At 33.0% G+C, this 461,373-nt stretch carries 403 protein-coding genes, 2 tRNA genes, 4 pseudogenes, 4 riboswitches and 2 other annotated features (2 of these 415 cut by a window edge); of the genes and pseudogenes, 215 read left to right on the forward strand and 194 right to left on the reverse strand.

The features are described from left to right. A pseudogene (locus BK821_RS02680) lies at positions 1-943 on the reverse strand (ABC transporter permease); its annotated part reaches 53 nt to the left of the window's first position; the annotation flags it as partial. Positions 944-1,376: 433 nt separating this feature from the next. Here BK821_RS02680 and BK821_RS02685 point away from each other — a divergent pair. Both BK821_RS02685 and BK821_RS13310 read left to right on the forward strand, forming a co-directional pair. Then, on the forward strand, positions 1,377-2,972 hold the full coding sequence (locus tag BK821_RS02685; protein WP_071331126.1) for an ABC transporter ATP-binding protein: 1,596 nt from the start codon (positions 1,377-1,379) through the stop codon (positions 2,970-2,972). Between the two features lie 245 nt (positions 2,973-3,217). After that, positions 3,218-3,400, forward strand: coding sequence for a hypothetical protein (locus BK821_RS13310; RefSeq protein ID WP_141768354.1), 183 nt, complete (start codon positions 3,218-3,220; stop codon positions 3,398-3,400). Positions 3,401-3,853: 453 nt separating this feature from the next. Here the strand turns inward: BK821_RS13310 and BK821_RS02690 are convergent, their stop codons facing one another. The 6 genes from BK821_RS02690 to BK821_RS02715 all read right to left on the reverse strand — a co-directional run bounded on the left by BK821_RS02690 (position 3,854) and on the right by BK821_RS02715 (position 8,214). Continuing rightward, the gene (locus tag BK821_RS02690; RefSeq protein ID WP_071331127.1) at positions 3,854-4,147 is read right to left on the reverse strand and encodes an antibiotic biosynthesis monooxygenase family protein; all 294 of its coding nucleotides are present in this window, start codon (positions 4,145-4,147) and stop codon (positions 3,854-3,856) included. 267 nt (positions 4,148-4,414) lie between these two features. Then, positions 4,415-5,260 (reverse strand): dipeptide ABC transporter glycylmethionine-binding lipoprotein, encoded by an 846-nt coding sequence (gene gmpC / locus BK821_RS02695; RefSeq protein WP_071331128.1) that lies wholly within the window; start codon positions 5,258-5,260, stop codon positions 4,415-4,417. 17 nt (positions 5,261-5,277) lie between these two features. After that, positions 5,278-5,937, reverse strand: a complete 660-nt coding sequence (locus BK821_RS02700) for a methionine ABC transporter permease (RefSeq protein WP_046838072.1) — start codon at positions 5,935-5,937, stop codon at positions 5,278-5,280. 4 nt (positions 5,938-5,941) lie between these two features. Beyond that, complete coding sequence (locus BK821_RS02705; RefSeq protein ID WP_046838071.1) at positions 5,942-6,964, reverse strand: methionine ABC transporter ATP-binding protein; 1,023 nt, start codon at positions 6,962-6,964, stop codon at positions 5,942-5,944. A gap of 277 nt (positions 6,965-7,241) precedes the next feature. Next, on the reverse strand, positions 7,242-7,688 hold the full coding sequence (locus BK821_RS02710) for a DUF3237 domain-containing protein (protein WP_046838070.1): 447 nt from the start codon (positions 7,686-7,688) through the stop codon (positions 7,242-7,244). A 25-nt stretch (positions 7,689-7,713) separates the two neighbouring features. After that, positions 7,714-8,214, reverse strand: coding sequence for a phenolic acid decarboxylase (locus tag BK821_RS02715; protein ID WP_046838069.1), 501 nt, complete (start codon positions 8,212-8,214; stop codon positions 7,714-7,716). Between the two features lie 92 nt (positions 8,215-8,306). On the opposite strand from BK821_RS02715, the gene BK821_RS02720 reads away from it, so the two are divergent. Continuing rightward, complete coding sequence (locus tag BK821_RS02720; protein ID WP_046838068.1) at positions 8,307-8,822, forward strand: PadR family transcriptional regulator; 516 nt, start codon at positions 8,307-8,309, stop codon at positions 8,820-8,822. A gap of 57 nt (positions 8,823-8,879) precedes the next feature. On the opposite strand, the gene BK821_RS02725 is transcribed toward BK821_RS02720, so the two are convergent. From BK821_RS02725 to BK821_RS02735, 3 genes are all read right to left on the reverse strand, one after another. Continuing rightward, positions 8,880-9,398 (reverse strand): NADPH-dependent FMN reductase, encoded by a 519-nt coding sequence (locus tag BK821_RS02725; protein WP_053042493.1) that lies wholly within the window; start codon positions 9,396-9,398, stop codon positions 8,880-8,882. A gap of 211 nt (positions 9,399-9,609) precedes the next feature. After that, a complete protein-coding gene (locus tag BK821_RS02730; protein ID WP_071331129.1) occupies positions 9,610-10,527 on the reverse strand; it encodes a ribokinase in 918 nt (305 codons plus the stop codon). Between the two features lie 20 nt (positions 10,528-10,547). Then, positions 10,548-11,432, reverse strand: a complete 885-nt coding sequence (locus BK821_RS02735; protein ID WP_071331130.1) for an SIS domain-containing protein — start codon at positions 11,430-11,432, stop codon at positions 10,548-10,550. Between the two features lie 242 nt (positions 11,433-11,674). Here BK821_RS02735 and BK821_RS02740 point away from each other — a divergent pair, with 242 nt between their 5' ends. Beyond that, positions 11,675-12,628: a sugar phosphate isomerase/epimerase family protein gene (locus tag BK821_RS02740; RefSeq protein ID WP_046838065.1), complete on the forward strand. Its 954-nt coding sequence runs from the start codon at positions 11,675-11,677 to the stop codon at positions 12,626-12,628. A gap of 9 nt (positions 12,629-12,637) precedes the next feature. Further along, positions 12,638-13,879: an MFS transporter gene (locus BK821_RS02745; RefSeq protein WP_071331131.1), complete on the forward strand. Its 1,242-nt coding sequence runs from the start codon at positions 12,638-12,640 to the stop codon at positions 13,877-13,879. Between the two features lie 78 nt (positions 13,880-13,957). Here the strand turns inward: BK821_RS02745 and BK821_RS02750 are convergent, their stop codons facing one another. The 4 genes from BK821_RS02750 to BK821_RS02765 all read right to left on the reverse strand — a co-directional run bounded on the left by BK821_RS02750 (position 13,958) and on the right by BK821_RS02765 (position 19,111). Continuing rightward, on the reverse strand, positions 13,958-15,253 hold the full coding sequence (locus BK821_RS02750) for an LLM class flavin-dependent oxidoreductase (protein WP_046838064.1): 1,296 nt from the start codon (positions 15,251-15,253) through the stop codon (positions 13,958-13,960). A gap of 210 nt (positions 15,254-15,463) precedes the next feature. Then, positions 15,464-16,825: a gluconate:H+ symporter gene (locus tag BK821_RS02755; protein ID WP_046838063.1), complete on the reverse strand. Its 1,362-nt coding sequence runs from the start codon at positions 16,823-16,825 to the stop codon at positions 15,464-15,466. A gap of 19 nt (positions 16,826-16,844) precedes the next feature. Further along, positions 16,845-18,224, reverse strand: coding sequence for a four-carbon acid sugar kinase family protein (locus tag BK821_RS02760; protein ID WP_071331132.1), 1,380 nt, complete (start codon positions 18,222-18,224; stop codon positions 16,845-16,847). An 8-nt stretch (positions 18,225-18,232) separates the two neighbouring features. Then, positions 18,233-19,111 (reverse strand): NAD(P)-binding domain-containing protein, encoded by an 879-nt coding sequence (locus BK821_RS02765; protein ID WP_235602260.1) that lies wholly within the window; start codon positions 19,109-19,111, stop codon positions 18,233-18,235. Positions 19,112-19,218: 107 nt separating this feature from the next. On the opposite strand from BK821_RS02765, the gene BK821_RS02770 reads away from it, so the two are divergent. The 3 genes from BK821_RS02770 to BK821_RS02780 all read left to right on the forward strand — a co-directional run bounded on the left by BK821_RS02770 (position 19,219) and on the right by BK821_RS02780 (position 22,120). Further along, positions 19,219-19,845 carry a GntR family transcriptional regulator gene (locus tag BK821_RS02770; RefSeq protein ID WP_256201611.1) on the forward strand — a complete coding sequence of 209 codons (627 nt, stop codon included), beginning with the start codon at positions 19,219-19,221 and terminating at the stop codon, positions 19,843-19,845. Positions 19,846-20,116: 271 nt separating this feature from the next. Next, on the forward strand, positions 20,117-21,043 hold the full coding sequence (locus BK821_RS02775) for a VOC family protein (RefSeq protein WP_071331134.1): 927 nt from the start codon (positions 20,117-20,119) through the stop codon (positions 21,041-21,043). A gap of 15 nt (positions 21,044-21,058) precedes the next feature. Continuing rightward, the gene (locus BK821_RS02780; RefSeq protein WP_046838059.1) at positions 21,059-22,120 is read left to right on the forward strand and encodes an LLM class flavin-dependent oxidoreductase; all 1,062 of its coding nucleotides are present in this window, start codon (positions 21,059-21,061) and stop codon (positions 22,118-22,120) included. A 445-nt stretch (positions 22,121-22,565) separates the two neighbouring features. Here the strand turns inward: BK821_RS02780 and BK821_RS02785 are convergent, their stop codons facing one another. The 6 genes from BK821_RS02785 to xylB all read right to left on the reverse strand — a co-directional run bounded on the left by BK821_RS02785 (position 22,566) and on the right by xylB (position 28,075). Continuing rightward, positions 22,566-23,567, reverse strand: coding sequence for a ThiF family adenylyltransferase (locus tag BK821_RS02785; protein WP_046838058.1), 1,002 nt, complete (start codon positions 23,565-23,567; stop codon positions 22,566-22,568). Further along, positions 23,564-24,331 carry a thiazole synthase gene (locus BK821_RS02790; RefSeq protein ID WP_046838057.1) on the reverse strand — a complete coding sequence of 256 codons (768 nt, stop codon included), beginning with the start codon at positions 24,329-24,331 and terminating at the stop codon, positions 23,564-23,566. The genes BK821_RS02785 and BK821_RS02790 overlap by 4 nt, the downstream gene beginning before the upstream one ends. Before the next feature lies 1 nt (position 24,332). Beyond that, entirely contained in the window at positions 24,333-24,533 is a 201-nt protein-coding gene (gene thiS / locus BK821_RS02795; protein ID WP_046838056.1) for a sulfur carrier protein ThiS, read from the reverse strand. Further along, positions 24,511-25,638, reverse strand: coding sequence for an NAD(P)/FAD-dependent oxidoreductase (locus BK821_RS02800; protein WP_063410228.1), 1,128 nt, complete (start codon positions 25,636-25,638; stop codon positions 24,511-24,513). The genes thiS and BK821_RS02800 overlap by 23 nt, the downstream gene beginning before the upstream one ends. Further along, the gene (locus BK821_RS02805; RefSeq protein WP_241961674.1) at positions 25,631-26,224 is read right to left on the reverse strand and encodes a thiamine phosphate synthase; all 594 of its coding nucleotides are present in this window, start codon (positions 26,222-26,224) and stop codon (positions 25,631-25,633) included. The genes BK821_RS02800 and BK821_RS02805 overlap by 8 nt, the downstream gene beginning before the upstream one ends. Positions 26,225-26,289: 65 nt before the next feature. Then, a riboswitch (TPP riboswitch) is annotated at positions 26,290-26,400 on the reverse strand. 178 nt (positions 26,401-26,578) lie between these two features. Beyond that, positions 26,579-28,075, reverse strand: a complete 1,497-nt coding sequence (gene xylB / locus BK821_RS02810) for a xylulokinase (RefSeq protein WP_046838031.1) — start codon at positions 28,073-28,075, stop codon at positions 26,579-26,581. 181 nt (positions 28,076-28,256) lie between these two features. On the opposite strand from xylB, the gene BK821_RS02815 reads away from it, so the two are divergent. Further along, complete coding sequence (locus BK821_RS02815; protein WP_046838030.1) at positions 28,257-28,574, forward strand: antibiotic biosynthesis monooxygenase family protein; 318 nt, start codon at positions 28,257-28,259, stop codon at positions 28,572-28,574. A 97-nt stretch (positions 28,575-28,671) separates the two neighbouring features. Here BK821_RS02815 and BK821_RS02820 read toward each other — a convergent pair whose 3' ends face one another. From BK821_RS02820 to BK821_RS02845, 6 genes are all read right to left on the reverse strand, one after another. Further along, positions 28,672-29,595: an AEC family transporter gene (locus BK821_RS02820; RefSeq protein WP_071331135.1), complete on the reverse strand. Its 924-nt coding sequence runs from the start codon at positions 29,593-29,595 to the stop codon at positions 28,672-28,674. Positions 29,596-30,239: 644 nt separating this feature from the next. Next, on the reverse strand, positions 30,240-30,749 hold the full coding sequence (locus tag BK821_RS02825) for a DUF4064 domain-containing protein (RefSeq protein ID WP_083390150.1): 510 nt from the start codon (positions 30,747-30,749) through the stop codon (positions 30,240-30,242). A gap of 258 nt (positions 30,750-31,007) precedes the next feature. Then, positions 31,008-31,463, reverse strand: a complete 456-nt coding sequence (locus tag BK821_RS02830) for a MarR family winged helix-turn-helix transcriptional regulator (RefSeq protein WP_046838027.1) — start codon at positions 31,461-31,463, stop codon at positions 31,008-31,010. Between the two features lie 25 nt (positions 31,464-31,488). After that, on the reverse strand, positions 31,489-32,922 hold the full coding sequence (locus tag BK821_RS02835; protein ID WP_046838026.1) for a YhgE/Pip family protein: 1,434 nt from the start codon (positions 32,920-32,922) through the stop codon (positions 31,489-31,491). A gap of 221 nt (positions 32,923-33,143) precedes the next feature. Then, the gene (locus BK821_RS02840; RefSeq protein ID WP_046838025.1) at positions 33,144-33,632 is read right to left on the reverse strand and encodes a peptide-methionine (S)-S-oxide reductase; all 489 of its coding nucleotides are present in this window, start codon (positions 33,630-33,632) and stop codon (positions 33,144-33,146) included. Between the two features lie 149 nt (positions 33,633-33,781). Next, complete coding sequence (locus BK821_RS02845; protein WP_046838024.1) at positions 33,782-34,855, reverse strand: M20 family metallopeptidase; 1,074 nt, start codon at positions 34,853-34,855, stop codon at positions 33,782-33,784. A gap of 222 nt (positions 34,856-35,077) precedes the next feature. Here BK821_RS02845 and BK821_RS02850 point away from each other — a divergent pair, with 222 nt between their 5' ends. From BK821_RS02850 to BK821_RS02860, 3 genes are read left to right on the forward strand one after another with little or no spacing between them, the layout of a single operon-like run. Continuing rightward, a complete protein-coding gene (locus BK821_RS02850; protein ID WP_071331136.1) occupies positions 35,078-36,517 on the forward strand; it encodes an NAD-dependent succinate-semialdehyde dehydrogenase in 1,440 nt (479 codons plus the stop codon). Positions 36,518-36,539: 22 nt separating this feature from the next. After that, positions 36,540-37,928, forward strand: a complete 1,389-nt coding sequence (locus BK821_RS02855) for a glutamine synthetase family protein (RefSeq protein ID WP_046838022.1) — start codon at positions 36,540-36,542, stop codon at positions 37,926-37,928. A 24-nt stretch (positions 37,929-37,952) separates the two neighbouring features. Next, on the forward strand, positions 37,953-38,720 hold the full coding sequence (locus BK821_RS02860; RefSeq protein ID WP_071331137.1) for an SDR family NAD(P)-dependent oxidoreductase: 768 nt from the start codon (positions 37,953-37,955) through the stop codon (positions 38,718-38,720). Positions 38,721-38,869: 149 nt separating this feature from the next. Here BK821_RS02860 and eutH read toward each other — a convergent pair whose 3' ends face one another. From eutH to BK821_RS02905, 9 genes are all read right to left on the reverse strand, one after another. Further along, positions 38,870-40,105, reverse strand: coding sequence for an ethanolamine utilization protein EutH (gene eutH / locus BK821_RS02865; protein WP_046838020.1), 1,236 nt, complete (start codon positions 40,103-40,105; stop codon positions 38,870-38,872). Between the two features lie 116 nt (positions 40,106-40,221). Beyond that, the gene (locus BK821_RS02870; RefSeq protein WP_046838019.1) at positions 40,222-40,785 is read right to left on the reverse strand and encodes an ANTAR domain-containing response regulator; all 564 of its coding nucleotides are present in this window, start codon (positions 40,783-40,785) and stop codon (positions 40,222-40,224) included. A 1-nt stretch (position 40,786) separates the two neighbouring features. Then, on the reverse strand, positions 40,787-42,208 hold the full coding sequence (locus BK821_RS02875; RefSeq protein ID WP_071331138.1) for a sensor histidine kinase: 1,422 nt from the start codon (positions 42,206-42,208) through the stop codon (positions 40,787-40,789). 170 nt (positions 42,209-42,378) lie between these two features. Continuing rightward, positions 42,379-43,713 (reverse strand): GntT/GntP/DsdX family permease, encoded by a 1,335-nt coding sequence (locus BK821_RS02880; protein WP_046838017.1) that lies wholly within the window; start codon positions 43,711-43,713, stop codon positions 42,379-42,381. 52 nt (positions 43,714-43,765) lie between these two features. Next, on the reverse strand, positions 43,766-44,491 hold the full coding sequence (locus BK821_RS02885) for a GntR family transcriptional regulator (RefSeq protein WP_046838016.1): 726 nt from the start codon (positions 44,489-44,491) through the stop codon (positions 43,766-43,768). 7 nt (positions 44,492-44,498) lie between these two features. Next, positions 44,499-45,518 (reverse strand): sugar kinase, encoded by a 1,020-nt coding sequence (locus tag BK821_RS02890; RefSeq protein WP_071331139.1) that lies wholly within the window; start codon positions 45,516-45,518, stop codon positions 44,499-44,501. Continuing rightward, positions 45,511-46,260, reverse strand: a complete 750-nt coding sequence (dagF, locus tag BK821_RS02895; protein WP_046838014.1) for a 2-dehydro-3-deoxy-phosphogluconate aldolase — start codon at positions 46,258-46,260, stop codon at positions 45,511-45,513. The genes BK821_RS02890 and dagF overlap by 8 nt, the downstream gene beginning before the upstream one ends. Continuing rightward, positions 46,261-47,367 (reverse strand): DgaE family pyridoxal phosphate-dependent ammonia lyase, encoded by a 1,107-nt coding sequence (locus BK821_RS02900; protein ID WP_046838013.1) that lies wholly within the window; start codon positions 47,365-47,367, stop codon positions 46,261-46,263. Then, positions 47,345-48,445: an amidohydrolase/deacetylase family metallohydrolase gene (locus BK821_RS02905; RefSeq protein WP_071331140.1), complete on the reverse strand. Its 1,101-nt coding sequence runs from the start codon at positions 48,443-48,445 to the stop codon at positions 47,345-47,347. Before BK821_RS02905 ends, BK821_RS02900 begins: the two co-directional genes overlap by 23 nt. Positions 48,446-48,857: 412 nt before the next feature. Here BK821_RS02905 and trhO point away from each other — a divergent pair, with 412 nt between their 5' ends. Beyond that, positions 48,858-49,811 (forward strand): oxygen-dependent tRNA uridine(34) hydroxylase TrhO, encoded by a 954-nt coding sequence (gene trhO / locus BK821_RS02910; protein ID WP_071331141.1) that lies wholly within the window; start codon positions 48,858-48,860, stop codon positions 49,809-49,811. 53 nt (positions 49,812-49,864) lie between these two features. Here the strand turns inward: trhO and BK821_RS02915 are convergent, their stop codons facing one another. Then, positions 49,865-50,704, reverse strand: coding sequence for a YitT family protein (locus tag BK821_RS02915; RefSeq protein WP_069823683.1), 840 nt, complete (start codon positions 50,702-50,704; stop codon positions 49,865-49,867). Between the two features lie 360 nt (positions 50,705-51,064). Between BK821_RS02915 and BK821_RS02920 the strand changes: the two genes are divergently transcribed. Together BK821_RS02920 and BK821_RS02925 are read left to right on the forward strand one after the other, a co-directional pair. Continuing rightward, a complete protein-coding gene (locus BK821_RS02920) occupies positions 51,065-52,039 on the forward strand; it encodes a quercetin 2,3-dioxygenase (protein WP_256201612.1) in 975 nt (324 codons plus the stop codon). A gap of 187 nt (positions 52,040-52,226) precedes the next feature. Further along, positions 52,227-52,652: a MaoC family dehydratase gene (locus BK821_RS02925; RefSeq protein ID WP_046838008.1), complete on the forward strand. Its 426-nt coding sequence runs from the start codon at positions 52,227-52,229 to the stop codon at positions 52,650-52,652. Between the two features lie 175 nt (positions 52,653-52,827). Here BK821_RS02925 and BK821_RS02930 read toward each other — a convergent pair whose 3' ends face one another. Beyond that, positions 52,828-53,235, reverse strand: a complete 408-nt coding sequence (locus BK821_RS02930) for a MerR family transcriptional regulator (protein ID WP_232772333.1) — start codon at positions 53,233-53,235, stop codon at positions 52,828-52,830. Between the two features lie 168 nt (positions 53,236-53,403). After that, positions 53,404-54,231 (reverse strand): LysR family transcriptional regulator, encoded by an 828-nt coding sequence (locus BK821_RS02935; protein WP_071331143.1) that lies wholly within the window; start codon positions 54,229-54,231, stop codon positions 53,404-53,406. 123 nt (positions 54,232-54,354) lie between these two features. Between BK821_RS02935 and BK821_RS02940 the strand changes: the two genes are divergently transcribed. Continuing rightward, complete coding sequence (locus BK821_RS02940; RefSeq protein ID WP_046838005.1) at positions 54,355-55,350, forward strand: YeiH family protein; 996 nt, start codon at positions 54,355-54,357, stop codon at positions 55,348-55,350. 132 nt (positions 55,351-55,482) lie between these two features. On the opposite strand, the gene BK821_RS02945 is transcribed toward BK821_RS02940, so the two are convergent. The 4 genes from BK821_RS02945 to fadH all read right to left on the reverse strand — a co-directional run bounded on the left by BK821_RS02945 (position 55,483) and on the right by fadH (position 59,139). After that, positions 55,483-56,169 carry a transglycosylase family protein gene (locus tag BK821_RS02945; RefSeq protein ID WP_071331144.1) on the reverse strand — a complete coding sequence of 229 codons (687 nt, stop codon included), beginning with the start codon at positions 56,167-56,169 and terminating at the stop codon, positions 55,483-55,485. Between the two features lie 391 nt (positions 56,170-56,560). After that, positions 56,561-57,070 (reverse strand): YfiT family bacillithiol transferase, encoded by a 510-nt coding sequence (locus BK821_RS02950; RefSeq protein WP_046838003.1) that lies wholly within the window; start codon positions 57,068-57,070, stop codon positions 56,561-56,563. A gap of 253 nt (positions 57,071-57,323) precedes the next feature. Further along, complete coding sequence (locus tag BK821_RS02955) at positions 57,324-58,031, reverse strand: transglycosylase family protein (RefSeq protein WP_071331145.1); 708 nt, start codon at positions 58,029-58,031, stop codon at positions 57,324-57,326. A 343-nt stretch (positions 58,032-58,374) separates the two neighbouring features. Further along, positions 58,375-59,139: a 2,4-dienoyl-CoA reductase gene (gene fadH / locus BK821_RS02960; protein ID WP_046837590.1), complete on the reverse strand. Its 765-nt coding sequence runs from the start codon at positions 59,137-59,139 to the stop codon at positions 58,375-58,377. A 392-nt stretch (positions 59,140-59,531) separates the two neighbouring features. On the opposite strand from fadH, the gene BK821_RS02965 reads away from it, so the two are divergent. Next, a complete protein-coding gene (locus tag BK821_RS02965) occupies positions 59,532-60,821 on the forward strand; it encodes a condensation domain-containing protein (RefSeq protein WP_071331146.1) in 1,290 nt (429 codons plus the stop codon). 82 nt (positions 60,822-60,903) lie between these two features. On the opposite strand, the gene nadA is transcribed toward BK821_RS02965, so the two are convergent. Genes nadA through BK821_RS02980 form a run of 3 tightly spaced genes read right to left on the reverse strand, consistent with a single transcriptional unit; the run spans position 60,904 to position 64,362 of the window. Next, complete coding sequence (gene nadA, locus BK821_RS02970; protein ID WP_071331147.1) at positions 60,904-62,004, reverse strand: quinolinate synthase NadA; 1,101 nt, start codon at positions 62,002-62,004, stop codon at positions 60,904-60,906. After that, positions 62,004-62,837, reverse strand: a complete 834-nt coding sequence (gene nadC / locus BK821_RS02975) for a carboxylating nicotinate-nucleotide diphosphorylase (RefSeq protein ID WP_046837593.1) — start codon at positions 62,835-62,837, stop codon at positions 62,004-62,006. Before nadC ends, nadA begins: the two co-directional genes overlap by 1 nt. Further along, positions 62,782-64,362, reverse strand: a complete 1,581-nt coding sequence (locus BK821_RS02980) for an L-aspartate oxidase (protein WP_071331148.1) — start codon at positions 64,360-64,362, stop codon at positions 62,782-62,784. The genes nadC and BK821_RS02980 overlap by 56 nt, the downstream gene beginning before the upstream one ends. A gap of 90 nt (positions 64,363-64,452) precedes the next feature. Here BK821_RS02980 and BK821_RS02985 point away from each other — a divergent pair, with 90 nt between their 5' ends. Further along, entirely contained in the window at positions 64,453-65,532 is a 1,080-nt protein-coding gene (locus BK821_RS02985; protein ID WP_046837595.1) for a cysteine desulfurase family protein, read from the forward strand. Positions 65,533-65,544: 12 nt separating this feature from the next. Then, a complete protein-coding gene (locus BK821_RS02990; RefSeq protein ID WP_071331149.1) occupies positions 65,545-66,066 on the forward strand; it encodes a transcription repressor NadR in 522 nt (173 codons plus the stop codon). Positions 66,067-66,169: 103 nt separating this feature from the next. On the opposite strand, the gene BK821_RS02995 is transcribed toward BK821_RS02990, so the two are convergent. The 7 genes from BK821_RS02995 to BK821_RS03025 all read right to left on the reverse strand — a co-directional run bounded on the left by BK821_RS02995 (position 66,170) and on the right by BK821_RS03025 (position 73,084). After that, positions 66,170-66,625 carry a DUF3021 domain-containing protein gene (locus tag BK821_RS02995; RefSeq protein ID WP_071331150.1) on the reverse strand — a complete coding sequence of 152 codons (456 nt, stop codon included), beginning with the start codon at positions 66,623-66,625 and terminating at the stop codon, positions 66,170-66,172. After that, the gene (locus BK821_RS03000; protein WP_046837598.1) at positions 66,622-67,062 is read right to left on the reverse strand and encodes a LytTR family DNA-binding domain-containing protein; all 441 of its coding nucleotides are present in this window, start codon (positions 67,060-67,062) and stop codon (positions 66,622-66,624) included. The genes BK821_RS02995 and BK821_RS03000 overlap by 4 nt, the downstream gene beginning before the upstream one ends. A 172-nt stretch (positions 67,063-67,234) precedes the next feature. Beyond that, positions 67,235-67,894, reverse strand: coding sequence for a hypothetical protein (locus tag BK821_RS03005; RefSeq protein ID WP_071331151.1), 660 nt, complete (start codon positions 67,892-67,894; stop codon positions 67,235-67,237). A 96-nt stretch (positions 67,895-67,990) separates the two neighbouring features. Then, a complete protein-coding gene (locus BK821_RS03010) occupies positions 67,991-69,751 on the reverse strand; it encodes a purple acid phosphatase family protein (protein ID WP_071331350.1) in 1,761 nt (586 codons plus the stop codon). A gap of 246 nt (positions 69,752-69,997) precedes the next feature. Next, positions 69,998-71,056 (reverse strand): NAD(P)-dependent alcohol dehydrogenase, encoded by a 1,059-nt coding sequence (locus BK821_RS03015; protein WP_071331152.1) that lies wholly within the window; start codon positions 71,054-71,056, stop codon positions 69,998-70,000. Positions 71,057-71,346: 290 nt separating this feature from the next. After that, positions 71,347-72,021 carry an ABC transporter ATP-binding protein gene (locus BK821_RS03020; protein WP_046837601.1) on the reverse strand — a complete coding sequence of 225 codons (675 nt, stop codon included), beginning with the start codon at positions 72,019-72,021 and terminating at the stop codon, positions 71,347-71,349. Positions 72,022-72,034: 13 nt separating this feature from the next. Continuing rightward, entirely contained in the window at positions 72,035-73,084 is a 1,050-nt protein-coding gene (locus BK821_RS03025; RefSeq protein WP_071331153.1) for an ABC transporter permease, read from the reverse strand. A gap of 226 nt (positions 73,085-73,310) precedes the next feature. Here BK821_RS03025 and BK821_RS03030 point away from each other — a divergent pair, with 226 nt between their 5' ends. From BK821_RS03030 to BK821_RS03050, 5 genes are all read left to right on the forward strand, one after another. Next, complete coding sequence (locus BK821_RS03030) at positions 73,311-74,360, forward strand: efflux RND transporter periplasmic adaptor subunit (RefSeq protein WP_071331154.1); 1,050 nt, start codon at positions 73,311-73,313, stop codon at positions 74,358-74,360. A gap of 488 nt (positions 74,361-74,848) precedes the next feature. After that, a complete protein-coding gene (locus BK821_RS03035; protein WP_256201620.1) occupies positions 74,849-76,276 on the forward strand; it encodes a sugar porter family MFS transporter in 1,428 nt (475 codons plus the stop codon). An 18-nt stretch (positions 76,277-76,294) separates the two neighbouring features. Then, positions 76,295-77,233: a sugar phosphate isomerase/epimerase family protein gene (locus BK821_RS03040; protein ID WP_071331156.1), complete on the forward strand. Its 939-nt coding sequence runs from the start codon at positions 76,295-76,297 to the stop codon at positions 77,231-77,233. Positions 77,234-77,268: 35 nt separating this feature from the next. Beyond that, on the forward strand, positions 77,269-78,444 hold the full coding sequence (locus BK821_RS03045) for a Gfo/Idh/MocA family protein (protein ID WP_071331157.1): 1,176 nt from the start codon (positions 77,269-77,271) through the stop codon (positions 78,442-78,444). Between the two features lie 538 nt (positions 78,445-78,982). Then, positions 78,983-80,809, forward strand: coding sequence for an endonuclease/exonuclease/phosphatase family protein (locus BK821_RS03050; RefSeq protein WP_371261087.1), 1,827 nt, complete (start codon positions 78,983-78,985; stop codon positions 80,807-80,809). A 66-nt stretch (positions 80,810-80,875) separates the two neighbouring features. On the opposite strand, the gene BK821_RS03055 is transcribed toward BK821_RS03050, so the two are convergent. Further along, positions 80,876-81,691, reverse strand: a complete 816-nt coding sequence (locus tag BK821_RS03055; RefSeq protein ID WP_046837607.1) for a CPBP family intramembrane glutamic endopeptidase — start codon at positions 81,689-81,691, stop codon at positions 80,876-80,878. Between the two features lie 77 nt (positions 81,692-81,768). Beyond that, positions 81,769-82,656 carry a LysR family transcriptional regulator gene (locus tag BK821_RS03060; protein ID WP_046837608.1) on the reverse strand — a complete coding sequence of 296 codons (888 nt, stop codon included), beginning with the start codon at positions 82,654-82,656 and terminating at the stop codon, positions 81,769-81,771. Between the two features lie 104 nt (positions 82,657-82,760). On the opposite strand from BK821_RS03060, the gene BK821_RS03065 reads away from it, so the two are divergent. Together BK821_RS03065 and BK821_RS03070 are read left to right on the forward strand one after the other, a co-directional pair. Then, positions 82,761-83,765 (forward strand): ketopantoate reductase family protein, encoded by a 1,005-nt coding sequence (locus BK821_RS03065; RefSeq protein WP_046837609.1) that lies wholly within the window; start codon positions 82,761-82,763, stop codon positions 83,763-83,765. A 6-nt stretch (positions 83,766-83,771) separates the two neighbouring features. After that, the gene (locus BK821_RS03070) at positions 83,772-84,515 is read left to right on the forward strand and encodes an acetoacetate decarboxylase (protein WP_177165121.1); all 744 of its coding nucleotides are present in this window, start codon (positions 83,772-83,774) and stop codon (positions 84,513-84,515) included. Between the two features lie 317 nt (positions 84,516-84,832). Here the strand turns inward: BK821_RS03070 and BK821_RS03075 are convergent, their stop codons facing one another. The 3 genes from BK821_RS03075 to BK821_RS03085 form a co-directional block, all read right to left on the reverse strand. Then, complete coding sequence (locus BK821_RS03075; RefSeq protein ID WP_046837675.1) at positions 84,833-85,387, reverse strand: TetR/AcrR family transcriptional regulator; 555 nt, start codon at positions 85,385-85,387, stop codon at positions 84,833-84,835. 160 nt (positions 85,388-85,547) lie between these two features. Beyond that, a complete protein-coding gene (locus tag BK821_RS03080) occupies positions 85,548-87,305 on the reverse strand; it encodes a solute:sodium symporter family transporter (RefSeq protein ID WP_371261079.1) in 1,758 nt (585 codons plus the stop codon). Positions 87,306-87,504: 199 nt separating this feature from the next. Continuing rightward, positions 87,505-88,773: an LLM class flavin-dependent oxidoreductase gene (locus BK821_RS03085; RefSeq protein ID WP_046837676.1), complete on the reverse strand. Its 1,269-nt coding sequence runs from the start codon at positions 88,771-88,773 to the stop codon at positions 87,505-87,507. A 319-nt stretch (positions 88,774-89,092) separates the two neighbouring features. On the opposite strand from BK821_RS03085, the gene BK821_RS13585 reads away from it, so the two are divergent. From BK821_RS13585 to BK821_RS03130, 11 genes are all read left to right on the forward strand, one after another. After that, entirely contained in the window at positions 89,093-89,224 is a 132-nt protein-coding gene (locus tag BK821_RS13585) for a hypothetical protein (RefSeq protein ID WP_256121772.1), read from the forward strand. 311 nt (positions 89,225-89,535) lie between these two features. Further along, positions 89,536-90,849, forward strand: coding sequence for a YjiH family protein (locus tag BK821_RS03090; RefSeq protein ID WP_046837612.1), 1,314 nt, complete (start codon positions 89,536-89,538; stop codon positions 90,847-90,849). Positions 90,850-91,206: 357 nt separating this feature from the next. After that, entirely contained in the window at positions 91,207-93,312 is a 2,106-nt protein-coding gene (locus BK821_RS03095) for a BglG family transcription antiterminator (RefSeq protein ID WP_046837613.1), read from the forward strand. 19 nt (positions 93,313-93,331) lie between these two features. Continuing rightward, complete coding sequence (locus BK821_RS03100; protein ID WP_071331159.1) at positions 93,332-93,799, forward strand: PTS sugar transporter subunit IIA; 468 nt, start codon at positions 93,332-93,334, stop codon at positions 93,797-93,799. Between the two features lie 73 nt (positions 93,800-93,872). Continuing rightward, positions 93,873-94,151 (forward strand): PTS sugar transporter subunit IIB, encoded by a 279-nt coding sequence (locus tag BK821_RS03105; protein WP_046837615.1) that lies wholly within the window; start codon positions 93,873-93,875, stop codon positions 94,149-94,151. 112 nt (positions 94,152-94,263) lie between these two features. After that, positions 94,264-95,523: a PTS galactitol transporter subunit IIC gene (locus BK821_RS03110; protein ID WP_069824428.1), complete on the forward strand. Its 1,260-nt coding sequence runs from the start codon at positions 94,264-94,266 to the stop codon at positions 95,521-95,523. Positions 95,524-95,543: 20 nt separating this feature from the next. Further along, positions 95,544-96,575: a zinc-binding dehydrogenase gene (locus tag BK821_RS03115; RefSeq protein WP_071331160.1), complete on the forward strand. Its 1,032-nt coding sequence runs from the start codon at positions 95,544-95,546 to the stop codon at positions 96,573-96,575. Positions 96,576-96,627: 52 nt separating this feature from the next. Further along, positions 96,628-96,777: a hypothetical protein gene (locus tag BK821_RS13430; protein ID WP_169746242.1), complete on the forward strand. Its 150-nt coding sequence runs from the start codon at positions 96,628-96,630 to the stop codon at positions 96,775-96,777. A 42-nt stretch (positions 96,778-96,819) separates the two neighbouring features. After that, positions 96,820-97,863 carry a galactitol-1-phosphate 5-dehydrogenase gene (locus BK821_RS03120; RefSeq protein WP_071331161.1) on the forward strand — a complete coding sequence of 348 codons (1,044 nt, stop codon included), beginning with the start codon at positions 96,820-96,822 and terminating at the stop codon, positions 97,861-97,863. 522 nt (positions 97,864-98,385) lie between these two features. Further along, positions 98,386-102,771 carry a non-ribosomal peptide synthetase gene (locus tag BK821_RS03125; protein WP_071331162.1) on the forward strand — a complete coding sequence of 1,462 codons (4,386 nt, stop codon included), beginning with the start codon at positions 98,386-98,388 and terminating at the stop codon, positions 102,769-102,771. A 244-nt stretch (positions 102,772-103,015) separates the two neighbouring features. Continuing rightward, positions 103,016-103,750 carry an NAD-dependent protein deacylase gene (locus BK821_RS03130; RefSeq protein WP_046837620.1) on the forward strand — a complete coding sequence of 245 codons (735 nt, stop codon included), beginning with the start codon at positions 103,016-103,018 and terminating at the stop codon, positions 103,748-103,750. 102 nt (positions 103,751-103,852) lie between these two features. On the opposite strand, the gene ascB is transcribed toward BK821_RS03130, so the two are convergent. The 3 genes from ascB to licT form a co-directional block, all read right to left on the reverse strand. Next, a complete protein-coding gene (gene ascB / locus BK821_RS03135; protein WP_071331163.1) occupies positions 103,853-105,277 on the reverse strand; it encodes a 6-phospho-beta-glucosidase in 1,425 nt (474 codons plus the stop codon). Continuing rightward, the gene (gene ascF, locus BK821_RS03140) at positions 105,274-107,148 is read right to left on the reverse strand and encodes a PTS cellobiose/arbutin/salicin transporter subunit IIBC (protein ID WP_046837622.1); all 1,875 of its coding nucleotides are present in this window, start codon (positions 107,146-107,148) and stop codon (positions 105,274-105,276) included. Before ascF ends, ascB begins: the two co-directional genes overlap by 4 nt. Before the next feature lie 173 nt (positions 107,149-107,321). Next, on the reverse strand, positions 107,322-108,167 hold the full coding sequence (gene licT / locus BK821_RS03145) for a BglG family transcription antiterminator LicT (protein WP_071331164.1): 846 nt from the start codon (positions 108,165-108,167) through the stop codon (positions 107,322-107,324). 248 nt (positions 108,168-108,415) lie between these two features. Between licT and BK821_RS03150 the strand changes: the two genes are divergently transcribed. Continuing rightward, positions 108,416-109,456, forward strand: coding sequence for an NAD(P)-dependent alcohol dehydrogenase (locus tag BK821_RS03150; RefSeq protein WP_046837624.1), 1,041 nt, complete (start codon positions 108,416-108,418; stop codon positions 109,454-109,456). Between the two features lie 212 nt (positions 109,457-109,668). On the opposite strand, the gene aldA is transcribed toward BK821_RS03150, so the two are convergent. Beyond that, positions 109,669-111,096, reverse strand: a complete 1,428-nt coding sequence (gene aldA / locus BK821_RS03155; RefSeq protein WP_046837625.1) for an aldehyde dehydrogenase — start codon at positions 111,094-111,096, stop codon at positions 109,669-109,671. A 112-nt stretch (positions 111,097-111,208) separates the two neighbouring features. Between aldA and BK821_RS03160 the strand changes: the two genes are divergently transcribed. The 3 genes from BK821_RS03160 to BK821_RS03170 all read left to right on the forward strand — a co-directional run bounded on the left by BK821_RS03160 (position 111,209) and on the right by BK821_RS03170 (position 112,546). Next, complete coding sequence (locus tag BK821_RS03160) at positions 111,209-111,550, forward strand: winged helix-turn-helix transcriptional regulator (protein ID WP_107600799.1); 342 nt, start codon at positions 111,209-111,211, stop codon at positions 111,548-111,550. A 1-nt stretch (position 111,551) separates the two neighbouring features. Next, positions 111,552-111,947 (forward strand): winged helix-turn-helix transcriptional regulator, encoded by a 396-nt coding sequence (locus BK821_RS03165; RefSeq protein WP_046837627.1) that lies wholly within the window; start codon positions 111,552-111,554, stop codon positions 111,945-111,947. Positions 111,948-112,030: 83 nt separating this feature from the next. Then, on the forward strand, positions 112,031-112,546 hold the full coding sequence (locus BK821_RS03170; RefSeq protein ID WP_101117829.1) for a type 1 glutamine amidotransferase domain-containing protein: 516 nt from the start codon (positions 112,031-112,033) through the stop codon (positions 112,544-112,546). A gap of 207 nt (positions 112,547-112,753) precedes the next feature. Here the strand turns inward: BK821_RS03170 and BK821_RS13315 are convergent, their stop codons facing one another. From BK821_RS13315 to BK821_RS03205, 8 genes are all read right to left on the reverse strand, one after another. Beyond that, positions 112,754-112,930, reverse strand: a complete 177-nt coding sequence (locus BK821_RS13315) for a VraH family peptide resistance protein (protein ID WP_141768356.1) — start codon at positions 112,928-112,930, stop codon at positions 112,754-112,756. Positions 112,931-112,943: 13 nt separating this feature from the next. Beyond that, positions 112,944-113,699: a hypothetical protein gene (locus BK821_RS03175; protein WP_071331165.1), complete on the reverse strand. Its 756-nt coding sequence runs from the start codon at positions 113,697-113,699 to the stop codon at positions 112,944-112,946. 1 nt (position 113,700) lies between these two features. Next, the gene (locus BK821_RS03180) at positions 113,701-114,582 is read right to left on the reverse strand and encodes an ABC transporter ATP-binding protein (RefSeq protein ID WP_071331166.1); all 882 of its coding nucleotides are present in this window, start codon (positions 114,580-114,582) and stop codon (positions 113,701-113,703) included. Beyond that, positions 114,557-114,943 carry an Msa family membrane protein gene (locus BK821_RS03185; RefSeq protein ID WP_071331167.1) on the reverse strand — a complete coding sequence of 129 codons (387 nt, stop codon included), beginning with the start codon at positions 114,941-114,943 and terminating at the stop codon, positions 114,557-114,559. The genes BK821_RS03180 and BK821_RS03185 overlap by 26 nt, the downstream gene beginning before the upstream one ends. A gap of 44 nt (positions 114,944-114,987) precedes the next feature. Next, the gene (locus BK821_RS03190; RefSeq protein WP_071331168.1) at positions 114,988-115,587 is read right to left on the reverse strand and encodes a type II CAAX endopeptidase family protein; all 600 of its coding nucleotides are present in this window, start codon (positions 115,585-115,587) and stop codon (positions 114,988-114,990) included. Positions 115,588-116,197: 610 nt separating this feature from the next. Then, complete coding sequence (locus BK821_RS03195) at positions 116,198-117,682, reverse strand: flotillin family protein (RefSeq protein WP_046837633.1); 1,485 nt, start codon at positions 117,680-117,682, stop codon at positions 116,198-116,200. A 489-nt stretch (positions 117,683-118,171) separates the two neighbouring features. Continuing rightward, complete coding sequence (locus BK821_RS03200) at positions 118,172-119,302, reverse strand: FAD-dependent oxidoreductase (RefSeq protein ID WP_071331169.1); 1,131 nt, start codon at positions 119,300-119,302, stop codon at positions 118,172-118,174. 22 nt (positions 119,303-119,324) lie between these two features. Beyond that, positions 119,325-119,897 (reverse strand): PadR family transcriptional regulator, encoded by a 573-nt coding sequence (locus tag BK821_RS03205; protein ID WP_046837635.1) that lies wholly within the window; start codon positions 119,895-119,897, stop codon positions 119,325-119,327. Between the two features lie 574 nt (positions 119,898-120,471). Here BK821_RS03205 and BK821_RS03210 point away from each other — a divergent pair. The 3 genes from BK821_RS03210 to BK821_RS03220 all read left to right on the forward strand — a co-directional run bounded on the left by BK821_RS03210 (position 120,472) and on the right by BK821_RS03220 (position 124,454). Then, on the forward strand, positions 120,472-121,665 hold the full coding sequence (locus BK821_RS03210) for an MFS transporter (protein ID WP_071331170.1): 1,194 nt from the start codon (positions 120,472-120,474) through the stop codon (positions 121,663-121,665). Between the two features lie 656 nt (positions 121,666-122,321). Continuing rightward, a complete protein-coding gene (locus BK821_RS03215; RefSeq protein WP_071331171.1) occupies positions 122,322-122,681 on the forward strand; it encodes a hypothetical protein in 360 nt (119 codons plus the stop codon). Positions 122,682-123,476: 795 nt separating this feature from the next. After that, positions 123,477-124,454 (forward strand): tRNA dihydrouridine synthase, encoded by a 978-nt coding sequence (locus BK821_RS03220; RefSeq protein ID WP_071331172.1) that lies wholly within the window; start codon positions 123,477-123,479, stop codon positions 124,452-124,454. A gap of 444 nt (positions 124,455-124,898) precedes the next feature. Here the strand turns inward: BK821_RS03220 and BK821_RS13165 are convergent, their stop codons facing one another. After that, complete coding sequence (locus BK821_RS13165) at positions 124,899-125,891, reverse strand: HNH endonuclease (RefSeq protein WP_083390151.1); 993 nt, start codon at positions 125,889-125,891, stop codon at positions 124,899-124,901. A gap of 354 nt (positions 125,892-126,245) precedes the next feature. On the opposite strand from BK821_RS13165, the gene BK821_RS03230 reads away from it, so the two are divergent. From BK821_RS03230 to BK821_RS03240, 3 genes are read left to right on the forward strand one after another with little or no spacing between them, the layout of a single operon-like run. Then, positions 126,246-127,499 (forward strand): ATP-grasp domain-containing protein, encoded by a 1,254-nt coding sequence (locus tag BK821_RS03230; protein ID WP_071331173.1) that lies wholly within the window; start codon positions 126,246-126,248, stop codon positions 127,497-127,499. Further along, a complete protein-coding gene (locus BK821_RS03235) occupies positions 127,492-128,613 on the forward strand; it encodes an MFS transporter (RefSeq protein ID WP_071331174.1) in 1,122 nt (373 codons plus the stop codon). The genes BK821_RS03230 and BK821_RS03235 overlap by 8 nt, the downstream gene beginning before the upstream one ends. Beyond that, on the forward strand, positions 128,610-128,888 hold the full coding sequence (locus tag BK821_RS03240) for a class I SAM-dependent methyltransferase (RefSeq protein ID WP_141768357.1): 279 nt from the start codon (positions 128,610-128,612) through the stop codon (positions 128,886-128,888). The genes BK821_RS03235 and BK821_RS03240 overlap by 4 nt, the downstream gene beginning before the upstream one ends. A 521-nt stretch (positions 128,889-129,409) precedes the next feature. On the opposite strand, the gene BK821_RS03245 is transcribed toward BK821_RS03240, so the two are convergent. The 6 genes from BK821_RS03245 to BK821_RS03270 all read right to left on the reverse strand — a co-directional run bounded on the left by BK821_RS03245 (position 129,410) and on the right by BK821_RS03270 (position 137,829). Continuing rightward, complete coding sequence (locus BK821_RS03245) at positions 129,410-130,732, reverse strand: 5-methylcytosine restriction system specificity protein McrC (protein ID WP_071331176.1); 1,323 nt, start codon at positions 130,730-130,732, stop codon at positions 129,410-129,412. After that, positions 130,719-132,752 carry an MrcB family domain-containing protein gene (locus BK821_RS03250; RefSeq protein ID WP_071331177.1) on the reverse strand — a complete coding sequence of 678 codons (2,034 nt, stop codon included), beginning with the start codon at positions 132,750-132,752 and terminating at the stop codon, positions 130,719-130,721. The genes BK821_RS03245 and BK821_RS03250 overlap by 14 nt, the downstream gene beginning before the upstream one ends. A gap of 265 nt (positions 132,753-133,017) precedes the next feature. Then, entirely contained in the window at positions 133,018-133,422 is a 405-nt protein-coding gene (locus BK821_RS03255; RefSeq protein WP_071331178.1) for a hypothetical protein, read from the reverse strand. Positions 133,423-134,127: 705 nt separating this feature from the next. Continuing rightward, positions 134,128-134,952 carry a DUF4238 domain-containing protein gene (locus BK821_RS03260; protein WP_071331179.1) on the reverse strand — a complete coding sequence of 275 codons (825 nt, stop codon included), beginning with the start codon at positions 134,950-134,952 and terminating at the stop codon, positions 134,128-134,130. A gap of 274 nt (positions 134,953-135,226) precedes the next feature. Beyond that, positions 135,227-135,772, reverse strand: a complete 546-nt coding sequence (locus BK821_RS03265) for a YdhK family protein (RefSeq protein ID WP_037537668.1) — start codon at positions 135,770-135,772, stop codon at positions 135,227-135,229. A gap of 17 nt (positions 135,773-135,789) precedes the next feature. Then, positions 135,790-137,829: a heavy metal translocating P-type ATPase gene (locus tag BK821_RS03270; RefSeq protein WP_071331180.1), complete on the reverse strand. Its 2,040-nt coding sequence runs from the start codon at positions 137,827-137,829 to the stop codon at positions 135,790-135,792. 268 nt (positions 137,830-138,097) lie between these two features. Between BK821_RS03270 and BK821_RS03275 the strand changes: the two genes are divergently transcribed. Genes BK821_RS03275 through arsC form a run of 3 tightly spaced genes read left to right on the forward strand, consistent with a single transcriptional unit; the run spans position 138,098 to position 140,123 of the window. Continuing rightward, positions 138,098-138,415 carry an ArsR/SmtB family transcription factor gene (locus tag BK821_RS03275; protein ID WP_011274435.1) on the forward strand — a complete coding sequence of 106 codons (318 nt, stop codon included), beginning with the start codon at positions 138,098-138,100 and terminating at the stop codon, positions 138,413-138,415. Further along, on the forward strand, positions 138,412-139,704 hold the full coding sequence (arsB, locus tag BK821_RS03280; RefSeq protein WP_177165122.1) for an arsenite efflux transporter membrane subunit ArsB: 1,293 nt from the start codon (positions 138,412-138,414) through the stop codon (positions 139,702-139,704). Before BK821_RS03275 ends, arsB begins: the two co-directional genes overlap by 4 nt. Before the next feature lie 17 nt (positions 139,705-139,721). Then, positions 139,722-140,123: an arsenate reductase (thioredoxin) gene (arsC, locus tag BK821_RS03285; RefSeq protein WP_002434455.1), complete on the forward strand. Its 402-nt coding sequence runs from the start codon at positions 139,722-139,724 to the stop codon at positions 140,121-140,123. 19 nt (positions 140,124-140,142) lie between these two features. On the opposite strand, the gene BK821_RS03290 is transcribed toward arsC, so the two are convergent. The 5 genes and pseudogenes from BK821_RS03290 to BK821_RS03305 all read right to left on the reverse strand — a co-directional run bounded on the left by BK821_RS03290 (position 140,143) and on the right by BK821_RS03305 (position 143,927). After that, a complete protein-coding gene (locus BK821_RS03290) occupies positions 140,143-140,484 on the reverse strand; it encodes an ArsR/SmtB family transcription factor (protein WP_071331182.1) in 342 nt (113 codons plus the stop codon). Positions 140,485-140,502: 18 nt separating this feature from the next. Then, entirely contained in the window at positions 140,503-141,120 is a 618-nt protein-coding gene (locus tag BK821_RS03295; RefSeq protein WP_071331183.1) for a CadD family cadmium resistance transporter, read from the reverse strand. A 280-nt stretch (positions 141,121-141,400) separates the two neighbouring features. Further along, positions 141,401-142,312, reverse strand: a complete 912-nt coding sequence (locus tag BK821_RS03300; RefSeq protein ID WP_371261088.1) for an ATP-binding protein — start codon at positions 142,310-142,312, stop codon at positions 141,401-141,403. A 135-nt stretch (positions 142,313-142,447) separates the two neighbouring features. Beyond that, positions 142,448-142,813, reverse strand: a pseudogene (locus BK821_RS13690) (AlbA family DNA-binding domain-containing protein); the annotation flags it as partial. A 70-nt stretch (positions 142,814-142,883) separates the two neighbouring features. After that, positions 142,884-143,927, reverse strand: a complete 1,044-nt coding sequence (locus BK821_RS03305) for an ACP synthase (protein WP_071331184.1) — start codon at positions 143,925-143,927, stop codon at positions 142,884-142,886. A 137-nt stretch (positions 143,928-144,064) separates the two neighbouring features. On the opposite strand from BK821_RS03305, the gene ssb (BK821_RS03310) reads away from it, so the two are divergent. The 9 genes from ssb (BK821_RS03310) to BK821_RS13590 all read left to right on the forward strand — a co-directional run bounded on the left by ssb (BK821_RS03310) (position 144,065) and on the right by BK821_RS13590 (position 152,606). Beyond that, entirely contained in the window at positions 144,065-144,310 is a 246-nt protein-coding gene (gene ssb / locus BK821_RS03310; RefSeq protein ID WP_071331185.1) for a cassette chromosome ssDNA-binding protein, read from the forward strand. Further along, entirely contained in the window at positions 144,310-146,097 is a 1,788-nt protein-coding gene (gene cch1, locus BK821_RS03315) for a cassette chromosome replicative helicase (protein WP_071331186.1), read from the forward strand. The genes ssb (BK821_RS03310) and cch1 overlap by 1 nt, the downstream gene beginning before the upstream one ends. Positions 146,098-146,632: 535 nt before the next feature. Next, the gene (gene ccrA, locus BK821_RS03320; protein WP_071331187.1) at positions 146,633-147,982 is read left to right on the forward strand and encodes a cassette chromosome recombinase CcrA; all 1,350 of its coding nucleotides are present in this window, start codon (positions 146,633-146,635) and stop codon (positions 147,980-147,982) included. 21 nt (positions 147,983-148,003) lie between these two features. Continuing rightward, positions 148,004-149,632, forward strand: coding sequence for a cassette chromosome recombinase CcrB (ccrB, locus tag BK821_RS03325; RefSeq protein ID WP_071331188.1), 1,629 nt, complete (start codon positions 148,004-148,006; stop codon positions 149,630-149,632). A gap of 473 nt (positions 149,633-150,105) precedes the next feature. After that, entirely contained in the window at positions 150,106-150,444 is a 339-nt protein-coding gene (locus BK821_RS03330) for an SAUGI family uracil-DNA glycosylase inhibitor (RefSeq protein ID WP_011302037.1), read from the forward strand. Positions 150,445-150,539: 95 nt separating this feature from the next. Then, positions 150,540-150,851: a DUF960 family protein gene (locus tag BK821_RS03335; RefSeq protein WP_011302036.1), complete on the forward strand. Its 312-nt coding sequence runs from the start codon at positions 150,540-150,542 to the stop codon at positions 150,849-150,851. 13 nt (positions 150,852-150,864) lie between these two features. Continuing rightward, positions 150,865-151,371 (forward strand): DUF1643 domain-containing protein, encoded by a 507-nt coding sequence (locus BK821_RS03340; RefSeq protein WP_071331189.1) that lies wholly within the window; start codon positions 150,865-150,867, stop codon positions 151,369-151,371. 94 nt (positions 151,372-151,465) lie between these two features. Beyond that, positions 151,466-152,119: a hypothetical protein gene (locus tag BK821_RS03345; protein ID WP_071331190.1), complete on the forward strand. Its 654-nt coding sequence runs from the start codon at positions 151,466-151,468 to the stop codon at positions 152,117-152,119. Between the two features lie 19 nt (positions 152,120-152,138). Next, the gene (locus BK821_RS13590) at positions 152,139-152,606 is read left to right on the forward strand and encodes a hypothetical protein (protein WP_232136788.1); all 468 of its coding nucleotides are present in this window, start codon (positions 152,139-152,141) and stop codon (positions 152,604-152,606) included. 619 nt (positions 152,607-153,225) lie between these two features. Here BK821_RS13590 and BK821_RS03360 read toward each other — a convergent pair. Next, on the reverse strand, positions 153,226-154,434 hold the full coding sequence (locus tag BK821_RS03360) for an FAD-dependent oxidoreductase (RefSeq protein WP_071331191.1): 1,209 nt from the start codon (positions 154,432-154,434) through the stop codon (positions 153,226-153,228). Positions 154,435-154,598: 164 nt separating this feature from the next. On the opposite strand from BK821_RS03360, the gene BK821_RS03365 reads away from it, so the two are divergent. After that, positions 154,599-155,216: a TetR/AcrR family transcriptional regulator gene (locus tag BK821_RS03365; RefSeq protein ID WP_071331192.1), complete on the forward strand. Its 618-nt coding sequence runs from the start codon at positions 154,599-154,601 to the stop codon at positions 155,214-155,216. Between the two features lie 103 nt (positions 155,217-155,319). On the opposite strand, the gene rlmH is transcribed toward BK821_RS03365, so the two are convergent. The 12 genes from rlmH to BK821_RS03425 all read right to left on the reverse strand — a co-directional run bounded on the left by rlmH (position 155,320) and on the right by BK821_RS03425 (position 168,947). Then, complete coding sequence (gene rlmH / locus BK821_RS03370) at positions 155,320-155,799, reverse strand: 23S rRNA (pseudouridine(1915)-N(3))-methyltransferase RlmH (protein ID WP_071331193.1); 480 nt, start codon at positions 155,797-155,799, stop codon at positions 155,320-155,322. Positions 155,800-156,536: 737 nt separating this feature from the next. Continuing rightward, complete coding sequence (locus tag BK821_RS03375; RefSeq protein ID WP_101117797.1) at positions 156,537-157,337, reverse strand: MBL fold metallo-hydrolase; 801 nt, start codon at positions 157,335-157,337, stop codon at positions 156,537-156,539. 411 nt (positions 157,338-157,748) lie between these two features. Further along, the gene (locus BK821_RS03380; protein ID WP_071331194.1) at positions 157,749-159,677 is read right to left on the reverse strand and encodes a right-handed parallel beta-helix repeat-containing protein; all 1,929 of its coding nucleotides are present in this window, start codon (positions 159,675-159,677) and stop codon (positions 157,749-157,751) included. Between the two features lie 15 nt (positions 159,678-159,692). Next, on the reverse strand, positions 159,693-161,132 hold the full coding sequence (locus BK821_RS03385; protein ID WP_256201613.1) for an MFS transporter: 1,440 nt from the start codon (positions 161,130-161,132) through the stop codon (positions 159,693-159,695). Positions 161,133-161,335: 203 nt separating this feature from the next. Next, on the reverse strand, positions 161,336-162,118 hold the full coding sequence (locus BK821_RS03390) for a two-component system regulatory protein YycI (protein ID WP_071331195.1): 783 nt from the start codon (positions 162,116-162,118) through the stop codon (positions 161,336-161,338). Further along, the gene (locus tag BK821_RS03395) at positions 162,119-163,456 is read right to left on the reverse strand and encodes a YycH family regulatory protein (RefSeq protein ID WP_071331196.1); all 1,338 of its coding nucleotides are present in this window, start codon (positions 163,454-163,456) and stop codon (positions 162,119-162,121) included. Continuing rightward, positions 163,446-165,278 carry a cell wall metabolism sensor histidine kinase WalK gene (walK, locus tag BK821_RS03400; RefSeq protein WP_046837656.1) on the reverse strand — a complete coding sequence of 611 codons (1,833 nt, stop codon included), beginning with the start codon at positions 165,276-165,278 and terminating at the stop codon, positions 163,446-163,448. The genes BK821_RS03395 and walK overlap by 11 nt, the downstream gene beginning before the upstream one ends. Positions 165,279-165,291: 13 nt before the next feature. After that, positions 165,292-165,993 carry a response regulator YycF gene (gene yycF / locus BK821_RS03405; RefSeq protein WP_046837657.1) on the reverse strand — a complete coding sequence of 234 codons (702 nt, stop codon included), beginning with the start codon at positions 165,991-165,993 and terminating at the stop codon, positions 165,292-165,294. Between the two features lie 336 nt (positions 165,994-166,329). Continuing rightward, positions 166,330-167,736 carry a DHA2 family efflux MFS transporter permease subunit gene (locus tag BK821_RS03410; protein WP_046837658.1) on the reverse strand — a complete coding sequence of 469 codons (1,407 nt, stop codon included), beginning with the start codon at positions 167,734-167,736 and terminating at the stop codon, positions 166,330-166,332. A gap of 440 nt (positions 167,737-168,176) precedes the next feature. Further along, positions 168,177-168,638 (reverse strand): MarR family winged helix-turn-helix transcriptional regulator, encoded by a 462-nt coding sequence (locus tag BK821_RS03415; protein ID WP_071331197.1) that lies wholly within the window; start codon positions 168,636-168,638, stop codon positions 168,177-168,179. A 153-nt stretch (positions 168,639-168,791) separates the two neighbouring features. Continuing rightward, positions 168,792-168,864 (reverse strand) — tRNA-Asp (locus BK821_RS03420). Between the two features lie 8 nt (positions 168,865-168,872). After that, a tRNA-Glu gene (locus tag BK821_RS03425) sits at positions 168,873-168,947 on the reverse strand. Between the two features lie 330 nt (positions 168,948-169,277). Between BK821_RS03425 and BK821_RS03430 the strand changes: the two genes are divergently transcribed. After that, positions 169,278-170,486, forward strand: a complete 1,209-nt coding sequence (locus BK821_RS03430) for a macrolide family glycosyltransferase (RefSeq protein WP_071331198.1) — start codon at positions 169,278-169,280, stop codon at positions 170,484-170,486. Between the two features lie 104 nt (positions 170,487-170,590). Here BK821_RS03430 and BK821_RS03435 read toward each other — a convergent pair whose 3' ends face one another. The 10 genes from BK821_RS03435 to hutH form a co-directional block, all read right to left on the reverse strand. Beyond that, complete coding sequence (locus BK821_RS03435; protein ID WP_046837661.1) at positions 170,591-171,880, reverse strand: adenylosuccinate synthase; 1,290 nt, start codon at positions 171,878-171,880, stop codon at positions 170,591-170,593. A gap of 289 nt (positions 171,881-172,169) precedes the next feature. After that, complete coding sequence (dnaB, locus tag BK821_RS03440; RefSeq protein WP_046837662.1) at positions 172,170-173,567, reverse strand: replicative DNA helicase; 1,398 nt, start codon at positions 173,565-173,567, stop codon at positions 172,170-172,172. Positions 173,568-173,598: 31 nt separating this feature from the next. Then, entirely contained in the window at positions 173,599-174,045 is a 447-nt protein-coding gene (gene rplI, locus BK821_RS03445; protein WP_046837663.1) for a 50S ribosomal protein L9, read from the reverse strand. Continuing rightward, on the reverse strand, positions 174,042-176,009 hold the full coding sequence (locus tag BK821_RS03450; RefSeq protein ID WP_071331199.1) for a DHH family phosphoesterase: 1,968 nt from the start codon (positions 176,007-176,009) through the stop codon (positions 174,042-174,044). The genes rplI and BK821_RS03450 overlap by 4 nt, the downstream gene beginning before the upstream one ends. A 14-nt stretch (positions 176,010-176,023) precedes the next feature. After that, positions 176,024-176,935 (reverse strand): DUF2232 domain-containing protein, encoded by a 912-nt coding sequence (locus BK821_RS03455; protein WP_071331200.1) that lies wholly within the window; start codon positions 176,933-176,935, stop codon positions 176,024-176,026. A 237-nt stretch (positions 176,936-177,172) separates the two neighbouring features. Further along, complete coding sequence (metX, locus tag BK821_RS03460) at positions 177,173-178,141, reverse strand: homoserine O-acetyltransferase MetX (protein ID WP_046837666.1); 969 nt, start codon at positions 178,139-178,141, stop codon at positions 177,173-177,175. A 57-nt stretch (positions 178,142-178,198) separates the two neighbouring features. Beyond that, a riboswitch (SAM riboswitch) is annotated at positions 178,199-178,299 on the reverse strand. 127 nt (positions 178,300-178,426) lie between these two features. Next, positions 178,427-178,756, reverse strand: coding sequence for an AzlD domain-containing protein (locus tag BK821_RS03465; protein WP_046837667.1), 330 nt, complete (start codon positions 178,754-178,756; stop codon positions 178,427-178,429). Beyond that, positions 178,753-179,448 carry an AzlC family ABC transporter permease gene (locus tag BK821_RS03470; RefSeq protein ID WP_046837668.1) on the reverse strand — a complete coding sequence of 232 codons (696 nt, stop codon included), beginning with the start codon at positions 179,446-179,448 and terminating at the stop codon, positions 178,753-178,755. The genes BK821_RS03465 and BK821_RS03470 overlap by 4 nt, the downstream gene beginning before the upstream one ends. A 342-nt stretch (positions 179,449-179,790) precedes the next feature. Continuing rightward, a complete protein-coding gene (gene serS / locus BK821_RS03475) occupies positions 179,791-181,074 on the reverse strand; it encodes a serine--tRNA ligase (protein WP_071331201.1) in 1,284 nt (427 codons plus the stop codon). A 68-nt stretch (positions 181,075-181,142) separates the two neighbouring features. Beyond that, positions 181,143-181,332: a binding site (T-box leader), on the reverse strand. Positions 181,333-181,400: 68 nt separating this feature from the next. Continuing rightward, positions 181,401-182,909, reverse strand: coding sequence for a histidine ammonia-lyase (hutH, locus tag BK821_RS03480; RefSeq protein ID WP_071331202.1), 1,509 nt, complete (start codon positions 182,907-182,909; stop codon positions 181,401-181,403). A 534-nt stretch (positions 182,910-183,443) separates the two neighbouring features. Between hutH and BK821_RS03485 the strand changes: the two genes are divergently transcribed. Further along, positions 183,444-184,256 carry an NAD(P)H-hydrate dehydratase gene (locus tag BK821_RS03485; RefSeq protein ID WP_046837671.1) on the forward strand — a complete coding sequence of 271 codons (813 nt, stop codon included), beginning with the start codon at positions 183,444-183,446 and terminating at the stop codon, positions 184,254-184,256. A gap of 71 nt (positions 184,257-184,327) precedes the next feature. Here BK821_RS03485 and gyrA read toward each other — a convergent pair whose 3' ends face one another. The 6 genes from gyrA to dnaA all read right to left on the reverse strand — a co-directional run bounded on the left by gyrA (position 184,328) and on the right by dnaA (position 193,568). Next, positions 184,328-187,006 (reverse strand): DNA gyrase subunit A, encoded by a 2,679-nt coding sequence (gene gyrA, locus BK821_RS03490; RefSeq protein WP_071331203.1) that lies wholly within the window; start codon positions 187,004-187,006, stop codon positions 184,328-184,330. A 35-nt stretch (positions 187,007-187,041) separates the two neighbouring features. After that, entirely contained in the window at positions 187,042-188,973 is a 1,932-nt protein-coding gene (gene gyrB, locus BK821_RS03495) for a DNA topoisomerase (ATP-hydrolyzing) subunit B (RefSeq protein ID WP_177165123.1), read from the reverse strand. A 12-nt stretch (positions 188,974-188,985) separates the two neighbouring features. Then, complete coding sequence (gene recF / locus BK821_RS03500; RefSeq protein WP_046837922.1) at positions 188,986-190,101, reverse strand: DNA replication/repair protein RecF; 1,116 nt, start codon at positions 190,099-190,101, stop codon at positions 188,986-188,988. Further along, complete coding sequence (yaaA, locus tag BK821_RS03505; protein WP_176721603.1) at positions 190,098-190,331, reverse strand: S4 domain-containing protein YaaA; 234 nt, start codon at positions 190,329-190,331, stop codon at positions 190,098-190,100. Before yaaA ends, recF begins: the two co-directional genes overlap by 4 nt. Before the next feature lie 503 nt (positions 190,332-190,834). Then, positions 190,835-191,968 (reverse strand): DNA polymerase III subunit beta, encoded by a 1,134-nt coding sequence (dnaN, locus tag BK821_RS03510; RefSeq protein ID WP_082104729.1) that lies wholly within the window; start codon positions 191,966-191,968, stop codon positions 190,835-190,837. 241 nt (positions 191,969-192,209) lie between these two features. Continuing rightward, positions 192,210-193,568, reverse strand: coding sequence for a chromosomal replication initiator protein DnaA (gene dnaA, locus BK821_RS03515; protein WP_071331204.1), 1,359 nt, complete (start codon positions 193,566-193,568; stop codon positions 192,210-192,212). Positions 193,569-194,298: 730 nt separating this feature from the next. On the opposite strand from dnaA, the gene rpmH reads away from it, so the two are divergent. The 7 genes from rpmH (at position 194,299) to BK821_RS03550 (ending at position 202,569) form a co-directional block, all read left to right on the forward strand. After that, positions 194,299-194,436, forward strand: a complete 138-nt coding sequence (gene rpmH / locus BK821_RS03520; protein WP_000240855.1) for a 50S ribosomal protein L34 — start codon at positions 194,299-194,301, stop codon at positions 194,434-194,436. A gap of 158 nt (positions 194,437-194,594) precedes the next feature. Continuing rightward, the gene (rnpA, locus tag BK821_RS03525; protein WP_046837918.1) at positions 194,595-194,939 is read left to right on the forward strand and encodes a ribonuclease P protein component; all 345 of its coding nucleotides are present in this window, start codon (positions 194,595-194,597) and stop codon (positions 194,937-194,939) included. A gap of 163 nt (positions 194,940-195,102) precedes the next feature. Then, positions 195,103-196,482 (forward strand): tRNA uridine-5-carboxymethylaminomethyl(34) synthesis GTPase MnmE, encoded by a 1,380-nt coding sequence (gene mnmE / locus BK821_RS03530; protein WP_103356892.1) that lies wholly within the window; start codon positions 195,103-195,105, stop codon positions 196,480-196,482. Between the two features lie 15 nt (positions 196,483-196,497). Then, positions 196,498-198,375 (forward strand): tRNA uridine-5-carboxymethylaminomethyl(34) synthesis enzyme MnmG, encoded by a 1,878-nt coding sequence (mnmG, locus tag BK821_RS03535; protein ID WP_046837916.1) that lies wholly within the window; start codon positions 196,498-196,500, stop codon positions 198,373-198,375. Between the two features lies 1 nt (position 198,376). Continuing rightward, positions 198,377-199,096, forward strand: coding sequence for a 16S rRNA (guanine(527)-N(7))-methyltransferase RsmG (rsmG, locus tag BK821_RS03540; protein ID WP_071331205.1), 720 nt, complete (start codon positions 198,377-198,379; stop codon positions 199,094-199,096). A gap of 43 nt (positions 199,097-199,139) precedes the next feature. After that, a complete protein-coding gene (noc, locus tag BK821_RS03545; RefSeq protein ID WP_046837914.1) occupies positions 199,140-199,979 on the forward strand; it encodes a nucleoid occlusion protein in 840 nt (279 codons plus the stop codon). Between the two features lie 1,135 nt (positions 199,980-201,114). Next, positions 201,115-202,569, forward strand: a complete 1,455-nt coding sequence (locus tag BK821_RS03550; RefSeq protein WP_071331206.1) for a carbon starvation CstA family protein — start codon at positions 201,115-201,117, stop codon at positions 202,567-202,569. A 437-nt stretch (positions 202,570-203,006) separates the two neighbouring features. On the opposite strand, the gene BK821_RS03555 is transcribed toward BK821_RS03550, so the two are convergent. After that, complete coding sequence (locus tag BK821_RS03555; protein WP_071331207.1) at positions 203,007-204,020, reverse strand: aldo/keto reductase; 1,014 nt, start codon at positions 204,018-204,020, stop codon at positions 203,007-203,009. Positions 204,021-204,727: 707 nt separating this feature from the next. Here BK821_RS03555 and BK821_RS03560 point away from each other — a divergent pair. Together BK821_RS03560 and BK821_RS03565 are read left to right on the forward strand one after the other, a co-directional pair. Beyond that, a complete protein-coding gene (locus BK821_RS03560; protein ID WP_046836050.1) occupies positions 204,728-205,081 on the forward strand; it encodes a hypothetical protein in 354 nt (117 codons plus the stop codon). 139 nt (positions 205,082-205,220) lie between these two features. Further along, positions 205,221-205,412, forward strand: coding sequence for a hypothetical protein (locus tag BK821_RS03565; RefSeq protein WP_046836049.1), 192 nt, complete (start codon positions 205,221-205,223; stop codon positions 205,410-205,412). Positions 205,413-205,578: 166 nt separating this feature from the next. Here BK821_RS03565 and BK821_RS03570 read toward each other — a convergent pair whose 3' ends face one another. Then, the gene (locus BK821_RS03570; protein WP_046836048.1) at positions 205,579-206,340 is read right to left on the reverse strand and encodes an SDR family oxidoreductase; all 762 of its coding nucleotides are present in this window, start codon (positions 206,338-206,340) and stop codon (positions 205,579-205,581) included. Between the two features lie 375 nt (positions 206,341-206,715). Here BK821_RS03570 and BK821_RS03575 point away from each other — a divergent pair, with 375 nt between their 5' ends. Next, positions 206,716-207,546: an oxidoreductase gene (locus tag BK821_RS03575; RefSeq protein ID WP_071331208.1), complete on the forward strand. Its 831-nt coding sequence runs from the start codon at positions 206,716-206,718 to the stop codon at positions 207,544-207,546. Between the two features lie 693 nt (positions 207,547-208,239). Further along, the gene (locus BK821_RS03580; RefSeq protein ID WP_046836046.1) at positions 208,240-209,451 is read left to right on the forward strand and encodes a CynX/NimT family MFS transporter; all 1,212 of its coding nucleotides are present in this window, start codon (positions 208,240-208,242) and stop codon (positions 209,449-209,451) included. Positions 209,452-209,562: 111 nt separating this feature from the next. On the opposite strand, the gene BK821_RS03585 is transcribed toward BK821_RS03580, so the two are convergent. After that, the gene (locus BK821_RS03585) at positions 209,563-209,901 is read right to left on the reverse strand and encodes a winged helix-turn-helix transcriptional regulator (protein ID WP_046836045.1); all 339 of its coding nucleotides are present in this window, start codon (positions 209,899-209,901) and stop codon (positions 209,563-209,565) included. A 102-nt stretch (positions 209,902-210,003) separates the two neighbouring features. Between BK821_RS03585 and hxlA the strand changes: the two genes are divergently transcribed. Both hxlA and hxlB (BK821_RS03595) read left to right on the forward strand, forming a co-directional pair. Then, positions 210,004-210,639, forward strand: a complete 636-nt coding sequence (gene hxlA / locus BK821_RS03590) for a 3-hexulose-6-phosphate synthase (RefSeq protein WP_071331209.1) — start codon at positions 210,004-210,006, stop codon at positions 210,637-210,639. Then, entirely contained in the window at positions 210,626-211,174 is a 549-nt protein-coding gene (gene hxlB, locus BK821_RS03595) for a 6-phospho-3-hexuloisomerase (protein ID WP_071331210.1), read from the forward strand. Before hxlA ends, hxlB (BK821_RS03595) begins: the two co-directional genes overlap by 14 nt. 77 nt (positions 211,175-211,251) lie before the next feature. Here the strand turns inward: hxlB (BK821_RS03595) and chrA are convergent, their stop codons facing one another. Together chrA and BK821_RS03605 are read right to left on the reverse strand one after the other, a co-directional pair. Continuing rightward, complete coding sequence (gene chrA / locus BK821_RS03600) at positions 211,252-212,415, reverse strand: chromate efflux transporter (RefSeq protein WP_071331211.1); 1,164 nt, start codon at positions 212,413-212,415, stop codon at positions 211,252-211,254. A gap of 146 nt (positions 212,416-212,561) precedes the next feature. Continuing rightward, complete coding sequence (locus BK821_RS03605; RefSeq protein ID WP_071331212.1) at positions 212,562-213,065, reverse strand: GNAT family N-acetyltransferase; 504 nt, start codon at positions 213,063-213,065, stop codon at positions 212,562-212,564. Between the two features lie 411 nt (positions 213,066-213,476). On the opposite strand from BK821_RS03605, the gene BK821_RS03610 reads away from it, so the two are divergent. After that, on the forward strand, positions 213,477-214,334 hold the full coding sequence (locus BK821_RS03610; protein WP_256201614.1) for a PhzF family phenazine biosynthesis protein: 858 nt from the start codon (positions 213,477-213,479) through the stop codon (positions 214,332-214,334). 73 nt (positions 214,335-214,407) lie between these two features. Here the strand turns inward: BK821_RS03610 and BK821_RS03615 are convergent, their stop codons facing one another. Beyond that, a complete protein-coding gene (locus BK821_RS03615) occupies positions 214,408-214,953 on the reverse strand; it encodes a cysteine hydrolase family protein (RefSeq protein WP_071331213.1) in 546 nt (181 codons plus the stop codon). 121 nt (positions 214,954-215,074) lie between these two features. Between BK821_RS03615 and BK821_RS03620 the strand changes: the two genes are divergently transcribed. The 6 genes from BK821_RS03620 (at position 215,075) to BK821_RS03645 (ending at position 220,475) form a co-directional block, all read left to right on the forward strand. Then, a complete protein-coding gene (locus BK821_RS03620; protein ID WP_071331214.1) occupies positions 215,075-215,536 on the forward strand; it encodes an Lrp/AsnC family transcriptional regulator in 462 nt (153 codons plus the stop codon). A 224-nt stretch (positions 215,537-215,760) separates the two neighbouring features. Further along, positions 215,761-216,600 carry an alpha/beta fold hydrolase gene (locus tag BK821_RS03625; protein WP_071331215.1) on the forward strand — a complete coding sequence of 280 codons (840 nt, stop codon included), beginning with the start codon at positions 215,761-215,763 and terminating at the stop codon, positions 216,598-216,600. A gap of 419 nt (positions 216,601-217,019) precedes the next feature. After that, the gene (locus BK821_RS03630) at positions 217,020-218,042 is read left to right on the forward strand and encodes an NADP-dependent oxidoreductase (protein ID WP_071331216.1); all 1,023 of its coding nucleotides are present in this window, start codon (positions 217,020-217,022) and stop codon (positions 218,040-218,042) included. After that, the gene (locus BK821_RS03635) at positions 218,042-218,887 is read left to right on the forward strand and encodes an alpha/beta fold hydrolase (RefSeq protein ID WP_218138658.1); all 846 of its coding nucleotides are present in this window, start codon (positions 218,042-218,044) and stop codon (positions 218,885-218,887) included. Before BK821_RS03630 ends, BK821_RS03635 begins: the two co-directional genes overlap by 1 nt. 205 nt (positions 218,888-219,092) lie before the next feature. Beyond that, complete coding sequence (locus BK821_RS03640; RefSeq protein ID WP_071331217.1) at positions 219,093-220,073, forward strand: ketoacyl-ACP synthase III; 981 nt, start codon at positions 219,093-219,095, stop codon at positions 220,071-220,073. 204 nt (positions 220,074-220,277) lie between these two features. Continuing rightward, positions 220,278-220,475: a helix-turn-helix transcriptional regulator gene (locus BK821_RS03645; RefSeq protein WP_071331218.1), complete on the forward strand. Its 198-nt coding sequence runs from the start codon at positions 220,278-220,280 to the stop codon at positions 220,473-220,475. A gap of 240 nt (positions 220,476-220,715) precedes the next feature. On the opposite strand, the gene BK821_RS03650 is transcribed toward BK821_RS03645, so the two are convergent. The 3 genes from BK821_RS03650 to isaB (BK821_RS03660) all read right to left on the reverse strand — a co-directional run bounded on the left by BK821_RS03650 (position 220,716) and on the right by isaB (BK821_RS03660) (position 222,940). Next, the gene (locus BK821_RS03650; protein ID WP_071331219.1) at positions 220,716-221,174 is read right to left on the reverse strand and encodes an ASCH domain-containing protein; all 459 of its coding nucleotides are present in this window, start codon (positions 221,172-221,174) and stop codon (positions 220,716-220,718) included. 182 nt (positions 221,175-221,356) lie between these two features. Then, positions 221,357-221,848, reverse strand: coding sequence for a DUF805 domain-containing protein (locus tag BK821_RS03655; protein WP_071331220.1), 492 nt, complete (start codon positions 221,846-221,848; stop codon positions 221,357-221,359). A gap of 501 nt (positions 221,849-222,349) precedes the next feature. Beyond that, on the reverse strand, positions 222,350-222,940 hold the full coding sequence (isaB, locus tag BK821_RS03660) for an immunodominant staphylococcal antigen IsaB family protein (protein ID WP_071331221.1): 591 nt from the start codon (positions 222,938-222,940) through the stop codon (positions 222,350-222,352). 486 nt (positions 222,941-223,426) lie between these two features. On the opposite strand from isaB (BK821_RS03660), the gene BK821_RS03665 reads away from it, so the two are divergent. Then, positions 223,427-224,410 carry an aldo/keto reductase gene (locus BK821_RS03665; RefSeq protein WP_071331222.1) on the forward strand — a complete coding sequence of 328 codons (984 nt, stop codon included), beginning with the start codon at positions 223,427-223,429 and terminating at the stop codon, positions 224,408-224,410. A 108-nt stretch (positions 224,411-224,518) separates the two neighbouring features. Here BK821_RS03665 and BK821_RS03670 read toward each other — a convergent pair whose 3' ends face one another. Together BK821_RS03670 and BK821_RS03675 are read right to left on the reverse strand one after the other, a co-directional pair. After that, positions 224,519-224,719: a cold-shock protein gene (locus BK821_RS03670; RefSeq protein ID WP_046836023.1), complete on the reverse strand. Its 201-nt coding sequence runs from the start codon at positions 224,717-224,719 to the stop codon at positions 224,519-224,521. Between the two features lie 412 nt (positions 224,720-225,131). Further along, positions 225,132-226,127 (reverse strand): LacI family DNA-binding transcriptional regulator, encoded by a 996-nt coding sequence (locus tag BK821_RS03675; protein ID WP_046836022.1) that lies wholly within the window; start codon positions 226,125-226,127, stop codon positions 225,132-225,134. 166 nt (positions 226,128-226,293) lie between these two features. Between BK821_RS03675 and BK821_RS03680 the strand changes: the two genes are divergently transcribed. The 10 genes from BK821_RS03680 (at position 226,294) to BK821_RS03720 (ending at position 233,703) form a co-directional block, all read left to right on the forward strand. Further along, positions 226,294-227,043: a sugar phosphate isomerase/epimerase family protein gene (locus BK821_RS03680; RefSeq protein WP_071331223.1), complete on the forward strand. Its 750-nt coding sequence runs from the start codon at positions 226,294-226,296 to the stop codon at positions 227,041-227,043. After that, positions 227,033-227,281, forward strand: coding sequence for a hypothetical protein (locus BK821_RS03685; protein WP_071331224.1), 249 nt, complete (start codon positions 227,033-227,035; stop codon positions 227,279-227,281). The genes BK821_RS03680 and BK821_RS03685 overlap by 11 nt, the downstream gene beginning before the upstream one ends. An 11-nt stretch (positions 227,282-227,292) precedes the next feature. After that, a complete protein-coding gene (locus BK821_RS03690; protein WP_071331225.1) occupies positions 227,293-228,567 on the forward strand; it encodes a gluconate:proton symporter in 1,275 nt (424 codons plus the stop codon). A 13-nt stretch (positions 228,568-228,580) separates the two neighbouring features. After that, positions 228,581-229,534 carry a sugar kinase gene (locus tag BK821_RS03695; RefSeq protein WP_046836018.1) on the forward strand — a complete coding sequence of 318 codons (954 nt, stop codon included), beginning with the start codon at positions 228,581-228,583 and terminating at the stop codon, positions 229,532-229,534. 1 nt (position 229,535) lies between these two features. Next, positions 229,536-230,162, forward strand: a complete 627-nt coding sequence (locus BK821_RS03700) for an orotidine 5'-phosphate decarboxylase / HUMPS family protein (protein WP_046836017.1) — start codon at positions 229,536-229,538, stop codon at positions 230,160-230,162. Then, a complete protein-coding gene (gene hxlB, locus BK821_RS03705; RefSeq protein ID WP_046836016.1) occupies positions 230,159-230,701 on the forward strand; it encodes a 6-phospho-3-hexuloisomerase in 543 nt (180 codons plus the stop codon). The genes BK821_RS03700 and hxlB (BK821_RS03705) overlap by 4 nt, the downstream gene beginning before the upstream one ends. Positions 230,702-230,745: 44 nt before the next feature. Then, a complete protein-coding gene (eda, locus tag BK821_RS03710; RefSeq protein WP_046836015.1) occupies positions 230,746-231,372 on the forward strand; it encodes a bifunctional 4-hydroxy-2-oxoglutarate aldolase/2-dehydro-3-deoxy-phosphogluconate aldolase in 627 nt (208 codons plus the stop codon). Between the two features lie 452 nt (positions 231,373-231,824). Then, the gene (locus BK821_RS03715; RefSeq protein WP_071331226.1) at positions 231,825-232,598 is read left to right on the forward strand and encodes a PhzF family phenazine biosynthesis protein; all 774 of its coding nucleotides are present in this window, start codon (positions 231,825-231,827) and stop codon (positions 232,596-232,598) included. Positions 232,599-232,658: 60 nt separating this feature from the next. Next, positions 232,659-232,805, forward strand: a complete 147-nt coding sequence (locus tag BK821_RS13185; protein ID WP_082104697.1) for a winged helix-turn-helix transcriptional regulator — start codon at positions 232,659-232,661, stop codon at positions 232,803-232,805. Between the two features lie 172 nt (positions 232,806-232,977). Further along, positions 232,978-233,703 (forward strand): NADPH-dependent F420 reductase, encoded by a 726-nt coding sequence (locus tag BK821_RS03720; protein WP_071331227.1) that lies wholly within the window; start codon positions 232,978-232,980, stop codon positions 233,701-233,703. Positions 233,704-233,781: 78 nt separating this feature from the next. Here the strand turns inward: BK821_RS03720 and BK821_RS03725 are convergent, their stop codons facing one another. Further along, positions 233,782-234,378 (reverse strand): NDxxF motif lipoprotein, encoded by a 597-nt coding sequence (locus BK821_RS03725; protein ID WP_071331228.1) that lies wholly within the window; start codon positions 234,376-234,378, stop codon positions 233,782-233,784. 184 nt (positions 234,379-234,562) lie between these two features. On the opposite strand from BK821_RS03725, the gene BK821_RS03730 reads away from it, so the two are divergent. The 11 genes from BK821_RS03730 to BK821_RS03780 all read left to right on the forward strand — a co-directional run bounded on the left by BK821_RS03730 (position 234,563) and on the right by BK821_RS03780 (position 244,420). Then, positions 234,563-235,255, forward strand: a complete 693-nt coding sequence (locus BK821_RS03730; RefSeq protein ID WP_046836011.1) for an ABC transporter ATP-binding protein — start codon at positions 234,563-234,565, stop codon at positions 235,253-235,255. Positions 235,256-235,257: 2 nt separating this feature from the next. Beyond that, positions 235,258-236,031, forward strand: a complete 774-nt coding sequence (locus tag BK821_RS03735) for an ABC transporter permease (protein WP_071331229.1) — start codon at positions 235,258-235,260, stop codon at positions 236,029-236,031. 78 nt (positions 236,032-236,109) lie between these two features. Further along, positions 236,110-236,301: a hypothetical protein gene (locus BK821_RS03740; protein WP_046836009.1), complete on the forward strand. Its 192-nt coding sequence runs from the start codon at positions 236,110-236,112 to the stop codon at positions 236,299-236,301. Positions 236,302-236,595: 294 nt separating this feature from the next. Next, positions 236,596-236,841 carry a hypothetical protein gene (locus tag BK821_RS03745; RefSeq protein ID WP_046836008.1) on the forward strand — a complete coding sequence of 82 codons (246 nt, stop codon included), beginning with the start codon at positions 236,596-236,598 and terminating at the stop codon, positions 236,839-236,841. Positions 236,842-237,192: 351 nt separating this feature from the next. Beyond that, complete coding sequence (locus BK821_RS03750) at positions 237,193-238,173, forward strand: tripartite tricarboxylate transporter substrate binding protein (protein WP_046836007.1); 981 nt, start codon at positions 237,193-237,195, stop codon at positions 238,171-238,173. Positions 238,174-238,185: 12 nt separating this feature from the next. Then, positions 238,186-238,629, forward strand: a complete 444-nt coding sequence (locus BK821_RS03755; RefSeq protein WP_046836006.1) for a tripartite tricarboxylate transporter TctB family protein — start codon at positions 238,186-238,188, stop codon at positions 238,627-238,629. Positions 238,630-238,643: 14 nt separating this feature from the next. Continuing rightward, positions 238,644-240,143, forward strand: coding sequence for a tripartite tricarboxylate transporter permease (locus BK821_RS03760; RefSeq protein ID WP_046836005.1), 1,500 nt, complete (start codon positions 238,644-238,646; stop codon positions 240,141-240,143). Positions 240,144-240,562: 419 nt separating this feature from the next. Continuing rightward, positions 240,563-240,979 (forward strand): universal stress protein, encoded by a 417-nt coding sequence (locus tag BK821_RS03765; RefSeq protein ID WP_071331230.1) that lies wholly within the window; start codon positions 240,563-240,565, stop codon positions 240,977-240,979. Between the two features lie 93 nt (positions 240,980-241,072). Beyond that, on the forward strand, positions 241,073-242,320 hold the full coding sequence (fabF, locus tag BK821_RS03770; protein WP_071331231.1) for a beta-ketoacyl-ACP synthase II: 1,248 nt from the start codon (positions 241,073-241,075) through the stop codon (positions 242,318-242,320). A 532-nt stretch (positions 242,321-242,852) separates the two neighbouring features. Beyond that, the gene (locus BK821_RS03775; protein WP_071331232.1) at positions 242,853-243,542 is read left to right on the forward strand and encodes a hypothetical protein; all 690 of its coding nucleotides are present in this window, start codon (positions 242,853-242,855) and stop codon (positions 243,540-243,542) included. After that, positions 243,539-244,420 carry an SIR2 family NAD-dependent protein deacylase gene (locus BK821_RS03780; RefSeq protein WP_071331233.1) on the forward strand — a complete coding sequence of 294 codons (882 nt, stop codon included), beginning with the start codon at positions 243,539-243,541 and terminating at the stop codon, positions 244,418-244,420. Before BK821_RS03775 ends, BK821_RS03780 begins: the two co-directional genes overlap by 4 nt. 321 nt (positions 244,421-244,741) lie before the next feature. On the opposite strand, the gene ldmS (BK821_RS03785) is transcribed toward BK821_RS03780, so the two are convergent. Continuing rightward, positions 244,742-245,938 carry an L-aspartate--L-methionine ligase LdmS gene (gene ldmS / locus BK821_RS03785; protein WP_071331234.1) on the reverse strand — a complete coding sequence of 399 codons (1,197 nt, stop codon included), beginning with the start codon at positions 245,936-245,938 and terminating at the stop codon, positions 244,742-244,744. Positions 245,939-246,882: 944 nt separating this feature from the next. Then, complete coding sequence (locus BK821_RS03790; RefSeq protein WP_046835999.1) at positions 246,883-247,215, reverse strand: YflT domain-containing protein; 333 nt, start codon at positions 247,213-247,215, stop codon at positions 246,883-246,885. A gap of 233 nt (positions 247,216-247,448) precedes the next feature. Here BK821_RS03790 and BK821_RS03795 point away from each other — a divergent pair, with 233 nt between their 5' ends. From BK821_RS03795 to BK821_RS03800, 3 genes are all read left to right on the forward strand, one after another. Continuing rightward, positions 247,449-247,847 (forward strand): hypothetical protein, encoded by a 399-nt coding sequence (locus BK821_RS03795; RefSeq protein WP_071331235.1) that lies wholly within the window; start codon positions 247,449-247,451, stop codon positions 247,845-247,847. A gap of 53 nt (positions 247,848-247,900) precedes the next feature. After that, positions 247,901-248,062, forward strand: coding sequence for a hypothetical protein (locus BK821_RS13435; RefSeq protein WP_156168122.1), 162 nt, complete (start codon positions 247,901-247,903; stop codon positions 248,060-248,062). Between the two features lie 645 nt (positions 248,063-248,707). Continuing rightward, positions 248,708-250,312 (forward strand): amidohydrolase, encoded by a 1,605-nt coding sequence (locus tag BK821_RS03800; protein ID WP_071331236.1) that lies wholly within the window; start codon positions 248,708-248,710, stop codon positions 250,310-250,312. 349 nt (positions 250,313-250,661) lie between these two features. Here BK821_RS03800 and BK821_RS03805 read toward each other — a convergent pair whose 3' ends face one another. Next, the gene (locus tag BK821_RS03805; RefSeq protein ID WP_071331237.1) at positions 250,662-250,964 is read right to left on the reverse strand and encodes a type 1 glutamine amidotransferase family protein; all 303 of its coding nucleotides are present in this window, start codon (positions 250,962-250,964) and stop codon (positions 250,662-250,664) included. Positions 250,965-251,114: 150 nt separating this feature from the next. On the opposite strand from BK821_RS03805, the gene isaB (BK821_RS03810) reads away from it, so the two are divergent. Next, entirely contained in the window at positions 251,115-251,696 is a 582-nt protein-coding gene (isaB, locus tag BK821_RS03810) for an immunodominant staphylococcal antigen IsaB family protein (protein ID WP_071331238.1), read from the forward strand. A gap of 599 nt (positions 251,697-252,295) precedes the next feature. After that, complete coding sequence (locus tag BK821_RS03815; RefSeq protein WP_071331239.1) at positions 252,296-253,561, forward strand: condensation domain-containing protein; 1,266 nt, start codon at positions 252,296-252,298, stop codon at positions 253,559-253,561. 214 nt (positions 253,562-253,775) lie between these two features. Here BK821_RS03815 and BK821_RS03820 read toward each other — a convergent pair whose 3' ends face one another. After that, entirely contained in the window at positions 253,776-254,636 is an 861-nt protein-coding gene (locus BK821_RS03820; RefSeq protein WP_053042463.1) for an ABC transporter substrate-binding protein, read from the reverse strand. A 292-nt stretch (positions 254,637-254,928) separates the two neighbouring features. Between BK821_RS03820 and BK821_RS03825 the strand changes: the two genes are divergently transcribed. Beyond that, the gene (locus tag BK821_RS03825) at positions 254,929-256,029 is read left to right on the forward strand and encodes a glycerol dehydrogenase (RefSeq protein ID WP_071331240.1); all 1,101 of its coding nucleotides are present in this window, start codon (positions 254,929-254,931) and stop codon (positions 256,027-256,029) included. Positions 256,030-256,207: 178 nt separating this feature from the next. Here BK821_RS03825 and BK821_RS13325 read toward each other — a convergent pair whose 3' ends face one another. After that, a complete protein-coding gene (locus tag BK821_RS13325; protein ID WP_119597294.1) occupies positions 256,208-256,279 on the reverse strand; it encodes a type I toxin-antitoxin system Fst family toxin in 72 nt (23 codons plus the stop codon). Between the two features lie 296 nt (positions 256,280-256,575). Beyond that, entirely contained in the window at positions 256,576-257,439 is an 864-nt protein-coding gene (locus BK821_RS03830; protein WP_071331241.1) for a LysR family transcriptional regulator, read from the reverse strand. 135 nt (positions 257,440-257,574) lie between these two features. Between BK821_RS03830 and BK821_RS03835 the strand changes: the two genes are divergently transcribed. Genes BK821_RS03835 through BK821_RS03850 form a run of 4 tightly spaced genes read left to right on the forward strand, consistent with a single transcriptional unit; the run spans position 257,575 to position 261,728 of the window. Continuing rightward, on the forward strand, positions 257,575-258,729 hold the full coding sequence (locus BK821_RS03835; protein ID WP_071331242.1) for a PrpF domain-containing protein: 1,155 nt from the start codon (positions 257,575-257,577) through the stop codon (positions 258,727-258,729). Next, the gene (locus BK821_RS03840; protein ID WP_071331243.1) at positions 258,726-259,718 is read left to right on the forward strand and encodes a Bug family tripartite tricarboxylate transporter substrate binding protein; all 993 of its coding nucleotides are present in this window, start codon (positions 258,726-258,728) and stop codon (positions 259,716-259,718) included. Before BK821_RS03835 ends, BK821_RS03840 begins: the two co-directional genes overlap by 4 nt. An 11-nt stretch (positions 259,719-259,729) precedes the next feature. Further along, the gene (locus BK821_RS03845) at positions 259,730-260,215 is read left to right on the forward strand and encodes a tripartite tricarboxylate transporter TctB family protein (RefSeq protein WP_071331244.1); all 486 of its coding nucleotides are present in this window, start codon (positions 259,730-259,732) and stop codon (positions 260,213-260,215) included. Positions 260,216-260,231: 16 nt separating this feature from the next. Further along, entirely contained in the window at positions 260,232-261,728 is a 1,497-nt protein-coding gene (locus BK821_RS03850) for a tripartite tricarboxylate transporter permease (RefSeq protein ID WP_071331245.1), read from the forward strand. 851 nt (positions 261,729-262,579) lie between these two features. On the opposite strand, the gene BK821_RS03860 is transcribed toward BK821_RS03850, so the two are convergent. Then, positions 262,580-262,921, reverse strand: a complete 342-nt coding sequence (locus BK821_RS03860; RefSeq protein ID WP_071331247.1) for a winged helix-turn-helix transcriptional regulator — start codon at positions 262,919-262,921, stop codon at positions 262,580-262,582. Between the two features lie 182 nt (positions 262,922-263,103). Between BK821_RS03860 and BK821_RS03865 the strand changes: the two genes are divergently transcribed. After that, entirely contained in the window at positions 263,104-263,676 is a 573-nt protein-coding gene (locus tag BK821_RS03865; protein WP_071331248.1) for a flavin reductase family protein, read from the forward strand. Between the two features lie 140 nt (positions 263,677-263,816). Here BK821_RS03865 and BK821_RS03870 read toward each other — a convergent pair whose 3' ends face one another. Further along, positions 263,817-264,695, reverse strand: coding sequence for a LysR family transcriptional regulator (locus BK821_RS03870; RefSeq protein WP_158256683.1), 879 nt, complete (start codon positions 264,693-264,695; stop codon positions 263,817-263,819). Positions 264,696-264,837: 142 nt separating this feature from the next. Between BK821_RS03870 and BK821_RS03875 the strand changes: the two genes are divergently transcribed. From BK821_RS03875 to bcaP, 7 genes and pseudogenes are all read left to right on the forward strand, one after another. Further along, entirely contained in the window at positions 264,838-265,983 is a 1,146-nt protein-coding gene (locus BK821_RS03875; RefSeq protein ID WP_256201621.1) for an MFS transporter, read from the forward strand. 108 nt (positions 265,984-266,091) lie between these two features. Beyond that, positions 266,092-266,550: a MarR family winged helix-turn-helix transcriptional regulator gene (locus BK821_RS03880; protein WP_071331251.1), complete on the forward strand. Its 459-nt coding sequence runs from the start codon at positions 266,092-266,094 to the stop codon at positions 266,548-266,550. Between the two features lie 252 nt (positions 266,551-266,802). Then, positions 266,803-267,087, forward strand: a pseudogene (locus BK821_RS13595) (hypothetical protein). Between the two features lie 4 nt (positions 267,088-267,091). Beyond that, positions 267,092-267,277, forward strand: a complete 186-nt coding sequence (locus BK821_RS03885; protein ID WP_071331252.1) for a helix-turn-helix transcriptional regulator — start codon at positions 267,092-267,094, stop codon at positions 267,275-267,277. A gap of 518 nt (positions 267,278-267,795) precedes the next feature. Further along, positions 267,796-268,662, forward strand: coding sequence for a LysR family transcriptional regulator (locus tag BK821_RS03890; RefSeq protein ID WP_071331253.1), 867 nt, complete (start codon positions 267,796-267,798; stop codon positions 268,660-268,662). Positions 268,663-268,786: 124 nt separating this feature from the next. Then, positions 268,787-270,280, forward strand: a complete 1,494-nt coding sequence (gene tcuA, locus BK821_RS03895) for an FAD-dependent tricarballylate dehydrogenase TcuA (protein WP_071331254.1) — start codon at positions 268,787-268,789, stop codon at positions 270,278-270,280. 1,034 nt (positions 270,281-271,314) lie between these two features. Then, entirely contained in the window at positions 271,315-272,718 is a 1,404-nt protein-coding gene (gene bcaP, locus BK821_RS03900) for a branched-chain amino acid transporter BcaP (RefSeq protein WP_071331255.1), read from the forward strand. A 335-nt stretch (positions 272,719-273,053) separates the two neighbouring features. Here the strand turns inward: bcaP and BK821_RS03905 are convergent, their stop codons facing one another. Both BK821_RS03905 and BK821_RS03910 read right to left on the reverse strand, forming a co-directional pair. After that, positions 273,054-273,290 carry a hypothetical protein gene (locus BK821_RS03905; RefSeq protein WP_071331256.1) on the reverse strand — a complete coding sequence of 79 codons (237 nt, stop codon included), beginning with the start codon at positions 273,288-273,290 and terminating at the stop codon, positions 273,054-273,056. A 17-nt stretch (positions 273,291-273,307) separates the two neighbouring features. Beyond that, positions 273,308-274,048 carry an SDR family oxidoreductase gene (locus tag BK821_RS03910; protein WP_046837587.1) on the reverse strand — a complete coding sequence of 247 codons (741 nt, stop codon included), beginning with the start codon at positions 274,046-274,048 and terminating at the stop codon, positions 273,308-273,310. A gap of 410 nt (positions 274,049-274,458) precedes the next feature. Between BK821_RS03910 and BK821_RS03915 the strand changes: the two genes are divergently transcribed. From BK821_RS03915 to BK821_RS03925, 3 genes are all read left to right on the forward strand, one after another. Next, a complete protein-coding gene (locus tag BK821_RS03915) occupies positions 274,459-275,028 on the forward strand; it encodes an RNA polymerase sigma factor (RefSeq protein WP_046837586.1) in 570 nt (189 codons plus the stop codon). After that, complete coding sequence (locus BK821_RS03920) at positions 275,018-275,836, forward strand: anti-sigma factor (protein WP_071331257.1); 819 nt, start codon at positions 275,018-275,020, stop codon at positions 275,834-275,836. The genes BK821_RS03915 and BK821_RS03920 overlap by 11 nt, the downstream gene beginning before the upstream one ends. A gap of 157 nt (positions 275,837-275,993) precedes the next feature. Continuing rightward, positions 275,994-277,469, forward strand: a complete 1,476-nt coding sequence (locus tag BK821_RS03925) for a Mur ligase family protein (protein WP_071331258.1) — start codon at positions 275,994-275,996, stop codon at positions 277,467-277,469. A 139-nt stretch (positions 277,470-277,608) separates the two neighbouring features. Here BK821_RS03925 and isaB (BK821_RS13600) read toward each other — a convergent pair whose 3' ends face one another. The 3 genes from isaB (BK821_RS13600) to BK821_RS13695 all read right to left on the reverse strand — a co-directional run bounded on the left by isaB (BK821_RS13600) (position 277,609) and on the right by BK821_RS13695 (position 280,113). After that, the gene (gene isaB, locus BK821_RS13600) at positions 277,609-278,823 is read right to left on the reverse strand and encodes an immunodominant staphylococcal antigen IsaB family protein (protein WP_071331259.1); all 1,215 of its coding nucleotides are present in this window, start codon (positions 278,821-278,823) and stop codon (positions 277,609-277,611) included. A 158-nt stretch (positions 278,824-278,981) separates the two neighbouring features. Continuing rightward, a complete protein-coding gene (locus BK821_RS03935; protein WP_046837582.1) occupies positions 278,982-279,596 on the reverse strand; it encodes a M15 family metallopeptidase in 615 nt (204 codons plus the stop codon). A 4-nt stretch (positions 279,597-279,600) separates the two neighbouring features. Beyond that, positions 279,601-280,113: a tryptophan-rich sensory protein gene (locus BK821_RS13695; protein WP_119604601.1), complete on the reverse strand. Its 513-nt coding sequence runs from the start codon at positions 280,111-280,113 to the stop codon at positions 279,601-279,603. A 196-nt stretch (positions 280,114-280,309) separates the two neighbouring features. Here BK821_RS13695 and BK821_RS13605 point away from each other — a divergent pair. Continuing rightward, positions 280,310-280,426 (forward strand): annotated as a pseudogene (locus BK821_RS13605) (recombinase family protein); the annotation flags it as partial. Positions 280,427-280,948: 522 nt separating this feature from the next. On the opposite strand, the gene BK821_RS13335 reads toward BK821_RS13605, so the two are convergent. From BK821_RS13335 to speB, 4 genes are all read right to left on the reverse strand, one after another. Then, complete coding sequence (locus BK821_RS13335; protein WP_107606910.1) at positions 280,949-281,050, reverse strand: type I toxin-antitoxin system Fst family toxin; 102 nt, start codon at positions 281,048-281,050, stop codon at positions 280,949-280,951. 122 nt (positions 281,051-281,172) lie between these two features. Then, a complete protein-coding gene (locus BK821_RS03940; RefSeq protein WP_071331260.1) occupies positions 281,173-282,348 on the reverse strand; it encodes an aminotransferase class I/II-fold pyridoxal phosphate-dependent enzyme in 1,176 nt (391 codons plus the stop codon). Positions 282,349-282,388: 40 nt separating this feature from the next. Next, positions 282,389-283,780, reverse strand: coding sequence for a sodium:solute symporter family protein (locus tag BK821_RS03945; protein ID WP_071331261.1), 1,392 nt, complete (start codon positions 283,778-283,780; stop codon positions 282,389-282,391). 34 nt (positions 283,781-283,814) lie between these two features. Continuing rightward, positions 283,815-284,765, reverse strand: coding sequence for an agmatinase (gene speB, locus BK821_RS03950; protein ID WP_071331262.1), 951 nt, complete (start codon positions 284,763-284,765; stop codon positions 283,815-283,817). A gap of 264 nt (positions 284,766-285,029) precedes the next feature. On the opposite strand from speB, the gene BK821_RS03955 reads away from it, so the two are divergent. Next, positions 285,030-285,311 (forward strand): hypothetical protein, encoded by a 282-nt coding sequence (locus BK821_RS03955; RefSeq protein WP_141768359.1) that lies wholly within the window; start codon positions 285,030-285,032, stop codon positions 285,309-285,311. Positions 285,312-285,508: 197 nt separating this feature from the next. On the opposite strand, the gene glpT is transcribed toward BK821_RS03955, so the two are convergent. The 5 genes from glpT to BK821_RS03980 form a co-directional block, all read right to left on the reverse strand. Continuing rightward, positions 285,509-286,864 carry a glycerol-3-phosphate transporter gene (gene glpT, locus BK821_RS03960; protein WP_071331264.1) on the reverse strand — a complete coding sequence of 452 codons (1,356 nt, stop codon included), beginning with the start codon at positions 286,862-286,864 and terminating at the stop codon, positions 285,509-285,511. Between the two features lie 278 nt (positions 286,865-287,142). After that, entirely contained in the window at positions 287,143-288,528 is a 1,386-nt protein-coding gene (locus tag BK821_RS03965; RefSeq protein WP_046837019.1) for an MFS transporter, read from the reverse strand. 383 nt (positions 288,529-288,911) lie between these two features. Further along, positions 288,912-289,889 carry a LacI family DNA-binding transcriptional regulator gene (locus BK821_RS03970; protein ID WP_071331265.1) on the reverse strand — a complete coding sequence of 326 codons (978 nt, stop codon included), beginning with the start codon at positions 289,887-289,889 and terminating at the stop codon, positions 288,912-288,914. Positions 289,890-289,992: 103 nt separating this feature from the next. Next, entirely contained in the window at positions 289,993-291,423 is a 1,431-nt protein-coding gene (locus tag BK821_RS03975) for a glycoside hydrolase family 32 protein (protein ID WP_071331266.1), read from the reverse strand. A 30-nt stretch (positions 291,424-291,453) separates the two neighbouring features. Further along, positions 291,454-292,749, reverse strand: a complete 1,296-nt coding sequence (locus tag BK821_RS03980) for an oligosaccharide MFS transporter (protein WP_346172385.1) — start codon at positions 292,747-292,749, stop codon at positions 291,454-291,456. Positions 292,750-293,054: 305 nt separating this feature from the next. On the opposite strand from BK821_RS03980, the gene BK821_RS03985 reads away from it, so the two are divergent. Both BK821_RS03985 and BK821_RS03990 read left to right on the forward strand, forming a co-directional pair. After that, positions 293,055-293,408 carry a zinc ribbon domain-containing protein YjdM gene (locus BK821_RS03985; protein ID WP_046837016.1) on the forward strand — a complete coding sequence of 118 codons (354 nt, stop codon included), beginning with the start codon at positions 293,055-293,057 and terminating at the stop codon, positions 293,406-293,408. Between the two features lie 188 nt (positions 293,409-293,596). Next, complete coding sequence (locus BK821_RS03990) at positions 293,597-294,142, forward strand: YdhK family protein (RefSeq protein WP_046837015.1); 546 nt, start codon at positions 293,597-293,599, stop codon at positions 294,140-294,142. A gap of 95 nt (positions 294,143-294,237) precedes the next feature. Here the strand turns inward: BK821_RS03990 and BK821_RS03995 are convergent, their stop codons facing one another. The 4 genes from BK821_RS03995 to dcuS form a co-directional block, all read right to left on the reverse strand. After that, entirely contained in the window at positions 294,238-295,422 is a 1,185-nt protein-coding gene (locus BK821_RS03995; protein ID WP_071331267.1) for an NAD(P)-dependent malic enzyme, read from the reverse strand. Positions 295,423-295,461: 39 nt separating this feature from the next. Then, complete coding sequence (locus BK821_RS04000; RefSeq protein ID WP_046837013.1) at positions 295,462-296,829, reverse strand: 2-hydroxycarboxylate transporter family protein; 1,368 nt, start codon at positions 296,827-296,829, stop codon at positions 295,462-295,464. A gap of 140 nt (positions 296,830-296,969) precedes the next feature. Continuing rightward, the gene (locus BK821_RS04005) at positions 296,970-297,683 is read right to left on the reverse strand and encodes a response regulator (protein WP_046837012.1); all 714 of its coding nucleotides are present in this window, start codon (positions 297,681-297,683) and stop codon (positions 296,970-296,972) included. Further along, positions 297,680-299,287, reverse strand: a complete 1,608-nt coding sequence (dcuS, locus tag BK821_RS04010) for a DcuS/MalK family sensor histidine kinase (protein WP_071331268.1) — start codon at positions 299,285-299,287, stop codon at positions 297,680-297,682. The genes BK821_RS04005 and dcuS overlap by 4 nt, the downstream gene beginning before the upstream one ends. A gap of 271 nt (positions 299,288-299,558) precedes the next feature. Here dcuS and BK821_RS04015 point away from each other — a divergent pair, with 271 nt between their 5' ends. Then, complete coding sequence (locus BK821_RS04015) at positions 299,559-299,933, forward strand: MerR family transcriptional regulator (RefSeq protein ID WP_082104716.1); 375 nt, start codon at positions 299,559-299,561, stop codon at positions 299,931-299,933. Positions 299,934-299,975: 42 nt separating this feature from the next. Here the strand turns inward: BK821_RS04015 and BK821_RS04020 are convergent, their stop codons facing one another. Next, the gene (locus BK821_RS04020; RefSeq protein WP_046837010.1) at positions 299,976-300,737 is read right to left on the reverse strand and encodes an SDR family oxidoreductase; all 762 of its coding nucleotides are present in this window, start codon (positions 300,735-300,737) and stop codon (positions 299,976-299,978) included. A 206-nt stretch (positions 300,738-300,943) separates the two neighbouring features. Between BK821_RS04020 and BK821_RS04025 the strand changes: the two genes are divergently transcribed. Together BK821_RS04025 and BK821_RS04030 are read left to right on the forward strand one after the other, a co-directional pair. After that, positions 300,944-301,756: a MerR family transcriptional regulator gene (locus tag BK821_RS04025; protein ID WP_046837009.1), complete on the forward strand. Its 813-nt coding sequence runs from the start codon at positions 300,944-300,946 to the stop codon at positions 301,754-301,756. 73 nt (positions 301,757-301,829) lie between these two features. Further along, positions 301,830-303,347 (forward strand): MFS transporter, encoded by a 1,518-nt coding sequence (locus tag BK821_RS04030; RefSeq protein ID WP_071331269.1) that lies wholly within the window; start codon positions 301,830-301,832, stop codon positions 303,345-303,347. 93 nt (positions 303,348-303,440) lie between these two features. On the opposite strand, the gene lepB is transcribed toward BK821_RS04030, so the two are convergent. Beyond that, positions 303,441-304,025 carry a signal peptidase I gene (gene lepB / locus BK821_RS04035; protein ID WP_046837007.1) on the reverse strand — a complete coding sequence of 195 codons (585 nt, stop codon included), beginning with the start codon at positions 304,023-304,025 and terminating at the stop codon, positions 303,441-303,443. A gap of 684 nt (positions 304,026-304,709) precedes the next feature. Between lepB and BK821_RS04040 the strand changes: the two genes are divergently transcribed. Together BK821_RS04040 and BK821_RS04045 are read left to right on the forward strand one after the other, a co-directional pair. Beyond that, positions 304,710-306,017 carry an NtaA/DmoA family FMN-dependent monooxygenase gene (locus BK821_RS04040; RefSeq protein WP_071331270.1) on the forward strand — a complete coding sequence of 436 codons (1,308 nt, stop codon included), beginning with the start codon at positions 304,710-304,712 and terminating at the stop codon, positions 306,015-306,017. A gap of 1 nt (position 306,018) precedes the next feature. Beyond that, a complete protein-coding gene (locus BK821_RS04045) occupies positions 306,019-307,572 on the forward strand; it encodes a BCCT family transporter (RefSeq protein ID WP_071331271.1) in 1,554 nt (517 codons plus the stop codon). Between the two features lie 132 nt (positions 307,573-307,704). Here BK821_RS04045 and ldmS (BK821_RS04050) read toward each other — a convergent pair whose 3' ends face one another. After that, positions 307,705-308,913 carry an L-aspartate--L-methionine ligase LdmS gene (gene ldmS / locus BK821_RS04050; RefSeq protein ID WP_071331272.1) on the reverse strand — a complete coding sequence of 403 codons (1,209 nt, stop codon included), beginning with the start codon at positions 308,911-308,913 and terminating at the stop codon, positions 307,705-307,707. 899 nt (positions 308,914-309,812) lie between these two features. Here ldmS (BK821_RS04050) and BK821_RS04055 point away from each other — a divergent pair. From BK821_RS04055 to BK821_RS04080, 6 genes are read left to right on the forward strand one after another with little or no spacing between them, the layout of a single operon-like run. Then, positions 309,813-310,607, forward strand: a complete 795-nt coding sequence (locus BK821_RS04055) for an SDR family oxidoreductase (RefSeq protein ID WP_071331273.1) — start codon at positions 309,813-309,815, stop codon at positions 310,605-310,607. Between the two features lie 23 nt (positions 310,608-310,630). After that, the gene (locus BK821_RS04060) at positions 310,631-312,514 is read left to right on the forward strand and encodes a BglG family transcription antiterminator (protein WP_071331274.1); all 1,884 of its coding nucleotides are present in this window, start codon (positions 310,631-310,633) and stop codon (positions 312,512-312,514) included. 3 nt (positions 312,515-312,517) lie between these two features. Further along, positions 312,518-312,991 (forward strand): transcriptional regulator GutM, encoded by a 474-nt coding sequence (locus BK821_RS04065; RefSeq protein WP_046837001.1) that lies wholly within the window; start codon positions 312,518-312,520, stop codon positions 312,989-312,991. Further along, a complete protein-coding gene (gene srlA / locus BK821_RS04070) occupies positions 312,975-313,526 on the forward strand; it encodes a PTS glucitol/sorbitol transporter subunit IIC (protein WP_071331275.1) in 552 nt (183 codons plus the stop codon). Before BK821_RS04065 ends, srlA begins: the two co-directional genes overlap by 17 nt. 10 nt (positions 313,527-313,536) lie before the next feature. Next, positions 313,537-314,547: a PTS glucitol/sorbitol transporter subunit IIB gene (srlE, locus tag BK821_RS04075; RefSeq protein ID WP_046836999.1), complete on the forward strand. Its 1,011-nt coding sequence runs from the start codon at positions 313,537-313,539 to the stop codon at positions 314,545-314,547. 12 nt (positions 314,548-314,559) lie between these two features. Next, positions 314,560-314,910 carry a PTS glucitol/sorbitol transporter subunit IIA gene (locus tag BK821_RS04080; protein WP_071331276.1) on the forward strand — a complete coding sequence of 117 codons (351 nt, stop codon included), beginning with the start codon at positions 314,560-314,562 and terminating at the stop codon, positions 314,908-314,910. 75 nt (positions 314,911-314,985) lie between these two features. Here the strand turns inward: BK821_RS04080 and BK821_RS04085 are convergent, their stop codons facing one another. Then, the gene (locus BK821_RS04085) at positions 314,986-315,579 is read right to left on the reverse strand and encodes a TetR/AcrR family transcriptional regulator (RefSeq protein WP_071331277.1); all 594 of its coding nucleotides are present in this window, start codon (positions 315,577-315,579) and stop codon (positions 314,986-314,988) included. 241 nt (positions 315,580-315,820) lie between these two features. On the opposite strand from BK821_RS04085, the gene BK821_RS04090 reads away from it, so the two are divergent. The 5 genes from BK821_RS04090 to BK821_RS04110 all read left to right on the forward strand — a co-directional run bounded on the left by BK821_RS04090 (position 315,821) and on the right by BK821_RS04110 (position 322,727). Then, positions 315,821-317,278, forward strand: a complete 1,458-nt coding sequence (locus BK821_RS04090; protein ID WP_256201615.1) for a CoA transferase — start codon at positions 315,821-315,823, stop codon at positions 317,276-317,278. Between the two features lie 258 nt (positions 317,279-317,536). Continuing rightward, positions 317,537-318,964, forward strand: a complete 1,428-nt coding sequence (locus tag BK821_RS04095) for a sugar porter family MFS transporter (protein WP_063410210.1) — start codon at positions 317,537-317,539, stop codon at positions 318,962-318,964. A 108-nt stretch (positions 318,965-319,072) separates the two neighbouring features. Continuing rightward, on the forward strand, positions 319,073-320,986 hold the full coding sequence (iolD, locus tag BK821_RS04100; protein ID WP_046836995.1) for a 3D-(3,5/4)-trihydroxycyclohexane-1,2-dione acylhydrolase (decyclizing): 1,914 nt from the start codon (positions 319,073-319,075) through the stop codon (positions 320,984-320,986). A gap of 20 nt (positions 320,987-321,006) precedes the next feature. Next, positions 321,007-321,864: a sugar phosphate isomerase/epimerase family protein gene (locus BK821_RS04105; protein ID WP_046836994.1), complete on the forward strand. Its 858-nt coding sequence runs from the start codon at positions 321,007-321,009 to the stop codon at positions 321,862-321,864. A 26-nt stretch (positions 321,865-321,890) separates the two neighbouring features. Next, the gene (locus BK821_RS04110) at positions 321,891-322,727 is read left to right on the forward strand and encodes a sugar phosphate isomerase/epimerase family protein (protein WP_071331279.1); all 837 of its coding nucleotides are present in this window, start codon (positions 321,891-321,893) and stop codon (positions 322,725-322,727) included. Positions 322,728-322,760: 33 nt separating this feature from the next. On the opposite strand, the gene BK821_RS04115 is transcribed toward BK821_RS04110, so the two are convergent. After that, positions 322,761-323,519: a DeoR/GlpR family DNA-binding transcription regulator gene (locus tag BK821_RS04115; RefSeq protein ID WP_046836992.1), complete on the reverse strand. Its 759-nt coding sequence runs from the start codon at positions 323,517-323,519 to the stop codon at positions 322,761-322,763. Between the two features lie 177 nt (positions 323,520-323,696). Between BK821_RS04115 and BK821_RS04120 the strand changes: the two genes are divergently transcribed. Genes BK821_RS04120 through BK821_RS04150 form a run of 7 tightly spaced genes read left to right on the forward strand, consistent with a single transcriptional unit; the run spans position 323,697 to position 330,771 of the window. Further along, complete coding sequence (locus BK821_RS04120) at positions 323,697-325,151, forward strand: CoA-acylating methylmalonate-semialdehyde dehydrogenase (RefSeq protein WP_046836991.1); 1,455 nt, start codon at positions 323,697-323,699, stop codon at positions 325,149-325,151. 15 nt (positions 325,152-325,166) lie between these two features. Then, entirely contained in the window at positions 325,167-325,985 is an 819-nt protein-coding gene (gene iolB, locus BK821_RS04125; protein WP_046836990.1) for a 5-deoxy-glucuronate isomerase, read from the forward strand. Positions 325,986-325,993: 8 nt separating this feature from the next. After that, positions 325,994-326,956 (forward strand): 5-dehydro-2-deoxygluconokinase, encoded by a 963-nt coding sequence (gene iolC, locus BK821_RS04130; protein WP_071331280.1) that lies wholly within the window; start codon positions 325,994-325,996, stop codon positions 326,954-326,956. Positions 326,957-327,002: 46 nt separating this feature from the next. After that, positions 327,003-327,914, forward strand: coding sequence for a myo-inosose-2 dehydratase (gene iolE / locus BK821_RS04135; RefSeq protein ID WP_046836988.1), 912 nt, complete (start codon positions 327,003-327,005; stop codon positions 327,912-327,914). A 13-nt stretch (positions 327,915-327,927) separates the two neighbouring features. Further along, positions 327,928-328,788 carry a ketose-bisphosphate aldolase gene (locus tag BK821_RS04140; protein WP_256201616.1) on the forward strand — a complete coding sequence of 287 codons (861 nt, stop codon included), beginning with the start codon at positions 327,928-327,930 and terminating at the stop codon, positions 328,786-328,788. Between the two features lie 21 nt (positions 328,789-328,809). Then, the gene (locus BK821_RS04145; protein WP_071331281.1) at positions 328,810-329,817 is read left to right on the forward strand and encodes a Gfo/Idh/MocA family protein; all 1,008 of its coding nucleotides are present in this window, start codon (positions 328,810-328,812) and stop codon (positions 329,815-329,817) included. 15 nt (positions 329,818-329,832) lie between these two features. After that, on the forward strand, positions 329,833-330,771 hold the full coding sequence (locus tag BK821_RS04150) for a sugar phosphate isomerase/epimerase family protein (protein WP_071331282.1): 939 nt from the start codon (positions 329,833-329,835) through the stop codon (positions 330,769-330,771). A gap of 83 nt (positions 330,772-330,854) precedes the next feature. On the opposite strand, the gene BK821_RS04155 is transcribed toward BK821_RS04150, so the two are convergent. Both BK821_RS04155 and BK821_RS04160 read right to left on the reverse strand, forming a co-directional pair. Next, positions 330,855-331,376, reverse strand: coding sequence for a hypothetical protein (locus BK821_RS04155; protein WP_046836985.1), 522 nt, complete (start codon positions 331,374-331,376; stop codon positions 330,855-330,857). Between the two features lie 101 nt (positions 331,377-331,477). After that, positions 331,478-333,403 carry a hypothetical protein gene (locus tag BK821_RS04160; protein ID WP_046836984.1) on the reverse strand — a complete coding sequence of 642 codons (1,926 nt, stop codon included), beginning with the start codon at positions 333,401-333,403 and terminating at the stop codon, positions 331,478-331,480. A 682-nt stretch (positions 333,404-334,085) separates the two neighbouring features. Between BK821_RS04160 and BK821_RS04165 the strand changes: the two genes are divergently transcribed. After that, positions 334,086-334,385 (forward strand): hypothetical protein, encoded by a 300-nt coding sequence (locus BK821_RS04165; protein ID WP_046836983.1) that lies wholly within the window; start codon positions 334,086-334,088, stop codon positions 334,383-334,385. Between the two features lie 293 nt (positions 334,386-334,678). Continuing rightward, positions 334,679-335,578, forward strand: coding sequence for an ABC transporter substrate-binding protein (locus BK821_RS04170; RefSeq protein ID WP_046836982.1), 900 nt, complete (start codon positions 334,679-334,681; stop codon positions 335,576-335,578). A 66-nt stretch (positions 335,579-335,644) separates the two neighbouring features. Here the strand turns inward: BK821_RS04170 and BK821_RS04175 are convergent, their stop codons facing one another. Continuing rightward, positions 335,645-336,478 (reverse strand): aldo/keto reductase, encoded by an 834-nt coding sequence (locus BK821_RS04175; protein ID WP_046836981.1) that lies wholly within the window; start codon positions 336,476-336,478, stop codon positions 335,645-335,647. A gap of 330 nt (positions 336,479-336,808) precedes the next feature. Between BK821_RS04175 and BK821_RS04180 the strand changes: the two genes are divergently transcribed. The 13 genes from BK821_RS04180 (at position 336,809) to BK821_RS04240 (ending at position 351,429) form a co-directional block, all read left to right on the forward strand. Next, a complete protein-coding gene (locus BK821_RS04180) occupies positions 336,809-338,230 on the forward strand; it encodes an APC family permease (RefSeq protein WP_046836980.1) in 1,422 nt (473 codons plus the stop codon). Between the two features lie 122 nt (positions 338,231-338,352). Further along, positions 338,353-338,805 carry a MarR family winged helix-turn-helix transcriptional regulator gene (locus BK821_RS04185; RefSeq protein WP_046836979.1) on the forward strand — a complete coding sequence of 151 codons (453 nt, stop codon included), beginning with the start codon at positions 338,353-338,355 and terminating at the stop codon, positions 338,803-338,805. Positions 338,806-338,846: 41 nt separating this feature from the next. Continuing rightward, the gene (locus BK821_RS04190; RefSeq protein WP_071331283.1) at positions 338,847-339,461 is read left to right on the forward strand and encodes an FMN-binding negative transcriptional regulator; all 615 of its coding nucleotides are present in this window, start codon (positions 338,847-338,849) and stop codon (positions 339,459-339,461) included. A 121-nt stretch (positions 339,462-339,582) separates the two neighbouring features. Continuing rightward, positions 339,583-339,942, forward strand: a complete 360-nt coding sequence (locus BK821_RS04195) for a DUF1304 domain-containing protein (protein WP_046836977.1) — start codon at positions 339,583-339,585, stop codon at positions 339,940-339,942. Positions 339,943-340,014: 72 nt separating this feature from the next. After that, complete coding sequence (locus tag BK821_RS04200) at positions 340,015-340,389, forward strand: nuclear transport factor 2 family protein (RefSeq protein WP_046836976.1); 375 nt, start codon at positions 340,015-340,017, stop codon at positions 340,387-340,389. A 317-nt stretch (positions 340,390-340,706) separates the two neighbouring features. After that, complete coding sequence (locus BK821_RS04205; RefSeq protein WP_071331284.1) at positions 340,707-342,080, forward strand: MFS transporter; 1,374 nt, start codon at positions 340,707-340,709, stop codon at positions 342,078-342,080. A gap of 226 nt (positions 342,081-342,306) precedes the next feature. Next, positions 342,307-342,690: a hypothetical protein gene (locus BK821_RS04210; RefSeq protein ID WP_046836974.1), complete on the forward strand. Its 384-nt coding sequence runs from the start codon at positions 342,307-342,309 to the stop codon at positions 342,688-342,690. A 34-nt stretch (positions 342,691-342,724) separates the two neighbouring features. Beyond that, entirely contained in the window at positions 342,725-343,243 is a 519-nt protein-coding gene (locus BK821_RS04215) for a hypothetical protein (RefSeq protein WP_141768360.1), read from the forward strand. A gap of 242 nt (positions 343,244-343,485) precedes the next feature. Beyond that, on the forward strand, positions 343,486-345,060 hold the full coding sequence (fadX, locus tag BK821_RS04220; protein ID WP_071331286.1) for a fatty acid degradation protein FadX: 1,575 nt from the start codon (positions 343,486-343,488) through the stop codon (positions 345,058-345,060). A 17-nt stretch (positions 345,061-345,077) separates the two neighbouring features. Then, a complete protein-coding gene (gene fadD / locus BK821_RS04225) occupies positions 345,078-346,604 on the forward strand; it encodes a long-chain-fatty-acid--CoA ligase FadD (protein ID WP_046836971.1) in 1,527 nt (508 codons plus the stop codon). An 80-nt stretch (positions 346,605-346,684) separates the two neighbouring features. Further along, positions 346,685-347,893: an acyl-CoA dehydrogenase FadE gene (gene fadE, locus BK821_RS04230; protein WP_046836970.1), complete on the forward strand. Its 1,209-nt coding sequence runs from the start codon at positions 346,685-346,687 to the stop codon at positions 347,891-347,893. 52 nt (positions 347,894-347,945) lie between these two features. Next, on the forward strand, positions 347,946-350,204 hold the full coding sequence (gene fadB / locus BK821_RS04235; protein WP_071331287.1) for a 3-hydroxyacyl-CoA dehydrogenase/crotonase FadB: 2,259 nt from the start codon (positions 347,946-347,948) through the stop codon (positions 350,202-350,204). A gap of 34 nt (positions 350,205-350,238) precedes the next feature. After that, complete coding sequence (locus BK821_RS04240; protein ID WP_046836968.1) at positions 350,239-351,429, forward strand: thiolase family protein; 1,191 nt, start codon at positions 350,239-350,241, stop codon at positions 351,427-351,429. Positions 351,430-351,585: 156 nt separating this feature from the next. Here the strand turns inward: BK821_RS04240 and BK821_RS04245 are convergent, their stop codons facing one another. The 6 genes from BK821_RS04245 to BK821_RS04270 form a co-directional block, all read right to left on the reverse strand. Continuing rightward, positions 351,586-353,430, reverse strand: a complete 1,845-nt coding sequence (locus BK821_RS04245) for an assimilatory sulfite reductase (NADPH) flavoprotein subunit (RefSeq protein ID WP_071331288.1) — start codon at positions 353,428-353,430, stop codon at positions 351,586-351,588. A gap of 331 nt (positions 353,431-353,761) precedes the next feature. Beyond that, positions 353,762-354,502 carry a cyclase family protein gene (locus BK821_RS04250; protein ID WP_046836966.1) on the reverse strand — a complete coding sequence of 247 codons (741 nt, stop codon included), beginning with the start codon at positions 354,500-354,502 and terminating at the stop codon, positions 353,762-353,764. A 22-nt stretch (positions 354,503-354,524) separates the two neighbouring features. Next, positions 354,525-356,774: a 5-methyltetrahydropteroyltriglutamate--homocysteine S-methyltransferase gene (gene metE / locus BK821_RS04255; RefSeq protein WP_119596686.1), complete on the reverse strand. Its 2,250-nt coding sequence runs from the start codon at positions 356,772-356,774 to the stop codon at positions 354,525-354,527. Then, positions 356,768-358,609, reverse strand: coding sequence for a bifunctional homocysteine S-methyltransferase/methylenetetrahydrofolate reductase (locus BK821_RS04260; protein ID WP_071331290.1), 1,842 nt, complete (start codon positions 358,607-358,609; stop codon positions 356,768-356,770). The genes metE and BK821_RS04260 overlap by 7 nt, the downstream gene beginning before the upstream one ends. Then, positions 358,563-359,738, reverse strand: a complete 1,176-nt coding sequence (gene metC, locus BK821_RS04265) for a cystathionine beta-lyase MetC (protein WP_071331291.1) — start codon at positions 359,736-359,738, stop codon at positions 358,563-358,565. The genes BK821_RS04260 and metC overlap by 47 nt, the downstream gene beginning before the upstream one ends. Then, positions 359,735-360,838 carry a PLP-dependent transferase gene (locus BK821_RS04270; RefSeq protein ID WP_071331292.1) on the reverse strand — a complete coding sequence of 368 codons (1,104 nt, stop codon included), beginning with the start codon at positions 360,836-360,838 and terminating at the stop codon, positions 359,735-359,737. Before BK821_RS04270 ends, metC begins: the two co-directional genes overlap by 4 nt. Before the next feature lie 63 nt (positions 360,839-360,901). After that, positions 360,902-361,278 (reverse strand) — a binding site (T-box leader). A 190-nt stretch (positions 361,279-361,468) separates the two neighbouring features. On the opposite strand from BK821_RS04270, the gene BK821_RS04275 reads away from it, so the two are divergent. From BK821_RS04275 to add, 13 genes are all read left to right on the forward strand, one after another. Further along, positions 361,469-362,305, forward strand: a complete 837-nt coding sequence (locus tag BK821_RS04275) for a ParB/RepB/Spo0J family partition protein (RefSeq protein WP_071331357.1) — start codon at positions 361,469-361,471, stop codon at positions 362,303-362,305. Between the two features lie 272 nt (positions 362,306-362,577). Then, on the forward strand, positions 362,578-363,723 hold the full coding sequence (locus BK821_RS04280) for a globin domain-containing protein (RefSeq protein ID WP_071331293.1): 1,146 nt from the start codon (positions 362,578-362,580) through the stop codon (positions 363,721-363,723). A gap of 417 nt (positions 363,724-364,140) precedes the next feature. Beyond that, positions 364,141-364,866, forward strand: a complete 726-nt coding sequence (locus BK821_RS04285; protein WP_046836960.1) for a phosphoadenylyl-sulfate reductase — start codon at positions 364,141-364,143, stop codon at positions 364,864-364,866. A 192-nt stretch (positions 364,867-365,058) separates the two neighbouring features. Next, positions 365,059-366,882: an assimilatory sulfite reductase (NADPH) flavoprotein subunit gene (locus BK821_RS04290; protein WP_071331294.1), complete on the forward strand. Its 1,824-nt coding sequence runs from the start codon at positions 365,059-365,061 to the stop codon at positions 366,880-366,882. Between the two features lie 17 nt (positions 366,883-366,899). Then, complete coding sequence (locus tag BK821_RS04295; protein WP_071331295.1) at positions 366,900-368,606, forward strand: NADPH-dependent assimilatory sulfite reductase hemoprotein subunit; 1,707 nt, start codon at positions 366,900-366,902, stop codon at positions 368,604-368,606. A gap of 22 nt (positions 368,607-368,628) precedes the next feature. Next, entirely contained in the window at positions 368,629-369,402 is a 774-nt protein-coding gene (gene cobA / locus BK821_RS04300) for a uroporphyrinogen-III C-methyltransferase (RefSeq protein WP_046836957.1), read from the forward strand. Positions 369,403-369,416: 14 nt separating this feature from the next. Next, a complete protein-coding gene (locus BK821_RS04305) occupies positions 369,417-370,154 on the forward strand; it encodes a sirohydrochlorin chelatase (protein ID WP_071331296.1) in 738 nt (245 codons plus the stop codon). Positions 370,155-370,190: 36 nt separating this feature from the next. Beyond that, on the forward strand, positions 370,191-370,802 hold the full coding sequence (locus tag BK821_RS04310) for an NAD(P)-binding protein (protein ID WP_046836955.1): 612 nt from the start codon (positions 370,191-370,193) through the stop codon (positions 370,800-370,802). 23 nt (positions 370,803-370,825) lie between these two features. Then, a complete protein-coding gene (locus BK821_RS04315) occupies positions 370,826-371,737 on the forward strand; it encodes a sulfite exporter TauE/SafE family protein (protein ID WP_046836954.1) in 912 nt (303 codons plus the stop codon). A 23-nt stretch (positions 371,738-371,760) separates the two neighbouring features. Beyond that, positions 371,761-372,939, forward strand: coding sequence for a sulfate adenylyltransferase (sat, locus tag BK821_RS04320; protein WP_046836953.1), 1,179 nt, complete (start codon positions 371,761-371,763; stop codon positions 372,937-372,939). Between the two features lie 18 nt (positions 372,940-372,957). Next, on the forward strand, positions 372,958-373,566 hold the full coding sequence (gene cysC / locus BK821_RS04325) for an adenylyl-sulfate kinase (protein ID WP_046836952.1): 609 nt from the start codon (positions 372,958-372,960) through the stop codon (positions 373,564-373,566). A 108-nt stretch (positions 373,567-373,674) separates the two neighbouring features. After that, entirely contained in the window at positions 373,675-373,869 is a 195-nt protein-coding gene (locus BK821_RS04330; RefSeq protein WP_046836951.1) for a hypothetical protein, read from the forward strand. Positions 373,870-374,016: 147 nt separating this feature from the next. Then, positions 374,017-374,994, forward strand: a complete 978-nt coding sequence (gene add, locus BK821_RS04335) for an adenosine deaminase (RefSeq protein WP_046836950.1) — start codon at positions 374,017-374,019, stop codon at positions 374,992-374,994. Between the two features lie 132 nt (positions 374,995-375,126). Here the strand turns inward: add and BK821_RS04340 are convergent, their stop codons facing one another. Continuing rightward, positions 375,127-375,747: a class I SAM-dependent methyltransferase gene (locus BK821_RS04340; RefSeq protein ID WP_071331297.1), complete on the reverse strand. Its 621-nt coding sequence runs from the start codon at positions 375,745-375,747 to the stop codon at positions 375,127-375,129. A 492-nt stretch (positions 375,748-376,239) separates the two neighbouring features. On the opposite strand from BK821_RS04340, the gene BK821_RS04345 reads away from it, so the two are divergent. Beyond that, positions 376,240-376,776, forward strand: coding sequence for a phosphatase PAP2 family protein (locus tag BK821_RS04345; protein ID WP_240621333.1), 537 nt, complete (start codon positions 376,240-376,242; stop codon positions 376,774-376,776). 161 nt (positions 376,777-376,937) lie between these two features. Then, complete coding sequence (gene glcP / locus BK821_RS04350; protein WP_046836948.1) at positions 376,938-378,290, forward strand: glucose transporter GlcP; 1,353 nt, start codon at positions 376,938-376,940, stop codon at positions 378,288-378,290. A gap of 91 nt (positions 378,291-378,381) precedes the next feature. Here glcP and BK821_RS04355 read toward each other — a convergent pair whose 3' ends face one another. The 5 genes from BK821_RS04355 to BK821_RS04375 form a co-directional block, all read right to left on the reverse strand. Further along, entirely contained in the window at positions 378,382-378,852 is a 471-nt protein-coding gene (locus tag BK821_RS04355; RefSeq protein ID WP_046836947.1) for a DMT family transporter, read from the reverse strand. Between the two features lie 11 nt (positions 378,853-378,863). Then, complete coding sequence (locus tag BK821_RS04360) at positions 378,864-379,295, reverse strand: DMT family transporter (protein ID WP_046836946.1); 432 nt, start codon at positions 379,293-379,295, stop codon at positions 378,864-378,866. Between the two features lie 68 nt (positions 379,296-379,363). Beyond that, a complete protein-coding gene (locus tag BK821_RS04365) occupies positions 379,364-379,681 on the reverse strand; it encodes an ArsR/SmtB family transcription factor (protein ID WP_046836945.1) in 318 nt (105 codons plus the stop codon). Positions 379,682-379,768: 87 nt separating this feature from the next. Then, positions 379,769-380,125: an MmcQ/YjbR family DNA-binding protein gene (locus tag BK821_RS04370; RefSeq protein WP_071331298.1), complete on the reverse strand. Its 357-nt coding sequence runs from the start codon at positions 380,123-380,125 to the stop codon at positions 379,769-379,771. Between the two features lie 228 nt (positions 380,126-380,353). Then, positions 380,354-381,763 (reverse strand): amino acid permease, encoded by a 1,410-nt coding sequence (locus tag BK821_RS04375; protein WP_046836943.1) that lies wholly within the window; start codon positions 381,761-381,763, stop codon positions 380,354-380,356. 371 nt (positions 381,764-382,134) lie between these two features. On the opposite strand from BK821_RS04375, the gene BK821_RS04380 reads away from it, so the two are divergent. Beyond that, positions 382,135-383,670 carry a BCCT family transporter gene (locus BK821_RS04380; RefSeq protein ID WP_119596687.1) on the forward strand — a complete coding sequence of 512 codons (1,536 nt, stop codon included), beginning with the start codon at positions 382,135-382,137 and terminating at the stop codon, positions 383,668-383,670. A gap of 161 nt (positions 383,671-383,831) precedes the next feature. Continuing rightward, complete coding sequence (locus BK821_RS04385; RefSeq protein WP_046836942.1) at positions 383,832-385,211, forward strand: LLM class flavin-dependent oxidoreductase; 1,380 nt, start codon at positions 383,832-383,834, stop codon at positions 385,209-385,211. 163 nt (positions 385,212-385,374) lie between these two features. On the opposite strand, the gene BK821_RS13440 is transcribed toward BK821_RS04385, so the two are convergent. Genes BK821_RS13440 through bioD form a run of 4 tightly spaced genes read right to left on the reverse strand, consistent with a single transcriptional unit; the run spans position 385,375 to position 389,227 of the window. Next, a complete protein-coding gene (locus BK821_RS13440) occupies positions 385,375-386,055 on the reverse strand; it encodes a 6-carboxyhexanoate--CoA ligase (protein WP_071331299.1) in 681 nt (226 codons plus the stop codon). Then, positions 386,056-387,180: an aminotransferase class I/II-fold pyridoxal phosphate-dependent enzyme gene (locus BK821_RS13445; protein WP_071331300.1), complete on the reverse strand. Its 1,125-nt coding sequence runs from the start codon at positions 387,178-387,180 to the stop codon at positions 386,056-386,058. It lies immediately after the preceding gene. Positions 387,181-387,192: 12 nt separating this feature from the next. Continuing rightward, positions 387,193-388,560 carry an adenosylmethionine--8-amino-7-oxononanoate transaminase gene (gene bioA, locus BK821_RS04400; protein ID WP_046836939.1) on the reverse strand — a complete coding sequence of 456 codons (1,368 nt, stop codon included), beginning with the start codon at positions 388,558-388,560 and terminating at the stop codon, positions 387,193-387,195. Next, positions 388,553-389,227, reverse strand: coding sequence for a dethiobiotin synthase (gene bioD / locus BK821_RS04405; protein ID WP_046836938.1), 675 nt, complete (start codon positions 389,225-389,227; stop codon positions 388,553-388,555). Before bioD ends, bioA begins: the two co-directional genes overlap by 8 nt. Positions 389,228-389,458: 231 nt before the next feature. Between bioD and BK821_RS04410 the strand changes: the two genes are divergently transcribed. After that, a complete protein-coding gene (locus BK821_RS04410; protein WP_046836937.1) occupies positions 389,459-389,806 on the forward strand; it encodes a VOC family protein in 348 nt (115 codons plus the stop codon). A 262-nt stretch (positions 389,807-390,068) separates the two neighbouring features. On the opposite strand, the gene BK821_RS04415 is transcribed toward BK821_RS04410, so the two are convergent. After that, the gene (locus BK821_RS04415) at positions 390,069-390,893 is read right to left on the reverse strand and encodes an acyl-CoA thioesterase (RefSeq protein WP_046836936.1); all 825 of its coding nucleotides are present in this window, start codon (positions 390,891-390,893) and stop codon (positions 390,069-390,071) included. Between the two features lie 231 nt (positions 390,894-391,124). Further along, the gene (locus tag BK821_RS04420; protein WP_046836935.1) at positions 391,125-392,033 is read right to left on the reverse strand and encodes a LysR family transcriptional regulator; all 909 of its coding nucleotides are present in this window, start codon (positions 392,031-392,033) and stop codon (positions 391,125-391,127) included. Between the two features lie 168 nt (positions 392,034-392,201). On the opposite strand from BK821_RS04420, the gene BK821_RS04425 reads away from it, so the two are divergent. After that, positions 392,202-393,395, forward strand: coding sequence for an MFS transporter (locus BK821_RS04425; protein ID WP_071331301.1), 1,194 nt, complete (start codon positions 392,202-392,204; stop codon positions 393,393-393,395). A gap of 197 nt (positions 393,396-393,592) precedes the next feature. Here BK821_RS04425 and BK821_RS04430 read toward each other — a convergent pair whose 3' ends face one another. Beyond that, complete coding sequence (locus tag BK821_RS04430) at positions 393,593-393,967, reverse strand: winged helix-turn-helix transcriptional regulator (protein ID WP_046836934.1); 375 nt, start codon at positions 393,965-393,967, stop codon at positions 393,593-393,595. Positions 393,968-394,086: 119 nt separating this feature from the next. On the opposite strand from BK821_RS04430, the gene BK821_RS04435 reads away from it, so the two are divergent. Next, complete coding sequence (locus tag BK821_RS04435) at positions 394,087-395,274, forward strand: MFS transporter (protein ID WP_046836933.1); 1,188 nt, start codon at positions 394,087-394,089, stop codon at positions 395,272-395,274. Between the two features lie 176 nt (positions 395,275-395,450). Beyond that, positions 395,451-396,647: an amidohydrolase gene (locus BK821_RS04440; RefSeq protein ID WP_046837030.1), complete on the forward strand. Its 1,197-nt coding sequence runs from the start codon at positions 395,451-395,453 to the stop codon at positions 396,645-396,647. A gap of 132 nt (positions 396,648-396,779) precedes the next feature. On the opposite strand, the gene BK821_RS04445 is transcribed toward BK821_RS04440, so the two are convergent. Further along, positions 396,780-398,201 carry an MDR family MFS transporter gene (locus BK821_RS04445; protein ID WP_235602247.1) on the reverse strand — a complete coding sequence of 474 codons (1,422 nt, stop codon included), beginning with the start codon at positions 398,199-398,201 and terminating at the stop codon, positions 396,780-396,782. A 489-nt stretch (positions 398,202-398,690) separates the two neighbouring features. On the opposite strand from BK821_RS04445, the gene mbcS reads away from it, so the two are divergent. From mbcS to BK821_RS04460, 3 genes are all read left to right on the forward strand, one after another. Further along, complete coding sequence (gene mbcS, locus BK821_RS04450) at positions 398,691-400,271, forward strand: acyl-CoA synthetase MbcS (protein ID WP_071331302.1); 1,581 nt, start codon at positions 398,691-398,693, stop codon at positions 400,269-400,271. Positions 400,272-400,573: 302 nt separating this feature from the next. Further along, positions 400,574-401,755, forward strand: a complete 1,182-nt coding sequence (locus BK821_RS04455; RefSeq protein WP_071331303.1) for an FtsW/RodA/SpoVE family cell cycle protein — start codon at positions 400,574-400,576, stop codon at positions 401,753-401,755. Between the two features lie 54 nt (positions 401,756-401,809). Continuing rightward, positions 401,810-402,724 (forward strand): LCP family protein, encoded by a 915-nt coding sequence (locus BK821_RS04460; RefSeq protein ID WP_071331304.1) that lies wholly within the window; start codon positions 401,810-401,812, stop codon positions 402,722-402,724. A gap of 81 nt (positions 402,725-402,805) precedes the next feature. On the opposite strand, the gene melB is transcribed toward BK821_RS04460, so the two are convergent. From melB to BK821_RS04475, 3 genes are all read right to left on the reverse strand, one after another. Next, on the reverse strand, positions 402,806-404,176 hold the full coding sequence (gene melB / locus BK821_RS04465; RefSeq protein WP_071331305.1) for a melibiose:sodium transporter MelB: 1,371 nt from the start codon (positions 404,174-404,176) through the stop codon (positions 402,806-402,808). Between the two features lie 235 nt (positions 404,177-404,411). Beyond that, positions 404,412-405,710, reverse strand: a complete 1,299-nt coding sequence (gene melA, locus BK821_RS04470; protein ID WP_071331306.1) for an alpha-glucosidase/alpha-galactosidase — start codon at positions 405,708-405,710, stop codon at positions 404,412-404,414. 179 nt (positions 405,711-405,889) lie between these two features. Beyond that, a complete protein-coding gene (locus tag BK821_RS04475) occupies positions 405,890-406,774 on the reverse strand; it encodes a helix-turn-helix domain-containing protein (RefSeq protein ID WP_046836927.1) in 885 nt (294 codons plus the stop codon). A 223-nt stretch (positions 406,775-406,997) separates the two neighbouring features. On the opposite strand from BK821_RS04475, the gene BK821_RS04480 reads away from it, so the two are divergent. The 8 genes from BK821_RS04480 to ychF all read left to right on the forward strand — a co-directional run bounded on the left by BK821_RS04480 (position 406,998) and on the right by ychF (position 417,757). Further along, a complete protein-coding gene (locus BK821_RS04480) occupies positions 406,998-407,981 on the forward strand; it encodes a choloylglycine hydrolase family protein (protein WP_046836926.1) in 984 nt (327 codons plus the stop codon). Between the two features lie 130 nt (positions 407,982-408,111). Then, positions 408,112-409,209 carry a low temperature requirement protein A gene (locus tag BK821_RS04485; protein WP_071331307.1) on the forward strand — a complete coding sequence of 366 codons (1,098 nt, stop codon included), beginning with the start codon at positions 408,112-408,114 and terminating at the stop codon, positions 409,207-409,209. A 467-nt stretch (positions 409,210-409,676) separates the two neighbouring features. Beyond that, positions 409,677-411,206: an NADH dehydrogenase subunit 5 gene (locus BK821_RS04490; RefSeq protein WP_071331308.1), complete on the forward strand. Its 1,530-nt coding sequence runs from the start codon at positions 409,677-409,679 to the stop codon at positions 411,204-411,206. Between the two features lies 1 nt (position 411,207). Then, positions 411,208-413,814, forward strand: a complete 2,607-nt coding sequence (locus BK821_RS04495) for a DUF2309 domain-containing protein (RefSeq protein ID WP_071331309.1) — start codon at positions 411,208-411,210, stop codon at positions 413,812-413,814. A 185-nt stretch (positions 413,815-413,999) separates the two neighbouring features. Then, positions 414,000-414,383 (forward strand): Na-translocating system protein MpsC family protein, encoded by a 384-nt coding sequence (locus tag BK821_RS04500; RefSeq protein ID WP_046836922.1) that lies wholly within the window; start codon positions 414,000-414,002, stop codon positions 414,381-414,383. A gap of 1,155 nt (positions 414,384-415,538) precedes the next feature. Then, positions 415,539-416,423 carry a mechanosensitive ion channel family protein gene (locus BK821_RS04505; RefSeq protein ID WP_046836921.1) on the forward strand — a complete coding sequence of 295 codons (885 nt, stop codon included), beginning with the start codon at positions 415,539-415,541 and terminating at the stop codon, positions 416,421-416,423. A gap of 20 nt (positions 416,424-416,443) precedes the next feature. Then, entirely contained in the window at positions 416,444-416,659 is a 216-nt protein-coding gene (locus tag BK821_RS04510; RefSeq protein WP_046836920.1) for a DUF951 domain-containing protein, read from the forward strand. Beyond that, positions 416,660-417,757: a redox-regulated ATPase YchF gene (gene ychF, locus BK821_RS04515; protein ID WP_046836919.1), complete on the forward strand. Its 1,098-nt coding sequence runs from the start codon at positions 416,660-416,662 to the stop codon at positions 417,755-417,757. It begins immediately after the preceding gene. A gap of 130 nt (positions 417,758-417,887) precedes the next feature. On the opposite strand, the gene BK821_RS04520 is transcribed toward ychF, so the two are convergent. Continuing rightward, complete coding sequence (locus BK821_RS04520) at positions 417,888-418,694, reverse strand: GH25 family lysozyme (protein WP_046836918.1); 807 nt, start codon at positions 418,692-418,694, stop codon at positions 417,888-417,890. 432 nt (positions 418,695-419,126) lie between these two features. Between BK821_RS04520 and rpsF the strand changes: the two genes are divergently transcribed. The 6 genes from rpsF (at position 419,127) to rpsR (ending at position 439,183) form a co-directional block, all read left to right on the forward strand. Continuing rightward, a complete protein-coding gene (gene rpsF, locus BK821_RS04525; RefSeq protein WP_046836917.1) occupies positions 419,127-419,432 on the forward strand; it encodes a 30S ribosomal protein S6 in 306 nt (101 codons plus the stop codon). Positions 419,433-419,450: 18 nt separating this feature from the next. Further along, positions 419,451-419,972, forward strand: coding sequence for a single-stranded DNA-binding protein (gene ssb, locus BK821_RS04530; RefSeq protein WP_046836916.1), 522 nt, complete (start codon positions 419,451-419,453; stop codon positions 419,970-419,972). Positions 419,973-420,463: 491 nt separating this feature from the next. Beyond that, positions 420,464-437,260 carry a non-ribosomal peptide synthetase gene (locus tag BK821_RS04535; protein WP_071331310.1) on the forward strand — a complete coding sequence of 5,599 codons (16,797 nt, stop codon included), beginning with the start codon at positions 420,464-420,466 and terminating at the stop codon, positions 437,258-437,260. A 75-nt stretch (positions 437,261-437,335) separates the two neighbouring features. After that, positions 437,336-437,971 (forward strand): 4'-phosphopantetheinyl transferase family protein, encoded by a 636-nt coding sequence (locus BK821_RS04540; protein WP_071331311.1) that lies wholly within the window; start codon positions 437,336-437,338, stop codon positions 437,969-437,971. Positions 437,972-437,982: 11 nt separating this feature from the next. After that, positions 437,983-438,702 carry a thioesterase II family protein gene (locus BK821_RS04545; protein ID WP_046836915.1) on the forward strand — a complete coding sequence of 240 codons (720 nt, stop codon included), beginning with the start codon at positions 437,983-437,985 and terminating at the stop codon, positions 438,700-438,702. 238 nt (positions 438,703-438,940) lie between these two features. Beyond that, on the forward strand, positions 438,941-439,183 hold the full coding sequence (gene rpsR, locus BK821_RS04550; RefSeq protein ID WP_002484306.1) for a 30S ribosomal protein S18: 243 nt from the start codon (positions 438,941-438,943) through the stop codon (positions 439,181-439,183). Positions 439,184-439,329: 146 nt separating this feature from the next. Here the strand turns inward: rpsR and BK821_RS04555 are convergent, their stop codons facing one another. Next, positions 439,330-440,076, reverse strand: coding sequence for a poly-gamma-glutamate hydrolase family protein (locus tag BK821_RS04555; RefSeq protein ID WP_046836914.1), 747 nt, complete (start codon positions 440,074-440,076; stop codon positions 439,330-439,332). Positions 440,077-440,504: 428 nt separating this feature from the next. On the opposite strand from BK821_RS04555, the gene BK821_RS04560 reads away from it, so the two are divergent. Both BK821_RS04560 and merA read left to right on the forward strand, forming a co-directional pair. After that, complete coding sequence (locus BK821_RS04560) at positions 440,505-440,909, forward strand: SRPBCC domain-containing protein (protein WP_046836913.1); 405 nt, start codon at positions 440,505-440,507, stop codon at positions 440,907-440,909. A 206-nt stretch (positions 440,910-441,115) separates the two neighbouring features. Beyond that, on the forward strand, positions 441,116-442,438 hold the full coding sequence (gene merA / locus BK821_RS04565) for a hypothiocyanous acid reductase MerA (protein WP_046836912.1): 1,323 nt from the start codon (positions 441,116-441,118) through the stop codon (positions 442,436-442,438). A gap of 100 nt (positions 442,439-442,538) precedes the next feature. Here merA and BK821_RS13450 read toward each other — a convergent pair whose 3' ends face one another. Continuing rightward, positions 442,539-442,715, reverse strand: a complete 177-nt coding sequence (locus tag BK821_RS13450) for a hypothetical protein (protein ID WP_169746239.1) — start codon at positions 442,713-442,715, stop codon at positions 442,539-442,541. A gap of 290 nt (positions 442,716-443,005) precedes the next feature. Between BK821_RS13450 and BK821_RS04570 the strand changes: the two genes are divergently transcribed. Beyond that, a complete protein-coding gene (locus BK821_RS04570; RefSeq protein ID WP_046836911.1) occupies positions 443,006-443,425 on the forward strand; it encodes a GNAT family N-acetyltransferase in 420 nt (139 codons plus the stop codon). Positions 443,426-443,460: 35 nt separating this feature from the next. Here BK821_RS04570 and BK821_RS04575 read toward each other — a convergent pair whose 3' ends face one another. Continuing rightward, entirely contained in the window at positions 443,461-443,691 is a 231-nt protein-coding gene (locus BK821_RS04575; RefSeq protein WP_046836910.1) for a hypothetical protein, read from the reverse strand. A gap of 268 nt (positions 443,692-443,959) precedes the next feature. Further along, positions 443,960-444,057: riboswitch (guanidine-I (ykkC/yxkD leader) on the forward strand. Positions 444,058-444,107: 50 nt separating this feature from the next. Between BK821_RS04575 and BK821_RS04580 the strand changes: the two genes are divergently transcribed. The 4 genes from BK821_RS04580 to BK821_RS04595 all read left to right on the forward strand — a co-directional run bounded on the left by BK821_RS04580 (position 444,108) and on the right by BK821_RS04595 (position 447,198). Continuing rightward, positions 444,108-444,434, forward strand: coding sequence for a DMT family transporter (locus tag BK821_RS04580; RefSeq protein WP_046836909.1), 327 nt, complete (start codon positions 444,108-444,110; stop codon positions 444,432-444,434). Next, the gene (locus tag BK821_RS04585) at positions 444,434-444,748 is read left to right on the forward strand and encodes a DMT family transporter (protein WP_046836908.1); all 315 of its coding nucleotides are present in this window, start codon (positions 444,434-444,436) and stop codon (positions 444,746-444,748) included. The genes BK821_RS04580 and BK821_RS04585 overlap by 1 nt, the downstream gene beginning before the upstream one ends. A 246-nt stretch (positions 444,749-444,994) precedes the next feature. Beyond that, the gene (locus tag BK821_RS04590) at positions 444,995-445,621 is read left to right on the forward strand and encodes a LysE family translocator (RefSeq protein ID WP_071331312.1); all 627 of its coding nucleotides are present in this window, start codon (positions 444,995-444,997) and stop codon (positions 445,619-445,621) included. 242 nt (positions 445,622-445,863) lie between these two features. Next, the gene (locus BK821_RS04595) at positions 445,864-447,198 is read left to right on the forward strand and encodes a PepSY-associated TM helix domain-containing protein (RefSeq protein ID WP_071331313.1); all 1,335 of its coding nucleotides are present in this window, start codon (positions 445,864-445,866) and stop codon (positions 447,196-447,198) included. A 117-nt stretch (positions 447,199-447,315) separates the two neighbouring features. On the opposite strand, the gene BK821_RS04600 is transcribed toward BK821_RS04595, so the two are convergent. After that, complete coding sequence (locus BK821_RS04600) at positions 447,316-447,645, reverse strand: DUF4889 domain-containing protein (RefSeq protein ID WP_046836905.1); 330 nt, start codon at positions 447,643-447,645, stop codon at positions 447,316-447,318. Positions 447,646-447,816: 171 nt separating this feature from the next. Further along, the gene (locus BK821_RS04605) at positions 447,817-448,182 is read right to left on the reverse strand and encodes a magnetosome magnetite crystal formation protein family (RefSeq protein ID WP_046836904.1); all 366 of its coding nucleotides are present in this window, start codon (positions 448,180-448,182) and stop codon (positions 447,817-447,819) included. A 156-nt stretch (positions 448,183-448,338) separates the two neighbouring features. On the opposite strand from BK821_RS04605, the gene BK821_RS04610 reads away from it, so the two are divergent. Next, positions 448,339-448,917 (forward strand): histidine phosphatase family protein, encoded by a 579-nt coding sequence (locus BK821_RS04610; protein WP_046836903.1) that lies wholly within the window; start codon positions 448,339-448,341, stop codon positions 448,915-448,917. Positions 448,918-448,981: 64 nt separating this feature from the next. On the opposite strand, the gene BK821_RS04615 is transcribed toward BK821_RS04610, so the two are convergent. The 5 genes from BK821_RS04615 to BK821_RS04635 form a co-directional block, all read right to left on the reverse strand. Further along, positions 448,982-449,197, reverse strand: coding sequence for a hypothetical protein (locus BK821_RS04615; protein WP_046836902.1), 216 nt, complete (start codon positions 449,195-449,197; stop codon positions 448,982-448,984). 274 nt (positions 449,198-449,471) lie between these two features. After that, entirely contained in the window at positions 449,472-450,095 is a 624-nt protein-coding gene (locus BK821_RS04620; protein ID WP_046836901.1) for an NDxxF motif lipoprotein, read from the reverse strand. Between the two features lie 328 nt (positions 450,096-450,423). Continuing rightward, positions 450,424-451,947: an alkyl hydroperoxide reductase subunit F gene (ahpF, locus tag BK821_RS04625; protein ID WP_046836900.1), complete on the reverse strand. Its 1,524-nt coding sequence runs from the start codon at positions 451,945-451,947 to the stop codon at positions 450,424-450,426. 16 nt (positions 451,948-451,963) lie between these two features. Further along, the gene (ahpC, locus tag BK821_RS04630; protein ID WP_046836899.1) at positions 451,964-452,533 is read right to left on the reverse strand and encodes an alkyl hydroperoxide reductase subunit C; all 570 of its coding nucleotides are present in this window, start codon (positions 452,531-452,533) and stop codon (positions 451,964-451,966) included. A 415-nt stretch (positions 452,534-452,948) separates the two neighbouring features. Continuing rightward, positions 452,949-454,946 carry a catalase gene (locus BK821_RS04635; protein WP_046836898.1) on the reverse strand — a complete coding sequence of 666 codons (1,998 nt, stop codon included), beginning with the start codon at positions 454,944-454,946 and terminating at the stop codon, positions 452,949-452,951. A gap of 346 nt (positions 454,947-455,292) precedes the next feature. Here BK821_RS04635 and nfsA point away from each other — a divergent pair, with 346 nt between their 5' ends. Further along, positions 455,293-456,048, forward strand: coding sequence for an oxygen-insensitive NADPH nitroreductase (nfsA, locus tag BK821_RS04640; protein WP_046836897.1), 756 nt, complete (start codon positions 455,293-455,295; stop codon positions 456,046-456,048). A 90-nt stretch (positions 456,049-456,138) separates the two neighbouring features. Then, complete coding sequence (locus BK821_RS04645) at positions 456,139-456,711, forward strand: hypothetical protein (protein WP_071331359.1); 573 nt, start codon at positions 456,139-456,141, stop codon at positions 456,709-456,711. Between the two features lie 346 nt (positions 456,712-457,057). Here BK821_RS04645 and BK821_RS04650 read toward each other — a convergent pair whose 3' ends face one another. The 4 genes from BK821_RS04650 to BK821_RS04665 form a co-directional block, all read right to left on the reverse strand. Then, entirely contained in the window at positions 457,058-458,443 is a 1,386-nt protein-coding gene (locus tag BK821_RS04650) for an L-cystine transporter (RefSeq protein ID WP_071331314.1), read from the reverse strand. A gap of 274 nt (positions 458,444-458,717) precedes the next feature. After that, on the reverse strand, positions 458,718-459,731 hold the full coding sequence (locus tag BK821_RS04655) for a hypothetical protein (protein WP_071331315.1): 1,014 nt from the start codon (positions 459,729-459,731) through the stop codon (positions 458,718-458,720). A 117-nt stretch (positions 459,732-459,848) separates the two neighbouring features. Further along, complete coding sequence (locus BK821_RS04660; RefSeq protein WP_046836894.1) at positions 459,849-460,517, reverse strand: hypothetical protein; 669 nt, start codon at positions 460,515-460,517, stop codon at positions 459,849-459,851. 143 nt (positions 460,518-460,660) lie between these two features. Next, positions 460,661-461,074, reverse strand: a complete 414-nt coding sequence (locus BK821_RS04665; RefSeq protein WP_071331316.1) for a general stress protein — start codon at positions 461,072-461,074, stop codon at positions 460,661-460,663. 225 nt (positions 461,075-461,299) lie between these two features. Next, positions 461,300-461,373, forward strand: a riboswitch (purine riboswitch); it runs 29 nt beyond the window's last position.

Here is a 461,373-nt window from a genome sequence, read left to right on the forward strand (position 1 = left end):
AAATATCAATCGCTAAATTGACCAGCGATATGACAATTGAAATATAAACTACACCGCCCATAACTGCAGGTATGTCAGGGACAAGTTGTTTCTGAACGATATAGCGGCCAATACCATTAATGTTAAAGACTTGCTCTGTTACAGCCGACCCACCAAGTAATTCTGCAACAAGTAAACCGATTAGTGTAATGATTGGAATAATTGCATTTTTCAATATATGTCTAGTGACGACTTGTGTTGTTGACAAGCCTTTAGCATATGCTGTCATCACGTAATCATTTCTCATGACTTCTAATACAGAAGATCTTGTCATGCGTGTGATAGAGGCAGCAATCGCTGTCCCAATCACCAACACTGGTAAAATTAATGATAAAGGATTATCTGGCATATAAGATGGTGGCAGGACGTCTAATTTCAGTGAAAAAGCTAATATAAATAACAAACCTTGCCAAAAATTAGGAATCGATAAACCAATGAGCGCTAGTGTCATAAGTATGACATCTAACCAACTGTTACGTTTTAGAGCGCTCACAACACCAATAGGGATGGCAATTACAACCGCAATAATTAACGCAATCACAGTAAGTAATAATGTAATAGGTATTCTTGAAGCCACAGCATGTGTTACGACTTCATTCCCTTTATACGTCGTACCTAAATCGAATGTAAATACACCTTTAATTGCATCCCATAACTGCACAAGATAAGGACTATTTAAATGGTGCGCTTCATTAAATTGATAGATTTGCGCCTTCGTTGCATCTGGTCCTAATATACTGTATGCAGCATCTAATGGAGACAGATAAAGAATAGTAAATACAACAACTATCACTCCAATAATAACGACAACCGCCATTACTATACGTTCAAATATGTATCGGATCATTGGATTTAAATAAAAACTCAGTACAATAAACAAAGGAATAGCAAATATTATTTTTAATGCAATTAAGTTTTTAAATAAAATACCTTGATAAAATGAAGTAAAATCATTTGTAGTTTTTGTATCGTTATTACGGTAGCGCCGACGATATATTTGATGTGCTTCCTTTTGCAGTTGCATATCAGATCGAAGTTGTTCTAAAAATATATACTTTTGCTTTAATGCAGCAACGATTTCTTCAATTTCAGAAGTTTGTGCTGGCTCAGTTATTTTATCCGCTATGATTAAATACTTACAAATTGCATATATAAAAAGCGGTAAACTTAATAGAGAAAAAAGAATGCGATAAAACGTTTTGTTATATAATCGTTTGAAAGCCTGTTGATAATGGTTAATAAAATATCACTCCTTGTAACTTATACTCGAGTAGATTAGTATGATATATAAAGTATAGATTAAAAGTAACTATTTGTGAATAGGGAGGAATTACCTCATGCCAACTTTATTAGAGGTCAAAAATCTAGGCGTGACTTTCAATTATGAAGAAACATCAATTCAAGCTGTTAAAGACATTAGTTTCAAACTAGATAAAAAGAAAATTTTAGGAATTGTTGGGGAGTCTGGTTCTGGAAAAAGTATTACTGCAAAATCAATTATGGGTTTGTTACCTGATTATCCTGACCATACTTTATCGGGTGAGATCATATTTAACGATGCCCATTTAAATAACTTTTCGAATCAATCCTTTCAGAAAATTCGTGGCAAAGATATTGCGATGATTTTTCAAGATCCTATTTCATCATTGAATCCACGTATTACAATAGGTAAACAAATTACTGAAGTTATATTGCAACATAAGAAAATTGATAAAAAACAAGCAAAAGCGATGACAATTGATATCTTAGAAAAAGTAGGCATTCAAAACATAGAACGTAATTTTAATGCTTATCCCTATGAATTTTCCGGTGGCATGCGTCAACGTGTCATGATTGCAATGGCACTCGTATTAGAACCACAAGTATTAATCGCAGATGAACCGACTACCGCACTCGATGTAAGTACACAAAATCAATTACTCGAACTGATGAAAAGCTTATATGAATACATTGATACATCTATTTTATTTATCACACACGATTTAGGTATCGTTTACCAATTTTGTGATGAACTTATAGTCATGAAACAAGGCGAAGTTGTAGAAAGCGGTAGTGTCGAAACCATATTTCAAAACCCACAATCTGCATATACGCGCCACTTAATTGACTCTATTCCAGATTTATACGCGCCCAAAACGCCGCGTCAAATAAATAGCGATACACTTTTGAAGTTTGAAGATGTGAGTGTCGATTACCCTATAGGCAATGGCGCACAGTTTAGAGCGGTAAAACATGTCAATTTAAACATTAAAAGTGGAGAATCTTTAGGTATTGTTGGCGAATCCGGTTCCGGAAAATCATCTCTAGCTAAGACGGTCGTCGGTCTAAATGAAATCTCAGAAGGCTATATTTGGTATAAAAATCTTCCTTTAAATCTATTTAGCGCTAAAGAAATGAAAAGTTTAAGAAAGGATATCCAAATGATTTTCCAAGATCCTTATGCTTCCATTAATCCAAGGTTTAAAGTGATTGATATTATTGGCCGACCTTTGAAAATTCACAATATGATAAATGATGAAAATGCATTAGAAACAGCAGTCATTGCATTGTTACATCGCGTGGGGCTTGATGAAAGTTTCCTTTATCGTTTTCCTCATGAATTATCAGGTGGCCAACGCCAAAGAATCAGTATCGCACGTGCGATTTCTATGAATCCAAAAGTTATCGTCTGTGATGAAGCAGTCTCTGCACTAGATGTCTCTATCCAAAAAGAAATTATCCAGTTATTGAAGCAATTACAAGAAGATATGGGTATTACATACATCTTTATAACGCATGACATGGGTGTTATCAATGAAATGTGTGACCGAATCGCTGTAATGCAAAATGGCAAAATTATTGAACTCAATGATACTGAACGTCTTATCACAAATCCACAAGCACCTTACACGCAAAAACTTATATCGGAAGTCCCAACAGTTCCCAAATATTAGGCTATTCATCTGTATTACCGATGACATCCTACAAAAATGACACCAATAGTATTTAACTATTGGTGTCATTTTTTCTTTAACTTCACAGAGATACCTTGTATATTATTTAACTAAAGACATAATGGTATGCACTTCTCTCTTTGCTTAGTATCATTTAAATGGTAGTCCAAAACAAAAATATTTTATGTTATTATAAATAAGGTGTTTTTTTAAATACCATAATATTTTAAAGGGACAGATATCATGTGAATAAGAACTTAGCTTTTATAATACAAGCCTTAACCTTTTTGATTGCTATTGTTTATGCGCTATGGAATTTCTACACGTCATCTTATGTAACTGCTACAGTATTCCTAATTTGGGGAATAGTTATTATCAGTTCTATGATTGTTAAATTTAAAAATAGACATAACGTTGAAGATAAATAAAATTTTGAGTTTAGAAAGAGGATTGTAATTCTAGTCGTAATTGTATGAGTGATTGCTTTTTTCATCAATTTGATAGAAGCACTATATCTCGTATGGAAAACTTATCAATTAAAGTAAACTCATGCTTTAAGAGAATACATACTTGTCATGTTAAATCCAAAAATTAAAGCGATTTATCACATCATTCGCTGACATTTTAGGATAATCGCTTTGATTGGTGCAATCATCATTGTAAACCTAAATTTTCATATAAAATCAGTTACTTCTAGTCTTGTTAACATCGTTTTTTCAAGATAATGGCACTAGCGCTATTACCTTATTTTTTTACACACCACTATGACTAATGCTGTTTTGTTATCACAATATAAAAAAGTGAATGTTGCCATTCACTTTTTCACTAAATTATAATTGTTAGATTATGGTCATGTTATTAATTTTTGAGTATTAATGCTGTTATAATTCTATTTTCTGAAAATGTTCAACAATTGGAAATGGTTCATAATAATGGTGTAACATCGTTTTCCATTTTTCATATTTCTCAGATTGGCGAAAACCTATAGTATGGTCTTCTAATCGCTCCCATTTTACTAATAATAAATATTTACCCTCAACTTCAAAACACCTATGTATTGAGTGTTCAATATATCCCTCCATCGAAGCAATAATCTTCGATGCTTCTTGAAATGTTAATTCAAAATCATGCTCCATACCCTCTTTGACTTGTAACATTGCGCCTTCCAGAATCATTCAAAATCCCTCCACTATATATAATTTCATTACATAATTATTCATTTACTATCCCTTTTTCTACTGTCAAAATGGCCTACTAAAAAATCAAAAGTGCTAGTTGTTAAGTTAATATCAGAACTTAGACGAGTTGCAACTTTTTAAGATTCATCTATAAACGACTTGCCTAAATTATGAAGCAGTACTCAGGGAAATATACATAAAAAACTGCCACAAAGTTGGAAACTTTGCTGACAGTCTAAGACTAGTATTTGAACGAACGTTTAATTATTTTTTGTTTTTTAAGTTACTTTCGATTTTTTCAATTTCTTTTTTGGATAAGTCTATAGGGTACTCTCCATCTTTTGTATCTTTTTTAAGTGCTTGTTGCGGTTCTTTTGAATGATATAGCTTTATGATTTTTTTATATGTTTGATTATTTTTTTCACTGTCTTTTGTCGCTACAACATTAATGTATGGTTTTACTGCATCATTTTTAGCATTTTCAGTATAAATTGGATCTTTCCTAGGATCTAATCCTGCTTTTGAAGCTACCCCATTATTAATTACTGATAAATCAACATCCGATAACGCTCGCGCAGTTTGTTGTGCATCTACAGCTTTAAATTTTAACTTTTTAGGATTTTCTTTAATGTCTTTAATCGAGCCACTTAAATCAAAATCTTTATCTAGCTTAATAAGCCCTGCTGCTTCTAATAATTTTAATGAACGCGCTTGGTTTGAAACATCATTTGGCACAATGACTTTCGCACCATTTCTTACCTTTTTAATATTTTTAATATCATCTGAATAAATGCCCAATGGAGCTAGAACAGTAGTGCTTAAGGATGAAATATCTGCATCTTTATGCGCTTTTTTATATTCATTTAAAAATGCAAAGTGCTGGAATGCATTCATATCGATATCACCATCACTCAAAGCTTTGTTAGGTACATTATAATCAGAGAATTGTTTAATCTCTAACTCAATATCTTCTTCTTTAGCTAAATCTTTAACCTTCTCCCAAGCTTTAGTATCATTTGAAGCAACACCAATAGTCACTTTCTCTTTACTTCCTGAACATGCTGCTAACACAAATAAAGCAGAAAGCACTAAAATTAATAATCTTTTCATATTAAAACTCCCTTATGTTAATTTCTTCTAATTGTTTTAGATAAATAATTGCCTAGTGATTGGATGATTTGTACAATAATTACCAATACTACAACAGTAATTATGATGACCAATGTATCAAAACGTTGATAACCATATACAAGCGCTAAATCACCAATTCCTCCACCACCAACGGCACCTGCCATAGCTGTAGCTCCTACGAGTCCTATGATCGCAGTCGTAATCGCTAATACGAGTGAACCTAGTGCTTCTGGCAATAAGAAGTGCCAGATAATTTGTACTGGGGACGCCCCCATAGCTTTAGCTGCTTCCACAATCCCCTCGTCTACTTCTAATAGTGAGTTCTCTACAAGTCGTGCAATATAAGGAGCTACATACACTGTTAATGGTACAATTGCTGCTGTTGTGCCAATAGATGTACCAACTAATAATTTAGTGAACGGTACAATTGAAATCAATAAAATAATAAACGGAATAGATCTTAATATATTAATCACTGGATTCAATATTTGGTGAACAATCGTATTCGGCCATATCCCCTTTTTTCTGGTAGCAACCAGTAGTACACCGAGTGGTATACCTATTATTGCTCCAATAATCAATGAAACTGTAACCATATATAATGTTTGATATAAAGACTCAAACAACTGTGCGCTATCAATACTTGAACCAAGCATATGACTAAACCTCCTCAAACGTAATAACTTTATTTTGGAAATATTGTTCTACTATATCTTTATTAAAGTGTTGGTCTTTTTCAAATCTCAGCCAAAGGTAACACACCGTTTCCTCTTGAATCGTTGACATAGAGGAAAATAGTACATTGACGTTCAATTGATATTTTTGCGTTAATTCATTTAAAATAGGTTGTTCAATTTGCTCCGTTTCTAAAAATAATTTATAGTCTATGTAATTTTGATCTGGTCGATGGTTAAATACTGCTTTCAGTGACTTGGATGGTTCTGTATTGATAACAGTAGATACAAAGTTTTTAGCCGTGCTTGTTTGAGGATGACTAAATACATTCTTAACATTTCCAATTTCTACAACTTCCCCTTGTTCCATTACAGCGACCCTATTACAAATTTTTTGAATAACACCCATTTCATGTGTAATGATTAAAATTGTAATGCCAAATGTTTGGTTTACACGTTTTAACAAATCTAAAATCGAACTCGTTGTCGCAGGGTCTAAAGCACTTGTAGCTTCATCGCACAGTAAAATTTTAGGATTCGTTACTAAAGCACGCGCAATCGCTACACGCTGCTTTTGTCCTCCAGAAAGTTCATCTGGGTACTGATGTATTTTATCCGACAAATTAACAAATGCTAACATTTCTTCTACTTTTTTCTTAATATCATTCTTATTTTCCCCACTCAAAATAAGCGGCATTGCAACGTTTTTATATACCGTACTTGAATTTAACAGGTTGAAGTGTTGGAAAATCATTCCAATCTCTTTTTTTACAGCTCTCAATTCTTTTTCTTTATATGTATCTAGTGCATGGCCATCGACGACCACTTTACCTTCACTCACACGTTCTAATTGATTTACTAACCGAACTAGTGTGCTTTTTCCAGCGCCACTATAACCAATAACTCCAAATATGTCATGCTTATTCACGGTAAATGATACATTTTTCAAAGCATGAATACGTTCTTTTTTCTTGTGAAATACTTTATTTACATGTTCAAATTCAATCAACGCGTAGCCCCCTCCATTAATCCTTACTAATCTAATAAGAATAATGAAATTATAGGCTATTATCTTTTAAGCGTCAATATAAATTCAGAATTCATTGAATTTTTAAAAAATAATGCGAAAGTTATTTTACATATGCTGTTATAAAAAATATTTCGCTATCATAATCGGAACGTTGTTAATGATATTCTAATAACTTTTCGCCTGTGATTTCATTAAAAAAGACTGCAATTTTTAATAAATTACAGTCTTAGTCGCTTATAAAGTGTTTCTTATTTTATCAAACCATATAAATCGTTAATAGAACTTCATCCGTCGTTCTTGAGGCATAACCAACAAATATTTTTTCCATTAACCATTTATATGGAGTATCATAAGTCTCAAATATCGGTACAGTACGAAAGTAATATAACTCAGAATCAATAAATTCTCCTTTAGTTACTGCCTTTTTATAACTTTCTGGCACTGTGCGTATGCCATTATTCTCTATATAAATCGTTGCGCCGTCAGTTAATTTTATGGCATATCTCGCAGACAATGTGCACTTTCCATCTGAATCAATCAGTTGGCTATCAACTCCTCCAGGCAATACATGCCCAGAAACATGGTTTCCAGATACCGTACCAGATTCAATAGGTATTAACTGTCGTCTCCCCACGATATCATCTTGACCAACTACTATTGGTTTTCCTACTTTCATTCTAATTTCAAATATTTTTTCATTCATTGATAATCATCTCATAACTTTGTGTTTAAAATACTAGTTTGCCATCTCTAATATCTTGAGTCATGCCTTCATATGGCGCTAATGCAACAACTTGTTCATTATCTATGCCGGGCTGTCCTACATATGTTATTGTCGCAAACTCAGGAACAACATATTTAGGATAAGTTTCGTATTTTTCTCTAGATGCTTCCATTAAATCTATATAATCATTTTGGTAACAAACTGTAATATCTGGACGTTCGTGAACCCATTTAGGGAAGAAAATCACGCCATGCATAATATTTTTGTCTGGTACAAAATTCAATGAAACGTCTGTCCCTGTTGGTTCTGTCCAAGAAATTTTATATACGCCTTCAACAATTTGTACAATATCTGCACGTTGTTCTTTTACCCATCTACCTGCAACCATTCCTGAGTGGATACGATAGTCAATGGTATTTTCATTTTTTACGTACATTTCATATTCCCATCCATTATCATAAGTATAAATCATATGTGTGCCTATAAAATCATTTAAAGTTTCCATAATTACCTCCTATATATGTAATTAATTACATGTTTACTTTTACATGATAATCCTTTAAACTAAATCTGTCAAAACATTCAGGAGTGAAAGATATGAAAAATGTTCTACAATACACAATTTTAGGGTTACTAAACAATAAAGCATTAACTGGTTACGAAATTTACAAATCTTTTAGTGAGGTTATTGGTGAGATTTGGACAGCTAAACATAGTCAAATCTATAACGAACTCAAAAAGTTATTACAAAGTGAGCATATCTATATTTCAAACATAGATGAATCTAGCAAAGTTACTAAAAAAGTATATAGTATTACATCACTTGGTAAAGAAGCACTGTATCATTGGATTGAAACGGCAGAAGAGGAAGAAAATAACAAAGATCCTTTTGCTATTAAAATATATTTCTTTGAGCACTTAGACCATGAAGACAAACAAAAATTATTATCCCAAAAGAAAAATGCTAAAACCGAAAAGTTAACTTACTTAAACTCTATATATAATCAACTCGACCCTCAGAATGATTTACAACACATTTTAATATTGAAAAAAGCTATATTACGTGAGCAAGCTTATATTGAATGGTTGGACTTCTGCGCTTCAGAGTTATAGTTAAAAGAGCCTAGGATATCATCCCAGGCTCTTCTATAAATCCAGCTATAATTACAATTAATTTTTTTCTAAAAATGTTAAAAATTCAGCTACTTCTTTTTGAGTTTTTAAAGAACAAAACGTTCCATCCTCATTTCTCAGTCGATCTTTTCCTGATATTAATAGCATACCTTCCTCTTGCATTTGTGGATTTAAAATTTTCAAATGTTTGAGTAATGATTGATAACATGACTCTCCATGTGGGCTATTTACTATAAAAGAAACAGGTTTATCATAAAGTACAGCTGAAGCTACTAACCATTCTAATGCGTTTTTCAAAGCTGCAGGTACACCTTTTATATACTCCGGAGTGGCGATTACAATATGATCACTTTGCTCTATATCATTCATAAAATTTTTAATAATGGTTGGATAATCTTCGTATTCAATATTAGAATGAAATATCGGAAAATCATAAATTTTATTATAAATTTGAAATGTATGATTTGTAGAAAGGCTTTGCTTTAAATCAAGTAATAATTTTTGATTCTGAGAATTACGATGATTACTTCCACATAATGCCATGAATTTTTTCAACTTACTCCAAATCTCCTTTTCATCCTATTTTTTGTACACCTTTGAAATCTATTCGAAATCATGATTATGTTATTATATTACATTGCGCAATAGCTGATTTGAATTATACCTCTTATGCTATTAATAAGCGTTATTGTACAAGAAAATATCTGTATCATAAAGAAATTAGAATTCAGAAGTAAACATGCCCATTATGAAAGTATCTAAGTCACTATATTTTGTTCGAATCCGCTGCTACACAATCTTTTAACACAGGAAAGGATTCACTTCCTCCGTTATTTTTAACGGTTAGTGCACTGACATGATTGGCAAATTGTACTGCCTCTTTTAAATGATATCCTTGAGTTAAACTATAAACAAAAGCGCCTATAAAAGAATCTCCAGCTCCAGTAGTATCTATAGCTTTGACTTCTTCTGCAGGCACATGAAAAATTTGTTTCCCATCATTTAAGACAACACCTGATTTACCTATCGTTAAAACAATCGTTGTTTCTATTTTTGAATACAATTCTTGAGCTGCTTCAAACGCTTGCTTGACGTTTGATACGACTTTACCCACCATAAATTCAGCCTCTGTTTCATTAACGACCAAATAGTCTAGCTTTTTCAATATATTTTTTTCTATGTTTCGGGCAGGTGCATTATTCAAAATAATCGTTGTATTATCGTTGTATTTTTTTATCACATAATCATTAACATGAGCTGGAATCTCCTGTTGCAATATAATATAGTCTGCGGATTTAAACAATGCGTCCTCTTTTTCAACATCTTCTATATCAAGTAAATAATTCGCTCCTTTTAAAATAGTACTATGATAGTCTCCATCATATAATACATTGACTAATCCTAAACCACTCTGCCCTTTTTGTTTTATTTTCTCAGTATGAATACCTGCTGAACGCATAGAGCCAATCAGTGCTTCACCAAATCGATCTTCTCCAACTTTTCCAATGAGTGTTGTATTTAATCCTAACTTCGCACATTGTACAGCTTGGTTTGCCCCTTTTCCACCTGGTCCTTGCAGTAAACTATCTGCATAAAACGTTTCACCTTTATGTGGTAAACGTTCCTGCGTTAATATTAAATCGTAATTCAAACTACCTAACACAACAACATTTTTATTTTCCATTTGAATATAAACCCCTTTATTCAATAACGGTAGTCTTTAACAACATCACTTGTTTTTATTAAACTTTCAGAGTATTCTTCAGACCCTTTAATAGCTAAATTTGTATAAAGCGCATCTAATATCGTTAACTGTACAATACGTGCAGCTGCATTTTCTCCTGTAATAGGTGTGTTTTGTGCTGTTGAAACAAGATTGACCTCTGCCACTTTTGTAATTTCACTATTCATATAGTTTGTCACACTAATAGTGTGTGCGCCTCTATCTTTTGCTGCTTTGATTACGTTCACAATATGTTGTGTAGTACCAGAATGCGAAACGCCTAACACAATATCCCCTTCATCAATCAATGAAGTGAACATGAGCTGCATATGTGAATCTTTATATACATGTGATACAATTCCTATTTTTAATAATTTATGTTGAAAATCTTCACATATAACCGAAGAACCACCGCTACCGACTAATATAATTTTATTATTTCTATTCTTGTTATTGAAAATTTCACACGCTTTATTGAACGCATCATAATTAAAAATATCTAATGTTTCTTGAAGTGCTAACATCGCATTTATTAAAACTTTTTCTGCAATAAGCGTATTAGAATCTTCTTTCCTGAAATCAGAATATTCTTCATAAGACTCTGATTTGTGCGTGTTTTCAATATATGCTTTTATCGATTTCTTCAATTGTAAATAACCGCTGCATTGCAACTTCTTACAAACTTTTGTAATTGTCGCTTCACTTATTTTTAAATGTTTTGCTACATCGCTAATTGTACTTTCTGCTAGAACTTCATAATTATTTGCAATAAATTGAGCAACTCGACGTTCTTTATTTGCTAGAGAAGGCGAAATGCTTCTTGCATATAAAACAATTTCTTTACCAGTGAATGTTTTACTTTCCATAAGATAGAAAATCCTTTCATTTGGATACGTTTCAATTATGTTATCACAATACCTCAATTTATATCTACATTTTTTATTTTCGATTTTACAAAAGTAAAATATTAACAATTATTAAGCTTACAATAAAATATTTTCGGTAAAATAATTTGTTTTTATTTACTTTATTGTGAAATATTATTAACATTTTCAATAATCAGTGAACAACGTTTGGATACGTAAACACTTTGAAAGGATGACTAATTATGAACTTTTCAGCAAGATTAAATTCATTTAAAACTAAACCCGAACTCTTTTTTAATGAGGAGGACAATATCAATACCGTCTCATTAATTAAACGCATGGCCACAGTGGAGGGGCTGACTCAAATTGAACTCAATTACCCAGAACATTTCAAAAAAAATACCCTTACCGAAATCAATGAAGCATTAGAAAATTCTCATTTAACAGTAAGTGGTATAGCTTTGCGATTTAGTGAAATATATGATGATGGTGAATTTATTAATCCTGATGACAGTATAAGAAATAAAGCCATTAAAACAACTAAAGAGGCTATAGAGACCTGTAAAAAATTAGGGGGAAATACAACTACTATTTGGTTGGCAAATGATGGATTTGATTATCCATTCCAAATAGATTATGAAAAATCTTGGGATAAAACTGTTGCAGCTTTAAGGGATATAGGAGAACAATATCCCGAAATGAATATTAGTTTTGAATATAAACCTTATCAACCAAGGTCTTTTGCTCTCGTTGGTGATATTGGGTTAACACTTTTATTATTAGATGATGTCAATTTACCTAATTTTGGAGTAACTTTAGATTTTTGTCATATGCTAATGAAAAAAGAAAATCCTGCATACGCTTTAGCACTTGCAGCAAGAAAAAACCGTTTGATGGGCTTTCATTTAAATGATGGTTATAAAGATAATGATGATGGATTAATGTTGGGTAGTGTCCACCTTTTACAAACTATAGAGTTTATATACTATGCCATAAAATATAACTATGAAGGTTTAATTTATTTTGATACTTTCCCTATTCGCGAAGATCCGGTTAAAGAATGTGAAATGAATATAGCTATGTATAAAAAACTTGAACAAACTATCTATGAGTATGGAGTAGAAAATATCGAGTATTTAATAAATACGAAAGACTCTACAGAAATACAAAAATTCTCTTATTCGCTCTTAAAGTAATAAGAAAATATGAATCATAGTTATTCAAAGGGGATGTTTTACATGCTTAGAAAAATAGGTTTACCTAGTAACTTAATTTGGGGATATATCGGATTAGTATTATTTATGATTGGTGATGGCATCGAACAAGCTTGGCTCGTACCATATTTAGTCGATCAGAATATGTCTGCCTCCGCAGCGTCATTTCTAATTACAATTTATGGTGTTACTGTTACTATTTCCGCATGGCTATCAGGCGTGTTTGTTCAAACTTTAGGGCCTAGAAAGGCTATGATATTAGGTACAATTGCTTTTTTAATAGGTAGCATAGGATTTATTGGTTTAGGGATGTATAGTTTGAATTATTATATCATGGCACCCTTTTATGCCATACGTGGTTTTGGTTATCCTATGTTTGCTTATTCATTTTTAGTGTGGATAAATTATAGTACACCACTAGAAAGAAGAAGTACTGCTGCGGGTTGGTTTTGGTTTATGTTTTCTTTAGGATTGAGCGTATTTGGACCTTTATATGCTTCTTTTATCATACCGATTGTCGGACATATCATTGCTATGTGGACAGGTATCATTTTCACGTTAATAGGGGCTTTTTTAGCTATTATTATTAACAAAGATCATGTACCTCAATCAGAAATCACAGATTTCAAAGTTTCAGAATTAATTAAAGCTGTGACCATTATCAAACGTCCCGTGATAGCAATAGGACTCATCGTTAAAAGTATTAATGGCTTTGCTCAATATGGCTTGTTGTTATTTTTACCTTTATACTTAAGGAAATTTGGTTATACAGACACAGAATGGTTAAGAATGTGGTCAACTATATTCACCGTAGCAATTTTTGCTAATCTATTCTTCGGATATATTGGCGATAAGTGGGGCTGGCGAAAAACCGTGCAATGGGTTGGCGGTGTATTTTATGCTTTAGTCATGCTGCTCATATACTTTGCACCTATGACGATTGGCCACAATTATTGGCTAATGACGATAATTTTATGTCTGTGTGGAATCGGTATGGCTGGTTATGTACCTTTATCAGCACTGTTCCCAATGCTTGCTCCAGATAATAAAGGAGCTGCTATGTCTGTGTTAAATTTAGGAGCTGGCCTGAGTACTTTTATCGCTCCAGCAATTGTAACTTTATTTTTCGAACCGTTTGGCGCTGGTGTTGTATTATTCATTTATTCAGGATTCTATATTATAAGTGCGATTCTTACGCCTTTCTTAAAAACACCTGAAGAGTTAAATGCTTAAATTATAAAAAGCCACTCACTAGTACTAGTGAGTGGCTTTGATATATTTATAGATATGTGCGGTGCATTAGCTTTAAAATTATAAATTTGGTAAATCGAATTTTTCACGTAACGTACCTGCTTTGTATTCTGTTTGTGTTAATCCACGTGATTGTAAAATCGGAACAACTTTATCAACAAAAAGCTGTAATTGTGTCGGAAAAAGTGGTGGCATAATATTAAAACCATCAGCCGCACCGATTTCATACCAATATTGCATCGTATCAGCAATTTTCTCTGGTGTACCAACAACAATATAATGGCCTCGAGCACCGGCTATTTTTTTCATAACATCTTCTAACGTTAAATTTTGCTCAATGGCTTCTTTTTTAATTAATTCATATCTACTTTTAATACCATTACCTTCAGAAGCATCTATATCAGCAAAGGGTGTCTTAATATCATATTGCATCAAATCAACATCCCCAACATAAGGTGACAATAGTTTTAATCCTATTTCTGGTAAAATCAAATCTTGCAATTCATTATAATTAGCCTGTGCCTCTGCTTCAGTATCACCAATTACTGGAAAAAGACCTGGCATGATAGTGAGGTCTGATTCTGATCTTCCTTGTTTCACCAATTTTGAACGTAATCTATCATTAAATACTTTCGCTTCTTCTGCATTTGTTTGTGCTGTAAAAACAACATCAGCAACACGAGCTGCTAAATCTGTACCGGTCGGCGAAGACCCTGCTTGAATCAATAATGGCTGCCCTTGTGGTGAATGTTCCAAATTAAGTGGGCCTTTAACCTTGTAATACTTACCATCATGGTTTACCTCATGTAATTTTGTTTCATCTACAAACACGCCTTCTACTTTATCCTTTTTAAAGGCATCTGGTTCCCATGACTTCCATAATTTATTGGCTACGTCTACAAATTCTTCTGCTTGCTCGTATCTTAAATCATGATCAACGTTCACATTGCCATTAAAATTTTGTGCAGTATTATTCACTGCAGAAGTTACAATATTCCATGCTGCGCGTCCACCACTAATGTGATCTAGTGAACTGAACGATCTAGCTAGATGGAATGGCTGAGAATACGTTGTCGATACTGTGGCCGCTAAACCAATATCCGACGTCTCTCTCGCTATGATGGACATTAAAGTGAATGGGTCTAAACGACTCATCAGATCTGGGTGTGCTGTGTCATCGATATATAAAGCATCTGATAAAAATACTAAATCAAATTTACCTTGTTCAGCTAACTGACTTATATTGACTAAGTGATCGATATCTATTGGTCCTTTTTCAATCGATTTTGGATGCCTCCAACTTGCAAGATGATGACCATAACCCGCTAAAAAAAGACCTAATTTCATTTCCCCCATTACGCCACTCCTTTTTTCTTATCAATCCGATTACTTTAGTATGTTTTAAAATAACACTTAACGCTTATAGAGTCAAACTATATCAATAACAAAATATAAATATCACTTTTATGAATATACTTATATGTACATAAGATCATTTCAATAGATTCAAAAAAGCTTTTGTAATACGTCCATCAACGTATTACAAAAGCTTCAACTTATAATTATTTATACCATTAAGTTCACGATTAAAATAAGACCTAATCCTACGACTGATAAGATTGATTCGAGTAGTGTCCATGTTAAAAAGGTTTCTTTCATCGTTAAACCAAAATATTCTTTAAACATCCAGAAACCGGCATCATTCACGTGTGAACAGAAGATGCTCCCTGCACCAATTGCTAATACAACCAATGACGTATTAACGTCTGTCGTCTGCAACAATGGTAACACAATACCAACTGAAGATATTGCAGCAACTGTCGTTGAACCCAGTGCAGTACGTAATAAGGCTGCCGCTAACCACGCAAGAATAAGTGGTGACATTTCAGTACCTTTAAATATTTCTGAAATTGTATCTCCTACGCCACCGTCAATTAATACTTGTTTAAATGTGCCACCGCCACCAATAATTAGAATTAACATTGCTATAGGTGTGATTGCATTCGTCACTGTGTCCATAATTTCTTTCATACTTTGTTTGCGTCGCACACCCATGGTATAAATAGCAAATAAAACTGCAATTAACATCGCTGTGACTGATGTACCAATAAAGTAAATGAATCCTTCAAATCCTTTAGCATGACCTGCTTCATTACCCGTAACAAGTTGTACTATTGTCGCTAATAACATTAAAATGACTGGTGCAAGTGCTGTTAATAAGCTTAAACCAAAACTAGGTAACTGTGCTTGTTCTATATGCTTCATCTCACCTACTGCTGCCGTGTTACCTTCCCTCTTAAAAGCATTTGGCGATAACTTAAGTGCTAACTTAGGAAAAGTACCACCTACAATGATAGCTAACGGAACACCTACAATGATTCCATACATAAGCACATGACCAATGTTCGCATTCACTGCTTCAGAAATAGCCACTGGACCTGGATGCGGTGGTAAAAAGCCATGTGTCACCGCAATAGATGTAGCCATTGGTAAACCAACTTTAAGATTAGAAATTTCCATTCTTCTTGCTAACGTAAATACTAGTGGTACTAGCAATACAAAAGCAACTTCTAAAAATAATGAAATACCAATAATAAATGAAGCAATAATCATGGCCCATGTGACATATTTTTTTCCAAATATGCGAATTAATGTATCTGCGATACTGGTTGCACCGCCACCATCTGATAATAATTTACCTAAAATCGAACCTAATCCAAAAATAATAGCGATATGACCTAATGTGTCACCCATACCTTTTTCAATTGTTGTCACAATTGTATCTAATGGCATACCTAGTAATATTCCAGTTACCATCGATGTAATAATTAATGCTATAAATGTATTTAACTTGAATGCCATAATTAACATTAATAATATTAATACCCCAATTACCACTGCAATTAATGGCCAAATTTCTCCCAACATACTATATCCCTACTTCCTATTACTCTTGAACGCGTTTATTCATTTTATAAACTTCTGTTAACGTATCTACATCCCCGATATTTCCCGGGAAAATAACGTATGGCATATGGCTATATTTCGCTTCATCACCTGTTAACCAAACAGGTACCCCTTGTGTTATTTGACCAATAACCTGTGCTTTTTTGATATTTAATCCCTTTGTTGCAACATCGCTAGAAGTGATTCCACCCTTGGCAATAATAAATCTTGGCTTTATTGTTAGACCTTTAACAATTTCAACTAAAGCATTAGAAATATTCGTAGAAATACTTAAGTTATTTGTTAAATCTTCTGTTTTTATCACATCTCGTGATGTATAGACCACTACATCTTTTCCATTTGCAATCAATGACTCAACTTTATGAATTTGTTGTTTAATATAAGATGATAATTTATCTTTAGTTACTTCCTTAACATCAAATTCAATCGATGAAATCGCCACATGCTTTAATAAATGCTGCAATTGTGATGAGGTCTTCTTAACGTGGGAGCCCACTATAATAATGCCTCCATGATTGTTATCACTGAATTGGTTAAGATTAATAATCTCACCAGGTGTCGGGCACAGCGCTTTTACAAATGAAGCAGCCGTTCTAAATATAAACTTTTTCTTATTATGTGCTAAGAAATGGGTTAAACAAGCAACAAAATAATCCATATCTTCATCATTTAATGCATCCACGATGACAGCGTCAAAATTTGAAACATCATTGAATACTTGCATGATTGCTTTTTCATTACGCTCACGTATTTGCATTAATGTAATATGACGTACATTTTCTGCTTTAATTTGTCCATCACTTTTCTCTTCTATAAAATCAGCCATATTTTTAGATTTAAAACCAAATGTTGTATCTTTAGCAAATTCACTATCAGCAACTGGTATATATTGGTCATTTTCTTTAAGATAATGTACACCGTTATACGTATAGCGATTGCCTTCAAAAAATTCTGGAAGGTAGAATACACCATCAAATGCGCTATCTGACGCATCGCTTAATACCTTAGGTTCTATGTAAAAGTGTCCCCGTAACGTGGAATCACCTCTACTGATAATGATATAAGGATGATTTAATCGTTGTGATACGCGTTCAATATTATGACTAATTTCTTGATGTAATCGCATCGTTTCTTGCTCATTTAATGCTCTTGAATTGGTTAATATGTAGAACATGTGATTTTGTTGATTAAATCCATCCTCTATCAACGTTTCTGACCATTCTGTATATACCGGTAAATCTTTAACAGTTTGTGTACCTGTTGGATCATCATCTAAGACAATCACTTTATATTTAAAATCCTTTAATTGTTTGTCGATAGCATCATTTTTATATTGGTTAATTAGCTTATCTGTTAACATTGCCTCACCTACATCTTATTTATTTTTTCAAAGTATTTAATAATCCCTGAATGGTCATTCATCCCATTACCATGTGCTACTTCTGATTTATATATTTCTTTAACTTGGTTGGACAAAGGTAAAGTTAAGCCTACTGTATCAGCCGTAGAACTCACATTTTTCATATCCTTTAAATTAATATTTAATGTGCCCCCAGGTCGATAATCCTCTTGTATCATCTTAGGGAATTTCGCATCCATAACGCTTGATCCCGCAAGGCCACCTTTGATGGCTTCATACATACTTTCCAGCTCTATATCAAATTTTTTGGCTAAAACCACAGCCTCGGACAATGCTGCTATATTGGTATTTACGATAATTTGATTTGCCAATTTAACAACACTGCCTGCGCCGACATCACCAACTCTAATCACCGATGATGATATCGGCGCTAACACGTCTTGTATCGTAGCTAAATCACTTTCATCACAACCAATCATCACCGATAACTCGCCTGTGATTGCTAAAGGCTCTCCACCACTTACTGGTGCATCAATATATTTCACAGCTTTCTTTTCTAAAACTTTACTTATCTCTAAAGATTCATTTGGTGTTAGCGAGCTTGTATCAATCACAGATTGTACTTTAATTTCTGATTGCTTTAAAATCGCATCTTCTCCACTATATAAAACAGCTTTAACAATGGCACCATTCGGTAATGAAGTAATAATATGATCTACTTCTTGTGCCATTTGTTCAATTGACACTGATTGTGCACCGTCAGAAACTACTTCTTGCTCAGCTTCTTTGTTTAAATCATTCACATATACATCTATATTTGCTTTCAATAAATTTTTAACCATGGGTTTTCCCATAATACCTAATCCTATAAATCCTACCTTCATCATAAATACTCCTCCTATTGAAAACGTTTACAGTGAATAGTGTATACTAAAATTAATAAAATGTATACATTTTAAAGAGAAATTTTTTATAGTACACTTAAGATGATGAGGTGAATAAATTGAATACAAACGAATTAACGATATATCAAAAGATAAGAAATGATATTATTTCAGGTGCATTGAAGAAGGATGAAAAAATTACTGAAGCAAAACTTGCCAAAAAATACGAAGTCAGCCGAACACCTATACGTGAAGCACTCAAACAATTAGAACTGGAATATTTTATAAAGAACTCTTATATTTTTATTCCTACAACTGAAGAATATAGACAGATTTTTGAGATGCGTATTCTATTAGAAACGCATGCCTTAAAAAAAGCAGCGATTGTTTATACAGATGCTGATTTAGAAGAGTTAAAAAGCTATACAGAAATCGATATGCATCAAGAACATAAAGATAAAATTATCGCAACTAATGATAAATTCCATCAAAAAATTATCGCAGCTACAAGAAATCAATTTATACTCGACACATATCAAAAATATAAAAGTTTCATTTACTTATTTAGCCAAACTGTCATCTACCAACGTCGTCCCGGTCTTATTGAAGAGCACAGAGAAATCGTAGATGCACTTTTCGACAGAAACATTGATTTAGCAGTATCATTGTTAGAAACTCATTTAAAAAATGATCTTGAATTTAGCCTTTATTATTTAGATTTCAAAAAAAGTGAATAGTGTGATTCAGCAGGAAAATTCTAAAATTTTCCTGCTTTTTGTATTAACTATAGCAACAACCAAATAATAGCTGATGCTAATTAACATTAAATATTTATTTTAAATCACAGCACTTGCAATTATCTCGAATTCGAGATATATTATAAACAAGAAGTATATTTTTTATACTCCAACTGTTTTAAATGCCACCAAAACGGATATGGTTATTCTAAATATCTCTAGTACCTTATTTTACTTTTGAAATGAACTCATTTATAGGGAGGTTCACATTATGAACATTATTGGTCATCATCACATTTCAATGTATACAAAAAATGCTCAGCAGAACAAAGCATTTTATACGCAAATATTAGGATTACGTTTAGTTGAAAAATCTGTAAATCAGGATAATCCATCTATGTATCATTTGTTTTTTGGAGATGAGATTGGTTCAGAAGGCACACTATTAAGCTTCTTTGAAATCCCTAACTTAGGTAAACCCAGACGCGGAACAGATTCGATATACCGTCTTTCTTTACTCATCCCTGACAATGCATCATTGGAATATTTCAAACAGCGCTTGAATAAATATAAAGTGGCATGGGAAGGTCTCACATATTTAAACCAATCAGCACTATCATTTAAAGATATGGATAGTCTTGAAGTGTTGTTAATTGTGAATGATACGTACCAAACGCCTCAAGCATGGCGCAAAAACCCTTATAGCGATATACCACAACAGTATCAAATACTCGGCATGGGACCTGTAGAGTTAAGAGTGCGCGAAGCCAAACCAACGATAGAATTCTTGACAAATACACTTCAATATCAAATACGTCCTAATACCGATGAAACAACGTTGACGCTCGATAGTAATGGGTTGTATAGCGATTTTGTCATTGTTGAACAACAAGGTGAACGTGCGAGACCCGGTCAAGGTTATATTCACCATATCGCCGTCAATACACCAACTCGTGCTGATTTGGATGCCGTTTATCATAAAATAGAGCAACTACCTAAAAGTAACTCAGGTATTATAGATCGCTATTTTTTCAAATCTTTATATTATCGTCAAAATAAAATTTTGTATGAGTTTGCCACAGCAGATCCCGGTTTTACCATTGATACACGCATAGAAGATTTAGGACAATCACTTAATTTACCTGATTTTTTAGAGAATCAAAGGAAAGAAATCGAAAGTAACTTACACGATTTATAAAAGGAGGCACATATCGTGGCACAATTAAATATTAATAAAAATAAAGCACTAGAATTTGGTATCTATTCACTTGGAGACCATCTGCTTAATCCAACAAATGGGCAAAAGATTAGTTACGAGCAACGTATTCAAGAACTCATAGAAGCTAGCCAGTTAGCTGAACAAGCAGGCATGGATGTCTTCGCTGTTGGTGAAAGTCATCAAGAACATTTTACGACACAAGCACACACTGTTGTGCTTGGCGCTATTGCACAAGCCACAAATAGCATTAAAGTGTCTAGCTCTTCATCAATTATCAGTGCAGCAGATCCAGTTAGAGTCTTCGAAGATTTTGCCACACTTGATTTGATTTCACATGGTCGCGCAGAAATTGTAGCTGGCAGAGCATCACGAACTGGTCTGTTCGATCTATTTGGCTTAGACATCAACGATTATGAAGAATTATATGAAGAAAAGCTTAATTTATTATTAGAGCTTAATCAAAACGATAAAATAACATGGTCTGGCAAATTTAGACCAGATTTAAATAATATGAAAATATTTCCTAGACCTATTGATGATGTACTTCCTATATGGCGTGCTGTTGGCGGTGGGCCTGATAGTGCAATCAAAGCTGGACGTCAAGGTATACCGATGATGATTACCACATTGGGTGGGCCTGCTCAAACATTTAAAAACTCAATAGATGTTTATCGTTCAACTGCTAAAGAACATGGTTTTGATACTTCTCCGGAAGTCTTACCTGTTTCAACTGCCAGCCTATTTTATACTGCGAAAACAACTCAGGACGCTTTAAAAGAATTTTACCCGCACCTTAACGTAGGGACATCATTTATTAGAGGCAACGGTTACCCAAAACAACAATTTGATAATGCGCCAGATTATAGAGATGCCTTAATGGTGGGCAGTCCACAACAAATTATAGAAAAAATACTCTACCAACATGAGTTGTATCATCATCAACGATTCATGGGACAAATTGATTTTGGTGGCGTTCCATTTAATCAAATCATGAAAAATATTGAACTTATTGGTAACGAAATTATTCCTGCTGTTCAAAAACATTTAAAAAATTAACTCATTTATCATTAGCAAACGCCTATTGAATTTCAATATAAAAAAAGAGAGTAGTAGTTATGATTATTCATAACTGCTGCTCTTTTAATAAATAATAGCTGTTTTTAACTTTTGATATATTCATATACTCTACGAGAATCAATATTGGGATTTTCATTCACTACCGTTGGAGCTTTATTAACCAAGTTTTTTAAATCTATTTCTAAGTGATTCATATTATCCCAGTTCATTCTCTATATTATGTCTAAAAAATATAGAGCACTATATATAGTTTCAATTCGAAGGTAGGTTGTTAACAAATTTGCAATAACTTTTAGAAATTTTCATGAACTTTAGTTTCTTTCTCAAAAAAGTACAGTCTTATAAATTTTAAGATTATAAGACTGTACCGCTTATATATTCAATATTACGTTGACTTCAACAAGACGATTAACAACTCATCCTATCATTTCAAACATTTAATAAACTTTTCATATAACGATCTCGCTTGTTGCTCATTTTCAATGCCATACACATTCATTCGACCATCTTTAAAAACAGTCATATGACAGTCTTTATAGCGCATTACTTTTGCAAATGGGTTATACCTAACAATTTTAACAGGCAAATAATCCACATGATCAAATATTTTTTGATTAAATCTTAGCAAAAATGCATCTCCACATTGTTTTTCTATTTTACTTTGGCTGGGATGATTCAGTAACTTATATTCACTTAGTTCACAAACATGGCAATCCTCGTTTTTCAACTTATTAATATTCAATGCTTTAAAGTTCATCTTAAAACAATCCATAGTTAAAAGTTTGTGGGAAAAACCATATCCAGATACCCATCTAATTAATTCCGATACTTCTGCGCTGGCAACTTGATAAATCACTGGTGGTAAGACCCCATTAATAGCACAGCTTTCTCCAGTTGAAGGTATAGTTTCTAGTAAACATTTCAAACAAGGGCCTTCATAATCGATACCATAAACAGTACCTTTACTACCTACTGCTGCACCATAAATCCACGGGAGACGATATTTGTGACAAATTTCATTGATTAAATATCTAATCTCAAAATGATCCATGCCATCCATAATGATATGTGGTTGATAATCATTGATTATTGCTTCTATATTAGTATTTGTCAGCTCTCGATAAACTGCTGTAATATCTACTTCACTATTGATACATTCAAGTTTCGCTTTTAGCGCTACAACTTTGGGAAGCATTTGTGCTGCATCTTTTTCATCATATAATGCTTGTCTATGTAGATTAGATTCCTCTACAATATCCATGTCTATAATTGTCAGTTTTCCCACGCCCATACGGGTTAATAATTCTGCGCAATGGCTCCCAAGTGCGCCTGCTCCCATAATCATAACGTGCGTATGTTGCAATTGATGTTGACCGCTCTCACCAAAAGCGTCATATCGAATTTGACGGTTATAGCGTTGTATCATAAGAATCCTATACCTTCAGTTGGACTACTTGCTTGCGCTGTATATTTCACTGGTATTCTTCCTGCTTCATAGCTCATTCGACCTGCATGAATACCTAATTTCATTGCTTCAGCCATTTTCACTGGATCTTGTGCACTTGAAATCGCTGTGTTCAATAAGATACCGTCTGCACCTAACTCCATGGCATGACAAGCATCTTTAGGTGAGCCAATACCTGCGTCTACAATAACTGGTACATTTGCACGCTCAATAATATAACGTAAATTCAAAGGATTATTAATACCTCTCCCCGTACCTATAGGCGATGCCAGTGGCATGACTGCATGGACACCTAATGTTTCTAAACGTTTAGCCAATACAACATCGTTCGAAATATAAGGACATACTATATAACCTTTTTCTAATAATATTTTGCATGCCTCATACGTTTCTATTGGATCTGGTAATAACGTTTCGTCATCACCGATAACCTCTACTTTAATCATGTCACATACGCCGGCATGGTTTGCAATTTCAGCAATACGCACCGCTTCTTTTGCTGATTTAGCACCTGCAGTATTTGGAAAGGTAGTAAATTTCGTTAAATCTACTTTAGCTAAAGGATTCGGTAAGTTTTTGTCATACAAGTTCATTCTACGTACAGCAAATGTTAATACTTCCGTCTCTGAAGCATTAATCGCTTTTGTTTGCGTGACCTCATCTTCAAATTTTCCAGTACCTAATAATAATCTTGAATTTAATGTAAATGGTCCTATATTGAACATCCTATCCGCCTCCTACAAATTCTAGTAATTCTAAACAATCTTTGTCGTTAACTATTTGTGTTGGAAATTGTTTTTGACTGATGAGTTCTTCATTATGTTCTACTATGACGCGTTGCTCATCTAAACCAATCTCATGTATTAATTCTTGAATATTTAATGATCTCTCAAATGTAAAATGATCACCGTTTATGATACATCTCATTTTTTTGGCTCCCTTCAAATTGAAAATCTTCGAGTTGAGTAGGTCTATGACCACTTTGAATCCATCTACCCATCAATGATCCTATGTATGGTGAAAGTAAAATACCATTACGATAATGACCAGTAATCACAAATAAACCTTTATCTACTTCATCCATAATGGGTTGTTCATTTGTACAATACGGTCTGATTCCCGACCATTGTTTTATTAACTGACTCTCTTTTAGCTTAGGCATATATTGTATTGCATGCGTTAACAACCATTGCTTTCCACTTTCTGACACACCAACTGAAAAATCATCCATATAACTAGTAGCTCCAATTAAATAACGATGGTTCATTTTAGGTATAATATAACAACCATTTGTCATAAAGAGCGTGGTTTTTAAATCTAACTTAGTATGTTCAACGAGTAACGCCTCACCTTTGATACCACTGACTTTATTTCGTGGCATATAGTTATTCAATAATTTACCGCTCCAGGCGCCTCCTGCCACTATTACCTTTTCTGATAATAGCACTTCATCTTTTGTCACAACGCGATAACCACCAAGGTGATGGCACTCAATGTTATGAACTTCCGTATTATAAATACGATGAATATGACGATGACTTAATGATTTTAAAAGTGCTTTAGTATATTGATTCGCATTAATTTGATGATCATTAGGAATATGGATTGCTGATAAACCATCTGATATAATACCGCCATTAGAAAGTTGCGACACACCTTCTGAAGATAGCATCTTCACTGAATCGTCGTGCTGGTGTAAAAATTGATATTGTTGTATGACACTGGCATTATCTTCAAGATTTGCAGCCATTTTAATTAAGCCACTACTTAAATATTCAATATCTACACCTACTTCGTCTAACAAATTGTTACGCAAATCTTCGAACATACTTCGAGAAGTTTGAGCTATATGAAAAAGACTACTTTCTTCCGTAAATTCATTCTGTGCGCCAAGCATGCCTCCTGCTTTGTATGAAGCATGCATACCTGGGACATCACGATCTACAACAGCAATATGCATTCCCAATTCACTCATTGTTCTTGCCACTGACATTCCTATAACCCCTGAACCAACAATGATGGCATCATACATATTCAGTCCAAACCTCCTTTAGACGACCTATATTTGTGTCACTTTTCCTCTGAAAAATAGAAATACCTGCTATACCATTGAATCCTTTAGGTAATTGCTTTAAGGTTTGTTGATTAATCCCTCCCAACGCAATAATAGGAATGTTGCTATTAACCGCTTCGATTATTTCAGCCGTTGTTCTTGGCATTTTTCCAACTTTTGAATTGGTTTCGAACACATGACCAAACAATACGAAGTCTAGATTTAATTGCTCAGCATACCTAATAGCCGTCTGACTATGTGTTGACATACTCACTTGAATTTCCGGTTGATTATATTTAAAACGTTTCACGCGTGCATCACATTCTCTAAAATGGATTGCCTTTAAATTACAGCGCCTTAAGACACATACATTGTCGTGGATAATAATTTTGTCTTTAGGAAAACCATATTGTACGAGGTCCGTTATCCATGACACTAACATGGCTGTGGGCATCGGCGTTCTGACAATCAAGTAATCAATATATTGTTCAATGTGTTGATAATGTTTGGCGTCTTGTTTCGACAAATAATCATACTGTGTAATTGCAACAAACAATTTTCTCACCTCAAATAATAAAAAAAACGTTATTTCTCCGGCTGGAAAAATAACGTTGAATTAACGAATATACATTGTCTATAACGCCACTTTCCTACGCCAGTATAAGCTGGATCAGGTTCAAGGAATCCCTCAGTTGCTACTTCGGTCTCAGCCTTTATTAAAAGGCACTTCCAGTGGTCAAGCATCTATTAAATTTTGAATTACATAAATTACACTTGCTTTTAGTGCAAGAATTATTACATTCAATCTAACGCATTATCTTTATTTTTTCAAGTTTCTTTGATAAAAAAGACAAATGATACGTCAAAATATAAGATTAACTTTATCATATATCTAACAACACAAAATTCCAAATTATAATCATTTTGATCCTTCAGATAACTTTAATAAGCGTTGTGTTAGGGGTTGTGTTTGACGATATACCCCTTCGTACACTTCAAAGTATTTCATGTACAATTGATGATACTGTTGATGTGGTACAAAAGATTTTTCATAACATATGAATTTCTGAATAATTTTTTCGAAATTATTATACCACCCCAATCCATATACTGCTAAGATTGCCGCACCCATGCACGGACCTTCTTCATACTTAAGTCGACTAATCTTTGCATCAAATGTATCCGCTTGCAATTGTAACCAAAAATCACTTTTAGCACCTCCACCAATTGATACAATATGTCGTATATCCTTACCACTTTCACGTAAGTATTTGATGGATTCATAGAGAGAAAATGTAATACCTTCAATCACTGATCTTGCTATATCACTGTTATTATGCAACATACTAAGACCTATAAAGCTCCCTCTAATACTGGCATCTCCATGAGGAGTGCGCTCTCCAGATAAATATGGCGTAAACAGTAATCCTCGACTTCCTAATGGCGATTGACTTGCTAAATCTATAATTTGTTCAAAGCTCAGGTCTGACAATACTTTATTACGTAACCAGTGCAGACTATCACCAGCTGCCAATGTAACCCCCATAACATAAGACATTTGGTCCATAGCATGATTAAAGTAATGTATATTTTGTTTATATACTGCATCTTGTGAATTTTCACATGCCAAGATAACACCTGAGGTCCCTATACTGCACAATGTTTCATCAACCTGAGTAATACCAGCTCCCAATGCACCACAAGCATTATCGCCCCCACCTGCGAATACCGCTACATCGTTATTAAACCCTAAATCATTAGCAATAGAAGTATCGACATAGCCCACGAAATCATGCGATGCGACAAGATCTGGGTATATATCACGAAGACCAAACCGTCCTCCTATTTCTTTAGACCATGCTTTTTCCTTAGGATTTAACAGTAACGTACTAGATGCATCAGAGTATTCCATATTTATTTTTCCAGTTAATTTGAAACGCACATAATCTTTAGGGAGTAAAAAGACCTCTATCTTCTCCCAATTATGTGGTTCATTATCTTTAATCCATAATAATTTGGTTAAAGTAAACCCCTCTAACACAGGGTTTGATAATACATATTCTCCTAATTCCTTTTTAATTTGTTCGCACTGTATAGTTGACCTAGTGTCATTCCATAAAATGGCATCACGTATCGGTTGATGTGCATGGTCTAATATAACTAAACTATGCATTTGACCCGATAGCGATAACCCCTTAACATCAATATGACGCATTTCATGTGTTTTTAATAATTGCTTAATACAACTTTGAGTAGTTTCAAACCAATCGTTTGGACATTGTTCATTAAACCCAGATTGATGTTGAATTATTTTTAAGGGTTCACTTACCGTTTGTATTACTTCACCATTTCTATTTACTGCGATTACTTTTACAGAGCTCGTGCCTACATCAATACCTAATACAGCTTCAGTCAATTTAATCGTCCTTTTTAAGTAGATTTTTAAAAATAATATATAGTCATACAGTTTTGGTTTTTACAAGAACTAGTTATAACACGTTAAAAATAAAAATCAAATGCTTTAAAAATTCCGCTAGAGAAAAAATTTTAAAAGTGATAGCATAAATACCATATTTAATTTTTTAAGGAGGTCCATCATGTTTATTACTGAAGTAGCATTTTCAACAACTAAAGAAAATGAACAAAAATTGTATGATAAAGTCGAAAAAAACGCCAATGAATTAGTGGATGTTGACGGCTTAATCGATGCAGAGGTATGGACAAAATCTAAAGGTGATGAAGTCGAGTACGTTATTGTCAGTAAGTGGCAAGAAAAGCAACACTTCCAAGCTTGGGTTTCCAGACCATCTCATGTGGCTGAACATAAAGAAATGAACAAAAAAGCTAAAGAAGGGGACAAGCCTCAAAGCCCGTTCAAAAAAGTTTTGAAACAATATACAGTTGTAGAATTTTAAGTTAAATATGCCTCATGAACTTCTACAAATAAAAAGGATAACACCATCTTATCAGATGAGTGTTATCCTTTTTGAGTTTGCTTAATATACAAATTCATTAAAATAATATCTTAGAGAGATATATAACTACAACAACCGTAATCGCACTAAATAAAGTGGATAAAAACACCAATTCTGCTGCAAGTTCAGGATTATTATCATATTCTTGCGCAATGACCGAACTATTTACTGATGTTGGCATGGCTGAGGCAATAAACAAGGTCTGGGCAATAATGCCTTCTATCCCCATAAACTTAATAATTACAAGCCCAATTAACGGACCAATGACCAGTCTAATTAATATATATATGTATGAGGCCGACAATTTCAAACTAAATTTAATGTTCGCAATTTGGGCTCCAAGTAATAATAAGGCAATCGCAATCATAGCGTCAGCGACATAGTTTGCTGGCGTCCAAATAAATTTGGGAATGGGTACATGATTATAATTCAATATAATTGCTAGTAACAAAGCATATAATACAGGCATTTTAAAATATCCAACCAAAGCTTTTAATTTACCGATTTGTACAGATTGAATAGCGAAAATACCGTATGAAAATGTAAATATATTTTGCAACGAAAGCACAATTACTTGCACTGACATTGCTAATGGGTCTCCCTTAAACACTAAGTCATTTACAGGAACTCCATAATTTCCAGAATTAAAAAATAAAATACTATTGGTCAGCGTCGTGGCTTCCCCTTTGTCGCCTTTCCTCAACTTCGTTATTACACGCCCTAAAATATACAATACCAGCATGTAAATTATAAAAAATACAACAATATAAAATAATAAACTTAGTTCAAATTTTGTTTTGTAAAATTTAACAAAGATAAACCCTGGCACAAAAACATATATGTTTAGTTTCGCTAGTGTATTTAAGTCTAATGTAAATTTCTTGTGTAAAACAAAACCTAAAATGATCATGATAAAAATGGGCAATAGTACAGTCTGCAAGATGTACAACATTTCACTCATAGCATAACCCCCCTTAATCGAAATTATACATGAGAATATACTGTTTGTGACTAAAACACTCATTTTACAACATAGTAATTTTAAGTATTCTAGTAGTCATTCAAAAATGTTTCACGTCAAACACTCCCATTTGACTTACAACTTCGTATATCTATTTTTCAAAAATTTATAATCTATCAAGAAATCACATTAATCAAGACTACCGTAAGTCTTCGGGAAGACAAGTGTTAGTCTAACTTGGTGTGTATAGCTTTACTTTTCCATAATAATTAGACTTGCATCTCCCCTCCCCTATCTAGTGAGCTGTTTTGTTCCTAACATTTATTTTTTTCTTTTCTTTTCTTCCATAATAGCCATTATGATAAAACCAACTATCAATAATGGAGATAACATCACTAATATCATCATTTGACTCACCTCATTTATATAAATAATTATTTAAATTTTAACTAAGTACAATGCTTAAAAATATCATAGCGTATTTTTCTATCTTAAGTCATCTGCTATGACAATAATGTCACTAAAGATACATTAATTCTGTTATTTTAATAATGTATTTATCTATCAAAATCTCTAATTAAAAAGCCTAGAATGCTCCAATTGGCATTCTAGACTTTCTTAAATTAATTATATTTAAATTCTAATTAATACTTATAATTATTATCTCGATCATTTTGGTGTTGAGATGCTGATTGTTCCTCTTTATCCAAATATTCTAAATCATCATCTTGTGTATGAACTTTATTATCATCATTGTCGTTTTTAGGTTTTCTAACTAGTAGCATGATACCAGCTACAATCCATAAAATTGCATTAATCCAGTTTCCTAATATAGAAACAACACCCACAATAATTAACAAAACTCCAGCCAATTTTGCTTTCTTACCAATAAGTGTAGCAGCAATAATTGCTATGATAAGTACAATAATAGAGAATACCAATCCAAATGTAATTAGACTACTCAATATATCCAATATCTCTGTACTGTCTTGTTTGGTGAAACTACTATCTTGTTCTTGCATACTTTGAACTACTGTATCTTTAAAGTCACTATTCCCCATTAAAGGTAAGAAAAGTGCCATAGCAACGACTCCGATTAGCTGCAAAACAATACCAATCCATGAAAGTACACGCTCTATTGTTCTTTTTATCATAATAAAGTCTCCTTCAAATCATTTTTAGGTAATAAAATTAAGACATTTAACCTCACACTCTATGCTTAATTTCAGTATACATTGAATAACTAACATTATATATGTAAAATGTTATAAATCTAAATATTTTACTAGCAAATAGCAAAAGTATGCACCCAAATACTACAAAAAAACTGACAGAAGTTCAAGCCATTTCAGACTAGGACTCCTATCAGTTTTAGATTCAAATAATATTCCCACTTTTACTATTTGTTAGTATTAACTTTTGCTTTCTCGAAAAACTTCATCAATATGCGTCAACTGATCTACAAACTGTTCTATCTCATCCGTTGTAAATTTATTCCCTAAACGTGCTTTCACAGCTTTTGTTATCACAGTAGTTGCTTCTTTTAAAAATGCTTCACCTTCCGAGCTTAACATTATCAACTTTATACGTTTATTGTCCGAATGCGCTCTTTGAACATATCCCATATCTTCTAATTTAGCCACACGTTTAGAAGCTGCTGTCTTAAATATATTTTGCAATGTTGCTAATTCATTGATGGTTACTTTACCTTCGGTCTGTATAATTCGCATTGCTTCAATTTGTTCTCTAGAAAGTAAATTTGCTAATCCAGTTTCTTTAACGATTTCGACTATTTCTTTATTCAAACGCAACATGACTACTTGAAATTTATTAATCGCTACTTCAATCGTTTGATCAACATTTTCCATATGTTACTCCCCTTATTTCTGAACTTTACTTAAATTGCATTGAAAACGGCACTCTATCTCTCTTATTAAACCATAACAATACCAAGTATTGTAATAACATCATACCTACAATAATACTTGTCAATACAACTATGATAAAGGCAAAGCTAAAGTGTCCAGCATTCGTAAAGATTGCTTCTCTATAACCTTGAATTGCATATGACATTGGTGAAAATGGGTGGATCCATCTAAAGAACTGTGCTGATTGTTCAATCGGGAACATACCTTCACTAGAACTTAATTGTAATATCAATAACAACATAGATAAGAATAAGCCAATTCTATCTAAAAATAAACCTAAGAATGTCGTAATTGTAATTGAAGCAATTGCCCAAAGCAATCCGACCAATATAAATTTACCTACATTGTCGATAGACATGTTGAATACAAAGATAACCCAACTACTCATAAGTAATGCCGTTAACGAACCTTGGATGATATACAATAACAATTTACCTAAGGCTTGTTTCAATGAAGATACCCCTTTATCAACTGTTTTTCTCAATGGATATATCGCACTGAATGAAACTGCTGATACAAATATACTTACACTAGCCATATAAGGAACGATTGTCTCACCATATTTATCTGCATGTGTAGGGTTGTTTTCATTCACTTTTGTCACATTATTTAAAGCCTTCTCATTTTTACTTTCAAAAGCTACATTTTTTTGCTGTGTAACTGAACTATCGATTTTCTCTTTTAATTTATCATTATTAGCTTGTAACTGATTTAGACCATCTGTCACTTGCTGATTACCAGAAATTAATTGTTGTGCTGGTTGACCAACTGAAGGTGCCAATTGTTTAAGACCATCTGTCACTTGTTGATTGCCATCAATCAATTGTGACTCTGAGTCCGACATTTTACCTAGAGCATTTGATGTATCTTCATAACCAGATTTTGATTTCTTAGCACTGGCAAATAATTCATCTAAGTAATTTGAACGAATATTATCTTTAATCGTATCAGTTACTGTATTAATCGCTTTTTGTGCTGACTGACTACCTGTATAACTAGATCCAGGGTTAACTTGTGTTTCTAAATTTATCTTTTTAGGATGTTTATCTAATAATGTTGTCGCATTATGAGAAGCATCTTTAGGGACGATAATCGTACCTACACTATTCCCTTTTTTCAATTGTTTTGAAGCTTCTTTTTCAGAAACCTCTTGGAATTTAAATTTATCATTATCTTTTAACTTATCAACTAAATCATCACCAATCGATACCTTTTTACCATTCAATTTTGCAGATTCATCATGGTTAACGACTGAAATTTTTAATTGATCTGTTTTGTCGTATGGATCCCAAATTGAACCAACAAACAGTGCAACGTAAAGCATAGACACTATAGCAACTGAAAAAAGTGCCACAACTAACATTTTATTTCTGAATATAAACTTGAACTCATTAAACATATTTTGACTACCTTTCCTTTCTATTGTACACCCCGTGTACCATTAAAATAAAATTATACCCACAGCATCAAAGTTCCTTTGCAATGGGTTTTAAAGATATAATACTACACCTTTTCTACGTCGTGTGCACTATTCACCATACATGGTACACCCCTTGTACATTCACAAATAATACGCCCTTTAAAATCATTTGTCAAGCATATAAAAGCAATATTTTCAGGCTACGATTTACCGTTTCTTTTGTATTTTTTCATTAATTCTATTGGGATGTGACAATAATCTTTAGGAAACTTATCTAATCTATCTTGATGTACTTCTGAGCTTTTCACATAGTTTGTTAATGGTAATACCTCAACAGCAATACGTTTACAATCAGCTCTTTTTGCAATAAAATTTTGAGCTTCATTCAAATGCTGTGATTGCTCACTGTAAACACCAGTACGATATTTTAAACCTACATCTTCACCTTGTTTATTCAAACTATAAGGATCAATAATTTCAAACAGATGTCCCATTAATACTTTAACTGTCACCACTTCAGTATTAAATGTAATTTTCACACATTCTGTATAACCATCGTAAACACCATCGATCGTTTGAGATTTTCCATTTGCTCTCCCTGCTTCTGTGTCAATTACGCCAGGAATTAACTTAAAAAATGCCTGGACACCCCAAAGGCATCCTCCTGCTAAATATATTGTTTCTTTCATTGTGAATCTCCTTCCTTCGCATTTAGTGACGTTATGACAAGCGATGAGCATACTGCAATATGACTATGCGCTATACGTAAGTCTTTATATTCATATCCAATAAAAATAAGGAGCCATGTTTATATACCTCCTCATTTATTATCTATCTTTTAGTCATTAAATCTTTTCGCAAATGAAACTAAGGTGTCTTTAAAAGCCTCTATAGATTCTATATCTGCATATTCACCATCTCCATGCCAGGCGCCACCACTAGGTCCAAATTCAATAGCAGGTACATGATACCTTGAAAAATACCTTGTATCTGCATAGCCATGTTGCCCAAAAATATCCACAGAACTTTCACCAGTCATTTGCTTTATATGTTTTATTAATTTTTGAATATACACGTCATCTACATCATTTTGGACAGCTGCACCTTCTAAGTGAATATCAATATGACCATCCATAATACTTTCAATTTCTTTTATAATTTGTTCTTTATTTTGTGTTGGTAAGTAGCGGATATCAAATGATATATGGCATATATCTGGCACCTTATTATATACATCTCCAGCATTAATTTTAGCTAAATTTATAGAAGGTTGGTCGTAAACCTCTGTAGATTCCTTAGCAAATGGTAAGCTAATAAGCTGTTGATATAATTCAAAAGCTTTTACGACTGCATTTTCTCCTTCCCACGGCCTACTACTATGTGCTGAAGCACCTCTTAATTCAATATCTATTTGTAAGATCCCTTTCGCTTGAAAACCAATACCAAGTTGAGTTGGTTCTGCACAAATAACAAAATCACCTAAATAACCTTGCTCTGTTAAATAAGCGGCACAATTATAACCACCGATTTCTTCATCAGACATCAGCTGTAATTGTACTGTAGTCTCATTCAAATCGCTTTCTTGAAGCTCAGTTAAAGCAACCATCATTGCACTTACGCCAGCCTTCATGTCAGCTGTTCCCCTGCCATATACTTTACCATCTTTAATTTCAGGGCTAAATTGGCTTGCCTTACCACTGACGACATCGACATGTCCATTTAAAATAAGCTTCTTGTCACCTTTACCTACATTACAAACTAACATTTGATATCCATTATTCGATAATATCTCAGGATGAAGTGATGCTTCTTTTAACCAATCATAACAATATTGTATGGTGTCATTGGCTCTTTCTTTAGTAGAGCTATCAAATGCTATGAGATCCAATAATAAATTAAGTGTTTTCGTCATAATATACATTTCCTCCTTCGATAGTAAATTCTTTCAAAGTATAATTTAATGATTGAAAATTGACAAGGTTTTGAAAATTTAGTAAACTTCAACTAAATTAAATGCATGCGTTTTCAGTCGATGCATTATTTTAAAAGTGAATACTTATTGAGCAATGAGGCTTATATAACACATCTATAGGATGGTTATGTAGGTCTTTTTTTATATTAAGGGGGATATTAAATGGTCGAAAAATTTAATTACAATTGGATTAACGGTGAAAAAGTTCATACAGATCAAACGACAGAAGTGATTAATCCAGCGAATGGAAATGTCATCGGTCAAGTACCAAGCATTGATGAAAATAAGGTAAAGCAATCCATAGAATCAGCCCATCAAGCATTTAAAAAATGGTCAAAATACACTGCAGAGCAACGTGGAGATATTTTAAATCAATGGGCTACCAATTTGTTGAACAAGCAAGATGAACTTGCACACATCATGAGTGAAGAACAAGGTAAACCGTTTGCTGAAGCATATGGCGAAATAGGTGTATGTGCAAAATTCATAAAATGGAATGCAGAAGAAGGAAAAAGAATTTACGGAGAAATTATTCCTCCGTCTTCACCTCAACAGCGCATCTCTGTTATCAAACAGCCCGTTGGAGTCTGCGGTCTCATCACCCCATGGAACTTTCCAGGAGCAATGATTGCCCGTAAAGTAGCGCCAGCATTAGCTGCAGGTTGCACAGTAATTGTAAAACCTTCAAGCGAAACACCAAGAATTGCTATTGCAATATTTGATGAATTAATGGCCACAAATATCGATAAGGGCGTGGCTAATATCATAACCGGTCGCTCATCAATGATTTCTAATACATTATTTAGTGATCAAAGAGTACGTAAAATTTCATTTACTGGATCAACTGCTATTGGTAAAACGTTAATGAAACAAGCAGCAGATCAAGTGAAACGAATTTCATTAGAACTTGGCGGCAATGCCCCTACAATTGTTTTACCAGATGCAGACTTAGATAATGCTGCTGATGCAATCGTAGAAAATAAATTCGAAAATACAGGACAAATGTGTAACGGAATTAATACAATTCTCGTGCATAAAGATATTAAATCAGCAATGACTGAAAAAATCGTTGCACGTGTTCAACAGTTGAAAGTTGGTCCTGCAACTGAAGATGGTGTTCAAGTTGGCCCACTAATTAACGCTGCTGCAATTGAAAAAGTAGAAAAATTAGTCGCAGATGCACAAGATAATGGTGCTCAAATTGTAACGGGTGGTCAAAAATCAGCTATCTCAGACTTTGGATTGTTTTATGAACCTACCGTTATTACCGACGTAAAACATACGATGGCAATTGCACAAGAAGAAATATTTGGTCCTGTAGCTCCAATCGTTCAATTCGATACTATAGATGAAGCAATCGAAATTGCCAATGCGTCCCAATTTGGCCTTGCAGCTTATTTCTTCACTAATAATGTTAATACTATTTACAACATGAGTGAAAATCTTGAATTTGGCATGATTGGTGTCAATGGCACGCAACTTAGCGTACCTCAAGCGCCTTTTGGTGGCATTAAAGAAAGCGGCATGGGACGCGAAGGTGGACATCATGGCTTAGATGGGTTCCTAGAATTAAAATATATTTCATTATCGTTGCAAGACTAATTACTCAAAGGAGTTAGATATTATGACTGAATCAAACATAACTGGAAGCATTACTAAAGATAAGTTACTCGAATTAATAAAAGAAGAAAAGATTGATACTGTCGTACTTGGATTTTGCGATATGCAGGGACGTCTTATGGGAAAACGTATCACAGGTGATTTTATTTTAGAAAATGATATCTCAGAAGGTACACACTTTTGTAACTATTTACTAGGTACTAATTTTGAAATGGATACAAATGATGGATACGAATATATGAATTGGGACAAAGGCTATGGAGATTATTTAGCTAAACCTGATTTGGACACTTTGAAAGTAGTACCTTGGCTGGAAAGAACAGCTTTAGTATTTTGTGATGTTTACACCGTGGATGGCGAAGAAAAAATTGAAATTGCCCCACGAAATATACTCAAAAAACAAATTGAAAAAGCTGAAGCTCATGGTTTATCTCCACATATGGCAAGTGAGCTTGAATTTTATTTATTTAATGATTCTTTCTCAAATATTAATAAAAAAGGATACAGCCAATTAGAACCAGCTGGCCATCTAAATGAAGATTATAACTTATTGCAAGGATCTAAAAACGAGCCAATTTATCAAGAAATTAGACATCAAATGCATCTTATGGGCATTGTCATTGAATCATCTAAAGGCGAAGCTTACAAAGGACAACATGAAATTAACTTAAAATACTCAAATGCATTAAAAGCTGCCGATCAGCATTTAATGTTTAAACATGGCATGAAAGAAATTTGTATTCAAAATGATAAATCCGTTACTTTTATGGCTAAACCATACGAAGCGTGGACAGGTTCTAGTGGTCATATCCATCTTAGTATGATGGAAAAAGGTACACACAATAATGCATTTTACAATGGTGAAGACGCTGAAAATCCAATGTCCGAAACTATGCGTCACTTTTTAGCAGGCATCATCAAATACACAAGAGATTTTGCATTAATGTTTGCACCATATGTGAACTCCTATAAGCGTTTTGCACCTAACTCATGGGCACCAGTCAGTATTGCGTGGAGTAAAGATAACCGTTCTGCTGGATATCGAATGGTAGGTTGTGGTAATGCATTAAGATTTGAATCTCGCATTGCAGGCGCAGACATGAATCCCTACTTGGCATACTCTGCATTAATCGGTGCTGGTTTATATGGTATAGAACATAAAATACCACTTTCCGAAGAATTAAAAGGTAACGCATATAACCAAGATGACGTTGAACGTATACCTTCATCTTTACATGAAGCTATACTCACTTGGAAAAACAGTGATGTAGTTAAATCAGTGCTTGGCGAAGATGTCGCACAACATTATTTACACGCCGCTCAAACAGAACAAAATGATTTTGATTCATATGTAACGACATGGGAGCGTTCAAGGTACTTTGAACAAAGCTAATTGATAATAAGGAGGAATAATCATATGAGATTACAAGATAAAGTATGTATTATCACAGGTGCTGGCGGAGGTATGGGCCGAGTTGCCGCACAAATGTTTGCGAATGAAGGTGCCAAAATTGCCGTTTTTGAAAGAGATGCACAAGCTGGCCAAACAACTGTAGATGAAATTACCAAAAATGGTGGCCAAGCTCAATTCTTTAAAGTAGATATTGCCAATGAAGATAATGTTAAAAATGCTGTAGAAGCAACAGTACAAACATTTGGAAAGATTAATGTATTATACAATAATGCTGGCGTCATGCCAGAAGCTGATAATTCAGTTGTAAATACAAGTGAAGACGTTTGGGATTTAGTCATGAACATCAATGTTAAAGGGATTTTCTTAATGACCAAATATGTGATTCCCGAAATGGAAAAAAATCAATCAGGCTCTATTATTAATATCGCTTCATTTGTTGCCCAAATGGGTTGCTCAGTCCCTCAAGATGCTTACACTGCTTCAAAAGGCGCAGTTGTATCACTTACGAAATCATTGGCTATCCAATTTAGACCTAAAGGGATTCGCACAAATGCTATCAGTCCAGGACCTATAGAAACACCATTACTTATGGAATGGCTCGTTTCTGACGAAGACGCTAAAAATGTACGCTTAAATAGACAACCCGCAGGTCGTTTCGGTAAACCTGAAGATATCGTAAACTGCGCTTTATACTTAGCTTCTGATGAGTCTGATTGGACAAACGGCGCTAATATTAACGTTGACGGTGGTATTACCGCTAACTATTTCTAAAACAAAAAATATTTCAACAACATAAAACAGCTTATAAACTACCATTCAGGTAATCTATAAGCTGTTTCAATTTGTCTAACAGTAACTGCGACTACCAAACACACAGCTATAACCGATTTTCACAAAATACTTTATACCATGATTAAATGTTATTTTTTAATATATTCATCTGGGCCGATAATCCCTGACTGTCTATCAATAGCTTCAAGCTTCCTTGCTTTTGGTAGACAAAGTAAGTAGGCAAAGATAATTGCTAGCACCCCTGCACTCAACTTTCCTACTAATACTGCTGGAATTAATGTCGGTTGGAAGTTGGCAGTATAAGATAAATGATCTCCTAATAAGAAAGCCGCACATACACCGAACGCAATGTTAATCACTTTATCCTTAGGTGGCATATCTTTAACCAATTTAAACATCGCTAAAATATTAGCTATTGTTGCTATAATGCCAGCACTTCCTACTTCACTTAAACCAACTTTTTTACCTGCCTTAGTTAAGATGCCAGAAAAATATTTCCTTATCAAGTACACCATTGGGAATGCACCTGATAACATAATAGCAATATTACCTGCATTTTCTAAGGCTCTAAAATTATCTTCTTTATCAGCCATAATGGGATCAAATCCCCATACGCCAAATACGTGTGTGAAAAACCCTGTGAAAATTTCTACTACTGAAAAAACAAATACCAGTTTAATTACAGTATCAAGTATTTTACCAAAAATGATAAATAATTTAATCATCATATCAGAGAAGAAATATAAACCTAGCGCCGTTACAACTACAAAAATAATCAATGGTAATAAATTCAAAAATATCGACGTAAAACTTATTGAAAATATATGGGATGCTGCTCCAGCCGTCTCAATGGCCGTACGCACCTTCATATGACTGAGCAACATAATAGTCGTTGAAATAAATACACCAAATGGAATTGCTAGTAATCCAGACATAATACCTAAAGCCATGTATTTATGGTCCCTTTTATCTAACATCGGTAAGCCTAACGGAATAGTAAAGACAATAGTAGCACCCGCCATAAATCCAACAACCATCGCCATAATCCAACCTTCATAACTTTGCTTTAAGACTTCCGCCAGCTGATACCCTCCCATGTCGGTAGCTAGAATAGATGTCGCTGCAATCGCAGGATCCGCACCTATTTTATCAAACATAGGTCCGAATACATTTTCAATAAATTTGGAAATAAACGGAATAGAAGCCATAATCCCAGCAGAATTCGCAAATATCGGCCCTATCGTATATATACCTTCCATAAATTCTTTACCTATACCCTTTTGTGCATTTCTAATTGCGCCAAAAGCCCCCATCACCGCACATGCCATAATAATATAAATAATTATCGTTCCAATATGTTCCATAACTCATCCACCCCATAATTTACAATTTCATATAGAAAACAAAAAGATGCCTATCGGTTGTACCAAATAAGCATCTTTGCTTTAATATATTCACTTTTAAAATTTACTTTTCAATTTTATTGACTAATAACTTTTCGCGCTACGATATCAATACCCACTTGATTATCCATGCTCAGTTTCCTAAGCTTTTGATAGGCCTCATTTTCACTGATTTTAAGCTGTGTCATCAGATGTCCTTTGGCTTTTTCAATGATTTTTCGATTTTCAATCTCAATATAAGATTGTTCGATTTCATTTTTTAATGTTTTCATTTTATCAGACTGTGCTAATGCAATTTCGACTGCTGGTAATAATTGTGATTCTGAAATAGGTTTGACGATATATCCTACAATGTTAGGTTGCTTTGCTTCTTCTACAAATTCACTTTGACTATATGCAGTAAGTATCAGGATAGGTATGTCTTCGTATTTCTTTCCAATAATCTTACTTGCTTTTAGCCCATTTAACTTCGGCATTTTAATATCCATGATAATTAAATCTGGCTTAACCTTTTCAGTTGCTTCAATTGCTTTTTCACCATTGCTAACTGCAGAGGCAATGTCATATCTTGCTGCTTTTAACATTTCCACAATATCTAAACGAACAATTGATTCGTCTTCAACGACCATAATTTTCTTCATATCAGATACGCTCCTTATAATGAAATGTAATTTGTCCTAAAGTACCTATTGAATTCCTCACGATATCAAAAGATCCATCTAAATCATTTTCTGTAATTGTATTAACAATATTCAAACCAAATGATTCTTGAAATTTCGACTCTGCTTCTCCATCGTCTTGAATTGATAAATTTAGCGTCTTTGAATTACTTTCATAAGTTAAAGCTACACATATTCTCCCCACGCTCTGCTGGTTAAATGCGTGTTTCACGCAATTAGTAATCAATTCATTTGCGATTAGAGCTAACGACACTGCCACATTAGAAGGTAAAAATATGGAATCACTCAAGTTGTAAGTCATATGTATCGTTGTATCAGTAGTTGATTCATTATAAACGAGCATGTTCCCTATTTTCTTTATTAATTTTCCTATATTAACTCTATCTGTATAAGATTCGTCTAGTATCACTTCATATACAGAAGCAATACTTAATGTACGATTCAGACTTTCTTGAAAATATGGTTTACTATCGTCTGGTAAGCCTCGTCGCATTTGTAATCTTAATAAACTCGCTACAGTTTGTAAGTTATTTTTAACACGATGATGTACTTCTCTAATGGCTACAGATTTGGAAATCAATTCTTTTTCTTTTTCTTTTAAATCTGTAATATCTTTTAACATAATAAGATGACCTGTCACACAGTTATGTTCAAAAAGCCTAATACATTTAACTTGGAAGTAGTATTGTTCCATTTCGCGTTCTTCTATAGTAATAATTTGGCCGTCCGTTAACATATCTTCAATGCTTGGAAATAAGTCTATAAACGACTTTCCAGTTTCACAAGTCACATTTAACAAATCTTGTACAAGCTCTTCAGCGGTCAGATTAAAATATCTTATATTCAAATCCCGATCAATGTTGAACAAACTCTCTTCTATCATGTCTGGAAAAAATATTTGGCTTTCATTGGATTGGGAAACAATACGACTTAATGTGTCAGTAGCATGCGTGAGTGCCTTCATCTTATCTTCTTCCAAAACTTTATTACTCACATCTTTTTCCATAATTAATGCACCAATAGTGTGATTGTTTAAGGTCACAGGCGTTACATTTTGTTCTACGACTTTCCCTTCTTGGGATACTGCTCTGTGCTGGTGTTCTGATTGACCTGTCTTTAATGTTCGAAAGACAGCTGGTTCAAATTTTTCATAGACATTTTGTTCTAAGACAGAATTTTGATACAGTGTTTTCACGTGCTTAGGTGCCGCTTCTGCTACAACGATAATTTGATTAAATCCAACTGTAGGACAATCTATAAATACATCAGCATTATTCAAATCTGCAATTTCTTGTAAATGATTCGCAAGTTGCTCTATTTTTAAAATTTCTAATTCCGTTAAACTTGTATGCTTCTTACATATTTTTCTCGTCTTATTAATCATGCATCATTCCAAACAATATAATGTTGTGAATTTTTAGAAAATTTTATTCTTAACCTATTATGAAATTTTGCTTAAAAAAAGTCAACGAGAAACCAAATAAAAGGAGATATGCCGATACATATCTCCTAAGTGAAACTTTTATATTTTTTTAATATTTTATATATGCTGCACTACACCAAGGCATCAATAATAAATGCAAAAGTAAATGCGATTACAGCTAATAATGTTTCCATTACCGTCCATGTTTTAAAGGTTTCTATGACATTTAACCCTAAGTATTCTTTGACCATCCAAAATCCAGCATCATTTACATGTGATAACATCAGCGAACCTGCACCAGTAGCAATAACGAGTAATTCTAAATTTACGCCAGACATATGTTGAATAATTGGCGATACAATACCCGCTGCTGTTGTTAATGCTACAGTAGCAGAACCTGTAGCCACACGTATTAATCCAGCTACTAAAAAAGCTAATAATAAGGGTGAAAGCGAAAGATGTTCTGTCATTTGTGCAATCGTGTTACCTACGCCAGTTTCAATTAAAATTTGTTTAAAACCGCCACCAGCACCTATAATTAATATAATAGAGCCCACTGGTATAATACATTCCTCAACTAAATCTTTAATTACATTTTTAGTCATCCCTTGCTTGAATCCTAATAAATAAAAAGCAACAAAACATGAAATTAATAAAGCTATGACTGGACTACCTATAAATAATAACGCATTTTTTAGTATGGTTGGTATCTCACCTAAGTAGGGTGTAACGATAGATAACAACATCAATAATACAGGTAGTACAATAACTAGAAATGATACTGGTACGCTTGGAAATCCATTGGTTTTATTACTAACTTTAATAATATTTGGCGGATTTTCTGGAATGAGTCGTTTACTTATAAACTTCCCAAAGACTGGACCAGCTAATATGGCAGTCGGTAAGGCTATGATTAATGAGTATAATAATACTTTTCCTAAATTAGCATCATAAATACCAATAGCTGTCATCGCGCCAGGATGTGGTGGCACAATACCATGTACAATAGATAATCCAGCTAATAAGGGAATCGCTATAAGTAATATATTTGTTTTCGTCGTTTTATGAATAGAAATTACAAGTGGTAATAAAATAACGATACCAACTTCGAAAAATACAGGAATACCAATTATAAAACCTGATAACATCATCGCCCAAGGTAATTTTTTATAACCTAAAGACTTAATAAGATAATCAGATATTTGCATGCCTGCCCCTGAATCAGACATTAATTTTCCTAGTATCGTTCCTAAAGCTAAAATGCCAACTAAATGACCTAATACATCGCCGACACCTGTCTCGTATGCAGTCACTATCTTTTCTGGTGATAAACCAGCCATAATTGCTAAAAATAATCCAGCAACAGTTAAACTAATAAATGCATGCCATTTCCACCATGCAACTCCTAATATGACAATAACAATTGAAAGTAGCGTAATAATTAATAAATAAATATTAGTATCCATCCCTTTTCCCCCAATAATGCTAGCGCTACCAACAAGTTACAAAAGTTTTACATTAGTCTTTTAAACTAATACTATATTTTTTAAATTTACTATTATAATAACCGATACTATATTCAACAATATCACCTTGCGTTGAATAAGATTCTCTTTCTCTAATTAATACTGGTTCTGATGAGTCAAGATTTAATTCTGTTGTCGCTTGCTCATCAAACCCTACAGAGAAATGATCTTCTATTGCTTCAATTTCTATCCCATCTTCTTCTAGAATTTTATACACAGATAAATCATTATTTTGTTTGAGCTCCGCAGACTCATTTAAACGATTGATCGAATACGGTAAATAATGATTAAATAGAATATAGGGCGTATCATTTAATAGATAGACTCTTGTAATCTTATAGGATTTCACACCAAACATTTGAAATAGTTTACTTTCTTTTTCGTGTGTAACTACCGTAATATCTTTAATAATCTTCTGAATTTTATTCCCTTGCTCTACGAGTTTTTCTGTAAAGTTTTTATTGTGTGTAACACTATTTTGTACTTTGTGATTGATAACCGTCGTTCCTTTGCCGCTTTTTTTCTCTAAATAACCTAAAGCTACTAACTCTTTGATGGCGGCTCTCACTGTTACTTTACTTACATTGAATTCTTTTTCAAATTCAATTTCAGTAGGGATAAGATTACCTACAGTATATATACCGTGAATAATTCTATCTTCAATAATTTGCTTTATTTGTAAATATAACGGGCCTTTATCTGATGATAATTTAGTCATAAATCAATTACCTCTCTATATCATTTTTTTCCTCATTTATGATTTTAATTATATCATCAGTATCAAACAATGGTGTATCTCCCGAAATAGTATGTGCAAGAATACATGATGCAGCTGAAAAGTTAACTGTATCTTGGTGATTCATGTTGGAAAGTGTGCCATGAATGACGCCACAAGTGTATGCATCGCCTGTACCAATTCTATCTAAAATGTCTACATTAAATGATTTCGAATAGTACATCTCATTCCCACTATATAAGTAACCTTTAATGACATTATGATTGCTACCACGAATCGTACGTATTGTTCCAGCAATTGTATTAATATTATATTTATCAGCCACTACAGGTAACAATGACTCTAGTTGTCCCTCTCGAGTTAGTTCAGTTGTTTGTAAACCCAGCGTGAGCATAGCGTCTTTTTCACTCATGATAACTATATCCGCTTCTGCTAAAATCTTTTCATAGAATGGTTTAGCATTGATATTTCCATTATCCCCCCATAATGAGGGTCTAAAATTACAATCAAACACAATTTTTATTCCTTGTGTTTTCGCTAATTTCACTAAACTTAATACGTTTTCTCTGGTAAGTGAATTCATCGCTAAAGTAATACCACAAATATGTAGTACATCGACATTTTCGAGCTTCTGTAAAAGATTGTATTGCGAAATATCAGTCGTGTTAAAACTACTCTGTTGTCTATTGGCATAAGTTACTATACTAGCCCTAGGACCAAATCCTTTTTCTAAAAAATACATTCCTAAATTATCATTATTTTTAATAATAAATTCACTACGAATACCTAGCTTGCGTATCGCACCAATAGCTGCCATCCCAATAGAATTATTCGGTACAGCACTAATCAAACTTGAATCATATCCAAATTGTGCGAGTAAGCCTGTTACATTAACACCTGTGCCAGTAAACGAAAAATTCAAATTCTCAGATTGTCTTAGTAGTAAATGGTTTGGTGCTTCTAAGCGCATCATTATTTCTCCGTATGCTGCAACATGTTTTTTATTCATAATGATCAACTAAGCTTTTTATTTTATGCGTAAGCCATGCCACATCATCGATATTCGTTAATCCAGTATCTTTATCAATAATCGAAGAATAAACATGAGGAATAATTTTAGGCACATTAGATTCTAATGCAATTTGTAAAATTTCTTCAAAATTCTCCTTGGTAATGCCCCCGGTTGGTTCTAATCCAAAACCTGCAGCACCACATGCTTGTGCGACATATTTATACTCTTCAATTGTTTCTAAACCGTTCATTGGGAAAAATTTAATTGAAGCTCCACCCATATCTTTAATTAATTGAATTGCAGCTTCAACAGGTATAATCGCTTTTTCAGAACATGCACTACTAAAAGGCCCAGTTGAAATATTGACATATCCAGTCTTGCCAGAAGGAGATACTAATGCATTCACCCAGGTATCTTCTCCACTATTGGCTGCCGTTTGACCGACACTCGTGAATACTTGGTTAATATGAGATCCTTGGTATGAGCGTGCAATATCTGATACAACTTTCGCTTGTCTATTATCTCCAGCACCTAGTCCTATTGAAATTGCATCATCTACATGCACACCATACGCACGCATCCCGTCCACAGCTTCAGCTACACTTTCATAATCCTTCGATAAAACCCCTATCACTACATTTTTTTCTGCTGCTTGATAAATATCTATAATGTTTTTCTCACCTTTTGCCAATACATTAAGCGAGACTCTATCTTTATAAAATCTGTTTGAAATTTTCATTTATATTTCCCCCTCTATAATTTGAGTCATCGTTTTAAAAATCACTTCAATTTCACCTTGCTTTAATGGTCTAGGGTCAATATCAAAATACCCTTGTTTCACGCCATAATCACGCGTATAGATTGCAATTTCAGCTTGCTTTAATTTTTCTGTAAATACTTCTGCAGTTAGATTCAATATTTTAGGGGCTACATGCACACGTGTTCTATAAATTGCTCTTCCGGCTTCATCTTGTATCATCTCTAAATTCACACCGTCATAATCATTTAGTGGCTCTAGTTTTTTTAACTCATTTCTTTCATATTGTGAGTTATCCTTTTTCTCAAAATATTCGTCTAAAGCTTGCAGCAGACCAAAGGTTGACTCCTTGCCTACTTTCATACTTCTTCCAATAAAGTTTAATTGTACTTTTACTGATTCAATGAGTAATCTTTTTCCAGCTACAATACCAGTCGTAGGACCTTGAATTGCTTTTGATCCACTGTATATCGCTAAATCTGAATATTTTACATATTTTTCCAAGTCTTCTTCCGCAGCTGCATCTACAATTAATGGGATATGATATTCTTGCGCTATTGCATAAATGTCTTCTACAGATGCCATATTTTTTTGAACTGCGTGGTGTGATTTGACATATAAAATGGCAGCAGTATTATTATTAATAGCCTCTTGTACGTGAGTGGCATTCCCTTCATTGGCATAACCAACTTCAACTACTGAGCCTCCACCTAAATAAATCATAGTCTCTATCGGGGCACCATATTGTACATTGTGTCCCTTAAATATAATTATTTCTTTTTTATCTATGTGGTCATTGTGCAAGCGCTGACTCATACGTTTATTTCCGCCTGTAATTACTCCAGCAACTGATAACGCGATACCACTAGAGGCTGAGTTCACAACTACTGCATCTTCAGCATTTATTTTTTCTGCAATATAGCGCCCTGATTTATTAACTAAGTCTGAAATTTCAACATAATTTTGACCGCCAAATTTCATTGCATTCATTACAGTATCAGTTGGTGATGAAACGCCGAGGATACTCATTCTGCCGCTCGCATTAATTACTTGTTTTAACCCATATTTAGAGTTTAATGAATCTACCATTTGAAACCACGCCTCTTTCTTTAATTATTTTAGAACTATTCATGATTTGATTATCTGAATCTATCAGTTTTTGGTTGTTGTCCGACACATCAAATATCGTTAAATTAGCTTTAATACCTTCTTTCAATTCTGCTAGTTCAGGTCTATCGATTATTTTTGCTGGCATAGTAGTTACTGCACTAATAATATCTTCTAACGTATAACCCAAACATAAAAACTTAGTTAATACGTTAGCTAAACTAAACACTGGCCCTTCGACCCTATTTTTTTTATAAATATCAGTACTAATCGTATTGAATTTTACATGCGCCTTTCGAGCTTGTTGAGCCACTTTAAATGAAAAACTCGCATTACCATGCCCGACGTCTAAATAAACACCTCTATCAACTGCGTCTTTCAATACAGTCAACGGTTCGCCGTTTTCATCAAACAAATTATTCTCCTTACCATTTAAATAATGTGTAATGATATCCCCTTTTCTAAGCAATGGAATAACATCTTCAATTTTTGGCGGCGCCGAGCCAATATGTGTCATGATAGGCAAGCTTATTTCATTACTAATCTCTATCGCTTTTTCTAATGGGATAACGCCATTCCCTTTAACAACACTGCTACTGATACGTGTTTTTAATCCAATAATCATATCCTCGTATAACTTACAAGCTGCTATGCATTGATGTTGATTAATCCAATCTAAGTTGGATAGTTCATCAATTCTTTCAAGGCCAATATTAGATATATTTATAAATGCTAAAACATTCGTTTGACTCTGTTGCGCTCTTTGATATAACTCATTTATTCTATTTGCTCCACAGCTACCAGCATCCACTATTGTGGTCACACCTTGTTTTACTCCTATAGCGTCTATTTCATCACCATATGGGCTAAAATCAGAGAACGCATGAACGTGCATATCAATCCACCCAGTTGACACAAACGAATCAGAGCCATCAAATAAAATGTTCCCTTCTAATGTATCGCCCTCGCTTATTTTCTTGATGATACCCTTTTCAAGTAAAATATCTATCCGTTTTCCTTCTATAGTTGCAATATTTTTGATAAGTCCTGTACTTTCCACAATGTCTCACCTCTCGAAAAAGATTATAACATTATAATGTTTGTAAACGCAATCATTATAATGTTTATTCTTATATCATGAAAGGTTAAACCAATATGCCTTTGATATCTTACTTAATGTATCATTAACAATTAAAATTCATATATTTTTGTTGGTTATCTTTGCCGTTATTTGCTATTTTCATTCAATTCAAAAATTACTTCTTTTATCGGAATTTTTGAATTGAATAATATACCTTTTTTGTTACAATATAGTGAGGAGAATTTTGTTCTTTTATTCAAAGTGACTTAATCGGTGTGATTAAAACTTTTAAAGTTGAAGATAACAGCTATAGATTATATATAACAACCGTTCAAACTTAAATTTTATATAAACAAATAATGAAAAGACTATACTAGAGGAGAATTGAATTATGGATTATAGAGTATTATTGTATTATAAATATACATCACTTGATGAGCCCGAAACATTTGCTACTGAGCACTTAGATTTTTGTAAATCATTAGATCTTAAAGGTCGTATTTTAGTATCAATAGAAGGAATTAATGGTACTGTATCTGGTACTGTTGAAGCAACTGACCAATATATGGAAGCATTACAATCAGACGAAAGATTTAAAGGAATTACTTTTAAAATTGATGAATCTGAAGGTCATGCATTCAAGAAGATGCACGTGCGTGCGCGTGAGGAAATTGTTGCTTTAGACTTAGAAGATGACGTTAATCCTAGAGAATTAACAGGAGCATACTTATCTCCAAAAGAATTTAAAGAAGCATTACAATCAGATGATACTGTAGTCATCGATGCGCGTAATGACTATGAATATGACTTAGGTCATTTCCGTGGTGCTGTTCGTCCAAATATTACTAGATTTAGAGACTTACCTGACTGGATTAAAGAAAACAAAGAACAATTTATGGACAAGAAAATTGTCACTTATTGTACTGGCGGTATTCGTTGTGAAAAATTCTCTGGCTTCTTATTAAAAGAAGGCTTTGAAGATGTTAGCCAACTTGAAGGTGGTATCGCTACTTATGGTAAAGACCCTGAAACTCAAGGCGAATTATGGGACGGTAAAATGTACGTCTTCGATGAACGTATTAGTGTAGAAATCAACCAAGTAGATAAAAATGTTGTAGGCAAAGAATGGTTCGATGGTACACCTTGCGAGCGTTATATCAACTGTAGTAACCCTGAATGTAATCGTCAAATTCTAGTTTCAGAAGAAAACGAAGCACGTTATTTAGGTGCTTGCTCACATGATTGTGCTGCACAAGAAAGCAATCGTTATGTAAAAACGCATAACATCAGTGATGAAGAAAAAACACAACGCTTAGAAAACTTTAAAGACCTTGTACATCAATAGTATTAAAAATCCTGCCATGCTTTAGCCATGGCAGGATTTTTAATACTATTTAATTATTGTAGATTCATAAAGCCATTACCCAACACATCTCTCACATCATGAATAACAAGAAATGCATGTTCATCGTGTGAATTTACGATTTTCTTTATATGCGAAAGTTGGTTTTGAGGCACGACCACATACAGTACTTGTCTCTCTTTTTGCCCAAAACCGCCTACGCCATTTAATAATGTTGATCCACGACCCGTCTCCCGATTAATTTGATTACTAATCTTCGTATTAGCTTCAGAAATAATGGTAATTGCCTTTTTAGGGTTAAACCCTTCGATGACAAATGACATACTTTTTTCCACAATGAATAACATTACGATGGTATACAACACTTTTTCTATAGGTAAGACAATTAAGAATGATAATACAATCAATGAGTCCAAGACAAACAACGCTTGGGAAGTCTTAATTTCAGAATACTTATTGATAATCTTCGCAATAACAGATGTTCCCCCAAGTGTACTGCGTGCTGCGATAACTAGTCCTGAACCTATCCCTATTAATACACCAGAAAAGACAGTATTTATAAAATCAGATTCTATGTGTAAATTAAATGGTTCTGTGATACCAATAAAAAAAGAACTTGAAATAACTGTAATTAAAGTATAAATCGCTGTCGTTTTACTTAAATATTTCCAACCGACAACAATCAGAATCAAATTTATAATCAGTGAAGTGAGTGCTGGTGATAACCCAAGTGTATATTTTAAGTTTAATGAAACACCGACAGTACCGCCCTCACCTAAATTAGAAGCAATGATAAATGCATTGATTCCAATAGCAATGATAAAAGTCCCTAAAATACAATAGCATATATTTTTAAAATGAATTCTATATAACATATTGCTCCCTCTCTTTCTCAGGCTATTTTTTAAATCAAAACCCGTTTTCCAATCATTTAACAACGTATCTATAAACATAAAAAAGAAACTCTCTAGTTCGCTACTAAAAAGTTTTAAACATATTTTTATGACATTCGTTATAATCACACAAGCTACTATACTAGTACATAATCCCCTTCATTTCAAATAGATAAACTAAACAAATTTGAGAAATAATGTAAACTTTCAACTAGCAGCGTTTATATTGTTCTTAAAATTGTCACTTATGAAAGAGTTATAATTTATATAAAATAAAAGGATGGTGTTAATTTATATACGTTCACTTTACTTATAATATAGAAGAAAATGAGGAGATTCAATTTGGATATATTAAGAAATGAGTTACCTACTACAAAGATACCTTATATTATCGAAAATGGTTCTGGCGAACATTTTATATGGAATAGACAAGTATTCACCTTTTTATCAACAAACAAAAGTACAGGAAATATGTTTGAAGTTGTCACTATTACAGGTGAAAAAAATGAATGTTTTCCTGCGCATCTACATGAAAAAATGTATGAGTCCATATTAGTAACGGAAGGTGTACTTGATATTCATTTAGAAAACAAAACATTAACATTAAACAGAGGTGATTATGTACTTATCCCACCTGGTTTAAGTCATGGCTATAGTATGCAAGCCCACCGTACAAAAATACTAACTTATACGATTGACGGCAACATAACGGAGATGTATCAATTTATAGGTCAACAGTATAGTCATTCCAAACACCCTGCTTATATTAGTCGGGCTGAAACTTTAGCGAAATTAGACTTAGAAACTCAATTTGATATAAAATTTACTGATAAAAATTCCACTGATTCTAAAATTTTATATTGGCCTTCAGGCGAGGGAGACAATGTCTTAACAGGTGATCAGTTACATTCATTAATAACAACTCAAAAAGACACAGAAGACAACTATATTGTCGTGTCTACAGAAGGACCAATTGGAGATGCGATTGTATCTCATTATCATGAAAAACATACAGAAACGTTTTACTGCTTTGATGGCAAAGTCACAATGTGGGTAGGAGAACAAAGTCAGGAAATTGTTTTATATCCTGGTGATTTTTTACATGCACCAGCAGGGACAATACACTCTTATCGTTTCGATGCACACTATAGTAAAATGATTGGTTTATTAGTACCTGGATTATTTGAACCTTTCTTCCGAACATTAGGTGAACCCTATGATTTCACGACGTTCCCTAATGAACCCCAACCTTTAAACTTTGAAAAGGTCATCGCAAATATTGATACATTAGACCTTAAATTTGTATCACACGACTAACATTTTCCAATGTCATATTATTTATTGAGAATCTTGCGTAAAGCCTAGCAGTTTAATGGATAGCTTTTATTATAAATGATATGATTATTAGTGCTATAAAGCTTGTTCTCTTTCCTATCTACTTCTTATGTAGTGCGAAAATATTTATAGTATAATTTTTTAAATATTAACAAGTGAGGTACTTATTATGAAATTTGATGAATTCTCAATTGGAGATACATTTACAACCAACGATTATAAAGTGACAGATAAAGATATTCATGAATTTGCCAGCGAATTTGATCCACAATATATACATATAGATAAAGAAAAAGCTGAGCAAGGTCGCTTTAAAGGGATTATTGCTTCTGGTATACATACCCTTTCACTTTCTTTTAAATTATGGGTTGAAACCAAAAAATATGGTGAAGACATCATTGCTGGAACACAAATGAATAATATTAAATTTATTAAACCCGTCTTTCCCAATGATTCTTTACATGTTGTTATTAAAGTCATAGATAAACATTCTATCAAACCAGACAGTGGTCTATTAACTGTGCGTTTATCGACATTTAATCAAGACGATGATATTGTCTTTAAAGGTGAATTAACCGCGCTTATAGCTAAATAAAACCAACATAATAATATGTTGGTTTAGCACACAGACAAGTCAAATGCTAAAATGCATTTGGCTTTTTTTAATATTAATTTGTTATCTAATATAATTTTACTACCTAGATTTCAGGTGATTTCTATTTAAAATATTCTTGTATCTATTTTAAATACTATGATACGCGATGTATCAATCATTGTCTAAGCGCTTCTTCCCTTGGCTTTAAAACTGTTTCATAATTATCTATCTTTTTATTGAGAAGCTCTAAAGTATCATTCATTTGTTGTATTGTATTTAATACCGTTTCTCTTTGCTCTGATAATATGGCCAGTCGCTCCGCTTGAGTATCTTCACCTTGCTGAAAGAGCTCTAAGTAATGTGCCAATGCCTCGATTGAAAGTCCAGACTGTCTCATACATTTCGCTAAATTAATCCAATTCAAATCATCTTCAGTATAATTTCTGACACCACCATTTGTTCTAGAAATTTGTGGAATGATGCCAATTTTTTCATAATAACGAAGTGTATCTATACTTATTTCCATTTTTTTACTTACTTCTGATATAAGCAAATTCTCACTTCCTTTATCTCGTTTTATCATACACCCTCGAGTTCAGACCGAGTCAACAGTAATGCATTTTAATTTTATTTGCCCTATATTGATTCCCTATATTTAAAATTCCAAATCCGTTTTCTTTGTATAGCTGATTTATAGTTCTTATCAATTTATAGTAATAACTAGCAATCTCTCCTATCGTTGACTCTAGAGTTAATAATCCTTCTTCAAATTTTCAATTAAAATTTTTAAATTTGTATCTATATATTTATTTTTATGTGTCAGTAAATAAAAATAACGTTCTATGTTTAATGGTTGAACATCTAACTTTTCAAAATCGTATGGTGTAAGCGTTGTTTTTGAAACAATAGCGAACCCATTCCCTGAATGAACCATATGCTTAATTAAACTCGTATTATTAATTTCTACTAAGTTCGGATGTAATTGTAACTGTGATAAGCCAATTTCTTGATAGACACGCGTACCGGAACCTCTTTCACGAATAAAACACGTATCTGTAAGCACTGATTTTGTTTTTTTATGAATTAACACCATTTCATCTTTCGCAATACGTGTACTGTGTATCATATGATCATGAATTTCTTTTTCAATAATCCCTAAATCAATAATGTTGTTTTTAATATTTTGTATCATTGATTCTGAATTATCTAAGTGTACATGGATGTATAGTTCGGGATATCTCTCTGCTAAATCTGTAAGGTGTTGAGATAATCGATATTCTCCATAGGTGAAACTACTTCCTATTGTAATCTCGCCTGAAATTGTATTTGGCTTCATTTTTAAATCATGCCATAGTGCTTCTTCTAAATGTGCACGTTGCAATGCATATTGAAATAACTTTTTACCATCATTTGTTAATGTTAATTGTGCATGTTTAAACTCGAATATTTTTACATCATATTGTGTTTCAAGTCGTTTAATATCTCGACTGATAGATGGTTGAGATGTGTATAAATTCTCAGCAGCTTTAGTGAAACTTTGCGCCTTTACTACTTCAGTTAACACTTTAAATGGATCCACAAGTCATACCTCCTCATTATTATCTCTCATATTATAACAATTTTGTTATGGGTTACATACCAAATATTTATTTCTCGTTATAGAAATATGGTGCTAGACTTTCAATATAAGGAGGAGATAACCGTGATAACTTTTAAAAATAAATCATTCGTCATTGGCCTATTATTTACATTTATGATTGCGATCATTAGTTTATTAGTTACAAAGTTACCAATATTAGATAAAGTTGGCGCCTTATCTATAGCAATATTAATTGCGATTATATATAGACATTTTAAAGGTTATCCAGAAAAGTACCGTCAGGGTATTACTTTCTCTTCTAAACGATTATTGAAATTCGCTATTATTTTATACGGTCTAAAATTAAATATTTATGATGTTATTGGCCAAGGTAGCGGCTTACTATTTATAGATATTGGCGTCATCATTTTGACCATTGCATTTATATTTGTAATTAACATATTTTTAAAAGGTGACAAACACTTAGTGTTACTTTTAGGTATAGGTACTGCTGTGTGCGGTGCTGCTGCCGTTGCAGCTGTTTCGCCTATCTTGAAATCTCGTGAAAAAGATTCCGCAATAAGTATTGGTATTATTGCTCTAATTGGCACTGTATTTTCACTGGCTTATACACTGATATATTCTATTTTTACAATTTCCCCACAAGTTTACGGTATATGGTCAGGTATTAGCTTACATGAAATAGCCCACGTTATTCTTGCCGCAGACTACTCAGGTCAAACAGCATTAGAGCTCGGTTTATTAGGCAAACTTGGTCGTGTGTTCTTATTAATACCATTAAGTATTATTTTGATTATTGTAATGAATTTAAAATCAAAAACGTCTACAAGACCACAACGAATTGATATCCCCTATTTCTTAATAGGATTTGTGGTAATGGCTTTTATTCATACTTATGTTGATATACCCGCAGTATTGATGCAAGTAATCAATATCATCACTACGCTGAGCTTACTTATGGCTATGGTAGCTTTAGGCTTAAATGTATCATTTAAAGATTTAAAAAATCGTGCGTTCAAACCATTAGTCGCTGTCATTATTACATCTATATGCTTATCAATAGCAACATTTTTATTTATCAATGTTATTTATGGGTAGTAAAAAATTGAGTAAACGAATCCAAAGTGATATATATTTATTTAACTAAGTTAACACAAAAAACCCCCTATCTCTAAAATAGAAATAGGGGTATCTTATGTCTTTTATATTAAGTAAATACTGCTTTTTAAATTATGCAGTAACCCATTGTGATGCACCAGCTGAGTTGTATAAATCTACTGCTGCTTGGTCTTGTACTGATTCTGGTGCTTCAGTTGGTGATACACCTTTATATTCTGCAGGTGCTACTGAATCCCATGTACTTTGTAAGAATTGGTATTTACCTGCTGCACCTGATGAAGGGTTTACAGCTTTAAGATCGCCACCTGATTCACGTTGAGCGATTTGTTGTAAATGAGCGTTAACATTTACTGATGAACCTTCTGAAGCTTGACTTGATTGAGTTGTAGTCGCTTCTTGTTGTGGTTGTTGTGTTTCTGCTGTTTGTGGTGCCGCTTCTTGTTGTGGTGCCGCTTCTTGTTGTGGTGCCGCTTCTTGTTGTGGTTGTTCTGTTTGTTGAGCTTGTTCACTGTTATCTGTAGATTGTTCTACTGAACCATTAGCATCTCCACCAAAGCCCCAGCTAAAGTTTTGACCGTCTGATTCAAAGTGATAATTAACACCATCTACATTAAAGTTATAGTTATATGCACCTTCTTGAATAGGTGATGCATTTAATTGGCTTGAATTTGTTTGTGCTTGTTGCGCTAATTGTGCCTCATTAATCCCTGTTTCTGAAGCATCCGCTGAATTTCCTGCTGCTCCTGCTGTTACCCCAAGTCCTACTGCTAACGTTGATACGATTACTGCTTTTTTCATTATTAAAAAGTCCTCCCAAATAAGATAATTAGTCGTTCGATTAATTTGCTAGATTTACTATAACACCTAAAAATGAGTTGTAGGTTACAGGCAGGTGAAAAAAACAAGTCTTTCTTTACATCCTAATGACAAGAAAAATAATGCTTTTCTTGGCAAAAAGCGATTCAAATACTTTCATGTAAGCTTTAATTACATAAATTACGTTGTATTCCACTGTAACACAAGTGTAACAAGTTACGAAAAATCCGTATTTATACTTTTTTAAATAGATATTTCATTTTTTAAAAACATTTGATGCAAACTATTTTTTGAATATGTATTTTACAAGTAATTATTATTGTTTTACAACAAAGTAAGCCGCCTAAAACGCTTTATCTTAGGCAGCTTACTTTTATTTTGATAATGCTATTTTAATATGTGCTAGATGGTGTGCTTCATGCCAAGCTAATTTGGCTATTTTTTTAGCAACTGAAATTTCACCACTACCCTCAAGCGTAAATATTCGATGTAAATCTGATTCATTCAAACTATTTCCTAACGCTACAATTCGATTATTTAAACCTTCTAACAATTTAATCGAACTTTCTACAGGCAAGGCAGTGTCAGGTTGAATTGCCCACTTTTCTTGATCAAACGTAGTTATTGTCGGATTATTCTCCGTTAAAGCTAGCTTTAAACGCTGATACATATTTAATTGCGAATCTGCAATATGGTGTACAAGTTGACGAACTGTCCAGCTACCTTCACGATATGTTTTAGTCAAGTCTACATCATTCAAGGTATCTACTGTCTCTCTTAATTGGTCAGTATATGTATTTATTTCTCCTAACCAATATTGAACATTGTCTAAAGTTACTACCTCTGGAACTTCTAAAGGTCCAATAGGGAATTTCACATCCATTTCAATCACCTTTTCTCTATAATTAAATATTTAAAAACATATCTATCCTCATTTAATATTCACTTTTTTAGATTTAAATAAACGCTTAACTCTTAATACGTTTATTTATGATAGATTATAGCTACAACATTTAATGCTACTTTATTTCCTCGGAAATCTATACCATAACTTATTTTTTATACGCTATAAAAAACCCGCCTCTATATCGAGGCGGGGATGAAACACTTTATTTTATAATAATTCATTTTTTAGATTATGCAGTAACCCATTGCGATGCACCTGCTGAGTTATATAAATCTACTGCTGCTTGGTCTTGTACTGATTCTGGTGCTTCAGTTGGTGATTGACCTTTATATTCGTCAGGTGCTACTGAATCCCAAGTGCTTTGTAAGAATTGGTATTTACCTGCTGCACCTGATGATGGATTAACTGCTTTAAGATCGCCACCAGATTCACGTTCTGCAATTTGTTTTAAATGAGAGTTAACATTTACTGATGAACCTTCCGAAGCTTCACTTGATTCATTTGATGACTGTGTTGAAGTTGATGCTTGTTGTGGCTGTTCAGTTTGTTCTGTTTGTGGTGCCGCTTCTTGTTGTGGTTGTTGTGCTTGTTCTGTTTGTTGTGGAGCTGATTGTTGTGCTTGTTCCCCTGAAGCTTGTTGTGAACTATTATCTGTAGATTGGTTAGATGAAGTATTTGAACCTTCACCGTAACTCCAGCTAAAGTTTTCACCATCTGATTTGAAGTTATAGTTTACACCATCTTGACTAAAATTATAGTTATATGAACCATCTTGGATAGCTGATTCATTTAATTGGCTTGAATTTGATTGTGCTTGTTGTGCTAATTGTGCTTTATCTACACCTTGTTCTGAAGCGTCTGCTGTATTTCCTGCTGATGCTGCTCCTGTTACTCCTAGACCTACTGCTAACGTTGACGCGATTACTGTTTTTTTCATTATTAAAAAATCCTCCTATAAGGTAATTAGTTTTATGATTAATTTGCTAGATTCACTATAACACCTATAAAACCCTAGCAGGTTACAGTGAGGTGAAAATAACAGCCACTTCATTACACTCAAATGACATGTTATAACTTAATAGCTCAGTCTGTAATAATCAAAAAAACTGCTATGGAGGTCTATAATTCGGTAAACGCACAAAATTATATGTAATTCTTTGTAATAAAGGCACGACAAATCGCACCTTTGTAATATATTAATAGTACCAAAGATGCTTTTTTATAATTAACTTTGCCTATTGCAACTTCTCTTATAGGAAGTAAAGGAAATATCTTTTTATTTAAAATGCATTCTGGTTTAGCCACTGTCCGCCATCCATCGTAATACATTCACCATTAATAAAGTCTGCATCATCAGAAAATAGAAACCGTGCTAGACCTGCTATTTCTTCAGTTCGTCCCATTCTTCCTATTGGTATACTTTCAAGTGTTTGTTGACGGGCTGTTTCTGATAACGTTAGTTTCTGGGCGCCACCAGTGTTTTCAATCGGACCTGGTGCAATAGCATTCACACAAATACCATATTTTGATCCCCATTCCACAGCAAGTGTTCTTGTCATAGCTAATACACCTGCTTTGGCACTCGCTGAATGAACAACACCAGGACCAGCTCTCCACGCATATGTTGCTACCATATTGAGGATACGCCCTTTTTGACCATTTTTAATCCATAGCTTACCCACTGCTTGTGTACAATTCCAAGTGCCATTCAATACAATATCAATTACAGAATTCCATCCATTAATAGATAAATCCTCTGCAGGACAAATAAAATTACCAGCCGCGTTATTAACTAAACCATCAATCTTGCCAAATTTTTTAATCGTTTCTTCTATAGTATACTGCACTCTTTCAGAATCGCGTACGTCCATATCAATGCATAGTACTTGTCCCTCATACTGTTCAATCTCTTTTTTTGTCATCTCTAACCGTTCTAAAGTACGTCCCGTTATTACTACCTTGGCACCTTCTTTCGCAAATCGTTGAGCCATTGCTTTCCCCATACCACTACTACCGCCTGTTACCAAAATCACTTTATCCTTCATTAAGCATTCTCCTTTGAAGCTATATTTAAAAGACGCCACCACAGTAAGCGCTTACAATTAATATTTCTAGTTGTTTACCCTCTTTTCTATAGTCAAATCTAATAATTATAACAACTATGTACGATTTACTTCTTGTCTAAAATGTATAGTTTAAACCTATCCCCTTTAAAATCGCTCTAAATAAATGACGCAACGTGCCACCCACCACCATTCGAACGTAACTACACAAAAAATTAAAATTCTTAATAAAACATTCAATAAACTTTAATAAAATTATTATTTTCTTGTTTTACTCTTTTTATAAAAGGGTATTATAAAAGTGTGTTTATTTTTTTAAGAAAATATAATATACTAAGTAGATTCTTTTAAATGATTTTTACAGGAGGGCTTAAATGTCTTTAGAAGGACTTACTTATGCACAAGAAGAGAACATTATCATGGATTTATTGGTTCCAAACACTAACATCAATAATATTTTAACTTTACTTCACATTGATGGCGACTATACGTACAATGCTATTAATGAAAGTTTAAATCAACTTATTGAAAATTATGACGCTTATAGATTACGTATTGATAATTCTCATCAAATCACAAAACAGTATATAACAGCATTTCAATTTCAAGAATTTCCATTAATTGAATTTAGTGATTATACACACTATGAAAACTATTTAAACGAACAAAGACACAGATGTGTGTTTGATTATAATCAACCACTTTATGACTTTAAAATTATTAAAAACGCAAACAATCAATTTACTATAATGCTACTTCACCATCATTTAATTTCAGATGGTTGGAGCATGGCTATTACAAATCATTTTATAATGAAACAGCTTACCGGCTATGAAACACAAATCAATTATCACAGTTACCTTGAAACAGTAAAAATAGATGAACAATATCAATTGTCACCACGCTTTGAACGTGACCGTGCCTATTGGTTAAATAAATTATCAAACTATGAACAAAGTGCCTTTCCGATTCCGACAGCTGAGACGCCCATCACAGCATCTCGCTCATCACATCAATTAAATAAAGATAGAGCAAGCATGCTTTATAAAATTTGTGATGATTTTTCTATCGGTGTGAGTACATTATTCTCATCTTTACTACATTTATATATGGGATATACGACGAATACAAACAATAATGCTATCAGTTTGTTATTTCATAATAGAAATACTTATCAAGAAAAATCAATTTGTGGTCAATTTGCCAGATTGTTGCCTTTCGTCATAGATATAGACTACAACGCGTCAGTGGGCATATACCTCGAAATGATTCGTCAGGAAAATTTCAGGTTAATGAAACATAAAAGATACCCATTCCTTAAAATTCTTGCTGACAATAAACATGCCAAAGGGTTAAGTTCCTGTTTCGTTTCATATCAAAACCAACAACGTGATAAATCACTAGATAATAAAGGATTCAGTCATGAATGGTTATCCAACAACGCAATGGGTAACACTTTAAAAGTACACCTTCATAACAGAATCAATTCAGATGTATTAGACGTTGATTATGACTTTAAAACAGCTTTTCTCAATGAAACACAAATTGAACGCATGCATGAGAGTTTAATGCATATTTTGGAACAATTTTACGCTAGTTATAACACGCCATTAACAGATTTAGAAATTACACAACCTGACAAAACTACATCTTATTCATATTAAAAGTGTTGCAAAATAAATAAAGCCCTTAAACAAGTTTGAATGTTGTTTAAGGGTCTTTATTCTATCTTTATATATTCATTACTTATGTTATAGCTAACATGCGCTCTAAAGATTGTTTAGCATAATATGTTGTAGCTGCATCTACTTTAATAATATTATCGTGATTACCCTGTTGTATTTTATCTAGACACCACGCAAGGTGGGGTAAGTCTATCCGATTCATAGTCAAACATGAACACATCAACGGATTCAATGACTGGATCTCAATGTCTGTATAGGTTTGCTTCAATCGATGAACCAAGTTCATCTCTGTACCAATCACCCATTTACTTCCTTTGGGAGCATGCTTAATGGTATCAATAATATATTTTGTTGACCCTGCATAATCGGCTTTTTCAACAACCTCAAAGGTGCATTCTGGATGAACGATAACATTTACTTCTGGATCACGCTCTCGGGCATGATCAATATGCGCAGGATAAAATTTTTCATGTACAGAGCAGTGCCCTTTCCATAAGATAATACTAATGTTCTCTTCATCGCCGTCATGTTCTAGTTCTTTAGTAATAGGGTTCCAAACAGCCATTGCATCTAAATCGATCCCCAATTTATAAGCGGTATTTCTACCTAAATGTTGATCAGGTAAAAATAAAATTTTGGATCCTTGATCAAGTGCCCACTGAATCACACTATCAGCATTACCACTAGTAACACATGACCCCCCATTTTCACCAACAAACTTTTTAATAGCAGCTGTAGAGTTGACGTATGTTAATGGTAATATATCATCACCTAATCGCTCGGTAAGGACTTTGTACCCGTATAAAGCTTGTTCAATATTTGCCATATCTGCCATGGAACAACCCGCAGATAAATCAGGTAAATAAATATGTTGATTGTCATTGGTTAATATATCTGCAGTTTCGGCCATAAAATGCACACCATTAAATATGAAATACTCCGCTTCAGTGTTTTCCTTACATATTCTAGCCAATTCCAATGAGTCGCCCATTACGTCTGCAAATTGTGCAACTTCATCCTTTTGATAATGATGCGTTGGCATAAACAACCTAGACCCTAACGTTTCTTTAATCGCCTTTATTTTGTCGATTAATTCAGTTTCTGACATATTAACATATTTTTCTGGTAAAGCTTGAGCATCTTCTAATATAGGATTAAACATTACATGACCACCTTTGCTGATATATCTAATGCACGTTGTGTATAAAAAATGGCACCAATCGAAATATAATTGACACCTGTATTTGCATAATCTATGACATTATTAATATTAATATTGCCAGAAGCTTCTGTCTTAATATTAGAAGGCACGCGGGTGATGTATTGCTGAATCCAAGAAGGAGATCTATTATCAAACATGATGATATCTACTCCTACTTGAATCGCTTCATCCAGTGCTTCAAGCGTCTCAATTTCTACTTCTATCTTATCCATAGGCCCCATCATTGTCTTTGCTTTAAGCACCGCTTGTGATAATGATTCACTATAGGCAATATGGTTATCTTTCAACATAATGCCGTCATTTAATGTACGTCGATGATTATACCCACCACCAACTTGTACAGCATACTTTTCAAACATGCCTAACCCTGGTGTAGTCTTTCTAGTATCTACAATTTGGACGCCCGTGTGTCTAACCTTGCTGACAATTTCATTTGTCATCGTAGCAATACCAGACATACGTTGAATTAAATTTAAAGTGATACGTTCCATTGTAAGTAACGTTTGTACATGCCCTTGTACTATCGCTAGCGTTTGACCTTGCTGAATTGTATCACCATCTTCCACTAATAGATCAATATGAATACTAGGTTCAATTAATTTAAAACTTTCATTAATAATGATAGTTCCACAAAATATACCTTCTGCTTTAGATACAATCGTTAACGTTCCACATTGCTGTACATCAAAAATACTTGTAGCGAGATCTCCATAATGATTATCCTCTATGTAAAATTGCTTGAGTTTCTCTTGAACGTTTAATTTGTTTAACACGTAATGCTGCCCCCATTTCTATTTCAATATCAATATTTTGAAAATTTTTATTGCGCTTTGGATAATCTATACGATAATGTGCTCCTCTTGATTCTGTTCTATTTACAGCTGACATACATACAATTTCCAAAGTTTTTAGTCTGGCATATTTTTGCCAATCCTCTCGTGTGAAGTCTTCTACTATTGGATGTTCTATTAGGCATTGCTGAAGCTCTTTCAAATAACGCTTCATAGATTGCCCATCTCTTTCTATACCTAATTTGTCAAAGCTCTGTGAGATTAATTGTTCATACTGTCTTTGCTCAATTTTTGGAATTCGAAGTTGAGACGGCTGACATCTTGATTTTTGACGTATCGGCAAGTTATTTACGATGGCCGCACACCGTTGTCCCATCACTAGACCTTCCAATAATGAGTTACTTGCTAAACGATTCGCACCATGAAAATTTGTATTACTGACTTCACCAATGGCATATACATGAGGCAGTGACGTTGTACCATCAATATTCGCCTTAATTCCTCCCATCGTATAATGCGCTCCGCACGAAACAGGAATTCGTTGCGATTTATATTCATCCGGAAAGTATGTTATAACATTGCGGTATATCCCGGGAAATTTTTCTGGGAAGTCTTCAATAGGTTTAATATCAATCATACATGTATGACCCAAACGTTGTTGGTGAAATATGATTCTACTGGTAATATCTCTTGGCGCTAGACTCGCCAATGGATGTACTTCATCCATAAATTGCTTTCCATATTCATTAACTAACTTACCTCCATCACCCCGTACTGCTTCAGATACTAAACCAAATGTTTGCGTGGATGTACCTAATAAGGTTGGATGAAATTGAATCATTTCCATATGTCTTAGTGGGATACCGTGATGTAGCGCTATTAAATGCCCTGTACTTAAAGTGTTTGAAGCACTCGAATGTGTTTGGAATAAATTACTATAACCTCCTGATGCTAAAACAATTTCATCACCTTGAACTACTATTTGATGATTATTTTTATCAATGGCTAACACACCTGCAACTTCACCATCATCATCTCGTAATAAATCCACAACTTCAGTTTCTTCATAAAATGTGACAGCCTTATCTTTAACTGCTTGTATTAAATGTTTCATGATATATTGCCCTGTTTGATCTCCACCAGCATGTACAATACGCGGCTTTGAATGTGCCCCTTCCATTGCTAATGCCAAGGTTTCTCCATCATTCCGTTTATCAAAATTCATACCTTCATCTATTAGTTGTTGGATACACGCATGACTATGCCGTATCATTTCTTGAATAATATACTCATCACCTAATTTGTGACCAGACATAAATGTATCTTCGACATGTAATCTAGCTAAATCCTTTTCTTGATTGGAAAAACAAACGCCCCCTTGTGCCAAATGACTATTATTTTGTTTCAAATTGTCTTTTGTGATACATATAATTTGAATGTCTTTATGAAGTGCATTTACAAATGACAATGCGGCAATACCTGAACCAATTACAATAATTTTCTTCAAATTTACACCTAACTTTACATATATGTTAACATTTAGTTTACAACTATATTTACACAAATTACTGTATATTACAAGTGGGGGTAAAAAACATTGATTTATTTAGACAATGCAGCGACAACTCAACCTGATAAGGTAGTACTCGATATCTATCAGCAAACACAGCACAATGCATTTTATAATAGTGAAAGCTTACATACTGGGGGAAATCATGTAGATTATCTCTTGAGAGATTGTAGAAACTATTTAAAATCTTATTTCAATACTGAAAAAGAAGTCATTTTTACACGTAGTGGTTCCCATGGTAATGAAATTGCCATACATAGCTATTTAACTTATAGCACAAGATCCAAAATATTAGTGTCACCATTTGAACATCCTTCTATTTTCTCAGCACTAGAGTCTTTTAAAGATCAATTTACCATCATATTTACTCCACTTAATGACGAGGGAGAAATTGATATTAATCAAACACAAGCTTTATTGAACGGTGACATTGCTTTGATTATTATGCAGCATGTTAATTCCGAAACCGGATATATTTTACCAGTAGATACTATTGCTAAATACGCGCAACAATATTGTATACCTATTCATGTTGACGGTGTCCAAGCTGTAAACAAGTTACCTGACATAGATATATCTATGTTTACCTCTTATGCATTTTCAAGTCATAAATTTCATGGTACGAAAGGCGTGGGGACTTTATTAATTAGCCATGAATATGTAAAACCATTAAATAGTCATTATTTTCATGAACAGTTCACACAAAATGGCACACTAGATACTCCAAGTATTGTGGCAATGACTAAAGCTTTATCTATGACAACTGACTTGAAACATATGGTTCAATTAAAGACGCATGCACTTAAACGCGCACAAGCTTTGAATTTTTCTCCTATTCGATTCAATAAGGAATCCTCTCATATACTGGCATTATTATCTCCTAAATTTGAGGCGCAATATATCATGCAGTCACTTTCGAGTAAAAATATTTGTATCTCTACAGGAACTGCTTGTGGGCATGGTATGTTGTTAAGTGAGGGTTTACAGGTTAAAATAAATACAATAGCTCATGATGCGTTAGACCAATATATGCGTCTGTCATTTTCTAAAAACAATACGATTGCAGACATTGATAGTTGCTTTAACCATTTAGCAATGATTATTTAAGGAGAGATTGTTATGGAAACACCTGATCAACGTAGAAGCCAAATCGTACAATTACTTACCGCTTCACAACAACCTATTAGCGGTAAACAATTAAGTGAACAATTTGATGTTTCTCGTCAAATTATCGTTAAAGATATTTCAATACTGAAGTCGCATCACTATAATATCAATGCTACGAGCAAGGGTTATCATATCGATATAGCACCCCAAGGTAAAGGCTACAAACGCATCATCGTTTGCCAACATGCTCAAGAATCTATGGCTGAAGAACTGCAAATCATACTCGATAATGGGGCAATGATTGATGATGTATCCATTGAACATCCCGTATATGGCACATTAAAAGCCGACTTAATGATAGAAACGCATAAAGATTTACAACAATTTTTAGAACGTATGGACAAATATAAAGGTAAAATGATCGCAAACTTAACTGATGGTATGCACTTACATACGATCTCTGCCCATACTGAAAAAATATTAGACAACGCAGTCCGTGATTTATCAGAACATCAATTTATTGTGGAAGAATAATTTTACTGAGTTTATATTAAGCGCTTATTGTCGTTTCGTTGAATAATTGGATAAAAAAAAGACATGGACGTACAATTAGTTTTCATTGTACATGCATGTCCTTTTATTTAAGATTATGCAATTTATTATTAATATTATCGATAGTTTTTTGATTTTTTGATCGAGCAATAAACCATATAATAAAATAAAGAGTGAGAAATATAATTACAAAACTAAGAAGACTATATATTTTCAAAGGAAACCAGCCTGCCAGTATAGCCATTGGAAAAAATAAAAATAAAATCACTAAAAAATGCGTTATTGTTGCCTGAGTAATATTCATGTCAGTGTGAGAAAAAATCATGCTAGCAAAAGCAAATATAATTCCTATTGCTGCCCATATTAACAACGCAATAACAAAAACTTGTAGAGCATTTAAATGCTTTTCATAAATTTCACCCATGTATGAAGAACTGCTAACTGGATGATAACATCCATCTTTCGCCAAGAACGAAAAGAAAATAGAAATCACTATACCTATAAACCACCCTACTGAAACACCCTTAAAAATTCTTATCATAATTCCAACCTCTCTTTTATAGATTTTAGGTAACGTCTAGATGAATAAGTGACAATATCATTTTTGAAAAAAATTTTAATTTGACCTGTGGTAGTCATTGAAAGGTGATCAAGATAGTGTATATTAATAATTTCTGATTTAGATATCTTTATGAAATGATGATTGATGATTGCTTCAATTTCATAAAGTCTTTTATTAAGCACAAATTTTTTTGTCTCTGTCTCCATTTTTACAACTTTGTTTTCAGTAAAAAACCTATAAACTTCAGATAAATTCACGCGATAAATATGGTCGCCTAATTTACCAATTAATACCTTTGTAGCATCAATTGATTGAACATACTGTATTAAACAATTAATATCACTAGACATCTCAATGGCATCAATGTAGACAGCATTTTCTGTTAAATTGGAATCGATGTTTACTTTCAATTTCATCAAGTTACCCTCCCTAACTAATATTAAATCAAATGCGATGCTTTTTTTAAATATAGCATAGATTAACGGTAAGAATTTTAATACAAGTGGTGATATATTTTGCTATGAACGACAAAAAAACTCATCAAACGTAACGTTTTGATGAGCACTTCATTGTTTTAGACTGGTCTTATCAATCTTTAGATTTCTCCAATATTTTTTTCCATTCTTTCTTCAACGTTTTATTTTTCGTTTCTTTGAAAATGACATTCGGCTTTAAGTTTGGATCTTTGTCATTATAGTCTTTATATGAAAAACCACTAGATAGCGTCACAGATTCGTCCGATTGAAAAGCATAATAATATACTTTACCGTTGTCTGCGAACAAATACTTTTTAATGGGTTGTTCCATGTTTGCAACAGATTGGTATCCCTCAATATTTGAGAGCTGCTTTGCCGCTTCATCATATCCTTTAGTTTTATTATTTGATGTGTACATTGAAACTCCCACTAGGTTATGTATTTTAAAATGCTTGGCACCGGGTTTTTTATTATCAATGACTTGAATTTCTCCGTCATTCGTTAAACCGTAAAAATCACTATTAGTATAACTTCCGTTGCTTAAATAACGATTCGACACAGCTAAACCTTGCTTTTTAGCTACTTGATCAGATATATTTAATACGTCTTTTTTAAGCTGCTGTCTTTGTTCCTTTGTGAATGATTTAGTTTCTTTTTTCTGATGTGCTGCTTGTGTATCTTTTTCTGATTTTTCATGATGTTGTTGACTCTGACAACCCGTAGCAGAAAGTATGATACCCAATGATAGCAAACTATAAATTACGCTTTTCATGTCAAAACTCCTTATAATATTATAATATATGAATATACGAGATTAGCATGGTAATGTCATACCAAACCAATCTCGTATATGATTTAACACATATGACTATTTTTGAGGTGCTTTATCTTTTAAAATTCCGAATTCGTCTACTAATTTAACTTCGCGTTGTTCACCTTTACTGATATCTCCATATAGCTGATAAATTTTAACTTTAAGTTTATCGCCTTCTACTTCATATACAGAGAAGTTTTGCTCTGAAGCATCACGGTTATTTTCATGACTGTCTTTAAATGCTTTAGATTTATGTGGTTGATTACCTAATGCAAACAAACTGTTATAGTGATCCAGTTGTTTTTGCGTTAAATTACTCAACTCTGGACGTACTTTTTTAATATGTTCTAAGGATCTGTCATATAAATTATCATAAGCTTTTGTGCCACCTGTATTAGGTAATACATAAACTGAACCTTTAGGATTATCATAGTATTCTACATTATCTTTACCTAGAACTTGAGACGCATCTTCTCGTTTCGCATTAACAAAACTATTCTTAGTAGATGTGTGTTCTAAAGGATGTGTACGAGATAACACATGGTCATGACCTTGTAGTACTAAATCTACATCTAATTCATCAATTTGTTTCGTTAATTCTTTTCTTATCTTACGGACATCTTCATCTGATAGTGCATGATAAGATTTAGAATACATTGGTTTGTGAAGATTCAAGACAACCCAGTTCGCTCCATTTGCTTTAGCCTTCTTGATATCTTCTTTAATCCATTTCATTTGTTCTTTACCAATTGCTTTTTCATCTGGATTATCTTTTGATTTTTTATTATCATTCGTATTCGCTACAACCATATGTGCACCATTGTAATCAAATGAATAATACGATCCTCCATTTACAGCGTTATTTTCTTTTGGTACATTGACATGGTTATTATATGCATTTAATAATTTATCATCTTCTTCATTTAATGCGTATTCATCATGGTTACCTGCTGCAGTAGCTATAGGTAAAGACATAAATGATGGTCTTGATTGTTCATATAAATCTAACCATTCATCTTCGACTTGCGCTGTTTCTACATAATCTCCTGTATGTAAAGCAAAATTAGGATTTCCTGCAGTGTTGATGGCTTGGTTCAAAGTATCTGCACCAAACTGCGCTTCATTTCTTACATGTTCGTTCCAATAGGCATTTTGAGTATCTGTGTATTGGACAAACTTAAATGGATCGCCTTTATCTCCAGATGTTTGAAATTGGCCTACTTCACTTTGAGGACCATTTTCACTACCGACTTTATAGTAATACTTGGTGTTCGGTTTCAAATTTTTAGCTTTAGCTTTATAATTATACTCTTCAACATTTGTCATTTCTGATTTACCTTGCATGTCACCACGTGTCCATTCAGGGCCACTAGCGTTTTTATCAGTATAATAGCCGTTCACTTTTTCTTTCCCATTTTCATCTTTAATTGCCTTACCTTCATCATCTTTTTCTATGTCAGCAAATATAAAGTTCCCATTCTTATCTCTTTCTATGTACTTCGACTTTACTTTCTTAGCTTTTGCATCAAATGATTTTGCGTCACTAAAATCACCCGTTTCCGAGACCCATACTTTTGCATCTTTAAATTTATCCGTAGTATACCAATTGAATCCCATCTTATTCTTAGTGTCACCATTAAAATTAGTAATAATTCGATTAGGGTTGTTCTTTTCAGGTACTGGTGCTACCTCTGGTTTATTTTTTAAAATTTTGATTCCCTTATTTTCTTGCTGTGTACTTTCAGTTTGTGTATTTGGCTCGCCAGCTGGTGCACTCGCTTCTACACTATTTGTTGGCATTCCGAATGATAACATGAGCAATAAACTCGCTGCCCCTGTTGTTAAAAATTTCAATTTACTTTTCTTCACATTAGCCCCTCCTTTACCTTCTTATATTTTATTATATAAATAAAATGTTAATAATTAGTTAATATAATAAGTCGTTTTATTAATATTATGTAAATTTTCTATTCGAAATTTTATAATATATATTTCAGTTGTTTTTTAATATAAAAAACACCCACTTCTATCATTAGAAGTAGGCGCTTTTATCTTATATTTTTATAATGTTTCCATATCTATAACAAAACGATATCTTACATCACTTGCTAATATACGGTTATATGCCTCTTGAACTGCTTTAGGATTGGCTTGAATTGTTTCTATCATCGGTAGAACTTGATTATCGGCTGCAAATTGTATCATTTCTTCAGTAATCGCTATACCACCTACATTTGACGCTGTTAATATAGCTTGTTTTCCAAATAAACTGCCTACATGGAATGTTTGCGGTTCGCCAGCGAGTCCAACATAAACCATCGCACCATTTACTTTTAATAAACTAACATAGGCATCAACATCTAAACTCACCGCTACTGTATTTAATATAAAATCAAATTTACCTTTTAATTTATTAAAAGTTTCAACTTCAGTTGTTAATTCATAGGCATCCGCACCAAATCTTTTGGCTTCTTCATTCTTACCTTTAGAATGACCCAGTACTGTTACTTCGGCTCCCATTTTATGTGCAAATTGGACTGCTAAATGACCAAGTCCACCCATTCCAATAATGCCAACTTTCTTTCCAGGACCTACATTCCATTTTTTCATAGGATTATAAGTAGTCACGCCCGCACATAGAAGTGGACTAGCCACATCCAAGTCCAATGTATCTGGAATACCAATTACAAAATGATCTTTAACAACAATATCATTAGCGTAACCACCATAAGTAAGTTCGCCATCGTAACCTTTACCGTTAAAGACGACAACTACACCTTCTATACAGAATTGTTCATCACCATTTTGGCAATGTTCACACACCCCACATGAATCGACAAAACAACCTACGCCAACACGATCTCCAACTTTAAATTTGGTTACATCACTACCTACTGCTGACACAACACCAGTAATTTCATGTCCTGGTACTATCGGGAAATTTGCACTACCAAAATCATTATCTACCACGTGAATATCTGAATGACAAATCCCACAATATTTAATATCAATTGCTATATCGTCTTCTCTTAATTCTCTTCTTGTAATTATATTTGTTTCAAATGATTCATAATCTGAAGTTACGGCTTGTATCACACGTGTTTGGCATTTTTCACACATATCAGCATTCCACCTTTATATTTTATATGAAGATCAAAAATGTTAACTATATGTCATTTAACTCTAGTTAATATTACCCGATGCAAAAAAGTGTACACTCTAGAGTTAACACTAGGTTAATATTAGAAAACTATTTGAATTAATTATCATTATACAGATACTATTATTTATCTATTAACACTCCCGGCACAGTGACCTATATCGGTTTATTCACTTCTGTTTATTAGAACCTCATACAAAATAAAACCACCTCACTAACTTATAAATCGTTAATAAGGTGATTTTGTGGATTATCTTTCAACAGTTTCTAAACTCAGTTTGCCATCTTCCATAGTATAAACTTTATCGCAATAACTTTTTAATCTTTCATCATGTGTCACAACGAGACACACTTTATTTAAATCTTTTGTTTGTTGTTTTAAGATATTCATTACTTCTAAAGCATTATCAGTATCCAAAGAAGCCGTGGGTTCGTCTGCTAGGATGATACTTGGATTTGTATAAAGCGCTTTGACAATCGCTACACGTTGCTTTTGTCCCCCAGAAATTTCATTGGGTAATTTATTTTTGATAGTTGATAAGCCAAGCTTGTCCATGAGTTCACGTAATGTATTATCTTTTAATACTTGGTTGCTATGTTTTTTTAATAATACAAATTGTTGTTTTACCGTTAAAAATGGTACTAAATTGGTTGCTTGTAAAATGAAACCAATTTCCGCCATTCTCGATTGAGACAATTGTTTTTGATTCATTTCAGTAATATCTTTGCTATTTATAATGATTCTACCGGAAGTCGGTGTCTGTAAAGCGCCTGCCATAGTAAGGAAAGTACTCTTCCCTGAACCAGAAGGGCCAACAATACCTACCACTTCCCCTTTATGAAAAGTTAAATCTGTAGATTTTACAGCTTCAATGGTCCTATCACCGTCTTTAAAAGATTTTGTAACCTTTTTAAACTCTAACATTTTAATCACTCCTTTAGCCTATAGCTTTCAATGGATCTACTTTTCGAACTGTCAATATTGAAAATAAACTGCCAACAATAGATACTAAAATCAATCCTATTCCAAAAAGAATCAATGTTAGTGCATTAAACGCGACAGGAACAGCTGCTGGTATAAAAGCACCTGTAATTAATGTAAGTACTAAACCTATAACAGTGCCTATAAGGGCGATAATAAACGTTTGTGCTAAAACGACTCTAGCTAAATAGCCATTAGTAAAACCTTGTGCCTTAAGTACACCAAATAAACTCGTTTTTTGTAGCGTAATTACATACAAGAAAATACCTATTACAGCTGCAGAAATAATAAACAAGAAGACAATCATAAAATTCAACGTCGTATTCTGTGCTTGGTACCCTGGTAATGATTCCACAAAATCTGAAATGGCAACTGCTTCTAAATTATTACTTAAATCTTGCTCTTTCCAATTTTCATCTTTAATTACTACTGCATTTGTCTTATCCTCATTAAACATAGGATTTATCTTCTCCATTGTTTGAGCATTAGAAAACAGCACCGGAGAAGCATTATACTTAGCACTTTCACTAAAGCCAACGATGGTCAAGGATTCATCTGACTGAGACAACGTTAACTTATCACCTAATTTGAATCCTTTTTCCTTTAAAGTTTTGTCTGCAACGACTTCATTATTTTCCTTAAAAGCATGACCAGAAATTAATTTAGGCATTAAAAAGGATTTAGATGCAACGCCAAACAACAGTGCATTTTCTTTTTCCTTACCATTGGAAACAATAACTCCTGTTTGTGTTAAATATGCTTCTTTTTTAAAATTTCCATCTACTTCTTTTTTATCAATCACTGACTGTGCTACTGTCTTATTGGCATCTTTATTTAAAATAATGGCATCTGCATGCCACTTATCTATACCTTCTCGGTTCATATTAATTAACCCGTTCGCCAACCCGGATAAAAAGAATAAAAGGTAACTAACCATAACTAAAATCCCAATAATTAATCCGAATTTCAGCTTATTTCTACGTATTTCATTCCATGCTAAGTACATACACTCACCCCTATTAATAAACATCTATGTTTAATATATTAACTCTAATTATATATGTAGGACAATTGATTTCAAAGTTTTAAAAATTTATTTTGTTAAAAAGTATTATGTACAAATAAAATGCCCTTAAAGTTTTCCCACTCAGTTCAACGACCTTCAATACAGTTGTGAACAACGTTTCAACTTTTTTTCTATGGGTACTTATCAAGTTGGCAGGTGATATATAATGAAAAATAAAAAATTATGGATATTTATTATCATGCTTATTGTATTAATTATTGTAGTGTCCTATTTTGTATTAAAACAAACGCATGTAATAGATCAAAAACAACATAGTTCTTACCAAACTTATACGGTAAAAAAATCAAATGCTTTAAAATTAAAAGGCAAGTCCTCTCCACAAACAATTAAAACTTACCAAGAAAATCGAGAAATTGGAGAATACATACGTCCACAAATTCAAAATAACCAAACAGTACGCAAAGGAACACCGCTTGTGTATTACGATACTAATCATAGTATTCGACCGAAGTTAGTTGAAGATGTTAAAAAAATGCAAAACTATATTGAGAGAGATTATGATTTAATTAATAAACATCCTAATAATCAAACGTATCAACAACGATTGAGTAAAGATCAGGATAAATTAAGTCAAGCTCAACAAAACTTAACGTTACATGACAACAAATCAAGTAAAGATATCTACGCCACATTTGATGGCAAAGTAAATTATATTAATAAAGATATTGATAAAAATGGAAATATTCTCCAACTTATCTCTAATCAACCTCAAATTAAAACGACTATTTCAGAATATGATATAGATAAAGTAAAAGAAGGCGATAAAGTAGATATTTCGGTCAATAAAGGTGATAAAAAACTACAAGGTAAAGTGATACAAATTGCAGATTTGTCGACAGAATCACAAAAAAGTGTCGATCATGCTTCTAAAGATAAATCAACACCCATTCAAGATGTAAGTAAGCCTTCTAAATATGCGGTAACAGTTGGCAACTTAAATACTCCTATTAAAGATGGCTTTACTGTAGACATGAATATTCGTGTAAATACAATTCAATTGCCAACAACTGTCCTAACCAAAGATAACAACGTATTTGTAGTCGACAAGCACAACAGAGTTCACAAACGTGCTATCATAACTGGTCATACAGATGATAAAGTTATCGTTAAACAAGGCTTGAAATTTGGAGAAAAACTAATTAAGCATCCTAAATCCAATCTTCAAGAAGGTCAAAAAATAAAGCCTTCTGAATAAAAAGTATATTTATCAAAATTAGTTTATAACGAACACGCATTTTTGATTTAGTGCCCCGTGTTATATCGACATCACACGAGACCTATTTACATTATTGCGTGTTTTTTATTTTACTAATGCATTTCTTAAATTTTCTACACTTTATGTTATAACAAGCAACCTATCCCCTCTTACACATTCAAATAATTAAACTTCTTTGATTAAAAATTGTTTTTCGTGAAACATTTTATATAACTATATTTTTGTACATTTTTTCGAATTATCTCGCAACTCAAACTTGTAATATTACTTTTTAAATAAAATTTTATTAATCCTCTCAATCCCACTATTTACGAACGCTCTAGCATTTTCACTAAATATTAAAACCTTTATAAGCAAAAAAATATTTGACTAGGAAAGCGTTTACAATTATAGTATTTTTAATAACAACTGTTGATTATATTTTAGTAATTTATTGGTTTTTCTTATAAAGAACGGAGGTTTTAATCATAAAACACTCATCAAATGATATAAAAAACAGAAAGATGCTCAAAATTACAATTATTTCTACATTAGGTGGTTTACTTTTTGGTTTTGATACAGGGGTTATTAATGGTGCACTACCGTATATGTCACTTTCAAGTCAACTGGATTTAACACCAGCCACAGAAGGCTTAGTATCGAGTTCGCTCATTTTCGGTGCAGCTTTTGGTGCAATATCAGGAGGTACACTTTCAGATACATTTGGCAGAAAGAAAATGATTATGTGTCTAGCTATCATTTTCTTCTTCGCAACAATTGGCTGTGGATTATCACCTAACGTCTTTTCGATGGTCTTATTTCGAATCATTTTAGGGTTAGCTGTTGGTGGTGCTTCAGTAATCGTCCCTACATTCTTATCTGAAATGGCTTCTAAAGAACAGCGTGGTCGAATGGTTACACAAAATGAACTCATGATTGTTACTGGTCAGCTCACCGCTTATATAGTTAATGCTGTTTTAGGTAATGTCGTCGATAATGAAGGTATTTGGCGTGTTATGCTATTAGTCGCAACTGTGCCTGCAATCTTCCTATGGTTTGGCATGCTCACTGTGCCAGAAAGTCCTAGGTGGTATGCAAGTAAACATAAATACTGGCCAGCTTACAACATTTTACGATCATTAAGAGATGAAAAAACCGCGGAAACTGAAGTCCGTGAAATTAAGACACATATTGATAATGAACAACGTTTAAAATTAGAATCTAGAATCTCATTTAAACAACCATGGGTTCGACGTATCCTTTATATTGGTATCGGAATTGGCGTCGTTCAACAAGTTACTGGTGTTAATTCAATTATGTATTATGGGACGGAGATATTAAGAGATGCAGGGCTTGCTACCAAAGCAGCACTCATTGGTAACATAGCTAACGGTATTGTGTCAGTATTAGCTGTATTTGTGGGCATTTGGTTATTAGGCAAAGTTGGACGGAAACCTATGTTAATGGTTGGTCAATTAGGGGTTATTTCTACACTCACTTTGCTAGGTATTTTCCCAATTATATTAGGGGATAGCCCCATATTTCCATATATTGTACTTGCTTTAACGGTGACCTTTTTAGGGTTTATGCAAGGCGCTATCGCTCCAGTAACGTGGTTGATGCTCTCTGAAATATTCCCGTTAAAGGTTAGAGGTTTTGGCATGGGGGCTAGTGTATTTTTCTTATGGATTGCTAATTTTTTAGTTAGCTTAATATTCCCTATCCTTCTAGGCAATATCGGTTTATCTAACACGTTCATCATATTTGCAGTGCTTAATGTCATTTCAATTATTTTCGTTAAAAAGTTCTTACCTGAAACAAAAGGCAAATCACTTGAAGATATTGAAGATTATTTCAAATCACAAATGAAAACTAAAAAACAAAATGCGCAAAGCATCGTTAAACAATATAAATGATAAGCGGAGGTATGAATAATGAAACTTGCATATTACACAGATAGTCTTCCTCATATGTCACTTGAAACAGTATTAAAAAAGATTACGCAACAAGGTGTCTATCATATAGAACTCGCGACAGGAGGTTGGTCCCCTGCGCCTCACTTAAATCTTAACGAACTTCTATCCAATGATACAGCACGCGCTGACTTACAATCACTACTCGCTAAGTATGCTGTGAAAATCGTTGCTTTAAACTGCTCAGGCAACCCTTTGGATCCAAGAGAAACTGGTAAGCAACATCGCGAAGTTACACTAAACACATTTAAATTAGCCAAACTTCTCGACGTAAAGACGATTGTTATGATGAGTGGATTACCTCCCGCTTCACCAAACGATGAAACGCCGAATTGGATTACAACAACTGTGAGTTGGCCACCAGAGTTAAAGGTAGCACTGGATTACCAATGGTATGAAGTTGCTATACCCTATTGGAAACAACTTGTTCCTATTGCCAAGCAATATGGCATTGAAAAAATAGCTTTAGAAAACCACGGAACACAGCTCGTCTATAATCCAGAAACTTTATTTAAATTAAGACAGGCTGTTGATCCTATGATTGGCATGAACCTAGATCCGAGCCATTTATTTTGGATGGGTGGTGACCCCATTCAATGTGCGCGAAAGCTTGAAGGCGCCATACACCACATGCATGGTAAAGACTTAAGAATTGAATCTGGACCCGTTGGTTTAAATACTGTGCTAGAAACAAAAGATATCAAGGATACTAAAAATAGAGCGTGGAATTATGTCGCTGTAGGCCATGGACATGATCTACAGTGGTGGAAGACTTTCTTCTCTGTTGTTAGGATAGTCGGCTACGATGGTTATGTATCTCTAGAAATGGAAGACTTTACAATGTCTGCTGAAGACGGTGTTGACGTGTCTATAGAAGCTTTGCAACAAGTCATTGTGTAATAAAATTATGCTATTAAATGAAGGGAGTTTTTTATATGAATAACGGTGAAAAGAAAATGGAAAGATCTTTGCGTTGGGGTATGATTGGTGGCGGTAGAACTAGTCAAGTAGGATATAAACACCGCAGTGGCGCTTTACGTGATAGAACTTATGAATTAGTTGCTGGTGCATTCGATATTGATAGTGAACGTGGCAAGTCCTTCGGTGTTAATTTGGGTGTAGATAAAAATCGCTGTTATGATGATTATCAAACGCTAATTGAAGAAGAAGCTAAACGCACGGACGGTGTAGAAGTTGTATCTATTGCCACACCAAATGGCACTCATTATGAAATTACGATGGCAGCACTAGAAGCTGGTCTACATGTAATTTGTGAAAAGCCTTTAGTTTTCACAACTAAAGAAGCTGAAGAGATAAAAGCATTTGCTGAACAACAAGGCCTTATTGTAGGTGTCACTTACGGTTATTCCGGAAATTCAATCATTTTACAAATGAGATCTATGATTGAACAAAATAAAATCGGCGACATCCATTTAGTTGAAATGCAATATACGCATGGATACGCAGGTAATTCACAAGGAGATAAAGACAACGCTGCACAAAAATGGCGTGTCGACCCTAAAATAGCTGGTCCTACATTCGTCATTGGTGACTTATCTATTCATACGTATTATATTTCTAAACTTGTACTCCCTCATTTATCAATCAAGAAATTATTGTGTGATAGACAAAGTTTTGTGGGTTCACGTTACCCACTTGAAGACAACGCATATGTATTGATGCATTATGATAATGGCGCAGTTGGACGCATGTGGACATCAGCTGTAGATTCAGGCCAAATGGATGGCCAACGCATCCGTATTGTAGGCTCAACTGGCAGTTTAGAATGGTGGGATAGCGCACCGAATGAACTCCTTTACCAACCGCAAGGTGCGCCGAATCAAACTTTATATAGAGGAGCAGAATATTTAGATGACTTAGCTAAACAAAATGAACGTCTCGGCATCCTCCATCAAGAAGGATTAACAGAAGCGTGGGGCAATATTTACTTAAATATAGCATTAGCAATTGATGCTAAAAACCGCGGTGATGAAGAAACACTGTCTCAACTCATCTATCCTGATATTAATTCGGGTATTGAAGGCGTACGTTGGATTGAAAATTGCGTGGCCTCAGCAGATCAAGGTTCCCAATGGGTAGAATATCAATAAGTAAAAACTAAAAACACCTTCCTTTTTGAATATTTTCCATCTTATATCCCACTGATTTCGTGGCTCACTTGGAAACATGTATTCAACGAGGAGGTGTTTTTTCTTTTTATAATAAAAGACTAGATGTTTTATTTATAATTCATAAAAGTGCACCTTCATATTGTGCTTAATTCAGCCTATGCATTGATTAAAACATCGTTTAATATTTCCGAGGAAATATTATGATATACTAAAGAATCACCTCCATCAGTAGACCCTGAAAGGAAGTATTTTTTCATCTTAATAACTTATTCTAATTATATATCTATCAACCATAAAATTTAATTATAATAAACTAAAGACCATAATAACCTTTATTTTCTATTATCGTCATAACATTGTTTTAAATTTCATATAAATTTACCTTATCTTAATATTCCCATCTAATTACCTTTGGTACAATATATTAAAGTTTAAATTTTAAGGGGGAGTTATTTTGAAAAAACTTACATGCTCGATTATTGCATCTATAGCTTTGATGTTATTGGTACCGAATACAATGCACGCAAAAGCTAATCATAGTTCGACTACGACAAAGGAAGCCGGAATGAAAAATGTATCTATTCATGATATTCAAGGAGAAGGATATCAATCACCTTACGACAATAAGAAGGTCAATAATATAGAGGGAATAGTGACTTATAAATATAAATTAAATGGAGCTAATTATTTACATATCCAAACACCTGATAGTAAAAAGGATGATAATCTGAATACCTCAGAAGGGCTAATTGTCTATATGGGGAACCAAGACTATAATGCTAAAGTTGGTGATGCTATAAAAGTTACTGGCACCGTAGATGAATATCATATCGATGGTTATAGCGACAAAAGTAAGACTGACTTACCTGTAACTCAAATCAACGCACGCGATGATAAAGGCGGTAATATTTCAATTGAATCCCACAACCAAAAGCTGCCAAAACCTTATGTCATTGATAAAGTACCAAATAAAATTTCAGCAAATGATCAATTCCAAACATTTGACCGTAATCACTACGCCATTGACTTTTGGGAATCTTTAGAAGGTATGCGTGTCCAAATTGGTGATGTCAGAAGTGTTGCACCTCAGGAACACGGGGAAGTCTTTACTGTGAGCGATGACCAACCGCATGAAACAAATAATGGCGGTATCCGATTAAAAGAGAACAATCAACATGGCGAACGTATCCCACTCAAAATATATGACAATAAAGCAGCACGTGATTTTGATGTAGCTACTGGTGATAAATTTAAAGGCCCAATCATTGGTTATGTAAATTATGGATATCAAAACTATAAATTGAATGTGGATTTTGATGCAATAAAGAAAGCTCATATTAAAGGTGATACTAAACCAAAAGCAACTTCTCTAGAGCCAAGCCAACAAAAACTCAATGTCGCTTCATATAATCTAGAAAATTTCTCAAATAATGCTACTTCTACCACAGACGATAAAGCACAAAAAATAGCAAAAGGTATTACAGAAAATATGAAGAATCCTGATATTATTGGCGTTACAGAAGTACAAGATAACGACGGCCCTAAAGAAGGTGGCCCTAAAGCGAATGAATCTTATGAACGTTTAATTCATAAAATTGAAGAATCTGGTGGTCCAAAGTATAAATACGCCAATATCGACCCTGACATGAATGAAGATGGTGGGCAGCCCAACGCAAATATTCGTGTTGGTTATCTATACAATCCGAAGCGAGTCCAATTTGATAAATCTATTAAATCTGGAGATGCCGATACTGCTGTATCTTATGAAGATGGCAACTTGACATTAAATCCTGGACGTATCGATCCGAACAACCCTGCTTTTGATGATTCTAGAAAACCTTTAGCAGCTCAATTTAAATTTCATGGAGAACAAGTTATTATGTTAGCTAATCATTGGAATTCTAAAAATGGCGATACGCCGATGTTCGGTAGTCAACAACCACCAGTGTTAAAAAGTGAGAACCAACGTGTTGAAATTGCTAAAGCAGTGGGCCATTTCATCGAGCAAGTTCATAAAGACAACCCTGATGCGAATATCATATCTGTAGGTGACTATAACGATTTCCCTTGGTCAAAACCACTGAAAACATTAGAAAGTTATAATATGACAAATATGATTAACAGTGTGCCCCTAAAATCGCGTTATTCATACAACTATCAAGGTAATGCTCAAACACTAGATCATGTACTCGTATCAAATAATCTAGCTGAATTTACAAAATTAGACGCCGTGCATGTAAACAGTGATTTTACTGATATGTCCGGTCGTGCAAGTGACCATGATCCTTTAGTTGCAACAATAGATTTGAAACAAGCCAATCAAAATGCTAAGAACAAAAAATAATAATAAATAAAAAGTGAAGTGGCTATAAAGTTGCTTCACTTTTTATTATTTTAGAATTTTGATTTATTAAATAGCTTTTCTTCTATGTATAATCAGTAATATTAAAATAACCATACTGTATCCAACGGTTGATATAATAGAAGACTCTATGCCAAATTCTCCACCTGTTAATAGGATACTTTGATTATGTAAAATATACTGGAAGGGTTGGTCGTTACTTGCCTTCCCACTAATGAATAGAAGCTGACTTATGTTCCACAGGAAATGCAAAGTAATACTCGCCCAAATAGTGTTAAATATATATGTCGCCATGCCAAACATTAGACCTACTAACGTACCACTTATCAATAGCATACAAAAACTAATTGTATTTAATCCACCATTAAGTAGATGAATAAGAGCAAAAAATAGTGCAGAAGAAACCACAGCTATGTATATGTTAGTTTTCTTTTCAACATATCCCATAAGTAACCCCCTACACACCATTTCCTCAACGATTGCTGCCGCAAAACCGTTCACAAATATAGCCCAAAAGATATTCCTTAAATAATCCTGTGAAAACTCCAATCTTTGTATTAAAAATTCTCCTGGTACAAAAATGACATAAGTACTATAGACCACAATTGGTAACATGAATCCTAATATCACATATATTTTATTAAAACGAGGTAAAGTAATACGATATGATTCTAACACACCGCTTAATACTCTAGTTACAACAAACTTCACTGCAACGTATGCGAAGATAACGTACATAAAGGCAAAAAAGATAGTACCTCTCAAAAAAGGAATTAGACTATCAAATAGCTGAGCTATGCCCTGCGCAATTCCCATAATCACTAAAGATAGCATAAACATTCCAATTATTTTTAAATATTTCATAAAATTCACCTTGTTCTTATATATTATATAAAAATTAAAATACAATTACATACCTAAAATTATGTATACTCAATCCATCAATCAGCAAGATAAAATGCTTGGTTTTGTTTAAAATAAGTTTCAATAAATTGATACATATCAAAATTTGCCTTACCTAACTCTACGTTTTTTATCGAAGATAAGTAGATTGAAGTCTGGATAATTAATTCATCATCATTAATATATGGTAAGTTAAGTTTTTTACACATACTAACTGGCATAAATGCAAAGTATTGTCTTTGTTTTGCTATAGAAGTGATAAATGCATCATCTATATAATTGACATTATTAATTGTAAGATTCATTTCCAGAACCTTATTTTTCGCTAAATTATTATAATCCTCATTATGAGAAGGAAAGACAAATGTTTTATATACATTATCATTATATAAAAAATCAATTGTTTGTTCACTATCAAACTGCTTAGGATAAGTAATGACAATATCTTCATCGATAATAGCTCTACATTCAATATCTGGATGTTGGATTCGCATCATACTCAGTGCAAATTGAATATTATAGTTTAGTAACTTTTCAATTATTTGTCCCATCGTTTCAATTCCACAATTAAACATATATTGTGGATTACGGACTATATAATCATCAAATATATAAGAAATCAATCTACTATGCGAAGATGCAAAATTTATCGTATTCTGTTTACTGTGCTCATTTTTATAAATTAAATCCCCTGCTTTGCTTAATTCATACATAATATTATCTACTGATTTTAATAAAATGTATCCATTGTCAGTTAAAAATATATTTCTTCCTTTTTTATAGAATAATTTAGTATTCAATTCTTGCTCTAATTTTTTTATCATCATACTCAATGCAGGCTGACTAATATTAAGTTCGTGGGCAGCTTTAGTATAATTCAAATGTTCCGCTACATATTTAAAGTACTTTAAATGCAATAATTCCAAAAAATCCCCTACCTTTATATAAGTTTCTATTTATATAACTATCAATAATATGTATTAGTATATATGTATCGTTGATTATATAGTAGTCATCGAGGTGATATTTAATGAATATAGCAGTTTATGGATGTGGTTCATTAGGCACAATAATAGGTGCTTATTTATCAACAACGGAACATAGCGTAGATCTTATTGATACATATGATGCACATATCGACACACTAAATAAAGAAGGTGCAACTGTAGAAGGCACAACAGATTTCCACATAAACGTTCACGCGTTAAAACCAGAAGAAATTACGAAGACCTATGATTTAATTCTTTTATTAACAAAACAAACTTATAATTCAACTGTATTACCAATGATAAAAAATATATTAAAAACAGACGGTGTCCTATTATCGTTACAAAATGGTGTACCTGAAGAATTGATTCAGCAGCATATACCTAAAAAAAATATCATTGCAGGAGCAGTTGAATTTGGCGCCACTTTCAAAAGTCCTGGTGTGTCAGCGTTAACAACTGACTTCACAGCCTTTAAAAATTACGCCCTACAAATTGGTGAGTTGAATGGTGAAATAACGCTTAGGCTAAAAACAATAAAAACTATATTAGATAGTATCGGAAACACACATTTATCCGACAATTTACTGGGAACGAAATGGTCTAAATTATTGATAAATAGTGCTTTCAGCGGTCTCTCCGCTGCTTTAAATTGCACATATGGAGATGTATTAAAACACCCTTTAGCATTTAAAATTGCAATGATTATTCTAGATGAGGGCATTAAAGTAGGACATGCCAATCATATAAAATTTGCACATATGGCTAACCATCCCATAGATAATTTCGAAAATCATAATGCCCCTGAAAAGCTAAATTCCTTCATGCAACCTAGTAAAAATTTAGAAGCAAGTATGTTACAAGATTTAAGAAAACAGCGACAGACTGAAATTAATAATATCAATGGATTAATTGTAGAAATTGGGGAAAAAGTAAAAATACCTACACCTTTTAATCAGAAAATCGTTGATATTGTAACCACAGCATCTCAAACCAATCAACTTCCCGAATTTGAAAAATCTTTAAAGAGTTTATTACAAAATGTATAGAGGTGAATCACTTTGAGAAAAGAAGATGTAAATAATATCATTACTACACCAATAAATGCACCAGCATTTCCACCAATCAATCCTTTTTTTAAAAACAGAGAATTTGTACAAGTGTTATATGAAACTGACATAGATGCTTTAAAGGCAGTTGTTCCTGAACCGTTAAAAGTAATAAGTAATTTAATTAAATTTGAAGTAATTAATATGCCTGATAGCACAGGACTAGGGGCTTATCTTGAGGCAGGTCAAGTCATCCCAGTTGAATATAATGGTGAAGAGGGAGAATTCTATTTAAGTATGTACGTCAATAACCAAGCAGCCATTACTTCAGGTCGTGAAATTGCTGCCTATCCTAAAAAAGCCGGTCAACCTAACCTATACACCGATAACGATGTCGTTGTTGGTACTCTAGATTATGGATCATTACGTGTGGCTCAGATGACCATGGGTTATAAATACTTCCCCATAGACAAACAAGAGGCTCAACATATTATATCTAAACCTCAATTTATGTTAAAACAAGTACGCGATTATGATGGAAATCTCGAAAAAAGTGAACTAACACGTAGTCAAATCACAAATCTAGAAATCAAAGAAGCCTACCGTTCACCCGCAAGACTCCAATTATTTGAACACGTTATGGCACCATTAGCAGACTTTCCCGTTCATAAAATCGTAGATGGACAACACATCATTACCGATTTATACTTAGATCGACCAAAACCTATATTCAACTATTTAAGTAACTAGCTCTCAAAAATAGAGTTATTTGAATTTATGTTAAAACGTCATAGTTAATATCATTCAAAAATGAAAAACGTTTTGGGCTGTAATTCCTACTCGTTATTAGACTACGCGAACAATAACGTCAGACAACCCGAAGGCTGACTTTGTATCAAATCAGTATTTTCGCCTTTATTATCCTTTCAAGTTAAAAGCCAAGCTAACGGGATTCAAACCTTTAGCTTGGCTATATTGATACCTACGCTTCTCGTAATTCATCATTACATGGTGTTAAAATTGTAAACATTACAATAAAAATAAGCGATGATAAATCATCGCTTATGCTATACATTGAATTTGATTAAATCCCAAGTCATCTCAAATCTCAAGTCATAGTCTGGCTGGTTCCAAGTGTCTTTAAACATAGGCAGAGTAAATGTCGAAAAGGCCGAAAGAATCACTTCTGGTTTATATAAATTACTGTCATCATAACCCATTTTTTGTTGTATACGTATAAAACACGGTTTTAAAATTTCTTGTAATATAAAAGGATCTTTTTCAACATACCGAGTGTTTAAATCAAACATTAAACGATTTGTTTGATATGCCGCCTTTTTAGCATTAACGAATGCCCAAAGATAATCATGTAACCATTGCTGTTTATCTTCATAATCATCATCATTGATATCAATATGATTAATAATATATGTTTCAAACCAGTCCGCACAAACAGCAATCCATAAGTCCTTTTTATTTTCAAAATGTTTATATATTGCTGCGTGTGTAATATGCAATGATGTAGCAATTTTTGAGAGAGAAATTTCGGATTTTTGCGTTTCCTGAATCAATGTATGTGCTGTATCAATAATTAAACGTCGAGTTATTTTCTTTTTTTCCATAATAATCATATTATCATATATTACTAAAATATAAAGCGGTGTTACTTTATGAAATCTATCCAACTTAATAACTATAATAAACATTTAGATATTCATTTGTAATATCATAAAAAATCCACTCACTTATTATTGTAGGAAGTGAGTAGATTATCAAAAATATTTAAACAAGCTGTTTTTCTATCTTTTCATTAGTATATATTTCTTCATTAATACTTCTTTTATACTGCTGTTTTATAAGTAAATTATATTTTTCACTCCAATGTTTTAAAGCAAAATAATAACAGATTGTGACTATCACAATTAACAAGAAAGTTACTGGCCAGAACCAGAAAGATACAATATTATGTTGTGAAGCTAGGCCAATTGGAGAAAATAAAATGTATGTGAATACTATTGTGCCGAGTAAAATCACTGTGACAGGCAGAGTATATTTCCAAGGCGTCATATCGACTTTAGGATTGGATTTAAAAGTAAATGGACTCTTTAATGGATTTATCCATCCAATTATCAGCATCACTAAAATTTCTACTACAAACATTAATCCTTGAATGTAAATAAAATTTATAGAAAATTCAATATGAAACAACATCGGCAATCCCCAAATCATTAAATAATACACAACTACATGTGAAATAATGATGATTTTGGGAGCTATTGCAGGAACTTTTTTTGAAAAAATACCAATTAATACAATTGCTATAATAGGTATATTAAAAAATCCCGTAAATTCACGGATAATAGTCCATAAACCTTTAGGTGCATTGATTAACATTGGTGAAATAAAAAATGTCACTAAAGCTAAAATAACTCCAAACCATTGGCTTACATGTATCATTTGTCTATCGCTTGCATTTTTATTTATCATAACTTTATAAATATCATATACAAACAACGTTGAAGCACTATTTAACAATGCATTAAAACTAGAAAACACTGCTCCTAATAATACTGCAAGAAAAAAACCGTTTAAGAATGTAGGGAAAATATCTTTGATTAATGTAGGATAGGCTAAATCCATATTTTTCAACCCTGCGCCATATAAATGAAATGCAATGACGCCAGGAATCATCATTAAAAACGGTACGAGTACTTTAAGAAAACCTGTAAATAACGCTCCTTTTTGACCTTCAGCCAAACTTTTAGCACCTAACGTTCTTTGTATAACATATTGATTTGTTCCCCAATAAAACAAATTTGCAAATATAATACCAGTAAAAATTGTTCCAAATGGCACATCATCTTTACTAGAACCGATGGCATTCAGTTTTTCTGGGTGTACTGTCGCAATTGTCTTCATACCTTCAAGCAAACTCCCATGACCAAGCGTAATAAATCCAAGTATGGGTACTAAAATACCAACTATTAGTAAACCAATACCATTTAAAGTGTCTGATATTGCTATAGCTTTCAAACCACCTAAAATTGCATACAAAGTTCCAACTATTCCAATAACCCAAACGATAATCCATATAGATTGTTCAAACGTTATTCCAAACATTTTAGGTATATCAAATATTTGTAACACAGCTATAGAGCCTGAATAGAGTACAGAAGGTATCGTTATTAGTCCATAACCTACCATGAATAATAAAACGACTAAAAATCGTGTCTGCTGATCAAAACGATGATTAATAAATTCTGGAAGTGTTGTAAACGCACCGCCCAAATATTTAGGAAGTAAAATAGTTGCTAGAATAATAATAGAAATACCAGCAGTTACTTCCCACCCCATACTCGATAGATTATTCTTATAACCTTGACCATTTAAACCAATTAATTGTTCAGCAGATAAATTAGTTAAAATTAGAGCTCCCGCAATAAAACTACCGTTTAACCCTCTTCCTCCTAAAAAAAATCCACCTGAACTACTTATTGTATTTTTAGTTTTATAATAAGAATACCAAGCTACTAAACCCATAAAAAATGCACATGATATTAACGTGAACGCTATATACATTATAATTTCCAACCCCTTTTGAAATTATTAAGATGATATTGCTATATTTAATTAAATCTATCGCTCGAAAAAATGAAAGAAAATTCTGACAAATTATTATATGAAATCCCCTTATGCAAATGAACTATAAATAATGAACATTGATTTATCGCGCTATGCGCTATATTAAGCCTAATTTTTCACGTAATGTTCCATTGTTATATTTGTTTTGAACCAATCCTTTATCCTGCAAAATCGGAATGACTTCTTTAACAAACAATTCGAATTGCGTTGGGTTTAACGGTGGCATAATATTAAATCCATCTGCAGCACCTTTTATAAACCATTCCTCCATTCTATCTGCTACATCTTGAGCTGTTCCAATGACTATATGGTGCCCTCTTCCACCAGCAACATATTTCATTACATCTTCTAAAGTTAAGTGATGCTTTTGTGCTGTTTCTTTAATAAGATCTACTCGGCTTTGTATACTATTACTGCCTTCGAGCACTATATTGTCAAAGGGTGTAGTTAAATCATAGTGACTCAAATCAATATCCCCTAAATAGTGAGATAATAATTCTAACCCTATTTCTGGTACTATCAAATCTTGTAATTCTTGATAATTAGCATTTGCCTTTGCTCGAGTTTCCCCAATCACTGGAAAAATACCTGGCATGATTAAAACGTCTTGTTGCGAAGCTCTTTTTTGTTTCACTTGTTTTTTTAAATCTTTTGCAAATGTAACTGCATCATCAATATCGTTTTGAGCAGTAAAAACAACTTCTGCATGTTTTGAAGCAAATTCGATTCCTTTTTTAGAAGAACCCGCTTGAACAAGTAACGGTCGTATTTGTGGTGATTGCTCTATATTTAGAGGTCCTTTAACACTATAAAATTGGCCTACATAGTTAATTGGTTCAGGCCTTTGAGTGTTAATGAATTCTGCGTTTGATTGGCTTATATTTTTCCAAGAATCCCACAATTTCACTGTTACATCTAGAAATTCATCTGCTTGATGATACCTTAAATCATGTTCCATAGTAGTTGTTTTGCTAAAGTTTTTAGCAGCATCACTAACACCAGATGTAACAATATTCCATCCTGCCCTTCCATTACTCAAATGATCTAATGAGGACAAACTTCTAGCTAGATGAAACGGTTCTGAAAAGGAAGTAGATGCTGTAACCACCAATCCTAAATGTTGTGTTTCCATAGCAATAATTGGCATTAAAGTAAACGGTTCAAAACGTGTTACTGCATCTGGATGTGTTTTTTTATCAAGATACAAATTATCTGAAATAAATAAAAAATCAAATTTAGCTTTTTCCGCAATTTTTGCTTGTTCGATAATTTCTTTGAAATTCATTCCTCCATTTTTTTGTGTATTTGGATGTCTATAACTTGCTATATGATGCCCATAACCAGTTAAAAAATAGCCTAATGTCATTCGCTTCAACCTAATCCCTCCAACATCAATTTATTCCGATTGTTTTAGTAAGGATTATGTTATCACTGTGTTAAAATTTAGTCAATTTATTATATAAATTAAAAATAAAACTAATTTTTGAATTTTTGAAACAAAGTGCGAACACACCCAAATGTAAAATTCATTACATATCATTAATATTTAGAGACAAAAATAAAAGAAAAACATATGGAAATTGAATTCGTTACTCTCCTTTAATATTACTCAGTAAATAAAATATGTTTAACTTTTGCTATCAGTGGAATGACATTAATATAACTTTTAAAAGGAGGCATTTATTATGAGTAAATTTGATGAATTCAAAGATCAAGCAGAAGATAAAGCCAACGAAATTAAAAATGACGATGAAAAAAAAGATGAGCTAAAAGATCAAGCGCAAGATAAAGCGAAAGATTTAAAAGATAAATTTTAAGATATAAAATCAACAAACCCAACGGTGAACATATTCACCGTTGGGTTTTTATTTACATATGATCACTAATTTAGCTAAAAATAAATGGACATCCCATAAAAATTTTCACCCTTATAGTTTAAAACTATAAATAATTAACTTTTTTATATTGGTTGTTTACATTTTACCCCTATACAATAAATAATAATAAGTTATCTGAAAAATTCATTTATGAAGGCAAAGTCTTACATGTTTTTGTATAAGGGATGATACAAACATGCTTTGAAGACGCTAAAATAAGATTTCTTAATTCAAAAATTTAGGGTGATATTATGAATAAGGGGTATGTTCAATCACAACATCGCAATATTAAATGGAGATTTTTTGTTTTTAGTTTTATCGGTATTTTATGCTTTTTCGTACCAATTCAAATTAATGGCACAAGTTCTATTATAGTAGATCACGTTCACCTAGCCATTCGCGCTCTATTCGGTGGATTCATGCAATATATCGCGCTAGCTATGATTTTAGCAGGTGCTATTTTACCTTTGATAAGACAAAGTTATAAAAAGTCAATTGCTGATTTTGTCATCATTGTATTTAAAGTACTTGGTGCAGTGATTGGTATCATGTATGTCTTTAAAATAGGTCCTACACTGTTATTTAAAAAGGACTACGGTCCGTTTCTATTTGATCAATTAATGTTGCCATTAAGTGTACTTATTCCTGTTGGTGCCATAGCACTATCTTTACTTATTAGCTATGGTCTACTTGAATTTGTCGGTGTATTCATGGAACCAGTAATGCGTCCCATATTTAAGACACCAGGAAAATCTGCGGTAGATGCCGTCGCCTCATTTGTGGGTAGTTATTCTTTGGGGCTATTAATTACAAATAGAGTATATAAAGAAGGTCTTTATAACAAAAGAGAGGCTACTATCATTGCCACTGGTTTCTCTACGGTTTCAGCCACATTTATGATTATCGTTGCAAATACACTTGGCTTAATGCCACATTGGAATTTATATTTCTGGGGTACGTTAGTGATTACATTTGTCGTAACTGCTATTACAGCATGGTTGCCGCCCATTGTAAATGAGTCAACAGACTATTATAATAATCAAAAAGGTGAAGCCGATGTAGAAATTGTGGGTAGCCGATTAAAAACAGCATATGCCGAAGCTTTAAAAAAGAATGCCACTACACCTTCTTTAGCTAAAAATGTGTGGGGAAATTTAAAAGATGGCTTAGAAATGACTATCGCAATCTTACCTTCTATTCTATCTATTGGTTTCTTGGGGTTACTATTAGCAAACTTTACACCCATAATAGACTGGATGAGCTATATATTCTATCCATTTATTTATATATTCCCAACACCAGACCAAGCATTACTTGCCAAGGCATCCGCAATATCAATTATCGAAATGTTCTTACCATCATTACTCGTTGCAAAAGCAGCGCTAAGTACAAAATTCATCGTTGGCGTTGTCAGCGTCTCTGCCATCATTTTCTTTTCAGCATTAGTCCCGTGTATCTTAGCTACAGAAATCAAGATACCAGTTTGGAAGCTAATCGTAATTTGGTTCTTAAGAGTAGTGCTCACATTATTAATTACCATACCATTGAGTCTTTTGATTTTTTAAATAAACTTAAGAAATTCTATGACTTTTTATCAAGATTATGTATCATATTTATGAATATAAATAAACACTTGAATGTTGCATCTTAAAATCAAGATATCTAATACACACACGCATATTCTGAGGTTCCCCCAAATTTGGACTTAACAATCTAACTTTTGGGGATATTTTTATGTCTAAATACTATCAACTTGAATTTAAAAATAATTATAGTCAATCATATATCACTAGAATGCTTAAATAAAAAGTCATTGTACAAGTATTAGCCTAAATGCGTAGGTTAGCGTTTCTTTCATCATCATCACAGCGTTGTACATTATATACAAAAACATTTGTGTCTAACAGTTGTACAACTCTTTGATGACCTGTGCTAAATTAGATTCAACAACAAAGGAGGGAGTTAATATACAAACAGAAAACTTTAATATCATTACTGAAATGATTAAAAACCCCAATGTTAAAGGGAAAGACTTAGAAACGATGTTCAAGATTTCGCGAAGACAGCTTGGCTATCGTATCCAAAAAATTAATGATTGGTTAGTAGAACAAAATTGCCCGCCAATCGAACGTACGAGTCAAGGTTTCTTCATAGTTGATGATATGATTAAAAATTTTCTTAATGTATCCACAACATCTCTCCAACAGGAAAATGAGCAGGTATATACTGCTTACCAACGCGCGCACCTCATTTTGCTGATGTTGTTAAGGGAAGATGAAATGTTATCATTAAATCATTTTGCAATAGATTTAAAAGTGAGTAAGAATACCATATTAAATGATTTGAAAAAACTAAAATCATTACTGACACCTTATGAAATTAGCCTGAAATATTCACGACAGGAGGGATATTATCTCAAGGGTAATGAATTTGAAATCAGAAAACTTTTAACCAATTTAATTGATAGAATCTTTACTTTAAATATCACTCAAGATGATATTTTGCGAAATTTAAAATTAAAAGAAAAAAAACTTCATATCATTGATGATCAAATTAACAAAATTGAACAATATTTAGAGAATAAGTTTATTGATCAAAGTACAGAAACATTGCGCTATAAACTGTATTTCATTATAAGAAGAATTCAACATGGCAAAATCATTTCACCTTTTTCAATTGGTTACGATGATCTATCTGACACTGAGGAATATCAAGCGACTGAAATTTTAACATCAAACTATCCTGATATACCTCGACAAGAGAAATTATTTATTACCTTGCAACTTTTATCTACAAGTGTGCAATGGTCAGAATTAAATGATGCTAAGTATTTACCATCATTACAATTAGCGTTGGAAGCTATGATTAATCAATTCGAGAAACTCACTTTTATTACATTTGAAGACCGGCACACTTTAATCAATCAACTAATGTTTCATATGAAGCCAGCTTTTTACAGGATCAAATATGACTTATCTGATATCGAAAGTTTACAGAATACTCTGAAAGATGATTACAAAGAACTATTTCATTTAGTTAAATTATCTTCTAAACCTATGGAACAGTTCTTTCAACGTCCTTTACCCGATAATGAAATTGCTTATTTAACAATACTTATCGGTGGCACTTTAAGAAGACAAAACGAAGATATCGATAAAAAAGTAAAAGCAGTAGTCGTATGCACACAAGGAACCTCCATTTCTCAATTAATGTTACAAGAACTACGAAATGTGTTTCCAGAATTTATATTTTTAGATGCACTTTCACTACGTGAGTTTAATCACTATACACTAGATTTTGATGTTGTGTTCTCGCCCATGCAAGTCATGACACATAAAAGGCTGTATATTACTAAAGCAATATTAACCGCACAAGAAAAACAAGATCTCCGACAACACGTGTTGGGTCAACTCAATCATACTTTCGAAACAGACATATACGCTGAAAAAATGCTAGCTATCATACGTGAGCATGCTCACATTCATAACGAACAAGTATTGTTACGAGAAATTAAAAATCAATTTGATGATATTCATGCATATGCTTCAATAACATCATCATCTATTTCGTTAAATGGTAATTTGAATTTACAAGATTTATTGCCAATACACCATATCCAGTTTGCGCAGTGCATTTCAGATATGGAAGTAGCAATACGTTTAGCAGCCGAACCACTTTTGACACAACAATATATAGATGCTAACTACATTGATTCAATGATTAAATCCTTTGACGAAACTTATATGGTTATTCACCAAAATATTGCTATACCTCATGCTGAGAATGAACAAAATGTAAATAGAACAGCTATGAGTATGTTGGTATTAGAAGAACCCTTAACACTCAGTACTGGGTTTGACGTTCATATCTTTGTAGTTATCGCAGCAACAGATAAATTCAAACATTTAAGACCCCTATTACAATTACGAGATTTAGCACAAGACCATAAAAGCATTCAAAGTATCATACAATCTGAATCGAAATCACAAATTTTTGAGACGATTAAGACGTTCTCAAATATAGATTAAAGCAAAGGGGTTATGTCATATGCAAGGTTTAAAGATAGATGCCTCAAATATCATTCTTAATTTAGAGGCTAGAACAAGCGATGCAGCATTGAGTGAATTAGCTGAATTAATGTATAGCAATGGCTATGTAAAGGCATCTTATAAAGATGCAGTTATCGCAAGAGAAAAGTCATTTGCTACTGGGTTACCCACTGTGTATTGTTCTGTGGCTATTCCACACACAGATATTGAGCATGTAGAAGCTAAATCCATAGGTGTCGCCGTACTTAAAGATACTGTCCCATTCGTCATTATGGGAGAAGTTAAAGAGACAACTGACGTCAAATTGATATTTATGCTTGCGATGGATAAAGAAGATGCGCAATTATCATTATTACAAAAATTAATGGGCATTTTTCAAAACGATCAATTACTCAAAACAATCGTAAATGCCAAAACACGCAATGAAATCGCACAAGTTATAGAACAAGAGTTAGCTGAAACGTAAATATTTATTCACTAAACATTTAACAGGATGAGCAATTCAAAGATGGAATGCTCAAAATTAGGAGGAATTTATTATGAAACAAGTATTAGTCGCATGTGGTGCAGGTATTGCAACGTCAACGGTAGTTAATAGCGCAATCGAAGAAATGGCAAAAGAACATAATATTAAAGTAGATTTAAAGCAAATCAAAATATCGGAAGTCAGTGCTTACGTAGATACTGCAGATTTATTAGTCACAACAGCTATGACACAAAAAGAATATGATTTCCCTGTCATTAACGCTCGTAATTTCTTAACAGGCATCGGCGTTGAAGATACTAAAAAAGAAATTCTAGATGTATTAAAAAGCTAATTTAAATGAAATCAACAGTTGGGATAAATATCATAAAAGAAGTTCATTCATTAGAAAATGGCATCTTTATTTATTCCAACATCACTTTATATTAAAGAGGATGGTGTAAGGGATGGGTAGATTTGTAGATTTTATACAAGCATTTCTAGATTTAGGGGCAACCGTTATTCTTCCAATCGTCATATTTATACTTGGATTATTTTTCAGACAAAAAATAGGTTCTGCCTTTAGATCTGGTTTGACGATTGGTGTCGCATTTGTAGGTATTTTCTTAGTTATTGATTTATTAGTAAATAATTTAGGTCCCGCTGCACAAGCCATGGTTAAAAACTTAGGGGTAAGTCTAAATGTGATTGATGTCGGTTGGCCAGCAACTTCTTCTATTGCATGGGCTTCAGTCATTGCAGCCTTTATTATCCCCTTAGGTATCATTATTAATATTGCTATGCTATTAACGAAGACGACCCGCACGATGAACGTAGATATATGGAACTTTTGGCATTATACGTTTTGTGGTGCGATGGTCTACGCTGTATCTGGCAGCCTGTGGCAATCTTTAGTTGCTGCAGTTATATTCCAAATCGTCTGTTTAAAAGTAGCAGATTGGACTGCACCAATGATGAGCAAATTCTATGATTTGCCAGGTGTTTCTATTGCTACTGGTAGTACAATTTCTTATGTCCCTGGTATCTTTCTAGTTCAGGGATTACAAAAAATTCCTGGTATCAATAAATTGAATGCAGATCCAGAAACAATTCAAAAACGTTTTGGTGCATTTGGAGAGTCTATCTTTGTTGGCTTAGTACTTGGTTTAGCAATTGGTATATTAGCAGGCTATAACGTAGGAGACGTTATTAATCTGGGTATGTCGATGGCTGCAGTAATGGTATTAATGCCTCGTATGGTTAAGATTCTTATGGAAGGACTTATGCCTGTCTCAGAATCTGCCCGTACATGGTTAAACAAACGCTTTGGAGATCGTGAGATTTATATTGGTCTAGATGCTGCAGTAGCATTAGGACATCCTGCAGTAATCGCTACTGCACTAATTTTAGTACCTATTACTGTATTATTAGCAGTGATTTTACCTGGTAACCAAGTATTACCGTTTGGTGATTTAGCCACGATTCCATTTATTATAGCGTTCATCGTTGGTGCTGCGCGTGGTAATATCATACACTCTGTTATTGTCGGTACCATCATGATTGCGATTTCCTTATATATTGCAACAGATGTAGCACCAATTTTCACAAGTATGGCAGATGGTACGAAAGTCAAAATGCCTTCTGGAGCCGCTCAAATTTCAAGTCTTGACCAAGGTGGTAACATCTTGAATTATATTATTTTCAAATTCTTTAGTTTATTTAATTAATATATAGGAGCTGACTTTACATGAAAGCACTTGTAAAAACTGAATTAGGATTCGGAAACTTAGCATTATTAGATAGAGAAATCCCCTCTCCTACTGCAGATGAAGTCAAAATCAAAGTTCATTATGCCGGTATTTGTGGTACTGATATTCATACTTACGAAGGACATTATAAAGTAAATGTTCCTGTTACACTGGGCCATGAATTTTCAGGAGAAGTTGTAGACATAGGGGCAAATGTCACAAACTTCAAAATTGGTGATCGCGTTACATCTGAAACGACATATTATATATGTGGTGAATGCCAGTACTGTCAAAGTGGAGATTATAATTTATGTAACTATCGAAAAGGCTTAGGCACTCAGCAAAATGGTGGATTTACGCAATACTTAGTAGCACGTGCAGCGAGTGTTCACCATCTACCCGATAACGTTTCTTATAAGGCAGCAGCAATGACAGAACCTTTAGCATGTGCGCATCACGCTGTCTCTAAAATAGAAATAAAACCCGATGATGTCGCTGTAATTATGGGTCCTGGGCCTATCGGATTACTTGTAGCTCAAGTCGTTAAAAGTAAAGGGGCTAAAGTAATTATCACAGGATTAGATGCTGATAAAGCAAGATTAGATAAAGCTACTGAGCTTAATTTAGACCATGTTGTAAACATTCAAAAAACAGATTTAAAAGCGTATGTAAATGAGCTTACTGATGGCAACGGTGCCGATATTGTCTTAGAATGTTCTGGCGCTGTACCTGCAGCCAAACAAGGGCTTGATATCTTACGTAAAAAAGGGTTATATGTGCAAGTTGGCATTTTTAAAGAACCTGAAATTCCTTTCAGTTTAGAAAAAATCGTGCAAAAAGAAATACGTGTAGTAGGAAGTAGAAGCCAAAAGCCCGCTGATTGGGAACCATCACTTCAGTTATTAAGTAATGGAGATGTTGACGCTGAAGCACTGATCACCAATGAACTTGATATTTCACAATGGGATGAAGGTTACAAGCATATTAAGGATGGTGCAGGCATTAAAGTACTACTCCGCCCCGTTAATTAATCTGGTTCATTACATTTCATTTTAAAATTCAAATGATAAGGAGATAGTCATTATGGTAGAAATGATGTTAGATTTTATGCTTGGGCCAATGAGAGGAATTACTGACTTTTATATGGATCATTTGCTTTATTGTAATGCAGTTGTATTTTTAGGCTATTTTGGCGCTAAATTATTTAAAAAAAGAAAAGTTGTTTCCGAATAAAACTAGAACTTTAAATTATAGAAAATAAAGAGGTGAATCTCTTTGAAAGCTTTAAACCTTTATCATACTGAAGATTTGAGATATGAAGACACTTCCTCGCCCCAAATTATGGCAGCAGACGATGTGATTATCAAAGTCGTAGCCACAGGTATATGTGGGTCAGATATCTCTCGTTATAAAAAATTAGGCCCTTATCAAACAGGCATGACATTTGGACATGAATTTTCAGGTATTGTCGAAAGTATCGGGAGTCAAGTTACACATGTCCAAATTGGCGATGCAGTCACTGGATGTCCAGCTATTGTTTGTCATGCTTGTGAGCAATGCGAAAAAGGAAATTATTCAAGATGTGCACAGCTATTTGTCATAGGTTCCTATCAACCGGGCTGTTTTGCAGAATACGTTAAACTCTCTGCTTCTAACGTTTTAAAATTACCAGAAAATGTAGACTTTGATACAGCTGCTATGGTGGAACCTTCTGCAGTTGTCGCACATGGTTTCTATAGAACAAGTATGAAACCGGGTGCGACAGTAGCTATCATGGGTTGTGGTAGTATTGGATTGTTAGCCATCCAGTGGTCTAAAATATTTGGTGCTGCGAATATCATTGCTATTGATATTGACTCCCATAAATTAGAGATTGCCCAAACCTTTGGCGCTGATTATGTCATCAACTCTAAAAATGAAAATTTAGATGCAGCTATAGCTCGCATCCCTTTTAATATAGATGTGGCGGTGGAGTCTGCAGGTTCACCATTTACGATTGGCCAAGTCCTAACACTGCCAACCAAAGGTGGAGAAGTATTACTACTCGGTATTCCCTACTCCGATATCGAAATGGAACGCATACACTTCGAAAAAATATTACGAAACGAGCTTAATGTGATTGGATCTTGGAATGGTCTGTCTGCGCCTTTCCCTGGAGAAGAATGGTCTGCAACACTCCATTACATGTCTACAGGTGACATCAAAGTCGCCCCTATGATTTCAGACCGATTAGAATTAAAAAAAGGGCCTGAAACTTTTGATGCAATTGTTCATAAAAAGAAACACTTCGATAAAGTGATGTTCTACCCGGAACTATAACACCCTGACTCTAGCGTTATAAAAAGCCTATTACCAAATTACGGTATTTGACTTTTAATATTAAATTGATGTCCCAATCGTTTATATGTTAATTAACATTGATACCTATGGTCAAAAAGCATATCTATTTTATTTTGAGTATTGCCTTTAGACAAGTAGTGTTTTAACGAAGCTAAGCAAGTATTTGCTTAGCTTCTTCTTAATTTATTTGCTTCACAGACATCTAATCATTTTTACCACTAATAAAATGCACCTAATACTATCCATGTATTTTACGAGATTTTAATTGTAATACTTACTTTGTTAACTCACAATTATAGTCACTTCCAAAGGTGTCATTTTATTTTTATAGTAACTTAAGTAAATAAAAAAACAGACAAATAGGTGCCTATCTCTGCTAATTATGTTATAACATCATAGTGTAGTGACATGTAACCACAAGTCACTATTCAAAACACTTCGAACATATATAATTTATATAATTAAATATTATATAAATTGAAAACATGGAGGATAAATTCAATGAAAGACTATATATTATCTGAAGCACAACGTGAAATTATTCAGTTAGAGGAATATTATGAAAATACAAGTATTAATAATATTGCAGCGCTTGTGACTATCAAAGATAAAGTTAAAACATCAGATATTGAGAAATCTCTAAATCATTTAATACAAATACATGATAGTTATAGAATTAAAATCAAAAAAGTGAACACCGAGTATAAGCAATATATTGATGCATTTCAAAGTAAAACGTTTGATTATATCGATTTTAATGCCAATCAAAAAGGCTTTGATCAATGGATTCATACACAGGTAAAATCAAATATATTCAATTTGAATAGTGACTTATTTAAATTTGTGATTTTAACACTTCCCCAAGGAGATACCGGTATATTATTACTGCAGCATCATATTATTTCAGATGGATGGAGTATGACCATAGCTGGAAACACCTTATGTGAATCTTTAATTTACGGGAACAAAAATGAGAATTTTGAGTATACGTATTTAAATTGTATTGAAGATGAAATAAATTATAAAAATTCTGGAAGGTTCGTAAAAGATAAACAATTTTGGCTCAAAAAAACAGAAAATTTAGAAGATAATGAGTTATTCGAGAATAACTGGATGCATAGCGCTCAAGAAGATAGACTAAATTATCAATTATCAGACGACTTCACACAAAAAATTATAAATTTTTGTGAAAGAAACACATTAAGTATTAGTAATTTATTTTCTGCAGTTATGCAGATTTTAAAACATAAAAAAACTTCATCAAACAAAAACTCGATTGGATTAGTATTACACAATAGGAATACGCAATTTGAAAAGAAAGTAACGGGCGTTTATTCAAGAGTGTTACCTATCATCGTTGAAATTGATAAACACTCATCTATCGATACTTTTTTACGAACAATAAAAAAGGAAACTTTCAACGTATTAAAACACCGAAAGTATGCAAATAGTTATATATTAGAAGATAGTGGCAATGCTAAAGGCTTACTAGATTTCGTCCTTTCATTCCAAAATACACAACATAATGCTGACTTTATAAAAAGAGGATATTCAGAGGAGTGGTTAGACTCCGGAACTACTAATGTCCCATTAAATCTTAATATAAGTAATAGGCATGGCGAAGATAATTTAGATATAGATTATGATTACCAAATAGATATTGTTATTAAAAAAGAAGTTATGCGCTTACACACTAATATTATAGAAATTTTAAATGCAATATTAGAAAACCCAATGCAAAAAATCAGTGAAATTGAGATTATTGCAAAAGAAGAAAGGTCACTCGTTTTAAATGATTTTAACGATACACAACTATCACTTAATAATTCAGCGACATTTATAGAACGTTTTGAAAATCAAGTAGCTAAAACACCAGAGAAAACAGCAATCACATATGAAGGTGAAAGTCTAAGCTATCAAGCATTAAATGCTCGTGCGAATCAATTAGCGCATCAGTTACGTAATAATGGCGTTAAACCTAATCGTCTTGTAGGCATAATGACACACCGTCATTTAGAAATGGTTATTGGTATTTATGCCATTCTAAAAGCTGGCGCCGCATACGTTCCAATTGATCCAAATTATCCCAATGACCGTATCGACTATATCCTAGAAGATAGTCGAGCGACAGTATTACTAACCGATTGCGCTATAGACAATGCTATTGAATTTAATCAAACAATTATAGATTTGAAGGACCATGCTAACGCATCAACAGAACCTGTAGAAAACTTGCCGCATGTCACAGATGTAACTCATTTAATGTGTGTTATTTATACTTCTGGAACAACTGGAAAGCCTAAAGGTGTCATGATGTCTTACAGAAGCGTGATGAATAATCTTAATAGAAGAATTCATCGATTTAATATCAGTAGTGATGACAACATTCTGTTTAAAATGCCTTTTACCTTTGATCCGTCTATATGGGAATTATTTGGATGGGCAATGGTGGGTGCACAGGCAACAATATTACCTTCAGGTGAAGAAGGTAACCCAGAACGCATTACTTCATTAATTCAAAATTCTAAAGTAACACTAGCTGTCTTTGTGCCTTCTATGTTTAATCCGTTTATCACTTACATTAAGTCGACAAAACAAGCACACTTACTTTCTAGTTTAAACTATGTCTTAGTTGGCGGTGAGGCAGTGACAGCAGAATTAGTGAATGAATTTAACAAATGGATTGGCCAAACAAACAATACACAATTAATTAATGTGTATGGGCCCACTGAAACTACGATTGATGTTACCAATTTTGATTGTGAAAGCCATGTTACCTATGAGGCTATACCCATTGGTCAGCCTATTGCCAATACGCAAGCGTATATTATGAACGAAGACAATAATCTTATGGGCATTAATATGCCTGGAGAACTTTGTATTGGTGGTGTAGGCGTAACTGATGGTTACTTAAATCGTCCAGAATTAACTCAAGAAAAATTCATCGACAATCCATTCGGTGAAGGTAAATTATATCGTACGGGTGATTTAGCAAAGTGGCAAGATGATGGAAATATTGCATATTTAGGACGTATCGACGATCAAGTAAAAATACGTGGCTATCGCATTGAACTTGGTGAAATTGAAAGTATCTTGCGTCAAATTGAAGATATTATAGATGTTGCAGTCATTGCCAAAGCAATGGCAGATGAAGAATTAGCAATATGCGCTTACTTAGTATCAGATAAAGTAATTGCGTTTGATGCTATTAAAACAGAATTAAGCAAACAATTACCAAATTATATGGTTCCAACATATATAGAACAAATTGAACAAATACCAGTCACAGCTAACGGTAAGTTAGATAAACAACAATTACCTGATATTAAAATTGAAAGTAAAAGTTATGTCGCGCCCACAAATAATACAGAAATCATGCTGACTCAAGTATTTGAAAACATCTTGAATATTGAACGTGTAGGTATAGAGGATAATTTCTTTGATATTGGGGGCCATTCGCTTAAAGCATTAGGTATCATAAACGAAATCGAAAATGAGACCGGTATACGTATACCGGTAAAAATTATTTTTGAAAGACCAACGATTGAACAATTGGCTAAATTTATAAAAAATAGCAGCGACATGAAACATATTCAAGATATTCCAAAAGCTACAGATAAGCCATATTATACTATTTCTCCAATACAACAGCATATTTATATATTGAACGAAATAGCAGGTAAACAAACGACAGCCTATAATATGCCGGGCATATTTAATATTACAGGTAACGTAGATATTGAACGCGTACAATACGCTTTTCAATCTTTAATTCATCGACATGAAGCATTAAGAACACGCTTTGAAACAATTGATGGATCTCTTGTACAAGTCATCGAACCACATACACAGATTAAGATAGACTATGAAGAAGAACCAAACGCTGATATTGACGAACTTTTAGAAGATTTTGTAAAACCATTTAACTTACAAATAGCGCCTTTATTCAAAGTTAAGATAGTGAAACGTGATGATCAACGTTATATTTTACTATTTGATATCCATCACATTATTTCAGATGGTGCATCCATCTACAATGTCATTAGAGAATTTTCACAATTGTATCAAGGGCACAAGTTAGGAGAAGTCAAATTACAGTATAAAGATTACAGTGAATGGATTAATAATACTGATTTTAGTAAACAACGCACATTCTGGTTATCACAATTTGAAGATACATTACCTATTTTAGACTTACCTTTAGACCGTCCGAGACCTAAGCAACAGACTTTTGAAGGTAAAACCGTTACTGTAAATATGCCGAGTGCACTGAAAGATGCAATGCAAAGTTTAGCGCAAACAACTGGTAGCACCGACTACACGATTTTATTAACTTCATTATTTATTTTATTACGTAAATATACACATCAAGAAGATATTGTCATTGGTAGTCCTGTTTCCGGACGTACCCACAAAAACACTGAAAAAGTCATAGGCGCCTTTTTTAACAGGATTGCTATGCGTGGATACCCAGAAAGTCATAAATCATTCAATCAATTACTATCAGAAATTACAGACTTATCATTAAAAGCTTTAGACAATCAAGATTATCCTATTGAAAAATTGAAAGATGAAGTAACCGAAAAACATGGTTTAAAACGCTCTACATTGCATGATGTAACATTCGCATTTCAAAATATCAATAATACAATATTGGAAATAGACGATTGGGAAATTGAAGAAAAAGAAGTTTCCGGCACCAATGTTAAATTTGATTTACACATGATGATCGAAGGTCATGAGGATTATCAATTATCATTAAAATATGCCAGTGAATTGTTTGATGCAACAACAATCGAACAAATGCTAAATACATTTATTGATATACTGGATAGCGTTACAAAAGATCCCGAACTAAAAATAAAAGAAATTGAAGAACAAACATAAATATAAGAAGTTTAAGGGAGCATTTTAAATAAAATGCTCCCTTTTTTTTAATTTATAATAATATACCCTACTTGTTAGCTGTATGACTAAATACGTATCTAGCATCTTATTACTTTGTTCATCGCATTTCTTTATTTTTCTATATTTGCTAAAATAAGTTTTGAAATTGAAAATTATTTTAATTGTATGAGATATATTGAGATAATTTCATATGAATTTTAATCTTTAAGTGGAGTTGTTTGCTATGAATCGTAATATTGAACTGTTCAAAGACATTATTGATACTTCCGATAAAATTACATTTTTTACAGGTGCAGGGATTTCTGTGGCAAGTGGCATTCCTGATTTTCGTTCTATAGGTGGTTTATATGACAAAGTTTCGAAAGATGGCTACTTACCGGAATACTTATTAAGTGCAGATTATTTACAAAGTGACCCAACAGGATTTATTAATTTTTGTCATAAATACTTACTTTTTGCTAATAAACAGCCTAATATTGTTCATCAATGGATAGCACAACTTGAAAAAAACCATCAATCCTTAGGTGTGATTACCCAAAATATTGACGGTCTACATACAGATGCAGGCAGTGTGAACGTAGACGAATTACATGGTACCTTAAATCACTTTTATTGTGTGCAGTGCCATAATCATTATTCGAAATGTGATGTCATTGACAATGATTTACGTACTTGTGAGTCATGTGGCAACGCGATCAGACCCGACATTGTGCTGTATGGAGAAATATTAAATCAAAGCACTATATTTAATGCCTTACATAAAATTAAAGAAGCAGATACATTAGTCGTCCTAGGGTCATCGCTCGTAGTTCAACCAGCAGCAGGGCTTATTTCAAATTTCAAAGGTCAAAATCTTATTATTATCAATAGAGATGCTACACCTTATGACAGTCGTGCCAGCTTAGTGCTTCATGAAGATATGGTATCAGTAATTAATGAACTCAATCCTCTAAAGTGATGTCTCTAGTGAAGTTACAGAATTACTAGGCAAAAGTTCAAACCCAATAAGGCTTCATAAATAGAGAGAGCATCAAGTGTAAACACTTGATGCTCTCTCTATTTATATTTCTACTCCATTTTGTTGTATGACTTGTTTATACCAATCAAAGGATTTTTTCTTTTTACGCGCTAAAGTTCCGTCACCAGCATCGTCTTTATCTACAAAAATCATTCCGTAGCGTTTACTCATTTCTCCTGTTGATGCGGATACTAAATCAATAACGCCCCAACTAATATAGCCTAATAGTGGCACGCCATCTTGGATGCCATCATACATTGCTTGAAAATGTTGGTTCATGTAATCAATACGATAATCATCTTGAATGGTTCCATCTGCTTCTATGATATCTTTTGCACCTAAACCATTTTCTACGACAAAAAGTGGTTTCTCAAATCTTTCATATATTTGGTTCATCGTAATTCTTAAACCAAGTGGATCAATGACCCATCCCCAGTCACTCATTTTCAAGTAAGGGTTCTTGGCAGATACAATAATATTTCCTTCATTCTTTTCCACTCTTGAAATATCAGCAATGGAAGTTCTAGATGCATAATAACTGAAGGCTACAAAGTCTACAGTTTGTTTCAATATGTCTTTATCATTTTCACTGATATCAACATGAATACCTTTAGATTTAAAGAATGCATCCATATAATAAGGGTATTTCCCTTTCGCTTGGACATCTACAAAGAATGTATTTGTTCTCTCATCGTTCATAGACTGCCAAACATCTTCCGGATTACAGCTATAAGGATAGAAACTGCCACCAGCGATCATACACCCAATTTTAGCTTTTGGTGTAATACGATGACAACTTTCAACAGCGCTTGCACTTGCGACTAACATATAATGCGCTGCTTGATATAACATCTCTTCTCTATTCTCAGTATCATCAAAGTATAATCCACCGCCTGAAAATGGACTATGTAACACTACGTTAATTTCATTAAATGGAATCCAGTAATTAACATAATCCCCAAAACATTCAAAACACGTTTCTGCAAACTTAACATATAAATCGATGGTTGCTCGGTGCTTCCAACCATTATATTGCTCTACAATACCCATTGGAATATCAAAGTGCGCAAGTGTCACGAGTAACTCCATATTATGGGCTTTACATGTTTTAAATAAATCAGTGTAATAATCGATACCTGCTTGGTTTGGTGTAGCTTCATCGCCATTTGGATAAATTCTACTCCAAGAAATAGAGGTTCTAAACACTTTCAATCCCATTTCAGCAAGTAAAGCAATATCTTCTTTATAACGATGATAAAAATCTATTCCTGTGTGACTCGGATAATATTCGTTATCACTCATCTTAGCTTTTTTATATCCTAATTTAATGGATTGACGGTCAGGGCCATGAGGGATTAAGTCTATATTACTTAATCCTCTACCATCTATGTCCCACGCACCTTCAGTCTGATTTGCTGCAATAGCGCCACCCCAAAGAAAATTTTCTGGGAAATAATTTATAGTCATTTTTTAACCACTCCTAATATTGATGTATGCGCCTCAACATCAGTGCTGTCGAATGCTGTAATAGCGTCATAATCATCTGTATTTGTAATTACTACGATTGTTGTAGGGTCATAACCCGCTTCAATAATTTGGGATAAATCAAAAGTACCAATGACGTCACCACTTTTTACGTGATCACCTTGTGCAATTGCAGAAGTGAATGGCGCTCCACCTAACTTCACTGTATCGATACCTACGTGAATTAACACTTCAACACCATCGTCACTTGTAATACCAACTGCATGTTTTGTTGGGAAGACGGAAGTCACTGTACCTGTGACAGGCGCATAAATGTTATGACCGATGGGTTCAATCGCAACACTCTTTCCAATCACCTCTCTACTGAATACATCATCTTCAACACTTTCAATTGGTTTCACTTTACCTTTAACTGGAGATTCAACAATCATATTTCCTCTCGTCCCTATATCTAATGCATCATCTTCTGATTCAGGAATATCTTCAAAGCCAAGCACTAACGTTAAAATAAACGACAGCACAATGGATAAGACCATAACGACTATAATCCATATGATACTCATGGGATTATCTTGATCTATAAATTGCACACTCGTAAACAATCCAGGGGCTGCCATAGATCGACTTGCAAGCCCTGCAAGCCCCGCAACCGCTCCCGCAACAAATCCCGTAATCATTGCTGCAATCATTGGACGCTTTAATCGGATTGCTACGCCATATAGTGCGGGTTCAGTAATACCGGCAATAATGGCTGATGATGCTGCTGCCAATGCGGTTTGACGTAATTCTCTATTTTTAGTTTTCAATGCTACTGCCAGCGAAACACCGCCAAGAGATAAATTTGCACCAATCTCTGATGGCATCACCATGCCTTCTTTTCCTGTTTCTGCAATAGTTTGCACAATCGTTGGTGTAAACACACGGTGCATGCCTGTCATAACTAATAATGGCCATAACGCACCAACAATTGCTACTGCTAGAAATCCTAATTGACCATGTACAAAAAATACAATTTGAGATAATCCTGTACCAATTAAAATACCAGTCGGTCCTACAATAACAATCGCAATGGGCGCTGCGATTAATAAGATTAACATCGGTTTCAAAAAGTTTTTCATAACAATTGGCGTAATATAATCTACTAAATCTTCAATGTATTTTAGTAACCAAGTCATGACAATTGCAGGTATAATTGTATACGTGTACTTCACAGACATAACTGGAATATATGCAAATGTTGCTGCTTGACCTTCAGATGCCTTTTCCATAATTTCCATAAATACTGGATGAACCATGACTCCTGCGACTGCTAGAGCTAGGAACACATTGCTGTTAAATTTCTTAGCTGCCGATACTGCGACAAGCATCGGTAAGAAGAAGAACGGCGCATCTCCTATGGTATTTAATATATTATATGTGGAACTTTCTTCCGATAATACCCCCGTCATATTCAAAATCATTACCAATAATTTAATCATTGATCCACCGATAATGGCTGGAATTAACGGTGACATCGTACCAATGATGGCATCCAAAATGTTAATACCAATTTGTTTGAGTGTTAATTTTTTCTTTTTAACTGGTTCATTACTTTTAGCACCACCGCTCACACCTAATTTCATTAATTCAGCATACGTCTTCGAAACGTTATTACCGACAATAACTTGGTATTGTCCCCCTTGTTTACGTAAACCCATTACTCCATCTATATCTTTTATGTTCTCATCATTTGCTTTACTGTCATCTTTTAATACAAATCTTAAACGTGTCATACAATGTGTTAAATTTTTTACATTATCAATACCCCCGATATTTTTTAAAATTTCATCAGCCATTCTTTGATCATTTCCCATTTTTCTCACTCCCATGTGATTTAGAACAATAAAAAGAGACCTAAACCATAAATAGACACACTTATCCTAAGATAAAATCATCTATTAATGGTCTAGGTCTCGCCTGCCGAACAGTTACAATCCTAAACGATTAATTGTTTATTTTGTTTTCTTAACATAAATCTACCACATAATCACAAATTGTCAACGCTTTCATTTCTAGAAATTAATCTTTGCACATGAATAGTTAAATATAACGCTTCGTCATGTGTCATTTCATAATGATATTTTTTCTGTAAAAAAGTTTCAATCTTCTTCACACACTTAAATGCACCTTGATACTTCTCTTTCACAATATCATAAAGTTCCATTTCACTTGTATTGAGTGGCTGCTTAGCATAAATACGTTGCGCAAGAAACTTTAAGTGTGTCACAAACCTGAAATAAGTTAGGCTTTCTTCATCAAACTCTAACCTAAAATGATATTTTACTAAACTTAAAATATTCTGTACCATTTCAGTCACCTGATTGTAATCTGCTAAGTTATTATGCTCTGCATTTAACAAATGAATCGCGATAAATGCCGCTTCATCAACAGGTAATTTAATCCCAACACTTTCTTCAATCCATCCTAAAGCACGTATCCCAATCTCATACTCAGTCGGATAGAATTTTTTAATTTCCCATAACAAGCCATTTTTTATTGCCATACCTGTTTGTTGACGCTCAATTGCAAAGTTAATATGATCCGTAAGTGCAACATAAATCGTATCACTTAACTCTTTATGATATTCCTTCTTGGTAACCTCAATAATTTTCTCAACTGCTTGAACTACCTCAATAGGAACTTCAATTAATAACGTTTTGAAGCGTTCTGATATTTCTTGGTTACTTAAATCAAAAATCTTATCAATCTTTGATTCTTCTACTATGTCACCTTCTTGCTTTTGAAACCCAATCCCTTTACCCATCACGACACGTTCTTGGTCATTTTGATTGACACTAATCACGTTGTTATTTATGATTTTATTTATTTTCATATAACACCCCTTATGGTAATACATACATTTTGCCATATCGATAGAATGAATATCAATATAATCATCGTCTAAATAAACAGTATTGTTTTATAATGCTCGCACTTTTAATTATTTGTTATCTAAGTGCATACATTAAATTAATACGAAAAGTCATTTCTATTGACCTAGAGTCCACTCCAGGGTCTATGATAAGCAATGAAGAATATTAATGAAAATATTCTATTGTAAAATAATGGAGGAATTAATTTATGATAAATGCCAAAGCTAGAGCTGTAAATAGTCCAGATTCTGATTTTTACGCTACAGAAATTAAAAGACGTGACCTTGATACACACGATATTTTGATAGAAATTAAATACGCAGGAATCTGCCATTCTGATATTCACACTGCACATGGAGAATGGGGACCTGTTCATTATCCATTAGTCCCAGGTCATGAAATCGCTGGTATTGTTAAAGAAGTCGGTTCTGAAGTAAGTAAATATCAAATAGATGACCGTGTCGGTGTTGGTTGCATGGTAGATTCTTGTGGAGAATGTGAACATTGCCAAAACGGTGAAGAACAATACTGTTTAAAAGGAAATGTCGGTACATATGCAGGTACAGATAGATATGGTGAACCAACGCAAGGTGGATACTCAACTCATATCGTCGTACATGAAGACTTTGTACTACGTATTCCTGACAATATTGGTTTAGATGCTGCTGCACCTTTACTCTGTGCTGGTATTACGACTTATTCGCCTTTAAATCATTGGAAAGCATATGAAGGTAAAAAGGTAGCGGTAATAGGTATGGGTGGACTTGGACACATGGCTGTTCAAATTGCACATGCTATGGGTGCTGATGTAACGGTATTATCAAGAACATTAAATAAAAAAGAAGACGGTTTGAAATTAGGCGCATCACATTATTATGCAACAAGTGATGAAGCAACGTTCGAACAACTTGCAAGCTCATTTGACTTAATTATTAATACAGTAAGTGCTAACCTAAAATTAGATGATTATCTTAAATTATTAGCGTTAGATGGCACAATTGTTAATGTTGGAGCGCCAGCAGAACCTATATCATTACGTGTTGCCAATTTAATTGGTCATCGTAGATCATTTGCTGGTTCAGCTATTGGTGGTATTAGAGAGACTCAGGAAATGCTAGACTTTTGTTCAAAACACAATATTGAACCTCAAATTGAAGTCATTTCAGCTGATCAAATTGATGAAGCATATGAGAGAGTCTTATCTTCAGATGTTAAATATCGTTTTGTAATTGATATAAGTACAATGTAATATTATAGAAAATGATGCCCATATCATATGGGCATCATTTTTTATTTATCTTTAACTACATTGTCAAACTGTGTTTTTGCTAGTCTGCATACTTTTTATAGTTCTATATACTTATGCTTTATACTTAACACCAACGAGATCAGCTAATCAATTTAACAAACGTCTTGTATATTTTATTTTAGATAAGGTATGTGCATAACTTTAATATTGATTTACTCATATCGAATATAAGTTACAGTTGTATTTAAATATTCGTCAAAACCATTTACACCATCTGCACCACCAAGACCTGATTGACGCCATCCCGCATGATAGCCAACAATAGCTTCTTCAGCTTCACAGTTAACATAAACTTCACCGAATTTTAGTCTTTCACTAGCTACCATAGCTTCTTTTAGGTTTTCTGTAAAAACATAAGAAGAAAGGCCATAATCAGAATTATTTGCTTCATCTAATACTTCTTCAAAGTTTTCAAAACTTACAATCGGAAGTACAGGTCCAAAAATTTCTTCTTTCATAACTATAGAATCTTTGGAAAGGTTGGTTAAAATTGTTGGTGCGTAGAAGAAACCTTTCCTATCTATGATATGACCGCCTAATTCTATCGTGGCACCTTCAGCTACTGCAGTTTGTACTTTTTCGTTTATAGCGTCTAATTGTTTGTGATTAATAATAGGACCCATTGTCGTATCCTTATCATAGGGATCTCCAGGACGAACTTTATTCATTTTGTCTTTAACGAGTGTTATAAATTCAGCAAATATATCTTTGGCTACATAGATACGTTCAGGACATGTACATACCTGACCGCTGTTATTAATTCTTGCCTGTACAATATAACTAGCTGCTTTTTCAATATCGGCATTCTTCGTAACAATTGCAGGGGCTTTACCGCCTAGTTCCAAGTTCACGCCTTTCACATTATTTGCTGCGCTTGCCATAACTGATTTACCGGCACCAGTACTACCTGTAATTGAAATCAAGTCAATGTCTTCGCTTTGTGATAATAAGTTACCAACTTCTGAACCTGTCCCTGTTATAATTTGGACTAAGCCATTTGGAATGTCAGTCTTTTGAATATATTCAGCAATTTTAAACGCGCCAAAGGGTGTCTCTTCGCTTGGTTTTATAACAATAGAACAACCAGTAACTAAAGCAGGAATAAGTTTCCGTATTAAAACAAAGATAGGCGCATTCCAAGGAATGATACCAGCAGTATTACCTACAGGCTTTTTAGTTAATATAATTGTCTCGTTTTCAACTTCACTTTGTAAAACTTCACCATTATTTTTTCTAGCTAAACTACACATGTAATTAATATACTCAATAGATTTCTCTATTTCACCTATTGCTGCATATAGTGGTTTACCTTGTTCTTCAACATAAATTTCAGCCAATTCATGTTTATATTTTTCCAATTCCTCAGCTAAATCTTGAACAATTTTAGCTCTTTTAACAATATTAACTTTTTCCCATTTCAATTGTGCCTCTTTGGCGCCATTGATTGCTTTTTTCGTATCTTTTTCATTAGCTAAAGTGACTGTATCAATAATTTCTTCTGTAACAGGATTAATAACTGATAATTGATTCGTAGAATCACTTTCTACAAATTGCCCGTTAATAAATAATTTATTCATAATAACGACCTCCTTTTTGTTATAATATAATGCCTATGTACTATATAGTAAATACAGTGTAAAAATAGATATACTGATTATTTTAACAGTATAGATTATGAAAGGATTGAACAAATTGATAGAGTTTAAAAATCAAAGCTTTAATTGCGAAAAAGAGCTTGCACTAAGTATCATTGGCGGAAAATGGAAACTTATGATTGTATGGGAGTTATTACGTGGCGCACCATTACGTTTAAATCAAATTGAAAAAGCTATTCCTAACGCACATCAACGTGTATTAATTAATCAATTAAAAGAATTAGAAAAAGATGCGCTTGTCACACGTACGATTTATCCGGTCATGCCTCCTAAAGTTGAATATACATTAACCGAACTAGGAGAATCTTTAAAACCTTTAGCTGAAGAGTTATATAAATGGGGCATTCATGTATATAATTATAAAAAAATAGGAGATTAAAATGGAAAAACTAAATATTAGAGAAGATGTTAAAAAAAGATTACTAAATGGAGATTATAGTTGTTCTAAAGAGTATACACTTTCAATTATTAGTGGAAAATGGAAGATTGTTATTTTATACCATTTAGGCCATGAAGGTGCTTATCACTTTAATGAGTTAATGCGTTTATTGCCTAAGATTACACATCGTATCTTAACTAAACAGTTAAGAGAATTAGAAGAAGATGGAGTGATTTATAGATATAATGAAACAATCAATCATCGTAAATATACATTTTATGTTTTGACATCAATTGGAGAGAGTTTAATACCTATTATTGATGCCATGTATGACTGGGGAGAGCAAAGAATTGACGCGTTAAAGTTAACTCCTAAATATAATATTTCTGATGATTGAAGATAACGCACAAAATTGTGCGTTATTTTTTTTATGTCTTATTTCTTGTAGAGTAATATATATAAGCAAAATAAAGGAGAGATATTATGGCAAATATAGCTGTATTAGTTACCGATCAATTCGAGGATATTGAATTAACTAGTCCTGAAGAATCTTTAAAAAATGAAGGACATACTTTAACAATTATTAGTGAAGACAATAAGCAAGTTGTAATAGGCAAGCATGGTACAGAATACAAAGTTGATCAAGGTATTGAGGATGCAATTCCATCAAACTTTGATGGCTTACTTTTACCTGGTGGATTTTCTCCAGATTTGCTACGTGGTGATGAAAAAGGAAGATTTGGTTTATTTACTAAACACTTTTTAGAAGAAGATAAACCTTCTTTTGCTATCTGTCACGGACCTCAGTTATTAATAGATACGGACCTTATTCAAGGCAAACAACTTACAAGTTTCATTTCTGTTAGAAAAGATTTGAAAAATGCTGGTGCACAAATATTAGAACAACCTGTTGTTATTGATGGCAACATAATAACTAGTAGAACACCAGATGACCTTAATGCGTTTAACGAAGCAATTATAAATTCACTTAAATAATAATTTAATAACGCTTTTAAGTAGTACGCTAAAAATGTCATTTTAGCGTACTACTTTTATATAAAACAAAATATTTTAATCTTATTTAATTATATTAGCTACGCTTCTTTTATTGTTGTCTATATTCAACATAAAAAACTGATTGATGCATTTATTTCACAATATCAATCAGTTTTTTATTATAGAAGTATTGTTATAAATAAGTTATCAATGTTTTGAGTATGAATATGAGCCAATAATGAATCCTGCTGGCACACCGATAAACGGTGTGAAAACAATACTTAAAATAATTATAGAAACTATCATTATAACAAAGCTCTTAGACTTAACTTCCATGTTCAGTACATTTTCTTTTACTTGTGAAATATAATCTCTAATTTTCATAAGTAACCTCTCCTTAAAATTCAAGTTTTTTATATTTGTATACACTAATCGCATAAAATATTAAAGTGTATGCCAAAAATATACCTATAATTAAAATAAATACACTGCCAAAATTAGAGTTTGTATACTGTTCTTGATACCCATTTGGAAATATGAATTTTAATGATTTTAAAAATGGAGCAATAGAACTTATGATAAAGAAAGCTAAGACCCCTAATATCGTGTAACCATTAGGTAAATTAATAGAAAGTAAGACTGCTAACATAATACATAATATTTGTATACAAAACGTACCTAAAAACTCTATGATAACGTACTGTAAATCACTCATATTAGATGGAAAGACTCTATGTGCAGATAATTCCATGTTATTGATGTGGAAATAGTATAGTATTAAAGAACTAATCAAAAGTATTAATATAAAAATTAAGTATAAATATATTAGAGAAAGTAATTTACTATTAAATAATTTTGCTCTATGAAGATCTTTGTAGAAATACAGTTGTCCTTTAATCTTTTCAGAGTAAAAATTAAGTCCAATAATATAAGTTAATATAACTAAAGGAATAACAGCATTGTTTTGTATCACAAATACAGATGAAAAGAACTCTAAGAAACTTAAAGAATGCTTCTCTCCACTTAACTGCATAAAATTAGTATTAAAGAAAGCTACGATAAAAAGTATTAATGGAAACATACCGAACGCTAGATAAAGCCATGAAGCCTTCATTTTAAGTAAATTTAAAAAAATAGGTTTAAATTTTACCATACTATCTATTTTCTCCTTTGAATTTTTGATGTATGTAGTCTTTTTTATCTTTTATGCTTAATATTTTATATTCTTGTATTAAATCTGAAAGTAACTCATTTAAAATATCTCTTTTAGTCGTTACTTCAATAACATTATTTGTAGAAGTTATCGCGATGTAATCTTTATATTTCTCTTTAAAAACAGAAGTTAGAACAAAATCTTTGTTCAATTCTATTATGGTTCCGTCATTTTTTTCGGAATTAAAATCTTCTTTTAGCTCTCCGTTATCTATAAATAAATAACGATTGCAAATTGCTTCTAATTCACTTAGTTGATGACTAGAAATAATTATAGCTGTATCTTGCTTTTGCACCCATTGTTGTAATGTAGAAATTAATTTTTCTACACCATTAGGGTCTAAACCTACAAATGGTTCATCTAATATGAGTATCTTGGGTTCTGTTACTAAACAAACTGCTAATGAAAGCCTTTGTTTCATACCAAATGAAAAATTGTTAGGATTTACTTTTCGTTTCTCCCACAAATCAACAAGTTTTAATACTTCTTCAATGTTTTGATAATGTGTTTCTTTTCCATTTAAACTAATGAAATATTTTAAATGATCTAGCGCATTCAGATGATTAAATAATGCACTCTCAATCATAAACCCAAAGTCCTTAAGTCCATTTGACGTAGTTAATATACTCTTTTCGTTAATTAGTACATCCCCGCTAGTTGGTTTGATTGCTTTAGCTATAAGTTTCATTAGTGTGGTTTTACCAGCACCATTTTTTCCTATTAATCCAACTATTTCTCCTTGTTCCACTTTGAAGCTTACATCTTTAAGTGAATACCTGTCGCTTTTTTTAAATTTTTTACTTAAATTTTTTATTTCTAACATTTAAATCCTTCTTTCTAATAAATAGGCTTATTAAAAATAAAGCTATAAAATTTAATAAAAATACAAAGATTAATTGTTCTATATTTGCCAAACCTGTATTAATCTCTATAGAAACATTTCCTGTGTCTATTTGATTTTCAGAAATAAAATAATCGAAACCAGGACGTGAAATGAAATAAATACTGAAAATAAAATAGCAAAATGTAGTGATTCCAGAAGTTATTACATAAATTTTTACATTACGTGTACTTTCTATAGAAAGATTAATAATATTATTGAGAATTATAGGCAATAAATATGCTATTAAAATAAATGCTAACAACGACATACGTGTATTCCATAATATTCCAATAGAAAATATTACTAAGTGCTATCAAAAAATATTTTAAGAACATGTTTTGCCTCCTAATATAATAATTTTGTTATGAACAAATTGTATAGCCAATGCGTTATGATAGCTTCTGGTAATCCAAATTTATCTCTTACTAAATATAGAATTATGCTTGAAGGAAACTTAGTTAGAAAATTACCTACGAAATTTCCATTCAAGTGTAGTAGTAAAGAAAAAATCAATGATCCAATAACTATAGATTTGAATTTAGTAAATTTATTTAACAACAAGCTAAACATTAGCCCTCTAAAAAGAAATTCTTCACAAGTAGCCACAATGAAAGGATGGATTATTTCTTCTATGTTTATAGAACACAATGATAATACTATGAAAATAATGATTGTATATATTAAAAATCTCTTTAAATTAAAAATATTTAAAATACTGTAATTAAAACCTATCAAAGATTTTAAAACTAATATTGGAATTAATATAAATCCCAATATCATACTTACACCCGCCCCAATGAGTTGAAGCTTATTACCATTAGCAATTGGAAGTAAAATCATAAACAAGCTTCCTACATTCAGAATAAATACCGCAAGTATTGTAAGTGCTAAACAAAGAAAAATACTTTCTATTTTAAAGTAAATATTCATCTTTAAAATATTCATGTATATGTGCTTCCTCACTTTATAAGAGTGAAGACTGACTCTTGGAGCCAGCCTTCACCTTATTACCAACGGTGCTTTTTGCCTTTGTATTTGTATTTCACAATACCTAAATTCACTTCATTAAGCCCGAATAATTTCAATATAAGGTCCATTATTTTCACCCCTCACATTATGTATTACACAACTTATTATATCACTCCGAAAATTAATTTCAACACAACCTTATATTTTAATTAAACAAAAATTAATTTATATATAACCTACAATTTGTATATGAATAAGGTAATATAAAGACAGTAATGTGTAGAGTATCTTCGACACTAAATCATGTTATTTTATCTGAATTAAGGAAATAATAAATGTTCCTCGTTGATTGGGATGTCTTCTAAGTTACATCATTGATGGATATTAGACACATAGACATATTAAAAGAGACGCCTTATTAATAAGGCGTCTCTTAATTATTTTAAACTCAAAATGTTCTACAATATCTTCTCTTTTAGTGTGAGCTACTATTTCATTTTCACTTTTCAACTATTGCTACCAATAACACATTTAATAGCTCATTATTTTACTTTTGAGATTACAATGTAATATTTATACGATTAAATTATTTCTCGTCTTCACTTATATCTTCATCATGAGGCGCATCATTTTCAATTGGAACTTCTACTTCCTCATCAGATGATGCATTTTGTTCAAAGGCATACGTTTTCTTTTGATTTGAGACGTTTTCAAGCATCTGAGTTAGATTAAAGCCCGTCATTTGGTTTAAACCTTCTTCAGCATTAGCCATTTGAGATATAATGCCATTTGATAAACTGTTTATACCTTCGCCATTCCCACCATCAAGAATACGGATATTCTCAACATTAGATAATGGTTCGGCAATTGCTTTAGCGAATTCAGGTAATGTTTTAATCATCAATTCAGCTAACATAACGTCTTTATTTTCAGCAAGCGCATTAGCTCTTTCTCTTAAGCCATCAGCTTTTGCCTTTTCTTGTTCTCTAATAACTTCAGCTTCAGCCTTACCTTCTTTGATACGTGCTTCATATGATGCTTCAGCTTGTTTAATCTTGATTGCTGCATCTGTTTCTGATTGTTGACGACGCACATCATCTTTTTGACGTTGGATACGTACATCATTCTCACGTTCCATCTGGATTAAATGCAACTCATTTTCTTTCTCAGTACGTTCAACATTCAATTGTTTTTCTTTAATTTCTAAAGCTCTAGACTCTTTCTCTAATTGACCAGAAGCTTCGGCCTGAGCTTGTGCTTTATTTGTTTCACTCAATATGGATTGTTCTTTTAGGTCTTTCTCTCTACGAGAATCGGCTACATTCATTTGACGAGAAATCTTTTCTTTCTCAGTTAATTCAGTGTTTTCTGCTACTTTCATTTCAGTTTCTCGTAAAGCATCACTTTCAGCAATATCAGCTTTTTTCTTAATTTTAGCAATCTCTGGCTTACCTAGATTTTCTAAATAGCCTTCGTTATCGCTAATGTCAGATAAACCTAATGAAGTGATGCTAAAGCCCATATTATTCAGTTGTTCTTGCGCAACCTCAGTTACTTTATTGTTAAATGCTTCTCTATCTGAGTTGATTTCCTCAACTGTCATCTTAGATAGAATAGCTCGTAAGTTTGTATTTAAGACTTGGGATATCTCATCTGATACTTCGTCTTTTGACTTACCTAAGAATTGTTCAGCATATTTAACGATACCTTGTAATTGATCCGCAACCTTAACCGTAGCGACTGCCTCAGCTTCAATGCCAACGCCAGCTTTCGTCCAAACCACAGGTGTTTTGATTTCTAATTGAAATGATTTTAATGAAACCCGTGTTGAAGATTGGAACATTTTCATTCTATAACCGCCGCCACGTACTACTCTCATATGACGACCTTCATCGTCTTGATAAACATTCGACTCAGTTTTTGGATCACCAATATTTGGGCCTGTAATAATTAAAGCTTCATTTGATGGAACCGTCTTAAATCTGGCTTTCATGTAAAGATACCAAACTATAGCGGCAAGTAGCAAAATCCCGACTATAGCAGCAATGCCAATTAATATTAATAAATTCATGTTACTAGTCTCCTAATCATATATGTCATTTAATAATTGTTCACTTTAATTATTTTATTATAAATGTAGTTTTAAGTATATAGGAGACGATATTTATTTTTAGGTAGTTTTCTATTTTTTAAAATTATCATTATTTTTAACTATTATTTTTAATTCTATAAATAGCTTTTCTTATGATTTTTACTTTTTAGCTATTTTACTATTTCATATCCTTTTCTAATTGTTCCACAATCTGCCAGTCACACTAAACGGTTTTGAGGATTTTTTACATTTAGTGAATAGGAGATACAACAATTCCATCTTTGCTGTATCTCCTACATTCGATAACCCCTGCACTTATCATCATTCGCGCTCACCTTTCTTGTTTTGAAATCATTACTAAAGTTTAAATAATTAGGTTTCACTTTAATAACAAAGCTTTTAGAAAGTATTACAACAAATAATATAACCACCCATAGATCATTCATATTTTTATTTTCTTAGTAGCACTTATTCCATACCCGTAAAGAATTCCGTCATGGTTTCTGCACCATTTTCTGAGAAGAATATTTCTAAATTATCTTGCGATTCTTTCGCGTGAACTTCTGTAATTTCAAACATTTGTTGCTCATAAGCTTTCAATATTTCAGACAGATTATCGTAAGTTTTGAATGACTCTGCTAAAAGGTATGCATCATATAAAGCCATATTTACTCCTTCACCTGCAAATGGACTCATAAGATGAGCAGCATCTCCAATAATTGTAATATTGGGTTGTGTTTTCCACGTTAATCCTATAGGGAGTTTGTAAATACGGCGAAACTTAATATCGTCATAGCTATATGCAATATATTTTTTTAGCTCTGTGCCCCACTCAGCAAACTCATTTAACAGCGTGGCTTTTAATTCGTCTAACGAAAGGTTGCGGTAATCATCAAGTCTTTCATAGCTCATTTTAGAGCTGATGTATGCCATAATACGTCCATCTCCATTACGTTGACCTAATATTGCTTGATCGCCACCTAGTCCCATGACTTTCCCATTTTTATTGAACTTCAGAAGATCTGGATGTTCATTTTCATTTGAATTCACCTCTATCATAGAAATGCCTGTATACTCGGGCTCAGCAGTTGTTAAATATGGACGGATTTTTGAAAATGCGCCATCTGCACCAACAACTAAATCTGTCATTACTGTGGCACCTGATTCAAATATGAGTTCAACTTGGCCATTCTTTTGTGGTATCATCTTTTCATATTGATAACCATATTTCATATGTTCTGGGTGAATTTGTTCAATAATAATATCACATAATTTTCCTCGATCGATTTCAGGTCTTTCACCCTCATCTTCTGCATCTTCATCGTATAATATTGTTCCATCTTTACGTACAATGCGCGTATCTTCCCCTTCATAGCGCGCGTATTTACGGAAATCATCATATATACCTGCTTCTTTCAATGGTAACTGGCCACTTTCCTCATGAATATCTAGGGAACCGCCTCGATCACTGTTCGTGGTTTTATATCCGCGTTCATAGATGGTAAAGGGTAACCCTTGGCGTTGTAAGAGTAAACCTAACATCAGTCCACCTGGCCCTCCGCCAATAATTGCTATATGTTTTAAATCTTGTTTTTTCATCATTAAACCTTCTTTTTCAAATTTATTTCTCTTTACGGAATTGTAATAGTTTGTCATTAGTTTCTTTAATAAGTTGCTGAAATGCTTCATATGTTTGCTCGTCTTGCATTGCGCTTTGACCCGCTAACATAAATGATTTGAACAATGCTTGTAATTTATCTCTTGATTCTTGCATTTTATCCATGTCCATATTTTCGAATTGTTCCATACGTTTTGTAAATGCGTCGTTACTACCATTTTCTTTTAAAAATTGTGATCCTTCTTTTGTCACTGTGTAGATTTTCTTTTTACCTTCTTTTGAAACTGAAACAAATCCACGATCTTCTAACATTTGTAGAATCGGATAAACACTACCTGGACTTGGTGAATAAAATCCTTTAAATCGTGCTTCTAGACCTTTAATGATTTGATAGCCATGTTGAGGCTCTTCTTCTAATAACTTTAATATACTAAATTGTAAATTCCCTTTTTTAAAGAAGCGGTCTCTTCCATTCATAGCAGAAAACATTCTTTCAAATCCATCAAAATCACGGCCACCACTACCTTCTTGCTGCATCATTGCAAACCTTTGATTGTGAAATAGTCTATTAAACATTATAATCACCTTTCCTTTTTCGATATATCGTTAATTTAAACGATATATCGAAATGAGTCAAGTTATTGATTGTTTTTTAACAAATTCTTTTATAAATCGTTAATAATCATTAAAAAATCACGCTACATCCATTTATGATGAAGCAAATAGCTAGATGCCATAACCTTTCATCATCATAAGTTATAGCAAAAGAGACGCCTTAATAATAAGGCGTCTCTTAGCTATTTTAAAATTAGCAATTTGGTTGTATCCTATTGTCTTTTCAATAGCTACAGCGTATGATGAAGCATGTTGCAAAAAAAGAAGGAGGTAAAAGCTATGGACGTTGTATATATTATGCCAATTCGATTAAAAAATTATTTAAGACATGAAAAGATACGTTGCCACGGGAGAAATCTATCTATTTTTAATCCATTTATATTCATTACAGCGACCAAATCTTTTATCTTAGCTCATACTCTAATAAATAAGTCATATCTTTATTAGCGTTCGTTCACAGATTAGATATATAGACAACTTGGTCTCCAAGTTGTCTATTTTTTTATGCATTCATAATTTAGAAAAGAGGAATTTCATGCAATCTCATAAACTTTGGACGAAGGACTTTATAGGAGCCTCGTTTATAAATTTTTTCCTAACTTTAGTCTTTTATTTACTGATAGTTACGATGGCTACTTATGCCATCGAACAATATCATGCTTCTATCAGTACATCTGGTCTAGTTAGTGGTTTGTTCGTTATCGGAGGCTTAACCGGTCGCTTAATCAGCGGTGCTTTAATTCATAAATTAGGGGCTAATCGTTTACTGATAATAACGATTAGCATATGTATTATCTTGATTGGACTTTACTTTATGGATTTCGGTATTGTTTTTTTAGTTTTGCTACGATTTTTACATGGGGTGCCTCATGGAATGGCATTAACTGCAATAAGTTCGATTGTTGCTCAAAATATTCCTGAATCCAGAAAATCTGAAGGCATCAATTATTATAGTATGAGTACTACTTTAGCCACTGCCTTTGGTCCATTCTTAGGGATTTTTATGACTCAACATACAACATTCTCTGTATTATTTCTAGTTTGCTTAATTTTAATGGGATTATCTTTAATGATTAGTTTTTCTGTTAAAGTCATTTCAGACAATCAATCCCAAGCTATTCATACCAAAGCGCTTAAGTTCAAGGATATTATCAAGAATTCTATAGAAATTAATACGATTCCTATTGGGATTATCATTCTATTATTAAGTTTTGCCTATTCTGGCGTGCTTACGTACCTTAATTTATATGCATCTCAAATCAATTTAATTCATATTGCTAGTTTCTTCTTCATCATGTATTCGATTATGGTATTTTTATCACGACCTTTAACCGGAAAACTAATGGATTATAGAGGACATAATATTGTTATGTATCCAGCTTTTATTTTTTACGCTTTAAGTATGTTTATGCTGAGTACGGTTAACTATGGCTTCGTACTATTGCTTATCGGTGGCATTATGGGGCTCGGATTTGGTAATTTACAATCTGCTACGCAAGTCATCGCAGTTAAATCTGCATCTAAATCACGTATCAGCGTAGCGACATCGACATACTTTATATGTTTCGATGCAGGTCTAGGGCTCTCCCCCTATTTATTAGGTTATATCACGCCAATCACCGGTTATGCTCATATGTTTGGACTAATGGCTATTATTATACTTTTAACTGGTATAGTATATTTTTTGATACATGGTCTAAAAGAAACAAAAGAAAAATTAGCAAAATGATCGTTATATATTGATTATACTCAAATCAAAAAAGCTATATCTTCAATAAACATAAAAAGACTGGGATACTATTATTTATAATGTCCCAGCTTTTTTTGATATTAAATTATTAAAATTCTTGATTATCCTGAAGTATATTTTCAAATTCTTCTCTTGTCGAGAATGGCTGTATAATTGATTCAATTATTTATATATATTCATTTTTCTATAAACAACTATACTTTATTGTACATCATTTTTTTCTAATATATAAGAGTCTTACACAGTACTTTGATCAAGTGAATTCCTTTAATCCATACCTTTATTTAAAACATTCATTAAATTCTGATGTAGTATATTACATAAAAATTACTGAAAATTTACAATTTCATTTCTATGCATTTTTATGGATAATAAACCGTGATTATTATTATAAAAATTGTTATGATGTTGAATCGTAAGTGATTAAGTAGAAACAGTAAACATTAAAGGAATAATTTAAATTAAATATACATATACTTTTTTATATAAAAATTAATCATAAAATTCACTCAAATAACGTGTAGTGTTGGTAACATATGCACGTCGGTATATCAGTAATTCCTTTAAAATACTTGAATAAATGATTCAAAGTACTGCCCACTTAATACCTTGATTATGAAAGCAGAGGTTGAAATATGTTTAAAACTAAAACAAGTATTATAGAAAATGATAAATATGAAGTGCAGCCCATAGACACTCATTATTTGAAGCGAACTCAAAAAGATAATGGCGTAGAACGTTATTTTTGTATAGCACAAAGCTATCCATTAATGATAGAAGCATTAGCAGAGTATGTTAAATCTTCTAAAATGGTTATGGCTCGATTAGGTAAAGAAAATGTAAGAGCTACATTTTTAGATACAGGGAATGGCATCTATCAAGTAACAATTATTTATTTTGATGATTCGCTTAGTGGACTTAAAGAAGCAACTGAAAGCTTAAGCCTGCTACATTCTAAAAAAGCGATTAATTTTATTTTAAGAGACGACAATTAAATAGTGTTAATATATGGCATGAGTGTAGGGCGTAAAATTCTATTTATCGATTTACAACGTGTACGCTCAAACATTTCTTAATAAACTATAAATAAAGAGAGTGAATCATATATGATTCACTCTCTTTATTTATGCATTTAATACTTCTTCACCAGCATCTAAAACAATATTTTTGTTGATTGTGAGTTTGGAAGTGTAGTTTCAAATTGACTAAAATCAAAAGACTGTTCCACATGAAACATTATGCCTCAAATATCTTTTGTTATACTTGATCCTTTGCAATAAGACTAATATCAAGCATCACTTTAGATTTGTCATTCAAGATTAAGTCTTTGATTTCTCCATTAGACATTTCAATAACTTCTACTACTTTATATATTTAAAAATATATAAACCCTCTCGTTTTCTTTAGTAAATTGATTATTTTTTAAAATATAAATTAAGACATTTGAGTGCGTAATTGATCTATTCAAATATTATTTAGCGTTTTTTAAATATGAGCTGTTGTGATATACCTAATTGGTTCCTACAGTATTTTCTATCTATGCTGCTACAATTACTCATGATTTTTTGAAGCAATCTTTTAATAACTGTAAATAATTAAAGGCAATTATTTATTTTAGTCTCCATTGGTAGCGTCGCCATAGTCCTAATTCTCCTTTTAGACTACTGAGAGACATCCCTCCATTAAGGCAGTGACGAGTCAATATCCTTTTGTGTAAGTTGTCAATTTATGGTAATATCATCATGGATAAAAAGTCGATATATTAATAGAAAAGAAGGTTTAAATATATTATGAAAGAAAATTTTTGGCGTGACTTACCACGTCCATTTTTTATTTTGGCGCCTATGGAAGACGTTACCGATATCGTCTTTCGCCATGTTGTTAGTGAAGCAGGTAGACCTGATGTGTTTTTCACTGAATTTACAAACACTGAAAGCTTTTGTCACCCTGAAGGTATACACAGTGTTCGTGGACGCTTAACATTCAGTGAAGATGAACAGCCTATGGTCGCTCATATATGGGGGGACAAGCCAGAGCATTTCCGAGAAATGAGTATCGGTATGGCAGAGATGGGCTTTAAAGGCATTGATTTAAATATGGGCTGTCCAGTAGCTAATGTTGCAAGCAAAGGTAAAGGTTCTGGCCTGATTCTACGACCTGAAACCGCAGCCGAAATTATTCAAGCAGCTAAAGCAGGCGGTCTACCGGTAAGTGTTAAAACACGTCTCGGTTATTATGAAATAGACGAGTGGAAAGATTGGTTAAAACACGTCTTCGAACAAGACATTGCAAACTTATCTATCCATCTTCGTACGCGTAAAGAGATGAGTAAAGTAGATGCACATTGGGAATTAATCGAAGCAGTCAAAAAATTGCGCGACGACATTGCTCCAAATACATTGTTAACTATTAACGGTGATATTCCAGACAGAAAAACTGGCCTTGAACTTGCAGAAAAATATGGCATTGATGGTGTAATGATTGGCAGAGGTATTTTTCATAATCCCTATGCCTTTGAAAAAGAACCACGCGAACATACGAATAAAGAACTATTAGGCCTATTGAGATTACATCTAGCATTGTTCAAAAAATATTCCAAAGATGAACCTCGACTATTCAAGCCCCTACGTAGATTCTTTAAAATTTACGTACGTGGCATGAGAGGTGCTAGTGAACTCCGCCATCAATTGATGCATACAAATACGACAGACGAAGCGCTCGCATTGCTCGATGCCTTCGAAGCCCAAATGGTTGACATAAAATCATAAGGCGTGCCGTTTCATCTTGATCATTTGCATTAATGGTACTAAACTCAATTATTGGTAGTAAAATAAAGACCCCTCCGAATCAATTCATATTAATATGAATTGATTCGGAGGGGTTTTTTTATAAAAAAGTGGCGTATTAGTAGTAGGATAATTAATATTAATTCATTCATCAAATTATTATTGGTTAACAATAGGACTGTTTATAATACTGATGGGTTTAAGACAGGGATGAATGCTTACACCACCTACAAATGATGATATTTATAATGTTGATAACAAAATAGCATATGCAACAAGTAGCATGACTTGTTAATAGTCTCTAATTCATCGATTATATTACTAGATCATATGGCTGAACTTCTATAATTCAGTTCATATGGGTTCCTAATCCAGCTAAAAATTACAAACCTTGCTGCGATTCATCATTAAATATTATTATTTGCTTTATTTATAATAAATATATAATTGTTCTAAATCTATTGAAATACCATATTTACTTAACTGATCTTGTCTATCAAGTAATAATTTTTCTAATATTTCTTTTTTCTCCTCTAACCTTCCATAATGAATCAGGTTATGGCAATGGCTACACAAGGAAACAATATTTTCTTTAACGTCTAGGCTTCTATCGAACTCTCGATACTTACTTATTGGAATCAGATGGTGAGGCTCAGTATATTCCTTACCATTTTTTCTAGTAAACGTTCTATCTTCTGGATTATATTCACACTTATAATCAGCTAATATCAGAGCTGCCACTGCCTTTTTAGGATTTCTTTTAGGGATTTCTCTTCCCGTTGAATTAGAAATCGTTGTTGTTTGCGGTTCAAATTTCGATGTCTCTGTATCGATTTGAACTTCATTTATTTTATTCTCTAAGTCTATATTGATTAAATCTTTTTCCACTTGATCATATTCTGGATTTTTTTCATCTACAATTTCACTCAATGCTCCTTTTAAATGCAGTAATACTTCAGGATTCTCTTGAATTTCAATCGCTTTTTCTAGAATAAATACCGCATGCTCTTCAGCTAAATTACACATGTATTGCTGCTTTCCTTTACCATCCACCCCAAAAGCACTATTTTTCTTATAATTGTCTATAAGCCACTGTCTAAAATCAGCAGTACTTATATTTACGTCAAAAGGATAATAGATTAATTGAACAAGATATCCTTCGTTATTCCATAAACTTGATGATTCATCTTGCATAAGCTCACTAGGTTGATTTGCTTCCTTACAGTCGTCTTTAGCAACGCTTATGGCAACTACTTTACCATTTTGATTATGGAGGATAAAATCACCTTTTTTAATTTTTGTCATGTTACTATATCCAGCATTCTTTTTCCCATTCTTAGTTAATCGATGTGACCACACATAGCCACCCTTTCTTTCTATATCATACGTTAAACCTTGAAACACATAAAAAATAGCCATATATTCTCCCTTTTATAGGAACACATATTAAAACATATCCTAATTATTACTTTTTTAAAAATTAATATTTATCTCTATTACTAATTTAATGTTTTTATTATTTCTATTTTAACTGAAATTATGTAAAAACGGAATTTCATTGTCACACCAAGAATTATAGATAATTATATTTGAATATAAATTTCTCTAATATGTAATCCTTTCTGAAATTAATTCACTATATTTTTAAAGCTAACATCTTCTAAGAAATATCTATATAGATACTCTACAATTCATTTCTCTAGTATTTTATAACTTAAATTTATATGGTATTATTTTTATATAATAAACATTTCATAAAATGAGGAGGCTAATATGAAAGCATATCTATTGTTGTTAGGTGCAGATCAATTTCTTAGAGAACGGTCTTATGCAGGGGGTAAAGCAATCGGAGATTTTCAAATTTGGACAGCTATTAAAAATGCGAAATATCAATATAATTCATATTTTGATTATTGTATAAATGCCAATCCTTTAAGCTATGAAGATTTAAAAAATGAACTAGCTTATCATAAATCTCAAGGTTACGAACCAAAAGCTATCGTTCCTTTAAATGATTGGACGCTAAAAGTAGCCAACAGACTAAATCAAGACTACGGTTTGCCTTACCTTGAGGAACAAGTTATCGATGCATGTAGAAATAAAAGCATCATGAAATCAATATTTAAAAAAGTTAATATTCCCACACCAAAGTCTATGTATTTTGATAATGCTTTACAATTAAAACAGCTAATGAATAAATTCAATTTTCCAGTAATTATAAAGCCAGTTGATTTTGGAGGTAGTGGCGGTGTTTACTTAGCTAATAATAAACAAGAATGTATGGACGCCTATACTAAATCGAAACAAACGATGGAGATTTATGCAGATGACTTTCAAGTATCTAAAAATGAATTCCTAATCGAAGAATTTATTGATAGTGATGACGAAGTTTCAGTTGAAGTATTGTGCGGCCACAATTTCTATGAAGTTATTACTGTTACAGAGAAATATTTATCACCTCGACCGTGGTTTACAGAAATGGGACATTTAGTTCCCAGTTTCAGGTATAAAGATAAAAATATTAAAGATCTTGCAATACAAGCGTGTAAATCTTTAGGTATTACGCGTGGAGTCGCTCATGTTGAAATAAAAATAAAAGACAACAACCTCTATGTTATAGAAGTTGCAGCTAGACCTGGTGGCGATGCTATTATGGATTTAGTCGAATCTTCTTATGACATTAACCCCTACAGACTTCATATATCCATGTATATAAATAATGAAGTAAAGCCTACACATGCATTTACGCCAAAAAAAGCATCTGCCATAGCATTTATGAAAGCACAAAAAGGTAAGATAATGCAGATTAATTATCCAGATGTATCAAAAGATACCGAAATCAAAAAAATAAATGTATTTAAAAATGTTGGGGACACCGTAACTGATCCTGAAAATTGGAGCAATCGTGAGGGGCTTATTCAATTTAACTGGTCTGAGTTACCAACTACCAAAACATACAAACATATTCACAAAGCCAATGAATTAGCAAATAAAATTTTTGATTGCAGTGATGCTCACAATGACTAACTATTTAACCATTACTGCACTATACCGATTTATCTGTGGTGGTTTAATCCTCATTATAAATTGGGAACTAGCAAACCCTGAATCTACCAGTGAGTTAGCAATTGCTACAATTCTTTCATTTGTTCCAGCAATATTCACTCCATTTCTAATAAAGTTATTCTTTAAAAATTATTCAGGTGATAGCCTTACAAAATTATCTTTCTTAATACTATTTTATATAGTCATTGTCATAACGATATGCTATCAAAATGCACTGCCATTAATTATTCTAAATTTTGCTTTATGGATTGTATTTTTTCTGTTGGAAACAAGTTTAGAATTTTGGTTTTCACAATTAGTCGAAAAGAAAAGTGAACTATTTATCAACCAGTATAGTTCCCTTTCAATGACAATAAATCAAGTTGCATTAATGATAGGTCCTTTATTTGCTTCAGTAATCATTAAATTTATTGTGCTTCGTTGGATATTTTTAATGTATGCCTTAATCTATCTACTTCTTTACTTTGTCATTAGGAAACAAAATAAGGGTAATAAGCTTCTTTCCAAAGGTGATGAAGTACATAATAAAGAATCTGTAAAATTCACACATTACTTCATAAGTATGCTTATGTGGCCAATATTAGGGACTATCAACTTCATGTTGCCTACCTTTATAAATTTTAAGCGTGGAGAAGTTCATGAAGTCGCACTATTGGACTGTGCTTTAGGTCTAGGAATGGCTTTGATTGGGATGATACTCAGTAAATTTCTATCCAATAATTGGTTGCACTTATTCTTTATTGTAAGTATTTCTATCACTGTCTTGTGGTATTTGGCTGAAGACGCGTTTGTAGTTAAATTGCTATTAATGTTATTATTCGGTTTCACTTTCGGCGGTGCTAGAATTATTTTCAGGAAAACCATTGTTACAGCATACTCGAGTCATACTGTAAAACACATTTATTCCCTGGGAAATGCTCTAGGCCTTCCAGTTCTTGCACTCTGTATTTATCTAAGTATATTAAATTTAAACTTTGTTTGGTTACCATCATTTATTTTATTAATTGTCTTAATGCTTTTGTTGAAAATTGACCATCACGAAAGGACCACTACGAATGAAAAATTATTTAATTGAAAGTAAAGATATTTATAACAATGTTTATTTCTCGCAGTGCGATTGAAAAAGCAAAAGAAAAAATTGAAAACCTTAATGAAGAAAAGTCTATATTTAGCACTGGAAATGTTCTTTATTTAAATAGATATGAAGACAAAACTTTCGACTTAGCTATAAATATGGGTTGCCTGCACATGATTAATAAAAATTCAGATAGATTATGTCATCTACAAAATGTTTCAAGAATTTTAAAAACCGGCGGCTACTTCTTAGTTGATCATTGTAAATCAGAATAGGGAAAAGGATTTCATACAATAGAAGATTATGAACAAGTTAAAGAACAATTAAAAGATTTTCATAAAGAAAACTATATAGATAGAATAGTCCGAGTAAATGGAGAAAAAATAAAAATACCATTAAAAATTATTCCTTATTTAGAAAAGTCAAAGACAGATCTAATAAAAGAAATTACATGCTTTGGATTCGAAGTAGTAGAAACTTTTGAAACAGATACAGAATCCTTTGGTAACTCTACATTAGCTCTGTTTAGAAAAACTCCTTAATGGTACTTAGCATAGTAAAAAGATTTAAAATGATGTGCACCCCAAAAGTTGGACTAAAAACCTAATTTCTGGGGTGCATTTTTACGGATAAACTTTATAAATATGAATTTGAATCAGACTTTCAGTCATCTACCACCAATACGAAAAGAAGACGAACAAAATTAATTGTTTCAATTATTAATAGAAATATAATTTTCTAATTTATGATAAAGTAATTTAATTTCACCAACTAATCTTCCAAATTCCCAGATAAGTCATATTTTAGCTAAAAATGCTTTTTCAGCTTTTTTCATTTTCTTTGAAAAATCTTTATAATTTTCAACTTCTTTAGGAATAGCAAGACCAAGTTTAGTTACTTTTATATCCTCTCGCATTTGCACATTTCTCTCATAGCTAATCCCTTGATTTAAATATAATACTTCATCCCTAGTTTCTTTATGGTTTGGATAGAAATAATAGCCTATTTTAGAATCAAATCTGAACATATAAGCTAGAACTTGCAAATAGTCTCTATTTGCTATATTTTGAATTGGTTTATATTTTGCATCGGCAATTATTCTATTTTCTTGATTACGTCCAATAAAGTCTGGATAAACTAATCCAATTTTCGTTCCTAAATGTCTACTAAACAATCTTTGAGATCCACTACCATCCTTATTTTTTGGGTGATAAAAATCTGTACTAACTAATGTATCAATATATTCTTCCCACAACCATGCTCCATCAAATAAAATACCATGAATTTTCTCTTTACCATTACCAATATAATGCTTATGACGCTGTAAAATTGTTAAACAAAGTTTCTGCAACTCTCTATATTCCTTATAATAGGCATGTCTTATAGGTCGCTTATTATTAAACACTATTATTTTATTTCTATTCATATGATTATAACTTGTAGTAACTTCACGAATTTCCTTCACTTCGTTCCTGACACTATTTAACACGCCTGCGCCTTCTTTTCTTTTTTTAATAAATTCTATTGTATGTCTAATTAACTGAAGCATATAGTTATCATATGAAAATTCTCTCTGGGAATAAGCAATATTACCTATAAAAGGTGTGTTATTCTTAATATGTCTTTGAATATCTATAGTGCCCTTTATATTATTATTGTTATATTCATTTCTTGTATATTGCTTGAACAGACCTTTGCGCATAGCTTTCTTTAAATAATATGGAAAAATAAATATAAACAAATCAATAATTTTATTGTCTTGGTCAATTATTGTATTTAGATCAATAACATAAGGTATTTTCAAAACATTTTCTATTAAATATTGAAAAAAATAATCTTGTTGTCCTTCCGAAAAACGTGATTCAATTATTAAATTTTCCTCATTGTATCCTAGAAACCCCATAATATTACTGGTACGATACTCTTGCCCAACTTTGTTAAGAATAAATTGATCTGCTGTTATACTTTCTTGCTCTTTTAAACTATTAGGAAACACAAATATCCCCGTCTCCTCAAGTTTTGATACATTTTTATCTAATATTGAAGAAGTTATATTTGGAATTGCTCTAAACTCATCGGATGCTCGTGTAGAGTTATCCTTAACTTTAATTATCTTCATTTTCTGAACCTAATTCTGAACTTAGTTGTGGGTTATCATAAACCGATTTAAATAATTCCATAATCTCTTCTTCATTAAACATGCCTCTTATATAATCAGATAATAGCGGTTCTAAAAAGTCTTCCCATAGTTCTTCAAAACTTATATCTTTTAATTTCAAGAAATACGCAGCCCCAATGTGGTAATTTCTATCCAACTCATCAACTTGAGATATTGCGTCGTTAAGGCTAATCATTCTATTAATTGCTTCATCTTTGTCATCTCCGAGAGACTCTAACATTTCAAGGTTTTCATTGGCCTTAATCTCGACAAATCTAAATCTACGTCTCATTGCAAAATCAAAAGTATCTACAGAGCGATCTATATCATTCATAGTTCCTATAATATAAACGTTCTCAGGAATATAGAATTTGTCTTTTTCAGACTCCATATTTGAATACTGTGTTTTTACTGCTCCAGCTATTCCTCTATAACTAGGATCTATTGAAAAAAACAATTCTCCAAATATCTTTGAAATTTCTCCTCTATTTATTTCATCAATTACAAAGATATACTTTTTATGATTTTCACTATATTTAATGTGATTTTCATGTTTTTCCATCGTTTTATCTGAAGAATTACTACTTTGTGTCTCTAAAGCTTGCTCACAAAACATTTTGAATATTCCTGATTTCAAATCAAACCCCATAGTTCCATCATGAGATATAACAGGTCTAATGCCTTCAACAAAATCAGTATAATCATAATTGGGATGAAATTGAACAAACTCAAATTGTTCTGAAGACTCTAGACCTTCATTAGAAGTCCCTATCATATTACAAGCTATTGCTTTCGCTAGATAACTCTTACCTGTTCCAGGAGCACCCCTTAATATGAGGTTTTTGGATTTTAATAATTTATCTGTTAACTCTTTCACTATTCCACTTTCTATCATTGGTGCCACCTCAATTTTGTAAGTCATATAATCATCATAAAATTGCTTGAAATATTCATTGGGAGAATTACCAGAAAAAAGATCCATTTTTGCAATGCTATAAGTTTGTTCCGTTTCTTGCTCTTTTTGTGCTTCTTCATCCCATAAAGTAAATCGAACGGCAGTCATGTTATAATTTTCAAAAGTTGTTCTAATGGTTACCCATCTTGAATTCAAATTTTTATAACACATATACGGAATTTTACCGCTTCCACTACCGTTTTTTCTACCATATTGTCCACTATTAAATAAATGAATATGAAATTCGACATCATTAATTAACACAGAGTTAAAGTCTTTAATTTTAGTAATTTTCACCTCATCAAGACCTTCATGTTTTATTTCAGTACTTTTGTCATTACTCGTAATATTAATTTGACTTTGTTCTACAAAATTTCTAAATAGATTTTTGAATAATTGATATTTTTTATCTTTTGCATTTAAAATACATTGATAAAATTTATCAAGATTTTGCCCATTTTCTCTATATTTAGCAATTAACTGCTCATAATCATTCAATAATTTATTCATATCATTTTCAATTATTGAAGAATCTGGCAAATCATTTATATAATATTCGAAGCCACTAATCGTGGTTTTTTCATAACCTTTTCCTAATGATGTCTTAGCTTTTAAATCAATATCAATAGGCCCGCTTTCAGGAGAATCTAATATTTCATAGATCGTGTTTGATGCTCTTACTATGTCATGTTTTTTAAATTTTTTATTTTTAAAATACGTAACACCTTGATTTAAAGTAAGAAATACTTTCTCTCCATCTCCACTAAATAAGAAAACAATATAGATACCTTCAGTAGTACTTTTTGTGATATTTCCATCCATAATAGCAACCCATGGTACTTCTGCAAAATTCCCATTTCCAATACTACCTTTGAGTTTAAAACTCCTCAGCCGCTCTATATTTTTTAGTTCATCGACCATCTGATTTTTTACTAAGTCTCCAACTGGCGCCCCCGTAAATTCACCAGATACTTTTTCTTTAACATATGTATTACCTATCTCTTTAATTAATGTTGAAAGTGTCATTATTAATTATCCCCATTCACAAAAGTTTTATTAACTTTTCAATCTATCTATTCAAATATAATTTTAGCATATCAAAAACTTTTACAAATAAGTATATTAATCAAACAAGCGTTGAGAAAATTGAGTGAGATAAGTAACTAAAACATCTAAAATTTTTTAAATGTTATAAATTCATTACTTGGTTTCAGTTATAATACGCTTCTGCTTATTAGCGATATTGCTAAAAAAATAGAATGAACTCTAATAATGAGTTCATTCTATTTTTTCAGTAATTCTTTTTTAACTTGAGATGCTTTTTGATAATGCTATCTAGTTGTTCTTGTTCTTTATCTAATATATCTGTATCTTCTTTTATTAAACCTCTTATCTCAGTTATTTTCCTTTTATTTTGTGATATCATAAATTCTTGTGGGCCGCCTATTATTAAACCATCGATTTCAATGTGACTAGTCTGGTAAAAACTCAATCCTTCATGTGTTATTTTATGTCTGTAGTCCCTGGTATAACGATTATTTTTATCTGGTAAATTAGGATAATCCTTTTTATTACTACTTTCATTTTTATTTTGCTCAAAATATTCTCTAGAGTCCTGTGTTAAACCCTTAGAATCTTTATCTTCTCCATTATATAATCTACCTACTTTATCTATGTTTTCATTAATATCAGTCATTAATGTGAAACAACGTATTTTTATAAGTATATCGTCTAAAGTAGATATCAACTTTATTGAATTTGTTATATGATAATCTAATTTTAAATTCTTTTTTGTTTCATTATTTTCAAAATCATCAAATGTTTACTTATTAGCATTTTATTTTGGTATGTATAGAAGGTTTAAGGTAGATAAAAATAATATAGAAAGTAAAAGTATATTTTTAGAAAATTTAAGTGTTCATAGGCAATTTTTAAACTTATCATTTATTCCTCTTACTTTCGCAATAACATTTATAGGAATTATTAGCTCCTTAAACATTCCTATAAATATAAGTATTAATGATATAAATACTTCCTTAAACTATATATCAACTTTTATGATTAATTACCTTGATAGTAATAACTTTTTATTTCAATTATTGGGATTTATTTTAAACATAACAATATTAGTTATATTATTATATATATTTACAATACCTTTACAGTTAATAGCATTATTTATTAATTATGTATTTAAGTATTTTTATGAGCACGGAAGCTATTACAAAGATATATTCCAAGACTTTGATATAAATCAATAAAGTTGAAACAAACTTAAACAAATTTTGCATATGGCTAATTCTGGTTTTAAGAAAATAAAAACTAATATTATATTCAAATTTAATCATGAATATAGTATTAGTTTTTATTATCAAAAAATTATTAATTCATTATTAGATTTCTAAGAAATATGAGGAAATCCAATAGTCCAATTTTCATTTAAAAATCTATTATATATATAATTATTTTGTATAAGATTAAAAGGTTCTCGTGAAATAATATAGTAATTGGATGTATTAATAGTTGCTTCGTTAATATAACGTGTTTTTTCTGGTGTTAATATCACAATTAATTCTTCTGAAGAATTAATTGAATCATGCTGAAATTCGATACACATATGTGGTGAAATTGGTAAAATGATTTGTCTCCCTTCATCAGTTCCAATTATAGGATTGTCGCTTGTTAATAAATTATCTTGGCTTATAGCTATACGAAAATTCATATCATCTGATTTTTCTAATTTATTTAAAATTTCTTCTAACATATTTGCCTGTTTAAATATCCAATTAAATTTTTTTATCTTTTCTCCACTATCCTTTATTTCATCTAATTCAATAGGAGTACTTCTTGGTTCATATGAAAAAAGATTTTCAATTAAATTAATAAAATTAATTCTCCCCGCATCAGTTCTTAAAGATTGTAAAAACATATATTGAAATAAAATTTGTTGTTGTTCTTTTGTAATAGTAAATTGCTCTGAATCTATATTTTTTAATATATAGTTAACTATTAAACACGCCTTGGATTCATAAACTCCTAATTTTCGTTCTAGAATATTATCATTAGTATCTCCACTCTCATACGTATAGTTTGCTGCACAAATTTTTTCATAGCTCATTTTAGATAGTTTATTAGCTTGATGAATGTATACATTTACTTTACCTTGATTATTTGAAAAATGTTTTAGTAAACATCTTGGATAATAATGTTGTTTCTTAGTTACCATAAGTCCCCCTTATATACACTAGTTTTATTTTTATACAGTTTAAAAACTGCATCACTTATGATATGCTTCTGCGTATCGGTTAATGATGCGGTTTTTAATTATATAATTTCATTTAATAAGGTAATGAACAGTTTTTTGATAAATGTTATTCTTCTAAAATTCTTTTTAATTTACACACTAAAAAATATCCTCCTTAACAATAATAAGTTATTTAAATTATTGATTAAGGAGGATATCTTTATATCTATTTATTTCTCAATCTAGAACTAGATTTTTATCGTGCTTTCAGTTCATTTCCTGTCATCCATTTATGATTTTTAATGATTTTACCATTATCTTTGGATTTGTAATCAACTACGTAAACAGTAGTCTTTTTCACGTTATCTATATTGGCTGTAGCACCTTTCATACCAGACATATGACTTGCTTCTAATTTAACAGTATCGCCCTTACTAAATCCATCTTTAGGTGCATCTTTGATCTCTTCGTTTACGACCCATTTATGATTGTTTACTTTTTCATTTCCATTTGTGGGTTTATAACTTACAACATAAGCATATGTTTTATACGCACCTTTTACAGTAGCTTCTGCACCTTTCATACCTGGCATATGCCCTGCTGTAATCGTTACTTTATCTCCTACTTTAAATTCACCCTCATTAGTCGATTTCATACCTTCAGGAACTTTACTTTCATCATTATGCTTCATATGGCTCTCACTTTTTTGGTCATTAGTGTCTTTATCTTTTTCATCATTATTGGAGCAAGCTGATAATATTAGTAATGATCCTAATATCATAAAAAATAATTTTTTAATCATAATAAAACTCCTATCTTTTATTTTAATTTTAATGTAAAGGCATTAATTGCAACAATAACCGTACTTAGCGACATTAAAATAGCACCTATTGCAGGTGATAAAATCAAGCCGATAAATGCTAAAATACCAGCTGCTAAAGGTACAGCAACAATATTATAACCTGCACCCCACCATAAGTTTTGCACCATTTTTCTCATAGTATTATTTGAGAGGGTCAAGAAATGGATAATATCTGATGGATTACTTTTAACGAGTATAATATCAGCTGACTCAACTGCTACATCTGTACCTGCACCAATTGCTATACCAATATCCGCTCTTATAAGACTCGGCGCATCGTTGATACCGTCTCCGACCATCATGACTTTATTACCGTCACTTTGATAATCTTTTATAATGCTTTCCTTATCTTCTGGCATGAGTTGTGCGTGGACATCACTAATACCTAATTCTTTTGCGACAGCGTGTGCCACTTCATTATTGTCACCTGTAAGCATGACTGGTGTAATATTTCTTGATAGTAAATCAGCTACCATTTGTTTTGAGCTTTCTTTAATTTGATCTCCTTGAGCAATCATGCCAATGACTTGTTGATCCTCAATTAAATAACTGATTGAATTACCTTGTTGAGCTAATTTAGTAAACAAGTCATCGTCATAATTAAGTTTATGTTTATCAAGATAAGAGACATTTGTTATTTTATATGTTTTATTATCAATTAGACCTTCTAATCCGACACCTGGAATATTATTAACGTCTTGTGGGTTAGTAAATGAAACATTTTTACTTTTCGCAAAATCAACAATACTTATAGCTAATGGGTGATTAGATTGACTTTCTAATGAGGCGAAAAGGCTTAATATTGTATCATTACTCAAATCATTTTTAAAGCTCTCATAATGATTCACAGAAAAGTTACCCTCAGTTAAAGTACCAGTTTTGTCCATCATTACATAATCGATATGTTGAGCTATTTCTACAGACTCTCTATTTTTAATAATTAAACCATTATGTGCACCAATTGAAGTAGAACGTGCAGTGACTAAAGGTATTGCCAAGCCTAAAGCATGTGGACAAGCAATGACTAACACAGTTACAAGACGTTCGAGTGCAAAATCAACATCATTTTGAATGAGCATCCAGACAATAAAAGAAATCACGCCAACACTTACAGCAAAGTAGAATAAATAACCCGCCACTTTATCAGATAACAATTCAGCACTAGATTTATCATTTTGTGCTTGATTAACAAGTCCCATAACTTGAGAAAGATATCCATCTTCTCCCACAGCTGTAACCTTGACTTGTATTGTTCCAGACCCATTAATAGAACCCCCGATGACGTTGTCATTTTGATTTTTTTGTACTTTTTTAGATTCTCCAGTGACTAGGGATTCATCTATAGATGTTTGTCCTTGAACGATAATACCATCTGTTGGAATGCTTTCTCCGGCTTTTACTTCGACGATATCATCAGTCATGATGTCTGATATTTTAACTTCTTCGCGTTGGCCATTATCCATAACTTTAATAGCACTATTAGGTAACAGTTCTGCCATTTTCTTTAAAGCATCTCCAGCATTTCCGACAGCATTCATTTCTATCCAATGTCCTAATAGCATAATTAAAATTAAGGTTGCTAATTCCCAAAAAAAGTCCATTGTATGACCAGTTGCACTACTAAAGTTATTCATATAAAAAGCATACAAGCTATAAATATAAGCTACTGAAATACCTAGGGCAACTAAGGTCATCATGCCTGGTTTTTTTGTAGCAATTTCATCTTTACCACCAGACAAGAACGGTTTACCACCATAAAAGAATAAAATTGTACTTAATATTAACACTACCCATTCAGAACCTGGAAATGTGAATTGAAAAGGTAAGTTAACACCCATCATTGGCGATAAAAGAATGATAGGTATTGCAAAAATTAATGAAACAAAAAACTTAACTTTAAAATTTCCATGATGATGTGAGGCATGGTTATCATGATGCATGTGATTGGAATGATTCATGTGATTTTGATGATTATGCTCTTCACCATTATTATTCAAATTAACCCCTCCTATTTATGAAAATATTATATTAGCTATACTTATACTATAACACATACCCCCTAGAGGTATAAATGTTTTCGATTTATCTCCATTTATGGATTTATTTATATCATTCCGAAAATGATGTCTCCACGTCCTACATTAGACCTTGTCATCGATGTTTAAAACAAGGTTTTAATTAAATGTATTATTGCAAAAAGTATTATCTATATAGATAATTGTCTATATAGATGATAATCTATAATAAAGGAGGGATGACATCCATATGTCTTATAAGGAACTATCATTACAATTAAAAATTTTATCGGATCCAAGTCGATTAGAAATATTAGACTTATTATCTTGCGGTGAATTATGTGCTTGTGATTTATTAGCGTATTTTCAATTTTCACAACCTACATTAAGTCATCATATGAAAATTCTAGTAGATAATGAATTAGTATCTACACGAAAAGACGGTACTAAGCGCATGTACCGACTTAATCATAAGTCCTTAGATTCAATCAACAATGAATTAACTTATATTAGCTCTCCTACTCAACAATGTATGTGTAAAAAGATAAAGACAGGTGAATGTACATAATGACTATTCTAGCGATTATTATTTTTCTTTTAACTCTCATGTTTGTTATTTGGCAACCTAAGGGGTTAGATATTGGTATTACAGCATTGTTTGGTGCTATCATCGCTATTATTACAGGCGTTGTCAGTCTCTCGGATGTTATTGAAGTTACAGGGATTGTTTGGAATGCGACGTTAACCTTTGTCGCTGTTATACTCATTTCATTAATTTTAGATGAAATTGGATTTTTCGAATGGGCAGCTATACATATGGTCAGAGCTTCAAATGGTCATGGGTTTAAAATGTTTGTCTACATTATGTTGTTAGGCGCTATTGTAGCAGCTTTCTTTGCGAACGATGGAGCTGCATTAATTCTCACTCCAATCGTGCTCGCTATGGTAAGAAATTTAGGGTTTAATCAAAAAGTCATTTTTCCTTTTATCATTGCAAGTGGATTCATTGCAGATACTACGTCTCTTCCACTAATTGTAAGTAATTTGGTTAATATCGTTTCTGCTGACTACTTCCATATTGGATTTATTGAATATATAAGTCGCATGATGATTCCCAATCTATTCTCTTTACTTGCAAGTATTGTTGTATTATGGCTATATTTCAGAAAATCCATACCTAAAACGTTCGATACAGAAAATCTATCAGATCCTAAAAGTGTAATTAAAGATTCTAAGTTATTTAAGCTTTCATGGATAGTATTAGCAGTACTACTCGTTGGATATCTTGTTAGCGAGTTTATCCAAATTCCTGTATCAATTATTGCTGGTATTATTGCTTTTATCTTTGTAATATTAGCTCATAAATCAAAAGCAGTTCATACAAAACAAGTGATTAAAGGTGCGCCATGGAATATCGTTCTATTTTCTATTGGTATGTACTTAGTTGTATTTGGTTTAAAAAACGTAGGAATCACAACAATTTTAGCTGCTGTATTATCCAATATTTCAAGCCATGGATTATTCAGCAGTATTATGGGCATGGGCTTTATTTCAGCTTTTTTATCATCAATTATGAATAATATGCCTACTGTTTTAATAGACGCAATAGCGATTGGTCAATCTAGTGCTACAGGTATATTAAAAGAAGGTATGATTTATGCGAATGTCATAGGTTCTGATTTAGGACCTAAAATTACGCCAATTGGTTCTTTAGCAACATTATTGTGGCTACATGTCTTAACACAAAAAGGTGTGAAGATTTCGTGGGGAACATACTTTAAAACTGGAATTATCATTACTATTCCAGTCCTATTTGTAACACTCTTAGGTTTATACCTTACACTAATCATATTTTAAGAAAAGAGGCTTTAATTATGGATAAGAAAACAATTTATTTTATATGTACTGGTAACTCTTGTCGTAGCCAAATGGCTGAAGGTTGGGGAAAGGAAATATTGGGTGAAGATTGGAATGTCTATTCTGCTGGTATAGAAACGCATGGTGTTAATCCTAAAGCAATAGAAGCTATGAAAGAAGTGGATATTGATATCTCAAACCATACATCAGATTTGATTGATAGTGATATCTTAGAACAGTCAGATTTGGTCGTAACATTATGTAGTGATGCAGACGATAATTGCCCTATATTACCACCTAATGTTAAAAAAGAACACTGGGGCTTTGATGATCCAGCAGGAAAAGAATGGCCAGAATTTCAACGTGTTAGAGATGAAATTGGAAAAAGAATACAAGAATTCAAAGAAACGCTCGTTTAATGTGAGCGTTTCTTTATATTTAAGTCATACATTTTATTAATAATGATTTCATTTCTATATCTTTGATATAATAGTATACCATTTTCCCATCCTTGTAAAAATCCAGCACGTCTCTTTTATACAGCGCTCTCAAATGATGTGATGTTGAAGCTATACTCAAACCTAATGTTATAGATAAGTCACAAACACATAATTCTTTCTCTTTAATTAGAGCTAATATAATTTTCAGCTTATTCTCATCACTTATCTTTAATAATGTATTGATAAGCCGTTGAGTTTTTTCTTCTTTTAAAAATCTTAAAGCATAATTCACTTTTTCCTCATGAACACAAATGACGTCACAAATTTTATTGTTACTCATATTAAGTCACACCTTAATTTATAATATAAATCCTAATATCGTTTGTATGGTTTCATTTTCAATAATAATAAATAAGCCCAATGCTATGTAAATAACAGCCATAATCCAACGACTGAATTTCTCAACAATTTCACCCACACCAGGAATTCTAGCTAGTTTTTGTGCTGTGAATACTAAAAAGAAAATTAAAACTAAAAATACAATTAAGGTAGTCAGTAATTCAATAATATCCAATGCTACAAAATAAGGGACAAATAAACCAATATTATCTGCACCACAACTTGCAATTGTCACTAAAGAAACAGTCCCTACTAATTTGGACAAACCTTTTTCGTTTAATTCTTTTTTTGCTCTTTTTTCACCTTCACAATCATCATAAATAGCAACTTTTATACCTAAGTAGATGGGGATCAAACCTAATAAACCTAATATCCATTTCTCTGGAACATAATTTAACACAAAAGCTAAAAATAAACTGACTAATATGAGGATAATCGATCCTAAATATTGACCTATATAAATATCCCTATATTCTTTTCTAGTCTTTGCTCTAGCAAAAAATATTAATAAAATCACTAATAAATCTACCGCAGTTGCAATATAAAGTATTGCCGCAGCTATAATAGTCTGAACCATAGAGCACCTCATTCAAATATACATTTGAATGAATTGTATCATATATTGCATATCTTATGAATAATAAAAATTAGAACCGAAAAGTGACACTTTAACTGATAGTAAGGAGCTGTGTATATACCAGTGATTTATAGATTCTTTGAGAATACGACTTAAAGCGATTTTAATTTGTCAGTTCATTGCATTTTGTTTTTTAACAATTTCACTAATAAGAAGAACCTTATAAAAAAAGAAACCAATTGAGCATTGGTTTCTTTTCGTCACTCTTCATTACTCTTCATTATTCCTTTAACGAATAATATTGAGTAGGATCTTGCTTGCTACTCCTGTTCCAAATTAATAATCCTTTTTTAACTAGACCACCTAATATTTTTCTAAAATATGCATCTTTTTTCCCCATTACACTATTTGCTTTCTTTATATTAATTTTATTTGAGGGATATAAATATTGAATGATTTTAATTTCATCATCAGATAAACTATCCATCACTTCTTCAGTAATATAGTCACTAATTTTATCGTTTTTTCTAGTTCGTCTAGTACCTATATTATTTTCCAATTTAAGCTTTACAGACTTATTAGCAGGCTCTGAATACTCTGGTTCTTTTAAAAAATAGTCTTGCATTTCATCATAAATTCCCTTAACACCTTCATTTAATTCTTTTACATAACCAAAATCAGCCATCAAGCGAGCAATCCTAGGGTTTCTAGAAAAACGAGTATATTTTAAATTTTCAAGATTAACCATACTAGGTAATTTACCTGGACTCAAAATCTCTAAGCGATCATCAAACATCAAAATTTTTACACAGTCCCCTGTTATTGAATAGTCTCTATGAACTACTGCATTTACTATTCCTTCAAGCCAAGCGAATTCCGGATACTCAGGCACTGAAATAAATTTCCCATTTTTGTCTAAACTGTTAAAATCCCTTAATTGACTTTGAACTAGTTTTCTAACTTCATCTATTAGAATTGGTAAAGGATACTCAAAATTTTGTTCTTTAACAATATTCAATCTTGAACCCGTTTCTTGTGTAGTACCCTCATACCTAATAAAACGCACTCTAGAATTAGGTATATATTTTTCTGGATTTTTTGCAAACATTAATATTGCTGAATTAGTATAACCTTTTTTATTAGATCCAGTTCTAATATTTAAAATGTCTTCATTTGAAATATCTGAATTCATTACTTCTCTGTACTTATCAAACAAGTCAGTATTAAAGTCATCAGTATCAAACCTTTGATTAATTTCATCCTCATATGACCTTTGACCTTTATCGTATTGTAAAGCGAGAATTCTATCATGTTTAAGTTTGTCGGTTTTGTCAGATTGTCTTAAATACACCTCTCCACTATCTCTAATGGACACTACAGAATCATTTTTAGGCTGTACATCAATTTCTATTATATAATCATCTTCAATGTCTATTTCATGAACTTCAAAATCAATTGTTGGAGTAATACTATTATTAATAAGTCTTTTGATTTATTCAGTTCTTTTTCCCTCATACGCTTTACATCCAGTAATATTACCACTATCACTAATTCCTAAAACTAATTTTCCACCCTCTGCATTAGCAAATCCATTAACATGTGCTATAATTTTTTTATTTTCAATACGTGCTTCCTTTCTATCAAAATGCGTATTTTCCTTATCATATCTATACTTCTCTACTTTATTTATCAAATCACTCCTTCATTAATATCAATCATGTAACTGCTAGAAATACAATTTATATTCATTTTTTATAGATGATTTATTTAAAACCTTCTACAGCTTCAAAAAACAAACTCACATTATATTCAATATTACTACATTTAGTTTTTTGTCTGGGACAATAATATTTTTTATAATTATTAATTTTAGTTCTCATCATATTTTTTTCAATAGATATTGGTGTTTTTACTAATGCTTTCATGGCACTTTGAAATCTAACTACTTGACCCTTCACATATTTATACCTTTGGACAGCTTGCTCTATCAACTTTCTTTTTTTATTATAATCCGTTTCGTCCTCACACTCATCTACTATACTCCTAATCAAACAAATCCTAACAGTTGGTAATTGTATATCTATAAGTAAAATCATCAAATAATCTTGAATAAATTTAATTATTCTCGCCTTATATTTTGCAATAGATTTCTTTTGGGCAATTAGAGATTTCAGATATAAATCAATCAAATAAAATAGTTCATTAAAAAAAGCCCAGGCATACTCCATTTCTAATGCTACATAACTTATCAATTGATTAGGATAATTATAGTAATTAATTTCACTATGTAAATATTTCCAGTGCTGTTGTAAATTTATATAGGATAATTTTGGTCCCAATCGCACATATTCTTTGTCTTTTTTTGAAATAGTATAGATACTACCTAGCTTTGTACTTAATTTTTTTTGCGTCTTATTTAATTTAGATAATTCATCTGAAGTAATAGATGAATTATAGCTCCAAGCTGCATCTTCTTTCTTAATGGCTAATATTGATTTTAGCTGTTCCTCATTTAAAAACGGTTTAAGGCTAAAGTTGTTATTTACACTGTTAATAAATGTAAATAAATTTAAATTGTTATAATTTTTGTTTATATATCTAAATTCTGCATCATCCAACAAGTAATCAAAATCACCTTTACAATATTTTTGCATGAATAATACCCTATCCACCATTTGATACTTATTTAAATCGTTTAAGCTTTTTATCAGCAACACATCTTCATATACTAGATATGACGTATCGTAGTTAATTATATCGATAAAATCATCGCTATAAATAATTACGTCTTCCAAAGTAGGTATCACTCACATACCCCTCCCTCCTATTTTTTGTTCCGCGGCAAATCTATTTCTTTCAATTAAGCTTATTATAGCAATCGATTGAATAGGTGTTAACTTGTTTAATCAGATTGACTCTTTAAAAGTTATTGGAGGAATTTAAAATGAAAAGTAATGCACAAAACTTTTTATACAGAGCATCTATTGCAGTTGCTTATCAATTTCCTGAGAATAAGTGTTTTCATTATAGTGATTTGCGTAAAAGCGTGAATCATATGTGCAATACGGCTGATCAGCAAGAAGCTGCAAGACGTTTTGCATACTGGGTTAAAAATGCTGATGTACCATTTGTTATAGTCGATCACACTTATCCTATCACATATAAAAAAGTGAAAGGTGGTAACAACTAATGGCTAACAATATCTTCGAGCAATATCCATACTGGTTAGATTCAACTGCATGGTATGAACTTATTCGAGCAAAAAACAAAAATGACGAAGATAAGATAATTCGTTTATCTAGTCCCATCATCATAGAAAACAAATTTCTCGACCCTACTACAGGGGTTGAGAAATTGACTATCACGGATGGCAAAAATATTGAACGTATTGAAACGTCAGATATTCTAACGACACAAAAGTTACCTAGACTGGTTATGTTTGGTTTCAGCATCAATGAAAAGTACATTAAATCGCTAGGTAATGCACTACAATTAATGCGTCAATCACAGCCCATTTCTACATTGTATACAGGTGTAGGTGTCTTAAGTACTGATGAAGGTACTGTCATTTCATTAGATGAACCATATCTTTCAAAAGACATCGAGCAGTTTCAGGCTGATGAAATCATTTGTGAAACAAAGTATGACTTACAACCTAAAGGTACATTTGAAGGCTGGTGGCAAATGTATCTTGATGAAGTAAAAGGAAACTTGTTACTGGAGCTTGCTGTGATATTTGGTGTTTCTTCATTAGTGACTGCGTTCTTAAAAACAAAGCATGAAGTCGAATATTTTGGCACGATATTTTCATTTATGGGGAACTCTAGTACGGGTAAATCGACTGCAGCGGCATTAGCAGTTTCAATAGCAGGTAATTCATCTAAAGGTGACCAAACATTGTTCAGAGGTTGGAACGGCACCCGTAATGCAATTGAAGGATACTTAAGTAACAACTTTGGTGTTCCTATTGTATTAGACGAATTATCAGCAGCGACCTTTAAAGATACAAATGGTTTGCTTTATTCGCTTGCAGAAGGTCAAGGTCGTCTACGTGCTAATCGAGAGGGAAATGTAAAAAATCCTCACCATTTTGGATCTAGTGTGATTAGTACAGCAGAACACACGATTTTCAGGGATGCTAGTGCAAATGATGGTCTCAGAGCAAGATGCATAGAAATTTCTGATGTCTTTACTACAAGTGCTGACAATGCAGACGCCATAAAAAAAGGAACATCGAAAAACTATGGACACGTAATGCCATTAGTAGCTGAATATCTTCTAAATCGTGAATCTGAAGTAATCAAGTGGTTTCATTGTGAACACGATTGGTTCAAAACACAGCTTAACAATGAAACAAACAATGTAGGCATACGTATGTTTAAGCGCTACGCCACCATTACGACATCAGCAAGAATATTAGCACGTGTAATTGCGACACCCATAGATTTGGATGCAGTAAGAGAGTACCTAATTAATTATCACGCTGATTCCGTAAGTGAAAGGTCCCTGGGGGATAAGGCCATCGATGTAATTGTGCAGTTCGTCATGAGAAATCGTGGGAAATTTGCTGAAAATGGAAAACTCTCAACAATGATTGAAAATTATGGCCTTATTGAGCTGAAAGACGACCACATTCAAGTCAAAATGCTTAAAGATGTTTTTAAACATATGCTGGAAGAGTATCAGTTCCAAGATGTGCAAAATGTCGTCAATGCGCTACGAGATAAAGGACATATTCAATCCGACCGAGGTCGTCAGACAACAAAGCGAAGTGTAAAAAATGCCCAAGGAAAATCCAAGACGATAGTATTCTATCATCTTAAATTGGATAAAGAACTTGCCCCTATTTTTGGCTTAAGTTCCAATACAGAAACTTTCACACCACCTAAATTTGATGATAATACAAATCCAGATTTGCTTAATAATTTTATTAAACAAGCGAAAGAAAAAGAAGCAAGTGACGAGTTAGAACTATAAATTTAAATATTATACCGCTACAACGCTCTATGCTTTGTAGCTCATTAAATCAACCGGAGGAATTAACTATGAATGTAATTGTATTAGCACATAATATTACAGATGAAAGAGAAGCCTACTTAGACGAACCTATTGATACTGTATGAGCATATTGTAAAGAACATGGTTATAAAATCACAAAAGATTATAACGACGATAACCAATTAATAAATGATATTAAACTGAAGCACGTCAAACCTAAACATATTGTCTTTTGGGGCATTTATGAAGATTATCCTAAATTGGTCAGACTCTGCTCAACACGAGGTATCGAACTCATTCCAACGTTTCCAATATTGGTATAACACTTTTACTACTATCAAAGTTAATTGGGAGGAATAATATGGACGAATTAATCACATTACTCGCTGATTTAGTGATTGAAGAAATCAATCACGCTGATGACTAATAATAACGCCCAACACCTGATTGGTGTTGGGCTTATGTGTAAATTCATTCATAAATATATATTATCACTGTGGAAGGAGGAAACAGGATGAAACAAGCAATGGGTTACTTACGTCAAAGTACAACAAAACAACAATCACTTCCGGCACAGAAACAAGCCATCAAGACATTAGCTGAAAAACACAATATTCAACACATCACATTTTATAGCGATAAGCAATCAGGACGCACTGATAAGCGAAACGGTTACCAGCAAATTACTGAACTGATTCAACAAGGACAATGTGACGTACTATGTTGCTATCGTCTGAATCGACTTCATCGTAATCTAAAAAATGCATTAAAACTCATGAAATTGTGCCAAAAATATCATGTTCATATCTTAAGTTTTCATGATGGCTATTTTGATATGGATAAAGCATTCGATCGGCTTAAACTTAATATTTTCATCAGCGTGGCCGAATTAGAATCTGATAATATTGGCGAACAAGTAAGCAACGGGATAAAAGAAAAAGCGCGTCAGGGTAAATTGATAACTACACACGCCCCCTTTGGTTATCACTACAAACGTGGTACATTCACGATAAATAAGAATGAATCACCAACGGTAATTGCCGTATTCAATTACTATCTTCAAGGTAATGGCTATAAAAAAATTACACAGTTCTTAGAAGAAGATAACAAACTACTCAACCGGAAACCTTATCAAGTACGTAATATTATTATGAATCCCAATTACTGTGGTCGTGTTATCAATAAATATGGACAATATGACAACATGTTTCCGTCTATTGTTTCTACAAATATGTACGAACAAGCGCAAGCTCTACGATCGCAAAAACAAATCAAACGAACACCTTCAGACAATCAACTCAAACAAAAAATCAAATGCCCTTATTGCGGGTCAACCCTTACCAATATGACAATTAGAAAAAAGAACCATGCATTACGTTACTATGTCTGTTCTCGAAATATGAATGCATCTCATTTTGTCTGTGAATTCAAAGGGATTAATGCGCCAAAACTAGAAACTCAAGTCTTAACTACATGTCAGGACTTCTTTCAAAATCAACAACTTTATTTAAAAATCAACGATGTAATTCCAAAACGGATCAAAAAACAAAGGGCCCTAGAAACTAGGAGCACACTTACACAAGAACAATTGATAGATAAATTAGCTAAAGGAGCCATCGATGCAGAAACGTTCAGAAAACAATCTCAATCGTTACTTCAACAATCAAAACCAACACTATCAATAAATGAGCAACAAATTCAAAGATCATTTGAAAATGTAATTCAACAACGCTTCACGTTAAACATGTTATACCCATATATTGATGAAATTCATATTTCTAAAAACAAAAGCCTTGTGGGAATCTATTTCAAAAATGAACCGCTAAACATTGTAAACCAAGCTACGCAATCATCGATTGCTTAATTAATGAAAGGATGAAAAAATATGAAAGAAATGAAAAGAAAATCTGTAGGATGTTATGTTAGAGTTTCAACAATTTCTCAAGACATTGATAAATTTAGTATTAATGGTCAAATTACACAAATAAAGGAATATTGCCAATTTCACGGATATGAAGTTTTTGATATTTACGCTGACCGTGGTGTTTCAGGAAAAACAATGAATCGCCCTGAGTTACAACGCATGTTAAAAGATGCTAAAGAAGGTAAATTGGATTGTGTTATGATTTATAAAACAAGTCGTTTAGCGCGTAACACATCTGACTTGTTAACGATTGTTGAAGGATTACACAAGCAAAATGTTGAATTCTTTAGCTTGTCCGAAAACATGAAATTCGACTCAAATAGCGGAAAATTACTCTTGCAGATTTTAGCTTCCTTCTCAGAATTCGAAAGGAATAACATCGCAGAAGGAGCGTATATGGGACAATTGAGAAGATCCCAAGAAGGCTATTATCAGGGCAATTTACCGTTAGCTTATGATAAAATACCTGACAGTAAACATGAACTCATGATTAATCAACATGAAGCCAATATTGTGAAGTATATCTTTGAATCTTACGCTAAAGGTCATGGGTATCGTAAAATTGCCAATGCACTCAATCATAAAGGTTATGTCACTAAGAAGGGTAATCCATTTAGTATTTCAGCTGTTACTTATATTCTCTCAAACCCATTCTATATTGGTAAAATTCAATTCGCGAAATACAAAGATTGGAATGATAAACGTCGTAAAGGCTTGAATGATAAACCAGTAATCGCCGAAGGCAAACACACCCCTATTATTAGCCAATCATTATGGGATAAAGTCCAAGCACGTAAAAAACAAGTAAGTGAAAAACCACAAGTCCATGGTAAAGGAACCAATATTTTAACTGGATTAATTTCGTGTCCCCAATGTTCTGCACCTATGGCTGCGAGTAACACCACAAACACACTTAAAGATGGCACTAAAAAACGTATTCGTTACTATTCGTGTAGTAATTTTCGAAATAAAGGCTCAAAGGTATGTTCTGCGAATAGTGTTAGAGCCGATGTCATTGAAAAATATGTTATGGACCAAATACTTGAAATAGTCAAAAGTAATAAAGTTCTCAAACAAGTTGTCGAACGTGTTAATCAAGAAAATCAAGTCGATGTAGCTGCACTTAACCATGATATTGCTTATAAACAACAACAATTTGATGAAATTAACACTAAACTTAAAAATCTAATTCAAACCATCGAAGACAATCCAGACTTAGCATCTACGCTCAAACCAACCATTCATCAATATGAAACACAACTGAATGATATCACAAACCAAATGAATCAACTCAAGCAGCAACAAAATCAAGAGAAACCATCTTATGATACGAAACAAATCGCTCTCCTATTACAACGAATATTTCAAAACATAGAATCCATGGATAAATCACAACTCAAAGCATTATACCTTACGGTCATTGATCGTATCGATATTCGTAAAGATGGGAATCATAAAAAGCAATTCTATGTCACACTCAAGCTCAATAATGAGATTATTAAACAACTTTTCAATAATACTCCACTCGACGAAGTGCTCCTCAGCACTTCGTCTTTATTTTTGCCTCAAACAATCTTTCTTCAAATCTAATATCTATGTATTGTCCTTTCGTCATTCAATAACACCTATCTAATAAACATCTTCAGCAACCTAAGCAGTCATAACTCAATGTGAAGCTTATATTGATATGACGAAAGAACATCCCAAAATAAAATGTAAGTGGGATAGTAACGGGATTGGCTAACTTCATGTAGGAGAAGGATTACGCAAGCGTAATCCCAAAATCCCGTTATTATTTATAAATAAATAATATAAAAAGAAAAAGTAAATCATAACCACACCTACAAATCCAAACTATATATAAATATATAGCTATATTTCCCGACAAATGAGCGGGATAACGGTATTTCCTTGTCATACCAACAATTGTGATGACTTTCGATTGGGATACTTTCTATATTTCGGTGGGATTTCTAAGCGAAACAAATGGTATTTCAAACTTATATTATCAATAAGATGTATCACATACATACATCCATCAAATACATTAGGAGGTCATAATAATGACACTAGAACAACAACTCAAGCACTATATAACCAACTTATTCAATCTGCCAAAGGACGAAGTGTGGCACTGCGAATCTATCGAGGAAATCGCTGATGATATCTTACCCAATCAATATGTAAGACTTGGCCCACTCAGTAATAAAATACTTCAAACTAATACCTACTACTCTGACACACTTCACGAAAGTAATATCTATCCTTTCATTCTCTACTATCAGAAACAACTCATAGCCATCGGTTATATCGACGAAAATCACGATATGGATTTCTTATACCTACACAACACTATCATGCCTCTTTTGGATCAACGATACTTACTAACAGGAGGACAATAATATGCATAAATACATCAAAATTACACAATTAGTCATTACAATACTAAGTGAAATCATCATTTGGATGAAAGAGTCAGAACGAAAGGAAGTCTCTTATGAATAGATATATCACCCGGGGTATCGCCAACAACTTACCTAATATCTTACAACACCAATTATGGCAACTCGTATCTGAGCGAGAACAAGAACAAACCAAAGATAATACCTTAGTAGATTATTTTCATATATTCCAGTTCAATACACATCGCAATCAATTATATATCAAACACAAACAAGAACGACCAGCGTATGTGAAAACTCAAAAGGCAAATATCAATCAACCTATCAATATCAATAAGGTCTACATTATCCGTGAAGATGATGTAGACCTTTCTTATTACATTATGTTATTACCAAATGAATATTAAGGAGATAAAATCAATGGAAAATATCACAAATACACTTGTCACTACTGCAATATTTGACGAAAAGAGAACTCACCGCTACTTACTAACAAAGACATGGGACAGTGAAAAACAAACACTTACAATCATCACGATGTATCCGCACTATGATGGCATTCTCAATATTGACCTAACAACCCAACTCATTATGAACAAAGTGTCAGAAATGGATGAATTTGGGTCAATCAATTTTGTGAATCTATACTCTAATATTACAACCCCTATAAATCTCAAACATTTAGAAGAAAATGCCTATGATAAGCATACAGATATTCAAATTATGAAAGCTGTGAAAGAATCAGATGTAGTAATATTAGCTTGGGGTGCTTACGCTAAAAAACCCGTTGTTGAAGCACGCGTCAATGAAGTATTGGAAATGTTGAAACTACATAAGAAGAAAGTGAAACAACTCATGAACCCAGCAACCAATGAAATCATGCATCCACTTAATCCGAAAGCAAGAAAGAAATGGACATATAAATAATATTTATTAATAATTCAAACTATTTTTTAAAAATAATAGTAGAAAAGTATGGCAATATAATAATATAAATTAAATATAGAATGGAGATAGGAATTTGAAGAAAATTTTAGCTAGTATAGCTGTTATTGCGCTTGTCGCGATTTTGGGAGTTGCAGTTCTATTTGCATACGGTAGTTATAAAGATTTAGAACTAAAAAAAGAAGAAGCTAAGCTAGAGGATAAGAAGAATAAGAAAGTTGATAATAGCAAAACTTCAGAAAATGAAAATCAAAGCCAAATTAATAACCAAACAAATCAAGCATCAACAGAAAAAATACAACAAGATAATGGTGCAGGTGAAGCAAGTAATGAAAAAGCAAAAATCCTCGAGGATGCTTATGATGTCAATAGTGATGAAGCCCAAATTTTATCAGATGAAATTGATAAAGCTGATACAGATGGAGATGGGGTTGTTACAACAAAAGAAATGACCCCTGCTTTACAGCAATTTGCAGAAGAAGGAAAATTCCAACCAGCTGGTGGAGGTCCAACTCCTCCAGAGGACATTGAAGAAGAGGGGCAGCCCAAATACACAGCTGAAGATGCTAAAAACATGTCAGATGATGAATTTTTAGACGCATATAAAGAAGGTATGACTGAGGAAGAAGCTTCTGCTGTGGATGAAGCTGCAGAAGGATCTGGTGATTATATTGGTTTTTTAAGAGGACAGGTTGAAGCTCGTGCAAATGGTCAAGGTGGTAATTATTAAATTTAAGGATGAATAGATTATGAAAAAATTATTAAGCACAATAACAATAATTGCTATTTTAGGCATATTAGCAGCTGTTGGTTTTTTTGGATACAACAAATATCAGGAAGTAGAGTTAGAAAAAAATAAATTACAAGCTCAACAAAAAGAAAACGAAGAAAGTAATTCTCAAACTACTAGTGAAACATCTAATAATGAAAATCAATCGAATCAAAGTCAAAATAATAGTCAAGATCAATCTACAACAGAAGAAGATACAAATGATGAACAACAAGTAACTAGAGATAATGTTTTTGATTACGCTATAGCTGCGGTGAATGAAGTTAGGGATGCTGATTTATTAAAATTTCAAGAACCAGAATACAATCGTTCAGAATGGACGATTAATGCAAATAATAAATCAGGAGCAGGCGCTAACACAATCTTAGTTAAAGATGATGGAACTGTTCAAATTTGGAACGGACCTAAAACATCTATCGACCATTAAACTAAAATAGAATTATAAGCAAAAATTAATAACTGCCTTAAAAATGTCTAATTATGATACATCTCAATAAACTGTACAGTTACCTTAACTACTATATTTAAATTAAAATCCAACAACTGAGAAATGGGAAATCTTGGCGAATAATAAAAGTAGTAGAGGGAATTATGTATTTAAAGTAACGCCTAATGGGATGTTGAATTTTATAATAGTACAGGGCAAGATATGAGATAAAGTGTACCGGTTGATACGTTAGCATATGATAGATAGGATATTCTCACTAGATAGTGAGAATGTCCTATTTTTAAGTTATTTTTTTATTTTTTACATACTTAGCAATAAGAATTACTATTGATTAAAGATTGGACCTAGGATCAATCTTTAATATTCAATCAATTTCTTTTCATTTATAAACTATCTCTATAACTCTGTGACAAGGTACGATACTACAATAAACAATAGATTTTAACAATTACTAAAGCAACTGTCCTAACTGAATTTAGTTTTTGAATGTCTTGTATAATATCACTACTTGATGCAGTTTAAAATAGCCGCTTATTCAATTCAAATCCATACAAAAGCATATGAACTCAACATTCTTAGTTTCATATGCTTTTTATTATTAATCTATCTCAATGTCTTCTGCAGGTAATTCTATTTGATTAAACATACTTTCTCCACCTTTAGAAGATGTTCTAACATCTGACATACCTCTCGTAATTGCATTTGTTTCATATGATCTCAAAGCATCCTCTAGTTTTTTATTTCCTAATTTGTAGTCAATAAATGCTTGGGTTAATTTGTATGCATCGTAAAGTGCAGCATTACCTCCGATACCAATTGGTGTCATTGGATGTAAGGCGTCTCCTAACAGTAAGATGTTTGTTGTTTCTTTCCAAGATTTGTAAGGAACAACATTTCTAATGTGGTACATGCCTGTAGACTCTGCCGATGCAAAATCTAACATTTTTGCTATTTGTGGATGCCAATGTGATGTTTTTGTTTTAGCTAAATCTAGTAATTCAGACCCACTTAAATTAAATAACGTCTCATCTGAATTATCGAACCATGTTTTATGTCCTGCGAAAACTACGTATAAATAGTCTTGTTGGGGCGTGATATGAACATTTGGTGCAATGTTTTGCGAATGTTGTTCTAACGGTTGATTAAATTTCATATCTTCTAATAAAAGCATAGCCGGTGCATTTTCATCTGACATACCACGCATTCCTATTCCAGTTAATGCACTCAAACTTTCTCTTCGCTGTTCATCCAAATACACTTTAGTATAAAGTGCTCGCCCATCGGTATCCATTACTGATATTTCGGGTTTATACTGTTTTCTTACTCGAGAATTCGCTCCATCTGCTCCGATTAATATATCTGTAATGTGACTTTCTCCATTTTCAAACCATATTTTAATTTTTCCGTTTTCAAGTTTTTCGTAACTTTTAAAAGTGTAACCATATTCTATTTGTCCATCTAGTTCACCTAATAATACTTCTCTAAAGGTAAATCTATTTACTGATTGATTTTCTTCAACTTGATCATCTTTATTTGAACTTTTTAATGTATATGCATCCAAAAAGAATGGATGTAGTGGGCTTTTCACTGATGTTTTGATGTAAAGTTCATATAAATGTTCTGGTAAGCAGAATTTTAAAGCTTCCGTACCATGCTGATTAATTTTTATACGATAACCTGTTTGTTTCATACTATTGCGTTCTTGACGTTCAAAAACTGTAACATCGATATTATGTTTTTTTAAACCTTGTGCTAAGGCAAGACCGCCTAATCCACTGCCAATGATTGAAATTTCTAAATTTTCCATAATTATAACCACTCCAAAATATTTATCCGATTTTATTTGTAACAACGTAACATAAATAATGTAACGCCGTTACAATAAACTGTCAAACTTTATCAATTACAATTTAACTTATATTCTTCTTTCAGTTAAAATAGAGATAATATGTATTTAGGAGTTGCTATATAATGAACAAAGAATCTAAAAAAGCTCAAATTATTGATATTTCATGGGATTTATTGCAAAAAGAAGGTATTGATGGATTTTCTATGCGTAAACTATCAGCAGCCTCAAACACTACCATTTCTTCACTCTATCATTATTACAAAAATAAGGAGTCCATATTTCAAGCAATGGTGGATAAAGCCTTGGCTGAAGTTGTTTTTCCAGTTAATGCCAATGGTGTTGATGATAAATTAAAGCAATATGCTTACAACATCTTAAGCACTTTAAAAAAATATCCAAACTTGGAATGGCTACTCCTTGTTTATCCACCAACCCAAGTAAATTATACAAAATTACTAGATAACTTATTAATGATTGTAGATGGACTGGATATCAAGCGTGAACAAAAATTGTATTATATAAATATCTTTATTAACTTCATTCTTACATTTCAAATCGACCGTCAAATTCAAATCGACGATCAAGCAAAAAATAATCGCCATAATGAATCAAGCTGGAATCATTCAATTGCTCCGTATTTAAATTACTACTATAAGAATAATATTATTGAAAAGTTAAGTGAGGAAGAAGTCTTTGATTTTGGAATTTCTTTACTAATCAACGGGCTAAAAACTAAGTAGTCAACTTAATTAGTCCCGTTGAGTCAACTTAACAGGACTAATACAAATATGCTAAACAATTACCTCATTTTTTAATACATTTAAATAAACTAAAAAAACCGCATCATTTATGATATGCTTCTCCTCGCATAATCTTAAATGCACGGTAGATCTGCTCTATCAACACGACGCGCATCATTTGGTGTGGGAAGGTCATTTTACTGAAGGATAATGCATAATCGCTACGGTCTAGCACATCTTTATGTAAGCCGTTGGATCCACCGATAATAAAGGTGAAGTCACTTTGTCCTCTAGTCATGCGTCCTTCCAGTTCTTTAGCTAATCCTTCTGAAGTCAACATATGCCCTTTAATTTCTAAAGTAATGACTGTGGATTGTGGTTTTACTTTTGCTAATAAACGTTGTCCTTCTTTGTCCTTAACTTGTTCAACCTCTTTGTCACTCATATTTTCTGGTGCCTTTTCATCTGGTACTTCAATTATTTCAATTTTGGAGTATGCACCTAGTCTCTTTTCATATTCTGCAATTGCTTGTTTCCAGTACTTTTCTTTTAATTTACCTACTGTGAGTATTGTAATTTTCATTATGAGCCTCCATGTTTATAAATGTAATAAGTTATTATAGTTATCCACAAGTTATCAACTTATTCACACTGTTCCCTCTTATTATAACAAGATTGTATACTAAAAATTAATATAAATTACGCTTTATTCACAAAAATTCAGTAATATGTCATCTTTTTGTGGATAACTCTGTGTATAATGTGGGTATTTACCTGTGAATTGTGCACATCTCTGGATAACCGTGCACAAAAACGTGGATAACTTGAAGGTCGTCTTACATACTTATTCACAAATTTTACATTCTTTTTACAATTATATGCTTATAACGCTTGAAAATCCTCAAGTTATCCACTGCTTATTATTTATCCACTAACTGTATATTCCGTTTCTAAATTAAGACCTCGGTTTGTATACCTAATAAAATTTCCACTATTCTCTTTTTTGTAGCTCACAATCAACCTTTAAATACACTAGCGTATGCTTCATGATGAATTATAGACTGGATAAATTAAATGATTTATATGTTTACAACCGCTCACTACATTTGCACAATACACACGATCCAATACATATTTATAAGTCCGCCTAACATCGCCTTCAAAAGCTCTAATCTTGGTATTATAGTTATCGCTGGTTCTGGCCTGCTGAATGTAATACATTAAACGCCCACACACATGCCCAAGTGCTACGTTAATTTTCGATATAATATTGCTGTTATGACATTAAAAGACGCTGTACCTCAAAGAGGTAAAGCGTCTTTATAAAGTATATATAGGTGTTGCTTTGGCTTTGTCTGTATCACACAGCAATATGTCACGTTCTGTATCGATATCGTGTTCGTTTAGGACTTGTCCCACACTCATGCGAGCAAGATCTTTCATGTTGTTATCTTGTGATAGATGCGACAGGTAAATGCGTTTAGTGCTACCTGTGATGACGTCTGTCATTGCGTGTGCTGCATCTTCATTGGAAACGTGGCCCATATCACTCAAGATACGTTGTTTGGTTTTCCACGGATAAGCACACATGCGTAACATATCCACATCGTGATTACTTTCAAATATAAAAGCATCACTACCTTGAATCATACCTTTCATGCGATCTGAAACGTAGCCTGTGTCTGTAATAATTGTGAATTTCTTATAGTTATTATGGAAAATATAGAATTGAGGATCAATCGCATCATGCGATACATTAAATGATTCTATATCAAATCCAGCTATAGATTTCGTATCATATGGATTGAAAATGAACTTTTGATCCATTGGAATCTTACTATCTTTCTTTTCAATAGCTGTCCATGTTTTCTCATTGGCATAAATCGGTAAGCCGTATTTACGTGCTAACACACCTAAACCTTTAATATGATCAGAATGTTCATGTGTGACTAATATACCGTTTAAATCTTTAATTTGTTTATCAATCTGTCCGAATAGTTCTTCCATTTTCTTACCTGTCAAACCTGCGTCGACAAGTATACTTCCTTTATCACTTTCCACATAAGTGGCATTTCCAGTACTACCACTCGCCAATACACTCATTCGTATCAAGCGATTCACCCTTTCTAATCTATAAACACTGTTTAGCCCAAATGGCTATGGGGCAGACTTCGGTTTATGTGCCTTCAATATGCCCTCTGTCTAATTTATTATTTTATATAAAGTCTGTGCTTCAATATTATGCAATGATTGCTCTTCCATAAATTTCTATAAGCACGTTTTAAAATATCACTTATATTATACTATATCGAATCATTTCTCACTTCTTCAATTACTCTGTTTAACAGTATTTAATTTTAACATACTTCATAACTAATTCATCTGATTAAATATGAGAAATATCTCTAAGTGACTTTATATTGACCACAAAATAAAGATTCATCTCCTAATACAACAGGAAACAAATCTTTATCTTTTACTTTATGCTATTTAAATTTATCGTAGGTCACTAAAATAGGATATTATCGTGAATTATTTTTTAGTCCAAATTTTCACCTTATTACTTCCAGCAGTTAAACTTTGAAGTGGCCCTATAAGAGACTGATTTTGTCTAATGTCATCATTTAAATCTGTGTTAATAGTTAGTGGGTTTCCATTAGCATCTTCAAAGTTTGCATCGACAAGACGTACTTTAGGTAATGTTTCTGTATCATGGATTTCACCTTTAAAATCCAAAAAATGATCCGGCACATCGATATTTAAAAACACGTCTTTCCCTTCTTCAATTATTGATAAATTAGGATTGAAACTATCATTTTTGAAATAATGATGTTCTCTATTAAATGGATGTGCTTGATTCAAATATGCATTATCATCAATAAATACTGGTTGCTTGATCTTATGAAAGGCTTCGTGATCTCCTTCTTCCTTTGCGACCTTTTCTTTATATTCTAATAATGAAGTTGTATATTCATTATATATATCTGTACCGATGTTTGATATATTCGCTTTCCCAATAAAAATATTGTTATAAAATCTATCATCACCACCATAAACTGGTGCAAATCCTGCTATTAATGTACTGTGTGGTACATGATATGGCGTTGCTCTATCCAACATTAACCTATGTACTATTTCGCCATTAATAATATTATTAACATATGCACCGCCTTGGGCATGGTTGTCTAAAGCGTAGTCAGCAGTTAATACATTGTTATCCACAATATAAGGACCGCTACTTACTTCCACGAACAAGTCTCTAGTATTATCGTTAAATATATTCTTACTTATTCTTGTTCCTTGTGTCTGCCAATCAAACCACATACCAAGGGAGCAATTATGAACGTAATTATTGTACACTTGTGTATCTATTGCAGCATGCAACTTTATACCTGCAATTTCATGACCAAAGAATTCTCTCTTATTGCCTATATTGTAAATATGATTATTATATATTTTACTAAATGCGCTTCCTAAGTGTCCTACTACTGCATTCTGTCCACAATCATGTATCTCATTATTTCTAATAATATGTGAGCCTATCGTTTCTTTATTCCAATCACTATTCACTGCCTTAAAGACGGTTTCTATTTGATATTGATAACCTGGCTTATCTTTTCTATAAGTATTTAAATTATCACCTGTTGAAATTTCTTTACCTATAGCAATTGCACTACACATAGCATTATAAAGTATGTTATTTTCGATGATCCAACCTTTACTCCAATGTGTATCAATCATGCCTGTCTGTGCTGCAGTTGGAGGGGACCATTGTGTTGCAACATTCGCAATTTCAAAATTTCTTATTGTAATATAGTTGGTATGCATTTTGAAGGGACGAAATGCGTTTTGCCTAACATTTATTTCCGTTACTTCATTATTTGGATTAAATTCATGAAAATTCGCATATATCGTTGTTATATCCTTATCTACTTTGGCATACCACACATAGATTGATTCATCTTTATAGTCATAAGTAACTTGTTTATTTGTCCAATGATCTAATGTTTCTTCAATCTTTTTTGGTTCAATCAATTGTTCATATTCGCTTACCTCAAAAAGCGATTGATCATTTAAATAGACTTGACCTAAACTCTTATCGTTATCCACCACTAACCAATCGCCAAATAATTTGGTAGCAAATGGGTTAAAATCTTTAAATATCTTGTTATCTATTTCTACTTTCCATATACTGTCATCGATTTGTTGCCATTCTGTTATTTCTTCCGAGCCTTTAATAATCACCCGTTCGTCCTTGGCTGCTTCAAATGAAATTCTTCTAGACTCACTTAATCCTGTGTTTATATGTGTTATTTCTTCACGATATACGCCTTCATGCACAATGATACTGTCTCCAGGTTGTGCAACTGAAGCTGCTTTATCTATTGTTAAGAATGGTGATTCACCATTACCTAATCCAAAGTCTGAACCTTTTTTATCTACATGAATATAATTAGTCATAATAATCCCTCTTCTTTATTTATATATTTGTTTGTCTCTCATTTCACCTACGTTATTTGTTCTAATTTGTGCTTTTATATGTTTAATAAATTTTTCATAATTCAAAAATAAAGTGATTATCGTTACGATTGCTACTGCTAATAACGGAAAATAAATCTGCATAGATTTGATAGCAAAAATAGTACCTTCTGATTGAACGGATGCCCCTGCAACGTATCCACCTATCGATAATGACCAACCAACAATTGCTGATTGTAAACCTGAACCAATCTTCATGCCAGCACTAGCTAGACTAAATATAGAACCTTGCACTGGTACGCCGGTCTTCCAATAAATGATATCTCCAACATCTGCTACAATACCGCTTAATGCTGCTGTAAAAGGTACTAATCCTATGCCATGAATAATTAATCCAATGACTAAAAGTATTAAGTTCTCTGAGAATATGCCCATCATAATATACGAAATAATAGATAGAATTAACCCGATGATAATACTATTTTTGATACCTACTTTTTCGGCAAATTGAGGTGCTACTAATAAGCCTAAAATGGTAGGTAATAGTGTTGCTATACTCATAATTGCCATTACATTTGCGTCATTAAAAATGTACGTTGCGTAATAGATTCTCATACTATTATCCGTTTGTTTCAAATACCACAATAAATATAAGACTATTGTAATCAAAAAATATTTTTCAGTTATTAAAGATTTAATAATTAAACTAAATGGAATACGCTGTGTTTTTTTAACTTCACGATATTGCTTTTCGGCTACATTTCTTTCTTTTACAAAATAACCTGTAATCATTAATGGTATTGCGCATAACAACCCATATATAGCCGAGGTGTATGTCCAACCTTGCTGATTATCGCCAAAATTTGTTACAAAGTATATGGTAAAAGTCGTTATACATAACACGCTTAGATTAGAAAATATAAAGCGTATACTGCCTAATGCAACTCGATCTTTTTCATCTTTAGTCATAAATGATACTAATGATGAATAAGCGACATTATTCGCTGTGTAAAAAATAACTGAAATCAAAAAATATACTATAAAAATATATGCAATTTTACCTGTATAACTAAGAAAATCTGGAACATTAAATAACATAAAAGTTAAAATTCCTAATACAGGTGCGGTCCAAAAGACCCACGGTTTGGCTTTACCCATTTTACTATTTGTATTATCGATGATACTCCCCATAAAAACATCAGAAAATCCATCTGCAAAACGACAAAAAAGTATAATAGTCCCAATCACTGAACCAGCAATGCCTACTACATCAGTCATATAAATAATGATGAAAGAGGCAATAAAGGTCCAACTATAATTAGCACCAAAATCCCCTACCCCAAATATTACTTTTTCGGAAGTGCGTAACTTAGTAGTACTCATACTTTGATGTTCATCAATAGCAGAATGGTTCTCCATACTTGTTATTTTATCCATTAAATCCCCCCTTACACTCTATTGTTAGTTTGTTAATTTAACTAACCAACCAACTTAAGTGAAATATTACCATTATAACTCCTTTTTGTAAACGCTTTCTTATATGTGTAAAGGGCTCTTGTTTTGAAATTATCTTTGCTTATGTGTTTTTGATACAAAAAAAACGCACATCTACTTAAGAGATGTGCGTTTCTTGATTAAAGCTATTCTTCAATAATCTTTGGACTATCGGAGACTGCTTCTACATAATATGTTGTAATTTTATTGTGGTGTTTGACTTTAATTTCCCAGTTAGCTTCTAACACTTGTACATTCGGTTCTTTTACTACAGTGTAATAACCTAGACGTGTATTCATTACTTCATCATTTCGTTTTAAATATTGATTGTAGTAAAGTGCTTCAATAGCACGTCTTGCTGTGATAACTTGTTTCTCATCGTTATTTGCACCCTCTGAAGGCTCGATAGATTTCATAGCGGTTTGTTTATAACTTGAGGCTTTCCCGTTATCATTCACGTTAAATTGCAAGCGAGCTTTATTATTATTCATAATCGGATAATTGTTATACGTCTGTTCAAAAGTGACGTTTTTATTATTAATCTGACTCATTTCATAATTTGAACCTTTGTAGACTTTATCTTTTACATAAGATTTTAAGTCTGTATATTGATCATTGCTCACATCGATTGGGCTACTAATGTCACCTTTTAACAAAGAGCCTGACTGCGCGCTCGAAAGATGGTCATGTCCTTTTGCATAGTCTGAGAAATCATTAGATCTTGCCGTCAATAATTGCATTTTTAGATTTTTCACACTCGGGAGATTGTCTGGAATTTTAATTTCTTCTTGTTTAAAATTCACTGCATTTTCATCTTCACTATCATTGATATGTGATTTATTCACTTTATCAATATAAATAATGACCAGACCAATATTAACTAGAATAAATACGAAAATAAATAATGTCTTTGCGCGTTTCCAGTTCATTTATTCTAGCCCCCCATCTTTGTACGTGAGCCATTTTCCATTATACTCAACATACCATTGTGGTTTGAATTCACTGTTGCGTTGAATTTCAATATCACTTTTATCTGGTTGATTTTCCATTTTGTAACCAATTGTCATATTCGTCACTTTTTCAAAATCGATATTCGGATTATTCGCTAATTCTGAACGAACGGATTCGGCGCCAGGTAAATCTTGTTCATCTTCACCACTATCAATCGTTACATTGGCTTTCAATAGTGCACGTGCATAACTGAAGACACCTTTATTGCCCCACGAGACCTTAATATTATTCAGGTCATCATCATTAAATGTAGGACGACCGTTTAAGAACATTTGGTAAGTAAGTTCGCCTTTTTTATTGTCTGTACTAAATAGTCTGTAATCATCTGTAAAGCCCCCATGATTATTAATATAATCATACGTGCTTGGTATGCTGTCTTGCATATTCGTTGAACGATTTTCATCTTCTGAAAGATTTGTGTAACGATATTTTTCACTAACGTCATTGTAGTTGGCGACACCTGTATTGTTATTATAGGTTGTCGTACCACTCTTCGAACTGCGCACGACGACTGAATCATTAAATAAAATGGAGTTCATCGTATCTACACTGATTCGGTTATAAATCGTGTGGTATGACTTCAAGTTCTTCGGTGCACTTGGTGCGAATATATGTGTAGCCTTATCAATCGTATCTTTATTTGTAATAATTTCTGTATAAGGCTGCATTTTTTTACGCAGCGCTTCTAGTTTTTGTGTGAATTTGTCTTGTTTAGCTGTTGTCATCATGCGCACGACATTGTGACGATCTTTACTAATCGCGTACAGTTTGACCTTGCCATCTTTCGTTCTATCAACTAATAAACGATTAAATTTAAAGTTGTTTGGTACTTTAGCATTGATGTTCAACGCTTGACCTAAATATGTTGCTAATGGCATATCATAAGTAAAATCAAGTACTAAAAAATCATCACTCAAGTCTGGAATAATCAAATTATGATTACTGTGCATTTGTTCTGACTGAATTACACGTTGATTCTTCAATGGTTTCGTCATTTCATTGATATTACTACGTGTGGCTTCCATCCCTTTAGTGTCTTCACCTTTTGAATAAATGACTTGGTAAGGTGTTATGACTTGATTCATACCTTGATTCAACGGCTTGCCAATAGTATTCGGCTTAGATTCATCACTATGCTCTTGCTTATCAACGTCAGCTAAATCTGGCGAGAAATTCCATGTCATATAGGTTAAAACGACACTCATTAATACAAGTAGGAATAGGATCATAGATTTGATTAACTCTTTACTCCGCATCCCAATCACCATCTTCTAAAACTTCACAAGGAAGCGTGATAAAGATTGACGTCCCTTGGCCTTCCACACTATTGGCCCAAATACGACCATTGTGTGCTTCAACAATTTCTTTAGAAATCGCTAAACCTAATCCTGTGCCACCCATCTTTCTTGTACGTGCCTTATCTACACGATAGAAACGATCAAAGATTTTATCTACTTTATTGATTGGGATACCAATACCATTATCTTTCACACGAATCGTCATACGGTTGTAGAGTGCATTCTGTTTCACGTGAAACTCTACGCGTTTGTCACCGCGGGAATATTTCATTGCATTGGTAATAACGTTATCAAATACTTGTGTCATCTTGTCTGGATCGATTTCTGTAAAAATGGTTTGTTTTGGAATTTCACGAATAAATGTAGTATCTTTCGCTGCCATTTCATGTCGATTAATAATTTTGTTGATAAACATATTGAAGTCGACAATTTCTTTCGTAATTTGATCTGACTCGTTGTCCATTTTAGACAATTGAAGTAAATCATTAACAAGACGAATCATTCGTTCTGTTTCTTCACGTGTTACCGAAAGGAATTGTGGCGCTAAATCATCATCTTTCCAAGCACCTTCTTCTAAGGCTTCAATGTAACTATTCATAGATGTTAACGGTGTACGTAGTTCATGTGAAACGTTAGCAACGAATTCACGGCGTTCACGTTCAACTTGTTGTTGTTCTGTGACATCATGCAGCACGGCAATATAACCTGTTACAAAGCCTGTTTCCTGCACAATCGTACTAAAGTTAACCCGGGCAATAATACCTTCTGTCTCATTGATGTCTAACAAGAAGCTGTCATTATTCTCTTGAATTTCATCTAGTGAAAAATCTTCTTCCAAGTTCAGCACATTTAGCATGTAGTCTCCGATGATATCTTCCTTCATCATTCCCATCATCGTCAATGCCATGTCGTTAACAATACGTACACGCCCACGACGGTCGGTTGCAATAATACCATCACTCATGTGGGTAATCACGGAGTCAAGACGGCGCTTCTCACTTTCCGTATTGGCTTGTGCTTCTTGAACACGTTTGGACAAATTGTTAAAGGCTAGCGCAAGCTCACCAATTTCATCATTCCCATAGATTTTCACGCGCTGTGTATAGTTACCTTTAGACATCTCTACAGTTTGATTTCTCATATCTGTGATTGGCTTTGTAATCGTACGCGCAATAAAGAACCCTAGAATAACAGTGATCAGTAATGAGATCCCTGTCCCGACAATAAAGATTTGGTTAATATTGCTTAACTGGTTATACACATCATTAATGTCTGCTTCGATATAGACGTCACCGATTGTACCGTTATTTGAAGTCTTAACTGGTAAATTGTATACCCACACACGTTGTTTTCCGCTACCGTAATCTTTGAGCACCGTATGGCTATTGATTTCACCTAAAGATAATGCTTTTTGAATGGAATTGTCATTCGCTTTTTGATTAATTAGACTACGCGTAGACTGCTTCGATGTTGCCATAATGATTTGGTCTTTATCAATAAAACGTATTTCTTCAATTTCTTGTCTATTGGCATACTCATTTAATAAGTTTTGAACTTCTTTTTGAGCGTTTACCGAATTGTCTTCGTCATAGACTTTTTCTATATTAATTTCTATTTGTTTCGCATATTGCGAAATATTATTTTTAAATGTTTGTGTTAATTCTTTTTCTAGACTATTGGTAAAGTATAAACCGATAATTTGCATACCGATTATAATTAGCAACACATAGACGATTACAAGCTTCGTGTGTAAGGATTGAAAATGCTTAAGCCATTTCATTTATCATTGCCCTTTATTCGTGTTGTTGGAGGAAATATCCAACACCACGACGTGTCACAATATATTCAGGATGAGATGGATCGTCCTCAATTTTTTCACGTAAGCGTCGAATTGTTACATCTACAGTACGCACATCACCAAAATAGTCATAACCCCAAACGGTTTGTAATAAGTGTTCACGTGTCATTACTTGGCCCATATGTTTAGACAAATAATGGAACAACTCGAATTCACGGTGTGTTAATTCTATGTCATCACCACGTTTTTTAATTGAATAAGCGTCGGGATATATTACGATATCTTTAATAGAAATTTCATTAGAAGCATCGTTTACTTCCTGTGCAGGTTGTGAATAGTGACGACGTAAGTTTGCCTTTACACGTGCAATTAATTCGCGTGTGCTAAACGGTTTCGTTACATAGTCATCTGCACCAAGTTCAAGGCCTAATACTTTATCAATTTCTGAATCTTTCGCAGTTAACATGATAATTGGCATTTCATATTTTTTACGTACTTCACGACATACTTCCATGCCATCACGGCCAGGTAACATGATGTCTAGTAACACGATGTCTGGCTCTTCATCATATATTAAATCTACTGCGTCATTACCATCATAAGCACAGAATACTTCATAACCTTCTTTTTTTAAGTTGAATTCTAAAATATCAGCAATTGGTTTTTCATCATCGACTACAACAACTTTTCTAGCCATATTTATAAACCTCATTTCTTTATTGTAGTACTTTTTATTTAAGCATCTACATACACATTTCCTTATTATCTAATTTACCATTTATGCAGTGCTAATTCTATTGTTGTAAATAAAAAGTTATATTTGTAGATTGTATAATAATACCATGTCTTTACACACTTCGTAACTAAAGTGATGTTTCACATATGTATTAATTGTATACATTTTTCAATCTATTTACGAAATAATTGCTTGTAACTTTTTTAAAATAAAAAAAGATACATTTAAGTTTCATTATTTATCTTTAAAATGAATACTTATCTGTATCTTTTTCTATATTATTTTTAATGATTTAAATTATATTGCTTTAGGCTTTTTCACAAAGCATGCACAAATCAATCCAATTATTGCTAAACCAATAATGAAATAAAAGACATATTGTACACTGTGGGCGATTGCCACTTCATTAGTCGTATGTGCATGGCCTTTCATAAACATGTTCATACTCGCCGTGTAAAGCGTTATGGATAGCGCAGTACTTGCAGAGCCACCAACTTGGATTAACGTCGTAATCGTCGCTGAGCCGTCAGCATATAGGGCACGTGGTAGCTGATTTAACGCATTCGTTTGTGCTGGCATCATAACAAGTGATATGCCTGCAAATAGAATCATGAAGGTAAGGATGATTGCCCACACCGGTGTAGAAGCAGAAATAATGACTGCAAATATGATAGCCGCTACTAAGATACACAAGAAGCCTATGATTCCAAAGTATCTTGCACCAAAGCGATCAAATAAAGATCCTATCACTGGTGATAATACTAAATTGACTGCATTGCCTGGTAATAATATCAAACCAGCAATAACGGCGCTATAAAGTAATGCACCTTTTAAATATAATGGTAATAAAATACCCGTTGATAAAACGCATAAAATAGTAACAAATACCATGACTGCACCAAGTACAAACATTGGATATTTAAATACATTCAAATTAAGCATAGGTGATTCTAATTTAAATTGACGTATAATAAATGTTACTAAACTCACAATACCTATCGCTAAAGGCAACCAAACGATGACATTTGTCACTGCTGCTTCTGCCATAGTACTTAATGCAAACACTAATCCTGCAAAAGCAATGGTTGATAAAAAGATAGAGATAATATCAATTTTAGGTCTTGTAATTTCGCCTACATTTTCAACTCTCCAAAAAGCTAAGATTAATACCACAATATATAGCATTGCGCTAATCCAAAATATAAAATGCCAACTTAATGCTGAAATAATAATTCCAGATAAAGTGGGACCAAGCGCCGGCCCGGCCGTTATCACGAGACCCATAATGCCCATGATAGCGCCACGTTTTTCTACTGGGAAGATGAACATTAATACTGTCATCATAATAGGTAACAACATACCTGTTCCTAATGCTTGAATAATACGTCCGAATAATAATACGCCGAAGTTTGGAGCAACAGCACCTATTAATACACCTGCTAAAGATAACAATATTCCTGTGATGACGAGAGACTTCGTATTAAACCATTTGATTAAATAAGACGATGCAGGCACTAAACATGCCATCACAAGTAAATATCCTGTTGTTAACCATTGCACCGTTGCCGCTGGTACTTGAAAGTCCTGCATAATATCTGTTAACGCCATATTCAATGCTGTTTCACTAAATAGACCCATAAAACCACTAATCATTAATACAAATGCGTACATTTTTGGGTTTTTTACTATTACTTGTTGTGTCATTTGCTATACTCCTTTGTTAATGACGAAATGAAGTATAAGTATAATTGAAAGATATTAAGTAAGTTATTCTTGAAATAAAATATTAATAACTCATAAATTGCTGTTTATTGGCAGGCCATTTACTACAATGATCTTTAAAATTATTTATCACTTATTCCTGTATTTCAATTCACATATTTGTCTTTTTTGTCGTACCTATCTGTATTGTTAGAACAGTAAATATTAAAAGCCAGTAGCACTCATATAGTCATTAAGTAAAGTACTTACTAGGTACTATCTAACTGTCTAAAATAATATGCACTAAAAAGACGACTTACTTACTTTAGCAAAAACCCCTAAATATTGTCAACTAGGTTGACAATATTTAGGGCGAAAAATTTGAGCGTTTGTTTCTCTCTAAAAAGATAAGTATTAAACCAACGCTCTATATCAATGAAACACTATATTTCATTTTTATTCTTAAATTCAGTCAGATGCCAATCTTGTTGTAAGATTGTTTTAAATATTTGAAATTGTTCTGTACCTATAATTGATTCAATGTGTTGTTCCAAAGTTTGTTTGCATGAAATGTAACTGTCAAAGCACGTGCTACCATAAGAAGTCAACGTTACACATTTTTCTTTTTTATTATTTGTCATGCTATCAATGATAACCAACTCTTTTTTTTCAAGTTGCTTAACAGATTTATGAATAGCTTGTCTTGTTAAATTAACCTTATGTGCAATTTCTGAAAATGTTAAAGTTTGGTTGTATATCATCGCCATGATGTACCATTCAGAGCTATTCACGTTTATATCGTTTATTTGATTGGTTTTAGACTCTACTATGTTTCTCATAGTCCCATGTCTCTCACTTAAGGTATCTATTACATCTAACGCTTTTAAGTCCACATTTTCAAACATTGTTACACTCCTTAACTTCATTTCTATCATTTTAACGCTTTTTATTTCAATTTCATAAAAAAAGCATTACACACATATAATTTCCACAATCAGGCCCTTCAAGCATTGCAAAACTAGGCGTAAAAAAATGCCCATCCTATTGGATGGGCAATACGGTCTCGACGGGAATCGAACCCGCGATCTCCTGCGTGACAGGCAGGCGTGTTAACCGCTACACTACGAGACCTAAAAAAATGGTGACTCCTACGGGACTCGAACCCGTGTTACCGCCGTGAAAGGGCGGTGTCTTAACCGCTTGACCAAGGAGCCTGTCTTAAGCACAAGATAAATTATATCAACTCTCGCTAGGGATGACAAGCTATTTTTTAAATTTTATTAGTATAATTTTCCTTATAAATTGTATAAAGTGAGAAAAAGGTGGTTTATAGCAGAAAATAACATCTTTTCGAACTTTAAATCTTCTTAAAAACATCTATTTTTGCAATTATAATAAACGCTTCTCATTTTCTTCTTTATCTTAATCCTTAATTAATACAAAACAATTTATAATACAAATAAAAACTATTAATATTTAAATCTTTTTTGTTTACAAAGATATTTGATAAACTTATCTAATAACACATTTTAGGAGGAAGACAATTGGCAAAAGTATTATTTATTAATCCAGGACCATCAGGGCATCTCAACCCAGCTGTAGCAGTCAGCAAGACATTAGTAGAACGTGGCGAAGATGTTGTGTTTTATGCTAACGATCATTATAAAGAAAAATTAAGTGGTACAGGCGTAGAACTGCGTATAATCCCTTCAGAACCTATCGTGGAGGCTTTTACTACATATGGTATGAATCATCTCTTTAATGTCATTAATGGCCTTTTAAAAACAACAGACATTATATTGCCACAAATATTAGAAGACGTACAACATGAACATTATGATTATCTCATCCATGATTCTATGTTTGGTTGCGGCCACTTAGTGTCACAAAAATTAAATATCCCTACTATATCGACCGTTACATCGTTTAACCAAACCACACAAATGTTTGATGATTTTACGAAAAATTTAGCAACAACGCTTACTCAAGATGAAGTTGATAACGCAAATGCAGCGTTTGATGAATTGAAGCAACACGTTGAATATACATATAACGTCGATGTTCCTTCTCGCTTTGAAGTTATGAATAACCCAGGTGATTTAAACCTATCTTATGTCATGGAAAAATTTCAAATAGACTATGCTTCTTTTGACTCAGAGCGCAATTACTTTGCAGGTCCTTCAGTGATCCAACCACAACCGTCTGGTTTTATGGATGAAATTGATCGTTCTCGTCCTATCATTTATATTTCTCTAGGAACTATTTTTAATCAAAATATTGCCTTTTTCAATAAATGTTTTAAAGCATTGAAAGATTTAAATGTAACTGTAGTTGTTTCCATAGGAAATGAAAATCGTTTAGAAGATTTTGAAGACATTCCAGATAATTTTATAATTAAAGCATATGTCCCTCAAACCGAACTCTTACAATATACTTCATTATTCTTAACTCACGCAGGGATGAACAGTACAAATGAATCTATGATGATGGGTGTTCCGATGCTTGCATTTCCACAGAGTGCCGATCAACCAGTTGTCGCTCAACAAATTGAAGACTTAAATTTAGGCCAACAATTAAATGCAGAAACGATGACACCTGAAATATTAAAGCAAACTGTATTAAACATGTTAGGCAATTTGGAATATTACCAACACAATATAGACCAAATTAGAGATACTGAAACAAATCAGCGTCCAGGTTATGAATTGGCCGTAGATCGCATACTCGCATTTCGCGACCAAAATTGTAAGTAATTCATACAATTTAAGATAAACAAAAATACCTTGTAGATGTGCCAATATTGGCAACAGCTACAAGGTATTTTTTTGAGTATCCTAACATGCTAAATTTATGTGATTTATACTTCCCATAAATTTTCTAATAAGTTTGTTTGATTACGGTCTGGACCTACTGAGAAGATTGAAATCTTCACATCACATAACTCAGAAATACGTTCTAAATAGTTACGTGCATTATCAGGTAACTCTTCTAAAGTGCGACAACTTGTAACATCCTCAGTCCAACCTGGTAATGTTTCAAAGATTGGTTTACAGCGTTGTAAGTCTTTTAAGTTTGCAGGGTATTCAGTGATTTCTTTACCATCTAATTCATATGCAGTACAAATCTTCACATTTTCAAGACCTGTTAATACATCGATAGAATTGATAGATAAATCTGTAATACCACTTGCACGACGTGAGTGACGTAATACAACTGAGTCAAACCAACCTACACGGCGTGGACGTCCTGTAGTTGTACCATATTCACGACCAACTTCACGGATATGATGACCATCTTCGTCAAATAGTTCTGTTGGGAATGGACCATCACCAACACGAGATGTATATGCCTTACATACGCCAATCACTTTTGACACGAACGTTGGACCTACACCGCCACCTACAGTAACATTACCTGCAACTGGGTTACTTGATGTAACGAAAGGATATGTACCATGATCGATATCTAACATAACGCCTTGAGCGCCTTCGAATAATACTTTTTCATCTGCAACAAATGCATCATCTAATACTTTAGCTGTGTCTGTAACGAATGATGCTAAACGTTGACCTGCAGCATAATATGTTTCAAAAATTTCATCAAATGACGGGCACGTTTTACCAAACATACCTTTGAAATAAGCTTCTTTATGTTCAATATTTTGTTTTAATAGTTTTTCGAATGTTTCTTTGTCTAATAAATCAGCCATACGAATACCGATACGTTGTGCTTTATCTACATAAGCTGGACCGATACCTTTTTTCGTTGTACCGATTTTATTATCTCCACGGCGTTCTTCTTCATATTCATCTTGTTTTAAGTGATAAGGTAAAATAACTTGAGCGCGATTAGAAATACGTAAATTATCTGTTGAAATACCTCTTTCATTTAAACCGTCTAACTCTTTTAATAATGCGACTGGATCTACAACTACACCATTTCCGATAACTGCTAATTTTTCTTTATAGAAAATACCAGATGGTACTAAGTGTAATTTATATGTTTCTCCACCAAATTTAATTGTGTGGCCTGCATTGTTACCGCCTGAAAAACGTGCAATAACATCTGCTTGTTCTGCTAAGAAATCCGTAATTTTACCTTTACCTTCGTCTCCCCATTGTGTCCCAACGACTACGATTGATGACATATGAGCACCTCCAAGTTTTTCTCAATTAACCATTTCGTATTCTACCAATACAAAAGGCATAATGCAAACAAAAATCGAACATTGATTTTTTATCATTTTACAACTTTTTGAAATTCTTAAAAACTACACAAACACGCTATAGACCTAGTCATACCAACCTTTTACCTTTAATTATCATAAGATTACGATACATACTTCCATTGAAATAAACGAACTGAATGCAAACAAAAACCGTACAATAAAACATATTTAAGTATTATTGTACGGTAAAATTATTTTTTATCTTTTTTTATCCCATCTCTGCATGAGCATAATCTATATCGGTAAATTTATTGTATTGTTTCATAAAGTGTAACTTCACTGTGCCGGTTGGGCCGTTACGCTGTTTGGCGATTATAATTTCAATCTCACCATTATCGTCATTTGTTTGAGGTTCATAATTTGAATCATCATCTTCTTCGTCTTCGCCACGATTATAATAATCATCACGATATAAGAAGGCAACGATATCCGCATCTTGCTCAATAGAACCCGATTCACGAATATCACTCATCATTGGTCGTTTATCCTGACGTTGTTCTACGCCACGAGATAGCTGACTCAATGCAATAACTGGACATTCTAGTTCTCTGGCTATCGCTTTTAACGTACGAGAAATCTCAGAAACTTCTTGTTGACGGTTATCTGAAAAGCGTGATCCACTACCAGAAATTAACTGCAGATAGTCAATTACGATCATATCTAACCCATGCTCTTGCTTTAAGCGTCGACATTTCGAACGAATATCCGTAATACGAATACCTGGTGTATCATCGATAAATATCTTTGTTCGTGATAATTTACCTACTGCTATTGTAAAACGGTTCCAGTCTTCTTCTGTCATCATCCCCGTTCTCAAACGGTTGGAATCGACATTACCCGAACTACAAATCATACGTGTTGCTAACTGATCGGCGCCCATCTCAAGTGAGAAGATGCCTACAGAGAAATGATCTTCATGTGTGGCTACTTTTTGCGCAATATTAAGTGCGAAGGCAGTCTTACCTACAGAAGGTCTGGCTGCTAAAATAATTAAATCATTACGGTTGAACCCAGCTGTCATCTGGTCTAAATCTCTATAACCAGTAGGTATTCCAGGTGTTTGACCACTATTTTGATCTAATAACTCTGCGTTTTCATATACGTCACCAAGCACATCACGAATATCCTTAAAACCGTCACTTTCACGTGTCGATGATAATTCTAATATACGTCGTTCTGCATCATTAAGTATCGTATCAAGTTCCAGTTCATCATTGTAACCATCATTTGCAATGCTATCAGCAGTTTGAATTAATTGACGCTTAGTTGCGTGTTTAAAAACAATCTCTGTATAGTACTGGATATTACGCGTTGTTGGTACATTGCTAGATAACTCAGCAAGATATTGTGGTCCACCCGCTTCATTCAATCGTCCTTCTTGTGACAACTGATCCATGATTGTTACCACGTCAATATCTTTATTGTCTTCGTTGAGATTCATCATAGCTCTAAAGATGTGTTGATGTGCGCCTCTATAAAAGGACTCAGGAAGTAAGACTTCCTGAGTTGTGTTAATCAATTCTGGATCTATGATAATGGCACCTAAGACAGATTGTTCAGCCTCATTGCTATGTGGCATTTGATTTTGTTCATACATTCCATCCATTACGATTACACCTCATATACTCAATCCGTTATTATTGTTCCACTGTGTGCACACGAATTGTACCTTCAACTTCTTTGTCTAGTTTAACTGGTACATTTGTATAACCCAATGCATGGATACCGTTTGGTAAATCCATTTTACGTTTGTCAATTTTAATATTGTGTTGCTCTTGTAATGCTTGTGCGATTTGTTTTGTACTTACTGAACCAAATAATTTGCCGCCTTCACCTGTTTTAGCAGATACTTCGACTTCGATATTGCTGAGTTGTTCTTTTAATTTTTTGGCATCATCAATTTCTTGTTGACGTTCTGCTTCTGCAGCTTTATTTTTTCTTTCTAATTGTTTTAGATTGCCTGGTGTTGCTTCTACAGCATAGTTATTTTTTAACAGGAAATTATTTGCATAACCCACTGGTACATCTTTAACTTCGCCTTTTTTGCCTTTACCTTTTACATCTTGTGTAAATATTACTTTCATGAATTTTCACTCCTACTCATTTGTTCTGTGATTGCTTCTTGTAATTGCTCAATCGCTTCATCGACAGTCACATCTTTTAGTTGTGTGGCTGCGTTAGTCAAGTGGCCACCACCACCTAGCGCTTCCATTGTTAATTGTACATTAACAGCACCCAGTGATCGTGCAGACATACCTACGACATTATCTTCACGTCTAGCAATTACGTATGATGCTTCTACACCATCTAAACTTAACAGTTCATCAGCTGCCTGTGCAACTGTAACAGGATGATAGATTTTTTCGTCTGAACCATAAGCGATTGCAACACCATGCTCTTGCAATTTCACGGTTTGAATTAACTCAGTACGATTAATGTAAGTATCGATATCATCTTTTAAGAAATGTTGGGTCAAAATAGTATCTGCACCATGCGCACGTAAATAACTCGCAGCATCGAACGTTCTCGAACCAGTACGTAGAGTAAAGTTACGTGTATCGACAATAATACCTGCAAACATTACAGTCGATTCTAGTCGTGTCAGTCGTTGTTCTGTTGGCTGATATTCTAAAAGTTCTGTTACAAGTTCTGCTGTGGAACTCGCGTATGGTTCCATATAAATTAACAATGGACTAGAAATGAAACTTTCACCACGTCTATGGTGATCAATAACGACTTTACGATTAGCTTTATTTAAAATATTTTCATCAATAACCATTTCTGGTTTATGCGTATCGACAATAACTAAAGTTGTCTTAGACGTCATAATATCCCACGCTTCATCTGAAGTAATGAATCGATCTTTCAACTCGGGTTTTTCATTCACCGCTTCCATGACTCTGCGTAACGTTGGATCTATGTCTGATTCATTCAATACGATGTAAGCATCTAAATTATTCATCATTGCAAAACGTGATACACCAATTGCAGCACCTATCGCATCTAAGTCAGGACGTGTATGGCCCATAATGATAACTTTGTCGCCTTCCATCAAGATATCTTTTAAAGCATGTGAAATCACTCGTGCTCTTACACGGGTACGTTTTTCCATAGGATCAGTCTTACCGCCGTAGAAACGGACATTCCCATTCATATGCTTAATCGCAACTTGGTCACCACCGCGACCGAGTGCTAAATCTAGACCTGATTGAGAAAGTTCTCCAAGGTCAATTAAGTCCTCTGAACCTTCTCCGACACCGATACTTAACGTTAATTGCGCACGGTAACCTACACTTTTTTCTCGTAATTGTCCCAAAATACTAAAGTTAGATGACTCAATTTCATTTAAAATACGCTGATTTAAATAAGCAACAAATTGATCAGAACTATAACGTTTAAAGTACACATTATATTCTGTGGCCCATCTACTAATGACACGCGTTACCATAGAGTTAATCTCTGAACGCTGTGTATCATTCATATTTTGAGTAATTTCATCATAATTATCTAAGAAAAGTGTTGCAATAATCGGTTTAGATTCTTCATACAATTCATGTGTTTGGACTTCTTCTGTTATATCGAAGAAATACAATACATGTTCGTTTTCTGAATAACGCACACGATAATGGTAATCATTTTCTTGAATTTCAATTTCTTGCGTTTTTTCTAATTGTTTTAAGATATTAGGATATACTTCATTAACTGGATCGGAAATCACATTACGAGTTAAACGTTCCGACATAAATTGGTTCATCCACTCTATGTTTTCATTCTCATCTAGAATGATCATTCCAATAGGTAAATTCTTAATCGTTATGTTATTGCCTGCTGAAATTTTCCCACCTAGATTATTTACATAGTTGTCTAATTTCTGTAAAGCTTGTCTTACCATAAACGCTGTCCCGATAATTACAAACACTAATACAACCGTTGCAATACCTGCAATCAATTGATTAAATATAAACCAAACAACGACAAGTGCAATTGCTGTTAGTGCCATAATAATAAATGGTAAAACCAAAGCTTTTTTAGTGGATTGACGGTTCATTCTTCCACCTCAAATCATTTTTTAATGATACTTTTTAGATTAACACATAAATCTATAACACCCAGCAAACTTACAATGTGTGTGACTGGCGTCAATATTGTCCCTATCACCATCAATACAATTGTAAGTGCAGGGGGCATGGATTTTGCTTTACCAAAAAAGTGAATAACACTTAATCCCTGAATATACATACATAATGATAACACAATTTCTAAATTTAATACGGTACTTTGGAATGTACCCGGTTGGGCAGCAAACATAACACAAAGCAATACAATTATATAAATAAATAATAATGAACGCTTCATTTGCCATGCATATAATGGTTTGAATATTGGTGTAGCAATCTTGAATTTACGTAAAATTGGAAAAGTGATAATTAAATTGATTAATACGAGTAGAAATACTGCAAAAATTACATAACTCGGTAGTTGCACTGAAACTTGACGGAAGCCTTCTGCAAGCATTTGTTTATAGTCTGCGCTTGCTCCAGATTCTGAAATAAGATGATACAATTGTTGTTTCACTGGCTTCATAATTGTTGTTGCTTTTGGTAATTTATCAGATACTTGTAAGACCATAACTGCAACTAATGAGACTATACTGATATATGTAGTTGTAATATAAAGTATACGCTCTTTAGACGTACGTTCTTTTAATAATTGGCCTACAACGAAACTCAAGACGAGTACGAGGACCATGATAGTTAATACAAAAATATTACCCAATAAAGTTGTTAAAATAACTGTAATAACCGCTGTTATACCAAATGTTTCTAAAGATTTATGCCATAAGATAATGCCCGGTATTGTTGCAAAGAGACTTAATACCAGTCCAAGCGGTGGTAATATATGTAAAGCTAAAGCGACTATGATTAGTGCTAATGTACCAAGGATAGCTGCCTTAGGATATATTTTTGAAAACAAATTCGCCACTCCCATACTATTTTTGACTATAACTTCTATTTTAACCTCTTTAAAACTTTTTCACAATTTTGTCGCCCATATTAATTAAAGATTAAAATAAATTGTATTAGTCTGTAGTTGCTTATGGTTCATTCACATAAAAATAGGACGACAAGTAAGAACCATGCATGAAATATGCCTAGTATAGTTACTACTTCTCGTCCTATAAGTCATTTTATTTAGCTCACTCAGGCCATATCATTTTCTTTTAAATTGAGAAACTTTTAAGAAATGATATAAATTAGGTGCCCAGTCATTAAAATTAAGTAAGAAACCATCATGACCCACATTATCTGGCACAAAAAAGTGTTTATGATATTTAAAGCGCTCCCCTACTGCACGTACAAGGTCATCTGGATAAAGCAAGTCATCTGTAAATCCCATAGTCATTACTTTCGTATCTAATTGCCTAAACACGGCGTCCACGTCATCACGCCCTCTATCTACATCATGACTGTCCAAGACATCCAGTAGTGTTAAATAGCAAGCTGCATCAAAGTAATTTTTGAATTTATCGCCTTGGTGTTTTTGATAAGCCACGACTTGGTCTGGTGTAAAACGCTTATCATAACTTTTAGATGAACGATACGTTAAGAACCCCAGCTGTCTTGCAATACTCATGCCTTCCTTGCGATCCAAATGGATAGACTGTCTCGCAATTTGATTAAAGGCACGGCTATACGAGGAAGTTCTATCTGTAGCTGCAAGAATCACAGCCTTTTCAACAACAAATTTACGGTTGTACAATAATTCCACTGCTTGCATGCCGCCTAAAGACCCACCGATAAGAATATTAATTTTTTGATGTCCTAATGTTTCAATACCCAATTCTATGGCGCGTACAATATCACGTAACGTAAGATGTTGCGGAAAATCTTCATCAGTTAGCGCTGAACTTGAACCATACGGGCTACCTATTACATTAAATGTTAAAAATTGATAATCATGTATTGGCATATAACCACCGTCAATAATTTCTCTCCACCAACCGGGATTTTCACTTGTTCCATAAGTTAAATGGTTTCCTGTTAACGCATGGCATACTACGACAAGCGGTTGTCCTGTTAATCCAACATGCTCATATCGTAACTTTAGGTTAGAGATTGTCTCACCTGACTCTGTTGTAAATGGCCCTAATTCTAATGTATCAACCGTATAATCCGTCATGATTTACCCCCCACTTAATAAAAAACTCCTCACTCATTATAAGTAAGAAGTTAATAATACTTATCATTCGAGTCTCTCGTTGGTTTTAGCACCGTACTTAAACTAGCCGGTTGCTGAAGCTTCACGGGGCCAAATCCCTCAGCTTCTCGAAATAAGATTTGATTTTAATTGTATATGTCTCAGTGTACTAAATGTCATTGCCTAATAAACATACGTGAAATAAATTTCATAATTTTCTAATTATTGTCATTCTAACGGATATTACGACTTACATCAATGAAATAATTAAAAGAACCATCGTATAATTGCTGTAATAACAATTCCACTAATGATCGTAATCGTTAGACTTCTGGTGTATAGTGCAATCAAAATGGTTGGAATCATCGTGACTAAGAATGGCACGTTCAAATTATAGCCCATGCTACCTTCATGTTGTTCTATTGCTCCATCAATAACCAACGCTGTAAATAATGTTATAGGAATAAAAGATAGCCATTTTACTGTCTTTTCAGATAAACGTATCTTGGATATCATAACGAATGGTATTACACGTGTAAGCCATGTCACAATACCACACAATAAGATAATCATTAGCATATGTATTGTAGTTGTCATCGATCCATCACCACCCCTAAAGTAGCCGTTAGTGTAGCTGCAAGAATAATTGCTATATATGACGGCATTATCAAACTAAATAAAAGCATCATAATAATGACGCACACGATTAATACAAGATAAGTCTTAATGTGTGAGCGTTGAATGGTTTCAAACTGGGAAATTGCTAAAAAGATAAACATAGCAGTAATTGCGAAATCGAGACCTAATGCATCTGGGTTATGTATGTATTTACCAAAAACTGCGCCCGCAATCGAAGCAAGCGTCCAAAATAAGTATGCAGTAATATTTAATCCATGTAGCCAGCGGTCATTAATTTTTTCCCCTTTTAGATGTGGTGTAATCGCGACACCAAATGTTTCATCTGTAATTAACGTCCCAAGACCTAGCCGGTTAAATAACCCATAGTTTTTATAACTTGGTGCAAGCGTCATACTCAGTAAAAACATTCTAGAATTAACAATAAAAGTAGTTAAAATAATCGCCGAAATAGGTGTTCCTGATATGACTAACGCACAAATAATAAACTGCGCTGCACCAGCATAAATGACAAGACTGAGCAAAACGATTTCCAACAAACTAAAACCTGAGGCTATTGCCACAATACCAAATGACAATCCCACCCCTGCATACCCTAACAACGTAGGTATGCATTCTTTAACACCTTGTCTAAACGTTACATGTGCCTCCACAGTCTCACTCCTTTATACTAACTAAAATAATAGCTGTATTTTAATATAAAGTATAAACATCATTCAACGCCTTTACACGACCGTTTGTGTGATGGAAGACAAACAGTCGTGTAAAGGCGTTGATTTATCAAACTATTTATAATTTCAGAATTTTCTTTAAATCTTTAGACACCCCTCTCGTTTTCTCTAGCACTTCGTCTATTTCTCTTCTGATTCGCCGCTTTGTTTTTAATATTTTTATAATTTTTTCTTTATTTACACCTCCCCTACCCTACCTTATAAAACAAAAAACCACATGACAAAGTTTGTTGTCATGCGATTCTTAGTGTTACTTTATTATATTTATTGAACTGATTGAATAACTGTTTTACCACCCATAAATGGAACCAATACTTCTGGAATTGTTACTGATCCATCTTCATTTTGATAATTTTCAACTATAGCGGCAAATGTACGTCCAACTGCTAAACCACTACCATTAAGTGTGTGGACTAACTCTGGTTTTGAATTTTTATCACGTTTGAAACGAATATTAGCTCGACGCGCTTGGAAATCAGTAATATTTGAACAAGAACTTATTTCTTTGTAATCATTATAGCTCGGTAACCAAACTTCTAAATCATAAGTTTTACTTGCGCCAAATCCAATATCTCCTGTGCATAAGTTTACACGACGATAAGGTAAACCAAGTTCTTCTAATATTGCTTCTGCATGTCCCGTCATTTCTTCAAGTGCTTGCCAAGAGTCTTCAGGTTTTTCTACGCGCACCATTTCTACTTTATCGAATTGGTGTAAACGAATAAGGCCTCTTGTATCACGTCCAGCAGAACCCGCTTCACTGCGATAACATGCTGATTGTGCTGTAAATTTAGCTGGTAGCACGTCTGGATCAATAATTTCATTACGATAGTAGTTCGTAAGTGGTACTTCAGCTGTTGGAATTGTATATAAGCCTTCCTTTTCAACTTTAAATAAATCTTCTTCAAATTTAGGCAATTGACCTGTACCGTACATTGAATCTGCATTTACTAATTGTGGCACCATCATTTCAGTATAACCATGTTGTGTTGTATGTTTTGTAATCATGTAATTCATTAACGCTCTTTCTAATTGTGCACCTTCACCTGTTAAGAATACGAATCGCGCACCTGAAACCTTAGCAGCACGTTCAAAATCGACCATTTTTAACGCTTCTACTAAATCCCAATGTGCTTGGGCTTCAAAGTCAAATGATCTTGGCGTGCCCCAACGCTTAACTTCTACATTATCATCTTCTGTAGCACCTTCTGGCACTTCATCTTGAATGATATTTGGAATGCGAGATAATTTGTCATTAAGCTCTTGATCAACTTGGTTTAAAGTATCATCTAATGCTTTAATTTCATCACCAAGATTACGCATTGCTGCAATTGCATCATCGGCATCTTCTTTATTACGTTTCTTTTGAGCAATTTCTCCACTTACTTTATTACGCTCTGCTTTCATTTCTTCTGCTTTACTAATTAACTGACGACGTTGCTCATCTAATTCCAATACATCATCTACAACTTTTACATCCATACCACGTTTTTTGACTTTTTCTTTAATGAAATCTGGTTCATTACGGAAAACTTTTATATCTAACATGTTATTTCCATCCTTTCATTTTTTAAATTATTGGATAAAAACGCATAGAAAAGACCACGTCCCTCTTTACAAGGGACGTGGTCTACGCGTTGCCACCCTATTTAACAGTCAAATCAGACTGCTCTCTCACTAAAATAACGGCTAAAACCGATTGTTCTCTATAAAGTAGGTAGATTCATATTAATGCCGATTACTTGTTCTCACTAACCACAAGCTCTCTGAAATCAAGCAATTAATATTACTTAGCCTACGAACAATGACTTATTTACTTGCTTTAAATATAGCAAATAACATCACTATTTTCAAGAGAGATACTATTGTCCTAATTATATTTCATCACTATATGCCATATCTTGTAAATATTGTGATACTGCTTCAATGTCTTTATGGAATTGTCTATCTTCAGTAATTGAAGGGACAAGTTGACGTAAGGATTGATATTTTTCATATGTCTTAGGTGATAGTTTATCAATGTCTTTATATTCTACCGCTTGTAATGCAATGATTGTTTCTATTGCTAAAACTCGGCGTGCATTTTCAATCATTTGATAGCCATGGCGTGCACCAATAGTCCCCATAGAAACATGATCTTCTTGATTTGCTGAAGATGGAATAGAATCCACACTCGCTGGATGGGCAAGTGTTTTATTCTCTGATACTAAACTTGCTGCTGCATATTGCATTATCATTGCACCACTTTGTAAACCTGGTTGTGGGCTTAAGAAGGCAGGTAGCCCATTATTCAACTGTGGATTCACAAGGCGTTCTAGACGACGTTCTGAAACATTTGCAAGCTCACTCACACCAAGTTTCAAGAAGTCTAAGGCAAAGGCAATAGGTTGGCCATGGAAGTTACCGCCAGAAATTACAAGTTTCTCATCACCTTCATCAAATATTAAAGGATTATCATTAGCTGCATTCATTTCGCACTCTAACTTTTCTTTAACATAATTGAAGACTTGGAAACTAGCGCCATGTATTTGAGGAATACAACGCAATGTATAAGCATCTTGTACGCGTACTTCTCCTTGTTTTGTCGTTAACTCAGATCCTGCCAACCAATCCAACATACGTGCTGCAACATCTATTTGTTCTTGGAAATTACGTACTTTATGTACATTTTCATTATAAGCATCTGTAATACCATTTAAAGCTTGGTGTGTAAGTGCAGAAATCCATTCAGCTTGATAGCCTAAATTCTCTGCTTCAATATAGTTTATAACACCTTGTGCAGTCATTGCTTGTGTACCGTTAATTAATGCCAAACCTTCTTTAGCTTGTAGTTCTAATGCTTGATGATTTAATTTTTTTAAGACATATCTACTGTCTACCTCTTCGCCTTGGTAAAATACATTACCTTCACCGATTAAAGATAATGCTAAGTGTGAAAGTGGTGCTAAATCACCAGAAGCACCGAGTGAACCTTGTTGCGGAACAACTGGTATTATACGTTGGTTGATGAAGTAAACTAATTGATCTACTAAATCTACAGTGGCGCCAGAGTGGCCTTTTAATAATGTATTCAATCTTAATACCATCATCACTAATGAAACTTCTTCTGAAAATGGTTTACCTATACCACACGCATGTGAGCGAATTAAATTAACTTGTAACTGATTATATTCGCCTTTATCTATACGGACATCACTAAATAATCCAAATCCCGTAGTAATACCATAAATAGTTTCTTTATTTTTAATAATATTTTCGACTATTGCTCGACTCTTCTTCACACGTTCATAAGCATCTTCTGTAATCGCTACGCTGTCTTCTTCATATAAAAATCTCTTTATATCATTAATTGTTAATATGTCTCCATTAAGTTGTAATGTCATATACCCATCTCCTTGTTTGTTTTATAATTTCTCTTCAATTAATCCGAGTATACGCTTACAAATTTAATAGAACAATAGTATAACGCACATCCGTAACATGGTATTAAATTACTGTTTTAATGGGATAAAGGAGTCTTTACTTAAATTTTTATAACTATAAATAATGTCTTCATCTCTTTAACTATTGACTAAAGTGCAAAGCAGGTATAATATACTCTATTGTATTTGAAAAACTAATAAAAAATATGACATTTAAAGAGGTCGGGATAAAAGTATTTATGTTTTAAACAAAATTGGTCGACACATAAATTATTTCTTAAATTTGAATGAGTCGGGTAAATTTTGTGAAAACGTACTTCGGATGCCGCAAATCGGTCTGCCATTGTATAAAATACATTTGTCTCAACCTCTTAAGTAATTCCTTTATGATATTAAAGTGATTTACTTCTATTTTTTTCAAGCAATCATAAATCATATTATAAAAATTATAAGCACACACATAGAAGATTATTAGCTTTAAAAGGAGGTTTCAAATTGGAAATTTTGTCATCAGTCAGCATTCCAAAACGTAAAGATGAAACGCACAAAGGTGATTATGGTAAGATTCTTTTAATTGGAGGCAATGTCAATTTAGGGGGCGCAATCATGCTTGCTGCACGTGCATGTGTATATAGTGGTAGTGGATTAATCACAGTAGCAACACATCCAACTAATCACGCTGCACTTCACTCGCGTTGCCCTGAAGCGATGGTTATTGATATTAATGATACAAAAATGTTAACTAAAATGATTGAAAATACAGATTGTATCCTTATCGGGCCTGGATTAGGTTGTGATTTTAAAGGTAATAATGCAATTACTTTCTTACTACAAAATATCCAACCTCACCAAACGCTTATTGTAGATGGAGATGCAATAACCATTTTCAGCAAATTGAAACCTGCCATACCAACATGTAAAGTGATTTTCACACCACATCAAAAAGAGTGGGAACGTTTAAGTAATATTCCAATAGAAGAACAAACTGATGAGCGTAATCGTGAAGCAGCTGACCGTATTGGTGCCACAATTGTATTAAAAAAACATGGCACAGAAATTTATTTCAAAGATAATGAGTATAAATTACCTATTGGTACGCCTGCAATGGCTACAGGTGGAATGGGCGATACTTTAGCTGGCATGATTACAAGCTTTGTAGGTCAGTTTAATGACATGCAAGAAGCGGTAACGAGCGCAGTGTATGCACATAGTTTCATCGGCGAGAAATTAGCAGAAACAATGTATGTTGTGCCACCATCAAGACTTATTAGCGAAATTCCACACATTATGAAAACATTAGAGGATTAATCATCCACCTTAAAAAAGACCCACCTCTTAAGAGGTGGGTCTTAATTTATGCCTATTTTTGTAATAACACTTTATTCTTCTTCATCGTCTGCATGATCAATATCTTCATTCACACGATCCATAAAGTCTTGTCTTACCTCTTGACGACCATCTTCATCAGCGTCGTCTTCAGTGTGTATAGCATTGCCTGGAACATCATCTTCAATAACTGTTTCATTTACCGACTCTTCTTGAGTAAGTTGTTCCGTTTGTGCTATTTCTAGCGCTTCGTTATCAGTTTCTAAATCTTCGGCTTCTTCAGCTGCCTTATCTTCCTCACTAACTTTCGCTACAGTTGAAACAAATTGATCATCACTAAGTTTAATCAATCTTACACCTTGTGCAGCACGTCCATTTTGAGAAATGTCTTGGATATCAATACGGATGATAACACCTGAATTGGTCACAACCATTAAATCTTCTTGACCATTCACTGATGTAATACATACGATGTTACCATTACGCTCTGTGATTGTAGCCGTCTTAATACCTTTACCGCCACGGTTAGATAATCTATAGTCATTAACTGGTGTACGTTTACCGTAACCATTTTCTGTCACAACTAAAATCTCATCGTCACTATCAGATTGCGTAACATCTAGTCCTACAACTTTATCGCCATCTCTAAGTGTAATACCTTTTACACCTGCTGCGGTACGACCAAGTGGACGTAATGAATCTTCTGGGAAACGTATAAGTGATGCATGTGACGTACCAATCAGAATATCATGCTGACCATCTGTTAATCGAACTGCTATCAATTCATCGTCATTTTTAAAGCTAATCGCTATCTTACCGTTTCTATTAATATGTGCAAAGTTACTTAACGCTGAACGTTTCACTCTACCTTTAAGAGTCGCAAATATTAAGTAGTCTTCTTCGCTTTCTAAATCTTTCACGGCAATCATTGTGCTAATCACTTCATCGCTATCCAATTCAATCGCATTTACAACTGGGATACCTTTAGACTGACGTGAGAGTTCTGGCACTTCGTAACCTTTAAGTTTGTATACACGGCCTTTATTCGTAAAGAATAAAACATTATCATGGGTACTTAATGTTACAAGTTGGCTGACAAAGTCTTCTTCTAACGTATTCATACCTTGTACGCCACGTCCACCACGATGTTGTGCTCTATATGTTGAAACTGGTAAACGTTTAATATAATTGTTGTGACTTAATGTAATTACAATTTGTTCTTCAGGAATTAGGTCTTCATCTTCAATATTATCTAAACCACCGAGTTGAATTTCAGTCAGACGATCATCACCAAAACGCTCACGAACATCCATAAGTTCATCACGCACAATTTGTAATAACTTTTCCTCGTCTGCAAGAATAGCTTCTAACTCTTTAATATATTCAATTAAATTATTATATTCTTCTTCAATCTTGCCTCGTTCTAGACCAGTTAAACGTCTTAAACGCATATCCAGAATAGCTTGTGCTTGACGTTCAGACAATTTGAAGTCTTCTTGTAAGCTTGCCATCGCAACTTTATCTGTATCTGAGTCACGAATCACTCTTATAATTTCATCGATATTATCTAATGCAATTCTTAATCCTTCTAAGATATGCGCACGATCTTGTGCTTTTTTTAGATTGTATATCGTACGTCTTCTAACAACAATCTTTTGATGTTCTAAGTATTCAACCAAAGCTTCTTTTAGATTTATAAGTTTCGGTCTACCTTTAACTAAGGCAATCATATTAACACCGAATGAAGTTTGTAATGGCGTTTGTTTATATAAGTTATTTAGTACGACACTCGCATTCGCATCTTTACGTATATCGATAACGACACGTACGCCGGTACGTAAACTTGTTTCATCACGTAAATCAGTGATACCTTCTATCTTTTTATCACGTGCCAATTCTGCAATTTTTTCAATCATACGTGCTTTATTGACTTGATATGGAATTTCAGTAACTATGATACGTTGACGACCACCGCCACGTTCTTCGATTTCTGCACGCGCACGCATTTGAACTGATCCACGACCAGTTTCATATGCACGACGGATACCACTCTTGCCTAAGATCAAGCCCGCCGTTGGAAAATCAGGACCTTGAATATCTTCCATTAATTCTGCAATTGTAATATCTGGATTATGACTTAAACTCAACACACCATTGATAACTTCAGTTAAGTTATGTGGTGGAATATTAGTAGCCATACCAACCGCAATACCTGATGCCCCGTTCACAAGTAAGTTAGGGAATCTTGATGGTAAGACTGACGGCTCTCTTTCATTACCATCATAGTTATCAATAAAGTCAATCGTATCTTTATTAAGATCTTTAAGCATTTCTAGCGTTATTTTAGTCATACGTGCTTCTGTATAACGCATGGCAGCCGCACCATCACCATCCATTGAACCGAAGTTTCCTTGTCCATCTATTAAAGGATATCGATAGCTGAAGTCTTGTGCCATTCTTACCATTGCTTCATAAATAGATGAGTCACCATGGGGATGGTATTTACCCATTACATCCCCAACAATACGTGCTGATTTCTTATATGGTTTATCAGGTGTCATACCTTGTTCGTTTACTCCGTATAAAATACGTCGATGTACTGGTTTCAAACCATCTCTAACATCTGGTAAAGCACGTGAGACGATAACACTCATCGCATAATCTAAGAACGATTCGCGCATCTCACTCGTTATATTCCGTTCATTAATTCTTGATTCAGGTAATTCAGCCATCAAGATATCCTCCTTCAAAAATTCAGTTCATTGTTTTAGAAATCTAAGTTAGCATAGACTGCGTTTTCCTCAATAAACTGTCTACGATTCTCAACAACATCTCCCATTAACATTTCAAATGTTTGGTCAGCTTCTATAGCATCTTCTAGTGATACTTGTAACATTGCACGGTTTTCAGGATTCATTGTTGTTTCCCATAATTGATCCGCATTCATTTCACCAAGACCTTTATAACGAGAGAGCGACCACTTAGGACTAGGGTCTAACTCTGCTTTAAGTTTCTCTAATTCACGCTCATTGAACACATAGTATTTTTGTTTACCTTGTGTCAATTTAAACAATGGTGGTTGTGCAATATAAACATAGCCTGCTTCTAATAAAGGTCTCATAAAACGATAGAAGAATGTTAGCAGTAATGTTCTAATATGGGCACCATCAACGTCGGCATCCGTCATAATAATAATTTTATGATAACGTGCCTTACTTAAATCAAATTCTCCTCCGATACCTGTACCGAATGCAGTAATCATTGAGCGAATTTCATTGTTATTTAAGATTCTGTCTAAACGTGCTTTTTCAACATTTAAAATCTTACCACGTAATGGTAAAATCGCCTGTGTTTCTGAGTCACGGCCTGATTTTGTAGACCCCCCGGCAGAGTCACCCTCGACGATAAAGATCTCACTACGTGAAGGATCTTTACTAGAACAATCGGCAAGTTTACCTGGTAAACTTGAAATTTCTAAGGCTGATTTACGACGTGTAACTTCACGCGCTTTTTTCGCAGCAATACGCGCACGTGATGCCATAATACCTTTTTCAACGACAATACGACCCACTTGTGGATTCTCATATAAAAAGCGTTCAAAAAGCTCAGAGAATAATTTATCTACAACTTGACGTACTTCTGAGTTGCCTAATTTCGTCTTAGTTTGTCCTTCAAATTGAGGATCACCATGTTTGATAGACACAATTGCAGTCAAACCTTCGCGCGTATCTTCACCTGAAAGTCGCTCTTTATCTTCTTTGATAATTTTACTATTAAGTCCATAGCTATTTAATACACGAGATAACGAACGTTTAAAGCCTTCTTCATGTGTACCACCCTCATACGTGTGGATATTATTCGCATAGGTTAATAAATTGGTTGCATAACCTTTGTTGTATTGCAATGCAATTTCAACTTCTACATCATCTTTTGATTCATGAACATAAATCGGTTCATCGTGAAGTGGTTCTTTGTTTTCATTTAACATTTCAACGTAAGATTTAATACCACCTTCATAGTGATATGAATCTTCCCTTACTTCTTCTTCACGTTCATCTCTTAACGTAATCGTGATACCTTTATTTAAAAAGGCAAGCTCTCTAATACGTTGTTGTAATGTTTCATAGTTGTATGTTGTTGTTTCTGTGAAGATTTCAGGGTCAGCTTTAAAGCGAATCTCAGTACCAGTGTTTTCGTCTGTTTCGCCAATGACTTTCAAGTCAAATTGCGGCGCACCTTTTTTATATGCTTGGTGATAGATTTTTTCATCTTTGTGTACGTATACTTCAAGATCTTCAGATAATGCATTAACTACAGATGATCCAACACCATGTAAACCACCGGAAACTTTATATCCGCCACCGCCGAATTTACCACCAGCATGGAGTACAGTTAAAATAACCTCAACAGCTGGACGCCCCATTTTTTCTTGTATGCCTACAGGGATACCACGACCGTTATCTGTAACTTTAATCCAATTATCTTTTTCAATAATCACTTCTATTTTGTCAGCATATCCAGCGAGTGCTTCATCAATACTATTATCGACAATTTCCCAAACTAAGTGATGTAAACCTCTTTCTGCAGTTGAACCTATATACATACCTGGTCTTTTACGCACCGCTTCTAGACCTTCTAATACCTGAATCTGTCCAGCACCATAATCTTCCGTGTTATTCACATCTGACAATGCTTCCACCTTCACTTTCCGTTACTTTATAATTTCGCCTTTGTTAATGCGATAAAGTTTAGCATTCTTCATAATTTCATGATCTATTCCGTCTACCGATGTTGTAGTGACAAAAGTCTGCACTTTATGTTGAATTGTGCTTAATAAATGAGATTGACGCGAATCATCTAATTCACTCAATACATCATCTAGCAGTAATATTGGGTACTCCCCTACTTCGACATTCATCAACTCTATTTCCGCGAGTTTAATCGATAAAGCCGTTGTACGTTGTTGGCCTTGTGAGCCATACGTTTGGGCATCCATACCATTTACATCGAAACCTAAATCATCTCTATGGGGACCGTACAAACAAATCCCCCTATCTTTTTCACGTTCCATATTGTCGTTAAGCAATGTTAAGACTTCCTCTAAGCGTTCTGTCTCATTCTTTTCTTCCTTAGAGCGTTTAATGCTTGGTAAATACTTTAATGACAATACTTCTCGCTCATCTGTGATACCTGAGTGAATAGGTTTAGCTAGTGATTCAAGTTCTTTAATAAAATGTTCACGTCTTAACGTAACTTTGAGCGCATACTCTGCAAATTGTTGATTTAAGACTTCCAGCATTGTACTGTCTGTCTTTTGACCATATTGCAATTGCTTCAAATAATTATTTTTTTGTTTTAAAATGCGTTGGTATTGTGACAAATCATTTAAGTAAACTGCAGAAATTTGTCCAAGTTCCATATCTATAAATCGACGTCTAATGTGTGGCGAGCCTTTGACAATATTTAAATCCTCAGGCGCAAACAATACGACATTCAAGTGACCGATATATTGTGTCAGTCTACTTTGTTCTAAGTGATTGATTTTTACTTGCTTGCCTTTTTTGGTTACATACATCGTTAGAGGCATCTCACCATATCTATAACTAAGTTCACCCTCTATTTTAGCATATTCACTATCGAAACGTATAAGTTCCTTGTCATTCGATGTTCTGTGGCTTTTAGCCAATGCTAAAGTATAAATAGATTCAAGGAGATTCGTCTTCCCTTGGGCATTTTCACCAATCAATATATTTACCTCTGGATGACAATTTAAGGTAATTGATTCATAGTTACGATAGTTTTCTAGCTGGAGTGTCTTTAATTTCATTCTTCACCTTGATGTAAAATCAAAAATGAACCGACTTCTAGTATTTCAATACGATCTTGATGGTTTAATTTTTTACCACGACGTGTTTCGCGTTCGTCGTTAATCATGACTTCGAAGTCTTGTAAGAACCATTTTGCTTGTCCACCAGATTCGATAATACCTTCTGTCTTAAGAAATTGTCCTAGTGTGATGTCTCCATCAACAATTACTTCTTCAACCAAATCAATCACTCCATTTCTTTATAAACTCATTAATATATTATACCTTTTTTAGCAGAAAATTTCATGTAAAATACAGTTAGAAAGCGATTTCTTTCTACTTATTTTGATTTATTTTCAATAATTATTTTCAAACGTGTCTTTAGTGACTGTTTTACTAATAATATTATATCAAACATTTATTCCTAAATTAGAATTTTATTTAAATATTTATTATTTCTAACGTGTTAACTTATCAATTCTTTTGAATTTGAAAGCCATTTTAAGATGTTTTAAAGCACATATAACTATTTTGTGGTGTTTTACCTATATTTTAAACTGTCGTATCAAGAATAGCCTCTGAGTAGCCTTAAAATTGATATGAGGTGATTTATATAACTTTTACATTTAGAAGTGATTTCTTTAAGGTCTTTATTTCTATACACGTTTATAAACAATCAATTACTTTTTAAAATTTTTTCACATAAAAAAAAGCCCAGACAAAATACATTGTCTAGGCCCAAATCATCAATTGCTTAGTATGTTCTAATTGGTAAAATTAATTGTGTCACTGAATCATCGTCTTTAGGTTTTAAAATAAATGGTTTCATTGTGCCAAAGAACTCAATCTCAACTTCATCGTTATCGATTGCTTTCAATGCGTCCATCATATATTTTGAGTTGAAAGAAATTTTTAAATTTCCGCCTTCAACATTACTTGCTCTAACTTCCTCATTTACAGTACCAATTTCTGGAGACGTCGAAGATAATTCTACTAATTCATTACCAGTACTTAGTTTAATAACGTTATTGCCACCTTCACGTGCTAATAATGATGCACGATCAATTGCGTGATAGAATTCTCCGTTATCTATACCTAATTTAAATTCATAATTCTCTGGGAACAAACGTGAAGTATCAGGATAATGTCCTTCTAATAAACGTGAGATAAAGTTTACGTTACCAACTTTAAATAAAACTTGATTAGATGCAAAGAAAATATCAATATCTTCTTCACTATCGCTCATGATTTTGTTTAATTCTGATAATGCTTTACCTGGAATGATGACATTTTTATTCTCAGAATTATCTTCTAAAGCTACTTTTCTTACAGCCAAGCGATGCGAATCTGTGGCAGTGCATATTAATTCATTATCTTGTATAAGCCAGTTGACACCTGTGAGTACTGGGCGTGTTTCTGAGGTGGACACTGCGAAATTCGTTTGTGCTATCACGTTTTTAAGTACTTTTACAGATAATTGAATTGCATCATCACGAGAAACTTGTGGCAATAATGGATATTGATCAGGATCTAATCCACTTAAATTAAATTCAGAATGACCTGAAGTTATTAAAGTTTGAAATTGCTCATTTGTAGAAAGTTTAACTTCTTTACCTGGTAACTTTTTAATAATATCTACGAAAAAACGACCAGGGAGTACAACTGAACCTGTTTCTGCAACTGCAATAATCTCTTCACCATCAACTTGTTTAGGTATTGTTATTTCTATTGAGATTTCTGAGTCTGATCCAGTAAGTATTACTTCGCTATCTTTAACATCAATTTTTATACCTGTTAATATGGGTAATGTTGTTCTTGGTGAGATGGCTTTAAGTGTGTCATTTAATTGATTAATGAAATAATCTCTTCTTATTGTGAATTCCATCATTTTTAAACTCCTTCCAGTCGTTTATATATAAATTATATAGGTTTTAAAATCGTAGTAATAGTAGTAGGGCTTGTGGATTAGGGGATAACTCAAAAAAGCTCAAGCACCACAATATTTAATGGCTGTGTATAACTTGTGTGTAGTGTGTATTACTTTTGCACATTATCCACAATATTGAAAATATCCCTTGTATCATTATATCCTCATTTACTGACGATTAATCTGTTGTAGTACAGAATTTTTATTGATTTCTAATTTCTTTTTCTAGATTTTCAACTTCTTGTTTAAACGTTGGATCATTTTTAATATCTTTTATAATTTTTTCGTGTGCATGAATAACTGTAGTATGGTCACGGCCACCAAACTCTTCACCAATTTTTGGTAAAGAGAAATCAGTAAGTTCACGCGATAGATACATTGCTATTTGTCTTGGATAAGCAATCGATTTTGTGCGTTTTTTAGCAGTAAAATCTTCAATGCGGACACTATAATACTGACCAACAATTTTCTGGATATCTTGAATTGTTATCTTTTTAGACTTAGGTGCTTGAATGATATCTTTGAGCGCAGCCGCCGTCAATTCAGTAGTGATAGGTTGTCCTTGGAGTTTTGAAAATGCTAAAACACGAGTCAATGCGCCTTCAAGTTCACGGATATTTGATTGAATTTGATTGGCGATATAAGTTAACGCTTCAGTTGGAATATTTAAGTTCTCTTCTTCAATCTTCTTCTGTAAAATTGCCATTCTTGTTTCATAATCAGGTGGTGTAATATCAACGATTAGTCCCCATTCAAAGCGAGAACGTAAACGATCTTCTAACTTTGCGATTTCTTTAGGAGGTCTATCACTAGAAATTACAATTTGTTTATTTGCTTGATGCAATTCATTAAAGGTATGGAAGAATTCCTCTTGTGTTTGCTCTTTATTCTGTATGAATTGAATATCATCAATAAGGAGCACATCAATATTACGATACTTCTCTCTGAATTTTTCAGTTTTGTTGTCACGAATTGATTTAATAAATTCGTTCGTGAACTTTTCACTTGATGTATAAATTACTTTTGCATCAGGATTATTTGCTAATACATAGTGACCAATTGCATGCATAAGATGTGTTTTACCTAATCCTACGCCACCATAAATGAATAATGGATTGTATGCTTGTGCAGGTGCTTCCGCTACTGCAAGACTTGCAGCATGAGGAAACCTATTGCCAGGTCCTATGACAAATGTTTCAAAAGTATTATGTGTATTGAATTGTTCGCCACCAATAACAGCTTCATCAACGCCTGGAGTATAAGCTTTTTTAGCTTGATTAGCATTTTGATCTTCTCCAGATGTAACACTTTCTAATTGATCCTCAGAATAGAAAACGGGCATGATTTCATGACCAATTGCCTCGTATAATGCGGTTTGAATAATTTCAACGTAATGCGTTTTTAACCAATTGGCAACAAAAGGATCATCGATAACAATAACTGCCTCATCATTTTGTAATGAATGTAGCTTTGTATCTTTAAGAAAAGTTTGATAGCTAGGATAACTCACTTTTTCTTGAGCCAAGGTAAGGACTTTTTCCCAAATTTCTTGTTCAGACATATTAACAAACTCCATATTTTGTAAATTTTAATAGTTATACACAAAAATAACAGCAGTGGATAAATAGAATCACAGCCTGTTGATAATTATCCACAAGTTACACACAGTCAGTGGATAACTCATACAGTACTATGAATTATGCACAGGACTTTTGTATATAATTTAATAAATCAAACCCTTTATGTATCAACAATTACATGACTTATCCACACAATTATACTTTTTAACATAGACCTCTGTCAAATGGGTGTGCATATGTTGTTAAATCGTAGGAGAAGTTGTGAATAGTGTGAAAATTATCCACAAAATCGAACGTTCTATATGTGTATAAGTGGATAACTTTGAAGAATAAATAGTATACCAAAAAAAGAAACATTTGTGGGTCTTGGGAAATAATTTATAAAACTGTATGAAAAATGTATAAAGAGGAATGTTATTATTTGGAAAAGTTCTAAATGTTGTGGCAGAGGCGTTTAAAGCAGTTCTTAATATAAATCTTTCATTATAATGATGATTTTTGATGATTTTGAAGGTATAATTAATTTAATCTATATTACTAAGATCTCTTAAATTGGTGCTTGCTTTATAAAATATATTTTGTTATATTGAAATAGTTGCTTGAATCAAGACTAGAAATTAATTAAGTTAAATCAAGACTTAAAGCAGAAGCGTATATTAATTTATCTATTATAATAGTTAGATAACCGAATAAACATGGAGGTGTTTTTACATGGTAAAACGTACTTATCAACCAAATAAACGTAAACATAGTAAAGTTCATGGTTTCAGAAAACGCATGAGCACAAAAAATGGCCGTAAAGTGTTGGCGCGCCGTCGTCGTAAAGGCCGTAAAGTTTTATCAGCATAAGATCACTGACTCATCAGTGGTCTTTTTTTTGGTTTTAATGAGGGAAAATGACTTAAGCATAGTAGTAGTTTTTACTATATAATAGTAGCTTAGTTAGAGTTTAAGGCATATATTAAGATAGAATATATGTAATGAAGAAGATAAGCGAGTGATGTTTGTTGGAGAAAGCATACCGAATCAAAAAGAATAGTGATTTCCAATTTATTTATAAAAAAGGAAAATCTGTAGCTAATAGACAATTTGTAGTATATACAAAACCTAACAAAGATTTAAAACATTTTCGTTTAGGCATAAGTGTTTCTAAGAAATTAGGTAACGCTGTTGTAAGAAATCGTATCAAACGAGCGATTCGCGAAAACTTCAAAATCCATAAAGAAGATATTATACCAATTGATATTATTGTTATTGCAAGACATCCTGCTAAAGATATGGATACTTTACAAATACAAGCAAGTTTAGAACATGTTTTGAAAATAGCAAAAGTTTTTAATAAACGTGTGTAAGCAGGGTAGGGGAGTAATGAATTAAGACTACCGTTAGCCTTGCATCAGACAAACCTAAGACTATCTTACCTAGTTTTCAATCAAGATGTTCGCTTTTTAATGTTAAACTATTTACAATATTATAATGATAATTTTTAAGTCGAGAAGGAGGCGAGATGTGATGATGGATTTAGATACAATAACGAGTATATCCACACCAATGGGCGAGGGCGCTATAGGTATCGTGCGTTTATCAGGTGTTGATGCAGTAAATATCGTAGACAAATTATATAAGGGTAAAGACAAACTCGAACATGTTAAATCACATACGATAAACTATGGTCATATTATTGATCCTGAATCAAAAGAAGTTATAGAGGAAGTAATGGTTTCTGTATTGCGTGCACCAAAGACATTTACCCGTGAAGATATTGTTGAAATTAACTGTCACGGTGGTATTTTAACAATTAATAGAGTATTGGAATTGACGATGACTTATGGGGCTCGAATTGCAGATCCTGGTGAGTATACGAAACGTGCATTCTTAAATGGGCGTATTGATTTGTCTCAAGCTGAAGCAGTGATGGATTTTATTCGTTCTAAAACCGATCGTGCATCTAAAGTTGCAATGAATCAAATAGAAGGTCGTTTAAGTGATATGATTAAGCGACAGCGACAGTCCATTCTCGAAATTCTTGCTCAAGTCGAAGTAAATATAGATTATCCAGAATATGATGATGTAGAAGACGCAACTACAGAATTCTTACTGGGTAAGTCAAATGAAATTAAAACAGAAATTAACCAACTATTAGACACCGGAACTCAAGGTAAGATTATGAGAGAAGGACTATCTACCGTTATTGTAGGAAAGCCGAATGTTGGGAAATCATCAATGTTAAACAACCTTATCCAGGATAATAAAGCAATTGTAACTGAAGTCGCAGGTACAACACGCGATACGCTTGAAGAATATGTCAATGTTAGAGGTGTACCTTTAAGGTTAGTAGATACTGCTGGTATACGTGAAACTGAAGATATTGTTGAACGTATAGGCGTTGAACGTTCTAGAAAGGCGTTGGGCGAGGCAGATTTAATTTTATTTGTATTAAATTATAACGAATCACTTTCAGAAGAAGACCGTAAACTTTATGAAGTAATTAAAAATGAAGATGCTATCGTCATCATTAATAAGATGGATTTAGAGCGTCAATTAGATATAGATGAAGTTAAAGCAATGGTCGGTGATATGCCACTAATTCAAACATCAATGTTAAAACAAGAAGGTATTGATCAACTAGAAATTCAAATAAGAGATTTATTCTTTGGTGGCGACGTTCAAAGCCAGGACATGACATATGTTTCTAATTCAAGACATATTTCACTGTTAAAACAAGCTAGAAATGCCATTCAAGATGCTATAGATGCTGCAGAAACAGGTATACCGATGGATATGATTCAAATTGATTTGACGAGAACTTGGGAACTTTTAGGCGAAATCATCGGAGAATCAGCAAGTGATGAATTGATTGATCAATTATTTAGTCAATTCTGTTTAGGGAAATAATAAGGAGGAAAAAGTATGGCTCAAGAATATGATGTAGTAGTAATAGGAGCTGGGCATGCTGGTGTCGAAGCGGGACTTGCTTCAGCTCGACGTGGTGCGAAAACGTTAATGTTAACAATTAACTTAGATAATATCGCATTTATGCCATGTAACCCGTCCGTTGGTGGACCGGCAAAAGGTATTGTTGTACGTGAAATAGATGCCTTAGGCGGTCAAATGGCGAAAACAATTGATAAAACGCACATACAAATGCGTATGTTGAACACTGGTAAAGGCCCAGCTGTAAGAGCATTACGTGCACAAGCAGACAAAGTGTTATATCAACAAGAAATGAAAAAAGTGATTGAAGATGAAGATAATCTCGATATCATGCAAGGTATGGTAGACGAATTAATTATTGAAGATGATGTCATTAAAGGCGTGCGTACAAATATTGGTACAGAATACTGGGCAGAGGCAGTAATCATTACAACAGGTACGTTTTTACGTGGAGAAATTATCTTAGGCAATATGAAATATTCAAGTGGCCCTAATCATCAATTACCATCTGTTTCACTTGCTGATAACTTACGAGGTTTAGGTTTTGATGTTGTGAGATTTAAGACAGGTACACCGCCACGTGTAAATGCAAAAACAATAGACTATTCAAAAACTGAAATTCAACCTGGCGATGACGTTGGTAGAGCATTCAGTTTTGAAACTACTGAATATATCTTAGATCAATTACCATGTTGGCTAACATATACAAATGGTGATACGCATCAAGTCATTGACGATAATTTACATCTATCTGCAATGTATTCTGGAATGATTAAAGGTACAGGTCCAAGATATTGTCCTTCAATCGAAGATAAATTTGTAAGATTTAATGATAAACCACGTCATCAGTTATTCTTAGAACCAGAAGGAAGAAATACAAATGAAGTATATGTACAAGGTCTATCTACAAGTCTTCCTGAACATGTACAACGTCAAATGTTAGAAACGATCCCTGGTTTAGAAAAAGCAGATATGATGCGTGCGGGCTATGCTATTGAATATGATGCAATTGTACCTACACAATTATGGCCAACATTAGAAACTAAAAAAATTAAAAATCTTTATACTGCGGGTCAAATTAATGGCACATCAGGTTATGAAGAAGCGGCTGGTCAAGGTATTATGGCTGGAATTAATGCAGCAGCTAGAGTACAAGACAAAGATGAAGTCATCTTAAGTCGTTCTGACGCATATATTGGCGTATTAATCGATGACCTTGTTACTAAAGGTACAAACGAACCTTATCGTTTATTGACTTCACGTGCAGAATATCGCTTATTATTAAGACATGATAATGCAGATTTACGTCTAACTGACTTAGGTTATGAATTAGGAATGATTTCAGAAGAGCGTTATGAACGTTTTAATAAGAAACGAGAAATGATAAAATCAGAACAAGCACGTTTGAATAGTATTCGTATTAAACCGCAAGAACGTGTTCAAGAAATTATCGAAGCACAAGGCGGTTCCCGCTTAAAAGATGGTATATTGGCTTTAGAGTTATTACGTCGTCCAGAAATGACATATGATTTAATTATAGACATTTTAGATGAAGCACATCATCTACCAGAAGATGTGGAAGAACAAGTAGAAATTCAAACAAAATATGAAGGATACATCAACAAGTCTTTACAACAAGTTGAAAAAGTAAAACGCATGGAAGAGAAAAAAATTCCAGAAGACTTAGATTATAGTAAAGTAGAAAGTTTAGCGACTGAAGCACGAGAAAAATTAACAGAAGTTAAGCCGTTAAACATTGCTCAAGCTTCTCGTATTTCTGGCGTAAATCCAGCGGACATCTCAATTTTGCTTGTGTATCTAGAACAAGGTAAAATTCAAAGGGTGAATAATTAAGATGAGTGTAGAATGGTTAACTAAGCAACTCAGTACACATGGTATAGAATTATCTAATGAACAACTACAACAATTTCAAACGTATTATCAAATGCTTGTTGAATGGAATGAAAAAATGAATTTAACAAGTATAACTGAAGAACATGAAGTATATTTGAAACATTTTTATGATTCAATTGCTCCAAGTTTTTATACGGATTTGACTCAGCCATTAACAATTTGTGACATAGGTGCTGGTGCTGGTTTTCCTAGCATTCCTTTAAAGATTATTTTTCCAAATTTGCATGTTACAATTGTAGATTCTTTAAATAAACGTATTCATTTTTTAAACCAATTAGCCGAGGCGTTGGGATTAGAAAATGTAAGTTTCGTACATGATCGTGCCGAAACTTACGGAAAGGGAGCCTACAGGGAGTCTTATGATATTGTTACTGCACGTGCTGTTGCGAGACTTTCCGTATTAAGTGAATTGTGCTTACCTTTAGTTAAAAAGGGTGGACAGTTCATCGCTTTAAAATCATCTAAAGGTGAGGAAGAATTAGCTGAAGCGGGCTTTGGTATTGGAGTATTCGGTGGAAAAGTACAGGATACTATTTCATATGAATTACCAGAAGATGCAGGTGAAAGACAGATGATTATTATCGAAAAAAGAAGTCAGACACCGAAAAAGTATCCTAGAAAACCTGGAACGCCCAATAAGGCTCCATTACTAGAAAAGTAGAAGTTATTCAATACAATTAATTTAGAGGGAGCGCGTGGAATGTATGAAAAAACCTTTTTCTAAATTATTTGGTTTAAAAAATAAAGATGACATTGTTGGTTATATTGAAGAAGATTATAATAATAACGTTGAATCTATTCATATTGAGCGCATTGTGCCAAACCGTTATCAACCAAGACAAGTATTTGAGCCAAATAAGATTAAAGAACTCGCAGAATCAATAGAAGAGCATGGTTTGTTACAACCGATTGTCGTACGTCCAATCGAAGAAGATATGTTTGAAATTATTGCTGGTGAGCGTAGATTCAGAGCTTTACAGACTTTAGGTAAAACTTATGCAGATGTAATCATTAGATTTTTAGATGATGAAGAAACCGCAGTTGTTGCATTGATTGAGAATATTCAACGCGAAAATTTATCAGTGATTGAAGAAGCGGAAGCCTATAAAAAGTTATTGGAAATTGGAGATACGACACAGAGTGATTTAGCAAAAAGTGTAGGAAAAAGTCAAAGTTTCATTGCTAATAAATTACGTTTATTGAAATTAACGCCAAAAGTCATTGAACGTTTACGTGAAGGAAAAATTACTGAACGTCATGCACGTGCTATGTTAAGTTTATCAGAAGAAGATCAAGAGATATTGGTTGAGACGGTAATTAGTCAAAAGTTGAATGTAAAACAAACAGAAGCACGCGTGAAACAAAAAGTTGGTCCTGAAAAAGTGAAGGCTCAAAGATTTGAATTTGCTAAAGATCTAACTGATGCCAGAGAAACAGTTGGGAAAAGCTTAGAAACAATCGAAAAAAGTGGCGTCTATGTTGAACATCAAACTAAAGACCATGATGATTATTATGAAATAAAGATAAAATTATACAAACGCTAAATGTTATAGAAGCTCTTATCTCCTTTGAGATGAGAGTTTTTTTGAATACAAAGGAGAATAGAGCTTCTTAATGCAATAGCAAGCGCTATTGTAATCCGAGAGGAATCTCCTTTGAGATGAGAGTTTTTTTTGAATACAAAGGAGAATAGAGCTTCTTAATGCAATAGCAAGCGCTATTGTAATCCGAGAGGAATCTCCTTTGAGATGAGAGTTTTTTTTGAATACAAAGGAGAATAGAGCTTCTTAATGCAATAGCAAGCGCTATTGTAATCCGAGAGGAATCTCCTTTGAGATGAGAGTTTTTTTTGAATACAAAGGAGAATAGAGCTTCTTAATGCAATAGCAAGCGCTATTGTAATCCGAGAGGAATCTCCTTTGAGATGAGAGTTTTTTTTGAATACAAAGGAGAATAGAGCTTCTTAATGCAATAGCAAGCGCTATTGTAATCCGAGAGGAATCTCCTTTGAGATGAGAGTTTTTTTTGAATACAAAGGAGAATAGAGCTTCTTAATGCAATAGCAAGCGCTATTGTAATCCGAGAGGAATCTCCTTTGAGATGAGAGTTTTTTTTGAATACAAAGGAGAATAGAGCTTCTTAATGCAATAGCAAGCGCTATTGTAATCCGAGAGGAATCTCCTTTGAGATGAGAGTTTTTTTTGAATACAAAGGAGAATAGAGCTTCTTAATGCAATAGCAAGCGCTATTGTAATCCGAGAGGAATCTCCTTTGAGATGAGAGTTTTTTTTGAATACAAAGGAGAATAGAGCTTCTTAATGCAATAGCAAGCGCTATTGTAATCCGAGAGGAATCTCCTTTGAGATGAGAGTTTTTTTTTAAATACAAAGGAGAATAGAGCTTCTTAATGCAATAGCAAGCGCTATTGTAATCCGAGAGGAATCTCCTTTGAGATGAGAGTTTTTTTTGAATACAAAGGAGATTAGGGCTTCTTAATGCAATAGCAAGCGCTATTGTAATCCGAGAGGAATCTCCTTTGAGATGAGAGTTTTTTTGAATACAAAGGAGATTTGTATCCCAAAGTATAAAAGATAAATAAATTCGTATTGGTTATTGTGTAATAATACCAACTATGGTTAAATTAAGAAAACGCTTACATATTAACTAAGGGGGAGTAATATGATTACGTTTATCGTAGCCATTATTTTACTAGTTGTAGGTTATTTTACTTATGGTAAGTATATCGATAAAATGTTTGGCACAAAATCAGATCGTCCAACACCAGCATATCATCAAAGAGATGATGTCGATTATCTACCAATGAAAACATCATCCAATTCAATGATTCAATTATTGAATATTGCAGGGGTTGGCCCTATTTTCGGTCCGATTATGGGGGCATTATATGGTCCGGTTGCATTTATATGGATTGTTGTGGGATGTATTTTTGCAGGGGCAGTTCACGATTATCTTAATGGTATGATTTCAATACGTAATAAAGGGGCACATTTACCTGAACTAGCTGGGAAATTTTTAGGTCAGTTTATGAAGCATTTTGTAAATATCTTTTCTATTTTATTATTACTTCTAACTGGCACAGTTTTTGTAACGAGCCCGGCACTATTGTTACATAATTTAGTTGATGGTCGTATTGCATTGGGAATTATCATTTTTGTGATTTTTGTATATTATATCTTATCTACAATTTTACCTATCGATAAAATTATTGGGAGAATTTATCCAATTTTTGGGGCATTACTTTTAATCAGTGCGGTCGGTATAGGTTTCCGTCTTATTCAAACTGGCGCACCGATACCTGAAATTAATTTAAAGAATATGCACCCTGATGGGGCACCGATATTCCCATTATTATTCTTTACAATTACATGTGGAGCATTATCAGGTTTTCATGCTACGCAAACACCGATTATTTCTAGAACGACAAATAAAGAGAAGAATGGTCGTTTTATCTTTTATGGCATGATGATTGCAGAAGGTATTATTGCTATGATTTGGGCAGCAGCAGGAATGAGTCTCTTTAATGGTTATAGTGGACTTAATGAAGTTTTAGCACGTGGAGAAGCGGCATTAGTTGTTAGCCAAGCATCGCACCTGTTATTAGGTTCAGTATTTGGTACTATGGCAGTTCTAGGTGTGATCGTACTACCAATTACAAGTGGAGACACTTCATTCCGAAGCGCTAGAATGATTATAGCGGATTATTTAAATTATGGACAACGCAGTATGGTAAAAAGGATTATTGTGGCAATCCCATTGTTTGTAATCAGCTTTGGTTTGACACAGGTTGATTTCACGGTATTGTGGAGATATTTTTCTTGGGCTAACCAAACTACTGCTGTTATTGCTTTATGGGTTGGAGCTATGTATCTCTTAATTGCTAAAAAGAATTTTTGGGTTGCAGCAGTGCCAGCCGTGTTTATGACTTGGAATATTTTCACGTATATACTGAGCCAAAAGATTGGATTAGGTTTAGATTTAAATTTAAGTTATGGTATAGCATTTATACTTACAATCTTATGGATAGGTTACTTTACTTATCAATATAAGAAAATGACAGCTGGCGTTAAATTTGAACTAGATCATCCCATTCAACAACAACAACCTATTTCATAATAAAGTAACAGGAGAGAACGCATGTAGTTGTATGTGTTCTCTTTTAATATGTCTAAAGGTGGTCTAAAAATATAATATAAGTTTTAAAGTAATTTTATATAAGCAGTACGTAATTATGTATAAAGTTTAAGCGTATGAATTTATATCCTATATGATGTTCTAATCGATGGTGAGAGACAACTAAATTTAGCTATGCAAATTATATGGTGTAAATGACGCAAGAAATACTCTCTAGAAGGTTTACTTGTTTCACGACAAACAATTACTCATTGAGAAACTGATAGAAACTACCTGGATACCCATCACTTATTAACATTAAGTTGATTGTTTGATGCAGTTATAGATGATGTTATTAACGTAAATATAGAAATAATGACAAATACAAATTAAAAATGCCATGCTCTAATCACTTAAATAGAGCATGGCATAAGATTTATTTATGATTTAAAATCAATTGGCAGTGGTGCATGAGGAGAGACTAGATTGTGTTCACGCATTTCTTTCCAAAATGATGCTGGAATTTCGGTATTTAGAGCTTCATTATCTTCAGCGATACGACTCGGCTTACTAGCACCTGGTATCACAGCTACAACTGCTGGGTTAGCTAACGAAAATTGTAACGCCGCAGCTTTAATACTAATATGATAGCTATCTGTAATAGATTTAATTTTTGCGACTCTATCAAGTATTTCGGGAGAAGCTTCTTGGTATTCAAAAGTTTTGCCGCCTACAAGTACACCGGAGCTATATGGACCACCTACAATGATATCCATGCCCTGTTGCTGCGCTGCTGGCATAACGTTTTGTAAAGCACGCTCATGATCTAACAATGTATAACGTCCGGCTAATAGTGAAACATCTGGCTTAGGTTCGTCTAAACCTAGCATTAGTTCAATAGCTTCAGTTCTATTAACACCAAGACCCCAGCCTTTAATGACCCCTTCATCACGTAAACGAGTTAACGCACGAAATGCGCCCGTACGTGCAATTTCAAATTGACCAATCCATTCATCTCCATATACGTCTTGTGCCAGATCATGGATAAAGACAAAATCAATATGATCAGTTTTTAAGCGTTTTAAACTGTCTTCAATAGATTGTAGTGTTGCATCTGCACTATAGTCATTAATTATTTTATTCTTACGACCATGTTTGAAAATCCCGCCTTTTTCCTCAATATTGCGGGAAGATGACTCATCTATTTCATTAGATACGATTCTTCCTACTTTTGTACTTAATATATATTCATCACGGTTCTTAGTAGACAACGCTTCACCAAGACGGCTCTCAGACAGCCCTGCTCCGTATATTGGTGCAGTGTCAAAATAACGTATCCCACTATCCCATGCTGTATTTACTGTTGCAATGGCCTCGTCTTCCGGAATATCACGATACATATTGCCTAATGGAGCACTACCAAAACCTAAATTACTTTGTAGTATTTTTTTCATTTAAATTTCCTCCTTGTAACTTATAAGTTCAAATAACTGAACAACGTAAACATTATAATAACCGTTGATATAATATTGCGCGGAGCGTATTTCTAAAAATAATACTTTCTCAATGCTAATTACCCTTATAAAGTTTATGCAATCAATTATGAAATATAACAGCTCAAAAAAAAAGTACGCACTTTAAAGTGCGTATACCAAAAATTGAAGATTAATTTAAAAATGAATAAGATATCATTTTTAAAACGCTAATGTGTAAAGGGTAAATTTATATATATATAAATAAATTTTTTTACAAATGTATTACATTCAAATTTCTAACCAATTACAATTTCATTGTATATCATTATTTTGAGTATTAATTCGTGATTTTTTCAAAAATTATTGGTATGATGTTAAATCGTAAGTGATTAAGTAGAATAGTATTGTTTAAAGGAATAAGAATAAATATTGGTGCCGTATATTTATTAGGATATAGCCCAAGTATTGTAAGCATTGCAATTTTAGATAGCATGATTGAATTAAGATATGTATTTTATTCAAGCCAAACGTTAATTAAAATACAGTATTGTCTTATTCGAACTGGGACATTCTGTATGTATTAAAATAAAAGTTATTCCTTTAACACTTATTTGAATTTATGTATTCAAAGCACTGCTCATACTATATCAAACTTAATACCTTAAATCGAAAGTAGAGGTATAAAAATGATTAAAGCTAGACAAAGTAACACGGTAAATGATAAATATGAAGTGCAGTCTGTCGATAAACATTATTTAAAAAGATTAGAGAAGCAAAGCAGTCAAGTATTTTATTTTTGCATAGAGCAAAGCGAAATATTGTCTTTTGAGCATCTTACTACTTTTTTTAAAACATCGAAAGAGACAAAGGAAATTATTGGAGATGAAAATACAAGAGCAACACTTACAGATGCTGGAAATGGTTACTATCAAGTAACTTTTATATATTTTGAGAAATCACTCAGTGCACTTAAAGATGCAACAACACAATTAACACTTTTAGAAGAACAAGAAGCCCGCAATTACATGTTGGCACATTAATCAGTATCCTTCTTTCATAAATTATGAGAGGAGGATATTATCAATTATTTAGAAATCTATTAATAAAAGTTGATAAAATATGATATATATGTATTTAAATTGTATAATGTAAATACAAAGTATTAAAGGGGATGTATTTATGAAGAAGCAAGATCAACTCAATATTATTAAACAAAGCGATAGTGAATCTAGGGAAGAATTAGAGATACAAGAACTAAGAATTGCTGAATTAGAACAAAATCAACAAAAAATCAGTAAGCTATACACAATATTAATAGTATTATTAGCATCTTTGACTGTGCTAGGAATAATAATAAAATATAAGGCTTAAATGAAAAGCGAGGTTCAATTATTTTGAGCCTTGCTTATTTTTAAATATCAATATGGTGTGACAGCATACCAATTTATGTAGAAATTAAAATAAGCTAAGAGCATATAATGAGATAAATAAAAAAGACCTAGAACAAGTTCTAAGTCTTTTTTCATAGGATAAATACTTAAATAGTATCTTTTTGTTGATGATACATAGCTTCAGTAAATTGATCTAGTTCAGTTTTTGACATTTTAAGACGATCATTTGATGAACCGTAACCGATTTCCTTTTTATCATTGAGTAAGCCTTCAAAAATCTCATTTATAAAATCAGTAGGATCAGCACCAAAAGTATGGATGCCTTTGCCACCTAAATCTGTATTTACAGCAGGTGGAATGACTTCATAAACATTTGTCTGAGTCTCGGATAATTGGTGTCTTAAACTAGATGTAAATGCGTGTACAGCAGCTTTAGTTGCAGAGTATATCGGTGCAATAGCCATTGGAGCAAAAGCTAATCCTGAAGAAACATTGATGATACTTGAATCTGTGTTGTGATTTGCAAAATGCTGACTAAATAAAATGGATAATTGAACAGTCGCTTCAAAGTTAGATTGAATTTCAGTATTGAGATCAGACCAATGATTTTCAGCATTAGCAGTTAAAATATTGAAGCGGTTCTGTATACCAGCATTATTTACCAACATATTAATATCTGGATAATTTTTAATAACCCAATGGTATAAATTTAAGCGATCTTCAGTACTACTGATGTCACACTGCATAGTGATGATTTCGGGAAATTGGGATTTGATGTTCTCTAATTTTTCTGTATTACGTCCACAGATAATGATTTTATTATTGTTTTCATAAAACTTTTTGGTAAATTGCAACCCTATACCTGAAGCACCGCCAGTAATAAGAATCGTATTATTTTTTATATTCATGAAACACCCCCCTATTTTTGTAAGTGTGAAAATTATATTACGTTTACATATAAAATTCTAATAATAAACTCAAAATGTTTTTCTTCATGCTTAAAAAAACACACTACGAGGTATTCATTGATATATGAACAAGTATTACCTACATTTCCTAGGAAATAATCATGCTTATTTTTTTAAATTAATGGGATATGTGATATATTAGCAAAACAAAATGCAAACAGTCAGCGTAGTAAGGATTCTGATGCTCATGGAATGTCCTATAAATCAATTTAGAGATAGATCATGGCATTGATTCAGTGGGTAAATTTAGTGACTAATTAAGCAGATAAATCGATACTTACATTTACAAAATATAGTGCAAGGGAGATTGGGAAAATGAAAGTGGCTTTAGTTACAGGAGCAAGTAGTGGCATAGGATACGAAACAGCAAAAGCCTTAGCTAAAAAAGATTATCATGTGTATGCAGCAGCAAGAAACATAGAAAGTATGAGCGCTTTGCGTGCATACAATGTGAAATTAATTAAACTGGATATTACAAATCATTCGTTAATTCAAAATGTGGTTAATCATATTATTGAAGTGGAAGGCCATATAGATATTTTAGTTAATAGCGCTGGTTATGGGTCATTTGGTGCTGTTGAAGATGTATCAATTGAAGAAGCAAAAAAACAATTTGAAGTTAACTTATTTGGCTTATCAGAGCTAACTAAAGCAGTTATACCTTCAATGCGTGAACAAAATTTTGGTAAAATTATCAATATATCTTCTATAAGTGGACGCGTCCCAAGTTGTTTTGGCGTATGGTATCATGCCTCAAAGCATGCATTAGAAGGATATAGTGAAAGTTTGCGCTTAGAATTATCTGATTTTGGAATTGATGTCATTGTAATTGCGCCTGGTGGCATAAAAACAAATTGGGGCCCTATTGCAATTAATCATCTTCAAGCTTCTTCACAAGGTAGTGTTTATGAAGAACAGTCCCAAAATATGGCAAACTTAATGGATAAACAATTTAAATCTGACTTTTTACTTGCGCCATCTGCAGTGGCAAAGACGATTGTTAAATCGATAGAGCGACCTAAGGCAAAACCACGTTATATTGTGGGGTTCTCAGCAAAAATAATTATATTGATGCATGCGATACTTCCTACAAAATTATTTAACCGTATCCAAAAAAAACAAGTAGAGCATTCACTACGTAATTAACATAATAATCTCATCTATAAATAGATTTAAAGCATAGTACGTTTTTTCGCCTCAGATATTTATTACCCCAGCTTTATTTTGTTAAACACTATTTCTTTTGAAAAATAATGGGTGGTGATTTATTTTCTTGTGGATATGAGTTGTGATTGTGACTATGAGATAACATCGAATTGTCATCTATGAAACATACAATAGCGCTTTTTTAAAATGAAAAATATGAAGCCTCAATGCCTTCCAAGATAACCATCTTGGAAGGTTTTTTCATGTTTGAACTTTAAAAAATTTACACACCATCAAATAAAAGAAAATATAATATATAAAAACTTAACAAAAGAAAATTTAATGATTTATCATTAATAAATCAAAAGATAAGACAAACTAATTTCAGTTGTAAATTAAATTCTTTTGATGTAAGGTTTTAAATAACAATTTTTTACAGAAAATTCAAATTTTTTAATTGTAGATTTAAAAAAATAATATTTAGGATACGAGTCGTTGAGGAGCGTGGTTCTGAGTTTTAGGGGGGTGATTCAAACTTAGTAAGTAAACAGAACTAATGAAGATGAGTCATATTGAAAAAGAAAATTTATAAAAAGTCAGAAATGTAAGGTACCTTGAATGTCGTTTTGAATTCACACATTCAAACAGAAAGCGAAAACCTATTTTAAACTATAAAAAGAAAGGTTGCATCGGATGAGTGAACCCTATCGTATAAACAAGATACAAGAAAATTGGAGCGTGGTGATTGCAATAATGTTTATTGCTTCAACGCTACGTGCGCCACTTACATCAGTAGGACCAGTTGTCAATGAGATTATAAAAGAATTAAAAATTAACGACAGCATTGCGGGTTCCTTAACAACAATTCCATTAATTATTTTCGCTATTATTTCACCCCTAGTTTCAAAGGTCACTTCATATTTAACTATTTCACGAACACTCTTATTATTAACCATTTTACTAGGTATTGCATTAATCGTGCGTGTAGCAGGTGATTTTAATATCTTTCTTATTGGCACCATACTTTTGGGTGTTGCGATTGCCTTCGGTAACGTACTTTTACCCAGTTATGTTAAATGGTATTTTCCTACGCAAATTGGTATAGCTACAGGTATGTATAGTGCAATGATGCACTTTACTGGTGGATTAGGCGGTGGGTTAAGTGTTCCATTATCTACACTAACACTGTTTAATTTCCGACTATCCCTATCGATATGGATTATATTAGCGGCTTTAGCAATGTTATTATGGCTACCTAAAATGAAAAAAAGTGTAAAACTCGAAAAATCTTCTTTGAGTGATGCGCGAATAAAGTCACATTGTAAAATAAAAGTATTCAATTCTAAACTGGCTTGGATGATTGCACTGACTATGGGCTTTCAATCTATGATGGTTTACTCGGTGGTGGCTTGGGTACCAGCCATATTAATTAATAGAGGTTTAGATCCAACTACTGCGGGTTATTTATTCATGATTAATCAGTTTGCTCAAGTACCTATGACATTTATCTTTCCAATCATTGCTGCTAGATTAAAAGAGCAACGTATTTTAGTGGTTATTATAACAGCTTTATTCTTAATTGGATTTAGTTTTTTGTTTGCACATAATCTTGTTTTATTAATTATTGGTATTATCATTGCAGGACTAGCAATGGGTGCTTGTTTTAGTTTATGTATGACATTTTTTTCTATTAGAGCACGGACAAGTGATGGCAGTATCTCTTTATCGGGTTTTGGTCAATCGGTAGGTTATTTAATAGGAGCCATTGGTCCTATATTTATGGGATTCTTATTTGATGCTACAGGTAATTGGAACGCAGGTATAATATTTTTATTGATTATGCCAATATGTTTCTTAATTTTTGGTTATGGTGCATCTAAGGATAAAGTAATTGAAGATGCATAGGTAACAATAGATGTTTAATTTAAAGCATTCTAATTTAAACCAAATTAATGTCAAAAAACCCTCTTCCTTTTTTAAGGGAGGGGGGTTGGTTTGTATTGGAATGAGCAAGGCTTATTTTTCAATTACTTTCAAATAATCGTCGCCCCAATCACAAATCGCATAGACGACTTTATCAAGACTTAGACCAATGTCAGTTAATATGTAATCCACTTTTGGTGGTACTACTGGATAAACGGTTCTTTCAATGATTTTATCTTGTTCCAATTCTCGAAGTTGTCTGATTAACATGCGCTGATTGATATCAGGAAGTTTATTTTGTAATTCACTTAATCTTAAACGATTACTTTGCAACAGATGGTAAATAATAGCGATTTTCCATCTTCCACCAATTACAGACAAAGCTAAATCTTTCGATGTATAAAATTCTTTATTATTATATTCAATTAACAAAGCGATGCCTCCATTTTTATATAGTGACAACAATGTCAGTATTGTCATTAATTATAAATAATACCATAATGGGGTTACAAAAGATAGAGAGGGGAAATTTTAATGAAATTACAATTAGCAATCGATCTATTAGACCAAAAAGAGGCAGCAAAGCTGGCTCAAGAAGTAGAGGAATTTATTGATATCGTAGAAATTGGAACACCAATTGTTATAAATGAAGGGCTATCTGCCGTTGAACATATGAGTAAGTCAGTTAATAACACACAAGTATTAGCAGATTTAAAAATTATGGATGCTGCCGGATATGAAGTAAGCCAAGCTGTAAAATTCGGAGCTGATATTGTAACAATTCTTGGTGTTTCTGAAGATGCTTCAATTAAAAGTGCTATCGAAGAAGCGCACAACAGTGGTAAAGAATTGTTAGTTGATATGATCGCAGTTCAAAATTTAGAACAGCGCGCAGCTGAATTAGATAAAATGGGTGCTGACTATATTGCAGTACATACTGGTTATGATTTACAAGCTGAAGGTGTATCACCTTTAGAAAGTTTACGTACTGTTAAATCAGTTATTTCAAATTCAAAAGTAGCTGTAGCAGGTGGAATTAAACCAGATACAATTGAAACAGTGGCAGCTGAACAACCAGATTTAATTATTGTTGGTGGCGGTATCGCAAACGCTGATGATCCAAAAGCTGCTGCTAAACAATGTCGTGATATCGTAGATGCAAATGCATAGTCATTTTCACTTAATATTAGATGAGATTAAACAAACATTAGCTAATATCAGTGAATCAGAAACAGATAAATTTTTGGAAGTGCTGATGGATGACTCAGCCATTTTTGTAGCGGGTAAAGGACGTTCAGGTCTAGTAATGAATAGCTTTGCCATGAGATTAAATCAATTAGGTAAACAAGCATATGTCATTGGTGAAACGACTACGCCATCTATCCAACCAAATGATGTATTTGTAATAGCATCAGGTTCGGGTTCTACAGCGCATTTAAAATTACTTGCTCAAACAGCCAAAGACAAGCAGGCATATGTTTTATTATTGTCAACAACACCAAAATCTCCAATTGCTACAATTGCAGATTTAACAATTGTATTGCCTGCTGGCACGAAATATGAGGTCAAAGGGTCTCAACAACCACTAGGAAGCTTGTTTGAACAAAGTAGTCAAATTTATTTAGATAGCATGGTACTAACGATGCAAGAAATATTAAAAGTAAATGAAACTACAATGCAAGACAATCATGCTAATTTAGAATAATAGAGACATATTTATATTGCTTTACACATAAGTACAACCCACTACAATCAAATTATAGTGGGTTGTTTTTATATGTTTTAATAAAAGACGATACCTAAGAGCAATCCAATTAATACAATAGCCCATGATGGGCATTTAAAAAACATTAATAACACAAACAATGCAGTCGCTAATACAAAATCCAATTCTTTATTAATTGTTGACGTCCATATAGGATTATAGAATGCTGCAATTAAAATGCCGACTACGCCTGCACTAATCCCTTTTAAAAATCCATCAGCATATACATTAGATTTAATAGTGTCCCAAAACGGCAAAATACCAAATAATAAAAGAAATGCCGGTAAAAATATAGCAACGGTAGCTAATAAACCGCCTGAAATGCCTGTAATAGATGTCCCTATATAAGAGGCAAATGTAAATAATGGACCTGGAACAGCTTGTGCCGCAGCATAACCAGCAATGAAATGATCTGGAGATATAAGTGCTTGCGGTACAAATTCTTTTTCTAAAAGTGGTAAAACGACATGTCCTCCGCCAAATACTAAAGAACCAGAGCGATAAAAGCTATCAAACATTTTGATCCAAATATTGTTAGTCAGCGAACTGGCTATTGGTAACATAATTAAAAGTGTTATGAAAAGTGTGATAGAAATTACCCCAAGTCGTTTAGGTAAATGAAATAACTTTTCACGACGACCAGCAGGTTGAATAGAATTAGGCTTTAAGAATAGAAGGCCATAAATTCCTGTGATGACTAATGAAATAACTTGTATGAATATGTGATCAATTAATAAAGACATGAATAATACAAAAATAGCTAATGTAATTGTAGGTTTTGAGTTTGTTAATTTTTTACCCATGCCGAGAATAGCTTGAGCAACAATAGCTACAGCTACCAGTTTTAAACCTTGGAGCCAGCTAAAATCCGCCTCACTATTTGTAAAGATGAGTGAAAATAGCATAAGTATAATAATAGAAGGAAAAGTAAATCCAATAAATGATATAATTCCACCCATCATCCCGCCACGCACGGTTCCTATACCAATGCCAACTTGGCTACTTGCTGGACCAGGTAAAAATTGACATAAAGCTACTAAATCAGAGTACTCTTTTTCATCAAGCCATTGTCTTTTTTTGACGTACTCATCATAAAAGTAACCTAAGTGAGCTGTTGGGCCACCAAAAGACATTAAACCTAATTTTAAAGAAACCAGAAAAATATGTAGATATTTTGCCATTAATACGCTCCTTATAATTTATTTATCATGGTGAGGATATTGTCATTGCTTTTGAAAAGTTTTCGTTAAATTGTGAGCATTGATGAATTTGCCACACATGGATAGGGCACACTATTACAAAAGATTAAAATTAAACGTGTACACATTTAATATTCACTTTTTAAAATGCCAAAAACTAATGTATCTCTATAGCTACCATCTTTCAATAATGTATCTTGGCGTAATACAGCTTCATGTTCCATGCCTGCTTTTTGTAATACAATACGTGCAGCAATATTTTTTGAGTCCATAGCGCCCCATATTCTATTAAGTTTTAAGACTTTAAAACCATATTTTACGATTGTTGCTACCATATCTGTAGCAATGCCATGATTCCAATATTTAGGATGTACAATATAGCCAATTTCAGCACTATTATTCGCCTTATCGATTAAAAGCTGAAAAGTTCCAATCACTTTATCAGTATCAGGATTGACGATGACATTATAAATCCAGTGAGAATCCTTATCTAGAACCTTTTTGATAAATCCTTCCGTATCCTCATAACTTTGAACATCCCAGGTTTGGTACTGTGTAACTTCAGGAAGTGAATGTAATTCATTGATGTCGTTTATATCTGTATCTTTTAAATCTCTGGAATAAAAATCCATTATTATCTCTCCTATATATTAATTTTATTCATTTGTCCATTTAGACGATAGCGTATATAAATTATTGTCCATACCACACACTAAATATCATTATTTGAACACATTTTACGCTAGTAGTCTTGAGATATAACATATAATTGATAGAGTTATTTGATGATTCAAAAAACTTTATAGTTATATGTATTATTTAAACATTTATATGCCCTGTTGGATATAGGAAAAGTATAATCAATTGGGATGAAATAGATTTCTATATTTCAATAAAATCTGTTTTTCAGTTACTATAAAATTACTTCATTTAACAAAGCCTAGTGATTCATAAAGTGATTATTATTAATACCATTTGTAACATTATTAAAGTATTCTCATTAATGAACTAGAAAGATAATAATTATAAAAGAGGCGATATTTATGGATATCTCAATAGTAGAAACAACGGTATTCGCATTGACTAAAAATGGGGGTAACCCTTGTCCTGTTGTCTTAAATGCAGATGACTTATCAGCTCAGCAAATGAAGTCTATAGCAAAAGCACAGGGTGTTGAAATTGGTTTTATAACAGCGTCAGAACATGATGACTGTGATTTTCAATTTAGATATTTTGTGCCGAATAATGAAATGGAAATGTGCGTACATGCTACGATAGCGTGTGCGACGGTATTAGTTCAACAACATAAGGTTCATAAAAATAAATTGCTAATTGAAACTTTGGCTGGAAAGATTCTGTTAGTGATACATAAAAACAATGGCAGAATAATGGTAGAGGTAGAACAACTTTTACCTAAAATTGCGACAGTAAATCCAACAAAAGCTGAAGTAGCGAATGTATTAAATATTAATATTGAAGATATTGATGATTTTCCAATTAAAAGTATTTCAACTTCACGTTATAAAACGTTAGTGAAATTGAAGTCTAACGATGTATTACAAGCATTGTGCCCTGACTTTGAGAAACTTTGGAAACTCTGTGATCAATATCAATCGACAGGGTTCTATCCCTTTACTCAATCTACGCATAAGAAAAATACCTTTTCGGCAAGACAGTTTCCTAATAGCACGGGTTATAATGAAGACCCAGCGACAGGTGTTGCAGCTTCAGCGTTAGGTATATATTTAGAGTTATTTGATTTAGTTAATATACAAGGTGACAATATTTATATTACTCAAGGTGAAGCAATAAAACGACATAGTGAAATTATGGTCAAATCTAGGATTACGGAAAGTAATACACTACAAAATAGTGTATTAGGAGAAGCGGTTATACTTTAATTTAATGCATTTTAGAAAGCTAGACGCAAAATAAAAAAGCTACCATTGAGGCAGCTTTTTTATTTTTCTAATATTACTTAACAAAATCTTCTGCTGTTGTAACTTCAGCATACCCGAAGCCTAACGCACTTATAAATGAATAATGTACATCTTGTGCACTGATAATGTGATCGTTATGTGTGAGTTCACTTGAAGCACATGCATCTTCAATTAATGTGACGCCATAACCTAAATCTGCTGCAGCTCTGACTGTAGCATCAATACACATATGTGTCATCATACCTACAACGACAACATGATCTATATTTTTCTCTTGCAATTTTTCTTGTAAGTCCGTGTTAACGAAGCTATTCGGTAACTGTTTATTAATGATTGTTTCACCATCAATAGGTTTCACTGCCTCATGAATTTCGATGCCTTTAGTATTTGGAGCAAAGAAACCAAATGAGTCATCAGGAGCAATATGTTGAATATGGAAAATATTTTCACTATGATTTGATCTAAACCATGTTAAAACTTTTTTCGCGTTATTAGCTGCATTTTCAGGATTATTTAACGAATTTTTCCCATTTGGAAAATAATCTTCTTGAATATCTACAATAATTAAAGCTGTATTCATATTTATACACCCACCTTATAATTTATAGTACAGTTGTCATGTTAGAGTAAAAACAACCTATTATCAATATAGCCGTGAAACAACTTAGTGCTTAAAACTTTATTCATGAAAGGATATTAAAATGAAATTAGATAACATAGACATTCAAATTTTAAATCTTTTGACTGATAATGCACGAATGCAATGGAAAGATATCGGTGAAACGATTCATATGTCAGGACAAGCTGTAGGAAATCGGATTCGACGAATGGAAGAAGAAGGGATTATTAAATCCTATACATTGAACATCGATGAGGACAAATTGAATGATGATATATTAGGCTTTTTAACTATGTATATGAATTCAGCGCATCATGGGAATTTTATTGATTTCATAAATATGAGCCATGATATCTTAGAGGCACATAGAATCTCAGGTGAAGGATGCTATCATTTAAAGTTCAGAGTGAAAACAAAAGTACAATTAAATGATTTATTACAGAAACTCTTAGCTTATGGTAATTATTCGCTCAATATTTCTGTGCACCAACTCAAAACTAACCATAAATTTATAGAGAATGATGGTTTAGACAATGCAAAATAGAACCTCAACATCATCGTTGAGGTTCTATTTTTTAACTAAGAAATAATTTCTACAACGATTATTCTGGGTGATTGTGTATATGTTATAAAAGGGAAAACGTTAATATTAATTAATAGTTAGAAGATATGAATCATATTATTTAGTCTTAATAGTTGAAATATGGAGAAGAATCTTTTATATTTAGGTTACAAAATAACTATTTTGTAACCTAAAGGAGGAGTTTGATGACACAGTTTAAATTACCTGAAAATGAATATTTAAAAGTCGGAAGCACTGAATTTGCATATAAAAAATTGGGAACAGAAGAAGGCATACCACTTGTTTTTATTATTCACTTTAGAGGAACGATGGAAAATTGGGATCCCTTAATGTTAGAAAATATTGCTAAAGAACGCCCAGTGATTTTGTTTGATAATGTTGGCGTAGGATATACAAATGGAGAAACGCCGAGCACTATTGATACGATGGCGGAAGATACGTATCAATTTATAAATGGTCTTGGATATCAACAAGTTGATATATTAGGATTTTCAATTGGAGGTATGGTTGCGCAATCGCTAGTCATTCATCATCCAGATTTAGTAAGAAAGTTAATATTATCAGGTACTGGTCCTGCTGGTGGAATTGGCCCATCACATCCTAAAATGGAGGAAATGATGTATAAATCAGAGGGGTCTAAAGAAGATGCGATTGAAACGTTTTTATTTCTTTTTTATCCACAAACAGAAAAAGGACGTGAATTGGGTAAACAATCACTAAACAGAATTTTTTCTCAAAAAACCAAGGACAGTACGTTACAGGTAAGAGATGCGCAGTTAGCGGCAATTGCTCAATGGACAAATGACAAGTTTGATCATGCTAAAATACAACTGCATAATATAGAAAATCCTACGTTAGTGATTAACGGAGACAATGATATTATGGTTCCTACTGAAAATAGTTTTATGTTAAGTCAAAATATACCGGATGCGCAGTTAATTATATATCCTAATGCAGGGCACGGACATCTATTTCAACACCCTGTAAGATTTGCGAGTCATGTAAATACATTTTTAAATGAATAATAAAATAAGCGATGATTATTAATCATCGCTTATTTTATCCATTGTATTTTATTTTATCCATTGTATTTTATTTTATCCGAAATGGTTTCAAAGCATAAATTGTAGCCTAGATGACACCATGTTTTTTAAATATTGGAACGATAAACATCGAAAATGCTTAAAATCGCCTTCTGTCTTATATAAATGGTCTATTTTATTGTTTCTAATGATAATATTCATTAAGCCCAAGTGCTTGTTTATTTTTTAAGGCTCATAAATTGCTGGATGAGTAATTTGCTAATGATGAAGTGATTTTAGAAAGAGAAGAGATACTTCGAATATTCGAGTTTCTTGAATGCGTAAATGAACAGTATCAGTGATGAAACAGTGAGTTATTTTATAGTAACGCATATTATTAAAATATAGAGAGGTGTGTCTAAATGAAAGCTGTACAAATTGAAAAATATAATAAAAATTTAGAAGTAAAGGTTAGAGACATAGAGGTTCCAGACATTAAGCCTAACGAAGTATTAGTGAAAGTTGCTTATGCAGCTATTAATCCTTTAGAAAAGTTGATTATAACTGGAAGTGTAAAATTAATACAAGATTATAAAATGCCTGTAACTTTAGGAAATGAATTGACAGGTGTTGTTACTAAAATTGGTAGTGAAGTAGAAGATTATCATCTAGGAGATGAGATTTACAGTCGACTACCAATCGATAAGATAGGTGCATTTGCAGAATATGTTGCAGTGCATGCAAATGCAATTTCTAAATTACCAAACAATTTAAGTCTTAAAACAGGAGCAGCAGCGCCATTAACAGGTTTAACAGCATATCAAGCAATTACAGAAGAATTACAGGCTGAATCTGGAAAGACGTTATTTATTCCAGGTGGATCGGGTAGTTTTGGTCAAATGGCTGTTCCAATAGCGAAAAATTTAGGTTTAAAAGTAATTGTTTCTGGTAGTCCAAGGTTAAGAGAACAATTTATCGCAAAAGGTGTAGATCAATGTATAGATTATAAGAGTGAAAATTATTGGGACACTTTATCGAATGTGGATTATGTGATTGATACCCTAGGTGCTAACGAATTTGATAAAGAATTATCCGTAATGAAACCAGGAGGAACAATAGTCAGTTTAATTAATGCGCCCAATAAGCACTTTGCTGAAAAAAATGATTTCTCAATGTTTAAGAAGACGTTATTTGCAATTGCAGGTAAAAAATTTGATAAAAAAGCCAAACAAAAATCTATAGATTATCGCTTCATTTTTGTACGTTCTGATGGTGAACAACTGAAAGCACTAAGTAAAATTATCGAAAGTGATCACATTATCCCAGACGTAGATGATCAAGTATTTACAGTAAACGAAATCAACAAAGCATTAGACTACACATTTAATCATCATACAAAGGGTAAAGTTTTATTAAAAATTGATGAGACACAAGGAGACATCTAATGATGAAACCATTAATATATCAAAATGTACCTAATGAATTTGTAACATCTAAAAAAAACACACAATTCGCCTACAGAATTTTAGGACAAGATAATAATAAAACACTACTATTACTGACACATCTAGCTGCGACGATGGATAATTGGGATCCGAAGCTTATTAATACTTTAAGTGAAAAATATAGAGTGATTGTATTTGATAATAAAGGGATCGGGTTATCTAAAGGAAAAGTTCCTAACACGATAGAAGAAATGGCAGAAGAAGTTTTAGAATTTATAGATGCAATGCAATTGAATGCCATTAATGTTCTAGGACTTTCGATGGGTGGAATGGTTGCTCAAGAACTAGTGAAAATTGCTTCTGAAAAGATAGATAAGCTCATCTTAGTAGGGACAGGACCAAGAGGTGGAGAAGGTATAGAAAAAATCATTCCAATTGCTAATAAATTAACCTTCAAAGCGATACTTCACGCTAAAGATCCTAAGTATTATTTATTTTTCAACCAAGATGATATTGGAAAAACTAAAGCAACTGAATATCTTAAAAGGTTAAAAGAAAGAAAAATAAACAGAGATAAAAAAATAACGTTACCTTCATACATCAAACAATTAAAGGCGATAAAAAAATGGGGTAATGCGAATAGAGAGTCTTTAAATTATATTGATATGCCTACGCTCATTGTCAACGGAGACAATGATAAGATGGTGCCTACTCAAAATAGCTTTGTGTTGGCAGATGACATTTCATATTCAGAGATAAAGATATATCAAAACGCTGGACACGGTTCTTTATTCCAAGAGCCAATAGATTTTTGTAAAAGTGTAAATGAATTTATAGGAGAGTGATGGTTTGTTAGTAAGCCTTGTTTTCATGGATTCTCTACTCATTCTAAACATACACTTACAGCATTGATTTTACAATAGTATTTAATTTTTTATTAAGCATACTCTAATCGGGGTGTTATGATTTAATTAGATAAATAAAAAGCGTAATATACATACTAGAATATGATTGAATGAGGTAAACAAGTTAATTAAGGGGACTGATAAAATGAATTCGCTAGCCAAAATAACTGCACATGGTTCATATGTACCAGAAAAAATTATGAATAATCAAGATTTTGAAAAAATTGTAGAGACTTCAGATGAATGGATACAACAAAGAACCGGTATTGAAGAAAGAAGAATTGCAAATGAAGATGAGTATACAAGTGATATCAGTTATAAAGCCGTTCTTGATTTACAAGAAAAGTATCAAGTAGATATAAGTGATGTAGATATGATTATCAATGCCACGTTAACACCAGATTATAAAACGCCAAGTGTTGCATCATACGTACAAGCTAAATTAGGTTTGAAAAATGCAGGAGCCCTTGATATTAATGCTGCTTGTGCTGGATTTACATATGGTCTGAATATAGCGAATGGACTGATTACTTCTGGACAAAATAAGAAAGTATTAGTTATAGGAGCAGAAACATTATCAAAAATTACTGATTACACCGATCGAGGTACTTGTATCTTATTTGGGGATGGTGCAGGTGCATTTTTAGTAGAGTATAGTGAAGATGAGACTAGCTTTATAGCCAGTAGTGCTGGGTCAGATGGAGATAAAGGGCATAACTTATATAGCTCGGAATTATCGGAAACAATGTTTGGTGAGGATTTAGAAAATCCAGGTTATATTGTTCAAAATGGTCGAGGCGTATACAAATGGGCTGTTGGAAATGTACCAAAAATTATTGAAGCAACTTTAAATAAAGCTAACTATAAAAAAGAAGCTTTATCTTGGTTTGCGCCTCATAGTGCCAATGCTAGAATGATTGAATCCATATGTGATAGATCAGGTATAGAAAGAGACAAAGCATTGATGAGTCTTAAATATTACGGGAATACGTCTTCTGCAACTATTCCACTATCTATAGATTTAGCAGTAAAAGAACAGAAACTTAAAAAAGGTGATTTAATTTTAATGGTAGGATTTGGGGGAGGCTTGGCCTATGCTTCCACTTTAATTAGATGGACTATATAAAAGGTTATGTTTAGATAAGTAAAGATAAAGTTTTAAATAATTAAGAGACTCCTTTTTGAAAAAGGGGTCTCTTTTGATATATTTTCTGATAATCATTGTAATGATGTGAGGTTAATTAACGTAAATTAGTATTAAAAATATTATCATGTTACTTTCGAAAAAATACTTCCTGTACTGAAATATATTATGAAAGTAGGAATAAATATGAAGATATTAACCGACTTACGTGAAAAGAAACAACTAAGTATTTCAAAACTTGTGATTTTATTGAATGAAAAATATGGAAAATGCTATCAAAATTATCAAATTTTTAACTGGGAAAACGGGCATAAGCGAATACCACAACAAGATTTAGAAATTTTATGTGATTATTATGAATATCCTTTGGAAAAGATAAATTAGAATATAGTTTGTTGATAACATTGAAAAACTAAAGCGAGAATTACCGAAAAGTACGAGGATACTTAAACCCTTTGTTACTAGTACAAAATGACCTTTTGAAACATTTTAAAGACTCCTTATTGAATAAGGAGTCTTTTCTAATATAATCTCCCACCAATCAATGATAACGATTAAATAGGAGTAGTTAATTATAATATGGTTATATGTAATGTATTTCTTAACATTTGAGTACGGATTAAGTTATTGGTTTACATCTACTACTTTAAACTGCTGACAAACTAAATCTATATCAATTGAAAAATCTAAATTAAATGAACTGAGTTCCTTACGAAAGAATCTCTCATGCTCATCATACCAATACTGATAACTTAAATCTCCTTCACCTTCTAAAGCTGCAAATGCTTCAGTCACTTCATTCATTGGCGTAATATCAATTTGGGTGTATTGTATAATACATGCTGGTTCATTTTTACCATTTAAAACAATGTTATATTGTCCTTCAACAGGTATATCTTCACCTTCAATATCATGTAGACATTTTGCTGAACAAGTTGCTCTTTTCACACCTCGAATAACCAATTCTACTAATTCATTTCCCATTACTTCTGATCCATCTCCAAACATCCATGCTTCAGGTAGATTATCTGATAAGTTATATTTCTCTCTAAAACTTTCCCAATATTGTTTTATAGTTTCCATTATTAGCCTCTTCTCTTAGAATATCTATTTGTATGAAGTTATAGAGATCCTCTTTAATTACTTTATGTATATGTGTTTCTTCTAATACATCCTAGATTCACTCGATATTTTCATCATTCTAATATTGTCAGAACATGTTGAAAAACCTCTTCTATTAGAAATTGTAAAACACTATTCGCCTACTAGTCACTTAGCGTTCTGCAACTGCCTCCAGAACCATATCTATTCATTTTTTTATTACCAGGCTTAACTAATAAATATAAAATATACAATGAAACTACACCTGCAATAACTACACCAAATATGCTAGCAATAAATGTAGTACCTAGTAGACCAAATTCTTCAAAACTAATAGTCGCAAATATAATACCTAAAACAAATATTACTGCTGCAGCTTTAGTGATAAAACCGCCAATATAGTATAGTATCGCAAAAATCATTGAACGATTTGAATCGTGTAAACGTCTGGTCATGACAGTAAAGTATGGTATAAGCGTTATAAGACCAAAGATACTACTTAAAGTACCTACAGAAAAAACTCCCAAAATAGAAGTGATTAAAAAATTAATCCAAAAAGGATGCCAAAATTCAGAACGAGTGGACCTCCCATTAATATCTAAGCAACGTTTCCAAAAATTAAAATAGCTGCTAATAAGATTTGATGATTTATTCATATGTCCTCCTAGAATACAAATTATATTTTAAAAAACTATATAATTTAAATGATAGATATAATTTTTTGATAAGTAAATAGGTAAAAAAGAAATGAAATAACTAGTTCTAACAATATGAAAAATATCGTTATCAATCTAATATGAAATTCACTTTTTCAATTATTATTTTTGAATATTTTCAGAAAGGGAAAGTAAATGTCGACAAACTTATGGAATTAAAGTAGTAAAATAAAAAGTGTATTAATTGTTATAATATTTAAAGTAGCGGTATTACAAGACAAACCTTATATAGGAATATAAATGAACACAACAATACATTAGAACATTTTGCCGGTTTAAGTACAAAATTTTTTATAAATAAACTTAAAAATGACAAATCTCCTCTTTGTATTAAAGAAGAGACGGTTGTTTATAATTTTAAAGCCTCTATTATCCATATCGATAATAGAGGCTTAAATCCACACTTTTAAGGTAACTACTTATATTTGTTGCTCAAATTTATTATCCAATGTTTATTTGCATCAATTTTTTATCTTTGTCAAAGTACGCTGTGTATGAACCATCATTTGTCGCGTATTTTACGAATGTACCATTACCATGCTCGCCCCCGTTAGTGACACCTTCATCAATTATTTTATTAGACATATGTGCTTTTTTAAATGTTGCTTTAGATACTGAGTCTGGTTTAGTTGCGAAAGAAATTAGAATCACTTCATTATCACTATTAAACTCTACAGTTGTATCATAAACCTGTTTCATATGATCATAATCATAGTCACTGTTTGTGTCTACTTTATATCCATTGATTGAGACATTATCATATTTTAAAGCACGTACGAAGTTATAATCTTGTGTGAATGAAGGGTCGTATGTTGTGTACCCTTCATAGTTGTACCATGGCGTTTCAGCTTTTAAATTTGCACCACTTTCATTATTTGCGCCACTGGCACCACCTTCACCGTGACCCCATTTTTGAACTTGTTCAGCTGCTTGTACATCTGGGCTACCAGTCGTAAGATATGCTGCAGAAGAGCCTAAGACAAGCGTTGATACTACGACAGTTGCTGAAAGTAATTTCCCTACTTTACGCATAATAAATCACTCCTCAATTTTTTGAGTCCCTCTTGGCTAAGTAATTATAAATGATTTACACAGTTCAAACTGATATTTATAACTATCAACATGATCCATATTCGCAAGTGTATTACATATTATTTATAAACAAATGTCCTGTTAGAAGATTGTGAACTGTGAAAAGGGCTGATGAAGCTTGTTAATACAATTATAGAAAAGAGAGTCATGTGATTAGTAGTATTTGACTGACCACTCCTCGTTTTTGTAGTTCCTTATTAGTAAAAGTGTAATTATTCACCTTAAGCATACGCCTATTTCTTATAAATGCAAAAAGATACACATTATTAATGAGAATTTATATCACAATTTAAATTTAAAGTTATTTTTTAGCGTAATTATAGCTCTTTTGATTGAGGGATAAAAATTAAAAATAAATTTTATAATTTTATCAATAAAGGGTAAAGAGAATATATATTTTCTATAACATAAGGGGATGAGTACATTATGAAATATCGTGAATTAGGCAATACTGGCATGATGATTAGTGAAGTGAGTTTTGGTACATGGGCAATTGGAGGCGCATGGGGTGAAACGAATGATGAAGAAGCTTTAAAAGCTTTATCATATGCAATTGATCAAGGCGTTAACTTCTTTGATACCGCTGACGTATATGGCGATGGACATAGCGAAGCATTACTAGCTAAGGCTACTGAAGGCAAAGAAGATGAAATCTATATTGCAACTAAATTTTGTAGGCAAGGAGATATTGCTGATCCACAAAATTACAGCTACGAAACAGTAAAAGCATACTGTGAAGATAGTCTAAAACGATTAAATAGAGATTCAATTGATTTATTTCAAATCCATTGTCCTGCTACTGACATTTTAAAAGATGGCAGTGTCTTTAAAGTGTTAGATCAATTAACAGAAGAAGGGCTAATACGACATTATGGAGTCAGTGTGGAGTCAGTTGAAGAAGGGTTAATTTGTTTAGAATATCCTAATGTAGCAAGCTTACAGATTATCTTTAATATGTTCCGACAAAAGCCATTGGAAAAGTTAATTCCTAAAGCTTATCAACAGGGGGTAGGTATCATTGCGAGAGTACCACTTGCGAGTGGTTTATTAACAGGTAAGTTTACATCTGAAACTAAATTTTCTGAGGATGATCATCGTAAATTCAATGAAAATGGTGAATCCTTTAATGTAGGTGAAACATTCTCAGGGTTAGGATTTCAAAAAGGTGTTGAACTAGCTAACCAGTTACAATGGATTGGAGAAGATCGTCCTTCTATGGCAAGCGCGGCATTAAAATGGATTTTAGACTATAAAGAAATCTCTTGCATTAATCCAGGATTTAGAAATATAAAGCAGGTGAAACAGAACTTAGCTACATTAGACACTAAATCCTTCACAGAAAGCGAAAAATTAGAGATTGAAAACTTTTATAAAGAAAAAGTAGCAGATTTTATAAGAGGGACTTACTAAAACATTCATGTAGACACAGCTATACAAATAATAATTTTTATAAGAGAATTATAATTAAAAAAAGCACCAAACTACAAAGCGTAGTTTGGTGCTTTTTATGATAGTGATTTAAACAGTAACAACGTTAGTAGCTTGTTCGCCACGTTGTCCTTCAGTGATGTCAAATTCTACTTTTTGACCTTCTTCTAAAGATTTGTAACCTTCAGCAGCTATGCCTGAGAAATGAACGAAAAGATCGCTTCCGTTTTCTCTTTCGATGAAACCAAAACCTTTTTCTGCATTAAACCATTTTACTGTACCGTTATTCATAATAGAATACCTCCACGTGCTTTTGCACATAATATTTGTAACAAATTCATAATTAAAAAAGAGGATATTCTGAAAAAAATACACTACAATTAAATTCACGAGCTTTTATTACGTTAGATTAACTATACACTATATATTTCGATAAGTATAGTTTTATTTATATTTACCACTTTAATGTTCAACTACTATATAGTATAAAACCGAGCATTACAAAAAACTTTAGTTATGTTTTCTTTTACTCGCACGTGTCTGTAATGGATTGAATAACATTAATAAACGCAGTGAATGATTAACTTGGTTTGTGAAATATAAAGTTAATCATTCAGTCATAACTGAAGAAGATTTAAGTATGCCTATAAATAAAAGTATAAGATATTTATGTAATTAAGAAGTATAAACACAGAGAAGGTTTTTATAATGAATTTCTCCAATGAATTTCAGATTTAATAACTGTTTGAACCTTTAAATCAACAAGTGGAGTTCCATTCAATATTTGGTCAAGACATTTTGCTACGGTTTCCCCAATCAATTTAGAAGGTTGATTGATACTCGTAATACCTGGACTAATGATTTCAGTAACATTAAAGTCGTCAAATCCAGTCATGCCTATATCATCAGGTATAGTTAAATGATTGTCATTCAGTAGTTTGATTGTGTCCATTAACACAGTACCATTTAGTGCAAAGATTACTGTCTTACCCGTTTTAGATATTTTTGTAATTTGGTCGATATCTAAATAATGCGATTCGTCTATTTCTATGAGCTTTACGTTGAGTTGATTTAACCTAGCGACATCGACTATAGTGTTGTAGCGTTTTTCCCTAGTATTCACGCGATGGATTGGTTGGGAAACGACAATGACATTTTTATAATGTTTTTCAACTATGGATGACATGACTTTTGTAACAATTGACTCGTTATCTGTTGTGATTGATGCCCAAGGACTATCTTCTATTTCACGATCTACTAAGACCATAGGTATTTGATTATTAGCGATAAATTGGTAATTTGTAGAATTATCATTAGATGGTTGAATAATAATACCTTCCACATTTTGATCCACTAATTTTTGAAGTATTTTCTGTTCTTTTATCTCTGAATTTGCTGCTTCCACAATAATTAAATGGTAATTGGTATGTTCAAAATATTGGCTGATACCCTTAAGCAGTAATGATGAATACATATTAGAAATATCAGCGACGACGACGCCAATTAAGTTGCTTTTTCTAGTAGTTAGAAATTGTGCTTGCTTACTCGGACGATAATTTAAAGTTCGAATTGCTTTTCTGATTTTCTCTCTCGTGTCTGCTGACATCTTTTGATGGTTGCCGTTAATGTATTGGGACACAGTTGATTTCGAAACGCCTACAAATTTTGCCACGTCAGAAATAGTTGTTTTTTTCTCCATTATACGTTCAATCCTTCCAATGGAATCTCTATTAATCATATCAAATTTTAACATTGTTGTTTGAAAAAGACTAAATGTAAGCGTTGACATTAATAGTAAACCGGTTTACTATGATAATTGAGTTTAGAAAACCGGTTTACCAAATTCGAGATAAAGGGCTGATGATATGAATAGTAATGGTTTAGTTTTTAACATGCTTGTTGCTCAAGAGAAAATAAATTTTGGATTAACACAACTTGAATTATTCGACTATATTGTCGACATGGGTTTTAACAATATTGAACTTAGGAGAGAGTATTTTAAGGATATTGATAGCGAAATTACAGCTATTACTAAATTTTGTGAGAGAAATAAAATTACAATTTTTTATAGCGTACCAGATGCTATTTTTTTAGACAGTGGGAAATTGAATCCTGCTATTTCACAATATTTTGATGAAGCAAAAAAGCTTAAAGCGACACATGTAAAAATGACGATTGGTAATTACCAAGAGAAATCACAGTTACGGAATTTAAAGATGATTAATCAACAAGCATTTAATTTTATGGTTGAAAATGATCAAACGCAACAGTCAGGAAAGATAAACAACATTTTATCTTTTTTAAATGATACGACTGCGATAGGTCTCAATATTGGTTACACATACGATTTAGGGAATTTTCGCTATGTTGGTGAGAGTGAAGTCACAGGTGCAGAAGTTTTGAAACCTTATATTAGCTATATCCATTTAAAGAATGTGTCACAAGTGCATGATAAATTAGTTGCAACATCATTAGATCGGGGCGATATCGATTGGAAACAAGTACTGTCACGTTTATCTAAAGATGTACCGGTTGCATTGGAATATCCTTCGAACCAAAAAGTAGAAATTTTAACAGATAAACAGTTAATCGAGGTGTTTGGATATGGAAATTAAGAAAACAAACGTAGATGCAGAAAAATTTGCTTATAAATTTATGGAATCTATTCAGAGAAAAGTGAGTAATTCTGAAGATATCGAAAAATCAGCAAAAGAAGCATTGGCAGCGTATCTCACTGCATACTATGTGGCGTTAGATTTCAACAATCTTGAAAATTCATTTTTTTATGAAGAAAAGAAAAAAAGAAATATATCAACATATCAAAGAATATTAAGGGAGTTAAATAAATACTAGGTGGTGGGGATATGGGTGCAGCAATCACTGGCATATTATTATTAATAACGTTTGTATTATTTGTAATTTTTGTTATGCGTGGCGGGAACTTAACCTTAGGATTTTTGGTTATGGCTATATTTTGGACAATTATCGGCCTTGTGCCATTAAACGTTGCTATAAAAGAAATATATACAGAACCTGTTCTTAAATATGGGAGTACAATTGTGAATATTATATTTGGGTCATGGTTTGGACGTGTATTAGTTGATACAGGTATAGCTGGGAGTATTAGTAGACGTACACAAACAGTTGGTAATAGATATCCTGTAGTAGCGACAATACTTATATCCTGTGTACTTGCTTTAATTTTTTCGAGTTCTTATGGTGTTGGTTCAGCTATAGCTATTGGTGTTATTATTTTTCCAATCATGTATTCAATTGGCGTACCTAAACATATAGCGGTTTTAGTGTTTACTTTGTCGATTGGTGCAGCGATGTATATAAACAATGTTTTGTTTGTGCAATTCCAAGTCTTTTTTCCAAAAATAGAATGGGGATGGAGATATCAAAAATTTGGTTTTATAGCGATGCTTGTACAAATGGCTATTACCATTATATTTATCTTATTTAATCGCAAGAAAATTCAAGATGGTAAATCTAAGTTAGTTATTTCAGAAGACGAATCCTCTGAAGTGAAAGAAGTGTCACCATGGACATACTTACTTCCGATATTACCAGTAGCTTTAAATATTACTTTAGGTTGGGACGCAATTCCCGCGTTGTTTATTTCAATATTAATTGCCTTGTTAGTTACAGGTAACATGCGCACTTATACAGGTTTAATTAAAATGATTAACAATACAGCATATAACGCAATTAGTGATATTGCAGGATTAATTATTATGCTATTTGTGTTAAATATGTTCCAAGCCTCTGCGGTTCATGCAATGGCAGATTTCAATGATGTATTTAAATCAATCATTCCCAATAATACATTATTGTTAACAATAATTATGATTTTCCTAGCACCATTAGCATATTTTAGAGGGCCGCTATTCTTGTATGGCGCGGGTGCTGCTACTGCAAGTATTTTTGTTAGTACGGGTTTATTTGATCAGTATTTTTTATATGGATTACTCGTTGTACCTTCCATGGTCGGTATTTCAGCTTGTATTACACAATCGTGGAATCTTTGGGCGGTTCAATACAATGAATTAGATACGAAAACGTTTCTAATTACAGGTTTACCTTGGATATGGATAGCAACGGCAATTAACTTGTTCTTAGCGTACTTTATATTATGAGGAGAGATGACACATGAGCAAATTTATTACAATTGGTGAACCCATCGCATTATTTGGTGCAGATGATATGGATAAAAGTTTAGAAGATGCTACAACATTCACGAAATATTTGGCAGGTGCAGAAGTTAACGTTGCAGTTGGCGTATCACGTCTAGGACATAGTACGCAATATATTACACGACTTGGCAATGACCCTTTCGGTAAATTTATTGCTAAATCATTAAAAAAAAATAACATTGGAACGAATTACATTGAAAGTACAGATGATTATTGGACAGCGTACCAATTAAAAAATCGTGTGAGTAAGGGAGATCCAGATATACATTACTTTAGAAAAGGATCTGCTGCAGCACATTTTGATAAAGCAATATTAAACACCATCGATTGGACAGATATAGAACACGTACATTTATCTGGTATCTTTCCAGCTATTTCATCAGAAGCATTATCTACGTTTAGACTGCTGATTGAACTTTTAGATCAAAATAAAATAACATCAACATTTGATCCTAATTTACGCCCTCAATTGTGGGACTCTGAAAAGCAAATGTGTGAGACTATTAATGATTTAGCCAAGCATGCAGATATTATTTTGCCAGGTATCAATGAAGGAAAGGTACTGATTGGTAGTGATGACCCTGAAGTCATTGCGGATTTTTATTTAAACCAAAGTGACAAAACAAGTACAGTTATTGTGAAACTAGGAAAAGATGGGGCGTATTTAAAAGAAAAAGGCACAAAAAGTGGTAAGAAAATAGCAGGACAGAAGGTAGAACAAGTTATTGATACTGTGGGCGCAGGGGACGGCTTTGCAGTAGGAATTATTACAGGATTGTTGGAAAAAATTAGTATAGAAGAAGCAGTACAAAGAGGAAACATCATAGGTGCGCTTGCTGTCCAATCAGCAGGTGATAATGATGGTTACCCCACTAAAAAAGGTTTAGATCTTGTATTGAAGGAGCTTTAAAATGAAATTACAAGTGGCAATAGATCGGATCGCATTAGAAGAAGCAGTAGGGCTTGCGAGAGCGCTTAATGGACATGTTGACATTATTGAAATTGGTACATCATTGATTAAAGATTATGGCAATGTTGCTATAGAAAAAATTAAAGAAGTTGTAACAGGTAGTCAAATACTCGTAGATAGTAAAACAATTGATGAAGGGACATATGAATTTAATCAAGCTTTTAAATATGGCGCGGATATTGTAACGGTTATGGGTGCGGCAAGTTATGAAACGCTGTTAGCATGTTATGAAGTGACACAACAACAGGGTAGCACAATGATGATTGATTTGCTTAATTTAGATCCTACTTATATAGCAAGTATCACTGATTTCCCACAAGCAATATACTTGTTACACAGTTCAGTAGATAAACAGCAAAGTAATCAAGCAGTTAGTGAAATTATGGATTTTAAGCAATTATATGGACATATACAGCATCTGGCAATTGCTGGAGGTGTAGATTACAATGCAACGCAAGCGTTAGCAGCTCAAGGTATCGTTGAAACTGTTGTTGTAGGTTCTAAAATTACGAATTCTGAAAGTCCTATAGACACCGCTAAAAAATTTATGGAGGTACTAAAAGTATGAATACAATAGAAATCATTTTAAATGAAATTCAAGAAGTGATGCACTTAGTAGATGAACAAGAAATTGATGATGTAGCAACAGTTTTAACTAAAGACAAAAGAATATTTGTCGTGGGAGCGGGACGAAGTGGCTTTCAAGGCAAAGGTTTTGCAATGAGGTTAATGCACATTGGCTATCAAAGTTATGTAGTTGGAGAGACAATCACCCCTTCAGTTCAAAAAGATGACGTCTGGGTTGCAATATCAGGGTCAGGAACCACTGAAAGCATAGTAACACAAACAGAAAAGGTAAAGAAATTAGGGGTCCATGTTATTGCGTTAACAAGTGATGCTAACTCTAAATTGGCACAAGTTGCTGATAAATCGATTATCGTACCCGGAGCCACAAAAATGAACACGGGAGTGGAGTCGACACAATTGCTATCTTCGTTATTTGACCAAACAGTGCATATTAGCTTGGATGTATTAAATCAAAAATTAGCCGAACGTGATAATACGTCAAATCAAAGTGCCAATGCGCAGCACACAAATGTAGAATGAAGTATTTAAATAGTGTGGAATATAGTAAAAGAAGGTGATTTAAAGTGAAATCGTTACATGTATTAGCAGAAGTGAAAGACAATCGGTTTATTGCTGTTATTAGAACAAATAATAAACAAAAGTTTATTAATATTGCACACGTACTATTGGATAATGGACTAAAGACGATTGAGGTCACCTTAACAACGCCAAATGCCACTGAGATTATTAAAGAATTATCTCATCACTATCAAGATGCAATCATTGGCGCTGGGACAGTCTTAGATAAAGCATCGGCGCAAGCATCTATAGAAGCGGGTGCAAGGTTTATAGTGAGTCCAGGGTTTGATAAAGCCTCAGCCCAATTCGCTAATACGTATGATATACCTTATATTCCAGGATGTATGACGGTAACCGAAATGATTCATGCAAGTCGATTTGGATGCAATATTATTAAACTATTTCCTGCTAATCAATTTAATTCAAAGGCAATTCAAGATTTTAAAGGTCCATTACCTCAATTGGAGTTTATCCCAACAGGTGGCATTGGTATAAATAATAGCGAGGAATGGCTGGCAGCTGGTAGTTACGCAGTAGGTATAGGAAGTGAAATCACTAAGATTTATGATGAAGCAGGTGCAAGTGAGCTAGAGAAGTATATAAAGAAATTAATGAGTCATAACGAAATATAATGACTTATATTTTTAACTTTTTGATGGGATGATAGATATTGCGTGCTTGAATTATATTTGACGAATAGAATATGATAATAATGTTTGAATTTATGCTGAAAAGATTAAGAGACTCTTCTTTTAATGAGGAGTCTCTTTTAATATGTTTGATGATAATTAGTGACGTAATGATAGTTGTAGAATTGTAGGAAAGCCTATATCTTTTAGACAACTTATGAAGTGAAGGGTATAAAAAATGTCTGAAGACTGAAGGACTAGTAATGAGAAAGGTAGAAATTTTCATTATTAAAAAATAAGAAAAAGGAACTTAAATATTCAAATAACAGCCTAAAGTTTACGAATGAATCAATTGTGAAACATGTAGACTTTAGTAGATACGAAGTGTATAGAAACATTAAAAAGGGCATTAGAAATATTAAGAATTAATATAACAAATTTTAGGATTGGGGAAAATGAAACAGTATATTGTGGATGCATTTGCAGACAAAAATTTTGAAGGCAATCCTGCGGCGGTATGTATTTTAGAAAAGTGGCCAGATGACTTGCTATTATTAAATATTGCCAAAGAAAATAATCTTTCAGAAACAGCTTTTATTTCTAAAGCAGATTGTTTTAAAAAATTACGTTGGTTTACCCCTGGTGGAGAAATTGAGTTGTGCGGACATGCCACATTGGCAACCGCTTTTGTTTTAATAAATTACATTGATACAACAAAAGAAAATGTTACTTTTTCAACACTTAGTGGTGACTTAATCGTCACTAAAAAGAATGGGTTATTTGAAATGGTTTTTCCAGCGTATGATTTAAAACCAGTTGAAATTGAAAATAAGCTTACTCAAGCTATAGGAATAAAGCCTAAAGAAGTATATTTGGGTAGAGATTTATTATGTATTTTAGAAAGTGAACAACAAGTTATTGATTTGGATCCTGATATGGATAAAGTAAAAGAACTAGACGGTTTGCTTTTACAAGTAACAGCACAGGGTTCTGATGTAGACTGTGTTTCAAGAACTTTTGCTCCAAAATTAAACGTAGATGAAGACCCTGTATGTGGATCAGGTCATTGCCATATTGTTCCTTACTGGGCAGAAAAGTTAAATAAAGATAGTATCATAGCATATCAAGCTTCTTCGCGTGGAGGTAAATTATATACTCCATTTGAAAATAGTAAAGTAACATTATCTGGAAATGTAGTCCTATACGCTATTAGTGATTTATACATTTAAAAGTTCACAATAGTTCACCAATTCCAGCTATAACATTGAGCATAGGTTGAATATGATGGTATCATCAGTCGAACAGTATATCCAGAAGTACCACCTAAAGTTATTTATGGGTTAACAGAAAAAGGCAATGACCTTTTACCTATTATTGATATGATGGAAACCTTCGGAAAATATCACGGTGAACAACCTAAAAGTAATAAAGAATAGCTTTAATACTTTCTATAAATAATTGTAGAACATTGTTAAGTAGCATAAGTACTAATTTTAGTACTTGTGCTATTTTTATTGCCTACTTTTAAAATAAATATATAGGGTATATCATTACCAACAAAGCAGTACACAAATCTAATTAAGTCTAAATTATAAGGATGATATAAATATGAAAATCGGTATTATCGGAGCTGGTCCAATAGGATCAACACTATCTAATAAATTTGTTGATAACGGACATACAGTAAAAATTGCAGATGTACGTAGCATAGAACATTTAAATAACAAAACATTCAGTGGACAGGCAGTAGATATAGAAAACGTGATAACAGATATAGACATTTTAATTCTTTCGATTCCTACAAATATTATTCCAGACATTAATAACATCATAGCACTTGTTTCTAAAGATGTTATTGTGGTCGATACTGCTAATTATTATCCATTTCGAGATAATCAAATCGAAGCTATTGAACATGGAACTCCTGAAAGCGTCTGGGTATCACAGCAAATAGGTCGAGAAGTAGTTAAAGCATTTAACAATTTACTCGCATATACGTTAGAAAATAAAGGTGCTTCTCAAGAATCTAAAAATCGTATTGCAATGGCTATCTCAGGAAATCATAGTTCAGCAAAAGAAAAAGTAGCCACTTTAATAAATGAAATAGGCTTTGATGTAGTAGACAATGGGGAATTAACAGATTCATGGAAACACCAACCAGGCACGCCTGCGTATTGTACAGAATTAACGAAAGCGGAATTAGCTCTCGCATTGGAAAAAGCTAACAAGGCAAAGGCTCCAACACTAAGAGATAAAATTATAGAAAACTTTTCCCTTGATTTCACTCATGAAGACACAGTGAATTTGAACAGAAAAATTTATAATGAAAAGTAATCCCTTCATGGAAATAGCAACTTAATTGAATAAACTAGAAAAAGAGGCACAATAAGTCATTGTGCCTCTTTTTCTAGTTTATTCAAATGCTGTTGTATTAATCTCATGCTTATCTAAAAATTGTTCAACTTCTTGCTGTTTATTACCGTTCACATGCGCTTTGTATTTATCATTGATTTTATGTATTGCTTTAACATTTTTTAATTTTTTGTTATCAGAATTAGAATCTTCCATTGTTTCATCCACTTTATCGTTCAACTGATTTATGAATTCATTCGCAGAAGTTACATATGTACTTACTTTTAAACTTCCCTTTTTATATTCCTTCGGCAGTTTATTGCTTTCTATAAACTGTTTGAAATTGCCATCATTCTTATTTGTCAGTTTTGTCAGCTTATTTAATTTCATTTGATCTGTTTCATTTAATTCAGCGTTACTTCGAATTTTTGAAGTATTATCATCTAGTGCATCAAATGTATTTAAATACTTTTTAATGCTTGAGTCCATTTCATTTGCACTAATATTTTCATTCTTTTTTTGACTAGAAAACACCTCTTTGGGAATTTCTGTTGCTTTCGCTTTTTGGTCTGACCCTTTGTTTTCAGATTCTCCATGACTACAGGCAGTTAATAATAAAGCTAACGCAATAACTGATGTGTATTTTATCAATTTCATAGTTCAAAATCCTCACCACAATATAATTTTTATCAAGCATATAGCATATTAATTATATATTCAATAATGTATTACCTGTCAATACAATAAAACATAAAAAATACTATTATTATCACAATAGTATTTCAATAACATAATAATTTTGTTAAACTAAATTTTGTGTCGAAAATTAGGAGGATGCAAATTGGAAATTTTATCCATGGAAAATATTAATAAGAAAATTAAACGGAAACATGTTTTGAAAGATATCACGTTTTCGCTTGAAGAAGGCCATATTATAGGTTTAGTTGGAGGCAATGGTGCTGGTAAAACTACGCTGATGAAAGTTATTTTAGGACTTTCTAACTATCAATCGGGTACTTTCAAAAAAAATATTAGCACAACACATAATGATATAGGTGCATTAATTGAAGCGCCTGGTCTTTATCCTTTTTTAACTGGTTATGAAAACATGAAATTAATCGATGAAGACGCAGATAATAAGCATATCGATCTTATTATTGAGCAATTAAAAATGGAAGACTTTATACATAGCAAGGCCAAAACTTATTCTTTAGGTATGAAACAAAAATTAGGCATAGCGCTCGCTTTCTTAAATCATCCTAAACTCGTCATTTTAGATGAACCGATGAATGGTCTAGATCCAAGAGCAGTTAAAGATGTGAGGGAAGCCATCATTAGCTTGCGTGAACAAGGCGTTACCTTCCTTATATCTAGTCATATACTAAGTGAGCTTGTCAAAGTAACAGATTCACTTCTCATTATTGATAAGGGCGAAATCGTAAGAGAAACAACTATGGAGCAATTGCATCAAACAGGTGAAAGCGACCTAGAGAATGTACTCCTTAATATTATTGAAGGTAAGGAGGAAGCGTAATAATGACAACACTTATAAAACAAGAATTATTCAAAATGTTCAAGAAAAAATCGTCTATTATTATTCCCATTCTTATTTTTATTTTAATGATTGGGTTAGCGATATTAAGTAAAAAATATCCTGATATCATGGGATCTAAAGCATTATTTAAACAAGGTTATAGTGCATTTTCATGGATTTTCTTCCTTATGATTATTCAGGCTAGTACGATTATAACGATGGAATTCCATTATGGAACGATTAAAAATTTATTATACAGAAACTATTCTAGAACAAGCATTATTATAAGTAAGATTATCTCATTAGTTATTTATTCACTCATCATATTTGTGATTAGTATTGTGATTAGTTTAATTCTTAACTTAACATTCTTCTCTGATGTAAATATTTTAAAACAATCGGGTGATCATCTTTCACTTTTACAAGATATGTTGTTAACTGCATTAAGTAATTATGTCGGTATGTGGTTATTATTAAGTTTAACGCTGCTTATCTCTTGTATATTCAAGAGTCCAGGTGTTTCTATAGCGATAGGTATTATTTTCTATTTTGCAATTTCTATCGTTTCAGGCATCTTGTTCGCATTGATTGATCAATGGGAATGGTTAAAATGGTTACCGATTAATATGTTGAATTTGAGTTCCCAAATTACAGATAATGAAGTATTTAAGGCACTAACTAAGCTAGAATTACATGAGCTATTTATCGGTAATATCGTTTATATTATTATCTTCTTAGCTTTAGTGATCTTTGTTTTCAAAAAGAAAAATGTCTAAGTTTTATTACAATATCTAGTATAACTAAACGCTCTCTTATGCTACTAAGAGAGTGTTTTTTAGAAAGGTTGATAACATATGAATAGAGCGAAATTAAGACTTGTTTTTAATATTTTATTAGCAATTATCTCTTTTTGTTATATATCACTCATATGGATTATTGATATTAATGTGCTTGGATCAGTGATTTATTCAGTCTTGTTTTTTGGAGTACTTATTGTAAGAGATGTTATCGCTCCTAAAAAGCATAATGAAACGGACAAAAAATAACTAAACAAAGTCGGAGGTGTTTATATATGTCAGCTAAAATATTAGTAGTTTTTTTATTACTTTTTTATCCTATTTTGATTAAAGTAAAAAACAAGAAAAAGCGGGATAGTTATAGCTCCTTGGAAGAAAACAAGTAAATCAATGAATGTATTTTACTCGAAAGACGTTGTATGGAATATGAAGCAAACTGAATTAATAAATTAGAATTCTTCATTTATGTGATGTTAACATTGTCCGTTATAGTTTTAATGATAGTTTGTATTGTTAAGAGAATTTAAATCAAGGAGTGCGTATATGTTAAGTGAAAAAACCAAACGCTATGTCAAATTAGTAAATGATATGATAGGAATTTTTGTTACTATAGGTATCCTAATCATAATGGCTCTTCATTTTTATATGAATATAGAGCCTAATGGAAGTTCTGAATTGGGCTTTAAAGTTACAGGGCCTAGTATGGTTACTTTATATATTTTAATCGCAGTGGCTATCATGACAACTCTCATCTCATTTATGTGTAAAAGACAAAGAAAGACAAGATGAAAAACGAATAAGATTTATATCAATCCCCTCATTATTTATGGTAGTGAGGGGTTTTTGATATGACTTTATTGTATTTACTAATAAGACATTAAGTAAAATAAGCAACTGTAGAGGTGACATGATGTGGATGAAAGTTATAAAGAGAGTAAGGTGCCGTTCTGTAGAGAATAATACCTGAATTTAAGGTGAATCCATTATTAGAACATCTACGCATTAGTAAGCATATTTTCTTACAATAATAAGATATCTTATTGATATAACATTTTTGCAATATAATTTATGATTTATTTAATCAGAATATTCTGTTAATATTAAAATAGTTTGTAAGCGATTTCAAATAGGGGGAATAAGATGAAAAGATGGGGGATTTTAATAATCATTTTTTCAATTGTACTAGCAAGCTGTGGTAAAGAAAAAGATTCGAGCGCGTCAAATAAACAATTTCCTAATGAAACAGTAGAAATTGTTGCACCAGCTTCTCCAGGAGGCGGTTGGGATACTACAGCGCGTGCAGTTCAAAAAATTATGATTGATGAGCATTTAACTAAGCAAAACGTCAATGTAATAAACAAACCTGGAGGTGGTGGAGAAGTAGGATGGCAATATTTAAATTCACGTTCGCCTAATACTATTGCTATTAATTCAAGTTTATTATTATCTAACCATGAATTAGGATTAAGTGATTTAAGTACTGATGATTTCACGCCCATTGCTATCTTAGCAACGGAGTGGATTAGTTTAACAGCATCAAATCATTCAAATTTAAATTCTGGTAAGGAAGTAATGGAAAAATTAAAAGACGATCCTGAATCTTTAACGATAGGCGTCGCACCAGGTTTAGGGAATAATGATCATCTTGCATTTGTTCAAGCAGCAAAGGAATATGGTGTTGATGTAGATAAGATAGATTTCCTGGTATATAAAAGTGGAGGAGATTTACAAACATCTTTATTAGGAGGACATGTTGACGTTGCTTCTACTGCTGTATCTGAAGTAAAAGAACAACACCAAACTGGGAAATTGAAAATGTTAGCAGTTACTTCTGATAAGCCTGTTGAAGGTATTAAAGATGTACCTACTTGGAAAGAACAGGGCGTTGATGTTGTATTTCCACATTGGCGCGGCGTGATGGGACCGAAAGACATGTCACCAGAACAAATTGCCTATTGGGATAAAACGATGCAAGATGTAGTGAAATCAGATAGATGGCAAGAAATAAGAAAGAATAATGATTGGGAAAATTTTTATAAAGATAGTGAAGAGAGTGAAAAATTTTTAAAAGAACAACGTAAGAAATATAAAAAACTAGTCAAAGATTCAGGTCTGAAATAAGGGGGAGTGTATATGTCACGACTTGTCTTTCCAATATTATTAATATTATTTGGTGTAATTTATTTAGTATTAACTCTTAATATACCCAAATCGAACATTGGCGATCCTAATAGTCCAATGTATTTTCCAATGTTAGTTGGTCTATTGCTTCTTATAATGAGTATCATCTATTTCTTTCAAGAGTTTAAGAAACGCCACGAAACATTTACAGCATTTTCACAATTATTTGAAAGAAGAACATTTATGCGAATTGTAATAACCATCGTCCTTACAATTATTTATGCTTTAACATTTGAAAGTCTCGGCTTTTTAATTTCAACAATCATATTCTTAGGCGCTATTATGTTTTTAATTAATGGATATAAGCGATGGCTACAAAATATTTTAGTTACTGTGATTTTTTCTGGCATTGCATGGTATACATTCGCACAATTATTGAATGTCAGTTTACCTTAAGGAGGGGGATTTAAATGGGAATTGATACAGGCAGCTTTTTAGAAGGGTTAACCACTGCGTTTCATCCAATGAACCTTTTATGGGTTCTTATTGGTGGTTTCCTTGGTACTGTGGTAGGTATGCTACCTGGATTAGGGCCTGCGACTGCGGTGGCAGTACTCATACCTGTAACATTTGGCATGGAGCCAGTCAGTGCGTTAATTTTAATGGTTTCAATTTATTATGGTGCCATGTATGGTGGTTCAAGAAGTTCAATTTTACTTAATACACCAGGTGATGGATCAGCGATTGCGGCAACATTCGATGGTTATCCAATGACTAAAAAAGGAGAGGCTGGTAAAGCGCTAACAATATCAGCGGTTGCTTCATTAATTGGAGGTATTGTAGCTGTTATCGGTTTTATCATTTTAGCTAAACCGTTATCTGATTTTGCTTTGAAATTTGGCCCGCAAGAATATTTTTTATTATTCTTATTTACACTTTCAGCTATTGTTACTTTATCATCTGGTAAGATGATAAAAGGTTTTATTGCTACAAGTATTGGCTTAATTATTAGTACTGTAGGTGTGGATCTACAAACGAGTATTTATCGCTTTACATTTGATTTACCCCACTTAAGTGAAGGTATTAATTTCTTAGTCGTTATTATTGGAGTGTATGCCGTAGCAGAAGTACTATATAACTATTTGCACTTACACGCATTGAAACCACCTAAAGCGGAGGTAGGTTCGATGAAGCTATCTAAAGAAGATTGGAAAAAAACACGAGGAGCTATGTTTAGGCAAAGTCCTATTGGCTTTCTGATTGGTGTATTACCAGGCGCAGGTGGTTCTATTGCGGCAATGTTAAGCTATTCTACGGAAAAACAGATATCTAAAAATGGCAAGAATTTTGGAAAAGGTGAAATAGAAGGGGTAGCTGCACCAGAAGCTTCTAATAATGCGGCTGCAGTAGGTGCTTTAATTCCATTATTAACGATGGGTGTGCCAGGGTCAGGAACAACAGCTGTTATTTTAGGTGCGGTCGTCATGTTAGGTTTACAACCTGGTCCATTATTATTCGCAAATGAACCTGAAACGATTTGGACACTCGTTAACAGTATGTTTATCGGTAATATATTTTTAGTCATTTTGAATATTGCTTTAATAGGATTACTATTGAAAATATTACGAACACCACCAAAAGTGTTATATCCAATTATATTGGTATTGGCATTTATTGGTACATATACATTAGGTTATAGTATTACTGATTTCTATATTCTAATTGTTTTTGGTATTATTGGTTTAATTATGAAGTTATTGGATTTCCCACTAGCACCTTTGATTTTGGCAGCAATCATAGGTTCAGATATGGAACAAAACTTTCGTAAAAGCTTAATAGTTAGTAATAATAATGTAGTAGATATATTTTTAGGGTCACCACTAAGTATTGTTTTAACATTAATGACAATTATAGCATTATTTTATCCACTGATTATTAAAGGTTTTAAAAAGATGAAGGTAAAAAATTAGAATTAAAAATATACTGTCTTTTGGAGCTTGTTTGACTTGTTATGTGAAAGTGATTTTATCTGATAATCGAAAGCAACAACATACAATTTCTATTGTATGTTGTTTTTTATTACAATATTTTATATAAATAATCGGATTTTTATTAGAGGGAAATTTTGCTTTTGAAATAATTAAAAATGATTCAAACTTTCGATAATAATAAAAAATTAAAGAAATTAATTATATATTTTTTAGTTATATATTAATATAATAATTTAAAACAGGGTATATGTTTATTGTGGGAAAACTATGTATTTATATTATATAAAAAGAGAGGTGTAAAAATACAACGAAGTATTCATCGTAGAGTTAGATTAGTTTTGTGGCATTTTCATTTAGTACAAGTGAAATATATTTATTATATTAGGAGGTTAGCTTATATGTTTAAAAATATATTATTACCTTATGATTTTGAAAATGATTTTAGTTCTGTTCCAAGTTATTTAGAAAAAATAGTAGGTAAAGGTTCAACTGTTACTATTTATCATGTTGTTACAGATAATAATTTCGCAATGAATTTACAAGATTATATTGAACATAAAAATAATCTTATCAGAGAGAAAGAAGAAATGCTCTCTCCATTTTTACATGAATTGGATAAAAAAGAGATTCAATATAATGTAGAAATAGAATTTGGAGTTATTAAAGATACAATATTAGAAAAAATTAATAACGGCGATGTTGACTTAGTAATTATGAGTAATCACAGAGTTAACTTAAATATTAAGCATATTTTAGGAGATGTGACACATAAAATTGCTAAAAGAAGCCCTGTTCCAGTGATGATTATTAAGTAATATTAAATAAAAAATGATATTGGAATGATTAGTTGTAATTGAAGTTTTTATATATTGAATTACATATTTTAAAAATTCGTAAGGAGGATTTTTATGAATAAAAAACAACGTGTGGTAGTTACAGGTATTGGTGCCCTTACACCTATAGGTAATGATGCTGAGACCTCTTGGACAAACGCATTAAAAGGAGTTAATGGTATTGATAAGATAACTCGATTTAATACCCAACCGTATAATGTACATATAGCTGGTGAATTGAAAGATTTTAATATAGAAAATTATATATCTAAGAAAGAGTCTAGGCGTATGGATCGCTTTACACAATATGCAGTGGTAGCAGCTAGAGAAGCTGTTAAAGATTCCAAGTTACATATTAATGAAGATACTGCAAATAATATAGGCGTATGGATTGGTTCTGGTATGGGTGGTGTAGAAACTTTTGAGAATGCACACAGTACTTTAAAGTATAAAGGCGTAAAGCGTGTGAGTCCGTTTTTTATACCCATGCTTATACCTGATATGGCAACAGGTCAAGTTTCAATTGATTTAGGTACCAAAGGACCAAACGGTGCTACTATCACTGCGTGTGCTACAGGTACAAATTCTATAGGTGAAGCATTTAAAATTATTCAACGTGGTGATGCTGAAGCTATGATCACAGGTGGAGCAGAAGCACCAATTACCGAAATTGGCATTGCTGGTTTTAGTGCAAGTCATGCTTTATCCATAAATAATGATGCTGAAAGTGCATGCCGTCCATTTCAGCAAGAAAGAGACGGGTTTATTATGGGAGAAGGATCAGGAATTTTAGTTCTTGAATCTTTAAAATCAGCACAATCAAGAAATGCTAAAGTCTATGCAGAAGTGGTTGGTTATGGTTCAACTGGCGATGGTTATCACATTACTGCTCCAGCTATTGAAGGAGAAGGAGGGGCACGTGCAATACAAGCAGCAATAGAAGATGCACAAATAGAATCTAAAGAGATTCAATACTTAAATGCGCACGGTACAAGTACACCATTAGGAGATTTTACGGAAGTGCAAGCGATAAAGAAAGTTTTCGGTGATGCTTTTAAATCTTTAAAAGTAAGTTCTACTAAGTCGATGACGGGACATTCATTTGGAGCGACTGGAGCTATAGAAGCGATATTTTCTATTTTATCTATTAAAGATAGTAAAGTTCCTCCAACTATTAATGCTACAAATCCTGATCTAGATTGTGATCTTAACTTGATAGCTAATGAATATGAAAATTTAGACGTAACGTATGCAATGAGTAACAGTCTTGGTTTTGGTGGACATAATGCTGTCTTGTTATTTAAAAAATATAATGAAAAATAGCTATACTTCTGCATTCTACTTTAGTAAAACAGAGCAATCTAAATCATTAAATTGCTCTGTTTTACTGCTAAATACCCCTTCTTTAATTCGCCCCTTTATTTTTCTGTCTAAATTTTCCATATCTTACTCACTTTCAAAATCCAAGTATTTTGTTAAAATGTTTTTCAAAATTATATTTAATGAAGAATATATACCTTATACAATAAGCCTATAACAGTTGTTGTAGCGTTATAGGTTGTTAATAAGATGTTTGTAATTGTCAAAAATAAATTTATGTTTTCTGAAGATCTTATTCATGTTGGATTAGTTTTTCTTTGATAATTAATCATAATGACATTTTAGAATGTAAATGAATTATCTTATATATAGAAGGAATTTGTTTTTAGAATACATGCAGTATCTGTGACAAATACTTTTTCTTTGTTTAAGAAATGAAAGTATATGTACAGCATCACTTAGTTTAACTGAGTATTTCAACATATTAACGCCAAACTTGATGTTTAAAATCTAGGTCGGTAGGTGATTGGAGCCAATGAATGACACAAATGACATAGAGAGAGCTAAAGCATGGATTGAGCATGCAGACGCTATTTTAATCACTGCGAGTAATGGATTGTCGATATCTGAAGGCTATCATATTTTTGCTAACAACAATGACTTTAAAGAAAAGTTTAAATTATTCAATGAACAATTGGGCATTCAAAATATTGTACAAGGATTATTTTATAATTATCCAAGCGAAGGCATGAGGATATTGTTCTTTCAAACTTTAATAAAATATATGATAACCGATTATAGTGGGAGTTCTGTATTCTATAATTTAAAGAAAATTATAGGAACCAAAGACTATTTTATATTAACTTCTAACGGTGATACACATTTCCAAATTAACAAATTTGATAAAGATAAAATTTTCGAAATTGAAGGGAATTTTTATAACGGATTATATAGAGATTTTAAAAGTATTGAAAACCAGCAATTATTATTCAAGCAATTTTTGGAGACGTATCGCAATAAAAAATTAGTGATACTTGAACTTGGTATTGGGAAGCGAAATACATTAATAAAAGCGCCAATAATGGATTTAGTATACAACGAAGCGGTCTATAGATATATTACTTTTAATTTACCACAGGAAATTTATATCAATAAAAACATTGAGAACCAATCAATTGCTATAGAAGGAGAGATAAATAAAACGTTGAAGGAGTTGTTAAAATGACAATAGAACAAGCGGGTTATAATCAACAGCAAATAATAGAATTAGTAAATAAAATCGAAGAAGCAGATTATATTTTGGTAGGCGGAGCGGCTGGTATGTCGATGGCCGGCGGTGGAGCAAATTGGTATGAAAACGATCAATCTTATCAAATTAATTTTAATGAATTTGAAGAAAAATATCATACGGGGAGTCTTTGGAACTTATTTTATAATCCTACTTGGGAATCAAGAAGCTCATATTGGGGATTTTTAGTTTCTTTGATACATTGGATAAAGAATGTAGACATTTTAGAACCATATGATGATTTAAAAAAATTGATAGAAGATAAAGTATATGATATTGTCACAACTAATCAAGATACACAATTTACTAGAGCGTTCCCTGAAAAAGATATAGCAATAATCCAGGGTTCATGGGACTATTTGCAATGTAGTTCTAGATGTCACGATAAAGTGTATGAAAGTCATAAAATTATTGAAGACTTATACAAACAATTACAAGGAACAGAGATACCACATCATTTAATTCCAAGGTGTCCAAAGTGTGGCGCTGAACTTGAAGGATGGATTAGAGGTAGAACGTTTTTGGAAGGAAGCTTTTATCATAAGCAGTATGCGAAATATCAACATTTTGCAAAACAAGCAACTGGTAAAAAAACAGTTTTTTTAGAGTTAGGTGTAGGAATGATGACACCAATGTTTATAAAAGAGCCCTTTATGAATTTAACGCTTCAAAATCCTGAATCAACATATATAACAATTAATCCTAAACATGCTATTGTTCCTCCAGAAATAGAACATCAATCATTAGCAATTCAAGGAGATATTGCTCAAGTTTTGAAAGAAGCTATAGATAGTAAAGCAAGAGTTATAAAATAATGAATTGTATATTTTACGATATTGTTAAAAATAGAGAATCAAACACAGGTGCATCTTATTTTCGAGATATAAAATAACCATGATTAATACTAAATTTAATTTTGAAACTATTAAGAGACTCCTTTTAAAAAGGAGTCTCTTTCAATAATGATTTAAATGTTAGCATAAAAAATATTCCAAATATTTATAGCATTTAAGTTAAAAAATAACATTCGTCATAGCTTTATTTAATTATATAGGGATAGATTTTTCTTGAGACTTAAATAAAAAGTTACTTGGGATAACTTCGTCTTATATGTCTAACAACTATCGGTTTTGTTATTATTTCGACTGGAGATCTTTTGAAAATTCCTGTTCTATACGTTCTATATCATTTTTATTACTGCCGTGCCAAACGCCACAGAATCTTGATTTAACTGTTTTGCTACTAAACCAATCGCCATCATAATAGGCGATTGGGAATAACACCCCTTTTTGAACATATTTTAAAATTATTTTGAAAAAACGTTCATTATCACCGGACGAAATATAATTATAAAACTTATGGTAACCATCTTGAAAAAAAGAATCTAAAAGCAACATACTTGTTGAACCGTTTTGTCTAAAATTTAAATCAATGGCATATATGTCATGGTTTGTATCGACGAGAAAATCAAATCCTGCGATACCAAAATAGCCGTTTTTTGCACCGTTTTCCATGATTTCTCTACCTGCTTGTATAACTTTATCAGGAACATCATGGGCATTATGGTTACCTTTATAATATCCATATTGGTCTGTCAATTGTTCAGTTGCGCCTAAATAACGTATGCCTTCTTTTTTGGAGTATGCGTATTGCACAGAATAATTAGCTATTGCTTCTATTTTTTGTTCAATAATTAGTGTGTTAGTCATATGGCTTGCCTTTGAAATGGCTTGTTTTGCTTTTATCAACTCTTTATTATTATGGCAAATCATCACGCCATACCCTCCAGCTGTAGGTAAATCGCCCCCTGGTTTTAATACAAATGGAAATTCCCAATTAGAAAGCGATCTCTCTAAATTCTCTACTGTGACACTTTCTCTTTTAGGTAAATATTTATGCCCTGTCCATTCGGGAAGGCGTGATTTATTATTCAAAGCAATAAGGACTTCTTTATCTAGAGCATAGTGTATATTTTCTAAAAAATCAGATTCATGAGCAAACTGAAAATAAATTTTTTTACCATTTTCATACGCTAATTTTTTAATTAATTGTTCATAAGTAGTCTGATCTTCAAATTTTAATATATTAGTGGGTTTTTCTATTCCGACAGCGTTAAAGAGAGTAATCAATTTATTTGTCACACTTGCTTTATGGACTATGACAGGTATTTGACCTGCGATAATTAGTTCTCTACCTGTTGAAAAATTGCATTGATGTTCTGCAATTGCTAACCAAGGATTTGAAGCATATGATGGTCTAGATGTATAAACAATATCAGTTCCGTACAGGTCGCTGAGTGTTAAAATAGGTTCTATTCGTTGTTTGTTCTTCATTTTAAACCTCCGTATACTTCTGACTTTTAAATAACTTTAATGAATATGGGTTTATTTTCAAGTAAATTAAAGGAATAAATTAATCTAGAGTGTTGCATATATTAAACTTGGTCATTCACTGTTATCAATAGAGATTATCACTTTTGTTACATCTTTGTTTACTTAAGGAGATATGTACTTTTACCATAATATTCAATAGCTGAAACATAGGCAAGTAGCATTTATATAGAGAAATATATGAATATTTCAGTCAGAGTATGACAAATACTGTATGTTAAAAAGCTGACGGGTTTGATTAATAATAGTTATATCGAGAAAGATTTGGATAGTTAAAATTCAAGGAATTTTTAAGCTATAAGGGGGTTTTTAGTTAAAGATGAGGTGGAAGGATTGGATTAATTTAGGAACATATCAAGTTAGCTTTAAACAGTTTATGGTGAAGCGCTAAAAATATAATTTTTTGGATAACTAGCATAAAGATATTAAAGAAGAAAGAGGTTCAATAGCTAATAGAGTATTAGTACTATAATTAAAAAAATAATAATGAAGCTTGCAATTATTGCTAAACATACAAATGTTTCTTTTTTAAACCCTGCTTGCCACTCATCTATTAATATTTGTATGATATGCGTGTAAGACATGATTAATAATAAAAGACAACTTATTATTAATGTAATTTCTAGCAAATACTTCCCCATCCTTGTAGACGTTTCTTTTAATTTGTATTATTTCTCTATATCATTTTTAAAATAGAAGGAATTCTTAATATTTATATTAAAAGCTACTATGGCTAGAGTTTAAAGTTATGCGAGTAACTTTCAAAAAATCTTGTTAATTTTATTTACGATGCTATACACTAAACGAACCAATTCTATAATTTTTCGTCGTTTAAAAGACCAACTTGTTTATATAGACAAATCGGTCTTTTTAAGTGACAATGTCATTTATAATTCACCTTTTACTCGTTCGTCTGTAACAATCAATAGTACCTTTCCTTGATCCATTTCTTCTTCATATTTTTCAGATTCTTCTTGTGTAATACCTAGAGATTTCAATTTATATCTTAATTCATCACCTTGCTTCTCATAATTTTCTTGAGTTTCATAACTATTATAGTTAATCCCTGTTACTTCCGTATTTCTTACTATGCGACTGGTACGATCAGAATCATGCGATAAAATGTAAATATCTTTAGGACTTATACTTTGGTCTTTTAAAGTATTTATCTCTATTTCCAGTTCTTCATCATTTACATATTTCTTAACGACAGGTTTCATAATAAATCCTCCCTTTAATACAAATCATTTTATTTAAACAATACCACGCAAAATAATTTCAAAACTATAAAAAATTTATTGAATCTAAATAGTATTTGGATATCATTATTTCTATAAGTTACTTCTATAGATCAAATGATGTAATCATGTAACTGTTTAAAAAAATATAAATGAGGAATAGTAATAAAAGCAAATATTATAGGTGTTAAAGAGAATAGGGAGGAGGAATTTCTATGTCCACATTTCTTTTTATTTTATTTCTATTAATTATTATAGTGATATTTTTCGTTATAAAAAAACTTTATAATGAAAAATATAAAAACAGAAAAGCCCTTAGAAAATCAGAACATTTTGATAAAAAAATTATATGCAACGACTATAAAGTAGAAAACATAAAAGAAATTAAAGAGAAAGGCTCTTATGTTATTTTGATTTTTGGCCGTAAAGATCTTGAAGTAGAAAAAGATAAAATTAAATATGTTTCCCATTATTCTGAAGAAAAGGTTGAAGTTAATTGCGAACTTCCTCATAAAATAGAAAAAGAGAAAGTGTTTAATCATCTTATTGATCATACGCTTTTTTATATAACTAAAGACAGATACAATAAATTATTATCATCTAATACAAAATAAAAACTAAAAACTCAATTATTGGTAACTTAATGTATAAAGTGAGGAGGCTGCTTATGAGAATAGTTGGATATAAAGTTGGCGTTTTTAAAATTGAATATATAGTGAAAACTGATAATAATGAAGTTTTTACTTATAAGTTGTCTAAAAATATGTCGCCGTTAAAAGCAAGAAGAAAATTAAAAGATTTAGCAGGCGAGTCCAAAGATATCAAGTAAAGAATGATTTTAAAGTATATTAGTATATCAACTCAATGATTTTGCATGTTCGTCCACTATGATATTATAATTCACTTTACAAGTTACTAAGCGTGATACACTAAGAAGCTGAGATATAAATTTCATCCTCAAATCAAAAGGGCTAATCCGTATGAAAACGGGTTAGCCCTTTATTATATTTAAAACCAAATGCCTTCATAATCCCTAAAAATTAAAATCTTCCAATTATAAATGATGCAATTTTCTTAGCTAATGATTCTTTCTCTATCGTGCTATTACTATTAACTCATTGTAATGCGCCTTCATGAACCATTTGTGCAAAAATAGGAACAAGGATTGCTAACTAACATAAGTAGCATAGTTCTCCTATGTCAATTAACGCCTAAGAGATGGAAACGGCACTATTTTACACGTGTAAATACATAATTATCTCCACTTCTGATAATCTTCTTTTATGTTAATTTCTAGATAATAATTTCTTTGATGAAAGATGAATAACTATGAAAAAAGAATAATTCGATAAAAATAATTTATTTATTATAATAAACATCGGTGTAAATAGTAAATTATAAATCGTTGAAAATTTAGTACTTTAGGAATAAGGTGTTCAATAGGTTTCTAATAGTAAAATAGGAGGTTTTTAAAATGAAAATTTCAAAAATAATTAACGCCAATATTTTAGATATGATAGATAATAAGCCTTATCTTGCTACGTTATATTTAAAAGAGGGATATATTGACCAAATTGTTACTCAAGATTCAATTGTAAAAGATAATGAAGCACTTGATTTAGAACAGAAATGGATTGCGCCTGGTTTTATTGATACACATAGTCATCCAACAGCATATGGTACTACAAAAACAATGGTAGATTGTTCTGCAAATAAAATTTCGAATATAGATGAGTTAATTCAGCAATTCAAAGTACAAAAAGAAAATTTGTACAAAAAAGGTTGGGTTATGGGATTCGGTTATAATGAAAAATCATTAGAAGAACAAAGACATCCTAATCGCTTTGATTTAGATAAAATTTCAGAAGATTTTGCTATATGCGTAATGCACTATTCGGGGCATATGGCTACTGTTAATACAAAAGCTTTAGAGTATATGGGAGTTAGTTTGGATGACCCAGATCCTGAGGGTGGCTACTATGAGCGTGACCAACATGGCAAGGTTAATGGCGTTTTAATTGAATTACCTGCAACTGCAAAATTACAACGTGCTTTACCTGAGGCTAAACCAGAAGATACTATCTATACAATGAATTTAGCTGTAGATGACTATGTTAGAAGTGGTATAACTAGTACATCTGATTTATTAATTGGTAGTAGAGGATATATAGATTATGAGGGAGTGCTTAAATTTTTGGAGTCTCCTCAGAGAATTCGCACACGTTGGATGTTAAGTCATGAGTTATTAGAGCAAAATCACAATTTAAAAAATATTCATGCTAACGAAATTGAAGAAAAGTTAAATAATATAAGTAATGGTATGGGACATTTAGGAGGCGTTAAATGTTTTAGTGATGGTTCTATACAATTACAAACTGCATCAATCCGTAATAAGTATTTAGATGGCAGTGAAGCACCTAGTCCATTAATGGATAACAACAAATTAATTGATACATTTAAGCATTTTCAAAAGCTAGGTTTTAATATCGTGACGCATGCTAATGGAGACTTTGCTGCTAAGTCAGTTATTGACGCTTATAAAGCTACAGCTGATTATAAAAAAACACCTTTATTAAATCGTATTGAACATCTACAAACAGTCACACAGGATGATATTAAAGAAATGACTGAAAATAACATTGGTGGTTCTTTCTTTATCAACCATGTATATTATTTTGGAGATTTACACCGTGATGTATTTTTAGGTGAAGAGAAAGCACAAAATTTAGATCCATTAAGATGGGCTGAAGATGCGCATATGACGTTTACGATTCATACAGATGCACCTGTTACACCTATTTCTCCTTTAGAATCAATTCAAATTGCAGTTAATAGGATCACAAAAAATGGGAAAGTTTTAGGCGAAAATCAACGTTTAACACGTAGTGAAGCATATAAAAAAATGACTATAGATGCTGCTAAATTGAACAATACTCATGCCTATGAAGGGTCTATCAAAAAAGGCAATGTAGCTGATTTTGTAATTTTAAATCAAAACCCACTTGATACCCAAGTAGTATTGAATGACAGTTTGATTGAAATGACTATATGCAATAGTGAAGTTGTATATTCTATTTAATTTATCTCCACCTCTAAGAACTGTAGATGCTTATACATTAACAGGCAGGGGGATTGGAAACGTCTTAACCTTCTTATATGAAAGTACTATAGAATTCTCTTTGCTACATAATACAATAACCCTGTAGGAGTTAGGAATATAAAAGCAATTATTTTTAAGGAACTAATCCAAATTATCAGGAAGAAAATAAAGTTTTTTCCGTATATAAAAATACTTATCTATATTATATACGATGTTTTTATAGCTGCTTTAAATTCTAATTCATTATTGATATTACTTTAGTATTTGAAACAATTAATAGACTCCTTTTTTAAAAGGAGTCTATTTTAATATGTCTTCAATTATTATGTTATCTCAACAAATTTGATACAGCTTGCGCTACTTGTTTTGGTGACTGGGGATTTTGTCCTGTAACTAGTCGATTAGTAGTTTTTACATAAGGTCTAAATGGTATTTTTGATTTACTATAATTTGCACCATGTTCTTTTAGGTGGTTTTCCAACGTAAATGTGTTTAAGTTTACTGGATCAATTGGTGTATTGCCACCTTTAATATTGAATAAATCAATTTGATAGCCATTAATATCAATGTAATCATAAAAATGAACAAGCTCACCTAACCATAAACCTGTAGGTTTGTCACTTTCTCTCAAATAACCAGTTTAGATAAAGTTGTAAATATGAAATGTGAGATATATTTTGTTGAATAACTTATATCCTCTTGCAATTATAAGAAATTGATGTACGATTAAAGTGAATAATTACACTTCGGCAATAAGTATTAAAAATAGGGGGGATTTATTATGCGTAAAGTAGGAAAGTTAATTTCAACAACTGTCGTTGTATCAACACTTATTGTAGGTTCTTCAGCCGCATATATTACGGGTAGTAGTCCAGACGTACAAGCAGCCGAGCAAATTCAAAAGTGGGGACATGGTGAAGGAGCCGCCAGCAGTGCTATTAGTGAAAATCGTACGAATTTAAAAGCCGAAACACCATGGTATAATTATGAAGGTTATACCACATACGAACCCTCGTTTACACAAGATTATAACTTTGTCCGTGCTTTAAAATATGACAATGTATCAATCAATGGCTATAAAGTAGACCCAAACGCTTATATTAAATTTGATCATTCGAAGACGTTGTATGATACGACTATAAATTTTAATAAGAAAGATGAAGCTGTAATGTTAAGATTTGATACTAAGCCCGATACAATTTCTAAAAAAGCATTTAAACAAGCGCACGAAAGCAATGTTATTTTGACAGAAGGGACTACTCCGGGTAATGTAGGTACTTTTATTAGATATGAAACAAATGATAGCTATTATAATGTATATTTTGATAAACAAGATTATTTGTATCAAATTGAAATTCATTAATAAAGATGACTTATTATTTAGCCAAGGAAGAATCAAAACAATATAAGTAATAAACTTAATATTATAAACATTAATTCAAGTAAATGAGCCTTTTAAAAAACAAAAGTAAGTTTCAAGACGTTTAATTTTGCCACAAATCTTCTTACCTATAAAAGTAAGAATGTCACTTTCTTATTCATAGGTAAAATATATTTTTAGTATATAAAATAAAGTTTGAAAATATAATTTGACAAATATTATTAAAAAGTTTATATTTTGTGACAAGTGATATTAGTAAATGGTCAATGTAGTTTAGAAAATTACTGAATAGTTAAGGGTATTAAAATGAGGGTACCGCGCGTGAACGTCTTTTTAGACTAAGGATGTTTACGCGTTTTTTAGGAGGAATAAAATGGATATTTCGCACAAAAATTAAGTGCAGATATTGACCCAAAAGTTTTAAATAAAGATGATTTCTAGCGAATAAGAGATTATAAAAAATTATTGATAACTTGAAACGCAAAGAAGAAAAGGTGAACAATTTGCTTCTAATGTCATAGAATAATTTTTTTGAAATCTACAATAACTATATCAATATATAAATTAAGGAGAAACTCAACTTGAATACACATCCGCTATCTATTGCACAAACGAAATTTCTAAAAAATGAAATAATTAATGAAAACTCTAGCATTAATAATATTGCAGGTTTACTGAAATTAGGTACAAAGTTTAATTACGATCAGGTAAATCAAGCTGTAAACCAATTAGTATTTAATCACGATAGCCATAGAATACAAATAACAATTAAAAACGAAGAGCATTCACAATATATTAAAGAATATGAAGAAACAGCATATCCATTTTTAGATTTTTATCAAGATCAAGTGAATTTTGATACTTGGTTAAATGAACAAGCAAATATAAACATCTTTGCTTATGACGAAAATTTATACAAATTTTATATATTAAAAATGCCTAATGGCCATTTGGGATTGTTTACAATACAAAATCACATCATAGCTGATGGTTGGAGTATGGCATTATCGATAAATTACTTTATAACGTATTTGACTAATGGTGACATAGAAGCTATTTCCAACTTATCATTTATTGATAACATTAAAGATGAAGAAAAATATTTAGAATCTAAAAAGTTTGAAAAAGACGAATTATATTGGAGAAATAAGTTGAAGCATGATAAATTCCAAACAAAATTTGAGAAGCTTCACTTAGAACATCCATTTTGTAAAAGACATACCATTAAGTTAGACCCTATATTAACAGAACGTATAAATTATTTTTGTTTAAATAATGAAGTTAGTGTTAGTAATTTATTCGCTAGCATTATGTTTGCCCTTATTGATAAAAAAGCAGTAAATAAAATTAATAAGCTTGGTTTATTAATTCATAATAGGATAAATAAAAATGATAAATTTACAACCGGCAATTATACAAAACCTTTGCCACTCATCTTAGATTCAAATAGGGATTTATTATTAAATGAATATATAAAAAAGGTGAAGAGAGAATCATTTAATGTATTGAAACATAGGAGATATCCAATTGACAATTTAGTAACAGAACTCAATATTAATGGTAATATACTAGATTGTCTTATCTCTTTCCAAACTGCAAGTTATAGTCCCGCATTTATAGAAAATGAATTTTCAGAAAGAAAACTTGAAATTGATGCTATTGGTATTCCTTTAATAATTCAAATTTTCAGTAAGAACAATGAAGAAGGTTATTTATTGCATTACGATTATCAAGATGAAGTCTTTAGTTCTGAAGAAATTAATGAATTGCATGGAAATATATTGAATATGGTTAATGAATTCGCAGAAAATCCTAATCAAAGTTTAGATAAAATTCATTTTGTATAGCACTTCTGTAAATGAATGTTGAGTTCATTAGAAACTGAATTATTTAAGTAAAGTTCTTAAACTTTTGTTATTAAGGGAATATAAGATTTTCAAACGATTAAGAGACTCCTTATTAATAAGGAGTCTCTTAATTATTTCAAAATTAAATTTAGCGTTCATATAAAAACAGCTATGCTATTTGCAAGAGAACTATGAATATAAAAGAAAGTGTTAGTTATTCTTTAAGATTTGCTAAAGTTTCAACGATATCTTCGGAAGCAATTGGACTACGTAATTTAGCCCATTCATCTCTATTCACAAAATGTACCCGGTCATTTTTAACTGCATCCAAATCATCCCATTGATTACTATTTTGTAATTTACTTAAATCATTATTATTGTTGTCATTTATCATCACAATTAATCTTTCAGGGTTAATATTTGCTAATTGTTCGTATGAGAGTTCTAAATAGTATGATTCTTTATAAGCAGGTAATTTTTTTGCTATTTTATCATTAAGAGCATTTTTAAAGCCTAATTTACTTAAAAATTCACCTATATAAGTTTTATGTGAATGCGCAGTTAAACCTTGTTCAGAAACTACTATTGCTAATGTTTCTTTATTCTTATCTATTGAGATTTGTTCATTAAAATCATTAATTAATTCACGATGTTTATCTAAGCGTTCTTTCGCTTCTTTTGATTTAGATACGGCAGTTCCAATACGTTGGAATACCTCTAATGATTCTTGATAACCTGACTCAAAACTTTTGAATAAAATAGTAGGTGCTATATCATTTAATTCGTTATAAATATCTTTGTGACGATCAGCATCTCCAATAATGAGTTGTGGAACAGAAGATCTAATTGATTCAAAATCTGGATCTATACGTGTACCAACTGAAATGTAATTACCAACTTCTTTGTTAAGTGGTGATATCAAATTTGTACTGTCACCATCATCAGCAATACCTTTCACATCTATATCTAAAGTAACTAATGCCTCAACAAACGATAATTCTAATGCTACTGCTGAATTAATAATTTCAGGCAACTCAGTAGTCCCTGCATCATGTTTAAATTCAAATGTCATCATAATTACCTCCTTGATTGCTTTTATAACTAATATTCCACGTTGGTGTAACATAAAACATAAGTTTCCATATTACAATATTTAATAATATCCATATAATTCTAAAAAAAGTTTGTTTTTGTTGATCATACAAAATTTCTGTAGATGTATGATTTCATTTGCTAACATTTTTACAGCTTCATCCATTAAGTAATTGTTTTACGTATAGCCTTTCACATTTACAAATATTTATGATTTATACCTATAAATACAGGGGATAAAATAAGTGGATATCAAATAATGAGGAGGGGTTTGTATGTCAAGATACATTTTTCAATCGCCAAGTAGATATATACAAGGAAAAGGAGAAATAAAAAGTTTAGCTAATGAAGTTAATAAATTAGGTGACGCACCCTTGATTATTTCAGATAGTTTAGTTTGGTCATTAACAAATAAAGACATAAACGAGAGTTTTAACTCTAGCGAGATTAGTTACAAATACGAAGAATTTAATGGGGAAGCCTCTGAAAATGAAATAGCAAGACTTAGCCAAATAGCTAAAGATAATAATATAAATGTAATTGTTGGCGTTGGAGGAGGGAAGACATTAGATACAGCAAAAGCAATTTCTGATGATCTTAATTCCCCGGTTATTATTGTTCCAACAACTGCTTCTACAGATGCGCCTACGAGTGCTTTATCGGTTATCTATTCAGATGAAGGTGTTTTTACAGGTTACAGATTTTATTATAAAAACCCCAATGTAGTATTAGCAGATTCACAAATTATAGTGCAAGCACCAGTCAAATTGTTTGCGGCGGGCATGAGTGATGCTTTAGCAACTTTAGTAGAAGTTAAAGCAACTTTAAATCGTAGAGGGAAGACTATGGTAGATGGAAAACCAACATTAGCTTCGTTAGCCATTGCTGAAAAAGCAGAAGAAACCTTATTTAAATATGGTAAAAGTGCCTATTTAGCGGCGGCACAAGGTATTGTAACACCTCAGGTGGAGTCTATTATTGAGGCAAACACTTTACTCTCAGGACTTGGTTTTGAAAATGGCGGTCTTGCTGCAGCACACGCAATACACAATGGATTTACAGCTTTATCGGGAGACATTCATAAACTTGGACACGGTGAAAAAGTGGCATACGGCACTCTGGTTCAAATGGTTTTAGAAAATAGACCTTATGAAGAAATTAAAAAATATATTGATTTTTATAATTTCTTAGAAATGCCAACAAATTTAAATAATATGCATTTACACGACGCTTCTTTTGAGGATTTAGTAAAAGTAGGAGAATTAGCAAAAGATCCTAATGACACTTTTTCTAATTTAAGTGATGAATTCACTGCTGAAGACGTAGCACAAGCTATACTAGCAGTGAATGAATTAACTGAAGGTAAAGCTAACTAAATTTCTCTTTATTTAGATTAAATATATATTAATGCTTATTTTGCGATTCCACCACACTATGATGTAACAATGCACTTAACAAGGAACTAGCTTAAATGCACCAAATCCCTCACTACTCGCAAATAGTGAGGGGTTTTTTCGGTGTGGCTAGTTGCCTATTTATCATTGCGCTACATAGTCAATGTGTAAACAGTGCAATAACGCAACCACAAATGACTTTGGTCGTAATGTGAACAAGGATTTTTAGCATAAATTAGCCCTTCATCTCTACATCGGCTAGACGCCTGAGGGGGAGGCAGGCCTACTATTATAAACTTGTAAATACATAAATATACCTACTTCTGATAACTCATGGATTATATTACTATTCAGACTTTGCAGAAACCACTTCATGCCGCATCTACTATAAAATTAGCCTGAGATGGTTCATTTTGTAATCGATATAGAAAAACTTTAGCTAATTTCCCATTTTTCAATGTCTGGATCTGTAGGGTAATCTATATCACGATCCTATTTAAGAATTTAGTATCTTAGTAAAGAATGCTATTATTGAAATTTCCAATTAGATAGAAACTCATAAAATGCCCTTACTACTGAATTATTTAGTTGTTCCTTTTTGAGAATTGAAAATGTATTTCTAGTTAATATATCGCCATTTTTATTTAAACAAGGTGTTTTATAAAGCTTTTGGTCATCTTCTAGTAAAATATTAGGTAAAATTGCAAACCCCAATCCCTTAGAGACAAATTCTTTACAAGTTTCCATATTATCTACTTTAATTGTAATTCTTGAAGGTTCTATGTAATTCCCAATCCACCAATCGTCAATTAACTTTTTTAAAGAAGAATCAGTATTGTAATAAATCCTTGGTAGTTTTGGCAGGTCATCTAAATTAATTTTTTGGCTTGAGACTACATATAACTTTTCACTCATAAGTGGTAATTTTATAGAAGAAAAGCTATAATCACCTCTTAAAATGCCTATTTGAGCAACATCATTATGCACAGAAGAAAAAACTTCTTCACTCCAACCTGTATTTACGTCGAACTCCACCAAAGGATATTCTTTACTAAATTCTGATAAAATACTTGGTAATTTATACCTTGTAAATATTACAGAAGAACTCAAGCGCAGTATACCTTGGACTTGATTACTTTGGTTCAATATTTCACCTTTTATTTTTTGTTCCTTTTTGATCATTTCTTGAGAATAATTTACTAACATTTCACCTTCAGCAGTAAATATAACACCTTTTTTATTCCTATAAATTATTTTAGCGTCAAATTCTTGCTCTAATTTATTTAAGCGGTATGTTACAGCAGGTTGAGAAATCCTTAAGAAATTGCTTGTTTTAGTTATATTTTTAAATTTAAATAAGTTTATTAATATTTCCCAATCAGTACTATTCATAAGTAAAGACTCCTATCATAAAAACATTTTATGGTTATTCATAAAAAAGCAATATTTTATTTATTTTGTTTTAGTGAATATACTATATCTAAGTTATTTGAATATTTCAACAAATTATAAAGGGGGATTTAATTTATGGATAACTATAATGTGAAAATTCCTTGTGTATTAATGCGTGGGGGCACAAGCCGAGGCTTGATTATTAAAGATATAGATTTACCAAATGATGAAGATGCTCGAAAGGGTTCAATTTTAAAAATTTACGGTAGTTCTAAAAACGGTCAAATTGATGGCGTAGGAGGCGGAACTTCCTTGACAAGTAAGTTAGGAATTGTGGGCAAATATGAAAAAGACGATTGCGATATTTATTATACTTTTGGTCAAGTAAGTATATACGAAAACATAATTGATTTTAATGTAACTTGCGGTAATTTGGCGTCTGCAGTAGGTTTATATGCCGTTCAAGAAGGGTTAGTACAAGTTAAAGAACCATATACGAAAGTAAGAATGTTGAATACAAATACGAATAAAATAATTGAAGTAGAGGTACCTGTAGAAGAAAGTTATCCAATTACTGAAGGAAACTATCATATAGATGGCGTTTCACAAAACGGCTCAAAAATTAGCGTTAGTTTTCTAGCACCGGATGGGGCGTTTACTGGGAACTTATTTCCAACAAGAAATGTAATGGACACAGTTGTTACCCAAAGGGGGAAAAGGTTTAGTGTTAGTATATTAGACACTGGTAACATAGTAGCTTTTGTAAGGGCAAATGACTTTAATTTAATTGGAACAGAATTAGAGGATGTTATAAACCAAGATAATATATTACATGAAATTGAAGAATTAAGAATCGCAGTTGGAATTAAATTAGGAATATTTAAAAAGGGAGAAAAGGTTAACCCACAAGTGGATGCTTTACCTAAAATAGCATTAGTTACAAATTCTGAAAAAGCTAATAATAGTTTAACTGAGACTATAGATATTGTTGGGAGATATATTTCGATGGGGAAATTACATAAAGCTTTTGCAGTTAGTGGATCTATTGCTCTAGCAGCTGCATGTAAAATTCCTAATACAATCCCCAATTTATTATTTAATGGTAATAAAGAAGATAGTGTAACAATCGGTCACCCTAGTGGAGCTATTTCTGTAGAAATTATCGTTGAAAAAAATGAAAGCGATTACAAAGTTGTAAAAGGGACAATTGGTCGTACTGCCAGAAGAATCATGGAAGGGGTGGCGGTAGTTCCTAAATCAGTAATTGAGAAGGAGGGAGAAAAAACATGAAAAAAAATGTATTGATAATATTTTTACTGGCAACAGTTTTTATATTAAATGGGTGCTCTTCAAAATCAGCCCAGAGTAAAGAAAATTATAGCACCTTTCCTGAACATTCAATTGATGTAATCATTCCTTTTGGAGAAGGAAGTGCAAGTGATACGTTTGCTAGAAAATTTTCTCAAATAGCATCTGAAGAAACTGGTACCAATTATCAGCCAGTTAACAAAGATGGTAGCGGCGGTCTTTTAGGGATGTTATACGCTTATCAACAAGATAGTGATGGTTATACAGTATTTGAAGTGACACCTTCGCATATCATAGGTGATGTTCTTGGAAAGGGTAAAGATATTAAAATTTTAGATGATTTTGAACCACTTGCCCAAATTCAAAGTGATGTATACGTTTTATCAGTTTCTGAAAACAGTGATATAAAAAATTACGACGATTTAATTGAGAAAGGTAAAAAAGAAAAAATTACTTTTGGTGGAATCAGCCCTGCTGGTTTAGATGATTTTGCTATAAATGATTTCGCAAATAAAGCAAATATAAATACTCAATTTATACCTTATCCATCAGGGTCAGAGGTTAAAGCTGCTGCACTTGGGGGGGAAGTAGATGTTTATGTTGATAAAGTGGTCAATGTAGTTGATTATATTAAATCCAAACGTGTCAGACCTCTTGTAGTCTTCGGAGATGAACGTATTTCTCAATTAGACGAACTTAAAGATACACCTTCCACTAAAGAGAAGGGTATTAAGTCAACTATTGGATCTTGGAGAGGATTTGTAGTGAAAAAAGGGACACCAAAAGAAGTAAAACAAAAATTAGCTAAAGATTTAAAAAAGACATATGAAACTAAAGAATATAAAAAATTTGCACATGACAATTTAGTAGATATTAGTGAGGGATACTTAGGTCCAAAGGAATTCGAGAAGAAAATGTATAAGGAATATGATAAGTTTGAAAAAGTTTCCAAAAAACTTGATATGGAATAAGGGGGAAACGTATGGGAAGCATTCTATTTAGTCTATTTATACTAATAATATTTATTTATCTATTATCTAAAGCTGTTCATTTGGAGGATCTAAGAGAAGTTGATTTTATTGGTTCTTCAAGCATTCCTATAGTTATTATAAGTTTAATAATAATCTTAACATTAATTTCATTGATCATTGAAAGCGTAAAATATTTTAAAAGTTCAGGGAAAGCTAGTCATTTGAAATTAAGTAAAAAAACTATTTCTATTTTAATCTCATTAACAATAATATTAGTTATTTTTATAAGCGTTTTGAATAAAATTGGGTTTATCATTTCGTGCTTTTTAATGCTACCATTTCTTTTAATAATTTTAGGTGAAAAAAATAAGGTCAGAATTATTTTGATGGCAATATTTATTCCTATAATTTTTTCAATACTGTTTGGTTTAGCATTAAATATTCCATTACCAAGAGGTGTCAGTGTGTTTCATGATATAAGTAGAATATTTTACTAAAAAATGAGGTGAAAAAATGGATATTGGATTATTAAAAGATGGATTTATTAGTATTTTAGAGCCATTAACATTGCTATTAGTTATTATGGGTTTGGTAATTGGAGTCTTTCTTGGTGCACTACCTGGAATTGGTTCATCTATGGCAATTGTTTTAGCATTGCCTTTTACTTATTTTTTAGATATTGTACCAGCGATAGCACTCTTAGTTACAATTTATGTAGGTTCAACTTATGGTGGGTCAATAACAGCCATATTATTTAATACACCGGGAACACCTGAATCTGTAGCAACAACCTTTGATGGTTATCCATTGGCTCAAAAAGGGGAAGTGGGTAAAGCACTTGGTCTAGCAATTAGTTCGTCAGCTTTTGGTGGTATATTTGCTGTATTAGTAATGTTATTTTTATCACCATGGCTTTCTCAGGTTGCTTTGAAAATGCATTCATCGGAATATTTTGCATTAGCATTTTTAGGTATGGCAGTTATTTCATCTATCGGCTCAGCTAATACCATAAAAGCTATTATTTCAGGTTTAATTGGTATTTTCATTTCTACAATTGGTGTAGATCCAATTACTGCAACGGACAGATTTACTTTTAATTCTATAGAATTAATGAACGGAATAAGTTACATACCTATTATGATAGGTGCATTTGCATTAGGAGAAGTTTTTTCTCAAATTTCAGGTGGTCAAAAAGAAAATGATGATTATAATGAAGGTAATGAAGAAACTTCAAAATTTAAACTAGGCGCTTTTAAGATAAAGGAATTTTTTTTATATAAATGGATAGCTTTAAAATCCTCTATTATTGGGACTGTCATTGGAATTTTACCAGGAACTGGAGGCTCAATAGCTTCATTTGTAAGTTATGGGATAGCTATGAGAACAAGTAAGAATCAAGAGAAATTTGGTAAGGGATCTGAGGAAGGTTTAGTAGCACCAGAATCCTCAAATAATGCTGCAGCTGGGGGTGCGATGATACCTACGTTGATTTTAGGTATTCCTGGTAGCCCGACAACAGCTGTGATTTTAGCGGCATTAGTGTTACAAGGTTTACAGCCAGGCCCTCAACTATTATCAGATCAACCAATATTATTATATTCAGTGTTCTTTGCTATGTTAATTGCTAGTATTTTAACTTTTATAGTTGGTAGATTAGGCATTCGAGTCTTTGAATTGTTATTAAAATTACCTTATTCAATTATAGCTACTTTTATCATCATTCTTTCATTACTAGGCGCTTTTGCAGTAGATAACAATATCCTTAATGTTTGGATTATGTTGATTTTTGGTGTAATAGGATATTTAATGAAATTATATGACTTTTCAGTAGCGTCGTTAATACTTGGGATTGTATTAGGTCCCTTAATGGAAGAGTCATTTAGAAGACATTTACTTTTAAATAATGGAAATTATATGTCATTCTTTCATTCATCAATAACTGTAATAATACTAATAATTGCGCTTATGGCTATTGTCTTACCACAACTATTAAATAAAAATAAAAATTAATTTTTTGAAATATACCGCTCGAGATGAGAATATAATGGTTGCATTAAGCATATACAATTTGAAATAAATATATAAAAATCATTAGTTTTATTAGTAACTATAATTAATTCGTATCCAAAAAGATGGTAATATTAGAGATTTTTAACCAACATGATTCTGAAATTCAAGCAATTAATCTAAATATAAAGATGCTAAAAAACGACTTTCATTATTGAAACAGTGGGAGTCGTTTTATAATTAATAGAAAAATATGAGAAGGTGCAATGTAATTAAAATTTTTAATCTAATTAAATCTCATCCTAATCCAACTATTACATATCTATTTTTATATTCTTGTACTACTTTTTCGGGGATTTTTTATAGGGTATTCAGTAAATACCTTATATTTTCTGGAGGTGTTAAAAATAAAAAGTACACAACTATCAATACTATTAAAAATAGTATTATGGAACCAATAGATTTAATGAAATTATTAGATTTTAAGAAACCAAATATTAATAAAGAAATTGATATAGCCCCTAAGAATAATAAGATTATTGACATAGAATACCTCCTTTTATGATATTATTAGCAAATCAAACAATACTACAAAACAATATTAATTTAAATAATCATCGTTATTAAGACATATTTTTGATTTTGAAACCATTAAGAGACTTCTTTTTAACAAGAAGTCTCTTAATGAATCTTATGATAAACAATTATATAAATGACTACTAAAAATATAATTGAAGTAGTAAAGTTCCTTATACGTTAAGTCTAGTCTGACAAAAGACTTTTCTATATTAGTTAATAAAAAACAAAACGATTTCCGTAAATTAATATAATCGTTCTCTTGAAGATTTTCTTAGTTATTCATCTTCTATATGTTCTGATCCCCATTTGCAAAGCTCCTGTAAGGCAGGCATTAATGATTTACCTCGTTCTGATAAATAGTATTCTACTTTAGGCGGTACTTGCGGGTATTCGTGGCGTATAATGAGTGAATCAAATTCTAGCTCTTTTAATTGATTACTCAACATTTTATGAGTAATACCTTGAAGTGATTTTTTAAGTTCTCCATAGCGCATAATATCTTCTGTTAACAACCAAAATAGTATGCGCAATTTCCACTTCCCTCCAATAAGCGATAATGTATAATCAAAGCCTTTATTGTTGATTACTTGTCCATTTGTAGTTTTAGAGTAATCCATATCATACTCTCCTTTTTGATAGTATCTTACTAAAAAGTGCATACTAGTATTTTTGTATCATCATATTATACTAGCAATTAGAAATAAATTGAAGATATGTCTTTTATAACATATATAGGAATATACTAATTAATTGCAGATGCAATTATAAGACATATTGAAATAAAAGAGGAGAATATATAATGGCAATTAAACCTATTAATATAACTAAAGCTTACCGTTTATTACAAGTAGGTCCAACTACAATGATATCTGCTAAACACGATAATGTTGAAAATGTGATGGCGGCAGCTTGGGTTGGCCTTGTTGGAAACTATAAAGTAATGGCGTATATTGGCAAACAAGCCTTTACACGTGAACTCATTGAGAAGAGTGGTTATTTTGTAGTGCATATACCAACCGTTAAACAAATGGAAACAGTCTTATATGTTGGTGAACATAGCACTAAAAAAATGAATAATAAACTTGATAATATCCCTATATTTTATCAAGATGAAGTTGATCTTCCACTCGTAGAAGGTAGTGCAGGTTGGATTGTATGTAAGGTAATGCCAAACGAGAAAAATGAACAAGATCATGACTTATTTATGGGAGAAATTGTTGGTGCTTGGAGTGACGATCGCGTCTTTAACAACGGGCATTGGATTTTTGACGATGCTCCTGATGAATTACGTACCGTGCACTATGTCGCTGGGGGACAATTCTATGCCATAGGTAAAGGAACAAAATTCAATCACGGTCCTGGAAAGGACTAGATACTGAATTAAAAATATTTCTTTTTCATAGTTCTCTTGCAAATATAATAGAAGTTTGTCATTGACACACACTTGTATTTTGAAACGATTAAGAGACTCCTTTGATTAAGGAGTCTTTTTATATAGCTCTACCCTAAGATTTAAATATCTTTATCGTTAAAAAGAGTTAGTGTAGTTTGAATAAAAGCCTCCGTTGCTTTAGATATATCGTCAATATCTAGTACTGCTAAATTAATATCTCTGAATACATCTGGTTTTAATTCTCGCAAAACAACTTGATCTGGTAATGACCAAATATTTTTTTTAGTAGTAATGGTTATTCCTAAACCTTCTTGTATCATACTTAATGCAGTTTCTATATACTCCATTTCAAATCGTATGTTAGGGGTCAAGTTATATTCTTTAAACAAAGTATGAATCTGCATTTCATATCCACCCTTACCAATTAATATCTCTTCACCTTGTAAGTCTGGAATCGTTATCGTTTCCTTTTTATATAAGGGATGACTTGGGTGCATCAATACAATCAATTGATCCTTCATTAAATGAATGGTATCAAGATCTTGATTTGGAGGGATAATTATACCTACATCAATATATTTTGCATGTAGCCATTCTTTAACTTGATCTACACTTCCTTCTGATAATTTAATTTCTAAACCAGGATATTGATCTTCCATTGAACGGATGATTTTAGGAATAAATCTAGTGCAAGCCGTTCGATATGCTCCAACATGAATTTTCCCAATTTCTAATCCTTTTTCAGCTGCAACAAGTTCATCTACTTTTTGTAATTCGCTCAAAATGTTTCTGAATACTACTAATATATGCTCGCCAACATCCGTAAAATATATTCCGTTTTTTTTATCTCTTGTAATTAATTTTGTACCTAGTTGCGATTCAATTGTTGATACAGCACGACTTACCGCAGGCTGTGTCATATGTAAAACCTCGCCAGCTTTTGTAAAACTTCTTGTTTCTGATATTCGGACAATAAGTTCAATCTGTGATTTATTCATAACTATTATGGTATCTCCTATATGATCAATATGCATTTCCATTATGTTGAAACTTAATATACCATGAGTAAGCATTAAATTTCAAAATTAAACGGAGGTAATTAAACTGAGTAACCGTAACAAATTATTTCTTGGTGCACTTATATTAGCAGCATTTAATCTTAGACCAGGTATAACTTCTATAAGTCCTGTTTTAAACGAAATTACAAAGGGATTAGGAATGAGTTCCGCATTAGCTAGTCTACTTACTTCTATACCTTTATTATGTTTTGGTTTTTGTTCTTTATTTGCTGGACGTTTAGCAAGTCGATTTCAATCAGAGAAAACAATTACATTTTTTATCGCACTCATAGGTATAGTAACATTTGCAAGAATCTTTACAAATTCCACAATATTCCTATTAATAACAGCTTTATTAATTGGCGCTGGAATTGGAATAGTAAGCCCTTTACTCTCTGGTTTTATTAAAAATAATTTTCCAGAGAAAGCATCATCTATGATAGGTATATATTCTACATCAATGGTAGTCGGAGCATCTATTTCTATTGGATTAACACCACCAATTCAACACTGGCTCAATAATTCATGGTCAAATGGCTTAGCATTTTGGAGCATTCTTGCTTTAATTGCCGTTCCATTTTGGTTAATGGTTATTAAAAGCTCTAATACACATACAGAATCACAAAAAATAAAGCCTAGTTTACCATTAAAAAATAAAAATGCATGGTTATTAACAGCTTTTGTTGGGCTTGTAACACTCATGTTTTATTGTTTTGCAGCATGGCTACCAGCTATCGTAGTGGAAAAAGGAGGTACAACAGAATTAGGTGGGGTTGTAGGTACAATAGCTATGATTGCCCAATTACCCGCTACTCTCTTATTACCAAGTCTATTGAGAGCAGTACCAAGTAAAAGATTTTGGATCACAATACTTACGCTCAGTATAATGATTGGATTATCTCTTTTAAGTTTTACAAATGTGACGCCTATCATTTCAAGTATATGTTTAGGGATTGGTAGTGGAGGTCTTGTTTCACTAACTTTATTATTACCCATAGATAAAGCTTCATCACCTATGGAAGCCAGTTCTTGGTCAGCAATGACTCAAGCAATTGGGTATATGATTGGTGCAATTGGACCATTCATAATAGGATTCCTTCATGATTATCTAGGTAGTTTCATACCTACATTATATTTACTTATATTTTTAGGCTTCATTGTAATCTTACTAGGATGGAAAATTACTAAGGGAGAAGATATTGAAGAAGGAGAGTTCTCTATAGAATAGATGTAGCTTGTATGATCATTACTAAGATGAAGTATTAGAACTTATGTTGAACTAGTTACATAATCAAATACCTTGGTAGTGAAGTTAAATAAAAGGAGCTGTTTCTGTTTGACTAATAATAAAAAAGATAATTCAAAAAATTCCCAACAAGATTTAGCGCTCTTAGTCCGTAGTCTAGGGACTAGAGTAAAATTGTATCAACAACAAATAGCTGAAATTTTAGATGTATATACGCATGATTTCACTTCTATAAATGTGTTAAGTGAAACAGGTGCTATTACAGCAGGAGAATTATCTAAAAGAGTAGGACTTGCAACTGGTAGCGTAACAGCCTTGATTGATAGATTGGAAAAGGCAGGTTTTGTACGGAGAGAAAAACACCCAGAAGATCGTCGTAGTATTATAGTTGTTCCTGAATCTGAAGAAAAAAAAGAGGTTAAAGAAGCATACTCCCAGCTTAATAGTAAAATGTTGGAGTTAAGTAATAAGTATACCGATAAAGAACAAGAACTAATAAAATCTTTCCTAAACGATACGGTAGAGATATTAGATTCTGAAATTCAGTAACAATATATATAATTTCTTCGTAACAAAGCATAACGGGATTTAATTTATTAAAAACACTTAATAGGTTATATATTCAAAATAGTATCCTCAATAAGAGGAAATATTTATTATAGATACTATTTTAAACTTACATTACCAAAAACTTTTCTCTACCGTAAATAAGTTTTTTAATACTTTTTAAATTTATGAGGTGTTAAAATGAATTTAATTCCATTTATTATTATTTTAATTTTTTCTTGTTTATAGACGGCTATAACTAATAAATATTTACCTTCAGAAACATTAGATAAAAAAAGACAACAAGATCGATATGATGAAAGACAACGTAAAATGGTTATTGAAATACTTGCTAAAAGTTTCGTTTGGATTATCTATTGTATGCTATTTACATTATTACTTAAATTTACAGGTTTATCACCAAACCTTAAAGGAAATTAGTTTTCTCAATATCCAGAAATTTTCTTTATGATTACATCACTATTTCTTATGGCTTTTAATTACTATACTACAAACAAAAAGTATACATCTAAAGGTTAAATTAATGAAAAATAGAATTAGAGAATATAGAAAACAAAAAGGAATTTCTCAAGAAACTTTAAGTAAAAACTTAAATGTATCTAGGCAAACTATCAATGCAATAGAAAATAATAAATATGATCCTACGTTAACTTTAGCTTTTAAATTAGCAAAGCAATTTGATATAACTGTTGACGAACTTTTTTCTTAAATGTTCATAATTGGGACAAAATTAGACTTTGAAACGATTAAAAGACTTCTTATTAATAAGGAGTCTTTTTTTGATATATCTTCTGATAATCGTTATTTATATTAAATGATATATGTTAATTACGTTTTGAAAATAATCTATTAAGTCATTTCAAATTGAGTATGCCATCGTTTATATGATGAATTTTATTATAATAAGCAGTTAGTCTTTCATCATAAGTGACTATGATACAAGTTATATTCTTAGTTTGTTCTCCTTATATTTTTATAATTTTCATCTTGAGTTATTTTAGATAGATGTTTGTTTTTAATAAGTACTTTTTTGAACTAGGTATTTATTAAGCGCTAGTTATAGTTAGAAAAGCTTCAATTCTTCATTTATAAGTATGTATAAAAATGATAATTCTAAAGATTTATGTAATGATTTTAGTACAGTGTCATAATAGGTTCTAATATAGATACATTATAAAAATATGATGAAAATATTTCATGATTAAATCGATTAAAGGGGAAATAGCTATGAATTTTAGAGATTTAGAGATAATAAAAACACTAGATGATGAGAAAAATATTACAAGCGCTGCGACAAAGTTATATGTATCTCAACCTTCGTTAAGTTACAAAATTAATACTATCGAACAAGAGCTTGGAGTATCCTTAATAATACGTACTAAAAAAGGCATTAGATTTACTCCTCAAGGTGATTATCTCGTTGATTATGCTAAGAAAACTTTGAATGGATTCAATGAGATGAAGGATAATCTTCATAGTATAGATAATGAAAATGAGGGCGTAATCAGACTGGGTGTTTCTCATAATTTAGCGAGATATGATTTGCCTGAATTACTTAGTAGTTTTACGAATGATTTTCACAACATTCAATTCAAAATCATTACTTCTTGGAGCCAATCTATTTATAAATTAATAGCATCTGACGAAGTTTCACTTGCAATAGTAAGGGGAGATGTACCTTGGAAAGGCTATAAAATTTTATTAGATCAAGAACCCATATGTATAATCAGCAAGGATGAGATTGATATAGAAAAATTACCTTCAAAGTCAAGGATAGCTTTTAAGACTGATAGAGGATTACAAAATACTATTGATAACTGGTGGAAAGAATCTTACAATGAGCCTCCGAATGAAGCGATGTTAATTGATAACTTAGAGTCTTGCTTGAAGCTAGTAGAAAAAGGCATGGGTTATGCAATCGCTCCCAATATCGGTATCAGAGAGCATGAAAATTTAAATATAGTACCTATAAAAAACAAAAAGAATGAAATGGTTTATAGGGATACTTGGTTATTATACAGGGAAGAAGTGGATTATCCATTAATGCATAAGTTTATTAGACATATTAAAGCATATTATAAGTATAATGATTAGCATAAGCAAAGCGTCATAACATTATTTTATGATGGTAAATAGAATATATGTATTTCCTTTCTGCTGTTTTATTAAGTAATCTAAAGTTAAATACTTTTAAATTACTTTTTATGGAGGGATATTTTTGAAGCAATATGATGTGATTGTAGTTGGAACAGGAAATGCTGCACTAATTTCAGCAATATCAGCAAAAGAGAATGGTAGTGAAGTGCTTGTATTAGAAAAAGCGCCCAAAGAAAAAAGAGGAGGAAACTCCATATTTACTGATGGAGCAATAAGGTTTGCTTACAATGATTTACAAGGGATCAAAGAAGTTGTCACAGCACTATCCGAAAGTGATTTATCAGAAATACAAATGCCTGATTATAATACCGAAGATTTTTATGAAGATATTTTAAAAGTAACTAATGGTGAGAGTAATCCAGAATTAGCCCAATTTTTATCAAATGAGTCATTTGAAACTATTTTATGGATGAAAAAACAGGGAGTAGAGTTTCAATTAAATGAAAATCAATACTTTGAAATTAATGGAAATAAAAGTTTTTGGGGTGGCTTACCTATAAAGACAGTGGATAAAGGGATAGGATTAATGAAATCTTTATTTAATAGAGCCCAAGAACTAGGTATTGATATTATATATAGTGCTGAAGTTAATAAAATCGAAATGAATCATAATAAAGTATCAGCAGTAACTTACGTGGATAATAATAAGCAAAGGATAACTGTAAATACTGAGGCTATTATATTAGCATGCGGCAGTTTTGAAGCGAGTATGGATAAAAGGGTTAAATATCTAGGTGAAGAATGGGAAAAAGCAATCGTTAGAGGCACCGAATATAACACGGGCGACGGAATAGAAATAGCGACAGAAATTGGAGCTAATAAAGCAGGTCACTATGATGGTTGTCATGCTCATACTACAGATTATAATGCTCCTAAGGTGGGGGATTTTTCAAAACCTGGTGATATTTATAAAAAATCATCTTATCCGCTGGGCTTAATCATTAATAAAAATGGAAAGAGATTTGTAGATGAAGGTGCTGATTTTAGAAATTATACTTATGCAAAATATGGAAAAGAGACTTTGAAACAACCTGATCAAAAAGCTTTTCAAATTTTTGATTCCCAAGTCAGCCCTATGTTGAGAAAAGAATATAATTTAAAAGAAGCGACTAAGATTGTAGCGAACACACTAGAAGAACTAGCTACAAAAATGAATATCAATCCTAATGATTTTGTTGAAATGATTAATGAGTATAACTCTAGTGTTCAGGACGGAGACTATAACCCAAGTGTGAAAGATGGTAAATCTACAAAAGGTATTAGCCCAGAAAAGACGAATTGGGCTTTAAAATTTGATCAAGCCCCTTATTATGCGTTTCCTATTACATGTGGCATTACTTTTACATTTGGCGGTATCTCTACAAATACTAAAACTGAAGTTTTGGATGAACAAAACAATGTGATAGCTGGATTATTTGTAGCAGGAGAAATGGTAGGGGGATTGTTTTATCATAATTATCCAGGGGGATCTGGTTTAATGTCAGGTTCAGTTTTTGGTAAAAGAGCTGGAAAATCAGCGGCAGAATATGCGCAAAAGAACAAAGTAGATAATTGAGCATCATTTTTACACAATATATAAACATATGTGCTATTACATTTTGTAATATCTAAATTGACTATGTGTTGCAAATAAATATCCATTAGCGACAAGCGTGCATGATGAATTATTTAGGAACCAGTTGCTCTTGATTGCTCTGGATGTTTCAACACAATACGAAATAATGCGGATGCAAGAATATCATTAATTAACGTAAATTAGTATTAAAAATAATATCTTGTTACTTTCAAAAATATTACTTGTATTAAAATATATTATGAAAGTAGGAATAAATATGAAAATATCAACCGACTTACGTGAAGAAAAACAACTAAGTATTTCAAAACTTGTGATTCTATTGAATGAAAAATATGGAAAATGCTATCAAAATTATCAAATTTTCAATTGAGAAAATGGTCATAAGATAATACCACAACAAGATTTAGAAATTTTATGTGATTATTATGAATATCCTTTGGAAAAGCAAAGATAAATTGAAATATAGTTTGTTAATAACAATGGTTCATATATAATCAGACTCTACGTTTTATTCAACATAACGTATTAAAAGACTGGAAAACAGTGAAATATTATTTATCTTTGTTTGAAAATACATTAAAGGGTGGTTTTATAATATTATTGATATTGAAAAGCAAAAGCTAGAATTAATTCATATTAGAGAAGGTTTTTACAGGATAATGAAAGAAAGTTTTGAACGTATTGATGATACGAGTAAGCCGAATTTAAATTTAAATAAAGATACCCATTGCTATTAAGTGTAACGATGGGAGTATACAATTATATGTTACTAGTTAAATAAAATTTAATCATGCAGTGTAGCCAGTAGCCAACTTAAAAAGCCACCCATAACTCCATCTCCTTTTCATGAGATTCTACAAATTTGAACTATGAGGGTAGCCACAATACCAAATATTTGTAAGGTTAAATAACGTAACCTGTCAGTTAATCTTACAGAGTTTTTAATATTATACATAATTCATGTAATATCATTCGTATGGTGTATATTAAAACTTTGGTTAAGGGGGCATTATATGAATATTTTACAAAAGAAGGATATTTATAGCGTAGTAAAAATTTCAGATACAAAACTACAAAAAAGTTTAACAACATTTGATTTAACAATGCTTGGAATAGGTGCAATCATTGGAACAGGTATTTTCGTATTAACTGGAACGGGGGCATTAAAAGCAGGTCCGGGGTTAATGTTTGCTTTCATTTTAGCTGCACTTGCATGTTTATTTGCTGCACTATGTTATGCGGAGTTTGCATCTATGGTTCCGATAGCTGGTTCAGCTTATACATATACATATACGACAATTGGTGAAATATTCGCTTTTATTATTGGATGGGATTTAGCTTTAGAATATATGCTTGGTGTAAGTACAGTATCAGTAGGTTGGTCGGGGTATTTCCAATCATTTTTAGCAGGCTTTGGAATACATATCCCGGCAAAATTAACAGCGGCACCCGGTTTAATGACAACTGGACACGTAGAAGGCGTGTTTAATTTACCAGCGTTTTTAATTGTGATGCTAATTACCTTTTTAATTGCAATGGGCATTAAAGAAACAAAAAGGGTAAATAATATAATGGTTATTGTAAAAATTGCCGTAGTAGTACTTTTTATTTGTGTAGCAATTTTTTATGTTAAACCAGATAATTTAGCACCTGTATTACCATATGGGTTTTCTGGTGTATTTACTGCTGCCGCGACTGTGTTTTTCGCTTTTATAGGATTCGATGCTGTATCCTCAAGTACAGAAGAAACCATCAATCCAGCTAAAACAATGCCTAAAGGTATTATCATCTCTTTAGCTATTTGTACCGTTTTATACGTTATTGTGTCATTAATCATGACAGGCGTTGTACCTTTTAAAATGTTTAGTCATTACGAAGATCATCCAGTATCAGCAGTGCTTAAATATTCTGGACAAAACTGGATTTCCGGTATTATAGACATTGGAGCTATATTAGGTATGACAACAGTTATGCTCGTTATGCTATATGGTCAAACACGTGTGACATACGCTATGTCTAAAGATGGACTGATGCCTGGAATTTTTTCAAAGGTTAGTAGTAAGACAGATACGCCCTTTATTTCGACTTGGATATTTGGTTTAATTTCAGCATTGTTAGGTGGATTTGTTTCTATTGAAACTTTATCAGAAATGGTAAATATCGGGACATTATCTGCCTTTATATTAGTAGCTATAGCAATTATTGTTTTACGTAAGAAGTCTCCAGATTTAGAAAGAAAATTCAAATGCCCATCTGTACCTATTATTCCTATTGCTGCTGTAATATTTTGTCTGTTTTTAATATTAAATTTAAATCCGGTAACTTGGGTTAGATTTGGTATATGGTTATTCATTGGTCTTGTAGTTTATTTTACTTACTCTCAAAAACGTTCCACGATTAAAAATAAAACTAGCTAAACAGTCATTTGCCGTTATTGTATTTTATATATTTTTAATAATTAAATATATTTATGTAAATCTACTACAAATCCTGAAAGTGAATTCGAAGAATTCAAACACCATCATGGCGCAACTTCATATCATCCTAAAATAGATTGTTATTAAGACAAAATTTAATTATGAAACAAAAATAGACTCCTTATTCATAAAGGAGTCTATTTTTTACTTCTGATAATCATCGATTATGTAAAGTGATAACTTATTTAGAAATAAAACAAGAGTGTACAGAAATCGATTCACTTCATGTACACTCTACATTTAGGCTGTTTTAACTATCATAATAAGAAAGTTATTTAATTTAAATAAAGATATAAGTTTGTAAATTGTTCTTCATCATTATATTTATTTACAATATCAAAAATATTTTGATCAGTTATCTCAATTTGGTCTTCCTTCAATTCGTCAACAATATTAGTAACACTAAAATCACTAACATTTGATTTGATTTTATTATCGTAATGCGTTAGTACACTAAATATTTTAACTTTTTGAGATTCGCTATAATTATAATTATCAAGAATATTTGTCATAATTTATCACTTCCCAATTATAGATTTTGACTACTAGGACGAATTATAAATTCATTTACAGATGATTCCTCGGGTTCGTTAATTGCGTAATTAATAGCTCTTGCAATAGCATCTGGTTTAATTGCATCTTTATATACTTCATCAATACCTTGTTTCATCTCTTTATCGCTAATATGGTCTGTTAATTCAGTATCAATAGCGCCTGGAGAAAGGATTGTAGTTCTAATATTTGAACCTACTGCAGCTTCTTCTTGTCTTAATCCTTCAGTTATCGCTCTTACTGCATATTTGGTACCACTATAAACAGCGCTACCTGGGAAAACGACATGACCCGCTACAGAAGCCAAATTAATAATATGACCTGATTTTTGTTTTCTCATGTAGGGCAATACTGCACCAATGCCGTAAAGTACCCCTTTAATATTCACATCGATCATTTGGTTCCATTCATCTTGTTTATTCTTTTCTAAAAACGATTGAGGCATAAGACCAGCGTTATTAATTAATACATCTACACGTCCAAAATCATTATACGCTGTTTCAATTAATGCATTTACTTCATCTGGCTGCGTTACGTCAGTTTTTTTAATGCTTACATTATGATGACCTATTTTTTGTTGTATTTTTTCTAAGCGATCTAAACGTCTTGCTCCTAAAACAAGTTTAGCTCCATTTTCAGATAGTAAACTTACTGTTTCCTCTCCAATTCCACTAGACGCACCAGTTATAACGACTACTTTATCTTTTACATTATTCATTATTTTACCTCCTTGGTGAATACAATTATATATTTCACCATATTATAGTTATCAAAACATCCTTGGTATTTTCAATCCCAATAGTTATAACTACAATTTTTAAAATAATGAAAGCTACACTAGAATAGACTGTTTTAAACCTTTACTTAATAAATAAGTGTTTATGAATTTTTTAATTATAACTATTTTAATTAAAATAGCTATATATAACTTCTAATGATAAAGTGATTAATAGACTTACACTTAATAAAATAATTTTTATTTTTTAGAATACACCTAAATATAAAATGTTTATCTATAGAACTGAACTTTTTATATTTATATTACGTATATTTAGTGCAAACTAAAAAAATAAAGATATAGGATGGATATTTCTAATTGTTTTATTTTTAAAACAAGGAGGGGACAAAATGGTAGATGAAAATGATTTATATAAAATGATAGTAGAAACAAATGATAGTAAAAGTCTAGAAATCCTATATGACCGATACGAGTCGCTATTATTTAATTTGGCTTATAAAATAACACAAGATGTGCAATCTAGCGAAGAGGTTTTACAGGATGTTTTTATGAAAATTTGGAAGCAAAAAGCAATTTTCAATCCTGAAAAGGGGAAATTATCAACTTGGCTTATTACATTATGTCGTAATAGAGCTATTGATGCTATAAGGAAGAAAAAAAACATAGAAAGTCAATTTGATGAGGACTTCCAAGGTATACAAACTAATAGTCTACCTGAATATGATTTGTTAAATAAAGAAACCTCAGAAGAAATTAATAAACGGATTACATTTTTAAATATAGATCAACAAAAAATTATTTCTTTATTTTATTATAAAGGCTTAAGTCAGCAAGAAATTGCCAATAAATTAGATATACCTTTAGGTACTGTAAAAAGTCGTCTAAGGCTGTCAATCCAACATTTAAATAGCTACTTTAAAAAGGTTTTGAGAAAGGAGAGTGAAGAAAATGAAGGATAACAAAGTTGATGAAATATATGATTATTTCAATGATAAATTGAGCGAAAGCGAAAAAGAGCGCGTTGAAGAAGAATTGAATTTATCATCTGAAAGCCATAAGACTTTGAAAGATATCGAAATTCTTCACGATACACTTCCTTATAAAAATAAACAGGTTGAACCTCCGATAGGAATGAAACAAAGAATTTTAGAATCAGTTTTAAATGAAGAAAAAACTTCAGATAAAGATATAAAAAATGAAAATCAAGAAGAGGGTTTTAATTCTACTAATTCAGAAACCAATAACCAATTTCAACAACATATAAATGTATCGACACAGGATAATAAAAAGCATAAAAGTGCTGTTATTAAGCGTTTTTCTGTAGGTATTATAGCGGCGATGTTGTTGTTATCTCTTATTGGCAATGGCGTCCAATTTTGGGGGAATAAAGAACCAAAAAATCAATCTACTTCAATGATAAACACCGGCGACGCTAAAGCCATCAACCTAAAATCTATGAGTAATGACAAAACGCAAGGTCAAGCCTACCTTTCGAATACGAATAATAAAACAGATAGAAAATTAATAGTTGAAGCCAAAGATATTGAAACTACAAAAGGCAACCAAGTGTACCAAGTCTGGGTATTAAAAGATAATAAACCTTACCCAGCAGGCGCGTTTTCTAGTGGAAACAATAAAGGGATGGTTGTTTTTGACTTGAGTAATATAGACATTGATAAGAATGATAAAATTGCTCTTACACTGGAACCTTCTCCTAATAATACTGAACCTAAAGGACAAATGGTTATGGCGAGTAGTGAGATTTAATCTTATTATTATGATATTTTAAATTTATTGAAAAGGATCACAAATCCATGTGATCCTTTTTTTATATTTATACGTATATTTTGTAATTACTTTTTGATAAATAAACTGAAGTTTTAACTAATATTACAAAATAACTGAAGATGTTGGGTGAAAATTAATGCAAATTACTATTAAAGATATTCTATTATCAATTGAAAAAAACACAATTACAAATACTAAGTGTATTAATTTTAATATGGATAAAATTTGTCAAAAGATTACATCAATGTACCAAGATATACAGCAAAATACTATTTTTATGTTGAAAGACTCAGATAATGCGGCCTATTATGCTCAATGCGCTAATGAAATGAAACCTTTGATTATGATTACCAATTCCTCTCCAACTAAACTTAATCACCTAGAATTTAACGTTCCTATTATATATATAAATGATTTTCCTAGCGTAGCCAACAATCTAGTAAAATTATTCTACGGAACAGCCATTGATGGACTAAACTTTATTGCGGTTACAGGGACCAATGGTAAGACAACGACGAGTCATATGATTGGGAATTTATTAACACAGTTGGGTAAAAAGGTTGCTATTATTGGAACGTTAGGGGTGTTTGACTGTAATTATGAAAAGATGAAATTTAATCACACAACTCAAACCACGCCAATGTATTTTGAAATGGGTGAAATTATAGAATATTTTTATTACAAAAATTATGACTATATTATATACGAAGCAACATCGATAGCTTTAGACCAACAACGTACAGATTTTATTCAGAATGCTTTAGCAGTATTCACTAATTTTAGTCCTGAACATCTCGAATACCATGGTACTATGAATAATTATTTAAAAGCTAAATTGAGATTAAATGAGTTGAGCCAATTAAATTTAGTTAATTTAGACACGCCTGAATATAACACTATTGTGAAAGATAAATGGCATTTTTCGAATAAACAGCAAGCCTATTATCAATATAATATCGGTGATAGTCATATAGATATGACAATTGATAAAGATAGTTTTTGTATTAAACCAAACTTTAAAGGAGGGCATAACTATATTAATTTAGCTACAAGTATTTTTAGTTTGCATAAATTAGGTTTTGATATTAGAGAAATTATTAAAGCTTCGACTGTTATTGGCTCGCCATTACATCGTTTCCAAGTTATTGAAATAGAGGATTATACGATTATATTAGATTTTGCACATACAGCTTTAGCAATTAAAGAGTCAATTAATAATGCTTTGCAGTATACTGAAAGTATAGGGAAAAAATTAAATACAATGGTCACAGGAATAGGTTTAAGAGGTTTTGACAAAATAGGAATGACTGTAGCCGAGTTACCTCAAGGTGTTCATAAGTTGATGCTTGCTGCTGAACAAGTAGGATATGAAGACCCTAAAGTGATTGTTGATTTTATGACTGAACATTTACCGCATAGTTATAAAAAAAATAGTGTGTTAAAGTGTTCCTCACGAAAAGAAGGGATACGAACACTTCTGTATGAAACAAATAAAAATAATGAGGTAATTTTACTTACGGGTATTAATGAACCACAAAACTATAAAGGGACAAAATATGATCATGATGACCAGACATACATTAAAACATTATTACAAAAACATAAATTTTAAAGCATTGTAATTATATAAATAGGTGAGAGGCTTATTTATATAATATATCCTTAAATTAGAATCGATTTTATTGTTTTAACTTTAAAAAATCATAAAAAAAAGCCTCAGTTGAGGCCTTTTTTTATGGAGTTATTGAAGATTAACTAATCATTACTTTCATTAAATAACCTTGGTTATCGAAGAATGCTTTATACATACCATTATTTGTTGTATAAGTTAGATAAGAGCCATCATTTGTTTGGCCTTCATCAGCCATATGGTTAGACATGTGTTCTTTTTTGAACATATCTTTACTTATTGTATTTTCTTTTGTATCGAAAGTGATGTGAACGACTTGTCCATCTTTATTCATATCTATCATTGTGTCATTAACTTTTTTACTTGTAGCAATATCTTTATCATTAGCTGCTGTATTAACTTTGTACCCGTCAATCATCACATTATCGTGTTTTAGTGCTCTTACAAAATCATAATTTTGGGTAAAATGTCCATCATATGTTGTATAACCAGTGTAATTATAATATGGCATCATTGTTTTTTGTGCCGCATTATCCATGTTGTGATTCATAGACATATCTTCTTGGTTCATATTGCCGTTCATATCATCCATGTTGTGATTCATAGGCATATCTTCTTGATTCATATTGCCGTTCATATCATCCATGTTGTGATTCATAGGCATATCTTCTTGGTTCATATTGCCGTTCATATCATCCATGTTGTGATTCATAGGCATATCTTCTTGGTTCATATTGCCGTTCATATCATCCATGTTGTGATTCATAGGCATATCTTCTTGGTTCATATTGCCGTTCATATCATCCATGTTGTGATTCATAGGCATATCTTCTTGGTTCATATTGCCGTTCATATCATCCATGTTGTGATTCATAGGCATATCTTCTTGGTTCATATTGCCGTTCATATCATCCATGTTGTGATTCATAGGCATATCTTCTTGGTTCATATTGCCGTTCATATCATCCATGTTGTGATTCATAGGCATATCTTCTTGGTTCATATTGCCGTTCATATCATCCATGTTGTGATTCATAGGCATATCTTCTTGGTTCATATTGCCGTTCATATCATCCATGTTGTGATTCATAGGCATATCTTCTTGGTTCATATTGCCGTTCATATCATCCATGTTGTGATTCATAGGCATATCTTCTTGGTTCATATTGCCGTTCGTATCATCCATGTTGTGATTCATAGGCATATCTTCCTGATTCATATTGTTGTTTGTAGTATTCGCGTGTGCTGTATTACTGCCACCTAATCCATTACTTGCTCCTAACAATAAACCTGTAGCTAATACTGATGATGAAAATACTAATAATTTGTTATTCATAAATCTTCACCCCTTTTTAATATTTTATGAATCACTCTTGTTTCCTAACCATTGTTAAAACTCACGAATAAAAACAATTAGATTCTTTTAATCTTACGTCTTACATTAAAATATACGTATTTTTGTCTTGTTAAGTTTACTTTTTATAAAAAATTGTTTTAAATTAAGTCAAAGTATTCTTCAAGGGTGAGATTTTTATTTACTATTTCCATGGCATCTTCTTTACCTACATATCTTATATGCCAAGGTTCATACATAAATTCTGTAATGTCTTCTTTACCTTTGGGGTATCGGATAATAAACCCATAGAAATGTGCGTTATCTTGAAGCCACTTGCTTTCTTTTGTAAATTGAAACTGTTCTTTTATTGATTCATCTAATCCGGGGGAGGCAACGTCAAAAGCTAAACCTGTTTGATGTTCAGAATATCCTGGCTCAGCGCTATAAGTTTTCGCTTTTTCTAGACCATCACGACGAACATACATATTGAATAACCGCATTTGTTTTAAATATGATCGAAAACCACTAATAATAATTAGTTGGAACCCTTGGTTTCGGGCGTCTTTAATCATAAGTTTTAAAGCGTTTCTTGCCTTTAATTTTGGAAAAGGTATATAAAATGGGCAAACTTTATAATCTCTGTTTACAATAATTTGATTATTTACATAATATGCGCCATTCCTTTTCATAACAGTATTACGTTTTTCTTTTTTCTTATTTTTAAATGAATAGATTGTAGTAAAAATAGCTACAGCTAGAACGAATTTTTTCATATAATCACCTTTTATATAGTTTTTTATTTAATGACCAAAAATGTATATTTAAATATATTTCATAGATAATCCAGGATAAATGTATTCCTAAAAGTAAACGGATAAAATTTTTCTTTTTGGTGACTGATTTAATACTCACTATCATAAATAGAAATTGAACTATTTTGATTACAAGTGAGAGCAAAAATGATTGATGTTTGAAAAAGATTAAATACCAAAAGCTCTGTGCTATTAATTGGACGTTATAAGCTAAAAAGAAAATTTTTTTATAGTATGAATGTGAAAGCGTAAGAGTAACACTCGAAATCATATTCACTATTATCCATATTAAAGGAAGCAACAAACTATTAATAATATATTTGTTTTTTTGTAAACGCTCGTATTTTTCTTCGTTGTTTTTTATAGAGAAATTAGAAATTTGGAAGATAATAAATAAAGGGTAGAAAAATTTTAATAATATTAAGGGGATTTTCAAATAATCATTCCTTTTCGTGAGGCATATAATAAATTTTTGCATTTTCAATTTTTGGCTTATTTAATCAACAATATAGATAAATTCCCAATAAGTCGAATTATATCAGGTCAACTTCAATATTATTAAACCAACTTTACTCAAAACAACGTAAATTCTACTTTTTACTATTCTGTCTGTATGCAAGTGTATTCAATAGTTAATATCGCTATGATCTTATTTATCTTAGGGGAGATGTTAGTATTTACGTGAAGACGATATTTTAGTTAACTATAAACTAGATTCTCTTGAACGTATAACAAAACAGTTAATCGAGCTATCGTCATGGTTGGATGATAATCGTATTGATTTAAATATCTTCTATTATGTAAAATAAAGTATTTAGATTAAAAAAGTTAAAGTATCCTAACATGTTGGATAGTAGTTTTTTCAGGAATAAAAGTATGTTTGGACTTAATATATAATTCAGCTGAATTATTATTTATATTTACTCGATAATAGTTCATACTTCCACTACCTTGGTTATCACTTTTACTTATAATAGATATCTTTTGCTTTTTCCTTAAAAAATTATAAGTTTTATCATCTCTAGAAATTTGTTTTAAATTATTGTCTTTATGGTTCTCAACATAATTATTTAATTGGTTTTCACTTTGATGTAAAGTCTACTTATCAAAAAACAAAAAACTCACAGATAAATATATAGTGATTAATAGTATTAAAATCACGCTAGCATAAATAAATTTCTTCAAATTACATCTCCTTTCAAGAACACTATTTTACATCCTCACTTACTATGGTGTTAAGCATGAAAAAACCGAGCCCGATAACTATTCATAGTAGTTATCGGGCTTTTTGGTGTATTGACTATGTCGTCTAATTATTTATCACGCTTATTCAGCCAATAAGAAAACCACGTGAGTACACTTCTTACTATAATAGGAGCTATTAAAGCTACAAATATGATGTCATCTTCTTCCATGATAATCACAGCACAGAAGTAAAAAAACGACTTCACAATTATATCATCTGTATCTTTTGAAGCAGATGCACTTCCAATAAATTAAATATCGTTTAATTAAACTAATTTAGAGTTTAAATATACTATTCCATATTAGCTTCTTTGTTTTTATAGTTTTCTAAAAAACGCTGTAATCTATTACATGCTTCTTTTATTTCTTGCATCGTACAAGCAAACGATAATCTAATATGACCTTCGCCAAATTCTGAAAAGGATTTTCCAGGCACTACGGCCAATTGTTCTGATTCTAAAAGTTGTGTACAAAATGCAAATGAGTCTTTATTATATTGACTAACATCTGGAAAAATATAAAAGGCGCCTTCAGGTTTTTCAACAGGTAAGCCCATTTTTTGAATCCGACTATATATATAGTTACGTCGTTCTAAATAAGCTTGATTCATTTTTTTTATATCTTCATTTCCATTTTTCAACGCACTTATTGCTCCATATTGACTTGGCGTAGCAACACATATCGAATTGTATAAATGTACTGTTGTTACTTCTTCGATTAAACGCGGTGTGGATAATACATAGCCTACTCTTGCACCTGTTAATGCGTGAGATTTGGATAAACCATTTACTACAAATAATTGATTTCGAATTGATGGAAATTCCATAAACGAATGATGTTTATGGTCATAAACATTTTCACTGTATATTTCATCAGTAATAATATAAACACCTGTATCTTCAAGCACATTTACAATAGATGCTATCTCTTCATATGTTAACGTCGTTCCCGTTGGATTTGTTGGATAATTAAATATAATTGCTTTTGTATCTTCGGTAATAGCCTGTTTAACGTTTGTAGCTGTAGGCTTAAACTTTGTACTTGTAGTATCTACAAGTTTAACATTACAACCTGCTAATTTTATGATAGGTTCATAACCTAAATACGTAGGAGAGGGCAAAATAACTTCATCTCCTGGATTTAATATTGTCCTCAATATGTCATCGATACCCTCGGACCCACCATTTGTCACTACAATTTCATTTTCAGGATTATAATATGTTTGATGTCTATCAAATGTGTATTTTGAAATAGCTTCTCTTAACTCTAGTAGCCCTTTATTATGTGTATAGCGTAATTTATTATCTTGTATTGCTGTGATCATAGCTTCTTTAATATATTCAGCTGGTTCAAAACCCGATTGCCCTAAAGTTAAATCAATACTATTGGCGTATTGATCCACTTTATTTGCAAACTGACGTGTACCAGGAACTTCAATATCATAAATATATTGGTTTAATGATTTCATTGAGAAACCTCCTTTAATTTAATAGACGGTTCACATTGAATTAAAAGTTATTTTTTTTCTTTGCTAAATGATTATCATAATAGGATACACCAAGTAATGTAATTGTATTTAAAACAATAGCATAAATAATCGTTACATTTGAACTCGGGCCAACAATAATTAAACTTAAGAAGACTGTAATGATACTCACTAGAATCGCTAAAAATGCTGCTCTCTCTGTAATCCATTTAATAAATAATCCTAGTATAACTGGCATAAAAATAGCTCCCGTTAATATAGCATAAGCGATATCTATTGCAACAAGAACCTGTTTAATCGAAATTGCAATAATAATTGCAATAATAGCTAAGCATAAAGTCGTTAAACGGGTTAATAATAAAAATCTATCGTCATTGATATTTTTAAAGAAAAATGGTTTTAATATATCATTTGAAATAATTGTTGATGAGGCGAGTAATGTACCTGAAGCCGTGGACATTATTGCAGCTGCTAAAGCAGCAAATACAATACCTAATAAACCGGGCTGTAATGTCTCAAACGCCATATGTGTAAAAACATTTTGCGTGTTTTGAATATTTGGAAATAAAATATACGCACACATTCCTATAATTACCATAATTATTGAATATAATGCACTATAAATACCTACTAAAACACCAGAAGTTTTAGCAATTCGTTTTGTTTTCCCTGTAAAGAAACGTTGCCATATATCTTGGCCTACCATAACTCCAAGTGTATATGTTATAAAGTAATTAAAAATTTCATTCATTCCAATATTGGTGAAACTTAAATGTGAAGAGGGCAATGAACTAAATAATTCTTCGAATCCACCAACACTATGTACGCTTACTGGTAACATAATGAAAAACATTCCAATTGTCATAACAGAAAACTGAATAAAATCAGTAATAGATAGTGTCCACATGCCGCCAAGTATTGTGTAAATAAAAACCACACTACCACCCACAAGAATAGCTACTTCCATATCCCAGTGGAATATAACAGATACTAATGAACCAATGGCGATTACTTGCGTAACACTTATCATTAATGTGTATATTGCTGTAACAATAGCGCCTATAATACGGACCTTAGAACCAAATAATTTATACAACAATTCATTTATTGTAATAATTTCCATATTTAAAATTCTACTTAAAAAAAGCAATCCAAAAATTGTGATACCAGCACCTAATGCAAATACAAACCAAAATCCAGAAAAACCAATTTCGTAACCTAGTTGCGATGAACCAATTGTGGAAGAACCACCTAAAAATACAGCTGTCAAACAACCAAATAACATAAATACACCTAAGTTACTATCAGCAAGCATATATTTCTTTGAAGATTTCGCTTTCACTACACCTAAAACACCAATTGATATCAACACGAAAAAATATACTGCAAATATTATAAAGTCTATATTCGTCATAAGCTTTACCAACTTTCTTTAATATAAAATAAATTTATTGGTTTTCACTTCTCCGTTTTGCTAATGCTATTAATGTTACCATTTCAAATATGACTGAAGATGCAGCTACAGCTGTTATTTCATTAGAATCATATGTTGGCAATACTTCTACTAAATCGAATCCTTTAATATTTAGACCATCAAGTTTCCTTACATATTCTAATGCTTCAAAGCTTGTTGGTCCTCCAACTTCTGGTGTTCCAGTTCCTGGAGCATACGCAGGATCTAAAAAATCAATATCGAAGGAAACGAAAACTGGGTTGTCTCCCACTCGTTTGTGGATTTTATCTATTACGTTTTCAATACCTAGTTCACGTGCTTCTCTCATTGGAATGACTTGATATCCTAAATCTCTTGCATTTTGTATATCTTCAGGTCCATATAATGGTCCTCTAATACCGACTTGAATTGATTTTTTTGTATCAACTAACCCTTCTTCTACCGCTCTTCTAAATGGCGTTCCATGAACATATTTTTCACCAAAATAATCTTCCCAGGTATCGCTATGAGAATCAAAATGAACAAGTGATACAGGACCATATTTTTTGGCGAAAGCACGTAGATGGCCTAATGTTATTGAGTGGTCTCCTCCCATCATAATAGGAATAATCCCTTTGTTTAAAATAGGTGCTAATTTTTCAGTGATTTTATCATAAGTTTTCAACACATTACCTGGTATAACATCGACGTCCCCGTAATCTATACCTGAACAATAATCGAAAATATTTATATCTTGATCTGGATTATACGGTCTCAATAAAACTGAAAAATCTCGTATACTTTGAGGGCCATATCTTTGACCAGTTCTATTTGAAGCAGCAGTATCAAATGGTACACCCATAATTAAAAAATCTACGTTCTCTAAAGTGTTTTCCAATGGTAATCTCATAAAAGTTCTTGGTCCAACAAATCTTGGCGACATAGATGAATCTTTTGGCTTAAACATATAAATCCACTCCTTTAATTTTAAATGCTTTTGAATGCGCTTTCATAAATGCTAGTTTAACAAATATAAAAAGTAAAGAACCAGTTTGTTTTTTACTTGGTACCAGTTTGTTATTGTAAAATGTTAATATTTACTTCTCATAAGCTAAAACATGTATAAAATAGCCTTTTCTCGCGCTAAGTTAGTAGCTAAGGTGAGGAATGATGAGAGGGAAGATAACATAATTTAAAAGGCTCATATTTGATAGCCTTAGTTTTTGAAAATATGCGTCAACTCGAATTACAATCAGTTCATGAAGTAATTAAAGTAGGTGACACATTGTCTGATATAAAAGAGGCGCTTAATAGTGGCATTATAGCTGTAGGCGTTATTAAAGGTAGCTCGATTATTGGGCTAAGCGAAAGTGAATGGATTAATTTGAATAATGATGACAAGAAAAAAATTATAGAGGAGGCAAAACAAAAATTCTTAGCTCATGGGGCTCATTACGTATTGAATGATATAACAGAATTACCATTACTATTAGAGAACATACAAGAAAAATAGTGTGGTATGCTGTGTGAATATTATTTGCACTTTGAATCTTATAAAAATAATAGGCTTACAGAAGTGTATAGTATAACCCCCTCACAATCGTTTGAAGTGAGGGGGTTATCTTATATAAATGCTATGATTGGTACAATCAGATATTCAATAATTGAGAACAAGAATAAAAATATAGAGTTTTTAACAATTGTCGTTCTTTAAATACTTGATTGTCCACGTTTGTGCCACGTTAATGTGAAACTTAACATTGCTAATATACTAATAATTGTAAGGAGTAAGAAGCCAGCATCCCAACCTAAATGGTCCACTAAGAGTCCCATAATGATATTAGCCATTACTGCGCCTCCTAAATAACCAAATAAACCTGTTAAGCCAGCTGCAGTTCCAGCTGCTTTTTTCGGAACATAATCTAAGGCTTGTAAGCCAATTAACATGACTGGTCCATAAATTAAAAATCCGATGGAAATGAGCGCAATGTTATCAATTAATGGATTACCAGCTGGATTTAACCAATAAACGATAACCGCAATTGTAACACCGAGCATAAATATAAAGCCGGCAGGGCCTCGACGCCCTTTAAATACTTTATCAGAAATATAACCGCACAATAATGTACCAGGTATACCTGCCCATTCATATAGGAAGTAAGCCCAACCTGATGCTTTTAAATTAAAGTCCTTTTCTTCACTTAAATAGGTAGGAGCCCAGTCTAGAACGCCATAACGTACAAAATATACAAATATATTGGCAATCGCAATGGCCCATACCCATTTATTATTTAACACATACTTAAAAAGAATTTCTTTTGTAGTCAATTCAGTTTCAATGGTATGTTTTGAGTTTGTATCATAATCATCTTTATATGCTTCAATTGGAGGTAAGCCCTCTGATTGAGGTGTGTCTCTAATCAAACTATAGGAAATTAGTGCAATAATTATTGCCACAATGGCTGGAAGAATAAAAGTACCTTCAAATCCTTTTAAATAACCAAAAGACCAAGTGCTAATTAGCGTTACACCAACGAGCGCTAGTGGTGCCATTAAACCGCCGCCTACATTGTGTGCTACATTCCAAATTGCAGTCTTACTACCACGTTCGCTCACACTATACCAATGTACGAGGACACGTCCAGAAGGAGGCCATCCCATACCTTGAAACCATCCATTTAAAAACATCATCACAAACATAATGAAAATGCTCGATGTAAGTACAGGAATAAAACCTAATAATAAATTAACGATAGCCGTTAAAATTAAGCCTAATGTTAAAAATATACGGGCGTTACTCCGGTCACTTACTGTTCCCATTACAAACTTACTGATACCATAGGCAATCGATATAGCAGATAAAGCGACACCTAAACCAGTTTTACTAAAACCTTCGTCAATTAAGTAGGGCATCGCTAATGAGAAGTTTTTACGTAATAAATAATAACCAGCATAGCCTAAGAAAATACCAAGGAACACTTGTAACCTTAAACGTTTGTATGTATCATCTACTTTTTCTGATGGAAGCGGTTTGATATGCTTCGCAGGTTTTAAAAAGTTGAACATAAAGCTAATTCCCTCCTTTATTAATTTTAATTTAAAAAATAATTAACTTAATATTAAGATAGAGTGAATTGTAAGCGATGTCAATATATGTTGGAATAATATTTTATAACATACTAAAAACAACTTGCTATATTTATATTGTTTTTCCATAGGAATTTATTATCTTTCATAGAAAAACACCTCCGTATAAATTCAAATTTAAATAAATTTATACGGAGGCGTTTTTAGTTGTAAATTTTTATTTGAAATAAAAATAACTTCATAAATAGAAAAAGGCGTTAACTTTCGATACCTTGTTTTCTTGGAATAGCAAATAGAACGATAATAAACGATAATAGGGCTAATAATACGTTTAACCCAAAGCCAAGCATTGCACTAGTTTCTAAACTTAATGCTGTTTTACCAATAGCATAAATTGTACCGGACAATGCGACACCAAAAGCATTACCTAGTGATGAAGACATTTTGTATACACCTGAGGCCATACCTATTTGATCTTCTGAAGCATTTGCAATAGCTGTATCCATAGAAGGTGTAGCATAGAAACCTAAACCTAGACCATAAATGAAATAACCGATGATACAAAATACCACGTATAGTGTATTAGGTAAGAATGTAAATGATATTAAAATAATACCAATCATATTAAGTAAACTACCTATAACCATAGGTTTTTTAGCACCTAAATGCTGTAATATTTTTTCTCCAATACGAATCGTAGCAATTACTGTAACGAGGTAAGTAATTGTCAGCGCACCTGATTGGAATGCATTAAAACCTAGTGATTCTTGAACAAATGTATTGCCGACTATTAATGTTCCTGCAACGGCATTCATTAAAAAGTTAGATAGTGTTGAACCGGTATAACCCATATCTTTAAAGATTTTAAAATCAATTAATGGATTGTTTATTCTTCTTTCAACAATAATAAATACAATAAGTGAAACAATAAATATAGCTATCATTGTTAATATTAACGGAGAAAATAGACCATAATCTGAACTTTGAGTAATAATAAGGTTAATGCTAAATACAAATATAACGAAAATAACTAATCCGGCAATGTCGAATTTTTTATTTGCTTTAGATTGAGCACGTACTTCGGGCGTGCCTTTAATAAGTAAGATAGAAATTAAGGACACAATGATTGATATGATAAAAATCCATTTCCATCCAATCGCTGTTGAAACAATACCACCGAAGAATGAGGCGATACCGCCACCACCCCATGATCCAATAGACCAATAACTTAAAGCTGCTTGGCGATGTCTGCCATTATAATAAGCTTTGACCAATGAGAGTGTCGCTGGCATAACTATTGCTGCTGAAAACCCTTGTATAATGCGACCTGTTATGAATAAAGGGACAGCAGATGAAATAATAATTAATAATGACCCTAGAATATTTAATGCTAATCCAATATAAGTCATTTTTACGTAACCAAACTTATCAGCTAAACTACCTGCACCTACAACAAACATACCAGAGAATAACGCTGTAATACTGACTGCGGCGTTAATGATTCCGGCATTTGCGCCAAATTCTTCTTTTAATGTTGGAACGATATTGACGAGTGAGCTTGAGAATAACCAGAAAGTTATAACACCAAGAACGATACCTGTAAGAAGTCTTCCATTGCCTTTAAAATCTGTTTCTTTAAGCACTTTTTTTCATCCTCCACGCTTGCATCTTTAAAATCCTTTACTATTTTAAATTGTTTTAAATTAGATATTTAAGAATTTTAAAAGCTTTTAAAATCTTGCCATACTTAAATATCTTATTCCTTTTATATAATTTTTCAAGACAAAAAACTGTATTTTCCTTCATAAGCAAAAATAGTTTGCTTTGCTAACCAAAAGTGGTAGAATGTCTCGGTGCGCAAAATTTGATGAACGTAAAATTTTATTGTCAAATACTGTAATGAGGACGTATTGAAGGCCTTTTTTGAATTAGCACTATCATTATATATATTCGGTATGATTATAAAATAAAAAGAATCCCGACAACTACAGCAAGAGTTCTCGAGATTCTTTAGATTGGAAATATATTAACCTGTTGTACCTTCCCACAGTTTAACAGGTAACACATATTCATTTTTCGTAGGATCATTCATTAGGCGTTTTGTTAAAACTGATAATGCTGTTGTAGCCATATCATCAATAGGTTGAATGATTGTTGTTAAGTCAGGTTGAATGTTTCTCATCATTTGTGTACCATCATAGCCAATAATTTTGAAGTTATCAGGCACCTTTTTTCCGAATTCATAGGCGAGTTGCAATATCATTGCAGCGTCGATGTCATTGGATACAAAAATGCCTTCAATTTCAGTATATTCTTTAAGAATTTGACGAAAAGTTTCTTTTTTATTAATATCATTCAAACTAAAATCTACTTCATAACACATCGGTTCTAAGTGATGAGCGTTCATTGTATCTACATAGGCTGATTTTCTTCTGTTTGCTGGTGTTTCTAAATCGGTTGGGCCATGTAAATGCAATATTTTTGTTAATCCTTGCTGAATTAATCTTTCTGTAGCCATTTTACCGCCATTATAATTATCAGATTCGATAATTGGAATATCCTCATTCATAATACGATCTATAGCGACAATAGGTAATTGAGCGTTTTCGTATTGTTTAATATTTTGGTTATGGGTTCCAACAATTAAGCCATCAATCTGATTCGATAATAATTGATCTAGGTAATGCATTTCTTTTTCTGGATCATTCATAGAGTTACCAATAATAACTTTATAGCCTTGGTTATATAACTTTATTTCTAATGCTTCGACGAGTTCACCGAAAAAGGGATTTGCTACAGTGGGAAAGAGTAAGCCGATAATGTGTGTTTGTTTTTTATATAACTGTCGTGCCACCGTATTGGGTTTATAGTTCAAAGTCTTCATAGCCGAATTTACTTTATCAATTGTAGCTTGGCTGAGATAACCACGATTATTTAAAACCCTCGACACCGTAGTCTTGGATACATTGGCTAATTTAGCAACATCTTCTAATTTAGGTTTCATATAAACCTCCTCAATAATTCTTAATTATCTCTAGTTTAATAAATATATTGAGAAAGTGAAAGGAAACAAAGGCCCACATATGATTCATATGCAGACCTTTGAACTAGAATTGTATAGCTTCATCCTTAAGGTTATAAACGAGAGCTTGACCTGATAAAGAACGATTTGATGTATTTTCAATACTTAATATTGGCGTATGCGGGTAATAATAACGTTCTGTAAAGCATTTTTCACCATCATTAATAAAAATTTCTACGGAACTCTTATCTATAAAAATACGTAAATTCACTTCATGAGATGCTGCAATATCAGCATAACGACAATCATCATGGTCTTTGCGGAATAACGTAAATGAATGACTTTGTGTATTGTAAGTGAGTGACATTATAGTATCATCTTGTTGAGTGTTTAGTGTCAATTTAATAGTATCGTTTTCGAATTTATTTGTTTTCAAGGATAGATTTACTTCAACATGTGCACTATCATTAGATAACAATACTTGGCGATTATCTAATGATAGTGAGCGACATTCTCCTGTACGAAGGTTTTTAACTTCTTCCACAGGGTTCATAAATACTTTGTTATTTTTTAAATTGAGCGTTCTAGGTAAAGTTAAAGCACCTGCCCATCCATCTTCTTGTTCGATTATTTCATTTTCCCACATGTCCATCCAACCGATAACAACAGTTCTACCATCTGGTGTTAAGGTAGTTTGTGCCGCATAAAAATCATGACCATTATCTAATTCTATAAATGAGCTATCTCTATTGAAAGTGGATTGCGTATAATCTAAATGGCCTATAAAATAACCTGTTTGGAATAAGTTGAGAAATTTTTTATGTTCAGCTTCAATACCTTGTGGAGAAAAGAGCAAAATATGCTTGTGCTTTAATTCGAAAAGGTCTGGACATTCCCACATGAAGCCTTCTTTAGCGACTTGTTTAGATTTATCAATAGCCCCTTGATATTCCCATTTTTTGAGATCAGAAGATTTATATAATAGGGCACGTCCTAAACCGTCATGACCTTGGCTACCTAAAATCATGTAAAATCCATCTTCGTATTGCCACACTTTAGGGTCTCTGAAATGCTGAGTATTATCTGCTGGTGGTGTGGCAATGATTGGATTGTGCTCATACTTAGTAAAATGTATGCCATCTTGGCTATACGCCATATTTTGATTTTCCCAGAAATCTTCAGGCTGATTACTATCATTAAAATGATGACCAGTGTAGATAAGGTAAAGTGTATCATCTTTGACAATTGCGCTCCCTGAGAAACAACCATCCGTATCTTCGGGATCTCCTGGCGTTAATGCAATAGGGAGGGTTTCCCAATGCACTAAATCTTTACTGCGAGCATGTCCCCAATGCATGGGGCTACCGCCTTTTTCACTATAAGGGTAATATTGATAAAAGATATGATAATATCCCTTGAAGTAACAAAAGCCATTTGGATCATTTATCCATCCTGAAGGTGCCATAACGTGATAGCCTAAACGATATTTGTGTGATTTTAACTGAACTGGATTCATAAAATATATGCCTACTTTCTATAATTAATTTTAATTTGTTAGTTGTGCATTTTTAAGGAAAGGATCACCATCTACCATTTCATCATCATTTTTCAATAAAATAAAACCGAATACGGCTGCTATCATGACAATGATTGAAATGAGAATAAATGTATAATTGTATCCTATGTTATCTCGGAGTATGCCTAATGGTGTTGAAAGTAAAACAGAACCAATTTGACCTGATATTTGTAAGCCGACAAGATAAAGTGTTGCAGATAATTTAGGGTCAAAGTGCAGAGTCAGATATCTAAAGGTTGGTAACATGAATAAGGGTACTTCTAAAGCATGCATCATTTTAATTAAAGACATTAAAATGGGACTGTCGGTAGAAGCACTTAACCCAATGCGTAAAAACATAACAGATACGCCTAACATTAACGTGGGCTTCACCCCAATTTTCATCATAATAATAGGAACAATACCCATCATGATGGCCTCGCAAAATACCTGCAATGAGTTTAAATTTCCATACATCGTTTGGCCTGTCTTTGGATTATCAAATAATTTGGTATAAAAATCAGGAAACATTTGCCCATCGTAAATACCATAGAAGGTGCCCGTAAACATGATAAATAACATTACGACCCATAAATGCTTCATTTTAAGCGTTTCAATCATGTCTTTGGCAGTGGGTATAGATTCATCATCCGGATGATTACGTAAGGTTTTTATCATTTTCTTTTCATTTTTAGACTTTAATAAAATGAGATTTAATAAAAGAAATAGACTTAATAGCGAACCAAGCCAGAAATTAAAATCTGGATTGATCACAAATAAGTGACCCGCAATCAAAGCGGATAATGCAAATCCAATAGAACCCCATGCTCTGGCTTGTCCATATTTAAAATTAAAGAAACGACTTAATTTTTCAGCAACTGTTTCATAGACACCAGAAGCAGAAAGAAAACCTGCTGATAAAAAAATTGAACCTGCAATGACACCAACAAAAAAATGATTTTGAATTAAATCTTTGTATACTAAAGTGAAAAAAGGTCCAACTAAAACAGAAATTGAAGCACAAGAGATGATAAGTGTTCTTTTAATAACCAACTTGTCTTGAATTAAACCATAACTAAAAAGAAAAATAATCGTTACAAAGGAATTTACAGAATAAATGGTTCCAATTTCAGTACCGGACAAACCTAATCCATTACTTTTTGAAGCAAGCCAAATTTGAAAAAGAGACCACCATATGGACCAAGAAGCAAAGTATAAAAACATAGTTAAAGAACTTTGTACATAAGAGACATTTTTAAAAGGTTGTAAATGTTTAGTAATATTCAAATGCTTTTCTCCTTTCGCAACACATGTATTGAAAACGCTTTCTTAGAATTGTAGAGTACTCTTCTTTTTATGTCAACCGGTTGACATATGAGTTGATGATATTGCTTATGAATAAAAGAACTTTGATAATACATTTTAAATCAAAGTAGTAAGCAATAACTATATTAAAAAGTTGTATAGACTCAGGTAATAAGCGACGTCGTCATAACATATAAAGTTCACATATTTTTTAGAATTAAATCATACCTTTATTCATGAATTGTGTTATGTTATGTAGGAAAAGTTATATTATAGGAGGTATAAATATGGAAGCAACTTTACCAAATTGCCCAAAATGTGAATCAGAATATACATACGAAGATGGCAACTTATATGTTTGCCCAATGTGCAACCATGAATGGTCATCAAATGCAGATGAAAGTAATACAGAAGAAGAGATTATTAAAGATGTTAATGGTCAAGAACTCAATGATGGAGATGCGGTCACTGTTATCAAAGATTTAAAAGTTAAAGGCACGTCATCAGTAATTAAGCAGGGTACAAAAGTCAAAAGTATTCGCTTAGTAGAGCCAGAAGATGGACATGATATCGATTGTAAAATTGCAGGTATTGGACAAGTAGGCTTAAAGTCATCGCTTGTGAAGAAATCTAGTAAATAATAAGTTGTTCGTAATAGCTAAAAGCCTCGTAACTACCAATCAGTTACGAGGCTTTTATTATAATTTTTTATAGAAGATCATAAATCAGATATTTGAAATAGAAAATATTCAAAACACTATATACCCATACAGGGTATATGTTATGATAATATTAAATATTTTGATATAAAATAAAGAGGTGTTTTGTGATGATAAAAAAAGTGAGCTTTATAATTATAGCATCAGGTTTAATGTTGTCAGCTTGTTCAAATAATCATGAAGGTAAAGAACATGCTAACAATCAGCAACACGAAGACCATATGCAACATAAAGATACACAGCAGTTGCCAGATAATATGAAACAGACAAAAGACGGCGAATTTAAAAAAGGTGATAAAGTAACGATTACCATGGGACATATGGCTGGTATGAAAAACGCCAAAGGAACAGTGAAGGGCGCATATAAAACGCATGCTTATGTTGTCAGCTATAAACCAACTAATGGTAAAAAAGAAGTTGAAAATCATAAATGGGTTGTTAATGAAGAATTAGCAGATGCGCCTCAAAAAGGATTTGAAAAAGGCGACACTGCAAAATTAAAAGCAGATCATATGCCTGGAATGAAAGGTGCTAAAGCCACAATAGATAATGTTAAGCATACAACGGTTTATATCGTTGATTATAAATCTACAGACAATGGTAAATTGGTTAAAAATCATAAATGGATGACAGCTGATGAATTAAAATCCCGTTAATGTGATGACGATAATAGGTAAAATAAAAAGAGAAGTACATATGCTTTGTACTTCTCTTTTTTGATTTTTTATTTAAATAGAATGTTAAAAGCGACTTAGTTAGTGAGTAATGCTAATTCTTGACGAGCATGCATTTCTACTGCTTGTGCTACCGCAGTTGTGACATTAGGGTTTAAGGCACTTGGAATAATAAAACTTTCATTTAATTCGCTTTCTGGAATGACACTTGCGATTGCATGAGCAGCTGCTACTTTCGTTTCCATTGTAATATGTTTAGATTGTGCATTTAATATACCTTTGAATATTCCTGGAAAGGCTAATAAATTATTGATTTGGTTTGGATAGTCTGAACGCCCTGTACCGACGACAGCAGCACCTGCAGCAATTGCATCTTCTGGATAAATTTCTGGCACAGGGTTGGCTAAAGCAAAAATGATAGGGTTAGCACGCATTGTCTTGATATGTGCTTGTGTTAATGCTAAAGGACCCGACACCCCGATAAATACATCTGCGTGTTCAATAACATCATCTAAAGTACCGCGTTGCTCTGTTAAATTGGTACGAGTTGCAATATCATTTTGTGTAGCATTGAGCCATGATTCTCCTCTACACAAGACACCCTCCAGACTGACTAGAGATATGTTAGAGTAGCCAGCTTCTAGTAACAATTTAGCAATAGCAATGCCTGCTGAGCCTGCGCCGTTAATGACAATCTTCACATCATAATGCATTTTTTCTACAAGTTTTAGTGCGTTCGTTAAGGCTGCGAGAACAACGATAGCCGTTCCGTGTTGGTCATCGTGAAATACAGGGATGTCTAATTCTTCTTTTAAACGCGCTTCTATTTCAAAGCAACGTGGTGCTGATATATCTTCTAAATTAATACCAGCAAAGTTAGGTTGAAGTGCTTTAGTAATAGCAATAATTTCTTCTGTATGTGTGGTATCTAAACAAATTGGAAATGCATCTAATCCTGCCATTTGTTTAAATAAAATGCTTTTCCCTTCCATTACAGGTAATGCAGCCTTAGGACCAATATCTCCGAGGCCAAGTACTGCTGTACCATCAGTTACTACAGCAATCATATTACCTCTAGCAGTTAAGGTATTAACTTTATTTTCATCGTTGGCGATCGCTTTACATACTTCAGACACACCTGGGGTATAGACAACACTTAAATCTTCTTCAGAAGTGATATTAACCTTACTCGTAACTGCAATTTTCCCAGCATGCTGTTGGTGAAACGTTACCGAATCTATTTTCTCATTTTCTCTGGACATGTTTAGAACTCCTTGTTTTTAATATGTTTTGAATGTATGTTAGTTTAATAATTTCAAGAGCAAAGTTGCAAAAATAACAGTTGAAACGCCACCAATTCTAGTTGCTACCTGAGCAAAAGGCATCAGCGACATACGTCTAGAAGCTGATAAGATAGCTACATCGCCTGTACCACCTAAGCCACTGTGGCAACCTGTGACAATGGCTGCATCAACAGGATACATGTTCATTAATTTACCTACAAAGTATCCTGAACTAATCATTGTGATTACCACAGAGGCGCAAACAATAATATAGGCTGGTGTGACAATTTTAACGACATCACCTAATGGAATATAAAGCATACCTAAACCAACCATAAGTGGCCACGTAAGGCTTGTTGAAACAAACTTGTATAAATGGTGTGCACCCTGTTCCATTTTGCTAGGCATCCATTTTAAGCATTTAATCAATGTGGCAAAAAGTATCATAATCACGGGGCCTGGCATACCAGTAAATTTATGTCCCAGTGTACCGACAATAAAGAAACTACACGCAATTAGTAAGCCGGCGCCCATTAATGAAAAATCAATTGTTTTATGATCAGATTGAGTATCTTTAGAATTTTCACCTTCTGAAATCTTGTCTCCGTCTTTAGATTTTACCAATGTGCCATTGCCTGAAAGGGCTGTTTTCTTTTCCCCTAAACGCATCATTAACCCCGCAGAAACAACTGCGATAATATTACCGATAACTGCAGCTGGAATCATTTGACCAACAAAAGATTCTGCAGAGTCTCCCAAAATCGATGAATAAGCAATTGATAATGGTAGGATACCTTCTCCGATACCTCCACCAATAATTGGAACAATAATATAAAATACTGTATGCATGACATCATAGCCAAATAATAGGCCGACTAATATGCCTACGCCTACAGAACTAGCAGTACCTACTAACAAAGGCACGAACATACGCGTGAAGCCTTGAATTAACATCTTACTATTCATGCCTAAAATACTACCTACCACCAAACATGAAATATACAGATATAAGAAGTTTGATGTCTTCATTAAGGTTGTGACTGCTTTAACAGAAGCTGGATTCATTAAATTTAAAAATACTAATATAGATGGTATAAGTAATGCAAGTATGGCTGGACCACCAATATCTTTTAAAATAGGAATTTTCATCCCTAAATCACCTAGTAATATACCCATAATCATAATGACAGCAAATCCACCAATCATATCTGGTGGTAAAGTATTATATACAGAAGCGGCATAGATAATAATAGCTAACGTAATATATAGTGGTAGAGGCACAACGCCAACCTTTACATTTAATAATTTTGACCAAAAACCTTTAGCTGTTTCTTCTGATTCTCCCCCCGACAAAGAAAGCGCTTTCATTTTATTCTTTGAAATCATAATAATCCCCCTTATTAATCTTAAGTACATCTTAGTGCTTTAAGGGAATAAAGCCTAGTTTATGAAAGTTTTATAATCTTTTTGTAATTAAAAAAAGGGGGCGTAGCAGCCCCCTTTAAATATCGATAATTTTTGTATTTTTATTGCACATATTCATTTAGAAAATGTAGATTTTCTTGTTTGAAATGATATAAATAAACAGGTCTTCCTATGCCATAGGTAAGGGTTTCTTCCAATACGTCAATATCAGCTAAAAATTTCAAATATTTTCGGACAGATACTCTTGAAATATTTGCGATTTCTGCAATTTCATCAGTTGAAAATTCCATTTTACCGGAATGGTCGACTTTATTTACAATAGATTGGAGCGTTCCTTTAGTTAGTCCTTTAGGTAAATTGCCATTGGAATCTGAGGACGTACTTTTTTTATTAAATAACTCATTATCTAAGGCAGATTGGCTAACGCTCTGATTATCATTATAAAATTTAAGTTTCTCTTTATATTGAAGCAATGATTTTTTAAAACGTTCAAATTCGAATGGCTTGATTAAATAATCCATAGCGCCATAACGGAAAGCTTTTTGAATTTGATCTACATCAGATGCTGCGGTAATCAGTATCGCATCAATCTTCAAGTGATGTTCCCGTATATAAGTTAAAAGTGACAGGCCGTTTTGTTCTGGCATATAAACATCGAGCAAAATTAAATCAACATGTGTTTGCTCTATTGTTGTAATCGCTGCTGGCACATTATGCGTAATTGCCACTAAATCATAGCCATCTATTTTTTCTATAAATTGTTTGTTTAATTGCGCTACCATCGGATCGTCTTCCACGATCAATACACGTATCATTGATGATTCCCCTTTTCTTCATATGGTATGACGACTGAAAACTGTGTTTTCCCTTTAACGTGCGTATCGATAGTGATTGTACCTTCAAGCTTTTCGACACTTTGTTTAACAAGATACAGTCCATACCCTCTATGATTCCCTTTAGTTGAATACCCTTTATCAAATATTTTTTGTTGTAATTCATCATTTAACCCGATACCAGAATCCATAACATCTATATATAATTGTTTATCTAAATATTTTAAATATACTTCGATGGTTGGATAGATACTAGACGATGAAGATAGGGCATCCATGCTATTATCGATTAAGTTCCCAATAATAGTAATCGTTTCATGAGTTAAGTATGCATATTCTGGTTCGCGAATCATGCTCTCATTAATTATGGATAATTCAATATCCTTTTCTCTCGCTAGGCTAAGTTTGCCAATTAAAAAACCAGCTAGTGCAGGGTCTTTAATGTTGGAAGCGATTGTTTCATTTTCTTGAGTGCCATGATCTACAATTTCATGAATATATTTTTCTAAATCCTTATAATTTTCCATTTGTATCAGACCAAGGATAACATGTAATCTATTACTAAATTCATGAGATTGTGCACGTAACGTCTCGGCATAGGTCTTCACACCAACTAATTGTTCTGAAAGTTGAGCCATTTCTGTTTTATCCCTAAATGTAGAAATGGCACCCACGATTTCGTTATTCACAAAAAGTGGTACGCGGTTCACTAAAATTTTAACACCATTGATGTTTTGTTCTTCATCTAACTCTGGTTTACCAAATGCTAACACATGAGGTAGTTGCGTAGATTGCATGTAGTCATCGATTTTCATTCCTACGGCACGGTCAGGTAAGCCAGCTTTTTTAAATATTTCTTTTGCTGACTTATTTACTAAATTAATTTTGCCTTCTTGATCGACAGCGACAATACCTTCATGAACAGATTGTAGCATCGTATTACGTTCTTCTAGTAATTTAGCTATTGCTGAAGGCTCTAATCCATATAGAATCCTTTTAATATAGCGTGATAATAGGTATGCGCCTAATATACCAACAAGAATGCCTAGCAACGTGCCGATGAGTACTTCTCTTTTGCCTTCTGACATAGCATCATCTACACTTTTCATCGGAACACCTACCGCCACAACACCAATTTGTTTATGATTATTATCATACACAGGTGTAAATGAGCGTAGTGATTTACCTAATGTTCCTTCAGCTTCAGACATAGATGACTTACCATTTAGTGCTAGCATTTCGTCTCCACCTTGGAATCTTTTGCCTATGAGGTCAGGGTTTGGATGAGATTTGCGTATGCCATGCATATCCATAACAACTATGAAACTAACGCCAGTCACTGATTGTATTTCGGAAGTATATGATTGAATTTTATAAGCGTTTTTTTGATGCTTGAATCCTGATTCTACAATTTCAGAATGCGCTATGGTACGTGAAATCACTTCTGCTTTTTCTTCTGCAGTTTTATGTATGGCATTTCTCACAGTATTACCAATAAGCAAACTTGTAATGACTAATGACAAGATGACTACTAAACAGACAAAAATAATAATAATAGTACTAAGTTTCAATTGTCTTTTTCGCAAAATAGTTACCTTCCTTATTTGATACGGCGTATGTCTATTAATGTGTTTCTTACATTTTTAATATATGAATATTTGAGTCTTCTAGCTAAGAATATATTAAAAATATAATTTTACAAGCCATGTTCGGAATATTCTATCATTTTGTTGCTTTAATAGATCATCTGCATCACGTTATTAAGTATATGTTATTGATAAATAAGAAAGGATACTGTAGTTAAAATAGGGTATAAATATGAAAATATAGTTTTTAATTACTGAAGGAGCAATGTAAATGATGCAGTCGATTAAATCTGTAGCTACGGAGTTAGAGGTATCTAAAAATGCATTACGCTATTATGAAAAAGAGGAATTAATTGGTCCGATTGATCGAGATGCAAATGGTATTAGACAGTATAGTACTCAAGATATTGAAATGATATATAAAATCGTGCATCTACGTGCTATGGGAGCTACAATTAAAGAGATTAAAAGCCTATTATATGATCATGATGAAAATAATATAAATGATAGGATGATTGAAGATTTAATTAAATTTTTGGGTGAACTTGATAGCAGATTAACACGAAATATTAATGAAATTGAAAATCAAAAAGTAAAGATCCAGAAAAAAGTTTCAAGACTAGAAAATTTATTAAAAAATAAATAAAGACGAACCCGTATCTTTATCATGCGGGTTCGTCTTTTTATACTACCAAGCAATGTTACCTTCTTTATTGCTAAAGGTCATGTTAATAGAATTGTCTTTACTTTGAGCTAACTCTACTGTACGTATTACGCCTTCTTCAACAGGTCTGCCGCCCATTGCTTTGGATAATTCTGGTGTTGCGCCGCCAAATTCTGTAGCCACCATGCCTGGGCATACAGCATTTACAGTGATATTTGAACCTTCCCATGTTTGTAGTTCTTTTGCTAATCGAATTGTTAGCATATTGAGGGCGGCTTTGGAAGCTTGGTAACCGACTGCACTCGCATCATAAACTTCTGAACCTACTGTAGTTGCAGCACTTAATGAACCCATTGTGCTAGAGATATTAATGATTTTAGCTTGAGGACTTTGGCTTAGCAAAGGCAGCATCGCTTGTGTCACATCGACTACTCCAAAAAAGTTTACATCAAAATCTTTACGCATAATATCAGTTGATAATTGTGAAGGATTTTCAAAATTATCTAAAGCTATTCCAGCATTATTAATGAGTATAGAGAGATAGCCATAGTGTGTTTCAATATATTTTGCTGCTGACACAATAGTTGCTTGCTGCGTCACATCTAATAAAATATATTCGGCCTCAATGCCACTATCTTTAAGTTTATTTACAGCAAAATTTCCTTCTTCAATACTTCGAGTACCAACTAAAACATGTTGACCTGCATGACCAAGTTCTTGTGCAATTTGAAAGCCCATACCACGATTTGCCCCAGTAATGAGTGTTACTTTTTGATTTGTATCCATATATAATATACCTCCTATAATGATATAGCTGTAATATACTAGGTTCGTCTAAGGCGAAGTCAAAATAAAACTATAAATGAATGTGACTATAGTACGTAAAAATAATTTGTTTCAGTTTAGGAAAAAGGTAAAATGTGAGTGAGCATTGAATAGGAAGTTAAGTAACTTAAAATGCTTTATGACAAATAAATAGAACGAGGGTAAATATGAATTTAACAGAAACACTATTTACTACAGGAGAATTTGCCAAACTATGTGACGTAAAAAAACAGACACTCTTCCATTATGATGAAGTGGGTATATTAAAACCGGAACATAGAAATGAAAAAGGGTATCGATTTTACTCTTTAAAACAAATGGAAATCTTTAATGTTATTGAAATGTTAAAGAGTTTAGAGTTATCGTTAATTGAAATCAAAGACTTTTTAGCCTCTAGGTCAATAGCTGAATCAGTACAGTTGTTAAATACTAAAGAACACGAAATAGATTTGAAAATAAAACAAATGGAACAATTAAAAGAATCAATAAAAAATAAGAGGAATTATTTGAAGGAATCATCTGAAGCTGACTTTTCTACTATTAAAATAGTTGAGTTACCTCAAACGTATTATTTAATTAGTGAGGATTTGAGTCAGAGTAATATTAAATCTTCTTCGCAGCTGTTGATGAATTTTATTAAAAAACATCATTTAGATTTTGGCTATCCTATCGGCGTTATCATAAAAAAAGAAGATATTAAAAATGAAAATAATGATCATTTAGCTAATTTTTATACACAAATAGAAAAGAATAGACATGCCCCACATTTAGTTAGAGCTGCAGGACAATATGTTATTGCTTATCATGAAGGACATGATGATTTATTATATCAAACGCATAGAAAAATTGACGCATATTTACAGACGGCGGGATATGAAATAGTTGGAGATAGCTTTGAAGAATATGCTGTTGATGAGATTAGTACAGACGGTCCTGATAAATATGTAACTAAGATATCGATGGAGGTAGTAAAGTATTAAAAAATTTTCAACGCCTACTTGACTATATGGTTACCGTATAGTTTATATTTTTGATTAGGAAGTAGGTGACAATATGAATATCAAAAAATACCTTATCTTAATGCTCGTTTCGAGTGCATTATTTTTAATAGTCATAGATATGACAGTTTTATATACAGCATTACCATTATTGACTCAGGATTTACAAGCAACAGCAAATCAAAAGTTATGGATCATTAACGCATATGCATTAGTGGTAGCAGGCTTGCTACCAGGATTAGGAACTTTAGGCGATTATGTAGGTTATAAAAAGATGTTTCTTCTAGGATTGACTATTTTTGGGGGAGCGTCATTATTAGCAGCCTACGCAACTACACCGAATATACTAATTTTAGCGAGGGTCTTTTTGGCGATAGGAGCCGCTTCAATGATGCCCCCGACACTCTCAATTATTAAATTAACATTCATAGATGCTCAAGAACGTACATTAGCACTAGGTATATGGTCCGCAATCACTGCAGCAGGAGCCGGTTTAGGACCAGTTATTGGTGGATTACTATTAAGATCTTTCTCGTGGCCATCAGTATTTATAATTAACATTCCTGTAGTTATTGTTGTACTAGTGCTTTCAATAATGTTTATACCAAATGATCAAGTTAAGAAAACAGGACGTTGGGATTTTGTAAGTTCTTTACAAATTATGGTTGGCTTAATTAGTTTAGTATACGGAATCAAAGCAGTAACACAGCAACATAACACGGTACTGATCAGTATATTAGCATTTGTAATAGGCGTGTTGGCAATTACATGGTTTATTAAGAGACAAAATAATTTAGAAAATCCTTTGATTAATTTAAAGATATTTAAAAATTTAAATTTCACAAGTGGCACGCTTGTAGCCATTGTAACGTCATTTGTACTTATAGGATTCGAGTATATTTTATCGCAAAGATTTCAATTGGTATTAGACTTAACCCCGTTACAATCAGGATTGTCTATTATGGCGATGGCGGCAGCTTCACTTGTAGGTGCCATTGTGGTCGGTATGATACTGCCTCAATATGGTTTGTTTAAATTACAGTGCATAACATTAATAATTTCATTTATAGGAATCTTTTTGTTCTACTGGGTCTTAGATATGAACTTACTTATCCAAATCATCATCTTAATGATATTAGGTGGCGGCTTAGGTGGTGCGATGACTTTAGCGTCAAATGCGATTATGACTAATGTAGATGATAAAGAGTCTGGCATGGCAGCTTCTATAGAAGAAGTGTCATTCGAATTTGGAGGATCTTTAGGGATAGCGATTTTAGGAGGATTGTTTTCTGCTTTATATAGCTTATCGTTTGAATTCACTGGAAGCGCTATAAATTTATCTAAGGCTAAAGGAAGTTTAGATGAGACGATTATGCAGGCTGAACAGCTATCACCAGAAGTAAGTAAACAATTAATTTCTGCTGGTAAGGTGGCATTCGATCATTCCTTTTCACTCATTATTATGATTGGTAGTCTGGCATTGATAGCTACTATACTTTTAATAATATTTTTAAATACAAGAGAAAAAAAATATCACATTACTAATATATGCAGTATAAACCCCCATCCTTAACAAACGAGGATGGGGGTTTATACTGGGATGCTTTACGAGTGAGGTTAAATAAGTATGTCGGTTGTTTATTTGAGAGGGAACATAATAGTAATACTATTTATTTATTTTATTAAAACTGTCAGGGTAAAAATTAAATTTAAGATTACTCAATGGCAACCATCTCAATGCTACTTTACCTACAACTTTGTCTGTAGATAATAATCCTAAAGTTCTACGGCTATCATTGCTTATAAATCTATTGTCTCCTAAAACTAAATACTTTCCTTTAGGAATCACTTTTTTACCGTCAGAATATTTTGTATCTGCTACATCAAAATCTTTAGTAAGATATTTAGTCATTTTGTTTTGTTTGTTTAGTTTTAAATAAGGTTCTTTAATATATTTTCCATTAATATATAACTTATCTTTTTTACTTTCCACAGTATCACCGGGCTTACCGATAAGTCTTTTTATGTAATCTGAATTTTTTGTTGCATGAAAAATAATGACATCCCCGCGCTTTATCGTATTTAGGGATTTAGACATTTTATTGATAATTAACTTGTCATCTTCCTGGAATGTGGGTGCCATTGAGCTACCTTTCACAGTATAACTCGTGAACATAAAGGTGGTTACAATCCAAGCAATGGCTACACCGACTATGATGGATACTACCCATTCTGTAATATTTTTCTTCATAAGAAAGAGGCCTCATTTCATTTGTATTTAACGAATTTTATATATAATTAAACATTACTATTAAATGTATGATGAGTCTATATATTTTTTTATTAATCTTTTTAAAATATATGTTGTGTTTTTTGAGGTGAGCAAGTAACTTTTTATTTTAAGTCATATTGCGTGAATGAGCTGAATATTTATAGTGTGATATTGATATTTGAGTATATACTTATATACCGATCTATTAAAAGAATAAGTAATGTATATGACATATGAAAAAATTCTATCTATATAGAACTTATTTTCACATAGGATATTAAATAAAAAGAAGAGAAGTCAAAATACTTAATAAATATGAGCATTTTGACTATTTTTATGAATGAAACAGCGATTTGAAAAGTACATATGAATTTATGAAAAGTATGTTGCTTTAAGAAAGCGAATTGCGTGCAAGGAAAAAGTGGGCTATAATCTTTACTTCAAGTATTTTGTCAGTGACAATCGTTGTTTTCTTGTCACTCTAATCAATATTTAGCTGTTTTTTGTTGTATTAGTTCATGGTGGTAAAGTTCTATAATGTAAAATGATGTATATTTTTATGCTTAAAGCTTAAATTTTTGAAAATAAAACTTTATTTATAATTTATCTTTGGTAGGCTTATAAATAAGTTTTTAATTTGATAATAGACTCATGGAGGTTATTATGACAAAACAAATGCATTTAGCTGCGCTTATTTATAGTACTGGTTTACACCAAGCATCTTGGAGGCTACCCCAATCTCAAATTGAAAAAATTGGAACGATTGAATACCAACAAGAAATCGCACAGATTGCTGAACGTGGATGTTTAGATGCGATATTTTTAGCAGATGGTCAGTATGTCTCAGGTGAACATACAGGGAATATATCTTATTTTTTAGAACCAATTACGACATTAACAGCCATTTCTCAAAAGACTCAGTATATTGGTCTCATTGCTACGATATCTTCCACATTCTATGATCCATATAATGTGGCACGCCTGTTAGGGAGTTTGGATCATATTAGTCATGGCAGAGTAGGTATGAATATTGTCACGTCACAATTAGATATAGAAGGTCAAAATCATTCGTTAGAAAAATTACCTGACCTTAGTGAGCGATATGATAGAGCTGATGAGTTTGTGAGTGTACTTAAGCAATTGTGGAAATCATTTGATTCAAAGGCTTTGATTCACGATAGAACAACAGGACAAGGGATAGATTTTTCATTTGTTAAAGAAATTAATCATCAGGGCAAACATTTTCAAGTCAAAGGCCCTATTAATTTACCTTCGAGTCCTCAAGTATTTCCAGTGTTATGTCAGGCAGGTACTTCGCTACCTGGAAGAGACCTTGCCGCCAAACATGTAGATGTTATTTTTTCTATTGCATGGAATAAAATGGATGCCCAATCTTTTTCTGAGGATTTGAGTAAACGTACGGAGACATATCGAAACATTAAAGAAAAACCACTTATATTACCTGGATTAACAGTTTATGTGGGCGATACAGTCGAAGAAGCACAGAGTAAAGCTGATGAATTAGATCAATTTATCAACATAGAACACAAACTGAAACAAATTGAGCGTAGTATTGGTCAAGATGTTTCACATTGGGCAATGGATAAAAAAGTACCAGAGTTATCCCCTTATGATAGCTTAACAGTAAAAGTTGGTTCAAAGGCACGCTATGAAGCGATACGTAATGCAGTAGAGACTGAACATCTCACATTGCGTGATTTAATTAAACGTGTAGATACATGGATGGGTCATAAAACAATCATTGGTGATCCTACAAGTATTGCAGATACAATGCAGGCGTGGTTTGAAGAGGATTGCTGTGATGGATTTATACTTATGCCTCCAACATATCCAGATATGTTTGAAGCATTTATAGATAAGGTCATTCCAATTTTACAAGAACGTGGATTATTTAGAACAGAATATAAAGAATTAACTTTGAGAGAACGTTTAAAAAGAGAGGTAGAATAATATTAAAGATTCTTATTGGAAAGATAAATTAGATTGGCCTGTATTTCTTATTAGCGGTGGCATACTTGTGTTATTTGTCATTATGTCATCGCTATTCACTAAAGCAACTTCGAACTTTGTACACAAAGGTTTTGAGCTTTCGATAACTTATTTTGGAGCATTTTGGCAAGTGTTATTACTTGCGACATTTGCTGTAGGTCTATTTTTAGCTTTTTCTAAGTATGGTCGTGTAAGACTAGGTAACGTTTCTGAACCAGAAATGGGTTACTTCAGATGGGCAGCTATTGTTATTACATCAGGGCTAGGCGCAGGGGCTATATTTTGGGCTGCAGCTGAACCAATGTATTACTTTATGGATGTACCGCCTACAATGGATTCAAGCATTCAAGATAAAAGCACAGCAGCGATTCCTGCTGCGATGGCACAAAGTTTTACGTCATGGGGCTTTACTGCTTGGGCAGTATACGGTGCAGTAAGTGGTATTATTATCATGTATGCACATTATAATAAAGGCATGAAAATGAGACCAAGAACATTACTATATCCTGTATTTGGACAGAAAATTGAAAATAATAAAACAGGTTCAATTATAGACGTATTTTGTATTTTAGGAGCTGTAGCTGGAACGATTGGGACGATTGGATTCTTTGGATTCCAATTTAGTTACTGGTTACATAGTATTTTCGGTATACCTGATAGCTTAATTACACAAGTATTATCGGTCGGTGGGCTTATGATTATTGTGACGATTTCTGCTACGACAGGTATAGATAAAGGCATTCAATTTTTAAGTAAATTAAATGTGTGGCTCGCACTTGCTGTTGCAGCATTTATTTTATTAATTGGTCCAGGACGATTTATTATCGATACATTTTTAAATTCATACGGCGTTTACCTTACACACTTTTTAGAAATTAGTACATTTAGAGGTGACGACAAATGGGCCGGATCATGGATGCTTTTCTTCTTTGGTTGGTTTATAGGTTATGGTCCTTTGATGGGCATGTTAGTAGCACGTGTATCAAGAGGGCGTACAATCAGAGAAATTTTCATACTTGTTTCAATCGTTGCAGCTGTAGTTTCTCACTTATGGTTTTCTATCTTAGGGGGAAGCGGTCTATTTTATGAAACTAAAAATAGTGGTGCCATCAGTGGGCCATTATCTGATAATGGATTACCAGCAGCAGTTATTTCAATAGCCACAAATTTACCTTTAGGTACGATGTTAGTGGTTGCTTTACTACTTTTAACACTAATATTTGTTATAACTACTGCAGATACGATGTCGTATTCTATTTCGATGTCAGTGACAGGTGAGGGAGATCCGCCTAAAGTAATCAGGGTGTTTTGGGTTGTTATTATGGCAGTTATTTCGATCATTTTAATTAATATCGGAGAAGGTAGTATTGATGCGATACAATCCTTTATTATTGTCACAGCAGTGCCTATATCAATTATTATGCTACCCGTGGTTTGGACGGCACCTAAGATTGCGCATGAATTAGCAGTTAAACAAAACATTGTTGAGGATAAGTCTAAAGAAAAAACAGAGTGAAATGTTGACGAGTTCAAGTGAGTTTCACTAGTGTTCAAATACATTAACACCCCCCACGCCATGTAAAATGCGTGGGGGGTATTGTAATATTGTAAATACATACTGGAGAGTATAAATGTTAAGGGAAAGATATCAGTTATTTATTAAACTTGTATCTATTTCTTTTAAGAATTGTATCTCGGATTTTTCCAGGTAGTCCTTGCTGCCTCCATGCCAAATACCACAAAATCTTGATTTAATACCATCATCGCTATGCCAATCCCCGTCATAATATGCGATTGGAAATAAAATCCCTTTTTGGACATATTTAAAAATAGTATTAAAAAATAATTTATTATCACAAGGAGAGATATAAGTGAAAAATTTATGATGACCGCTTTTCAACATAGGTGCTAACATTAATAGACTTGTTGAAGCATTTTGTCTAAAATTCAGATCTATTGCATATATGTTTTCATTTTTATCAACCAATAAGTCAAAACCAGCGACACCTAAATAGCCTTTATCAACGGCTGTTTGCATAATCTCTTTGCCAGCTTGAACAACTGCTTGAGGAATATGTTCTAATTTATGATTTCCTTGATAGTGTCCGGCTGTATCAGTGAGTTGTTCAGTAGCGCCTAAAAATTTCAGACCTTTAGATTTTGAATAAGCATATTGAACCGAATAATTCATTCTAGCCTCTATTTTTCTTTCTATGATTATTGTCTTAGATATATTTTGATCATTTGAAATTTTCATTTTAGCAAGTTCAAGGTCATTATTATTATCGCAAATCATAACCCCATTCCCACCAGATGTTGGTAAATCATCCCCAATTTTTAATACAAAAGGAAATGACCATCTAGACATAGCACTTGAAAAGTCTTCTATATTGATAACCTCTCTATCAGGCAAGTATTTATTGTTTGTCCATTCTGCAAGTCTAGATTTATTATTTAAAGCAATAAAAAGGTCTTTATCTACACCATAATGATGATTACTCAAAACGTCTTCGCTATGTGGATACTGAAATAAAATTTTATTTCCGTCCTTATAAGCTAACTGTTGAATTAAACATTCATAACTATATTTATCATCAAAGGTAAAAATATTATCAGGGATTTCTAAACCAACGAGCTCAAACAAAGAAGTGAGTTTGTCAGTAACACTAGCTTGGTGAACAAGCATAGGGAGTTGATCAGCAATTAGAATTTCACGACCTGTTAAATAATTGGATTGATGTTCTTCATTTGATAACCATGGGTTGGAGTCATAAGAAGGTCTTGATGTGTATGCGACCCCTGTCCCGTGAAGGTTGCTCAGTGTTAGCAGTGCACTCGTATTGATTTTATTGTTCATTTTTATCACCCTTTATTATTAATACGAACCAATGGTATTAAAAATATATCCATTAGGTTTCATCTCAATATTATTTTTAAAAAACAAAACGCTGCAAAATTATAAAACTAAAGGCAATTTAGTTATCAGATTAATGTTGCACCCTATATAGTTTCCTTTGGTAAAAAATTCAAACATATTTCGCTGATTTAAAAAAATATACAGGCATAAGCTATCAAGTTTTTACAGTGCTATATTTATTAAATGAGTCATTTGTGAATAAAAGTGTATGTTACATTGATAAAATTCAACTGAATAAAAAGTGCTTGCATAGATGATAGAGTTAAAAAGATATAATAAATCGCTAGTTAGAAGGGACAAGGACACGCTAACCGCTATAGAGATTAGTGAAAATACAAATTTTAACGGGGCCAAATATACGAGTGATACAGTTACGAATATTAGGGTATTTTGGAAGATCTTAAGAAGTGGGTATTTCATCAGAAAATGTTTTATATCTATTAATAATGAAATATCAAAGATGTAAAATTAAACATTAATTGATTATCAAATTCCCAATCATTTGATAATCAAACGTTATTCATAAAAATTCATTATAAAATAATAATTTAAATAAGCAAAATACATGAATGTGTATGTCTCTATGATACAACGTATATCAAAAATAGGACAGTAAAGTGATATTATAACTAATTTGAGAATAAGATTTGTTTTCTTTCAGAGGAGTGTATTGCTTTAAGCATTATCCTAATTATTTTGCATGAATTCTAACAGTAATAATCAACTTACAGCCAATTATTTGTACTTTTTCCAAAACTTACATAAATGTTTGTATTAATTATGTAAGCGAATACAAATACAATGGTAACAAGCTTATTACAAATTAGGAGGATTTTTAGATGACTAACTGGTTAGAAATTGAAAGTAAAGTTGTAATTGTAACAGGTGGAAGTTCTGGAATAGGAAATGAAATCGTAATTAATTTATTAGAAAATGGTGCTATTGTATATAATGCGGATTTAAAAGATAGCAATTTAAATAAAAAGAATTATCACTTCTTACAAGTAGATGTAACCAATAGAGACAATGTACAAAAGGCTGTAAATGAAGTTCATAACAAAGAGGGGAAAATCGATATTTTAATTAACAATGCGGGTATAAATTTACCAAGATTATTACTGGATTCAGCTGGTAGCCATCCAGAATATGAAATCAATGATAAAGATTTAAATTTTATGTTTGATGTAAATTTAAAAGGACCTATATGGTTTAGCCAAGCGGTTACTAAATACTTTATCGAACAAAATGCAGGTAAAATCATCAATATTTCAAGTGAAGCAGGTCAAGAAGGTTCCGAAGGGCAGAGCTTATATTCTGCTACAAAAGCGGCATTAATTGGGTTAACAAGAAGTTGGGCCAAAGAATTAGGTAAATATAATATTAATGTTGTGGCAATAGCTCCAGGGATTATTGAAGAAACGGGCTTAAGAACCAAACAATATGAAGAAGCATTGGCATATAGTAGAAATATTACTGTAGATCAATTGAATGGAGATTATTCTAAATCAATTCCTTTAAGAAGAGTAGGGAAATTGAAAGAAATTTCGGATTTAGTATGTTACTTGAGTTCAAATAAATCAAGCTATATTACAGGAACTACAATTAACATTTCAGGAGGTAAATCCAGAGGATAATCCCATCAAGTTAGGGGAGTACAATGAAGTTAAATAGAAAGCATATAAAAATAATACAATTACTGCTTAATAATCATACTTCAATAGAAAGATTATCATTTCTTGTGGAAGTTTCAGAGCGCACACTATTAAATTATGTTAAACAAATTAATGATTACTTTGATAATAGGATTGCTATTACAAAGATTCAACAAAATTTAACGATATATATTGAAAATGAACACCAATTCTTAAACCAACTTGATGAGGTGATCGAACTTACAGAAAATGCACATTCTGAACATGATAATAAGATGGAAATCATATTTTTTCAAATTTTGAAAAACAAAATATGCACCATAGATGATATAGCAGAATATACTTTCATGAGTAAGACGAGTGTGAGTAATTTATTGAAAGATATGAAAGCGGAGTTAGAAGTATATGATGTTTCAATTATTGGTAAACCTAACGTAGGATTATATATTAGCGGTAGAGAATATGATATTAGAAAACTAATTATAGAAAAATTTTCCAATAAATATTTGAGTATAGAAATAGATTTACAACTGCGTGAGCAATTACTCGAATTAAAAAAGTCGCTTAAATTAGATGAGCAAACCTATCAACGGTTAGTGGTAGCAGTTCAAGTGACAATTGATCGAGTAGATGAAAAAGCATTTATGGATAGTGATCTTGCAATAGATAATAACGTATTTGTATCTAATGATTATAAAGCCATCGATTTTGTGAAAAGATATTTAACAGAAAATTATGAAAATTTAGAGATTAATAAAGAACTGATACTGGTTGTTATTCAATTAATGGGAAGAAGAGCTACCATTTTGGACGAATTAATTTCATCTTCTGAAGCAGCTTTAATTGATGATATTATTGCGCACACGATTGATGATGTTATTAAATATTTTGGCATCGAAATAGACGATGGATTATTTACAAAAGATATCAGGTTACACATTAAATATTTAATTAATCGGATTATTTTTGATATTAGGCTAAATAACGAAAGTGCAATTGAAATGAAAAAAAGATTTCCGTTTGCATTTGAGTTATCTAAAGTACTAGGTGAAAATATTACAAAAGCTTTAAACTTAAAAGTTTCTGAAGAAGAACTGGGGTATTTAACGATATATTTTAGTATATATTTAGAAAAATTAGAACAAGAAGTTAAAGATATTTCTAAAGTAGCTATATTAACTGATTATGGGTTAAGTGTTTATAAATTATTAAAAAATAATGTGATTAAATTATTTGGTCAGCAAGTTGAAATCACTATGATTGAAAAAGCGGATTTTAACGAAGAAGATCTAGATAATTATGAAATTGTAATATCAACAGTTAAAGAAAATAGGTTATTTAATCGAATTATATATATAGAAGATGCTTTTGACGAACAGATACTTAAACTAAAGGTGGAACAATTTTTAATTTATAAAGATTTAAATCGCAAAAATATCTTCAATAAAAGTGTGATTGCGGACTGTATGACTGAAAATGATTTGTACTATTTGGATAATAAGTACACATATCAAGAAATGATAGCGATGATGGCTGATGAGCTGTACGAGCAAAATAAAGTAGATAAAGATTTTAAAAAATGCATTATCAATAGAGAAAAAAGCAAGTCTACGATAAATAAGAAATTAGGATTTCCACATGCAAGCCATAAAAAAAGCAGTATTTGTATAAAAATCATACTTTTAGAAAATGGTTGTGCTGATTATCACGACTTAAAAATCATAGTTCTTATTGCTACACCTGAAGAAGCAATTAATGAAGCATTATTAATTCGGATATACGAAGAAGTTTTAGCATTATCAACAAACACGTTTTTAATCAGTAAATTTTCACACAATACGAACTTTTATGAATTTAAAACACTATTAAATCAAGAAATGAAGGGATAAATTATGTTTTTTATTTTACTAATTGTATTAGCGGCTATCGGATTTGTCGTACAACATTTACTAGGATGGTTGCAAATAAAAAATTTTACTAAAAATTATACAGAATTACGTTATAAGGGGAAAGTAGCTATTGGTAGACGTCCATCAGTATTCAAATCTGGAACGCTCGTCTTATTACAGCTAAATGGTAAAAATGAAATTGAAGATGCTCGATACATGCAAGGGGTAACAGTGTTTAGTAAGTTCAAACCAATAGAAGGTTTAGAAAATCTGAAACTCAATAAAATTACAGGAAAAGATTTAACTAATTTCAACAAACTATTAGTCAAAGCAATCTTAGATGCTCAACACACGCTAAAAGTTGTAGAAAGCGGTGGGGAAATTGAGAAAATACCTTCCCCAATGATGAAAGCAGTAAAGAAAGTGAATAATATTTTTAAAAGTGAAAGGGGTATGAAACATGGAGTACGTCGTTAAATTTGCCGAAGCGTTTATAAAATTATTTCAGACTGGTGCAGATACATTTATAGATTGGATGGGTACGATTGTACCGTTAGTACTTATGTTGCTTATAGCGATGAACACACTTATTCAATTAATTGGAGAAGAGCGTATCAATTTTGTTGCACAAAAATCTGCTAAAAATCCGTTAATGCGCTATTTAGTCTTACCATTTTTAGGATCATTTATGTTAGCCAATCCGATGGTCCATTCATTAGGAAGATTTATGCCAGAAAAATATAAACCAAGTTATTTTGCATCAGCTTCACAATTTGCACACACGAGTAATGGATTATTTCCTCACATTAATCCAGCTGAATTATTTATTTTCTTAGGGATAGCTAATGGTATTCAAAAATTAGGACTACCAACTACAGATCTAGCTGTACGTTACCTATTAGTTGGTTTGTTAGTGAACTTTATCGGTGGTTGGGTTACAGACTTCACAACAAGCTTCGTAGAAAGGCAACAAAAAGTAAAATTAAGTAAAGAGATTAAATTAGAGGGATGAGGTGAAATAAATGAATAAAAAAGTAAAAGTGGTCAAAGGTTCTGGAGGATTTGGAGGACCGTTAACATTTGGTGTTGAAGGAGACAAGAAGAAGTTAGTTTATATCACAGGAGGACATAAACCTGAGATTGTGGATAAAATTTCTGAAATTACAGGTGCAGATCCTGTAAACGGCTTTGAAACATCAGTCCCTGAAGAAGAAATCATGGCTATTATTATTGATTGTGGAGGAACATTAAGATGTGGTATTTATCCTAAAAAAGGGATTCCAACTATTAATATTATGGCCACCGGCAAAAGTGGTCCGCTTAGACAATACATTACGGAAGACATATATGTTTCAAACGTTGATGTCAGTCAGGTTTCAGAATTAGGTACAGAAGAGGAAACAACCATGGTTAGTAGTTCAACAGCGACACAAAATAAAGAAGCGACTAATAGCATGTACTCAAAAGATAAAAAACTTATGGAAACGCGAGCTGAACAAGAACATGTAGGTATTTTAACTAAAATTGGACTTGGAGCCGGAAAAATTATTAATACATTTTATCAAGCGGCAAGGGATGCTGTAGATACAATGTTACATACAATTATTCCTTTTATGGGATTTGTAGCACTATTAATTGGAATTATTCAAGGTTCAGGTATCGGTAAACTGTTTGCTCAAGTGATGTCACCACTTGCAGGTAATATATGGGGATTATTAGCTATCGGATTGATTTGTTCATTGCCATTTTTAAGTCCCTTATTAGGTCCAGGGGGAGTGATTGGTCAAGTGTTAGGTACATTGATTGGTGTAGAAATTGGAAAAGGCAATATCCCACCACACTTGGCATTGCCAGCATTATTCGCAATTAACACTCAAAATGCTGCTGATTTCATACCTGTTGGGCTCGGTTTAGCAGAAGCTGAAACTAAAACAATAGAAATCGGTGTGCCTTCAGTTCTCTACTCCAGATTTTTAAATGGTGTGCCTCGGGTATTCATAGCGTGGCTAGCAAGTTTTGGGTTATATAAATAAAGGAGAGATAAAATGTATAAAACAATTGTAAAAGAGATCGGACAAGATGCTAAAGCATTTGAAGAAGAAAAAATGGTTATATTATTCGGTGATAATGCACCAGATGAGTTAGTTGATTATTGCTATATTATTGATATCAATGCAGTTGAAGGTACCATTACCGAAAAACAAAAATTGTATATAGATCATCATGTTTTTGATATTACGAAGGTTGGCTCAGCGGTACAAGACAATTTATCTAACCTAGGCCATATCACACTTAAATTTGATGGTAGTAATACTGCGGATCAATCAGGTACATTATATTTAGAAAATGCGGATATACCTGAAATGACTAAAGGTACAGAATTGAAAATTCAATAAATAAATTATGAGGTTGAGACAAAAGGCGTTTTAGTGAGCAGCAGAGTGCTGGCTAAATCGTAAGCTATTAATGTCTCAATCTCTTTGTCGTTTTTTTGCTTCGACAAGTAAACGGATGGGCCCATTAGAGTTTAGGATAATAAGTTGGCGAGCCATTGTTTCTGGTGTTTCTTGAAAATCACGTAAAATCCAACTGTGAATCATACCTACATAAGCAGAAGCAATATAATCTGCAACAATTTCTTTAGTGAGTAACATATCATTTTCGAGTCCTGTGTCTTTAAAAAATGTAATATACCGTTGTTGTATATGGTTTTTAAACAATAATTCAAAATTAGAGTATCGTTGGAACATCGTTTTATAAAAATAAGCATCGTGATAAACATGACTAAAAATATTATTTGAAATATAATATTGTGATTCATCGATGCTTTGATGTTTAAGGTAAAATTTATATGGCTCACCAAATAATAAGCGAAAATAAGCACTGATTGTTATAGAAATGGCTGAGTCTATTGAGTCATAGTGTCGGTAAAATGTGGATCTGTTAACTTGTGCTTCATCACATATCATTTTAACGCTCATTGAGGACATGCGTGTTTTATTGAGACAATCTACAAGTGCATTTTGAATTTTAGTTTTAGATTTTAAGTTTTTTAAGTTTGCCATATAGAATACCTCCTCAAAAGCAACACATTCTAAATATGTGTTGCTTTTTTGATTTTACACCTATTGTTTTAACAAGTCTATTATCCATATAATACATGTATAGAAGTGATTTTTAGATGTAAGCTAGCTATGTTATTAACCTATCTTCAAACAGATCAGATGATATAGAAACTTGTGTGAATTGAATGTATAAGGAGGCAAAAATGTTGATTAATAATAGTGAAACATTAAAAAAGTATTATTGGAAAATAAGGAAAAACGTATCAGTAACGATGATTTTAATATCGAAGCTGCTTTAGAAGATATATTAAATTCAGTTGGATATACAACATCTGATAGCGGTGGCGAAGTTTCTTTTTATGGAAAGGATCCGATAATGCCAAGTACGCTGAGAATTGCTAGTTTAGCTGGACTTGGTTTAGCAGCTAAATCGGTTGCTTTAGCACATTTGTGGCAAGTAAGAGGTGGTAATGGTCAAGATATTCATGTAGATATTAGAAAATCTGTAAAACGCCTGTCTCCATTTTATGAAAGAAAATGGGAAACTTTAAACGGTTTTCCGGCTAAAAGCCAAGAAGATCCACATACGCCATTTAGGTTTGATTTTTATCAAACACGTGATCAAAGATGGATGATGCCGCTTAATCCATACCCAAATGCTAAAGCACATGTCTTAGAATTATTAGATAGTCGTTCAACTAAAGAAGCTGTTGCTGAAGCAATTAAACAATGGAAAGGATTAGATTTAGAAAAAGCTGCTGCAGATAAAGGTATCGTCATGCCAATGGTTCGTACAATTGAAGAATTTGTTGAAGAGCCACAATTTCGTCATATTGCAGAAACAGAACTTATTGAAATTAAAAAAATAGGGGAGTCTGAACCAGAACAGTTTACTGAGAACCCAAGCCAACCCTTAAGTGGTATTAGAGCGTTAGGGATGGGACATGTAATAGCTGGGGCTGGATTAGGTAGAGGATTAGCATTACACGGCGCAGATGTATTAAATATATGGAGACCTACTGAATTAGAAGTAGAAACGATGTATTTAACATCTAATGTGGGTATGCGTTCGACATATTTAGATTTAGATGAAAAAGCGGAACATCGAGCAAAATTTGATCAGTTATTGCAAGATGCAGATGTCTTTTTTATTAATAAGAGACATGGTTTTATGGAGTCATATCAACTTACTCCAGAAGATTTGGCTAAGCAACGTCCTGGTATTATTCATGCTTCGGTAAATTTACATGGTCATACAGGTCCGTGGTCCAACCGTAATGGCTTTGATCAAACTGCGGGCAGTGTGACTGGAGTCATGACATTGGAGGGAACAGAAGCTGAGCCTAAGTTACCCCCAATTGTGGTGGTTAATGACTATGTAGTATCTTGGTTATTAGAACTAGGTACAATTAAAGCATTGGAACTTCGCGCCAAAGAAGGTGGAAGTTATAGTATAAGTGTGTCGTTAAGTAAAGTATCAGCATATCTATTATCATTAGGCATTTTTGAGAAGGATTATGCAAGAGCAGCTTCAAATAGTGACGATGAACATAAAATTATAGCGCCAGATCAATTTGAAGCTGAAACTCCATTAGGCACATATGTAGGAGTAACAGATCAAGTAGTCATGTCTGAGACACCAGGTGAGTATGATACTGTACTCATGTTTAGAGGCTCGGATAAACCGGAATGGAAATAAAAATAACTAAATAAGTTTTTACGACTATTATATTTTACGGATTTTTAATAATTAAATATATTGATGTGAAGCTCCTACAAATCACTTTAATTGTAGGGGTTTTTTTGTATTCAGTGTAGCTGGAAATGCTATTTTTGAGCATGTGTAACCACAAAAAATAATTGACTGTAAGCGCTAACAGTATTACTATGTTATTAAATGTTGGTAATGTTTTAGTGTTGTTTTGGATTTATATTCCGTAAATAAGAGGTGTTTCACATGGGAAAATCAGAAGTTGACATAAAAAATAGCAAAATGAAGAAGATTACAATCATTGCAACGTTTGGGGGATTACTGTTTGGTTTTGATACTGGCGTTATAAACGGTGCCTTACCGTATATGTCATTGTCTAATCAATTGGATTTAAGCCCTGCTACTGAAGGATTAGTGTCAAGTTCTTTAGTATTTGGGGCTGCATTTGGAGCTATAGCTGGTGGTAGGTTATCTGATGCATTAGGAAGAAAGAAAATGATTATGGTCTTAGCAATTATTTTCTTCTTTGCAACATTAGGTTGTGGACTTGCACCTAATGTAAGTTCTATGGTGGCCTTTCGTTTAATACTAGGATTGGCGGTTGGTGGTGCATCAGTTATTGTTCCGACGTTCCTTTCTGAAATGTCTTCGAAAGAAAAGAGAGGACGAATGGTAACTCAAAATGAATTGATGATTGTTTCAGGACAATTAATGGCTTATGTTATCAATGGTATTTTAGGAAATTTAGTAGATAATCCTGGTATATGGAGAATCATGCTACTCGTCGCTACGATACCAGCAATCATACTATGGTTTGGTATGCTAAGAGTACCTGAAAGTCCAAGATGGCATGCCAGTAAAAGTAAGTATTGGCCAGCTTATACGATTTTAAGAACACTTAGAGATGAAAAAACAGCAGCAGAAGAAATAAAAGAAATTAAAACAGTTATTGATAAAGAAAAATTAATAAAAGAAAAATCCAAAAATGAATTCACAAAGTCTTGGGTTCGTAAAATATTATTTATTGGTATAGGACTTGGCGTGGTACAGCAAATCACTGGGGTGAATTCAATCATGTATTATGGCACAGAAATATTAAGGAATGCTGGTTTTGGGACTAAGGCAGCGTTAATTGGAAATATCGCTAATGGCGTTATATCTGTGTTAGCGACCTTTGTAGGTATTTGGTTATTAGGTAAGATAGGGCGCCGCACCATGTTATTAACGGGCCAGATTGGGATAGTGTTTACGCTTATTTTATTAAGTATATTTCCTATATTTTTAGCAGGGACGCCTATACTACCATTTGTTATATTGTTGCTCACTGTAACATTTTTAGCTTTTCAACAAGGGTGTGTATCTCCGGTAACATGGCTAATGCTTTCTGAGATATTTCCAATGAAAATTAGAGGTGTAGGTATGGGCGCTAGTGTATTCTTTTGCTGGATTACGAATTTCTTAGTTAGTTTATCATTCCCAGTATTACTAGGACATTTCGGTCTAGCATCAACATTTACAGTGTTTGTTGCTTTAAATATTTTAGCAATCGTCTTTGTTAAAAAAGTACTACCAGAGACGAAAGATAAATCGTTAGAAGAAATAGAAGAGCATTTTAAATCAGCAAAGAAAAATAACAAGATTGTAAGTGAGAAATTGATTGAAGAAGCTAAATAAAATAAAAAGATGAATAATATCGATTGACTGAAAGCGGTAACAATTATATTATGATAATAAGTTGATTATGTTTTGGCATTTTATCTTCATTTATGGAAGGATGATTATATGAAAGAGAAATTAAGATTAACAACTGGACAAGCTTTGGTTAAATTTTTGAAACAACAATATATATGTATCGATGGTGAAGAAAAGCCTTTTGTTGAAGGTGTGTTTGACATTTTTGGCCATGGCAATGTAATGGGTATTGGGCAAGCATTAGAAGAAGACCCAGGACATTTAAATATTATTCAGGGTAAAAATGAACAAGGTATGGCTCATGCAGCAATTGGTTTTAGTAAACAACGTTTGAGACGTAACATTTATGCAGTGACTACATCGGTCGGTCCCGGATCGGCTAATTTAACCGCGGCAGCAGGGACGGCGCTTGCAAATAATATTCCTGTATTATTGCTGCCAAGTGATACATTCGCTACAAGACAACCGGATCCAGTATTACAACAAGTTGAACATGAATCTAATTTAACTACCACAACAAATGACGCTTTAAAGGCGGTTTCTAGATATTGGGACAGAGTCACACGTCCTGAACAATTAATGTCAAGCTTGATTAGGGCGTTTGAAGTTATGACGAATCCAGCACAAGCAGGACCAGCAACAGTTTGTATTTCTCAAGATGTACAAGGCGAAGCGTTTGATTTTGACGCTACGTTCTTTAAAAAACGTGTACACTATATCGATCGTCCGGAACCGGTTCAACGAGAAATAGCATTAATGACTGAAACGATTAAACAAAGCAAAAAACCTGTAATCCTTGTAGGTGGCGGTGCAAAATACGCTGGTGCACGCGATGAATTAATTGAAATTTCTGAAAAATACAATATTCCTTTGGTTGAGACGCAAGCTGGTAAATCCACTGTAGAGGCGACATTTAAAAATAACTTGGGTGGCATGGGTATTACTGGAACATTAGCTGCCAATAAAATTGCTTATAAAGCGGATTTAGTCATAGGTATTGGAACTAGATATACTGATTTTGCTACATCGTCAAAAACTGCGTTTAACTTTGAGGAAACGAAATTTTTGAATATAAACATTAATAGAATGCAGGCATATAAGTTAGATGCAATACAAGTTATTGCTGATGCGAAAGCCACACTTCAGCAGTTATTAAAACATCTAGATAATTATAAAACTGAATATGAACATGAAATTGTTGATGCTAAGCAAGAATGGGAAAAAGAACGGGAACGTTTAAGTACCATTAAATATGATAGAAATCATTTCGATCCAGAAATAAAAAATCAGTTTAACCAAGAAGTATTAAATGAATATGCCGATGCTTTGAATACCGAATTAACTCAGAGTTCAGTCGTGTTGAAAATCAATGATGTCGTTAATCCTAAAAGTAATGTAATTACCTCAGCAGGTTCACTTCCTGGTGACATGCAACGTCTGTGGAATGCAACACAACCAAACACATATGGGGTTGAATATGGATATTCATGTATGGGTTATGAAATTTCTGGTGCATTAGGTGTGAAATTAGCTGATCCGGCTAACGAAGTATATTCATTTGTAGGAGATGGAAGTTTCCTTATGTTACATTCTGAATTTATCACCTCACTGCAATACAAGAAGAAAGTGAATATATTGCTATTTGATAATTCGGGATATGGGTGTATTAATAATTTGCAGATGGAAAATGGTGTTAATAGTTATCACACCGAATTTAGAACTTCGGACAATGAAATATTAAATATTGATTACGCAAAAGTAGCTGAAGGTTATGGTGCCAAAGTATATAAAGTGTATTCATTAGAAGCATTAGAAGAAGCGCTTAAAGATGCAGAACAACAAGATATTAGTACTTTGATTGAAATAAAAGTATTGCCTAAGACAATGACAGATGGTTATGAGAGCTGGTGGCATGTAGGTATACCAGAAGTTTCTAATTCGAAAGACATACAAGCTGCACATGATTTGAAAGTGGGAAAGTTAAAGAAAGCTAAACAATACTAATTAATAGAGGAGAATATGATATGAAATTAGCATTAGATCCAGCAATGTACACAGACTTATCAATGAAAGAAGTGATAGATAAAGCGGCAAGCTTAGGATATGAATATATTGAGCTTTCTCCTAGAGAAGATTTTATACCTTTTTATAAATACCCAAAAGTTGATAATAGTATGATTAAAAACGTTAAGAAATGGTGTAGTGATGCGGGGGTTCAATTATCATCGGTCTTACCAGTGATGGCTTGGTCGGGTCCTGATGAAGAAAGACGTCAAGGTGCAGTCCGTAATTGGAAACGTGCTATAGAGATAGCGAGTGATTTAAATGTAGAAGTCATGAATACAGAATTTAATGGAAATAAATATGAACCTCAGATTTGTGAGGAAAAATTTATTAAATCTATGGATGAGCTATTACCAATATTTGAAAAAGAAGGAATAAATTTAAATTTACAAGCACATCCTTATGATTTTATTGAGCGTAATGATGAAGCCTTAAGAATGATTAGAGGATTAAATAAAGAGTGGATAAATTTAGTGTATTCTACTTCACATACATTCTTTCATGACGACGGTACAGGTGATATAGCCACAATGTTTGATGATGCAGGGGATAAATTACAGCATGTGCTATTCTCTGATACATTAAATCACACTGTTGCGAATGGTTTACGTTATATTGTGAATCCGCCTGATGCTGAAGTGACCGTACATCAGCACCTTAATATTGGTGAAGGTGAAGTAGATTTCGATACGATATTTAGAAAATTAAAAGAAATGAAATTTGATGGTATCGCTACGAATTCAGTCTTTGCTTGGGTAGATAAAGCTGATGAATCAGCCACTTTTATGTTGAATAAATTAAAGAAAGAATTATTTTAATACCATAATTATAGTTGAGGTGATTTATGAAGTTAGGATATAATGTTGCGACTACAAAAGAAAATGCTACTTTACAACAAGAGTTGGAATTATGCGAGAAGCATGGCTATGATTTTATTGAAATACAGATGGATAAGCTCCCTGAATATTTACAAGAACATTCTTTAGAAGATATGAAACAATTTTTTGATACGCATCAGATTAAGCCTTTAAGTTTAAATGCGTTACAATTTTTTAATAATAGAAATGAAGCGGATTATAAAGTCGTTTTAGATACATTTAAAGAATGGTTAGAAATTGCTGAATATTTAGGTGCTCAATATATTGTTGCAGTTCCGTTAGTTACTGAAGAAAAAATATTAAAAGCAGATATTCATAAAAGCTGTGTAAACGTGTTGAAACAATTGGCTTTGATGGCGGCAGAATATGATATTAAACTCGCTCTAGAATTTCTTGGTGCGCCATATGCTACAGTTAATACTTTTAATCAAGCGCATGCCATTATTGAGGAGATTAACGATCCCAATGTAGGGATAGTATTAGATTTCTTTCATTTTCATGCTATGGGTTCACGCTTAGATGACTTAAAAAATGGAGATATTGATAATATATTTTTATTGCATATTAATGATGTCGATGACTATCCGATAGGTATTTTAACAGACGAGGATAGATGCTTTCCTGGATTAGGTGTTATTGATATTCCAGGTATATTATCTACGTTGAAAGATATGGCGTTTCAGGGTGAATATATATCTATAGAATTGTTCCGCCCAGAATATTATCAGATGCCTGCGGAAGATGTGATTAAAAAATCTAAAGAGACCATGATAGAAAGTGTTCAACCATATTTTACATTGTAAAAACAAAAATTCAGTAGCAAAGCTACTGAATTTTTATGTTTCAATCGTTATCTTTTTAGATTTAAAGTATGCAGTAAAATCTTTAGAAGGTAATTTATCTGTGATTAATGTATCAAGTTCATCGCATTCCATGAATGTTAACAATGTAGATTTGCCCATTTTTGTATGATCTGCGAGTGCATATACAAGTCTAGAACGAGATACGATAAGTTTTTTGATGATATTTTCTTCTAGTTCTGCATTTGTTAATCCATTATGAATGTCGACACCTGTGGCAGCCATAAAAGCTTTATCGATATTGAGCTTTTCAATAAGTGTATTAGATTCAATACCTATAAATGAACGTGTTCTATACTTATACTTCTCACCAATAACAAGTAAAGAAACATTTTCGAAAAGAGCAGCTTTATTGATGACATCTAGACTATTAGAAATGACTGTGAAAGGTAAATCTGTATCAACATAGTCTAAGATATGCACAGTTGTTGTCCCGGTATCAATATAGATGACATCGTTAGCTTGAATGTGTTTAGCAGTAGCTTTAGCAATGTGGATCTTTTCATCATAATGTTCGATATTTCTTTTAGAGTAGTCAACGGCCTGAGAAATTGAACTTTCTATAGATTTCACACCACCATAAACTTTTTTCACTTTATTTGTATCAGCTAGAACGGCTATGTCACGACGTATTGTATTGATTGAGACATTGAAATAGTCGCTGAGTTCGTCGATTGATGCTGCTTTATTCTCGTTAATGTAAGATTCAATTGCATGTATTCTTTTGGTTTTCATATTTATACCTCCGATAATTATATAATATACAACATTCTCATATTACTCAACAGTTGATTAAAAAATGATAAAAATTTGACAAAAAATAACCATTTATATAAAATAACCAATAAGTAATCAATATGTTACCAAGATTATACTAAAAAATGGAAGCGCTTTCCAATAGGAGGAATTATAATGGCAGAAGTTTTGAAGAATTATATTAATGGTGAATGGATTGAATCAGATTCGAAGGAAACAATCGATGTTTATAACCCGGCGACAAAAGAGGTTATTGCAAAAGTTCCTGTATCTACAAGAGCAGAATTAGATGATGCAGCGGAAATTGCACATAATGCGTTCCAAGAATGGAAGGAAGTCGCTGTACCTAAACGTGCACGTATATTATTTAAACTTCAACAAATTTTAATCGATAATAAAGAAGAATTAGCAGAAATAATTACTAAAGAAAATGGTAAGAGTATAGGTGAAGCATTAGGAGAAGTACAAAGAGGTATTGAGAATGTTGAATTTGCAGCTGGTACACCATCATTAATGATGGGAGATTCCTTATCAAGCATTGCAACAAACATTGAAGGAACGAGTTATAAATATCCAGTAGGTGTCGTGGGAGGTATTACACCATTTAATTTCCCAATGATGGTACCTTGTTGGATGTTCCCAATGGCTATTTCTTTAGGAAATACATTTGTAATGAAACCTTCTGAAAAAACACCATTACTTGTTAACAAATTAGCTGAATTCGTAGAAGAAGCAGGTTTTCCAAAAGGTGTATTCAACGTAGTACATGGCGCACATGATGTTGTAAATGGCATTGTAGAAAATGAATATATTAAAGCAGTTTCTTTTGTAGGATCTAAACCAGTAGGTGAATATGTATATAAAAAAGCGACTGAAAATCTAAAACGTGCACAATGTCTGACAGGCGCTAAGAATCATACTATCATTTTAAATGATGCAGATATTGATTCAGCTGTTAAGGATGTCATTGGTGCGGCTTTTGGATCAGCAGGAGAACGTTGCATGGCTGCAGCTGTTGTTGCAGTGCAAGAAAATGTTTACGATGAGTTCAAAGAAAAATTAGTGAATGCAGCCAAAGATATTGTTATAGGCAATGGATTGGAAGATAATGTGTTCCTTGGTCCTGTAATTAGAGAAGAAAATAAAGCGCGTACATTAAGTTATGTTGATCAAGGCGTTGAAGAAGGTGCCACACTTGTCCTAGACGGTAGAGAAGGTAACAAAGACGAGGGATACTTTGTAAAACCGACTATATTTGAAGACGTAACTACGGATATGAAGTTATGGCAAGATGAAATCTTTGCACCCGTATTATCACTTGTGAAAGTAACAGACTTAAAAGAAGGTATTGCATTAGCAAACCAATCAGAATTTGCTAACGGTGCATGTTTGTTTACAGATAGCGCTTCATCAATTAGACATTTTAGAGAAAATATTGATGCAGGTATGTTAGGTATCAATTTAGGCGTTCCAGCACCTATGGCTGTCTTTCCATTCTCTGGATGGAAATCATCATTCTTCGGTTCACTACATGCCAATGGTAAAGATAGTATCGATTTTTACACGCATCGTAAAGTTGTGACAGCACGTCATGGAGAACCTCAATATTAAGGAGTGGATATAAATATGGCTCAATTATTGAAAAAACCTGTACAGCATCCTTTAAATGATGCTGTACAAATCATACAAGACTTTAAACCAGAAGACGTTAACTTAAAATATACGGGGATTAAAATTTTAGACATTCAAGCATCAGGTGTTTACGAAGAAATGACTCAAGGATTTGAAATTTGTATTGTTGCGTTGACTGGAAAAATTGATGTATCTGATGGAAAAAATATTTACAAAGATTTAGGAACAAGAGACTCAGTATTTGAAAAAATCCCTACAGATAGTATTTATATTTCAAAGGACCATCATATTCAAATATCAGCAGTTAAAGATGCTAGGATTATTATTTGTTATGCACCGTGTGATGAAGGTAGACCAACAGAACTTATTCCAGCCAGTAGCAACGGTGTTGAAGATAGAGGTAAGTATGCTAACCAACGTCATGTCCACAATATCTTACCAGATACGCACACGGCCAGTGAAAAATTATTGGTTGTCGAAGTTTATACAGATCAAGGTAACTGGTCAAGTTATCCACCACATAAGCACGACGAGGACAACTTGCCGGATGAATCGTTTCTTGAGGAAATTTATTATCATGAAATGAACCCAGAGAAAGGATTTGTGTTCCAACGTGTTTATACGGATGATCTTTCATTAGACGAGACAATGACTGCGCAGAATGGAGATGTTGTCATAGTGCCTAAAGGTTATCATCCAGTAGCTGTACCAGATGGATATAATGGATATTACTTAAATATAATGGCTGGACCTAAAAAAGTATGGAAATTTAACAATCAAAAAGACCATGAATGGATTATTGATAGAAAGTAGGGAGAGGCATGACAACTAAAAAAGATATCGTAGCTATCGGACGTGCTGCAATTGATTTGAATGCTGTAGAAATAAATAGACCAATGGAAGAAACTGAAACATTTCGCAAGTATGTAGGTGGCTCACCAGTCAATATTAGTATTGGAGCTTCTAAATTAGGGTTAAATGTAGGCCTTATAGCAAACGTATCAGACGATCAACATGGACGTTATATTACGAGCTATCTCGATAAACTAGGTGTAGATACTTCACAAATTCATATCGATGAAAATGGCCATAAAACAGGTCTAACATTTACAGAAATTAAAAGTCCTTCAGAATCTAATATTTTAATGTATCGAGAAGAAGCATCAGATTTATACTTGGAACCGGAGCATGTATCAGAAACTTATATTAAAGAAAGTGAATATCTATTAATATCAGGTACTGCATTAGCCCAATCCCCATCAAGAGAAGCTGTGTTAAAGGCATTAGCAATTGCTAATGCGAATGCTGTTAAAGTTGTGTTTGAAATTGACTATAGACCATACACATGGAAGACTTTTGAAGAGACTTCGATTTATTATGAATTGGTCGCGCAACAAGCCGATATTGTTATTGGTACAAGAGATGAATACGATATGATTCAAAGTTATCAAGATAAAACCGATCAAGAAATTGGCGAAACATTATTTGAAAATCATCCTGAGCTTGTCGTTATCAAACATGGCGTTCAAGGTTCAAAAGCCTACACTAAAACAGGTGAATATTTTGAAGGGAAAGCATTCAAAGCAAAAGTGATTAAAACATTTGGTGCAGGTGATTCCTATGCAGCCGCGTTTTTATACGCGCTAGTAAAAGGTAAATCTATTGATGAAGCATTGAAATATGGCGCTGCTTCTGCAGCTATTGTCGTAAGTAGCCACAGCTCATCAGAAGCTATGCCAACAAGTGAGACTTTAGAAAACTATATTAGTGAGCATGAGAGTTAAAAATTTTCGATAAAATGTAAGCGATTTCTAAAAGGTGGATGATTTTATGATTCAAAATATACGTTATGGATGTGCACCTATCGCGTGGACGAACGATGATTTACCCGAATTAGGAAGTGCAAACACGTTTGAACAATGTATTAGTGAAATGGCTTTAGCTGGATATGAAGGCACTGAAATTGGTAATAAATATCCTAAAAATCCTTCGGTATTACGTGAATACTTAGAGCCAAGAGGATTGAATGTAGCCAGTGCATGGCTAAGCTTATTTCTAACGACAGAAAAATTTGAAGTGACGGAAGCGGCCTTTATTCAACATAGAGATTTTTTATATGAAGTAGGTGCAAAAGTCATTGTTGTATGTGAACAAGGTAACAGCATTCAAAAGGATTTGCATAAATCTATATTTACAGATAAACCTGATTTCACAAATGACGAATGGCATAAATTACTCGAAGGTTTAGAAAAATTAGGGACACTAGCGAATGAAAAGGATATGACACTTGTTTATCATCCCCACATGGGGACGGGGGTCCAAACAGATATAGAGATACAGAGGTTAATGGATAATACAGATGAAAATAAGGTGTCGTTACTTTATGATACAGGACACTTGGCACTATCTGGTGAAACGGCGATAGATATTTTTAATAAATATAAAAACAGAATTCATCATATCCACTTTAAAGATATTAGGAAGCATATAGCACAAGAGGCAAAGTTACAAAATGATAGCTTTTTAACAAGTATTAAAAAAGGCATATTTACAGTTCCAGGTGATGGCTACATAGATTTTGCACCCATTCTAAAGGCAATAGAAAATGATAACTATCAAGGATGGATTGTAGTGGAAGCCGAACAAGATCCTGAAAAAGCTAATCCATTTATATATGCCAAAAAAGCAAAAGACTATTTAAATAACATTCAACAGAATCGTGAAGAAAAATACATTTCCTAAGAGGGGGAATTTTTTGGAAAATCATATGATTCATTACGCAAAAGATCAAAGTTTTGCCGTGCCACAGATGAATATAAATGGTCTGATATGGATTGAAGGTGTGTTAAGCGCAGCTGAAAAATTAAATGCGCCTATTATTATTGGTACAACAGATAAGAATATTGAATATTTAGGTGGATATGATTTTATCTATCAAACAATTAAAAATAAAATAAAAGCGATGCAGATTACAGTGCCTGTCTCAATCCATCTAGACCATGGACTAACAGTAGAAAATTGTAAAAGCGCTGTAGATGCTGGTTACGATTCGGTCATGTTTGATGGTTCAAAGTTATCAATTGAAGAAAATATCAAACTGACTAAAGAAGTAGTAGATTATGCGCACGCTAAAGGTGTCATAGTTGAAGGGGAAGTCGGTGCAGTTGGTGGTGAGGAAGACGGTTTAATTGGACAAGTGAGATATGCAGATATAGATGACTGTATTGCACTAGTTGAGCAAGCAAATATCGATACACTTGCACCTGCACTAGGTTCTGTACATGGTAAATATCAGGGAGAACCTAATCTAGGATTTGAAGAAATGGCAATTCTAGGTCAGAAAATAGACATCCCACTGGTGCTACATGGAGCATCTGGTATATCAAATTCAGACTTGCAACATGCAATAGAATTAGGTCATGCAAAGATTAATTTCAATACAGAAATTAATATCTCTTGGAGCAATCAATTAAGAGACACTTTAAATGAATCGGAAGAATTATTTAATCCACAGAAAATTTTAAAACCCAGTATTGGAGCTATAGAAAAAACGGCTGAAAGAATTATCAATATATGTGGTGCAAATCAACAAAATAAAGTATTTACTCAAAGATAAATGACTGGAGATGAAATAGTTATGGAATTGAAAATAGGTGTAATTGGTATAGGCGCTATGGGTAGAGATCATGTTGAACGTATAAACGAACGTGTAAATGGAGCAAATATTACGGCAATTAGTGACATCAATAAAGATGTTGCCACCGCATATGCGAAAGAAATCAATGCAACATTTTTTGAAAATGCAGAAGATTTAATTGCATCAGAAGATGTTGATGCAGTACTTGTTACATCATGGGATCCAACACATGAAGGTTATGTGCTTGAAACGATTAAACATAATAAGCATGTATTTTGTGAAAAGCCCTTAGCGCTTGAGTCATCAGGGTGTACAAATATCGTAAATGCAGAAGTAGAAAAAAATAAACGTTTTGTACAAGTAGGATTTATGCGTAGATATGATAGAGGTTATGAAGAAATTAAGCGCGAATTACAAACGGGATCTCTAGGAGAAACGTTGCTCGTACATTGCACACATAGAAATGAATCTGTTGATGAGAGTTATAATACACCAATGGCAGTTGAAAATACTGCGGTTCATGAAGTAGATGCTTTGAGATGGTTGTTAGAAGAAGATTTTGTCACTGCCGAAGTACGTTTACCTAAAAAACAAACGACACGTACACATCCAGATTTACACGATCCACAATTAATTTTATTAGAAACAGAATCAGGTACTGTGATTGATTTGGAAGTATTTGTAAACTGTCAATTTGGCTATGATATTAATTGTAAAGTAGTGTGTGAGCAAGGTGAAATTGGATTGACGAATCCAACATACTACAGTGTTAAAACAGAGCGAAAAGATTCTACACGTGTCCCAAGTGATTGGAAAGAAAGATTCATTTCAGCTTATGATAGAGAATTACAGCTATGGATAGATGGCGTAAAACAAGATCATATTACAGGACCTTCAGCTTGGGATGGTTACATGGCGTCAGTTACAACAAATGCATGTTCAGAAGCAAGAGATAGCGGTAAAATTGTTGATATTAAATTTGAAAGCAAACCAGAACTCTATAAATAGAATAAGGATGGTTATATGAATTTATCATATGTTACAGATAGTCTCGCACATTTGTCACTTGAGGAAGTACTGCAGAAAATAACACAACAAGATATTTATCATATTGAACTGGCTACTGGAGGGTGGTCTCCAGCACCACATTTGAATATAGAGAACTTATTAAATGATAAGAGAGAATTAAGTGCACTTAAAGATTTATTATCGAAGTATCATGTTCAAGTGGTAGCGTTAAATTGTTCGGGTAATCCGTTAGATCCAGGTACATTAGGTGATGAGCATAGAAAAATCACTGAACAAACATTTGAGTTAGCAGAACGATTAGGTGTGAAAAAAATTGTGATGATGAGCGGGTTACCACCAGCTTCTCCGAATGATGAGATGCCAAATTGGATTACGACTACAGTGAGTTGGCCGCCCCAACTAAAAGATGCACTTGAATATCAATGGAATGAAGTAGCGATTCCATATTGGAAAAATTTAGTTGGAATTGCAAAAAATCATGGTGTAGAGAAAATAGCATTGGAAAATTTCAGCATGCAATTAGTGTATAATGCTGAAACGTTACTTAAATTAAGAAACGCAGTAGATCCAATCATTGGAATGAATTTAGACCCAAGTCACTTACTTTGGATGGGCGCAGATCCAATACAATGTGCACGTGCATTAGAAGGTGCGATTCATCATGTACACGGTAAAGATGTACGCATTGAAAAAGGTTTAGCTGATATTAATACTGTGTTAGAAACTAAAGAAATAGAAGATATTAAAAACCGATCTTGGAATTACGTAGCTGTGGGTTATGGTCAAGATTTACAATGGTGGAAGACCTTTTTCTCAGTAATACGCATGGTAGGTTATGATGATTTTGTGTCGTTAGAAATGGAAGACTTAACAATGTCTGCAGAAGATGGTGTCGATGCATCGATTGCCGCCTTAAAGCAAGTAGTTGTTTGATAGTGTAAAATTAAAATGTTTCAATCATAAATGGATATAAAAGCCATCACTACATTATATAGTGATGGCTTTTGTATTGATTATTATTTAGTGTCGTTATTAATCTGTGCTTGTAATGATTGGGTATTAGATTGCGATATACTAAGCAAGTATTTAGCTTTAGCTAGCGATTGCTTGCTACTGTTATAAGATAGCTCAGTACGTTTAGATAGTACTACGAGCACAACAGAACCGATTAAGGCGATGACTGTAACAATAATAAATGGTGACACCATACTAGTTGGATTTACAAAGAAAATGATGGAAGCGATAAGCGTTGATATTACAGCGATTGCAATTAATATTAAAGTTGCATACATATAACGTGTCGCTTGTTTTAAATCGTTCCTAAACACTTCTTTGTGTTGATTATAGTGAAGATTATTTTTATGTAACTTTAAATCTTCGTTGGCATCAATGGCTTGTGCAAAATCTGAGACTTCTTTATTTTCATCTTGTTTCAATTGATCAATGATGGGTTGATAGCCAAATGTTAGAGCAATTTTTTTTTCTTTCTCCGTACCTTTTGCTAGACGGTTTAATTCGTCTAATTTTTTTTGGTTCATTGTTTCCCACTCCCATATTGTTTATTTAATATGCATTTTAGTTATTAAGTTAGTGCGATATGAATACACTATATTGTTAACAATAGGTTTTCTAAACAGTGTTATTTATCTTTTGGAGTTTCTGCTTTGTGTGAACTTTGAACACTCGTAGGTGTATCTTCGTGACTGTCTTGTGCATTAGCAACATGACTACCAAATAAAGTGGCAGAACCTAATACTGCACATAAGAAAAGGCCACCTAACCAAGTAAAGAATGTTGGCTTTTTGCGTCTTTCATAACGTTTCGCCATATCAGCATCGTCATCTAATAAGTTGCCAACATCAATATTTTGCGGTGAGACAACTTGATTAAAATTTGATTGGTTTGTTTCATTGTTAGCGAAACTCAATGCTTGTTGTTTGATTTCCATCGCACGTGCAGAAATACTTAAGCTCGTTTGGTTACTCTGTTCAAGTTGTTGATTTAAACGGTCTAAATGAGTTCTATTATTTTGTAGTTCCAATTCTTTTGAACGTATAGATTCATTTTTATCAGTGTTTTCACGTTTGGCTTTTTCTAATTCGACTCTTAGATAATTAATTTCATCTGTCATTTGTGAATCTTTTAATTCATAGTCATTTACTTTTTTATCGACTGCTAGTTCTAAGCGTTCGTTGAAGGTTTTTTCGTTGTGAATTAAGTCTTGTTCTAGCTTACTAATTTCACTTCTTAGTTTATCGACATCTTCAGTTCGTTTTTGGATTAAGGTTGCTGCATCTTGATCCATAATATTTTTAAGCTCTGATTTCTTCGTGTCAATTGTTTCTTGATGCTGTTGAATAATATCATCAACGATTTTAGAAATATGCAATTCGTAATTATTTTTCACGTCTGCATTTAATACTTTAATCTGGTTATGATATACGTTATTCGCTTTATCAGTTAGTGATTTTTCATATTCACGAATACGATTATTTAGAAGTGGTCGTTCTTCTCGTTCTATTCTTTCAATCATATCTCGACGGGCTTTATCAGCACGGTCATTTTTATCTGCTTCAAAACTCTTTTCTAACTTTTGAGTGTGCTCTTTAACTTTATTTGGAATAACGCTTAATGCATCATCTAATTTACTTTCTATTTCTTTATAGTATTTATTGTATTTTGAGTCTACAGATTTATAGTTGCGCATTTTATCTGCTTCAATACTTTTGCTCCATAAATCAGTAACGAGTTGATTGAAGATACTATTGATAACATCTTCTCTCTTTTTTTGTAAGACAAATAACTTGTCATTTTTCGCTTGATTGAAATCATCTTGCGTTAATTGTTCAAGTTTTTTATATGTTGGTAGTACTTTTTCATCATAGTCTTTATTATCAACGATACTTCTGAATTCTAACTCTTCATTATCTAAATACACTTTATCTATAAGGGAATTAAGTGTGTTATATAAATTATCTTTTAATAGCTTAATATCGGAAAGGTCTTCGCCATTATTAATTGTTTTAATAGATTTAATATGTTTTTGTTTGTTTGTAAGAGCGGTATTTTGATTAACGTCTTTTTTATCTCTTTCTTGAATCAGCTTAATAATTGCATCTTTAAGTGGTCCTAAAGTATCTAAGGATAAGCCCTTACTCATATCAGAAATACCAAAATCAGGCATGTTTGCTTCTTTTAAAATATTATTATTAATAACTTTTAACTTGAATTGATCTTCTGAAGGTATGTAAACTCTAAGTCCAAAATTACAGTCAAGTCGTTTATTTTCCTTTATATTGAGTAAAGAAGTTAAATCTGTAATGCAATATTCATGATCTTCAAATATCTTGAAAGGTTCTTTCTCATCTTTATGGTCTATTGTTACATCAAAAGACTGTACTATTTTAGAAGAACATAAGATTTGTTTAAAACACTCTACGGCATTACCTTTTGAAAATCCTTCTCTTAGTGCGGGCGCAGCGATTGGTACAATATAAATGTCCGTCTCTCCTGCGAGTACATGGTCCATATCTAAAGAACTAATATCTAAAACGTTATTGCCCATTACATGTCATCCTTCCATTCGGTTATTGTTTAAAATGCTATGAATATACTGTATTGTTTCATATTATATTTAATCGTGTTTTCAGGAAGTAAAATAATAATTAGTTTAATTATTGTTTTTGTGTGTAAATATCTATTTAATAACTGACAATTCCTAATTATCAGATGTTTATAATAACATATTAATACAATATATAATATGAAAAATTAGAAAGAAAACATTTATTTACATTATTAATTTTAAAATTCTAATTCAAAAGTATTTTTTATTAACTTTTAACTGATTTTGAAAAAATAACGCATCAAAAAATATATTAATAGCAATTAGATTTTGAAAGAATATAATTTAGAATTGAAATGTAAATTTTTTTTACTTTGGGAGACTACAATTACAAACATGATTACATAGTTATTATAGAGGTAGAATTTCAGTGTTTATGGTTTAATATTTAGAAAAATAATGAGCAAAGAGCTTGTATTTATCTATATGTAATATTACACTTAAATCAATATCAATCCTTGTGATTTATTATCATAAATAAAAAATTATTAATCGAATCTTGATACATATAATCAAAGTCATCCAGATCATTTAATTTCAATCCATAAACTAATGACAGCCAAGCTTTATATGTAGTAGCAGTAAGGTCTTGTATAATGCGCATAAATTAGGAGGGATTCAAATGGTTGTTCGTGATAATAAACGTATCAAAGTCAAACGACTCAATGAAACTCGTTCAAGTGGTATCTCTGTCATGATTGAAGAAGGCGGTTTAGGAGCCGATCAATATTATCAAATTGAAAAGCAAAATGCGAAAACATCAGAAGAACACTTACATCAGTTTGAACATGAGTTAACAGAAATGACTAATGTCGGATTAATTGATTTATTGACTGTAAATGCCCAAGAAAGTACGAATAAGGACTATAGTGAAGCTTTAAAAGCAATCCAGTTAGAAGTGTTACATCGCATGGAATCATGAAAATCAATAGCAATTAGACAGAAAGTATCTGTGTTATAAATATTATCCCAAACAATAGGCTGTTACTAAAGTAAACCAAGGACTTTAGTAACAGCTTTTTTAGGTTGTAAAGTTGTTGATTGGGGACATGATTAACATAAGAAAGAAATTAATACAGGTATTAGTCGACTTCAATAATGAGAGCGTGAGCTTTAAATTGATGAATTTATTAAAAGCTATTGCTGATTAATAATAAAAAGAATAAAATATAAATGATATTGATAATCATTTTCAAAATTCGAAGGGGAATATTTATGAAAAAATTTATAGCTTTTATTATTTTAGTAACATTATTATTAGCTTCTTGTAGCCACCAGAGTGAGGCAGAGAAAAGTGAAGATACAAGGAGTTATGAATTAGATAGTGGTAAAAAAATAGACATACCTAAAAAACCTAAACGCATTGCAGTCATAGCAAATACATATGCTGGTGGATTGAAATATTTAGGCGGGAACATTGTGGGCGTGACTAAAGATATTGATAAGAGTAAAGTACTTAAAGATAAATTTAAAAACACCGAGAAATTCAGTGAAAATGATGTAGAAAAGGTTGCAAAGCTCAAACCTGACTTAATTATTGTAGATACTACAGATAAAAATATTAAAAAGTATCAAAAAATAGCATCTACAATCCCCATTGAGTATGGAAAAAAAGATTATTTAGATACACAAATTGAATTAGGGAAAATGATTGGAAAAGAAGAAAAATCGAGACAATGGGTGAAGGAATGGAAAGATCAAACCTCAAAAGATTCTAAAGAAATCAAACAACAAATTGGTGAAAACGCAACGATTTCTATTTTTGATGATTTTAGTAAAACAATTTATGCATTTGGTAAATCTTGGGGGCGCGGAGGTGAAGTGGTTTATCAAGCTTTTAATCTGAAAATGCCCAATGCTTTAGAGAAAGTTGTTAAAAAAGATGGATGGAAAGAATTATCTCAAGAAAAATTACCTCAATACTCGGGAGACTATATTATTACAATGAGTGAGGGGAAATCTAAACCTGAATTTGAAAAGAATAATATTTGGAAAAATATCCCCGCTGTTAAAAATAATCATGTAATCAACGTTAAAGCAGAGACGTATTGGTTTAATGATCCTTACTCTTTAGATTATATAAGAAAAGAAATTAAGTACCATTTAATAAAATAAAGTAATCATAAATAAAAGGCATATCAGTTTTGATAAAACTGATATGCCTTAATTAGATATTGAAAATTAGCCATTAAATTCTAATGGATTAGGTCCGATGCGTTTATTTTGGTTCAAGGCATCGATGCGTGCAATCTGTTCTTCAGTTAATGAAAAATCAAATACATTTATATTTTCTTCTATTCTATGTGGTGTTACAGATTTTGGAATTGTTACGACACCATGTTCAATATTCCATCTAATGACTACTTGTGCAGCTGATTTTCCAACTTCTTCAGCAATAGCATTAATTGTTTCATCAGTTAAAATTTCAGCATTCATCAGTGGAGACCAAGATTCCATGTGAATGTCTGTTGTTGCTAAATAATTTCTTAATGATTCTTGTGTGAAGTAAGGGTGAAATTCAACTTGGTTAATCACTGGTTTAATAGAAGTTTGATTTTTTAACGCTTCTAAATGCTCGATGTTGAAATTACTTACACCAATATTTTTAACTTTACCAGCTTCATATAGTGCTTCCATACCTTTCCAAGTATCGATAGTTAATGCTTCATCTGTACCTGGCCAGTGAATAAGATATAGGTCTAAATAATCAAGGCCTAAGTTATCAATAGAAGTTTGGTAACCTTTGATTACATTGTCTTTACCATATTGATCTAACCAAAGTTTAGAAGTGATAAATAAATCTTCTCTTTGGATACCAGCTTCCGCCATACCTTCTTGAATGCCAAGACCTACCATTTCTTCGTTGCCATAAACCAATGCTGCATCGATACTACGATAACCATTTACGATTGCATGTTTGACTGCATCTTTAGCTGTGTCATCATTTTCGACTCTAAATACGCCTAAACCTAATTGTGGCATTGTGTTGCCATTATAAAATTTGATATTTTGCATAATTACACTCCTTTGTATTAGATAGATGTACGTGCATCTAAATAAATTTTATATTCACTATTGTAAGCATTATAGAAAGGAAATGAAAGTACGCACTTTTAAGTACCTAAGAAAGTATAAATATATTTTTTGTTTTGCATGATAAATATGATCACTCACCAACCGTTATCATAGGAAATAGCAAGTAATCATTAAAAATTTATATAGGTATTTGAGCTTGGGAAGCATAAGTATAATTTAGAAGTTAATTCAAACTAATATGTACATTATATTTAAAAATGATTATACTTAAAAACATGTTTGTTTTTAATACACAAGGAGTAATACGAAATGAATATAATGAGTAGAATATTTCGAAAAGAAGAAGTATCGCGTTATCAAAATAAAGATGCGCATTTAGAACGTACACTACGAGTTAGGGACTTTTTAGCTTTAGGTGTCGGAACCATTGTTTCGACAGCAATTTTTACTTTGCCAGGCGTTGTTGCAGCGGATCATACGGGACCTTCTGTGAGTTTGTCGTTTTTAGTTTCAGCAATTGTTGCCGCACTTGTAGCATTTGTCTATGCTGAAATGGCTTCAGTAATGCCATTTGCAGGATCTGCATATACATGGATTAGCATATTGTTTGGTGAGTTTTTTGGATGGATTGTAGGATGGGCACTTATTGCAGAATATATGATTGCAGTGTCTTTCGTGGCATCAGGATTCTCAGCAAATTTACAAGGATTATTAAAGCCCTTCGATGTTTCATTACCGAATGCACTGTCGAACTCTTTAGGTACTAATGGTGGCATGATTGATGTGATTGCAGCTATCGTTGTAGTTATTACGGCTTTGTTATTAGCTAGGGGCGCTTCAGAAACAGCACGTGTTCAAAATACTTTAGTAGTATTAAAAGTATTAGCAATTTTTCTCTTTATAATAGTAGGCATAAGTGTCATCAATATTGGGCACTATGTACCATTTATTCCTGAATATAAAGCTACAGCTGCTGGATCATTTGGCGGCTGGCAAGGTATATACGCAGGTAGTTCTGTAATATTTATTGCCTATATTGGATTTGATTCTATTGCTGCTAATTCAGGAGAAGCAATTAATCCACAAAAAACAATGCCATTAGGAATTTTAGGTTCATTGGGTATTGCTGTAGGGTTATTTGTAGCAGTTTCTCTTGTATTAGTAGGTATGTTTGATTATACAGCATATAAAGATAATGCAGAGCCCGTGGGCTGGGCATTACGTACGAGTGGTCATGAAACTGTTGCTGTCATTGTTCAGGCTGTTTCAGTTATTGGTATGTTTACTGCTTTAATTGGTATGATGCTTGCAGGATCACGCTTATTGTATTCATTTGGGCGTGACGGTATTTTACCTTCTTGGTTAGGTAAATTAAACAAGAAGAACTTACCAAACCGTGCTTTATTTATATTGACAATAGTAGCTGTTATAGTAGGTTCTGTATTTCCTTTTGGCTTCTTAGCGCAACTGATTTCTGCAGGTACACTTGTAGCATTTATGTTTGTTACTATTGGTCTATATGCTTTACGTCGTAGAGAAGGTAAAGATTTACCGAAACCGGCTTTTAAATTGCCATTATATCCAGTTATGCCAATAATCATATTTATATGTGTATTTGCAGTGTTTTGGGGATTAAGTGGACAAGCGAAATTCTATACGATGCTCTGGTTCATTATAGGAATCATTTATTATTTGTTTTACATTTTAAAAAGTAGCTTTAAAAAAAGATAAAATAGTATCATTTTAAGCACCTATCACATAGATGGGTGCTTTTTTATAGATTTATTAAGTGGGTAAATGAGTAATATGTTATAGTGGTTATATATTGCAAATGCAATAAAAGGAGTGTGTTGATGAAAGATATATTAAGAGATATTGGGGTTATTTCTAGAGCATTAGACTCTATAAGTAATATTGAATTTAAAGAAATAGATTTAGCTAAAGGACAGTTTGTTTATTTGGTTAGAATCTATGAAAATCCAGGCATCATACAAGAACAGTTAGTTGAAATGTTGAAAATTGATCGTGCCACAGCTTCAAGAGCAATTAGTAACTTAGAAAAAAACGGTTTAATTATTAAAAAGTCTGGTGAAAATAACAAAAAAAATAAACTACTGTTTGCCACAGACAAAGGAGAAACGTTATATCCATTCATTATAAGAGAAAATGAATATTCTAATGCAGTTGCGTTAAAAGATTTTTCTGAAGAAGAAATTAAAGCGCTAACGGATATGCTAAAAAGGGTTAAAGAGAATATTTCTAATGATTGGTCATACGTTAAAAAAGGAAACAAGAGAATTTATTAAAGAAGATAAATATCATGATCAAGTCATTAAGGGGGAAAAGTATGTACATACCAAACCATTATAAAGAAAATGATATACAAGAAATTAAAAGGTTTATGATGCAACACCAGTTTGTAACTGTCGTCTCTACAGATAATGGTAAGCCATTAGCAACACATGTGCCTATTAATATAACTGAGGACGAGGAATCTATTTATATTTCAGGCCATTTTGCAAAATCTAATACACAGTGGAAAACCATAGAGCAAGCAGATCAAATATTAGTCATATTCCAAGGTCCACATAGTTATATTTCCGCTACGTGGTATGAAGAAGAAGACGTCCCTACATGGAATTATCAAAGTGTTCATGTGTATGGTAGAGGCAAAATTTTAACCGAGCAAGCATTAAAGCATGATCTATCATTACTATTAGATAAATACGAGAAGCATCGTTCTAATGGGATGACTTGGGGTAATATGTCAGAGAAGACACGAAAACAAATTCAAGGTATTGTTGGCTTTCAAATAAAAGTTTTAGAAATTAACGCTGCTTATAAATTAAGTCAAAAACGTAGTGACCAAGATAAAAGTAATATCATTGAGGCGCTGGAAAGTTCTGAAGATGACTTAAATAACAAGGTAGCTAAAGCAATGAAAAGATGTGTTTTGGATTAAATTATAGAAGATAAACTGCTTTATAATGTTTGTTAGCATATTACGATTCAACCTACTGGCAGGTATAGGGAAAGTGCAGTAAAATATGTAAAACAAGTGTAATTATAAAGGGGAGTCTAAAGTGAGTGTTATTTCTATTATATTAACAGTATTAGTGGCAATTGAATTCTTCTTTATTATGTATTTAGAGACCATTGCGACACATTCTAAAAGAACAAGCAAGGTGTTTAATATTAGTGAGGAAAAATTAAAAGATGAAAATGTTAACGTCTTATTAAAAAATCAAGGCGTATATAATGGTGTGATTGGATTATTATTGTTATATGGTGTTACCTTTGCGAGTCATCCTAAAGAGATGGTGGCTTTACTTTTAATTTATATTATAATAGTAGCAATTTATGGAGGCCTAACGAGTGATAAAAGTATTATGCTCAAACAAGGTGGTCTACCTATCATTACTTTATTGTCGTTATTAATTTAATGCACTTTGTATAGTACGTTATGATAATCGAACATAAATGCGAATCGTATTTTAGTAAAGGAGGATGAAAAAATGGATACATTAGATGCATATTTTAAATTATTTGATGAGGCAAGATATAGCGAAACGAGTTTTGATGCTTTGGTTGCATTATTTAGTGAAAATATAACATTTGTACTTAATGGCCATGCGTATCATGGTAAAGAGGCATGGGTTAACTTTGTGAAAAAAGTATTTGAAATGAATGAAGATTTAAAACATATGAGCAATGGCTGGTATCAAAAAGATGATGGCAGTTATGAAGCGAAATGGGCGATTTGTGGTAAAAGATATGCTACGGGTGTCTATACACAAGAAGGTATTGATATCGCTAAGCTAGATAAAGATAACAAAATCAGTTACTTAGAAAATAAACCATACGATGCGAACTTGTTTTCATCTATATAAGTTACGATGTAGCGATCACTTACATTTGAGTAGGTGATTTTTTTAATGTTATTTTAAATAATTATAAAATCAAGTACTATAAAATATCGCTGATGTGATAATATCTATCTAGTGCGTATTTTTCCAATAGTTACGTGCTTGTAAAGAAAGATAAGGTGATATAAGCAATATTTTAATTGTTAAGCCTATCACTCTATTAAGTATCTATTCTTACGTTGACAAGATGTGTGGTAAAAGTCTACGCAATAATAGTGATACCGAGCCGTATCATATATGTTAAATTATGCGCCAATATAGATTAGGAGGCGTTATACACCATGAGTACGAAGCAACATTCAGAAAATAAATTGATTTTAGCTATAGTATTAAGTATATTAACGTATTGGCTTTTTGCCCAATCGTTTATTAATATATCGACTCAAGTTCAACAAACATACCAAACTACAACTGGTATAGTTAACTTATCTGTGAGTCTTACCTCTTTTGCAACAGGTCTATTTATGGTTGGTGCAGGAGATGTGTCAGATAAAATAGGTAAATTAAGAATGACTTATATAGGTATCATTTTAAGTATTATTGGATCATTGTTGATTATCATATCTAGTGTTACTGCATTATTAATCGTAGGTCGAATCTTTCAAGGTTTATCTGCAGCAATATTATTACCAGCAACCGTAGGGGTATTAAATGATCAATTTAAAGGAAAGGCGTTGCGCCGAGCTTTTAGTTATTTAATGATTGGCAGTGTGGGTGGCGTAGGGTTTGCGTCTGTCATAGGTGGTCTTATAGCGACGTATATCAATTGGCAAGCTAACTTTATAGTTTCAATAATTGTAGCCATCATCGCCTTTATTCTTTTATTAGGAACGAAAGAAGAAGCAAAAGAAATTATTGATAAAAGACCGTTTGATTATATGGGGATGTTCCTTTTTGCATTGCTCATAGGTAGTATCACTTTATTTGCGACGCAAGGATTTGAACAAGGTTGGCTTAGTTTATTTTCTATTTTATGTTTGCTTGTGTTCATCATAGCGACTGTTTCATTTATTATATATGAACGACATAAAAATACGCCATTTATCGATTTTTCCTTATTTCAGCATCGAGGTTTTGTAGGTTCATCGATGAGTAATGCGGTATTAAATTCTGGTATGGGTACGATGACGGTATTTAATATATACGCACAAACAAAAGTGGGGCTAAATGCATTTCAAACAGGATTAGTAACCGTGCCGTATGTCATTATGGCTATATTAATGGTTCGTTTAGGAGAAAGGTTATCATTACGTTATGGAGGGAAACCCATGTTACTTATGGGGCCACTATTTCCAGCAATAGGGATTATATTTATTAGTTTAACGATATTACCATCACATTGGTATGTAGCAGCTGCAGTATTTGGCTTTGTTATTTGTGCGATAGGAAATGGCTTATGTGCTACGCCAGGATTAACGATTGCGATATTGACCATACCTGATGAAAAAGTAGGACTTGCTTCAGGCATTTATAAAATGTTTGCAACACTTGGTAGTGCCTTTGGTATCGCACTCAGTACGACTGTCTTTGCGATATTACAAAGTTCATACAATATAAGCATTGCTGCAACATGCACATTTTTAATAATGATGAGTATTATGATCTTAGGCGTAATATTGACTCAAATAATCATTCCGAAAAATATAAAAGCATAGGCTCGAAATATATGAGCGCATTACGTTAAATAGTAAACATGAATATAGAAAGCGTTTAGGAAGAAATCATAGCGATGATATCCTAGACGCTTTTTTAAAATATACAATTGTTTTAATGGCAAACATAAAATAAAGAACGCTATATTAATTTTATAAATAAGATTCTTATTTATTAACTTTTTTAAAATAAAAGTTTGGTACAATGTTATATAGAAGGAGGAATAAAATGAAATTAAAAAGAATAGTTGCATTAGTTTTGATAGGCGCATTCGCACTTGCTGGATGTGAAGATGGGGAAGAGAAAACACCTAAAAAAGAGGCACTGGATAAAAATAAGCATGAGCTTGTTTATTTTGAACAGCTAGCAAATGGTGATGAAGATTATCCTAGAGTTGAAATGGCATATAAGGATAATAATGGCAAAACACATACATATACGGCGGCAGGCGATAAAGTTTATGAACATATTTTAAAAGGCAAAAACAAATCTCCTTATGTCGTTAAAGATGGAAAGAAATACCATGTTTATAGAACACCCTATATGACATATGATAATAAAGAAATAGAAGGTGAAGTTAAAGACAAAGGCGAAGTAGATAGCCATGATTAAACGACTTAGTTTAATATTGATTACTTTAGTCTCTATGAGTATTTTACTTTCACCAATAACAGAAGCGATTGGAACAAGTAGTGGAGCGAGTACATCTTCTTCAAGTAGTGCTTCGAGTAGTACATCAGCTTCAGGTGCTAGAAGTAGTATGAATTCAAGTGCAGCACGTACAAGTGTGAGAGCAAGTATGAACAATGCTAGAAGTTTATCATCACAGCGAGCAAATTCCTTGTTGAGTAAATCAAGCTCACTTGCAAGGCCACATGCTATATATAGTGCGGGCGGTTCGTATCAAGAGCAACGTCGTGCTGCTATGTATTTTAATAATTCACTGTTTTACTGGATTGTTATGAATAATCATAGTATGAGCATGCATAAACAACAGCAAATATTGAAACAAAATATGCGTCCGAAAGAAAAGCTATATACGATTACAATAAAAGGTAAAGATAACAAAGACCATGTATTAGTAGTTACAAAAAAAGATTACGACACTATTCAAAAAGGCGCCCATGTAAAATATAAAAATGGAGAAATTGAAGTGATTTCGTAAATTATCGAAAAAGTAATTAATATGAACACGAATGAATTTATCATTTGTGTTCTTTTTTTCTGTAAAAATTATTGAATTATATAAAGAATAAATCTATTTGTTATATTTTTGTAAAATTTTAAATTTTTGCATAATTTTCAAAAATAATGGTATATTACATGTAAGGGATTACATTGTTAAAAGGAGAGATAAAACCATAAAAATAACCTAGGTTGGATTATACAAAGATAGGAGATTACTGTATGAAAATTATTTCATTTTCTAATTTGAAAGATATCATTAATTCGGGTGATGTCATATCAATAGCAGCTTTATCATCTGGTAATTTACCAACTGAAATACTTAAAGCAATTGTTGACCAACACGATAACTTTAACACACCTCAAGACCTGACAATAATGCTAACGAATGATATTAGTGATTATCGGGGGGATAGTTATGATTTAGATTCTTTTGTGACGCGGGGCATGGTAAAGCGACTGATTACAAGTATTATTACTGCTGCGCCTGAAACGATTCGTGCTATGCGTAATAATGAAATTGAGGCATATTATTTACCACAAGGTGTTATTGCAACACATTATCGAAGTCAGACTGATGCTTCTCCAGGAACAATAACCAAGATCGGACTCAATACAAATGTAGACCCGAGATATTCTGGCGGCAAGGTCAATGCAAAGACCACCGAGGATTTAGTATCTTTGATTGAAATTGGAAATCAAGATTATTTGAAGTATCATTTTCCAGAAGTAGATGTGGCATTACTTAGAGGAACATATGCCGATACTCAAGGTAATATTTTTATGACCCATGAATCTCATCTGGGTGAAGGATATAGTGTAGCAGCCACCACGCATAAAAATAAAGGTAAGGTAATTGTGCAGGTTAAAGAAATTATTCAGAGCGGAAAATTTAATCCAAGTGAAGTATTTATTCCGGGAGAACTTGTAGATTATGTAGTAGTGAATGAAGATTCAAAATATCATAGACAGGCGATTCAATCTTATTATGATCCGGCACTTTCAGGCCATTATCAAATTACTGAGATGCGAGAACCTTATCTAGATTTAAATACCCGTAAAGTTATTTTGAGGCGATCTGCTCAACTATTACTCGAAGGTGATGTGGTAAGTATTGGTTTTGGCATAAATAATGAATTATCCAATGTATTAATTGAGGAAGAGGCAGATCATTTGGTTCAACTCAATATTGATACTGGCGTCTTCGGTGGCATTATCGGAAGTAGAGATTACTTTGGAATGAATTACAATTTAAGTGCCCGCATGAGACATGACCAGACGTGGGATTTTATATACAACAGTGGTCTTGATATTGCTTTTTTAAGCTTTGCAGAAGTCGATCAACATGGTAATGTGAACGTCTCTAAATTTGGAGATAAAATGAACGGTTGTGGAGGGTTTATTGATATTAGTCAAACGGTAAAAACAATAGTCTTTTCAGGTGCGATGGTTGTGGGGGGTCAACTTAATTACGACGATGATGGTGTACATATAACAGCGCAAGGTCATGCAACTAAATTTGTTGAAGCAGTGGGGAGTATGGACTTTAATGCTGAATATGCCCAAGAGTTAGGCCAAGAAGTATATTTTGTCACCGAGCGCGCAGTGTTTGAATTAACAGAGCAAGGCTTAAAATTAATTGAAATTGCAGCTGGACTAGATTTAGAAAGAGATATTTTAGCAAATATGGATTTTAAACCGTTAATTTCCGAAGAACTTAAGGTTATGGACAAAGCTATTTATCTCCAGCAATGGGGAGGTTTGGCTCACGAGATTAGATCGGAGTATCGTCTATAAATAAGGGGGAGAAAAATATGAACTATGACTGGATAAGAACTAGGGCAGATTTTGATGAAGTAAAAGCAGCAGTTATCGATCCAATGAAAGGTACAGAATGGTCGTATCAAGATATGAATGCACGCGCAGATAATCTAGCTAACTATTTACACAATCAAGGTATTGAACGTGGAGATGTAGTAGGTATATTTGCACCTAATGATGTTGCAATTCTAGATTTGTTGTTTGCTTCGTTCAAATTAGGAGCCGTATATTTACCAATAAATTGGAGATTAAAGCCACAAGAAATTGAAAGTGTCATTGATGATTCACAAGTAAAAATGATTTTCTATGCAGCGAAGCATCTATCAAGTTTGCAAGGTATCGCAGATGATTTGGTGCATATGGATATTGACTCACAAGAATATGATGCCATAGTAGACCCGAAACAGCATAGTCCCTTTAAAGCAGCAGATTTAGAGAGCGATGATTTAGCAGTATTAATGTATACCAGTGGCACAACAGGGTTACCCAAAGGTGTTATGTTTACGTACGACTCATTTGTTAATAATCCTATTAATTTAGTATTAACTTATAGAATAGATGCGGATTATAGAACAATTATCGCTACGCCCATGTTCCACGTGTTAGGGTTTAATGATTTAACCTTACCCTTATTGATGGCAGGTGGTACTGTGATTCTACAACGCTACTTCAATGGAGAGGCATTGAATAACTTGATGGAGGCATATCAACCCAACTATTTAATTTTAATACCAACAATGTATTATGCCATGCTTGTGGCAGATAATTTTAACCCTCATAATTTTGAAAACCTAGACTTTTTGATTCAAGGGGGATCAGCGCCATTGCCTGGCGTACAGAAAAAATTTAATGCCATGGGACACTCAATTATTAATGGATATGGTTTAACAGAAGCGCCGCTTGTCATGGTTAACACACCAGAAAACGGCGTGAAAAAACCTGGTAGTATTGGTAAACCTGTAATGTTTATCGATATTCGAATATTCGATGAACATTATGAAGATGTTCAAGTTGGTGAAATTGGCGAATTAGCTGTGAGAGGTAAAAATGTAACGCCAGGATATTGGAACAAACCAGAAGAAACAGCCAAATCCTTTAAAGATGGATATTTCCTAACAGGTGATTTAGCTAAAATTGATGAAGATGGGGATGTATTTATTGTTGACCGTCGTAAAGAGCTTATTATTACTGGTGGTGAGAATGTGCTCCCATCTGAAGTTGAAGCAGTATTATCAGAACACCCATTGATTGCACAATGTGTCGTACTTGGTTATGAGAGTCCTAAATTTGGCGAATCTGTTTCCGCAGCAATCGTATTGACAGAAAATGATTCAGATTATGAACAAAAACTCGATGCTCATATGAGAGAGCGATTAGCAGGTTACAAAATTCCAAGAATGTATTTAAAAGTTACACACATGCCACTTAATTCAACGTCTAAACCTGATAAATTAGAGTTAAAGCAAGTTATGAATAAAAAAGCGCATGATGAACATCAACAAGATGATGAACTAGTATAAATTCTCAAAAATGAAAAGACAGTTCAAATTTTTTTGCAAGAAAATGTAAGCGATATCAAATAGAGGCGGAGGTTTTATTTATGTCAACAAAAGAAGAGCTTATTCAAGCACTATATCCAGAAGATATTTTAAGCGTTGCAAAGGATTTAACAGAAGGGGAAGTAAAGTTATTAAAACAGCTGAATGATTTACTAGAAGAAAAATACCGAGATTCTATTAATGAGCATTGGATTAACGCTACTGAGCCGGAAGATTATTTTGAAGAATTGGGTAAATTAAATTATTTTAATAATCCCTTACTGTTTGAAGGACGTGAAGATGCACGCACACCGAGTCAATTATTCCAATTCTTTATGTCTTATACGGTCGCTAAATTTGATGTATCATTAGCAACGCTTTTAGGCGTGCATCAAGGGTTAGGGCATAATGCCTTCCTATTCGGAGGTAGCAAAGAACAAGTGGCTTACTATATTCCTAAGTTACAATCTCATGAATTAAGAACATGTTTTGCTTTAACTGAACCTGAACATGGCTCAGATGTTGCCGGAGGATTAGAAACAACTGCTAAAAAAGAAGGAGATAAATGGATTATCAATGGTGCTAAAAAATGGATTGGCGGCGCTAATGTAGCAGATGTTATTCCGGTATTTGCAGTAGATGTTGAAACAGGAAAGCCTAAAGGTTTTATTATTGAACCCAACCAAGAAGGTGTGGATATTGATGTCATTCAGCACAAAATTGCATTACGTATTGTGCCGAACACCAATATTAAATTGAATAATGTGGTGGTCACAGAAGATAAAAGACTACAGAATATTAATAGTTTTAAAGATATAGCAAAAGTCTTATACTCTACGCGTGCAGGTGTTGCATATATGGCTACAGGTGCAATGGCTGGAGCATTACGTGCAACAAAAGATTATGTCACTAAGCGTAAACAATTTGGTAAAGAAATTAGTAAATATCAATTAATCCAAGAAAAGCTAGCCATGATGCAAGGAAACTTAGCTCAGGCTATGGCAACATGTGCTCAACTCGCACGTATGCAGGCTAAAGGTGAATACGATGAAGTTGCAACATCTACTGCTAAAATGATGAACGCTTTAAGATTAAGGGAATCTGTAGCTATGGGACGTGGTATCACAGGTGGCAATGGTATATTAGCTGCTGAATATGATATCGCTAGATTTTTCTCAGATGCCGAAGCAGTATTCACTTATGAAGGCACACATGAAATTAATGCACTTGTGATTGGTAGATTCATCACTGGAGATTCTGCGTTTATCTAATCAGGTGAATATAAACAATAACTATAGAAATAATCAATTTGGAGGGTTTTATATGACGATAAGAAAAGCGACAGTGCTAGGCGCAGGAACGATGGGTAGTCAAATCGCCGCACTCCTTGTCAATGCAGGCTTGAAAGTGAAGTTGCTGGACATGGTGATAGATGATAATGAGCCTAATAAAATTTCGAAGAAAGCATATGAAATAATCACTAATCCGAAACGCCCACAATTATTCGATTTATCATTTGCATCAAATTTAACGTATGGAAACTTTAAAGATGACTTAAATTCACAAGATGATGCAGATATATATATTGAAGCGGTTAAAGAAGAAGTGAGTATTAAACATCAGATTTGGGATGAAGTGAAAGCTATAGCAAAAGATAAAGCGATCTTTGCAACTAATACATCAGGCATACCAATTGAAGCAATTGCAAACGTATTTAACGATAGCGATAAAGAGAGATTTTTCGGTATGCATTTCTTTAATCCACCGCGTATTATGAAATTGGTTGAAATTATTCCTAACGCAAAGACGTCCCCAGGAGTGTTAGAACGGGTTCAAGCGTTTGCGGAAGATGTTCTGGGTAAAGGTGTTATTGTCGCAAATGATGTTCCGGGGTTTGTAGCTAATCGCGTAGGGACCCAAACAATGAATGACATTATGTATAGAGGAGAGGCACAAGGTTTTTCTATTACAGAAATAGATGCTTTAACCGGACGTAGTATCGGCCGTCCGAAGATGGGCACCTATGGTTTGTCAGATTTAGTTGGATTAGACATTGCTACAGCAGTGATTAGTGGTTTACAACAAGTACCAGAAGAACAACATTTCTTCCATGATACAAAAATTGCTGAAATGTTAGTAGATCGTGGCGCCTTAGGTAATAAAACAAAACAAGGTTTTTATAAAAAAGAAAATAAAAAAAGGCTTGTGTTTGATCCTGGACAAGGTGATTATGTAAAACCACAACCACCACAACTTGAAATTTTAAATAAGTTTAGTAAAGATTTGGCATCAAATTTAGATATCATATTTAATGCACAAGATGACGCAGGGGTGTTTTTATGGGAGACGTTGAGAAATAATTTCTATTATTCTGCAATAAACGTTCCTAAAGCTGCTGTAGATTTTAAAGATATTGATCGCGCTCTAATTTGGGGCTTTAACTGGAAAAAAGGACCATTCCAATTATGGGATTTAATTGGTTTTGATCGTGTGAAAACACGTATGAAGCAAGAGTTAGGACAATTGCCAGAATGGATAGAACAGCGCAATAAACCATTCTATAATGAAGATGAAACGATTGAACGCATTACACCTGTGTCACAATATGTAGATAGTGAAATATGGGATAAATCAGATTCTAATTTGTCTGTAGCAAATAAAGATCAGTTGTTATTAAAATTACAAAGTAAAAATAATGTGATTACTGGAGGATTTCTTGATGACTTATTAGAATCCATTAATAAGTTAGAAGATGAAGACTTTAGCAGTATGGTTATCTACGCAGAGGGAAATAACTTTAGTGTCGGTGCGAATTTGTACCAAATGAAAAAAGCACATGAAGAAAACCAAGTGGTATCAGAAGTAGGAGTAATGGTCGAAAAATTACATTATATTTTCGCTAGACTAAAACATGCATTGAAACCAGTTGTTACTGCTGTTCAAGGTAGAGCACTAGGCGGGGGCTGTGAATTAGTATTACACTCTCCATTTGTTGTAGCTGCAAGTGAATCATATATTGGTCTTGTAGAAACAGGTGTGGGTCTACTACCAGCTGGTGGCGGCCTTGCTGAATTGACGGATCGCGTATTACGCACAAATCATAAAAATGATGATAAACAAGCACAAGTAACAAAAATACTAATGAATGTAGGATTTGCTAAAGTATCAACGAATGCATACGAAGCAATCAGATATGGCTATTTGCGAGACACAGATACCGTGATATTAAATATGGAAAAACGGGTTGAAGTTGCTTTGGATCGCGCACGTTACGAAGCAGCAACAAACTATATTCCAACACCAAAATCACAGTATATTGCTTTAGGAAGTGATTTTAAAGCATTAGCTGAAGGTCAGCTTGATGCTCAACGTCAAGGAAACTTTATCAGTGACTACGATTATGAAATTACGTTAAAAGTAGCGGAGGTGTTATCAGGTGGAGATATACCTCGAAACACATACGTCAACCAACGTTATTTACAAACACTTGAAAAAGAAAGATTCTTAGAACTTCTACAAAATAAAAAAACGTATGACAGAATTTCTCACATGTTAGAAAAAGGGAAGCCGCTACGTAATTAATCATAGAATTGTAAACAAGGAAGGATGAAGTGAAATGCGAGAAGCATATATAGTAGCTTATGGTCGCTCAGCAGCTGGTAAGGCGAAGTTAAATGGAGCAATGGCTCATGAAAGACCAGATGAGGTTGCCGCTAAAGTATTAAAAGGTGTATTGGAAAGAGTAGGGGGCACATTCGATTCAAGTATGGTAGAAGATGTTATCGTTGGAAATTCGTTTCCAGAAGGGTTACAAGGACAAAATATCGCAAGAGCAATAGCACTCTTAGCAGGAATGCCCAAAGAAGTGCCTGGTCAAACAGTGAATCGTTATTGTTCATCAGGTCTTCAAACTATTGCTCATGCAGCGAATCAAATCATTGCTGACCAAGCAGATGTACTTGTAGCAGGAGGCGTCGAATTGATGAGTGCAGTACCGATGGGAGGCAATGAACCAACGAATAGTCCTATTCTTCAAGATAAAGATTCAGGTGTCTCATATCCAATGGGCCTTACTGCTGAAATGGTGGCAGATACTTATAATGTATCTAGAGAAGATCAAGATGCCTATGCTGTACAAAGTCACCAACGCGCGAAAGAAGCGCAGTTAGCTGGTAAATTCACAGAGGAAATCATTCCCATTGATGTTAATAAAGTCTCTTATAATCAAAACGGGCCTGTAGTTAATAAAGCGGTATTTAAAGAAGATGAATTAATTCGTCCAGATACTACTACAGAAGCGTTAGCTCAATTGCCAACAGTGTTTAAGGCTGACGGCACAGTGACGGCAGGGTCTTCAGCCCCGTTGACAGATGGCGCTGGTTTTGTAGTAGTGATGTCTGGTGAAAAAATGAAAGCGCTAGGTGTAAAACCTATTGCACGCTTTGTTGGATTTAAAGCAGTAGGTGTCGATCCTAAATTAATGGGCATAGGACCGGCGTATGCTATTCCGGAAGTACTGAAAGATGCAGAGTTAAATATAGATGACATGGATCTTGTAGAACTAAATGAAGCCTTTGCTTCACAAACACTCGCTTCAATTAGAGAAACAGGCTTAGATATGGCTAAGACTAATGTCAATGGCGGTGCAATAGCTTTAGGTCATCCACTTGGAGCCACCGGCGCAATGCTCGTGGGTAGATTACTTTCAGAGATGAAGAAAAGACCAGGTTCCAAGTATGGTATGGTCACGATGTGTATTGGTGTCGGTATGGGTGCTGCAGGTATTTTTGAATATGTAGGGAACTAATATAGCGATATGTTAAGTTAACAACAACTCATAATTAGAAAACACCTTAAGGGATAGAGGGAAAACCCGTTCCTTTAAGGTGTTTTTTTATGATGCTTTTTAATTTAATCTAAATAATTGGGACGTAACGGAAAGTATCGCATTGCAGAAATATGATTAATAAACATCACGCAGGTAACGTTGATTTTTAATTAAGTCACTTAAATAGTGCTCAGCTTCGATTTCATCATAATTTCCGTGGTGGGTTAGTACATTTATTAAGGCGTTGTGTACGCCCTTAGCCATTTCATCTTTATCACCGCACAGATAAATGGTTGCACCTTGCGATAACCAACGATAAAACTCTGCGCCGTTTTCTTCTATACGATGCTGAACGTAAATTTTATTCTCAGTATCACGTGAAAAAGCTAAATCTAATTTACTGAGTACACCGTCATTGAGCCAAGCCTCTAAATCACTTTGATATAGGTAATCAGCATAGTAATTTTGATTTCCAAAGATTAACCATTGAGACCCTTTTAATCCTAATTGTGCTCTTTGTTGGAGATAGGCTCTATATGGCGCAATTCCTGTGCCAGCGCCTATCATAATAACCGGTGTCGATTCATCGTAGGGGAATTTGAAATGTGCATTTTTCTTGATGAAGACAGGAACCGTATCTCCAGTGTTCACGCGTTCAGCAAGTTGTACAGAGCAAACACCTAAACGTTCACGATGATGTGATTCATATCGAACTACTCGTACAGTAATATGAACGCTATGAGGATTGACTTGGTTACTGCTTGCAATAGAATATTCTCTAGGTGGTAGTTTTCTTAATAATTGGTTTAACATATTGGGTTCAAGTGATACTGGTGAAAAATCTTTAATTAAATCAATAAAGTCTCGGCCATCAATATAGCTTTGAACCCAATCACTTTTTTGTACATTTGCATTTAACATTGGGTTTCTAAATAACTCAGCAGCTTGATTTACCAATGAAGGTGTTAACTTTGAAATCTCAAAGTAGTGTGTTAATGCTGCTCTGACTGTCCAGGGTTGTGCGTCTTTTCCAATGTGAATAACCGTATCGGGTTGCCATCTTAGAGTTTCTAGCACATGCTCAACGAGAGAGGGATGATTTTCAGGAATGATAACTAAACTATCACCCGGCTCATAAGATTCGTTGTATCCCTCGAGTGATAATTCAAGATGTCTGACCTCTCTTGTGGCATTCGAATCTGTTAGTACAGCATTTACTAGGACTTCAGCGTGAAACGGATTGACTTTAGAGTATGCCTCCTCATCAGACGTTTCAATCGTGACATGTGACTCCACTGAATCATCGATAGCAGAATGATTAGGAGCATTTTGAGAAAGTAAGTTCACCATATCTGTCATCCATTTTTCAGCGTCATCTTCATAATCGAAGTCACAATCTACTCTATCAGCTAAACGCTGTCCGCCAAGTTTACCCAGGATTTCATCAAATTCTTTACCTGCTTGGCAAAAGTCTGGGAAATCTTGGTCTCCAAGTGCTAACACCGAGAATTTCAAATGCGTTAACATAGGTGCTTGATCACTGTGTAGGAATTCGTGAAAATCTATAGCATTGATTGGAGGCTCTCCTACACCTTGAGTTGAACAGATAATGAACAGATAAGTTGTATTTGGTAGCTCATTTTGTGGAAAGTCATCCATATCCCACAAGTGAACATTGAAATGATGTGATTTTAAGGTTGCTTCGAATTGGTCTGCAATTTCTTCAGCATTGCCTGTTTCTGTTCCAAATAAAATGTTGATTTCTATCGGTTCATCAGAATGAGTACCCGATGCTTTGGCAGAGGTATCAGTTTCGCTAATATTTGAAGATGTAGAAGTGATTGTTGTATCTTGATCATCGGAATGAAGTAAATAACTACTTAACCAATGTTGTTGATTTGTCGTAAGCGTTGGTAAAAGTTGATTTATAAGACCCAATTGTGTTTGATCAAAAGGGGTGTTTTTTTCATTAAGTTCCAAAGCAGTCACCTCGTTTTATTTTTTCTTAAGAAAGATGGTGAAAATTTCATATCATTACTATTTGAAATTTATAAAAATTATAACATTATTGAATATGTTTATTAATTATTTGTGATTTATGTAATGTTTGAATGTATAGGCTATCTTTATAATTTTAATATAGAAAAACCCCAAATCGTTCTGAGTTAAAGAAGATTTGGGGTTCGTATATTTAGAAAGAAGATGATTATTTACAAGAAGGGCTCAACTTCTTATAAATTAATAATATTTAATGGCTAGAGTTATGTTTGTTGCTGAATTGCAATTTTTTGAAGTCATTCTAGAGTGACTTTTAAGGTTTAATAGCAAAAGCGCGTACCGGAAATCCAGGTGCATCTTTTGGTTTAGGGCTAATAGTGTAAATGATAGCACCTCGCGTTGGTAATAGGTCTAAATGAGTGAGTAATTCAACCTGAAACGTATCTTGACCTAATATATAGCGTTCACCAACAATATCACCGTTTTTAGCTACATCTATAGAAGCGTCTGTATCAAAGGTTTCATGACCTATGGCTTTAACCTGACGCTCTTCAAGGAGATATTGTAGGGCATCTAAACCCCAACCTGGTAAATGAAGGTTACCCTTGCTATCTCTATTTTCAAACTGTTCGATGTCAGGCCAACGTTTGGACCAATCGCTGCGCAAAGCAACAAAAGTACCAGATTCTATCTTGCCATGAGCTGCTTCCCATTGTTCAACATGTTTGCGCGTTAATATGAAATCAGCATCTTTAGCTACTTCTTGTGAAAAATTTAAAACAATAAGTGGTAGGGCAAGTTCTTTTAAATCGAGTTCATGTAAATACCGTTTATGTTCTACAAAGTGGATTGGGGCATCAATATGTGTACCATATTGACTGACAATATTCCAATTCTGTACATAAAATCCATCATCTGCTACGTTAAATAATGTCGAGACTTTCGCACGCTCAAATTCACTGAAGCATGGGATGGTTTCATCAAAAGTGTGGGTCAAATCAACCCACGTTGATGATTTTAATTGTTCTAATTGATTCCATAATGGATAACTCATGTCTATCACCTGAATTCAGTTATTATTGAACAGTTGCTGAGTTTGTCGTCTTACGTAATTTATCAACTGAATTGACTAATACAGTTAAGGCTTCTTTTACTTCGTCTTCTTTACGTGTTTTTAGACCACAGTCTGGATTTACCCAGAAAAGAGAGCGGTCAATTTCTTGTAAAGCGCGGTTAATAGCTGCTGTAATTTCTTCTTCAGTCGGAATACGTGGACTGTGTATATCATAAACACCTAAACCGATACCTAAGTCATATGTGATATCTTCGAAGTCTTGGATTAAGTCACCGTGACTACGCGAAGTTTCAATGGAAATCACGTCTGCGTCTAAGTCATAGATAGCATGGATGATTTGTCCAAACTGAGAGTAACACATATGTGTATGAATTTGTGTTGCATCCGCCACTGAAGATGTAGCGAGCTTAAAGGAATGTACAGCTTTATCTAAATAGTCAGCATGATACTCTGAACGAAGTGGTAATCCTTCTCTTAATGCTGGTTCATCTACTTGAATAATTTGAATGCCAGCTTCTTCTAAAGCGAGCACTTCTTCATTGATTGCTAAGGCGATTTGATCTTGTACTTCTTCACGGAGTAAGTCTACGCGTTCAAATGACCAGTTTAAGATGGTTACTGGACCAGTTAACATACCTTTTACAGGTTTGTCTGTTAAACTTTGGGCATACAATGTTTCTTTAACTGTAAGTGGTTCAGTCCATTTAACATCTCCATAAATAATTGGCGGCTTAACGGCACGAGAGCCATATGATTGAACCCAACCAAACTTAGTCACTAAGAATCCTTGTAGTTTCTCACCAAAGAATTCTACCATGTCATTACGTTCGAACTCTCCGTGTACTAAGACGTCTAAGCCTATATCTTCTTGGATTTTAATCCAACGAGCAATCTCATTTTTTAAGAATGTTTTGTAATCTTCATCTGTAATACGGCTGTTCTTCCAATCTGCACGTTGTTTACGTACTTCTTGAGATTGTGGGAATGAACCAATCGTAGTTGTTGGTAAATCAGGTAAGTTTAAAAGTGCATCTTGTGCTTTTTTACGTTCAGAAAATACAGATTGTCTTGAAGTGCGGACACTATCGAAATCATATTCAAGGTTTTTGAATGATTGATTTTGGAAACGCTCATAACGGGCTTTAAGTTCATTGTATTTAGTATCATCATTTTCATTAAATAAACGTCTTAATGCATCTAATTCATCCAGTTTTTCAGTTGCGAAACTCAGACCTTCTGCAATAGATTCATCAAGTGATTCGTCATCTAATGAAACTGGTACGTGTAATAATGATGATGAAGGTTGGATGACAAGGTCATTTGTATTTTCTGATAATGTTTCAATAAGTGATTTTTTAGCTTCAATATCGGCTGCCCAAACATTACGTCCATCAATAATACCTGCATAAAGCGTTTTAGAGTTATCCAAATCTCCAGCTTTAATTTGTTCTAAGTTAAAGTTACGGTCATGAACAAAGTCTAGACCTAAACCTTTTACAGGTAAGCTGTTTAAGAATTTTAAATTAACGCGTTCAAAATAAGTTTGAATGACAAGATGTTCACCTAAACCAGCTTCAGCGAAATAGTCGTATACAGCTTTTGTGATATTTTCATAATCTGAACTATCATCTTCAACAAGTACAGGTTCATCAACTTGAATATATTCTGCACCAGCATCTACTAATGATTGCAATACTTCTTTATATAAAGGTAATAATGTATTTACTTTTTCTTCGAATGATTGGTTGCCACCTTTAGATAATTTCACAAACGTAACAGGGCCAACAATCACAGGATGTGCATTAACATTTAAAGATTTTGCATAGTTAAAACGTTCTAACAATACATTACGATTTAATTTTGGTTCTGCATTATCCCATTCTGGTACGATGTAGTGATAATTTGTGTTGAACCATTTTATTAAAGCACTTGCAACATGTTCTTTATTCCCTCTAGCGATATCAAACAATAAATCATCATCTATTTCTCTACCTTGGAAACGTTCAGGGATAATGTTAAATAGTAAAGAAGTATCAAGAATATGGTCATAAAGTGAGAAATCACCGACTGGGATACTTGATAAGTTATAGTTTTTTTGTAGCAATAAATTTTCTTTATGCAAATCTGTTAACTGTTGGTGTAAAGTGTCTAAATCTACTTTGTTTGACCAGTAACCTTCGATTGCTTTTTTCCATTCTCTTTTTCTACCTAATCTTGGGAATCCTAAGTTTGATGTTTTAATTGTCATAATATTGCCTCCTGTTTATTTGAAGTAATTTGTTTAGAGTATGCTGCAAGTTCTAATGTGTATTCGACACTTTGGAATGGTGTGATTAAATACAAACCATTAAAATATTCGTGTACAGTGTCGATTAAGTCTTTTGAAAGTTCAAGGCTTAATGCTTTTGTTTTTGCTTTATCATTTTTAACAGCTTCGAATTGCTCTAAAATTTCATCTGATAATTTGATGCCAGGCACTTCGTTATGTAAAAACAGTGCATTTTTATAACTGGTTACTGGCATAATACCGATAAAAAATGGAGCATCTAAATGTTTCGTTGCTTCATAAACCTCTTTGATTTTTTCAGCACTATAGACTGGCTGCGTAATAAAATAGTTCATGCCACTTTCTAATTTCTTTTCTAATCGTCTGACTGCGCCATCTAATTTTTTTACATTAGGGTCGAAAGCACCTGCGATGTTGAAGTTTGTCTTTGTCTTCAGCGCATCACCATCAGTGTTGATTCCTTTATTGAAGCGTAGTGCAATTTCGGTTAACCCTTTGGAATTCACATCGTATACGTTAGATGCACCGGGTAAATGACCAATTTTAGAAGGATCACCAGTAATGGTTAGGATTTCATTGACTCCAAGTAGTGATAATCCTAATAAATGAGATTGTAATCCGATAAGGTTGCGATCTCGACACGTAATATGTACGAGAGGCTCTATAGCGTATTGCTGTTTAATGATGCTAGCTGCTGCAATATTACTGATTCTGACGGTTGCTAATGAATTGTCGGCTAACGTCACTGCATCAATATTAGCGTCATCAAGTTTTTTGATATTTCTGAAAAATTTGTCTGTGTCTAGGTGCTTCGGCGTGTCCAATTCCACAATAATTGTTGGATGCTGTTTGACTTTTGATGTTAAAGTTTGTTGTTGGGAAGTTGTATTGGAACGACTACTTTGTTTGGTAATGGGTATAACTTTCTTATTTGAAACGGGTTTTAAATCTTTTATAGACGATTTGATAAATTGAATGTGTTCAGGTGTAGTACCACAACAGCCGCCAATTAAGCGAACACCTTCGTTAATGAGTTGTTGTGCAACTTTGCCAAAGTAGGCAGCATTATCACTATATCTAAACTCACTATTTTCAATATCGAGTAAACTTGCATTAGGATAGCAAGAGAGATAAGCACCTTCAGGTAATTCAATATGTGAAAATGATTGCTGCATATGGTGTGGGCCATGATGACAATTTAACCCAATAATGTCAGCACCACTTGCTGCGACTTGCTTTAATGCAGTATTAATTTCTGATCCATCTCTGAGATAATTGGTATTTAAAGCTGTTAATTGTGCAATGATAGGGATATCATATTTGCGTCTTGTTGCTTTAATAATATTAGTAAGTTCTTCTAAGTCATAATAGGTTTCGAACAGTAGACCATCAACACCAGCTTCTACTAAAGTATCAACTTGTATTTCAGTGTGGTATTGTATTGCAGATAAGCCTAAGTCTTCTTGTTTAATTCCTCTAAAGCCACCTACAGTGCCGAGTATAAATGTATCGTTATTTGCAGCTTGTTTAGCAATTTGAACGGCAGCTTGGTGGATATCTTTGACTTTATGTTCTAACCCAAACACTTTTAATTTTTCAAAATTTGCACCATACGTATTGGTCTGAATGATATCAGCACCAGCTTCAATATAAGATTGGTGAATGCGTTGAACTTTGTCAGGATGTGTCAGGTTGTATGCTTCTGGACAAGTATCTAAACCTTCAGAATAGAGGATGGTCCCAATAGCACCGTCAGCGACGAGTATGTTGTTCTTCAGTTTGTTGAGTAGTTGACTCATTGAAAGCCTCCTTTAATGCATAATTTATATCTGCAATTAATTCTTCAGGTTGTTCTAGGCCAACGCTAAGTCTGAATAAACCGAACGTAATATTACGTGTTTCTCTTACTGCCTTAGGTACTGCGGCATGAGACATTGTAGCTGGATGAGAAAGTATCGTCTCTACTCCTCCAAGACTTACGGATACAAGCGGAAGAGATAACGCATCTACAAATGCTTGTGCTTTTGTTTCATCTTTTAATCTGAAACCTAAAACTGCACCACCATGACGTGCTTGAGATAAGTGTAACTTATCATTACCTGGGTAATATACTTCAGCAATTTCTTCGCGTTGAGATAAAAAGGTATAAAGTTTTTGTGCATTTTCAACAGATTGATTAAATCTAACAGGTAAAGTTTTTAAATGTTTTGCTAATGTCCAACTATCTTGGGCTGATAATGCAGTACCTGTCCCGTTTTGTAATAAGTAAAGTGCGTTTGCAACTGTTTCATTGTTTGTAATAGCTACACCAGCAATAATATCGCTGTGGCCACCTAAGAACTTCGTTGCACTATGTACAACAATATCTGCACCAAGCGCTAGGGGTGACTGTCCCAGTGGTGTCATAAATGTATTATCAACGGCTACTAAAAGCTTATGTTGTTTGGCAATGTTTGCCACACCTTTAATATCTGTGATTTTAAACAGTGGGTTAGAAGGTGTTTCAACATAAATTAATTTAGTGTTCTTTTGGATGGCTTGCTCGATTTCATATAATTCTGTTGTATCTACTGTCGTAAATTGAATGTTAAAGCGTGTTAAAATTTGCTCGGTTAACCTGAAAGTACCGCCATACACATCATCGGGTAAGATAACATGATCTCCAGCATTTAAAGTAAGTAATACTGATGAAATGGCTGCAATACCTGAAGCATAAGCGAAAGCATAATCTGCATCTTCAAGTTTGGCTAATTTCTCTTCTAGTAATGCACGGTTCGGATTACCACTTCTAGCGTAATCATATGCAGCATCGCCACCTAAAACTTTTTGGTGGAATGTAGAAGAATCGTACAAAGGAGGATTGGCTGAATCATAATCTTTCCCTCTATGTGCATCAAATATCAATTCGGTTTCTTTGGATAAACTCATGAAATCACTCCTTCTTTAGATTTTTCTAATGCTTGAATAATATCTTTTTCAATATCTTCATAGTTTTCTATACCAATAGATAATCTAAGTAAATGTTCGTCGATACCACGTTTGTCTTTTTCTTCATCCGGCATATCAACATGTGTTTGTGTATAAGGGAAGGTGATAAATGTTTCAGTGCCACCAAGACTTTCAGCGAAAATGCAGACGTCTAAGTTTTCTAAAAAGCGATTAGCTTTATAAGATTGGTTTAGGCGTAAGCTTAGCATGCCAGTACGTCCGCTATATAGGACTTGATCAATAGCCTCTAAATGCTTACATCGCTCTGCTAATAATTTGGCATTATATTCTGAACGATCCATTCTAAGGTGTAATGTCTTTAAACCACGTTGTAGTAAGTAGCTATCGAAAGGCGATAGTGTAGCACCAATCATGTTGTGTAAATCTGCAAATTGTGTTGCTAAAGATTCGTCTTTAACTGTTACAACACCTGCCAATACATCGTTGTGGCCACCGATGTATTTAGTAGCTGAATGTAAAACGATGTCAGCGCCTTCTTCTAGTGGTGTTGAAAGATAAGGTGTTAAGAATGTGTTGTCTATTATGGTTAATAAGTTGTATTCCTTACTTAAGATGTAGTATGGATCTACATCAACTTCAATCATTTGTGGGTTTGAAATAGGTTCGATAAACAATGCTTTTGTATGCTCTGAAACACTTTGTTTTACTTCTTCATAATTTAGGAAGTCTACATACTTAAATTGGATGCCGTATTGTTGCTCATAGAAATCAAAGAGTCTAAATGTGCCGCCGTATAAATCGAAAGACACTAATATTTCATCACCTGATTTAAACAAGTTACAAATAAGTTGAATGGCTGCCATGCCACTAGCAGTTGCAAAAGATGCGACCCCACGTTCTAATTTTGCAAATGATTCTTCAAATGCTGAGCGTGTAGGATTTTTAGTTCTTGTATAATCATAGCCTGTTGATTCACCTAAATGAGGGTGTTGGTATGCTGTTGATAAATAAATTGGATTCGCAATCGCTCCGGTATGATCTTGTGATAAAGCAATTTGTGCTAGTTCAGTATTTTTCATAATAGATAACCTCCTTGTTAAAAATAAAAAAGCTTCCGTCCTTTAAACCCGAATATATCGGATGTAAAGGACGAAAGCTTAGCTCGCGGTACCACCTTTGTTTGTTACGTTATCACTAAAGTAACCTTACCCAGTACGCCAAAATGTTAACTTTATAACGTAAACTGAATCATGTCATCGCAGCCTCGTTAAAAATAAAACTCATCTTAAAGTGAAATAAAATGAGTATTAACGAAGTATACGACGCGTGGATAAATCCAGTACGCCATTGAACAAAATGTTAATACTGTATCGCTATAACGGGCGATCCCGTTGATACCTCATATTGGCATCAACACTCAAAGGCCATTTTCGAACTTTCTTTCCGCGTCTTCTTTCAGCGTATCAAAGACTCTCTGTGTCAGCAGTGTAAGTTTTACTTTCCTTATTACTGTGTTTCGTATTTGCAATTTCTTAATTTGATATACCTAAGATTACACACTAGAATTTAGTTTGTCAATAACTTTTCTGAAAATTTAGATTTAACTAATTATTTGGTGTTTGTATTATCTGTCACAGCAAGGATGATATAATAAAATCATAAAAATTAATTTGCAAATCTATAATGAATGCTGGAAGTAGGTGTCTAAAATCACAAATTCTGAAGATCAAAGATTACAATTAGAACCAAATGCACAAGTCCAAAATATTAAAGTGAATTCAATAAAAGCCAATCCTTACCAACCACGTAAAACGTTTGATGAAGCACGTTTAGAAGATTTAGCGGGTTCGATTAGAGTCCATGGGATTCTCCAACCTATTGTTCTGCGAAAAACAATTAATGGTTATACCATTGTCGTGGGTGAGAGAAGGTTTCGCGCTGCTCAAATTGCAGGATTAAAAGCAATACCTGCAATTATAAAATCATTAACAGACGAAGATATGATGGAATTAGCAATTATTGAAAATTTGCAAAGAGAAGATTTAAATGCAATAGAAGAAGCAGAAAGTTATCGTAAACTTATGGATGATTTAAATCTAACACAACAAGAAGTGGCCCAGCGTTTGAGTAAATCAAGACCTTATATTGCGAATATGCTTCGCTTATTACATTTACCGAAAGATGTGGCAGATCTGGTTAAAGCAGGCACTATATCAGGGGCGCACGGAAGGACATTATTAACTGTAAAAGATACGCAAAAGATGCGTGACATTGCAAAGCAAACCGTCAAAGAATCTTGGAGTGTACGATACTTAGAAGCATACGTAAATGAACAATTTGGAAATAAAGTTAAAAAGACTAATCCAACTGAACCTAAAATGAAACCTAAAATGATTCAACAGCAAGAGCGTCAATTAAAAGAGCAATATGGAACAAATATATCCATCACTACAAATAATAAAAAGGGACAGATTACATTTGAATTCAAGTCTGAAGCTGAATTTAAGAGCCTAATACATCAGTTAAATGATAAGTATAATAAATAATATCGACACGCGTTAAGTACCTTGCAATTTTATTATTGCAGGGTCTTATTGATTGCATATCAGGGCGATAGGGGTTCATTTACCTTTGGAATGAAGTTCTGTTCATGATTATAAAAATTCGAATTATTCTACATAATTTAAGTTGTGTAGGAAAAATTATTACAATTTTGAGAAAACGTATTGTGATGATTTTGTGAAATTAAGGCGAAGTGATTGTAACTATTGGTAGCGGGGACAATAATGGTGGTGAACGAGTAAATAGGAGGGGTTATATGTTAACTCAAGAAGAGATACAAACAATAAGAGAAACTGTTCCATTACTAAAAGAAAAAGGACAAACAATTACAGCTGTTTTTTACAAGCGCTTGTTTGAACAACATCCAGAATTGAAAAATGTATTTAATCAAACGAACCAGAACAAAGGATTACAATCTTCAGCACTTGCTATGGCAGTACTAGCTGCAGCAGAAAATATTCAAGATTTATCACCGATTGTCCCAGCCATTATGCCAGTCGTGTATAAACATTGCGCACTACAAGTTAAGCCTGAACAATATGCAGTTGTAGGTGAAAATTTAATTTGGGCGATTGAAGAAGTTACGGGCCTTAAAGATGAAGACCCAGTCATCCAAACATGGGTAAAAGCTTACGGTGAAATTGCAGACGCGTTTATTGGATTAGAACGTGAAGTCTATAACCAAATGGCGTGGGATGGTTTTAGACCATTTGAAGTGGTTGATATCACAGAAGAAACTGAAGAGATTAAATCATTTACTATCACATCAGATGACGTTGACTTGAGTCAATTTATTCCAGGTCAATATATTACTGTAGATATTGACAGTGAAAAATTACCTTACAAAGCTAAAAGACATTATTCTATTGTAGATGGAAATAAGGACTTCTTGACTTTTGGTGTTAAAAGAGATGTTACAGATGAGCATGAAGGAGAAGTATCAACCATACTACATGATGATGTAGCGATTGGAGATACCTTGTATTTATCTGCCCCAGTAGGTGGATTTAAACTAGAGCATAAAGCAAACAAACAGCTATTTTTAGGTTCTGGGGTAGGCGTGACACCACTCGTGTCTATGTACAAAGAAGCGGTAGATGTAGGGTTACAAGCGACATTTATCCAGTCTACAGCTAACGCCAAAAATATAGCCTTTGAAGAAAAAGTTAAAGCTATAGCTAGCCAATCCTCACAAGCCGAAGTCATTAACCATTTACGTGATCAAGATGCACACATTGATGGAGAACAGCTAAAACAATATATTGATGATGATACAGAGATTTATATCTGTGGAGGAGATACATTCCTAAAATCAATTATTAAGGAATTACGCACACTCGGTGTATCTATGGATAACGTGCATTTCGAAACATTCATTCCAAGATTAAGCTTTTCAGCTTAAGAGTTTGTATACAATATAAAGCGCCACAAACAATTAATATTGTTTGTCGGCGCTTTTTTGTTATGATTATATATAACATCGTAGACATAATTAGAATTATTATAAAAAATACAAAAATTTTAGAATTTTTTTGTGAATAGCGTAACCACGGGGTTTAAAGAGTTTGAAGTAATTCTAGTTTATTGTTATTATTTTTTAGAAATTATTATTAAGAACGCTTGAAAATAAGCGTTTAAAGCGCTTTAGTGATAGATTTTTGAAGCTTTTTTTAGAAGTGTTTAGTTTTAAATATGCACTTGACATAAAATTTTACAATCAGTAAAGTGTGTATCATAATTATTTTCTAATAATTCTAATAACGAAAATGTAGCGTGGGCAATTAAAGAGTACATTAAAGAGAAGGGGATGAACCCATTAATGTCACAGGGAAAAATTACGTATGAACATTTTAATGCAGAGGTTTTTGATTCATTGGATATTTCTGATGAAACAAAAGGAGCGCGAGAAGTTATAGCTTGGGCATATGAAACATATGGAGATTCAATTATTTACTCATGTAGCTTTGGTGCAGAAGGTATGATACTCATAGATTTGATTTATAGCGTTAAAAAAGATGCGGAAATAGTATTTTTAGATACAGATCTTCATTTTCAAGAAACGTATGATTTAATAGATAGAGTAAAAGCACGATATCCGGAATTGAATATTAAACTTAAGAAACCTGACCTTACTTTGGAAGAACAGTCAGAACAATATAACCCGGCGCTTTGGAAGAATGATCCGAACCAATGTTGTTATATTCGAAAAATCAAGCCACTTGAAGAAGTATTATCTGGTGCAACCGCTTGGGTTTCAGGCTTACGTAGAGAACAGTCACCAAGTCGTCAAAACACAAACTTTATAAATAAAGATGAAAGATTTCAATCAGTAAAAGTGTGTCCATTGATTCACTGGACGTGGGATGATGTATGGGATTACATTAAGAAGCATGACTTACATTACAACGAATTACATGATTTTAATTATCCAAGTATTGGTTGTATTCCTTGTACAGCTGCTGTTTCAGGTTCTGGAGATTCACGTGAAGGAAGATGGAACAATTCAAGTAAAACCGAGTGTGGTTTGCATACGACACGACCATAAAGTAATACACGCATATTTTTTTAAATATAAACCTTAGTAAACTAATCAGTTATATAGAGTTACTAACCGTTTTGATGTGCATATGATACTTCAAAAGTATACCTTTTAACGGGAAAGGTTAAACCCGTCAATTCAATGATTAAGTATTAAATAATTAAGAAATGAAAATAGACTATATGAGGTGAACTTGCTGTGAATTTATCTGTAACAAACAGTCCATTCAACGAAGAACAAGCAACACAACTGAATCAAATCATCCAAAATCTTACTCCTGAACAACAGACGTGGCTTAGTGGTTATTTAACTGCTAATCAACAAGCACTGGCTAATAGTTCAGCACCGTCACAACAAGTAGCGGAAAATGTATTGAATAATGAACCGCAAGCTATGAGTGATAGACATATTACAATATTATATGGTTCTGAAACAGGAAATGCACAAAGTTTAGGTGAAATATTTGCAGATCGACTAGTAGAGCATAATTATACAGTCAAACTTAGTGCGATGGATGATTTTAAACCAAAAGAACTGAAAAAAGTAGAGGATTTATTTGTTATTTCATCTACTCACGGTGAAGGAGATCCACCTGATAACGCATTGTCTTTCCATGAATTTTTACACGGCAGAAAAGCGCCTAAATTAGAGGGCGTGAGATTCTCTGTACTTGCTTTAGGTGATGAGTCTTATGAATTCTTCTGTCAGACGGGTAAAGATTTCGATAAACGTTTAGAAGAGCTTGGAGCCGAACGTATCATAGAGCGACAAGATTGTGATATAGATTATGATGACATTGCTGAAAAATGGATGAACACGAATATAGAAAAGTTAAATAGTAGCTCGGGAGTTACGCAAACGGTGACATCTACTGAAACAGTACAATCTGCAAAAGAGAAACGTTATTCTAAATCAAATCCGTATGAGGCAGAAGTATTAGAAAATATTAACCTCAATGGTCGAGGTTCAAATAAAGAGGTTAGACATGTTGAATTACTGCTTGATAATTATGGCGAAGAATATGAACCAGGTGATTGCTTAGTAGTATTACCACAAAATGATCCTGAAGTAGTATCACAGTTAATTGAAACATTAGGATTTGATGAAACAGTAGAAGTCACAATAAATGATGATGGGGATACATTGCCTTTACAAAAAGCTTTGATAGAACATTTTGAAATCACTAAGTTAACAAAACCGTTATTACAAAAAGCAGTAGACTTACTAAATAATGAACAGTTAACAGCAAAAATGAACGATGATGAATGGATTCAAGCATATATTGACGGTAGAGATTTAGTAGATTTATTCACGGATTTCCCTTCGGAGTCATTTAAACCTGAAGCGTTGCATCAACTATTGAGAAAATTGCCGCCAAGAGAATATTCTATTGCGAGTAGTTACAAAGCAAACCCAGATGAAGTGCATATTACTGTAGGCGCGGTAAGGTACCAAGCTCATGATAGAGACCGTAAAGGTGTTTGTTCAGTACAGCTTGCAGAGAGAGTGCAACCAGGCGATACAATCCAGATTTATTTGAAGAAAAATCCAAACTTTAAATTTCCGTTTGATGAAGAAACACCAGTGATTATGATTGGTCCAGGTACTGGGGTGGCACCATTTAGATCTTATCTACAAGAACGTGAGGAATTAGGATTAACGGGTCAAACTTGGCTATTCTTCGGAGAACAGCATTTTACAACCGATTTCTTATACCAAACAGAATGGCAAACGTGGCTTAAAGATGAAGTACTTAGCAAACTAGATTTAGCCTTTTCTAGGGATACAGATGAAAAAGTATATGTGCAGCATAGAATTGCTGAACAAAGTGCAACATTTTATGAATGGTTGATGAATGGCGCTAAATTATACGTATGTGGCGATGAAAAACAAATGGCGAAAGATGTTCACCAAACGATTCGCTATATATTGGAGCAAGAAGGTGGCATGTCTGAAGTAGACGCAGAAGCGTATCTTACAGAAATGAAAAAAGAAAAACGTTATCAACGGGATGTATATTAAGAGAAAGGAATGATAGTATGGCTGATCCGAATTTAAATTTTTCAGAAAAATTGGATGAAATGGAACGAATCAAAACGGAAAGTAACTATCTTCGAGGTACTATTGAAGAAGGTTTAGCAGATAGAATTACAGGTGCAATTGCTGAAGAGGATACTAAACTTTTAAAATTCCATGGTAGTTATATGCAAGACGATAGAGATCTTCGTGATGAACGTCGTAAGCAAAAGTTAGAGCCAGCATATAGCTTTATGATAAGAGTGCGTGCTCCAGGAGGCGCTTCAACTGCAGATCAGTGGATTGCGATGGATGATATTGCCAATACGTATGCGAATGAAACAATTAAATTAACAACGAGACAAGCATTTCAATTTCACGGCATTTTAAAAAGAAATTTAAAACAAACGATGTTTGATATTAACCAATCTTTATTAGATACATTGGCAGCATGCGGCGACGTTAACCGTAATGTCATGAGTAATCCTAACCCTTATCAATCAGAAGTTCACGCTGAAGTTAATCAAATTGCTAGTGATATTAGTCGACACTTGTCACCACAAACGCAAGCGTATCATGAAATTTGGCTTGATGGTGAAAAGGTATTGGATACGAGTGAAACAGAAGAACCACTTTATGGAAAAACGTATCTACCACGTAAATTTAAAATAGGTATTGCGGTGCCACCGTCAAACGATATTGATGTGTATTCTCAAGATATCGGGTTAATATCGATTCTTAAAGATGAAAAGCTTATTGGATTTAACATCACAGTCGGTGGTGGAATGGGAATGACGCATGGTAATACAAATACTTATCCACAAGTTGGACGACTTATCGGTTATTTCCCGAAAGAACATGTGATAGATGTTTGTGAAAAAATATTAACAATTCAAAGGGATTATGGTAATCGACAAGAGCGTAAAAATGCCCGCTTTAAATACACAGTTGACCGTTACGGTACGGAGTGGGTTACAAATGAGCTTAACAAGCGCTTAGGTTGGGAATTAGAAGCATCACAGCCATACCACTTTGATCATAATGGAGATCGTTATGGTTGGACTGAGGGCAGTGGCAAATGGCACTATACACTATTCGTTCAAAATGGACGTGTAAAAGATACAGAAGATTATAAATTAAAAACAGCGTTAAGAAAAATTGCTGAAATACACACAGGTGATTTTAGACTAACTCCAAACCAAAACTTAGTTATTGCTAGTGTAGATGAAACGAAAAAACCTGAAATAGAAGCTATTATTGACGAATACGGTCTTACAGATGGCAAGCACTATACTGGATTAAGACGTAATTCTATGGCTTGTGTTGCATTCCCTACTTGTGGTCTAGCAATGGCTGAATCCGAACGTTATTTACCTTCACTTATTACTAAAATTGAAGAGCTATTAGACGAAGCTGGATTAAATGATGAAGAAATTACAATTCGTATGACAGGGTGCCCTAATGGATGTGCAAGACCGGCATTAGCAGAGATTGCATTTATTGGTAAAGCACCTGGAAAATATAATATGTATTTAGGCGCTAGCTTTACAGGTGATCGTTTAAATAAAATATATAAAGAAAATATTGGTGAAGAAGAAATCTTAGAAAGTTTAAGACCTATATTATTACAATATGCAAAAGAAAGAAATGAAGGAGAGCACTTTGGAGACTTTGTTGTACGTGCAGGTATCGTTGATAAAGTTACAGATGGCCAAGTGTTCCACAGTTAAAAATTGAGAAAGTGGTGACAGGATGGGCAAAGTATTTTTAGTAGGCGCAGGGCCTGGTGATCCTGATTTGATTACAGTGAAAGGCTTGAAAGCTATTGAACAAGCCGATGTTATTTTATATGATCGTTTGGTAAATAAAGCGTTATTAGATCATGCATCACCAACAACAAAGTTTATGTATTGTGGTAAAGACCCTAACCGTCATTCCTTACCCCAAGAAGATACAAATAAGTTACTTGTAAGTTTAGCTAAAAAGGGACTTACTGTTACGCGTTTGAAAGGTGGAGATCCTTTTATCTTTGGTAGAGGTGGAGAAGAAGCGGAAATATTGGCAGAAAACCATATTCCTTTTGAAATTGTACCAGGTATTACATCTGGCGTTGCAGCACCAGCCTATGCAGGTATTCCAGTTACTCATCGTGATTATAGTTCATCAGTTGCATTTGTTACAGGTGTTATTAATAAAGGCATAGACGAAGATTCGTATTGGAAACATCTTGCGCTCGGACCCGAAACACTATGTATATATATGGGCGTCAAAAAACTGCCTGAAATCAGTGCATTGTTGACTAGACATGGACGTCCTAAAGATACACCGGTAGCTTTAGTCCATCTTGGTACATCAGAGTATCAAAAGACCGTCGTTGGCACGTTAGATAATATCGTTGAAGTTGCAAAGGATATTGAGAACCCAGCGATGATTGTGGTTGGAGAAGTCGTTAGACTTAGAGAACGTATCAGCTGGTTTGAAGAAATGCCAGTTGAAGAAGCAGTTGCTAAATTAACTTATCAGTAATAGGAGGATTTAATATGAGAGGTGTCTTATATGTGAGCCATGGAAGTAGGGTCGCAGAAGCCGTTACAGAAGCCGTATCCTTTATCGAATTAGTCAAAGCGCAGGTAGATGTCCCTTTGCAAGAAACGTGTTTCTTGGAATTGACAAGTCCTAACGTATCTCAAGGTTTTCAACGATTGGTAGAAAAAGGCGCGACTGAAATTTCGGTAATACCGGTTCTCTTGTTAAGCGCAGGACACTATTTTAGAGATATTCCAGCTGAAATTGAAGCAAACCAATTAAAGTATCCATATGTCACTGTGACATATGGGGAACCATTGGGTGTACAACACCGGTTAACTGAAATCCTTAAGCAGAGGATTGATGAAACTAACAAAACACCGAACGAAGATGCAAAAATATTAGTCGTTGGTAGAGGAAGTTATAATCCCCAAACTCAGAAAGATTTGGAGACAATAAAGACACAGTTATACGAAGCGAGTCATTTATCTGATATTGATGTTTGTTATTTAGCAGCTTGTAAACCTTCATTTGAAGATGCACTTGAAGCGGCAGTAAATGCAGGCCATTCTCAAATTTTCATCGTGCCATATCTTTGGTTCACTGGCATTTTAGAAAGACATATTGCAACAACAGTAGAGCGTTATCAAGTAGACAGTGATATCATTCTTTGTCATAAATTAGGACATCATGAACACTTGCAACAAGCATTGAAAGAACGCGTAGAAGAAACCTTTGAATATGTTTCGTAATAATTAAAATCGCTATAGTTAAAGGGGAAATGACAGATGCCATTGATGCCATTAATGATTGATATATCAAAGAAGCATATTGTCGTCGTTGGTGGAGGACGGGTTGCTGAACGTAGAATAAAGACATTGATGACTTACTCAAAAGATATACATGTTATCAGTCCAACAGTGACTGAGCAATTACAACAATTAATTGAATATTCTGATATAAAGTGGTCTGAAAAAACATTTGAAGCTAAAGATGTACAATATGCTGATTTGATTGTAGTAGCTACAAACGATGATGCTACAAACCAATGCGTTTTACAATCCAAACCAAGCCACGCAATGATTAATATGGCTAGTGAAGCTATGACAGGAGATGTCATATTTCCAAGTATATTTCAGCGAGGAAAATTAACGATTAGCATATCTACAAACGGAGCAAGTCCCGGTTTAACTGCGCAACTTTTAGAAGAATTTAATCAAAGGTTTGATCGTGATTATGAAACCTATGTCGATTTTTTATATGAATGCAGACAACGTATAAAGCGTAGTGAATTATCATCTTTAAAGCAAAAGCGCTTTTTAAAAGAAATTTTAGCAGATGATTATTTATCTCACCATAAACAACGTGAAGTTAGAAATTGGTTAGATTCGGTAATCTAAATTAATAGAAAGGAGTACGATGCATGCATAAATTATTTATATTTGCACTTGCTGGTTTTCTTGCACAATTGATTGATGGATCTCTTGGTATGGGCTTTGGTGCATCATCTTCATCAATATTATTAACATTTGGTGTTGCACCAGCGATTGCTTCAGCGACAATTCATTTCTCTGAAATTGCGACAACTGCAGCATCAGGTACATCACACTTGAAATTTGAAAATGTGCATAAGCCGACTTTAATTAAGTTAGCTATTCCAGGTGCAATAACAGCATTTATAGGCGCAGCGTTCCTAAGTAATATCCACAGCAATTTAATCAAACCCTTTATTGCTGTGTTCTTGTTAACTATGGGGCTTTATATCTTGTATCAATTCTTATTTAAAAGAAATGAGCAGCTTTCAGACGATATAAATCCCGACAAAGGCGGTCGTTTTTCTATGGTACCTCAAGGTGCGGTAGCTGGATTTTTAGATGCAGTTGGCGGCGGTGGTTGGGGTCCAGTCAACACACCACTCTTACTTGCTCAGAAAAAGTTAGAGCCTAGATATGCCATTGGTACTGTATCTGCAAGTGAATTCTTTGTAACGCTTTCTGCTTCTCTTGGCTTCATTATATTTTTAGGTTGGAGCCAAATTAATTGGGGACTTGTAGTGTCGTTAAGTGTAGGTGGCATGCTTGCAGCACCAATAGCGGCATGGTTTGTCAAAATATTGCCTATGAATATCTTAGCTGTATGTGTGAGTGGGTTAATTATTTTTACTAACAGCAGTTCACTACTAAGTGTATTTAGTACAAGTACAACATTATCAGTAACGATAAAAATAGCACTTATTATCATTTGGTTAGGGTTAATCACTTTTGCGCTCTATCAAAATAAAAAACTACCTTTTTCATTATCTAAAAAAAAAGCTAACGTTAATGAACTAGATTAAAAACTTAAGAAGGAAGTGTAAACATGACAGTAACAAATAAAATTATTGAAAATACAATTAAGCCACACGGTGGAGAATTAATTAATAGACAAGTAGATCAATCAGAAAAAGAAACATATATTGCAGAAGCCAAATCTTTACCTTCGATTACGTTAAACCCTTGGAGCTTATCAGATTTAGAGCTTATCGCTATTGGCGGTTTTAGTCCATTAACAGGATTTATGAATAAAGCAGATTATACAAGCGTTGTAGAAAATGTACACCTAAGTAATGGGCTAGTATGGAGTATTCCAATTACACTACCTGTAACTGAAGATGAAGCAAACCAACTTGAAATAGGCTCACGTGTCGCTTTATACGGGGAGGATGCACATCTATATGGTGTACTTGATTTAGAAGAAAAGTATACATATGACAAAGAGAAAGAAGCAGAATTAGTATACGGAACAACAGATGTAGATCACCCAGGTGTAAAGAAAGTTTATGAAAAAGGTAATGTTTATCTTGCAGGTCCTATCCATTTGCTTGATCGTCCTAAACATGATGAATTTGTTGATTACCATTTAGATCCTGCAGAAACGAGACAATTGTTTGCTGATTTAGAATGGAAAACAGTCGTAGGCTTCCAAACACGTAACCCCGTGCACCGTGCGCACGAATATATCCAAAAAGCAGCATTAGAGTCAGTTGATGGTTTATTATTAAATCCTTTAGTTGGTGAAACAAAGTCAGACGATATTCCTGCTTCGGTACGCATGGAGAGTTATGAAGTTATCCTTAAAAATTATTACCCAGAAAATAGAACACGCTTAGTTATTTATCCAGCAGCTATGAGATATGCTGGGCCAAGAGAAGCAATACTACATGCAACTGTTAGAAAGAATTATGGTTGTACGCACTTTATAGTCGGCCGTGATCATGCTGGGGTGGGCGATTACTATGGTACTTATGAAGCACAAGAATTAATTTCAAAATATGAAGATGAATTAGGTATTCAAATATTGAAATTTGAACATGCATTTTATTGTAAAGCTTGTGAGAATATGGCAACTGCTAAGACATGTCCACATGATGCGACTTCACACTTGCACCTCAGTGGAACAAAAGTACGTGAAAAACTGAGAAATGGAGAACCACTACCTAAAGAATTCTCAAGACCGGAAGTTGCAGCAGTACTAATTAAAGGATTACAAGAGAAATAATAATTAAGAGGTGTAAAAATGAGTACAGTTAATAATATTACTTGGCATAATTCAGAAGTGAAAAAAGAAGAGAGACAACACCGTAATAAACATAAAAGTGCTGTTATTTGGTTTACTGGATTATCAGGTTCGGGTAAATCAACGGTTTCTGTAGAACTAGAAAAAGCACTGTTTAAGCAACAAGTTAATACGTATCGCTTAGATGGAGACAATGTTAGACATGGTCTTAATAACAATCTAGGGTTCACCCCAGAAGACCGTAAAGAAAATATTCGACGTATTGGTGAAGTAAGTAAATTAATGGTGGATGCCGGACTAATAACTGTCACTGCATTTATTTCGCCCTACCAAGAAGACCGTGATGCAGTTCGTGCCTTGTTAGAAGATGATGAATTTATAGAAATTTATACACAATGTAGCTTGGATGAATGTGAAGCAAGAGATCCTAAAGGGTTATATAAGAAAGCGAGAAGTGGTGAAATCCCAGAATTCACTGGTATCAATGCACCTTACGAAGCACCATCTAACCCAGAAATTGTATTAGATACTGAGAATAACACGGTAGAAGAATCGGTACGTTATATTATTTCTTATTTAAAATCACATGCATATATTAAGAATAAATAATTCGTTTAAATGAGAGGTAGCAACAAAAGTATCGAATACTTATGTTGCTACCTCATACTTTGTGCTATGGAAAACAAAATAAGTTATTTGTTGTGAGGGGGGAGTTGTGTGGATATATTAAATCAAATTGCTTTTATCTTTTTGATTATTTTGGTTATCAGTGTGTTCATAGGTATAATGCTCATCAATAAAGGACAACAACGTCGTCGATTTAAGGTAGAATTAAAAATCATTGTGATATTGGTGGTTGTGTCATTGGTAGCTATTGCTGCATTAATCGGTACATCTAACTTTTTAGCTTAAGTTAAAAATTAGAATTACAATCGCATATGATTGGTATAGATAAATAGTTTTCAAAATGTTATAGTAAAGCAATAAAATTTTGGATAAGTACTGCCATTTATGATGAAATTTATAGATGATGGCTTTGAAGTAAGGAAGGTTTCAAACATGAAGAAGTGCATAGAAGATATATCTAAAGTGGAGCTTCATTGCCATTTAGATGGTTCTACCAGTCTAGGTTTAATAAAACAACTTGCTAACGAACAAAATATAGTGTTAGATGAACGAAATTTGCTAGTTAGTGAATCATGCGACAGCTTAGATGAATATTTGAAGTGTTTTGATGAAATATTAAAAGTGTTGCAGACAAAGGATGCTTTACAAAGAGCTGTTATTGATGTTGTGCAACAAGCAAACGAGGATAATGTAAAATATATTGAAATTCGTTTTGCGCCTTTATTACATATGGAGCAAGGATTGACAATAACTGATGTTTTTGATGCTGTAGAAGCTGGGGTTAAAGCAGCGATAGCGAAGTTTGATATTAAAGTGAACTTGTTAGTTTGTGCCATGAGACAACAAGATACTACGATAAACGAGCAATTATTTGATGATTTATATCATCGTAATAGTGATGTGGTGTGTGGCATAGATTTTGCAGGCCCGGAAGCGGCATTTCCACCTGAAGCTATTCACTCTACGGTTCAATATGGATTAGATAAAGGTTTTAATCTTACTCTTCATGCAGGTGAATGTGGATGCATGCACAATGTAATGGAATCTATTAAATTAGGGGCCAAACGTATTGGTCATGGCGTTGCAATTAATCAAGATGAAACGGCTTTGCAAGAAGTTAAGGTGAACGATGTACTTTTAGAAATGTGCCCTAAAAGTAATATTCAAACAAAGGCAATTCCTAATCTTAAAGCATTAAATATTCCTTATTTAATTAAAAATGATATTCCATTCCTTATAAACACAGATAATCGTACGGTTACACAGACATCATTAAATGCAGAATATGAACTACTGATGGAAAATCAAATGATTACTTTAGATCAAATTGAATATATTAATCAGAGAGCTGTGCGTTATGCATTTTTAGCTGATGATGAACAACAACAATTAAAAGATAAAATGAAGTAATTATTTTTAAACGTTATAAAGCTTATAACATAAAGAGGATCATCCGATTTTTATCTGATGATCCTCTTATTTTTATATTAAAGCGTAGGTTAGTCTTAATTAATTAAATGATTCTAAAGTGACACATGTAGCTTAGTACGATTTGGGGTTATTTTTAATTCCTGTTGCAATAAAAAGGCTGGCATCGCGATTCATAAACAAATTTTTCCCACTATAAAATGTGTGTGTATCAATATTTGTTAATCCGAGTTGTGTATAAGCATGTTTAATATCACTTTGATTAAATCCATTATACACATTTGGATGAAATACCTGTTCATTTTTATTAAAGTCGACAATGACTAACATGCCATTTGGATTTAAGTGAGTGTATAATTGACGCAATAAGGATTCATAATCACCACTGTGAAGCAATACAAGCGATAAAAAGATAACATCATATTTTTGATTTAAAAGTGATGTATCTAACAAAATATTACCGGTTTGCGTGTGAATATGGGGAATGCCAAGTTCAGCGCATTTATGTTCAAAGACCTCAATCATTTTAGAAGAGGAATCCATTAAAGTGATAGAATCAAAATAATGCTCAATGTTGAATGTAACTAAACCTGTGCCACCACCGTAATCCAATAGTGAATGATATTTTTTATTTTCGAATAGCTTACTCACTTCGCTCGAAATAATCTCAGCAAGATGTATTCTATCAGGGCCATCATATTTTTCAGCAATTTGGTCAAAACGGTCTTTGTTCACGTTAAAACTCCTTTGATAGTTTAGGTTGCGTTATTAAATAAAAGTGCAATCATTATTAATGAGTTATTATAGACATTTTATATCTATAATAGATATTAGCACAGGATATGAGTATAAACAATTATGATATCTTGTGTGAAATGGAAGAGTGACATCTAACAAGATATATTTGTATGTGCTAGATTTGAAAGCAAGCGCTTATTAGGTAGTCCTAAAGTATGATTGAGCTGAAACGAATAATTTGATTAACTAGAATTTAATAGTCGAAATTCATGATATACATATAGACGTGCATTTATTTCATGAAAAGGTAAATACAAGAATTTAAAGTTATTAAAAAAACATTTAAAAGAATATTCTTGTACATATCGCGCAGACGCTTTACCCCTACAACTAAGATTAAATAAAGAAAGGAACATCATTCAAGTGCAAAATTATTTGAAAATGATTATTGCTAGTGTGTGCTTTTTAATACTATTCATCTGTATACAGTTGAGTTTAACAGAAAACATAGACACGCTAGTATATCAAACATTACATGATGTAATTACATCACAAGGGGTTAAAATATATCTAGATGTGATTTCTAGTGTATTTTCACCATTGAATTGTTTAATTATGATACTGTTTATTTTAGCGGTATTATTCTTCTATAGTAAATTCAAATTTTGGTGGTATGGTTTGTGGTGTTTTAGTGTGTTTTTAATAGGAACATTTTTAAAAAATGTCATTCAACGCCCAAGACCGAGCGTCGATATAGATGGCTTTAGTTTTCCTAGCATGCATGTATTAAGTGTGTGTCTTTTGGTAAGTCTCATACTTCTCTTGAAACGCAACAAAGTACTTTATATCTTTGGCATTGTATTAATCATCTCAATTATGATCTCTAGAATATATTTACAAGCTCACTATTTTACAGATACCATAGGGAGTTTACTAGTGATGTGGACAATGATCCAAGCGATACAATTAAGCCGCCAAAGTGATTTGCGTTTTTATAAAACTGACAGTATAGCTAAAGGAAAATAAAAAGTAATAAGATTCAACATAGAAAGGATATCCATCACTCATATGGATATCCTTTTTAATATGGATTGAACTTTAACGTGAAAAAATTTTTCATTTATAATTGAAACGCTTACATATTAGGATTATAATTAACAAATAACTTTAAAGGGGTTGTAAATAATTTGAAATCTAATAAAAGTTTAATCTTTATATTGGGAGCACTGGGTGGATTATTGTATGGATATGACAACGGTGTTATCTCAGGCGCATTGCTATTTATTCATGATGATATTCCACTGAATAGCTTTACAGAGGGGTTAGTTGTGGCATCAATGTTAGTCGGTGCGATTATCGGTTCAGGTGGTAGTGGACCATTATCCGATAAAATTGGGAGAAGACGATTGGTTTTGATTATCGCAATTATTTATATTGTGGGGTCATTGTTATTGGCTTTAGCACCTAATATGCCAGTACTTGTAATGGGACGTTTAATTATCGGATTAGCTGTCGGAGGCTCTATGGCAACGGTACCTGTATATTTATCAGAAATGGCACCTACAGAATATCGTGGTTCCCTTGGATCATTAAATCAATTAATGATTACAATTGGTATTTTAGCGGCGTACTTAGTCAATTATGCATTCGCAGATATAGAAGGTTGGAGATGGATGTTAGGTTTAGCAATCGTACCTTCCATTATTTTATTGGTGGGTATTGCATTTATGCCTGAAAGTCCAAGATGGCTACTTGAACATAGAAGTGAAAAGGCTGCTCGCGACGTCATGAAAATTACATTTAATAATGACGAAGAAATTAACACTGAAATTAAAGAAATGAAAGAAATTGCAGCCATTTCAGAATCTACATGGTCTATCTTAAAGTCGCCTTGGTTAAGACCAACATTGATTATAGGGTGCATATTCGCATTATTCCAACAAATTGTTGGTATTAATGCCATCATATTTTATGCGCCAACGATTTTTAGTAAAGCGGGTTTAGGTGAAGCAACATCTATTTTAGGAACAGTGGGGATAGGTACAATTAACGTACTTGTGACGATTGTAGCTGTATTTATTGCAGATAAAGTAGACCGTAAAAAATTATTAGTTGTTGGTAATATTGGGATGGTTCTATCATTATTAGTAATGGCCATTTTAATATGGACAATTGGTATTGAGTCTTCAGCCGGTATAATTATTGCCTGTCTATCATTGTTTATTGTATTCTTTGGTCTGACTTGGGGGCCAATTCTTTGGGTAATGTTACCAGAAATGTTTCCAATGCGTGCACGTGGTGCAGCAACAGGTTTAGCAACGCTTGTATTGAACTTTGGTACATTATTAGTTGCGCAACTCTTCCCAGTTTTAAACAGTGCTTTAAGTACTGAGTGGGTATTTTTAATCTTTGCATTTATCGGCGTGTTAGCGATGATCTTTGTAATTAGATATTTACCCGAAACACGAGGACGTAGTTTAGAAGAAATAGAATATGATTTAAGAGAAAAAACGACAGGTGTTGACCCTGCAAAAATATAATAAAAATAATTAAATTAAAACACAGTAACGCATAGTAGCGTTACTGTGTTTTTGACGTTGTAGAAAATTGTGCGCTGGCTGTGTAATGAAGTTAATTGATAAGCTTTTCTTCTGCACTATTTTTTATATCTGCTTTATATATTAGACGCAATGCAATAATCATAATAATAAGTGCTATAATTCTTTTTAAATCAAAATGGATTGTCATGCCTTCAAACCAACCGAAATGGTCGATAACCATACCCATTGTTAACTGTCCGATAACTGCAGAGATATTAGCTGCTATAATTCCTATTTTAGGGATAGCTACAATAGTTAAAAATAGATAACCTACCCCAAACCATACTGCGCTTAATTGCCATTTGGGTGCATGGAAGAAATCTAAAAAGCTACCTTGTCCAAAAAATAATGTAATAATAAATAAAATAATGCCACCAGTAACAAATGTTAAAAATGCACTTTCTAAAGTGCCTGCTTTTTTACTAAATGATCCATTAACTGCTGACTGTGTACTCAGTGTAATACCAGCAATGAGTGTTACGATTACTAAAATAAACTGCATGTTTGATCCTCCTAATAAATTAATGTGAGCGCGATAATCATTAATATGATAGCTACTATTTTTTCGATTCTTAGTGGACGTTTTTCGCTACCTAATAATCCGAAATGTTCTATAATAGCACTCATAATCATTTGCCCAACAACAACACTGCCCATCGCTAATCCGACACCGATTAGGGGGATGCTAATGACTAATACAGTTAAGTATATGACGCCTAGAGCACCGCCTGTTAATTCCCATTTTGGGGCTTTAATAGTATAAGAAAGTGAGCCTTTGCCTAAAAATAATAAAGCGATGCCTAATATAATAGAGCCAATTGAAAAATTATATAAACTACTTTCTAACTTTCCGATGTGGTCACCTAAAACTGCATAAATGGCACCTTCTGTACTTAAAAATACACCTGCTATAATTGCGATAATATAAAACACAAACTTGTTCACTGAATACCCTCATTTCTTTAATTCTTCATTTCGCGAATTAACGAATTACAAAACATAAAAAAAGACTTCTAAAAGTCTTTTTTTATTAATTCGGCTAACTCATTTAAAGTAGATTCATTTCTACGATAATATGTCCATTGACCATGTCTTTCTGATTCTAATAGACCCGCTTGTTGCATCATTTTTAAATAATGAGAGACTGTTGACGCTGACATATTTGCTTTTTCTTGAATATCTCCGACACATACGCCACCTTTTTCACTTAAATTTTTATTTAAATGCGAACTAGGTTTTTCGAAATGCTCTAATGGATTTTTAAGCCAAACTAATATATCAATCCGTGTGCGATTACTCAAAGCTTTAAAAATATCTACTAAATTTTCCATACACGTATACTATTCGATAATATTCGAAATGTCAAATTAAAGTTTTTTAAAATCTTAACTTTTTAGTTTTTTTAATAGAATGAGGAATTAGGAAGTTAATGCAAAGCTTTCTGCTATCAACTCTTGAATTTCATGTAAGTTATCTATTTCGCTTAAATTAATGCTAATCCAATTAGATTTATCCATATGATAAGCAGGATAAATACCTTTTTTCTTGCGTAAAGGTCCAATAAATTCTTTAGGTGCTTTTAAATTCAATATATCAATTTTTTCATTGCCAACTAAGTTTAATTTATTCTTTGAAATATCCATAATTAAACCAAACCATTTACCGTTATTATGATGTCTTAGTACAGCATAATTTGGGTATTTTTCCCAAGGATAGTCAGGAAGTATATTATAACTGGCTTTAGCTAAATCAAAGATTTGTATTCTGTTTATCATTATTTTAACCACCTTAATATATGTTCATATTTAATGTACCCTAGAATGTCAGAAACATATACATTTCCGCTATAGTAATTAAATAAGGCTAAACCATTTTAGCGTGTGTATATATGCGCGGAAGTGTCGATTGAAAAGTAATCATTCATAATAAAAAACAGCTAAAATGATCATCAGATTTTAGCTGTTTGCTTATGTTTTAGTATACGTATAATGATAGGTGAATGATTAATCGATTGTTTGATTAGAAGTCAGTTCCTTATTTGTTTCTAAGGCTAAGTTTTTAAGATTGTTCTTTTTTCTTTTAAAACGTAAATACATCAAGGCAGTAGCAATGAGCCAAATAGGTAAGAAGTATACTGCTTTTCTTGTATCAGATGAAAAGAACAATAAGACAAATACAAAAAAGAAAAAGGCTAGAACCAAGTAGCCAGAATAATGGCCACCTTTTAATTTGAATTTGTTGTGTTGATGTTCTTTTTTATTAGAACGTGCATATTTAATGTAAGATATAACGATTAGAACCCATACGACTAAATATAATACTGTGGAAATACTTGTGATATAAATGAATAATTGCATAGTATTTGGAAAAATAAAATTCAACATTACTGCAATAAGCAGTATAGAAGTTGAAATGAACATGGCAATATGTGGAACACCATGTTTATTTGTTTTTTTCATAATAGACGGTGCTTGTTTATCATGGGCTAGACCATATAACATACGGCTATCTGAAAAGATACCACTATTGGTAGCTGACGCCGCTGCTGTTAAGACGACAAAGTTAATAGCGCTAGCCGCAAATGGAATACCAATGAGCGCAAACACTTGTACAAATGGACTGTGATCAGGCGAAATACGGTTCCATGGTGTAATCGACATGATGATAATTAATGAACCTACATAAAACAGTAATATTCTGATAGGTACACTGTTAACAGCACGTGGAATTGATTTTTGTGGGTCCTTCGTTTCGCCTGCTGTAACTCCGATTAATTCAATACCAATAAATGAATAGACGGCCATTTGGAATGACATTAGAAAACCATGTGTACCATGTGTAAACACGCCATTTTCATATAAATTAGAGAAGCTTGCTGTAGTATTATCACTTTTAATACCTAGGAAAATAAAGGCTAAACCTACGATGATTAAGAGAACGATAGTGATAATTTTAATCATTGAGAACCAAAATTCTATTTCACCAAACAATTTGGCACCTAATGAATTAAACGCCATTAACAATAGCACGATAAATAGTATCGTTAGCCAGTTAGGTATTGCTGAAGACCAATAACTCACGTAAGAGCCCATGGCAGTTAGGTCTGACATACTTGAAGTAATCCAACTCATCCAATAAGTCCAACCAATGAGAAATCCTGCATATGGTCCTAATTGGTCATTCGCAATATCTACGAAAGATTTATACCTTGTATTACTAAGTAAGAGTTCACCTAGACCACGCATGAACATAAATAACACTACACCGATAATTAAATAAGTAATGATAATAGATGAACCAGTTAAAGAAATCGTTTGACCTGAACCTAAGAATAGTCCAGTACCAATAGCGCCCCCAATTGCAATTAACTGAATATGTCTATTACTTAATCCCCTTTGAAGTTGATTTGACATGAAATGACTCCCTTTGTTTGCAAAGATGCTAATGTTTATTGTCCATATTATTTGAATTGTCAGCATATTGCAAATTTTAACTAATATTTATTTTATTGAAATGCTGTTTTAATTAATAATTATTTAAAATTAATTATTTTCATAAATTTAAGTGTAATATTACTTCGTTGGATGACTAATTAAAATGCAGCTACCGATATAGGTATAGCTTAAGTTAGTTACGTTTTATACATTAAATCACTTTTAATACTAAAATGTGTTGACACGTATATATATGTATTGTATTCTTTTTAAAACATAGTAAATCAATCGGAATACTTAGATTGTTGGTCTTTCTATATGAATATGCATTATATTATTGAATGAGTAGTATGTCTATTTTAAAATGCCATAAACGTGTGAAAGGGGACAATGTGAACATCATAAAGTACAATTTTGTTTTTATAACATCCATTAGTATCTGTGTTGTGTTTATAATATTTGGAGCATTATTTACGAGGCAATTTGAAGCAATTACAACAGCGTTAACCAATTCTATCTCTATACAGTTTAGTTGGTATTATCTCATCTTAGTAGTAATATTTTTAATTTTATGTCTCATTTTATTATGTTCTAAATATAGTAACATCACGTTAGGACAAGAAGGTGAGCAACCAGAGTTTTCTTTAGTTTCATGGTTCTCAATGTTATTTTGTGCTGGTATGGGCATGGGATTAGTATTTTGGACAACGACCGAACCAATCAGTGATGCTTTCCTATTATCACCTGAACATAAGGAAGGTAGTAAAGGGGCAATTGAAGCAGCGTTACAATATTCATTTTTTCATTGGGGTATACATGCTTGGGCAGTATACTGTATGGTAGCATTGATTTTCGCTTATTTCAGTTTCCATAAAGGATATCCGGGTTTAGTGAGTGCCATGTTAAAGCCATTATTAGGCGAAGGAAATTTACAAAAATATGTAGGTAATTTAAGTGATATATTAGCAGTCATAGCTACAGTTACTGGTGTTGCTGCTACATTAGGTTTTGGTACAGCACAAATTAATAAAGGATTAAATTTTTTATTTAACGTACCATCCAATTTATTTATACAAACACTCATTATCATTCTTGCTACGATAATCTTTACAATATCAGCTTGGTCAGGAATTAATAAAGGTATTAAGCATTTGAGTAACATCAATATGATTTTGGCAATCATGATTTTAATTGCAGTGTTTACAGTAGGTCCGACACTTTACATACTTAATATGTTTACCAATTCATTAGGTAATTATTTGTCTCATTTTATTGAAATGAGTTTTAAATTATCCACGAATTCAGAAGATAAACAATTTTCTTGGATGAAAAATTGGACGATATTTTATTGGGCATGGTGGATATCTTGGTCACCTTTTGTGGGTATTTTTATTGCTCGAATTTCAAAGGGACGCACAATAAAGTCTTTTATTTTAGGGGTCTTACTTGTACCTTCAATGATATGCTTTGTATTCTTTGCTGTATTTGGTGCATCGGCAATTTATTTACAAGAAAATCATATAGCCAAGATATCTAAGTTTGACACTGAAACTGCAACGTTTGGCGTGCTTGAACACTATCCAATGGGTTTCATATTAAGTATACTTACCATTATTGTTGTAGCGATATTTTTTATTACTTCTGCAGATTCGGCAACGTATGTATTAGGAATGTTAACCTCTAAAGGCTCTATTACACCTTCTGGAATTGTTAAAGTAAGTTGGGGTATTATACTAGCATTATTTGCAATTATCATGTTTTATACTGGTGGGTTACAGTCAATTCAAAATTTAATGATTATTACAGCGTTACCGTTTTCCGTAATTATTATTTTAATGATATTCTCTTTCTTTAAAGTGTTACGTAACGATAATAAAGAAATGTAAGATAGTAGAAAATAATTTCAGTGAATTATACTAGATCAACCTGAAAGAAATTTAAATACAGGCTATAAAATCTGAAAATTCTGACTTTTTATTTTGGATTTAAGAGTCATTTAGCACTATATATTTGATGAATCGTCATTCAATTAAAGGGGGAAGTATATATGACAAAAAAACAAATACATTTTAATGGTTTTATACAAAATTCACCATCACCTTATTCTTCAGGCTTATGGAAACATGAGAGAGATACGGGCACTAATCATAATGGTTTGAAATATTGGATTAATATTGCTCAAACCCTAGAACGTGGGAAATTTGATTCAGTATTTATTGCAGATGTACTGGGTGCGTATAATGTTTATAATAACTCTTATGATACGGCGGTTAAACATGCAGTTCAATTACCCTCACATGAACCAACAGCTATCATTTCGGCTATGGCTGCTTTTACAGAGCATATTGGATTTACACCTACAATTTCGACGACATATGCACACCCTTATAGTCTAGCAAGGCAACTATCTACATTAGACCATTTGACGCAAGGGCGTATGGGTTGGAATGTAGTGACTTCATACTTAGAAAGTGAAGCGGTAAACTTAGGGTTTAAACAGCGTTTGTCTAAAGAAGAACGGTATAATCGTGCTGATGAATTTTTAGAAGTTGCCTATAAACTATGGGAAGACAGCTGGGAAGAAGGAGCGGTTGTGAAAGATAAAGTAAATGACACATATGCTGAACCTAATAAGGTACATGATATTCACCATCAAGGCGAATATTTTGATATATCAGGTCCACACCTAGTAGAACCCTCCAGACAACGTACGCCTGTCCTTTTTCAAGCAGGAGCTTCTGAAAAGGGAAAAGCATTTGCTGCTAAACATGCTGAAGCAGTATTTACAAAACATAGTTCTTTAAATGAATTGAAAACGTATATTAAAGATATGGAAAAAAGAACAATACAATACGGCCGTAAAAAAGGAGATATCTTAGTATACCCTATGGTTTTGCCTATTATTGGAAAAACAGAAGCCGAAGCCTATGAAAAATATGAAAAATTAAAAAGTTATGTGAGTCATGAAGGCGTTGCTACACTGTTAAGTGGCCATACAGGAATTGATTTTTCTAGTATTGATCCGGATGAATACGTTGAGAATATAGAAACCGGAGCGATACAAGTCGACCTTGATTACTATGCGAAGGATCCTACACATAAATGGACTTTTAAAGAAGCATTACAAAACCATTGTATTGGAAATGGAGCAGTAAAATTTATTGGTACAAAAGAACATGTCGCAGATCAATTTGAAAAATGGGCTATTGAAGGAGGAGCAGCTGGATTTAATATTACGCAAGGCTATAGTCCGGGAACTTTTGAAGAATTAATAGATGAGGTGGTACCTATTTTACAAAGTAGGGGATTGTATAGATTAGACTATGAAGGTGAAACGCTTAGAGAACATCTCTATGGTAAAGGTAATCAAAGGATTAAAGCAATGCATCCAGCAAAAAATAATAACAGTCATACAATCAAGGTATAAAATTAGTAAATTTAATGAAGTTCTCTATAAATATATGACATAAAAAAGTTTACAGATAGGAAAGTATGAAAATACTCAACCAAGAGACAAGATTATCTATCTAATGTTGTCACTTGGTTGAGTATCGTGGTGCCTGAATGTGAAGAATAAAAATAATTTTAAATCAAGCAAGAATGCGTTTTGGCGTACATTCTAGAAAATGTATATAGTCACTCATATTTAAATTGTCATCCACAAAGATAATTCTGCCACCATGGCGTGTACCTGCTTCTTTTATATTAAATATACGATGATAGCCTAATTGCTTTGTCGCGTAGTAGCCAGTCGTATAATGTACATCGTCAGAAACGCACAATTCACCATATACGCCTTTAAAGTGTGTTGTACATGTTGCGATAGAAATGGCATCTTTAATTCTTTCGCTTAATTTACTAGAGTGTATAGAAGGGAAAGAAAAGTTTGTAACTCGCACACCTCTTTGCCCAGTAGTATCTAATCTTTTTCCAGACTGTGCAGATAGTATAATCGCACCTGTGTATAGCACATCGTTAAAAATATAAGATAATCCTTTTTTCAAAGCTAATGAAGAGACATTGCTTTGTGCTACAATATCTTCCAAGTTTGTTTTGACTTCATTATGTCGTACCAATGAGTGTAAGTGTGTTAAGGGTTGAGTGATTTTTTCTATTTTCAAATTTAGGAAATCAACCTCACCATTCTCATGGTAAAATCCTTTTTCAAAAAACCTTTGAATCGTTGCCGCAATATTTTCTGCTTCACACATTGTTTCGCCACCACTGATATGGTTTTGTTGATAACTAGCCCTCATTTTAATGCTGTACATTCAAACCACTCCCTGGATATAATTTTTAATTAATTTTAAAAGTACATCTATATCTTTCTTACTATGGAAATAAGAAAGTGATATACGTAGGGTTGGGACTTCAACTGTTGGGTATCTCAAAAGGCTTGTAAATAAGCCGTTATCATATAAAAATGTATGTACTTGCTCTGTAGATTTAAGACAGGGTAAAATAATATTTTTTATCGGTGAAAGGGAGTCTACTTGATGATTGAAAAGTACCTGATATTGCTCATTAAAATAACGGCTTAAATCTAACAACTTTTCCCTTCTAGTGTTACAGGTTATAACATATTGAAAATTTGTCATAAGCTGATATAAATTGAATATTGGTAAACCACTTGAATAAATTACAGCGCGCCCTTTGTTGATGATAAGTGTTTTAATGTTTTCAGAACTTAAAATCATCCCTCCATGAGCACCCCAAGTTTTAGACAAACTTGAAGTGAGTATATCAATCCCTTGATAACTATCAAAAAGCTTTAACCCCAATCCATGTGAGTCATCAATGATAAGTAAAGTATTACTATATTTGTTTTTAAGGTTAATTAAATGTTGTAAATCTATGATGTTACCGTTGGTTGAGAAGACACTATCTGAAACGATGAGTTTAGTATGGAATGGGTATTGTTTCAATTGCATTTCCAATGCAGTGTAATCTAGATGTTGATAAATAACCTTGTTTAAGTCACTGAGTTTAATCCCATCTATAATACTCGCATGATTTTTTTGATCTGAAAACACAACCACATCTTCATCTTTAAAAATATTAAAGACTGCTAAGTTTGCATCATATCCACTATTAGTAATGAAACAATCTTCAAAACCAAATGACTGGCTTATAGATTTTTCTAAGTTTGAATAGACAACAGAATTACCACTAATTAATCGGGAACTAGATAAAGTATTACTAAATTGTTTCGAAAATGTCTGAAAATCCTCTAAATTTAAGTTGAATTGTCCAATTCCTAAATAATCGTTTGAAGTGAAGTTGATGTAATTTGTCTTGTTTATGGTAATGTATTTTCCAGAAACTTGAGTTATATTTTTTAAAGTTCTATATGTGCCATCTGCTTTAATGTCGTTTATGATTTTTTGGGTATCCATGCTCAATTACTCCTAATGCTGAGTATCATTTGTTTTACTTAACGTTGATATCAGGACTTTTTTGAAAATATTGGTCATTTTTTTGATCTCTTTCACAGACATATTGAGAACTGGCACGAAGGTGATAACATTTTCTAAATTTCGTATCATTAAGCCCTTTGATTTACACTGACTAATGATTTCTTCAACGCGCTCTATATCTAAGGGGGTTTTATATGCTTTATCTGATACTAATTCAACGCCAAACATTAATCCTCTCCCTCTAATATCTCCCACGTGTTTATGGTCTTTTAATTCAAAAAGTTTTTCAGATAGTATTTTCGACGTTTTTTGAATATGGCTAATCAATTTCTGTTGTTCAAAGAGTTTAATACTTTCCAAGGCCACGGAACATACGATTTGATTTCCTGTATAGGTATGACCATGGAAAAATGTTTTCTCTTCATGTCTATCACTTAAAAAAGCATTATAAATGCGTTGTGACGTTAATGTAGCAGCTAAAGGTAAGTAGCCACCTGTAATTGCTTTGCCTAGACACATAATGTCTGGTTGAACATCTTCATGGTTACATGCAAACATCTCACCAGTTCTTCCAAATCCTACGGCTACTTCATCACAAATAAGCAAGATGTCATATTGTCTACATAAACGTTCAACTGCTTTTAAAAAACCTTGTGGGTGCACAAATAGACCTGTCGCACCTTGTATGAGTGGTTCAATGACAAATCCTGCAATTTCATCAGCTCTAGATATTAAAATAGTTTCAATTTGTTTTAATATAGCTTGCATCATTTCATCTTCATTTTTATAGTTACTTTGATATAAAGAAGGACTCTCTACTTGTATATTTTCAAAAATTAGGTCCTTAAAAATTTTATGAAAACTATCAATGCCACCTACACTTACCGCACCCAATGTATCGCCATGATAACCATTGTGCAAGGTTAAAAATTTATTTTTCTTTGAATATTTATGTTTATCTATATTTTTCCAATACTGGTAAGCCATTTTAATAGCGATTTCTACAGAAGCGCTCCCAGTATCGGAATAAAATACTTTGGTTAACTTTTGTGGCGTTATGTCTATTAATTTCTCAGCTAACTCAATAGAGGGGATATTCGATGACCCTAAAAGTGTTGAATGAGAAATTTTATTTAATTGTTTTTGAATCGCTTTATTTAATTGCTTATTGCGATGACCATGGGCATTAACCCAGAGAGAAGCATAGCCATCTAAGTATCTATTTCCTTTTGTGTCATATAAATAGCTACCTTTACCTTTTTCTATAATGATAGGATCAGTTTTACTATATACGCCCATTTGAGTGAATGGGTGCCAAACGTATGCTAAATCTTTATTTACTAAATCGTGGTTATTCATGGTTTATAGCTCCTTTTAAAGTAGTAATAAATGTTTTAGAAAAATCATTATAAGTAGCGTTTTTTGAGAAAGTATAAACATCTTTCTGTGTAAGTTTTTCAATTGTATGTTTGTTATCTTGTTCAACTGAACTATCGGTATATTGATTCATGATTAATATATTAGACGGTAAATGCATATGACTTAGAAAATGTTGATGGACAATGGCATCACTAATAGCTCCGAGTTGAGATGGTAAAACGCTCAAAACCATATCAGCAGTATCACGTATTAAATCAGCCGTCATATAAAAGCTATTTTCATTTTCATGTATAGGGACGGCAATTCCACCAGCGCCTTCAATTAAGATGACATCAAATTGATGTTCTAAAACATTGAGCTTTGATAATATTTTCGTTTTATCAAATTTTTGATCATTTTCACGTTTAAATGCGAGGTGTGGAGAAATAGGATCTTTAAACTTATATAGTGATGTGACTTGATAATCTAAATGACATTCCCGTTTGTATATTTCTAAATCTGGATATGTGCCGTCATCAAGTTCTTCGGTTTGAAGTGGTTTAAATATACAAACGTTATAACCCTCCATTTTTAATAAGTGATATAGGTGAATCGTTATGTAAGTTTTTCCGATATCTGTATTTGTACTTGTTATAAATATTTTCATAAATGACCTCGCTAATTTAAGAATTTCTATATTTATAATAAAGCTTTTTCACCCTAAATGTAAACTTATTTTTAAAATAAGTTTACATTTAGGGCGATAAATAACTTTGAAATCGTCGTTTAGAAATAATATTTATATGAAATTGATTATATAAGTAGTGATTTTGAGTTGGTTGTATAATCATTGGAAGTGCTATAGTGTGAGCTATATAGATAAAAAGGAGATGTGATGATGGAACTAAAACATATCAATTTAACAGTAGATAATATAGGAGAAACACGTGAATTTTTACAGACTTATTTTGATTTTACGTTAAAGACAGAAGCGGGAAAAAATCCAGAAGTATTGCTCGGGAAAGACGGTTTTATATTAACTTTAATGCAGGGCAAAGACGTGAGCTATCCTAAGACTTTTCATATTGGATTCCCACAAAAGTCAAAAGAAGATGTAGATAATATTCATACGTCGCTCAAGGTAGCTGGTTATAAGGTTCCAGATCCTAAAGTAACACCACATGGATATACATTTTATATCAAAGCACCGGGTAACTTTATGATAGAAGTATTAGCATTTATATAATTGATACATTAATAAAAAACACAGAGCCTTAGGTTAAAAGGAACTGTGTTGATGTTATCAGCGAGTTCTACAACTTTGTGACAGTTTTTGAATATGTTTGTTGCGGACATGCTTCTTTGATAGAGGCAGCACATAATATTAGCTTAAATCTTCAAGTTTGTACCATAGATTGTAAAATATTTGGAGGTTATGGATATTATTCAAAATTTGTATTGTAAGAGTAAAAAAGCTAAAAAGGAAAATATGATTGGTTTATGTGCCTTTATTCTTTGTAATAGACAAATTGAGATGAGGTAGCGAGTAAGTCACCTTTAGGAGACCATATTTCCGCAGTTTGATCAAAAAAGCCATTATGGAATTGATTCGCAGTTGCATGTCCTAACACGACTTCATCGCCATATGTTTGAAGTTGCTTGGAATCAACATGGAAATAAATCGTGAGCGAAATTGTTCCTATAGGCACAATTTGCTTACGACGTACATAAATCCTCGGAAAAAATGCGTCACAAATAGCAGTAAGTGATAGGAAATCGATATTGCGTTTAGGCTCATCATGAATCCATTGTAAAGTCGTAGATGAAGGTACTTCTGTTTGTACATGATGTGAAAATGCTGATGGCAACCCTTGAATAATTTTAATGTCGTATTGTCGTACCCAAGATGGCAGCCCTTTTGAAGAAATTGGATATGCCTCTTCAGGATTGGGCACAGCAGGGAATTTTAGCTCTGTTGAAGACCAAGTTTCTCTTCTTTTTGCAAATACTGCAGTCCCCGTAATGACAATTTCATCATCTTGAAATAGTTCAATAAACCAATGTTGTGTAGCTCGATTTGTTCGAGCTGGGGTAGCTTTGATTTCAAAACTACCATCAGAAACAGGTGCAGCATAATTGATGGTTAAAGACACAGGATCTCCAATATGTTCAGTGTGTTGTAAGACTGCGTTAAGCATTGTCGCCGCAGTGATGCCACCAAAAGGACCTACCATATTAGCATAATGATCTGAAGTGTGACCCAAGTAATGGTCTTCTTTACGAATTAATTGTGTTGCGATATCAAGCGGATGATTTTCTTTGATAGATTTCATAAGCACGCCTCCAGTAATTCAAACAGATATCTTCCTAATTAGTTTATATATAGCCTTAATGTAAAATATTAACCATAGGGGAAGTGATGAAATTAAAGTGTGTATCACAAAAGTATCTAAATGACGTATATAAGCGAGTGACGATTTACATTGAAAATACAGAAATTATAAGTACATTTCTATAATTAGGAATAATAGATTATCACATACCATTTTTAGTTGTGAGTATTATTAATTGTGATTACTTTGAAACATAGGAATCACAGACGATTTTACTAATTCCACAAAAGCATTTACTATTGGAGAGTCATTTTTACTATCCCATACGAGTGCAGTAACAGTCTTAATGTGGCTGTCTGAAATTTCTCGATAAACGACCTCATTTTGTAGTAGGGATTGAATAGAAGATGGAACGATAGCTATACCGATACCTGCAGAAACTAAAGATATTAATGTAGACATTTCTTTAGTCTCCTGTAGGATATGAGGGCTAAATCCAGCTAAGCCACAACTATTAATGACTTTATCATAGTGAAGTTGATTCTCTTTTCTTCCAGTTAAAATAAAAGCCTCAGACGCTAAATCGCTTAGCGTAATAGGGTGTTGCGTTCTAGTTAATGAATGATTGCTAGGTAAAGCTACTACCATTGGCTCTTGTCTAATGATTTCGTAATTAAATAGCGTTGTTTCAATTGGTTCACTAATGATACCAATATCAATAGTTTCATCTTGTAATGCTTTTAATTGTTCAGCAGTGGTAAGTTGTTTTAAGGTTACGTGAATAGATGGATAATGATGTCTGTAACTTTTAATTATACTTGGTAATACATCATAGGCTGCAGAAGCTAAGAAGCCTATTACGATTTCACCGCTTTCGCCTCTATTCACCAAACGTACTGTTTCGATAGATTCGTTTAAGTTTTCGAGTAACTGATAAACTTTTTCTAAAAACACATGTCCCTCTTGGGTTAATGTAACACTTCTTTTCGTCCTACGAAAAAGAGGTACTCCTAGTTCTTCCTCGAGTTGACGAATTTGAAGGCTTAACGGTGGTTGTGCCATATTCAAACGTTTTGCAGCTTTTCCGAAGTGTAACTCTTCTGCTACAGTTTTAAAATATTTCAAGTGACGTAATTCCATTTTCTAACCCCTTCTTAATTTTTTTGATACTTTATACATATCAATTAGTGTATAAATATATATTAGACATATTAATTGGGCGATTGTAAAGTAGAAGCACAGTATTAATTATTTATTTTTAATTGTGAAAATGATTGATGCGAATTATTTTGAAAGAAGGGCTTATCATTGTCATCATCAGTATCTAAATTATGGACTTGGCAATTCTCACTTACTGTTTTAATCACGATAGGTTTTTATTTGTGTTTACAAATGCTTACCGGAGGATTTTCGATTTTTGTTACTAATATTAGTCATAATCCTACAATGGGAGGTGTGATGACCACAGCTTTTATGTTTGCAGCAATAGTTACTCGTCCTATGATAGGGATGCTACTGTACAAAATAAATATCAAAAAATTACTGTGTTTTTCGCTTATTTTTGTATTTATATGTATTGTAGCCAGTTACGATCAAGAAGCAATGCCTCTATTAATTACTATAAGAGTATTAGAAGGTGTTGGATTTGGAGTTACAACTACACTTTTAGCTACGCTTGCCACAAATTTAATACCGCTTGAAAGAATGGGAGAAGGCATAGGTTATTTTGGAATGGCAACAAGTTTAGGAACTACACTTGGGCCTATGATTGCAATTTCTATATTACATACATTTTCATTTCAATATTTACTGATTATTACTATGTTTTTAATTCTATTTTCGATAGTTGCCACTTTATTCATAAAGTATGAAAAATCTGAGACATTAGATGTATATATCAGTCAAAATAAATCTATATTAGATTCTATTTTAGATAAAAAAGCATTACTTCCATGCTTTTTAGTAATGCTTTTTTATTGTACTTATTCAGGAATTGTTAATTTTATTAATGGATTAGGAGCTGAGGCGCATTTAGGAGCTAAAGTATCATTTTTCTTTTTAATACTTGCTATTGTTATTATTTTAATTAGACCTATATCTGGTAAAGTATACGACCAATTAGGACATAAATACTTAATTTATCCAGCGAGTATATGTAGTGTGATTGGACTAGTATTAATTTCCGCTACTCATGGATTGGTTGTTTTTTTCATTGCTGCAATCTTTTATGGAATCGCATATAGTATCATGCAACCATCCTTTCAAGCTTGGGCAATTAATAGAGTCTCAGCTGAGAAAAGGGGTACAGCTAATGCGATGGTTCTTAGTGCAATGGACTTAGGTATGGCATTAGGTGCGCCTGTTCTGGGTAGTGTTGCAAATTTAACTGGATACAGAGGAATGTATAATTTGTCAGTGCTTTTAATTGTGTTACTTGTGGTGATGTATATTAGTAGTCACGTAAAACATACTAAAAATAAAAAGGGCACGTCAGTGAATTAGCTATCACATATTAGTACATGGATGAGTCAAATTATCTTAGTCTAGGAGCATGAGAAACGTAGACACCACACTTATATTACAAGCGTGGTGTCTGTAGTCTTTAGTAGCCGTTTAGGCTATATAATGATGGTTTGAAGATTTATTTGAAAGGTAATGAGCGCCTTAACCTGAAATTTTTCATAATTTCAAGAAGCATGTTAATGAGGTATATTGATATAGTCTTGTTGTGCCAAAGAAACAGATTCACCTTGTTGATGCATTTTTTCAACATGAAACTCGCCCCAATAACAAAGTGACGAAAGAATTTTGCCAAGCGATTGCCCATATTCTGATAGTTCATATTCTACTTTTGGTGGTACTTGATCGTAAACAATACGATTGATGATACCATCTTTTTCTAATTCTCTTAATTGCTGTGTTAACATCTTTTGTGTAATTGTGGGAATAGCGCGTTTTAATGCGGATGTTCGCATTAGGCCATTATTTTGTAAATGACATAGGATGACAGGTTTCCATTTGCCTCCGATAACATCAATCGTTGCTTCTACGCCTATATTATAAGTCTTATTCATAACTCTACCTCCTTGTGGGTACTAAATAGTACCTATAGCACTTTAAAGTGCGTACTTCCTATTGTTATATGTGTAGCTTATATTAACACATATACAAAAATAAAAGGAGTAAAATTATTATGAATAAAAACAAATTTGCCATACTAGCTTTAGCAATGTCTGCTTTTGCAATTGGAATGACAGAATTTATTAGCGTTGGCTTATTACCACTTATTAAAACAGCATTTAACACGACAATTCCACTTGCAGGATTGACTGTATCATTATACGCCGTTGGGGTCACGCTTGGCGCGCCATTACTTACGCCGTTAACGAACAAAATAAAAAGAAAACATTTATTAATAGCTATTATGCTAGTATTTATTATTGCTAATACGTTAGCGGCATTATCTACAACTTTTACTATGTTATTAGCTATGCGTATTTTATCAGCATTAATGCATGGTGTATTCATGTCTATAGCAACAGCTATTGCCAGTGATTTAGTTACACCAGATAAACGTTCGAGTGCAATAGCAATGATGTTTACTGGATTAACAGTAGCGACAATTACAGGTGTGCCGATTGGAACATGGATTGGTCAACAATTTGGTTGGGAAATGTCATTTATTACCATTGCTGTTATAGGACTCATCAGCTTAATTGCAAATATATTTGTGGTGCCCAATGATTTGAATGAATATGATCAAGCACCGATGTTAGAACAATTAAAAGTTTTTAAAAATAAATCATTAATGATGGTGTATTTGATTACTGCTTTGGGATATGGTGGTACATTTGTGGTTTATACTTATCTGACAACATTGCTAACAGACGCTTTACATTATAGTGATGATGCAGTTGTCATATTATTAGTGATTTATGGGGTTATGGTTGCTGTAGGCAATACAATGGGTGGAAAGTTAACAAATCATCATCCAACCAAAGCACTGATTAGTATATTTTCCATTCAAGCCATCGTATTACTATTCGTTGGTATAACAGTCACACATCACATATTAGGTACTATAGCCATTTTAATCATGGGATTATTCGCATTTATGAATGTGCCAGGGTTGCAACTAATCGTAGTATTGTTTGCTGAACGAGAAAATAAAGCGACAGTTAACTTTGCATCAAGTTTAAATATAGCCTCCTTTAATATCGGGATTACATTGGGATCTGTCATTGGAGGTTATGTACTAAATCAATTTACTATTACAATGACGCCTTACTTCGGGTTCATAATGGTCGTAGTAGCAAGTGCGATGATGTATGTGATTTATAAAAAAGAAAATGAAACACAATTAAAGGTATCAAATGGATAATATAGAGTTATTTTTCTTCAGTTATATATTTATAATATATATTTGCTTTGAAATATCAATTATAAATCAACATGAATACCTTTTCACAATTAATTATCTTTGAATTAATTCGAGAAAAAACTTAAAATTGAAATTGTGAAATATATATTTAAAACTAATGAGAGAAGTGAATGTTTATGAATGTAAGAGATGCATTGTTTGAAAAACTAGAAAGCAAAGAGAGTGATATGGTCAAACATAGACGCTATTTGCATCAACATCCTGAATTATCATTTGAAGAAGAGCATACTGCACAATATATTAAAGACTTTTATAAGGGCAAAGATGTGACCGTGACGCAACCTGTTGCTGAAAGTAATGCTGTCATTGTAGAAATCAAAGGTGGTAAATCAGGAAAAACAATTGGTCTACGCGCTGACTTTGATGCTTTACCAATTAATGAAGAAGCTGACGTGCCATTTAAATCATTAAATGAAGGCGTGATGCATGCATGTGGTCATGATGCACATACAGCTTATTTATTAGGTTTAGCAGATGCTTTAATTGATATTAAAGACCAACTTGCTGGTAACATAAAAATTATTCATCAACATGCTGAAGAAATGCCTCCAGGCGGTGCAAAACAAATCGTAGAATCTGGCGCATTAAGTGATATCGATGAAATTTATGGTATCCACGTAGCTCCAATAGTAGGACCAGAAGTCATTGCTTATAATAAAGGAAATGCATTCTCAGGTAGTTCTACATTCACATTAACAATTAAAGGGTTAGGTGGTCATGCTGCTAGTCCTCATAAAACACGTGATGCATTAGTTGCAGGTACCAATTTTGTCAATACGTTACAAACTATTGTTTCTAGAAGAATCGATCCATTAGAAATGGGTGTCATTACAGTTGGTGCATTTGATGCTCCAGGTGGCTCAAATGTTATCCAAGATACCGTGACAATTAAAGGGACGGCACGTTATTTAAATAATGATTTAGAGCAATTTATGTACGATGAAATTGAAAAAGTGGCGAAAAGCGTAGCTGTTGGGTTTGATATCACATATGATTTAGACTATCAATTTGGCTACCCAGTACTATACAATCACCCTGAACAAACGCAAAATGTTGCAGATGTGTTAAGTACAAGTGCGGGTGATTATTTTGAGCATTTAGTAGAAATTCCACCAGTGACTGGATCAGAAGATTTCGCATATTATTTAAAAGAAATCCCAGGAACTTTTTATATTGTCGGCTGTAAACCAGAAGAAGTAGAAGAACCATATATGAACCATCATCCTAAATTTGAAGTGAATGAAGATGCATTGCTAGTTGCAGCAAAATCATTAGGCGAGATTGCTTTAAATCGATTAGCTGCTAGAGAATAAATCACTTGTAGATTAACAAAGGAAGTAAATTCAAATAACTGAATTTACTTCTTTTGTTTTTAAATAATGATATAACTCGAAATATAAAAAGAAGCCTTACAACATATATGTCGTAAGGCTTCTTTTTTATAATTATATTGTTCGACGTGCTGGTTTGGTTTCGTCTGATAGTTTGATTGATAATAACAATGCTATGACTGAAATACCTGTTGCAACCATAAATGTTACGTTAACACCATGAATAATACCCTCAATACCTTTATTAGGAATTGCCGATACTGACATTAAAGTAATAAATACAGCTGTACCAATAGCACCTGCCATTTGTCTAAAAGTATTGTTCATTGCAGTTCCGTGCGCAATGAGATGGTTAGGTAATTGGTTAATCGCTAACGTTGTCATAGGCATCATAACCATTGAAATGGATATCATACGCAATGCATTACCTGTTGCAAGGTAAGTGAAGCTCGTGTGTGTCGTAAGGAATGCGAAAGGTACTGTAGAAGCCACTAAGACGACCAGACCTATACGTGCAAGCCATTTACCACCGAATCTATCAAATAAATAACCTGTTATAGGATTCATAGCTCCCATAATAATAGCGCCTGGTAATAACACTAAACCAGATTCTAGAGCGGAAAAATGTAACATATTTTGCATATATAACGGCAAAATAATATTTGTAGCGATTAATACGCCAAATACAAACATACTTAGTACTGTACCTAATGTATAAATGCCATAACTAAATACTCTAAATTCAAGCATTGGTTCTTTAAGTTTTAATTGACGACGAATAAATATCACTAGTGAAATTATTCCGATTACGAGTGGGGCGATAAAACTAATACTTGCCCATCCTGCTTCTCCAACAGTACTAAAACTGTATAAGAGGCCGCCAAAACCTAATGTGGATAGGATGACTGAAGTGATATCTAGTTTTGGATTTGTTGTCTCTGTAACGTTTTTCAAAAGGAAAAATGATGTGATGATAATAACGATGGCTATAGGAAGTACAACGTAGAAGACACTTCTCCATGATAGATGTTCTACTAAAACACCTGATAAGGTTGGTCCAATCGCTGGGGCAAAAGCTATGACTAATCCAAATAGTCCCATTGCTGTCCCGCGTTTTTCTACTGGAAATAGTAAGAATAAGATTGTCTGCATAAGTGGCATCATAATACCAGCGCCTGCAGCTTGTAATACACGTCCAATTAATAATGTTGAGAACTCAGGTCCCACAGCACAAAGTAATGTACCTATGGCGAATATACCCATTGCGGTTAAAAATAACTGTCTCGAGGTGAAGCGTTGAATTAAAAATGCAGTAACTGGGATCATTATTCCGTTAACTAACATGAAAATAGATTGTAACCATTGTACTGTACTTTCTGATACTTGAAGATCTTTCATAATTGGTGGTAACGCTGTACCAAGCAATGTTTGGTTCAAGATCGTAATAAAGGCCCCTGATAACAGTACGATAAACAAGGGAACTCTTTTTTCTACATGAAATGTTCCGTTTTCGGTCAATAGACTCACTTCTTTCATAACAAATTACACATTAAGACATTGTACCATTTAGACAAGAAATAAAAAAGTTTTCTGTTTGTGAATTTTAATATTTATATATTGAAATTCAATGATTTAATATTTAAAATACTAAAAAACGATTGATATTTAAATTTTCTGAAACTTATTTTTTAAGTTTATATAATGTTATCTTAGCAGATTTGTAGGTGCATAGAGATATGAATAAACTCTTTGTTTCACCTTTATATTTAGAGTTCAATGATAAATTTTTAAAGTAATCCTTATATATACATTAGTAATTAAGAAAAGATAATATACTTTAAATGTTATTAATAAAATAGGAAATGCTGTGAAGTCAAAATCATATCTTTTTACACATGAAAAGTTTAAAATTATCATGAAAATGCGTTGTAATATTTTGAAAAATTAAACTGAAATATCTTTGTGTAATATAAGTACATCGAGAAAAAACAGAATCAAAGATATATGATTTAAGGAGCGTAAGAAATGGATAAAAAAGATTTGATTGCACCAGAACAATATAATATTGTTAGCGAAATCGAAAAATTTGCAGTAGATCCAACGAAGAAAGCTGTCATTTTTGAAGATGAAGCAGGTGACAAAAAAGAAGTGACATATGAATCCCTTATAAAAAATGCAAATAAAGTAGGGAATATGTTTTTAAATCATGGCTTAAAAAAAGGCGACAAGGTACTCATAATGATGCCGCGTTGCATCGAAACTTATGAAATCTATCTTGCGGCATTAAAATTAGGTATTATAGTTATTCCTAGTTCTGAAATGTTACGTACTAAAGATTTACAATATAGAATTACACATGGTGAAGTCAAAGCTATTGTTGTCACAGCAGATGGTATTAACGAATTTAAAGCAGTCAAAGAATATGATGCTTTAACGAAGTTTATCGTTGGTGGTAAGGAAGAGCAGTGGTTCACAGTAGAAGATGAAATGGCTACAACAACAGATCAATTAGATATTGTTGAAACATCGCGTGATGACATAGCACTGCTTTCATATACATCTGGTACAACAGGCAATCCTAAAGCTGTTGTACATTCGCATGGTTGGGGCTATGCCCACATGCAAATGGCACCAAAACATTGGTTGAGTATTGAAGCAGATGATCTTGTATGGGCGACAGCTGCCCCAGGTTGGCAAAAATGGGTGTGGAGCCCATTCTTATCAATAATGGGCTCAGGCGCTACTGCATTTGTATATAATGGTAAGTTCAATGCTGAGAAATATTTAGAATTACTACAAGCATACAAAATAAATGTGCTGTGTTGTACACCTACTGAATATCGTTTAATGGCAAAGTTACCTAATTTAACTGATTACAACTTAAAACATTTGCATAGTGCGGTTTCTGCAGGGGAACCTCTCAATAAAGAAGTTGTTGAAAAGTTCCAAGATAACTTTGACCTTACAGTTAGAGACGGTTACGGACAAACTGAAAGTACGTTATTAATTGGGTTCTTAAAAGATACAGAAAGTCGTCCGGGTTCAATGGGTAAAGCAATACCAGGCAGTCATGTGACAGTGATTGATGATAATGGTGATTTTGCTAAAACTGGTGAAGTAGGTAATATTGCAGTACCAGTAGATTTACCTGCACTATTTAAAGGGTATTATAAAGATTCTGAACGTACAGAAGAACCTAAAATAGGTGAATATTTTACTACGGGTGACTTAGCAAAGTTAGATAAAGATGGATACTTTTGGTTTGAAGGACGTAAAGATGATATTATCATCAGTTCAGGATACACCATTGGGCCATTTGAAGTCGAAGACTCGCTTACTAAACACAATTATGTTAAAGAATGTGCTGTAGTTGCTAGTCCACATGAAATCAGAGGGAACATTGTTAAGGCATTCGTCATTCTTCAAGATGATGTTGCAGCTGATGAAACAACGGTTAAGACACTGCAAAATTATGTGAAACAAGACGTCGCTCCGTATAAATATCCAAGAGCAATTGAATTTGTGGAAGACCTTCCGAAGACAAACTCTGGGAAAATTAGACGTATTGAGTTAAGAGAAGCGGAAAAAAGAAAAAATCATAAGTGATATGAAATCATCAACGTAAGCAAGATGAAGTTGATACTAATAGAACGAAATAAAGCCTGAGATGTAATGCTATTTTACATCTCAGGCTTTTATTATTGTCTAATATGCTAAGTCTTTATATTGATACAAACCGATAATGTAAAAACGAGGAAGTGAGATTAAATTTCATGGATATTATTTATATTTATGAAATTTTTAATATCTAATTATTAAAAAAAAGTTTAGGTAAGCCTAAAGTATGATTGTGTGTAAATAACAAGTATGTTTAACTGGAATTTAGATGCTTAGAGGGGGTAAACAACATGAAAAAATTCATAAAATATTTGAAAGAAAGGAGTAGAAATTTAGATTTAAGTTTAATTATGTGCTATGCATTGCTCGGTATTATTGGCGTTGTCATGGTCTATAGCGCGAGTATGGTTTCTGCTTCTAAAGGCACATTAACCAATGGAGTACCCATCGCAGCAAACTACTTTATGAAAAGACAATTTTTATTCTTTATGATGGGATTTATTATTATTTTATTTATTAGTATGTTGCTTAACATTAACGTGTTAAAAAAAGTGAGCGTCCAGAAATTCATAGTGCTAGCCACATTAGCTTTATTAGTGTTAACGCTTTTGGTTGGTAAAGAAGTCAATGGCTCAAAAAACTGGATTAATTTAGGTATATTTAGTTTACAGTCCTCAGAATTTTTAAAATTAACTTCTATATTTTATCTCTCTTACATTATTGATAGGTGGCTTTCTATTAAAAGAGACTATAAATTGAAAAATTTGATTCCTCCATTAGGTGTTTTGGGCATAGGGTTACTACTGGTGTTAATGCAAGGTGATTTAGGTGGAACTTTACTTACAGTTGCCATTATTGCATCGATGTTAATGTATTCTGATATTAAAAATAAAATAAAGGTGCAAATATTCACTATAACTTCTGTTCCAACAGTTTTATACATACTTTATACACTAATTTTTGATGCTAAAAATCTATATAGAATGAAACGTATCAAAGTAGTGTTAGATCCATTTAAATATGAAAATGGTGACGGATACCAATTAACCAATGCTTTGACATCTATTAGCAACGGTGGATTGTTTGGTCGGGGTTTAGGAAATGGTATTTCAAAATTAGGATATTTGCCTGAGCCACATACTGATTTTATTTTTACCGTTATTTCTGAAGAAACTGGATTGGTTGGAGTACTATTTATTTTAATGATTTATGTTTTTATATTATTCAAAGGTCTTACTTATGCAAATAAGACGAACAATCATTTTTATAAATTGATTTGTATAGGTGTTGTAAGTTATTTATTTATGCAAGTATTTATAAATTTAGCTGGGATTTCTGGCATGATTCCACTAACCGGAGTAACTTTACCGATGCTGAGTTACGGGGGGTCTTCTATAATGAGTATTAGTATTGCATTAGGAGCTATGATAGCAGTTATAAGAAATATAAAAAGAGAAAGTATTGCAAAATGAATAAAGCGATAGTACCACGATGATGAAATATATAAATAGAGAGAAGGAAACTCGATGAAATTATCGAAGAAAGGTAAAGTCGTTTTGGCTTTATTAATAGTTGTAATAGTTATATGTGCATTTTTAACATATAAAATATTGCATTTTAATAATGCTATTCATGATTCAAGTGACAATAGCAAAGCATTAAAGCAAGTCCAGAAAAAAATTAAGAATAAGGACCCTATTTCAATAGCGATATTTGGGGTTGATTCTGATGTTAAAAGAGCCAAAGTAAATATGGGACAAAGAACGGATACATTGCTTATCGCTGCAGTGAATCCTAAAAATAAAAAAACAAAATTAATTAGTATACCTAGAGATACAAATAGTAAGATTACTGGGTATGGAGACCGTGAAAAAATCGCGCATGCATATGCTTATGGTGGCCCTAAAACAGCGATAGACACAATTGAAAATAATTTTGATGTACCAATAGACGCTTATGTCACTGTTGATATGGATGGTTTTGAAAAGGTCATAGATATCTTAGATGGTGTAAATGTTAAAAGTAATGCAACATTCGAATATAATGGATCTAAGTTTCAAAAAGGTGACTCATTACATCTTAACGGCAAAGCTGCATTAGATTATGTTAGAAGTCGTAAAGAAGAAGGTGCTGGAGGCGATGAAGGTAGGACCGCGCGTCAAAGACAAGTTATCGCTGCAGTCTCTCAGTCTTTGAGTGACTCGAAAAGTCTCATAAAATTAAACAAAATACTTAAAGTAAGTGAAAACAATGTTAAAACAAACTTTAATGTGGCTGATTTAAAATCGCTGTATAGTCAATATAAAGGCGCGACTCAAACGATAGATAAAATTTCTATAAATGGTGAAAATGAAGTGGAAGATGATGGTGTTTGGTATTTTGAACCAGATATAAATGATAAACAGCAAAAAATGAAAGCATATAAGGATAATTTAAAATAGGAGGTTTATGAGGAGTTGTATCTAATCCAAATTTCTTGATTATCTGAATATAAAGACACAAGTCATGACTTGTGTCTTTGTTTATCCTTTTTTGCTTTTTCTTAAATTTAAAACATTTACTACATCTTTAATATAGGAGCCCTTTAAATGATAGCTCCATCTATAAATAGCATAACTTGCTAAAATACAAATGATGGGAAGGACAATCATAATAAAACGTAGTCCATTTTTTGTAAGATCACTTTGCTGACCCCCAGGCTCATAACCGAATATGGTTAGACTCCATCCAGTGACTAACCCAGAGACGGCCATAGCTGTTTTCATTAAGAATGTTTGAGTTGAAGTAATGACGCTTTCGTTTCTTTGTCCGAACTTTAATTCACTGTAGTCTATAACATCCGCAATTGAAACAGTAATAATTCCCATAATCAAACCAGAACCTATTTTAATGAATATTGTACCTAGCACTACTGGTAATATAGCTTTAGGGGCAGTATAACTGGCAATAAGCAAGATGATTAATCCAAAAATAAGACTGCTTGTCGCCAGAGGAAAGACCCGTTCTCTTGTAAGTAGTTTTGATACTTTAGGAAATAAGAAGAGTGCAATGATTTCCATGAATCCCATACCATTGTAAAGCGCAAATAAAAACTTTGATTCAGCCACATAGCTGAAATAATAAATAAGTACATTGCCGATAAATTGTGTGCTTAAGAAAAAAGTTACAATAATACCGATATAAGCCAGTAGTTCTTTATTCGTAAATAAGATTCTCCATATATCTTTGAACCTAAGTGTAATACCACTTTCAATATTAGTAGGTGCTTCTTTGACGTTTTTAACAGTAATACCAATTGTTAAATTGAAAAATAATATGATAATAATAGTTAAAATAAAAAATCCAACTGACTGATTTCCATTACCGAACCATTTATCTAGGTAAATAACAGCAGATAACCCAATAGATCCAAGAATCAGGTTTGCTAAACTTGCAAAGATACGTGGTATGACTGACACTTCTTCACGTTCGGTAGGATTGTTTGTGAGGTTTGGTAGCCAAGACCAGTAAGGCACATCCATCATGGTATACGTCATGCCCCACAAAATATACATAATCGAAATAAATACATATAAAGTCGTGCCAGTTAAGTCAAAGTTAGTAAATAAAATAAGTGTGATTACTGAGTTTATCAGTGTTCCAATAATTAACCATGGTCTGAATTTTCCCCATTTTGTTTTGGTCTTATCTACTATCATCCCCATAATAGGGTCGTTAATGGCGTCCCAAATACGAGCAACAAAATACAAAGTACCAACAAAACTTGCTGCAATGCCTAATATATCAGTGAGATAATACATGAGATAAATTCCGATTAAGTTAACCACTAGATCTTTACCAAATGCACCAAAGCCAAATGAATATTTTTCTTTCTGTGTTAATTGTTTTTGCAATGCTATCACCTCTTGAGTCATTCCAACCAATATTGTAAGTGTTTATATTTGATGGCACGATGCCCTTATCTAAATTGGTCTAGACTTAATTAAACTATCAATTTTGAACACAGTATTTTTATTCATTGATGTATATTGGCGAACGATTTAATTTAATGTTTATAGTAATCATCGCATTTTCGCCTTCTATCATTTGATAGCGTCAATCTGGTTATTGCACATCTGAAGGGGATAATTATTTATATTTTGGTAACCAATCCCCATGTGCTTCTATTAAATCATCGCATAATGAGATGATGTCGTTGATAGATAATTCAGAGGCGGTGTGTGGATCTAGTAATGCTGCTTGATAGATTTTGTCTTTTTGTAATGTTAAAGCAGCTTCAATCGTCAATAATTGTGTATTTATATTGGTCCTATTAAGGGCAGCAAGTTGTTCAGGAAGGTTACCTATATAAGTTGGTGAGATGCCACTTGCATCAACTAAACAAGGCACTTCAACGACGGCGTTTTCAGGTAGATTACTAATTAAACCACCTGTATTCAAGACATTTCCACCAATTTTAAAGGGTTTATTGGTTTCCATAGCTTCAATAATATATGAACCGTATTCATGTGAACGTTCATGTGTGAGATGCTTATCATTAACAATATCATCACGCATTTGTTTCCAATCCTCAATTTGCTTTACGCAACGACGTGGGTATTCATCTAAAGGAATATTGAAATTTTCAATGAGTTCAGGATAGTTACTTTTAATAAAATAAGGATGATATTCTGCATTGTGTTCAGATGATTCAGTAACGTAGTAGCCAAATTTATCCATCAACTCAAAACGTACCATATCATCATGTGTAGTTTGTTGTTTTGCTTTCGCACGCTTTTTAATCTCAGGATAGAGATCCATACCGTCTCGCTTGATTTCAAGCAACCATGCCATGTGATTGATACCTGCAATTTTCCATTGAATATGATCAGTAGGCATTTCTAATGATTCAAGTAGGTCATGTGCACAGACTTGAACACTATGACATAAACCAACAGTCCTAATACCTTCTTGTAGCATGATGTTTGTTAATACCGCCATGGGATTAGTGTAATTTAAAAACCAAGCATCTGGACAAACCGCTTTGATGTCACGAGCAAAATCTTGTATGACAGGAATTGTTCTAAGGTTACGGAAGATACCCCCGATGCCCAATGTATCAGCAATCGTTTGGCGTAAATGATATTGTTTAGGAACTTCAAAATCTATAATTGTAGAAGGATCATAACCTCCAACTTGGACTGCATTTATGACATATTTTGCTCCTCTCAAAGCTTCTTTACGATTGTGGTAAGCTTTGATTCTAACAGTTGAGTTAAGATTTTCTTTTAGATTATTTAACATGCGTTCTGAGTCTTTTAAACGTTCGTCATCTATATCAAATAAAGCAAATTCAAAATCTTGTAAAGATGCTACAGTCATGCAATCTCCTAAAACATTTTTTGCGAATACTGTACTGCCAGCACCTAGAAATGTAATTTTATTCATATAAACCCCTCCTAAAATTAAATGAATGATTGTTATAAATGAAAATGATTTTTTATTTGAAAATTCAGATAAATGAATCTGCACCTTTTCAAACGGCTATAGCTTATCTATAGGTTAGTGGCTTTATAAGTAACATTCAATCGTAAATAAATTAAAAAAGGGTAATATATTGCTGTCTATCAGTCGATAAATATTTTATTTACTGACATAATTGTTTTCTCTTTGCGATAACGATTTGGTGAGACGCCAACAATTTTTTTGAAAACTTTACTAAAATAATTGCTTGAAGTATATCCAACTTCACGAGAAATACATTCGATATTTTTCTCATTAGATGATAATAAAAGCAGTGCCTGTTTTATTCTAGTTTTTGTTAAGTAATGAATAGGTGTTTCTTTCACTATGATTCCAAATTGGCGAGTGAAATGGTATTTCGATAAGTCAGAGGCCTTTACAATATCATCTAATGAAATATCTTCGTGATAATATTTTTCGATAAATTGTATTGCTTTGACGATTGGAAGAGGAAAGTCATTGGCTTGTTGATGACCATACTCCACATGTTCTAAGCATTTCATAATAAATGTATAGGCACAGGACGAAGCTTCATAGCCATGATTGATACCGAAGGTCTCTAATTTTTCCAAAGTATCTATGATATGTTTGATTGGTTCAGAATGTATAGATAATTTTAATATTTGACCATAGGTATCCATGATACGATGGAATAATTCAGCAGCTACTTTGCCATATATTGTAAAATACAAAAACTCCCATTCATTTGAATCTTTGGGTAAATAGTAGCAATGGTTACTTGGCACATGTACTAAAAATGCATCTTCAGGTTCTAAATTGAATGTTTCGTGTTCGATTTGAATAGATCCTTTACCTTTTAATGTGTATTGAAAAATGTATATATCTTTTTCACCACGTTTGCAACCATGCCAACAATAATCATGTGTTTTTCTCAACTCGTAACCTACGGCGTTTAATCCAGCGACCTTGTCTTGATAATCTCCTTTGAATCTAAAGCCATATGAGTTGTGTTTTATTAATTTTCCCAACTTAGTATACCTCCAATGTTTATTGCTAATATTATCATGATTTATGGTTTGAATAATAAGGAATTAGAAAGGGTTTCTAAATTTATAGTAAATCATTGCAATCATTATAATTTTTTACTCAAAGAGTATCTATAGTCGTAGCGAATGGTGTGTGCTAAAATTCGAGATAACGTAAAATGATATTACATAATTTAAATAGATTGAAGATATTGGAGGCAGTTTTATGTGCACAGGATTTTCTATATTATCTCCGCAGAAAGTTAATTATTTAGCGAGGACAATGGATTTTGATTTTGAATTTAATGGGATTCCTATTGCTGTTCCTTCCCATTATCATTGGGAATTTGATATCGCAGGAATCCATCAAATGCAATATGGCTTTATAGGTACAGGTGTAATGGTAGGTAAGTATCGTTTTGGTGATGGGGTGAATGAACATGGTTTAGCAGTATCAAATCATTACTTTACTGGTGAGGCGAGTTATGCTGAAGAACTGCGTAAAGATTATTTTAATATGGCTCCAGAGGAATTTATATTATGGGTGTTGGGTTTCAATGATTCTATAGCCATGTTGAAAGAAAAAGTCGATCAAGTCAATATTGTGGCGTTGGAAAATAAAGCATTAGGTAAGGTGCCACCGTTGCACTTTATTATCACTGATGAAACTGGAGCGACGATTTCAATTGAACCTCATCATGGATTACTTGTAGTCAAAGATAATCCAGTGCATGTACTAACTAATAATCCCAAATTAGAATGGCATTTAGAAAATTTAAGAAATCATGTACATTTATCACCAGTAAGTGGACAACAAAAGCAATTTGGCGAAAAAGTATTCAGTACGCTTGGTGTAGAAGGGGGCACACATGGTTTACCTGGTGGTTTCACTTCGGAAGAACGTTTTGTAAGAGCGGCCTATTTACGTCATCATTTAGAATTAGATACAGAGCAGGAATTTAAAAATTTAAATAACTGCTTTAAAGTCCTCGATAATGTGAGCATACCAAGAGGCGCTGTAACAGAAAATGGCATTGCACATTATACGCAATACCAATGTGTGATGGATTGTAAACATCGTTCGTATTTCATCAAACCATATAATAGTAGTGATGTATTCCAAGTGGATTTAAATGAAGTACTATTAAATAAGAAGGAAATCACTTATTTTTCGTTAGATAAGCCATTCTCTACACAACGTTTAAATTAAGCGGAGTGTCATTTTGAAAAGGTTAAAATAATAATATAATTCACCTATAATGAAGCCAAATAAGCACTTTGGATATGTAAACTATAACGTGAATTATGTTGATTATATCAATAGTGTAAGAGGTGTATTTATGAAAAAGAAAGAAGTTAGTATGTCAGAGCTGTTCTTTGATCTTGTATTTGTATTTGTGTTTACATCTATTAATCAAACAGTAGAAGGTGTGTCTGAAAATCTAACATCCATTGAAAGTCTTGGAAAAAACTTTATGATGTTTCTAATATTTTTTGCGATATGGGTTTATAGAACATTATTGGTGAATCGCTTTTTTGAACAAAAGTGGTATCAATATTTATTTGTATTTATAGATATGTTTTTAATACTATTACTATCTAAATCAATTAATGAAAACTTTCAAGTTACATTTAAACCCTTTGTGATTATTTCAGCAGTTATCTTTTTAAGTATTTCTATTCAATATCTTATGAACTATAAACTGAATCAAACAACAGTAACATTCAAATTGGTAAAGGTTTATGTAACGGGGCCTGTGATGATGATTTTTATATCATTAGTAGCGTTATATTTACCGAAAGGTGTCAATTTTTGGATATATTTTATTGGTATCGTTATAATGGCTATTTTTCCAATATTATTCCTTAAAGTATCAAAAGATAATCCGGTATTCTTTGACCATTTTTCAGAACGTTTAAGCTTATTTATCATTTTGTTATTTGGTGAGGGCATAGTTCAGATTGTTAATAATATTCATATACAGCATATAGAAATATTAGATTTAGTATATTTTATTTTGGTCATTAGTCTATTTATGATTTACACATTACATTATAAAAAAAGCCTGAATTGTCAACATAAAGCTGCAACTGGATTTGCAAGTGCTTACCTTCACTTAGTACTTATCTTTACATTAGATTTTATATTCTTAGTGATGAATAAAGTGTTGGCAGGTCACCCACTAAGTGAAACAGAAATTTACGTTTATACAATTGCTTTTTGTGTATTTTTGTTAGCGATATTTGTAGATACTATGTTGCACAGTTCAGTCATTAAACATAAAATTCGCTACATTGGACTTATTTTCATCGCAACAATCATTGGTTTATTAATTACAAACATCTATTTAGTAACGATTATAGAAATTATTGGGATTTTGGCGCTTTGCTTAATCTTTTATACAGAAAAAAATTATGCTAAAAAGCCATCACACTAATGCGTTAAAGTGTTTATGGTAGTGATACGTCAGAAATTTTGACGTAAACAAGTTAGGCTTTGATAAGTGAAATTCTTGACAATCACGAATATTAATTATAAATTATAAACATTCAATAAAAAATATTATAGTCAGTGAGTATTGTTTTTTATGAGTTTGGAGCTTTAGCAAAGTGTTAATAGAAATATTGGCAATTTGAAAAAGTGGACGATATAACATAGAAAGTAAAAATCATACGGCTAATGATGTAAAACATAACTTTAAATATAATGCTTAAAAGTAAATATAGGGTAGCAAAGCAAAACATTTTGCATAGAAATGCGTTGTAATGAAGCCGACAATGATAATAAATCAACTATGATTTATTATGTATTGTTGGCTTTTTTTAATGAACCTAATGTTCAAATGGACTAAATACTAGTACCGACTTAAATAAATTATCATTTCTTAGACAGGAGGAAGCCAACATGCTTACATCGTTCAATGTATCCATATTATTCATCATATTTTTTATCACACTTTTAATGTCTATTATAAGTGGACTTGTTTTTTTAAATTCACGTATACCACTTTTATACGTACGTATACATATTTGGTTCATAGCACTTCCTCCACTTGTGGCATTTATTGGACTTATCTTCGCCCATAAAAATATGGCGGTCGGTATTTGGTATTCGGATGTACTCTCTTGGTTAATGTCATTCTTTGTGTTAATTATTGGTGTCATTATCCAGCGTTATTGTGTGCGTTATTTGATGGGAGATCGTAGTTATAGAAAATATTTCACTTTATTTACTTTGACTACAAGTTTTGCAGCAATTGCATGGTTAACAGGAGACTTACGCATCATGGTCATAAGTTGGGGATTAACATTAGCGTGTTTAACTATACTTATTAGTTTGACAAGTGCTTGGAAAGTGACGAAGGCAGCTGCCAAGGTTACTAGAAATTTATTCTTGTTAAGTTGGATAGCTTTATTAATTGCAGTGCTTTGGATAGCTAGCCTTACTGGAGAATGGCAGTATATAGATATCTTTACCAATACAAATTTAGGTCAAATAAATGGGTGGGAACGATTTGGCATTAATTTACTCATCATATTGGCGGTGATGATTCCAGCGGCGCAATGGCCATTTCAAAGATGGTTGATAGAATCTGTGGCTGCGCCTACGCCAGTATCAGCAATAATGCATGCAGGTATTGTAAATGCAGGTGGGATTATGCTGACACGTTTTTCACCATTATTTAATGGTGATATCGCTACGCTCATCCTACTATTTTTTGCAAGTGTTTCTGTATTGATGGGAGCAGGTATTAGTTTAGTGCATGCCGATTATAAACGTCTTTTAGTTGGATCAACGATAGGGCAAATGGGCTTCATGTTAATCCAATGTGCGTTAGGGGCGTATATACCAGCGATTATCCATCTGATTTTACATGGTTTGTTTAAAGCAACGCTCTTTTTACGTTCAGGTTCAGCAGTCCGTCACTTTAGTGTGCCGAATCGTGCTAACGAAAGAATGTCTTATCTGTGGATAATATCCGGACGTGTATTAGCATTGCTCATAGGTTTAGGTTTTTGGTTAAGTGCTCCAGAAGAAGGTTACCGTATCGTTAGTGGATTGATATTGGCTTGGTCACTATCCGTATCTTGGACACAACTCGTCGCATTTGGTGAAGGTAAATTTGGACGTATCATAGGCCTAGTACTCTTAATTGTTGTTGGTTCGGTTTATTATCTCGTGCATCATTATTTCTCAGTCGAATTGCATACAATTTCGTTCCAAAGCGTGCAACCACCGACATTTGTAATTATAGTTGTCGCAATTATCCTCTTACTCGGTAGTGTAATGAGTACTTGGGTGGCACGTCATCGTTCTTCTACTGCTTTTTCAATCATGTATCTGTGGCTTGTGCGCTTAGGTGATGCCAAACCAGAGACAGTCGAACGTCATCCCAATTATTTAAAAAAATATATTTCAAAAGGAGGACACTAAAATGGGAGAAACAAGAGAAACGACACAACAACAGGCTATGGATAGTTTTGATATTATTTCATGTGTTAGCAATGCAAGTAAGGTTATTGTGCCTTTATCGCCCATTTCGGTGTTTGCGGCACGTAGCCCTTGGTCAAAATTAGAACACAAGACATTTGACGAAGTAGCAAAAGGTTTGAAAAAAGCGCGTGATGTAGATATGTACCCAGCAGTAGCAACGATATTAGAAGCTAAAAAACAAGGTGAAATAGATGAAGATGTGTTAACAGGTCTATTTACACAATGGTTAGAAGCGACAAATATTGTCATACCTAAGGCAAAAGCAGAACAGTTTGGACGTAACGCATTAAAGTTAGAGCCTTTAATTGCGACGAAAACAGAGCGACACCAACTTGAAGCATTATCAAGTGAGTTGAGTGAAGCCTTTATAGATAATAATGAATCTGAAACTATAACCCCATTAGTAAGTAGTTATGTGTTAGATAAAGACAACAAGAAAGTCATTGATACAGTAGATTATCATATTATCAAATGGTGTAAACTCTATTTTGATGATGCCCAATCAGGTTGGACGATGCCAAATAGAGAGAGGGGATTGTTCTCGGCATGGAAACGGTTGGTTAAACATGATCCAGCATTAACGAAATCACAACGACTACGGTTAAAAAACTTGCCTAGTCATCCAGAAGCATTAATTAAAGTTGTATTATCAAAATTACAAATTAACGAAGAACAAACACAAACATATCTCGAAAACCACTTACTGTCATTACCAGGTTGGGCGGGTATGATATTGTGGGAAGAAGAAAATAATACGCATGTAGATAGTTTGTTATTATCCTATCTAGCTATTCGTTTAGGTATGGAATGGTCTTTGGTAGAGCCGTATTTACCTGTGAGTCAACCTGATACACGTTCATCGATACAAATAGAGGACTGTATCTTATCATGGTTAAGGTGGGGGGGCATTTCGCTAAAAGAATGGAGCATGCTTAACTCATATGAACAAAAGCAATATATTATGTTTGCAACGCAGTTTAATCAGCGAGAATGTCGTAAACTCTGGTTAGAAGCTTGGGAAGCAACTTATAATCATCAAATGAAAGAAATGATTGTTCCACAGCAATTAGAGCAGCAACAAAATGAACATACCCAAGTACAAATGGCATTTTGTATAGACGTGAGATCCGAACCATTTCGTCGTCAAATTGAACACGCAGGACCTTTTGAAACAATAGGTATAGCTGGATTCTTTGGTCTACCCATTGAGAAATGTGAATTGGGTAACCACCATAGTCACCCGTCACTTCCAATTATGAATCAGCCGCTTCACAAAATTAAGGAGTACACTTTAAAACGAGAGCCAACCGCATTTCAACAGCGAAAACATACACTTGAATCAGTTACTTATACATTCAAGAAAATGAAACAAAATGCATTGCCCAGTTTGTTACTACCTGAACTCAGTGGTCCTTGGCTAACGTTACAAATGTTTTCACGCAGTTTTATGCCAAAGCATGCAGGTCATTTGATGCGTAAATTCTACGCTAGATGGTTACATAAACCAGATGATACAACGTTAACGCTTAATCATAAGCACCATTATGAAGATGGATTGCCTGTGGGATTTACTGAGGAAGAAAAAGTAACATATACAAGAGATGCCTTACGATTAATGGATTTGACATCCAATTTTGCGCCTTTAGTTGTATTTTGTGGACACGGAAGTCACAGTGCAAACAACCCGTATGCTGCTGCCTTAGATTGTGGTGCTTGTGGCGGGGCAGCAAGTGGCTTTAATGCTAAAGTATTAGCACAACTATGTAACTTACCTGAGGTGAGGTATGGTTTAGCGCAAGAAGGTATTGTTATTCCGGAATCTACAGTATTTACAGCTGCAGAACATATGACTTCTGTAGATGACTTACATTGGATTTATGTACCAGAATTAAATGAAGCGGCGCAGTCGTCATTTGAGATGATAAAAGCGGCTATGCCTGCTATTAGCTATTCAGCAAACAAGAAACGCTTGGCAACGTTACCACACAATACATCATCGCGGAAGCATCCTGTAAGCGAAGTCCATAACCTAACGAATGATTGGAGTGAGGTGAGACCAGAATGGGGTCTTGCTAAAAATGCAGCATTTGTTATTGGACAACGAGAATTAACAAAAAATAGTGATTTACAAGGGCGGGTGTTTTTGCATAATTACGATTGGCAGCACGATAAAGATGGCAGTATTTTAGCTACTATTATCAGTGGACCAGCTACCGTGGCGCAGTGGATTAACTTGCAATATTATGCCTCTACAGTAGCACCACATTATTATGGTAGTGGTAGTAAAGCGACACAGACTGTAACCTCTGGTATAGGGGTAATGCAAGGTAATGCAAGTGATTTGATGACTGGCTTACCATGGCAATCGGTTATGTCGTCTGATAACAAAATGTATCATTCGCCGATTAGATTATTGGTAGTAGTGCAAGCGCCTCAGCAAATGGTTGCACAGATTTTAGAAGAGAATCAAGCGTTTCAACAAAAAGTCAAAAATGGATGGATCAGACTTGCGAGTGTAGATGAATTTGGCCAATGGCAAGATTGGTAATGACTAAGAAAAAGTAATCAAGCTAATATTAAATACATTTAAAATTAAAAAGCGCAATATTACTTCTAAATATTTAGTAAAGAAGTGTGGAGAAAAAAATATATAAATGATAATGTTATCTTTGTTGATAACACTTTTCTAACTTATGTAAAATTAAATTTGCTTCTACAGGAGATGCATACGATATGAAAACAACTAAAGGCACTTATGAGTCTGAAATCAGCAAAGCAATTACACAATGGGAAAAAGACTTCCTAGGCCGCGGATCTCTTTCTGTAAAAACAGATATATTGCGCGATATGATAATCGTAAGTTTACAAGGCGTATTAACACAAGCAGAATACAAAGTTTGTGAAACAAATGAAGGCTTATTAACAATTAAAAAAACACGTTCCAAATTAGTGGAGTCGGGTATAGAAGCGCTTAATGATATCGTACTATCCGTTACAGGTGAACAAGTTAAAAGTTTCCATACAGACTTAAGTTCACGCACAGGTGAACGTGTAATGATTTTTAAACTTTACAATGATTTAGAAAAACAATTCTCAGAAGAACATAAGTCATTATAAAATAATATCCCTCAGTTTATTGAAGTTGCTTCAATAAACTGAGGGATATTTTTACATATTAAAAACGATACAATAGTTAAGTACCATTAATTTTTGAAGCGTTAAAGATAAATGCTGTATAAAAAATGCACTTACCGATGTAAGGGTCAGTAAGTGCTTGTTACTTATAGGTATTAGGAAACGTTATGTACTAAAAAGACTAATGTTATATAAATAATAGGGTGTTAAAGAATCATAATTTTTAATTAGAGCTCTTAGTGCGTGCGTTTATTTATAATGATGAAACGTTTGAATTTAAGTGTTTGTTTATAGAACGTCATAGTATGTTGTATCAGTATTTATGTAATGCAAACGTTGAGGTATTTAATACTATGATATAAACACTATTGGATATACTATCCTAATAATTTAAGTAATAATGATACTAATGATAATAATTCCATGTTGGTTTCCCTCCTTTGGCGTTTAGAACTATATTGAAGATGTAGCTTGAAAAATGATCAAGATATTTAAAGGCATACTATCTATAGTGAATCGTATGTCACATCTCCTTTATCAGAATATTACAACTATTGAGAGGGAATGTGTTGGAAAATCCCTGGGTGTTTATATTTTATGCCAAACTGTTAATATTTTTAATTAATCAAAATATAATTTTGTATTAAAATAATTAACTAAATATACAATATAAATAAATTGATTAGAATGTTAAAAGTAACTTGTCTATCATTTAGTTTTAAGAAGTTTGTTCATAAATGATAAATAATATGATTTTGTAAACACTTGTGTTCTAGTTGTTATATATAGTAATATTACTGACTGGGTGTTAAAGAATCATAATTTTTAATTATGGTTCTTTTTCTTTTGTCTTTTTTATTTGAGGTCATATAGCATATTGTAAGAAGCGCTGTGTGAGAGAATTTATAAATTACAATAGTTTATGGTGTTGATTTTAAAATAAACACTTAAATTTGTTGCTCAATGTGCATAATTAATATAAAATAATGAACGTTTGAAATTTATAGAATCTAGTGAGATAGTTTGATAAGGATATCCTTTTATTATAGAACAATTAGAGCTAAAGTTGGATTTGTTTCATAGAAAAAATAGTTATCATAGAATAATCATGTGTCTCGTTTTAAGGAGGAAATAGAATTGAATCAAGTTAAAAGTATCTTTTATTCATTAATAGAACCTTTAATGAAGCCGGAAACATATCAAACGCTAGTTTCTAACATCGTTATGATTGTTGTATATATCATAGTTGCGTGGATAGTCTTGCGTTTTATTAATAAGGGAATAGAGCAATTCTTTAAAATTCAAAATAAGGGTAAAAAGGCAAATAAAAAACGTTCAAAAACATTAGTATCACTCATTCAAAATGTAGTATCATATGTAGTATGGTTTATAGTGTTGACAACAGTGTTAAGTAAATTTGGTATCAGTGTTGAAGGTATCATTGCAAGTGCTGGTGTTGTAGGTTTAGCTGTTGGGTTTGGTGCACAGACAGTTGTGAAGGATATCATTACAGGTTTCTTTATTATTTTTGAGAATCAATTTGACGTAGGTGATTATGTTAAAATTAATAGCGCTGGTACAACAGTGGCAGAAGGTACTGTGAAATCAATAGGTTTAAGGTCTACTCGAATTAATACAATTACAGGTGAATTAACGACATTGCCGAACGGTAGTATGGGTGAGATTACAAACTATTCGGTAACGAATGGCGAAGCTATTGTAGAAATTCCTATTTCTGTGAATGAAGATGTGGAACAAGTTGAAAGTATTTTAAACCCACACTTTGAAGCATTACGCTCTAAATACTATTTATTTATATCAAATCCACAAGTCATTGGTATTAATTCAATTACGAGAGATGAGATCATGTTGAGTATATCTGCAGAAACAATACCTGGTGAAGGTGCAGCTGGTGCAAGGATTTTAAGGAAAGAAATTTTAAAATTATTCAAATTGGAAGAAATCAAAGTGCCACAACCTATGATGGTACAATATGATCCTAACCAACAAAATAACGTATAGGGTTTCGGAGGTGTGATAGAATGACATCTAATTACGGTTTAAATGATATTGTAGAGATGAAAAAACAACATGCATGTGGTACGAATCGTTTTAAAATCATTCGCGTAGGTGCAGACATCCGGATAAAATGTGAAAATTGTCAAAGAAGTATTATGATTCCAAGACAAACATTTAATAAAAAATTAAAAAAAATATTAGTATCACATCAAGATACTGAAAATAAGGAGAATGAATAAATGGCTTTAACAGCAGGTATTGTCGGTTTACCTAACGTAGGTAAATCTACACTTTTCAATGCAATTACAAAAGCAGGTGCGCTTGCAGCAAACTACCCATTCGCAACAATTGATCCAAACGTAGGTATCGTGGAAGTACCGGATAGCAGATTGAATGTTCTAACTGAAATGGTACAACCAAAGAAAACACTCCCGACAACATTTGAGTTTACTGATATTGCAGGAATAGTAAAGGGTGCATCTAAAGGTGAAGGACTAGGAAATAAATTCTTGTCCCATATCCGTGAAGTAGATGCGATTTGTCAGGTCGTGCGTGCATTCGAAGATGACAATGTCACACATGTTTCTGGACGTGTAGATCCGATTGATGATATCGAAGTGATTAATATGGAATTAGTATTAGCCGACTTAGAATCTGTAGAAAAAAGATTACCTAAAGTTGAAAAAATGGCAAGACAAAAAGATCCAGATTCAGTTAATGAAGTGCGCATTTTAACTAGAATCAAAGAAGCATTAGAAGAAGGTCAACCTGTGAGAGGATTAGAATTTACGGAAGAAGACCAAAAATATGTAAATCAAGCACAATTATTAACATCTAAAGAAATGCTCTATATAGCTAATGTTGGAGAAGATGAAATTGGCGATGAAGATAATGAAAAAGTTAAAAAAATCCGCGAATATGCAGATGCGGAAGAATCTGAAGTTATCGTTATTAGTGCGAAAATAGAAGAAGAAATTGCTACCTTAGATGACGAAGATAGAGAAATGTTCTTAGAAGATTTAGGTATTGAAGAACCAGGGTTAGACCGTTTAATTCGTACAACATATGATTTATTAGGTTTAGCAACCTATTTCACAGCTGGCGTACAAGAAGTACGTGCGTGGACATTTATAAAAGGTATGACAGCCCCACAATGTGCTGGTATCATCCATACAGACTTTGAGAGAGGCTTTATACGTGCCGAAGTGACGAGCTATGAGGATTATGTAGCATATGATGGTGAAAATGGTGCCAAAGAAGCGGGTAAACAACGCTTGGAAGGTAAAGAGTATATTATGAAAGATGGAGACGTCGTACACTTTAGATTTAATGTTTAAACAATAAGATTAATTGAGATGATATGGTTTTATTTCTAACCTAAGTAGTATGGTTGATAAAAAAGTCCTATCCGATTTTCAAAATCGGATAGGACTTTTTTTATTTTAGAATGCATTCTTTTTATGAGTTTTAAGAAGTAAACCAGTCTGGGTTTACACCTGGCCCTGTATAATTTGCATCTACATTTTGGTCTAATTCAGGTGAATGATAGGAATCTGTATACTGCCATAATACGTGTTCGCGAGTTGGTTCATCTGGATTGTAATTTGCAATCCAAAAACCATCATAGTCGCCCACAGAATTGGAAGCATGTTGAGTCATGAAGTTTTCGTAAGAATAAAATAGGACTTTCTTATTTCCTGCTAATCCCTTCATTTCATCATACCATGCAGATGTACTTTCATCTGTAGTGCCAGATGTTACAAAATTTTGTTCAAAGTCATTAATGTAGAAGCTCGCTTTTGGAGCACGATTATATAAAGTTTGTGCCTCATAGCGCGCATCATCTGGGTTTTCATACATACTATAAGAATAGACGCCGAATTTCATATTGTATTCATCTAATAAAGCAGAGTTATGTTCTAAAGTTGCATCGACTTTTTCTGAACCATATTGAGCACGAATAATAATAAAATCATAATTGGCTTTTAGGTCTTTGACTTGATTAGCAGTTAAATCACCTTGCCATTCAGAGATATCCAGGATACGTTCGCCATTTGATGTTGCTCCTGCTTCAGGTTTGATGTTATTCGAATCACCTGTTGCTTTTTGTTTTGAAAATTTTTCAGGATGTTTCTCTATGTACTTCTGATAACCGTAACCCATGGTACCTTTTTCGCTTGTAGTATTTTCAGCAGCTTGGGCTGAGTGGAAAGTGAAAGTTGAAGCGAGAATAACACTCAATGAGACTAAACTTTTTTTAATTGTAGAAACCATAATTTACTCCTTTGATATGTTTGATATTATGCGAATGTGGCTAATGACGAAATAAAGAAAAATATAAAAACTGAACATAGTTGATATGCTATTAGAATTAAAGTGATTTAGCAACCTTGCCTTGAAAGGTATTAAATTTTTATTTAATTTAAATGGTGTAAAAAATAAATAAAAATACATTCTCTACTATTATAGAAGTATAAGTGTATTCATAGTTCTAAATTTAAGTTTGTAAAAGGAAAGATATTTTGGCTTACAAGTTATAATGTTTCATATGAAACATTATAAAATATTTGTTTTTTGGTGTGTCGATAATCATTGTAAAATGTAATACCCTATGCTATAATTCTTGATTGTGAGTAATGAAAATTATTCCTTGCTTGTCGCAATTGATGACGAGCCGCATAGACCACAAGGAGGTGCAATTATAAAATGAGAACATATGAAGTTATGTACATCGTTCGTCCGAACATTGAGGAAGATGCTAAAAAAGCTGTTGTTGAACGTTTCAACGGAATTTTAGGTACTAATGGTTCAGAGGTATTAGAAGCTAAAGATTGGGGCAAACGCCGTTTAGCTTATGAAATTAATGATTTCAGCGAAGGTTACTACAATATCGTACGTATCCAAACTGAAGACAATGAAGCTACTGACGAATTCCAACGTTTAGCTAAAATTTCAGACGATATCATCCGTTACATCGTAATTCGTGAAGACGAAGATAAGACTAGAAAATAATAATTGGGGGTCGTTTAAATGATAAATAGAGTTGTTTTAGTTGGTCGTTTAACGAAAGATCCAGAATATAGAACAACACCCTCAGGCGTGAGTGTTGCGACTTTTACCTTAGCGGTAAACCGTACGTTTACAAATGCGCAAGGGGAACGCGAAGCAGATTTCATAAACTGTGTTGTTTTTAGAAAACAAGCAGATAATGTAAATAACTACTTATCAAAAGGTAGTTTGGCTGGCGTTGACGGTCGCATTCAATCACGTAGCTATGAAAACCAAGAAGGACGTCGTATTTTTGTAACAGAAGTTGTTTGTGATAGCGTTCAATTCCTTGAACCTAAAAATCAAAACCAACGCCATGCTCAAGAAGGGAATAACAATTCTCAAGATTATGGACAAAGTTTTGGTGGTCAACAATCAGGTCAAAATACGTCATCTTATCAAAACAACAACAATAATTCATCGAATAATAATGCTCAATCAAACAATCCATTTGCTAATGCAAACGGACCGATTGATATTAGCGATGATGACTTACCATTCTAAATTTACAAACATTGTGTGAATGTTACTGTAAATGTAAAAGATTTAATTTAATATGTGTGATTGTATTATATATGTGTGTGTGAATGTGTGAAATATAATACGATAAAAAGTACATCTTCAATTTATTGAAGATGTACTTTTTTAATACTATAACTATATGATAAAAGATTTTATATAGTTATAGGGAAGAGAAAAAATATGAAATTAATTATCTAAAAATTCAGTTTTATTTATATAGAATTTTGCGTAATTCAAACGTGTATTATTTCTTTACTTGCGAATAAAATTTAATTCTTATATTTATTTTATAATAATCGATAATTTACATATTTTTAACATTGTTAAAATTTTATTAACAATGTTTGATAAATTGATAAATGGGAATTTATTTTACTATATGCAAAATATAATACGTATAATATGATTGAATTATACTTTAAATAATATTATTATAAGTTATGTACTGTATATCGATAGGAGGTTCGCTTTAATTGATAAAAACAAAATTATTATCTTATGCACAAAAAGAAATATTACAAATCGAACAATTTTATGAAAACACAAGTATTAACAATATAGCTGGTGTGGTTCATGTAGAAAATGGATTAGGATACGAAAAAATAAACGAATCCTTCAATAAAGTGATAGAACAACATGACACACTTAGAATTAGAATTACCAAAGAAGATGGGGATTACAAGCAATATTTAGTAGATTATGAACATCAAGATTTTGAATTTGTAGATTTTTATCAAGATGAAGTTGGCTATGAAAAATGGGTTAAAGAAACTGCGAGTATGAATATCTTTGCCTTGGATGAAGATCTGTATAGGGTCATTATAGCGAAATGCCCAGATGGTCATTTAGGTATATTCTTGTTACAACACCATTTGATTAGTGATGCGTGGGGTGTAACAATCATTGTAGATAACCTCGTTAAAAAATTAGTTGATAAAGAAGATGAGGAGACAGAAAGCGCGACTTACTTTGAAGCAATTGCTTCAGAGAATGATTACGAAACTTCAAAAAGATTTACAAAAGATAAAGAATTCTGGTTAGAAAAATTAGAAAATTTCGAAGATAACATCCTTTTTGAAAAGACAACATTAGATAGTGCAGTAGGCAAAAGAATCAGTATTCACTTGCTTGATAAAGATACAGATAATATTAAGCGCTTTTGTGAAGAAAATGAAGTAAGTATAAGTAACCTGTTTTCGGCGATAATGCATGTTATTAAACATAAAAAAACGCTTTCTAAGACTAATTCAGTTGGATTGCTCATACATAATAGGAATAATCGAAAAGAAAAAACGTCAACAGGTATATTTTCAAGAGTTTTACCAATGATTGTAGAAATGGATAAAAATTTATCTATTAAATCTTATTTGAACAAAATAAAATTAGAAAGTCTTAACGTACTGAAGCACAGAAAATACCCTTATGACTACATTGTAGAAAATAGTGGAAATAAAAAGGGATTAGTAGATTGTTTCGTGTCCTTCCAGAACGCACAATATGATTCAGAATTTATGAATGATGGCTTTACAGACGAATGGTTAGATAATGGAACAAACAACGCGCCATTGAGTGTGAATATTAGTAATAGAAGTAGTAAAAATGGTTTAGACATTGATTATGACTATCAAATTGATGTATTGGATGAAGCAGGCGTTTATCAATTACACGAGACTATCTTAAATGTATTAAATAGTATGATTGAAGACCCTGAACGAAAAATTAAAGATATTGAAATTGTTTCTGGAGAAGAAAGAGAAATCATTTTAAATGACTTTAATAATACAGATTTAGCGTTGAATAATACACAATCATTCATTGAACGATTTGAAGAACAAGTATCTAAATATCCGAACAAAACAGCTATTAAGTACGAAGGGGAAAGTCTGACTTATAAAGCATTAAATGCTAAGGTCAATCAAATGGCGTATCGTTTACGTTCTGAAGGTGTGAAGGCTGATTCTCTTGTCGCTATTATGGCTAATCGTAGTTTAGAAATGTTAGTCGGCATCTATGGGATTATTAAAGCGGGTGGTGCATATGTACCAATCGACCCAAACTATCCAGCAGATCGTATCAACTATATCTTAGAAGATAGTCAACCAACAGTGCTATTAACAGATAATGCACTTCAAGAAGAGATTGTATACGATAAAAAAGTAATTGATATTTCAGATAATGAAACAATAGCATCATTACCTTCTGACAATTTAGAACACATTACAGATGTATCGAATTTAATGTATGTCATTTATACGTCAGGTACAACAGGTAAACCTAAAGGGGTTCTTGTTTCAGGTGAAAGCCTTATGAACCGCTTAAATTGGTTGATAGATAAATATGATATTGGTAATGAAGATGTTGTATTCTTTAAAACACCATTTACGTTTGATGTATCTGTATGGGAAGTATTTGGTTTCGGAATGATTGGTGCCCAAGCAGTATTGTTACCATCAGGCGAAGAAGGAAATCCGGAAAAAATTACTTCAGTTATACAAAACTATGCGCCAACGATGGTCCATTTTGTACCTTCTATGTTTAATGTGTTTATCAATTTCATTAAATCCACAAATCAAACACAGATGATTTCAAGTTTAAGATATGTCTTAGCAAGTGGTGAGGCATTAAAACCAACTATCGTAAACCAATTTAATGAGCTTATCGGTAGTAAAAATGATACACAATTAATTAATTTATATGGTCCAACGGAAGCGACAATCGATGTGACAAGCTTTGATTTTGATAGCAATGTTAAATATGATGTCGTGCCAATCGGAAAACCGATTGCAAATACGCAAGCATATATTTTGAACGAAGATAATAATTTAATGGGAATCGGTGTCCCAGGAGAATTATGTATCGGCGGTATTAATGTCACAAGAGGTTATCTCAATCGTCCAGAGTTAACACAAGAAAAGTTCGTTGATAATCCATTTGGAGAAGGCAAAATATACCGCACAGGTGATTTGGCTCAATGGAATGAAGACGGGAACATTTCTTATCTAGGACGTATAGATGAGCAAGTGAAAATACGTGGTTACCGTATCGAATTAGGCGAAATCGAGAGCGTGCTCCGTAAAAATGATGCTATTTTAAACGTAGCAGTTGTTGCGAAACCTATTATCGATGACGAGTTATCTATTTGTACTTACATTGTTTCAAATCAAGACATAGATTTTGAATCATTAAAAGCTGATTTGAGTCAACAATTGCCAGAATATATGGTTCCAAGTTATATGATGCAAGTAGATGAATTACCTGTATCTTCAAGTGGTAAATTGAATAAAAAAGCCTTACCAGAAATCAAAGTAGGTAACTTAGAATATGTTGCACCTAGAAACGATATGGAAACAATGATTGTTGAAATATTTAGTACTGTATTGAATGTAGAGCGTGTGAGTATTTTTGATAATTTCTTTGAAATTGGTGGTCATTCACTGAAAGCTATTAGTGTGATAAATGAAATTGAAAGTAAGACTTCAAAACGTTTACCACTTAAGAAGATTTTTGATAATCCAACAGCAGCACTTCTTACAAAAGTAATCGATAATGAAGTGAGCGATGCTATCGAACGTCGCATTCCTTTAGCAGAAACTAAACCATATTATTTAACTTCTTCACCTCAAAAACGCTTGTATGTGTTAAATGAAATGGTGGAGGGTCAAACTGCTTATAACATGGCGAGTATGTTAGAAATTCGCGGTGATGTTGATGTAGACCGTGTTAGAAGCACTTTCCAAGCATTAGTGAACCGTCATGAAGCATTGAGAACACACTTTGATACTGTAGATGGGGAACCAGTTCAAATTATTGATGAAGAAGGTAGCATTCATATCGACTATGAAGAAGCCCAAACAGATGATTATGATTCACTATTAAGTGATTTTGTTGAACCATTTGATTTAGCGCATGCGCCTTTATTAAGAGTCAAAGTAGTGAAGTGTGCTGAAAAACAATATATCTTATTATTTGATATGCATCATATTATCTCTGATGGTTTTTCAATTAATCTAATTATTAAAGAATTTACAGCATTGTATAAAGGTCGTGCATTAGAGGAATTAAAAGTACAATATAAAGATTATAGTGAGTGGATGCGTTCTCGTGATTTAAATGAACAACGTGAATTCTGGGTATCTCAATTTGAAGAAGAAGCGCCAGTATTAGACTTACCATACGATTATGCTAGACCAAACCAACAAAGCTTTACAGGTAGAACAGTTAGCATGGAAATGCCTGAAAAAACAAGAAATGCAATTAACCAATTATCGCAAGCGACAGGTAGTACAGATTACATGATATTACTATCTTCATTTATGGTATTATTGCACAAATATAGTCGACAAGAAGATATTGTTGTTGGTAGTCCGATTTCTGGAAGAACACATAAAGATACAGAAAACATGTTAGGTATGTTTGTAAACACACTAGCAATGCGTTCTAATCCAGAGCGTAACAAATCGTTTAACCAATTGCTTTCTGAAGTTAAAGATACATCTTTGAGAGCATTTGATAATCAAGAATATCCATTAGAGGCGCTTGTGGATGAAATCGTAGAGAAACGTGACTTAACACGTAATCCATTATTTGATGTGTTATTCACATTCCAAAATAATGAAAATGAAAGTTTCCAAATCGATGATTGGTCAACAGAACAAAAAGAAGCATCATTTACAAATGCTAAATTTGATTTAAGTATGACGATTCACGATAACGATGGATACAAAATTGCTTTAGAGTATGCGCAAGAACTATTTGATCAAGATACAATCGAGCGTATGTTAACGCACTTTATGGAACTTCTTTCAAACATAGCAGAAGAACCAGAGTTGAAAATTAGTGATATTGAAATGGTGACTCAAGATGAAAAAGATGTCATATTTAATGACTTTAATAATACGACAGTGCCATTTAATAACACGCAAACATTTGTAGAACGTTTTGAAAATCAAGTAGCTAAAACGCCAGAGAAAACAGCCATCACATATGAAGGTGAAAGTCTAAGTTATCAAGCATTAAATGATCGTGCGAATCAACTAGCGCATCAATTACGCAATGAAGGCGTAAAAGCAGATTCTCTTGTTGCCTTGATGACAAATCGTCGATTAGAAATGATGATTGGTATATACGGTATCCTTAAAGCCGGTGGTGCGTATGTTCCAGTAGATCCAAATTATCCAAAAGATCGCATCAACTATATTTTAGAAGATAGTCAAGCAACGGTATTACTCACTGATAGAACACCAGACAGTGATATCGCTTATGATAATACAGTGATTGATTTAACTAAGAACCAAACGCTGAAAACATTACCAACAAATAATTTAGAACACATTACAGATGTCTCTAACTTAATGTATGTCATCTATACATCTGGTACAACAGGACGACCTAAGGGAGTGCTTGTTGCTGGTGAAAGTGTAATGAATAGATTGAACTGGGTGTACGATAAATATAATATCGATAGCGATGATATTATTTGCTTCAAAACACCATTTACATTTGATGTATCAGTGTGGGAAATTTTCGGATTTGCAATGGTTGGTGCACAAGCTGTGTTATTACCATCAGGTGAAGAAGGTAATCCAGAACAAATCACTTCTCTAATCCAAACATCTGAAGCAACAATGGTTCACTTTGTGCCATCTATGTTTAATGTATTTATCAACTACATTAAGGCGACAAAACAAGCGCACTTGGTTTCTAGCTTAAGATACGTTTTAGCTAGTGGTGAAGCACTAAAACCAGAATTAGTAAATCAATTTAATGAATATATTGGTGGTAAAAATAATACACAACTGATTAATTTATATGGTCCTACAGAAACAACTATTGATGTAACTAGTTTTGAAACGGACAGTGATGTCCACTATAGAGCAATACCAATTGGTAAACCAATTGCGAATACACAAGCCTATATTTTAGACGAAGATAACCATGTAATGGGTATTGGTGTTTCTGGAGAGCTTGTGATTGGTGGGGTAAACGTTTCAAATGGTTACTTAAACCGTCCAGAATTAACTCAAGAAAAATTCATCGACAATCCATTTGGTGAAGGCAGATTGTATCGCACTGGAGATTTAGCTCGTTGGAATGCTGACGGTAATATTTCTTATTCTGGTCGTATTGATGAACAAGTTAAAATTCGTGGCTACCGTATCGAATTAGGTGAAATTGAAAGTGTATTACGTCAAAACAATGCCGTTTTAGATGTAGCAGTCATTACGAAACCTATGGTTGATGACGAATTAGCGATTTGCGTTTATATTGTGTCAGATCAAGAGATTGACTTTGAAACAGTGAAAACAGAATTAAATCAAAAATTACCAGACTATATGGTTCCATCTTATATGACTCAAATAGATGAACTGCCTGTGTCTTCTAGTGGTAAGTTAAATAGAAGAGCATTACCAGAAATTAAAGTTGAAAGTAAAGTTTATGTGGCACCTGAAACAGAAACAGAGTCAATGTTAGCTTCTATTTTTGAGTCAGTTTTAAATATCGAACAGGTAAGTACAAATGACAATTTCTTTGAAATTGGTGGTCACTCACTAAAAGCAATTGGTATCATTAATAAAATTGAGAGTGAAGTTGGTAAACGCCTACCATTAAAATTAGTATTTGAAAGTCCTACAATTGCTCAACTTGCAAAAGTAGTCGACGAATATACTGAAAATGGTGCGGGTCAAAGCATTCCTCAAGCTGAAGTACAACCATATTATTTAGCTTCATCGCCTCAGAAACGTCTATACGTTTTAAATGAAATGGTAGAGGGTCAAACTGCATATAATATGCCGAGTATGTTAGAAATTAAAGGTAACGTTGATGTAGAACGTGTTCAAAGCGCATTCCAAAAACTAGTGGATCGTCACGAAGCGTTAAGAACACACTTTGAAACAATCAAAGGTGAACCAGTTCAAGTTATTAATGAAACTGCAAATATCATTGTAGATTATCAAGAAACTGAGACAGAAGATGAAGCAACGTTATTAAATGAATTTGTACAGCCATTTGATTTAAGTAAAGCACCATTATTAAAAGTTAAAATAGTTAAGATAGCTGAACAACGTTATGTATTGCTATATGATATGCATCATATAATTTCAGATGGATTCTCGATTAATTTAATAACGAAAGAATTCTCTGCTTTATATCATGAACAAGCTTTAGAACCAATAAAAGTACAATATAAAGATTACAGTGAGTGGATGCGTTCTCGTGATTTAAATGATCAACGTGAATTTTGGTTATCTCAATTTGAAAATGAGGCACCAGTATTAGACTTGCCATATGATTACTCTAGAACAAATCAACAAAGCTTTACTGGTAAAACAGTAAGTGTCGAGATGCCTGAAGACGTTCAAAGCGCAATCCATCAATTGTCACAAACAACAGGTAGCACAGATTATATGATTTTATTATCATCATTTATGGTCTTATTGCATAAATATAGCAGACAAGAAGATGTCGTTGTGGGTAGTCCGATTTCAGGACGTACACATAAGGATACTGAGGATATGTTAGGTATGTTTGTAAATACACTAGCAATGCGCGCATACCCAGAAAGAAATAAATCGTTTAATCAATTGTTGTCTGAAGTAAAAGACGTAGCGTTAAAAGCTTATGACAATCAAGAGTATCCATTAGAAGAGTTATTAGATGAAGTGGTGGAAAAACGTGATTTAACACGTAATCCATTATTTGATGTGTTATTCACATTACAAAATAATGAAAAACAAAATCTACAGATTGAAGATTGGTCTATAGAACAAAAAGAAACTTCAGATACAAATGCAAAATTTGATTTGAGTATGACAATTCATGAAAATGATGGTTACAAAGTTTCATTAGAATATGCACAAGAATTATTCAGTGAAGATACTGTAGAACGTATGTTAGCCCACTTTGTAGAGATAATTTCTAATGTTGTTCGTCGTCCAGAGCAAAACATTAGTGATATTGAAATCATTACTGATACAGAAAGAGAAACAATTCTGAAACAATTTAATAATACTGAGTTAGCGCTTAATAATTCAGTGACATTTGTAGAACGTTTTGAAAAGCAAGTTGAAAAAACACCGCATCAAATTGCAATCTCATATGAAGGTGAGAGCTTAACATATCTAGCGTTGAATGAACGTGCAAATCAGTTAGCTCATCAATTGCGTAACGAAGGTGTTAAACCGAATAGTCTTGTAGGATTAATGTCACGTCGTCACTTAGATATGATGGTAGCTATATACGGTATTCTCAAAGCTGGCGGTGCATATGTACCACTTGACCCAGAACATCCGAATGAGCGTACAAACTTCATATTAAGTGATAGCCAACCGCGTGTATTATTGTCTGATGATAATGTTGACTATGGTATTAAATATGAAGGTGAAATTATTAAAATAACTAATAATTCATTCCTTGATAATTTACCAACTGAAAACTTGCCGCATGTGACGAATGTTTCAAACTTAATGTATGTGATTTATACATCAGGTACGACGGGCAAACCAAAAGGTGTAATGGTCCCTTATAGAAGTGTTATGAACCGTTTGAACTGGATGATTGATGAGTTTAATCTTGGACATCAAGATAAAATCTTATTCAAAACACCGTTCACATTTGATGTGTCTATTTGGGAAGTATTCGGTTGGGCAGTAATGGGTGGTCAAGCAGTCTTACTACCTTCTGGAGAAGAAAGTAATCCTGCGAAGATTACATCACTAATAGAAGCAGAAAACATTTCTATGGTCCATTTTGTACCTTCAATGCTAAGTGTATTTATCGACTTTATTAAAACAACAACTAATGACAAAGCCATTGCATCATTGAATCATGTCATTACAAGTGGTGAAGCATTAAAAGCTGAGCAAGTGAATCAATTCAACCAACTCATTGGTGCTGAAAATAATACATCATTATATAACTTATATGGACCAACAGAAACAACGGTTGAAGTGACATATTATCCATGCTTTGCAAATGAAACATATCATGAAATTCCAATCGGTAAACCTATTGCGAATGCGCAAGCATATGTGATGAATGAAGATAATAATTTATTGGGCATCGGTGTGCCAGGAGAACTTTGTATTGGCGGTATAGCTGTAACAGATGGTTACTTAAATCGACCAGAATTAACTGCTGAAAAATTTGTGGACAATCCATTTGGTGAAGGTAAAATGTATCGAACTGGTGATTTAGTTAAATGGAGTAACGATGGCCAAATCGACTATATTGGACGTATTGATGAACAAGTTAAAATCAGAGGTTATCGTATTGAGTTGGGAGAAATTGAAAGTTTAATCGCCCAAATCGATTACATTTCAGAAGTAGCAGTTGTTACGCAATCAGGCGAAACTAATGCAGATTTAATGATTGCAGCATACGTTGTATCAGAAGCATCATTTGATTTCGACGCAATTAAAGCAACACTTGGTAAGAAATTGCCGGAATATATGATTCCAACATTAATGATGCAAATTGAGAGTTTACCAGTAACAGCAAACGGCAAACTAGATAAAAAAGGATTGCCAGAAATCAAACTGGAAAATAAAACATATGTTGAGCCAAGAAATGAAACAGAAGCAACGATTGCAGAAGTTTATAGTAATGTATTAAATCTTGATCGCGTAAGTGCTTTAGATAATTTCTTTGAAATAGGCGGACATTCATTAAGAGCGATTAGTGTTATCAATGAAATTGAAAGCAAGTTATCAGTGCGCATACCATTGAAGACAATTTTTGAAAACCCAACAGTGTCTCAATTAGCTAAAGCAATTGGTAATCATGCGAACGATGTAAGCAGCCAAGAAATACCATTAGCCGAAACTAAAGATCATTATTTAGCATCATCGCCACAAAAACGCTTATATGTATTAAATGAAATGATGGATGGTCAAACAGCTTATAATATGCCGAGCATGTTAGAGGTTCGTGGAGAAGTAGATGTAGAACGCGTGCAACATGCTTTCCAAAGTTTAGTAGATCGTCACGAAGCGTTAAGAACACATTTTGATACGGTGGACAGTGAGCCAGTACAAATCATAGATGAGCATGCAAATATCACGGTTGATTATGAAGAAGCGTCGACGGATGATTATGAGACACTTTTAAATAACTTTATTAGACCATTTAATTTAGCTCATGCACCTTTATTAAGAGTTAAAGTCGTTAAATGTGCTGAACAGCGTTATGTATTGTTGTTCGATATGCATCATATTATATCTGACGGTTTCTCTATCAATTTGATTATTAAAGAATTTACTTCTTTATATCATGGTCAAGCATTGGAAGCATTGCAAGTTCAATATAAAGATTATAGTGAATGGATGCATACGCGTGATTTAGAGGGGCAACGTGAGTTCTGGTTATCTCAATTTGAAGATGAAGCACCAGTGTTAGACTTACCATATGATTATTCACGTTCTGTTCAGCAGAGCTATACAGGTAAGACGGTTAGTGTAGAAGTACCAGAAGCGCTACGTCATGACATTCATAAATTATCTCAAGCAACGGGCAGTACAGATTACATGATTCTCTTATCTTCATTTAACGTGTTGTTACACAAATATAGTCGTCAAGAAGATATTGTGGTAGGTAGTCCAATTTCTGGAAGAACACACAAAGATACAGAAAATATGATGGGTATGTTTGTAAACACGCTAGCTATGCGTTCGTATCCTGAAAGAAGTAAAACATTTAGTCAGTTACTTTCTGAAGTGAAGGATACATCATTGAAAGCATATGATAATCAAGAATACCCACTAGAAGCGCTTGTGGATGAAATTGTTGAAACACGTGACCTAACACGTAACCCATTATTCGATGTGTTATTCACATTACAAAATAATGAAAAAGAAAGCTTACAAATTGAAGACTGGTCAGTTGAACAGAAAGAACCTGAAACAACAAATGCCAAATTCGATTTAAGTATGACAATCTTTGAGGACGATGGTTATAAAATTTCATTAGAGTTTGCAGAAGAATTGTTTAATCGAGATACAGTGGAGCGCATGTTAGCACATTACATCGAAATTCTAACAAATAGTGTTCAACAGCCTGAACAAAAAATCAGTGAACTTGAAATGATTACTAAACAGGAAAAAGAAACAATATTTAATGATTTTAATGACACAACAGTTGCATTTAATAATACAAAAACATTTGTAGAAATATTTGAAGCACAAGTAGCTAAAACACCGGATCAAACTGCTATTACGTATGAAGGTGAAAGCTTAACTTATGAAGCATTGAACGCTAAAGCCAATCAACTTGCGAATTATTTACGTATTGAAGGTGTAAAACCCAACACACTAGTTGGCTTGATGACAAATCGTCGATTAGAAATGATGATTGGTATCTACGGTATTCTTAAAGCAGGTGGCGCTTATGTTCCTATAGATCCAAATTATCCAAGTGATCGTATTAATTACATTTTAGGAGATAGTAAACCGAGCGTGTTATTAACGGATCAAACTTTAGATGCAACGATTGACTTCAATCAAGCAGTGTTGGATTTAACAGATGACTCTATCGTAGCGACACAATCTACAGATAACTTGTCTCAAGTTACAGATGTTACAGATTTGATGTATGTTATTTATACATCTGGTACGACAGGTAAACCAAAAGGTGTTATGGTTCCGTATAAAGGTGTCATGAACCGTCTACATTGGATGATTGATAAATATTACATCAGTAGTGAGGATACGATTCTATTTAAAACACCATTTACGTTTGATGTTTCTGTTTGGGAAATTTTTGGCCTATCAATGGTTGGTGGCCAAGCAATATTATTACCTTCTGGTGAAGAAAGTAATCCAGAAAAAATAACATCGCTTATTGAACAGCACAAGATTTCAATGGTTCACTTTGTACCATCTATGTTAGGTGTGTTTATCGACTTTATTAAATCAACAAATAAAGTAAATGATATCGCAACTGTCAACTATGTACTGGCAAGTGGTGAAGCATTAAAAGCAGAACAAGTAAATCAATTTAATGATTTGATTGGTGAACCAAATAACTCACTATTAATTGATTTATATGGACCTACAGAAGCTTCAATTGAGGTTATCTATTATCCATGTACAGCGGATCAAACGTATGACACGATTCCAATTGGGCGTCCAATCGCGAATATTCAAGCTTATATTATGAATGAAGATAATAATCTTATGGGTATCGGTGTTCCTGGAGAATTATGTATCGGGGGCGTAGGTGTCACGAAAGGTTACTTAAATCGACCTGATTTAACGGATGAAAAATTCATTGATAATCCGTTTGGCGAAGGTAAATTGTATCGTACAGGCGATTTAGCGAAATGGAGTACAGAAGGTAACGTGGAATACCTTGGTCGTATTGATGAACAAGTGAAGATACGTGGTTATCGTATTGAGCTTGGCGAAATTGAAAGCTTATTACGTCAAATTGACCACATTTCAGATGTTGCAGTGGTTGCTAAACCAATGGCAGGCGAAGAATTAGCGATATGTGCTTACTTGGTATCTGATGAAGGAATCGACAATGATGAGATTAAATCGACACTTGGTCAAAAACTGCCTGATTATATGGTTCCAGCGTATATGACTCAAATTGAGCAATTACCAGTGACTTCAAACGGTAAGTTAGACAAGAAAAAACTACCTGATATCAAAGTTGAAAGTAAAGCTTATGTTGAACCTACAAATGAAACAGAAGCCGTACTTGCTTCGATTTATGAAAATGTATTGAACATCGATCAAGTGAGTATTAACGATAACTTCTTTGAAATTGGTGGACATTCACTAAAAGCAATTGGCGTTATTAATAAAATTGAAGGTGCCGTGGGCGTGCGTTTACCATTAAAAGTAATGTTTGAGAGTCCTACAGTGGCACAACTTGCAAAAGTTGTCGACGATCAGGCGAACGATTTTAGTGGCCAAACTATTCCTAAAGCACAACCAAAGCCTTACTATTTAACATCTTCTCCTCAAAAACGTCTCTATGTATTAAATGAGATGGCTAAAGGTCAAACGGCATATAACATGCCAAGTATGTTAGAAATACAAGGCGAAGTAGATCTTGACCGTGTGCAAAATGTATTCCAATCATTGATTGCACGTCACGAAACATTGAGAACACATTTTGAAAACGTGGATGGCGATCCTGTACAAATTGTTAATGAAACAGCTCCTATTACTGTAGCATTTGAAGAAGTTGCGACAGATGATTATGAAACATTAATTAATGACTTTGTACAACCGTTCGATTTAAGTCAAGCGCCATTGCTAAGAGTTAAGATAGTTAAACTGGCTGAGAAACATTATGCATTACTCTTTGATATGCACCACATTATCTCTGACGGTTTCTCTATTAATTTGATTATTAAAGAATTTACTTCTTTATACCATGATCAAACTCTAGAAACATTGAAAGTTCAATATAAAGATTATAGTGAATGGATGCATTCTCGTGATTTAAACGATCAACGTGAGTTCTGGTTATCTCAATTCAAAGAAGAAGCACCTGTGTTAGATTTACCTTATGATTATATAAGACCAAAATCACAAAGTTTCACAGCTAAAACGGTGACTGCTGAAATGTCAGAAGAAACTAGAAATGCATTACATCAATTAACACAAACAACGGGTAGTACAGATTATATGATTCTATTATCTTCATTTATGGTCTTACTGCATAAATATAGTAGACAAGAAGATGTCGTTGTCGGTAGTTCAATTGCAGGTCGTACGCACCAAGATACTGAAAATATCTTAGGTATGTTCGTAAATACATTACCAATGCGTGCTTATCCTGAAACGAACAAATCATTCAAACAATTATTAAGTGAAGTCAAAGATGTTTCATTGAAAGCTTACGACCATCAAGAATACCCATTAGAGGAATTAGTGGATGAAATTGTTGAAAAACGTGATTTAACACGTAATCCATTATTTGATGTACTCTTTACATTACAAAATAATGAAAGAGAAAGCATTCAGATTGAAGATTGGACGGTTGAGCCTAAAGAAGCGGCAAGCGCTAACGCTAAGTTTGACTTGAACATGATGATTGAAGATGATGGTGCTTATAAAGTGACGTTAGAGTACGGCGCAGAATTGTTTGATGATCAAACAATCGAACGTATGTTAACGCATTATATGGAAATATTGAATGATATTGCCCAACAACCAGAAAAAAATATTGGCGATATTGACATCACAACAGCTGATGAAAGAACTCAGGTACTTGAAACGTTTAATGACACGTATAAAGATATGGATAATAGACGTACATTTATTGATCATTTTGAAGCGCAAGTTAAACGTACACCAGATCGTAAGGCAATAACTTACGATGGTGAAAGTATGACATACGCCGAATTGAATGCTAAAGCTAATCAATTAGGTCATTATTTAAGAGGCAAAGGTGTGAAACCAAATACCTTGGTCGGTATGTTAACAAACCGTACTTTAGATATGATGGTTGGTATTTACGGCATCTTGAAAGCAGGCGGGGCATATGTTCCAGTTGATCCTAATAATCCTACTGACCGCATTAACTTTATGTTAGAGGATAGTCAACCAAGTCTCTTGCTGACAGATAGCCCATTAGATACGGCCATTCAATTCGACAATGAAGTGATAGACTTAACAGCTGAATCTATCTTCACTGAGTCCTCAGAAGAGAACTTAGAACAAGTTACAAATGCTGATGATTTGATGTACATCATTTATACATCAGGTACCACTGGTAAACCTAAAGGTGTAATCGTATCTTACGAAGGTGTCATGAACCGAATTAACTGGATGATTGACGAATTTAATATCGATAGTAAAGATATCGTGTTATTTAAAACGTTATATACTTTTGATGTATCGGTTTGGGAAATCTTTGGCTTTGCAATGGTTGGTGCACAAGCTGTGCTATTACCATCAGGTGAAGAAGGTAATCCAGATGCGATTGCTACACTGATTGAGAAAGAACAAGTTACGATGGTTCACTTTGTACCTTCGATGCTTGGTGTATTCATAGATTATGTTAAATCAGCGGATAGAGTGAATGATATTGCTACAATTAACTATATCCCAGCAAGTGGTGAAGCGTTGAAACCAGAACAAGTCAATCGCTTTAATGATTTAATAGGTGGACCAAATGATACAGTGTTAATCGACTTATATGGACCGACAGAAGCTTCTATTGAGGTTGTGTGTAATCCGCTACCTGCAAGTAAAGTTTACGATATCATTCCTATCGGTCGCCCAATTTCAAATGTTCAAATTTACATTTTAAATGAAAAACATAAGTTACTTGGAATTGGTGTACCAGGAGAATTGTGTATTGGCGGTATTGCTGTCACACATGGTTATCTCAATCGCCCAGAATTATCAGAACAACAATTTATCGACAACCCATTTGGAGAAGGTAAATTATACCGTTCAGGTGATTTAGCGAAATGGAGATCAGACGGTGAGATTGAATATATCGGTCGTATTGATGAACAAGTTAAAATACGTGGTTATCGTATCGAACTTGGTGAAATTGCCAGTCATTTACGTCAGATTGATTATATTTCAGACGTGGGTGTCATTGTTAGACCAATGGTAGGCGACGATTTATCAATTTGTGCCTACTTAGTTTCAGACACTGATATTTCATTTAGTGATGTGAAAGCTGAGCTGACTCAAAAAGTGCCAGACTATATGGTTCCAGCTTATATGATGCAAATTGATCAGTTACCACTTACTGCAAACGGAAAACTTAACAAACGTGCATTACCAGAAATAGAAATTGAAAGTAAAGCATATGTTGGCCCAAGAAATGCAGTCGAAGCTACAATTATAGAAGCAGTTGAAAATGTGTTAAATACTGAAAGCGTAGGCGTTTATGATAACTTCTTCGAAATTGGTGGCGATTCAATTAAGGCAATTAAGCTGACATCAGAACTTTCAAAAACGTATAATATCTCGATTAAAGATATCTTTGAATTACAAACGATTGAACGCATAAGTGAAGCGCTTGATGATAGTGCAGATACTAACTTGTTGACTAAGTTAGCGTCACTCAAAGAAATGAACTTAGATCAAACACATCAGTTTAGCAGTGAATTTATGAAAGAAATCAATGATTACAAAGATAATAGTGCGCGTGAATATGAAGTGATTGCTTCGGATGCCGAGAAACATGGCAAAAATGTTCTGCTTACGGGTGCTACAGGATTCTTTGGTGTTTACTTACTAAATTATTTATTAGAGGATACAGACTTTAATATTTATGTAATGGTGAGAAGTAACAAAGAGATAACTGGCGAAACTAAGTTGAATAATAACTGGATTTATTACTTTGAATCTCAAATGAGTGATGAATATGCGAATAGAATTCACATCGTCGAAGGTAATATTGAAGCTGATCATTTAGGTATAGCTGACGACACGTACCAAGCATTAGCGCATGATATTGATATTATCGTAAATGCTGCCGCTAACGTTAATCACTTCGCCACAAAAGGTGCTTCATATGGTGCTAACGTTGTAGGTATTGAACAGCTATTACAATTTGCTCAAGATGATAATCCAAAAGAAATACATCATATGTCTACAATTTCTATTGCTTCTGGTAAAGTAGAAAACAAAGCGCAACTTACGTTCACTGAACATGACATTGATATCGGTCAAAAACCTAATAATGTTTATTTAGATAGTAAGATTGCTGCCGAGAAACTATTAATTGCTAGTAGAGACAAAGGCGTAAATACAAATATCTACAGATTAGGTAATTTACAATGTGATTCTCGAACTGGTTTATTCCAGAAAAATGAAGAAAATAACGCCTTTTACAGTGTTATAAAATCATTTAAGTCACTACAAAAATTCCCGGATCTTCCGCATGATAGTTTAGAATTTACACCAGTTGATCAAGCAGCCGAAGCATGTAGTAAGTTGATTAAAAATAATCAATTGAGTAATGAAATACACCATATATACAATACACATCACTTAACACTTAAACAGTTAATGGGTGTATATAATCAACATGATTATAATATTGAAAAAATACAATGGAATGAATTAATGGACTATTTAATGGAATGTATTGAAAATGGTGTGAAGAGTGATGAAATCAATGATTTCTTATTACACACAGGTATACTAGACAATAATATGTTCAATAAATCTCATTTTGAAGTAATGGATTTCAAAACCAACTTTATTCTTAAAAAATTAGATTTTGAATGGAAAGTAACAGATAATGAATTATTATCTAAAATGATTACTCATCCAAAAAATAATTTCTAGACAATATTGAGGCAGCAAAATAATTATTTGCTGCTTCATTTGTCTTTATTTAATCAATGATGTGGAAGTGTAACTGTGGAAATTACTGTATACTTATTAGATACAAATGCTTCCTTTTATAAAAATAATCCAAGGAATGCTAAATATTCCGAACTGTTTAAGTATTTTTGTATAAAACAGCATATAGGTTGTCATTTTGATGATATACAAATAGAAAAAGGGGAATATGGTAAGCCCATATTACAAAACCCAAGTGATTTATTTTTTAATATTTCCCATACTGAAGGCTATTCTGTGTGTGTAGTCAGTGAAGATAATATTGGCATTGATATAGAAAAAATTGAGATGATTGATTTGGATATTGCTAAAAAGTACTTTGCTTCAGCAGAATATCAGTATATTATGAAGGGAAAGCATAATAATAATCAGTTAAATCGTTTTTTTGAAGTTTGGACTATGAAAGAATGTTATTTAAAATTGCTAGGTACAGGGATATATAAAGAATTAGATTCATTTTCTATTACACCGGAACAAAATCATTATAGTATCGTTGATAGTACAGCAAAGATGAATCGAAGTTTTTCATGTTTCCATGACATAATTTTTGGGAAATATGCACTATCGGTCATTATGGAAGCAAGTAATAATGATAATTTAATTGTAGAACTAACAGATATTACTAATACATTTAATACACAATGTATACTTTAAGGGGCGAGTATATGTCAAAAATAACGTTATTTTGTATTCCTTTTGCAGGGGGTAATAAAACATTATATTATCCAATGAAAAGTAAATTACCAAGTTACATCGAATTTAAACCGTTAGAGCTACCGGGTCGTGGTGAAAGGTTAATCGAAACACCTTTAGATAGTGTGGAAGATATGGTTGAGGACTTAACACAACAAATTATTAAAGAAAAACCTGAAAAATTCATTTTACTTGGTTATAGTTTAGGGACAATTTTGGCTTATGAAATTTACTATAAACTTGAAATGATGGGTCACCAATTACCAGAACATTTAATTCTGTGTGCAAATGAGCCTATCGGTGTGTCAGATAAAAATAATGACATTGAAAATATGTCGGATGAAGAATTTAAACAGTTTATTAAAAATAAAGGTGGTACATCAGAAGAAGTACTAAACCATAAGGAATTATGGGACCTTGTTAAGCCATCTTTAAAAAATGACTTTTTAGCTGTAGATCGCTATGAAAATGAGCCGAAAGCACACGAGGTCGGCGTAGATTTATCTGTATTTGTTGGTAAGCAAGACGTGATTTGCGATGAGAATATATATAAATGGTCTGATTTAACAAAAGGTAATGTAGATTATCAGTTTTTTGAAGGTGGTCATTTCTTTATTAGCAATCACTATGAAGGCTTTAGTAAGGCCGTTAATGTCGTTTTAAATCAAAATAATGGTAAAGCAAAAATATAAATTATTTTAAAGTAAATGTGTTTTGTATGTCGGAACATATTGACAAATGCTGAATAATTTTATACTATTAATGGTGCACATATACACACACACAAGATTTAATACAATATTTCACACATATTATAAATCTTTTAAAAATAGAAATGTATAAATGATTAATCATGTCCAAAATGATTAATGAAAATTCTTAAATGATCGTATTATGAAAAAATAATAACTTAAAGGGAGGCAGTTAACCATGGCAGGTGGACCTAGAAGAGGCGGACGTCGTCGTAAAAAAGTTTGTTATTTTACAGCAAACGGTATTACACACATCGACTATAAAGACACAGAATTATTAAAACGTTTTATCTCAGAACGCGGTAAAATTTTACCACGTCGTGTAACAGGTACTTCAGCTAAATACCAACGTATGTTGACTTTAGCTATTAAACGTTCTCGTCATATGGCATTATTACCATATGTTAAAGAAGAACAATAATATTTATTGTATCTGAAAAATCCCGTAAGCATAAGCTTACGGGATTTTTTTTGTGAAAGTAAATGATTTATTTCTGCATGACTGGAAATATTAGAGGAATTTAGAAAAGCGGTATTATCCGCTTTTTTAATATATGAATGAATCATTTATTTTTTTATGGTCTGCGATTTAATGCCTTTAGTTACTGCTTCAGCGAAGCTATAGATGGAATGATTATAATGATGTGTTTGTTCTCTTGATGCACGATCGAGTCGGCCATCTTCGAAAAATTGTTTTCGATATTTAGTAGAAATTTCTATTTGCACACCAGAACCTGTATCATTCTGGTTAATGATATTTTGTGCTGAGTCACCATCTATATGGTGTGGGCTCTTTTCGACATTGAAACCAGCTTTTTCCAATGCTTTACGAATAGATTTAGCCATAGCTTTATCTTTACCACCAATATAAACAACTTTCTCTTGTTCTTGAACGCCATGTATAGATATAGATTCTTCTGACTTATTGTTCATTTCTTTTAACTTAGGATCGTCAAAATGTGTAGAAGTAATGTGTAATTTAGAATTATTTGATTTTAGTAGGCCTTCGAAACTATATAGATTATAGTCGCCTTTTTTAGAGATGATTTTAGCTAATTCGGAAGTGCCTGGCTCGATACCACCACCGTGAATCGCAGTAATAAGTATATCTTTATTGCTAGTTGTCTTTGTGTTAATTTGCCAGTCACGATGTTCTTGAGTGTCTGATTTAAGGGCTGTAAAATCCCTATAATAGTCTTGATTGGCGGGCACATCAGTTTTCCATACATACAAAAAATATAACGCTAATAACAAGATGCCTACGAGCGTTAACATAATGATGTAATATAAATAAGGGTGAAAAGAATGTTTCATTATAGTCTCCTGATATATTGATTTTGAATGAATCTTTATTGCACGAAATTTGGTGAAATGAGTTGTATCATCTTTTAAGCATTTAACTACTATTATAGTATAAAATGTAACAATTTACTTAGATTACCATCAATCCATGTTGTTGTCTATATAATTAAAACAGTAGGAATTTTTTGTAAATATATGTAAAAACAGAGGCATCCTTAGAATGGCTCTGTTTTAAGTTTGCAATAAAGTTTCCCTTAAACTTTGTATGACATCTTTGGGTGTTATTTTTGCTACATACCTGGGTAGTTATTTAGTATGAAATCTAAGTCTATTACTCAAAGTTAAATAACTTTATCAACATATTTATTATGTTTTTGTGAAAAAATTATAAAAGACATGTAAACTACAATTTATAACATGAATTAAATGGAGGGTATAATGTGGATATTATTACGAAAATGCAAGTTGATGTGCCAATAGAAAAAGTCTTTGAAGCTTTCGTTAATCCAAATGAAATAGGAGGATTTTGGTTTTCTTCCAGTTCTTCTAGATGGGAAGCTGGGAAAACAATTACCTTGGAATATAAAGAATATGATGCTGTATTAGATATACAAGTGAAGGCGGTGCATTTAAATAGCCAAATTGAATTCACGTGGGGAGAGCGATCTGTCTCAATTCAATTTGAAGCTTCAGAAATGGGTACCATTGTTACCACTATAGAGAAAGCATTTGACGAAAAAGATATTGATTCAATCATTATGCAAAAAGAAGGTTGGGTATATATGTTGAGCTGTTTAAAAGCATACTTAGAACATAATGTGAAAATAAGAGCGGCACTATTATAACCTATAAACATCATTATCCCATAAATAATGATGTCATTAGCATTTATAAATTTAGCGTAATCATATAATTAAATAAAAGTGAAGAATGTTAGATTCTAAAGAAATAGGGCATATATTTAACGTAGTGTATAAATGAAGAGCTTTATACTAAGTATGCTAAAATAACTAATATTTTATCAAAAATTGATGCATAAAGGAGAATTAATATGAAAAAATTTGATTTAATTATTCTGGGTTTTGGTAAAGGCGGTAAAACATTAGCTAAATATGCATCATCACAAGGTCAAAAAGTGGCAGTGATTGAAAAATCTAAAGCAATGTATGGTGGAACTTGTATCAATATCGGATGTATTCCATCGAAAACCCTCGTTCATGAAGGTCTTGTGCATGGTTCTTTTGAAGAAGCATTTAGTAGAAAAAAAGAAGTTGTAACTGCTCTAAACAATAAAAATTACAAGAACCTTGCAGATGATAAAAATATAGAAGTATTAGATTATACGGCCAGATTTAAATCTAATAATGAAATTGCCTTATTCGATGAACGTGGAGAAAGTATAGAAACAATTACGGCAGAAAATATTGTTATTAATACAGGTGCTGAATCAGTTATTCCAAAAATTGAAGGCGTAGAAACTTCAAAAAATTTATATGATTCTACGGGTATTATGAATCTCGCTAAACAACCGAAACATTTAGTGATAGTTGGCGGGGGGTATATTGCACTTGAGTTTGCAGCAATGTTTGCAAACTTTGGTACGAAAGTAACTGTACTTGAACGTGGTGAAGACATTATGCCTAAAGAAGATGAAGATATTGTTGAGCAGGTGAAATCAGATTTAAAAAATAAAGGTATTGATGTCGTGCTTGATGTAAATACAGAACGCTTTGAAGACGGTGAAAATAGCACCATGGTTCATACTACTAAGGGAGAATATGAAGCAGAAGCAGTACTCTTGGCTACAGGACGTAAGCCAAACGTCGATTTGGGACTTGAAAACACAGATATCGTTCTTGGACAACATGGAGAAATTAGTGTGAATGAATATCTGCTAACAGACGTACCGCATGTATATGCAATAGGTGATGTTAAAGGTGGCATGCAGTTTACTTATGTTTCTTTAGATGATTTCAGAATCGTTAAAGATCAGTTATTTGGTGACAGTCAGCGCTCTACTGAAAATCGAGGTGTTATTCCTTATACCGTATTTATAGATCCTCCCTTATCACGTGTAGGGTTGACAGCGGTTGAAGCGAAAGCGCAAGGGTATAATATATTGGAGAATGCGATTCCTGTTAATACAATTCCAAGACATAAAATTAATAACGATACTCGAGGATTGTTCAAAGCGGTGGTAGACAAAGATACAGAAGAGATTTTAGGTGTGTCCCTCTATGGTCAACAATCGGAAGAAATAATTAATTTAATAAAATTGGCAATAGATCAAAAGATATCATATAAAATTTTAAAAGATAGCATTTATACGCATCCGACGATGATTGAGTCATTCAATGATTTATTTAATTTATAATTGTACATGAACTAACTATAATCGTTTCATGAAAAGAGACTGGGATATAATTGTTTTGGGAAAACAATTATATCCCAGTCTTTTTATATGTTGATCTTTATTACAATAAAGATTTAATAATCTGCCCTACAAGTTGGAAAGCACCTACAATTAAACATACTACACCAATACTGATATAACTTTGCTTTTTACTTACGCCTTCCTTTTTGGGAGTTAATTTATTTAATACAAGCAACACGACGCCAATGAGAATGAGTAACACTGCGACAAACCACATTTTGCGTCCCTCCTTAGCCATCATTGCATGGTAAAAACCCTTGTGTTATATCAATACCCGTTACGTAGTACATACTAACGCTGTAACATGATAGGGATATTTCTAAAATGATTAATATAGGAATTTTAGAAACGAGCATTATAATAGTGAAATTAAATATAAAATATTTTTTCGAAATTAAACATGTTAAACTTGGTAGACAGGAAAATGATTATGATGAAAGCCAATAGAGTTAGTCAATATTATTGAAGTTATATTGAAATAGTAGACTTTTTAAGGGGGCATTTGATATGGATATAGTATATGAATATCAATTCAATATCAATGACGTTGATGAAATGATGCATGTATATCATTCGAACGGTTGGGAAGGACATACACAAGAAGACATTATAACGATATTTAATATGAGCACACACGTCATTATAGCGAAAAAAGATGGTAATGTTGTAGGTTTTGCAAGAGCGTTATCAGATGATGTTTTTAATGCAGCGATATATGATGTGGTCGTAGATGTGAAGTATCAATCACAAGGGATAGGGAAAAATATTATGGAATTAATGATTAAACGACTAGGAGAATTGTCGTGTATACATTTAATTTCAATGTATAGCAGCGAAAAATTTTACGAATCGTTAGGGTTTCGCAAATTGAAAACGGGCATGGTTATGTATTCGAATAAGAAATTAAAAACTGAGTATACTGTTTAAAAGTGAACAGTTATACTCAGTTTTTTGGTGTGGTATTAAATTTGTAAAGAATGGTGACTCACGTCCTCATACGTATAATTTTTCAATAATGAGCAACCTAGAGGATGGTGACCATTATCCACGTAGTCATTTATTTCTTCTAGTACATCTAAAATTTCGTACTCTGGCGTTGTGACATCGAAAGTATATTTGAATAGTTGCTTTTTATCGGAAAGGACAGTAGCAATTAATTCGTCATTATGCATTTTATAATTTAATAGTTGCATAGGAATCCCTCACTTTTAATTTTTATTTAGTTGAGAATGTATTTCACACTCTCATTTATTACATTATAATTATTACAATGTAATGCTAATTATACAATAAAATAAGTAAAATGTGGAGCATTATGCTTAATCTTTTTAAAATAATTATAATTTAGAGCGGATTTTTAAAGCGGAAAGTATAAAATGAATATCTATAAATAATAATTATTACAATATAAAGGTTTGGATTGATATTGACGATGTACTTTGATATGATACAAGGAATTAAATAAATGCTTTCTAGGGTTCCGCGACGTTAATGATTGGTCTGGTCCGAGAGGAAGCCACATCTTATATGTGACACGGAAGGATAAAAGCCTGGGAGATAGTAGTAATAGCTATCTCTCAGGCTTTTTGTTATGAAGGAGGACATTATAATGAATTGGTTGAAAATTATCATTGCATCTATTTTTGAAGTAGCTTGGGTGGTTGGTCTAAACCATGCGACTACGAATTTAGAATGGATTTTAACAATAATCGCTATATTTATGAGCTTTTATTTGTTAATTAAGGCTTCAAAAATATTACCGGTTGGTACAGCATATGCAATATTTGTTGGTTTAGGGACAACGGGTGTAACTTTATTAGATTTTGTTGTATTTGGTAAAGCAGTGAATTACGGGCAAATTATATTGATTTTGACACTTTTAGGAGGCGTGATTTGCTTGAAATTAGTTACATCAAAAGAAGGAGGAGAAGCATAATGGCTTGGATTGTTCTTATATTTGCAGGACTTTTTGAAATGATTGGAATTACATTCTTGAATGCATTTGTAAATACGCAAAGAAAGTTAGCGCTATTAGGGCTTATAGGAAGTTTTACTTTAAGTTTTATAGCATTGTCTATGGCTATGGATCAACTGCCGATGAGTACAGCTTATGCAGTGTGGACAGGTATAGGGGCTGTTGGTGGTGCAGTATTAGGAATGATTTTATATAAAGAATCAAAGGATATCAAAAGAATTGCATGTATCGCAGTAATACTAGGTAGTACAATCGGCTTAAAACTACTTAGCTAAGCTGATTTATGAATATAAAATGAGTTAAAAAAAGACGACACATTTGTGTCGCCTAAGAGTAATATGTTCATGAATATAAAAGACTAGTAGTTGATTTTCAACTACATCTATAATATAACAAGTTTCACAGTCGTGTTCAATGAAAGTGTTGTACGAATTGGTTTTCATTACCACATAGATTGCCGAAGGAGTATTGTGATAATATGAATGAATTGATATTATTAAATCAATCTGGAGGTGTGTATGATGGAAGGGCTCGCTGCATTTATAACAATTACATTAATGATTATTATTGTTCCTGGTCCAGATTTTTTCGTAGTTATGAAGAATTCTATTGTAGCAGGAAAAGGTAATGGTGCCATGGCTGCGTTAGGTATTACAACCGCGCATGTTTTTTATTCATTACTTGCAGTATTTGGAATTATATTTATTTTAGCAAATATGTACTATGTGTTTGTCACAATTAAAATTTTAGGCGCATGTTATCTTATTTATTTAGGCGTAAAAAGTATCATTGCTGCGCGCCAAGGCATGAATTTTTCTACAACTCAATTGCAGTCAAGACAATTGAGCTATTTGAATTCTTATCGTCAAGGTTTCTTTAGTACAGTATTAAATCCTAAAGCATTATTATATTATATAAGTATCTTGCCACAATTTATAACAACGGGTGATGGCGTATCATCTCAAGTTGCAATACTGTCGGCAATTGTGACAACTGTTATTTTACTATGGTTTATTTTTTGTGTATTCATATTTCAATATATTAAATTATTATTTGCTAATCGCAAAGTAAAAGCAGCTTTCGATTATACCATAGGTGCAGTTTTGATCGGTTTATCAATAAATTTATTGTTCAGTAAAAACAGCTAATATACTTAGCTTATTACTTTGTAATGTTAAATAGAAAGAGGTGCCTCACGTTGGGAGGTGCCTTTTTCTATTTTTAATAAACTTCTTTACTATGTTTAAAATTTATAAATACTCATGTTAAGTGTCAATAACTATAAAAAGAACGATGATTTATTTCGATTTTTGAACTAATAGTCATAATTTATCTACATATTAAATTTTTTATTTATTTATAATAATAAAAGAGAAAGGGGAGAGACAATTTGAAAAATATATTTAACCCAATGCAAAGGCTTCATTTTTATGCAGCATTATTTATAACACCGTTATTAATTACATTAACAATATCGGGGATTGGTTTTCTGTTCTTTCAAGAGGTGGAAAATAATGTGTATAAGACAGAGTTCTTTGGCAACAGTTCTAACCAACAACACCAAACAATGAATCAAGCTGTGGAACAAGTAGAGGAGAAGTTTGAAGGGTTTTATATTAGTAAAGTCAGTATATTGGAAGAACCGTATAATAATAGAATTACTTTGGATGACATGGCTGGAAATCAAAGGTATGTATTTCTAGATGAGCATAATCAAATCGTAGCCGATCAAAATGCTAAACATACATATGCAAATGTAATGAGAAATATTCATAGTTCACTATTTACTGAAAATACTTTTATTAATTATTTAGTAGAGCTTACTGCATGTTGGACAATTTTCATGATTATATCTGGAAGCTATATGCTTATTAAGAAAAAGCTAATTTCAAATAAAAGTAAAAAATTAAAATTTCAGAAATGGCATGGTATATTAGGTCTAATTATAGCAATACCATTATTTATTTTAGTGCTTACTGGCTTACCGTGGTCAGGTTTTATGGGGGCTAAAATAGCTGGTATTATGGATAACTCTGGTACGTTAGGACAATCAGAGCTGGCTGTAAACCCTCCTAAGTCCGATGTGAATGAAATACCATGGGCTACACGTAGTAACCAACAACCGGCATCTAAAGAAACGTCAGCGCACCATGGTAGCGGTGAGATACCAAATACAAAAATCCAACACCAAATTACGATTGATAAAGTAATAGCACAAGCTAAAAAAGAACATATAACCAAACCTTATTCGATAGTTTATCCAGCAAAAGCAGAAGCAGCGTTTACAGTATCTAAAGGTAGTAACACCGGCGTAACAGGATTGGATGTATCACCTTATGATGAAAAAACGCTGTATTTAGACCAATATAGCGGGGAAAATTTAGGGGAAGTGAAGTACCAAGAATATGGTGTGATAGGCAAATGGTTTACATGGGGTATTCCATTACATGAAGGGCATTTATTTGGTGTTGCCAATAAAGTTATTAACCTACTTATTTGTGTAGCGTTGTTGGTTGCAATTGGACTAGGATTAACGTCGTGGATTAAACGTATGGGGAATCGTAAAGTTAAAGTACCTGTAAGAGTTCAAAAACCAATGTCTATTTCATTAATTATCGTACTTGTCATACTAGGTCTGTTAATGCCATTATTTGGATTATCTATCCTCGTCGTATTTATAATAGAAGCGCTACTATATTTTAGGGATAAAAAGACACGTGATTAACATTAAGTTTGAGCGGCTTAAGTCGTTATAAATTTGTAATTGTATAATGTAATAAAAAAAGAACTGGAAACACACTCAACGTGTGGATTTTCCAGTTCTTTTTTAGATTGAAATGCCTTACATATCCATCTCATGGATTTTCATCATTAATCCATGAGGAATATCATCGTGGCTAACGACTTCTTTTTTGTAAAAGGTTTCTCCATCATCTTTAGATACCAATTTAACAAAATCACCTTTTTTAGGTTTGAAGCTTTCGTCGTGTTTTAATTTGATATTGTCAGTGACAAGCCCATCTTTTTCACTCACTACTTTTTCAGCAGTTGTAGCGTTCGCCATGTAACCATAGTATGTACTTTTTTGACTAGAGAGTAGCATCATTACAGTTACGACAACACCAATGATAACTAATGCACTAATTAAAGATACTGTTAATTTCTTCTTCATTGTTATCTCTCCTTTTCATAAGCATAAGTGATAACATGGCATTCGTATACCCAGATATTTAAAGTTACCGATATTGTCATAATTATATTAATAAAGACCCTCTATATCGATTGAAAAAGATGCTTAGCCAAAGTAATCGATTGGTGTTAACTGCTAAAATATAGCTAATCATTAAGGACGGAAGTATGCTTTTTCAGATATAAGCACTTTAACACCGCGATAAACATTTTTGATAGTATACCAAATTGTGATGATTATTAAAATAATGGCTATTATTAATGTAACAATCGCAATGGCTGTGTTCTGTTGATCGAACATCATTGAACCTGATGCAACACCAATAACTAATACGATTGGTCCTACATACGTTATAATATGATAGAGCAATGATTTAGCAGCATGTGTGGCAGCGGGTTTATCTGCTAAAATCCATATAATAATTGGAACGATAATTGGTGCGAAGAATATACTAAAATAACTGATTGCAGCTAATACACGTCCGCCTTGTGTATCATTATGAAAGTTTTGTTCATTCATATTTATCACCTCATATATAATAGTAACAAGAGTATAAATTAAGATAAAGGTTGATCGCTTCATATGACAGTATTGTTATGTATTGCTTAGTGTGTTTGAAAAGATATAAGATATGTATTAAACCACGTATATATTAAAGAAAAGAGGCATAAACATATGAAAATTTATTTGATAAGGCACGGGGAATCACAATCGAACTATGATAAGAAAAATGGGAATGATTATTTTTGTGGACAATTAGATGTATCTTTAACCGAGAAAGGTACACATTCTGCGCAACTATTACAACATTACTTTGAAAAAAAGAAAATTGATTATATTTATCTATCTGATTTAACACGAACAAGACAGACATATAATGCAATATTTGATAAGGATATACCTGCACATGTAACGTCATTGTTAAGAGAACGTTCTTTAGGGGCATTTGAGGGTGTAAAAGTAAAAGAGATAGAGCATAATCCGGATTATGAACTTTACTTTAATGATGATAATTATCGTTCATTTCGTCATAGTTTTACACAAAAGGCGCCAGAAGGGGAAAGTTATAGAGATGTTCTAAATCGGGTAGCGCAATTTTTTGAAGAAGAGATTGATACGTCGTTAGAATCTATTGCTATTGTTGCACATCAAGTGGTTATCCGTTGTATCCTAGTATATTTAGGATATGAAACAGAGGAGACCGCAGTTGATAAAAAGGTTGAAAATTGCGTGCCTATCGAAGTTGAAAAATGATTTTTAAGAACTTAATAGATTTTATTAATAAAAAAACCTGAACTACAAAATATGTAAGTTCAGGTTAGTATCTTTTAGCTGCTGTTAAGCTTTCATGAAATCCTTGAAATAAAGTATTGATATTGTCTAAAAAGCTGCCAACAATAACGGCTAGTATGACGTAGGTAACACTTAGCGCAATCGTTTTAAAAGAAACGACGCCATCCTTTTCTTGCTTCTCAAAGAGATTATAAGCTATGAAGACAGCAGCCATTGCACCTAACAGAATTGTGAGTACCATAGGGGGAGCCTCCTTAAAATGATTAACGAGTGGCTGTGCTTCTATTGATTTGTTATTTAACTTGTATTTATCATAACAAATCTAACTTTGAAAAAAACAGAGATATCATATTAAAAAACCTTACAATTATGTAAGGTTTTTTACGAAAATAAGTCAACATAGGTGACTTATTTAATGATGAATTGCGTCAACGCTGTGTTAATAGCGTAAATTGGCATGTCATCATTTTGTAATATGTCAGTTAAATGATAATGCTCCAAAGGACGGCTGAGGTTTATTTATCTACAGCATCTGATTTAATACCTTTATCTTTTAAGAATTTTTTGATTTTATCTTGTTGTTTTCCGTTAACATCTCCAGCGTATTTTGTAGAAACATCAACGACATTTAATTCATTCTGAGGTTGATAGTCTAATTGTTCTACATCTTCATCTGCATTTTTAATTGTGGTATTTAAAGAAGTGAAGTAGGTGATAATACGATCAACATTTTCTTTATAGCCCTTTGGTAATTTGTTGTTTTTTACGAACTTTTTAAAACGTACGTCATTCTTAATCGCATTGTGTGATAGTTCTGATAGATATTTTGCTTGTTTATCCGTTATTTTAGTATCTGAAGCGGACTGTTTATCTAATTTGTATTGCATAAGATATTTATTATCGATGATATCTGAATTGACATCTAAATATTTCTTGATTGCTTTGTTCATTTCGGCTTCGCTAATTGTTTCGCCTTGTTTATCTGATTTAAAGATATCTTTTTCCGTTACTTTTTTCACATTTTTTGGTGCATGTTTTTCATTGTGATCTTGATTGTCGTCGTCTGGATCGCTATTTGAACACGCTGATAGAATAACGCTTAGTACCAATACCAACGTTAAAAGTATACTTTTCTTCATAAATTACTATTGCTCCTTTAGTCATAGTTATGCGAATATAACACTGCCATGTTAAATGTTTAAACGCGTTCTTAAAAATTATAACTTAAGCGTATCATGTAGCGCTATCGATTTGAATGCTCTATTAAATAATAAACGCACAATCTTTTGAACAAAATACATTCTTTTATAGAATCAAGAAACTAATTAAGATGCTGACGTGTCATCATCTATGTTCATAGGAAAGTATACACAAAAAAGCTACCATCAAGTCTTATGACTTGGTGGTAGCTTAAGAAGCAATGTATTTATAGTTGCTATAAATCATCACGGTAAAGATAGGGAATGATTAATGTCTAATGATATAATCAAATGCATTTAAGGCTGCGTTTGCGCCGGCACCCATAGATATAATGATTTGTTTATTACGATCATCAGTAACATCACCTGCTGCGAAAATGCCAGGGATGCTTGTTGCATTTTTACGATCAATCATAATCTCATTACCTTGGTTTAATTCTACATAGTTATTTAACCATTCTGTATTCGGTAATAAACCAATTTGAACAAAAATACCCTCAAGTTCTAAAGTATGATCTTCGCCGGTTGCCTTATCCTGATAATTAATGCCAGTAACTGCATCGTCTCCAAGTACTTCAGTTGTTTGAGCATTTTTAATTACTGTTACGTTAGGTAACGAATTTAAACGCTCTTGTAACACGTTATCTGCTTTAAGGTTTGCATTACGTTCAAGTAAAGTAACATGTTTTACAATACCGGCAAGATCAATTGCAGCTTCTACGCCAGAATTTCCACCACCGACAACAGCAACGTTTTTATTTTCAAATAAAGGTCCGTCACAATGTGGACAGAATGCTACCCCTTTATTAATTAAAGCCTCTTCACCAGGAACTTCTAGCTTGCGCCAGCGTGCACCTGTAGAAATAATAACGGTTTTACTTTGTAATTGAGCACCATTGTCTAAAGTGACAACAATGCCATTATCAGTTTTTTCGATATCACTCGCACGAATACCTGTCATTACGTCGACATTGTATTGATTGATATGGTCTTCAAGCGCAGATGAGAATTTAGGACCATCTGTTTCTTTGACCGTGATAAAGTTTTCAATCGCAGCAGTATCATTAACTTGGCCGCCAATACGATCAGCTACAATACCTGTACGTAATCCTTTACGCGCAGTATAAATTGCTGCACTACCACTTGCTGGACCCCCACCGACAATAAGTACGTCATACGGATCTTTGTCGTTAAATTCTGCTGGGTCTGCTTGACTACCTAACTGAGTTAAAATATCTTGAATAGTCATACGTCCATTACCAAACTCTTCTCCATCAAGGAAAATAGCTGGGACAGCCATGATATCTTCAGATTCTTCTCTGAAAATAGAACCATCAATCATAGAATGAGTAATATTAGGATTTAATAAACTCATCAAGTTTAAAGCTTGAACCACATCGGGACATTTTTGGCAAGTCAAACTAATATAAGTTTCAAAATGTAGCGGGCGGTCTAATGCTTTAATTTGATCGATTACAGATTGTTCTTCTTTAGGCGCACGTCCACTTACTTGTAATAAAGCAAGGACAAGTGAGTTGAATTCGTGACCCATTGGTAAACCAGCGAACGTAATACCTGTTTCTGTGTCAGGTGTATTAACTGAGAAGCTAGGTGTACGTTTTAGCTTAGTTTCTTCTATAGTAATGTGAGGTGACATGGCAGATACTTCATCTAATAATTCTTTTAATTCTTTAGATTTGTCATCTGAGCCAATGCTAGCGTTTAAGACAACGTCACCTTCCATTAATTGTAATAATTGTTTTAGTTGTGATTTTAGCTGATCATCAAGCATTTAAATCAATGCCTCCTTAGATTTTACCTACTAAGTCAAGACCAGGTTGTAATGTTTCTGAACCTTCTTCCCATTTTGCTGGGCAAACTTCGCCTGGGTGTTGACGTACATATTGTGCTGCTTTAATTTTGTGTACTAGCGTGCTAGCATCACGGCCGATACCGTCAGCGTTAACTTCAGCTGCTTGTACAATACCATCTGGGTCTACAATGAAAGTACCACGTTGTGCAAGACCAGCTTCTTCATCTAATACATCGAAATTACGAGTAATAGCTTGTGAAGGATCACCAATCATAGTGTATTGAATTTTGTTGATAGCTTCTGAATGGTCGTGCCAAGCTTTGTGTACGAAGTGTGTATCAGTTGAAACTGAATATACATTTACACCTAATTCTTGTAATTTGTCATATTGACCTTGTAAATCTTCTAATTCAGTAGGGCATACGAATGAAAAGTCTGCTGGGTAAAAACAAACAACACTCCATGAACCTTTTAGATTTTCATCTGAGATTTCAAAAAACTCATCTTTCTTTGGATCATAAGCATTAGCTGTGAATGGTACAATTTCTTTATTAATTAAAGACATAAAAACATCCTCCTGATTTTTAAGTTAAATTAAATTAAATTAGATTATCATAATTACTTAATTATAATAATTCTAATCTTTCGTTTTCTATTATCACATTTCCAGAATGATTCGTCAACAATGGAAACTCACATAATAGAAACGACAAAATAACGCCATATATTTAGAGTATACGGCATAATAGGTTATTTAATCTATATATAATTAAGAAAGCATTTACATGAAACATGTAGGCTTACTACATATTGAATATCCGTTTAATTCTCAACTAAACATATGAAATTGAGAAGATTGGACACGATTGTTATTAAAATAGGGCGTAAATCCGTCATTGGGTATGAGATGTAGTAATCTGGACGCAGTAAAAAAGCTGACTAAGTATGATACTTAGTCAGCTGAGTGATGTGAATTCAACTTATCTGTCCCAATATCTTGCTCTATTAAAAGCTTGAGAAATTGTTTGAGGGCGGTCTGAAACAAAGACACCTGCAGCCTCTAATGATATTTTAGCATTAGACTTAGATAACACTTGAGCTGCATTTTGATTTAAAATTAATGGTTTATTGTGCTTATATGTGAGCTCTGTAAATTCTTCTACAGATGGAAGGATATCGCTACCATCTGATAATACTATAATGCTGTCGAATAACGTTGGATGAGCTGTATCAAATGTTTCAGTTATACCGAATGATTCACTGATATTTTTAGGGTGTTGCCCTACAAAGGCATAGTTCAATTTATTTTCTGTGAATGTTTGGGCATATAATTTTAAAGTTTCTATATCAATGTTCCCATTAATTAAGACAGCGACTGAATGACCTGGTAAAGGTATGTCATATTTTTCCATAGTCAATTGACTGTCTTTAGCGTTAGAGTCAACTTCCTCGTTTGACTCTGGGACTTCTACGCCGACATTTTTGGCGACACGTTCAGCTAGTTCGCGATCCACTTTATTGAGTTGGTTCACTGCATTTTGTTTGACCATAATAGAATTGCACATACCAATTTCGAATGAAAAACCATCGACAGTATGGTCGTATTCATCTTTACTTAAGCTATTCAAATAAAGCTTAGGTTGGCTATAATAGTCTTTAAAACTCTCACTACGTTGACGAATTTTATGGCCTTCAACTTTTTCTTGATAATGCTCATAACCACCATCTTCTTTAGCTGTAGTATGAGGATCATTATTGTTTAGTGCATTTTTATGATAAGCAACTTGGCCTTTATTGATATTCGTTTGATGCATTGCATCTCTTTGATTGTTGTGCACTTCGTTTACTGGTCGATTAATAGGTATTTGGTTAAAGTTTGGACCACCTAATCTTGAAATTTGTGTGTCAGTGTATGAGAATAATCTACCTTGTAATAATGGATCGTTTGAAAAGTCAATGCCAGGAACAATATGTCCAGGATGGAAAGCGGCTTGTTCTGTTTCATCAAAGACATTAGTGACGTTTTTATTAAGTGTCATTTTCCCTATTTTTTGAACCGGTACTTGATCTTCCGGCCAAATCTTTGTAGGATCTAAAATGTCGAAATCAAAATCAAATTCTTGTTCAGGACGAATCACTTGGATACCAAATTCCCACTCAGGGTAATCCCCTTTTTCAATAGATTCATATAAGTCTTTACGATGGAAATCGACATCTTTGCCATGTAATATTTGCGCTTCATCCCAAACGAGTGATTCCAAACCATGCAGTGGCTTCCAATGGAATTTAACAAAATGAGACTGTCCTTGACTATTAACAAGACGAAAAGTGTGTACGCCGAATCCTTCGATCTGTCTAAAATTTTTAGGAATACCACGATCACTCATTGCCCACATTGTTGTGTGTGTTGTTTCAGGATTTTGTGCGAAGAAATCCCAAAAGGTATCATGAGCAGAACCACCTTGGGGCATTTCGTTATGTGGTTCAGGCTTAACTGCATGGATTAAATCTGGGAATTTAATAGCATCTTGAATGAAAAATACGGGGATGTCGTTACCAACTAAATCAAAGATACCTTCATCAGTATAAAATTTAGTTGCAAAACCACGTACATCTCTAACGGTATCTGGTGAACCTTTTGAACCTTGTACAGTGGAAAAGCGAACGAACACGGGTGTCGTTTTATTAGGTTGAGTAAGAAAATCGGCAGAAGTATATTCGGATAAATCTTTGTAAACTTGGAATTCACCGTGTGCGCCAAATCCTCTTGCGTGGACGATGCGTTCAGGAATACGTTCATGGTCGAAGTGCATTATTTTCTCTCTGAAATGAAAGTCCTCTAATAGACTAGGTCCACGTTCTCCAATTGTTAAGGTGTTTTCGTCTTCGCTAACTTTAACGCCATTATTTGTTGTCATTGCTTTATCGTCATTGCTTTTCGTAACTTCATTTAATTGATTTTGTTTTTTATTACTCAAAAAAATCCCCCCACATTTAAATTTTTAGTTATCACAATTTTTGTTTTCCACAAAAAACTAAAAGGAAACATTTACACTTAATTGAGCTGGAACTATATAGTTGTATTTAGCGATACTATTTCTATAGATAATTATTATTTTCAGTAAATAAAATTGTTATCTATATACGCACCTTGTGAGGAAGCGTTTTCGAAATTCCGATTAATATTTTGTGCTGTATTATTAAAATTTAATTTACTGTTTTCCTTTTAATGGTGGGGAAAAATGGGTAAACATAATATAAGCAATCGATGTGTGTGTCTGTTAAGATATGAATATAATTTCTACGTAAAGAGGAGAGGATTTCATGTCTGAACATGTTTATAACTTATTAAAAAAACATCATTCGGTGAGAAGTTTTAAAAAAGAGCCAATTTCAGAAGAGCATATTAAACAACTTGTAGAAGCAGGGCAAAGCGCATCTACATCTAGCTATTTACAAACTTATTCTATCGTTGGTGTACAGGATCCTGAAATTAAAGAAGATTTAAAAGAAGTTTCGGGTCAACCATATGTTGTGGAAAATGGTTACTTATTTGTTTTTGTAATGGATTATTACAGACATTCTATCATTAATGAAGAATCAAAAAGTAATATGGAAACATCATTTGAATCAGCAGAAGGTTTACTTGTAGGAACAATTGATGCAACTTTAGTAGCACAAAATATTGCAGCTACAGCTGAAGACATGGGCTATGGAATCGTTTATTTAGGTTCTTTAAGAAATGATATAGAAAGAGTTAGAGAAGTATTAAATTTACCTGAGCATACTTTCCCACTTTTTGGTATGGCACTGGGTGTACCAGAAGATGATGAAGATGGTAGTCCTAAACCACGTTTACCGTTTGAACACGTTTTCCATCAAGATAGATATAATACTGACAAAGAGCAACAACGAGAAGCGTTAAAATTATATGACCAAACAGTAAGTGAATACTATCAGGCGCGTACGAATGGTGAACGTTCTGAAACATGGTCTAATCAAATTTCTAACTTTATGAGTTCTAAACAAAGATTAGATATGTTGGAACAATTAAATAAGGCCGGCTTTATTAAAAAATAGGCGATTAAGGTTTGAACGTCTCGTTGTTATTATTTAAAATATAAGGTTATTTAGTTAATTTACAAAAGGAAGGGGTTGGTTCTGTTGAGTATGTTTAATAGGTTATTTAGTAAAAAGGTACATGCGATAGATCATCGGAATTCAAGTGATAGATACATCTATTCTTCTACTAGCAAACTAACCCCTGATGAAGTGCAGGATTATTGGGTGAAGGTGGCTCAAAAGCTTGTGGTTGGTACGATGAATTCCGTGGATCACACAGCCGAGCGCATTTTTATTTTGTTGTCTTTTGAAGAAAAAGCGTCTAGTATGGATATTTTTTTCCAAATGGATGGGCAACTTAGAATGTGGAATGATTTAGATGATGAAGATCATAAAAGAGAAATTTCACATAACTTGATTTCTCAAGCGCCTAATATAGTAAAACAAGTAAATTGCTTATATGATAGTGTAGATATGACAAGGATAGCTTATTCTCAAATTCAATTTGAGTTTGAAAGTAAAGCGTGGTATTTACATGATATAACACAGGATAGTGTTGAAGCACAATTAGATAAAGATCCTGCATTTTTGAAGTGGTTCGATGATGTGTCCAAAGCTATTGATGGGCTCCCGTTAGACAGCAAGCAAAAAATAACGTGGGGACCGTTCAAGCCTGTATAATAAGTTGACTTTTAAGTAAATAATTTACGTTGGCTTCTGGAGTGTTTGTTAATTTAACGATTAATAAACACTCCAGAAGTTTTTTATGTATAGATAAAATGGGCATTAGACAAGCAGGTGAGTGCTAACTGTGTTAAGTAAATCAATGTTTTCTGTGTTCATGTATAAAAGTGTTATAGAGATCAAATGATTTGAAGATATTTTGAAATAAAAAAAGCTGGAACCCTCTGCAACGACCTGACGTAATGTTACGTTAAGTGTGCGCGATGGGTTCCAACCTTTTATTTATAATCAGCGAAGTAATTAGAGGACAATAGTTTAAGCAGTTGATATTTTGTAAATCAAATTAACTATTGGCAGTAATTTCACCGTATTCATTTGAATTGTAAGTCTCTTTGTCTAAATTATTTGTGAGTTTTGCAGTACCTGTACCTGCTAGCATAGAATCATTTACATTTAACGCCGTACGTCCCATATCAATTAATGGTTCTACAGAGATAAGTACACCTGCAAGTGCAACTGGTAAATTCAATGTTGAAAGTACTAAGATAGATGCAAATGTTGCACCGCCACCTACGCCAGCAACTCCGAATGAACTAATCACAACGACGCTGATGACCGTTAATATAAATTGTAGATTAACCTCAACACCAGCTGCTGGAGCGACCATAACAGCTAGCATTGCTGGATAAATACCAGCACAGCCATTTTGACCAATAGATAAACCGAATGAAGCGGCGAAGTTTGCAATGCCATCTGGGACGCCTAAACGATTTGTCTGTGTTTGTACATTAAGTGGTAAAGAACCTGCACTTGAACGTGAAGTAAAGGCGAAAAGTAAGACTTCCCCAGTTTTCTTAACGAATGTAACAGGATTTAATCCAATACCAGAAATAATCACGAGATGAATAATATACATAACGATTAACGCTACATAAGATGCTATTACAAATTTACCTAGCGTCCATATGGCGGCGAAGTCGCTTGTCGCAATAGTTGATGTCATAATAGCTAAAATACCATAAGGTGTTAAGCGTAAGACAAACGTTACAATTGCCATCACTAAGGCATATAGAGCATCTATACCACGTTTTAATAAATTACCACTTTCTGGTTGTTTACGCATAACACGTAAAAAGGCGAAACCAATGAATGCGGCAAAGATAACGACTGCAATGGTTGATGTCGTACGTTGACCTGTGAAATCTAAGAATGGATTACTTGGCAATAATTCTAAGATTTGTTGAGGTAATGTATTGGCTGACATATCTTTAGCTTGGCTTGCGATTTCACTACCACGTGAACTTTCAGCATTTCCTAAATCGATTGTTGAAGCATCTAAGCCAAATACAAGTGCTGAAATAATACCTACAATTGCCGCAATGGCAACTGTACCAATTAAAAATGTGAAAATATAAATACCAATTTTAGCAAATTTATCGCCAATTTTAATTTTAGTGAATGCTGACACGATAGAAATAAAGATTAATGGCATGACTATCATTTGTAGTAATGCGATGTAGCCATCTCCAACGATGCTAAACCAGTCTGTTGTCTGTTTAGTTATGCTAGAGTCCACACCGTAAATAAGATGGATGACAATACCGTAAACGATACCGATACCTAATGCAGTAAAGACACGTTTTGGAAATGAAACATGTCTTTTATTCATTGCATATAATACGATGAGGAAGGCCACGAAAATAATAATGTTTAGAATAGTTAATAACATAAATAAGGACCCACACTTTCTTTTTAATATTTTTGTAATCCGATACGCCTACTAAGGATAGTAGCAAATTCAATAATATTCAAGCTTATTACTCAATAAATTTATAAAATTAAAATGACTTTATTTTCTGACAATAATTGCGTGCGTTTAAATGCTTCACATTGACGAAATAGAGTGGGGGGGACCTTATTTAAGACGATGTTTGATGAGGTTAATTGAGTAGATAAAAAAACCATTCCAATAAAATGGAATGGTTTATATAGAGTGATTGATATTATAAATTAAATAATTTAGCGAAGAAGCCCTTACGTTCTTCTTTTGGTTGTTCATTTGTAACAGGTGATGTGTATGTTTGATTATCTGATGTAGCCGTCGCAACGTCTTCATTTGATGTGTATGTTTGGTCATCTTCCGATACGCTATCACTTTGAATTGTTGCAGTATCAGTTGTTGTTTGATCATCTATCGTTACATCTTTTGATTCATTGCTGCTAGTTGAATCATTAGGTGTATGCGTATCATCTGCTTTTGTTTCAGTAATAGGTGATACAGATGGTTGTTCGCTTACTGCTGTAATTTCAGTATCTTCTGTTTGTACTTGGGCTGAAGTATTGTCTTTATCTTCAGAAGTGTTATTAGTAATTTCGTTAGTGTGTGCATGTGTTTGTTCTGTTGTAGTGTCAGTCAGTATGTCTTTAGTACTAGCTGTTGTAGTACTTTGGTCAGCACTGATATGATTTGTTTCAACATTTGCTTGTGCAATACTTGTTTGTTCTTGTTGTGAATCTTGGATTGCATTTTGTGTTGTTTTGATTTCGTCTGTTGATGTTTGAATGGCTTTCAATGATTCTGTATTTGAATCTAATTTAGTTGTGATTTGCTCCTGCATTTCACGTAATTCAGTTTGCTGTTGATGTACTTGGTTAATCATTTGACCAAGCATTTGACGTTCATCACGCATCTTCTGAATTTCAGAACGTAAATCATCTACGAGTTGAGAAACATTTTGATCAGTTGGTAAATGGTTATTGTCTTCTTTTACAAGTACTTGTAAAAAATCTTTTTCTTTTTCTAGCTCATCGAAAGCTAAGTCATAACTATTCGTTTGTTTAACTTTTTCCGCAATATCTTGGAAAAGTTCGATATCCTCTTCTTGGAAATCAGTAGCTTCACGGCCACGGTATTCTGTTTTACTAAGCTGGTAACCGCGTTCTTCTAAATGTTGAACGATTTTACGGACTTGTTTTTCACTTAGCTCAACGCGTTGTGCAAATTCTTTGGTTAACATAGAAATAAGTCCTTTCATAATTGGTTTATGTATACGGACGTTTGTCTTCGGTTAGTGAAACGTCAGTCTTACCTCTACGTTAGTTTAACCTCTTTTAATAGTGATTTCAAGTGGTTCTCACAATCGTTTGCGCAAATCCATTTCTTCAAGTAATGGATAAATAATACTCCTAGAGATTCTATTAGCAAACACATATTTCAAAATGTAATTTGATTTAATGCTTGGACCAAAGATGTCTTTAGTCAATTCGATATTCGATTTTATAAACAAGTCTTTTGGTATACCATTTGAATTTCCATGAATGCCCGGTGATAAATAATCAATATCAAATTGTCTTTCGAAACCATGTTCGAAGAGAAATTGACGTCTGTTATCCAAGACCTGTACATCAACTTCAGAAATTTCATCTGGTTCTTTTTCTACTTCTAACATAATGAAATTGACATCATGTGAATGTAATTGGTTAGATAAAGTGTTGATTTCAGCTTGGATACGTTCTAGTGTTAAAGTGATTAATTCGTCATGGTTTGGCTGGTCATTGGCGATTAAATAGATTAAAAAGGCAGAATTTGTGGTAGCTTCGTAGTGTGCAGTCGCTAGACTTACAGGGGCACCATCTTCTATACCTACTAAAAATACATAATCATCCTTTGTATGTACATTCTTTAAAGATTGTTTGAATATATGTTCTTCTTCTGATAAACCGATATCAAATTTTCCATCGTATAGTTTGATAGCTAAATCAAACAATGGATCGTCAATTGATGTGATGGTTTTAAACTCCATAGATGATCCTCCCCCAAAAATTATTGCGTTCATTATAACATAGTCAATTTTATATCATTAATCTAGTCTTTGAATAGTTATGTATGTAACTTAAAAGTGGACATTAACTTAGGTCGTTAATGTCCACAAAGTGAGTGATCTACTTAAGATTTAGGTCCTCTTGATTCTTCAGCATAGTGATTAAGTTCTTCATTCGGATCATAAGCAGCGTTAGCTTCTTCTACTTCTTCATGAGAAGAAGTATCTTTTGTCGCTATTACAATATATTTATGATCTAAAATCTCTTTTTTATATCTTTCTTTATCACTTTCGGAAAGATTGAAATAAGACAAGACAATATCTTCTCCATCTTCTCCAACTAAAAGTCGTGCCATTTTATCACTAAATGTGCCACTCGTCGAAGTTAAACTCACTTCAGAATCATTTAATTCTTCAATATGAAGTTTAGACTTACTAACTACTGATAGTTCTGATTCTTTATAGCCCTCAGAAAGCTTAGTTCTAATCGTTTTTAATAATGCGTCTTCGCTGTTTTCTACAATAGTGAAATCTGACATTTAAAGCCCCTCCATCCGTTGTTCTGTGAATAATTAATACTTACCCTTATAAATATGATGTAAAACGAATATAACTTTATTATATAACGAAGTTTTGGACAAGACAAATATGAATTTAACAGTATTTAAAGCGATTACATATTGAGGATGAGATTAAATAAACATTGGTGTAAAGCGATTACATATAAAGTTCATATTGAAAAGAAGGCCGAAGTTTGCTATCATCAGTTAATAATTTATCTAACTCATATAATCTAAAGGATACGGCTTTAGAAGTTTCTACCATGTCGCCATTAACG

The sequence above is a fragment of the Staphylococcus sp. LCT-H4 genome (assembly GCF_001866145.1).
GTDB classification, from domain to species: domain Bacteria; phylum Bacillota; class Bacilli; order Staphylococcales; family Staphylococcaceae; genus Staphylococcus; species Staphylococcus succinus.

Excerpts from the sequence above, each read along its gene's own strand:
- BK821_RS03255 (WP_071331178.1), bottom strand. The coding sequence starts at position 133,422 with ATGACTGATATTAATGAAAACATAGATAAAGTAGGTAGATTATATAAT.
- BK821_RS03555 (WP_071331207.1), bottom strand. The coding sequence starts at position 204,020 with ATGAAAAAAATACTACAAAGTAATTTAGGTTTTGGTAGTGCTCCATTA.
- BK821_RS03065 (WP_046837609.1), top strand. The coding sequence starts at position 82,761 with ATGAATATAGCAGTTTATGGATGTGGTTCATTAGGCACAATAATAGGT.
- BK821_RS04655 (WP_071331315.1), bottom strand. The coding sequence starts at position 459,731 with ATGTTAACCAAAGAATTTGCACAACGCGTTGAGCTAAGTGAAAAACAA.
- BK821_RS04280 (WP_071331293.1), top strand. The coding sequence starts at position 362,578 with ATGTTAACTCAAGAAGAGATACAAACAATAAGAGAAACTGTTCCATTA.
- BK821_RS03010 (WP_071331350.1), bottom strand. The coding sequence starts at position 69,751 with ATGTTATCATTCGGAATGCCAACAAATAGTGTAGAAGCGAGTGCACCA.
- BK821_RS03645 (WP_071331218.1), top strand. The coding sequence starts at position 220,278 with ATGAAGATATTAACCGACTTACGTGAAAAGAAACAACTAAGTATTTCA.
- BK821_RS04155 (WP_046836985.1), bottom strand. The coding sequence starts at position 331,376 with ATGAACCAAAAAAAATTAGACGAATTAAACCGTCTAGCAAAAGGTACG.
- BK821_RS04415 (WP_046836936.1), bottom strand. The coding sequence starts at position 390,893 with ATGAAATCTATCAAAGAAAATCATCCGCTTGATATCGCAACACAATTA.
- BK821_RS04210 (WP_046836974.1), top strand. The coding sequence starts at position 342,307 with ATGAAATTAAAAAGAATAGTTGCATTAGTTTTGATAGGCGCATTCGCA.
- trhO (WP_071331141.1), top strand. The coding sequence starts at position 48,858 with ATGGATTATAGAGTATTATTGTATTATAAATATACATCACTTGATGAG.
- BK821_RS04000 (WP_046837013.1), bottom strand. The coding sequence starts at position 296,829 with ATGATTTCAAAGAATAAAATGAAAGCGCTTTCTTTGTCGGGGGGAGAA.
- gyrA (WP_071331203.1), bottom strand. The coding sequence starts at position 187,006 with ATGGCTGAATTACCTGAATCAAGAATTAATGAACGGAATATAACGAGT.
- BK821_RS03380 (WP_071331194.1), bottom strand. The coding sequence starts at position 159,677 with ATGACTAATTATATTCATGTAGATAAAAAAGGTTCAGACTTTGGATTA.
- BK821_RS03910 (WP_046837587.1), bottom strand. The coding sequence starts at position 274,048 with ATGAATAATGTAAAAGATAAAGTAGTCGTTATAACTGGTGCGTCTAGT.
- BK821_RS04500 (WP_046836922.1), top strand. The coding sequence starts at position 414,000 with ATGAAAACAACTAAAGGCACTTATGAGTCTGAAATCAGCAAAGCAATT.
- rplI (WP_046837663.1), bottom strand. The coding sequence starts at position 174,045 with ATGAAAGTAATATTTACACAAGATGTAAAAGGTAAAGGCAAAAAAGGC.
- BK821_RS02715 (WP_046838069.1), bottom strand. The coding sequence starts at position 8,214 with ATGGAAACTTTAAATGATTTTATAGGCACACATATGATTTATACTTAT.
- BK821_RS02710 (WP_046838070.1), bottom strand. The coding sequence starts at position 7,688 with ATGAATGAAAAAATATTTGAAATTAGAATGAAAGTAGGAAAACCAATA.
- ychF (WP_046836919.1), top strand. The coding sequence starts at position 416,660 with ATGGCTTTAACAGCAGGTATTGTCGGTTTACCTAACGTAGGTAAATCT.
- BK821_RS02955 (WP_071331145.1), bottom strand. The coding sequence starts at position 58,031 with ATGAAAAAAACAGTAATCGCGTCAACGTTAGCAGTAGGTCTAGGAGTA.
- bioA (WP_046836939.1), bottom strand. The coding sequence starts at position 388,560 with ATGAATAACCACGATTTAGTAAATAAAGATTTAGCATACGTTTGGCAC.
- bcaP (WP_071331255.1), top strand. The coding sequence starts at position 271,315 with ATGAATATTTTACAAAAGAAGGATATTTATAGCGTAGTAAAAATTTCA.
- yycF (WP_046837657.1), bottom strand. The coding sequence starts at position 165,993 with ATGGCTAGAAAAGTTGTTGTAGTCGATGATGAAAAACCAATTGCTGAT.
- BK821_RS13445 (WP_071331300.1), bottom strand. The coding sequence starts at position 387,180 with ATGGATACCCAAAAAATCATAAACGACATTAAAGCAGATGGCACATAT.
- rsmG (WP_071331205.1), top strand. The coding sequence starts at position 198,377 with ATGAGTGTAGAATGGTTAACTAAGCAACTCAGTACACATGGTATAGAA.
- BK821_RS03000 (WP_046837598.1), bottom strand. The coding sequence starts at position 67,062 with ATGAAATTGAAAGTAAACATCGATTCCAATTTAACAGAAAATGCTGTC.
- BK821_RS04620 (WP_046836901.1), bottom strand. The coding sequence starts at position 450,095 with ATGAAGAAAAGTATACTTTTAACGTTGGTATTGGTACTAAGCGTTATT.
- BK821_RS03110 (WP_069824428.1), top strand. The coding sequence starts at position 94,264 with ATGGGTAGATTTGTAGATTTTATACAAGCATTTCTAGATTTAGGGGCA.
- BK821_RS03435 (WP_046837661.1), bottom strand. The coding sequence starts at position 171,880 with ATGTCATCAATCGTAGTCGTTGGGACACAATGGGGAGACGAAGGTAAA.
- iolE (WP_046836988.1), top strand. The coding sequence starts at position 327,003 with ATGATTCAAAATATACGTTATGGATGTGCACCTATCGCGTGGACGAAC.
- BK821_RS03680 (WP_071331223.1), top strand. The coding sequence starts at position 226,294 with ATGAATAGTAATGGTTTAGTTTTTAACATGCTTGTTGCTCAAGAGAAA.
- walK (WP_046837656.1), bottom strand. The coding sequence starts at position 165,278 with ATGAAATGGCTTAAGCATTTTCAATCCTTACACACGAAGCTTGTAATC.
- BK821_RS04055 (WP_071331273.1), top strand. The coding sequence starts at position 309,813 with ATGACTAACTGGTTAGAAATTGAAAGTAAAGTTGTAATTGTAACAGGT.
- BK821_RS03040 (WP_071331156.1), top strand. The coding sequence starts at position 76,295 with ATGAAACTTGCATATTACACAGATAGTCTTCCTCATATGTCACTTGAA.
- BK821_RS03800 (WP_071331236.1), top strand. The coding sequence starts at position 248,708 with ATGAAAATTTCAAAAATAATTAACGCCAATATTTTAGATATGATAGAT.
- BK821_RS03865 (WP_071331248.1), top strand. The coding sequence starts at position 263,104 with ATGGCAATTAAACCTATTAATATAACTAAAGCTTACCGTTTATTACAA.
- BK821_RS04590 (WP_071331312.1), top strand. The coding sequence starts at position 444,995 with ATGGAAGGGCTCGCTGCATTTATAACAATTACATTAATGATTATTATT.
- BK821_RS03050 (WP_371261087.1), top strand. The coding sequence starts at position 78,983 with ATGCACGCAAAAGCTAATCATAGTTCGACTACGACAAAGGAAGCCGGA.
- BK821_RS03030 (WP_071331154.1), top strand. The coding sequence starts at position 73,311 with ATGAAAAATAAAAAATTATGGATATTTATTATCATGCTTATTGTATTA.
- BK821_RS04180 (WP_046836980.1), top strand. The coding sequence starts at position 336,809 with ATGAATATAATGAGTAGAATATTTCGAAAAGAAGAAGTATCGCGTTAT.
- ahpF (WP_046836900.1), bottom strand. The coding sequence starts at position 451,947 with ATGCTTGATGATCAGCTAAAATCACAACTAAAACAATTATTACAATTA.
- BK821_RS03100 (WP_071331159.1), top strand. The coding sequence starts at position 93,332 with ATGCAAGGTTTAAAGATAGATGCCTCAAATATCATTCTTAATTTAGAG.
- BK821_RS04545 (WP_046836915.1), top strand. The coding sequence starts at position 437,983 with ATGTCAAAAATAACGTTATTTTGTATTCCTTTTGCAGGGGGTAATAAA.
- BK821_RS03970 (WP_071331265.1), bottom strand. The coding sequence starts at position 289,889 with ATGAAACCTAAATTAGAAGATGTTGCTAAATTAGCCAATGTATCCAAG.
- BK821_RS04020 (WP_046837010.1), bottom strand. The coding sequence starts at position 300,737 with ATGGATACAAATCAAAAAGTAACACTCATTACTGGGGCAAATCGTGGT.
- BK821_RS03850 (WP_071331245.1), top strand. The coding sequence starts at position 260,232 with ATGGATATTGGATTATTAAAAGATGGATTTATTAGTATTTTAGAGCCA.
- iolB (WP_046836990.1), top strand. The coding sequence starts at position 325,167 with ATGGCTCAATTATTGAAAAAACCTGTACAGCATCCTTTAAATGATGCT.
- BK821_RS13335 (WP_107606910.1), bottom strand. The coding sequence starts at position 281,050 with ATGGAAGAAGATGACATCATATTTGTAGCTTTAATAGCTCCTATTATA.
- BK821_RS03735 (WP_071331229.1), top strand. The coding sequence starts at position 235,258 with ATGACAACACTTATAAAACAAGAATTATTCAAAATGTTCAAGAAAAAA.
- BK821_RS04510 (WP_046836920.1), top strand. The coding sequence starts at position 416,444 with ATGACATCTAATTACGGTTTAAATGATATTGTAGAGATGAAAAAACAA.
- BK821_RS04175 (WP_046836981.1), bottom strand. The coding sequence starts at position 336,478 with ATGCAAAATATCAAATTTTATAATGGCAACACAATGCCACAATTAGGT.
- BK821_RS02840 (WP_046838025.1), bottom strand. The coding sequence starts at position 33,632 with ATGAAAGAAACAATATATTTAGCAGGAGGATGCCTTTGGGGTGTCCAG.
- BK821_RS03860 (WP_071331247.1), bottom strand. The coding sequence starts at position 262,921 with ATGGATTACTCTAAAACTACAAATGGACAAGTAATCAACAATAAAGGC.
- BK821_RS03220 (WP_071331172.1), top strand. The coding sequence starts at position 123,477 with ATGAAAGAAAATTTTTGGCGTGACTTACCACGTCCATTTTTTATTTTG.
- BK821_RS02965 (WP_071331146.1), top strand. The coding sequence starts at position 59,532 with ATGTCTTTAGAAGGACTTACTTATGCACAAGAAGAGAACATTATCATG.
- BK821_RS13440 (WP_071331299.1), bottom strand. The coding sequence starts at position 386,055 with ATGTACAGCATTAAAATGAGGGCTAGTTATCAACAAAACCATATCAGT.
- BK821_RS03075 (WP_046837675.1), bottom strand. The coding sequence starts at position 85,387 with ATGGAAAAAAAGAAAATAACTCGACGTTTAATTATTGATACAGCACAT.
- BK821_RS03675 (WP_046836022.1), bottom strand. The coding sequence starts at position 226,127 with ATGGAGAAAAAAACAACTATTTCTGACGTGGCAAAATTTGTAGGCGTT.
- hutH (WP_071331202.1), bottom strand. The coding sequence starts at position 182,909 with ATGACATTACAACTTAATGGAGACATATTAACAATTAATGATATAAAG.
- BK821_RS04190 (WP_071331283.1), top strand. The coding sequence starts at position 338,847 with ATGTACATACCAAACCATTATAAAGAAAATGATATACAAGAAATTAAA.
- BK821_RS03835 (WP_071331242.1), top strand. The coding sequence starts at position 257,575 with ATGGATAACTATAATGTGAAAATTCCTTGTGTATTAATGCGTGGGGGC.
- BK821_RS04005 (WP_046837012.1), bottom strand. The coding sequence starts at position 297,683 with ATGATACGTGTATTGATCGTGGAAGACGATCCGATGGTAGCGCAATTA.
- BK821_RS02760 (WP_071331132.1), bottom strand. The coding sequence starts at position 18,224 with ATGTTAACAGATAAGCTAATTAACCAATATAAAAATGATGCTATCGAC.
- rpmH (WP_000240855.1), top strand. The coding sequence starts at position 194,299 with ATGGTAAAACGTACTTATCAACCAAATAAACGTAAACATAGTAAAGTT.
- BK821_RS04150 (WP_071331282.1), top strand. The coding sequence starts at position 329,833 with ATGAATTTATCATATGTTACAGATAGTCTCGCACATTTGTCACTTGAG.
- BK821_RS13435 (WP_156168122.1), top strand. The coding sequence starts at position 247,901 with ATGAGAATAGTTGGATATAAAGTTGGCGTTTTTAAAATTGAATATATA.
- BK821_RS03620 (WP_071331214.1), top strand. The coding sequence starts at position 215,075 with ATGAAATTAGATAACATAGACATTCAAATTTTAAATCTTTTGACTGAT.
- BK821_RS03210 (WP_071331170.1), top strand. The coding sequence starts at position 120,472 with ATGCAATCTCATAAACTTTGGACGAAGGACTTTATAGGAGCCTCGTTT.
- BK821_RS03045 (WP_071331157.1), top strand. The coding sequence starts at position 77,269 with ATGAATAACGGTGAAAAGAAAATGGAAAGATCTTTGCGTTGGGGTATG.
- BK821_RS04295 (WP_071331295.1), top strand. The coding sequence starts at position 366,900 with ATGGCTGATCCGAATTTAAATTTTTCAGAAAAATTGGATGAAATGGAA.
- BK821_RS03650 (WP_071331219.1), bottom strand. The coding sequence starts at position 221,174 with ATGGAAACTATAAAACAATATTGGGAAAGTTTTAGAGAGAAATATAAC.
- BK821_RS03780 (WP_071331233.1), top strand. The coding sequence starts at position 243,539 with ATGACAATAGAACAAGCGGGTTATAATCAACAGCAAATAATAGAATTA.
- BK821_RS03715 (WP_071331226.1), top strand. The coding sequence starts at position 231,825 with ATGAAACAGTATATTGTGGATGCATTTGCAGACAAAAATTTTGAAGGC.
- BK821_RS02765 (WP_235602260.1), bottom strand. The coding sequence starts at position 19,111 with ATGATGAAGGTAGGATTTATAGGATTAGGTATTATGGGAAAACCCATG.
- ascB (WP_071331163.1), bottom strand. The coding sequence starts at position 105,277 with ATGACTATAAATTATTTCCCAGAAAATTTTCTTTGGGGTGGCGCTATT.
- fabF (WP_071331231.1), top strand. The coding sequence starts at position 241,073 with ATGAATAAAAAACAACGTGTGGTAGTTACAGGTATTGGTGCCCTTACA.
- BK821_RS04435 (WP_046836933.1), top strand. The coding sequence starts at position 394,087 with ATGAATAAAAACAAATTTGCCATACTAGCTTTAGCAATGTCTGCTTTT.
- BK821_RS02720 (WP_046838068.1), top strand. The coding sequence starts at position 8,307 with ATGAAAAATGTTCTACAATACACAATTTTAGGGTTACTAAACAATAAA.
- BK821_RS03550 (WP_071331206.1), top strand. The coding sequence starts at position 201,115 with ATGATTACGTTTATCGTAGCCATTATTTTACTAGTTGTAGGTTATTTT.
- BK821_RS03890 (WP_071331253.1), top strand. The coding sequence starts at position 267,796 with ATGAATTTTAGAGATTTAGAGATAATAAAAACACTAGATGATGAGAAA.
- isaB (WP_071331259.1), bottom strand. The coding sequence starts at position 278,823 with ATGAATAACAAATTATTAGTATTTTCATCATCAGTATTAGCTACAGGT.
- add (WP_046836950.1), top strand. The coding sequence starts at position 374,017 with ATGAAGAAGTGCATAGAAGATATATCTAAAGTGGAGCTTCATTGCCAT.
- BK821_RS03150 (WP_046837624.1), top strand. The coding sequence starts at position 108,416 with ATGATAAATGCCAAAGCTAGAGCTGTAAATAGTCCAGATTCTGATTTT.
- BK821_RS03105 (WP_046837615.1), top strand. The coding sequence starts at position 93,873 with ATGAAACAAGTATTAGTCGCATGTGGTGCAGGTATTGCAACGTCAACG.
- ssb (WP_046836916.1), top strand. The coding sequence starts at position 419,451 with ATGATAAATAGAGTTGTTTTAGTTGGTCGTTTAACGAAAGATCCAGAA.
- BK821_RS03415 (WP_071331197.1), bottom strand. The coding sequence starts at position 168,638 with ATGTTTGAAAATGTGGACTTAAAAGCGTTAGATGTAATAGATACCTTA.
- ldmS (WP_071331272.1), bottom strand. The coding sequence starts at position 308,913 with ATGAACAATAAAATCAATACGAGTGCACTGCTAACACTGAGCAACCTT.
- BK821_RS13430 (WP_169746242.1), top strand. The coding sequence starts at position 96,628 with ATGGTAGAAATGATGTTAGATTTTATGCTTGGGCCAATGAGAGGAATT.
- BK821_RS02900 (WP_046838013.1), bottom strand. The coding sequence starts at position 47,367 with ATGGTAGATTCATTAAACTCTAAATATGGGTTAAAACAAGTAATTAAT.
- BK821_RS04365 (WP_046836945.1), bottom strand. The coding sequence starts at position 379,681 with ATGGAAAATTTAGTAGATATTTTTAAAGCTTTGAGTAATCGCACACGG.
- BK821_RS04145 (WP_071331281.1), top strand. The coding sequence starts at position 328,810 with ATGGAATTGAAAATAGGTGTAATTGGTATAGGCGCTATGGGTAGAGAT.
- BK821_RS04185 (WP_046836979.1), top strand. The coding sequence starts at position 338,353 with ATGAAAGATATATTAAGAGATATTGGGGTTATTTCTAGAGCATTAGAC.
- BK821_RS03870 (WP_158256683.1), bottom strand. The coding sequence starts at position 264,695 with ATGAATAAATCACAGATTGAACTTATTGTCCGAATATCAGAAACAAGA.
- BK821_RS04200 (WP_046836976.1), top strand. The coding sequence starts at position 340,015 with ATGGATACATTAGATGCATATTTTAAATTATTTGATGAGGCAAGATAT.
- BK821_RS03820 (WP_053042463.1), bottom strand. The coding sequence starts at position 254,636 with ATGATGACATTTGAATTTAAACATGATGCAGGGACTACTGAGTTGCCT.
- dnaB (WP_046837662.1), bottom strand. The coding sequence starts at position 173,567 with ATGGATGGAATGTATGAACAAAATCAAATGCCACATAGCAATGAGGCT.
- iolC (WP_071331280.1), top strand. The coding sequence starts at position 325,994 with ATGACAACTAAAAAAGATATCGTAGCTATCGGACGTGCTGCAATTGAT.
- BK821_RS03230 (WP_071331173.1), top strand. The coding sequence starts at position 126,246 with ATGAAAGCATATCTATTGTTGTTAGGTGCAGATCAATTTCTTAGAGAA.
- mnmG (WP_046837916.1), top strand. The coding sequence starts at position 196,498 with ATGGCTCAAGAATATGATGTAGTAGTAATAGGAGCTGGGCATGCTGGT.
- eutH (WP_046838020.1), bottom strand. The coding sequence starts at position 40,105 with ATGGAACATATTGGAACGATAATTATTTATATTATTATGGCATGTGCG.
- BK821_RS03665 (WP_071331222.1), top strand. The coding sequence starts at position 223,427 with ATGAAATATCGTGAATTAGGCAATACTGGCATGATGATTAGTGAAGTG.
- BK821_RS04555 (WP_046836914.1), bottom strand. The coding sequence starts at position 440,076 with ATGAAACATTCTTTTCACCCTTATTTATATTACATCATTATGTTAACG.
- BK821_RS03385 (WP_256201613.1), bottom strand. The coding sequence starts at position 161,132 with ATGGATAAAATAACAAGTATGGAGAACCATTCTGCTATTGATGAACAT.
- BK821_RS04065 (WP_046837001.1), top strand. The coding sequence starts at position 312,518 with ATGTTTTTTATTTTACTAATTGTATTAGCGGCTATCGGATTTGTCGTA.
- iolD (WP_046836995.1), top strand. The coding sequence starts at position 319,073 with ATGAAAGAGAAATTAAGATTAACAACTGGACAAGCTTTGGTTAAATTT.
- BK821_RS04025 (WP_046837009.1), top strand. The coding sequence starts at position 300,944 with ATGAATTTAACAGAAACACTATTTACTACAGGAGAATTTGCCAAACTA.
- BK821_RS04645 (WP_071331359.1), top strand. The coding sequence starts at position 456,139 with ATGTTTAATAGGTTATTTAGTAAAAAGGTACATGCGATAGATCATCGG.
- BK821_RS04215 (WP_141768360.1), top strand. The coding sequence starts at position 342,725 with ATGAGTATTTTACTTTCACCAATAACAGAAGCGATTGGAACAAGTAGT.
- BK821_RS03690 (WP_071331225.1), top strand. The coding sequence starts at position 227,293 with ATGGGTGCAGCAATCACTGGCATATTATTATTAATAACGTTTGTATTA.
- chrA (WP_071331211.1), bottom strand. The coding sequence starts at position 212,415 with ATGGCAAAATATCTACATATTTTTCTGGTTTCTTTAAAATTAGGTTTA.
- BK821_RS03115 (WP_071331160.1), top strand. The coding sequence starts at position 95,544 with ATGAAAGCACTTGTAAAAACTGAATTAGGATTCGGAAACTTAGCATTA.
- ccrB (WP_071331188.1), top strand. The coding sequence starts at position 148,004 with ATGAAAGAAATGAAAAGAAAATCTGTAGGATGTTATGTTAGAGTTTCA.
- BK821_RS04480 (WP_046836926.1), top strand. The coding sequence starts at position 406,998 with ATGTGCACAGGATTTTCTATATTATCTCCGCAGAAAGTTAATTATTTA.
- BK821_RS04285 (WP_046836960.1), top strand. The coding sequence starts at position 364,141 with ATGTCACAGGGAAAAATTACGTATGAACATTTTAATGCAGAGGTTTTT.
- hxlA (WP_071331209.1), top strand. The coding sequence starts at position 210,004 with ATGAAATTACAATTAGCAATCGATCTATTAGACCAAAAAGAGGCAGCA.
- fadH (WP_046837590.1), bottom strand. The coding sequence starts at position 59,139 with ATGAAGGATAAAGTGATTTTGGTAACAGGCGGTAGTAGTGGTATGGGG.
- BK821_RS04490 (WP_071331308.1), top strand. The coding sequence starts at position 409,677 with ATGCTTACATCGTTCAATGTATCCATATTATTCATCATATTTTTTATC.
- ahpC (WP_046836899.1), bottom strand. The coding sequence starts at position 452,533 with ATGTCTTTAATTAATAAAGAAATTGTACCATTCACAGCTAATGCTTAT.
- BK821_RS03885 (WP_071331252.1), top strand. The coding sequence starts at position 267,092 with ATGAAAAATAGAATTAGAGAATATAGAAAACAAAAAGGAATTTCTCAA.
- BK821_RS02740 (WP_046838065.1), top strand. The coding sequence starts at position 11,675 with ATGAACTTTTCAGCAAGATTAAATTCATTTAAAACTAAACCCGAACTC.
- BK821_RS03205 (WP_046837635.1), bottom strand. The coding sequence starts at position 119,897 with ATGTTTAATAGACTATTTCACAATCAAAGGTTTGCAATGATGCAGCAA.
- BK821_RS03020 (WP_046837601.1), bottom strand. The coding sequence starts at position 72,021 with ATGTTAGAGTTTAAAAAGGTTACAAAATCTTTTAAAGACGGTGATAGG.
- BK821_RS03720 (WP_071331227.1), top strand. The coding sequence starts at position 232,978 with ATGAAAATCGGTATTATCGGAGCTGGTCCAATAGGATCAACACTATCT.
- BK821_RS03560 (WP_046836050.1), top strand. The coding sequence starts at position 204,728 with ATGATTAAAGCTAGACAAAGTAACACGGTAAATGATAAATATGAAGTG.
- BK821_RS04570 (WP_046836911.1), top strand. The coding sequence starts at position 443,006 with ATGGATATAGTATATGAATATCAATTCAATATCAATGACGTTGATGAA.
- BK821_RS02875 (WP_071331138.1), bottom strand. The coding sequence starts at position 42,208 with ATGATTAATAAGACGAGAAAAATATGTAAGAAGCATACAAGTTTAACG.
- srlE (WP_046836999.1), top strand. The coding sequence starts at position 313,537 with ATGAATAAAAAAGTAAAAGTGGTCAAAGGTTCTGGAGGATTTGGAGGA.
- BK821_RS04260 (WP_071331290.1), bottom strand. The coding sequence starts at position 358,609 with ATGAGTCAACTACTCAACAAACTGAAGAACAACATACTCGTCGCTGAC.
- lepB (WP_046837007.1), bottom strand. The coding sequence starts at position 304,025 with ATGAAGAAAAATATTACAGAATGGGTAGTATCCATCATAGTCGGTGTA.
- BK821_RS03395 (WP_071331196.1), bottom strand. The coding sequence starts at position 163,456 with ATGCGGAGTAAAGAGTTAATCAAATCTATGATCCTATTCCTACTTGTA.
- ascF (WP_046837622.1), bottom strand. The coding sequence starts at position 107,148 with ATGGGAAATGATCAAAGAATGGCTGATGAAATTTTAAAAAATATCGGG.
- BK821_RS03265 (WP_037537668.1), bottom strand. The coding sequence starts at position 135,772 with ATGATTAAAAAATTATTTTTTATGATATTAGGATCATTACTAATATTA.
- BK821_RS02995 (WP_071331150.1), bottom strand. The coding sequence starts at position 66,625 with ATGATAAGAATTTTTAAGGGTGTTTCAGTAGGGTGGTTTATAGGTATA.
- BK821_RS03005 (WP_071331151.1), bottom strand. The coding sequence starts at position 67,894 with ATGAAAAGCGTAATTTATAGTTTGCTATCATTGGGTATCATACTTTCT.
- BK821_RS04160 (WP_046836984.1), bottom strand. The coding sequence starts at position 333,403 with ATGGGCAATAACGTTTTAGATATTAGTTCTTTAGATATGGACCATGTA.
- ccrA (WP_071331187.1), top strand. The coding sequence starts at position 146,633 with ATGAAACAAGCAATGGGTTACTTACGTCAAAGTACAACAAAACAACAA.
- BK821_RS03945 (WP_071331261.1), bottom strand. The coding sequence starts at position 283,780 with ATGACGAATATAGACTTTATAATATTTGCAGTATATTTTTTCGTGTTG.
- BK821_RS02685 (WP_071331126.1), top strand. The coding sequence starts at position 1,377 with ATGCCAACTTTATTAGAGGTCAAAAATCTAGGCGTGACTTTCAATTAT.
- BK821_RS02690 (WP_071331127.1), bottom strand. The coding sequence starts at position 4,147 with ATGATTCTGGAAGGCGCAATGTTACAAGTCAAAGAGGGTATGGAGCAT.
- BK821_RS04375 (WP_046836943.1), bottom strand. The coding sequence starts at position 381,763 with ATGTCAAATCAACTTCAAAGGGGATTAAGTAATAGACATATTCAGTTA.
- BK821_RS03790 (WP_046835999.1), bottom strand. The coding sequence starts at position 247,215 with ATGAAACCTGTCGTTAAGAAATATGTAAATGATGAAGAACTGGAAATA.
- nadA (WP_071331147.1), bottom strand. The coding sequence starts at position 62,004 with ATGTTTAATCCTATATTAGAAGATGCTCAAGCTTTACCAGAAAAATAT.
- BK821_RS02745 (WP_071331131.1), top strand. The coding sequence starts at position 12,638 with ATGAATCATAGTTATTCAAAGGGGATGTTTTACATGCTTAGAAAAATA.
- BK821_RS03295 (WP_071331183.1), bottom strand. The coding sequence starts at position 141,120 with ATGGTTCAGACTATTATAGCTGCGGCAATACTTTATATTGCAACTGCG.
- BK821_RS03630 (WP_071331216.1), top strand. The coding sequence starts at position 217,020 with ATGAAAGCTGTACAAATTGAAAAATATAATAAAAATTTAGAAGTAAAG.
- BK821_RS04650 (WP_071331314.1), bottom strand. The coding sequence starts at position 458,443 with ATGTTATTAACTATTCTAAACATTATTATTTTCGTGGCCTTCCTCATC.
- BK821_RS03330 (WP_011302037.1), top strand. The coding sequence starts at position 150,106 with ATGACACTAGAACAACAACTCAAGCACTATATAACCAACTTATTCAAT.
- BK821_RS03920 (WP_071331257.1), top strand. The coding sequence starts at position 275,018 with ATGAAGGATAACAAAGTTGATGAAATATATGATTATTTCAATGATAAA.
- BK821_RS02825 (WP_083390150.1), bottom strand. The coding sequence starts at position 30,749 with ATGATAAAAAGAACAATAGAGCGTGTACTTTCATGGATTGGTATTGTT.
- BK821_RS03775 (WP_071331232.1), top strand. The coding sequence starts at position 242,853 with ATGAATGACACAAATGACATAGAGAGAGCTAAAGCATGGATTGAGCAT.
- BK821_RS03915 (WP_046837586.1), top strand. The coding sequence starts at position 274,459 with ATGGTAGATGAAAATGATTTATATAAAATGATAGTAGAAACAAATGAT.
- BK821_RS03755 (WP_046836006.1), top strand. The coding sequence starts at position 238,186 with ATGTCACGACTTGTCTTTCCAATATTATTAATATTATTTGGTGTAATT.
- BK821_RS03290 (WP_071331182.1), bottom strand. The coding sequence starts at position 140,484 with ATGAGTAACAATAAAATTTGTGACGTCATTTGTGTTCATGAGGAAAAA.
- fadE (WP_046836970.1), top strand. The coding sequence starts at position 346,685 with ATGTCAACAAAAGAAGAGCTTATTCAAGCACTATATCCAGAAGATATT.
- BK821_RS04315 (WP_046836954.1), top strand. The coding sequence starts at position 370,826 with ATGCATAAATTATTTATATTTGCACTTGCTGGTTTTCTTGCACAATTG.
- BK821_RS03085 (WP_046837676.1), bottom strand. The coding sequence starts at position 88,773 with ATGACATTAGGCTATTTTTTAACTGGTTATGGGCATCATATAGCAAGT.
- BK821_RS03935 (WP_046837582.1), bottom strand. The coding sequence starts at position 279,596 with ATGAAAAAATTCGTTCTAGCTGTAGCTATTTTTACTACAATCTATTCA.
- BK821_RS03275 (WP_011274435.1), top strand. The coding sequence starts at position 138,098 with ATGTCTTATAAGGAACTATCATTACAATTAAAAATTTTATCGGATCCA.
- BK821_RS03200 (WP_071331169.1), bottom strand. The coding sequence starts at position 119,302 with ATGAAAAAACAAGATTTAAAACATATAGCAATTATTGGCGGAGGGCCA.
- BK821_RS13590 (WP_232136788.1), top strand. The coding sequence starts at position 152,139 with ATGAAAAAATTATTAAGCACAATAACAATAATTGCTATTTTAGGCATA.
- BK821_RS03580 (WP_046836046.1), top strand. The coding sequence starts at position 208,240 with ATGAGTGAACCCTATCGTATAAACAAGATACAAGAAAATTGGAGCGTG.
- BK821_RS03340 (WP_071331189.1), top strand. The coding sequence starts at position 150,865 with ATGGAAAATATCACAAATACACTTGTCACTACTGCAATATTTGACGAA.
- rlmH (WP_071331193.1), bottom strand. The coding sequence starts at position 155,799 with ATGAAAATTACAATACTCACAGTAGGTAAATTAAAAGAAAAGTACTGG.
- cysC (WP_046836952.1), top strand. The coding sequence starts at position 372,958 with ATGAGTACAGTTAATAATATTACTTGGCATAATTCAGAAGTGAAAAAA.
- ssb (WP_071331185.1), top strand. The coding sequence starts at position 144,065 with ATGAAAAGTAATGCACAAAACTTTTTATACAGAGCATCTATTGCAGTT.
- fadB (WP_071331287.1), top strand. The coding sequence starts at position 347,946 with ATGACGATAAGAAAAGCGACAGTGCTAGGCGCAGGAACGATGGGTAGT.
- BK821_RS04430 (WP_046836934.1), bottom strand. The coding sequence starts at position 393,967 with ATGAATAAGACTTATAATATAGGCGTAGAAGCAACGATTGATGTTATC.
- BK821_RS03765 (WP_071331230.1), top strand. The coding sequence starts at position 240,563 with ATGTTTAAAAATATATTATTACCTTATGATTTTGAAAATGATTTTAGT.
- rpsR (WP_002484306.1), top strand. The coding sequence starts at position 438,941 with ATGGCAGGTGGACCTAGAAGAGGCGGACGTCGTCGTAAAAAAGTTTGT.
- BK821_RS03215 (WP_071331171.1), top strand. The coding sequence starts at position 122,322 with ATGTTTAAAACTAAAACAAGTATTATAGAAAATGATAAATATGAAGTG.
- BK821_RS02835 (WP_046838026.1), bottom strand. The coding sequence starts at position 32,922 with ATGTTTAATGAGTTCAAGTTTATATTCAGAAATAAAATGTTAGTTGTG.
- BK821_RS02730 (WP_071331129.1), bottom strand. The coding sequence starts at position 10,527 with ATGGAAAATAAAAATGTTGTTGTGTTAGGTAGTTTGAATTACGATTTA.
- metX (WP_046837666.1), bottom strand. The coding sequence starts at position 178,141 with ATGACGGATTATACGGTTGATACATTAGAATTAGGGCCATTTACAACA.
- BK821_RS02885 (WP_046838016.1), bottom strand. The coding sequence starts at position 44,491 with ATGACTAAATTATCATCAGATAAAGGCCCGTTATATTTACAAATAAAG.
- cobA (WP_046836957.1), top strand. The coding sequence starts at position 368,629 with ATGGGCAAAGTATTTTTAGTAGGCGCAGGGCCTGGTGATCCTGATTTG.
- mnmE (WP_103356892.1), top strand. The coding sequence starts at position 195,103 with ATGGATTTAGATACAATAACGAGTATATCCACACCAATGGGCGAGGGC.
- BK821_RS03685 (WP_071331224.1), top strand. The coding sequence starts at position 227,033 with ATGGAAATTAAGAAAACAAACGTAGATGCAGAAAAATTTGCTTATAAA.
- BK821_RS04615 (WP_046836902.1), bottom strand. The coding sequence starts at position 449,197 with ATGGTACTCACAATTCTGTTAGGTGCAATGGCTGCTGTCTTCATAGCT.
- BK821_RS04105 (WP_046836994.1), top strand. The coding sequence starts at position 321,007 with ATGAAATTAGCATTAGATCCAGCAATGTACACAGACTTATCAATGAAA.
- BK821_RS03300 (WP_371261088.1), bottom strand. The coding sequence starts at position 142,312 with ATGAATTCAGATATTTCAAATGAAGACATTTTAAATATTAGAACTGGA.
- BK821_RS02950 (WP_046838003.1), bottom strand. The coding sequence starts at position 57,070 with ATGGATGTGAAATTCCCTATTGGACCTTTAGAAGTTCCAGAGGTAGTA.
- BK821_RS03825 (WP_071331240.1), top strand. The coding sequence starts at position 254,929 with ATGTCAAGATACATTTTTCAATCGCCAAGTAGATATATACAAGGAAAA.
- BK821_RS02990 (WP_071331149.1), top strand. The coding sequence starts at position 65,545 with ATGGAAACACCTGATCAACGTAGAAGCCAAATCGTACAATTACTTACC.
- serS (WP_071331201.1), bottom strand. The coding sequence starts at position 181,074 with ATGTTAGATATAAAAGTTTTCCGTAATGAACCAGATTTCATTAAAGAA.
- licT (WP_071331164.1), bottom strand. The coding sequence starts at position 108,167 with ATGAAAATAAATAAAATCATAAATAACAACGTGATTAGTGTCAATCAA.
- BK821_RS03745 (WP_046836008.1), top strand. The coding sequence starts at position 236,596 with ATGTTAAGTGAAAAAACCAAACGCTATGTCAAATTAGTAAATGATATG.
- BK821_RS03365 (WP_071331192.1), top strand. The coding sequence starts at position 154,599 with ATGAACAAAGAATCTAAAAAAGCTCAAATTATTGATATTTCATGGGAT.
- BK821_RS02775 (WP_071331134.1), top strand. The coding sequence starts at position 20,117 with ATGAACATTATTGGTCATCATCACATTTCAATGTATACAAAAAATGCT.
- BK821_RS04410 (WP_046836937.1), top strand. The coding sequence starts at position 389,459 with ATGGAACTAAAACATATCAATTTAACAGTAGATAATATAGGAGAAACA.
- BK821_RS04040 (WP_071331270.1), top strand. The coding sequence starts at position 304,710 with ATGACAAAACAAATGCATTTAGCTGCGCTTATTTATAGTACTGGTTTA.
- dnaA (WP_071331204.1), bottom strand. The coding sequence starts at position 193,568 with ATGTCTGAACAAGAAATTTGGGAAAAAGTCCTTACCTTGGCTCAAGAA.
- BK821_RS02700 (WP_046838072.1), bottom strand. The coding sequence starts at position 5,937 with ATGCTTGGTTCAAGTATTGATAGCGCACAGTTGTTTGAGTCTTTATAT.
- BK821_RS04445 (WP_235602247.1), bottom strand. The coding sequence starts at position 398,201 with ATGAAAGAAGTGAGTCTATTGACCGAAAACGGAACATTTCATGTAGAA.
- BK821_RS03190 (WP_071331168.1), bottom strand. The coding sequence starts at position 115,587 with ATGAATATTTTAAAGATGAATATTTACTTTAAAATAGAAAGTATTTTT.
- BK821_RS03625 (WP_071331215.1), top strand. The coding sequence starts at position 215,761 with ATGACACAGTTTAAATTACCTGAAAATGAATATTTAAAAGTCGGAAGC.
- BK821_RS03725 (WP_071331228.1), bottom strand. The coding sequence starts at position 234,378 with ATGAAATTGATAAAATACACATCAGTTATTGCGTTAGCTTTATTATTA.
- BK821_RS03845 (WP_071331244.1), top strand. The coding sequence starts at position 259,730 with ATGGGAAGCATTCTATTTAGTCTATTTATACTAATAATATTTATTTAT.
- BK821_RS04305 (WP_071331296.1), top strand. The coding sequence starts at position 369,417 with ATGAGAGGTGTCTTATATGTGAGCCATGGAAGTAGGGTCGCAGAAGCC.
- BK821_RS03830 (WP_071331241.1), bottom strand. The coding sequence starts at position 257,439 with ATGAATAGTACTGATTGGGAAATATTAATAAACTTATTTAAATTTAAA.
- BK821_RS03250 (WP_071331177.1), bottom strand. The coding sequence starts at position 132,752 with ATGACACTTTCAACATTAATTAAAGAGATAGGTAATACATATGTTAAA.
- fadX (WP_071331286.1), top strand. The coding sequence starts at position 343,486 with ATGAAAATTATTTCATTTTCTAATTTGAAAGATATCATTAATTCGGGT.
- srlA (WP_071331275.1), top strand. The coding sequence starts at position 312,975 with ATGGAGTACGTCGTTAAATTTGCCGAAGCGTTTATAAAATTATTTCAG.
- BK821_RS13165 (WP_083390151.1), bottom strand. The coding sequence starts at position 125,891 with ATGGCTATTTTTTATGTGTTTCAAGGTTTAACGTATGATATAGAAAGA.
- BK821_RS02800 (WP_063410228.1), bottom strand. The coding sequence starts at position 25,638 with ATGTATGATGCCATCATTGTTGGTTCAGGGGTTATAGGAATGTCAGTG.
- BK821_RS03640 (WP_071331217.1), top strand. The coding sequence starts at position 219,093 with ATGAATTCGCTAGCCAAAATAACTGCACATGGTTCATATGTACCAGAA.
- BK821_RS04420 (WP_046836935.1), bottom strand. The coding sequence starts at position 392,033 with ATGGAATTACGTCACTTGAAATATTTTAAAACTGTAGCAGAAGAGTTA.
- BK821_RS04485 (WP_071331307.1), top strand. The coding sequence starts at position 408,112 with ATGAAAAAGAAAGAAGTTAGTATGTCAGAGCTGTTCTTTGATCTTGTA.
- dagF (WP_046838014.1), bottom strand. The coding sequence starts at position 46,260 with ATGAAAATTTCAAACAGATTTTATAAAGATAGAGTCTCGCTTAATGTA.
- BK821_RS03235 (WP_071331174.1), top strand. The coding sequence starts at position 127,492 with ATGACTAACTATTTAACCATTACTGCACTATACCGATTTATCTGTGGT.
- isaB (WP_071331221.1), bottom strand. The coding sequence starts at position 222,940 with ATGCGTAAAGTAGGGAAATTACTTTCAGCAACTGTCGTAGTATCAACG.
- BK821_RS04600 (WP_046836905.1), bottom strand. The coding sequence starts at position 447,645 with ATGAAGAAGAAATTAACAGTATCTTTAATTAGTGCATTAGTTATCATT.
- BK821_RS03925 (WP_071331258.1), top strand. The coding sequence starts at position 275,994 with ATGCAAATTACTATTAAAGATATTCTATTATCAATTGAAAAAAACACA.
- BK821_RS02750 (WP_046838064.1), bottom strand. The coding sequence starts at position 15,253 with ATGGGGGAAATGAAATTAGGTCTTTTTTTAGCGGGTTATGGTCATCAT.
- BK821_RS03695 (WP_046836018.1), top strand. The coding sequence starts at position 228,581 with ATGAGCAAATTTATTACAATTGGTGAACCCATCGCATTATTTGGTGCA.
- metC (WP_071331291.1), bottom strand. The coding sequence starts at position 359,738 with ATGAGTTTATCCAAAGAAACCGAATTGATATTTGATGCACATAGAGGG.
- mbcS (WP_071331302.1), top strand. The coding sequence starts at position 398,691 with ATGGATAAAAAAGATTTGATTGCACCAGAACAATATAATATTGTTAGC.
- BK821_RS03990 (WP_046837015.1), top strand. The coding sequence starts at position 293,597 with ATGATAAAAAAAGTGAGCTTTATAATTATAGCATCAGGTTTAATGTTG.
- fadD (WP_046836971.1), top strand. The coding sequence starts at position 345,078 with ATGAACTATGACTGGATAAGAACTAGGGCAGATTTTGATGAAGTAAAA.
- BK821_RS03410 (WP_046837658.1), bottom strand. The coding sequence starts at position 167,736 with ATGACACAACAAGTAATAGTAAAAAACCCAAAAATGTACGCATTTGTA.
- BK821_RS03360 (WP_071331191.1), bottom strand. The coding sequence starts at position 154,434 with ATGGAAAATTTAGAAATTTCAATCATTGGCAGTGGATTAGGCGGTCTT.
- BK821_RS04585 (WP_046836908.1), top strand. The coding sequence starts at position 444,434 with ATGGCTTGGATTGTTCTTATATTTGCAGGACTTTTTGAAATGATTGGA.
- hxlB (WP_071331210.1), top strand. The coding sequence starts at position 210,626 with ATGCAAATGCATAGTCATTTTCACTTAATATTAGATGAGATTAAACAA.
- BK821_RS03955 (WP_141768359.1), top strand. The coding sequence starts at position 285,030 with ATGCGTCAACTCGAATTACAATCAGTTCATGAAGTAATTAAAGTAGGT.
- cch1 (WP_071331186.1), top strand. The coding sequence starts at position 144,310 with ATGGCTAACAATATCTTCGAGCAATATCCATACTGGTTAGATTCAACT.
- BK821_RS04095 (WP_063410210.1), top strand. The coding sequence starts at position 317,537 with ATGGGAAAATCAGAAGTTGACATAAAAAATAGCAAAATGAAGAAGATT.
- isaB (WP_071331238.1), top strand. The coding sequence starts at position 251,115 with ATGCGTAAAGTAGGAAAGTTAATTTCAACAACTGTCGTTGTATCAACA.
- thiS (WP_046838056.1), bottom strand. The coding sequence starts at position 24,533 with ATGAGATGTATCATAAACGGTGATCATTTTACATTTGAGAGATCATTA.
- BK821_RS02785 (WP_046838058.1), bottom strand. The coding sequence starts at position 23,567 with ATGATACAACGCTATAACCGTCAAATTCGATATGACGCTTTTGGTGAG.
- BK821_RS04580 (WP_046836909.1), top strand. The coding sequence starts at position 444,108 with ATGAATTGGTTGAAAATTATCATTGCATCTATTTTTGAAGTAGCTTGG.
- BK821_RS03015 (WP_071331152.1), bottom strand. The coding sequence starts at position 71,056 with ATGTGTGAAAAATGCCAAACACGTGTGATACAAGCCGTAACTTCAGAT.
- recF (WP_046837922.1), bottom strand. The coding sequence starts at position 190,101 with ATGAAATTAAAGACACTCCAGCTAGAAAACTATCGTAACTATGAATCA.
- nfsA (WP_046836897.1), top strand. The coding sequence starts at position 455,293 with ATGTCTGAACATGTTTATAACTTATTAAAAAAACATCATTCGGTGAGA.
- BK821_RS02945 (WP_071331144.1), bottom strand. The coding sequence starts at position 56,169 with ATGAAAAAAGCAGTAATCGTATCAACGTTAGCAGTAGGACTTGGGGTA.
- BK821_RS03130 (WP_046837620.1), top strand. The coding sequence starts at position 103,016 with ATGAATCGTAATATTGAACTGTTCAAAGACATTATTGATACTTCCGAT.
- BK821_RS02845 (WP_046838024.1), bottom strand. The coding sequence starts at position 34,855 with ATGACGAAAACACTTAATTTATTATTGGATCTCATAGCATTTGATAGC.
- BK821_RS13585 (WP_256121772.1), top strand. The coding sequence starts at position 89,093 with ATGAGTAAATTTGATGAATTCAAAGATCAAGCAGAAGATAAAGCCAAC.
- BK821_RS03390 (WP_071331195.1), bottom strand. The coding sequence starts at position 162,118 with ATGAACTGGAAACGCGCAAAGACATTATTTATTTTCGTATTTATTCTA.
- BK821_RS03795 (WP_071331235.1), top strand. The coding sequence starts at position 247,449 with ATGTCCACATTTCTTTTTATTTTATTTCTATTAATTATTATAGTGATA.
- BK821_RS13450 (WP_169746239.1), bottom strand. The coding sequence starts at position 442,715 with ATGTGGTTTGTCGCAGTGTTACTCATTCTCATTGGCGTCGTGTTGCTT.
- BK821_RS04060 (WP_071331274.1), top strand. The coding sequence starts at position 310,631 with ATGAAGTTAAATAGAAAGCATATAAAAATAATACAATTACTGCTTAAT.
- arsC (WP_002434455.1), top strand. The coding sequence starts at position 139,722 with ATGGATAAGAAAACAATTTATTTTATATGTACTGGTAACTCTTGTCGT.
- BK821_RS03655 (WP_071331220.1), bottom strand. The coding sequence starts at position 221,848 with ATGAATAAATCATCAAATCTTATTAGCAGCTATTTTAATTTTTGGAAA.
- BK821_RS03670 (WP_046836023.1), bottom strand. The coding sequence starts at position 224,719 with ATGAATAACGGTACAGTAAAATGGTTTAATGCAGAAAAAGGTTTTGGT.
- BK821_RS03615 (WP_071331213.1), bottom strand. The coding sequence starts at position 214,953 with ATGAATACAGCTTTAATTATTGTAGATATTCAAGAAGATTATTTTCCA.
- BK821_RS04115 (WP_046836992.1), bottom strand. The coding sequence starts at position 323,519 with ATGAAAACCAAAAGAATACATGCAATTGAATCTTACATTAACGAGAAT.
- BK821_RS03760 (WP_046836005.1), top strand. The coding sequence starts at position 238,644 with ATGGGAATTGATACAGGCAGCTTTTTAGAAGGGTTAACCACTGCGTTT.
- rpsF (WP_046836917.1), top strand. The coding sequence starts at position 419,127 with ATGAGAACATATGAAGTTATGTACATCGTTCGTCCGAACATTGAGGAA.
- bioD (WP_046836938.1), bottom strand. The coding sequence starts at position 389,227 with ATGAAAATATTTATAACAAGTACAAATACAGATATCGGAAAAACTTAC.
- BK821_RS02735 (WP_071331130.1), bottom strand. The coding sequence starts at position 11,432 with ATGGAAAGTAAAACATTCACTGGTAAAGAAATTGTTTTATATGCAAGA.
- BK821_RS03570 (WP_046836048.1), bottom strand. The coding sequence starts at position 206,340 with ATGAATATAAAAAATAATACGATTCTTATTACTGGCGGTGCTTCAGGT.
- BK821_RS03195 (WP_046837633.1), bottom strand. The coding sequence starts at position 117,682 with ATGAATTTATTAATATTAATTGGCATTGCTGCTATAGTCGGGATTTTG.
- BK821_RS04455 (WP_071331303.1), top strand. The coding sequence starts at position 400,574 with ATGAAAAAATTCATAAAATATTTGAAAGAAAGGAGTAGAAATTTAGAT.
- BK821_RS04030 (WP_071331269.1), top strand. The coding sequence starts at position 301,830 with ATGAATATCAAAAAATACCTTATCTTAATGCTCGTTTCGAGTGCATTA.
- BK821_RS04660 (WP_046836894.1), bottom strand. The coding sequence starts at position 460,517 with ATGGAGTTTAAAACCATCACATCAATTGACGATCCATTGTTTGATTTA.
- BK821_RS03840 (WP_071331243.1), top strand. The coding sequence starts at position 258,726 with ATGAAAAAAAATGTATTGATAATATTTTTACTGGCAACAGTTTTTATA.
- BK821_RS04310 (WP_046836955.1), top strand. The coding sequence starts at position 370,191 with ATGCCATTGATGCCATTAATGATTGATATATCAAAGAAGCATATTGTC.
- BK821_RS04110 (WP_071331279.1), top strand. The coding sequence starts at position 321,891 with ATGAAGTTAGGATATAATGTTGCGACTACAAAAGAAAATGCTACTTTA.
- BK821_RS03125 (WP_071331162.1), top strand. The coding sequence starts at position 98,386 with ATGAAAGACTATATATTATCTGAAGCACAACGTGAAATTATTCAGTTA.
- BK821_RS04250 (WP_046836966.1), bottom strand. The coding sequence starts at position 354,502 with ATGAGTTATCCATTATGGAATCAATTAGAACAATTAAAATCATCAACG.
- BK821_RS03180 (WP_071331166.1), bottom strand. The coding sequence starts at position 114,582 with ATGTTAGAAATAAAAAATTTAAGTAAAAAATTTAAAAAAAGCGACAGG.
- BK821_RS04370 (WP_071331298.1), bottom strand. The coding sequence starts at position 380,125 with ATGATAAACAGAATACAAATCTTTGATTTAGCTAAAGCCAGTTATAAT.
- BK821_RS04460 (WP_071331304.1), top strand. The coding sequence starts at position 401,810 with ATGAAATTATCGAAGAAAGGTAAAGTCGTTTTGGCTTTATTAATAGTT.
- BK821_RS03565 (WP_046836049.1), top strand. The coding sequence starts at position 205,221 with ATGAAGAAGCAAGATCAACTCAATATTATTAAACAAAGCGATAGTGAA.
- BK821_RS13315 (WP_141768356.1), bottom strand. The coding sequence starts at position 112,930 with ATGAAAATTAGAGATTATATTTCACAAGTAAAAGAAAATGTACTGAAC.
- BK821_RS02890 (WP_071331139.1), bottom strand. The coding sequence starts at position 45,518 with ATGAATAAAAAACATGTTGCAGCATACGGAGAAATAATGATGCGCTTA.
- BK821_RS03575 (WP_071331208.1), top strand. The coding sequence starts at position 206,716 with ATGAAAGTGGCTTTAGTTACAGGAGCAAGTAGTGGCATAGGATACGAA.
- sat (WP_046836953.1), top strand. The coding sequence starts at position 371,761 with ATGACAGTAACAAATAAAATTATTGAAAATACAATTAAGCCACACGGT.
- BK821_RS04080 (WP_071331276.1), top strand. The coding sequence starts at position 314,560 with ATGTATAAAACAATTGTAAAAGAGATCGGACAAGATGCTAAAGCATTT.
- BK821_RS03905 (WP_071331256.1), bottom strand. The coding sequence starts at position 273,290 with ATGACAAATATTCTTGATAATTATAATTATAGCGAATCTCAAAAAGTT.
- BK821_RS02815 (WP_046838030.1), top strand. The coding sequence starts at position 28,257 with ATGTTTATTACTGAAGTAGCATTTTCAACAACTAAAGAAAATGAACAA.
- BK821_RS03985 (WP_046837016.1), top strand. The coding sequence starts at position 293,055 with ATGGAAGCAACTTTACCAAATTGCCCAAAATGTGAATCAGAATATACA.
- BK821_RS03095 (WP_046837613.1), top strand. The coding sequence starts at position 91,207 with ATGACCTGTGCTAAATTAGATTCAACAACAAAGGAGGGAGTTAATATA.
- BK821_RS04440 (WP_046837030.1), top strand. The coding sequence starts at position 395,451 with ATGAATGTAAGAGATGCATTGTTTGAAAAACTAGAAAGCAAAGAGAGT.
- BK821_RS04385 (WP_046836942.1), top strand. The coding sequence starts at position 383,832 with ATGACAAAAAAACAAATACATTTTAATGGTTTTATACAAAATTCACCA.
- BK821_RS04605 (WP_046836904.1), bottom strand. The coding sequence starts at position 448,182 with ATGAATGAACAAAACTTTCATAATGATACACAAGGCGGACGTGTATTA.
- BK821_RS03605 (WP_071331212.1), bottom strand. The coding sequence starts at position 213,065 with ATGGATTTTTATTCCAGAGATTTAAAAGATACAGATATAAACGACATC.
- BK821_RS03025 (WP_071331153.1), bottom strand. The coding sequence starts at position 73,084 with ATGTACTTAGCATGGAATGAAATACGTAGAAATAAGCTGAAATTCGGA.
- BK821_RS03700 (WP_046836017.1), top strand. The coding sequence starts at position 229,536 with ATGAAATTACAAGTGGCAATAGATCGGATCGCATTAGAAGAAGCAGTA.
- BK821_RS04240 (WP_046836968.1), top strand. The coding sequence starts at position 350,239 with ATGCGAGAAGCATATATAGTAGCTTATGGTCGCTCAGCAGCTGGTAAG.
- BK821_RS02820 (WP_071331135.1), bottom strand. The coding sequence starts at position 29,595 with ATGAGTGAAATGTTGTACATCTTGCAGACTGTACTATTGCCCATTTTT.
- BK821_RS04495 (WP_071331309.1), top strand. The coding sequence starts at position 411,208 with ATGGGAGAAACAAGAGAAACGACACAACAACAGGCTATGGATAGTTTT.
- BK821_RS03055 (WP_046837607.1), bottom strand. The coding sequence starts at position 81,691 with ATGAAATATTTAAAAATAATTGGAATGTTTATGCTATCTTTAGTGATT.
- gmpC (WP_071331128.1), bottom strand. The coding sequence starts at position 5,260 with ATGAAAAGATTATTAATTTTAGTGCTTTCTGCTTTATTTGTGTTAGCA.
- BK821_RS02860 (WP_071331137.1), top strand. The coding sequence starts at position 37,953 with ATGAGATTACAAGATAAAGTATGTATTATCACAGGTGCTGGCGGAGGT.
- BK821_RS04085 (WP_071331277.1), bottom strand. The coding sequence starts at position 315,579 with ATGGCAAACTTAAAAAACTTAAAATCTAAAACTAAAATTCAAAATGCA.
- BK821_RS03260 (WP_071331179.1), bottom strand. The coding sequence starts at position 134,952 with ATGGTAACTAAGAAACAACATTATTATCCAAGATGTTTACTAAAACAT.
- BK821_RS04355 (WP_046836947.1), bottom strand. The coding sequence starts at position 378,852 with ATGCAGTTTATTTTAGTAATCGTAACACTCATTGCTGGTATTACACTG.
- BK821_RS04015 (WP_082104716.1), top strand. The coding sequence starts at position 299,559 with ATGATGCAGTCGATTAAATCTGTAGCTACGGAGTTAGAGGTATCTAAA.
- BK821_RS04520 (WP_046836918.1), bottom strand. The coding sequence starts at position 418,694 with ATGGTTTCTACAATTAAAAAAAGTTTAGTCTCATTGAGTGTTATTCTC.
- BK821_RS03090 (WP_046837612.1), top strand. The coding sequence starts at position 89,536 with ATGAATAAGGGGTATGTTCAATCACAACATCGCAATATTAAATGGAGA.
- BK821_RS03175 (WP_071331165.1), bottom strand. The coding sequence starts at position 113,699 with ATGGTAAAATTTAAACCTATTTTTTTAAATTTACTTAAAATGAAGGCT.
- glpT (WP_071331264.1), bottom strand. The coding sequence starts at position 286,864 with ATGTTCAACTTTTTAAAACCTGCGAAGCATATCAAACCGCTTCCATCA.
- BK821_RS04610 (WP_046836903.1), top strand. The coding sequence starts at position 448,339 with ATGAAAATTTATTTGATAAGGCACGGGGAATCACAATCGAACTATGAT.
- speB (WP_071331262.1), bottom strand. The coding sequence starts at position 284,765 with ATGTTTAAGCCAAAAGATTCATCTATGTCGCCAAGATTTGTTGGACCA.
- BK821_RS04380 (WP_119596687.1), top strand. The coding sequence starts at position 382,135 with ATGTCTATTTTAAAATGCCATAAACGTGTGAAAGGGGACAATGTGAAC.
- BK821_RS02830 (WP_046838027.1), bottom strand. The coding sequence starts at position 31,463 with ATGGAAAATGTTGATCAAACGATTGAAGTAGCGATTAATAAATTTCAA.
- BK821_RS02925 (WP_046838008.1), top strand. The coding sequence starts at position 52,227 with ATGAAATTTGATGAATTCTCAATTGGAGATACATTTACAACCAACGAT.
- BK821_RS13695 (WP_119604601.1), bottom strand. The coding sequence starts at position 280,113 with ATGCAAAAATTTATTATATGCCTCACGAAAAGGAATGATTATTTGAAA.
- BK821_RS02855 (WP_046838022.1), top strand. The coding sequence starts at position 36,540 with ATGACTGAATCAAACATAACTGGAAGCATTACTAAAGATAAGTTACTC.
- BK821_RS03740 (WP_046836009.1), top strand. The coding sequence starts at position 236,110 with ATGAATAGAGCGAAATTAAGACTTGTTTTTAATATTTTATTAGCAATT.
- merA (WP_046836912.1), top strand. The coding sequence starts at position 441,116 with ATGAAAAAATTTGATTTAATTATTCTGGGTTTTGGTAAAGGCGGTAAA.
- BK821_RS02880 (WP_046838017.1), bottom strand. The coding sequence starts at position 43,713 with ATGGATACTAATATTTATTTATTAATTATTACGCTACTTTCAATTGTT.
- BK821_RS02850 (WP_071331136.1), top strand. The coding sequence starts at position 35,078 with ATGGTCGAAAAATTTAATTACAATTGGATTAACGGTGAAAAAGTTCAT.
- BK821_RS04170 (WP_046836982.1), top strand. The coding sequence starts at position 334,679 with ATGAAAAAATTTATAGCTTTTATTATTTTAGTAACATTATTATTAGCT.
- BK821_RS04665 (WP_071331316.1), bottom strand. The coding sequence starts at position 461,074 with ATGTCAGATTTCACTATTGTAGAAAACAGCGAAGACGCATTATTAAAA.
- BK821_RS04270 (WP_071331292.1), bottom strand. The coding sequence starts at position 360,838 with ATGAAAAATACTGAACTAGCACAAATTGCTTTATCACAAGATCATACC.
- hxlB (WP_046836016.1), top strand. The coding sequence starts at position 230,159 with ATGAATACAATAGAAATCATTTTAAATGAAATTCAAGAAGTGATGCAC.
- BK821_RS03245 (WP_071331176.1), bottom strand. The coding sequence starts at position 130,732 with ATGAAGATAATTAAAGTTAAGGATAACTCTACACGAGCATCCGATGAG.
- BK821_RS03610 (WP_256201614.1), top strand. The coding sequence starts at position 213,477 with ATGGATATCTCAATAGTAGAAACAACGGTATTCGCATTGACTAAAAAT.
- BK821_RS02870 (WP_046838019.1), bottom strand. The coding sequence starts at position 40,785 with ATGAAGAAAATTATGGTCGTTGAAGACGAATCAATTGTTCGTTTAGAT.
- ldmS (WP_071331234.1), bottom strand. The coding sequence starts at position 245,938 with ATGAAGAACAAACAACGAATAGAACCTATTTTAACACTCAGCGACCTG.
- BK821_RS02930 (WP_232772333.1), bottom strand. The coding sequence starts at position 53,235 with ATGATAAAACGAGATAAAGGAAGTGAGAATTTGCTTATATCAGAAGTA.
- BK821_RS03750 (WP_046836007.1), top strand. The coding sequence starts at position 237,193 with ATGAAAAGATGGGGGATTTTAATAATCATTTTTTCAATTGTACTAGCA.
- dnaN (WP_082104729.1), bottom strand. The coding sequence starts at position 191,968 with ATGATGGAATTCACAATAAGAAGAGATTATTTCATTAATCAATTAAAT.
- BK821_RS02915 (WP_069823683.1), bottom strand. The coding sequence starts at position 50,704 with ATGTTATATAGAATTCATTTTAAAAATATATGCTATTGTATTTTAGGG.
- noc (WP_046837914.1), top strand. The coding sequence starts at position 199,140 with ATGAAAAAACCTTTTTCTAAATTATTTGGTTTAAAAAATAAAGATGAC.
- BK821_RS04205 (WP_071331284.1), top strand. The coding sequence starts at position 340,707 with ATGAGTACGAAGCAACATTCAGAAAATAAATTGATTTTAGCTATAGTA.
- BK821_RS03465 (WP_046837667.1), bottom strand. The coding sequence starts at position 178,756 with ATGACAACTACAATACATATGCTAATGATTATCTTATTGTGTGGTATT.
- BK821_RS04165 (WP_046836983.1), top strand. The coding sequence starts at position 334,086 with ATGGTTGTTCGTGATAATAAACGTATCAAAGTCAAACGACTCAATGAA.
- BK821_RS03450 (WP_071331199.1), bottom strand. The coding sequence starts at position 176,009 with ATGAACCGTCAATCCACTAAAAAAGCTTTGGTTTTACCATTTATTATT.
- BK821_RS04120 (WP_046836991.1), top strand. The coding sequence starts at position 323,697 with ATGGCAGAAGTTTTGAAGAATTATATTAATGGTGAATGGATTGAATCA.
- BK821_RS03635 (WP_218138658.1), top strand. The coding sequence starts at position 218,042 with ATGATGAAACCATTAATATATCAAAATGTACCTAATGAATTTGTAACA.
- BK821_RS03080 (WP_371261079.1), bottom strand. The coding sequence starts at position 87,305 with ATGGGTTTAGTAGCTTGGTATTCTTATTATAAAACTAAAAATACAATA.
- BK821_RS02790 (WP_046838057.1), bottom strand. The coding sequence starts at position 24,331 with ATGTTCAATATAGGACCATTTACATTAAATTCAAGATTATTATTAGGT.
- BK821_RS03335 (WP_011302036.1), top strand. The coding sequence starts at position 150,540 with ATGAATAGATATATCACCCGGGGTATCGCCAACAACTTACCTAATATC.
- BK821_RS02755 (WP_046838063.1), bottom strand. The coding sequence starts at position 16,825 with ATGTTGGGAGAAATTTGGCCATTAATTGCAGTGGTAATTGGGGTATTA.
- BK821_RS04575 (WP_046836910.1), bottom strand. The coding sequence starts at position 443,691 with ATGCAACTATTAAATTATAAAATGCATAATGACGAATTAATTGCTACT.
- BK821_RS03995 (WP_071331267.1), bottom strand. The coding sequence starts at position 295,422 with ATGTCCAGAGAAAATGAGAAAATAGATTCGGTAACGTTTCACCAACAG.
- BK821_RS03165 (WP_046837627.1), top strand. The coding sequence starts at position 111,552 with ATGGAAAAACTAAATATTAGAGAAGATGTTAAAAAAAGATTACTAAAT.
- melA (WP_071331306.1), bottom strand. The coding sequence starts at position 405,710 with ATGAATAAAATTACATTTCTAGGTGCTGGCAGTACAGTATTCGCAAAA.
- BK821_RS03975 (WP_071331266.1), bottom strand. The coding sequence starts at position 291,423 with ATGAATCCAGTTCAGTTAAAATCACACAAATATCGTTTAGGCTATCAC.
- BK821_RS03940 (WP_071331260.1), bottom strand. The coding sequence starts at position 282,348 with ATGAAATCATTAAACCAATATATTTATGATATTGAAGTTCCTGGTACA.